Genomic DNA, 326,199 nt, shown 5'->3' with positions numbered 1-326,199 from the left:
GCCCGACGCGACGACCTCTGGTGATGACCGGATCCGGTGGTGACCGGATCCGGTGAGAACGGGGAGGGCCCGGCGGTGCGCACCGCCGGGCCCTCCCCGTGTGTCGGGTTTTCCGTGTTCCGTCGGGCCCGCCCTAGTCGGCGGGGCCCCCGTCCCAGGTGTGCAGGAAGACCCGCGAGCCCGGTGTGGTCCCGGTGAGCGCGTCCACCGCCAGGATCACGGCGGCCGACGTCCACGTGCTGCGTTCCACCGGCCAGCGCACCTGCTCGGCGAACTGGTAGCCCGTCCAGTACACGCCGTCGTCGGCGTCGCGCAGGTGCTGCACGTCCCGCAGGAGGCGCACGCCCGCGTCCACGTCGCCGACGGCGGCCAGGGCCAGCACCAGCTCCGAGGACTCGGCCGCGGTCACCCACGGCTGGTCGCTCACGCAGCGCACGCCCAGCCCGGGCACCACGAAGCGGTCCCAGCGCTCGGCGATCCGCTCCTTGGCGGCGGTGCCGCGCACGGCGCCGCCCAGGACGGGGTAGAACCAGTCCATCGAGAAGCGCCTGCGGTCCGCGAACAGGTCCTCGTGCTCGTTGATGAGCACCGCGAGACGGTCGGCGGCGGCCGCCCACACCGGACGGGAGCGGCCCAGGCGTGCGGCCAGGGCGGCGCCGCAGCGCAGCGCGTGGTGCACACTCGCGCACACCGTCAGCAGCGCGTGGTCGCCGGGGGCCCCGTCCTCCGAGCGGGCCCACAGGATCTCCCCGTGCTCGCCGCGCAGCGCCAGGACGAACTCCAGGCCCTCCTCGACCACCGGCCACATCCGCTCGGCGAACGCGGTGTCCCCGGTGACGAGCAGGTGGTGGAGCAGACCCACCGCCGGGTAGGCGGCGTGGTTGGCCTCGCGCAGCCGCGTCACCGGGGCGCCCTGGCGGAACTTGGCGGGCCACCCGCCCCCGGGCGCGCGGCTGTCGGCCAGCCACAGGTAGGCGCGCCGGGCCGCCTCGGCGTGTCCGGGCGCGCCGAGGCCGGTCACGGTCAGGGCCATGGCGCACTCCACGTGGTCCCACACGTCGGTGTGCCCGCCGGGGAACCACGGGATGGCCCCGCTGTCCTCCTGGCAGCGCACGAGGTAGGAGGCCGAGCGGCGCAGCTGCTCGGCGTCGAGCACGCCGGGCAGGCTCAGGGCGTCGGCGCCGCGCGGCGATCCGGCCGTGGGTGCGGGGGCGACGGACATCAGACGGCGTGCGGTTTGCGCACGTACACGACCACGCTCTTGCCGATGACCGGGTTGAGCAGGCGCTCGGCCACGCGGGTCACCGCGGGGGCCTTGAGCATGTCCCACACCAGCATGTCGTGGTAGGCCTTGGCGAGCGGGTGGTCGTTCCGGTCGGTGCCCACCGCGCACTTGATCCACCAGTAGGGCGCGTGCAGGGCGTGCGCGTGGTGGTGTGGGCCGATCTCGAAGCCGGTGGCCTTGAGCTTGGCCTCCAGTTCGGCGCGCGTGTAGATGCGGATGTGCCCGCCCTCGTTGGTGTGGTACTCCTCCGACAGGGCCCAGCACAGGCGCTCGGGGAGGAAGCTCGGCACGGTCACCGCGGCGATGCCGCCGGGCCGCAGCACCCGGAACAGCTCCGCCATCGCGGCGGTGTCGTGCGGGACGTGTTCGAAGATCTCGGCCGCGACCACCCGGTCGAAGCTGGCGTCGTCGAAGGGCATGTCCAGGGCGTCGCCCTTGACGGTCTCGGCCCTGGCCTCCTCGGGAGCCTCGCCCTCGTGGCGCATCGCGGCGAACATGGTCTCGACCTCGGCGAGGTCGGCGACGTTCTGGTCGAAGGCCACGATGTCGGCGCCGCGTCGGTAGACCTCGAAGGCGTGGCGGCCGCCGCCGCAGCCCAGGTCGAGCACGCGGTCGCCCGGGCCGACGGGGAACAGGTTGAAGTCGACGGTGATCAGTGGAGGCTCCCTGGGGATCTGGCTCGGGGATCTGGGCTTTTGGCCCCGCGGCCGCGGGGTGGCGGGTCGCCGTGCGGCCCCGGTGTGTCAGGCGCCGTTCGCGCGGGCCCGCTCGGGCGCGGGCTCAGCGGGCCCGGGTGCGGGGCGCGTGTCTCCGTCGGCGGGGCGGCTCCCGCCGCTGCCGCCGGGGCGGTCCCCCCTCACGGCGTCGATGGTGGAGGCGTAGCGGCGCGCGGTCAGCTCGGCGACGGCCCTCCAGGTGAAGCGCTCCTGGACCCGGCGCCAGGCGGCGGCGCCCATGCGCTCGCGTTCGGCTTCGTCGTCGAGCAGGGCGGCGAGCGCGTCGGCGAGAACCTCGGGATCGCCCGGGGATACCAGGCGCCCGGCGTCCCCGTCGGTGCCCACGACCTCGGGCAGGGCCCCGGCGCGGCTGGCCACCAGCGGGGTGGCGCAGGCCATGGCCTCCACGGCGGGTAGGGAGAACCCCTCGTAGAAGGACGGGACGACCGCGACCTGCGCGCTGGCGACGAGTTCGGCCAGGGCGGTGTCGTCGATGCCGCTGACGAACTCGACGCGGTCGCGCAGGCTCAGCTCGTCCACCAGCTGGTCGGTGGGGCCGCCGGGTTTGGGCCTGCTGACGACGGTCAGGGTGATGTCGCGTTCGGTGGCGAGCTTGGCCGCGGCGCGCAGCAGGACCGCCACGCCCTTGAGGGGGCTGTCGGCGCTGGCGGTGCACACGATGCGCCCCGGTACGCGCTTCAGCTCGGGGCGCGGGTGGAAGTGGCGGGTGTCCACCCCCAGCGGGGTGACCTCCATCGCTGCGGGATCGACGCCGAACTCGCGGGCGATGTCGTCGGCGGAGGACTGGGAGGGCACCAGGATCGGGTCGAGCCTGCGGGCGACCCTGGCCTGCATGCCCACGAACCCGTACCAGCGGCGCTTGGTGAGTTTCTGTAGACCCCGGGCCTCGGCCAGTTCGATCCTGCGGTCCACGCTGATGGGGTGGTGGATGGTGGTGACCAGCGGCAGCCCGGCGGACCTGACGCCGAGCAGTCCCCAGCCCAGCGTCTGGTTGTCGTGGACGACGTCGAAGTCGTCCAGGCGGCGGCGCAGTTCGCGGTTGGCGCGCAGGGAGAAGGTGAGGGGCTCGGGGAACCCGGCGGTCCACATGGTGGCGACCTCGAGGACGTCGATCCAGTCGCGCCACTCGCGCACGGGCGGGGCCTTGAAGGGGTGGGCGTCGTTGTACAGGTCCAGGGAGGGGACCTTCTCCAGGGTCACGCCCTCGTCCAGGACGGGGTAGGGCTGGCCGGAGAGGACGGTGACCTCGTGGCCCAGGGCGGCCAGCTCACGCGACAGGTGGCGGACGTACACGCCCTGTCCGCCGACGTGCTGCTTGCTGCGGTAGGACAGCAGGGCGACGCGCAGGGGGCGCTCGGCACGGGGCCGTGGGCTCGGTGTGGTGCCCGACTGGGTCAAGAGTCCACCTCTTCGTTGGGTCGCGGGCCCGGTCGCCGTGGGCGCGGATGCCGTCGGCCGGTGACAGGCGCGCGCGTGCCCATGTTACTCGGCAGTTGTGTTCGGGCCGGCGTCGGGCCGGTTGGTAAGGGATCCTATGCCGGGCCTCCCGCGGTGGTGCTCCAGCGGGGCACGTCGTCGCGTCCGGCGCGGCGGGCGAGGCCGCGTTCCTCCAGGAGCCGCAGGTGGGCGGCGGTCTCGGAGGCGGCCATGTGGCGGGCCTGGACGCGCATGCGGTCCCAGGGGCGCTTCCAGGCGAGTCCGGAGGTGACCGCCCACAGCGTGGCGGGGCCGTCGGCGAGGAGGCGGACGATCTCGTCGAGCCGCTCCTCGTGGTGGGTCGTGATCTCCCGCGCGCGTGCGGTGAGCCCGAGGAAGCGCGTCTCGTGCGAGGGCAGGCACTCCAGGCGGTCGGCTCCGGGGAGGAGGCCGACGTCGCGCTGGGAGGCGAGGAAGGACCCCAGCGGGTCTCCGTCCTCGGACAGCAGGGGGAACTGGCCCACGTGCGGGGTGATGCGGGGCAGGACGTGGTCCCCGGTGAAGAGCCTGCCGCCGTCGGCCAGGTGCAGGCACAGGTGGCCGGGGGTGTGCCCGGGGGTCCACACGGCGCGCAGGTCGCGGCCGGGCAGGTCGACTGCCCCGCCGTCGGACAGGGCCAGGTCGGGGAGCGCGGGGGCGCTGACCAGGTCGCGGTCCTCCCGCAGGGCCCGCACGTCCTCCTCGGGGAAGCCGGAGCGGCGCAGTTGGTCGGCGATCCCGGCCAGCCGGGTCTGCGGGGGGACGGCGCGCAGGCGCTCGATGACGGCGATGTCGGCCGGGTGCATGGCGATCCAGGCGTCGGAGGCCGCGCGCAGGCGGCCGGCCAGGCCCGAGTGGTCGGGATGGAAGTGGGTGAGGACGGCGCCGCGGACCTGTTCCACGGTGTGCCCGGTCCGCTCGATGCCGCGGACGAGTGCGTCCCAGGCCTGGTCGTGGTCCCAGCCGGTGTCGACGAGGACGGGGCCGCCGTGGCCGGCGAGGACGTAGACGTAGGTGAAGCCGAGGGGGTTGCCCGGGATGGGCACCGGCAGGCTCCAGACTCCGTCTCCGAGGTCCTCGACGGGGGGCGTGTCGTGCATACGGGGGCGACCTCTCACTAGAAACCGAATCCGGTTCGATTCTAGGACGCGGACGGCTCCCGGGCGTGGGCGGGGCGGTACGGGGAGGAGCGGGCACCCGGGCCGTGGCGCGGGGCGAGTGGCGGGGCGGAGCGCGCGGGGGGAGGCGGGTGTCCGGACGCCCGGGGGAGGGGTGGTGTTCATGCGCGATACACAAATGAGAACAAATTCTACAAAGCCTGTCAGGTGATCCGAAAACCCCGGTGTCCTTTTCGTATTGCTACTGCTACGTCGGGCGATGAGGCGAGGATCATGGGCTTGGGCGGCCGTCTCGGGGGGAATTCGTTGGATAACGTGTTCTCGTAACAGCCGTCGCCTCTGGGTGGGCGTCGGCGACGGGCCTCAGTGCCGCGGCGAGCGGGCAGCGCGCGGGCTGACGACGAAGGGAAGATCCTGTGGCGGTGCAGGCGGCGAGCGGAACGATGTCACGAAGTCAGACCCAGCGCCGCAAGCGCATCGTGCAGACGGCGGCCGCGCTGGCCGTGCGCGGTGGTGTCGAGGCCATGCAGATGCGTTCGGTGGCCGAGCGCGCAGGGGTCGCCCTCGGCACGCTCTACCGGTACTTCCCCTCGAAGATGGACCTGGTCGTGGCCGTGGTCACCGAGGAGCTGGACCTGCTGGAGGGCGGTATCGTCCGCCGCCCGCCCACCGCCGACACCCCCGCCGAACGCGCGGTCGACGTCCTGCTGAGGGCCACGCGCGGGCTGATGCGCGAGCCCGAGCTGGCCGACGCGCTGGTGCGCTCGCTCATCATGGCCGAGGTCAAGATCGAGCTCGACGTGCGCATCTCCGACCTGGTGTGGCGGGTGGCCACCGGCAACCTGGAGGGCGCAGGTGAGGAGGACGGTACCGAGGTGGACCGCGACAGCACCGGCTACGTCCTGGTGGGCGCGCTGACCAGCGTGTGGATCTTCGAGCTGGTGGAGGTCCTCAAGGGCCGCCGCGACGTGGACGAGGTGGAGCGGCGGCTCCAGACCGCGGCCGAGCGCCTGCTCGCCCCCTTCTGACCCGCCTCCTTCCTCCCCGTCCAGGCGGGGAACCGGCGTCAGCCACCGCCGAAGAACAGTCCCAACAGCCCGTCGAGCAGACCTCTGTCGCCCCCGTCGCCGTCCCCGTCCTCCTCGGGCGGGTCGCCGGGGGCGTCGTCGTCTCCGGAGCCGCCCCCCTCGGGTGCGTCCGAACCGCCGTCGGACTCCCCGCCCCCGGTCGGCGGACTCGCCTCCCCGGCGGGCGGTGCGGGCGTGGTCCGCTCCGGAGCCGGGGCGGGGGCCTCGTGCCCGCCACCGCCGCTCTCCTGCTGCGGCTCCGTGCCGGTCTCCGGTCCGCTCGGCTCCGTCGACGCGGCCGGGGGCTCCGTGGTCGGTTCGACCTCCGGTTTGCTGTCCGCGCTGGTCGCGTCGGTCTCCACCCCCGGGATCAGCGGGCCGCGCCCGGCCTCGTCGGGTCCGGCGCCGATCATCGTCGAGGGGCCGCCCACGGTGCTGGCCCACGCCCACAGCGCGACCGCCAGCACCACGGTGGCCAGTCCGGAGACGGCGGGCAGCGACCAGCGGCGGGCGGGGCGCTCCCCGTCGTCGGAATCGTCAGTGGAGCCGGCTTCGGCGGCGGCACCGGTACGGGGCCCGGGTCCGGCCAGTGGGGTGACCGCCTCCTCATGCACCGGGTGGTCGCGCGTGGTCAGCCGGTCGCCGGGAAGGGCGCGGGGCGGCGCCTCGGGACCGGGCTCGGCCGCCTCGGCCTCCTCCTCGACCGCCCCGGCGGCGCGGGAGCGGTGTATCGGGTACCCCTCGCCGGTGAGGGGGTGCATCTGCGCGGCGACGCGCTCGCGGACGGCGCCGAGGCCGGGATCCGTGCAGGTGCGCACCACCGCCTCGCGCAGGTCGGGCGGCGGGCCGGGCGGGCGCAGCAGGGCCAGCGCCTGGGAGACGTCGTGCACCTGGGCGCGCCAGGCGGCGCTGCCCGGGCCGCCGGTGTCCCCGGCTCCGTCCGGTGCTCCCGCCTCCCGGGGCGCCCGGGAGGCGGGAGCGCGGTGTCCGTCCAGGTTCTCCGCGGCGCGGCGGATCGCCGAGCGGGTCAGCTCGCCGCAGATCTGGGGGTCCAGTCCCAGGACGCGCGCGACCGCGGAGGTGGGCAGCGCGTGCCGCAGGTTCAGCTCCACCAGTTCGCGGTGGCTGGCGGGCAGCCGGGCGAACATGCGGGCCGCCGGCTCCTCCGCGGGCACCGTGGCCAGCCGGGTGTAGGGGCTCACGTGGGCCAGGCCGCCGCGCTGGCAGGCCGAGCGGACCAGGGCGTACAGCCAGGAGCCGAGATCGGCCGGGTCCGCGCGCCGCGAGTCGAGGACGACACCGGCGACCAGGCCGTCGTGTACGGCCTCGGCCACCTGCCCGGTGTCCTCACCCAGCAGCGACCAGGCGTACCGGTACAGGGACGGCGCGAAGGCGTCGTAGAGCGCCTCGACCGTCGACGGTTCGCCTGGTTCGCTACCTCTGGTCACTTTTCTAACCCCCCGTTTCCCGTGACGGTAGCGAGGGGAGCAGCGACGCGTGGGTGAATCGTCTACCTGTGTCGTGAAGGTAAGACTTCTGTAACCTCAGGGTCGGATGCGGGACCCGGCGGTCGCGGATCGGCTACTCTCCGCCGCGTGACGGCGACCCGATGGCGATCATCCGCTCGACGGAGCGGCGGGCGCGCGCGGAGGTGTCGGCGTCGACCGTGATCTCGGTCGTGCCGAACCGCAGCGCGTTGAGCAGCTTGTCGGCGTCGATCATCTTCATGTAGTGGCACTCGGCGCGCGAGTTGACCGCCTCGAACTCCGTGCTCGGGTTGGCGTTGCGCAGCTGGTGCAGCATGCCGGTCTCGGTCGCGATGAGGACCTTCTTGGCGCTGGTGTTCTCCGCGGCGGTGAGCATCCCGCCGGTGGAGAGGACCTTGACGCGCTCCTGCGGGACGGCGCCGCTGCCCACGAGGTAGAGGGCGGAGGTGGCGCAGCCGCACTCGGGGTGGACGTAGACCTCGGCGTCGGGCTCGGCGGCGACCCGCTCGCGCAGGGTGTGCCCGTCGATCCCGGCGTGCACGTGGCACTCGCCCATCCACACGTGGATGTTCTCGCGGCCGGTGACCCGCTTGACGTGGGCGCCCAGGAACTGGTCCGGCAGGAAGAGGATCTCGCGGTCCTCGGGGATGGAGCGGATGACGTCCGCGGCGTTGGAGGAGGTGCAGCAGATGTCGGTCTCGGCCTTGACCGCGGCGGTGGTGTTGACGTAGGCGACCACGACCGCGCCGGGGTGCTCGGCCTTCCAGGCGCGCACGTCCTCGGCGGTGATGGTGTCGGCCAGCGAGCACCCGGCGTTGGGATCGGGCAGCAGGACGGTCTTCTCCGGGGCGAGGATCTTGGCGGTCTCGGCCATGAAGTGCACACCGCAGAAGACGATGGTGCTCGCGTCGACACCGGCGGCCAGGCGGGACAGCGCCAGGGAGTCGCCGGTGTGGTGGGCGACGTCCTGGATTTCCGGGCGCTGGTAGTTGTGCGCGAGGATGACAGCGTCGCGTTCCTTCGCCAGGCGGTGGACCTCAGCGGCCCATTCCTGCCTGGTCATGGTGTCCGCCGTGGCGGTGACCGGTGCCATGTCCAATTACTTCCTTGAGGCTGTGGGCAACGCCGTGCGGGCGCCGTGCCGGGGAGGGTCGGTGCGGATGGGAACAGGTTTTTGTCTGTCAGGCACAAACCTAGTGAAGCTTAACATGACGGGTAACGGAAGGGACAGGGTGGACATCCCTCAGGAAAACGGACAGGTCGCGGCGTCCGTCTGCTCCGCGTCCGACCACGCGGAGCTGTCGGTGCACGAGGCGCTCGCGGTCGTGCTCCAGATCCGTGCCGGAGAACTGTGCGTCCTGCTGTGGCGCAGGGCCCTGCCGCCCTGTGAGGGGGCCTGGGCGCTGCCCGGCGGCAGGCTCGGCAGAGGGGAGAACCTGGGCGCCTCCATCCGGCGCCAGCTCGCCCAGAAGGTCGACGTGAGGGATCTGTCACACCTGGAGCAGCTGGAGACCCGCAGCGACCCCGACCGCGTCCCCCGGCGCCGCACCCTGGCCACCGCCTACGTGGGGCTGGTCCCCGCCGACGTCGACCCGGTCGTGCCCGGCGACACCGGCTGGCACCCGGCCGCCGACCTGCCGCCCATGGCCTTCGACCACGCCTCCATCGTCCGCTCCGGGCGCCAGCGGCTGCGCGCCAAGCTCAGCTACACCAACGTCGGGTTCGCCCTCGCGCCGCCGGAGTTCACGATGTCGGAGCTGTCCGGCTACTACCGGGCCGCGCTGGGCCACGACGTGGCCGCCACCAACCTGCGCCGCGTCCTGCTGCGCCGCGGGCAGATCGAGGAGACCGGCCGCTCGGTGCCCTCGGGCCGCTCCGGGGGCAGGCCCGCCGCACTCTTCCGGTTCCGCGACCGCAGCCTCCAGATCACCGACGCCTTCGCGGTGCTGCGCCCGCCCAGCTGAGGCCCCGCGGGCGGGCCGCGCCGCCGGGAGCGCGCGGTGCCCGCACGGTGCGCGCCGCGGTCGCTCCCGGGCCCGCGGTCCTTTCCCCTGTTCGGGAACCGTCGTCGGCGGCTTGTACACTCCCTGACCGTGGCAATTCGTACTGCGGTGTTCGACGTCGGCGAGACACTCGTCGACGAGACGCGGATCTTCGCGCGCTGGGCCGACCGCTTCGGCATCCCGCACATGGCCTTCTTCGGGACCATCGGCGGCGTGCTCGCCTCCGGCGGCACCCTGACCGACGGCTTCCGCCTGCTCGTTCCCGGGTTCGACCTCGCGGCCGAGAGCGCGCGCTGGCGCGCCGAGGACCCCGACGGGGAGCGCGAGCACTTCGGTGCGGGCGACCTCTACCCCGACGTGCGCCCCGCCTTCGCGGCCATGCGCGCGTCCGGGGTCTCCCTGGTCATCGCGGGCAACCAGCCGCCCGAGGCCGGACCCGCCCTGACCGCCATGGACCTGGGCGTCGACGGCATCGGCATCTCCGACGACTGGGGCGTCAAGAAGCCCGAGCCCGCGTTCTTCGACCGCGTCCTGTCCCTGGTCCGGACCACCAGTCCCGGCGCGGACCCCGGAGAGATCGTCTACGTCGGCGACCGCGTCGACAACGACGTCCTCCCCGCCCGCGCCGCCGGGATGCGCACCGTCCTGCTGCGCCGGGGCATCTACGGCTACCGCCACGCCGCCGCCGAGGAGGCGGCCCGTGCCGACGCCGTCCTGGACGACCTGCACCAGCTCGCCGACTGGATCGGCCGTCAGGACTGAGGCGGCACGCCGAGGGGCCGGGCCGTGGGGCCCGGCCCCTCGGCGTGCCCACGCGGCCTTCAGCCCCGGTCCCGATACGGTCACGGCCTTCACCTCACGGTTTGACCCTCGCGCGCGCGGGTAACGTGCGAACGGCCTGCCCCGCGCCACGCTTCACTTTCCGGACCTTCCGGTTCCCCGAATGGAGACGACACCACCGATGATCGCGTTCGAGGGCGCCGCCAAGCTCTATCCCGACGGCACGGTGGCCGTCGACCAGCTGGACCTCACCGTCGAGACCGGCCAGACCACGGTCTTCGTGGGTCCCTCCGGCAGTGGCAAGACCACGTCCTTGCGGATGATCAACCGCATGGTCGAACCGACCGGGGGCACCGTCCGCATCGACGGTGAGGACGTGCGCCAGCGCGACCCCGCCGCACTGCGCCGCTCCATTGGCTACGTCATCCAGCAGGCCGGGCTCTTCCCGCACCGCACCGTGCGCGACAACATCGCCACCGTGCCCCTGCTGCTCGGCTGGGGCCGGGCCCGGGCCAGGGCGCGTGCCGCGGAGCTCATGGAACTGGTCGGTCTGGAGCCCGCCCAGGCCAGGCGCTACCCCCACCAGCTCTCCGGTGGTCAGCAGCAGCGCGTCGGCGTCGCCCGCGCGCTGGCCGCCGACCCGCCCATCCTGTTGATGGACGAACCCTTCAGCGCAGTGGACCCCGTCGTGCGCGCCAGCCTCCAGGACGAGCTCCTGCGCCTGCAGAAGGAGCTGCACAAGACCATCGTCTTCGTCACCCACGACATCGACGAGGCCGTCCGGCTCGGCGACCGCATCGCCGTCTTCCGCCCCGGTGGGAGGCTCGCCCAGTACGACACCCCCCAGCACCTGCTGGCCGCGCCCGAGGACGCCTTCGTGGAGTCCTTCATCGGCTACGACCGGGGCGTGCGGCGCCTGTCCTTCTTCCCCGCCGACAGGCTCTCCCCGCGCCAGGAAGCCGTCCTGGAGGACAGCGTCCGCGCGGGCGCCGCGACCGCCTCGCTCGGAGGCGAGCCCTGGGCCCTGGTCGTCACCGGCGACCGCATGCCCCTGGGCTGGGTCAGCGCGCGGACGCTGGCCGAGGAGCCCGCGGACACCGCCCTCGGCTCGCTCGAACTCGCACCCTACGGCCACACCTTCGCCGTCGGCACCGACTCCCTGCGCGCCGCCCTGGACGCGGCGGTGCTCTCGCCCGCGGGCCGCGCGGTCGGCGTCGACGCCGACGGGCGGGTGGTCGGCGTGGTCTCGCAGGACGACCTCGGCACCGCTCTGTGGTCGGTGACCGAGTGATCGCCGAGGCCGTCGCCGGAGTCTGGGACGTCGGGGCCGCGGCCGAGACCGGAGCCGTCGCCGGGGCGTGGGACTGGGTCGTGCGCGTCGTCGACTGGGGCGTCACGAACTGGAGCCACCCCGGCGACCCCGACCGGGGCGTCCTGCCCCGCCTGATCGAGCACATGCGGCTGTCCTACCTGTCCATCCTCATCGGACTGGCGGTCGCCCTGCCCCTGGGCCTGGCGTGCGCGCGCTGGAAGCCCCTGTACCCGCCGGTGCTGACCGGTGTGAACGTGCTCTACGCGGTGCCCTCCATCGCCCTGTTCTTCCTCATGCTGCCCTACACCGGGTTCAGCGACTGGACGGCCGTCGTGCCGCTGGCCCTGTACACCCTGGTGATCCTGCTGCCCAACGTCGTGGACGGGCTGCGCCAGGTACCCGACCACGTCCGCCAGGCCGCCGTCGCCATGGGCTTCGGCCCGCTGCGGCGCCTGCTGTACGTGGAGATGCCGGTGGCCGTGCCGGTGGTCATCGCCGGGCTGCGGGTGGCCTCGGTGGCCACCATCAGCATGGTCAGCGTCGCCTCGCTGGTGGGACTGGGCGGGCTCGGTCGGCTCATCCTCAGCGAGGGTTTCCGGCGCCAGTTCGACGCGCCCATCGTGGTCGGCATCGTGCTCACCGTGGCACTGGCGTTCGTCACCGACGCCGTGCTCGTGCTCGCCCAGCGCCTGCTCACCCCGTGGGCGCGCCGCGACGGCGCCGTACCGCGCCGCAGGCGCCGGGCGGTCGCGGCGGAGGCGGTCGCGGCGGATCCGGCGGTGGGCGCCGGTCCGGGTCCGGTCGCGGATCCGCTGGCCGGGACCCCGGCGGCGGACCGGCCGCAGGCGGGACCGAGGACCGGCACCGGTGACACGGCGGGGGAGAAGTAGCCATGGACATCCTCAACGACCTGGTCGCGTGGTTCGCCGACCCCGCCCAGTGGACCGGTGGCGCGGGCATCCCCGCGCGCCTGGGCGAGCACGTCTACTACTCGCTGCTCGGGCTGCTGCTGTCCTCCGTCGTCGCGGTCCCCCTGGGGCTGCTCACCGGGCACACCGGTGTGGGCGGCTTCCTCACCACCAGCCTCGCCAACTTCGCCCGCGCCCTGCCCACCATCGGCGTCCTGTTCCTCATCGTGCTGGCCGCCGGAATCGGGATCGTGCCCGTGCTGTGCGCGCTGGTGGCGCTGGCCGTGCCCCCGATCCTGGTCAACACCCACGAGGGTGTGCGCGGTGTGGAGCCCCGGCTCAGGGACGCCGCCGTCGGGATGGGCATGCGCGGCCACCAGGTGCTGCTGCGCCTCGAACTGCCCGTGGCCACACCGCTCATCCTGATCGGGATGCGCACCGCCGCCGTCCAGGTGGTCGCGACCGCGACCATCGCCGCCTATGTGGGGGTCGGCGGCCTGGGACGCTACATCGTCGACGGCCAGGCACGCCAGGACCTGACGATGATGCTCGGCGGATCGGTGCTGGTGGTGCTGCTCGCGGTCCTGACCACGCTCCTGTTCGCCGGACTCCGGCGACTCCTCGTCGCTCCCGGTCTGCGCCAGGCCGCGCCGCAGAGTTAGGCCGCGCCGCGGAGCCGGGCCACACCACAGAGCCGGGCCGGGTCACAGGGCCAGGCCACTCCAGAGAGAAGGTTCCATGTACAAGAGAATCGCCCTGCCCCTGGCCGCGCTGCTCCTGACCGGGTGCGGTGCCAGCGACCCCTACGCGGAGGAGGGCGGCGGTGAGTCCGGCGGCTCCGGCGACGCGGTCGTCATCGGCTCCGCCGACTTCCCCGAGTCCACCCTGCTCGCCGAGATCTACGGCCGGGCCATGGAGGCGGAGGGCGTGGAGGTCGACTACCAGCTCGGTATCGGCAGCCGCGAGGTCTACTACTCGCAGATCGAGTCCGGCAACCTGTCGGTGTTCCCCGAGTACAACGGCGCGATCCTGGCCTACCTCGACGAGAACGCGCCCACCGGCAGCAGCGAGGAGACCAACCAGAGGGTCACCGAGGCGCTGCCCGAGGGCCTGGAGATCCTGGACTCCTCCAGCGCGGAGAACAAGGACTCGGTCACCGTCACGAGCGAGGTCGCCGAGGAGCACGACCTGGTCAGTCTGGAGGACCTGGCCGACGTCGCGGGGGAGCTGACCCTGGGCGGCCCGCCGGAGTTCGAGACCCGCCAGCAGGGCGTGGTGGGCCTGGCCGACGTCTACGGGGTGGAGTTCGGCGAGTTCCGCTCCCTGGAGGTGGCGCTGCTGACCCAGGCGCTCCTGGACGGTGACATCCAGGCGGCCAACCTGTTCACCACCGACCCGCAGATCACCGCGAACGACTTCGTGATCCTGGAGGACCCGGAGAACCTGTTCGGCGCGCAGAACGTCACCCCGCTGGTCAACAGCGATCAGGTGGACGAGACCGCCCGGGGCGCGTTGAACGCCGTCTCCACCGCCCTGACCACCGAGGCCCTCACCCAGCTCAACGAGCGGGTGGTCATCGGCAACGAGAACGCCGCCGACGTCGCCCAGGAGTGGCTGGAGCAGGAGGGGCTGGTCTGAGCGGCCGGGTCCTGGCGGCGGTCGCGGGGGCCTGGGCCGAGGCGGCGGAGGGGTCGCGCGCCTCGGCTCCGCGGGGGGTGAGGCGCTGGCGCGCCTCACCCCCGGGGGGCCTCCGCTCCCGCCTGATCCACCGGCCCGCCCACTCCACGGGTCCGCCTATTCGACGACCCGGTACCGGCCGGAACGGCGGGCCAGGGCCGGGCCCCGGCCCCGGACCTCCGGCAGGTTGGTGACCTCGGCGAAGAAGACCACGTGGTCGCCGACCGGCACCTGTTGGCGCACGGAGCACTCCAGTGCGGCCAGGGCTTCGTCCAGCACGATCGCGCGGGTGTGTTCGCCCCGGTGGTGGGGCTGGTCCGTCACCAGCAGGCGTGCGCTGGGACGGCCCTCGGCGGAGAAGCGCCCGGCCACGGCCCGCTGGCCGCCGCCCAGCACGTTGACGGCGAAGGCGCCGACCTCCTCGATCACCTCGGCCATGTAGCCGCTGGCGTCGACGCTGACCGACACCACGGGCGGGTCGGCCGAGACCGACCCGAAGGCGCTGACGGTGGCTCCCACGTCGTCGCGGCCGTCGGCGACGGTCACCACCGTGACGCCGACGGGCAGCAGGGCCATCGCATCCAGGTACGTCAACGGATCTCCCAGAGCCCCGGCATCATCAGCGGACCGCCGACGGGCAGCCCCATCGCCACGGCCACGTGCTCCAGGGGACCCCAGGCGCTGACCACGGTCTGCGGTCCGGAGGCCGCCACGTCCTCGCTGGACTCGTGCTGGCGGATCCGGTCGAGCGGGTGCGGCCGGGGGAAGGCCCGCACCGGGAGCGGCCCCGCGCCCGCCTTCTTCCGGGCCAGCCGAACGGCGGTCTCCAGGCCGCCGAGCTCGTCCACCAGACCGCGCTCGTGGGCGTCGCGGCCGGTCCACACCCGGCCCCGGGCCACCTCGTGCACCTGCTCTCGGGTCATCTTGCGCGCGGTGGCGACCTTGCCGGTGAAGTCCTCGTAGATCTCGTCCAGGAGCGCGTTGACCCGCTCCCACTCCGACTCGGTGAAGGGCCGGTCGGTGTCGAACATGCCCGCGTGCTCGCCGGTGCGCACGGAGTCGCTGGTCACGCCGTACTGCTTCTTCAGCGCGCCGAGGACCGGCTTTCCGGTGATCACGCCGATGGAGCCGGTCAGGGTGCCCGGCTGCGCGACGACCGCGTCGGAGCCCAGGGTCACGTAGTAGCCGCCGGACGCGGCGACGTCGCCCATCACGGCCACCACGGGGATGCCCGCCTGACTGGTCAGCTCGCTCTCGCGGCGGATCGCGTCGGAGGCGGTGGGGGAGCCTCCCCGGCTGTCCACCCGGAACACGACCGCCTTGACCCGGGGATCCTTGCGCGCGGCGCGGAAGGCCGCGGCCACGGTGTCCGAACCCATGACGGTGCCGCCGCCCAGCGGCGAGCGCCGCGTCCGGCCCAGGCTGATCGTCCCGGTGGCCGAGATCAGCGCGATGTAGCCCTTGGTGTCACGGGACAGCTGCGGCGGCGTGTGCTTGCGGTGGTAGCGGGTGACGAACTGCAGTTGCGGTCCGCTGTCACCCTGCTTCCCGCGTGCCTCCTGGGCCTCGGCCAGCACCTGCGCGTACACCTCGTCCCGGTGGGCGAGCCCGTCGACCAGGTTCTTGCCGACCGCCTCGCGGGCCAGGAACGGGCCCTGCGAGACCAGCGCGCGCACCTCCTCCCGGGACAGTCCCCGGGCCTGCGAGACCGCCTCGACGATCTGGTCGCCCAGGGAGGTGACGATCCGGTCGCTGGCCTCGCGCTGGGCGGCGGTGTAACCGGTCTCGGTGACGCTGTTCATCGCGTTCTTGTACTCGTGGCGCGCGCCCACCTCGTAGGACACGTCCAGCCTGTCCAGAGCGCCCTTGACGAACGTCGTGCGCATCATCAGGCCGGTCAGGCCGAGCACGCCGGTGGGCGCCATGAACACGCGTGAGAACGCGCAGGCCAGGTAGTAGGGCAGGTTCCCCTCGCCGGTCTCGCCGAAGGAGTCGGCCCAGGCCACCGCGGGCTTGCCCGCCGCGCGGAAGTCGGCGACGGTGCGGCGCAGCTCCTGGACCTTGGCGAATCCCAGGGAGCGGGCGTCCACCCGGACCAGGAGGGCCGCCACCCGCGGGTCGCGCGCGCCGCGGCGGATCCCCTCCAGAACGTCCAGGTACTGCTGCCTGCGCCGGTTCATGATCTGGCTGACCGGATCCCCGGGGGCCTGGTCGGCGACCCCCTCCGTCAGGTCCAGCTCCAGCACCAGCGGCCCCTGGGGGCGCTGTCGGGTCTTCATGATCTTCGCGAGGTCCACCATGGGCCCAGCGTAGTGCTCCGGGGGTGTGGAACGCCGTCCGGAACGTGCCGAATCGGGCGATGCGGTCGGTGGGCGCGCTAAGGTCAACGGTGTCTTCGAGCACGGGATCCACGAGAGGGACGACGGCATGGCGGGCATCCACGGGCGACGGCGGCGGGTACGCGCCGCACGCGTCGGCACGGGAACGGTCGCGGCTGCCGCGGCGCTGCTGCTCCTGGCGGCCTGCTCCGGCGGGAGCGAGGCCGAACTACAGCTCGGCGAGAGCGGCCCCCTGCCCGCGGCGGAGCCCCCGGCGCCGGAGGAGTTCGCCACCGAGAGCATCGAGGGCGTGTCCGTCAAGGTCCCCGAGGGCTGGCAGACCCAGAACGAGGGCGGCGTGCTCTGCGTGAGCCCGCCGGGGCAGGAGCCCTGCGGGTACGGCTCGGTGCAGCTGACCCCGCACGCGGCCGAGAAGCACCCCCAGAGCTGGCCGGGCGAGGGCGAGGCCTTCACCGAGGACGACGGATGGGCGGCCGACACCGGCAGCTGCCGCAGCCTCAACACCGCCGCGTCCGGGGGCATCGGCGTGGAGGGGGCCGAGCTCGCGGTCTCCGACTTCACCGACCACGCCGACGGCCTCACCTCGCACCACTCGGTGTGGAACGTGTCGTGCGTCAACGGCGACACCTTCGAGGTGCGTATGTGGTTCCTACCGGTCAGCGACGTCCTGCTCTACGTGTGGTCGGCCGACTCCCAGTACTCCGCCGTGTACGACGAGATCGCCCTGTCCATGGACACCAGCGAGTACCAGAGCTGACCGTCGCGGTTTCGGTTCGACCGATTACCCGATCGGGTGTCCCCGCGGTCCGATGAGGCCGTAGGGTCGTACTCGTTACGACGACGACGGCCGCCCGCGCGGGCGGCGCGGTCGCAGGCGACGTGAATCGGGGGCAGCACTGGTGACCACCATCGGAGCGGCGGGACGTGTCGTTCAGTACACGCTCGACAATGGATTGCGCCTGGTGACCGCTGCGGCCTCCACGGGACAGGTCGCCTCCGTGAACCTGTGGTACGGCGTGGGGTCCCGGCACGAGGTCCCCGGGCGCACGGGGTTCGCGCACCTCTTCGAGCACCTGATGTTCCAGGGCAGCGGCGGCGTCGCCAAGGGCGAGCACTTCGAGGAGGTCGAGCGGCTCGGCGGCGACATCAACGCCTCCACCTCGACCGACCGCACCAACTACTACGAGACGGTCCCCGAGCACGCCCTGGACCGGATCCTGTGGCTGGAGGCCGACCGGCTGGCGACCCTGCGCGAGGGCATGACCCAGGAGGTCCTGGACAACCAGCGCGACGTCGTCAAGAACGAGCGCCGCCAGCGCTACGACAACCAGCCCTACGGCACCGCCCTGGAGCGCATCCTGCGCCTGGCCTACCCCGAGGGCCACCCCTACCACCACCCGACCATCGGCTCCATGGCCGACCTGGACGCCGCCGACCTCGACTACGTCAAGTCGTTCCACAAGGTCCACTACGGCCCGGACAACTGCGTGCTCACCGTGGTCAGCGACCTCGACCCCGAGGACGTCCGGGACCGCGTCGAGAAGTTCTTCGGCTCCATCCCGGCCCGCGAGACCGTCCCCGAGGCGCCCGACGCCACACTGGAGGCCCCGCTGGGCGGCCCGGTCCGCGACGCGGTCACCGAGACCGTGCCCGCCGCCGGGGTGTTCGTCGGCTTCCGCGTCGACCCCTACGGCGAGCGCGGGTTCGACGTCATGCACCTGGCCTCGGCCGTCCTGGGCCAGGGGCAGGGCAGCCGCCTGTACCGCTCCCTGGTGGTGGACCGCCCCATCGCCGCCGACGACGGCGGGGGCGCCGCCGACATCCTGCCGTTCCGCTACACCGACAGCCTGATGCTGGTGAACATGCTCGCCCGCGAGGGCGTCAGCGGTGACACGCTGGAGGCGGCCATGCGCGAGGAGATCGCCAAACTGGCCGCCGGGATCACCGAGGAGGAGCTGGACCGGGCCCGCGCCGTCCTGGAGCGCGACCACCTCCAGTCCATCTCCAGCCCCTCCGGGCTCGCCGACAGCATCAGCAGCTGCACCCAGCTGTTCGACGACCCCGAACTGGCCTACACCTGGCCCCGGCGCTGGGACGACATCACCGCCGAGGAGGTGCGGGCCGCCGCCGAGCGCGTGCTGGTCGACGACAACCTGCTCGTCGTCCGATTCGACCCCGAGGAGTCCGCGGCCGCCGAGGCGGCCGGGGCCGACACCGTCGACGCCTGACCCGGGTTCCGTTACCGCAAGCCGCAGAAAGAGCCGCAGAGCATGCCGCAGAAGTCTCGCCCCGGTCTCGGTGCCGTAGCGTCCTACACCTTTCCCAAGCCCCGCCGCCTCACCGTGGGCGGCGGCACGGTCGTCGCCATCGACGTACCCGGCCAACAGCTCGTCTCCCTCCGCCTCGTGCACCCCCACGGCGGTGCCGCCGAGCCGCTCGACGCCATGGGCGTCAGCGCGCTGACCAGCGAGGTCCTGGAGGACGGCCCCGACGGCAACAGCTCCCTGGCGCCCGCCCTGGAGCGCCACGGCGCCGAGTGGGTCTCCCGCGTCAACTGGGACGCCTTCATCACCGGGCTGGACGCCCCCGCGGGCCGCCTGCCCGAGGCGGTCCGCCTGTTCGCCGACGCGGTGCGCCGCCCCGCGCTGGCCCCCGACGACGTCGTCCGCCGCCGCGACCAGCTGCTGGAGCGGTTCTGGCTGGAGGCGGCCTCGGCCGGGACCCTGGCCATGCGCAGCCTGGGCGGGCAGCTGTTCACCGGCCGCTACGCCACGCCGCTCGCGGGCGGCCCGGTGCGGCTGGCCGACGTCACCCCCGAGGCCGTGGCGGCCTTCCACGCCGACTCCGTCGCCTCGGTGGCCGGAACCCTCGTGGTCGTCGGCGACCTCACCGGGATCGACCTGGAGGAGCTGGGCAAGACCGTGTTCGGCGACGCCGCTGCCGTGGGGGCGACCGAGCCGACCGCGCCCGCGCCGCCGCCCGGGGATCTGCCCCGCGTCCTGATCGTGGACCGGCCCGGCTCCGTGCAGTCCGCCCTGGTCATCGCGCACCGCGCCCCCGCCCGCTCGCAGGTGGACCTGCCGCGCGCCGAGGGCGTCAGCGAGATCCTGGGCGGCATGTTCACCTCCCGGCTCAACCTGGAGCTGCGCGAGCGCCTGGGCTACACCTACGGCGCCGGGTCCCGCTTCGACCTGCGCCGCGACAGCGGGGTGTTCTTCATGTCCACCCAGGTCGAGGCCGACACCACCGCCCACTCGGTCACCTCCTCGCTGGAGCAGGTCGCCAAGCTGCGCGAGTCGGGGGTCACCGAGGAGGAGCTGGCCGCCGTGCGCGACTCCAACACGGTGGGCCTGCCGGTCACCTACGCCACGGCGCGCGCCATGGCCGGGGCCCTGGTCGACATGGTGGTGCACGACCTTCCCGAGGACCACGTGGACCGCGTCCGGGCCGGGTACGAGAGGCTCACCAAGGAGTCCCTGGACAGCGCCGCCACCGAGTACCTGCGCCCCGAGGAGTCGGTCGTGGTGGTCGTCGGCGACGCCGAGCGCCTGCGCCAGCCGCTCACCGACACCGGGATCGGCCCGGTCGAGGTGCGCACCCCCGACTCGCTCTGGACCTGAGGCCGCCGGGTGCGCGGGAGGCCCGCCCGCGCACCCGCGCCGCCCCCCGTCAGCAGGCACGGGAGCGTCGGAGTGAGAGCTACGTCACTGCATGCTGGGGTTGTCGTCGGACATAACGAAAGCGAACCTATGTGTCCGTGATGTGGCAACCACCAGCATGGATCCGGCGTCCTGCTGGTATAACGAGTGATCCGTGCACCTACGTGGTGACAGCGACCGCAATGCTCCCGCAGGAGGCCACCATGGCCGGTGAATGGACCCGTGGATAACCGTGTCCTCCCTAGAGAACCCCCACACGCAGCGCCCTGAGGCGTCGCGCTCCTCCGCGCGACAGGAGGCGGCCGACACGGCCGAACCCCGTCCGGAGGGACGCCTGCTCAAGGGGCGCTACCAGTTGGTGTCGGAGATCGCCCGGGGCGGTGTCGGCACCGTCTGGCGCGCCACCGACCTGGTCATCGACCGCGAGGTGGCCGTCAAGGAGCTGCGCCTGCCCGCGGACCTGAGCCGCTCCGAGCGCGAGTCGCTCCTGCAGCGCACCACCCGTGAGGCCCGCGTAGCCGGACGCCTCACCCACCCCGGCCTGGTCACCGTCCTGGACGTCGTGGACGAGGACGACCGCCCCTGGATCGTCATGGAGCTGGTGGAGGCCTCCACCCTGGAGGAGCTCATCCAGGTGGGCGGTCCGCTGCCCTACCAGCGCGTGGCCGAGATCGGCCTCCAGCTCATCGACGCCCTCAAGGTCGCGCACGCCGAGGGCATCGTGCACCGCGACGTCAAGCCCGAGAACGTGATGATCAGCCAGGCGGGGCGGGTCGTGCTCACCGACTTCGGGCTGGCCGCCTGGAACGGCGAGTCGGCGCTGAGCGCGTCCGGGCGCATCATCGGCTCCCCGGCCTACATCCCGCCGGAGCGGGCCAAGGCGGGGCCGGTGGGACCCGAGTCCGACCTGTGGTCCCTGGGCGCCACCCTGTACGCGGCGGTGGAGGGGCACCCTCCCTACGACCGCAAGGGCTACATCAAGATCCTGCGCCAGGAGCAGCTGGACGAGCCCGCCGAGGCCGCCAGCGCGGGCCCGCTGGCACCGGTGCTGGCCGGGCTGCTCCGGGTGGAGCCCGCGGAGCGGCTGACCGCGGAGAACGCCACCAAGATGCTGCGGATCGCGGCCCTGGCGCCGTGGGCGCCCGAGACGAGCCCGGAGACGGCCGCCCAGGGCACCGCCACACCCGCTGACCCCCGCCCCGGGGGCGAGGAGCGCGAGTCGGCCCGTGAGCACTTCAAGGCGGGCGCGCACGTGCTCGCCGAGTCCATCAACGAGCGGCTGCGCAACAGCCCCGAGGCGATGAACTCGGTCATGACCTCGATCCGCGAGTCCACGGACACGCTGGGGCTGACCAGTTCGGGCAAGCACGCCGAGCGCAGCCGCCTGCCCGCGGTGGCCACCATCGCCGCGGTCTCCCTCGGCGTCCTGGTGCTGCTCGCGGTCATGCTCTGGGCGCTGCTCGGCCGCTAGCCGGCGGCCCTTCGGGGCCGCCGTGAGGCAGGGGTTCTGGACTGCGGTGGCGGACTGAGCGCACCGGCGGACAGTGAAACCCTGTGTGCAAGTGGGGCCGGCGGGATTCGAACCCGCACTGTACAGCACCTAAAGCTGCCGTCTCCTGCCAGTTGGACTACGGCCCCTTCCGGACAACTGTACCGGTGCCGGGCGCGGGGCCCGGCCGCCTGGGAGTCCGGGCCCCCAGTGGCCGGGGGCCGCCCCCGGCACCCGTGTCACAGGCCCAGTTCCCTCTTGATCCGGTCGACGTGGCCGGTGGCCTTCACGTTGTAGAAGGCCTTCTCCACCCGGCCGTCGGTGCCCACGACGACGGTGGAGCGGATGACGCCCTGCACGACGCGGCCGTAGTTCTTCTTCTCGCCGAAGGCGCCGTAGGCGCGCAGGGTGTCCTTGTCCGGGTCGCCCAGCAGCGGGAAGGTCAGCCCCTCCTTCTCGCGGAACCTGGCCAGCTTGTCGCTCGTGTCCGGGGACACGCCCAGGACGGTGAGGCCCGCGGAGTCGAAGTCGCGCAAGTTGTCGCGGAAGTCGCAGGCCTGCGTGGTGCACCCGGGGGTCATGGCCGCCGGGTAGAAGTACAGGACGACGCGCTTGCCGGTGGAGGCCAGCACCTCGCTCAGGGTGACGGGCTTGCCGTCGGCGTCGTCGAGGGTGAAGTCGGGTGCCTGGTCGCCGGGCTCCAGGCGGATCGGGTCGCTCACGTGGTGTCCCCCTTGGGTTCGCGGGCGGGGCGGCGCCGCCCCGCCGACTCTCGCCCTCACCCTAGCGACCCCCGCCTTCCGGTGCCCCGCGAGCTGGCGCTTCGTCGGCTGTGCCAGGCTGGGGGTACGGTCTTCGGTTGCGATTCCGGTTCGGTTCGCCCGCATCCGGAGTGACCAGCGGTGCGATCACCTATTGTTGACCGCACTCGTCCTGTCGTTCGGCCCCGGCGACGTCCGCCGCGCACCGGGGACGCCGCGTCGGCGGCGCCCGGCGGGCCGGAACACACCCGCTTCGCTTGGAGAGTATTGGCGACGATGCCTGGATTCACACTCGACGAGGTCAGGGCCCGGACCCTCAAGGAGCGCGACTCCTGGTGGACGGTCTACCTCGTGGACCCCATCGCGGTCCGGCTCGTGCGCCTGGTGGCCAACCGCACCTCGATCACCCCCAACCAGCTGACGGTGGTCGCGCTCTTCCTCGGGCTCGGCGCGGCCGTCTGCTTCTCGCTGGGCTACCGCCACTTCCTGGCGCTGGGCGCGCTGCTGTACCTGCTCTCCTTCCTCATGGACTGCACGGACGGCAAGCTGGCCCGGCTCACCGGCTCGGAGTCGCTGTTCGGGTCGTGGATGGACTACGTCTCCGACCGGTTCCGGGTGCTGGTGTGCGTGGTCGCCCTGATGGGCGGACAGTACGTCGTCGCCGAGGACGCCGAGGGCAACGGGCCGGTGTGGTTCGTGTGGCTGGCCCTGGCCGTGGTCTTCCTGGACATGCTGCGCTACCTCAACGCGCTCCAGGTGTACAAGGTCCGCAGGGAGATGCGCTCGCACCTGGCCGCCGCCCTGGAGAGGGCCCGCGCCACCCTGTCGATGCTGGAGCCGGAGGAGGACGACACCGGCTCGGCCACCGGCGCGGGCGGGCGGACGATGAGCGACGGCGGCGAGCAGGCGGTGCTGCGCCACGGCATCGGCGTGTTGGAGCAGATCCTGCACAGCCAGAACGAGCGCGAGGCCCGCAACCAGCGCACGGCGGGCAAGCAGCCCGACCTCACCCTGCCCAAGGTGGACCTGCACCAGGAGTTCCGCAACCGCTTCCCGTGGTACCAGCGGTTCTGGTCGTCCCTCAACGCCAGGCGGATCAGAACGCACCTGGTGGGCGGCATCGAGTTCCAGATGTCGGTGTTCGTGATCGCTCCGCTGGCGGCCGCCGTGTTCGGCGCGCCGTCCCTTATCGGGTGGATCACCGCCGTGGCGGGTGTTTTGCTCCTCGCCTTCGAGATCGCCATCATCTATAAACTGTGGTTGTCCACGCGGGACTTCTTCCGCGTGGTCGACGGAATCGACAGCGCGCTGAGATTCTCCGGTCCGTCCGACGGCGCGGAGGAAGGGAGCCGGGACACCGGCTCGGACACGGGTTCTCAGACGACCCTGCGCTAGTGGAGAGAGGCACCCATGACGGGACGTGACACCGAACCGCGCCTGACCCCGGCGGACGTCGTCGCCGAGATCAACCGCGAACAGCGTCAGCTCGCCGAGACCCTGGACGAGCTGAGCGTGCAGGCCCGGCCCGCCAACATCGCCCGCAGGCAGATGGAGAGGGCCCGCGAACGCGGCGCCCGGATCGTGGACGAGGCGCGCGCCCTGGTGGTCGGGGGCGGCGCGGTGCGCGTGGAGAGCCACCCGGTGGAGCCCGAGGAGGGCAGCATCGTCGTCAAGGGTGACGGCCACGTCGTCACCACCTACCAGTCGCGCGGCCAGCTCCCCCCGGAGGCGCTGCTGCTCGCGGTCGGCGTCGGCGCGGTCGTCGCCGTGGGCGTGGTGGCCTGGGCGGTGCACCGCAGCAGGAAGTAGTCCCGGGCCGGCACACGGTCGGAGGGGTCCGCGGACGCGGGCCCCTCCTCGTGTGCGCGGCGTCCGCCGGGACGGGGCGGGCCGGGTGTCAAGGTTTGCGGGGCGGCTGGGTCGGCCTCCGGTACGGGCCGCGGCCATGCGCGGGCCCGGAGGGCGCTGACTAGAGGAAGGTCCGGCCCTCGCCCCGGTAGGTGGGCACGGCGCCCGCGTACTCCCCGGTGTCGGAGTCCACCAGGTGCAGGGTGTCGAAGCGCTCGCACAGCTCTCCGGCCTTGGCGTGGCGCATCCACACCCGGTCGCCGACGGACAGGCCGTCGGCCGCGGCGCCGAGCAGGGGCGTCTGTACCTCGCCCGCGCCCTCGTTGGCGCTGTAGGAGAGCCCGGCGGGCAGGTGGGGGAGCGGTGCGCGGTGGGCGTTCACGGGCCCCGAGGCGGGGTAGCCGCCGCCGAGGGCGGTGGCCACGCCCGGTCCGGGGCGGCGCACGACGGGGAGCGCGAACAGGGCGGCGGGGCGTCCGCCGAAGGAGCGGTAGTGGTCGAACAGGTGCGGGTGGTAGAGCCCCGAGCCCGCCGCCAGCTCGGTCACGGCCCTCTCCCGCCCGGTGGTGTGCAGGCTGCCGGTGCCCCCGCCGTTGACGAAGCGCAGGTCGGCGATCTCCCTGACGGCGTGCACGATGGCGGCCCGGCGCTTGGCCAGCTCCACGGCCGAGCGGCGCTGGACGGCGCGCAGGAGGCCGCCGTAGAGCGGTCTGCCGGGCGGGGCGTCGCCGACTCCGGCGATCTGGCCCTCGTAGGCCATGATCCCGTCCAGCTCCAGTTCGGGGCGGACCGCGACGGCGCGGGCGAACGCGGCGGCCTGGGCCGGGGTGCGCACGGGGGAGCGGTAGGTGCCCACGCGCAGGCGCGGCCCGACGGGCTGCCAGCTGGTGTCCACGTCCAGGCACACCCGGACCGGCGGGGCGTCGGGGCCGCGGGACTCTGCGGCGTCGGCGACGGCGGCGCTGATCAGGTCCAGGTGCGCGGTGTCGTCCACCATCAGGGTGATCGAGCGGGCGGCGCGGGGGTCGCGCACGAGCCTGGCCAGGGCCCGGCGGTCGACGGTGGGGTAGGCGACGAGGACGTCGTCGCTGAGGGGGCGCTCGCCTGTGGCCAGCCAGAGGGCCTCGGGCAGGGTGAAGGCCATGACGCCCGCGTAACCGGGCAGGGCGAGGACGGTGCGCAGCAGCTCGCGGCTGCGCACGGACTTGCTGGCGACCCGGATGGGTCTGCCGTGGGCGCGGCGGGTGAGGTCGGCCGCGTTGGCGCGCAGGGCGGCGATGTCGACGAGGGCGAAGGGGGCTTCGAGTCCGCGTGTGGCGGCCTCGTACGTTTCGCGCAGACTTGTCATGCCCTGAGCATGCCAGAACATGAATCTCTTTCATATTCTCGGCGGAAAAGGGGACGCGGTACCCGTGCGGCGGACGGCTTCGCGGTAACCGGCCCCCGGTACCGCGGGGGCGATACCCTGGGGTGTCACGGCTGATCAGCCGTCCGACCCCGGGAGTGGTTCTTTCCATGAGTGAGCGTGAGTACGTTCTGACCCTTTCGTGCCCCGACAGTAGGGGCATCGTCGCGGCTGTGGCCAACCTGCTGTCCGACCACGGTTGCAACATCACCGAGAGTCAGCAGTACGGCGACCACTACACGGGACGCTTCTTCCTGCGGATGCAGTTCGTGGCCGAGCGGGGCGGGGACGGCGCGGCTGGGGAGGCGGCGGGGGAGGACGTCCTGCGCAGCGCCTTCGCGGCGCTCGCGGGTGACTTCGGCGGCGGGGGCGGCGACGCGTTCGTGGAGTGGACCCTCAGTCCCCGCGACGTGCGCCCGCGCATGATCGTGATGGTGTCCAGGTTCGGCCACTGCCTCAACGACCTGCTCTACCGCCAGCGCAGCGGCCTGCTGGACGCGGACATCGCCGCCGTGGTCTCCAACCACCCCGACCTGGGGTTCCTGGCCGACTCCTACGGTGTGGACTTCCACCACCTGCCGGTCACGGCCGGGAGCAAGAAGGAGCAGGAGGCGCGCCTGCTGGAGCTGGTCGACTCCTACGACGTGGACCTGGTGGTCCTGGCGCGCTACATGCAGGTGCTCTCCGAGCAGCTGTGCACCAAGATGTCCGGCCGGATCATCAACATCCACCACTCCTTCCTGCCCAGCTTCAAGGGTGCCCGGCCCTACCACCAGGCGCACGCGCGCGGTGTGAAGCTGATCGGTGCGACCGCCCACTACGTCACCGCCGACCTCGACGAGGGACCGATCATCGAGCAGGAGGTGTCCCGGGTGGACCACACGCACAGCCCGGAGCAGCTCACGGCGATCGGCCGGGACCTGGAGTCGGTGGCGCTGGCGCGCGCGGTCAACTGGCACGCGCAGCGCCGCGTGCTGCTCAACGGGGACAAGACGGTCATCTTCGGCTGAACCGGGCGCCCGCCGCGGGTTGGCGGGGATTGGCTTCCGCACGGGGGCGCCTGCGGGCGCCCCCGTGCGTTTTCCTGCCCCGGTCAGGTTCTCGACGCTGTTTTGGACAGGGGATGGGGCTGGCATTGCCCGTTCCGACCAGGAAAAATTACTCAGAGTACCTTGTCGGCTACGGTGTGTGTGTATATGGTGTGACCAGTTCGACATCCTTCCGGCCATGACACGGGCCCGGGTTTCGGTCCGGCCCTCTGGGAGGGCACATCCGCCGGGAAGGCGCGGGGAGCGGTCCGGGGGCACCCCCGGGGTGCCGAGACCGCCCGTGCGGCCCGCACACTGCGTAGGGGGACCCAGTGACGGACATGAGGACCGAGACCAAGGTGCCGGGAGCCCGCGAGTCGGGCCGGACGAACCGGGGGGACTCCTCGCACGAGGAGGGCGGGCGCACCCAGATCGCGGACGGTGTGGTCGCCAAGATCGCCGGAATGGCCGCGCGTGAGATCGGCGGTGTACACGCCATGGGCGGCGGGACCGCGCGTGCCGTCGGCGCCGTCAGGGACGCGGTGACCCGGAGTGGCGGCGAGAGCGGTTCGGTCTCGCGGGGCGTCTCGGTCGAGGTGGGCGAGCGCCAGGCCGCCGTCGACATCGACCTGGTCGTCGAGTACGGCACCGCCATCCAGGACCTGGCCGCGGCCGTGCGCCGCAACGTCACCTCGGCGGTGGAGCGCATGACCGGGCTGGAGGTCACCGAGATCAACATCAAGGTGGACGACATCCACCTGCCCGACGAGGACCGCGGCGAGGACGACGGCGAGTCCGCGCCCCGGGTCCAGTGATGGCGGCCGCCGACGAGGACCCGGGCGAGGTCGCCCGGCGCCTGGTGGAGGAGGCCGAGCGCTTTCCGGACGTGGTGGAGCTGTCCTCGGGGAGCTTCGGAACGCTGACCACGCCCGTTCCCGGAGGACGGGTCCTCGGGGTGGCGGTACGCGCCGACAGCGTCGAGGTCGGCGTCGTGGTCCGGTTCGGGCGGCCCCTGCCGGAGATCGCCGCCGAGCTGCGCCGCGACCTGACCCCGATCGCCGGGGGCCGTACCGTCCACGTGTCCGTGGAGGACGTGGTCGCGGGGCTGAGGGACGGCGCGCGGACGGGCGGTTGAGCAGGCAGCATCGGGTGCTGGACAAGAGGGGGGAAGCCATGTGGCCCATCGTCGGACTGTCCTACGGGACGGTACTGGGTCTGGCCGCCGCGTTCGGCGGGTTCACGGCCTTCGCGCTGGTCCTGATCCTGGGGCTCGCGGGGTTCGTCGCCGGTCGGGCGATGGAGGGCGAGATCGACCTCACCGCGATGTTCTCGCGGCGCTCCGCCTGAGATGTGAGGGAGCGGACGTGGCCGGAGTGCGGACCAGTACGGTTCCCCGACAGAGGGAACGCCCGGGCGACGAGGCCGCCCGGGAGCGGACCGGGGGCGGGGGCGACCGCGACCCGGGCGGCCGCACCGTCATCGAACCCGGTGTGGTCGAGAAGGCGGCCGCGCGGGCGGTCCGCGAGGTCCCCGGAGCCCTCCCCGCCCGGTCGCGCACGGCGCGGGCCCGGGTGAGCGGCGAGGTCGTGCTGCTCAGGCTGCGGATCGGCGTCCACTACCCGCACTCCGTGCGCGAGGTCGCCGCACGGGTGCGCGGGCACGTGGGGCAGCGGATCGAGCGGATCACCGGGAAGCGGGTCCACCACATCGACATCGAGATCGCGGAGTTGGTGCGCTGACATGACCACCGTGGAAGAGGTGCTCGGACGCCCCGACCAGGGCGTCGACCGCCGGGCCAGGCGGGTGGCCGTCCACACGTTCCGTCCGCGGCGGTCCTGGCCCGCGGTGATCACGGGCCTCGTGATCCTCCTCGTGGCCATCGTGGCCGCCGCAGAGGTGATCTCGGCCCTGGCGGGGAGCCCGCTGGGGCTGATCCCGGTCGGCGCGGCCAGCGGGTACGCGGCGACCGCGACCTGGTCGATGCCGTCGGTGCAGATCGCCTCGGCGGTCCTGGCGCTGATCGGACTGGCCCTGATCGTGGCCGCCCTGACCCCCGGCCGGGGGCGCTGGACGGCGCTGCGCACAGACGACCCCGCCCTGGTGGTGGGGCTGACCCGGCCCGCGCTGCGCCGGGCGGTGGCCGCCGCGGCCGAGGGTGTCAGCGGCGTCGACGGCGTGCACGTGACGGTGCGCGGCAACAGGATCCGGGTGCACGCGCGCACCGGGATGCGCAGGTCGGCGGGGCTGCCCGCCGAGGTGACCGCGGCCGTGGAGCGGCGGTTGGAGGAGCTGGCGCCGCTGCGCAGCATGCGGATCGCCACCCACGTGCGGTACGCGGAGGGTTGACCATGGCTGGTGACAGGTCGCGCAGGTCGGCGCGGGGGAACCGGTGGGGACTGGCGGTCGTGGGCGCGGTGCTGCTCGTCGCCGGGCTGGTGTCGCTGGCCGCGGGACGCGGCCTGTTCGGCGGGGGAGCGGCCGACAGCGCCCTGCTCGGCCCCGGGGTCCGGGAGGCGCTCGACCAGCAGTGGGTGCCCTACGCGGTGGTCGCGGTGGCCTTCGTCGCCGGTTTCCTGGCGCTGCGCTGGCTGATGGCCCAGGGGCTCAACGACACGGTGGGGCGCCTGGTCCTGGAACGCGGAGACCAGGGGCGGTTGGAGATGTCCGAGAACGTGGCTCGCGGGGCCCTGGAGCAGGAGGTCGCCGACTACCCGGGTGTGCGCCGCGCCCGCGCACGGTTGACCGAGTCCGCCGAGGCGCCGCACCTGCGGTTGGCGCTGACCCTGGACGACGACGCGGACGTGGTCGGGGTGTGGCGGCGGGTGAGCTCGGAGGCGCTGGCGAACCTGCGCCGGGCGCTGGACCTGGAGCAGGTGCCGGCCGTCGTGCGGATGTCGATGACGGCACCGGCCAAGAACCCGCGGCGCAGCCTGGCCTGAGCCGGTGCCGCGGATTGTCGGCACCCGCTGTTAGCTTCGTCACATGACTCGAATGACCTTCGTGAACCTGCCCGTCAAGAGCGTCGACGCCACCCGCGAGTTCTTCAGCGCGCTGGGTTTCGGCTACGACGAGACCTTCTCCGACGACAAGGCGCTGTGCATGGTCGTCAGCGACGAATCGCGCGTCCTGTTCCTGTCCGAACCCTTCTTCGCGGAGTTCACACCCTCGGGGATAGCCGACACCTCCGCGGGCTCGGAGGTGATCACCTGCCTGAGCGCCGACAGCCGCGAGGACGTCGACCGGATCGCGGAGGCCGCCGCCGTGGCCGGGGCGACCCACGCCAGGACCATCGAGCACACCGGCATGTACTCGCGCTCCTTCGCCGACCCCGACGGCCACCTCTGGGAGTTCCTGTACATGGACGCGACCGCCACCATCTCCTGAACGGCGGTGGGCACGGGTCCCGGGTCCGCGCCCACCGGCCGCGTCAGCGCACGGTGTCGCGCTCGTGGCGGACCCGGCCGTCGCGCAGCACGGTGCGCACGTTCGCCTCCGGCGAGGCCAGGACCCCGATGTCGGCGAGCGGGTCGCCGTCGACCACCACGAGATCGGCCCGCGCTCCGTCGCGCAGGGTGCCGACGACCCCCTCCAACCCCAGGAGCCGGGCGGCGTTGACGGTGGCGGCGCGCAGCACGTCCGCGGCGGGCTGGACCCGGCCGCGGATGGCGAACTCCTGGCTCTGGCGGTCCTGCATGCCGCCGAGCAGGTCGCTGCCGAAGACCAGGTTCACCCCGGCCTCGTGGGCCATGCGCAGGGCGTCCAGCCCCCGGCTGAGCACGGTGTCCACCTTGGCCTGGCTGGCCTCGGGCAGCCCGTTGGCGGCCCCCTGGAGGGAGAGCTCCTGGTAGGTGACGAGGGTGGGCACCAGGTAGGCGTCGTGCTCCAGGAACAGCTCGACGCTGCTCTCGTCGATGAGGTTGCCGTGTTCGATGCAGCGCACACCGAGCCGGAGCCCGCGGTTGACGGCGCGGGCGGTGTAGGCGTGGCCGGTCACGTAGCGGTTGGCCGCCTCGGCCTCCTCCACCACGGCCCGGATCTCGTCCTCGGAGGACTGGGTGGAGTCGATGCGGTCGGTGGGGGAGGCCACGCCGCCCGAGAGCATGATCTTGAGGTGGTGGGCGCCGGTGCGCAGCTGCTCGCGGGCCGCGCGGCGGAACTCCACGGGCCCGTCGCAGACGATGCCCGCCCCGGGGCAGCAGGCGTGGGTGTCGTTGCCCTGGCGTCCGGGCGCGCGGAAGTCGCCGTGACCGCCGGTCTGCGACAGCGCCTTGCCGCCGAACATGAGCCGGGGGCCGTCGACGAGCCCCTCCTCGACCGCCCTGGCCAGACCCCAGTCGCCCCCGGCGACGTCGCGGACGGTGGTGAAGCCGCGCCTGAGCATGGCGCCCAGGGAACGGCCCGCGTAGCTGGCGACGTAGGAGGGCGACTCGTCCATCGCGGCGCCGAGGTCGGCGCTGAAGGCGGTCGGGTGCACGTGGGCGTCGATCAGGCCCGGCATGAGGGTGGCCCCCGCCAGGTCCACGGTCGGCACCTGCGGGCCCACCTCGGGCGGGGCCCCCTGGCCACTGCCCGCGATGAGGCCGTCCCGCACCAGGAGCCAGGAGTCGGGGATGCGCGTTCCCGCCTCGGGGTCGAGCAGACCGGCGCCGGTGAAGAGGATGTGCGGTTCTGGCTGGCGGGTCATGGATACCTCCGTCGGGGTTCGCGTTCTTGCAATATATGTTGCATCACGTGGGGGAGGCCACCCCGAGGGGGTGGTATCGCTTGGGAGGTGGCGCGGTCCGGGGCGCCGGGACGGAGGGACGATGGCGGACTGGATCGGGGACGCGCTCGGCGGTGGACGCCTGGGACGCGCGGCCGAGCGCGTGGTCAGGGTGCTGCGGGACGAGCCGAGGTTCGCCTCCTACGCGAGCACCGCCGAGCTCGCCGAACGGGCCGGGGTCAACGTCGCCACGGTCGTGCGGGCCGCGCAGGCCCTCGGGTTCACCGGCTGGCCCGCCCTGCGCGTCGAGCTGCGCTCGCGCTACCTGGCCTCGCTCAGCGCCGGAGAGGTCCTGGCCGAGCACGCCGGGGCCGACGCCGACCCCGTGCGCGAGGCCTTCCGCGCCGACCGTGAAGGGCTGCGCGACCTGGAGCGGACCCTGGACCCCGCCCGGGTGCGCGCCCTGGCGGGCGCGGTGCACGGGGCGCGTCGGACACGGGTGGTGGGTTCGGGGACCTTCGCGGCGCCGGGTGTGCAGCTCGCGCACGCCGCGGGGATCATGGGCTACGACGTGGAGCGGCTGGCGCTGGGGGGCACCGGCCTGGTCGGCGCGCTGGCGCGGATGGGCCCCGACGACCTGCTGCTGGCGTGCGACCTGTGGCGGCTGCCCGTCGCACTGCGGTCGGCGGCGCGGGTGGCCCGGGAGCGCGCGGTGCCGGTGGCGGTGATCACCGACCGCAGGGACTCCCCGCTGGTGGAGGGGGCGGCGCACGTGCTCCTGGTGCCGAGCGAGGGCGTGGGCATGTTCCCCTCGCTCACGCCGGTGATGGCGGTCGTCCACGCGCTGCTGGCCGAACTGGCCCGGATCGGCGGGGACGCGGTGCTGACGGCTGTGCGTGACACCGAGCGGCTCTGGGAGGACCTGGAGCTCTTCTGAGCGACGCCCAGGGGAACTACCTGGGACGACGCGGTGACACCACTGTGACGTGATCAGGGTCACGTTACATGCAATAAGTGTTGCAATTCACCTGATGGGGCTGCTTACATGGCCCGGTCGGACCGCCTTCGGAAGGCCGGTTCCTCGCGTCCACATCCCCTGCTTCTGAACCTCGCCGCGAAGGTGGCCCATGCAGACGACCCATCTCGTGATCCTCGCCGTGTACATCCTGGCCATGCTCGGGATCGCCCTCTACTTCGTGCGCTCGGGCAGGCTGCGCGGCGGCGACGACTTCCTGTTCGCCGGGCGCAGCCTCCCCCGCCCCGTCATGATCGCCACCATGCTGGTCACCTGGGTCGGCTCGGGGACCATCATCGGCGGCGCCAACTTCGCCTACACCTACGGCCCCATGGCGGGCATGGTCTTCTTCGCGGGAACTCCGCTGGGCATCCTGGTCCTGCTCCTGGCGGCCCGCCGGATCCGCCGCGCGTCCCGGCACACCATCCCCGAACTGCTGGAGGTGCGCTTCGGCATCGGCGTGCGCACCGTCGCCGCCGTGGTCACCACCATCGCCTTCCTGGGTCTGACCGCCTCGCAGTTCGTCGGCGGCGGGTACGTCGTCAGCCTGGTCACACCGCTGTCCGCCACCCAGGGGACGCTGTTCGTCGCGGCCGTCGTGACGCTGCTGACCGTCACCGGCGGCCTGTTCTCGGTCGCCTACACCGACTTCGTCTCGGCCATCCTCATCGTGCTCGGCCTGTTCGTGTCGCTGCCGCTGGTGTTCGCCGCGGTCGGCGGCCCCGGCGCCTACTGGGACGGCCTGCCCGAGCAGGCGACCACCTTCAGCGGCGGGCTCACCGCCCTCCAGCTCCTCGGCTACTTCCTGCCGCTCTTCCTGCTGCTGCTCGCCGACCAGAACATGTACCAGCGCCTGGCCGCGGCCAAGGACGAACGCGAGGCCCGCTCCTCGACCGCGGGCATGCTCGTGGGCAGCTTCTTCGTCTTCGTCCCCGTCGTGCTCCTCGCCACCGCCGCCGCGGTCCTCATGCCCGGCATCAACGGTGACATGGCGGTCCTGAGCCTGGCCTCCGAGGGCTACCTCCCGGCGGTGCTGGGCGGCCTGATCCTGGCCGGGGCGGTCGCCTTCGTCATCACGACCGGTTCCTCGTACATGCTCTCCTGCGCCTCCAACGTCGCCTACGACCTGTACGCCCGCTTCGCCGGGGACAGCGTGGACGAGCGCCGCAAGCTCGTGGTCCAGCGCCTCTCGGTCCTGGGCATCGCCCTCGCGGGCCTCGCGCTGAGCCTGTTCTTCCCGACCGTGCTGGAGCTGCAGATGTACTCCTACACGGTCTACGGCGCCGCGATCACCCCGGTGGTCCTTTCGGTGCTGTTCTGGAAGCGCGCGACCACGGCGGGCGCCGTCGCCGCTCTGGTGGTCGGCGCCGCCACCACCATCGGGTGGCAGGTCGCCGGGACCCCGGGCGGCCTCAACGCGGTCATCATCGCCCTGCCCGCCGCCCTGGTCGCGCTCGTCGCGGTCAGCCTGCTCACCAGGGCACCCGACCCCGCGCGGGTGGCCGCGGCCGAGGCGCCCGCGCCCACCGGGACCGACGCCTGACACATGCGGGGGCCGCGCCCGAACGGGAGCGGTCCCCGTCGCGCCTTCGCCGGGGGCGCGGACGGACCGCTCCCCCCGGCCGCCGTCGCCACCCCGGGCACGGCCGGGAGCGGTCCTAGGATGGGCCCATGCCGGGGCAGAGACGCAGACGCGAACGCGAGGCACGCCGGGCCAGGGACAGGAAGTCACGGCAGGCGCGGGGCCGCTGGGAGGTGCTCTTCGAGACCACCGACGAGGCGGAGTGGCTTGCCTACCACCGGCGGAGGAGAAAGGGCTCGGCCCTCTGCTCCGAGGAGGACCTGCGCATCGACGTCCTGTGCGGGCGCGGGGCGTACCCCACCACCTACCGCCTCAGCGTGCTCGTGTCCGGTGACCTGGACCGCGACGCGTGCCTTCGCTCCCTCCGGCCGTGACGCCGGAGCCCGGTGCGTCGCTCCTCCGGCCGGAACCCCCATCTGGCCCCGGACCTCGTGGTGGTTCCTGGACGACACGAGGGCAGGAGAGCCCTCACCGGTGGGGCCCTGACCGATCCGGTGGTCCGCCCGACACCCGCACGTGCGCTCTTGTGGGGCGGGCCCTCAGCACTCGATGACGTTGACGGCCAGGCCGCCGCGCGAGGTCTCCTTGTACTTGTCCATCATGTCGCGGCCGGTGTCGCGCATGGTCCGGATGACCTTGTCCAGCGACACGAAGTGGCTGCCGTCGCCGCGCAGCGCGATGCGCGCGGCGCTGATCGCCTTGACCGAGGCCAGCGCGTTGCGCTCGATGCACGGCACCTGCACCAGGCCGCCGATGGGGTCGCAGGTCAGCCCCAGGTTGTGCTCCATGGCGATCTCGGCGGCGTTCTCCACCTGGGCGGGGGTGCCGCCCAGCACCTCGGCCAGCCCGGCGGCGGCCATCGAGGAGGCTGAGCCCACCTCACCCTGGCAGCCCACCTCGGCGCCCGAGATCGACGCGTTCTGTTTGAACAGGATGCCCACGGCCCCCGCGGTCAGCAGGAAGCGCACCACGCCCTCGTCGCCCGCGCCCGGGCTGAAGTGCAGGTAGTAGTGCAGCACGGCGGGCACGATGCCCGCCGCCCCGTTGGTCGGAGCGGTCACCACGCGGCCGCCCGCGGCGTTCTCCTCGTTCACGGCCAGCGCGTAGAGCGTGATCCAGTCGCTGCCGCGCATGGGGTCGGAGTCCACCTCCGTCGGCGCCAGCAGGCCCGACTCGTCGCAGTTGCCGCCCAGCTGCCGGTACAGGCGGTGCGCCCGCCGGGGCACCTTCAGCCCGCCGGGCAGGCTGCCCTCTGTGGTCACTCCGCGGCGCACGCACTGGCGCATCGCCTCCCACAGCACGAGCAGTTCGGCGCGCACCTGCGCGGGGGAGCGCCCGAACGCCCGCTCGTTGGCGAGCATCACCGCGCTGATCGACATCCCGGTGTCGGCGCAGATCCCCAGCAGTTCCTCGGCGCTGTCGAAGGGGTGGGGCACCTCGGTGTCGTCGGCCTTGATCCGGTCCGCGCCCGCCGCGCGCTCGTCCACGACGAACCCGCCGCCCACCGAGTAGTACACCTTCGCCGCCAGCTCGGCGCCGGAGGAGTCCAGCGCCACGAACCGCATCCCGTTGGGGTGGTCGGGCAGGCTCTCCCTGCGGCGGAAGTCCACGTCCACGGCCGGGTCGAAGGCCACCGGCGGCCCCTCGGGCCCGCCCAGGTACAGGGTCCGCTCCTCGCGCACCCGCTCCACCAGCTCGGGTACCGCGTCCACGTCCACGTGCTCGGGGGTGTGCCCCATCAGTCCCAGGACCACCGCCCGGTCACTGCCGTGCCCCTTGCCGGTGAGCGCCAGGGAACCGTACAGCTCCGCGCGCACGTGGGCCACGCCGTCGAGCAGGCCCTCCTCGCGCAGTCCGGCCACGAACGTGCGCGCGGCCTTCATCGGCCCGACCGTGTGCGAGCTGGACGGTCCGATCCCGATCTTGAACAGGTCGAACACGCTGATGGCCATGGCTGTCCTCCTCGTCGAGTACAGGGCCCGGGGCATGAGGGTGCCGTGCGGGGCCGCCCGGCCCCGCACGGCGGGGCTCTACAGGTTCGGGTAGAGCGGGTACCTGGCGGTCAGCGCCTGGACCCGGCCGCGCAGCGCGGCCTCGTCGAACTCCGGCTTGAGCGCCTCGGCGATGACGTCCGCGACCTCGGCGAAGTCCTCGTCGCCCAGACCGCGGGTGGCCAGTGCCGGGGTACCGATCCGCAGGCCGGAGGTGACCATCGGCGGACGCGGGTCGTTGGGCACCGCGTTGCGGTTGACCGTGATCCCGATCGAGTGCAGGCGGTCCTCGGCCTCCTGGCCGTTGAGCTCGGAGTTCACCAGGTCCACCAGGACCAGGTGCACGTCCGTGCCCCCCGAGAGCACCTTCACGCCGACCTCGGCGGCGTCCGGTCGCGTCAGCCGCTCGGCGAGCAGCCTGGCGCCCGAGACCGTGCGGCGCTGCCGGTCGGCGAACTCCTCGCCCGCGGCGACCTTGAGGGCCACCGCCTTGGCCGCGATCACGTGCTCCAGCGGCCCGCCCTGCATGCCGGGGAACACCGCGGAGTTGATCTTCTTGCCCAGCTCGGCCTTGGCCAGGATCATGCCGCCGCGCGGGCCGCCCAGGGTCTTGTGCGTGGTCGTGGTGACCACGTCGGCGTGCGGCACCGGGTTGGGGTGCAGCCCCGCCGCGACCAGACCGGCGAAGTGCGCCATGTCCACCATCAGGAGCGCGCCGACGGAGTCGGCGATCTTGCGGAAGCGGGCGAAGTCCAGCTGGCGCGGGTAGGCCGACCACCCGGCGACGATCATCTTGGGCCGGTGCTCCTCGGCGAGCGCCTCGACCTCGTCGTAGTCGACGGTGCCGTCCTCGTCGCGCACGTGGTAGGCCACCGCGTTGAGGATCTTGCCGGAGTAGTTGATCTTCATGCCGTGGGTCAGGTGGCCGCCGTGGGCCAGGTCCAGACCCAGGATGGTGTCACCCGGCTTGAGCAGCGCGAAGTACACGGCCGTGTTGGCCTGCGCGCCCGAGTGCGGCTGCACGTTCGCGTGCTCGGCGCCGAACAGCGCCTTGGCGCGGTCGATGGCGAGCTGCTCGACGACGTCGACGTGCTCGCACCCGCCGTAGTAGCGGCGGCCCGGGTAGCCCTCCGCGTACTTGTTGGTCAGGACGGTGCCCTGCGCCTCGATCACCGCCTGGGGGGCGAAGTTCTCCGAGGCGATCATCTCCAGGGTGTCGCGCTGGCGGGCCAGCTCCGCGTCGACCGCGGCCGCCACCTCGGGGTCCAGTTCGCCCAGCGTCTGGTTGAGCGTGTTGTCAGTAGCCATCGGGGGCCTACTCCTCGCCTTCGGTCAGCTTGGTGTACTCCTCGGCGGAGAGAAGGTCGGAGGGCTCCTCGGAGATCCGGGCCCTGAACAGCCAACCGTCCTCGAAGGGTGAGGAGTTGATGGTCTCGGGCTCGTTCTCCAGGGTCGCGTTGACCTCGACGACCTCACCGCTCACGGGCGAGTAGACGTCGCTGACGGACTTGGTGGACTCCACCTCGCCGCACGGCTCGTCCGCGGACACCTCGCTGCCGACCTCGGGCACCTCGACGTAGACGATGTCGCCCAGGGACTCGGCGGCGAACGAGGTGATCCCGACGGTGGCGATCCCGTCCTCGACCACGACCCACTCGTGTTTGGCGGTGTAACCCAGCTCCGTGGGAACGCTCACTTCAACTCTCCTTGGAGGTGTTCCATTTTCCTGCCGCGCGCCCGTACGGCTGCCCGGCCCGGCCTACGCCCGGTCGCGCCCCGTGCGTGCGGGTCCCCTGTGGGGGGATCCCGCCGCGAGGGGCGTGCGGGCCTTCGGGGTGTGAAGGCCCCTGCTCCTACGACTGCCGCTTGTAGAACGGCAGCTCGACCACGTCGACGTCCTCACCCCGTCCGCGCACGTCCACGGTGAACGCGCCGGTCGAGGTGTCGAGGTCGCCGTCCACGTAGGCCATGGCGATGGGGCGGCCCAGGGTGGGCGAGGGCGCGCCGCTGGTGATGGTTCCGACGGAGGCGCCGTCGCGCAGGACCTCCTGGCCCTGGCGCAGCGGGCGGCGCCCGCGCGCGACGAGGCCGATGAGGCGGCGGGGACGGGAGGAGCGGGAGGCCTCCTCCAGGGCCGCACGGCCCACGAAGTCGCCCTTGTCGAACTTCACGACCCGGCCCAGACCGGCGTCGAAGGGTGTGAGGTCGGCGGTCAGTTCCTGCCCGTACAGCGGCATCCCGGCCTCCAAGCGCAGGGTGTCGCGTGCGGAGAGCCCGGCGGGGACGAGGCCGTGCCGCTCGCCCTCGGCCATGAGGGCCCCCCACACCTGGGGAGCCTTCTCCGCGGGGCTGACGAAGATCTCGAAGCCGTCCTCGCCGGTGTAGCCGGTGCGGGCGAGCAGGACGGGCTCACCGGCGACGGTGTGCTCGTACCCGGCGTAGTAGCGGATGCCTTCCAGGTCGGCGTCGGTCAGCGGCGCCAGGACGTCGACGGCGCGCGGCCCCTGGACGGCGATCAGTGCGTACTCGGCCGACTCGTCGCGGACCTCGACGTCGAAGCCCGCGGCCCGCTCGGCCAGGGCCGGGGCGACGACCGCGGTGTTGGCGGCGTTGGCCACGACGAGGTACTCGTCCTCGCGCAGCCGGTAGACGATGAGGTCGTCCAGGACACCGCCGTCCTCGGCGGTGATCATGGAGTACCGGGCGCGCCCCACCTTGACCTGGGACAGGTGGCCGACCAGCGCGTGGTCGAGGGCCTGGGCGGCCTGCGGTCCGGTCAGCCGGATCTCGCCCATGTGGGAGAGGTCGAACAGGCCCGCGGCCTCGCGTACCGCCCGGTGCTCGGCGGTCTCGCTGCCGTAGCGCAGCGGCATGAGCCATCCGGCGAAGTCGACGAGGGTGGCGCCGGCCTTCTCGTGGACCTCGCGCAGCGCTGTCGCGCGCAGTGCGGATGCGGCATCTGACATGGGCACTCCCGAGAGGATGGGCGTCGTGACGTGCGTGGCGTTGCCATCCTCCCCCTCTGTCATCTGTGCCTGAGAGCTTCGTCGCGCGCTCGGCGCGGCTTGCACCTTCGGCGAGGGACGGCTGTCCCTGCTTTCCAGAGTGGTCTCGCCCGTACGGTCCGCTGTGCCTGAGAGGTTGTCTTCGGGGAGGGATTGCTCCTTCGGCGGCCCGCGCTGGATACGCGGGCACTCTCCCGTACGGGGTCAGCAACACGTTCAGCCTAGCAGCGGCCGTGAACGGCGCCCAAGGGCGCCCGGCGCGGTGCCGGTGCCCCCGCACCCGCCGGTCTTCGACACTCCGGCCGCCTCCGCCCTGGAACGGGGAGGCGGGGATTAGCGTGTGCGGGAGGTACCGACCGGGGGGAGGGAGACGGATGCGAACCGACACCGGGAGGGCGGCGCGCGGGGCGCGCTCGCTCGCGGCCGGATGCGTGCTGTCCCTGGCCGCGGGCACGGGGTGCGCCGGGGCCGTGGACGGACCGCGGGAGCCGGACGGGTCGGCCCGGGAGGGGGCGGAGGCCGGGCCCCCACCCCTGACGTGGGGCGACGTGGCCGCCGTCGAGCGCGAGGACCTGGAGTCGGTGTTCGCCGACGCGGGCGTCGGGGGCACTTTCGTGCTCCACGACGTGATGGAGCGGGAGGCGACCGTCGTGGGGCCGGAGGAGGCCCGCGAGCGCGCGGCCCCCGCGTCCACCTTCGACCTGGTCAACACCCTGGTAGGGCTCCAGACGGGAGCGGTCGGGGACGTGGGCGAGGTGGTGCCCCGCGGGGGCGGGCCCCAGCCCGCCGAGCGGCGGGAGCAGGGCATGGCCCTGCGCGAGGCCTTCCACGCCTCGGACCTCCCCGTCTACCAGGAGTTGGCCCGCCGGGTCGGGCACGAGCCGATGGCGGCCTGGGTGGACCGGCTGGACTACGGCAACCGTTCGGTGGGCGACGCGGATTCGCTGGACCGGTTCTGGACGCAGGGGCCGCTGGAGATCTCCGCGATGGAGCAGACCGCCTTCCTGGCGAGGCTCGCCCGCGACGAGCTGCCCGTGGACGACGCGCACCAGGAGGCGGTGCGTGAACTCGCCGCCCTGGAGGGGGACAACGGCTACGCCCTCCACGGAAAGGCGGGGTGGAGCGGGGAAGCCGACCCCGCGCCGGGCTGGTGGGTCGGCTGGGTCGAGCGCGGCGACGACCTGTACACGTTCGCGCTGCGCATCGACCCGGAGGAGGACGGGGACGCCGAGCTGTGCGAGTCGCTGGGGCGGGAGATACTCGTGGAGCTGGAGGTCCTGCCCGAGGGGGAGCGCACCGCCTGAGCGCCGCACGGGCCCCGCGACGTGCGTCGGCCCGCCCCCGTCCGCCGTGATCTTGTACTTATAGCGAGGTTGGGCGGTCGGGACGCGCTATAAGTACAAGATCACCGCAGGTCAGAATCCGTGCGTCACACCGGCAGCGTTTCCGGTCGCTAGGCCTTGCGGCGCTGGCGCACGGCCTCGGCCAGCTGCGCCAGCACGTCGCCGGTGGTCTCCCAGCCCATGCACTTGTCGGTGATCGACTGGCCGTAGGTCAGGGCGGCGGGGTCACCCAGCTTCTGGGCCCCCTCGACGATGAAGCTCTCCAGCATCACGCCGATGACGCCCCTCTGGCCCTCGGCGACCTGGGCGGCGATCGCGGCGGCCACACCGGGCTGGCGGGTGTGGTCCTTGCCGCTGTTGGCGTGGCTGGCGTCGATCATCAGGCGGCGGGGCAGCCCGGCGCCCTCGATGACGTCCAGGGCGGCGTTGACCGGCTCGGCGTCGAAGTTGGGGCCGCTGCGGCCGCCGCGCAGGATGACGTGGCAGTCCGGGTTGCCCTCGGTGACGACCACCGAACCGGCGCCGGCCGGGTCGATCCCGAAGAAGGTGTGCGAGGCGGCGGCGGCGCCGACCGCGTCCACGGCCACCTGGACGTCGCCGTCGGTGCCGTTCTTGAAGCCCACGGGCGTGCTCAGGCCGCTGCTCAGCTGGCGGTGCACCTGGCTCTCGGTGGTGCGCGCCCCGATCGCGCCCCAGGAGACGACGTCGGCGATGTACTGCGGGGTGATGGGGTCGAGGAACTCGGTCCCGGCGGGCAGCCCGAGCGCGTTGATGTCCAGCAGCAGCTTGCGCGCGGTGCGCAGGCCGCGGTGCACGTCGTAGGTGTCGTCCAGGCCGGGGTCGTTGATCAGGCCCTTCCAGCCGACGGTGGTGCGCGGCTTCTCGAAGTACACGCGCATCACGATGCAGAGCTCGTCGCGCAGGGAGGGCACCAGCTCCTTCAGGCGGCGGGCGTAGTCCATGGCGGACTCGGGGTCGTGCACCGAGCAGGGGCCCACGACGACCAGCAGGCGGTCGTCCTCACCGTCCAGCACCCGCTTGACCTCGGCGCGTGACTCCTCGACCAGGGCGCTGCGCCCGGGACCCAGCGGAAGCTCGGCCAGCAGGTCCCGGGGGGCGATGAGCGGCTTGTAACTGGCCACCCGTGTGTCGTTCGTGCTCGGCATGGTGTTCCCCTCGGGTCCCGTCTGTCGTGTTTTCCGCTGTCGCCACGAAAACCGTCTTATGAAAACAGTAGCGCGGGCGGTTCGGCACTCCGCTGCCGCGTCGGCCGGCGCGGTTCACGTGACAGAAAACACCACACCGGTTTCGGACGCCGAAAAGCGTCTCATTTTGTGAGACGGTATTTACCCGGTTCCCGCGGCCATTTCCGCCGGGGGCGGCTCCGGCGTCCGCTCGGTCACTGCCCCGACTCCGGGAGGTCCTCCTCCCAGTACTCGCGCGGGTTGCGCGCGCCGTCGGTGACCGTGCCGCGCTCGGCCTCGGCCCGACGCAGCTGCACGCGACGGATCTTACCGGAGACGGTCTTGGGCAGCTCGCCGAACTCCAGGCGGCGCACCCTCTGGTGCGGCGACAGGCGCTCGCGCGCGTGGGCCAGGATCGACCGCGCGGTCTCGGCGTCCGGGGCCACCCCCGCGGCCAGGGTCACGTACGCCTTGGCCACCGCCAGCCGCAGCGGGTCGGGCGAGGGAACCACGGCCGCCTCGACCACGTATTCGTGCTCGACCAGAACGCTTTCGAGTTCGAATGGTGAGATGCGGTAATCTGAGGCCTTGAACACATCGTCGGATCGACCGATATAGGTAATGTAACCGTTCGAATCCCGGCTGGCGATGTCACCGGTGCGGTAGCGGCCCCCGCGGATCACCTCGCGGCTGAGGTCGGGGTTGTCGGCGTAGCCTTTCATCACCCCCACCGGCTCCCGGGCCAGGTCCACGCAGATCTGCCCGGTGTCGGCGGGCCCGTCGGTGGCCGGGTCCGCCAGCACCACGTCGTAGCCCGGCATCTCGCGCCCCATCGAACCGCGCACCACCTCCTGGCCTGGGCCGTTGCCCAGCAGCACGGTCGTCTCGGTCTGCCCGAACCCGTCGCGCACGGTCACGCCCCACGCCTCGCGCACGCGGTCCACCACCTCGGGGTTGAGCGGCTCCCCGGCGGCCACCGCCTCGCGCAGCCCCACGTCCCACGCGGCGGGGCCGGCCTGTGCCAGCATCCGCCACACCGTCGGCGGCGCGCACAGCGTGTCCACCCCGCAGCGCACGACCGCGTCCAGCAGTCCCGCCGCGTCGAAGCGCTCCTGGTTGACGACCAGCACCGTCGCCTCGGCGTTCCACGGGGCGAACACGCTGCCGTAGGCGTGCTTGGCCCACCCCGGCTCGGACACGTTGAGGTGGACGTCGCCCGGCCGCACGCCCAGCCAGTACATGGTCGACAGGTGCCCTACCGGGTACGAGCGCTGGGTGTGCACGACCAGCTTGGGCAGGGCGGCGGTGCCGGAGGTGAAGTACAGCAGCAGGGGGTCGTCGGGGTGGGTGGGGTGCGGGGGGTGGAAGTCCAGACCGGCGTGCTCGGAGTCGGCGTAGTTCAGCCACCCCTCCATGTAGCCCGTGCAGATCCGCGTCCAGTGCCCCCGCAGCGGGGCGAACTTCTCGGTCTCGGCGGCCGAGCACACCACGTGCGCGATCTCGCCGCGCTCCAGCCGGTCCAGCAGGTCGCCCTCGGAGAGGGAGGTGGGGGTCGGGCAGACCACGGCGCCGAGCTTGGCCGCGGCGAGCAGGGTCTCCCACAGCTCCACCTGGTTGCCGAGCATCAGCAGGATCCGGTCGCCCGGGTGCACGCCCTGGTTGTTCAGCCAGTTGGCCACCTGGCCGGAGCGCTCCGACATCTGCCGGTAGGTGTACCTGGCCTGGCCGCCGTCCTCCTCCACGATCCACAGCGCCGTCCGGTCCGGACGCCGCCCGGCCACCTCGTCGAAGTAGTCCAGCGCCCAGTTGAACCGGTCCGACCGGGGCCAGGTGAACTCCCGGTGCGCCCTCTCCTGGTCCTCGCGCAGGTCCAGGAGCAGGTCCCGGGCGGCGCGGAACTCGGCCGCGCCCGCGGCTGCCGTCTCTCTCGACATGTGGCGTCCTCCGGTTCAGGGACAGGGCGCCGACCGCACTGTCCGCCGGTCCCGCCCGGGCGGGGTGGTGCAACGGGTGTGCCCCGCTGGTCCTACCCGGGATGCGCTGCGGTGACGCCTCACCCGCGGTGGAGGCCGCGCCGCCGCGGCGGACGGGAACCGAGGCGGTGACGCGCCCCCGGGAGGGCGGCGTCCGGTTCCGGAGCACCCGCCCCCGCATCCGGTCCGGCCGACCGTCCCGCGCCCCCGCACGCGGGGCCCGCTGGCTCTAGGATGTGTGGACATGGAGGAACTTCGCGGACACCACGGAACCTGGCGGATCGACGACGAGACGATCCGTATCCGCTTCGACTCCGGCCGCAAGGTGCCCACCCTGTTCCGGTCGCTGGGCAGCTGCGCGGTTCCGCTGGCCGCCGTCCGCGAGGTCGACTTCGACCGGGGCAGCCGCAAGCACGGCTGGCGGCTCCGGCTGAGACTGGTGGAGGACACCGATCCCTACGCGCTCCTGGGCGTCCCCGGCCGGGACGCGCTCACCCCGCTGCTGATCACCGGCCCGCACGAGGGCGAACTCCTCGCCGAGTACTACTCCGAGCAGATCGCCGCCTCGGCCCGCTTCGCCCGCGAGACCCTGACCGAGGAACCCGACCCGCGCGAGGTGGCCAGAGGGCTGGTGGCCCGGCCCCCGCTCCAGGTCCGCACCGCCGAGGGGTCGGCCTCCTTCGACGGCACCCGCGTGCGCTTCCAGTGGGACGGCTGGCTGGCCAGCACGGCCAAGGAGAAGGAGAAGTCCCGCGACTACCGGCTCTCCGAGATCGAGACCGCCCACTGGCACCCGCCGGTCGACGTCACCGAGGGCTACCTGCGCATCGTGCTGCGCGGGGTGACCATCCCCGAGGCCACGGCGCTGGACAACGACTTCTTCACGCTCGCCTCACACGGGACCAAGGGCAGCGAGGAGACCCTGCTGATGGCCGCCACCGTCAACGCCCACGTCGCGGCGGCGCGGGAGGTCCAGGCGGGGGCCGCGGAGCTCACCGCGGCGGCGGCCGACGACGGCAGCGAGGCGGTCTTCGCCAAGATCCGCGAACTCGGGCGGCTGCACGCCGAGGGGCTGCTCACCGACGAGGAGTTCAGCGCCAAGAAGGCCGAACTCCTCGACCGGCTCTGACCGGTCGGCCCCCCACCGGGTGCCCGCCGGGCGGCCCCGGCCGCGGCGCCCGACTCCGCCGGGGTCCCCCGGGGAGGAACCACGTCCACGAAAGGGCTCACGCTTTGCGTACCTTGTACCCGCCCATCGAGCCGTACGACTCGGGGATGCTCGACGTCGGCGACGGACACCGCGTCTACTGGGAGCTGTGCGGCAACCCCGCGGGCAAGCCCGTGGTGTTCCTGCACGGCGGTCCCGGCGGCGGATGCGTGCCCGACCACCGCAGGCTCTTCGACCCGGAGCGGTACCGGATCCTGCTGTTCGACCAGCGCAACTGCGGCCGGTCCACCCCGCATGCCAGCCAGATGGACACCGACCTGTCCACCAACACCACCTGGACGCTGGTGCAGGACATGGAGCGGCTGCGCGAGATGATCGGCGCGGAGTCCTGGCAGGTCTTCGGCGGGTCCTGGGGCAGCTGCCTGGCGCTGGCCTACGCCCAGCGCCACCCCGAGCGCGTCAGCGAGCTGGTCGTGCGCGGCATCTTCACCCTGCGCGAGAGCGAGCTGCGCTGGTTCTACCAGGAGGGCGCCTCCCAGCTCTTCCCGGACCTGTGGGAGTCCTACCTGGCGCCCATCCCCGAGGAGGAGCGCGGCGATCTCATCGCCGCCTACGCGCGCCGCCTGAACTCGCCGGACCGGGAGGAGCGCCTGGCCGCCGCGCGCTCGTGGAGCGTGTGGGAGGGGTCCACGGTCACCCTGCTGCCCAACCACGAGCTGCGCGAGCACCACGCGGACGAGGACTACGCGCTGGCCTTCGCGCGGATCGAGAACCACTACTTCGTCAACCGCGGGTTCCTCACACCGAACCAGCTCATCGACGGCGCGGAGGCGATCCGGCACATCCCCGGCGTGATCGTGCAGGGCCGCTACGACGTGTGCACCCCGGCCCGAACCGCCTACGACCTGCACAAGGCGTGGCCGGAGGCGGACTTCCACATCGTGGACGACGCCGGGCACGCGTTCAGCGAGCCCGGCATCCTGGACCACCTGATCGAGGCGACCGACCGCTTCGCGAAGTAACCCGGGGCGCGGGCGGCCCGACCCCGGGTCCTGGGGAGAGGCGCGGGGTGCGGGGAAGCCCCCGCACCCCGCGTTCCCCGGCCGGTCCGGTCGTCCGCGGACGCGGCGGGAGCCGTGCACGGGAGGGACCGCGCGAGACGTCCGCCGGGGGCGGGCGGAGGGCGGCGGGGGTGTGCCCCCGCCACGCTTCCTAGTGGCCGCGCTCGTAGGAGCAGCTCATCCCGGCCTGGCCGCCGATCTCGAACAGGCCCAGCTCGTCCAGCTGCTGGAGTCCCCGGTGACGGGACAGGTTCCATGACGCGAACCCGGTGTCGTCGGACTCCTCCACGAGGTTCTGGAATCCCACCAGGGCACAGTCGCGGTCGTTGCCCTCCAGCTCGATCAGACCGGGGATCGCGTCGGCGGACAGGTCGCGCAGGTACCAGGTGTCGACCGTGGTCAGGTCCAGGTCCTGGTGGCTCTCGGCGATACGCAGGTCGGGGTTGCCGTAGGCGAAGACGGCCAGGGCCGCTCCGGCCAGGGCGGCCGTGGCGCGGGGGAGCCAGGCCGCCGACCGGCCCAGGGTGTTGAGCGCGCCCGCCACGAGCAGCAGTCCGAACACCCCCGCGCTCCACATGATCCACGCCTCGGCGCTGGCCCGCATCCGGGTCAGCCCGTAGGTGTCGATGTACAGCTGTAGGCGCATCATCGCCGAGGCGAGGATGACCAGGGTGAGCGTGCACAGCAGCCCGAGCAGGGCGTTGCGCAGGACGCGGGTGGTGCTGGAGGGCAGGACGCGCACGACCACCGCGATGACGCACAGGACGAGCAGGCTGACCACGACCAGCTGGAAGAAGCCCTGGCGTGCGTACTCGGCGTAGGTGACCCCGGCGACGCGCTGGACGTACTCGTCGCCGCCGAACATGGCGACGGCCTGGACCGCGAGGAACGCGGTGAACAGGAGGACCAGGGCGCTGAGCGGGATCGTCCACACCCACACCGGCAGGGGAGTCCGCTCGGGGGAGGGGCCCACTGGGGCGGTGCGGGGAGCGGGCATCGGCGTGTGGCGGCGGCGCGCGGTCAGCACGGCGGACCCGGTGAGGAGTACGGCCATCGCCATGGCGAACAGGTCGCCGAACGGGTTGAGGTCGCTCTCCAGGAGCAGGTCGGCGAACATCCGGCTCAGGTAGCTGCCGAACACCGGGTCGGCGAAGGCGAAGAGCAGGCCGAAGACGAGCAGCAGGCCGACCGTGGCCACCGTGGTGACCAGGACCGGCCCGGCCAGGCGGCGGAACCGCTTGCCCTGTAGCGGCGCGGTCAGGAACCGCGGTGTGGAGGGCAGGTTGCGGAACAGGGCGAGCGAGCCGGTGAGGACGCCCACCGCGCCCTGGCGGGAGGCGGGGTTGCGCGCGGCGAAGGCCATCGAGGCGAGGAGGAAGGACGCGGTCAGGGTCCAGAAGAGCACCCAGCCCGCGTCGCGGAACACCGCCGTGAACAACAGGACGGCGGCGAGCACGCCGTAGACCGCCGACCAGGTGTAGGAGCGGCGGTCGGGGGTGGAGGCGGGAGCAGGGGCGGATGTGGACCGAGGGGCAGAGGCGGATTGGGGGGCGGGGGCTGTGGCGTGTGCGGCTGTGGGGTGGGAGAGGGACAGAGGTGAGGGTGCGACGGCTGGAGCGGCCTCAGTGGCCTCAGTAGTTTCGCCAGCACTGATGGGCCCTGTCCTGGTGGCCTCGTCAGTCCCAGTGGCCTCGGTGGCCTCTTCGTTCCCGGTTGTACCGTCGGACGCGACCGGCTCAGTGGACTCGGGGACGGAGGCGGTTCTGGTGTCCTCGCTCCCCGGCGGCTCCGCTGCCTCAGAGGTGCTGGATGCGGAGCCCCCATCAGCCTCTGGGGCACCACCCGTGTCCCCAGAGGTCACACTCCCGGGCGTACGTGTTCCGCTGCTATCGGACTCGCTGCCCTCTGCGGCCTCGGATGTCCCTCCAGCCTCAGCCGAGGGGTTGGCTCCGGAATCCTCATGGGCCCCTGTGGTCTCGGAGACCGCGTTTTCGACTCCGGAGGCGGATCCGACCTCCTCCGCGTGCTCCGCGGCGCCGGAGGGGTTCTCGGGCCGTGGTTCCCCGCCGTCTCCGACAGGGCCGCTCTCCGCGACCGGACCGGGGCCACCGGATCCCCCGGTCACGTGGGCCCCCGGGCTCCCCTCGGTGCCGGAAGCCTCCCCGGACCCCGGTTCCCCGCTTCGGGCCTCCTCGTCCTCCGCCCCGCTCCCGGGGACGGCGGGGCGCACCATCAGCGCGGCGAACGCGGTCAGACCCGCGACCACACCGGTGATGACCAGGCCGATCCCGGGACGGTCGAACGTGGCCAACAGCGCGGCCACCACGCCGACGCCGAACACGGCGACCGGCAGCCACGCGGGCGCCTGGGGCAGGGGCACCCGCGTCCGCTCCCGGTACCGGTAGGCCGGGTCGTGGTACGCCTGCTGGTACTGCTGCGGGTGTGACAGGTGCGCGAACGTCGTGCCGTACTGCTGCGGTCCCTGGTGGGCACCCTGCTGCCTCGCCTGCTCCATGTGCCGCGGATACCCCGTATACCCCGGAGGGATCGGATACCCCGTCTGTCCCGGCGGGCCTGGCTGTCCTGAGTCTCCCGGCGGGCTCTGCTGCCCTACCTGTCCCGGCGGACCCGTCTGCCCCGCCTGCCCCGGTGGCGCGGGGGTCCCGTACGGCCCCGGCGCGGGAGCGGCCTCCGCGGTCGACCGGCGGCCCTCGGGATTCCCGGCGGTCTCGTCCTCGCTCACCCGTGTACCCCTTTCACGACGGCACCGGACGGCCCGGTGCTGTCGGCAGTGGGACAGCGCGTGCATGCTGACGGTTCACACAACATCCGTTTTATGGACAAAAGCGAAGTTCTGGACGCACGCCCGTACACCCGTCCAGACCCGTGCGCCGCGTCCGCCCCCGGCTAGAGTCGGGGGTCACACCGCCTTCCGCGCGAGGAGTCCCAGTGACGATGCGAGTCGAGGTCGACTACGACCAGTGCGAGAGCAACGCCCTGTGCATGGCCGCCGCCCCGGAGGTCTTCGAGGTCCGCGACGACGACTTCCTCTACCTGCTCACCGAGGAACCCGCCGCCGCGTCGCACGAACGCGTCCGCCAGGCCGAGCGCATGTGCCCCAAGAGGGCCATCACCGTGCGGGAGTGACCCCCGCGGCCGCCAACGCCTCGTCCCACGTCGTCGGCCTCTCCAGCAGACTCCGGTAGCGCATGGTTTTGGGGGTGGAGCGCAGCCCCAGCACACCGGTGAGCATTCCGCCCCGGCCGAGGAAGGCCACGAACTTTCGGTCCTCCGGGGAGCCGTGCACGAAGGTGACCTGATCTGCGGGCGCGCCCTGTCCCAGCAGCTGGACCTTCATCTTGTATTGGTCGGACCAGAAGTAGGGCACCGGGGTGAAGGGCGTGCGCCCGACGCCGCCCGCCAGCAGGTTGTGCGCCGCGGCCGCGCCCTGCTCGCCCGCGTTGGTCCAGTGCTCCAGGCGGATCCGCCCGCCGTAGCGCGGGTGCGGCCAGTTCGCCAGGTCGCCGACCGCGTACACGTTCGGCACCGAGGACGCGGAGTACTCGTCGCACGCCACCGAGCCGTCGGCCAGCAGCTCCACCCCGGACCCGCGCAGCCACTCGGTGTTCAGGTGCACGCCGATCCCGGCGACCACGAGGGAGGCCTCCACCGCCGAGCCGTCGGCGAGCCGGACCCGCTCCACCCGGTCCCGCCCCTCGAAACCGGCCACGCCCACGCCCAGGCGCACGTCGACGCCGTTCTCCCGGTGCAGCTCCGTGAGGACCTCGCCGATCCGCGGGTCCACGACCCGGGTCAGCGGCGTGGGCGCCGCCTCGACCAGGGTCACGTCCATGCCCACCGCACGGGCGCTGGCGGCCACCTCGGCGCCGACGAAACCGGCCCCGACCACCACCAGGCGGCCGCCGGAGTCGAACTCCGACCGCACCGCCTCGGCGTCGTCCAGGGTGCGCAGCACGTACACGCCCGCCAGGTCGGTGTCGGGGCGGCGCGCACGCGCGCCCGTGGCGATCACCAGGCCGTCGTAGCGCACCGTTCCGAGAGCGCCGCCCGGACCGGACACGCTCACCTCGCGGGCGGCGGTGTCCAGCCCCACTGCCCGACTGCCCGGACGGAAGTCCAGGTCCAGCGCGTCCACGGCCACGTCCTCGCGCAGGCGCAGCGCCCGGTGGCCCACCAGCCAGCCCGGACCGCCGCCCGCGGGGTCCATGCCCGCCCCGGTCAGGACCTCCTTGGACAGCGGAGGCCGCGAGTAGGGCCGGTGCGCCTCCTCGCCCAGGAGCGTCAGCCGCCCCTCGTATCCGCGTTCGCGCAGTGCCTCGGCCGTGTGCAGCCCGGCCATCCCCGCGCCGACGACGACGATGTCGTTGAGGGTGTCCCGCACGGTGGTGTCCCTTCCGGTGGTGGTTCCCCGAGGACGGGGTTCGTCAGAGTGGGCGGACCTCGCCGACGGGGGCGCCACCTCCGAGGACGTCGGCGCGCAACCGGTCCTGGACGGGGGAGACGTCCACACCGAGGGTCCGCAGCGCGTCGAGTGCGACCAGAGTACGCGCCCGCTCCTCGGCGTCCCCGTCGCTGATCTTGACGGCGACGGTCTCACCGGTGGCGGCGCTGACCACCAGGACCCCGTCCGCGCCGCCCTTGGCGACCAGGCCGGGCATCCGCGTCATGAGGTCGGTGTCGATCCGGTCGCTGCCCGCCACGTACAGCGGGTGTGCGCTCATCGCCTCGACCACGGCCCGCTCTGGGCCTCCCCCGGGGGCGGTGCGCATGCGCCACAGGCCGCGGGCCAGGCCGGTCAGGGACACCGCCATCTGGGGCGCCCCGCAGCCGTCCACGGCGGTGTGCGCGACCGGTTCCCCGCACAGCTCCTCGATGGTCTCGCGGACCAGGACCTGGAAGGGGTGCTCGGCTTCGAGGTAGTCCCCGGTGCTCCACCCCCGGGCGACGCAGGCGGCGAGCATGCCCGCGTGCTTGCCGGAGCAGTTCATCAGCACGCGCTCGGGCTCGCGTCCGGCGCGGACGAACGCGGTGCGCGCGTCCTTGCCACCGGGGGCGGCCGGGGGACAGCCCAGGGCGTCGGCGGTGAGCCCGGCCGCGGCCAGGATGCGCTCGGTCTCGGCGGTGTGCGCGTCCTCACCGGAGTGGCTGCCCGCGGCGATGGCCAGCGAGGGGCCCTCCAGGGGCGCGCCCGCCCGCAGCATCGCCAGCGCCTGGAAGGGCTTGGCCGAGGAGCGCGGGAACATGGGCTGGTGCACGGGGCCGCGCGCGTAGGCGATCCGGCCGTCCGCGGCCAGTCCGACGACCGCGCCGTAGTGGACGCTCTCCAGCATTCCGGACCGGATGACCTGCGCCAGGGGGACGTACTCGGGCAGCGGGCTCTGGGGCATGCGGGCTTCTCCTCGCCGTTGAGGTCGGGTCAGGGTGCGCGTGGAGTGTCCGCCTGTGGGTGGACACGACTGAGAACGTTACATAACCCCCCTTTCTTCCGGTCGCTCCGCGGTCGTGGAACCGGTCCCGCCGGAGCCGTTGCCGGGGCCGTTTCCCGGGCCGCGGGCCCGGCCGGGGCGGTCGGCCGTCCCGTCGGCGGGAACGGCCCTCCCACGTGCACGGGGTCCGCTGTCGGACGCGGGGAGTAAGGTCGTTGCCGGTAAGCGGCAAGGTGGAACAGCCGTTCGGCACGACGGACGAAGGAGTGGGGCACACGATGGGAACGCTGCGGATGGGCGCGCTGACCCGGCGCAGGGTCGGCATGCGGGCGGCGGACCTGGAGTACGCGGTGCTCGACATGGAGACCACCGGCCTCGACCCCCGCGAGGGCGCGCGCATCGTGGAGATCGCCGTGGTGCGCGTGCGCGGCGACGGCAAGCTCGTCGAGGAGTTCAGCACCCTGGTCGACCCGCGCGCGCCGGTGGGCGGCCGTGAGTTCCACGGCATCGGCGAGGGCGACACCGTGGGCGCCCCGACCGCGGCGCAGGTGGCGCCAAGGCTCACCGAACTGCTCTCCGGAGCGGTCGTGGTCGGCCACAACCTCGACTTCGAACAGCGCTTCCTCGCCTCGGAACTGGTGCCCGCCGGACTGCCCACGGGCCAGGCCGGGCTGTGCACGCTGCGCGCGCTGCGCTCCCAGGTGGAGCTGGAGCGGTACTCGCTGCCCAAGGCCTCCCACCGGCTCAGCGGCGACTGGCCGACCGGACAGCACACCGCGCTGGGCGACGCCCGCGCCTGCGCCAAACTGCTCTCGGAGATGCTCGCCAACGCCCCCGGCGAGCTGCGCTACGGCGGTCCCGCGCCCAAACGGCTCGCCGTGCCGGGCCCGGTCCCCGGTCCGGGGGGTGCGGCGGAGCCCGTCCGCTGGAAGCCGCGCACGTCGTCGGTGCCCGGCGGGCTCCCGCCGCTGGGCCCCTGGCAGGCGCGGTGGCGGCCCCACGAACTGGACCCGCTGCTGTGCGGCGGGGCCTTCGGGGCCACGGACCGCGCCATCGCGGAGATGGCCGCGCACCGCGACACCCGCTTGCGCGAGCGGCTGGCCGCGGCCGCAGCGGTGACGGGCGGGCTCGCGGCCACGGCCGCGGGCGGCCTGCTGCTGCGCATGGCCGGTGGCGGGAGCACGCGCGGCCCCGGTTACCCGGCCGGACGCGGCGACGGCTCCCCGGCGCGGCTGCTCGGCCGGATCGGCCGGTCCGTGCTCGGGGACCGGCCGGGGCTCAAAGACCCGACAGCGTGAGGAAGAACGCCACGATCAGCGCGCTTCCGCCGAGTGTGGTGAGCAGCGCCTTGCCCGGTTCGGTGAGCCGGGCCGACACCAGGCGCACGCGGGGGCGGACCGTCTCCGGACTCCGCGCGGTGGCCACGGAGCCGCCGCGGTCGGGGCGGGGCGCCGGGATTCGTCCGGGGACGTAGCTGGGGACCTTGTTGAACATGGCGACCGTCACCAGGACGGCGCCGAGGAGGATCAGTACGAGGGACACGTCGGAGAGGGCCTCACACTCGGTCGAAGGGGCGACCGCCCCGAAGGGCGGGCGGGGGCACCGATTCTGACCGATGTCGCCGTACCGTTGCGACTTGATATCGCCTCGCCAACGTTGTGGCGCAGGTTACGGGCCAGCCTTTATGACTGCCTGCTCACATCTCGCCACGGAGGGTGTTTCTCGCGGCGGTCTGCGGAAGAACGGTGTCCACGGTTTCGGTCGCCACGCCGAGGGCGCGGAGCACGAACCGGGTGACCAGGGCGTGGGTCTCGTCGAGGTCGATCTCGCCGCTGACGAGGGGCAGGCGCTGGGAGCCGACCATCGACAGGGCCAGCCGGGAGACGGGCTCGGCGGGCAGGGGGTCGAACTCGCCCGCGGCGGTGCCCTCCTCCAGGATCTCGGTCAGCAGGCGCTGCATGGGCGCCACGTGGGCGGCGAGCGCCTGGTAGGCGTCAGGGCCGAGACTGGCCCCGAGTTCGGCGGCGGGCGGGTGCGGATGCGCCATGATGCCCTCCAGCTGGAGGCGGACGAACGCCGAGAGCCGCCGCGCCGCCGAGACGCCCGAGGGGAGTTCGCGCCTGTACCGCTCGACGAACGCGCTGTTGATCTGCTCGGTGAAGGCCAGGAGCAGCGAGGGCTTGTCGGGGAAGTAGTTGTACAGGGCGGTACGGGTGATCCCCGCGGAGTTGGCCACGTCGGTCATGGAGATGCGGTCGATCCCCTGGGTCCGGATCAGCTCGTCGACGGCGTCCATGATGCGATCCCGTGTGCGGGCACGGTGGGCGGCGATGGTCGGCGCCGTGATCTTGGGCATCCTCCTATGGTGTCACGCCCGGGAGCGGGACGGGGCGGTGATCGGTGACCGTGCGCAGCGGTGGGGCCAGGGGGCGCGGGGGCGCTGGGCCGGGGCGGGCGCGGGCACGCTGGGGCTGTCGGGCCCCGGTCGTCTCCGGGGTGTCCTGGAGCCCCGCCTGCCGGGGCGGGCCCGACGGGTGGTCGGTGCCGGGCCCGTCCGGCCGCCGGCTCCGCCCGCGCGACGCGGCGTCGTCCCGAGCCGTCGGCTCCGGCGGCGCGGACGGACGTCAGCCCCGGGCCGCCAGCAGCGTACGGGTCAGGAAGCCCCGGACGTGGTCGGCCGTGCTGTCCAGGTGGCTCTCCAACAGGAAGTGGCCGCCTCCGGGCACCAGGCGGATCTCGGCGTCCGGCAGGTCCCGCGCGAAGGCGCGCGCGCCTTCGGGGCCGAAGATGCGGTCCTCCGCTCCCCACACGGCCAGGAGCGGTACGCGGCTCTCCCGGAAGTACGCGTGCACCCGCGGGTAGAGGGGCGGGTTGGTGGCGTAGTCACGGAAGAGGGCGAGCTGTACGAGGTCGTTGCCGGGGCGGCTGATGTCGCGGTGGTCGGCCGTCCAGGTGTCGGGGTCGACCAGTTCGGGGCGGTCCACCCCGTGCAGGTACTGCCAGCGGACGGCGTCCAGGCCGAGGGCGGCGCGGACCGCCGGTTCCGTCGCGGGCCCCGGGTCCTCGGCGTAGGCCCACACGGGCGCCCAGAACCCGGGGACGAAGCCGTCCTCGTAGGCGTTGCCGCTCTGGGTGACCACCGCGGTGACCGCCTCCGGGGCGCGCAGCGCGAGCCGCCACCCGACGGGCGCGCCGTAGTCCTGCACGTAGACGGCGTAGCTGGTGACGCCGAGCCCTGCCAGGAGCGCCTCCGTGACGTCGGTGAGCGCGTCGAACGTGTACGCGAACGCGTCGGCGGGCGGGGCGTCGGAGCGGCCGAAGCCGAGGTGGTCGGGGGCGATGACGCGGAACCGGTCGGCGAGCTCCGGGATCAGTCGGCGGAACATGCGCGAGCTGGTGGGGAACCCGTGCAGGAGCACCAGGGCGGGCGCGTCACGGGGCCCGGCCTCCCGGTAGAAGACGCGGTGTCCGCGCACGGTGGCGTACTGGTGGTGGATCTCCGTCATGGCTAACCCTCCAAAGTCATTTTGATGGTTATCTGTGCCCCCAGTGGAGCGGAGGTGGGGTAACCTGTCAAGTCGGCGAAGAGGGTTATTTCGTGAGGTGGGCGGTCATGATCGACGAGGGAGCGCTGCTCGAAGCGCTGAACAGCACCCCTGTGGTGGACGGCCGACCGCGGGACCTGTGGGCCGATGACGCCGCGCTGCGGCGGTGGGCGCGGGAGCACGGCGGTCCCGGCGCCGCGTCGGAGACCGGCTGGCTGCGGACGGCGAGGGACGTGCTCCAGGCCGCCACGCGCGGCCCCGTGCCCGAGGAGCGGATGCGGCGGATGCTCGACGGAGTCTCCCGGCTTCCCGAGGTCGGCGGGTCGGACCTGCGGTGGCGTCTGCACGCGCCGCCCGAGCGGGTGCTCGCGGTGGAACTGGTGCTCGCCTGGTACGACGTCCGGGAGCGCAGGCCCGGACGGCTGCGCCCCTGCGGCAACGGTGAGTGCCGCCTCTTCCTCCTCGACCGCAGCCGCGCCAACACCGCCCGCTGGTGTTCGATGAGGACCTGCGGCAACCGCCTGAAGGCCCGCCGCCACCAGGAGCGGGCCCGTCAGACCCCGGCGCCCTGACGGGCGCACGCGGTCAGCGTTCAGGCGGCGTCGGCGCCCGCCCCGGCGTCCGCCCCCGCCTCCGGATCGGCCTCGGGAGCGTACAGCCGGCCCAGGTCGGCGAACACCTCGGTGTTGAACTGGTAGGCCAGCCGTGTCTCGGCCACCATGCGGGCGGCGGCGGTCCCGCCCAGGTCCAGGGAGTCGAGCCGCTCCCGGTACCCGGTGCGGAAGCGGGGCAGGCTGCCCAGTGCGTCGAAGACGTAGAAGGAGACACCGGCCGTGTCGCTCAGACCGTAGGTCCTGGCGGCCACACGGCGGATGAACTGGCCGCCGGACACGTCGCCCATGTAGCGGGTGTAGTGGTGTGCGACGAACCCCTCGGGGTGGTCGGCCATCTGCTCGATGCGCGCCGCGTAGGTGCGCGTGGCCGGGGTGGGGGCGATCCTGTCGCGCCAGTCGGCGCCGAGCAGGTGCTCCAGGTCGCGGACCAGCGCGGGGACCCGCTCCAGCTCCGGGTAGCGGAACCTTCCGGCGACGGGGTCGCCCGCCAGCCGCCGACCGGTCTCCTCCAGCGCGACGTAGGCGAAGTAGTGCTGGGCGACCATGCCGGTGTACCCGTCCAGGGGAAGCGTGCCGTCCATGAGGGCCCGGGTGAACCCGTGGTCCTCGGCGGCCCGGTGGTCGCTCCAGGTCGCCGCGCGGAGCCGTTCGGAGAACGTCTCGGGTGCGTCGGGGGCGGTCGTCGCGGGAACCTCGGCCGTTGTGCTCATCAGTGCTCTCCGCCTTCGGTCCGGCGTCTTTATGACATCATGTCATTTAGGCGGAGGCTGCTGTCAAGAGGGATATGACGCCCTGTCATGAAAACTTGCCCGGTGCGCTCGGGTGGCGAAGCGCTGCCGTTCCGGAGTCCGCCCCGAGGTTCGCCGTCCCGCTCCCGGTGCGCGTCTCCCGTCGGGGCGCCCGCCTCTCCGGGAGGTCTCGGGTACGCTCGAAGAAATTCGGGAAGTGTCCCCCGTCACACCCTGCATGTGCTCGTGCACGGGCATATGCCCGTTCCGTCCGCGCGTCGGGACGAAGTGTCAGCGGGTTCTCCACCGCGGGCCAACAGGTCCTCACACAGGGAGAACAGGACTGTGATCCCGGTCTCCGGCGTCGGATGTGTCTCGTCACGGCCGCTGGTCAACAGGTCACCGGGGCGATTATCGTTTGGGTGTCGTGCGGTCCGGACCGCCGGGAGAACCCGGGGCGCTTCCCGGGTTCACGCGGCGCGACACGGCACCCACGAACCGGCAGACCAAGGGCGATGAGTGGATACCAGGAGAACAGGGCACGATCCCGTGACGGTGATCGGCGGGGAGACGGCACGAGCCGCCTCCGCCAACGATGCTGCCTCGCACGACGGGGCCTTCCTGGGCGACGACACCGTCCCGAACGAGCGGGTGGAGGCTGCTGTCGAACCGGTTGACGTCCTACTCATAGAAGACGACCCCGGGGACGCCTTCCTCGCCGAGGAACTGCTCGACGAGACGGCCCTGCCCACGCACATCACCTGGGTCCCCACCCTCGCCGAGGCGCGCCGACACCTGGAGGACTTCCGGGGCTGCGTGCTGCTCGACCTCAACCTCCCCGACGCCCACGGGCTGGACCTGCTCCGCGAGGTCCTGGAGAGCGCGCCCGCGGCCGCCGTCGTCGTCCTCACCGGACTCGACGACGAGCACGAGGGCGTCGCCGCCGTGTCCGCGGGCGCCCAGGACTACCTCGTCAAGGGCCAGGTCGACGGCTCGCTGCTCGGCCGCAGCCTGCGCTACTCCCTGGAGCGGCGCCGCGCCGACGAGAACGCCCGCCAGCTGCGCGAGGCCCGCATGAGCGCCCGCGAGAACATGCGCCTCGAACGCGGACTCCTGCCCCAGGTCCTCCTCCAGCGCTCACCCCTGGACCACCTCGCCTACTACCGACCCGGTCGCAAGCGCGCCCTGGTCGGCGGGGACTTCTACGACGCGGTCGAGAAGGACGGCACCACCCACGTCATCATCGGCGACGTCAGCGGGCACGGCCCCGACGAGGCGGCGCTCGGTGTCAGCCTGCGCATCGCCTGGCGCGCCCTGATCATGGGCGGCGTCGACGAGCACAGGGTGCTGCCCAACCTGGAGGACATCCTGGTCACCGAGCGGGCCCAGGAGGAGATGTACGCCACCCTGTGCATGGCCAGCCTGGACACCGGCGACGACCGGGTCAGGCTCCGCGTGCTGGGCCACCCGCCGCCCATGGTCCTGCGCGACGGCGCCGTCGAGGAGACACGCGTCACCCCGCAGCCGCCCCTGGGCGTCTTCCCGGTCGAGCAGACCGACACCGACACGGTCGTGCTCCCCGCCGGGGCGACCATGCTCTTCTACACCGACGGCCTCGTGGACGCCTACGACGGCGCCCCGCCCGCGCGCCTGGAGGTCGCGGGCCTGCGCCGGATGGTCTCCGGCGTGCTGGAACGGGGCACCTCCCTGGCCGGACTGCCCGAACGCCTGGTGGACGAGGCCGAGCGCAGCAACGGGGGGCCGCTCCAGGACGACGTGGCGATGCTGCTCATCACCCACGGAGAGCCCGAGTGACACCGACGACCGGGGAGGGGACGGCCATGGAGACCGAGGAATCCGGGCCGACCCCGGACGCCGGCGCGCGCGGCGGAGCCTCGATCGGCGGCACGCACTTCGTCAACGGCACCAACCATGAGGGGAAGCGCTCGGCCCGCCAGTCGTGGAGCCTGCGGCGGCGCGTCACGAGCCTGCTGGCCGTGGTCGCCGTCGTCCTGGTCGTGGCGGTGTCCGTCATCACCCTGGCGGCGTTCCAGGCCCGCGAGTCCCTGGCGCTCCAGGTCGACTCCCTGACGCCCGCCGTGAGCGCGGTCGAGCAGACGCACTCGGCCTACCTCACCCAGGACCACGCCCTGCGCGGCTACATCCTCACCCAGGACCGCGAGTTCCTCCAGCCCTACGTCGAGAGCCAGCTGACGCTGACGGAGAACCAGGCCGTCCTGGCCCAGCTGGCCGAGGACAACCCCGAGGTGGCCACCAACGTCGACGACCTGCTCACCGTGGGCCGGGTGTGGACCGAGGAGTTCGCCGAGCCCGCCCTGGAGCAGGTCAGCAGGGGACAGGAGGTCACCCAGGAGGAGCTGCGGCGCGGCCGGGTCCTCTTCCTGGAGCTCAGCCGGATCAGCGACGCCACCACCAGCCAGTTGGAGGCGGAGATCAAGGAGGCCCGCGAGGGCCTGACCCTGGCCACCCAGCAGGTCGTGGCACTGCTGGTCCTGGTCGGCCTGGTCGTGGTGTTCCTGTCGGTGTTCCTGTGGGTGATGCTCCAGCAGTGGGTACTGCGCCCCCTGGAGGAACTCGCCGGGCACATGCGCCAGGTGTCGGAGGGCTACTACGCCCACCGGATCTCCCTGCACGGCCCGCCGGAGATCGTCCGGCTCGGCCGCGACGTGGACGCCATGCGCGAGCGCATCGTGCAGGACCTGGACGAGGTCGCCTCCGCGCGGCGCAAGCTCCAGGAGCAGTCCGTCCTCATGGAGAACCAGACCGAGGAGCTGCGCCGCTCCAACCTGGAGCTGGAACAGTTCGCCTACGTCGCCTCCCACGACCTCCAGGAGCCGCTGCGCAAGGTGGCGAGCTTCTGCCAGCTGCTCCAGCGCCGCTACCAGGGGCAGTTGGACGAGCGCGCCGACTCCTACATCGACTTCGCGGTCGAGGGCGCCAAGCGTATGCAGACCCTCATCAACGACCTGCTGGCCTTCTCCCGGGTCGGCCGGGTCAGGAACTTCGCGCCGGTCGCCCTCGACGACGCGCTGGACGACGCACTGAGCAGCCTGTCCACCCGTCTGGAGGAGGCCGACGCCGAGGTCACCCGGGACCCGATGCCGACCGTGCAGGGCGACCGCACCCTCCTGACCCAGGTGTTCTTCAACCTCGTGGGCAACGCCGTGAAGTTCCGCGGAGAGGAGGACCCCCGGGTCCACATCAGCGCCGAGCGGCGCGGTGACGAGTGGGTGTTCTGCTGCTCCGACAACGGGATCGGAATCGAACCGCAGTACGCGGAGCGCATCTTCGTGATCTTCCAGCGGTTGCATACCAGGGACAAGTACACGGGGACCGGCATCGGTCTGGCGATGTGCAAGAAGATCGTGGAGTTCCACGGGGGGCGGATCTGGCTGGAAACCGACCCCCCGGCCCCTGAGGAATCCGAAACCTCAGGTGACCGGGACTCTGGCCGAACCGGAACACGCATATGCTGGTCCTTGCCCGCCGACCCCGCGGAGGACGAGGACCCGGCCCCCGACAGGGGAACCGCCGAGCCCATCGCCGTCGATAGTGGGGACGAGGGCACCGAGGACGCCGAGACCACCCCCGAGGACTCGGCTCCGACGGCCGCACGACAGCCCACGGGTACGGACAACCCTGGGGAGGACGGCGCCGAACCGGGTGACAGGCCCGGCGGCGTCCGCTCCGCCCAGCCCGACACCGGTGGCGGTACGGTTCCCCCCGGTCACGGGGCGGGACCCTGAGCAGGGGTCTGGAAGCTTGAGCGAGGTCATGTTGGTGCATCCCATCGAGGTGCTGCTGGTCGAGGACGACCCCGGCGACGTCCTGATGACCAGGGAGGCGTTCGAGGAACACAAGCTGGGCAACCGCCTGCACGTGGTCTCCGACGGCGTCGAGGCGCTGCGCTTCCTACGCCGCGAGGGCGAGTTCGCCGACGCGCCCCGCCCCCACCTGATCCTGCTCGACCTCAACCTGCCCCGGAAGGACGGCAGGGAGGTGCTGGAGGAGGTCAAGAACGACGAGGACCTCGCGCACATCCCCGTCGTGGTGCTCACCACCTCCGAGGCGGAGGAGGACGTGCTGCGCAGCTACCGCCTGCACGCCAACGCCTACGTGCCCAAGCCGGTGGACTTCGACCAGTTCATACGGGTGGTCCGGCAGATCGACGACTTCTTCGTCAGCGTGGTGCGCCTGCCCAAGGGTTAGGGTGCGCCTGCCCGAGGGCTGGGCGGCGCGCCCGTCCCGCGGGGCCGCGCCCGTCTCACGGGGCTCACCCGTCCCTTGGGGCGGTGCGGGGAGGGGCAGGGGGGACCCGCGCGGTCGCGGCGGCCCCTCCGCAGGGGTTTTCCACAGCCGCGCACAGGGACTACCGCGGTGCGTCCGCCCGCGGTTCCATGGATACAGGGGGGCCACCCACCCCCCCGCCTCGTGCTGCCCTGCGCGCCGCTCCGGTCGCACCCGATGAGTTTCACCCCCGTCCGCGGTCGGTACGGGTGACCGTGTCCTGTACCCCGACCGAACGGAGCGGCCGTGTCCGCCAAGGCCCGTGGCCTCCACATCAGTCTGCCGATCGCCGACCGTGGGCGTGCGATGCTCTTCTACCGCGACGCCCTCGGTTTCGAGCCCGTTGGCGAACCCGCAGAGGACGGCGTGCCCGAACCCCTGATGTTCCGCGTCGACCAGCGCACCCTGTTGGCCCTCATCCCCGCCGGAGGTTTCGGCTGGGTCCTCGGTGACAGCCGCCAACCGGCCCCCGCCGGAACCAGCGAGTGCCTCATGGGCGTGGAGATGGCCACCGAACAGGAGGTCACCGGCCTGGTCGAGCGGGTCCGCGGCGCGGGGGGAGAGGTGCTCGCCGAACCCGAGCACAAGCCCTGGGGGTACACGGCCCTGTGCGCCGACCCGGACGGACACGTCTGGCAGATCGGCGTCGCACCCTGACCGGGAGCGTTCACCAGCCCCCCGCGCCCCCGGTGCCCGTGCCGGTTCCGGGGGCGAGCCGGTGGTCTGCCCGCCCCGCCGTTCCCGCCCGCCCCGTCCCGGGGCGTTCCCCGCCGCCGTGTTCCCGCCCCGACGGACGAACGCGCGGGAGCCACAGCACGTGGCCGCAACGGTTTTTCGTTACGGTAAGGGCATGAGCTTGCCGGAACCGCGTGATCCCGCTGGTCCCTACCGCGTCAGTGTGGTGTGCCTGGGCAACATCTGCCGCTCGCCCATGGCGGAGAAGATCCTCGCCGCCGACCTCGAACGGGCCGGGATGAGCGAACTCGTGGCGGTGGACAGCTTCGGCACGGGCGACTGGCACGTGGGCGGCGGCATGGACCCGCGCGCGGCCTCCACCCTGCGCGTGCACGGATACCTCACCAGTCACACCGCCCGCCAGTTCGCCCACGACGTCCTGGCCGACCGCGACCTCCTCCTCGCCATGGACCTGGACAACGTCGACGAGATCCGGCGCGTCGTCGACGAGTACGGTGAGGAGTACGGGTTCGACATGTCGCGGGTCCGCCTCTTCCGCTCCTTCGCGCCCGGCACCGGACCCAATCCGGAGGTCCCCGATCCCTACTACGGCGGCGACGACGGGTTCACCGCCGTTCTGAACATGGTGGAGTCCGCGGCCAAGGGCCTCACCGGCGAGCTCGTCACCCGGTTGAGGCGGTAGCGCGGGTGAGGGGGGAGCGGATCGTGCGGGACTTCGGAGGCGACGACGGCGACGGGCCCGGGGAGGGGCGCCGCAGGGACCCGGTCGACGGGACCATGGCCGAGCGCCTCACCGTTCTGCTCGGCCGCGACGTCAGGCGCGCCGCCCGCGCCGGCAGCAGCCATGACTGGGACATCTACTACGCCGAACTCACCGACGGCACCCGCCTGTTCGTCAAGTCCCTGGTGCGGGGCGCCCCGCCCAACGGGGTGCTCACCGCCGAGGCGCGCGGCCTGGACTGGCTGGGCCGGACCTTCGGCTCGCCCGCCGTCGACGTCGTGGCCTGGGACGACCGCATCCTCGTCCTGCCGTGGATCGAGGAGTGCGAACCCACCGTGCAGGCCGCCGAACGCCTCGGCCGCCAGCTCGCCGGGATGCACCTGACCGGCGCCGACCACTTCGGCGCCGACTGGCCCGGCTACGTCGGCCCCCTGACCATGGACAACACCCCCGCCCGGGACTGGCCGCGCTTCTACGCCGAGCAGCGGCTGCGCCCCTACCTGCGCCAGGCACTGGACCAGGGCTCCCTCACCCCGACCGACGGCCGCGTGGTCGAGAAGGTGGTCGACGCCGTCGCCGACCTGGCCGGGGAACCCGAGGAGCCCGCGCGCGTCCACGGCGACCTGTGGAGCGGCAACGTCCTCTGGCGGGCGCAGGACGCGGTGGTCATCGACCCGGCCGCGCACGGCGGGCACCGCGAGGCCGACCTGGCCATGCTGGCCCTGTTCGGACTGCCCCACCTGGAACGGGTGCGCGATTCCTACAACGAGGTGGCGCCGCTGGCCTCCGGGTGGCGGTCGCGGGTCGCCCTGCACCAGCTGCACCCGCTGCTGGTCCACGTGTGCCTGTTCGGCGCCGCCTACCGCACCACGACCCTGGAGGCCGCGCGCACCGCCCTGCGCGGAGGCTGACCGCCCCGGCCGCCCGGTGCCGCTGGTGCCGCTGACCCCCTCCGCTGGAGGCGGAGCACGCGCACTATGCTCACCAACGTGCCCGGCGGACCGCTGAACCCTCCTGCAACCGAGCCCACGCGCATCCCGGGCGGCGCGGCGGAGGAACCTAGGGAGCGCTTCTCGTGACTTCACCCCCCGACGCAGACGTGGTCGTCTTCGACGTTCTCGGGACCATGGTCGATGAGCCCGGTGGGATCGGGCGCGGTATCCGAACACTGCGCCCGGGCATCGACGACGCGAGGGCGCGCGAGCTCGTCGAGGTGTGGAACAGGCATGTCGACGAGCAGCAGCGGGAAATGCTCGCGGGCCGCCGACCCTACGCCAGCAGCACGGTGATCGACCTCGAAGCGGCCACACGCGTAGCGGCCGAGGCCGGCGTCGGCGACGCGGACGCGATTCGCTCGCTGGCGGCCTCTGCGCAGCGCCTGGAACCCTGGCCGGACTCCGCTCCGGCGCTGGGCCGGATCGCCTCGTATTTCCCGGTGATCGGCCTGTCGAACGCCAGCCACTCAGCGCTCACCCGTATCAGCGCGCACGCCGGGCTCCGCTGGCACCAGGTGCTCTCTGCTGAGGACGCGCACAGCTACAAACCCCATCCCGACGTGTACCGGCTCGCGATCGCGAACGCGGGCTGCGCGCCGGACCGCATGCTCATGGTCGCCGCCCATGCCTGGGACCTGCGAGGTGCGCAGGCCCTGGGTATGAGGACCGCCTATGTCGAACGTCCCGTCGGGGATCCTCCGCGCGCCACGGACCGCTTCGACCTGGAGGCGAAGAGCCTCGACGACCTGGCCATAAGACTCAACGCGATCTGACGACCCGAGGCCTCCGGACCTGGAAACGAGGGTCTGGAGCCCGGAGTCTGGAGTCCGGAGTCTGGAGTCCGGGGTCTGGAACCTGAAGTCTGGGACTCCGAATCGAGAGCTGGGGGTCTGGAGCCCGGGGCCTGGGACCCCGAACCTGGAACCGAGGGCCTGGTATCCGAAGTCTGGAACTCCGGACCGAGAGCCTGGAGCCTGGAGGCCCGACTGGAGGCCCGAACCGAGAACTGAGGGGTTCGGAGGCCGGAGTCTGTGATCCTCGCCTGGGAGGCCCGGCCGGACAGACGCCGGAAATTCCCTCGCCCCTGCTCGCCTCGCCCGGTACGGTCTCGGAGTGTTGCCGCCGCGGAGTCCACGAGACCCGCGCGCGGCCACGCCCATAGTTCCCACGAGGAGAGCAGGTTTCGTCCATGGCATGTCGTATCAGTGAGCTCGTGCTCTCCTGCCGCGACCCCGAGGTGCTGGCGCGGTTCTGGTGCGAGGTCCTGGACTTCGTCGTGCTCGACCGCGAGGAGGAGGGCTGCATCGAGATCGGGCCGCGCGAGGGGTTCGGCGGGCTTCAGCCGACGATCATCCTCAGCCGCACCGAGGAGCCGGAGAAGGCGAAACCCCGGCTGCACATCGACGTCAACGCCACCGACCGCGACCAGGACGCCGAACTCGAACGCCTCCTGGCTGCCGGGGCCGTGTTCGCCGACATCGGTCAGACCGGGGAGGAACCCTGGCACGTCCTGGCCGATCCCGAGGGCAACGAGTTCTGCCTGCTCAGGGCACGCCTCGACCAGCTCTGACGGCCCCCGTCGGCAACGGCGGCCGATCCGTCTGCGTGGTCACGGGCGGCGCCAGTCGCGCCCTCATCCGGCGGTGAGCTCCAGAACGGCCTTGCCCCGCAGGCGGCGTTCGAGGAGGGCTGCCACGGCCTCGTCGGCCCGGTCCCACGAACCGCGCCAGGAGACCCCCGGATCGAGGTCCCCGGAGGCGACCCGACCGGCCAGCCAGCCCAGATCCCCGGTCGGAGCCACGCCGTCCTGGAGGTGGAACGTGGTGATGGAGCGGCCGTGCCGCCCGTCGTCCACGAGGAACGCGTCGAGTGGGAAGTGCTCAGGCTGCCCGGTCACGTGTCCGACGGCCACCAGGGTCCCCCCGGCGTTCAGCCTGTCGAAGGCCGCGACCAGCTGGGGGCCTCCGACGCAGTCCACGACCCCGTCGACCAGGTAGTCGAGTTCCCCGGGCTCCGACACCACCTCGTGGGCGCCCAGGTCGCGCAGTTCGGCGCCGTGGGACCGGGGCTCACCGGTGCAGGCGGTCACGTGGGCACCGCCCATGCGTGCGAGCTGGACCGCGTACCGCCCCACGCCACCGGTGGCCCCGGTGACCAGGATCCGCCTGCCGAGGAGGGACCCCGTCCTGCGCAGTGCGCGCAGGGCACTGGTGGCCGCCACCGGGACGGTGCTGAGGGCTCCGTGGTCCGCGCCCTCGGGGGCGGCCCCCAGGAAGCCGGTGTCGACGGCGCGCAGTTCGGCCCAGCCCCCCGCCGCACCCAGGGTGACCACTGTGGTTCCGGCGGCGGGGCCGGACCCGTCGGCGGCCGGGCGTTCCACGAATCCTGCTGCGTCCCACCCCGGCACGGTCGCGTCGGGCAGGCGGGAGACGGTGTCCGCCTCACCGAAGTTGAGCGATGCGGCCGTGACGCGGACCAGTGCCTGGTGCGGGGCTACGGCCGGTTCGGGAACCTCTCCGAGGCGCAGGTGGTGGGGTGCGGTGCGGTCGACGACCAGGGCGCGCATGTCCGGGCTCCTTCATGGGACGGGGTGGACAGGATCAGAATATGGCACTCAGTGGCTTTAGGCGTCAAGGGGCCAAAGCTCCCAAAGGGCTAAAGTAACTAAGGGGCTATGGGCGTCGAGTGGCGGTCTGCTTCGGTACACTGCGGCCATGGCCAGCACCCGTCCCCGCCCCGCCGCATCCGAGGAGTCCCTGCGCGAGCGCAAGAAGCGCCGCACCCGCCGGGCCCTGGTCGACACCGCGCTGGAGCGTTTCACTCTGGCGGGGTACGACCAGGTCACGCTGGACGAGGTCTGCGCGGCGGCGGAGGTCTCCAAGCGCACCTTCTTCCGCTACTTCGCGAGCAAGGAGGAGTTGGCCATGGCTCCGTTGCAGGACCTGTGGGAGGCGTTCCTCCGGGTGCTGGAGGAGAAGGGGTCCGACGGTCGGCCCCTGGTGGAGCTGGCACGCGACGCGATCCTCGAGGCCGCGGAACGCGTGGCCGACCGGGAGTGGACGCACGCCGCCAGGCTGAGCCTCAGGCTGGCCGGGGACACCCCGGCGATCAGCGCCCACAACCTCCAGTTCTGCGAGCGCACCACGGTCCGGGCCCTGACCGTGCTGGGGGTCGGTGACCACGGCGACCCGCGTTCGCGGCTCGCCCTGGACATGGTCGCCTCCGCGGCCCGGTACGCGCTGGACGGCTGGGCCGCCGCACCGGGGACCCCCACGGTCTCCGACCTGCTCGCGCGGTACCGCGGGGCCTTCGACGCCCTGCCCGGCGGCCTCACCGTGTCCGCACCCGCGCGCTGACGGAGCCCGGACGCCACGAGGGGGCGGGGCGTGCTGCCCGTCACCACCGGACCGTGGGCGGCACGCTCTAGATTGGTGGCATGGCTGACGCATCCGAGGCACAGAGCACACCCGAACACGACGGCCCCGAACTGCACGTCGCCCTCATCGGTTACGGCAAGGGCGGCGAGGTCTTCCACGCGCCGCTGATCGACGCGGTCCCGGGACTGCGCCTGTCCGCGGTGGTCACGGGCAACCCCGACCGCCGCCGGGCCGCCGAGGCGCGCTACCCCGGCGTCACCGTGTACCCGAACGTCGCCGAACTGTGGGCCGACGCCGAGCGTTACGAGATCGCGGTCGTCACCACGCCCAACGACACCCACGCCCCGCTCGCCCAGGCCGCCCTGGAGGCGGGCATGGCGGTGGTGGTGGACAAGCCCTTCGCGCTCACCGCCCTCCAGGCCCGGGAGCTCACCGACCTCGCGGACAAGCTGGGCCGGGTGCTCACCGTGTACCAGAACCGCCGCTGGGACGCCGACTTCCTCACCCTGTGGGACATCATCGAGGAGGGCACCCTGGGCCGCGTGCACCGGTTCGAGTCGCGGTTCGAGCGCTGGCGTCCCGAGTCCAAGGGCACCTGGCGCGAGAACAGCGGGGTCGAGGCCGGGGCCGGACTGCTCTACGACCTGGGGCCCCACCTGATCGACCAGGCGGTCAACCTGTTCGGCCCGGTCTCCTCCGTCTACGCCGAGATCGACGCCCGGCGCGAGGGAGTCAACGCCGACGACGACGTCTTCCTCGCCCTCGACCACGCCCGGGGCACCCGTTCCCACCTGTGGATGAGCGCGCTCACCGCCCAGGGCGGGCCGCGCTTCCGGGTGCTGGGGGACGAGGGGGCGTTCACCAGCCACGGCATGGACCGCCAGGAGGCCCGGCTGACGGCGGGGGAGCGGGCCGACGCCGCCGACTGGGGCGTGATCCCCGAGGCGGACTGGGGCGTGCTCGGGGTGGACGGCCGCACCCGGCCGGTGCCCAGCGCGCGCGGCGCCTACCCGGAGTTCTACGCCGGGGTGCGCGACGCGGTCGGCGAGGGCGAACCCCTGCCGGTGGACCCGCACGAGGTGATCCACGGGCTGGAGGTCATCGAGGCCGCCCGGCGCAGCGCCCGCACGCGGTCGGTGGTCGACGTCTGAGGTCCCGGCTCCCGGGGGAGGCCCGGGTGTCTTCGTGCTCGGGTCTCCCGGTCTCCTTCCTCCTGGCCTCCCGGCGTTCCGGGAGGCCCGGGCGCTCCCCGGACCGCCCGCATGGGCCTATGTTGGAAGGACTCACCCCAGCTCGCCCCGGGGTTTTCGCCGAACGCCGAAGGAGACGCGCCGTGGCCCAGGTCCTCGTGGTCGCCGACGAACTCACCGGTGCCAACGCCACCGGTGCCCGGTTCGCCCGTACTGGGATGCGCGTGGCCACGGTGACTCCTGAGCACGTGAGCCGGGTCGTCGGGGACTACGACGTGGTCGTGGCCAACCTGGACAGCCGCCATGTTCCCCCCGAGCACGCAGCCGACCTGGTCACGGACGTGGTCGAAGCCGTGTGGCCGGTGGGGCTGGTGGTCAAGCGGACCGACTCCACGCTGCGCGGCAACATCGGTGCCGAACTGGAGGCCACCTACGACGCCGTGCGCGAGCGCGTGCCCGCCGGAACGCGGGTGCGGGTGCTGTTCGTTCCGGCCTTCCCGAGTTCGGGGCGCATCACCGAGGACGGGTTGCAGCTGCTCAACGGGCTGCCGCTGGAGCGCACCGAGCTGGCCGAGGACCCGCTGTGCCCGATGACCACCAGTTCCGTCGCCGACATCCTCGCCGCCCAGACCGACCTTCCGGTGCGCCACGTGCCCGTGCGGCAGGTGACACAGACGATGCTCACCGCCGAGCTGCTCGCCGGTGACGAGCCCGTGGTCGTGTGCGACGCGAGTACCGAGCAGCACCTGAACGACATCGCCGAGGCCGCGGCCGCCGCGCACCACGACACGGGGATCGTGTGGCTTGTGGCCGACCCCGGGCCCACGGGGGCACTGCTGGCCTACGCGCTGCGGCTACGCGGTCAGGCGGGCTCGCGCGGGCCCCTGCTGGGGGTGGTGGGCAGTACCACCGAGCTGACCCGGCGGCAGTTGGCCACCGTCGCGCGCACGGGTGCGGTGCGGTTCGTGGACCTGGACGCGGTGGAGTTCAGCGTGGGGGAGCGCGCGGACGAGGCCGCCGAGCGGGCCGCGCGGGAGTTGTCCGAACAGCTGACCTCGTCGGGCTTTCCGGAACTGTGCGTGCTGCGGGTGGTGACGCCCTCCGACCGGGTGCGCGAGCTGCCCGCCCAGGTCCGCGCGGAGCTGCCCGGCCGGATCGCGCGGCTGGTGGCGGACGTGGTCAACGAGGTCGCCGACACCACGGGGGCGCAGGCGCTGCCCAGCGGGCTGTATCTGACCGGCGGGGACCTGGTGGCGAGCCTGTTGGACGAGCTGGACGTGCACGCGTTCGACGTGGGGGGCGAGATCGTTCCGCTGACGGTGCACGGGCACCTGAGCGGAGGGCCGCTGGACGGAACGCCGGTGGTGGCCAAGGGCGGCCTGGTCGGGGACGACATCACCCTGGTCGAGTGCCTGACGAAGCTCCGGCGGGCGGTGCAGACGCGGTTGCACCAGGTGCACTCGGAGGTGTCGGAGCACGTGGTACCGACGCTGCTGCGCGACACGGTCTGAGAGCCCGTGCCGGGGGCCGGAGCGGAGAGCTGGGCCTGGGGGCTTGGGCGGGCTCCACAGGTTCCGGCGTATCACCGATGATCTTGTACTTATAGCGCGTCTCGACGCTCCAACCTCGCTACAAGTACAAGATCACGCGGCTTCGGCGGACTTCTAGCGGCGGGTGGCCGAGAGGAAGGCGTCCCCCTCTGTGCTCCCCGCGCACGCGGGGATGGTCCCCCGTCGACGGTTCCGGCGATGATGGCCGCTTCGTGCTCCCCGCGCACGCGGGGATGGTCGCCGACGCCGTCCATGCAGACAGGCCGTGGCCAACCAGGGTGTGCCACACCCCGGTGGAGCGCGGCCTGGTCACCCGGCCTTCCAGCACCGAGGGTGGAGAGCGTTCCTGAAACGCACACACCCTTCGGAAGGCAACCATGAGCACCAGGATGTTCGACGAGGACCTGCTGACGACCATCGCCGCTGAGCCGCACCGCCCGCTGCTGTTCGTCAACGCCGCCGTGTACACGTTCGACCCGCTGATCGGCGACCTGACCGGCGCCGACCTTCTCCTGGACGGGAAGGAGATAGCCGGAGTCGGCACCGGCCTGCACACCGCGGCCGAGGACGACGGCGCGGTCGTGGTGGACTGCACGGGGCTGACCGTCGTCCCGGGCGTGGTCGAGAACGACACCGTCGCCGGACTGCGCAGACACCCCTCCGACAGGGTCGGCACACTGGCCCCCGGAAACCCGGCGACCTTCGTCGTGCTCTCCGGTCACCACCCCGAGGCCACCGCGCTGGAGCAGGTGATCTGGCGACCCGAGCGGGCCGCCGCGGTCGTCATCGACGGCGAGTTCGCCCTGTTCAACGGCCGACGCCTGACCGAACCCCGGACCGAGCGGTTCCCCGGACCGACGCGGACACCGGCGGACAGCCCGTACCTGGGCATGTGGATCGACGAGACGGGCTTCATCCACCAGGAGCTGACCGCCGACGGCCGCTACGACGAGACGCGTGGCGGACGCCCCCACGCCTACCAGGGATCGTTCTGGATCGAGGGTGACCGCATCGTCTACCGCGACGACCTGGGGTTCTGGGCCTACGGCCGCTTCGTCGACGGTGTGCTCCACCACGCGGGCTACGTCTTCCACCGCGGCTGAGCGCGCACCCGCCGGACACCGACCGCACCCGCCGGACGGCCACCGCAGCCCGCGGAACGGCGGGGAGAGGCCGCGCACCGCCCCACCGGCGGGGCCGTCGCCACGGACGGCCCCCGAGGCCCGACCCCCGTCCGGAGACGTCGGGGACTGGGCCGTCAGGGGCCGATGGGCCTTGTGGGACAGGGGCGGGCGTAGCGGAACCCGGGGCCCGGCCTCAGTCGTCGATCGCCTGGTAGAGCGTGGTCCAGAAGTCGTGGATGAGCCGCGCCGAGTCCGGGACGGACATCCCGACCTGGGTGAGCACGATTCCGGTGAGCTGGTTCTCCGGGTCGGCGTAGGTCGAGGTACCGGCTCCGCCGTCCCAGCCGAACTGGCCGACGGGCGCGTAGTCACCCCGGTAGGTGCGCACCGCCATCCCGAAGCCCCAGCCGCCGTGCTGCCCCTGGCCGAACGACACGTGGACGTTCTCGGTGGCCATGGTGTTCCGGGCGGCCTGCTGCTCGGGCGTGAGACGGTTGGTGGTCATCAGCTGGACCGCGGGCCGGGACAGGATCCGCTCGTCTCCGTGCATCCCCTGGTTCAGCAGCATCCGGAAGTAGGCGTGGTAGTCGTCGACGGTGGAGACCAGCCCACCGCCGCCGCCCTGGAACGCCGGAGGCTGGCTGTGCCGTCCCCCCTCGGCCGGGTCCCACACGTGGAACTCCCCGGTCTGCGCGTCGGGAGCGTACAGGGGCGGCAGTCGGTCCATCCTGTCGGCGGGCACGTGGAAACCGGTGTCCCTCATGCCCAGGGGCTCGAAGACGCGTTCGCGCAGGAACGCCTCGAACGACTGCCCCGTGACCCTGGAGACGAGCACGCCGAGCAGGTCGTTGCTGATGTGGTACTGCCACTGCTCTCCTGGCTGGTGCATCAGCGGAAGCGTGCCCAGGCGGCGCATCCACTCGTCCGGCTCGGGCATCGGCTCCGGTAGGTCGGGCGTGAGCCCCTGCTCGAAGACCGCGTTCATGATCGGAGTGCCCAGCGCACTCCGGTCGATGCCGAGCCCGAACGTGGAGGTCAGCACGTCCCGTACGGTGATCGGCCGCCGCGCCGGCACGGTGTCGTCCAGCGGGCCGTCGATCCGCCTCAGCACCTGCCGGTCGGCGAGTTCGGGCAGCCACTGCTCCACCAGGTCGTCCAGCCGCAGCCGGCACTCGTCGAGCAGGACCATCGCCGCCGCCGTCGAGACCGGCTTGGACGTCGAGGCCATCCGGAAGATCGTGTCCCGGCGCATCGGCGCGCCACCGTCGTGGCGCATCGTCCCGAGCGCTTCGACGTGCGTCTCACCGCCCCGGCTGACCAGGGCGACGAGCCCGGGAATCCTCCCGCTCTCCACATGACGTGTCAGCACGTCGCGCATTCGGTGCAGCCCCGCCTTGGAGAAGCGGCCGTTGTCGTTTTCCATCATGAATCTCCGTGAGTTGTCGAACCGGGTGGTGGGAGCCGTCGGGACGGTGCTGTTCAGAGGCTGCGGGCGGTGATGTCGCCGTGGGAGGTGGTGGCGTGGATGTCGAGGGCGGTGGCGCCGTCGTTCTTGAGGGCGTTGTGGACGCGGCCGTAGGGGGTGCCCGCGTTCAGGGCGGCGGAGGCGCCGGGGGCGGCGCTGATCGTGATGTCGCCGGACTCGGTGCGCAGTGCGACGGTGCCGTGGGTTGCCTGGGCGATGTCGATGTCGCCCTTCTGGACGCTGATCTGGGCGGGGCCGTTCAGGTGGCCGATGGAGATGTCGCCGTCCAGGAGGGTGAGGTGGGCGCTGGCGGTCTCGTCGAGCTTGACGGGGCCCTGGGCGGCTTCGAGGGTGACGTTTCCGAGGCGGCCGACGCCGCGCAGTTGGGCGCTGGCGGCCTTGGCCTGGAGGTGGGAGCCGGTGGGCAGTTGGATGGTGACCTCGATGGAGCCGGAGGGGCCGAAGGCCTGGTGCTTGGGGGTGGGGGTCTGGATGTGCAGGACGCCGTCGTCGTGGGTGACGGTGGTCTGTTCGGCGGCTTGGACGTCGCGGTTCTTGGAGGGGTTGGCGGGCTGGATCTGGACGGTGGTGTCGGTGCGGTCGGCGGCGATGATGTGGATGCGTGCGGCGGGGAGGTTCAGGACGGTGGTGATGGGGGCGGGGGTGGGGAGGGTGTGCATCGTGTTTCTCCTTCTTCTTCAGCGGCGCTGGTGCGGCCCGCTGTTTCTGATGTTGGAAAAGCTACGTTGCGTTCATGATTATGGCAACAGGGACTTTGCGTGAAAACCCTGTATTGGCAGGTAGTAGCGGGGAGATTGTTGCAATGGTTTTGGTTCTAATGCAACAAACTCCACCCCGGGCGTTGCAATGGGGAGAAAGTAAACGCTAGGGTGGGCGCACCCACGCACCCTGAAGGAGACCGCGATGCCCGGAGGCAGGCTCACCCAGTCCGAACGCCAACAGATCGAGCTGGGACTGGCCCAGGGACTGGCCTACGCGCGGATCGCCAAAGACCTGGACCGCCCCACCTCGACCATCACGCGCGAGGTGACGCGCAACGGCGGCCCCACCGGCTACCGCGCCGACCTGGCCCACCGCGCCACCCAGCACCGCACCCGCCGCCGCACCAAGACCGCGACCCGGACGGCACAGGCGCCCCCGCAGGCCTACGGACGCGACGCCGAGGCCGTGCGCGAGTACGAGGAGGCGTTCGCCGCCGTCTTCATGCAGTCGGGCCTGCCCAAGATGACGTCCCGGGTCCTGGTCTCCCTCTACACCACCGACACCGGCAGCCTCACCTCGGCCGAACTCGTCCAGCGCCTCCAGGTCAGCCCGGCCTCGGTCTCCAAGGCGATCACGTTCCTGGAGGGCCAGGGCCTGGTGCGCCGCGAACGCGACGAACGCCGCCGCGAGCGCTACGTCGTCGACGACGACGTCTGGTACCAGTCGATGCTGGCCAACGCCCAGGCCGAGGCCCACCTCGTCGAAGCCGCACGTCAGGGCGTCCAGGTTCTGGGGCCTGGGACCCCGGCCGCCGTGCGCCTGGAGAACATCGCCCGCTTCGTCGACTTCGTCCGCGAGAGCATCATCCGTGCCTCGGAGCAGGCCCGCGAGGTCCTGCACACCAAACCCGAAACCGTTCCGGACGACACCGACGAGCCAGCCCCGGAGCGCCGGTAGGCAGCCGCCTCGGCGGTCACGGCCACGGGCGAAGGCGGCTGCGGCCCTGGCCTTCTACGTCTCCGACCCCTCGCGCCCCGGCCCCTCGTACCCCCGGTCCCTCGCGCCCCGGCCCGCCGCCGGGGAACGTGCGGTGAGCCCCGTGCCCACGGGGACGGTTCCGCGATCCCTTGGAGGGACGGCTCCGCGATCCCTTGGCGGTGAGGGGCCGCTCGTCTACTGTGAAGCGCGGACGGAGGTTGCCGGTGGCCCGCTTGGACAAGGACGGCGTAACTGTGCTCGTGCCCTTCTCCGTCACACTGGAGGACGGCATCAGGTGTTGCGGTGCCCGGCGACTGCGTCCGGGAACGGAGGGTTATGAGCAGGCCCTCGCCCAGGCCCGGCTCAGGGAACGCCTACGATCCTCCTTCCCGTCGCAGCCGCCACCGCCACCGTCTGAGGAAGCCCTCGACGAGTTCATCGCGTCCCTGAAACGCGAACACGAGTAGCCACACGTTTCCTGGCGGCTGCGTTCGCGGACTCCGGGAACCGTCGCGCACACGGGTGCTCCCGGCCGGGGAGCCGGGAGCATCAGTACGGGGCCTGGGTCAGGCGGCCTGCGTCCGCGGCTCCAGGTGTTCGGCGGCGAGCTTGTCCACCATCTCGGCCAGGGCCCTCGGGTACTCCAGCGGTCCCATGTGACCGGCGCCGGGGATCTCCCGCACCTCCCGGCAGTCCTTCAGCAGCGACCCGATGTGGTGCGCGTGCCAGGGCGGGGTCAGCTTGTCGTCGGTTCCCACCATCACCACCGTGGGCACCGAGATCTGCCGGGCGGTCTCCTCCGCCTCCAGCGTGCAGATCACCCGCCCCCACGAGCCCCGGGACACACCGCCGCACGCGTGCACCATCCTCATGCACAGCCGCACCATGCGCGGATCGGCCTTCTTCCCCATCACCATGGACTTCAGCACCGCCGTGGTCAGTGCGTTGCGCGGACCCAGCGGTACCGGGGCCTTGAGGAAGACCTGCGCGCCCAGCGTGCCCAGGGGGCCGGGCAGCGGGATCGCGGTCGAGCGCAGCGGCAGTTCCTTGCAGCCGGTGTTGGTGAGCAGCACCGCGGCGGCCCTCTCCCGGAACACCGGGTGCGCACCGGCCGACATGATGGTCATCCCGCCCATGCTGTGCCCGGCCACCACGGCCTTCCCACCCTCGGGAACGGTCGCCTCCAGGACCGCGCACAGGTCCTCGGCCAGCTTCTGCGCGCCGTAGCCCGCCCTGGTCAGCGGCGCCTGGGTGCGGCCGTGACCGCGCTGGTCGTAGAGCACCACCCGCAGGGACGGGTCCAGTTCGCGCACCACCGGTCCCCACGAGGCCAGTGAGGTCGCCCAGCAGTGTGCGAGGACCACGGTCGGCCCGTCCTCCGGGCCGCGCACCTCGACGTGCAGCCGTGTGCCGTCGGCGGAGCGCACCTGGAGTTCTCGGACCTGACCCACGTGTCGGGTTGCCATCGGGGATACCTCTCACTTCGGGGGAAGGCTGCGCCGGGGGTCGCAAGGGAGGCGTCCCGGGTCGGCGCGGGCCCGGGGCGTGCGCGGACGCGTTCAGTCGTCGGGTTCGTCGATGTCCACGCGGGGCACGGCGAAGGGCGGGGAACCGGCTCCGTTGACCGGGTGGCCGCCCCACAGGTTGGGCTCGTCCAGGACCCCGGTGCCCTCGAACCCGTCGGGGGTGCGCACCACGACCGTACGCACACCGCCGCGGAAGGCCTCGGTCACCTCCGGGCTGGGGGACAGCCGCCCCCGCCAACGGTAGTCCCCGGTCAGGGGGGAGAAGTGGCCCGCCAGGTGGGCCTGGACCTGCACGGGGACGCCCTCGTCCGCCGCGCCCTCAGTACCTGCCGCGCCTCGTGTATCCACCGCGTTCTCGACACCCGGCGAACCCGACGTGTTCGGCGCACCTTCAGCACCCGGCGCACTCTCGGTACCTGCCGTCGCTTTGGTACCCGCCGTATCCGATGAACCCAGCGTGTCCGGTGCACCTTCAGCACCTGCCGCACTCCTCGTACCGGACGCCCGCTGCGCGCCACCGCCGTCGGCCGCGCCGCCGGTGCCGGGCAGCACGACCGTCACCGGGCCCCGGTACTCCTCCTCCTCGTCACCGAACCCGCTCATACCGCTTCCCTCCCGGGGCCTTTCCACCGCGGACCGCGGACCGCCGGGCGCCGCGGTCGCGGGAGCGGTCCACCCGCAGGTCGTAGTTGTGGGGGTCGAACCAGCGCGTGCGCAGCGCGAAGTTCCAGGTGAAGGTCGGCCACAGCGTGGTGTTGCGGCCCTGGTCGTTGAGGTACCAGCTGTCGCAGCCGCCGGTCACCCAGACCGTGCCCTCCATGGCTTTGGCGATCATCTCGTTGTAGTCGTGCTGGGCCTGCGGACGCACGTCCATGCGGTCCAGGCCGTTGCGGCACAGGTACTTCAGCGCCTGCATCGTGTACCGGATCTGGGCCTCGATCATGAACAGCTGCGAGGTGTGCCCCAGCCCGGTGTTCGGCCCCGCCAGTACGAAGGCGTTGGGGAACCCGGCCACGGTGGTGCCGCGGAAGGCCTGCACGTCCGTGCCCCAGTGGTCGGAGAGCGAGCGCCCCTCGGCGTTGAAGATCCGCTGTGCCACGGGCGGGTCGCTCACGTGGAACCCGGTGCCGAGGATGATCGTGTCGACCTCGTGTTCGGTCTCGCGGCCCGAGGCGTCGCGGGTGACCACGGCGTGGGGGCGCACCTCCACGATCCCGTCGGTGACCACGTCCACGTTGGGCCGGGCCAGCGCCGGATAGTAGTCGTTGGACATCAGGATGCGCTTGCATCCCGCCCGGAAGCTCGGCGTGAGCTTGGCCCGCAGCTCGGGGTCCTTCACGCTGCGGCGGATGTTGGCCCGGCCCAGCCTCTCCACGACCGAGAGCAGCCGGGGGTTCTTGGCGAAGCCGAGGATGTAGCTCTCCCGGCCCCAGTAGATGCTCTTGCGGGCGATCTGCTGGGTGAGCGGCACGTTGCGGTACAGCCAGCTCTCCAACCGGGTGATGTCGCGGTCGTGCCGGAACATCACCCACGGGGCCGTGCGCTGGAACAGCGTCAGCCTCCCGGCCTTGGGCTGGATCCTGGGCACGAACTGGATCGCGGACGCCCCGGTGCCGATCACCGCGATCCTGCGGCCGGTGAGGTCGTGGTCGTGGTCCCAGGTCGCCGAGTGGAACATCGTCCCCTCGAAGGCGTCCAGGCCCTTGATGTCGGGATAGGAGGGGTCCGCGAGCGGACCCGCCGCGCTGACGAGGAACTGGGCGGTGACGGTCCCCTGACTGGTCTCGATCCGCCACCGGTTGTCCCCGGGCTCCCAGTGCGCGGACCTCATGTCGTGGTCGGGGCGGACGTGCTCCTGCACCCCGTACTCCCCGGCGACCCGCTTCATGTAGTCGTAGATCTCGGGCTGGGGGGAGAAGCTGCGGCTCCAGTGCGGGTTGGGCGCGAAGGAGAACGAGTACAGGTGGGAGGGGACGTCGCAGGCGGCGCCCGGGTAGGAGTTGTCACGCCAGGTGCCGCCGACCCCGCCGGCGCGTTCCAGAACCACGAAGTCCTTCAGACCGGCCTGCTTGAGGCGGACGGCCATCCCGATCCCGGCGAAGCCGGAGCCGATGACGGCCACCCGGAAGTGGGGTGGTGTTTCGGTCACGTCTTGGTCCCTTCGTGCGGACCGGCCCGGACGTGTCGCCGTCCGGATCGGCGGGTGTGCCCCCCGGGAGCGCGGCGCGTTTCGCCCCCGGGGGGAGTTGCCACCCCGGGAGGCGCGGCGCGTACGCCTCCCGGGAGTTGTCGCCCCGGCAAGCGCGGCGTGTTTCGCCTCCGGGGGGAGGGCTCCCGAGGACGTGGCGCGTTACGCCCCCGGGAGGTGGGGCCACCGCCGGAGGACGTGGCGCGTTTCGTCCTCCGGCGATGGGGTCTGGGGCCCGCAGGCCGCGGTGTCCGGACCGGAATCCGCGGCCTGCGGGTTCGGGGGTTGACGGGGAGCAGCCCGGTCCCCCGAGGGGACCCGGTTCCGAGGCGTCGACAGGAGAGACGTCCGGAGCCGGGGAGGGGTCAGCCGAGCAGTCCGGCCTTCTTCCAGAAGTAGCGGCCCAGGCCGGTGATGGCACCGGCTGTGTCCAGGGTGCTCACCACCTTGCGGGCGGCCCAGGTCTTGGTGCCGGTCCAGTGGGGGTTGTTCCGGGCGACCCGGGAGGCCTCACGGGGATCGAGTCCGACCTGCGCGTACACCTTGGGGTTGATCAGCCGGGTGGCCGAGTAGTAGGTGACCAGGCCGAGGATGATCCGGCTGTAGGCCCGGTTGAGCGGGCCGCGCGTGGCCCAGTCGCGCTGGAACTCCTCGCGGGCGTAGCGCATGTGCCGCGCCTCCTCCACCACGTGGATGCGCGAGACCGAGCGCACCAACGGCAGGATCTGCTCGTCGGGCACCGCCTCGCGCTGGAGCTGGTCGAGGACCTCCTCGACGAACAGCGCCCCGGCGAAGATCAGCGGGCCGTGCGCGATGGTCTTGAAGAGGTTGCCGAGGTGGAAGGCGACGGGGTCGAGCTTGTGCGTCTGCCAGCCGAGCTTGCCCACCATCTTCGCGAACATCACCGTGTGGCGGCACTCGTCGGCGATCTCGGTGTAGGCGTACTGGACGTGGTTGGTGCTGGGGTCGTGGTGGTAGGCGTGGCGGACCAGCATCTGCATGAGGATGGTCTCGAACCAGATGCCGATGGTGGCGATGCTGGCGATCTCCAGCCGGGAGAGCTCCTTGCGCTGCTCCTCGGTGAGCCGGTCCCACAGGTAGGTGCCGTACAGCGAGAGGCGCTCGGGGCGGATCGCCCACATGTCCTTGTCCACGGGGGCGTCCCAGTCGATCTCGACGAGCGGGTCGAAGGAGGCCTTGGCCGAGCCGCGCAGCAGACGCTTGGCGATGTCCTCGCGGTCGGTGATCTTGGGCTTGGCGGTGATCTCTGCGGTGATCTCTGTGGTCATCTGTGTGTTCCTCCTCAGGACGCGTCTGACCGGGCCAGGGGGTCGGCGTGCCGCGATGTTCCTCCTCAGGACGCGTCTGACCGGGCCAGGGGGTCGGCGTGCCGTGAGTGGAGCCCCCGGGCGATCTCCGCGTCGCCGAAGGCGCCGTCCGACAGGAGCAGGCCCACCTGGAGCGACACGATCTGTTCGGTGGTGCCGGGGAAGTGCCGGAACAGGTGGAGTCCGGCGGTGCCGAGCGCGGTGGAGGCCGTGTCGCGTCGGGCGTACCTGGCCCCGGCCGCGCGGACCACCGCCATGACGGTGTCGCGCTCGCTCTCAGCGGGGACGAGGCCGTCGAGCGCGACCCCGGTGGCCCGGGAGCTGTTGTGGATCGGGGTGTCGACGTAGCCGGGGTGGACGGTGGTGACGCCGATGTGCGAGCCGTACTCGGCGCGCAGGCAGTCGGCGTAGGCGGTCAGCGCCCTCTTGGACACCGTGTAGGCCCCGGCGAAGGGCAGGGACAGGTTCGCCAGGAGCGAGGCGGTGACGACGACGCGGCCCCTGCTGCGCAGCAGCGCGGGCATCGCGGCGGCGGTGACCCGCCAGGTGCCCAGCAGGTTGACCTCCAGCGCCTGGTGTACGTGGACGTCCGGGGCCTGGCCGATGTCCACGGCCGGTCCGACGCCCGCGTAGTGGATCAGCAGGTCCAGACGTCCGTCGAGCCGGTCCAGGGCCTCGGCGACGCCCTCGCGCACCTGGTCGTCGTCGGTGATGTCGCAGCCGACGACTCCGGGAGCGGGCTTGCGGTCGATGCCGACCACGTTCACGCCGAGGTGGCGGAGGACGGCCACCGTGGCGCTGCCGAACGCGCCGGAGGCTCCGGTGACGAGGGCGTTCTGGCCGGGCAGTCGTCGCAGGTGACGGGGCGGGGGGGTCGTCATGTGATCTCCTCCACAGTTCCTGCCGGAACGTTACAACGGGCATTGTCACAATGCAATGGGGTGGAGGCGGAAATTTACTGACGAGTAGGGTTCGCGGTTGTCTCTAGGCTGGACCCATGGCCGAATACCGCATTGACGAACTCGCCCGGCTCGCCGACACGACGGTGCGCAACGTCCGGGTGTACCAGGACCGTGGCCTGCTCGCCCCTCCCCGCAGGGAGGGTCGTGTGGGCATCTACTCCGAGGCGCACCTGGCGCGTCTGCGGCTGATCGGCCAACTGCTCCGGCGCGGCTACACCTTCGCCAACATCGGCGAGATGTTCCGGGTCTGGGAGCGCGGAGGCGACCTCTCCGACATCCTGGGCTTCGAGTCGGCGATAGGGGACGCCTGGAGCGACGAGATCGCCGGTTACCTGACCATGGGCGACCTGCGCACACTCTTCGGACACGGCGTCACGCCCCGCACGGTGAAGCGCTCCCTGGACCTGGGCGTGCTCGAACGCGACGGACTGCGCTTCCGGGTGCCCAGCCCGCGGCTGCTGCACGCCGGGGTGGAGTTGGTGAAGCTGGGCATGACCGTGGACTCGGTGCTCGACATAGCCGAGAACCTGCGCGACAAGGTCGGCCACGTCGCCGAACACATGGTCCGTCTGGTCGCCGACCACATCATCGCCGAGTACGCGCCCGGCACGGTGGTGCAGAGCGAGGAGACCGCCGAGATGGCCGAGTTGATCCGCCGGGTGCGCCCGCTCGCGCAGCAGGCCGTGGACGCGGTGCTGGCGCAGGCGATGGCGGAGAACCTCACCAACGTCATGGGGGAGCACTTCGCCCTGGCGATGGAGTACCTGGAGAAGGAGGGCGCAGGCAAGGAGGGCGTGGGTCGGGAAGGTGCGGGCGGGGAAGGTGCGGGCGGGGAAGGTGTGTATGGGAGGGGTGTGGGCAGGGAGGGCGTGGGTGGAAGGGTTGGCGCGGTGAGGAACGGTTCGGGCGGGGAGGATGGCGGCGGGGAGCGCGGCGGTGCGGCCGGGGGGCTGGCGGGCTCCGTCTGAGGAGGTCCGCCAGCGCCACCCCGGGTTCTGCGGGTGTGTGGTCGGGGTGTGCTGACCGTTCTACGCCGACCCCGCTGTCTCCAGCGTCTGCCCGGGCCCTACGGGTGCGTGGTTGCTGGGCCCGGTCCGCTCTACGCCGACCCCGCTGTCTCCAGCGTCAGCCCGGGCCCTACGGGTGCCTGGTTGCTGACGCAAGGATCCTCTACAACGTGCGGGTCCCCTACGACGCGCGGTCACGTGCGGGGCTTGGTGGCTGATGTTGGTCTGAACCGTGTACCTCCGCCCCTGGATGGCTGAGGGGTCACTCCCGGTGGGCGTTCCTCCTGGTGTTCTTCCGAACGCCTTCGTGACGCCCACCAGACCCCTGGAGTGACCGGAGTCAAGGGATCTCCTTCGCCAAGTTCGCTAGGCGAACTTGCCCTCAGTCGGTCCCCGCCCCCAGCACTGAACCTTGGAGCCAGTGCCCACCACGACCGCCCACCCCCCAGGGGCGGGCGGGGAACCCGCACGCTCTACGGGTGCCCGGCTGAGGTCGCCTGGAAAGGGACACCCCCTGCGGCGGGCCATCGCTGTCAGCTCTACGGGCGGGCTTCTCGCGCTGGGGCGGCGTCCCCCCTGGGCGCCTCGGAGTCCACCACCGACAGCGGGAGCGAGACGGTGAACCGCAGTTCGGCGAAGGCACCGGCCGGGACCGCCGGGGACGCCGGGAACACCGGCCTGATCCGCCGGTACTCCGTGCCCTGCTCCGGCCGGGTATCCTCCTCGCCCCTGTTCGGCCACATCGACATGGCGCGCTCGGCCTGCGCGGTGATGGTCAGCGACGGGTTCACCCCCAGGTTCGCGGTGACCGCCGAGCCGTCCACCACGTGGACGCCCGGGTGGCCGTACAACCGGTGGTACGGGTCGATGACCCCGGTCTCCGCGCTGTCGCCGATCGGGCAGCCGCCCAGGAAGTGCGCGGTCATCGGGACGTTGAACACGTCGCCCCAGGTGCCTCCCGGAAATCCGTCGATGCGCTCGGCCAGCCGGGTGGCCGTCTCCTGCCCCGCCGGGATCCACGTCGGGTTCGGCTCGCCGTGGCCCTGCCGGGAGGTCAGCTTCTTCCTCCCGCCCAGCAGCCCCCGCCGGACCGACGTCGTCAGCGAGTTGTCCAGCGACTGCATCACCAGGCCGATGATGGTCCGCTCCGACCAGCGGCGGTTGGAGAAGCTGCGGGCGAACACCGTCGGGTGACGCGCCGCCAGCCCCAGGAACCGCAGCCAGCGCGGGATCCGCCCGCCGCCGGGCACCTGTATCGCGGTGAGCAGCCCCATCGCGTTGGAGCCCTTGCCGTAGCGGACCGGTTCGACGTGTGTGTTCTCGTCCGGGTGGATCGAGGACGTGATGGCCACGCCCCGGGTCAGGTCCTCCGGCGGCGGCACCTGGCGGCTCATCGCGCCGACGAGCGCCTCGGAGTTGGTGCGGGTGAGTGTGCCCAGCTTCGCCGACAGGCGGGGCAGCGCGCCCGAGTCGCGCATGCGGTGCAGCAGTGTCTGGGTGTTGTAGGTCCCGGCGGCCACGACGACCTGGCGTGCGGTGAACGTGCGGGCGTTCGACCGCCGCCGGGGCGCGTCGGTCCTGAGGGTGTCGGCGGCGAAGCCCCCGTCCGGCAGCTCGCGCAGGCGCTCGACGGTGGTCAGCGGGTGCACCTCGGCGCCGTCGCGCTCGGCGAAGTACAGGTAGTTCTCGGTCAGGGCGTTCTTGGCGCCGTGGCGGCAACCGGTCATGCACTCCCCGCACTCCGTGCAGGCCCGACGGTCGGGGCCCGCGCCGCCGAAGTAGGGGTCTCCCACGGACGCGCCGGGCTCGGCCCGGCTGCCGTCGCCGTCCTGACCGTCGCCGAAGCACACGCCCACCGGGGTGAGACGGAAGGTGTGCCCCACGCCCATGTCCTCGGCGACCGCCTTCAGGTGCACGTCGGAGGGGGTGACGGTGGGGTTGGTGCGCACGCCGAGCATGCGGCGGGCCTGGTCGTAGAACGGCGCCAGCTCCGACTTCCAGTCGGTGATGTGCCGCCACTGCGGGTCCTCGAAGAACGGGTCCAGCGGGTGGTAGAGCGTGTTGGCGTAGTTGAGGGAACCGCCGCCGACGCCGGCGCCCGCCAGGATCATCACGTCGCGCAGCAGGTGGATGCGCTGGATGCCGTACATGCCGAGCTGAGGCGCCCACAGGAAGTTGCGGACATCCCACGACGAGGAGGGCAGCGTCTGGGGCGTGAAGCGGCGCCCCGCCTCCAGGACGCCGACGCGGTAGCCCTTCTCGGTGAGGCGCAGGGCGCTCACCGAACCGCCGAACCCCGAGCCCACGACGAGGACGTCGTAGTCGAAGCGGTCAGCGGACGCGGTTTCGGCCGGGGAGGCGGTGGTGGTGACGGCGGGGTCTGTTCTGCGCTCTGAGGGCACGGCTGGTCTCTCTCCAGGTCATTTGCGGTTGCCCGTAGTGCGCCGGATACGAGTCCGCAATATTGAATGCGCCATCTAGAAATGTGACAACAACTATTGTAATGTTCGTCACTACCGCCGAGTAGGGTGTGTGCCATGTAACACGCGTGGCGTGCCTCGGCGCAAGTTCGTCCCCCCTCGCCGCCCACGGGCGGCGGAACACTGGAGGTACTCATGCCCACGGCTTCCGGCGAGGCGTCCGAGGCGCCTCAGGACGCGCCTGAGCAGCACGAAGCCAGCGGCGGAACGCGCTGGCGCAGGTTCGCCCTCGTGGCCGTCCCCGGGCTCGCGGCCGCCGCGGTCCTCGGGGGCATGACCACCCAGGGCCTGCTCGCCGCCTCCTTCGCGGTGTCCGGGGACAGTTTCAAGATGTCCGCCGACCAGCTCGTCGGCACCGGCTTCACCCAGTACGGCGACGCCGCCACCTCCGTCGACGGCTCCTCCCGCCCGGTCGGCCTGTCCTCGGTCGGCTCCGCCGAGCTGACCAACCTGTGCATGTCCTCCCTGTGGGACCTGCCCATCGGCCAGGCCACCCTCGTCATCACCGCGGGCGAGTCCACCCCCGTCGAGGGCACCAACCTCGTTCTCGACATCGAGCAGCTCCGGGGCGACGCCGAGTTCGGCTCCATCGAGATCGGCCGGGACGCCAGCACGCTGGACAGGGCCGAGGGCGGCCAGGGGCCGGCGGGCGGCTTCGGCCTCCAGTCCGAGAACATCACTGTCTCCGACATGGAGCTGACCACCTGGGCGGTCACCTCCGGATCCCTGAAGCTGTCCGGTCTGAGCCTGGCCGTCAGGCCCGGCGAGCACGAGTGCTTCTGATCCCATGGCCCACGCACTGACCCTGCTCCGCGGGGGCCGGGAGCGCTTCCGGAACTGGCGGCGCGGCCGCCCGTTCTGGGGCGGACTCCTCCTCGTCATCGCCGGAGTCGAGCTGCTGGTCGCGCCGGCCGCGCAGAGCCTGATCCTGCCCATCAACCTGATCGCCTACACCGGCATCGCCGGTGTGTCGGGCCCGCTCATCGCGGTTCTGCTGATCACCCTGGGGGTGCTGAGCTGGTTCCAGACCGCGCAGCACCTCTTCTTCGGGGTGGTCGGGCTCATGCTCGCCCTGGTGTCCTTCGTGACCTCCAACTTCGGCGGTTTCGTCATCGGAATGCTGCTCGGCATCGTCGGCGGCTCCCTCGTCTTCGCGTGGGCGCCCCGCGTGAACCGTCGCCCGAGGCGCGGACGGGGACGCCGCCAGGTTGCGGATGCCGACGCGGCGGACTCCCGGGGCGCCGGAACGCCCGACGAGGCCGTCCGCGACCCCCGGCCGGGAACCCGGCCGCTGGCCGCACTCGCCCTGCCCCTGGCGCTGGCCGTGACCCTGGTCAGTGCCGCCGCGCCCGCCGACTGGCCCTGGGACTGGTTCCTGCCCCCGGGCGACGAGGAGGAACAGTCCGTCGACGAGCCCTCGCCCTCGCCCTCGCCCTCGCCCTCCGGTGAACCCTCGGCGAGTCCCACCGACCGGCCCACCCCACCGGGGACCGAACCCGGTGCGGACGAGGGGGACGGTGAGGACGAGCAGTCGGAGGACGAGGAGACCGGGGAGGAACCGGAGGAGAGCGGGGAGGGCCAGGCGGACCCGGACGAGTGCCGGATGAGCACCGGTGAGTCCGCCCTGGCAGGGTCCGAGGAGGAGTTCCTGGACGCCGTCCGCGCCTGCCAGGCCGCCCAGGAGGAGGGGGAGCTCCCCGAGGTTCCGGTGGAGGAGGCCCACGACTGCTCCAGCGGCTCGGTTCGCACCTCCGGCCTGACCGCCGACCGGCTGACGATGAGCGGCGCACGCTACGACGGCGTGGTGGAGTGCCCCACCCTCGACGGCCCCCGGAGGTACATCCGGCTGACCATGAGCCGGGCCGACTTCGTCGACGCCGAACTGTGGTTCGAGGACGCCGGGACCCGGATGAGCCTGGGCCTGCCCACCATGACCATGGACGGGTCCGTCCAGATGCACATCACCCGTATGCACGTGCGCATCCTCGGGATCCCGCTCACCTTCACACCGGACTTCCCGCCCCCGCTGCTGCTGCCGTACATGATCGTCACCGACGTGGACGTGGACAACCCGCTGGCCAGCACCGACGTCATGAACATCCCGAACCTCAACGGCCGCTACGGCGGTGCCTGACCCCACCGCCGCATGCGGGGGCGGGGGCGCCGCCACCGCGACGCCCCCGCCCTCCCGCCGTCACAGACCGGAGTCGATCAGACGGCTGGCCCGGCCCACGTGCGACACGTACAGCGCGTCACGGGCCCGGGTGCAGGCCACGAACAGCAGCGTCCGTTCCTGCTGGAAGGCGTGTTCCAGCGCCACCTGGTCGCCGTCGGCGGCCTCGATCGCGGCCTTGGGCGGCAGCAGGTGGTCACTGACGCCGATCAGCGCCACGCAGCGGAACTCCTGGCCCTTGAGCCGGTGCATCGTTCCCACGCGCACCGCCTCGGCGGAGCCGCTGTCCTCCAGTTGGGCGGTGGGGACGCCCCTGGCCTCCAGCTCCTTGGCGATGCCGCGCACGATCCACTGGTTGCGCCCGGCCACCGCGATCTCCGCCGGGTTGACCCCGGCCTCCAGCCACACCCGCACCCAGTCGCCCAACGCGGTGAGCTCCTCCGCGCGGTCCTCGCAACCGCGCACCACCGGCGCGGGACCGCGCAGCAGCGAGCGGTATCCGGCCAGGGTGTCGGCGTTGTCGTCCATGCCCAGGGCCGAACGGCGGTCCAGGATCGGCATGCTCCAGTCCAGGATCTCCTGGGTCACCCGGTAGCTCACCCGCAGCCGCTGGCCGCGCCCGCGCACGTTGATGCCGAGCGAGGCCAGGGACACCCGGTTGTCGGACACCCGCTGGTGCGGGTCGCCGACGATGAACAGGTCGTCCGGTCCCTCCGGCACGGCGGCGCGCAGCATCCGCCACTGCGTCGGGTGCAGGTCCTGGGCCTCGTCGACCACGGCGTGCCGGAACAGCGGCTCACCGCGGTCCAGGATCCGCGCGGCCTCGGCGGCCAGCTGGGGGTAGGACCACATCCCCTCCACCCGCATGGCGCCGACGTAGCGCCGCACGGTCTCCCACACCTGGCGGCGGTGCTCGGGGGCCAGGTGCTGCACCCGCCCGCTGCGCTCGCAGCGGATGTAGTCGGGCAGCAGCTCCAGGCCCTTGGCGAGGATGACCTGCTCCCACTCGTCCACCAGGAAGCGGCCGGAGAAGGGCAGGCCGTCGGCCACCGCCACCGCGCGCCAGCGCCGGGCCAGTTCGTCCTTGCCCATCAGGCGGGGCGCCACGCTGGTGTGGGCCTGCACGACCGAGCGGGCGAGGCTGTCGATGGTGGCCACGCGCACCCGGGCGCGCACGCCGGGGTCGGGCAGGAGCTGGTCCAGCCGCTCGGCCAGGGACTGCGCCAGCGCCCGGTTGTAGGTGGTCAGGAGCACCGACTCGCGGGTGTCCTCGGGCCGGGCGGCGGCGTCGCGCTCGGCCAGGTAGGCGGCGCGGTGCAGCGCGATCACGGTCTTGCCGGTCCCCGGGCCGCCGGTGACCTGCGTGGACCCGTTGTAGTGTGCCTCGGTGATCCGGTGCTGGTCGGGGTGCAGGGTCAGCTGCCACTGGTCGAAGGGAGCCCTCAGGGCTCCGGCGAGCTCGGGCGGACCGCTGGGCGTGGGGTCGGCCTCGGCGGGATCGATCCCGGCCGGCGCCTCGGGGCGCAGGTCGCGCGCGAAGCGCAGGGCCTCGTCGCGCGGGCGCACGGTGACCAGGCGGTAGTGCGTGCCGTCGGCGAGGCGGCCGTCACCGGTCCGGCCGTGACCCGCGCCGTCGGGGACGACGACGCCGGACCAGTCGGGGGCGATGCTGACGACCCGGACACCCGGGTCGGCGGCGCCCGCGACCGACTCCAGGTCGGGCTCGTCGCCGACCTGGCAGGCGCGCATCACGGCCAGGGTGTTGAGCTGGACGTCGGGCGTGAGGCGGGTGAAGTCGCTGAGAAACGTCGGGGCGATCGCGAGGGCGGACACGTCGTGGTTTCCTCCGGTCTTCGACCAAGGCGGTGTCTGTGGTGCTCGGGGAGGTCGGAGCGGATGGTCTGGCCTGGGAGAACGGCCTGTGCGGCCGCGGCTCCCAAAGGAATGATGCTCGCCGCGGAATTCCGGCAAACGCCGCTCCCGGTGCGTTTCCCGCCAGGTTCCGGAGTAGTCGGGCGCCTCGTGTTTCTCCAGTTCAGGGGGGTGTTTGCGGATCTGTGTTCGAGGGGCGCGCGAAGGTTTTCCGGAGCGATCGGGAAGGCTCCCCGTGACCTGCGGTTCTCCGGCCGAACTCTGTGTCCGAAACGGGGGTTATGTAGCTGACCGAAATACGGTGAATGACGCGGGGGGACATCGGCAGAGTGCCTGTTCCGAGTGGGGTTGGCGGGGAGGATGAGAGTGCCCCGAACGCACGGAGGGGGAAGGACCGAAAACCGGAAGGGTGGAGGAGGCGCGCTGAGCCCGTACGGCGGGCCGGGCGGCGGGGAGCGGTTCACGGTGTGGCCGGTTGCGGACACGCGCTGTGCATACGCGCGCCGACGCGAGATCGTGTACCGGGGAGAGATTCAGGAACCACATGTGGTTCAGGACTCTGCCGGGGTCCGTCCTACCCCGGCAGAGTCCTCAACCACCCTAGAGAAGCGGTACCCAGTCCCCGACCTCCCCAAAGCGCGCGGGGCCGCGAACCTGGAGCGGACGGGGAGCGTGCGCCGGACACGGCCCCGCGGCCGTTTCCGCCCAGGGGGAGGACCGTCACCCATGCTCTACCGTGGTGGTGACAAAAAGAGCGGGAAAGGACCGGGCGAGCGACAGTGGCCTCCAATGACATGAGCCGGATGCGGATCTCTGACGCTGAGAGGGACCAGGTGATGGAGGTCCTGCGGGAGGCGGCGGCGCAGGGGCGCATCACCCTCGACGAACTCGACGAACGGCTCAACGCCGTCTACGCGGCCAAGACCTACGCCGACCTCGAACCGGTCACCGACGACCTGCCGACGGGCGCCGAGGCGCTGCCGGTCCCCCTTCCGGTGCCGGTGGAGGGCGCTCTCCCGGAGCGCCGCGACAGCGGCGACACCCTCGTCATCCGCTCCCAGAGCAGCACCGTCATCCGCAAGGGCGCGTGGCAGGTGCCGCGTCGCGTCGAGGTGTACAACAAGTACGGCTCCACCCGGCTCGACTTCCGTGAGGCCTCCCTGACCAGTGCCGTCGTCGAGGTCCACATCGACGCCTCCTGGGGCGCGTGCGACGTGATCCTGCCCGAGGGCGCCACCGCCGATGTGGAGGCGGACTCCTCCTGGCTCGGCATGCTGCGCAACAGCGTCGACTCCCTCCGCCGGGCGTCCGCCCCGCACTTCGTCGTCACCGGCTCCTGCCAGGGCGGCTCCCTGACGGTCCGGTACAAGCGGCCCTTCTCCTGGGGTGGCCGGGCGGGTCACGGGAGCTGATCCCGGAGCCCCGCGGGGCCGTGGTACGGCTCCGCGAGCCGGTTACCGGTTTCGGCCGGGGACCGGTTCCGGCTCCGGGCGCCCCGGGAAGGCAGACCGGACACGAGAGTTCCGACGCGTCCTCGTTTCTTGTTCCTCGCGCGGGTTCGTGGGCTTTCGTCCGGATACCCGCGCTCCGCCGGTGCGCCATGATGGGTGATGACGGAAGGGGCGGCAGGATGGGCTTGTGGATCGCGGTAGTCGGAGTGGGCGCGTGCGCCCTGGCACTGGCCCCCTACGCCTGGACCTTCCTGGGCAGCGCCGGGCGCCGTGGTGAGGTCGACACCGTCCCGCACCGGCCCGTGGCCGTGGTCCTGGGGGCCGCCGCCTGGGACGACGGCCCCTCGCCGCTGCTGGCCCGCCGCCTGGACCTGGCCGTGCGCCTGTACGAGAACGGCCGGGTCGAGCGGATCATCGTCTCCGGCGACAACCGCGAGGTGTCCCGCCGCGAGACCGACACCATGACCGCGTACCTGGTCGGACAGGGCGTGCCCGCCGACCGGATCGACGCCGACCGCCACGGCTACCGCACCTGGGACACCTGCGTGCGGGTGCGCGACCTGTTCGGCGTGCGCGAGGCCACCATGGTCACCCAGTCCTTCCACCTGCCCCGTACGGTCGCCCTCGCCCGCGCCGCGGGGATCGACGCCGTCGGGGTGGGCGACTCCAGCATGGGAGCCCGCCGCCGCTCCACCGTGATCGGCTACGCCCGCGAGGTCGCCGCCGCGGTGAAGGCCCTGCGCGACGCCGTGCTGCGCCCGGCCCCCGCCCGGGCCGGGCTCTAGCGGGTCCCCGCCGGGCCGAGCTCCGGCGGGACCTGTCCGGTCCGGGTTCGGTCCGAGCTCCAGAGGCCTGCCCGGTCCGAGCTCGACGGTCGGCGCCAGCGGTCGCCGGGGGTTGTCCACAGGCGCCGACCGCCTCTGGCGCCACGACGCGGCGCGGTCCTAGCGTGGTAACAGGGGGGTCCCCGGGCTCCTCCGCCTCGTGCTGCCCGACCCCGGCCTCGGGGTTCGGGGCCGTCGCACCATCCCGGTTGTCCACAGGTGGATTCGCGCGCACCGGCTCAGGCGGGATAATCAGCACCATGAACGCGACCAACGACCCACACGACGGCGCGGAGAACGTGGACTGGGCAGCCCTGGCCCCCGAGGGCGGCGCCCGCATCCCCGAGCTCCTCGGCCAGCTCGCCGGGAGCGACAGCGCGCTCTCCGAACTCCACGACATCATCCACTTCCCCGCGCCCGGACACCTCGCCGCGCCCAAGGCGGTCGACTTCCTGGTCGACCTCGCCTGCGCCGAGTCCACCCCGGCCACCGACCGCTGGCGTCCCCTGAGCCTCCTCCTGGAGTTGGTGGCCGGGCACGCCGAGGACCGCTTCCCCGAGGCCCGCGACCTGGACCAGTGGCGCGACGAGGTGGCCTGGGCTACCTCCAACGACGCCGAGAAGGTCCGCCAGCAGTACCGGGACTGGGCCGAGGAGGCCCCGGACGAGCAGCACCACCACCGCATGCGCAACCGGCTCGCCGTGATGGAGCAGCCCGACGGCGCCGCTCTGCTCCAGGCCGAGCTGGACACCTACGAGGCCGTCCGCGCCCGCGTTCCCGACCTGGTCGCGCTGCTCAGCGGCGGCGCCAACCGCGGCGGCATGGACCGTGCCGGGGAGTGGGTGAGCTACCTGCTGGCCTTCCTGCCCGACGACGCCGAACGCGTCACCGCCGAGATCACCGGCGCCTCCCAGGTCCTGCTCGCCAAGGACCTGCGCCCGGCCCCGCAGGCGCCCACGAGCCTGCGCGACGTGATGAACGTGCTGGACAGCGGTGGCGACCCGCTCCCCGCGGAACTGTTCGCCCTCGGCCTGCTGGCCAGCCCGACCGACATCGACGTCTCCGTCGGCCTCACCCACCAGATGGCGGGCGGGAACCTGTACAACTCCTTCGCCGCATCGGTGGCGATGCTGCTCATCCACGGCGAGAACACCCCGCGCGAGGCGCTGCGCCGCGTCGGCCGCGGCGGCGGCACCTCCATGGGCTACCAGGGCCTGTTCAACGAGTCCTGGCCGCACTGCGGCGGACACTCCCCGCAGGTCCTGGGCTTCCTGGCGCTGGGCCGCGCGGGAGACCGCGCCCGCCGCCTGCGCCTGGACATCCTCCCCGGCCTGATCAAGGGCGAGGCGGACTCGCGCGCCCTCGTGACGGGCGTCGGCCTGGAACTGGTGCTCGGCCCCCGCAGCAAGGGCCACACCGCCGAGGAGCACGCCGAGGCCGACTACGACGAGGAGACCCTCAAGGTCCTCTGGACGATCGCCGAACTGCCCGCCTCCGCCTGGGAGGACGAGGAGTTCACGCGGACCCTGAGCGCCTGGGCGCTGCCGGACGACGCCGAGGACTTCTGCGCGCTCGTGGGTGTGGAGCCCGAGCCCGAACCGGAGCCGGAGCAGACCGCTGCCGCGCAGCCGCAGCAGCCCGCCGCTCCCCAGCCCGGCGGACTGCTGGGGCGCCTCTTCGGCGGCGGACGGTAGGGCGTGACCGGTCCACCGGTGCGGCGGGGCTCCCGACGCCGGTGGACCGACCGGTCGCGACCGGCCGCCGAGGACCCCGGGCCGCCCCGTGCGGCTCCGGGCCGGGGCGGGCTCATCCGTCCGCCGAACCCGGTTCGCGCTCCAGCGCCAGGGCCTCGTCCACACCGCTCTCGTAGTCGCCCAGGAACATCGGGTCGGGCCGCAGCACCACCGAGCCCAGTGCCGCCACCGCCGCCGGGACCTCCCGGAACCACCCGTACACGGTGGCGAAGGCGCGCTCCTCCATGCTGGAGTCGGCCACGCCCACCGCGTCGATGCCCGCCGAACGGCACAGCCGCACGGCGCGGGGCAGGTGGAAGTCCTGGGTGACGACGGTGGCCTCCCGCACCCCGAACACCTCGTGGGCACGCACGCACGAGTCCCAGGTGGAGAACCCGGCGTAGTCGCCGACGATGTGCTCTCCGGGGACCCCGGCGTCCACCAGGTACGCGCGCATCGTGTCGGTCTCGTTGTAGTGCTCGACGCTGTTGTCGCCGGTCACCAGTACGACGTCGACCTTCCCGGCGAAGTAGAGGTCGGCGGCGGCGTCCAGGCGGCGGGCCAGCAGCAGGCTGGGCCGCCCGTCGGGGCGCACACCGGCGCCCAGCACCAGCGCCACCGGGCGTTCCGGCACGGACGCGGCGGTGTGGCGGTGGTCGGAGGTGGAGGTGAGCACCCACAGGAACGGCACGCAGCCCGCCACCATCGCGAACACGGCGAGCAGGGCGAGGCGCCCCACCCACGTCCGGCGTCCGCGGCGGCCGCCGGACCCCTCGGACCCTCCGGAAGTGTCGGTGGCCTTGGTGCTGTCGGTGGTTCCGGTGCCGTCGACGGCTCCAGTGTCACCCGTGGTCTCGGAACGGTCGGAAACCCCGGTGGTCCCGGTGGCGTCACTCGTCTCGGCGCCGGGACCAGCGGTATCGCCGCCTCCGGCGCCGTCGGAACCGGAGGGGTGCCGGTCGCGAAGGACGCCGGTGTCGTCGTCGGACGGGGGGCTCTGGGATGTGGCGGGATCTGGGATCGTCACGTTTGGGAAGACGCCCGGCCCCGCTCCGGAGTTCCGGTACGGCGCAGCGGATCCGCCCGGTTCGGCTCCGCCCCGGATCCGCCCGGTTCGGCTTCGCCCCGGTTCCGGCCCGGCTCAGGCTCGTGGACGGGTGGGGACCACGGCCCCGGCTTCCGGCCCGGACCGGGCCCGCGAAGCGGCTGTCCGCACGGCCCGCGCCGGGGTTAGGGTCGCCGCATGTCCTTCCAGTCACAGCACGACGACCTGCCCGCGCGGCTCCGGCGCCTGGCCGACCTCAGACCGGGGAACATGCGTGAGGGCTCCGGTATGCACGAGTACGACGGCAAGGTCGCCGACCTGTCGCCCGAAGGGGTCCGGGCCGCCCTGTCCGGCCTCGGCGGTGAACCCCTCGACGACCCCCACGACGAGGCCCATCTGGCCGCCTTCGAGAACGCCCTGCGCTACGAGCTGGGCGAACTCCAGCTGCACCGCGCCAACCCCCTGTACCACGTCAACGAGCTCGACCTGTCGGGCTACGACCGCGCGTACGCGCCCCGGGCCGAGCGCGACGCCGCCCGCACCGCCCACCTGGCCGAGTGGCCGCGCGTGGTCGACAACGCGATCGCGGCCCTGGACCGCCTGCCCGCTCCCCTCGCCGAGTCCCTCCTCGGCGCCGTCCGGGGGGTGGCCGACGGACTCCCCGAGGACCTGCCCGCCGACGTGCGCGACGCGGCCCTCGCCGCGCACGCGCGTCTGCTCGCCCACGTCGAGAAGGCAGTGCGTGAGGGCCCCCGCAGCGCAGGGCTCGGCGCCGGGCCGCTCGCCCGCCTCATGGGCAGCGGCGAGGCCGTCGAGGTCGACCTCGCGGACCTGGCCGCCCGTGCCGACGCCGAACGCGACCGCCTCCGCACGCGCCTGGCCGAGTCCGCCGGGCGCCTCGCACCCGGCCGCGACACCATGGAGTTCGTCCGCGAGCTCACCCGCCAGCACCCCGACACCGACGGTGTCCTGGACGCCGCCCGCCGCTGGACGGAACTGGCCGTGGCGTTCACCGCCGAACGCGGCCTGGCGCCCCCCAACGACGGCGAGTGCCGCGTGGACGTCTCCCCGCCCTCCCAGCGCTGGGCCACCGCGATGATGGCGTGGTCGGGCCCGTGGGAGGCCGACACACCCTCCTTCTACTTCATCACCCCGCCCGACGCCTCCTGGACCGCTGAGGAGGCCGACGAGTGGCTGGAGATGTTCAGCCACACCACCCTGCCCGCCGTGAGCGTGCACGAGGTGGCTCCCGGGCACTTCTCCCACGGCCGCGCCCTGCGCCGGGCGCCCGGGCCGGTGCGCCGCGCCCTGCACTCGATGACCTTCGCCGAGGGGTGGGCGCACTACGTGGAGGAGCTGTGCGTGGACGAGGGATTCGGCGCCTACGCCGCCGAACGCCTGGGCGACCCCGACTGGACCGCTGACCACTTCGAGACCGGCGTGTGGGTGGAGGCGCTCATCCGCGTCACCCGCCTGTCCGTGGCGATCGGCATGCACAGCGGGACCATGACCGTGGAGGAGGCGGCAGCCCGCTTCGCCGAGGACACGCCGCTCCAGGGTCCCGCGGCCCTGGCCGAGGCGCGTCGCGCCACCTTCGACCCCACCTACGGCCGCTACACCTGGGGCAAGCTGGAGATCCTGCGGTTGAGGGAGCGTGCGCGCGAGCGCTGGGGCGACGGGTTCACCCTGGAGCGCTTCCACCGGGCCCTACTGGACCTGGGATCCCCGCCGATCGGTCTGATCGGCACCGCCCTCGAACGCGGCTGAGCCGGGGGCCGTCCACAACCGCGGACAGGGGCTGGCGGGGCGGGCGGCGGCGAGGGACACTCGGATACGGGGGGATCAAACCCCTCCCACGGCGGCGCGTGGCACCCCCGGAACCGAGCCTACGCCGCCCGCCCCGTCCCGTGCCAGAGAGACCTCCGGCCTGTGGAAGATCCGCTTGGGCCAAAGACCTGCCTGGGCGGAAGACCCGCTCGGGTGGAGAAACCGAGCGGGCCCGGACCCGCTCGGACCGAGTTTTCGGTGCGCGGGCAGCGCAAAGCGGGAGAGGCCGGGGACCCCCCGTATCCAACGTAGACCGGGCGTGACGGGCGCCACCAGAGGGACCTCTGGCCTGTGGAGAACCCGCGAGGGCCCAAACTCACTCGGGCGGAAGACCCGCACGGGCGAAAGACCCGCACGGGCGGAAGACCCGCACGGGACCCCCGACCACCCGCCGCCTACTCCGGGGCGACCGGACCCGGCAGGCCCAGCCCGGCCAGCGCGGGGCGGACCCGGCCCCGCGCCGCGCCCAGGGCCCGGGCCGCCGCGGCCGCGTCCACGTCGGCCAGCAGCGACACCAGCGCGACGCGGGTGTCGCCCTCCGCCGCGTTCAGCGCCTCCGCGCACACCCGCTCGTCCAGCCCGGTGGCCTGCGTCAGGATGGTCACCACGCGGCCGCGCAGCTTGCCGTTGGTGGCGTCCACCCCCACCATCAGGTTCGAGTACGTCCGCCCCATCCGCACCATCACCGCGGTGGAGAACGCGTTCAGCGCCAGCTTCTGCGCCGTGCCCGCCTTCATCCGGGTGGACCCGGCGATCACCTCCGCGCCGGTGGCCATGCCCACGTGCACGTCCGCGTCGCGCGCCAGCGGCGCCTGCGGGTTCGCGCTGATCAGCACCGTCGCGGCCGAGCGCTCCCGGGCCGCCTCCAGCGCCCCGCCCACGTACGGGGTGCGCCCGCTGGCCGCCAGGCCCACCACCAGCGACCCCGGGGCGATCCCGGCGGCGTCGGCCCGGCCCGACTCCCAGTCGTCCTCGATCCCCTCCACGGCCCGGGCCAGGGCCTCCCCGCCGCCCGCGTGGTGGGCCACCACCCACGCGGCGGGTACGCCGTAGGTCGGCGGCAGTTCGGCGGCGTCCTGGGCGGCGATCCGCCCCGAGGTGCCCGCGCCGAAGTAGTGGATGGCCGCCCCGCTCTCCAGGGCGGCCACCCCCAGCTCCACGGCCCGCGCCAGTTCCGGCAGGACCGCGCCCACCGCGCCGGGGACCGTGACGTCCTCGGCGTTGATCTGTCGCAGCACGTCCAGCGCCGGGAGCAGGTCGATGTCGTGGGTACCGGAGTTGCGGGCCTCCGTGGGCGCGCGCACGATCACGGCCGCCCCGCCCCCGGTCCCCCCGGAGGGCAGCGGGGCGCCGGTCTCCCGAGGGGCGTTCCCGCCTTCCGGCCGGGTTCCGCGCCCGTCGTCGTGCACAGCGCTCTCCTGTTCGGTCCGCACCGGTGCCGTTCCTTTCCCTGGATCGATCGTCCCGTCCCGCCGCCGGCCGGAGCCGGGCGGCGGCACGGGACGCCTGCGGTCAGCCGTCGTTCTCGTCCGTGCTCCTGCCGCCGGGAGCCTCGCCCCTGCGGCGTCTGCGGTCGTCGTTGATTCGCAGCCCCCGCACCGCCTCGAAGGTCGTCTCCAGCGCGGTGCGGCTGTCGGTGTAGCGGCTCTGCGCCAGACCCACGAACAGGCAGTCCACCACGGTCAGCTGCGCGAGCCTGCTTGCGGTGGCCCCCGACCGGAACGTGGTCTCGCGGGCCGCCGTGGTCAGCACGTGGTCGGCGAACCCGATCGGCGAGCGGGGGAAGTTGGTGACGGCGACGGTCCGGGCGCCGCGCCGCCCCGCCTCCGTCAGCGCCTGCACCGTGTCTATGGTCGCCCCGGTGTGGGAGATGCCGATCGCCACGTCGCGCTCGTCCAGCAGCGCCGCGCTGGTGAGCATCACGTGCGCGTCCGACCACGCGAACGACGTGAGTCCGATCCGGTGCAGCTTCTGCTGGAGGTCGGCGCCGACGAACGCGCTCGCGCCCACCCCGTACACGTCGATGCGCCGCGCGCCCGCCATCGTGTCGATGACCGTGCGCAGCACCTCCACGTCCAGGGCGGCGCCGGTCTCCTCCACCGCGCGCGCGTCGGTGTAGGCGATCTTCTGGACCACCGTGACGAGGGTGTCGTCGGGGTTGATGTCGCTGGACAGCTCCGGAGCCGCCCCGCGGGCGCCCCGTGCCTGACCGGCCTCGGTGGCCAGGGCCAGACGCAGCTCCCGGTAGCCGCTGAAGTCGATGGTGCGGCAGAACCGGATCACGGTGGCCTCGGACGTGGCGCAGTCCTTGGCGAGCTGGGTGATGGAGGAGGCAGCGGCCCGCTCGGGGTCGTCGACGACGTGCTGCGCGACCCGCCGCTCCGCGGGTGCGAGGGAGGGGAGGAGCGACCTGATGCGCAGGACCGTCGTGGGAACGGGCGGCGCGGAGACGTGTCCGGTCTCCGCCCGGCCGCCCGCAGGCTTCGGAATTTCCGCCATGGAGGAAAGTTTCTTTCGGTCGTGGTGAAGAGTCAACGAGGAGAGGGGAAAAAGCGGGAGAATCCAGGATTCCAAGGGACGCCCCCAGCGGCAAATGCGGGGTACGTGATTGCGATATCCCAGCTCAGGCGGCACCCTGGAGCCAGGGGCGCCGAGGTTCACCCGCTCGCACGCGCGCTCCGCAAGGGGGAGGGTGCTGTGTCGCTGGGCGACTCGGCGAGGCGGTGGCACGACACGGCCGGGCAGGCCCGGCCGGGCGCGTCCGCACACACCGCCCGCGGGCTGCGCGTCGGACTGCTCGGGCAGTTCGGCGTCGAGATGGACGGGGTCCCGCTGCGCCTGCGCGGGGACAAGCGCCGTGCCCTGCTGGCCACACTCCTGCTCAACACCGGGCGCACCGTCCCCACCGCGCACCTCATCGAACGCGTCTGGGGGACCCCGGCCTCCCCGTCCGCGCGCAGCGCCCTCCAGGTCCACGTCACCCGCGTGCGCGCCGTCCTCGACCAGCACTGCGGCACCCCGCTCATCACGGGCGGCGACGGCGGCTACCGGGTCGACCTCACCGAGGACCAGTGCGACCTGCTGCGCTTTCGCTCCCTGGTCCGCCGTGCCGACGGGGGCGCCGACCCCTCCGACCGCGCCGACCTGCTCATCAGTGCCCTGGGACTGTGGCGGGGCCCCGTCCTGGCCGACGTCGTCAGTCCCGTCCTGCACGAGCGCGACGTCCCGCCCCTGAACGAGGAACTCCTCCGGGTCGCCGAGGAGGGGTTCGGCGCCGCCCTGGCCCGGGGCGACCACGAGCGGGTGGCCGACCAGATCGGCCCCATCGCCACCGACCACCCCGAGCGCGAACCCCTCATCCGCGTCCAGATGACCGCCCTCTACCGCTGCGGGCGGCCCAGCGAGGCCCTGCGCGTGTACGCCCGCACCCGCGACGCGCTGGCCGAGCACCTGGGCGCGGACCCGGGCCGCGAACTCCAGGAGACCTTCCACGGCGTCCTGCGCGGCGACCTCGACCGCGCCCCGCGCACCAGCGTCCCGCGCCAGCGCGCCTCCGTCGAGGAGCGCACCGGATCCCGGCCCCCCTCCCCGGCCGCCGGGGCCCGCTCCGGATCGGCCGACGAACCGGACACCGGGCCGCACACCGGATCGGCAGCCGGGCCGGACGCTCCGACGGGGGAGGGGGGACGCGACGGCCGCGGCGACGGCCCGGTCCACGCGCCCGACCGGGTGTCGGCCGCCCTCGCCCCGGCCGAGCTGCCCGCAGCGCCCTCCGTGCTGGTGGGGCGCGACGAGGCCCTGACCGAGATGGACCGGCTGGTGGACCCCTCCAGCACCGCCCCCGGCAGCGCGCTGGTGCGCGGCCCCGCGGGCGCCGGGGCCAGCGCCCTCGCCCTGAGCTGGGCCCACGCGGCCGCGCCGCACTTCCCCGACGGACAGCTCTACGTCGACCTCCGCGGCGGCGACGGACACCCGCGCGATCCGGCCGAGGTGCTGCGCCGCCTGGTGCGCTCCCTGTCCACCGGTACCCGCGGCACCGAGGCCATGGACGCAGACGAGGCCGCCGCGAGGTTCCGTACGCTGCTGGCGCACCGGCGCGTCCTACTGGTCCTGGACAACGCGGCCTCCGTGCGCCAGGTGCGCCCCCTGCTCCCCGGCGGCGCCGGATGCGCGGCCCTCGTCACCAGCCGCTACTGGCTGACCGACCTGCTGGTGCGCGACGGCCTGCGGGCCCTCCCCGTGGGGCCGCTCCCCCCGGACGCGGGGGTGGACCTGCTGCGCGCGCGGGAGGGGCGGCACAGGTGCGCCGAGTCGGTGCTGCGCCGCCTCGCCCACCTCCTGGGGTACCTGCCCCTGCCGTTGCGCATGGCGGCGGTCTGGCTCGACGACACCCGGCCGGAGCGGTCCGCCTCGGAACTGGTGCGCCGGTTGGAGGGGGTGGACCCGGCACGCGGGAGCACGCCCACGGCCCGGATGGCCGCCGTGCTGCGTGCCGGGCCCCGGGAGGGGCGACACGGCCGCGGGGAAGTACCGGCCGAGCCCCATCCTCCCGACACCAGTGTCGACCAGGGATCTTACGTTCGGCTTTCACCCAGGTGAGGAGTGACCGCCCGCGGGGGGACACGGAGTACGCGCCGCGTCGCCCGGCACGGTCCCCGCAGGTGCGCGGTCGGAGAGGACCAAGAGCGTGTAGCGAAAAGGGTTAGATATACCCACGGGGGTCCTCATCACTCCCATGAGTCGCTAGGGTCAACCCCATGACACAGAACAACGATCCCAACATGGACCCGGCGGGAACCACGCAGCACTTCCGCCGCTTCGTCGACGAGAACCCGAACACCGAGGAGCCCGCGCGCCGCCCGGTCATGCCGATCGTGCTGGCGGTCGTCGGCGCGATCCTGCTCATCGCCGTGATCGTCGCGCTGTTCCTGGCCTTCGCCTAGGCCTTGCGGGCAAGGGACCGACGGAGGACCGTCACTCCCGCTGGTCCGTAACCGGTTCGCGGCCCTCCTGCGGTCCTGCTAGAGTTAACGACGTCGCCAGGGGCGGCCCACAGGGCCGGTACCATGGCACGACAGGCGCCATTAGCTCAGTTGGTCAGAGCAGCTGACTCTTAATCAGCGGGTCCGGGGTTCGAGTCCCTGATGGCGCACAGACAACGGCCCCGGGTCGAAGGCACAGCCTTCCGCCCGGGGCCTTCGTGTTCCGTCCGGACGGACAGGGGGCGGACACGGCGGCCCGCCCCGGCCAGCGGTGCACGGCGGGGCCCGGGCCGGAGCGGTGGCCGTCGCCGCCCCGGAGGCGGTCCCGGACCCTCCGACGGGCGGGTCCCGAACGGCGCGGGGGTGGGGCTGGCCCCACCCCGGAGACGGCGTCCACGCGTAGTGATCCGCGGCCGCGGGACCGGTTTCCTTGTCGCATGCGAAAGATCACCACGACGAAGGCACGTCCGGCCGCGGCGGCACTCACCGCGGTCGCGGCGGTGAGCCTGCTGTCCGGGTGCGGCTGGCCCGACACGGCACAGGCCGAACCGGACACGACCACCTTCCCCTTCGACGGCGACGTACTCGACGTCGTCGCCGAAGGGACCCATACCGACCTCGTTCCCGCCGACCGCACCGACGTCGAGGTGACCCGGTGGATCGACGCCTGGGGCGATCCCGGCGTCACCTCGACGTGGTCGCTGGAGGAGGGCACGCTCCGCCTCGAGAACTCCTGTAGCGGAGTCTGCGTCTACGAGGACCGGTTCCGGGTGGAGGTCCCGACCGGGGTGCGGGTCCTGCGCGACGGTGAGCCGACCGACCTGACCGGCCGGTGAACCGGTGCTCGACCTCACCGACATCACCAAGGTCCACCGGGGCGGCCACCGCGCCGTCGACGGTGTCACCCTCAGCCTCCGACCGGGCGTGCTCGGACTCCTCGGCCCCAACGGCGCGGGCAAGTCGACGCTGATGCGGATCATCGCCACGGCCGCCCGGCCCACCCGCGGACGCGTCGTCTTCGAGGGGACCGACGTGACCGCGCGGCCGCACCCCCTGAGGCGGACCCTCGGCTACCTTCCGCAGGACTTCGGCTTCTACCCGAACCTGACCGCCCGCGAGTTCCTGTCCTACCTCGCCGCGGCGAAGGGGATGGGCGCCCGCGCGGCCCGCACCCGCATCGGCGAACTGCTGGAGTTCGTCGCACTCGACGGCGCGGCCGACCGGCGCCTGGGCACCTACTCCGGCGGCATGGTGCGGCGGGTGGGCATCGCCCAGGCCCTGCTCAACGACCCGCGTGTGATCGTCATGGACGAACCGACCGTCGGCCTCGACCCCGAGGAGCGCGCCCGCTTCCACTCCCTGCTCAGTGACCTGGCCACCGACCGGGTGGTCGTCCTGTCCACCCACATCGTCACCGACGTGGAGGCGGTCGCCACGGACGTGGCCGTCGTGGTCGGCGGAAGCCTGGTCCGCAGCGGCCGTCCGGCCGACCTGGCGGGGCGGTTGGCGGGACGGGTGTGGGAGACGACCGCGGACCCCGCGGACCTCGTCCCCCTGGAACGGGGCCACACCGTGGTCCGCGCCCTGCGCGACGGAGGCCGCGTCCGGGTCCGGCTCCTGTCCGAACAGCGGCCCACGGCCGACGCGGTACCGGTGGCGCCGGAGCTGGAGGACGCCTACCGGGCCGCCACGGGAGCGGTGCGATGATCCCGCGGCTCGCGCTCGGCGACCTCCGGGAACGGGTCCGCCGCCCCTCCTACGCCCTGACCCTGCTGGGTGCGGCCATGCTCGCCTACCTGGCCGTGCCCGCGGCCGACGGCCACTGGACCGTGGTCGACGCCGGGGGGTACCGCGGGGTCTACGACATGGCCTACGTGGGGGCCGTGGTGGCCCTGGGCGGGGCGCTCTGGCTGGCACTCGGCGGTTTCTACGTCGTCCGCGGGGCGGTCGCCCGCGACCGGAGCACCGGTGTGGGCGAGGTGCTGGCCGTCACGCCGCTGCGGTCGCTGGGCTACCTCGCCGGCAAACTCCTCAGCAACGTCGCGGTCCTGCTGACGATGGTCGCGGTGCTGGTCGCGGTCGCCCTGGTGATGTGGTGGACACGCGGTGAGGACACCGCCGTCGATCCGGTGGGGCTGCTCCTGCCCTTCCTGGTGATCACGGTCCCCGTCGTGGTCGCGGTCGCGGCGGTGGCGCTGCTGTTCGACACCGTTCCCGGGTTGCGCGGCGGGTTCGCCAACATCCTCTGGATCCCGGTCTGGGCGATCGTGGTGCTGGGCAGCCAGAGCAGCCGGGCGCCGTTCGGCGGCATCGGCGTCCAGACGCTGGCCGACCCCTTCAGAGCCGGTATGGAACGGGCCGGGATCGCGGTCGAGGGGGAGTTCAGCCTCGGGTTCACCAGGGTGGACGAACCCCTCGTCCCGGTCCCGTGGGAGGGATTGGCCGTCGACGGGGCCTTCCTGACCGAGCGGCTGCTCATCGCGGCCGGTGCCGTCGTCCTGGCACTGGCGCCCGCCGCGTGGTTCCGTGTGCACGGCACGAAATCCGTACCCCACCGCCGGGCCGGGACGGTGCCGGGCGTCCGCGCGGTCCGCGTGCCCGTGCCCCGCGGCCTGGTCGCGGCGGAGCTGTGGATCCTGCTCTCCGGGGTGTCGGTGTGGTGGTGGCTCGGGGCGGTGGCGCTCGGCGCGGCGGGGCTGCTGCTCCCCGTGGAGGCGGTGCGGGCGGTCGTGCTCCCCGCCTGCTGGATCTGGCCGGTGCTGGTGTGGGCCCGCATCTCGACCGTCCAGGTCGGCACGGGTGTGGAGGCGCTGCTCGCCGCCTACCCCGGCCCGGTCCGCCGCCAACTGGCGGGGTGGGCGGCCGGTGTCCTGCTCGCCGCGCTCTTCGGCGCCGGTCCGCTGGTGCGGCTGACGGCCGCCGGTGACACCGCCTCCGTCGCCGCCTGGTGCGCCGGAGCGGTGTTCGTCCCGGCCCTGGCCGCGGCGCTGGGGGCGCTGGGCCGCACCCCGACGCTGTTCCAGGCGCTGTATCCGATGCTGTGGTACCTGGCCGTCAACGGCATCGCCGCCGCCGACTTCATGGGTATGACCGGCCAGGGTCCGGCCGCCGCGCCGGTGGCGGCGGTGGGCGCTCTCCTGCTCGCGGTCGCCCTGTTCGCCGGGCAGGCACGCCGGCTGAGCGCCTGAGGCCGGACCGGCGTCCGTCGCGTGCGCCGCCCCGGGTCGGAGGCACCGCCTTCCACCCGGGGCCGTCCGGGACCACCGCGCCGCCCGGGGGAGGCCCGCGGTGGTGTGCCCCACATCGTGCGGTTCGCGGCGCGGGGCACTCCGATGGTCCGGTAGAGTTGACCGTGTCGCCGCGGCCGGGAGGCAGGGCGGTGAACAACAGGCGTCATTAGCTCAGTTGGTTAGAGCAGCTGACTCTTAATCAGCGGGTCCGGGGTTCGAGTCCCTGATGACGCACCCGAGGCGAGGGCCCCGGTCGGAAACGACCGGGGCCCTCGCTCTTTCCACAAGAACCCCTGTCCTTTCCAGGGGAAGCCCCGCCGCACTCTCGCGCTGGCCGTGCGTTTCCTCAAGTGCGGTCACTCTCCGCGTTTCGCCGGAATCTTTCCGTTCTCCTTCTGGAATCCCGCCCTGGAATTCGCGTGCGCACGTGTGTCACTTCCCGTGACCGTGCGGGCGGAGGCACGGCTCCGGAAAATGTCATGGGTCTGTGATGTGCTGCTTCGCGTTCGCGGCATCCCATAGGGGTGAAGCGAGGGAAGGGTCGTGGGTGCACAGCGTGACGAACCGCTGCCTTCCCGTCGTTTTCGCAGATGAGATTGACATAAACCCCCAGGTAGTGAATTGTTACCTTCTCGCCGCCTCTCCCAGGTCGGCGAGTCCCGTGCATAAGTTTCGGAGTATCCCCATGTCGAATTTCTCCCCCCTCCTGCGTACCGCCGGCGTCTCGGTGCTCGCCGCGGGCAGCGTGTTCGCCCTCAGCGGCTGCGGCGCCCTCATGTCCTTCATGGGTGCCGGCAACGTGATGGAGCTCAACGTCGGCGACTGCTTCGTGGAAGAGCAGATGAACACCGCTCTCGCCAGCGGCGAGGTCAGCAACATCCCGCTGGTGGACTGCGCCGAGGAGCACGACTCGGAGTTCTTCTTCGCCTACGACATGACCGAGGCCGAGTACCCCGGGGACCAGGCGACCGAGGCCCAAGCCGAGGAGGTCTGCCTTGGTGAGAGCTTCACCGACTTCGTCGGCGTCTCCTCCGCCGAGTCAGAGATCTACGTCGGCCACCTCTACCCCAGTCAGCAGACTTGGGAGCAGCTCAACGACCGCGAGATCATCTGCTACGTGAACACCCCCGGTGAGATGGTCACAGGCACCCTCGCGGGCGCCAACCGCTGAGCGTTCCCCGGCCAGCGCAGGCCCTGCCCCGCCTTCGTCTCCCCGGCCGCCTGAGCGGCCTCCCCTCCATCCCCACCCTCTTCCCGCCTACGGCAGTTCGCGTCACGCGGCGCCCAGAGCGCAACAGAACCTGATCTATCCGGACCTGGGACGAAACCTTTTTCGGGCCCCGGGCATCTGGACAGGTGTCGCCGATTCCCTCCCCCTGTCGGCATCAGTACCGAACGATCCAGTGGAGTCCCCATGCTGTCCGAAACGCGCCGTCCCCTGTTCGGCCGTGTCGTCCTGGGAACCCTGGCCGTCGGCGCCACCCTGGTGGCCACGACGGCCTGCGGTTCGCTTCCCCTGCTGCCCCCCGCCCTCCAGGGCGGCGGGGAGACCGTCGCCCCCGAGCCCCAGGAGACCACGGAGCCGACCGAGTCCGCGGAGACCACCGAGCCGGTGGAGACCGAGACCACCGAGCCCGTCGCTCCGGGAGACAGCGACGTGTTCTCCCTCAACGTCGGTGACTGCTTCATCGAGGAGGAGATGAACACCGCGCTGTTCAGCGAGGGGATCAGCGAGGTCCCGCTGGTGGACTGCTCCCAGGAGCACGACTCGGAGTTCTTCCACTCCCACCAGATGACCGACGCCGAGTACCCCGGCGAGGACGAGACGATGAGCCAGGCCGAGGAGATCTGCACCGGCGAGGAGTTCACCAGCTTCATCGGTGTCGAGTACGCCTACTCGGAGATCTACGCGGGTCACCTCTACCCGACCCAGCAGAGCTGGGACATGATCGGTGACCGCGAGATCATCTGCTACGCGACCACCTCCAACACGGGCGAGATGGTCACCGGCACCCTCGAGGGCGTCAACCGCTGAGCGAGGGGGACCGCGGAACCCCGCCCGGGTCCGGTCGCCTCCCGTCGTCCCCACCGGTAGACGTCCCGCGGTGTGCGGAGCACCCCGAGAACCCGATTCATCCGGTCCTGGGATGAAAACTCCTCCGCGGCCGCGGTGAGAACGGCCCGCACCGCCCCGCGAGGGGCGGCGCGGGCCGCCGTCGTCTCCGTGTCAGATCCCCAGACCGCTCGGGCCGGTCCGGTTGCGCAGCGCCACGAGGTCCTCGGCCTCCACCTCGACCTCCCCGTCGACCTCCGCCGGGGGCAGGCCCTGGCAGGTGAGGTCCTCGGGCCGGGCCCCGCCCACCAGGTAGGCGTCCACCGCCTCGGTCACGCAGTCCAGGCCGCCGGGGAAGTAGAAGCCGTGCCCGCCGTCACCGGCGACGGTGATCAGGGAGCTGTCCAGCCGGTCGGCCATGGCCGGGCCGCCCTCGTAGGCCGTGTTGGCGTCGAACTCACCGGCGATGACCAGTGCCTCGGGGTAGCCCTCCCGTTCCAGCTCGACCGGGGGCTCGGGCCGGTCGAGGCCGCTGAAGGTGCACGGCTGGGGGACCGCCCAGTAGGCGCCGCTGCCGTACGGGTGCTCCTCCCGGTACTCCCGGGCGTCCGCGTGGTACGTGCTGACCCTGTCCGGCCACTCGGCCTCGCACAGCACCGCCGTCTGCAGGTCCATGGTGGCCGTGCCGTACTCCTCCTCGGCGAGAGCGCTGGCCTGGGCGGCGAGGGGCTGGGGCAGGGGCTCGCTGTGCACGATGTACCCCAGGTACTCCGAGACCAGGTCCCACTGGTCCCGGAAGCGTGAGTTCATGCCCACGTCCATGTAGAACAGGTGGTTGTCGTAGAACACGCCGGGGGCGGTCTCCAGCGGCTCCTCCCGCAGCCGCTCGGCGGTCGCCTCGAAGGTCGCGTAGACCTCCTCCCGGGTCGAACCGAAGCCGAAGACGTCGTCGTACCCCGCCACCCATGCCGTGTAGCGGTCCATGTTCTCGCTGTAGGCCGGTGCCTGCATCATGAAGACGTCGCGCCAGATGCCGTCGGGGTGCACCGACGAGTCCAGCACGCTGCGGTCCAGCCGCTCGGGGAACAGGCTCCCGTAGACCGCGCCCAGGTAGGTGCCGTAGGAGTAGCCCAGGTAGTTGACCTGCTCCTCACCCAGGGCGGCCCGGATGACGTCCATGTCGCGGGCGGTGTTGGCGGTGGTCATGTGCGGGCGGACGTCGCCCTCGGCCTGCTCGCAGGTGCGCTGGTACCGGATCGCCGACCGGGTGGCCTCGGAGATCTCCCCGTCCGTCGGACTCGTGTACAGGGGCGACGGCTCTGACCCGCAGTCCAGCCTGGGCGAGGAGCCGCCGCTGCCGCGGGGGTCCATGCCGATGACGTCGTACACCTCGGTGACCCGCATGCCGCCGACGAGTCCGGTGCCCGTCTGCGGGTCCAGCGGCAGGGGCATGCTGCGCCCGTGCCCGCCCGGCCCTCCGGGGTTGGTGAGCAGGATGCCGCGCCGCTGCTCGGGGTCGGTGGCGCGGGCCCGGCTGATGGCCACGGTGGCGCGCTCGCCCCCGGGGTCGGAGTAGTCGAGCGGGACCACGACGTCGGCGCACTCCAACCCCTGGAGCACCTCCTCCGTGCAGGGTGCCCACGTCAGCTCCTGGTCGTGGAACTCGGCGAGCGCGGTGTCGTCTGCGGTGGGGGCCAGGGGATCGGCCGCGGCGGGGGAGGCCGCTGCGAGGGATGCGGCCAGGGCCGTCACGAGGACGGTCGAGGCCAGTGTGGTTGCGCGTGCTGTGCGCACGGGGGTCGCCTCCGCGTTCTCGGTCGTGTGCTTCGAAGACGTAACCGTACGAACCGCCCGAGTGATGACAACACCCACAAAAGTCATAAGTGTGAGGACGTGGCCGGATTCGGCCAACCGGCGGGGGCAGCCATATGTGGCGGTTTATCGATTTTTGTTCGTTTTGTGATGTCGATCGTGTCGCTCGCAAGACGCCGTTTGGTCACGAAGGTGGTCTGGACCACATCGGGCGGGTTACCGTGAACCCTCTATTAGGAAACCTTCCTAATAGAAACGGAGTCCCTGCGCCCCCTGAAGGAGCCCCGTGGCCACCGAAACCGCGGCCTCACCACCGCCGCCGCGCGCCGGAGGCGGAGCGTCGACCCGCACCGGCGAGCCCGCCCCCCTGCCGCTGCGGATCTGGCGCCACCACGCCCTCGTCAAGGTCCGCAAGGCCGTCGTCGTGGTGTTCGTCGTCGCCAACGTGACCTTCTTCCTCGGCCGCGCCATGCCCGGCGACCCGATCGACGTGATGGCCGGGCGCCTCACACAGGGCGGCATGTCGATGGAGGAGGCCCGGGTCATCGCCATGAACTCGCTGGCCTACGACCCCGACGCCCCCCTGTACCAGCAGTGGTGGGACTTCCTGGTCGGCCTGGTCACCCTCGACCTGGGCATGACCATCAACCGGCCGGGCCAGAGCGTCATGGAGGCCATCGGCGCCTACCTGCCCTGGACCCTGTTCAGCATCGGCGTCGGCACCGTCATCGCCGTCGTCCTCGGCCTGGCCCTGGGCATGGTGATGGCCTACTGGCGCAACCGCTTCCTGGACCACGTGCTCAGCGTCCTCGCCTCGGTCCTGGGCGCCGTCCCCAACTACCTCATCGCGATGGCCCTGGTCTTCGGCGGAGGCATGTACCTGGGGTGGTTCGACCCCATCGACCTGCGCGGCACGATCAGCCCCGGCGTCCAGGCGGGGTTCAACGCGGAGTTCCTCGGCGACGCCCTCTACCACGCGGCCCTGCCGATCGTCACCTACGTGCTCGCCATCATCGGCACCTGGATGCTCATCATGAAGGCCTCCACCACGGAGGTCCTCGGCGAGGACTACGTGACCGTCGCACGCGCCCGCGGACTGCGCGACCAGCGCATCGCCGTCTCCTACGTCGGGCGCAACGCGGTCCTGCCGCTGGTCGCCCAGATCGCCATCTCCTTCGGCACCCTCGTCGGCGGCGCGATCTTCGTCGAACAGGTCCTGGTCTACAAGGGCGTCGGCGGCCTGCTCCTGGACGCCGTCAACTACCGCGACTACCCGCTCCTCCAGGGGCTGCTCATCATCATCACCTCCTGCGTGGTGGTCGCCAACCTCGTCGCCGACCTGCTCTACAGCCGCCTCGACCCGCGTATCCGCGCGTAGGAGCCCACCGGACATGGCCGTCACCACCACCGCAGCCCCCGGGGTCTGGGGAACGATCTGGCAGGGCCTCACCCGCAGCACCAGCGGGTTCGTCGGCCTCTGCCTGGTCCTCAGCGTCCTGCTCTTCTCCTTCGTCGGTCCGCTGCTCATCGACCACCACAACCCCACGGACGTCACCGCGATCTGGGGCCCGATCACCGCCGAGCACTGGCTCGGCACCAACCACCAGGGCAAGGACACCTTCACCCAGCTCGTACTGGGCGGACGCGAACCCATCTGGGTCGGCTTCGTCGCGGCCGTGATCACCGTGGCCATCGCGGTCGTCCTCGGCGGCGTCGCCGGGTACGTGCGCGGGCGGATCGACCACTTCCTGCTCCAGCTCACCGACATCACGATGACCATCCCGTTCATCGTCCTGATGCTGGTCATCGCGTCCTTCTACCGCACCGCCTCGCCGCTGGTGGTCTCCTTCATCATCGGCCTGGTCACCTGGCCCTACCTCATGCGCTCCATCCGCGCCCAGGTGCTCACCCTCAGGGAACGCGAGTTCGTCGAGGCCGCCCGGCTCCAGGACCTGGGCACCGCGCGCATCCTCTTCGTCGAGGTGCTGCCCAACATGGCGGGCTACATCTTCATCAACTTCATCATCGCCGTCACCAACGCGATCTACGCGGTGGTCGGCATGTACCTGCTCGGCCTGCTGCCCAGCACCGCCGACAACTGGGGCCTGATGATCCAGCAGGCCTGGAACAACAACGCCTTCCTGCTGCCCCAGGCCGCACCCTTCCTCATCGCCCCGATGGTGATGATCATGCTCTTCCAGATCGGGCTGGTCACCATGACCCGGTCCCTGGAACAGGCCCTCAACCCACGACTCCGGGACAGGTGAGCCACCGTGCCCGACCACACCGCCGCCCCGCCGTCCGCCGAGGGGCCCCTGCTCTCCGTCCGCGGCGTCGACGTGGCCTACCGCACCGGCCGCAGGAAACAGGTCACCGCGGTACGCGACGTCTCCTTCGACCTGCACCCCGGCCAGTCCATGGCCCTGGTGGGGGAGTCCGGCTGCGGCAAGACCACCCTCGGCCTGGGGCTGCTCCGGCTGCTCCCGCGCACCGGCCTCCTCTCCGCGGGTGAGGTCCTCTTCCGCCGCAAGGACGGCCGCCGCGTCGACGTGCGCGCCCTCGCCCGCGAGGACCTGCGCCGTTTCCGCTGGAACGAGGCGGCCATGGTCTTCCAGGGCGCCATGAACGCCTTCAACCCCGTGCTGCGGGTGCGCGACCACTTCCTCGACACCTTCCGTGCCCACGACCGGGGCCGCCGCCCGCGCGCCGAGGTCCTCGAACGCTCCGCCGAGCTGCTGCGGACGGTCCGGCTCGACCCCGCCCGCGTGCTGGACAGCTTCCCCCACGAACTCTCCGGCGGCATGCGCCAGCGCACCCTCATCGCGCTCGCCCTGGCCCTGGAACCGCAGCTGCTCATCCTGGACGAGCCCACCACCGCCCTGGACATCCTCACCCAGCGCTCCATCGTCGAACGCCTCGCGGAGCTGCGCGAGGAACTGCGCTTCGCGATGGTCTTCATCACCCACGACCTGGGTCTGGCCGCCGAACTCGCCGACCGCGTCGGCACCATGTACGCGGGGCGGATGATCGAGACCGGCACCACCCGCGACATCTTCCACCGGGCCCGGCACCCCTACACCTCGGCGCTGATCAACTCGGTGCCCCCGGTCACCGGCGACCTCCGGGTCCCCGAGTCGCTGCCCGGAGGCCCGCCCAGCCTCTCCGCGCTGCCCCCCGGATGCTCCTTCGCGCCGCGCTGCAAGCACGCCGTCGAGCGGTGCGCGTCCACCCGCCCCGAGCTCGACGTGCTCACGCACCGCCCCGACGGGCTGAGCCACGCCGCCGCCTGCCTGCGTTCGAACGAACTCTCCACCGAGGGGGCCACCCGTGATTGACCGGACCGTCCCAGCAGACCCGCGGCCCGAGCCCGGTGCCGTGCCCGACCGCGGCACCGGGGACGCCGCACCGGTGCTCAGCCTGCGCGGCGTGCACCAGGTCTTCCCGACCCCGCGCGGCGACGTGCCCGCCGTCGCGGGGGTCGACCTGGACGTGCGCCCCGGGCGGGTGCTGTGCCTGGTGGGGGAGTCCGGCTGCGGCAAGACCACCAGCGCCCGCATGGCCGCGGGACTGGCCGACCCCGTCCGGGGCTCCGTGCTCTTCCGGGGCAGGGACGTCGCCGGAATGGACCGGCGCGAACGGGCCCGTTTCCGCCGCTCGGTCCAGTTCATCCACCAGGACCCCTACGCCTCACTCAACCCCGTGCGCACCGTCTACTCGACCGTCTCGGCCGGGCTGCGCCGCCACGGGCTGGTCAAGGACAGGCACGAGGCCCGCCGGGCCACCGTCGAACTCCTGGAACGGGTCGACCTCACCCCGGCCGGGGAGCACCTCGACAAGTACCCGCACCAGCTGTCCGGCGGCCAGCGCCAGCGGGTGGCGGTCGCCCGCGCCCTGGCGATGGACCCCGAGGTGATCATCGCCGACGAGTCCACCTCGATGCTGGACGTGTCCATCCGGGTCAGCCTGCTCAACACCCTCGGCGGGCTGCGCGACGACCTCGGCGTGGGCTTCCTGTTCATCACGCACGACCTGGCCGTGGCCAAGTACTTCGCCTGGGAGGGCGAGATCGCCGTCATGTACCTGGGCAGGGTCGTCGAGCACGGTCCCACCCCGCGCGTGGTCAACGACCCCCAGCACCCCTACACGAAGGCGCTCATCGACGCCGTCTGCGAGCCGGACCCCGACCTGGCGCGCGACCGGGAACGGATCAGGCTGCGCAGCTCCGACATCCCCGACCTGACCGACCTGCCGCCCGGGTGCGACTTCCACCCGCGCTGCCCCCTCTACGAGGAGGGCGACTGCGACACCGTCCGGCCGCCGCTGGCCCCCGCGCACGACCGGCTGCTCGCCTGCCACGTCGTCAACAGGGGGTGAGGCCGTGCTCCCCGTCGTCGGCCGCTTCGGACTCCTCGTCGGAGCCTTCCTCGCCCTGACCAGCGCACTCATGGTCGTTCTCACACCCCCCGGCACAGCCGAGTCCGTCATCAGCGCCCTCACCGTCGTGATCGGCCTGGTCGTGCTCTCCCTCGGTCTGCTCGCCGTCCTACTGGAAAGGAAGCGTCGTTGAACCCTCCCACCCCCCACCCCCTGATGCGGGACCTGAGCCGCAGACGCCTGCTCCGGACGATCGGCTTCGGCGCGGCGGGCGTCGCCGGCGCCGGCGTGCTCTCCTCCTGTGCGGGCGGCGACAACGCCTCGGGCGGCGCCGCGCAGTTCACGGGCGTCTTCGACTTCGACCTGGCCGCCCAGACGCGCAACGTCGCCGTGGAGGACGGCGCACTGCTGATGAACTCCGTGTACGCCGACCTCTTCCTGCCCGCGGGCGCGTTCTACAACTGGGAGACCCACGAGTGGGACTACCTGCTCCTGGAGAACAGCGCCTGGGAGGGCGACGACCTCGTCGTGACCCTGCGCCCGGGCCTGAAGTGGAGCGACGGCACCGACCTGACCGCCGAGGACCTGCACCAGAACTACGCCATCCGGGTCCTGGAGGCGCCCGCCTGGTCGGTGGGCTTCCCGCAGATCACCGAGCTGGAGCAGCTGGACGACCTCAGTGTCCGCGCGCGCTTCGACAACCCCTTCCCGGGGATCGAGCTCCAGGTCGTCAAGCACCGGATCTTCTCCAAGTCGACCTACGGCGACTTCGGGGAGCGCGCGATCGCGATGGTGGCAGACGGCGTCCGCCAGGGCGATGACGAGCACACCGAGTTCAACGCCGAGTTCATCGAGTTCAACCCCGAGGAGATCATCACCAGCGGCCCCTACACCTTCGACCGGGCCCAGATGTCGGACGCGCGGATCACCCTGGTGCGCGAGAGCACCGGGTACCAGGGCGAGGAGGTCGCCTTCGAGGAGGTGGTCGTCCACAAGGGCGACAACCGCCAGGCCTCCCTGCTCATCCAGCAGGGCGAGGTCGACTACTCGACCCTGGCCACCTCCGCCGCCGACCAGCAGGCCTTCCGCGGTGTCGAGGGGTTCCGGTGGATCGAGCACCCCGGCTACGACGGCTGCGGGTTGATGTTCAACTACGCGGCCAAGCCCGAACTCAGGGACGTGCGGGTGCGCAAGGCGCTCAAGCACCTGCTCGACAGCGACCAGATCGGCCAGGTCGCGCGGGGCGAGGCCTACGACCGGGTGCGGTACTACTCCGGGCTGGTCGACCTCCAGACCGAGCAGATCTTCACCGCCGAGGAGCTGGCGGAGTTCGCCGTCTACGACCAGGACCTGGACCGGGCCACCGAGCTGCTGGAGGAGGCGGGCTGGACCAAGGAGGACGGGGTCTGGCACACCGCGGACGGTGAGGAGGCCAGCTACGAGATCATCGGCGTCGCGGGCTGGGGGGACTTCGAGCTGACCGCCACCCAGGTGGAGGAGGCCTGGAACGCCTTCGGGATCAAGACGAGCGCGCGCAACGTGCCCGCGGACAACCCCTGGGGCATCTGGGCCGCCGGTGACTTCGAGGTGGCCGTGCGCCACTGGGGCAACCCGGAGATCCCGCAGTACTGGGGCGCCTTCCAGATGAACTTCCTGGTGGAGAACGCCCGTACCGGCGAGAACCCCGGACAGGACTTCGACCTGAAGGTGGACAGCCCCAGCCGGGGCGAGGTGGACCTGGAGGCGCTGGTCGAGGTCGCCAAGACCGCGCAGACCGAGGAGGAGCAGACCGAGGCCCTCAAGACGATGGCGATCGTCTTCAACGAGCTGCTGCCGCGCATCCCGATCTGGACCTACAAGTACCTGGCCCCGGCCCTGGAGGGTGTGCGGGTGGAGTCCTTCCCCGAGGACCATCCCGCCGCCCAGAACCAGATCTACCGGGACAACCACATCATCCTGTCGCTGGTGCAGGGCGGCCTGGAGGCGGCCGGGTAGGGGGCGGGACGGGCCAGGGGGACCGGGCCGCGTTCGGGGACGGGGCCGCACGGCCCCGTCCCCGCTGTGCGCACTCTCTCTTTTTTGTCGGAATGCTGGCCCTTGATGTGCATTCGTGGTGGGGGAAGGTAGTCTCCTGTACGTCGGGAGGACGGTGTCCGAACACCGCCCGTTTCCGGCGCCAACGCCTTCGGAAGGGCCGCCCCGGCATCCTCCCCGAAGGCGCGGAGAACCTTTCGGCGCTCTGCGTCCCCCGGTCGTGTTCCGTGCCCTCGTCGGTGCGGACGGCCCGCGAAGCGTCGCACTCCTCGTTCGGAGCCGTTTTCGGAGCAATTCCGGGAACGGCGCGGAACGGGGAAGGGGAATCGACAGGAGAGCCATGACCCCAGCTCCCCGCGGACCCGAACCCCCGGGCCGCCCGTGTGCCACGTCCCCGCGCCCCGCACCGGCGCGGTGTCCCGAGACCGTCGGCGGACGCGGATCCCGTGTGACGGGGGTCCCCGCCTGCGCGGCGGGCGGTGTGGCCCCGCCCGGCGACCGGTCACAGGGCCGCGCGTCCGTGCTGTTCAAAGCGGGTGCGCTTCGTTTCGGGCCGCGGGTCCGCCGGTGCGGCGGTCCGGTTGCTGACACCTGTCCGGAAACAGACATGGGTCCATAAATCTCACAAAAACATCTGGGGTCACAGCACCTCCAGGACAGTGTTTGTGCACGTCAGAGACGTTGTACCGCGTGCTTTTGTGATCCTTCCACGATTCGTCTGCCAAGGCTGTCGACCTTTGTTAGTCTGGCGAACCGAACGACGGTTCTCGGTGGAAGTACAGGAATTGTGCGGGGCATGGATACTTGTCTCCGGATGGGGTGTCGCACCCGTCTGGTCCCCGTTCAGGCGGGGGTGCCCCGGCCGAGGCCTTCTTCCGGCGCACGGGGCACCCGGCTGCCACGGGGACCCCGCGCGGGATCCCCGGGCGGCCACCTCCCCGGGCAGGGCGGTGGAGCGGCGCCGCCGCTGACCCGCCCCCACCGACGCGAGGAGACGAGATTGTGGCAGAGGCGCCGTCGCCGCGAGACAGCCCCGCTCCGCACCCGCGCGGGGGCGGGCCGATGACGTCAGCGGAGGACGGGCAAGGAGCCAGGCGGGAGGGACGGTTCCGACGGGCCATCTCCCGTATGGTCAGAGCCCAGGAACCCCCCTCACCGGAGACCCAGCAAGGAAATCCCGTGCATCATCCCGTGCATCCGCACTCGCAGAACTCCGGCCGCACGTCCGGCCGGGAAGGCGTCCAGCCCACGGCCGGATCCGCTCCCGAGTCGGGCGCGACGGAGCGCGGCGACGCCGCGCCCCCCGCGACCGGCCCCTTCTCCGGCTCCGCCGAGAACGGGTACCGGCCCTCCTCCAGGACCAGCGTCCCGAACCCCTACACCACACGGCGGGTGAACGTCGACGACGTGGACACCGGGGCCACCCCGGTCAACCAGTGGCGCGGCGTGGGCCTGGACGAGCCCGAGCCGCGTACCCCACCCATCACCGCCACCACGGACACCATGACTGACACCTCCTCATCGACAGAGCGCGCGGAGCGGCCCCAGCCCCCCGCGGCGCAGACGCAGGCGGCCCCCGCGGACACCACGCCGCAGCCGGCCCCGCGGCCCGAGCAGGCGGGGCAGCAGTGGGCCGAGGCGCCGCACGGTCAGACGCGGCACCCCGAGGAGCAGGGCAGCTCCTCCCGACCCGAGCAGCCGGACTCCCGGAGACAGGAACCGCCGCGGGCCGCCGACAGCCACCGCCAGCCGGAACAGCCGCAGGCCGCCGGGCCCCAGCCCCCCGACAACCACCGCCAGAGCGAGCAGCCGCAGGCCGCCGCGCCTCCGGCCGCCGAGGGCTACCAGCAGCCTCCCCAGGGGTGGGCCGGCCCCGCGCCCCAGCCCTACCAGGTACCGGGGGAGCGGACCGCGCCCCCGCAGGTACAGGGCCAGCACGGGTACGCCCAGCAGCCGGGCCCCGGCCCGGTCGGCCACGACCCCTACGCGGCCCCCGCCCCCTACCAGGCGGCCCCCGGCCCGCAGTACGGCACGCCCTACCACCCCGCCGCCCAGGAGCCCCACCACCCCTACCCGCCCCACCCGCAGGCCGCCCCGGCGCACTACCCCGCCGCGCCCCCGCAGCACGGCGGCTACGCGCCCCAGCCGCAGGGCCAGCACCCCTACCCCCCGCAGCCCGCGCACTACCCGGCGCAGTACCCGCCCCAGCCGCTGGTCACCTACCAGAGCGCCTACCCGGCGCCCTTCCAGCCCCCCGGCTACGTCATGCACGGTCAGCCGATGTTCTATCCGGGGCAGTACAACCCCTACGGCCAGCCGGTCCAGCACATCATCGTGCTCGCCGCCGGGCAGCAGCCGCAGGTGATCAGCGCCGAGTCGGCCAGCACGCTCTTCGCCGAGCACGCCGAGACCCGGACCGAGCCCGCCGAGCGCGAGGACCGGGCCCTGACCCGCGCGGGGTCCGACACGGAGGAGGGCAAGGAGCAGCCGGAACGGGAGCCGAAGCGGGAACAGGAGCGGGAAACCCCGGCCGAGCCCGCCGAGGCCGCGGCCCCCGAGGCACCCGCCGAGACGCTCGCCGAGCGCAGGGCCGCCCTCATGGACGCGATCGCCCCCGTCGACCCGGCCTCCTCCGCGCCGTCCGACGGCCGCGGCAGCCTTCTCAACGAGGCCCTGGCGGGTCTGGCCATGCGCGACCTGTCGCTCGTGGACGCCCTGTTGGAGATGGTCGAGGAACTGGAGACCGACGCCCAGGACCCCGACCTGCTCGACAAGCTCTTCCAGATCGACAACTTCGCGACCCGTATGCGGCGCAACGGGGAAAACTTCTTGGTGCTCACCGGACATGACGGCGGCGAGTCCGACGCCCACGACGAGATCGTCCCCCTGCTCGACGTGGCCCGCGCCGCCACCTCCGAGATCAAGGACTACCCCCGCGTCCGGATGGGCAAGATCCCGCAGACCTCCATCACCGGTATGGCGGCCGACGACATCAGCCACCTGCTCGCCGAACTGCTGGACAACGCCACCGCCAACTCGCCCGAGCACTCCCAGGTCGTCATCAGCGCCCAGGAACTGGCCGACGGGCGCCTCATGATCGTCGTCGAGGACGAGGGCGTGGGCATCCCCGAGGGCCAGCTCTCCGAACTCAACGGCCGCCTCGCGGGCGAACCCGTCCTGGACTCCGACGTGCCCCGCCACATGGGTCTGTACGTCGCCAGCCGGATCGCCAAGAAGCACGGGCTGGAAGCCAGGCTCGAACCCCGCTCCTTCCGCGGGGTGAGCGCCTACGCGATCATCCCCAAGGAGCTGCTGCGCGTGGCCACGCCACGGACCCCCGGCCAGGCCCGCACGTCGACCGTCCCGTCGAGCGCTCCGCCCGCCAAGCCCGTCACGCCCGCCCCGGCCTCCACCCGGCCCCCCGCCAACGGCGCGGGCAAGCCCCCCGCGGCGAGCGGTCCGGCGGTGACCTCCGCCGGACTCCCCCGGCGCAGCGCCACCCCACACGGGTCGCCCCTGCGGATGATGTCCCGCCCCGGACAGAAACCGGACACCCCGCAGACCCGGGAGGACACCCCGCCCAGGCTGACCGGCGAGGCCAGGGCGGAGCAGATCCGCGACGAGCTCGGGGACTTCTTCGACGGCGAGCGGGAGGCCCGCGAGGGCGGCGGCGAGCCCGGGGAAGACCAGAAGTGACGGCTCCCGACCCCGTCCAGGGCGCCCCTCCCGGTGTGCCCACGCAGACACCCAAGCAGCGAACACGACCCTCGGCCCAGGCAGGTAAGGCACAGCGATGACTGAATCCGTGAACGACAGTGTTGAGAACTTCTCCTGGCTCATCGACCGGTTCGTCCGCGACGTGCGCGGTGTCGAGCACGCCGTCGTGGTCTCCTCGGACGGCTTGGTCCTGACGCACTCCAGCGACTTCCCCGAGGAGCACGCCGAGCAGCTCGCAGCCATCGCCAGCGGCCTGCACAGCCTCGCCGTCGGCGGGGCCAACCTCTTCCAGAGGGGCGAGTGCGAACAGCTGCTGGTCCGCTTCAACCACGGCCACCTGTTCATCATGGCGATCAGCGACGGCTCCTGCATGGCGGTGCTCACCGCCCCGGGCACCGAACTCAAGATCGTCGGCTTCCAGATGACCAAGCTCGTGGAGAACGTCGCCCACGTGCTCACGCCGCAGCTGCGCTCGCAGCTGCGCGAGGTCATCCAGAACTGACGACGGTGCCCGTTCGGGAGGAGAGGTTGCCTCGGCTATGAGCTTCCGCAGGCGAAGGAGTAACCGTGTCCGTCCGTTCACCTTCACGGGTGGGCGGACACGGTCGCGGCATCCGCTGATGGTGCAGACCCTGGTCTCGACGTCCGAGCCCGGGCAGGAGCCTCCTGGCACCCTCATGCCGGAGTCGATCAATATCTACAAGCTGTGCCGGGAGACCCGGTCGCTGGCCGAGGTGTCGGCCGAGTTGAACATCCCCCTGGGCGTCACCCAGGTTCTGGTCAGTGATCTGGCCGAACAGGACCTGGTGTACATCCACCCGACCATCACCGGCAGCAGTCCATCGGAAAACCAGGTTCTGGAGAGGGCTCTTCGTGGTCTCGAACGACTTTTCCAGTGACAAGAGGTCGAATCGCAAGAAGATGTCGAGCAAGATCGTCATCGCCGGGGGCTTCGGCGCCGGCAAGACGACCTTGGTGCGCTCGGTGTCGGAGATTCCCCCTGTCACGACCGAGGCGATCATGACCGAGGCCAGCATCGGTCACGACGACACCTCGATCACACCCGACAAGACGACCACCACCGTCGCGATGGACTTCGGTCGCATCACCATCGACGACGAACTGGTCATGTACATGTTCGGCACACCGGGCCAGGCGCGTTTCTGGTTCATGTGGGACGATCTGGTCCGGGGCGCCGTGGGCGCCGTCGTGGTGGTCGACTGCCGGAGGCTCGCGGACTCCTTCGACGCGGTCGACTACTTCGAGACGAACAAACGCATCCCCTACATCGTGGCGCTGAACAAGTTCGAGGGCCACCTCGACTACACCTCCGAACAGGTCCGCGAGGCACTGGAGGTCAGTCCTGAGGTACCGATCATCGACTTCGACGCCCGGAACCGGCTGTCCGGGGGTGAGGTGCTCAAGACGCTGCTCAGGTACGCGTTGGAGCACAACCGCGCCAGCGAGCCCGTCGCCTGACGGACGGGGAGACCCAGCCCTCCCCACCGCCCCGCAGATTCCCCAGGAAAGTTAGCGACAATGCGCAAGATCCTTATCGTCGGCGCGGGTCATGCCGGCCTGCACCTGGCCCATGGGCTACTGACCCATGGATACGACGTCACGGTGATCACGGGGCAGTCCTCGATGGAGATCCGTACGGGCAGGTCCTCGATCTCCCAACTCACCTTTCCTACGGCTCTCGAACGCGAGCGGGAGCACGACCTGGACTTGTGGAGCGCGCTCTCACCGCAGATCAGGGACTACCGGGTGCACCTGTATCCGGGCAAGGGCCAGCCCCCCAAGTCCTTCAAGGGCAGGACCGGCACGAACAACGACTACATCGTGTCGGTCGACAGGCGCGTGAAGATGGCCGACTGGCTGGAGTACTTCGAGGACCGCGGCGGCAAGGTCGTGATCCACGGCGTCACGGTCACGGACCTCGACTACTTCTCGCGGATGTTCGACCTGATCATCGTGGCCGTCGGCCACGGTGAGCTCGGTCAGCTCTTCGACTACGACGAGAGCAGGTTCAGCGGGGCCAGGCCCAGGTCGATCGCACAGGCGCACATCTACGACGTCTGGCCGGACGAGCACGGCGAGGAGAACACCGGCTGGGCGGCCTCGGCCGCCGACGCGGGCAACATCATCTTCCTGCCGATCCTCACGCAGGAGGGACCGTGCCACAACCTCCTGCTGGTGGACAAGCGCGGCGGGCCCATGGACGCGTGGCCGGACCGCCCGGGGCCCGATGAGCAGCTGCGCAGGATGAAGGACCTCCTCCGCCAGTACGCTCCGGACTACTTCGAGCGCGTCAAGGACGCCACCCTCTCGAACGGCATCAACAGTACGCTCGTGGAGGAGCTCACGCCCCAGGTCCGCAACCCCGTCGGGGTCCTGCCCTCCGGTGGGCGGGTCCTCGGCATGGCGGACGTGGTCGTCACGATGGACCCGTACGTGGGCCAGAGCTGGAACAACTCCACCCGTTGCGCGGAGGCGTACCTGGAGAGCATCATCGAGCACGGTGACCGCGAGTTCGACGAGCGGTTCCTGGTGGGAGCGTTCGACCGCTTCTGGGAGTTCGGGCTGCACAACCAGCTCTGGTCAGAGATGAATTCCACACTGTGGGACGCGGGCGACCTGCCGCCGCACTTCTACGAACTCCTCGACGCCGCCGCCAGATATCCGGAGGTGGGCGACCGGTGGATCCAGGGATGGGACTATCCGCCGGACTTCGCCTCCTGGCTCCTCGACCCGGAACAGTCCAGCCGGTATCTCGCCGAGGTGCGTGCGCGGCACGGAGACTGACCGCGTTTGCGCCGTCCGGATTCCGGATGCCCGATGTCCCTGGGATGTCGGGCATCTTTGCTGTTTGGGGTCGTTTCACTTCAGGTTATGTCACTGACCGAATAGCGAAGTGCAATGTCCGAAAAGCGTTCCTGCGTTGTCACGCAACCTGAGCGGCAGTTACGATCCTTCGTGTTGGTGCCTGTAAGTGTCTTATGGTGACTTTTGAGTTTTATGTGACAGTCACCTCGGCGTATCGGGCACTCACGGGATCGGGTCGTCCCCCAGGAGAAGGCCCGCGTCAGCAATGAAGGGTGTTCCATGTGTCCCCGTGTGTGCTCGGCCCCCTCCGTCCCCGCTCAGGGCACGGGACCCGGTCCTCTCCGGGCAAAGGCGTATCCGGTTTTCGGATCGTTCACTCTGACCTGCGAGAAAACGATCGAATCGTGCATCTGCACGGTACGGGTACAGGTATGCCGTCCGTGAGGGAGCACGACGCAGAAGTCCTCGTGTGCGTGACGAGAACGTGAAGCGTGATCGGAGGAAACGCGTTGAACAGCCATCATGCGTACGGCGCTCAGGAGGGGGCGGATGCTCCCGTCGCCGTGGTGGGGTTCTCCTGCCGACTTCCCGGCGCCCCGGACCCTGACGCCTTCTGGCGCCTGCTCCGGGAGGGCCGCGATGCCGTCACCGCGCCCCCCGGGCGACTCGGCGGACCCTCCGGGGAACGTGACGGCCGCTGGGGCGGGTACCTGGAACGGGTCGAGGACTTCGACCCCGCGTTCTTCGGGATATCGCCGCGCGAGGCACTGGCCATGGACCCCCAGCAGCGCCTCATGCTCGAACTCAGCTGGGAGGCCGCGGAGAACGCGAGGGTCTCCCCGGCCGACCTCCGGGGCACCCGCACCGGTGTCTTCACCGGCGCCAACTCCTCCGACTACGCGCTCCTGCGCCAGGCCGGCGGCCGTTCGGCCATCACCCACCACACGCTCACCGGGACCCACCGGGGCATGATCGCCAACCGGGTGTCCTACGTGCTCGGTCTGCGCGGGCCGAGCCTGACCGTGGACACGGGGCAGTCGTCCTCGCTGATCAGCGTTCACCTGGCCGCGGAGAGCCTGCGCCGGGGTGAGTCCGAGACCGCCCTCGCGGGCGGTGTGAACCTGATCCTGGTGCCCGAGAGCACCGACACCGTCGACGAGTTCGGCGGACTGTCGCCGGACGGGCGGTGCTACACGCTGGACTCCCGCGCCAACGGCTACGTGAGGGGCGAGGGCGGGGCGGTCCTCGTACTCAAGCTCCTGGACCGGGCGCTGGCGGACGGGGACCGCGTCCACGCCGTGCTGCGCGGGGGAGCGGTGAACAACTCCGGGGAGACCTCCTACCTGGCCCGGCCCGGTGTCGAGGGGCAGGCGCGGGTCCTGCGCGAGGCCTACCGCCGGGCCGGGGCGGATCCGGCGCACGTGGGCTACGTGGAGATGCACGGGACCGGCACGCCCGCCGGGGACCCGGTGGAGGCCGAGGCGCTGGGGGAGGTGTTCTCCCGGAGCCGGCGCGAACCCCTACGTGTGGGGTCGGTGAAGACCAACATCGGTCACCTGGAGGGGGCCGCGGGCGTGGCCGGCCTGCTCAAGACCGTACTGAGCCTGTCCCACGGACAGCTCCCACCCACACTGAACTTCGCCTCCCCCCATCCCGACGTGGACCTGGACGGATGGGGGCTGAGCCCGCAGACCGGCCGCGAGGCGTGGCCCGGACAGACCCCGCTCGCGGGTGTGTCCTCCTTCGGGATGGGCGGCACCAACTGCCACCTCGTGCTCGGCCCCCCGCCTCCCCAGCGCGCGGGCGCCGGAGCGTCGGGCGGCGGCACGGGCATGGACCTGGTCCCGTGGGTGGTGTCGGCGCGGTCGGAGGCCGCCCTGCGCGCCCAGGCCTCAGCGCTGCACGCCTTCGTCTCGTCCAGGCCGGGCGTCAGGGCCGAGGACGTGGGCTACTCGCTGGCCACGACCCGCACGGTGTTCGAGCACCGGGCGGTGATACTCGCCTCCGGCGGCACCGACACGCGTGAGCTGGAATCGGTGCACTCGGCCACGCCGCCGGACACCGACCCCAGCCGTCCCGGGCCCGTCCTGGTCTTCCCGGGGCAGGGCGGACAGTGGCCGGGGATGGCGCGCGAGCTGCTGGAGGGCACGGGCACCCTGTCCCGGGTGTTCGTGGCGCGGCTGCGCGAGTGCCAGCGGGCCCTGGACCCGTACGTCGGCTGGTCGCTGCTCCAGGTGCTGCGCAGGGAGCCCCAGGCCCCCGTGGTCGCCGGGTCCGACGCGCGCGTGGACGTGGTGCAGCCCGTGCTGTGGGCGGTGATGGTGTCGCTCGCGCGGGTGTGGGAGGAACTCGGTGTGCGGCCGTCCGCGGTGGTCGGCCATTCCCAGGGCGAGATCGCCGCGGCCTGTGTGGCCGGGGCGCTGTCCCTGGACGACGGCGCCCGGGTGGTGGCACTGCGCAGCCAGGCCCTGACCGCGTTGGCCGGCACCGGCGCGATGGCCTCCCTCGGACTGGACGCGGACGAGGCCGAGCGGCTGACCGAGCGTCTGGACGACCTGTACGTGGCCGTGCGCAACGGTCCGAACGCCGTGGTGGTGTCGGGCGGCCCGCGCTCGGTGCGCGAGGCCGTGCAGTGGTGCGAGGACCACGGTGTGCGGGCGACGCTGATCGACGTGGATTACGCCTCCCACTCCGCCCATGTGGAGGGCATCCGCGACCAGGTTCTCCAAAGCCTGTACGGCCTGCGCCCCCGCGCCGCACGGGTGCCGTTCTTCTCCACACTCACGGGCGGGGAGCTGGACACCGCCTCGACCCCTCTGGACGGTGGGTACTGGTTCTCCAACCTGCGCGGCACCGTACGGTTCGACCAAGCGGTGCACGCCCTGGTGGCCTCCGGACGGCAGACCTTCCTGGAGGTCGGGCCGCACCCCGTGCTGGCGTTCGGGATCGAGCAGATCCTCGCCCTGACCGGAGGCGGGGGGCACGTCGTGCCGACGCTGCGCCGCGACTCCGGGGGCGCCCAGCAGTTCCTGACCAGCGCGGCCAAGGCGTTCGCGGTCGGTGTGGACGTCGACTGGAGCGGTCTGTTCACCGGTAGCGGGGCCAGCGTCGTCGACCTGCCGACCTACCAGTTCCAGCGCCGGCGCCTGTGGCCCGACACTCTCGCGGCGCCGCCCCCAGCCGCGTCTGCGGAGTCCGGGGCCCCCGTGTCCGAGCCGGACGGGGACGGCAGCGCGCCCCGAGTCCGCGCGTGGACCCGGGAGGAGCTGGAGGAGCTGGTCCGGACCCGCAGCACCGCGATCCTCGGACTCTCCGAGCACGAGGACGGCTGGGAGCGCCGCACCTTCCGCGACCTGGGCTTCGACTCGGTGATGGCGGTCGAGCTGCGCAACGCCCTGGCCGGGGAGACGGGCCTGCGGCTGCCGCCGACCCTGCTCTTCGAGGTGCCGACGGCCGAGGGAATGGTGGACTTCCTGCTCGGCGAGCTCGCCGCGTCCCCGTCTCCCCGGCGGGCACCGGAACGCCGCCCTGCGACGGCGGCCGAGCGCACGCCCGCCGAGGACGACCCGATCGCGATCACCGCGATGGCATGCCGCCTTCCGGGCGGTGTTGACTCGCCCGAGCGGCTGTGGCGGCTCGTCATGGACGGGCAGGACGCGATCGGTGGCTTCCCCGACGACCGGGGCTGGGACCTGGACGGCCTGTACTCCACCGACCCCGGGACGCCGGGGCGCACGTACACGCGTTCGGGAGGGTTCCTCTACGACGCCGCCATGTTCGACGCCGACTTCTTCGGGATCAGCCCCCGAGAGGCCGACGCGATGGACCCCCAACAGCGGCTCCTGCTGGAGACCTCCTGGGAGGCGGTCACGCGGGCCGGTCTGGAGCCCGGGGAACTGCGCGGGCAGGAGGTCGGGGTGTTCGTGGGCGCCATGCCCGCCGACTACGGCCCCCGGCTCGCTGACCCGGGGCCGGGCACCGACGGCGGCTACCGGCTGACCGGCAGCACCCTGAGCGTGGCCTCGGGCAGGATCGCCTACGTACTCGGACTGCACGGGCCGGCGATGACCATCGACACCGCGTGCTCCTCGTCCCTGGTGGCGCTGCACCAGGCCGTGGGCGCCATCCAGCGCGGCGAGTGCTCCATGGCGCTGGCGGGCGGGGCCACGGTGATGGCCACCCCCGGTATGTTCCTGGAGTTCTCGGCCCAGCGCGGGCTGTCCCCGGACGGGAGGTGCCGGGCCTTCGGCGCCGGAGCGGACGGAACGGCCTGGGCCGAGGGCGCGGGCATGCTCCTTTTGGAACGCGTCTCGCACGCACGGCGCGCAGGTCGCCCCGTCCTGGCCCTGGTGAGGGGCAGCGCCGTCAACTCCGACGGCGCGAGCAACGGCCTGACCGCGCCCAGCCGGGAGGCCCAGGAGCGGGTGATCCGGCAGGCCTTGGAATCGGCCCGGCTGACGCCCCGGGACGTCGACGCGGTGGAGGCCCACGGGACCGGGACCCGGCTGGGGGACCCCATCGAGGCCCGGGCCCTGATCTCGGTGTACGGCGGCGACCGTCGGGGAGAGGACGAGCTCCGACTGGGCTCGCTCAAGTCCAACATCGGCCACGCCCAGGCCGCCGCCGGCGTGGCCGGGGTGATCAAGACCGTGGAGGCGCTGCGCAACGGTCGGCTGCCCAGGACGCTGCACGTCGACCGGCCCACCGGCAAGGTGGACTGGGAGGGCAGCGGGGTGCGGCTGCTCCGTGAGGAGGAGCCGTGGCCGGACAACGGTCGCCCCCGCCGGGCCGCGGTCTCCTCCTTCGGGATCAGCGGCACGAACGCGCACGTGGTACTGGAGGGAGTCGCGGACGAGGGAGCCCCCGTCGTCGTGCCCGACGTCCCCTTCCGGCGCCGCCGCCACTGGACGGTGTCCGGGCCGTCCGCACCCGCTCCCGCCGCCGAGCCACTGCTGGGCGACGGGCTGGCCCTCGCGGACGGGCGGACCGTGTTCAGCGGCAGGATCGGCACGGCCGATCACCCCTGGGCAGGCGACCACGGCCTGTTGGGCCGGGTCGTCGTCCCCGGAACAGCGATGGTGGACTTCGTCGCGCAAGCCGCGGCGGGTTGCGGAGCCGCGACGGTGCGCGACCTCGTCCTGGAGGCGCCGCTGGTACTGGCCAGCGACCGGGCCGTGCCGTTCCAGGTCACCGTGGGCCCTATTGGTGAGGGCGGCCGACGCGAGGTGCTGGTTCACTCGCGCCCCGAGGACGGCGACGACGTCCCGTGGACCCGGCACGCCTCCGGAACCCTCGACCACGGGGGTCCCGCCGAACCGGGAGAAGCGTGGGAGTGGCCGCCCGCGGACGCGGACCCGGTGGACACCGGCGCCGATTACGGCCTCCTGGAGGAACGCGGGTACACCTACGGGCCGGTTTTCCGGGGCCTGCGCTCGGTCTGGCGGCGCGACGGGGAACTCCTGGTCGAGGCCGCCCTTCCCGACGGGGCTTCGGACGGCGCTCCCTTCCACGGACCCCATCCGGCCCTGCTGGACTCCGTCCTGCACGCGGTGCTCGCGCACGGGGAGGACCAGCGCCGTCTCCTGGTGCCCTTCGCCTGGTCAGGGGTGCGCGTCACACCGTCCGGGGCCGGCGGGTCCCCCCGCACGCTCCGGGCGCGGATCACCGAACTGGGGAAGGGCCGCTACCGCGTCCTGGCGGTGGACGGGCACGGCGCCCCAGCGGTGGCCGTGGACGAACTGGTGCTGCGTCCCCTGGACGGGGACTCCCTGCCCGAGCGCGATCCGGCGGAGCTGTCCGGGCTGTACGAACTGGTCTGGGAGAGGGCGACCGTTCCCGTCCCCGGGGCGGGGGTCCCCACCGGCCTGCCCGACCTGGCCTCCCTCGGCCCGGACGACCCCGTGCCGCCGACGGTCTACACCGAACTGCCGCCCACCGAGGTCTACGCGGAGGGCACCCACGTCCCGGACGCCGTCCGGGCCGGACTCGACGCGGCGCTGGGCACCGTCCGAGCCTGGCTGGCCGACGAGCGGTCCGCGCACGCGCGGCTGGTCGTGGTGACCTGGCGCGCCGTACCCACCGAGGTCGGGAGCGGAATCGCCGGACTGGGGGCGGCTCCGGTGTGGGGCCTGCTGCGCGCGGCACAGCGGGAGCACCCCGGCCGTCTCGTGCTCGTGGACTCCGACGGGTCGGAGGAGTCCCATCGGGTGCTTCCCGGAGCGGTCGGGCTCGGCGAACCGCAGACGGCGCTGCGTGCGGGCGCGGTCCTGTTGCCCCGGCTGGTCAGGGTCGACGACGGACGGCCCACGTCCCCGGGCGCCTCGTGGCGGTGGGACACCCGCCGCCAAGGTTCCCTGGAGGAGCTGGAGCCGTTGCCCGCTCCGGAGGCCGCGAGGGAGCTGGGACCCCACGAGGTCCGCCTCGCCGTCCGCGCCGCCGGGGTGAACTTCCGTGACGTGGTGGTCGCGCTGGGCTTGGTCGAGGGCGAGAGCGGCATGGGACTGGAAGGCTCCGGCATCGTTCTGGAGACGGGCGACGAGGTCACGGACCTGGGACCGGGCGACCGTGTGACGGGTATGTTCGACGGCGCGTTCGGGCCGGTCGCGGTCGCGGACGGCCGCAAGCTCGCCCGGATCCCCGAGCAGTGGTCCTTTGAGCAGGCCGCGGCCGTCCCCGTCGCCTTCCTGAGCGCGTACTACGGTCTGGTGGACCTGGCCGCGGTGCGCCCGGGGGAGAGCGTCCTGGTGCATGCCGCCGCGGGCGGTGTCGGCACGGCCGCGGTCCAGCTCGCCCGGTACATGGGGGCGCAGGTGTTCGGTACCGCGAGCCCGCACAAGTGGGCGCAGCTGGGCGCCTACGGACTCGACGAGGACCGGCTGGCCTCCTCCCGGACCCTGGAGTTCGAGGACCGCCTGCGCGCCGCGAACGGCGGTCGCGGGGTGGACGTGGTCCTCAACTCGCTGACCGGGGAGTTCGTGGACGCGTCACTGCGGCTGCTGCGCTCGCCCCGGGACGGTGAGGGGCCGGGCGGCCGCTTCGTGGAGATGGGCAAGAGCGACATCCGCTCCGAGGAGGGCGTCGCCGCGTCTCACCCCGGCCGCAAGTACCAGGCGTTCAACCTGCCCGACGTGGCGCCGGAGCGGATCGGCCAGATGCTGGGGCGCGTCATGGAGCTGTTCGCCGGGGGAGCGCTGTCGCTGCCTCGGATCACCGTCCACCGGGTCCAGGACGTACGGGACGCCCTGCGCTCCCTGCAGCGCGGGGAGAACATCGGCAAGCTCGTCCTGACCGTCCCGGCGCCCTTCCCGCAGGAGCGCACCGCGCTGGTCACGGGTGGCACGGGAACCCTGGGGCACCGCACGGCTCGCCACCTGGTCACCGGTTACGGCGTGCGCCACCTGCTGCTCACCAGCCGGAGCGGTCCGGACGCGGAGGGACAGGAGGCACGTACCGCCGAACTGGAGGCCCTCGGCGCCCGGGTGGAGGTGGTCGCCTGTGACGCCGCGGACCGGGAGGACCTTGAGCGGGTCCTGCGCGCGGTCCCCGGGGATCGCCCCCTCGGCGCGGTGGTCCACGCGGCTGGCGTGCTCGACGACGCCACCGTCGCCTCGCTCACCGCCGAACAGGTCGACAGGGTGCTGCGTCCCAAGGTCGACGCCGCCTGGAACCTGCACGAGCTGACCGCCGGAGCCGACCTGGGAGCGTTCGTGCTCTTCTCCTCGGTCGCCGGAGTGCTCGGCAATCCCGGCCAGGCCAACTACGCGGCGGCCAACGTCTTCTGCGACGCGCTGGCCCACCACCGGCGCGGGAGCGGGCTGCCCGCCACCTCGCTGGCGTGGGGGCTGTGGGCCGGCGCCAGCGGTATGACCGGCCACCTGGACGGAACCGACCTCGGCGCTCTCAGCCGGGGCGGCCTGCTCCCGATGCGCCCCGAGGAGGCCCTGCGACACCTGGACACCGCCCTGCTGCGGGACATGGTCAACGCCGTTCCGGCCCTGTTCGACGCCACCGCCGGTGTCGACGCGCTCCGCGTCCAGGCGGGGCCGACCGCGCCGGAGGCCGGGGACGTTCCGGCGGACGGACGGGAGGAGGCCGCCGCCGACCGGTTCACCGAGCTGTCGGGGACCGAGAGGGACCGTGCGCTGCTCACCGAGGTCCGTGCGCACACCGCCGTCGTTCTGGGGCACGGCGCCGACGCCGGACCCTCCCGGGTGGACGCCGACCGGCCCTTCAGCGAACTGGGGCTGGACTCGCTCACCGGGGTGGAGCTGCGCAACCGCCTCAGCTCGGCGGTCGGCGTACGAGTCCCGGCCACGGCGGTCTTCGACCACCCGACCCCCCGTGCGCTCGCGCGGCTGCTGGCGGACCTGTTGGCCGACGGCCGCTCGGAGGTCCCCAGGCAGAGCCACACCGACAACGACACCGACAACGACACCGACACGTCCGCCGACGACGCCGGAGCACAGGAGAGCAGTATCGATGCGATGGGGGTCGCGGACCTCGTGAACCTTGCTCTCCGGGGCGAGGCCCACGCATCTTCCAGTGGACAGGAGACGGCAGATGACTACCGATGACCACCGACTGGTCGAGGCGCTCAGGTCCGCGCTGAAGGAGAACACCCGTTTACGGCAGGAGGTCGACCGGGCCTCCTCCCGCGAGCCCGTCGCCGTCGTCGGGATGGGCTGCCGTCTGCCCGGCGGTGTCGACTCCCCGGAGGACCTGTGGGACATGGTGGTCCAGGGGCGCGAGGCCGTCGGCCCGCTGCCCGGCGACCGCGGATGGGACGTACCGTCACTGCTCGGTGAGACGGGGGATGGGCCCCGTTCGGCGATGGTCCAGGGCTCCTTCCTCGACGACGCGGCCGCCTTCGACCCCGGTCTCTTCGGGATCTCACCCCGCGAGGCCGAAGCGATGGACCCCCAGCAGCGCCTTCTGCTGGAGGTGGCCTGGGAGTCCGTGGAGCGCGCGGGGATCGCCCCGTCCTCGCTCGCGGGCACCGACACCGGCGTCTACGTGGGCGCCATCGGCCAGGAGTACGGTCCGCCGCTGTCCCAGGCCCCGGCGGACGGGCACGCGATGACCGGCACCACGACCAGCGTCGCCTCAGGCAGGATCGCCTACACCCTCGGGCTGACCGGTCCCGCGCTGACGGTGGACACCGCATGCTCCTCGTCGCTCGTGGCCGTGCACCTGGCTGTGCGGGCCCTGCGCGCGGGCGAGTGCTCCATGGCGCTGGCGGGCGGGGCCACGGTCATGGCCTCGCCCGGGCCCCTGATCGAGTTCACCCACCTGCGGGGCCTGGCGGCCGACGGGCGCTGCAAGGCGTTCGGGGCGGACGCGGACGGCGCTGGGTTCTCCGAGGGCGCGGGCATGGTGGTGCTGGAGCGCCTCGCCGACGCCCGCCGCAACGGGCACCGGGTCCTGGCCGTGATCCGCGGCGGCGCCGTCAACCAGGACGGCGCCTCCAACGGCCTCACAGCGCCCAACGGGCCCTCCCAGGTGCGGGTGGTCCGCGCAGCCCTGGCCGACGCCGGCCTCAGCCCCGGTGACGTCGACCTGGTCGAGGCGCACGGCACGGGCACCACCCTGGGCGATCCCATCGAGGCGCAGGCCCTGCTGTCCGCCTACGGCCGGGAGCGGCCCGCGGACCGGCCCCTGTGGCTCGGCTCGCTCAAGTCCAACATCGGCCACGCCCAGGCCGCCGCCGGGATCGCCGGGCTCATCAAGACGGTGCAGGCCCTGCGGCACGGGCTGCTGCCCCGGACGCTGCACGCAGACGAGCCCACGCCGCACGTGGACTGGTCCTCGGGGGCCGTCAGGCTCCTCAGCGAGGGGCGCCCCTGGCCGCGGGCCGACAGGCCGCGCCGTGCCGCGGTGTCATCCTTCGGGCTCAGCGGCACCAACGCCCACCTCGTGGTGGAGCAGGCCCCGGCCGAGGAGGACAGGGGAGAGCGCCCCGCGCGGGCGAGCGCCCCCGGGCGGAGCCTGCCCTGGATCCTCTCGGCGCGCGACTCCGCGGCGCTGGAGGGGCAGGCGGCGCGGCTGGCCGACCACCTCCGCGCCCGTCCGGACGCCGATCCGGCCGACGTCGGCTGGTCGCTGGCCACGACACGGTCGGTGCTGGAGCACCGCGCGGTCGTCGTCGCGGACGACCGCGCCGCGTTCCTGGACGCGCTGGACGCGCTGGCCGACGGGCGGCAGCCCTCCGGAGCGGTGCGTGGACTGGCCAGGGGAGAGCGCGAACCGGTCCTCGTCTTCCCCGGCCAGGGCGGCCAGTGGGCGGGCATGGCCGCGGAGCTCCTGGACACCTCACCCGAGTTCGCCCGGCGCGTCGCCGAGTGCGAGCGGGCCCTGGCCCCGTACGCGGACTGGTCGCTGACCTCGGTTCTGCGGGGACACGGCGAAGTGGCCCTCCTGGAGCGCGTGGACGTGGTCCAGTCGGCGCTGTGGGCAGTGATGGTCTCCCTCGCCGAACTGTGGCGCGCCCACGGCGTGCGCCCGGCGGCCGTGGTGGGCCACTCCCAGGGGGAGATCGCCGCCGCCTGCGTGGCCGGCGCGCTCTCCCTGGAGGACGCCGCGAAGGTGGTGGCGCTGCGCGGCCGGGCGGTCCTGGAACTGGCGGGAACCGGCGCCATGGCCTCGGTCGCCCTACCGGCGGACCTGGTCCGTGAAAGCGTCGCCGCACTGGACGGAAAGGTCCACGTGGCGGTCGTCAACAGCCCGGGGGCCACGGTTGTGGCGGGCGAGCCCGAGGCGGTGCGCGCCCTGGTCGCGCGATACGAGGCCGAGGGCGTCCGGGCCCGGATGATCGCGGTGGACTACGCCTCCCACACGCCTCACGTGGAGCGCCTGCGCGAACGCCTCACCGCCTCGCTGGCCGGGATAACCCCGAGGCAGCCCGAGATCCCCGTGTACTCCGCCCTCACCGGGGGCAGGCTGGGACCGGTGCCGATGGACGCCGAGTACTGGTACCGCAACCTCGCTGAGACGGTCGACTTCGCGGGCGCGACCAGGGCCCTCCTCGCCGACGGGTACGACACGTTCGTCGAGTCTGGTCCGCACCCGGTGCTCACCCCCGCCATCCAGGAGACCGTCGAGGCGGCGGAGACGGCGGACGTGGTGGTCCTGGGCACGCTCCGCAGAGGGGAGGGCGGCCCCGAACGCTTCCTGACCTCGCTGGCCGAGGCCCACGTGCACGGTGTCGGCGTCGACTGGCGGCCGCTGTTCGGCGACCCCGCCCGGGTCGTCGATCTGCCCACCTACGCCTTCCAGCACCAGCGGTACTGGCGTGCCCCCGGCGCGGTGGCCGCCTCCCGGGCCTCCACCGGGGAACACGGCGTCCGGCGCACGGTGGACCCGCTGGAGGAGTGGACCTACAAGGAGGACTGGGTTCCCGCCGACGCGGGCACGGCCCCTCCCAGGGCGCCCGGGACCTGGCTGCTGTTCGGCTCCGGTCCGACTGATCCCTCCGTCACCGACTGCATCGCGGTGCTGACGGCGCGCGGGCACATCGTCCGCGCGGTGGACGTGCCCGAGTCCGCGGACCGCTCCGCCGTGGCGCAGCGGGCCATGACGGCCGTCAAGGAGGTCGACTCCGTCGCCGGGATCCTCTCGGCGTACGCCCTGACCGCCGACCCCGCGGCCAAGGCCCTGTCCGCGCCCACCGCATCCTCCGGGCACCGGCGCACCGTTCTGCTGACGCAGGCCCTCTCGGACGCCGGGATCACCGCCCCCCTGTGGTGCCTGACCCGAGGGGCGGTCACGGCGGGCGACGGGGTGGCCGACCCCGCGGCCGCGCTCGTGTGGGGGTTCGGGCGGGTCGCCGCCCAGGAACAGTCCGAGCGCTGGGGCGGCCTGATCGACCTGCCCACCGCCCCGGAGAAGGGGACGGGCCAGACCCTGGCCGCGTTCCTGGTCGGCAAGCGCGCGCCCGGCGAGGACCAGATCGCCGTCCGCGACGGCGAGGTGCTGGTCCGCCGGATCGTCAGGGAACCGTTGACCCGCTCCGCGGCCGTGCGCCGCTGGAAGCCCTCGGGAACGGTCCTGGTCACCGGCGGTACCGGAGCGCTGGGCGCGCACACCGCCCGGTGGTTCGCCCGCAACGGCGCGGACCACCTGCTCCTGGTGAGCCGCCGGGGCGCGGACGCCCCAGGGGCTCAGGACCTGGAGGCCGAACTGCGCGCGAGCGGAGCCCGGGTCACCTTCGCCGCGTCTGACGTCGCCGACCGCGACGCGCTCGCCGCCGTCCTGGAGGGCGTGCCGTCCGAGTACCCGCTCCGCGTGGTGGTGCATGCGGCCGCGGCGCTCGACGACGCGGCGATCGACGCGCTCACTCCTGATCAGCTGGCCCGCGCCCTGCGGGCCAAGGCGGACGGAGCTGTGCACCTGCACGAGCTCACACGGGACGCGGACCTGTCAGCGTTCGTCCTGTTCTCCTCGGTCTCGGCTGTGTTCGGCGTGTCCGGCCAGGGAAACTACGCGCCCGGCAACGCCTTCTGCGAGGCCCTGGCCCACCACCGCCGCGCGCTGGGGCTCCCGGCCACGTCGGTCGCGTGGGGCGCCTGGGCGGGGGGCGGTATGGCCGGAGAGGCGGACGTCGCCGAGCTCCTGCGGCGGCACGGGCTGCCCACGATGGACCCCGAGGTCGCGGTCGGCGCGCTCCAGCACGTCCTCGACCGGGACCTGCCCGCGCTCGCCGTCGCCGACGTCGACTGGCCGCGCTTTCGCACCGCCTTCACGGCCAACCGGCCCAGCCCCCTCATCGGGGACCTCGGGCACACCTCCGTCGGGCACACGGCGCCCGGCGGCGACGGTGCGGACGCCGCCGCCGGACTGCGGGCGCGCCTGGCGGGGACGGACCGGGACGGCCGCGTCCGCGCCGTCACCGACCTGGTGTGCGAACAGGTGGCCGCCGTCCTCGGATACCCCTCCGGAGAGGTCCTGGACGCCGAACGCGGCCTCAAGGACCTGGGAATGGACTCGGTGACCGCCGTCGAGATCCGCAACCGGGCGGCTTCGCTCACCGGTCTGCGCCTGCCGTCCGGACTCGCCTTCGACCACCCCACGTGCACTGCCCTGGGCCGCCACCTGGAGGAACGCCTGTTCGGGAATCCGGAACAGGCCGTGATGGCCGGGCTCGACGGCGTCGAGGCGGCCCTCCGGGAGGACGGCGGACGGAGTGTGGACCGCGACGCCGTCGTCGACCGGCTCCGCGCCCTGCTGCGCGACCTGTCCGGGGACGGCGGCGTCCCCAACGGAGGCGATCGGGACCTGGAGTCAGCGACCAGCGAGGAGCTCTTCGCCTACATCGACGAGGCCCTCCTCGACTGAGCGGCCGACCCCGGAGCACGACCTGAGGCATTCGAGCCCACCGCCCCCGCCCCGATACCGGGGCTACGAACGACGTGAACCTGTGAGGCGGCCCCATGCCGGACGACGCGCGACTTCTCGACTACCTCAAACGAGTCACAGCCGATCTGCGCCGTACGCGTTCCGAACTGAGCGACCTGAGGACGCGCGGGTCCGAACCCGTCGCGATCGTGGGGATGGGCTGCCGTATGCCCGGCGGCGTCGACTCCCCGGAGGGCCTGTGGCGCCTGCTCGACGCACGCGCGGACGTCATCGGCGACCTGCCGGACGACCGGGGATGGGATCTGGAAGCGGTGTCGGACCGTCCGGGAGGTACCCGGTCGGGCGGCTTCCTCGACGACGCGGCCGGTTTCGACGCCGACTTCTTCGGGATCTCGCCGCGCGAGGCCGCGGCGATGGACCCGCAGCAGCGTCTCATGCTGGAAGTGTCGTGGGAGGCGGTCGAACGCGCCGGCATCGATCCCTCCACCCTGACGGGAAGCGCCACCGGGGTGTTCACCGGGATCAGCGTCAGCGACTACGCGGGGGGCTCCGCCACGGGCGCGCTCCCCGTCCCGGAGGAGGCCGAGGGCTACCTCCTCACAGGGACGGCCACGAGCGTGGCCTCGGGCCGGGTGGCCTACACGCTGGGACTGTCCGGACCGGCCCTGACGGTGGACACGGCGTGCTCGTCCTCGCTGGTGGCGCTGCACCTGGCCGTGCGGGCGCTGCGCGCGGGCGAGTGCTCCCTCGCCCTGGCCGGCGGGGCCACGGTGATGTCCGGCCCGGCACTGCTCTCGGAGTTCGCCAAACAGGGAGGGTTGGCGCCGGACGGCCGCTGCAAGGCGTTCGGCGCGGGCGCGGACGGCGCGGGGTTCGCCGAGGGCGCCGGCGTGCTGGTGCTGGAGCGGCTGTCGGACGCCCGGCGCCACGGGCGCCGCGTGCTGGCGGTGCTCCGCGGCAGCGCGGTCAACCAGGACGGCGCCTCCAGCGGGTTGACGGCCCCCAACGGGCCGGCGCAGGTGCGGGTGGTGCGCGCCGCGCTCGCGGACGCCGGTCTGGGCCCGCAGGACCTGGACGCGGTCGAGGCGCACGGGACCGGCACGGAGCTGGGCGACCCCATCGAGGCCGAGGCGCTGTCGGAGGTGTTCGGGGCGGAGCCGACGTCGAGGCCGGTCCACGTCGGCTCGGTGAAGTCCAACATCGGGCACACCCAGGCGGCAGCGGGCGTGGCCGGGGTCATGAAGGTGGTGCTGGCGCTCCAGCGGCGGGTCCTGCCCGCCTCGTTGCACGCGGAGACACCCTCGTCTCTCGTGGACTGGTCGTCGGGCCGCCTGCGCGTGCTGTCGGAGCCGGTGGAGTGGCCCCGGGGGGAGCGGGTGCGCCGGGCAGGGGTCTCCTCCTTCGGGATCAGCGGTACGAACGCCCACGTGATCGTGGAGGAGGCGCCCGAGGACGCACCTGAGGAGGACGCCGCCGAACCGGCCGCGTCCCGGAGCGCCGCACCCGGGATCGTCGGCGGGCCACCGGTCTGGACCCTCTCCGCCCGCGACCCCCGGGCGCTCAGGGAGCAGGCGGCCCGCCTGCGCGACCGGCTGGAGGAGATGCCCGAACCGGACCCGGCCGAGGTCGCCCGCTCCCTGTACGCGACCCGCACCCTCTTCCCCCAACGCGCCGCGATCGTGGGAAGCGGGTCCGGGCAGCTCATGGAGCGGTTGGGTGCGCTGGCCGAGGGCGGCCGGGCCGAGGGTGTGGCCACCGGGACCGCACCGGGGCGCTCACGCGCCCCCGTGTTCGTCTTCCCCGGTCAGGGAGGCCAGTGGGAGGGGATGGCCAGTGGTCTGCTGGAGTCCTCGCACCCCTTCGCCGAGGCCGTGGCCGAGTGCGAGAGGGCCCTGGCCCCGTTCGTGGACTGGTCCTTGACCGCCGTCCTGCGCGCCGCCCCCGGAGCCCCCACGGTGACCGGGGAGGACGCTCGCGTGGACGTGGTGCAGCCCGTGCTGTGGGCGGTGATGGTGTCGTTGGCCCGGATGTGGCGCGCCGCAGGAGTGGAGCCCGCCGCCGTCGTGGGGCACTCCCAGGGGGAGATCGCCGCGGCCTGCGTGGCGGGGGCCCTGACCCTGGAGGACGGCGCCCGCGTCGTCGCGCTCCGCAGCCTGGCGCTCAGGGAGATCGCCGGACACGGGGGCATGGCGGTGCTCGGGGTCTCCCCCGAACGGACCGCTGAGCTGATCTCCTCGTGGCGCGGCCGTATCGGAGTGGCCGCAGTCAACGGCCCCGGGTCAACCGTCGTCTCGGGCGACGAGGACGCGGTCCGAGCCCTCGTCTCCACCTGCGCCGAGAGCGGTGTGCGCGTCCACCGCGTCGACGTCGACTACGCCTCCCACTCGGCCCACGTCGAACGGGTCGCGGACCGCCTGCGCGCCGAACTGGCCGGTATCCGCCCGCGAAGGGCGCGCATCCCGTTCCACTCCACCGTCGCCCCCACCGCCGAGTGGGCGCCGGGGGACGCGTCGGCCGGCGACGCGGTGGAGGAGGCCACCCTCGACGCCGACTACTGGTACCGGAACCTGCGCCACCCCGTGCTGCTCGCCCCGGCCGTCGACCGCGCCGCGGCCCGGGGCGGCCCCTTCCTGGAGGTGAGCCCGCACCCGGTGCTGACCCTGGCGATCGAGCAGATCCTGGAGGACCGGGGCCACCGCGACCACGCGGTCCTGGGGACCCTGCACCGCGGCGAGGACGGTCCCACACGGCTTCGGACGGCGTTCGCCGAGGCGCACTGCCACGGCGCGGACGTCGACTGGAGCCGGGTGCTCGGCGGCGCAGACGGCTCCCCGCCGGTCGAACTGCCCACCTACCCGTTCCAACGTCGGCGCTACTGGCTGTCCGTGCCGCGCACCTCCGGAGTCCCCGCGGAACTGGGCCTGGAACGGGCCGGCCACCCCCTCCTCGGCGCGCGCGTCCCCGTGGCCGACACCGGACAGACCTTGTTCACCGGTGTACTCGACACCGAAGGCCACCCCTGGCTCGCCGAGCACCGGGTCGGCGGCCGTGCCCTGGTACCCGGTACGGCGGTGGTGGAGCTGCTGTTGCACGCGGGGCGGGAGTGCGGCTGCCCCGAGATCGCCGACCTCGTCGTGCTGGCCCCGATGGAAGCGGCACCCGGCACGGACGGGCGCGCGACGCGGGTGCAGATCGCGGTCGACGCCCCGGACGAGGACGGACGGCGCGCGGCCCGGGTGAGCTCGCTCGCGCCCGGGGCCCGCACGTGGGTCCTGCACGCCCAAGGGGAGCTCGCCCCCGCCTCCGGAGGGCCCGCGACACCCGTGGCGGCCCCGGGCGCCGACGCCGTACCGGTGCCGGTCGAGGACGGCTACGCGTTCCTCTCCGCGCACGGCTACGACTACGGCCCGGCCTTCCGCGGCCTGCGCGCCGCGTGGGCGGACGCCTCCGGGGTGTGGGCCGAGACCGAGCTCGACCGCCCGCCCGGGGACGCCCCCGCCATGGCGGGGCCGCACCCCGCGCTGGCCGACGCGGGACTGCACGCGCTCCTCCTGCACGACCTCGCGGAGGGATCGGGCCGTGCGCTCCGGCTGCCGTTCTCCTGGAGCGGCGTCAGGCTCCACTCGGCGCGAACACCCTCGCGTACGCGGGTCCGGATCACCCGGACGGGCACCGACACCTGCTCCGTGGTCTACGCCGACGCCGACGGCGCCCCGATCCTGTCCATCGACGCCCTCACGGTCCGCGAGGCCCCGGACGCCGCCGACACCGCGCCCAACGCCCTCTTCCGGCAGGAGTGGCACGAGCTCACTGCGCCGGGCCGGGCGGAGGAACCGCCGCATCCGGACACGTGGGCGCTGGTCGGAGCCCTCGGGGAGAGCCGGGCCGGGCACCATCCCGACGTGCACGCGCTGGTCGCCTCCCTCGACCGGGGAGCGCCCCCACCCGGCCTCGTCCTGCTCCCGGCGGGCGGCGGCGACGGACCCCCCGGCGGGCGCACACGCGCCGGGCTGCACCGGGTGCTGGAGTCCGTGCGGACGTGGCTGGACGACGAGCGCCTCACCGCCGCCAGGATCGTGGTCGTGACCTCGGGGGCCGTCGACCCCCTGGAGGCCGGGACCGGCGCCGCACGCCCCGTGGACCTGGCCGGAGCGGCGGTGTGGGGGCTGGTCGCCTCCGCCGAGACGGAGAACCCCGGCCGCTTCCTCCTGTTGGACACCGACCGGTTCGACGCCCAGACCGTCGCCGCGGCCGTCCGCACCGGGGAGCCGCGCGTCGCCGTGCGCGACGGCCGCCTGTACGCCCCCCGCCTGGCCGAGGCCCGCCCGGGCGGCGAGGGGCTGGTCCCGCCGCAGCGGCGCTCCGACTGGCGTCTGGAGTCACGCGAGCCGGGGCGGGTGGACGGGCTCGCCCTCGTCCCGTACCCCGAACAGCTGCGCCCCCTGGAGTCAGGGGAGGTCCGTGTCGCAGTCCGCGCCGCGGGCGTGAACTTCCGCGACGTGCTGATGACCGTGGGCATGCACCCCGAGTCCGCGAGCATCGGTCACGAAGGGGCCGGCACGGTCGTCGAGGTCGGTCCGGACGTGCACGACCTCGCGCCGGGAGACCGGGTGATGGGCCTGTTCCCCGGCGCCTTCGCGCCGGTCGCCGTCGCACCGCGCGGGTTCGTGGCGCCCGTGCCGGAGGGGTGGGACGACGCCTCCGCCGCCGCCGTGCCCGCCGTCTACCTGACCGCCCACATCGCGCTGGTGGAGGAGGCCGGGCTCGGTCCGGGCGACCGTGTCCTGATCCACTCGGCGGCCGGGGGAGTGGGACAGGCCGCCGTTCACCTGGCCCGGCACCTGGGCGCCCGAGTGCTCGCCACCGCCAGCCCCGAGAAGTGGGACGTGCTGCGGGAGGCGGGTGTCCCGGAGGAGCACATCGCCCACTCCCGCAGGCTCGACTTCGAGGAGCGCCTCCGGGCGGCCGGCCCCGTCGACGTCGTCCTCAACTCCCTCGTCGGGGAGGCCATCGACGCCTCCCTGCGTCTCATGGCCCCCGGCGGAAGCTTCGTGGAGCTGGGGCACAACGAACTCCGCGATCCCGAACGGATCGCGTCCGAGCACGGCGGCGTCCGGTACCGGACGGTCGACCTGTCGGCCCTGCCCGCCGAGCGCGTCCAGCGCGCCTTCAACGCGATCCTGCCGCTGCTGGAGAAGGGCGAGCTGCCCGGCGTCCCGGTCACCCGTTACCCCGTCGAACGGGCGGTCGACGCATTCCGGCTCATGCAGCACGGACGCAACGTCGGCAAGATCGTGCTCGACATGGCCACGCGCTTCCGGCACGGCGGCACCGTTCTGGTCACCGGCGGGACCGGCACGCTGGGTGCCCTGGTCGCCCGTCACCTGGTGGTCCGCCACGGGGTCACCAGCCTCGTCCTGACCGGACGGCGCGGGCGCCGGGCCCCCGGAGCGGCCGACCTGGCCGCGGAGCTGGCCTCCCTCGGCGCACGGGTGGAGATCACCGCCTGCGACGTCGCCGACCCCGACCAGGTCGCGGCGGTCCTGGGAGGGCTTCCGCCCGACCGCCCGCTCGTCGGGGTCGTCCACGCCGCCGGGGTGGTCGACGACGCCACCGTCACGCGGCTCACCCCCGAGGCGTTGGAGCGGGTTCTGGCCCCCAAGGTCGACGGGGCGTGGAACCTGCACGAGGCCACCGCCGACCTCGACCTCGACGCCTTCGTGCTGTTCTCCTCGGCCGCGGGCGTGCTCGGTTCGGCCGGGCAGGCGGGGTACGCGGCGGCCAACTCCTTCCTGGACGCCCTGGCCCGCCACCGGCGCTCCCTCGGCCTGCCCGCGCAGTCCCTCTCCTGGGGCAGGTGGGCCGACCGGAGCGCGATGACCGCCCACCTCGGCGACGCGGACGACGCCCGGATGAGCAGGATGTGGGGGGTGGAGGCGATCAGCGCCGACGAGGGGTGCGCGCTCATGGACGCCGCCGCGGACACCGGACTGGCCCATGTGCTTCCGGTGCCGATGTCCCTGTCCGCGCTGCGCGCCCGGGCCTCCTCCGCGAACGGAGTCCCCCCGCTCCTGCGCGGTCTGGTGCGCCCGTCGGCTCCCGCGAGGGGCGACGGGGCACGCGACACCGCCGCCGCGCTGCGGACGGCCGGGGAGGGGCCCGAACGCCGCGCGCTCCTGGAGGAGCTGATCGGCTCCCGGGCCGCGCAGATCCTCGGCCACCCCTCCGGTCACCGCGTCGACCCCGAACGCGACTTCCTGGAGTCGGGGTTCGACTCGCTCACGGCCGTCGAGCTGCGCAACCACCTCCAGGAGGCGACGGGGCTGCGGCTTCCCGCCGGACTGGTCTTCAACCACCGCACCCCGGCCGCCCTGTCCGCGTACCTGGACGAGCAGATGGGCGCGGCGCACGGGGGGACCCCCGAGGGCCCCGAGGCCCGGCGGGACCCGGAGACGCGGGGGCTGACCGTCCCAGCCGCCGCGTCCGCCGTGTCCGTCTCGACCGCGTCCCACGGCGATCTCGTCGGGCTCTTCCGTGAGGCGTGCCGCGACGGGCGCCCCGAGGACGCGGTCACCCTCGCGCGGATCGCGGCGCGCGGACGCCCCGTCCTCGCCCCGGGGGAGCCCTGGCCCGTCTCCCCCACCCAGCTCGCCACCGGCGCGGCGGAACCCGTCCTGGTCTGCTTCCCCTCGCTCGTCATGACCTCGGGGGCACAGGAGTTCGCACGGTTCGCCGCCACGTTGCGGGGACGGCGCGGCGTTCACGTCCTGACCGCTCCCGGGTTCGCCCCCGGTGAGCGGCTGCCCGCCGACCGCGACACCTTCGTCCGGGTCCAGGCGCAGGTCGCGCTCGGGGTGGCGGCCGGCCGTCCGCTCGTCCTCGCCGGGCGTTCCTCGGGAGGATGGCTGGCGCACGCCGTCGCCGAGGAGCTGAGCCGCCGCGGTTCGGTCCCGGCGGGCCTGGTGCTGCTCGACACCCCGGTGCCGGACGAGCCCGGCGTGCTTCCCATCGTCACGGAGTCGGTGACCGCGCGAGCCGACGAGTTCGCGTTCCTGGACGCGGACCGCGTCACCGCCATGGGCGCCTATCTCGCGATGTTCGCCGACTGGAGGCCCGGCTCCCTGGCGTGTCCGGTCACACAGGTCCGGCCGACCAGCCCCGTGCTCGGCTCCAACGGCGCGGAGCTGGGCCTGGGCTGGGTGTGGCCGCGCCCGCACGGCCGGGTCGAGGTGCCCGGAGACCACCTGACGATGATGGAGGAGCACGCGGGGTCCACGGCCGCGGCCGTCGAGGAGGCCCTCGTCCGGCCCGGGCCCGCGCGGAGGGTCCGGTCGGTGGTGCGCCGCCTGCGCGACCGCGTCAGGGAGCGCGGTTGAGCCCTCCCCCTCCCGCCGCGGAGGTCGCGTCCCGCGGTGGGAGGGGGAGACACGGGGCCGGTCCGGGTCCTGTGCCCGGGCCGGCTCAGGGCCGCCACGGCGGCGGGCCGCACGCCCCGGAACAGAACGGGCCCGCCGGGCGTTGGCCGGTACGTGCCCGCGGCGCCCCTTCGCCCGCCCGCGACCGCGCGCCCACCGCGCGGACCCGGCGGCGAAAACCGGTTGCCGTCCCTCCTACCCTTGACTACTGATGAGCACCACCACGCCCGCGCCCGCCGCGGACACGCTGCGTTCCCGGTTGCGCGACCTCATGCCCTCGGACCGCCACCGGCTCCGTCGGCGTATCGACGGCCTGGCCAAGATCGGCGACGAGCGCCGCCGCGCCTCCGTCGCCGCCCAGATCTCCGGGGACGTCGACGAGGCGCTCCTGCGCGTGAACCTGCGCCGCGAGTCCGTGCCCGAGCTGAACTACCCCGAGTCCCTGCCGGTCAGCTCCCGGCGCGAGGACATCGCCGAGGCCATCCGAGACAACCAGGTCGTCATCGTCGCCGGTGAGACCGGCTCGGGCAAGACCACCCAGCTGCCCAAGATCTGCCTGGAGCTGGGGCGCGGCGTCATGGGCACCATCGGCCACACCCAGCCCCGGCGGCTGGCCGCCCGCACCGTCGCCGAGCGCATCGCCGAGGAGATCGGCACCCCGCTGGGCGAGACAGTCGGCTACAAGGTCCGCTTCACCGACTCCTCCAGCGACAGCACCCTGGTCAAGCTGATGACCGACGGCATCCTGCTCGCCGAGATCCAGCACGACCGCATGCTGCGCCAGTACGACACGCTCATCATCGACGAGGCCCACGAGCGCAGCCTCAACGTCGACTTCCTGCTGGGCTACCTCAAGCAGCTGCTGCCCCGGCGCCCCGACCTCAAGGTCGTCATCACCTCGGCCACCATCGACCCCGAGCGCTTCTCCCGCCACTTCGACGACGCCCCCATCGTCGAGGTCTCCGGGCGCACCTACCCGGTCGAGGTCCGCTACCGGCCCATCTCCGAGGAGATCCTCGACCCCGAGGAGAAGAACCCCGGCGGCGGCACCGACCGCGACCAGACCCAGGCCATCCTGGACGCCGTCGACGAGCTCGGCCGCGAGGCCCCCGGCGACGTGCTGGTCTTCCTCAGCGGCGAGCGCGAGATCCGCGACACCGCCGAGGCCCTGGAGAAGAAGAAGCTTCCGGGCACCGAGGTCCTGCCGCTCTACGCGCGCCTGTCCACGAGCGAGCAGAGACGCGTGTGGTCCTCGCACAGCGGACGGCGCATCGTCCTGGCCACCAACGTCGCCGAGACCTCCCTGACCGTCCCCGGCATCAAGTACGTCATCGACCCCGGCACCGCGCGCATCTCCCGCTACTCCCACCGCACCAAGGTGCAGCGCCTGCCCATCGAGGCGGTCTCCCAGGCCTCCGCCAACCAGCGCAAGGGCCGCTGCGGCCGCGTCTCGGAGGGCATCTGCATCCGGCTGTACTCGGAGGAGGACTTCCTCTCCCGCCCCGAGTACACCGACCCCGAGATCCTGCGCACCAACCTGGCCTCGGTCATCCTCCAGATGGCCGCCCTGGGATTGGGCGACGTCGCCGCCTTCCCGTTCGTGGACGGTCCCGACCACCGCCAGATCAAGGACGGCGTCAACCTCCTCAACGAGCTGGGCGCCCTGCACCCCGACGAGTCCGGGGGCAAACGCAGGCTCACCCCGACCGGGCGCCGCCTGGCCCAGCTGCCCATCGACCCCCGACTGGGCCGGATGGTCCTGGAGGCCGAGGAGCGCGACGTCCTGGGCGAGGTCCTGGTCATCACCGCGGCCCTGTCCATCCAGGACCCGCGCGAGCGGCCCACGGACAAGCAGCAGCAGGCCCAGCAGGCGCACGCCAGGTTCACCGACAAGGAGTCGGACTTCCTGGCCTACCTCAACCTGTGGAACCACCTGCGCGAGAAGCAGCAGGAGCTGTCGGGCAACCAGTTCCGCAGGATGTGCCGCGAGGAGTACCTCAACTACCTGCGCGTACGCGAGTGGCAGGACATCCACGGCCAGCTCAGGCAGGTCCTGCGCTCCATGGGCGTGGAGGTGCCGCGCCCGCGCGAGGAGGCCGCCGACCCCCGCGGCGTGCACATGTCGCTGCTGGCCGGGCTCCTGTCGCACGTGGGCCTCAAGGACCCCGAGAAACACGAGTACCTGGGGGGCAGGGGCGCCCGCTTCGCCGTCTTCCCCGGTTCGGCGCTGTTCAAGAAGCAGCCCCGCTACGTGATGGTCGCCGAGCTGGTGGAGACCTCCAAGCTCTGGGGCCGCATGGTGGCCCGGATCGAGCCGGAGTGGGCCGAGGAGCTGGCCGGGGACATCGTCAAGCGCAGCTACAGCGAGCCGCACTGGGAGCGCAAGCGCGGCGCCGTCATGGCCTTCGAGCGCGTCACCCTCTACGGCGTGCCCATCGTCGTGCAGCGCAAGGTCTCCTACGGGAGGATCGACCCCGAGCTGTCCCGGGAGCTGTTCATCCGCCGCGCCCTGGTCGAGGGCGACTGGGAGACCCGCCACCACTTCTTCCACGACAACCGCAAGCTCCTGGACGAGGTGGAGGACCTCGAACACCGCGCCCGGCGCCGCGACATCGTCGTGGACGACGAGACGCTGTTCCAGTTCTACGACGCCCGCCTGCCGGACTCGGTGGTCTCGGCCGCGCACTTCGACTCCTGGTGGAAGAAGACCCGCCGCACCGAGCCCGAGCTGCTGGACTTCACCCGCGAGGAGCTCATCAACGAGGGCGCGGGGTCGATCAGCGAGGACGACTACCCGGACGTGTGGCGCCAGGGCGAGTTCACCTTCCCGCTCAGCTACCAGTTCGAGCCGGGCAGCGACTCCGACGGCGTCACCGCGCGCGTCCCGGTGAAGTTCCTCAACCAGGTGGAGGACACCGGGTTCGACTGGCAGATCCCGGGCCTGCGCGCCGAGCTGGTGACCGCGCTCATCCGCTCGCTGCCCAAGCCGCTGCGCCGCAACTTCGTCCCGGTCCCGGACAACGCCGCCCGCGCGCTGACCGGGCTGACCCCCTACGAGGAGCCGCTCACCGCGGCGCTGGCGGACGAGCTCACCCGGATGGCGGGGGAGCGGATCGCCCCCGGCGACTTCCAGCTGGACCGGGTGCCCGACCACCTGCGCATCACCTTCCGGGCCGTGGACGACCGGGGCCGGACCCTGGCCGAGTCCAAGGACCTGGAGAAGCTGCGCGCCAAGCTCAAACCGCGCCTGCGCGAGGCGATCTCGGCCGAGGCCAAGGGCGTGGAGAAGAAGGGCCTGACCTCCTGGGACTTCGGTCCGCTGGAGCAGACCCTGGAGCGCAAGGCGCTGGGGCCCAAGGTCAAGGGCTACCCGGCGCTGGTGGACGAGGGCGACAGCGTCGCGATCCGCATCTTCGACACCCGTCCCGAGCAGCGCGCCGCGATGTGGGCGGGCACCCGCCGACTGCTGCTGCTCACCGTGCCGTCCGTGGCGAACGTGGTGAGCAAGGGGCTCAACAACCCCGACAAGCTGGCCCTGGCCGACAACCCGCACGGTTCGATCCGCAGGATGCTCGACGACGCCGAGACGGCCGCCGTCGACCACCTGCTCGCCCGCGAGGGCGGCCCGGTGTGGAACGGCCAGGACTTCGCCAGGCTCGCCGACCGGGTGCGCGCCGACCTCGGCGACACCCTGGCCGAGATCCTGGACAGGTCCGCGCGCGTCCTGGTGCTGTGGCGCAAGGTGTCCAAGAAGGTCAAGGGGACCACGTCCCTGGCCGTGCTGCCCTCGCTCAACGACGTGCAGGGCCAGCTCGGCGACCTGGTGGGCGAGGGTTTCGTGACCCGTACCGGCCTGGTCCGCCTGGACGACCTGCACCGCTACCTGCGCGGGGTGGAGTACCGGCTGAACAAGCTGCCGGAGAACCCGCGCCGCGACCAGGTGAACATGTCCAAGGTCGAGCAGATGCGCCAGGCCGTCGCCAAGCTGCGCGGGAGCCTGCCGCCCGGCCGGGCGGCCGACCCGGACGTGGCGGAGCTGCGCTGGATGCTGGAGGAGTACCGGGTGAGCCTGTTCGCGCAGGAGCTGCGCACGGCCTACCCGGTCTCGGACAAGCGCATCCTCAAGGCGGTCGAGGCCGTCAAGGCCGCCGAGCGCAAGTAGGAGCCGCGGCTCACGCGCCCCCGCGGGCACGGGCGCGTTTCCGGAGGGATTTTCGGGACCGGGTACCTTTCGCGAAGGTACGGAAATCATCCGGAAGGCGTGTGGTCCGCGCGTTTTCCCTGGTGGCATGAAAGGTGCGGGCTGCGATTGGCGTCCCGCCCCTCCGGATTCCGCCGCCGTTGTTCGCCAAACCCGTATCCTGCGAGGGGGCGGTTGTTCCGGGCGGCATGGATTTACCTTTCCGGGGAAGTTACCCGAATGCTCACGCAAGGGACTTCTGGGAATGCTCTCCACCGGACGGGAGAACGGTTTTGACTGATCCCCTCGACTTCTCGGATTATCTGGTCAGCACGGAGGCGAGGAAACTCTACGAGCACCTGGTCGAGGTGGGCTGGCTGGCCACGGCCAACCTGCGGGGTCGGGCGGGCGAGGCCTTCCGCGAACTGCTGCGACACCGCTACGTCCGGACCTCCCGCCACGAGGAGGACGGGACCGAGATCATCGTCCCGGTCTCGCCGCAGGTCATCCGGCAGGCCCTGTACCGCTCCGGTGAGGCCAGGATCCGCCAGGCCCGCGAGCTGTCAGCCGGGCTCGACTCCTGGCTCCTGCCGCTGGGCGCCGCCTACGAGCGCTCGGACGGCGAGGCGGACGGGGCCGGAGTGGAGGGGATGCGGCTGGTCACCGGCCGGGGACGTATCCAGGACCTCTCCCACGACCTGGTGGAGTCGGCCACCACCGACTTCCGGATCTTCCTCACCGGGCACTACCTCGACCTCGTCTCCTACAGCGGTCTCCTCGACCAGATCGAGACGCTGAGGGCCAGACGGGTGAGGTTGCGGATCCTGCACACCAAGGACCTCCTCGAGGACCGGGTAAGCGCCGGAGCCCTCCTCGCAGGCCTTCCCGAGGACAGCAGGACGGCCTCGCACCTGCCGCTGTGGCTCCTCATCAGCGACGAGACCTCGGCCCTCATCCCCGTGGAGTCGACCGGCGTGGCCAACGGCCTCTGCATCGATCTGCCGGGAGTCGTCGAGGCGCTGACCAGCCTGTTCGAGATCTACTGGAACATGACCCTGGAGGTCGCCGAACAGCCCGGCCGGGGGGAGAACCACGACGAGTTCCTGCGCAAACAGCTGTGCCTGGGGCAGACCGACGCGGCCATCGCCGCCCGGATGCGGGTCAGCGAGCGGACGGTGCGCAGGCGCGTGTCCGTGCTCATGGAGGGTCTGGGCGCCAGGACGCGCTTTCAGGCCGGCTTCTTCCTCGGTCGGCGGCGCGGCATCTGACGGCGGCCGAAGCGGCCCCTCCTCAGCCGAGGGCGCCCCAACGCCTCCACGGGACACCGGTCAGCAGCTCGTCCCTCTTCGCCCGCAGCAGCGCCCCGAACTCCCCGGGCACCCCGCCCACCAGTTCCTCCACCCGCTCAGCGTCGTCCACCCGGGTGGCGATCCCCGGGTAGCGGATGACGAACCCCTCCTCGTCCACGGAGAAGTCGGCCCGGAAGTCGGAGTCGCGGTCCTCCAATCGCACCAGCGCGGGCCCGTCGCCGCGGGGGCGGACCAGGGAGTAGTCCTGGCGGGAGCACTCCACCGTCAGGCCGGGCAGGTCGATCCAGGCCATGGCGTGCGACAGGGAGCCCGCGGGGCGCCGGTCCCGGTCCATCAGGGCCGCGCGGCGCACGGGCATGATGTTGGTCAGGGGCGACATCCACAAGTCGCAGTCCACCGCGCCCTCCAGGTCGGGGAGGGCCGCGGCGCGCAACGGCCCCCGACCGGTCCGCACCCGTGAACGCCAGCCGTGGGAGTCGGAGCGGGTGAGCTCCACCTCCCGGTCCCAGCCGGAGCCGAGTACCGCGACCCGCATGCGCCTGGTGCGGTACAGGGGACCGCACTCGAGTCGGAAGACCGCCGTGTGCGGCTCCTCCCCGGAGTGGAAGGACACACCGTCCGCGGACAGGCCGGAGCCGTCGAACCCGCACCGCGCGAGGGCCACGCCCCCGGTCTCTCCCAGCTCCCACGCCATCATCGGCCGCTCAGCCATGAACCCCCCTCGCCCGGAGGCTAGGGGATCGGCGCGCGGAGGGCAACGCGCGCCCGGCCCGTGTCGCCGGACCGGGCGCGCCCTCTCAGCGGGGAGGGGAGCCGGCGGACGCGGCGCGGGGGAGGCGTTCGGTGAAGCGCGCGCGGTCGACGACGGCGCGGGTGTGCGTTCCGGCCAGGACCCTGTCCCTGGGGTCGCGGGCCGTGACCTCGAAAGCGCACTTTCGTCCCGAGGCCCGCACGAGGACGGCGGTCACGGTCACCTCCTCGCCGAGCACGGTCGGGGCCAGGTGCGCGGAGTCGTGCGCCACGCCCACCGACATCTCGTCGGGCGAGGTCACCTCCTCCAACAGCCGCATGCACGCCATCTCTCCGAGCCAGAGGAGCACGGGGGTGGCCAGTACGTCGAGGCCGTTGCCCCAGCGGCGGGCGAGGTCGGCCTCCGACACCGTGTGCCGCAGGGTGTGGGCGCGTCCCACGAGCGCGGCGAAGCGGTCCTCGGCCGCCGCTCCCGAACCGGTGCTGGTGGTCATGACGGGTCTCCTCCGGTGGGTGCGGTCATGGTCGGCCCGAAGCGCCCAGGGGCGGACCCTGCACGGTGGTGCCGGGCGGCGCGGGCCGGTTCGGCGGCGGCCACGCGCTCCTCCAGGAGGCACAGGGCCCTCTCCAGCCGGTACAGCAGCTCGTCGACCTCCTCCGGTGCGATGACCAGGGGCGGCGCCACCAGTACCGACTCGGTCGCGGCGTCGACGCCCGCCGGGTACAGCACCAGTCCGCAGTCCCAGGCCGCCTCGACCAGGGCCCCGGCGCGCGCCAGCGGCCGGTCCTGGCCGGGCCGCATCCGCAGGGCCAGCAGCAGGCCCTCGCCCCTGACCCCGCTGACGACGTGCGGGTGCGCCGAGGCGAGCGCCCGCATACGGGCCCGGAGCCCGGAGCCCAGCGCACGTACGCGCCCGGGGACGTCGTGGGCGCGCAGGTACTCCAGCACGGCCAGCCCCGCCGCCGCGGCCAACGGGTTCCCCGCCGTGGTGTGCCCGAAGGCGTACTCCTCCGCGGGACGTTCCAGGACCCGGGTGACGGCGCGGTCCACCACCAGAGCGGACATCGGCACGTATCCGGCGGTGAGGCCCTTGCCCGTGGCGATCATGTCGGGCACGACTCCCGCGGCCGCGGACGCGAACCACGCGCCGGTGCGTCCCAGCCCGGTCATCACCTCGTCGGCGACGAACAGGAAACCGTGCCTGTCGGCGAGCGTCCGGAGCGTGGGCAGCACGTCCGGCTCAGGCACGGCGGCGCCCGTGGCCGCGCCTCCCACCGGTTCGACGACCACGGCGGCCACCCGGTCGGGGCCGACACGGTCCAGGACCGCGCTCCAGTCGGCGGCGGTCGCGCGTGCGCCCGGCACTGAGGGGCGCACCCGTGGCCCCCCGGTGCGGTTGTCCAGCAGGGCCTCCAGCCCCGCACGCCGCTGCGGGTGCCCCGACAGCGAGAGCGCGCCCGCGGTCATCCCGTGGTAGCCGGGATCCTCGCTGAGGACCACGGTGCGTTCGGGAGCACCCCGGCACACCTGGTGGGCCAGCACCAGGCGCAGCGCCGTCTCGACGGCCTCAGAGCCGGAGTTGGCGTAGAGGACCGCGCCGGGTGCGCCCGGCGCGACCGCGCACAGCTCATGGGTGAGCCGGGCCAGCGCCGGGCTGGCGAACTGCCGGCGGTAGGCCGAGCACGCCCGGTCGATCTGCGCGTGCATGGCGGCGGTCACCTCGGGATGGCCGTGGCCGAGGTTGGCGTTCACGGCACCCGAGCAGCCGTCCAGGTACTCACGGCCCCCGGTGTCCACCACGTGGACGCCCCGAGCATGGCTGACCAATGCGTTCGCCTGCATACGAGGACCTCCTCAGTACCAGGTCAGCGTGACGGCCCCGGCGGTCATGCCGCCGCCCACCGCCGCCAGCAGGACGCGTTCGCCGCGGCGCAGCGGGCGCGCGCGATGGGAGGCGTGCAGGGTGACCGGGATGGAGGCCACCGCCGTGTTGCCGTACTCCGGAGCGGTCATCGGGGCCTTGTCCGCGTCGATGCCCACGGCGTCGCACAGCTCCTCCAGCATCCGCACATTGGCCTGGTGGAAGACCACCCTGTCCACGCTCCCGGCGTCCCAGCCGGTGCGCTCCAGGGCGTCGTCCACCAGCTTGGGGACGTTCTCCATGGCCCAGCCCCGGACCTCGCGGCCCTGCATCTGGAGCTTGTCCCTGCCCTCGTCCGCGGTCTGCGGCGTGGTCGGCATGGCGGTGCCGCCCGCGTCCACGCCCACCAGGTCCGCGGAGGCGCCGTCGGAGGTCATCGCCGTCGTGTGGATGCCGTAGCCCTCGGGCACCTCACCGACCAGCACCGCTCCCGCCCCGTCGCCGAACAGGCTCACCGTGCGCTTGTCCGAGCGGTCCATGACGCTGCTGAACTTGTCGGCGCCGACCACCAGGGCCTGTTCGAGTCCGGGATCGGACTCCAGCATGCCCCGGGCGCAGTCGAGTCCGTACAGGAAGCCGGTGCACACGGCGTTGATGTCGAAGCTGGCGGTGGGGCCCAGCCCGAGTCTGCTCTGCATCCGCGCGGCGGTGGCGGGCTGGGGCTGGTCGGGGGTGCACGTGGCCAGGACGATCAGGCCGATGCGCTCGGGGGAGTCGGTGTGTCCGCGCAGCAGGTCGCGTACGGCCAGCTCGGCCAGCTCCGAGGTGGCGGTGTTCTCCCCGGCGTAGCGCCGGGTCCGCACACCGGTGCGTTCGACCACCCAGTCGGGGGAGGCGCCGGTCCACGCGGCGATGTCGTCGTTGTCGATCACGGTGTCGGGAAGGTGGGAGCCGAGTCCCAGGATGCCGAAGGGCATGGGTTCTCCTCGTGGAGCGTCGTTCCGTCCGCGGCGGCCGCCGCGGACGTCCGGTCACGCGGCGGCGGGCTGTTCCACACGGACCGCCGCCGTCGCGACCATGTCCAGCAGGTGCCGCAGGTCCTCGCGGCGCAGGTGCGGGTTGAGCAGCGTGAGCTTGAGCCAGACCGCTGTCCCGCCACCGTTCTCCGGGTCCGGAGCCGCGGCCCTTCCCAGGACGGCCTCACCGGAGGCGAGCATCCGGCGCCGCAGCTCGGCGACCATCTCCGACCCGGCCGGTTCGCCCAGCCGGTCCGCGGCCACGGGGCGGAACAGGACGGTGCTCAGCCCCGGCTCCTCCAGAACCCGGAAGGCGGGATGGGCGTCGGCCAGCGACACGGCCTCGGCGGCGGCGTCGCAGCAGCGTTCCACCAGGTCCCCCATGCCGGTGCGCCCCAGGGCCAGCAGCGTCGCGGCCAGCTTGAGCACGTCGGGGCGGCGGGACGTGCGGATCGACCGTCCGAGCAGGTCGGGCAGTCCGGCGTCCGAGTCGTCGTCGGCGTTGAGGTAGTCCGCGGTGACCGCCAGCAGGTCCACGTCGTCCGGGTCGGCCAGGGTGAGCATCCCGGCCGCGAGCGGCTGGCCGCCGAACTTGTGGAAGTCCAGGGCGACGCTGTCCGCGGAGCCGATCCCGGCCAGGGCGGGGCGGAGCCGGTCGCTGAACAGGGCGCAGCCCCCGTAGGCGGCGTCCACGTGCAGGCGGGCGCCGTACTCGCGGCAGGCGTCCGCGATCTCCTGGAGCGGGTCCACCCGGCCCCGGTCGGTGGTGCCCGCCGTCGCGACGACCAGGGACGGCTCCCCGGAGGCGGCCAGGGCCCTGCGCAGCCCGTCGGGGGACATCCGGCCGTGCCTCGTGGGCACCACCACGGGCGGGCGCAGGCCCAGCAGCCACGTCGCCCGCTGCGTGCTGTGGTGCGCGTTGTCGCCGCACAGCACCCGCAGGGAGGAGCCGCCGACCCGCTCACGCGCCACCAGCGCACCGACCAGGTTCGACTCGGTGGCTCCGGTGGTCACCAGCGCGTCCGGCCGGTTCGCCCCGGGGTGCACGAGTTCGGCGAGCGCCCGGCAGACCCGGGCCTCGATGGTGCTGGACACCGGGGCCTGGTCCCAGGAGTCCATGGACGGGTTGAGCACGTTGACCGCCAGGTCCGTCGCCGCGGGGAGGGCGAGCGGCGGTGTGTGCAGGTGCGCCACACAGCGCGGGTGGGCGGGGTCGGCGGACCCCGCCGCGAACGCGGGGACCAGCGCGTCGATCGCGTCCCGCGCGCCGATCCCCTGGTGGGGCAGGGGGTCGGGCCAGTGGTCGAGCAGGTCGGCCGCGACCTTGTCGGGGCCGCCCTCGGGACAGGGCCCCCGGCCGTGGACCAGGCCGGACCTGAGCGCGTCGAGGGTGTGTCCCGTCAGTTCGGTGACCGCGGTGAGTTCGGGGTCGTTGCCCGCGAGGGGAGGCGGTCCCTGCGCGGTCCGGTCGAAATCGGTCTGCATGGTTCTCCCGGTTGGTCGGCTGCGGTTGTACTGGAGGGACGGCGCCGGGGCGGTCTCACGCCCTCGTGCCGACCCGTCCGCCCGTGCGGGCGTTGCCCACGATCAGCACCAGGGCGAGCGCGGGCAGGAGCGCCAGGCCGAGCCAGGACAGTGGCCCGCCGTCGATCCCGGCGCCCACGAAGAAGCCGACGGCGCCGCCCACCGCCCAGAAGACGTCGTGCCCCCCGAAGAAGGCCCCGGCGTCCCTCTGGTCGGCCAGGTCGGCGATGTAGATGTCGGCGGAGACGAACACGAGGGTCTCCCCGATGCTGTAGACCACCACGCACAGCAGCAGCCACCACAGGACCGGTACGGCCGCGATCGCGCCGATGGACACCGCGACCACGGCCATCCCGGCGGCGGAGAGCACCAGGGCCGCGCGCCTCTCGAACTGCCGCCGCAGCGCGATCACCGCGAGCACGCCCGCGATTCCGTTCACCATGAGCACCGCTCCCGCGAGCTCCTCGTAGCCCGAGAGCTCGCTGGCGTAGATGGGCAGGGAGGTGGTCAGCTGTGAGTCGATGACCCAGAACAACCCCATGGCGAGGCCGAACCGCAGGAACAGCCCGTTGCGGAAGACACGCCCCAGGGAGCCGATGATGGTCTCACTGGTGGTCGAGGTGCTCAGGTGGCGGCGCACGAGGTGCACCGGCACGGTGAAGACCAGCATCAGCGCTCCGCCCACCAGGAACAGCAGGCGCGCGTCGACGCCGATCAGCAGCGCGCCGATCGCGGGGCCGAGCACCGCGCCCAGGTTCTGCGCCTGGTTCAGGAAGGAGAACCCGCGCTTGCGGACCTCGTCGGGCTGTCCGGCCATCACGGCGGAGGCCGACGGTTCGTAGAGCGCCCCGCTCAGCCCGACCAGCGACGAGCACAGCAGGTACCACCAGAAGCCGTCGTCCACCGCGAAGGCGGCGAACGCCGCGCCCCGCAGGGCCAGGCCCAGGGTCATCAGGGTCACGTGCCGGGTACGGTCTCCGATCAGACCGCTCAGCAGCGGCAGGCAGCGCGCCGTCACCAGGTTGGCGGCCAGGACGCTTCCGACCTCCCAGGCCGTGTAGTCCAGGGAGAGCATGTGCAGCGCCAGGTACGGGGCGATCGCGAAGGTTCCGACGTTGAGCACGCCGGCGGCGACCACCACGACGCGGATCGCCGTCGGCAGCGCACCGAAGCCGCCGCCCTTCTTCTCCGGCTCGGGCCCTCGCACCGGCCCGCCTCGTTCTGTACTGGAATCACTCATGGTCGAGACCTCGGTGCGCGAAGGGGTCGGCGGTCGTTGGGGAGCCCCGGTGGGGCGGGGGCGCGGCGGCCTGTGCGCGTGTCATCCGCCCAGGACGGAGAGGACCCGCTCGGCGTGCTCCTCGATCCGTCGCGCGTGCCGCGCGTCGTCGCCGATCACCATGTAGTCGACGACCCCGGAGCGGTCGACGTCCTCGATGGGCAGCACCACCCCGCTGCCGCGGGAGTGGTCGTAGAGCAGGCCCTCGTCGCGCAGGGCCCCCACGGCCTCGGTGAAGCCGCGGACCGGCACCCAGTTGCGGGTCAGCACCGTGTGCTCCGTGCCGTAGGAGTCGCCGACGAGCCTGCGGGCGAGGTAGTCGATGTGCGTGCAGTCGCCCATGCGGCCGTTCACCTCGGTGAAGAGCAGGTCCCCGTCCTCGGTGAGGATGGAGTCGATGTTCATGTAGCCCCGGAACCCCCGCCTGCCGGCCGCGGCGGCCAGGGTCGTGCTGTGCGCGATCATCTCCGCGAGCTGGAACTCGCTCAGCCGCTTGGGCGGGATCTCCAGGCCGATGAAGGTGGGCTCCATCCGCATCTCGCCGAAGTTGAGGACGGTCGGGGCGTCGACGTCGCCGGACACCCAGAGCTCGCTGTAGTGCACCATCACGGAGGGGTGGTACACCTCGACCACGACCCTGGTGTTGCGCTGCACCGCGATCTGCGGCCACAGCGAGGCGGCCAGCGCCGCCGGGTCGAAGCCCGGCTCGACGGGGACCACGCGGCTGGCCCCCGTCAGTTCCGTCTCGCCGTGGACCGTGACCGCGACGTTGCCCGCGCCGCCGGAGTTCGTGTCCTGCTTGACCATGACCCTGCCGTTGCGCGCGACGAGGTCGCCGACCGCGCGGGCGAGCTCGGCGGCGGTGGTGGCTATCCGCCCCTCCGCGACGGGGGTGCCGCACACCTCGGCCAGCTGCCGGAAGAGCACCTTGCTGTTGTAGGTCTCGGCTCCTCCCGCCTCGAGGAAGCCCGGCTCGACACGGCTCACGTCCAGCTCCAGGGAGCGGGCCAGGGTCAGGGCGGCGCGGTCCAGGAAGTACGCCTCCAGGGTCCACCCGCGGACCGACCCCACCCGTTGGCGGATCTGCTCCTCGACCCAGCCGTCGTTGAGCGAGTCGAAGTTGAGGATGAGCTGTTCGGTCTCGCTGTTCCTGGGCAGGACGACGTTCTTCTCGGAGAGGTTGCGCCCCAGCAGCCCGTTCACGTAGGAGACGAACTCCTCGGAGACGGCGTGCGGCAGGACGACGAGGTCCTCGTCCTCGGCGAGCACCAGCAGGCGGCAGCAGCACAGCGAGCTGAGGGCGTGGATGTCCGGCGGCATGTCCGTGCCGCACATCGCGTCACTGTCGACGTTGGCGACGATGATCTTGGGCATGGCGAGATACGTCCTTTCTCTCGGGAGGGCGACGGTGAGGGGCCGTCGCGGGTCAGCCGCGGGCGCGGCGCAGGCCGCACATCTGCGTGAAGGCGTTCTTCCGCTGCATCTCGGCGGTGCCGCCCGCGATCAGGGTGCCCAGCGCGTCGCGGACCGAGCGGGACACCCGCCCCTCCTCGTAGCCCGCGTGGCCGAAGACGCGCAGCGCGTCCTCGGTGCCGGTCCTGAGGGACTCGGCGGCCTGGAACTTCGCGATCGAGCACAGGAGGGCGGCGTCGGGGCGCTCCTCCAACAGGGCTTCCAGAGCGCCGTAGGACACCCACCGGGTGCTCTCCAGCGCGAAGCGCGTGTCGGTGACACGGCCCTGCACGTACTGGTGGTCGGCGAGGGGGGCGTGGAACGCGCGGCGCTCGTGGACGAAGTCCATCATCTCGTCGACGAGCGGTTCGAGGTAGGCGGCCGCCAGCACGCCGTACAGCAGCCGGTCGAAGGCCATGATCCCGTGGATGAGGGAGAGCCCGCCCCCGGGCCGCCCGAGCACGCCGTCGGCGCCGATGCCCGCGCCGTGGAAGTCCAGCCGACCGGTGGGGCTGCTGTGGTTTCCCATCATGGTCTCCGCGGTGCCGCGCTCGGCCCCGGGGGCGTGCAGGTCCACCAGGAAGAGGGTGGCGTCGGCCCCGTGGTCCAGGTCGCCGCTGCGGCCCAGCACCAGCGCGAGGTCGGCCACCGGGGCGTTGGTGATGTGGACCTTGGTGCCGTGGAGGCGGCCGGAACCGGCCTCGGCGGTGACGGACATCTTGCTGATGTCGGAGCCGCCGCTCTCCTCGGTCAAGGCCATGGAACTCACCTGGCCGGACAGCAGGCGCGGCAACCACGACTCGCGCTGGGCGGGCGTCCCGTCGCGGACCAGGGCGCGGATGAGTCCGGTCTGGGCCACCATGGACAGGCAGAAACCGAGGTCGCGGCCTCCCCGGGCGATTCCCTGGAAGGCGGAGACGAAGTCCCACCAGTTCCCGCCCAGGCCGCCCATCTCCTCGGGAACGGGAATCCGCCAGACACCGTTCTCGCTCAGCTCACGCCACGACTCGTGGTCGAACTCCCGCCTCCGGTGGCATTCGTCCGCGCGCTCGGCCACCGTTCCGGCCGCCAGGACCTCGTACTTCTCCCGTAGTGTGCTGTCAGTGCGGCAGTCGTCCGCCACGGGCCTCACCCCCTGTTTCTCCGTTATTGGTTCGTTATGGGGAAATATATGCAGACCCCCGTTTCCTATGGCGGAAGATGGCCAGAACGGACACCCTTTTTTGGGCCGGGCCTCTTTTCCGCCGGTATTTCTCCTGGTGGCGGGGTGGGGGAGCCCGACCCGCCGGGACCGGCCTCGGGGCCGACGGGCGCGGCCTGTAGCATGCGCCCTGTGCCTCGGTGGTGTAGACCACTGTCGGGCGGACATCACAGGCGCGAGGGAAGCGAGGCCCCCGGTGGGCGGATCGGCGGACGGCTCGATGGACGGCAGGCGGCTCCTGCTGGTGGGCACCTACACCCCCGACTCCGATCCTCCCGGGGAGGGCGAGGGGATCTACCGCGTCTGGTTCGACCCCATGACCGGCGAGATGACCGACGGCGGCGCGGCCGCCCGCACCCCGGGCCCGTCCTTCCTGGCCTTCCGCGAGGACCCGCCCACGGTGTACGCGGTCAACGAGCGCGAGAAGGGCACCGTCACCGCCTTCCGGATCGACGGCCGGGCCGTGCTCACCGAACTGGGCCAGGCCCCCACCGGCGGCGGGTCACCCTGCCACGTGCTCGCGCGCGGCTCCGAACTGGCGGTGACCAACTACGCCAACGGCGTGGCCACGGTCTACGCCCTGGCCGGTGACGGCTCCCCCGGCGAGGCGGTGGCGGAGCTCGCGCACTCCGGAAGCGGCCCGGTCACCGACCGCCAGGAGGGGCCGCACGCGCACAGCGCCGCCGCCCCCGACGAGCATCACCTGCTGGTGGCCGACCTGGGCACCGACGAGCTGCGCGTCCTGCGCGGCGGCGAGCAGGTCGGCGCTGTGGCTCTGCCCCCGGGCACCGGCCCCCGGCACACCGCTGTCTCCGGCGAGTTCCTCTACGTGGCGGGCGAGCTGGACTCGCGCGTGCACGTCCTGCGCTGGAACCCGGGCACCGGCACCGCCGAGCACCTGGGCTCCGTCCACGCCACCGGCGAGGAGGCGGCGGGCCAGAACTTCCCCGCCGAGATCCTCACGAACGGCGACCACGTGTACGTGTCCAACCGGGGCGCGGACACGATCGCCACCCTCGCCGTCCGCGAGGGCGGCGCCCGCCTGGAGCACGTCGCCAACACCCCGGCCGGAGGGGAGTGGCCGCGCAACTTCACCGTCGTGCGCGGACACCGCCAGGAGCCCGACCACCTGGTCGTGGCCGCCCAGAACGGCGATTCGCTGGCCTCCCTGCGCCTGGACCCCGACACGGGCGTGCCGGCCGACACCGGCCACCGGCTGCGCCTGCCCGTCCCCGTGTGCGTGCTCCCGGTCCCGATCACCCGCATCCGCCGCGCCGGGGCCGCGACTGCCTGACGGCGCCCCGAGCACGGGCGCGGATGCTCCCGCCCGCCTGTGCGCGCGGGCCGCGGCCCGGGAACACCGGTTCCCGGACCACGGCCGTCACCGCCTACCGCCTATCGCCTTCCGCTGGCCACAGCCCCCGACCAGCCCAGGAGGTACGCGGCCTGGGCCTCGGCGGCAGCCTCAGCTCCGTGTGCCACCGCCGCACCTGGGCGGGAACCGCCGCCAGTGGCCTGCTCGGTTGCGTCTTCTCGATCTCCGCCGCCAGTTCCCGGGCGGTGTCACCGCTCAGCATCACCATGCGACCGGTGTGAGCCGCCCAGTACTGGCCGGTCGCGCTGCCGTGCCACACCGTCCACCCCCGCTTGCGGTAGGTGGCACGGAGGCGCCCCACCTCCTGGGGGACGGAGGCCTCCACGGACTCCAGGGTCATGACCGCGCTCATGCCGCACCGCCTTCCAGAACTCGCAGCGCCTTCCGCAGTTCCTCTGCGCCTCCGCACACGACCAGCTCGGGCTGACCGGTGGGGGTGGTCCGGGTGCTGGTCGCCACGAGGCAGGGTCGTCCCTGTCCTCCGCGCAGTTCGCAGACGAGGAAGTCGGGGAACTCCTCGCGCAGCGTCAGCACGGTCGCGCTCGGCCTCACGTGGTAGCCCTCCATGGTGCTCCCTGTCCCTTCCGGGGAAGGGGGACCACCGGGGCAACCGAAGCCAGCGGCTCGGGCACCCGCCACCGCAACTCGAAGAACATCCCAGGTCCGCGCAGGGATTGGAAGCTCCCCCACCGAGAAGCGAGGGCGTTCACCAGAACCATGCCGCGTCCGCCCTCGTCGCGGGTGTCGGGGGTGACGACCCGGGGGCCGGGGTTCCTCCGTAGGCGTCGAGAACCTCCACGCGCAGCCAGCCGTGGAAGAGGAACGCCCGGACGTAGAAGTCGCCGAGCCCCACGCTGTTGGCCGGGGCGTGCCTGACGTTGTGGGTCGCCAGCTCCGAGAGCAGGATCAGGGTGTTGTCGGGTGGTCTCCTCCGGGGCGTCCGAGAAGGCGAGCTTGCGCGGCAGCCAGTCGCGGGCTTCCCCCACGCTCTCGGGACGTCCGACGAACCGGAAGGAGCATCGCCGCAGCGGCAGCCGCCGTCGTGGTTCGGGGACATCAGGGACGATACGGTTGGACGTTGGGTCCTCACCTGTCTGACCCAGGTCGTGGGCCAAGGCCCTGACCGGGTGCTGTCACGCCTGTTCAGGGCCGCTTTCCAGCTTGCGCACACTGCGCGTCGCAAGGGCTGGTGGCGCTCCTGCAAGGTGATCCCGGACTGGTTCGAGCCCTATGCCGGGCTGGAGACCGAGGCGTCCGGTGTCCGCGACTACCGAGGCGAGACAGTTCACGCCCTTCTCCAGACGGAGGAGTACGCCTTCGCGCTTGCCGAGGCAACCGTCGGCGTCTCCCCGGAGGAGGCACGCGAACATGCTGCGCTGCGTGTGGCACGCCAGGAGAGGCTGACCGGAGAACAGCCACCGGAACTGGACGTGGTCATGAACGAGGCCTCGCTCCACCGAGAGGTTGGTGGCCCCGAGGTCATGGCGGCCCAGCTTCGCCGCCTCCGCGAACGCTGCGATCTTCCCCATGTCCCGTGTCGGATCCTGCCGTTCGAGGCGGGAGAGCACCCTGCCGGGTTCGGCTCCTTCACCGTCCTGTCGTTTCCCGCGTCGGGGAATCGCATGGTCACCTATGGCGATGTCGGGTACATGGAATACGGCCTCGGCGCGTCCCACTGGGAAGACCCCGAGGAAGTCGCGTACTACACCAGGACCCTCGACGGTCTTCGGGAAAGAGCGCTGAGCCCGCGGAAGTCGGCAACCCTGGTCGAAGAGGCACCCACCAAGTACAAGTGAGGCGGAAACTTGGAACCGATCACCACTCCTTGGCGTAAGTCCAGCTACAGCGGTGATGGACCTTCATGTGTCGAGGTCGCTGAGGCCGCCTCCCACGTCCGCGTCCGGGACACCCAGAACCGCTCCCTCGGGCACCTCGCCTTCCCCGGCTCCGACGGGAGTGCGTTCCTGTCTTCCCTGCGCGAGGACGGCACGCCTGCCTGACGGGCCGCCGGATACGTTGCCGGTGTGACCCGAGTGCTCTGACCTGCGGTGATCTTGTACTTATAGCGCGGCTCGGTACTCGAACCTCGCTATAAGTACAAGATCACCGCGGATGGGGCGGGCTCATGCCAGTCCCTCCTCACCATCCGGTTCCGCCGGACACCTCCGACCAACCCCTCCGACCTGGACCGCTGTGACTCCCGTCTCAGGCGACCCCCTACAACCCCGGGGCCCGCAGAACTGTGCGCCCCGACCTTCGTCCTGGTCACCGCCATAACGGACAATGGGCAGAGATCCGCCTCCGCGACCTCCCAGGGGAACCGCCCATGCCCACGACCAGGACCAACGTCCGCTACAAGGGCCTGACCGCCCGCGACCTCGCGCTCATCGCCGTGTTCGCCGGGCTCATCGCCGCCCTCAGCGTCACCGTCGCCATCCCGCTGCCGTTCTCGCCGGTGCCCATCACCCTCCAGACCCTGGGCATCATGCTCGCCCCCGCCCTCCTGGGCTGGAAGCGCGGAACCCTCGCCGTCGCCGCCTTCCTGGCCCTCGGCCTGGCCGGGCTCCCGCTCTTCGCGGGCGGCATGGGCGGCGTCGGGGTCCTGGCCCGGCCCTCGGCCGGGTTCATCGTCAGCTGGGTCTTCGCCGCCCTGGTCATCGGCCTGCTCACCGACCTCCTGGTCCGCGGCGGCCGGGGGCGCTACCGGTTCTGGGCGGGCCTGGCGGTCAACATCGTCGGCGGCATCCTCGTCATCTACGCGATCGGCGTCCCCTGGATGGCCGTCGTCATGGGCGACGGCGTCCTGGCCGCCGCCTACTCCATGGTGGCCTTCCTGCCCGGCGACCTGGCCAAGGCCGTGGTCACCGCGCTCATCGCCAGCGCCGTCTACCGCGCCTACCCGATCCCGCCCGCGGGCCGCCCCGTCGTGGAGGCCGGTACCGACCGCGGGGAATCCTGATGCTGCGCCTGGAGGGCGTCTCCCACTCCTACGACGACCGCGCCGTGCTGCGCGACGTCACCCTCGACCTCGCCGAGCACCGCATCGGCGTGATCGGGGCGAACGGATCGGGCAAGTCCACGCTCGCCCGCACCCTCAACGGCCTCGTCGTCCCCGACGAGGGCCGTGTGACGCTGGGGGAGTGGGACACCCGGCGCCACGCCAAGCACGTCCGCCGCAGGGTCGGCTTCGTCTTCTCCGACGCCGCCAACCAGATCATCATGCCCACCGTCGCCGAGGACGTGGAGATCGGTCTGCGCTCCCTGCGGCTGGGCCGGGAGGAGACCGCCCGCCGGGTGGAGGCGGCCCTGGTCCGCTACGGGCTCGACGGCCACCGCGACCACCCCGGGCACCTGCTCTCGGGCGGGCAGAAGCAGCTCCTGGCCCTGGCCTCGGTGCTGGTCACCGAGCCGGAGGTGCTGGTCTGCGACGAGCCCACCACCCTGCTCGACCTGCGCAACACCCGCATGGTGCACCGGACCCTGGACGGGCTGGAGCAGCAGGTCGTCCTGTTCACCCACGACCTCGACCTGCTCGACGGCTTCGACCGGGTCCTGGTCATGGACGCGGGCCGGGTGGTCTTCGACGGCGTTCCCGGCGACGCCGTGCCCCACTACACCAAGCTCATGGACGAGCGGTGAGCACGGTCGGCCTCTACGTCCCCGGCACCGGGTTCCTGTACCGGACCCCGGCCGGGGCCAAGCTCCTCGCGCTGCTGCTGGCCGGTGTCGGCCTCGTCGTCTGGGCCGACCACCGGGTCGCCGTCGGCGCCCTGGCCGCCGCGTTCGCGCTGTACCCGCTGGCCGGTCTCCCGCTGGGGCGGGCCTGGTCCGCGCTGCGCGCGCTGTGGCCGTTCCTGCTGGCCATCGGCCTGTTCCAGGTCCTGTTCGCGGACTGGCAGACGGCCCTGCGCCTGTGCGCCCAGCTGGCCGCGCTCGTCCTGTTCGCCAACCTCGTCACGCTCACCACCCGCGTGCGCGCGATGCTCGACCTCTTCGAGCGGATGGCCCGCCCGCTCAGGCACGTCGGCGCCAACCCCGACCGGATCGCCCTCGTCCTGGCGCTCACCGTCCGCTCCATCCCGATGGCCGCCTCCGCCTGGCGGGCCGCGCGCGAGGCCTACCGCGCGCGGGGCCTGTCCGGCCGCCCCCACCTGCTCGTGGTGCCGGTCATCGTCCAGCTGCTGCGGATGGCCGACGCTACGGGGGAGGCCCTGGTGGCCCGCGGTATCGACGAGGACACCCGGCGCTGAGGATTCGCCCACGGGGACGGACGAAAAGGGGGAACCCGGTACCGATTCGGTATCGAGATGTTCGTATTCGCGACATTTCGCTGAATAATGGCGGTACTCCAGCCCATCCGCGTGTCAGCGAACCGGTGATAGCGTGCCCCGGCATCCCCCCGCCGACAACCGAGCCCGGGCCGTCGCCGTCGTGGCGGTCGTCCTCGCGGTGCTCATGGCCTTCGCCCTGCCCGGCGCCACCTCGGCCTCCGGGGCGGCACCGCCCCGCCCGGACCCCGCCCTGTTCCGCTCGCTGGTCTCCGAGAGCGCGTTCCCCCTGGTGCCCCTCGCTCCCGTCGACGCGCCCGAAACCGGAGGGCAGGGCCTCACCCCCGCCCAGCGCGAGGAGCTCACCGCGCGGATCGGGGCGATCGGGGAGGAGCACCCGGCCGACTTCGCGGTCGCGGTGCAGGACCTGCGCACCGGCGCCACCTTCAGCCACGACGCCAACCGGCAGTTCCCCACGGCGAGCGTGGCCAAGCTGACCATCCTCACCATGCTGCTGCTGCGCGCCGAGGAGGAGGGCCGCGACCTCACCGGAGCCGAGCGCTCCCAGGTCTCCCGCATGATCCGCTACAGCGACAACGACGTCACCGACGGCCTGTACTCGCGGATCGGGTTCACCGACGGCTTCGTCGAGGGCGCGCGGGCGCTGGGCTTCACCAACACCGACCCCCATCCGCGCGGCCGGTGGGGTGCCACCATGACCACCGCCGCCGACCAGGTGCGGCTGCTGCGCGCCCTCTACTGCGACGGGAGCCCGCTGGCGGAGGAGGACCGGGCCTACGCGCGCGGGCTGATGGAGTCCGTCGCCGCCGAGCAGTCCTGGGGGGTCTCGGCCAGCGCGGGCCCCGACGACACCGTCGGGCTCAAGAACGGCTGGACCCCGCGCGAGGCCAACGGCGGCCTGTGGAACGTCAACAGCGTCGGCTACGTGGCTGGACCCGGACGCGAGTACCTGATCGCGGTCCTGACCGACGGCAGCCCCGACTACACCACCGGTGTCGCCCTGGTGGAGGAGGTGGCGGCCGCGGTCACCACGGCGATGGAGGAGGCCCGCGCCGCCGAGGACCCGGGCGGATGACCCCCGGCGCCGTCCCCGGGCCGGGACGAACGGCCCCCGGCGCACCCCCCGGCCCGTGCGCACGTGTGCCCCGCCCGGAGGACTCCGGACGGGGCACGGGGGACCGGGCGCAAGGGTTCTGAACCGCGGTGATCTTGCTCCTGGTGCCGGTTTCGGCGTCGACAGTGGCGCTGGGAGCAAGATCATCCCCGGGGGGCGCGCCCAGGCGGACCCTTCGGTCCCGGTCAGCTAGTCCAGCGGGCCGCCGGCGACGTAGAGGACCTGGCCCGACACGAACCCGGCCTCCTCACCGGTGAGGAAGGCGACGGCGTTGGCGATGTCCTCGGGCACGCCCACCCGGCGCACCGGGATCTCGGCCTCCTTGAAGGCCTTCATGTCCTCGTACTTGACGCCGATGCGCTCCGCGGTCGCCCTGGTCATGGCGGTCTCGATGAACCCGGGCGCGACCGCGTTGCAGGTCACGCCGAACTTGCCCAGTTCGATCGCCAGGGTCTTGGTGAACCCCTGGAGCCCGGCCTTGGCCGCGGAGTAGTTGGCCTGGCCCCGGTTGCCCAGCGCGGAGGAGCTGGACAGGTTGACGATCCGGCCCCAGCCGCCCGCGGTCATGTGGGCCTGGGCGGCCCTGCTCATGAGGAACGAGCCCCGCAGGTGCACGTTCATCACGGTGTCCCAGTCCTCCACGGACATCTTGAACAGCAGGTTGTCGCGCAGGACCCCGGCGTTGTTCACCAGGATCGCGGGCGGGCCCAGGCGCTCGGCGACGATGTCGACGGCGGCGGTCACCTGGTCGGGGTCGGACACGTCGCAGCCCACGGCCAGGGCGGTGCCGCCCGCGGCCGTGACGCGGTCGACGACCTCCTGGGCGTCGGACTCCCTCAGGTCCAGCACGGCGACGGACCGGCCCTCGCGCGCCAGGCGCTCAGCAGCGGCGGCACCGATCCCACGGGCCGCACCGGTCACAATGGCCACACGGGGCGTTGGTGACATGGGATTACCTCCAAGAATTCGCGTGGTGGGCGCGAGGAGATCCTATCCACATGCCAACCGGTCGGTAGGTGGACGGGGTGTGTCCGGAACGGCCCCACCCGTGAATAGGGCGGTCCGCGCCGACCCGCTTCACGGGTCGGGCGAAGTCGTCTTCCCGTTTGCCTGCACATCGTCGGGGCTTGGCCTACGATTGCCTGCAAGACGAAGATGCACGTGCATTCGAGTCGTGCAGCGGCACGAGACCGACCTGCACGCGGACACGGCCCGCCCGGTCGTGTCACCGACGCCCACGCAGCGGTGCGTCAGGGAGGAGTGGAAGGCATGGAGTGCGCTGAGGCGGTGGCCGATCCGGCCGGTGGCTGGTGGCTCAAGGTCCTGACGCACGGTTCCCGCCGCTGGAACACCCCCGTCTGCGGGGACCGGCACGACGCCGTCACGTGGAGCTTCGAGCCGCGCCCCCACTCGGTGGGGGCCGCGCGCGAGATTTCCGAGGCGCTTCTCCGCGAATGGGAGATGCACTACTTGTCCAGCGATGTCGCGGTGGTCGTTTCGGAATTGGTCACCAATGCGCTCCGGCATGGTGGCCCTCTGCCCTTGACAGGGCAGAGCGATGGCGGTATTCAGCTCTCGCTCATGCGCAGCGGCAGCGAATTCATCTGCGCGGTTCGTGACGGTGGAGACCGGCTGCCGCAGAGAAGGGAAACCGATCTCGACCTGGAGGGCGGTCGGGGGCTTGCCCTGGTGAGTGCTTTCGCGCGAGAGTGGGGTGTGATTCCCACGCCGCCCGGCGGAAAGTTCGTTTGGGCGCAATTCGTGTGAGTCCCGGGGTTCCCGCCGGGCGCTCCGCCCGGTGCTTCCGGCGGCGCTGTCCTCCGGCGGATCGGCCCTCCCCGGAGGTGCTGGAGGGGTGCCGGATCGGGATCCGAAGGCACCACTGCTCTATCGTTCTATCGTGTACCTGTAGTGTCTTGTCCGCACGGCAAAGGTGTCCCGTCGCATGGGTGCCCTTGTGCGAGGAATGAGGGAGAGGCGGCGAACGTGGATATCGCTCGATTGCGCCAGGGGAGCGGCCCCACTGTGCGCCGCATGCTGATCGGGCACGAGCTGCGCCAGCTTCGCGAAGCGCGTGCTATCAGTCGGGAGGACGCCGGGAACAAGATTCGGGCATCGGCGTCGAAGATCAGCCGTATGGAACTCGGCCGGGTCGGTTTCAAGCTGCGCGATATCGAGGACCTCCTCAAGATGTACGGGGTCTCCGACCGCAGGAGGATCAAGGAAATCCTCGAAGTCGCGCGCGAATCCAACAAGCCCGGTTGGTGGAAGGAGTACGGGGAGTCACTGCACAAGTGGTTCATCCGCTACGTCGGCTTCGAGGAGGCCGCCGACCACATCCGCATCTACGAGTCCCAGTTCGTTCCGGGGCTGCTCCAGACCGAGGAGTACGCGCGGGCGGTCATCTCCGGCGGCGTGGAGACCGACGAGGTCACCGAGCAGCGCGTCGACGCCAGACTCAGGAGACAGCGGCGCCTGCGCACCGACACGAGCATGCGCATGTGGGTGATCCTCGACGAGGCCGCGGTCCGCAGACCCATCGGCGGACCGGAGGCCGGGCGCGAGATCATGCGCGGTCAGCTGGAGTGGCTCATCCAGCTCAGCAAGGAGTACGACAACATCACCCTCCAGATCGTCCCCTTCGCGGTGGGCGCGCACGCGGCCGAGGCGGGTTCGTTCACGCTCCTGCGCTACTCGGAGTTCGAGCTCGCGGACATGGTCTACCTGGAGCAGCTCACCGACGGCGAGATCATCGACCGCAGGCCGGTGGTGGAGGCCTACACCAAGGCCATGACCCGGCTCAGCGTCGCCGCGGCCACGCCGGACGAGACGCTGGAGCTGCTGGAACAGATGCTGGAGGACCTGGACAAGGCATTCGACTGAGCAGCGGCGTGGGACGGGTGGAGGGGACCCGGAGCACGCGCTCAGGGATACGAGAGGCTCGCCGAGGCGGGCCTTTCCGGGTTTTCGGGCACATACGCCCGGGCGGGCCGCCGGGCGCGTGCGGTCGCGGACCGGCCGGGGAGAAGGCGAGCGGACCGGGCCGGTGCCCGGGGGAGAAGGGGTCACCGCCGAGCGGTAACCCCTCCTGTGTGCCGTGGGGCCGAACGCGCCAGAGGGGTCGAAGGACCCTAGCTGAGCAGGTTGTCGAAGTCCCCGTCCTTGGCGCCCAGGATGAGGCAGTCGATCTCCTCCTGGGTGTAGACCAGCGCCGGTCCGGTCGGGAACCGCGAATTGCGTACGGCGATGGAGCCGTCGCCGAGGCGGGCCATCTCGACGCAGGCGCCCTGGGAGTTGCTGCGCCGGGCCTTCTGCCAGGCCGCCTCGGTGAGCTGGGTCGCGGGGATGCCGTTGTGTGCGGTCATGCTGCTCCTTATGTCTCTTCGAGGGGAACGTCCGTGCTTATGCACTGCCAGATGCACGTGCATTGGCACCGACACGTTCACAAGCATAGCGTGACCCCCGCCACTTGTCCGGGGGTTTGGTGGTATGTAAGCGCCATGTAACCCGTGGCGTGCCCGTGTGCCGTGTCCACGTGGCCCGGGGTGGTTTCGGTCGGGCGGGAAGAGAGGACGCGAGCGCGCGCATATTCCCTGTGCGGCGATGGTGGCGTGGGGCGCGAAAGCGCGGAGGCCCCGCCTGCCGGGAAAGCCCTCTCCCGGGAGGCGGGGCAGGGGGCGCGAAAGCGCGTCGGCCCCGTCGGCCGGGGCGGGTGCCCGGGGCCGACGGGGCCGGTGCGGTGGGACGGGCCGAGGGCTCAGGAACAGGACAGCGCGGTGGTCAGCGCCTCCAGGTTGCCCCGCATGATCGACGGGTAGTCGTCGCCGGGGGAGTCCTCGGTGACGCCCTCCAGCGGGTCGAGCACCTCCACCTGGGCGCCGGTCTCGGCGGCGATGGTCTCGGCGGTCGCCGCGGGCATCAGCGGCTCGGTGAAGACCGTCCCGATACCGCGCTCGTCGACGATGTCGGTGATGGCCGCGATCTGCGAGGGGGAGGGCTCGGTCTCGGGGTCCACCCCGCTGACCCCGATCTGCTCCAGGCCGTAGGACTCGGTCAGGTAGGTGAAGGCGGTGTGCCCCACGACCACCTCGTCGTGCTCGCAGGAGGACAGCCCCTCCTCGTACTCCTGGCCGATCGCCTCCAGTTCGGCGGTCACGGCCTCCACGCCCTGCGCGTAGCCGTCGGCGCCCTCGGGGTTGACCTCGGCCATCCGGTCGCCGAGCGCCTGGGCGGTCTGGGCCATCAGGTCCACGTCCAGCCAGAAGTGGGGGTCGTACTCGCCGTGGTCGTGCTCCTCCTCGGCGGCGGCCTCCTCCTCCGCGTGCGCCTCGTCCTCGGCGTGGTCGTGGCCCTCCTCCGCGTGACCCTCCTCCTCGCCGTGGCCGTGCTCGTCCTCGGCGTGGCCCTCCTCGGCGTGCTCGTCACCCTCCGGGTGGTCGTGGCCGCCCTCCCCTGCGGGGTGCAGTTCCACGACGTCGGCGACGTTGAACGCGCTCTCGGAGGCCTCCTGCGCGATCGCCTCGTCCACGGCGGGCTGGAGGCCCTCCACGTAGAAGGCGATGTCGGACTCGCTGACCTCGGCGACCTGCCGGCCCGTGAGCTCCAGGTCGTGGGGTTCGGTGCCCGGCTCGGTGAGCTGGACGACCGCCACCCGGTCGCCGCCGATCTGCTCGGCCAGCCACTCCAGGGGGTAGACGCCGGTGACCACGGTCAGGTCCGCGTCGGCGGGGGAGACACCCGAGTCGTCGGCCCCCTCGCCGCCGCTTCCGCAGGCGGTGATCGTCAGAAGTGTCGCGGCGCCGAGGGCGGCGGCCCGCACGGTTGTCCCAGTTCGCATGGGTCAATTGTCGGGATAATGAAAACGGTTGTCAATTTGTCCATTCGCAGCGCAACGCTCACGCGCCCCCGGAACCACTGTCCGCGGGCGCGCGGAGCGGGCGGCCGGGCACGGAACCGACGGCGCCGGGCGCCTCCCCGCGGCCTCCCCGCCCCACCGGTTTCCACGGCCCCGCAGCGGTTCCTGCCCTCTTCCGCCGCCGTGCGGCCCGGCTCAGGTGGACTCGGAGAAGCGCTCCACGTCGTCGGTGCGCCCTGCGACCACGATCACGTCGCCCTTGTTCAGCACCGTCTCCTGGGTGGCGTAGGTGAACTCCTCACCCATCCGCTTCACCGACACCACCGTGATCCCGTAGTGCTGGCGGACCCGCGTCTCGCGCAGCGTCTTGCCGATGAGCTCCTTGGGCGCCTTGGTCTTGCCCAGCGAGAAGCCCTCCTCCAGCTCCACGTAGTCGAGCATCCTTCCCGACAGCAGGTGCGCGACCCGCTCGCCCATGTCGTGCTCGGGCAGCACCACGTGGGTGGCGCCGACCTGCTCCAGGATGCGGCCGTGGCGGCGGCTCGTCGCCTTCGCCCAGATGTTGGAGACCCCCATGTCCACCAGCAGCGAGGTGGCCAGGATGCTCTCCTCCAGGTGGGTGCCGATGGCCACCACCGCGCTGTGGAACTGGCCCGCGCCCACCTGGCGCAGCGCCTCCTCGTCGGTGGCGTCGGCGATCACCGTGTGCGTGAGCGCGTCGGCGAAGGACTGCACCAGCCGTGGGCTGGAGTCCACGCCCAGGACCTCCCACCCCCGGCTGACCAGCTCCAGGCCGAGCGAACTGCCGAACCGGCCCAGGCCGATGACCAGGACCCGCTTGTCGGTGAGTCTCCTGTGCTGCTGCACGGTGTCCCTTCCTTCCCTCGGAGTGCTCTCAGCCGATGATCGGCCGCGCCTCGGCGAGATCGTAGCGCCGGCGGTGGTCGCGGAAGGCCAGCGCCGTCACGAAGGTGATGGGGCCGATCCGCCCCGCCACCATCAGCAGGGCCAGCAGGAACTGGGCCCACGGCGCCAGGTCCGCGGTGATGCCGGTGGACAGGCCGACCACGCCGACGGCCGACACCACCTCGAACATCACCGGAAGCAGCTCGAACGGGGTGGTGCGCACCAGCAGGACGGTGGTGAAGGCCACCACCGTCGCGGACAGGAACACCAGGCTCAGCGACTGCCGGATCACCCCGGGCGACAGCTGGCGCCCGTAGACGTGGACCTTGTCGTTGCCGCGGACCTCGGCCGCCACCACCAGGAAGATCACCGCCAGGGTGGCCACCTTGATGCCCCCGGACGTTCCGGCGCTGCCGTTGCCGACGAACATCAGCATGATCGTCACCAGCAGCGTGGCGTCCTCCATCTCCCCGGTGTCGACGGAGTTGAGGCCGCCGCTGCGGGGCATCACGCCGTGGAAGAAGCCGTCGACGAGTTTGGCCCACCAGTGCATCTGACCGAGGGTCTGGGGGTTGTGCCACTCCATCACCGTGACCAGCAGCGCTCCGGCCGCGAAGAGGATCGTGGTGGTGGTGACGGTGAGCTTGGTGTGCAGGCTCCACAGGCGCGGGGTGCGCAGCTCGCGCCGCAGCTCCAACAGGACGGGGAAGCCGATGCCGCCGAGGATCACCGCCAGGGCGATCGGCACCAGGACGAACGCGTCGCCGGAGAAGCGCATCATGCTGTCCCCGTACAGGGAGAGCCCGGCGTTGTTGAAGGCCGAGATCGAGTGGAAGAAGCCCGAGTAGACGGCCTCCCCGAGGGGCATGTCGTAGCCCAGCCACATCCTCGGCGTGATCAGCAGGAACGTCAGGCCCTGGCAGATGAGGAAGATGAGGGCCACCCGGCTGACCAGGCCGCGCACGTCGCCCACCCACAGGCTCCGGGTCTCGGTCTGCACAGTGAGCTGCATGCGCAGCCCGAACCGGCGGATCATCGCGGTGCCCAGCAGGGAGGCCAGGGTCATGATGCCCATGCCGCCGACCTGCATGAGCACCAGGACCACCCCCTGGCCGAAGGTGTTCAGGTCGCTGCCGATGCTGATCACGCTCAGCCCGCACACCGAGAGCGCCGAGGTCGCGATGAAGAAGGCCTCGACGAACTCCAAGCCATGGTGATCGGGCGTGGTCAGCGGGGTCATCAGCAGCACTGTGCCCATCAGGTCCACGATCACGTAGGCCATGAGGAACACCCGCGCGGGCTGGCGCCACGTGCTGGCCTCGCGGGTGGAGCTCAGTTCGCGGCGCAGCTTGTACGACAGCCTGGCCGCCCTGAGGGGCAGGATCGAGCCGCGCAGCCTGCGCAGGGCGCGCATCCCCGTTCTCAGCCGGTTCTCGCTCACCGCTGACCGCGGGTCGGGAAGGGTGCCACGGTGTCTCCTTAAGCGTTCCTGGGCGCGGGGAATCGTGCCAGAGGGTTCCGATGGTGGCACGTCGACGGCCCGTCCAGCATCGTAACCGTGCGGGGGGTGTGCTGGTGGCGTCCGCGGCGGTCTCCACCAGCGGGGACACGGCGCGCGCGGTCCCGCCGGAGGCCGGTCGCGGGGCACCGGGCGCACCTCCACCCAGGTCAGGGGTGGCGGGCGCCCTCGTGGTCGGCGTGGCCGGGCGGCTCCAGTTGCAGGGTGGAGTGCTCGACGTCGAAGTGGCCGGTCAGGCACGCGTGGAGTTCGTCCAGCATGCGGCCGCTGTCGCGCAGGTGCTCCTCGGCGACCACCACGTGCGCCGACATCACGGGGACTCCGGAGGTGATGGTCCAGGCGTGCAGGTCGTGGACGTCCAGGACGGCGGGGTGCCCGAGCAGGTGGTCGCGGACCTCGCTCAGGTCCATGTCCTGCGGGGTGGCCTCCAGCAGGATGTGCACGGCCTCGCGCAGCAGCGCCCACGCGCGGGGCACGATGATCGCCGCGATGCCCAGTGAGACGAGGGTGTCCACCCGGTCCCAGCCGGTCAGCCAGACGACGACACCGCCCGCGATCACCCCGGCCGAGGCCAGGGCGTCGCCCATGACCTCCAGGTAGGCGCCCTTGACGTTGAGGCTCGCGCGGGCGCCCGAGCGCAGGACGAACAGCGCGCCGATGTTCATGACCAGGCCGAAGGCGGCCACGGCGATCATGCCCGGCCCGGACACGTCGGCGGGCGTCCGGAGCCGCTCGACCGCCTCCACCACGATGAACCCGCACAGGACGAACAGCACCAGCGCGTTGACGGCGGCGGCGAGGATCTCCGCGCGCTGGTAGCCGAAGGTGCGCCTGCTGGTGGCGGGCCGCGCGGCGATCCACACGGCCACCAGGGCCAGGGCCACCCCGAAGGAGTCGGTGACGGTGTGCCCGGCGTCGGCGAGCAGGGCCAGGCTGTCGCTGAGCGCGGCGCCGATCACCTGGACCACGGCGACGACGAGCATCATCCCGAGGACCGCCGCCAGCCGCCTGCTGTTGGCGGCCCCGGCTGTGACACCGTGCCCGTGCCCGTGGTCGTGTCCCAGGCCCATCAGCTCCCCCGTTCCGACGTCCTCTCCCGGAGCCGCCGTGCGCGGCACCCATGGTTCAGCCTCCACTGTTTATACAGCCTTGGCTGTCTATACAGCAAGCCATGTACAATGGTTTTCATGTTGACCTCCGAGCAGCGCCTGTCCGCCATCCACCGGCTCGGCCGCGCCCTGTCCGACCCCACCCGCTGCCGCCTCCTGCTGGCGCTCCTCGACGGTCCCCACTACCCCGCCGGACTCGCCGAGCAACTGGGGCTCACCCGGCAGAACGTCTCCAACCACCTCGCCTGCCTGCGTGACTGCGGCCTCGTGAGCACCTCCGCGCGCGGGCGCCAGGTCAGCTACGCGCTTGTGGACGACTCCCTGGCCCACGCCCTGGAGGACCTCCTGGGCGTGGTGTGGGGGACCGCGCAGCCGCACGAGGCCCCCGGGGAGCGGCGGCCCGCCTGAGCGCCGCGTCCCCGGGGCCGGGGCGGGCGGGTCAAGGTCCAGCCCCGGGCCCGCTCCCGCGCGGCCGCCTCCACGCGTCCGGGGTGCGCGGGCCGCCCGGCGGCGGCCGACCCGGTGCACGCGAGCCCGGGGTGTGCGCGGCTCCCCGTCGCCTCCGCGGGGCCGTGGCGCGCGGCTCCCCGCCGAGCCCGCTCCGTCACCTCCGGTGACCCCGCGTTCGGGGCCGTTTTCCGGGTGGCCGGAAGTTGCCACCGTGATGTCCGTTACAGGACAACCTCCTTGCGCCGCCGCGGAAAGCCGCATTTCATCCCGTCCGGCTCCGACTTACGGATGAGGACACCTACTTTGGTCAGAAACCGACCCTGACAGAAGGCTGACGCGTCCCTGAGACTTCCCTGAATCGTGTGGGGGAGCCCCAGGTCCCGATATAACGCGACGTATGGTGAGTAGTGCGCCCGGCAGGTGCACGAGGCCCGGTAGAGACGGCTGACACGGCCGTTCCGCGCCCGGGCGATCCAGACACCGGCACCTCCGTCACCACACGTTCGAGCCCGGTCCCAGTACCGGCGGACGACTGTGTGCTGCCCCGGCGCGTACACGCGCTCGACGACCCACACATCACGGCCCGCCCCGTGTCCGCAGTGAACTAGGAGCGAGAACCTCTCATGTCCAGATCGGCCGCAAGGGCCCGCGCCGCGGGCCTCCCCCGGACGGGGACCGCTGCCACCAGCGTGGAAGGGACCCGGGTATGAACCGCGCCGCGGTCATGTCGCTCGGCAACCGGGCGCTGGTCCTGCTCATCACCCTGGCAGTCCTCTTCTTCGGAGTTCTCGCAGCGACGTCGGCCAAGCGCGAGCTCTTCCCCGACATGTCCCTGCCGATGGTGATGGTCTCCGGCACCTACCAGGGGGCCGCCCCCCAGGTGGTGGAGAGCCAGGTCACCGAGCCGCTGGAACAGGCCGTCCAGAGCGTCCCGGGCGTCACCACGGTCACGTCGACCTCCAGCACCGGCTCCTCCCAGGTCACGGTCGAGTTCGACTACGGCCAGGACCAGGACGACCTCGTCCGCCAGACCCAGATCGCCGTCGACCAGGTCGCGGGCATGCTCCCCGAGGGCGTCGACACCAGCGTCATGTCCTTCAGCACGGACATGATGCCGGTCGTGATGCTCGCGGCGGGCGCCGAGGACGGCGACGACCAGGCCATGGTCGACCCCCTGGAGACCCACCTCATCCCCGAGTTGGAGTCCGTCGAGGGCGTGCGCTCGGCGACGCTCACCGGCGCGGTGGAGTCCGACGTGGTCGTCACGCCGGACGAGGACGAACTCGCCTCCAACGGCCTGTCCCCGCAGAGCCTCGTGGACGCCCTCCAGTCCAGCGGCCTGCTCCAGCCGGGCGGGGACGTCGAGTCCGACGGCCGCAGCCTGAGCGTGACCACCGGTGACCAGTTCACCTCGATCGAGCAGGTCGAGGAGGTCTGGCTCCAGCCCGCCGCCGCGGGAGCGGACATGTCCGCCGCGGCGCCCGGCGCGCCCCCGGCCGCCCCGGCCGAGCCGGTCCGGCTCTCCGAGGTCGCCGAGGTCGAACTCGTCCAGGACGAGGCCGCCAGCCTGGCGCGCGTCAACGGCGACCCGAGCATCGGCGTCATGGTCATGAAGACCCCCGACGGCAACACCGTCGAGGTCTCCGAGGGCGTCCAGTCGGTCCTGGACGAGCAGGCCGACGTCCTGGGCGAGGACATCGACATCAGCGTGGTCTTCGACCAGGCCCCCTACATCAACGAGTCCATCGTCGCGATGCTCGAAGAGGGCGGCATGGGCCTGCTGGCCGCCGTGATCGTCATCCTGGTCTTCCTGTTCTCGATCCGCTCGACCCTGGTGATCGCGGTGTCGATCCCGGTGTCGGTGCTGATCGGGTTCCTGGGCATGCAGGCGTTCGACTTCTCGCTGAACATGCTCACCCTCGCCGCCATCACCATCTCCATCGGACGCGTGGTGGACGACTCCATCGTGGTCCTGGAGAACATCCGCAGGCACCTGGACTACGGCAAGGAGCGGATGGCCGCGGTCAAGCAGGGCGTGCGCGAGGTCGCCACCGCCGTGGTCTCCTCCACGCTCGCGACCGTCGCCGTGTTCCTGCCGCTGGCCTTCGTCGGCGGCCAGGTCGGCGAGATCTTCCTGCCGTTCGCGGTCACCGCCAGCCTGGCCCTGGTCGCCTCCCTGATCGTCTCCATCACCCTCATCCCGGTGCTGTGCTACTGGTTCATGCGCCCCAGGGAGATCGGGGACGCCACCCAGGAGGAGATCGAGCGCGAGGAGTACGAGCGGGAGACGCGCAGCCCGCTCCAGCGCGCCTACCTGCCGGTCATCCGCTGGATCACCACCAAGCGCAGGACCGCCACGATCACCACGCTCATCGCCAGCGCCGTGATCTTCGGCGGCACGGTCGTCATGGCCAGCGGCATCGAGACCGACTGGATGGGCCAGTCCGAGGAGAACACCTACCAGATCGTCCAGGAACTGCCCCCGGGCACGTCCCTGGAGGTCGCCGACGAGGAGGCGGCCAAGGTCGAGGAGGTCCTCGACGGCTACGCCTGGGTGGACTCCTACCAGACCAACGTCGGCGGCGGCGGTATGGCCGCCATGATGGGCGGCGGCGGTGCGGCCCAGGTGGACTACAGCATCACCGCGGACCCCGACACCGACCAGGCCCGCAACCGCGAGGTGCTGCGCACGGCCATGGAGGACCTGGACACCGAGTACGAGCCGCGCCTGAGCGCCATGGCCGCCATGGGCGGTTCGGGCATTGAGGTGCGGGTCAGCGCCGACGACCAGGAGGCACTGGCCGAGGCCGCCGGGATGGTCGAGGACGAGCTGCGCGGCATCGACGGCGCCGACGACGTCGCCAACAGCATCGCCGAGTCCCAGCCCGCGCTGGAGGTCCGCGTCGACGGCGAGGAGGCCGCCGAGCGGGGCATGACCGAGGCCATGATCGGCCAGCAGGTCACCGCCGCCTTCAACGGGCAGAGCGTCGGAACCGTCACCCTCGACGACACGCGCCGCGACATGGTGGTCCGCGTCGACGAGGCCCCCCAGACCGTGGCCGAGCTGGAGGACCTGCCCATCACGGGGCCGACCGGACAGGCGGTCCCGCTGTCCGACGTCGCCGAGGTGGCGGAGGTGCAGCAGCCGCCGGAGCTCACGCGGATCGACGGCATCACCAGCGCCACCGTGTCGGCGAGTGCCACCGGTTCCGACCTGGGCGCGGTGAGCGCCGAGATCACGCAGGCCCTGGCCTCCATGGACCTGCCCGAGGGCGCGACCGCGACCCTGGGCGGCGTCAGCCAGGACCAGAGCGAGGGCTTCGCGCAGCTGATGCTGGCGATGGTCGCCGCGATCGTCATCTGCTACCTGATCATGGTGGCGACCTTCAAGAGCCTGCTCCAGCCGCTCATGCTCCTGATCTCGGTGCCGTTCGCGATCACCGGTTCGCTGGGGCTGCTGCTGGTCACCGGCACCCCGCTGGGTGTGGCGGGCATGGTCGGCATGCTGATGCTCATCGGTGTGGTGATCACCAACGCCATCGTCCTGATGGACCTGATCAACCAGAACCAGAACAACGGGATGCCGCTCAGGGAGGCGATCGTGGAGGGTGCCCGGCACCGTCTGCGACCCATCCTCATGACGGCGCTCGCGACCGTCGCGGCGCTGACCCCGATGGCCCTGGGCGTCACCGGCGGCGGGGCGTTCATCTCCGCGCCGCTGGCGATCGTGGTGATCGGCGGTCTGGTGACCTCCACCGTGCTCACGCTGATCCTGGTCCCCGTCCTCTACCAGCTGGTGGAGTGGGGCAGGCAGCGCGGCGCGGCCCGCAGGCAGGCCCGCCGTGAGCTGCGCAGGGAGCGCAAGGGCGCGGCCGCCGGGTCCGAGCGCGCCAAGGAGCCGGTCGGCTGACCCCAGGCGGTTCCCGGTTCGGGGGCGCTTCGCGCACGGCGCGGGGCGCCCCCTCGTCGTTGCCGGGGAGGGCGACGGTCCCGCATCCGCAGGGCGGTGACCGGCCGCGTTGATGCGAACTTGAGTTCGATCATGAAAAATTCGGTAAAAGTGTTTTATGGGATGACTTGGCGGTAGGGGGCTGGTATCCGCGCCCGGCCCACTGGGCGGAAAGGGTGCGGTCGCTGTGCCCCCGTGGGCTTGCGGGGGCGGAAGCGCGGAGTGCTTCGCCCGCTCTTGCCTACACGCAGTAACCGCGCGAGTGTCGAAAGATATTTGTCGCACGACAACTTTTTTCGCTCCGTCGCTTTTGAAGGCGTTTCTGAGGGAACGTACTTCCCGCACGGCGGTCGTCCCCCGCCCGACCAGAGCTCCCGACAGCGCGTCGGGAGCGGGGGCCGCGCCGCAGGTGCCGACAGGTGACACGAGCACACAGGACAGAGCACCGGGGGGTCTCCTCTTGTCCGCGAACGCCGCGCAAAAGTCCCAAACAGTCACAGACCACACAACCGTCATCCCCAGGCCGCGCAGACCGATGCCCTGCGAGGACGCCACGGCGGAGGAACTGCTGTCCGTACTCGGAGGTTTGGGGGAGAACGACCCGAGGGCCGACGGCCTGCGTGAGCGGGTCATGGTCCTCTACCAGCCGTTGATCAACAAGATCGCGCGCCGCTACGGGGGCCGTGGTGAGCCGTTGGAGGACCTGAGGCAGACCGCGATGGTGGGGTTGGCCAAGGCCGTGCGCGGCTACGACCCGGACCGCGGCAAGCCCTTCATCTCCTACCTGCTGCCCACGGTGACGGGGGAGATCAAACGGCACTTCCGCGACCACACCTGGGCGGTGCGGGTGCCGCGCCGCCACCAGGAGAACCGGGTGAAGCTGCGCCGGGTCACGAGTGAGTTCCAGCAGGAGCACGCGCGTACGCCCACGATCGCGGAACTGGCCCACGAGATGGGGTTGCCCGAGGCCGAGGTCAGTGAGTTGACGCAGGTCTCGGAGTCCTACCGCTCCCTGTCCCTGGACGCGCCGGACTCCTCCGACGCCGAGGGCCGGGACGGCGCTCGGCTGGAGGACCATCTCGGCAAGGAGGACGAGGGCCTGGAGCGTGTGGTCCAGCGAGAGTCCCTCAAGCCCGCGCTGGCGCGGTTGCCCGCGCGTGAGCGGGAGATCCTGCGGTTGCGGTTCTTCGGTGACCACACCCAGTCCGAGATAGCGGACCGGTTGGGGTACTCGCAGATGCACGTGTCGCGGTTGCTGTCGGGGGTGTTGGAACAGCTGCGACAGGAGGTCGGCACGGCGTCGCCGGAACGCCGCTGAGATCTTCCGGAGGAGGCCACGGGGGCCTTCCTCCGGACGCGGACGGGGGCTCCCGCCCGCACGGACGCGGTCGGGCCCGTCCGCGAACCCCCACAGTCGGGGGCGTTCAGGCCCTTGGCACTGCGTCACCGGAGCGGCGATTTGTGCTATCCGCGCACTCCAGGCAGGCTGCGTGACATGGAAGAAACGAACAAGAGCCTCGACGACCTGGTCCGCGACGAGCTGGGCGAGGAACCGTCACAGGAGGCCAAGGACTACGCGCGCGAACTCTACGAGCGCTACCGGCTGCCCGCACCCGGCCAGGACGATGGTGCGGCGGCGTCCCCGAGGACCGGCGCGAAGGAGTAGGCGCGCTCTCCCGGACGCGGCGGCGTACCGGCGCGGTCCCGGGCATTTCGTGCTCCGGGGCTCCGCTCCGCTTCGCTCCGTGTCCGGGGGGCTCGGGCGCGCGCCCACGGAAGCGGTCGGCGGCCCGGGAACCGGGTCAGTCGGAGAGGGCGGCTTCGTCGGCGTCCCCCGCCGAGGTGTCGCAGTCGCGGTCCCACACCAGTTCGAACCAGACCTTGCGACCCATCCCGTCACCGCGGGGCTCGGTACCCCACTTGCTGGAGAGCGCCTCGACCAGATCCAGCCCACGGCCGTGCTCGGCGGTGTCGTAGGGGTCCCGGTGCTGGGGTTCGGGCGCCTCGGTCACGCTGCCCAGGTCCCGTACCTCCACCCGCGCCCACCCGGGGGCCAGGCGGACACAGACCTCGAACTTGCCGGTGGCCCGGCCCGAGGCGCTGTGCGTGATGGCGTTGGTGGCCAGCTCGCTGGTGAGCAGCGTCGCCGTGGTCAGCTCCGGTGAGGCGACCAGCTGCCGGGCGACGAACCTCCTCGCGTAGGCGATCTGGCTCGGCAGGCCGGGGAAGCGCCGCCGCGCCGGTCTGGAGGCGGTCTCTGTGCTGTACGGGGTGCGCTCTTCCATGGAACTCGCCGGACGTTGAAAGGGACGGGACGAAGACACCGGGACCTGGAGTGCGTCCGGCTGCGAGGGAACGGCCCCGGGGGTGGGGTCGTGCGTGTGGAGCGCGACGGGATGACTGCGGGGTGCTGCGGTGTCACACATTGGGTTCACTCCCCGGGGACGTGTGTTCGCGGCGGGCATGGCAACGAGAGTGCCGGGCCCTCGAAGGCGTCCGTGCCCGCGGGACGGGTCACGGCGCGGGGTGGTCACACGGGCCCGGGCCCCCTGGGACAGGGAGGGGTGCGTCGGTGTGCCACGCGTCACGCGCAAGGGCGGCGACAGGAGGGAGGAAGGAAGCCGCGAGACTTCCTCCGAGGCGGTGGTGGGGCCTGGGAGCGGGCCGGGATGGTGGGTCATGTCGGGTGGCGGATGTGCCCTACGACACTGAAGGGCGTATTCGCGCTTAGCATACGCTCCGTGCCTCCCCGGAAACCCAGCTGACCTGGCTTGGTCAGGATAGCCCCGGCTGAGCTGGAAAAAGGGGGTGTTCGGTCGGATCACGGGGACGGCCGGGAGCGTATACGGGCCGTCTTTCGGAACTGGTGGGGCCTGTGAGCATGGATAACGATTAGGTGAAGCTCTCCGGAATTCTGGTGCTCCTCACGGTCTTGCGCCCTTGTGTTCGACCGGTCAGGGCGTGGACATGCCCTCCCGTGCGGGCCCGCCCCCGGCCCCGGCATCGAGATCGACGGTGCGGCGCCCCCCGTGCCCCGGTTCGCGCCCCGGCCATGATCGGTGCGGCCGGGCGGGAGCGCCTGGCCGGGCGCGCGGCGGGCGGGGGCCCGAGCAGGACCCGGCGGCGGCCGTGAGACCGGACTCGACCCCTCCGGAGGCTGGGCGGGGCGGACCCGCGAGGAAACCACGGGTGTTCTCCGAGCACTTCCGCGTCGTTCGTGAAACCGTCCTGGGGTCGGCATCCGGGCCGGGGAGGGAGGTTTCGACCGTGCTGCGTTAGATTACCGTTGAGCGACATTTTTGTGGTCGTATGTCCGAATGTAGAGCCACCGGAGGCGGGTCCGCTTCGGCTGCGGAGTGTGTTTTCCCAGCTCACGCGAGTTGTCGGTTACTGTACAGAGCCATTTCATTGCAGTCTGTACAAAACTTGACAAATCGACTGCAATCGGGTGCTTAATTGGCCACCGTTGTCTTTTCTTGATGCAGTGTTTACCGTCGAGTGTCTAGCTCAGCGCAGACTCTTGACATTCCGGTCACGGATCGTGAACCGGGCGCAAGTGTGTTTCGGCAGTCACCGGGAGCAACCCCCCGCCGGTGGCCGCGGGATCGCGAAGGCTTGACGATGCCATCCACCGTTGGCGTCGTACTCCTGGTGCTTCGGACCCCCGGCCTCGGGCGCCCCCAGTAACGACCGCGCATAACGGGACGAGTGCCGGGCTCGGCTGTGAGGTTCGGAGATAGTTTTGGGCAAGTTCCTGGCCAGGCGGCTGCTGAACTACGTCGTGCTGATCTTTCTCGCGACGAGTTTCGCCTACCTGCTCGCCGCGACGAACCTCTATCCGCGCGGCTACTTCGAGCAGATGCAGCCGCCGCCGACACCGGAGGCGGTCAACGCCCAACTGGACGCGCTCAACCTCAACGACCAGACTCCGCTCGCCGAGCGGTACGTCACCTGGCTCGGCGGAGTGGTCCAGGGCGACTTCGGCAAGACCATCCAGGGCGGCGACGTCACCGACCAGATGTGGATGAAGGCGGGCGTGACCCTGCGCCTGATCACCGTCGCCACCGTCCTCGGCAGCGTGATCGGCATCGCGGTGGGCGCCTACGCCGCCGTGCGCCAGTACCGGCGCTTCGACAAGGCGGCCACGGCGGCCTCCTTCTTCGTGCTGTCGGTGCCCACGGTCGTCATCGCGATCGTCGTCCAGGTGCTCGCCGTCACGATCAACGACGGACTCGGTTTCCAACTGCTGCGCTACTCCGGCGAGTACGCGGCGGGCTTCGACGGAACGTGGTGGGAACTGCTGCTCAACCGCGTCCACCACGCGATCCTGCCCACGATCGTGCTGGCCGTCGCTCTCTTCGCCTCGTTCGCGCGCTACCAGCGCAACATGATGCTGGACGTGCTCAACGCCGACTTCGTGCGCACGGCCATGGCCAAGGGGCTCACGCGCAGGAAGGCCCTGTTCAAGCACGCCCTGCGCACCGCGCTGATCCCCACCATCACCTACTTCACCTTCACCTTCGGCGCCCTGGTGTCGGGAGCGACCTTCACCGAGAAGATCTACGGCTGGCACGGTATGGGCGCGTGGCTGATCGACTCCATCTTCCGCCAGGACGTCCACGTGGTCGCGGCCGTCTCCTGGTTCATGGCGATCACGATCATGGCGGCGTCCTTCCTCTCGGACATCCTCTACGCCTGGCTGGACCCGAGAGTGCGGGTCTGACCGTGTCCCCCGCCACCGCCCGCAACGTTCCACCGCGCACGACCGCGCCAGTTCGGCTGGAGAGCACGCCATGAGCACGATCGAGAAGAGCACGGGACCGGATAAGGCGACCGTGCCTCCGGCACCCAACCGGCTCAAGGACGTCGTACGCCAGCTCATGGGTACCCGGCGGGTCATCGTCGGTCTCGCCATGCTCGTGCTGCTGGCGGCCTTCGCCTTCGTCGGCCCCTACGTCAGCGGTTGGGAGGTGGGCCAGCGCGACTTCGGAGCCACACTCGAGGCGCCCTCCGCCGAGCACTGGATGGGAACCAACCGCACCGGCCAGGACATCTTCACCCAGGCCACCGCTGGCTTGCAGAAGTCACTGCTCATCGGCCTGCTGGTCGCGGTGGTCTCGACGGGGGTGGCCGCCCTCGTCGGCGCGTTCGCCGGCTACTTCGGCGGTGTGACGGACCGGGCCCTGATGTGGATCGCCGACCTGGCCCTGGTCCTGCCCAACTTCGTCATCCTGGCCATCCTGTCCAAGCACTTCGTCGGCCAGGGCGGCTGGTTCGTCCTGGTCATCCTGCTGGCGGCGTTCAGCTGGATGGTCACCTCCAAGATGATCCGTGGCCTGAGCATCTCCCTGCGCGAACGCGAGTACATCCACGCGGCCCGGTTCATGGGCGTGCCCTCACACAGGATCATCCTGCGCCACATCCTGCCCAACATGTCGTCCCTGCTCATCGCGGACGCCACGATCACGGTCAGCACCGCCATCATCGGCGAGACCGCCCTGAGCTACTTCGGGCTGGGGGTGCAGTCGCCCGACATCAGCCTCGGCATGGTCATCGCCGAAGGATCGTCGTTCGCCACCACCGCCCCGTGGATGTTCGCGTTCCCCACGGTTCTGCTGGTGCTGATGGTGCTGGCCGTCAACATGATCGGGGACGGGCTGCGCGACGCCCTCGACCCGCAGTCCAAGTCGCGCCGGTCCTAGGGGGCACACCATGAGCACTGACACCGTCGCGACCACCGAGACCGTCAGCGGGGCCCCCGTCGGCGACACCCCGGTCCTGGAGGTCACCGACCTCACCGTCACCTTCGGCGGGCTCAACGGCAATCCCGACGTGCGCGCCGTGCGCGGGGTCAGCTACTCCGTCCGCCGCGGCGAGGTGCTGGGCATCGTGGGCGAGTCCGGCTCCGGCAAGTCCGTCTCCTCGATGGCCGCCATGGGACTGCTGCCCGAACACGCCCGGATCACCGGCTCCGTGCGTCTGCACGGCGAGGAGATCCTGGGCCTGGACGACCGCGCCATGGCCCGCAAACGCGGCAGGGTCATCTCCATGGTCTTCCAGGACCCGCTGTCCGGGCTCACCCCCGTGTACACGGTCGGCGACCAGCTCGCCGAGGCCGTCCTGATCCACGACCCCTCCGCTCCCAAGGCCAGGGCCCGCGCCCGCGCTGTGGAACTGCTCGAACTGGTCGGCATCCCCAACGCCGCCCAGCGCTACCGCTCCTTCCCACACGAGTTCTCCGGCGGCATGCGCCAGCGCGTCATGATCGCCATGGCGATGGCCAACAACCCCGACGTCATCATCTGCGACGAGCCCACCACGGCCCTGGACGTCACCATCCAGGCGCAGATCCTCGACCTGCTGCGCACCGCCCGCAGGGAGACCGGCGCGGCCATCGTGATGATCACCCACGACCTCGGCGTCGTCGCCGGGTTCGTCGACCGGGTCCTGGTCATGTACGCGGGCCGCCCGGTGGAGACCGGCCGCGTCGACGACATCTACTACCGCAGCAGGATGCCCTACACCATGGGTCTGCTCGGAGCCGTCCCGCGCATGGACCTGGAGCACCAGGGCGCCCTCGTGCCCATCAAGGGCACCCCGCCGTCGTTGTCGGACCTGCCGCCCGGATGCCCCTTCGCCCCGCGCTGCCCCCTCGCCCGGCCCGAGTGCGACCTGGCCGAGCCCGAACTCCTCACGATCGGCGCCCAGCCCCCGGGCGAGGAGATCCGTGAGGACGGGGCCGTGGCGCGGCCCGGCGCCGGGCGGGAGGCCGGCGCCGACGCCCAGCGGGTGGCGTGCGTCCGTTCGGGGGAGATCGCTGCCCAGGGGTGGACCGCCCAGGACATCTACCCGGTGCCGGAGATCCCCGACTCCCCGGCCGCCGCGGGAGACCGTGCGGACCGCGCCGAGATGCTGCGGGTGCAGGACCTGGTCAAGCACCACGCGCTCACCAAGGGCGCGGTGTTCAAGCGCAGGGTGGGCTCGGTGTACGCGGTCGACGGCATCGACTTCGACATCCGCGAGGGGGAGACCCTCGCCCTGGTCGGCGAGTCCGGCTGCGGCAAGTCCTCCACCCTCATGGAGATCATGGACCTGGCCAGGCCCCAGCGCGGCTCCATCTCGGTGATGGGCCGGGACGTCGCCACCCTGGGCCGGGCCGACCGGTTCGCGCTGCGCCGGGACATGCAGATCGTCTTCCAGGATCCGATGAGCTCGCTCGACCCGCGCATGACGGTGTTCGACATCATCGCCGAGCCCCTGCGCACCCACGGCAGGCGCGCGGACGAGGTCACCCGGAGGGTGTACGAGCTGATCGACCTGGTGGGCCTCAACACCGAGCACGTCACCCGCTTCCCCGCCGAGTTCTCCGGCGGCCAGCGCCAGCGCATCGGCATCGCCCGGGCCCTGGCACTGGAGCCCAAGCTGCTCGTGCTGGACGAGCCGGTCTCGGCCCTGGACGTGTCCATCCAGGCCGGCGTGGTCAACCTCCTCCAGGAGCTCCAGGCCCGGCTGGGCCTGTCCTACCTGTTCGTGGCGCACGACCTGTCCGTGGTCCGGCACATCGCCGACCGCGTCGCGGTCATGTACCTGGGCCGGATCGTGGAGATCGGCGACACCCGCTCGGTCTACTCCCGGCCCTCCCACCCCTACACCCAGGCGCTGCTGTCCGCCATCCCGATCCCCGACCCGGAGAAGGAGCGCGCGCGCACGCACATCGTCCTGGACGGAGACCTGCCCAGTCCCGCCGACCCGCCCTCGGGGTGCCGGTTCCGGACCAGGTGCCAGAAGTTCGCCCTGCTCCCTGAGACCGACCGGGAGCGGTGCCGGAGCGTCGAGCCCCAGATCCTCGCTGTGAACGACGGTGACCAGGCGGCAGCCTGCCACTTCGCGGAGCGCTAGGAGGTCGTCCGACCCCCGACGACCGGCTCGTCACGGCCAGCGCCACCCCGCGCGCTGGCTGCATCACCCCAGAGAGGAAATCCCCATGCGAATCGGGAAGGTGCGCTACCTCGCCCCGGCCGCGGCACTGGTCCTCGTGGCCAGCGCCTGTGGCGGAGGTGGCGACGACCAGGAAGACGCCCAGGAGCAGGCGGCCTCCCTCGCTGCCGAGGACCTGAACCCCGCGCCCCGCGAGGACCTGCGGGAGGGCGGCAGCTTCGTGTGGGCCATCAGCGCCTACGACCAGCAGCACAACATGTGGCACACCCAGGGCAACATGGCCAACGTGCGCCGTGTGACCGCCGCGGTGCTGCCCAATCCGACCCGGTACGACGCCGAGGGACTCCCCTCTCCCAACGAGGACTTCGTCCTCGATTTCGGGGTCAGCGACGACGGTCTCGAAGTCTTCTACGAGCTCAACCCCGACGCGGTGTGGTCCGACGGTGAACCCATCACCTCCGAGGACTACGAGGCCCAGGTCGAGACCGTCAGCGGTTCGCGTGAGGGCGACTGGGAGCTCGGCGGCACCGACGGGTACGACCAGGTCACCGAGTTCGTCCCCGGAGACGACGAGTACTCCTTCACCCTGAGGTTCGACGAGCCCTTCGCCGAGTGGCCGTCCCTGTTCTCCCCGCTGTACCCCAAGGAGTACATGGAGGACGAGGAGCTCTTCAAGGAGGGCTACGTCAAGGACTACCCCGTCACCGCGGGGCCCTTCGGGAACGTGGAGTTCGACGACGTCACCGAGCGCATCACGGTCACGAGGAACGAGGACTGGTGGGGCACCGAGCCGCTGCTGGACGAGATCGTCTTCGACGCCATGGGCACCGACGCCATGGCCGGCGCCTTCAACAACGGTGAGATCGACGGCTTCTACCTCGGTTACGACGCGGCCGGCTACGAGCTGCTCAGAGACCGGGAGGGCACCTACTTCACCCGGGCCGTCAACCACGCCTACCGGTTCGCCTCGCTCAACGGCGCGAGCCCGAACCTGGAGGACGTTCGCGTCCGCCACGCGATCTCCCTGGGACTGGACACCGACGCCCTTGCCGAGATCGCCCTGGGCGCGGTCGACTGGCCGATCACCGGTGAGACCAACCGCCTGCTCCGGTCCAGCCAGAACGGCTACCAGGACAACAGCGAGGGGTACGGCGAGTACGACCCCGAGCGTGCGGCGGAGCTGCTCGACGAGGCGGGGTGGACCCTGGAAGAGGGCGCCGAGTTCCGCACCAACGAGAAGGGCGAGACACTGTCCCTGGACTGGGTGGCCTCGGACGACATGGCCATCGCCCAGGACGAGGCTGAGATCGGCCGTGACATGCTCGCTGAGATCGGTATCGAGGTCAAGGTCCAACAGGTGCCGAACAACGCCCTGTTCTCCGAGTACGTCATCCCCGGCAACTACGAGGTCGCCACGTACGTCCTCACCGGTTCCAACCCCTACGCGGGTGACGCCCAGGAGAACTACGGCATGCCGGACGAGAACGGGGAGTGGGGCAACAACCTCGCTCGTACCTCGACCGAGGAGATCGACCAGAAGTTCGTCGAGATGCGTGCCGAGACCGACCCGGACCGCTACGCCGTACTCGCCAACGAGATCGACCGCCTCCTGTGGGAGGAGGTCGCGACCATCCCCTTCTTCGAGCGTCCCGGCCTCTACGTCATGAACGAGGACCTGCACAACTGGGGGGAGTTCGGTCTGGCCTCCGACTACGTCTACGAGGACATCGGCTGGGCCGCCGAGTAGTCGTGACGTCACCGCCCGCCGCGTGAGCGGGGGGCGCCAGGGCGCCGGTCCCCGTGCGGGGAGCGGCGCCCTTCGCCGTGTGCCGTTCGGGGCTGTCGCGCCTCCGCGCGGTCCGGCTCCGGCCGTGTGCCGTTCCCCGTGCGGGGCGGCGCCGTTCGCCGTGTGGTCCCCGTGCGGTGTGTCGTCTCCCACACGCCGCGCGTGCACTGCCCCGGGGCGGGGGCTGGGGTTGGGGCCGCGGACCCGGCTGTGGCAAGGTCTAGGCATCGTTTCCGGCCCGCCCCGCCCGTCTGCCCCGGGCAGGTGGACGACCGGGAACGCCGGGGCCGTCCGTCAGGAGGCCCGTGCTCCCCCCGTGGCCGTGCGACGCCGCCACGGGCTCACGGCGCCGCCCGGCAGCGCCCCAGCCCCCACACCCCCTGTCCCGCTGCGTTGGAAAGCCCTTGATGAGACCTCACCCGATCGCCGCCGCGGCCGCGGCGGCGCTGTTGTGCGCTGCCCTCACCTCGTGTTCACAGGAAGAGGAGGAGGCCGCGACGCAGCCGCAGACCGGCGCCGCCGCCGAACCGGACACGGAGGCCGACGAGTCCGGATCCCCGGCGGAGCAGGTCCCGGGAGAGACCCCGGACGAAACTCCGGGGGAGACCCCGGAGGGGGAGCGGGGCGGGCCGGTCGGTTGGGCGGGTGAGCCGCTGGAGCGCGACGGCGAGGAGTACCCGGGCGCGGTCGGCGGTGCGGAGGGGGAGACCGTCACCGCCTCCGACGCCGGGGAGCTGGCCGACCACCTGGCCGCCGAGGAGCCGCTCACCGTCGAGGTCACCGGAACGATCGACCTGGACGGTGCGGTGGAGGTCGGCTCGGACAAGACCCTCGTGGGCGTCGAGGGCGGCGCCGAGCTCACCGGCGGTCGGCTGGTGGTCGACGGGGCCAGCAACGTCATCCTGTCCAACCTGCGGGTGGAGGCCGACGGGACCGCGGTGGCCGTGCGCGGCGGGGCCCACCACGTGTGGGTGGACGGCTCCACGTTCTCCGGCGGCGGGGGGGACCCCCTCGTCTCGGTGACCGAAGGCGCCGACCACGTCACCCTGTCCTGGAACCACTTCGCCGACGCCGAGTCGGCGCTCGCCGTCGGCGGCGGGGAGGAGGAGCCGGGCGCGCTGCGGGTCACCGTGCACCACAACTACTTCGACGGGACGGCGGGCCGCCACCCCAGGGCGCGGTTCGCCGAGCACGTGCACGTGTTCAACAACTACTTCCGGGCCAACGAGGAGTACGGGGTGGAGTCGGCCGACGACTCCAACGTCCTGGTGGAGGGCAACTACTTCGAGGGCACCCGGCTCTCGGTGTCCACCGCGGAGGAGGAGCCCGGCAACGTGGTCACCCGCGACAACCTGCTCGTGGACTCCGCGCAGCCCGACCTGCTCGGCGAGGTCGCCGACCCGCCCTACGCCTACGAGATGGACGACACCGCCCGCGTCCCCGACGTGGTCTCGGCGGAGGCCGGGGTCAGTTGAACGAGTGGTACTCGTAGCTCTCCCCGACACCGCTCTCGGTGCGGTAGTCGAACCTGCGCGGGTACCCCTGTTCGTCGATCCACAGCTCGAACTCGGCGTCCCGGACGGTGGTGAGGGTGTTGCGCCCGGTCTCGGGGTCGTAGCCGCCCAGCATCGCCGTGAACGTGCCCGTGTAGTGGTAGGCGCTGTGCGTGCTGCTCAGCTCCGGCCACTCCAGGCTCACCTCCTCCAGTCCCTCCAGCGCGAGGTCGGCGGAGGTGTCGAGTACCTCGCGCAGCTTGGCCGACCCGTACGCGCGCGAGCACAGGTACCGGTCGGCGGGGCTGGGCGGGTCCAGCAGCTCCAGGCCCCGGTCGGCGGTCATCATGAGCTGGCCGCCGCCCACGTCGTAGCGGTACACGCCCAACCCGTCCGCGGTGGAGAAGTAGTGGTCGAACTCCGGCTCGGCCCCGGAGTCGTACATGGCCTGCCCGCGGCCCGACGTCGCCGGTCCGGCCGCGGCCGTGGGGTGGGCCGCGGGCGGACCGGGGAGTGCGTCGGCGGATCCGGCGCCGGGCTCCGGCGCGTCCCGCGGATCGGTCTCCCCGTCGTACACGGTGAAGGTGAGGTGGAAGGCCGAGGAGTCCTCCACGAGCCCGACGGCGGCCTCCAGGTAGGCCTCGGCGTCCTCGGGGTCCGCCGCGGTACGGGCGGATCCGCTCCGCGGCGGCCGGGACTCGGGGCCCTCCGCGACGTCCAGCGGGGGGAGGGGGTCACCCACGACGAGCCGGGCCACAGCCCATCCGCTGGCGACCACGGCCAGGCAGACCAGCACCATGAGGAGGGAGACGAACCAGTTGGGCCGCCCTCCCGGGGAGGGCTGCTCGTCGGGGTCGGAGGGGTGCGGCATCGACGGAACCGACACGGCCTGGGCCTCGTTTCTGCGGATCTTCGCGCGACCGCCGGGGGACGCGGGGGGTTTGCGGATCGTCTTCGTCTGGCATCGGAGGGTGACGGGTGGTACGACGCGGTGACGCAGTGTTCCGTTCGATGGTCCCACGCACGTGTTCACTTCCGACATCCACGAAAGTGAGCACCCAGTCGCGGTGGGGCGACTCCAGGAACGGTTCGAGGAAGCCGAAGGTGCGGGTCCGCGACAGCCGCCGCAGGGTCTCCTCGGCGGCGTGCTCCCACAGCAGCCGGACCGCGGTCCGGGCCGCGGCGGAGGCGCCGAAGGACGGGCTGCGGAAGAGTTCGTGCAGATCCTCGCCCTGCAGCCGCAGGACGGTGGCCTCCAGCACCCGGGCGTCCAGCAGGCCCAGGAGGGACAGCGCGCAGTCCGTCCGGGCCACCGGGTCGGGGAGGGCGCCCGCCCGGGCGCAGCGCAGGACCGCCTCCGCGGCGGCTGCGGGGTCCAGCCTCCAGTTCTCGTCCGGCGCGGGTTCGTGGCCGGTTGTGGCCGTGCCGTCACCGGTGTCCGTGCCGTCCGCGGGACGGGAACCGGGCGCGCCGCCCAGCGCCCGGTGCACGGCTCCCCGCAGCTCCGCGGGGAGCCGTTCCAGTGCTCCGTGCGCGGCGGCCGCCACGAGCAGGGACAGTACCGCCAGCAGAAGGGCGGCGTACTCCAGCAGGGTGTTGCCCCGGTCCACGTGTCCACCTCCTGTCGCGTCGTGCCCGGTCACGGCCCGGACCCGCGCTGTCGAGCCCTGTACCGCCTAGGGTCTGTTTTTTGAACCGGTCTCAGCTTGTGGGGGATTGGTTCGGGCGCCCACGGGGTTCTGGAGGTGGTGGAGGCGGGTTCGTGAGGAACGGGCGAACCCGCCGGAGACACCGAAGGTTCTCGTGCTTCGGGTGCCCGAACACGGGCCGAAGCGAAGCGGAGGTCCCAAAAAACACTGTCTAGACCGGCCGGGGGCCGAACAGCTGGGGCGGCTCCCTCTCGTAGGCGCGCACGCGGCTCCGGATGAGCCGGAGATGCTCGGGAGGGCACGACCAGCCCTGGCGGGTGAGCGTGTGCAGGATGCGGCGCAGCAGCCGTCCCGGCCGCGACTGGAGGTCGTACACGCTCGCCGAGACCACCTCCCAGTCCCGTGCCCGCATCGCCGCGTACCGGACCCGGTCACTCGCCCTGGCCACAGTCGAGGAGTGGAACTCCAGGCTGTCGTACTCCAGTGCCACCCGCTGGTCGGGCCAGCCGAGGTCGGTGTGGAACACGCCCTCGTCGGTGACGACCGGACACTGCGGGACGGGAGGGGGCAGGAGCGCCTCCAGGACCAGCACGCGCGTCCACGACTCGGCGGGCGACTGGCTCAGCTCCGAGGAGTAGCGCAGAGCGGTGCGCAGCTGCCCCAGCTGCCGCTGGGAGCGGATCCGGTGGGTGGCGCGGACCAGGTCGCCCCTGGTGACCAGTCCCCGGGAGAGGAAGGCGTCGAGGCGGGCCGTGGCCATGAAGACCGAGGGTGCGCGGGCGGCGACGTCGGCGGCCGCGCGCACCGGAGTGGTGACGCGCACGCCCTCCACCACGTCGCGGTCCGCGGCGGGTACGTGTTCCCGGTGGGCGACCACCGGTATGCCGCTGGTGCGCACGCCCCGGGGGACCGCCACGTGCGGGCGGGTGCGTGTGGCCCGGGTGCCCGCCGGGTGCAGGTCCACGCCCCAGACGTAGGAGGCGGTGATGTCGCAGACCACCGCGTCGGGGGAGAGCGGGGCGACGATCGGCGCGAGCGTGCGCAGAAGGAGGGAACGGTCGGGAAGGGTGTGCTCACGGACTGTCATACCCTCCAGGTTCGGGGGCGGACGCCGCCCCGGCAAGCCCCTCCCGTCGCCTGTGGACAACTCCTCGGACCCCCGCCCGGGGCACGGTCACCGCATGGGACCGAGGCCCGCCGCCAGGTGGATGTGGTCGATGTGGTTCTGGGTGTTGCTCCGCCTGTCCTCCATGGACCGGCTCACGCTCGCCCAGGGGCCCACCGGGTCCCCGGTGGTCGCGTTCCAGATGCGCTGCTCGTAGATGATGCCCTTGACCCCGAGCTGGTGGGAGTTCTGGATCACCCAGTCGATCACCGTGATGGCGGTGGCGTGCATCTGCGGGGTGGGCACCGCGCCCAGTTCCGCCATCATGTAGTCCACCGCCTCGCCGCTGTCGTGGTCGCTGCCCGGCTCGTTGCGCCGGCCGCCCGCGGAGAGGTAGAAGCCAGGGAACTCCTGCTGGAGGCGCTGGTGCGCCGCGCACATGATGGGGTGCAGTGATCCCAGCGCGGCGCAGTCCACGGTGGGCCCGCCCCCTCCGACGAAGTTGGGGTTGAACCTGTAGCGGCCCTCCTGGTCGACCAGGTGCACGTCGATCAGGCGCTTGGCGGAGGCGAGGTCGTCGACGGTGCCGCCGTCGCAGACCAGCTCGCCCCCGTCGCGCCCGCACTGGTGGGGGATGCGGACGATGGCGATGGCCGAGGCGTTGCCGACGACGGTGCTGGTCTCCTCCTCGCTGCCGTCGCAGACCACGTCGTTCCAGTGCCGGGACCCGTCCTCCTCCAGTTCGCGCTGGCACACGGCGCCTCGCACCTCCACCCGCACGATGTTTCCGCTGCGTCCCATGACGTTGTCGCTGGCGCGGATGTCGGTGAGGACCGCCCCGTTGCTCCGCGCGTACTCCTCGGCGCGCGCCTGGGCGGCCTCCTCGTCGAACCAGGGCATGGGGTAGGCGCCGTCGACGATGTCCTGCGCGGCCCGTTCCTGGAGGGCGCCCACCGCCGCCAGCGCGGCGGCGTCGGCCGCGGTCTGGGTCTGCGAGCGCTGGTCGTTGGCGGCGCCCACACGCACGAACAGCAGGGTCAGCGCGAGCAGGGCCAGGGTGAGCCCGAACAGGAGCAGGACGTTGGCCTGTCCGTCGTCGCCCCTGCCCGGCGCGTGCCGCCCGGGCGGAGGGGCGGTGTGGGGGAGGATCCGTCGCAGTCCCATGCCTTTTCCATCAGGGGAGGGGGCGCTCCCGGGAGGAGGGGAGCGGGGGGAGGGAGGAGGACCGGGCCACGTCGCGCGTGGTGAGCACGCGAACACGCCCGGACAACGTCCCGACCAGCGCAGCTTATCCGGGCGTGTCGGGAAGCGGTAGGGCCTGTGGACGACCGTGGTCCCTTCTGGGGCCGGTGTGAGGGGTGTTCGCCCTGTTCGGACGCGAAGTGGCGGCGCGGCGGCTGGGGAGCCGTCCGCGCCGGACCACGCGGTCGCACGACTTCGTGGGAATTGTCCGGCGTGTTCTGGCGGATGTGGGGCCCACGGCGGGTTCCGCACAGGGAGGATGGACACTGTCCGGCGCGTGTCGAGTCGTGGTGCGTGGTCGGATTCGCACCCATTCCACCGCAGAAGAAGCGAAGGCGAGGACATGAGCGCCCGTAAAGCGATGACCCCCGTCGAACAGGACGAGCTCCTCCGCAGGATCGGGACGGACCTGCTCCGGGCGGCCCCCGACGACTGGGTCAAGCTCCGGCTCGTGTACTCCGGACTGGGCGCCTGCGAGACGGCCCTCTTCGAGGTGATGTTCGAGGGCGGGCGCAGCAGCGGCTGGATCCCGCCGTTGTCCACCCTGGAGCGGCTGCGGGAGATCCGCGCGGGGATGTACGCCGAGGGGACGGGTACCTGGTACACCGCCTACTACGAGGTCGACCGGCCCGCGAGCTACCGGATCCGCTACGACTACGAGAACGAGCCGCACTTCGACGAGCCGAGGGACGACGCCAGCTACCTGCTCGACCTGGAGCACTTCCCGCGCGACGACGAGCACGTCCCCGTCTGGCTGCGGGACCGGCTGGAGGGCGACCGCGTGCCCGAGGCGCAGGACGGAGGGTCGCCCTGGAGCCTGCTCATCGCCTCGCGTCCCGAGCCGCGGACGCGGATGTCCCCGGGCGACATGACCCCCGAGGAGATGATGGACACCGTCCAGGAGATCGTGGACCGCACCCTCGACTCGGTTCACGGGCCCTGGAAGGAGGTCGTCGTCGACTACCGGGGCCTGTTCGGGGTCTCCTCGTCACGGGTGAGAGTGCGCAGACCGGACGGCGGCACGGAGTGGGACCTGCTCCTCCCCGAGGTCGGGCGGCTGCTGGACCAGTTGCGCACCGGGATGTACCAGCCGGGCAAGGGCACGTGGTTCACGGCCCGCTTCACGGTTCAGGAGTCGCGGGAGATCGGGGCGCACTTCGACCACGACGCCCCGCCCGAGTTCGACTTCGAACCCGATCCCCGCAACTTCCACCAGGACATCCAGCACTTTCCCCGCGGAGCCGACCACCTGCCCGACTGGCTGCTGGACCGGCTCAGCCTCGCCCAGCGCATGATCCGCACCGGGCAGGCCTGAGGCGCCCCGGGTCAGGGCATCCGTCGCCGGACGGCCTCCCACGCGTGGACGTCGGCGACGGTGACCTGGAGGTCACCGGAGCCCAGGGGCGTCACGGTCGCCGAGCGCACGTACGGGCCGTGGCTCCAGCGGCGCGAGGTGCTGTCCGAGACCGCTGTGGCGCCCAGACGTCCCAGGGCCCCCGACGGCCCCGCCAGCAGCCGCAGCCGCCACGTGGCCCGGATCGCTCCGGGCCCGCCGTACTCCGTCCTCGCCAGCAGCGGCAGGGAGCCCACCAGACGGCCGCCGGAGGCGGAACCGCCCACGGCGCGGAGCGGGAAGCGCCGGCCCACGTCGGTGCCGCGCACCACCTCCACGGCGTACTCCGCGCCCTCCGGGGGCGGGGAGGCCAGGCGCACCTCGAACCGCAGCCGGCTGCCGCGGCGCCCCGCCGGGCTCGCCCGCACGCCGTCCACCTCCAGGGTGGGCGCCAGCGGCGACGTCACGAGTCCCAGGCGGTCGTTGACCGTGTAGTAGGGGCGTACCCGCGAGCCGGACCCCCCGTCCCGTTCCACCTTCTGGTCCGGGTACCGGATGATCTTCTGGTAGCCCGCCACGCCGGACAGGTGCCGTCCCACGGTGCACTCGGTTCCGTCGGAGAGCACCAGGCGCAGCTCCCACTTCTCCGACTCGCCGTACCGGCCGTGCACCACGACCTCGGGATCCACCACCGCCGTGAAGCGGCCGTCACCGGCCACCGGTGCGGAGAACTCCCGCAGGGCCCCGGGCGAAGTGCGCAGCCGCACCGCCAGGCGCGCGTGGGCGTCCGGGGCGGTGCGGCCCAGCACCCGGCCCTGCACGGTGATCAGCCCGTCGGCCGACTCCACGTGCTCCACCTCGGCGTGGTGCGCCGAGCGCCTCACGTGCAGAACCAGACGGCCCTTCGCCGAACGGGAGGGCAGCACCAGGGCCAGTCGCCCGACCCGTTCCGGGTCCAACGGGAAGCCGTGCTGGCGGATCTCCACGTCGTGGACCGGGGTCTCCCGGTCGCCGTCGAGCCGCAGCACCTCCCAGGTGCGCGCGGCCAGCCGGGCGCGCGAGGCGTCCACGACCACGTCGCCGCTGCCGTCCGGTTCCAGCTCCACCCGCCTCCCCTCCAGGGTCAGCACCACCCGGTCGGGCGGATCGGTGAACGACAGCACCGCGACCCCGTCCCCGTCCACGCGCACCCGGCAGGCGGCGGCCGGTTCGGGGCGCGGCGCTGGCACCGAGGCCCGCGGAGGAGGCGGTTCGTGGCCGGAGAGATCGGAGAACAGCTCCTCGTGCATCAGCATGACGTTGGAGGGGTCGAAGCGCTCGGAGCCGGTCAGCGCGGCGGACGACATCCGCTGGCGCAGCTCGTCGTCGGCCATCAGCTGGGCCAGCCCGTCGGCGATCCCCGGGGCGGACCGGTTGGGCACCAGCAGCCCGTCCTCGCGGTCGCGGATGATCGACGCCGGACCGTGCGGGCAGTCGGTGCTCACCACCGGCAGTCCCGAACGCATGGCCTCCACGATCGTCATCCCGAACGGCTCCTCGCTGGAGGTCACCGCCGCGAACGAACCCTGGGCCCAGGCCTCCTCCACACGGGGGTGCGCGCCCATCAGCCACACACGGTCCTGGAGCCCGAGCGAGTTCACCAGCCGGGCCAGAGCCGCACGCCGGTTGCCGCGCCCGTAGATCCGCAGCGTCCACTCGGGGAAGTCCTCGCTGACCATGGAGAAGGCCTGCACCAGGAGGTCGTGCCGCTTGCTGGGGGCCAGCCGCCCGGCGGACACGATCGTGCGGCTGTTGTGCCCGTTGGCGGTGAACGCGGGCGCGGGCACCGAGTTCGGGATGGACAGCACGCGCACCCGAGGCATCGGCATCCGGTCCCGGTACGTGCGCGCGTCGGCCTCGGTCACGGTCACGAAGGCGTCCAGGTGGGGATAGGCGTCCTCCATCACCCGGCGCAGCGGTTCGGAGTGCTGGTCGTAGGTCAGGTGCTCCTGGCCGATCTTGACCACCCGGCTCGGAGCGGCCCGGGCGATCACCACGTTCAGTCCCGGCCGGGTGCCCACCACCACGTCGGCGTCGGTGGTGGCCAGGTACTCCTCCAGCCGGTCGTCGGTCAGGCGGCTGTGTGTGGGACCGCGCGCGTCCTCCGGCGGGAAGAGCAGCGGTGGTACACCGGCCCGTTCCGATCCCTCGTACAGCGGACGGCCGTCGGTTCCCTTGCCGTCAGCGTCGTCGTACCCGCGGACGTCCACGAGCGGGCGCAGGCTCACCTGCGCGGGTACGGGCAGAACGGGCTCCGCGCGGTGCCGGAACACCGAGACGATCTCGACCTCGTGCCGGACGGACAGCGCCGCCGCCTGGTTGGCGACGGTGCGAACGGTTCCGCCGATGCCGTACATGTCGTTGATCAGATAGGCGATCTTCACCGAACCCCCGTGTGGTCAGTGCCGACCCGTGCCCCCACGAGACGGCAGCGGTGCCCGTCTTCCACACCAGAGCCCCCGGCGGGGCGGCGTGGGAGCGTTCAGGGTACGAACGCTCCGCAGAGAGAAATGCCCCTTATGTCTGATAAGACCCTAGTATTTACCAATTTCTGTGGGTGTTTTGCGGAACCTTAACATGCCGCGAAGGTGACGCACCCGATTCCGTGAGCGGTGCTCGTGTAAGGGAACGCGGGTGTGAGGAAGCACGGACGTGGGGAAACGCGGGTGTGAGGAAGCGCGGAGCCTCCGTGCGGGGGTGAGCCGTCCCGCAGGGGCCCGCAGGAGAGTGTGCGGAGGGGTGGAAGCCAGAGGTACGGGCGGCTGGGGGAGACGGGTGGGGGAGAGGGTGGACGGCCCTCAGTAGGTGCCGGTGTTCTCCCAGTACGTCCAGGCGGCGCAGGGTGAACCGTAGGCGTCGGCGATGTGGCTCATCCCCCAGGAGATCTGCGCCGACGGGCTCTCGCGGAAGCCCTCGGGCATGGAGCCGTGCCTGGCCGGGTTGAACCCCGAGATGCCGTGGTCACCGGTCTCGGTGTTGACGAACGTGTGGTCCCAGTGGGAGACGACGTTCCACAGGTTGCTCAGGCACTCCCACTCGTTCTCGGTCCAGCCGCGGTCCGCGGCCATGTCCATCGCGAGCGTCTCGTTCTCCAGGGCGTTGGAGTTGCCCTGGCCCCACTCGTACTCCTCGGGTTCCTCCGGCCGGTCGGCGTCCACCCAGGTCTCGTCGCCGCAACCGGGGCCCTCGACCAGGCACACCATCTGCCGGACCCCGCTGTTGAAGGTCTGGCTGAGTTCGAGCTGGTAGACCGCGACCATGATCGCCGCGGCCAGCACGGTGACCGCCGCCAGTTCGACGAACGCCGCGCCCCGGTCGCCCTCCGCTCTCCGGGCAGGCCGGAACCCTTGCAGGAACCGGCCACCCCGGTGCCGCCTCGGCGGCCCGTTGCGCTCGCCGGACCGCCCGGGTGGCCCGGTGGGGGAGGGCCGTCGGGTGTCCCCGAGTTCGGGGCGGTGGGGGGTGGGCAACGCCGCCTCCTAGGCGATCTGGGTGGTGGGGGACGTCAGGAGATGGGGATGTCCTCGATGGGATCGAAGTTCGGGATTTCGACCGTCACGGAGTCGATGTTGTCAGGGACCGAGAAGAGGGACCAGTAGGTGACTTTATCTCCACTCCCCAAGCTCTGGACAAGATCGTTTGAGATGCTTCCCGAGCAGAGACAGGTGCCATTTCCGTCCATGATTGGATGATACCTTGTCCCTTCGTCTGAATTTACCATAGTAACTCCAGCGAAATTTTGTCCAGTGTAAGAATATGAACGGTCCCTTAGCCAAAGCATGGACGCTTGGTCATCACCCTTATTTTCGATCCCCCAAGTGAGTGAGAGGAAGGATCTGGAACTGTCCCTCTCTGCTTGATGGACCTCTGCGATGAGATCGTGTGATTCCTCTGCGCTTCCAGGAGAGGTTCCCAAGACTTCAAGATCGTTTGCGGGACGCGCGGGGGCGGTGCTGGCTCCTGCTGAGGTTGTAAGTGGAATTGATATTGCGAGGATTAGGAGACCGAGGGATCGAGTCGCATTTTTCATATTTATTCCTCGCTATTTTTCGAAGGTAACACTGACTCGACGGTTGCGCTCGCGCCCTTCCTCTGTGTCATTGCTGGCGATAGGTTCGCTGGATCCGTAGCCTTCGACTTCGAAGCTTACGCCGCCTCTGGTGATTAATTCGGAAAGGGATGATTCGACAGCTTCGGCACGATCCTGGGATAGTGGAAGGTTGACTGAGTCACTGCCGGTGTTGTCTGCATGTCCAGCGATGTTTACAGTATCGGAGCTTGCGCCATCAATTTCTGTAGCGACCTGCTGTAGAATCTCCTTGGCATCTGAACTGAGTTCATCGCTACCTGTTTCGAACAGTACGTCAGAAGAAAGAATGATGCTGACTTCTTCGTTGCTTTCCGTTCGTCCGGTCTGATCCTCGAGATCGTCGGTAATGGTAACGAGGTCAATAATTCTCGGTTCTGAAAGTCCTGTGTTTTCCACTGTTTCGGAAGACTGGCTGATTGGAACATCGAGCAGGGGGGGTGTCAGGGGGGTGGTTATCGTCATGGACTCTACGTCGGTTGGCGGTGCCGGGTAGATGATCCACATTTCTAAGGTCTCGCCGCCTGCTATATTTCCTCCAGTGGGGGAGCAGAGGCAAGATCCGTCGTTTTTCTCGTAGTTCAGATGGCGTTTTCTGTTTATTGGATCCAGTAGAGTTATGCCGCTGGCTTCCTGTGGATTATCTGGTACTCCTAGGCCGCTGTAGAGAAGAAAAGAAGCATCGGAATCATTGGTCACTCCGAAGCGAAGTCTTATGCGGCCTTCGCCAATATTTTCTAAGGCGTAGACGTCCAGTTGGAAGTTTTTACCTATGTTGGTTGCTGAAGTGGTACTGCTAGCTATGATTTCTTGGCCCTCTGGGCCGCCAGGTGCTATGGGAGAGGACTCAGGGGTAGATGGTTCTTCTCGGTCTCCCTCTTGATTTGCATCATCCGTGTTGACAACACAGCCAGTCACCAGGAGCAGTGTGCAGGCGCCAACTGTGGCTGCTCCCAGGGGTTTACGGTCGCCCCTCATGTGAGAAAGGTAGGGTGGCATGGGAAAAATCCTAATTTTTTCTCTGAGGGTACTCTTTGGGGTCATGCTGGTCGGATCGAGTGGTGTCCGGTTTTAGGGACCGGTTTCGAAGCCGTCTTCGGCGCCCGGCCCTTGGAGGATGGATGTGATGGAGGCACCGATGCTGTCGCTGATTCTCCCGGCTAGTCCAAGCTGGTAGACCGCGACAGCGATACCTGCAACCAGAATGATGACGGCAACGTACTCGACAATTCCGGCGCCCTTGTCCTTCTCCTTGGAGGTTGGCACAAGGAAGGTGCTCAGCGTCACCCAGAGTTTGGTCAGGCTGTTCACGGGGCTTAACTCCTTGGGGAGGGGGTCTTACGGCACCACATCTCTGCGGTCTTTGAGCAGGTGGGTCCCCTGCCCGCAGGCCACCGGGGGAGTACGTGGGCGGCGCGTGCTCACGGAGTCCCACTATCCGGCATGAACACCGACGCCATCCCGCCTTCTGACCGGATGTGGCCATCTTCCTTCAGGATGCCCCATGGGCCCTGAAACCACACGTTGTCCACAGGGTGGGATGAACGCCCAGGCGGAAGCCGGTGGTCGGGTCGATGCGCGGTCACAGCTCCTCGCCGAGACGGGGTCACGTTTGGTGGTCGGCGGGTCACCATGATGGCACGTGTGCTACGGGGGCGCCATGGACGGGCGGGAAATACCAGATCACCGTTGGGCTCTCCGAAGCGCCCGGTGTTGGATGGAACCTCGCTTCCGAACGGAGGCGCCATGGTGACCGGAGAGGACAGGGGGATCAAAGATGCCTGTGGGAGACACACCGTTCCTCGCTCGGACGTGATTCCCCCACCTGTTGGGGCTTCCCCTGGTTTCCGACGGCTCCGGGCAGAACCAGGTGCCTTCGATCAGCATCCCCACAGTCAGAACCCCGATCCCCAGAAATCCTCGTCTCCTCGTTCCGACTTCGGAACCCCAGTCCAGACCCCGGCTCCGATCCCAGCCCTGGGCCTCTCCCCGCTCCCGATTCTTGGCCCAGCCCGCATCCCCGGCCCGGCTCCCACACCCCGGCCCGGCCTCCTTACCCAGCTCGTAACTCCCTCTCCCCGACGCTCCGAATCCCCCTACACCCCGACCCTCACGCCCCCCCATTCCCAACCCTCAACCCGAACCCTCAATCCCACCCCCCGACCCCGACTCCCGAGACCGAAGACAAGAGGTGGCGGCTTGGACCCCAGCGTGGCCCTTTCCCTGGTGGCAGCTCTGATCGTGGGACTGGTGATCGGAGGCATTCCGCTCTCCGCGGTCCTGAAGGGCAACTCCGCCCTCAGGTCAGCGCTCCGCGGCCCCTCACCCGCCCACCGGCCCCCGCCTGACCCGGGCGAACTCGAACCGAACGAGCTGGCCCTGCTCGCGGGAGGCCCGGTCCGCGTGGGGGAGACCGCGGTCATGGACGCCTTCCTGCACGGCCGTATCCGCCAGCAGTCCGCCGGAGGGCTCTTCACCCTCGTCGGCCCCTCCCGCCCCTACACGCACGAGAAAGGCGTCGTCCGCCGAGAGTTGGTGAAGGTCTTCCGCAAGCGCGTCGGTGTCAGCGCCTTGGAGATGCTGCGCCGGATCGTCGCCGGCCAGGGTGTGGAGAAGCTGCGCACCGGCCTCGCCGGGGCCGGCCTGATCGTCGACTCCCCGCGGCTCCGACGGGCGCTGCGGCGCCGCGAGAGGGCCCCGAGGACGATCCGGTGGATGCGGTCCGTCGCGCTCCTGGTCGCCGCCGGGGGCGCGGCCGTGTTCCTCCTCGCCGAGCCCGGGGCCATCGCGCTCGGCCTCCTCGCCGGAGGGCTGAGCGCGTCGGCTGTCCTGGTCGCCTCCCAGGTGGTCATGGCGGCGACCGGAGGCCCCACGCTCAGCCCCAACACCCCCGCCGGGAACGCGGTACTGGAGCTGGCCCGCCAGAGGTACGGCGCCTCGGCGGCCGGAACCGCCGGAGCGGACTCCACCGGCACTCATCCCGACGACGGGATGACCCGTGACCACGCGGTCCGGCACACGGCGGTCACGGGCTTTCGCTCGCTGCGCGCGTCCGCGTCCCGCCAGCAGGTCGGCAGGGTCCGGTCGGACCAGGAATCCGCGCAGCTCCAGGAGGACCCGATCCCCGTCACCGCCCACACGGGAGGCGGCGGAGACCCGAGCGGTGCCGAAGGCACAGGTGGCGCGGACTCCGACTCCGTCAGCCTGGAGACCCTGTGCTCGTTCGCCGATCTGTGCCAGGGGCCGGGTGGTTCCGGTGACGGTTCGGGTGGTGGCAGCTCCGGGAACGAGGGCTGGGGCGGTGACTTCGGTCACTACGGAGACGGTGGAGGCTGGGGAGGTGACGGCGGGTCCAGCGGCAGCGGCTCCGGTGGAGGCTGGGGAGGCGGCGACGGCGGTTCCGGCGGGGGAGACGGCGGCGGTGGCGGGGGAGACTGAACCCCTCCGCCCGAACGTCCCAGCCCGGCCCGGAGCCTCACCGCGTTCCGGAACCAGGAGCCGGGCGGGGTTCTACGCAAACCCCGCCCGGCATCCCCGCACCGGGAAGGCGGCGCCACTGCCTGCCTACAGATTCGGCGCCGCCACCCTTGACCGTCTCCCTGTGCGGGGAGGTGGGGTCAGCCCTGGTCCGGACGCTTGAGGTCGGCCAGTTCCGCCAGCAGCTCGAACGAGCGCAGGCGAGCCTCCTGGTCGTAGATCATCGACGACACCATCAGCTCGTCCACGCCCGTGTCAGCGACGAACAGCTCGAGCTTGCGACGGACTGTTTCCGGGGAACCCACGAACGAGTAACGAAGCATGTGGTCCAGTCGTTCCTTCTCCCCCGGACGCCATGCGGTGTCCAGGTTCTCCACCGGCGGGCGCAGCCGTCCCCGCGCACCGCGCAGGGTGCCGAGGAACGCCTGCTGCATCGTCGTGAACAGGTGCTGGGCCTCCTCGTCGGTGTCGGCGACGAAGGCGTTCACCCCCGCCATGGCGTACGGCTCCTCCAGCTGCTGGGAGGGGCGGAAGGTCGTCCGATAGGCCTTCAGCGCCTCGTACAGCGCGTCCGGGGCGAAGTGCGAGGCGAACGCGTAGGGCAGGCCGAGCTGCGCGGCCAGCTGGGCGCCGAAGAGGCTGGACCCCAGGATCCACAGCGGCACCCGCAGTCCCTCGCCGGGGATGGCGCGTACGGGCTGACCGGGCTCGGCGGGCTCGAAGTAGGCCTGGAGCTCCTGCACGTCGTTGGGGAACGTCGCCGAGGCGCTGTGGTCGCGGCGCAGCGCCATCATCGTGCGGGGGTCGGTGCCCGGCGCGCGGCCCAGGCCGAGGTCCACCCGTCCCGGGTAGAGCGACTCCAGAGTGCCGAACTGCTCGGCGATCACCAGGGGCGAGTGGTTGGGCAGCATGACACCGCCCGCGCCGATCCGGATGGTGGAGGTCCCCTCGGCGATGAAGCCCAGGGAGACGGACGTGGCAGCGCTCGCGATGGCCTGCATGTTGTGGTGCTCGGAGAGCCAGAAGCGCTTGTAGCCCAGCCGCTCCGCGTGCTGGGCGAGTTCCCTGGCGGAACGCAGCGCGTCACCGGGCGTGGACCCCTCGGCGATGCTGGCGTGGTCGAGCACCGACAGCGCGACGTCGGACATGGTGGCTCTTCCCCCTGTTGCGTGGCGGGTCCGGCTGCGAGGCCGTGACGGGAGGAACCGCTTCCCCGGTCGGCCTGCGCGTTCGATATTCGACGAACATCGAATTACGAAGGTACACTTCCGACTGTCCACGAGCCAAATCTCGCCTGGTCCCGGCCGGGCGCCGTACGAGGAGGACCGCCTTGGCTCCCAGGGAGCACGCGCACCCCGCCCTCCACGAGGTGGAACTGGTCACGGTTCTCGCTGCGCTGGCCGAGCCGACCCGGCTGCGGATCGTGCGGATGCTCGCCGACATGGACGGGGAGCACGCCTGGAAGGACATCGACCTGCCCATCGCCCAGTCGACGCTGAGCCACCACCTGAAGATCCTGCGCAACGCCGGTCTGGTGCAGAACCGCACCGAGGGGACGCGGTGCTTCATCTCGCTGCGCGACGAGGAGCTCGAAGGGCGTTTCCCCGGTCTGCTGGAGTCGGTGCTGGCGTGCCGCGACGCCATGGCCCTGCGTTCCGGCGAGGACGGCGCTTCCGTCCGGTAGCGGTAGGGGCGTCGGCGTGGTCCGTGCCGGAGACGACCACGGGGCGTTGCCCGGTTGTTGGTTGCCGGTGCCCGGTCGCCCGGAGCGCGGTGCCCGGAGCGCGGTTCGTGCCCCGGAACGCTCGTGGACCGGCCCGGCGCGGGGCATGCCCGGGAATGTACGGTCGGTACCCAGCAGGTGTACGCAACCATGGGTCGGCGGTCCAGGCAGCGCGCTCCCCCGGCCCAGGAGAGTGGAAGGCGTCCCCCCATGGCTCCGAACCCGCCAGCCTCCCTTCCGGCGCACGTGCGCCCGCTCACCGGAGGCGATCCCGCCGAGATCGGCGGCCACCGGCTGATCGGTCGCCTCGGCGGCAGCACCATGGGCGTGGTCTACGCCGCCGTGGCCCCGGACGGCGAGGCGGTCGCCCTCAGGGTCGCCCACGCCGAGTGGGTTCCGGCCGCGGACCCCGACCGCAGGGTCACCCTCCTGCGCAGGGCCGTCGGGGTGTGCGCCGTGGGTGTCAACGCCAGCGGAACCTTCCACGGGAGGCCGTGGGCATCGGTCCAGTACCTTCCCGGCCCCGACCTGGCCCGCCGCGTGCGCGAGGAGGGACCCGTCCCCGAGCCCGCCCTCCTGGTGCTGGCCGCGGGAACCGCAGAGGCGCTGACCTCGGTCCACGCCGCGGGCGTACCGCACGGGGACGTCAAACCCGGAAACGTCGTCCTGACCCCGGAAGGCCCCCGGCTGGTGGACCACGGGATCGCCCGCCGGATCGACGACGCGGACTCCCTGACCACCGCGGGCAGCGTCGGCTGGCTGGCCCCGGAGCGCTACGCGGGCGCGCGGCCCGACAGCGCCTCCGACGTCTTCTCCTGGGCCTGCCTGGTGGTGCTCGCCGCGACCGGGCACGCGCCGTTCGGTACGGACGCCGCACCGCCGGAGGCGGCCCGCCGGGCCAGGGAGGACACCGTCGACCTCGCCGGCGTGCCCGACGGGCTGCGTCCCCTGCTGGCCCGGGCGCTGTCGGCGGACCCGGGGCGGCGCCCTCCGGCGGAGGAGGCCTACCTGGAGTGCCTGCTGCTGGCGGGAGTGGAGGACAGCGCCACCCCCGACGTGTGGGCGGACCGCCTGCGAGCGCTCGTCCGCGCCCACTGGCCGCGCGTGGACGCGGACCGCGACCAGCCCGCCGCGTGGATCAGCTCCGCCCTGGACATGGCGGAGCGGGAGGCCGGGACCGCGGGGTCCGCGGGGTCCGCGGCCGTCCCCCGGTGGAGCCTTCGCGCTCGCGGCCGCCGGGTCGGGGGCCGGGTGACCGGTGCGGGCGCCGCCCGGGACCGTGGGGCCGGTGAGCACGGAACCGGCGCAGGGGCGACAGGTGGCCAGGCGGCCGGTGGAAGGGCGACCGGTGGGCGCTCGCGCGGGCGCCGTCGCGCGGGGGTCCGGCGCGGGCTTCCCGTTCTGGCGGTCGCCGCGGCCGCGCTCCTGACCGTGTCCGTGGGCGGTGGCTCCCTGCTCCTGAACGCCCTGTCCGGGGGGTCGGACACCACCACGTCCGACTCCGGCTCCGGGTCGGGTCAGGCCACCGGAGGGAACCCGCCGCCCGGGCCCCTCAGCGGAGCGGAGTTGGTGTCGGCCTCGCTCGACACCCTGCTGGCCGCGGACTCCTTCGAGCTCACCATGCTCACCCACGCCGGGAGCGGCGGGGGCTACGGCCAGCCGCTTCCCACCGGTACCGACCCCACCCTCTTCGACCGGGTGCTCTACCAGGCGGGACCGCCGGAGGCGCTGCGCTGGACCAGTACCGTCAGCGGCGCGCGCACCAGCGACCTGCTGATGGTCGAGGGCGACCTGCTGCGCGCGGAGAACTCCGCGTGGAACGGAGCACCGACCTGGTACGGGGCCGAGCCGGGGCCGGCGGAGGAGGTGTTCGCGCCGGCGGAGGTCGTCGCACCGCTCGTCCGCGCCGCGGAGGAGGGGACCGTCACGGCTGAGGAGGAGGTGGTCCTCTCCGCGCCTCCGCCCGCACAGGACGCCTTCGGCCACCTGGGCGGCGAGGCCCCCGACGGCGTGCCCGCGATCCGGGTGGAGGGCACGTTCCCCGCCGGGGGCGGGCCGGGGGAGGCGGACACGTCGTTCGTCCTGGTGGCCACCGAGGACGGGGTCCCGTTGAGCTTCGCCACGGAGGGCGCTGGCGGAGGGGGCCTCAACGGGCGCCCGGTCCCGGAGGAGGTCCCCGCGTCGTTCCTGGACCCCGCCGCCCCCGAACCGGAGCGGTGGTACACGCGGTACACGTTCGTGGAGCTCGACGGGAACCCCGACCTGGGTCTCCCCGAGCCCGGACAGGTCCAGCCCGCCGCTCCCGAGCCCATCGGCGGCTGAGCACGGGAGCCTGTCGGTACGGGAACCGGTGGCCTTCCGCGCGGGCTGTGACCGTTGACCGTGCTCCGCTCCCCGTTCCCGCGCGTTCGGGCGGAGGCGGGGCTCCGCACGCTCCGCCGGAGCCGAGGCCCCCGCATGCCGCGCCAGGACCCGGCGCGGGACAGCGGGGCGGTCCCCAGGAACCGCTTCACAGAGCTGTCGGGGGAGGGCCTCCGACGACCGCGCCTAGACAGTGTTTTTTGGGACCTCCGCTTCGCTTCGGCCCGTGTTCGGGCGCCCGAAGCACGGGAACCTTCGGTGTCTCCGGCGGGTTCGCTCGTGCCCACCCGTCGCCCGCCACCACCCTCAACGGACGCCTACGGCGCGGTTCTCCCACGGAAACCCGCCTCCACCACCTCCAGAACCCCGTGGGCGCCCGACCCCCCACACACACAAGCTGAGGCCGGTTCAAAAAACAGACCCTAGATCGTTGATGGGAAATCTCTGAACCTGCTGCGCCCATGACGAAGGGCGTCGAGGATCGGTGTGTGACGACCAACCTTGACGCCCTTCTGACAGCACTCTACGTCCATCTGGACGACCATGTGCTCCCTTCGACGAACCGGCCCCGCCGGGCGGGACGGCCCCGCCTGCTCACCGACGCCGAACTGGTGTGCGTGGCCACCGCCCAGGTCCTGCTGCGCCATGACTCCGAACGACACTGGATACGGGCCGCACCAGCACGTATCGGCCATCTCTTCCCGCGCCTGCCCACCCAGTCCGAGTACAACCGCCACCTGCGCGCCCTGGCCCCGACCTTGCTCCTGGCCACCCAATGGCTCAGTCGGGCGACCCCCGCCTGGTACGAGAACTTGAGGTTGATGGACGGCACCCCGGTGCGCTGCGGCGCCTCGCGGGTCACCGTCAACCGCTCCGGCCTGGGCGAGATCGCCGGCTACGGGATGGACAAGTCCCACCACGCGTTCTACTGGGGTGCCAAGCTCGTGCTGATCACCACCGTCGAGGGGTCGGTGTGCTCGTTCTCCCTGGCCCATCCCAAGGAGCTGGACGAGCGCAAGCAGGCGCTGCACCTGCTGCATACTCAACCGCCCGCGGCGGGGCCGTGCCCGATCGTGTGCGACAAAGGGTTCGCCGGGGCCGGGATCGAGCAAGCCGCCGCGGGTCTGGGGCACGTTTTGGTGCGCCCGCGACGCAAGGACGAGCCCGAGCGGGTGTTTCCGGGGTGGTTGCGGCAAAGGATCGAAGCGATCATCTGGACGTTGAAGAACCAGCTCGGGTTGGAACGACACGCTGCGCGTACGACCGAAGGGCTCTGGGCCAGGGTGTGTCAGCGGATCTGCGCGTTGAACGCGGTGATCTGGCACAACTGGCTGGTGGGCGCCCCGGTCAAGCGGTCGTTGATCGCTTACGACCACTGACCAGGACACACATTTCCCATCAACGATCTAGGCCCCGCCCCCCAGGGACCCGCGCCACGGCGCGGGCGAGTGAGACGTCCCCGCGTAGGTCAGGCGGCGCAGCAGCGTCTCGGCCGGACCGCGTCGCCCCGACCGGCGCAGCCCGTCCGCCAGGACCACCGTGGCCAGCCACGTGGCGACCGCCACCCCCGCTGCGCCGGTGGTCCCCAGGCTCGCCCCCAGCCCCGCCGCGTAGGGGGCGAACACCAGAGTGAACATCACCGACTGCGCCAGGTAGCAGGTCAGCGACCGCTGCCCCACCGCCGCGACCGCCGTCACGGCGGCTCCCCGGCGCGTGCCCAGCCGGGCCGCGAACAGCGTGATCAGGGCGGCCCACCCCAGTCCGCCGCCCCACCCGGCCGCCTCGTGCAGGACCGCCAGCAGGCCCTCCGCCAGCGGGGAGAGTCCGGTCCAGACCTCGGCGTACACCAGTGCGCTCGGCAGACCAGCGGTGACCCCCAGTCCCAGGCCGAGCACGGCCGTGCGGACCAGCAGCACCCGGTGCTCCCCGGGTTCCTCCAGGACGCGCCGGCGCCCGGCCCACACACCCAGGACGATCATGGGCAGTGCCACGGTCAGCATGGTGAACGGTGTGTGCAGCAGCCACTCCTGGAGCCGTTCGGCCGTGGCGAGCCAGAAGTCGCCCTCGGCCAGGGACAGCGCGTCGACGGAGGTCTCCCCCTCGGCGCCAGCCAACAGGACGGTCAGGGCCGTGAGCAGGGCCGTTGAACCCGCGGCCAGCAGGCCCGCCGCCCACAGCAGCGTGGTGTCCCGTGCCCGCACCAGACCCAGGAAGAGCAGCAGCGCCAACCCGTAGGCGCCGACGATGTCCACCGGCAGCAGCAGGACGCCGTGGGCGAAGCCGATCACCAGCATCACCCAGCCGCGCCGCCGTAACAGGACCCGCACGTGGATCCACCCGCCCCCGCCCTCGCGTACGCGGTGCGCGATCCGCACCATCCCGTACCCGAACAGGAACGCGAACAACGGGATGGCGCGGGCGCTGACCAGCGTCGTCTGGACGACGGTCACCGCCTGGTCGGCGAGGGAGCGCACCGGGTCCGGGCCGGTCAGGAAGAACTGGGCGTTGACCAGGGCGATGAACAAGAGCATGAAGCCGCGCGCCAGGTCGGGGGCGAGGGCGCGTCCGGGGGAGGGCGCCGCAGCGGCGCCCTCGGTGTGGGGACTCACGGTGTCCGACTTCCTCTCAGTTCGTGTGTCCCCGAAACTACGGACCGCGCCGGCCCCGTCCCATACGGCTGCTGGGCCTCTTGTCCGTGGGCTCAGCCCCACCGCAGGGGTAGGGCTGAGCATGCCCCGGCCGCGGCGCGCACGCCCGTACGGCGGGCGTGGGAAGCGCACGCGTCCGTGCGACGCACCCGGGCCGCGCCGTGCGACGGGTCCGGACAGCCTCCCCGCGTACCTGTGGCGCTCCCTCGCCCGATGGTGTAGGTTCGCCCCCGTGTCGCGTGCCACCGACCACAGAGCAGTGGGCCGGTCGGTAGGTATGGAGGCACCTTGACATCCCGGGAGCGCACTGTGAGCACACACACCGCGGACCGCGTCTAGCCGTTCCGACGGCGCCGGCCCGAGCCGCGCCCGAACGCGCCCAGACCCCTCGCGACCTCCCCGGAGTCCTTCCTCCGGCCCGGCCATGCCCGGGCTCCCCGCCACGTCCACCCGCCACCCGTGCGCGCACGCGCCCGGGCCGCAGCGGGTTCCTTCGGGGACGGTCGCACCCATGACCACCACCTCGAAGGAGACCTGTGACCGAAAACCCGCATGTCCGGACCGCCGAACCCCACGTCAGCGACTTCAACATCCCCGTCGTGGCGGAGTTCCGCGCCAACGGAGGCCGCGTCGGCGGCATGTTCGAGGGCGGCGACCTGCTGCTGCTCACCACCGTCGGGGCCCGGTCCGGCCGCGAGCACACCACCCCGCTCGGGTTCGTCCGCGTCGACGGCCGCGTGCTGGTCGTCGGCTCGGCGGGCGGCTCGGACCGCCACCCCGACTGGTACCGCAACGTCCTCGCCCACCCCATGGTGCGTGTGGAACTGGGTACCGAGACGTTCGACGCCGTCGCCGTCCCCGCCGAGGGCGCCGAACGCGACCGCCTGTTCGCCGAGTTCGTCCGCACGGACTCCGGATACGCCGACTACCAGGCCGGAACCGAGCGGGTCCTGCCGGTGGTCGCCCTGGAGCGCGTCCACGAGGAAGGACCCGCCGAGGTCGCCAACCTCGCGGACAAACTCGTGGAGATCCACACCTGGCTGCGCGGCCAGCTCACGCACGTGCGCACCGAGGCCGAGGCCTATCTCGCCGAGCGCACCGCCGGGGCGGACGGGGACGGCCCGCCACCGCTGGGACTCAGCCTCCAGCTGCGCCAGCACTGCCTGGCCTTCTGCGAGTCCCTGCACTTCCACCACTCCAGTGAGGAGTCCGGCGTCTTCCCGGCGCTGGGCCGGCAGGCTCCGCACCTGGAGGAGGCGCTGCGGCGGCTGTCGGAGGAGCACCGTACCGTGGACCGGATCCGAGGCGAGCTGGAGGCGCTCGTCTCCGACCTGTCCACGGCCGACCCCGAGCGCTTCCGCGCGGACCTGGACCGGATGGCCCGGGAGCTGGAGGCCCACCTGGACTACGAGGAGGCCCAGCTGATCCCGACCCTGGCCGCCATCCCGTTCCCGCCCACCGGTCCGGCCTGACCCCGGACGGAGGGCCCGGTTCCGCCGCTCGCGCACCTCGGGGGAGCGGCGGAACCGGTGGCCTCCGGGGCCCGCGGGGAGCCTCCGCCGCGCCCCGCGGCGACCGGCCGCCCTCCGGGAGGGCGCCCTACGTATCCCCTCCGCGGTGGAGGAGTTACGTAGTGACCACGTATGGTTCGGTCGCGCTCCGCGACGCATGATGAGTGCCGGGTGGCCACCCGTCCACATCCCCCGTCCCCCGACCCCCGAAGGGTTCTTCGCATCATGCGCAAGATCGGTGCGGCCTTGGCGGCCGCCGCCCTGTTGCCCGTCATGCTCGCGGCGTCCCCGGCGCTGGCTGAGGAGGTTCCCGACTTCCTCGACACCGCGGACACCACCGAACGCACCTACATCGTCGTCCTGGACGAGGACGCCTCCCCGGAGGACGTCGCGGACCGCCACGGCGACGACCCCAGCAGCGTCTACGAGCACGCGCTCACCGGCTACGCGGCCGAGATGACCGCGGCCGAGGCCGCCGAGCTCCTCCGGGACTCCGAGGTGGCCTTCGTGCAGGAGGACCAGACCCTGCACACCTTCGAGCAGGACGTCCCCGACGGCATCGCCCGCACCTTCGCCCCCGACAACCCCAACCTGGCGGTCAACGGCCAGGACGACTACGTGCCCGACGTGGCCGTGGCCGTCCTGGACACCGGCGTGGACGCCGCCCACCCCGACCTCAACGTCGTCAACTCGGTGAACTGCACCAGCGGCACCTGCGTCCCCAACACGGGCACCGACGGCAACGGGCACGGCACCCACGTCGCGGGCAGCGTCGCCGCCGTCGACAACGGCGAGGGCGTGGTGGGCATGGCACCCGGCGCCGACGTCTGGAACGTGCAGGTGCTCAACTCCAGTGGCAGCGGCTCCCTGGCCGGTATCGCCGCGGGCGTGGACTACGTGGCCGCCAACGCCGACCAGATCGCCGTGGCCAACATGAGCCTGGGCTGCCAGGGCTGCACCGACCAGGCCCTCAGCCAGGCCATCACCGCCTCGGTGGACGCCGGTGTGGCCTTCGCCGTCGCGGCGGGCAACAGTTCGATGGACGCGGGTGACTTCTTCCCCGCCAACCACCCCGACGTGCTCACGGTCTCCTCCATGGCCGACTCCGACGGCGCCCCCGGCGGTGACGGAGGCGACCTGGGCTGCACCGGCGACGGCGACGACACCCTGTCCTACTTCTCCAACTACGGCGCGACCGTGGACATCGCCGCGCCCGGCTCCTGCATCCTCTCCACCACGCCCGGCGGCGGTTACGGCTCGATGAGCGGCACCTCCATGGCCTCCCCGCACGCCGCGGGCGGCCTGGCCCTGCTCGCCACCGGTTCCGCCAAGCCCGGCGACCGCACCGGGGTCATGTCCCTGTACGACACCCTGACCGGTGCGGGCAACCTCGACTGGACCGACACCTCCGGCGACGGCCACCACGAGCCGCTGCTGGACGTGGGCGACCCGGCCCTCTTCCCCGCCGACGGCGACACCGCCCCGCCCGAGGGCCCCGTGGCCGACATCGCCCACTCCTGTGACGACGCCACCCTGACCTGCTCCTTCGACGGCTCCGCGTCCGTCTCCGAGGGCGAGGTCACCGGCTGGGACTGGGACTTCGGCGACGGGCGGGGCGACAGCGGCGCCGCGGTGAGCCACGCCTACGGCTCCGAGGGCACCTACACCGTGACCCTCACCGTCACCGATGACGCGGGCCGCACCGACACCGCCGAGACCACGGTCTCCGTGGGCACCCCCGACCACACGGCTCCCACCGCGGACTTCGGCGGCGGCTGCTACACCTTCTTCCACCTCTGCGAGTTCGACGCCTCCGGCTCCAGCGCGGGCGACGCCCCCATCGTGTCCTACGCCTGGGACTTCGGTGACGGCTACACCGGCACCGGCGCCACCACCTGGCACTTCTACGACACGGCGGGCACCTACACCGTCACCCTGACCGTCACGGACTCCACCGGCGCGACCGGTTCGCTGTCCAAGAGGGTCACCCTGGGCTGATCCTCCCGGCGGCCGCGCCCGGACCACGGTCCTCCCGGCGGCGCGGCCGTCCGCCGAACGGGGGAGGGTCCCCTCCCCCCATCCCCCGCAAGGCCCCTTCCCCGTCCCCCGGGGAAGGGGCCGTCCGCGTCAGCCGCCCAGGATGAGGCCGAGGTTGACCTCGGTGCCCAGGAACATCGACCCCACGATGAGGATGAGCAGACCCGGAAGCAGGGTCACCGCGGTCACCATCGTCACCCGGGGGTTCATCCGCTGGGCCTTGCGGCGCATGTACTGGGCGTCGGCGCGCCTCATGTCCTGGCTGATGGCGACCAGGGTGTCGCTGAGCGGGGCGCCCAGCTCCTCCGCCTGCTGGATCGCGGTCACGAACTTGCTCAACGACTCGTTGCGGTTGCGCCGGCGCAGCATCTCGAACGCCTCCCGCCGCGAGGTGCCCAGCTCCATCTGCTGGAGGGCCAGCGCGAACTCGTCGGCGAGCACGCCCGGCATCGACTCCGCCACCCTGGCCACCGCCGCACGGAACGACATCCCGGCGCTCACCGTCACCGCCAGCACGTCCAGGAAGTCCGGCAGCTGCGACTGCACCTTGTCGCCGCGCTCCTGGCCCTGCACGTACAGGCTCAGGTCGGTCAGCCCCATGAAGGCCAGCACCACCAGCCCGACCAGCGGGTTCCCCGCGGCGAACATCAACAGGCCCAGCGTGCCGTACAGCGCCACCTCGCCGACCTTGCGCCGCAGGTAGCGCTCCAGGGTCAGCCCCTCCGGCCGTCCCGCCGCCTCGATGCGCTCGGAGACGGAGACCAGTCGGCGCTGGCTCAGCGACGCGTGCAGCGAACGGGCGAACGGCCGTCCGATCGCCTCGGTGATCCGGTGCAGCACGAACGTGTCGTCGGACCGGGTCCGCGTGGGACGTGCGGCCGGGTCGGCCACCCGCACCCGGGTCTGCGACATCATCAGGTACAGGCCGTAGCACGCGACCAGCACGACCAGCGCGCTGGCCAGCGCGGCGGCGAGCGGCACCAGCAGGGAGAGGGGGGCGTTCATCGGGGAGCGGTCCTCACAGGTCGAACTTGGTGATGCGGGACACCAGCACGAAGCCGACGGCGAACAGCGCCGCCACCACCAGCAGCACCGTCACCCCCGCCACGGACGTGGTCATGACGCGCATGATGCCCGGCTCGATGGCGTTGATCAGGAACAGGGCGCCCACCGACATGAACCCCAGCGCCCACACGGTGCTCGTGGTCTCGCTGAGGATGGTCTGCACCTCGCGCCGGGTCTCCTTGCGGTTCTCCAGTGTGGTGGAGATGTTGCGCAGCGCCGTGACCAGGGAGCCGCCCGAGCGCGAGGCCACCACCAGCGTGGACAGCAGGACCCCCAGCTCGCGGGAGGGCATGCGCTCGCGCAGCTCCGCGACGGCCTCCTCGAAGCTGGCCCCCAGCTTCATGGACTCGGCCATGCGGCTCAGCTCCTCGCCCGCGGGCCCGTCCAGCTCGTCGGCGGCCAGCGCCACGGCCGTGGGCAGGGCCAGGCCCGCCGAGGTCGCGTTGCCCAGCACCCGGGCCAGGTCCGGCAGCTGGGAGGTGAACTCCTCGCGCCGCTTGGCCTCGGCGCGGTTCAGGTAGGAGAAGAACAGGAACGCCACCCCGGCCGCCGCCAGCAGGCCGAAGAAGGGCGCCAGGACCTGCCAGACCACGACCACCGCCAGCAGCGAACCGCCCAGGAGCGCGAGCACGAACGTGGACAGGCGCACCTCCGCGCCCGACCGGGCGATCCTGCGGTACAGCCGCCCGCCCCACTGGGTGCGGTAGATCGCCGCGTCCAGCCGCGCCATGGGCGTGGACGCCTCGTACTCGGCCTGGTTCAGGGCACTGCGGGAGGCGATCATCCGCCGGTGCTGCGCGCTGGCCACGAACTCCCACAGCGCCCACAGCGCCAGGGCCAGCACCACGGCCAAGCCGCAGAGGATCGCCACGAACTGCCAGGTCACCGAAGCTCCATTCCGATCGGGGGACGCGCCCGCCGGGGCGCGGGGGAGGACCTCACCAGCCGTTCCGGGGCCGCTCGTCGGTGACCACCCCGAAGGCCGCCGGAATGGCCTCGCCCACGTGGTAGATCCGCCCGGCGATGTGCCGGGGCAGCGGGAAGTGCCGGAACTCGCCCTCCACGGCCCGGTTGGGGCCCATGGGCAGCGCGGAGAACTGCATCACCGGGTCCAGCCGGAACTCCTCGCGCCGCCGTGAGGAGACCACCGCGATCTCGTTGACCCGACGCGACCCGTCCGGCCACCGGCCCAGGTGCACGATGGCGTCCACCGCGTTGTTGATCTGGTCGCGGATCGCCTCGTAGGGCACGTTGACGTCGCTCAGGGTGGCCAGGGTCTGCAACCGGTGGATGGCGTCGTCCGCCGAGTTGGCGTGCACGGTCACCAGCGAGCCGTCGTGGCCGGTGTTCATGGCCTGGAGCATGTCGATGGTCTCCGAACCGCGCACCTCGCCGACGATGATGCGGTCCGGGCGCATCCGCAGCGCGTTGCGCACCAGGTCGCGGATGGCGATCTCGCCCCGGCCCTCGATGTTGGGCGGTCTGGACTCCAGGCGCACCACGTGGTCCTGCATCAGCTGGAGCTCGGCCGAGTCCTCGATGGTGACGATGCGCTCGTCGGAGGGCACGAACGCTGACATCGCGTTGAGGAAGGTCGTCTTTCCGGTACCGGTACCGCCGGACACCACGATGTTGAAGCGGGCCCGCACCATCGCCGCCAGCAGGATGCCGGTCGGCGAGTCCAGGCTCCCCATCCGCACCAGCTCGTCGATGGGGTAGGGCTTGGGGAAGCGCCGGATGGTCAGCACCGGGCCCGACAGCGACAGGGGCGGGATGATCACGTTGACGCGCTCACCGGTGGGCAGTCGGGCGTCCACCATGGGCGAGGACTCGTCCACGCGGCGGTTGACCAGCGACACGATGCGGTCGATGGTCTGGTAGAGCTGTTCCTCGCCGTTGAAGGTGGCGTCCACCCGCTGCATCCGGCCGCCGCGTTCGATGAACACGTTGTCGGGGCCGTTCACCATGATCTCGGTGACGGTCTCGTCGGCCAGCAGCGGCTCCAGCACGCCCAGCCCCAGGGCCTCGTCCACGACCCGGCGGATGAGCGCCGAACGCTCCCGGTCGGAGAGCACCGGGCCCTCGCGGGTGAGGATGTGTCCCACGACCTTCTCCAGGCGGACCCGGCGCTGGGCCAGGGTCAGCCGGGTGAGGTCCTCCAGGTTGATCTCCTCCAGCAGGCGCCTGCGCCAGTGCGTGACGCTGCTGCGTTCGGAACGCCCCTCGACGGCGCGGTCCTCCTCCAGACGGTCCTTCAGACCCATGGCCCCGCTCTCCTTCCCCCGGGGGCTGGCGCGGCGGGAACACGCCCCGCCGTGCGGCGCCCCGCCACGACTTCCGCTGCGTTCTCCTCGGGCGCCGGGGCATCGCCCCGACGCGCACGGCGCACCGCTTGGACCTCACACATCGGGCATCTCCACGCGCCGGGTCAGCGTCAGGTCGAAGCCCGCCGCGGAGAACACGATCGGCAGCGGGTGCGAGACCTCCACGTAGAAGCCCTCGTGCTCGTTGACGCCGCTGGTGACGGTCGCCCCGTCCAGCCACGACGGCAGCGACGCGCGGGCGGCGGCCTCCGCGCCCTCCAGCTGCTCGGCCCCGGCCACCCGCGCCCCGGCGCGGGCCGCGGACTCCAGCCGCTCGACCGCGACGAAGGCCAGGAAGGCCTCGATCGCGATGACCGCGACCAGGAGCAGGATCGGGAAGACCGCGGCGAACTCCAGCAGCGGGCCGCCCCGGTCGCCGTCCCGGAGCGGTCGGCCCCCGGGCAGAAGGCGCCGTGCCCCACGGTCTCCGGCGCCCCGGCGGGTGCCGGCCGGAGCGGCCCTCCCGCCCGACCGCGCGCTCACGGTGTCACTCCCCGCGGCTCGACCTCGGTGACCACCCGGGCCTCGCCGGTGACGTCCCAGGGCCCCGAGGCCCCGGGGAGGAAGAGCGGCATGGCCATGGTCACCTGGGCGTAGCGCGCACCGTCGCGCTCCACGATCTCCACGGTCATCACGTCCGCGCCGTCCCACGGCGCTCGTACGCGCTTGCGGGCCTCCTCGTCCACGCGCGCCATGTCGTCGGGGGTCACGGCGGCCTGGCGGGCGGCCTCGGCGGCGCCGTGCGAGGCGTACATGGCGGTGATGCCGAGCAGCAGCACCTGCCACACCAGGGCCAGCGCCAGCATCATGAAAGGCACGGCCGCGGCGAACTCCACGATGACCCCGCCGCGGTCACCGCGCCGCCGCGGACCGCCGTGCCGCGAGTGCGACCGGCTCCCGTGACCCCGCGGGTCCCCGGGCCCTCGTAAGCCCCGTGGGATCCGACGGGGCGCGCGGCCAGCGCGGCCCGCACGGTCACCGTTCCACGCGGCGCCCTCACCCCGGCCCGGCCACCGTCGGAGGCCGGACTCAGCTCCCGAAGCCACCACGGCCCCCTCCGCCCCCGTGCGGACCCGAACCCGGGCGCCCGCCGAAGGGCTGGCCCAGCGGCGGGACGGAGGCCTGCCCGTTGACCGCCGCGCGCGACGGGTTGGGCCCCGACGCGTTGAGGAAGCCGGACACGTCGCGGGTGGACGGTCCGGTGCCGCGCCGCTCGGAGAGGGAGGCGAACCCGCCCAGCCCCGCGGGCGGGGTGGCCGAACCCCCGCCGCCGGGCTGCGCGGGCGGGTTCAGCAGGTCCAGCTCCGCGGCCAGCCGCGAGAAGGCCCTGCGCAGACCCTCGTCGGTCACCTTGGTCGGGTCGCCGTTGTTCTCCCCGGGCTCCAGCGCGCGGTAGGCGGCGGGGACCGGTGTGCGCAGCACCCGGGTGCCCAGCAGCTGCTGGAGGAAGTCCGGCTGGATCTCGTTCTTGCGGCTGTGCCGGGTGACCAGCGAGTACACGTCCGTGTGCGCACGCACCTGCAACCGCTCCCACATACTCATCAGCCGCTGGGCGCCGCGCATCGCGGGCACGTCCGGGGTGACGGTGACGACCGCGCTGTCGGCCAGCTCGACCGCCATCGCGGTGGCCTCGTTCATGGTGGACCCGCAGTCCACCACCACCAGTTCGTACCGGGACCGGAGTGCGCTCAGCACCCGCCGGGCGGCGCTGGCGCCGACGTCCTCGCCGCGTTCGCCGTGTTCGGGGGCGAGCAGCACGTGCGGACCCCGCGGGTCCACGTACAGGGTCTCCGCGAGCATGCCGGGGGTGATGTTGTCCCCGGCCTCCACGAGGTCGCTGATGGAGCGGCGGTGCCGCAGGTTGAGGAACGCGGGCAGATCACCGGTCTGCAGGTCCAGGTCGACCAGGCACACCACCCGCCCGGCGGCGGCCGCGGCCATCGCCAGGTGCACCGCGCACGTGGTGGTGCCCACGCCGCCCTTGGCGCCGCTGATCGCCACGACCCGGCCCCGCACGCCCGACGCGGGCAGGTCCATCGACGCCGACTCCAGGTGGCGGCGCAGCGTTCGCGACCACTCGGCGGCCTTGGTGATCCGGCTCTCCAGCTCGGCGATCCCGCAGTCGTCAGGCATCACCCCGCGCGCCCCCGCCTCCATGGCGCCGGTGAACGTGTCGGGGTCCATCGTGGGCGAGACCAGCAGGATCGCCACCTGCGGATGGCGGTGGGACAGGTCGCGTATGGCCTCGAACACCGGCGCCGGGCCCAGATCCTGGTGGATGAGGACCACGTCGATCTCCGGGAACTCCCCGGCGGCGTCGATCAGCGCCGTCGTGGTGGCCCGGGAGGCCACCAGGGCGGCGCTGTCCAGCTCCTCGAAACGCGCGGCGAGCACCATCTCCGACTCCGAGGTCGGCATACCCGCCAGGACACGGAAGTTCAACGCTTACCCCCCATGCGGCACGCGCCGCTCGTCGGCCGCCCCGCCCTCGTCCGGTGTCGTGCTCTCGTCGGCCGTTCCTCCGTCGACGAGGTCGTCGAAGTCCCCGCCGCAGAACTCGGACTCCCCCGGGGTGCCACCGCCGTCGGCGCTCACCAGGGCCAGCCTGAGCCCGCTGGAGAAGTCCTCGGCGTAGGCGAGCTGGAGCGCCGCCTGCGGGTCCAGACGGAAGGTCACCGGGACCACCCCGGCCACACCGCCGCCCTCCTCCTCCTGGGTGCGCAACTCACCGATGTCGAGGACCTCCACCTCGGTGATGACCCGCACCGCGCACGCCTCGCCGTGGTCACGCGCCGGGAAGGTGCCGTAGATGTCCACGAACGACCCGCGCCGCACCTTGCCCGCCACACCGGTCTCGGCGTTGACCATGATGGCGATCTCCCGCTCCCCGGTGGTGAGGGTGGGCTGGGGCTGCACCATGCCCTGCTGGAGGTAGACGCCCGCCTCCAGGTGGGAGGCGGCGACGAGCTGCTGGTCGGCCGGGGTCTCCACCTCGGCCAGGTCGCTGAGGAAGACCTCCGGGTCGAAGTACATGCTGGGCACCTCGACCCGTTCCACGGACTCCTCGCCGATGGGCTGGTAGGCGTCCACGGCCTCGGTCAGCCGCAGGACGGTCGCGAACTCGCCGAGGCGCTCCTGCTGGCTGTTGAGGTAGGTGAACACGGAGGCGAACACGGCGACGGCGCCGATAGCGGCAACGACCATGAGCAGGACGCCGCGTCGCTGACGGGGGTTCATAGGGGTTGCTTTTCCGTTTCCAGTGTCGTCGCGGGCCGTCCGCTCGCCTCGGGGGCGCGGCGCAGGTCCCTAACGGGAGTAGGTCCGGGGCGTGTCGGGCCGCGGGGCGCGGCCCGCGAACGGCGGACCCTCCGGTCGGTCGGTGGACGGTGGGGGAGGCGGACCCGGCACACGCCCCCCTTCCACGGGGGGAGGGGCCTGGTCGGGGCCGGGCCCGGCGGTGCTGCCGGGGGAGGGGGTGGCGGTTCTGCCTGGGAGGCCCGGGGAGCCCGGAGCACCGGGTCCGCCGGGCGGGCGGGTGGTGGACCCGGGAAGGGGTCCGGCGGCTCTTCCGGAGGAACCAGGAGCAGCCGGGGGACCCTGTCCGCCGGACGGCCGGGGGCCGGACCGGGGAGCGGGCTGCCGCGCGGGGGTCCGTGCGGCGGTGGCCGAGCAGAAGGGGCAGGTGCGTGCCGACATGGGCTCGCCGCACCAGGAGCAGGAGGCGGCGCGGAGGGAGCTGGCCGCGTAGGCCAGGGCCTGGGGGTGGGCGCTCAGCGCCACGAACTCCACGTACTTGGCGGTTCCCCAGTACAGGGGGCCGAGCGGCTGGGCGGGCAGGGTGCGGGTGGCCACGGGCTGGATGGCCTGCGGGAGGTGGTCGTCGAAGACTCCGGTGATCCCGGGGTCGGGGGTGGAGCACAGCAGTTGGACCGGCTGCACGGGCCGGAAGGGCAGCGTGCGGGAGACGTCGGAGGCACGCATGCGTCCCACCTGGTGGGTGGGTGCGCAGTAGGCGAGGAAGGACACGGACGGGGCGTAGGAGCCCATGTGCTGGCGCATCGAGGTCGGGATGGTGGACAGGCCGGAGACGGTCCGGAGCCAGGCACCCGCCAGCAGGTGCCGGGGCAGTTCGTCGCACAGCGCGGCGACCATCCCCGGCGGCAGGTAGGGGGCGAGGTAGGCGAGTTGGTCGGCGACCAGGGACAGGGCCAGGGGCGACAGGTCGACGCCGATCCCGGCGATGTGGTCGGTGCGCATCGCGCCGCGGGCGAAGTTGACCGCGCGCTCGGCGTCCGCGGACTGCCACGCGGGGTAGAGCGCCACGACCTTGCGGCCCGCCCCGGTCTGCTCCCTGGCGAAGGCGACGAACGCGGCACTGCGTTCGCCGATGTCCTCGCCGCGCATCGCGAACCGGTGGGCCCCGGCCTCACCCACGTGACCCGTGCTGGGGATGTCCGCCAACAGGGCGACGGTCGTCGCCGACCGAGGTAGGGCTCTGGACACTGGGCAAGCTCCATCGGTTCTGCGCGCTGGGGCGAGACGGCTGAGCGGCTTTGCGGAGGTGGCACTCGGACGCATCGTAACGAATGTGTGGCGGAGCGCGGGAGGCCTCGCGTTTGTCGCCGTGGAACGCGGGGTGCGCGGTGGCGGAGTGGTCGGGGCGCGGGGGGTCGGCGGGGGTGGCGCGGGTGGTGCGGGCTCCACGCTGGCCGAAGGGGATCGGATCGTGTCCGTGTGCGCCACCTCCTTCCTGGGCAGACGTGTTTGGTGCTGGCCGCATGTGGCCAACGTGTGGACAGATCGGTACGCGACCGTTTTCGGGTCGTATGGGTTCTGTGTTGGTTCGTGGGGGTTGAGATGCCTCCTGGTGACGTTTGATGCCTCTCATCCTTTCTTCTCCAAGGATGCCCTTCCTCTCCCCGTCCCACCAGTCCCCTTCGCGGCCTGTGGACAACCCTCCCGGGACGCGGGCGCTCCGTCCGGGGGAGAGGGCGGCGGGCGGAAGGTGTCGCACCGGTCACGTACGGGATTGGACCCGCGCCACGCGGGAACGAAACAGGGAGGCTTCGCGTCATATCTTGAGAAGCCACGTCCTCACCGAGGAGACCGAACAATGCGTAAGGCAAACCGCGCCGCGGCGGGAGCCGCCGCCTGGCAGGTCGTCCGCAACACCGACAGCGACATGTCCGTCTGGCAGCGGGCCGGAGCCGTCCCGCGGATGATCGGCGCCAAGGTGCGCGGACGCTACCCCGAGCTGAGCAGCGGCAAGCTGCTCGGAATGCTCGCGCTGGTGGCCTACATCCTCTCTCCCGTCGACTTCGTCCCCGAGCTGTTCGTTCCGTTGCTCGGGCTGGCCGACGACGTCGCCGTCGCCGTGTGGCTGACCACCATGGCGCTCGGCGAGAGCGAGCGTTTCGTGCTCTGGGAGCGCCACAACCAGGCACAGCAGGCCTTCCAGCAGGCCAACCGGCCAGGCGGGCACGGCAGCGGTATGCACAACGGTCAGGCGGGATCGGAGCAGGGGCACGACGTCCCCGGCCACGACGGTCACCGCTCCTTCACCGACCGGGCACGCCGCTGACCGGGCCGCCTCCGATCCGGACCGCCTGAACTGAACCGGCTGAACTGGACTGGCTGAGCTGGGCGCCTCTGAACCGGGGCGCCCCTGATCCGGACCGCCGCCGCCCGGCGGCAACCCGGAACCGCACCCGAACCGCACACGGGCCCCGCGCGCACCGCGCGGGGCCCGTGGCGTCGGATCCGGTCGAGCCGCAGGGCGTCGGGGGTCACACCGCCGAGCGCGCGACCGGATCCCGTTTCCGCTACCAGCTGGACTTGGTCACCCCGGGCAGCTCGCCGCGGTGGGCCATCTCCCGGAAGCGGATCCGCGAGAGCCCGAACTTGCGCAGATGCCCTCGCGGCCGCCCGTCCACGGCGTCGCGGTTGCGCAGCCGGGTGGCGCTGGCGTCGCGCGGCTGCCGGTTCAGTTCGGCCACCGCCGCCGCGCGCTCCTCCTCGCCGGTGTGCGGGTTGCGGATGATCCGCTTGAGTTCGGCCCTGCGTTCGGCGTAGCGGGCCACCACGCGCCTGCGCTGCTGGTCGCGGGCGATCTTGCTCTTCTTGGCCATCAGACCCTCCCGCCGCGGGCACGGATCTGGGCGACCACCCGTTCGATACCGCGGGCGTCGATCACCTTCATGCCCTTGGTGCTCACGCGCAGCCTCACGTAACGTCCTTCACTGGGTAGCCAGTACCTCTTCGTCTGGATGTTGGGGTCGAACCGGCGCTTGGTGCGCCGGTGGGAGTGCGAGACCGAGTTTCCGAAGGCCGGAGCCTTTCCGGTCACCTGACAGACACGGGACACGGCGGTCCCTCCTCTCGTGTGCGGTCCGGAGCCTCCGGACCGTTCGGGCTCCCCGGTGTCCGGGGCCCTCCCGTCGTGGCGCCGTCCCTCTACAGGGCGTTGGCGAAGGGGTCGGACCGCAGCGGCCGTCCCGTCTCGTCCTCGGTCATGAGGCACGAGTCCAGCAGGGACACCAGGCGCTGGGCGTCCAGGTCCACACCCGTGAACGCCAGGTGCTGGCGGCGGTCGCCCAGCACCGGGTCCCAGTCCAGGAGCGCGGAGACCCGGCGGGTCTCGGAGACCATCTCCACCGCGGCCTCGGGCAGCGCGCCCAGCCAGGGGCCGCCGCTCTCCAGCAGCAGGGCGTCGTTGTAGGCGTCCCACACCAGCAGCGTGTCCGGGCGGCTGGCCAGCCAGATCCGGCCCCGGCCGCGCAGGCCCGCGGACACGATCTGCTCCAGCGCCTCGTGCAGCCGTACGGGGTGCAGGGGGCGCCTGCGGGTCCAGGTCACCGTGCTCACCCGCCCGTCCGCGCGGTCGGCGTAGTGCGCCCAGGCCGGGTTGAGCCGGTGCGCGGCCGCCTCGGGGTCGAACCGCCCGTGCGTCAGGTCCGCCAGCCCGCCGCCCGCGGGGACGACCACGGCGGCCGGGTTGAGGTGCTCCACCAGGGCGCGTGCCTCGTCGAGGTGGCGGGTTCCGTGCACGGCGACCGCCGTCGGGTACTCGACCTGGTGGGCGAGCACCTCGGCGACCGTGCGCTCGTCCTCCACCGCGATGTCCAGGTCCCGGTCGCACAGGTCGTCGTGCCCGGACAGGTCCGGCAGCAGGCGGTCGGCGTCCACCGCCCCGATGACCGCGGTCAGCCGCAACTCCTCCTGGGCCGCGACGACCTCGGCGACCTGCCGGGGTTCGACCCCGTCCCAGGTCTCCACCACGCACAGGGTGTGCTCGCCCCGCTCGGCCAGCCGCAGCAGTGCGGGCACGAGGTCCTCGCGCAGTGTGCAGGACGCGCACAGGTGGTCCAGGTGAACGCGGCTGTGGTCCACGGGACCCCAGCGGTCACGGGTGACGCGGTGGACGATCCCCTCGGCGATTCCGTCGAGGTCGTGGTGCACGGCCACGGACCCCGGGACCTCCGCCAGCAGGTCGTCCACGCTCCGTCCGCGCGCGTGGCGGTGCAGACCGCAGACCACGGCCACGCGCATGGGGGTTATCGGCTCCATCGGGGGACACCCTCCTTTCCAGGAAAACGATAATCATTATCGTATAGCACGCGCACGGCTCCCCGGGAGAAAAGCCGGTTGCCATGAACACGACGGACGTAGTACTTTGCCTGAAGTGGTTGGAAGCGATCCCCTGGAGGCACTGTGAACATCGAACTCGTCGGCCTGGCCGTGCTCTGCGACGACCCGCGCGCCAGCGCCGCGTGGTTTGCCGAGCACTTCGGCTTCAACGTCAACATCGACCTCGGCTGGTACCTGAACACCCAGCACGAGGATCACCCCAGGCTGTCGATCGACTTCGTGCTGCGCGACCACCCGTCCACGCACGAGGTCCTGCGCTCGGGGAGGGCGGAGTCGCTGATCGCCTTCCTGGTGCCGGACGTGGACGCCGAGGAGAAGCGGCTGCGGGAGGCGGGGGTGGAGGTGATCATGCCGCTGGTCAGCGAACCCTGGGGGCAGCGCCGCTTCCAGGTCTCGGGTCCGGAGGGCCTCTACGTCGAGATCCTCCAGATGGTCGCCCCCGACCCGCAGTGGATGAAGGACAACGGCCTCGCCGAGGAGTGACACCCGGGGCAGGACATGACGCGGGCCGGGACGGAAGGGGTTCCGTCCCGGCCCGCGGTGTTCGCTCAGAAGTGCTCGGCGAGCGGGCCCAGCACCGGGGACCACTCCTTGACGTCCACATCGGAAACCAGGCCCTGGAGGTGGAAGGGGTCCTTCTCGGTCAGGGCGATGGCCTCGTCGCGGGAGTCGGCGCGGAAGAGCAGGAGGGCGCCGGGAGCGTCCTCCGGGCCGAAGGGGCCCGAGCACAGGTTGGCGTCCTGCGCGGCCAGGTACTCGCGGTGCGCGGGGCGGTGCTCGTCGCGCGCGGCGGCGCTGTCGGGGGCGTAGGTGTAGGTGATGGCGAAGATCGCCATGGTTTCCCTCCCGTGGTGTGTGGCGGCTGGTGCCGCGATCGCCGTCACTGTGCCACAGGCGCAGGTGGGAGGGTGTGGCCGGGCCGGACAACAGGTATGGCGGTTCCGCTATGTGTGGCGCTTCGCTCATGCAGCTGCGAGTCGTGGCTATCAGGGAAAAAGGCCGAGCTCGGCTTCAGTCAGGCATGGAACGCCTTCGTATGCCATGCATGGTCTGTCTGCCGGCACTGGTCCCGTAGGCAGTGTGGTCTGGAGTGCTCTTTTCTCCCGTAAGGAGCACATAGTTGTGGGACGTGCTTTATGTAAGGCCGACCAGACGGCGTGATTCAGTGTCCGAATCGCTGCTGCTTGTTTTCTCTGTCACCTCGGTGACGACGACGGCACCGGGGGCGAGGAGCATATCGGTTGGGGGTGCGACTCCGAAGAGGGGGCGCACGCCCTCCTCCACGCGTGGGTCGCGATGCACATCGATACCCAACTCGATGACATGGGGGTCCGCGGACCCCTGCCAATCGAATACCTCGACTGTGGCGGGTTTCCATCCATCATCGGTCGGCCCGACATGGAGCCTGGCGATCGATGCGTTCATGGGGAGAAGGAAGTTTTTCGGTTTTCGGACGCCTGCCTCCTCCACGGTGATTGTATCCTCGGGGTTTCCTGAGAAATCCATCAGGGTGTAGGTGTCAGTTTCTGCTTCAGGGTTCGTCTCCACTGTGGCATATCCACTCTGGGAGATCGAGATGACATCAGGGCCTGAGACGGCGAACACATCGTCCGCCACAGAGCTCCCGGTAGCCGGGTTCAGCAGCCATTGCTCGAAGTAGCCGGATCCTTCCATGACAGCAGCGACGATTCCGCTGTCGGGATAGGTGCTGAGTTCGATGTCCCTGTAGGTGACCGGTGCGTCCAACTCGTGTTCTACGCGCCAAACCTCCTCGCCACTTTCAGAATCCAGGCCCATGATCACGGCAGTATGCTTCTGGACAGCGTCAAGATCGCTCATGGTCTCTGCCGGATCCGCGAAATTTCCGGTGACGATAACAGTGTCTTCTGTGGTGGCGAGTTCACCCGGGAGGAACTCCTGGCCCTGGTTGTTGGGCTGAAATACGTCGTATTGCTCCCACTCTTCCTCTCCACTGGAGAGACCGATTGCCCGTAGCGTGAGATTGTCCTCACCGTTGCGGCCAAGGGTGAGGCGGTGGTCTTGAGTAAGTAGCCCGAGTCGTTCGGGCTTAGGCTCAAGAAGGGAGACGTCGGGGGTAATCGAGTCCACCAAGGTGAAATCGGTTACCTGCTCGCTTGTGATCTCCCCGGTTAGGGAGTCCAGTACGATCACATTATGCTTCGCGGTGTCTGCACCGCTTTCGCCGTCCGCCTCGTAGGAAACAGCTACAGATTCTCCGTTTGGAGTTACGTTGCTTCCGCTAACTGTGCTTCCGACGCGCCTGTAGCTCCAGATCTCTTCCCCGGTGTCTCCCCGAAGCGCGATGACTCCGTCCGAAACAGAGACCACAACCCCGGAAGGAATAGCGCGCACCTCATTGATCACGGTGCCCTCCGGAGCCTCCCACTGCCACCCGACTTCGCTAACTGTGTGAGGGATGTTTATTCCACTAATGGGGGTAGATGCTGTTGCGTGTTCCGTTCCTTGCTCGGCTTCTTGTGTGGGAGTCTCAGCCGTGCAGGCGGACGACAGCAAGGCGAGCGCTGTCATGGGGCAGATCAACGCCCTCACGATCTTCCCTTGTTTTTCCATGTCACGCAAAGGCTTTCTCTGGTCTGTTCATGGCCCCTTGCCTGTGGGATTAATTACCCGAGATTCTCATCATCTCGTTGAGGGTTGACATGTATTCTTCGGTGTGTGTGTAAAAGGTTCTTTCGGGCTCCCTGTTCGGAATGGGGAGGTCTGATATTTGCCGCCAGGCATCGTCGCGCATGCTGTCTGTTTCGTTGCTCGAATCTTCGTTCTGCCACCCATTTTGTTCATCAATGAAGTTCTGATTTTCGTCATACATGTCTTCCTTGAATGGGCCTTCTTCCCATGGTTCGTCGCCCCAGTTCTCTGAGTTCACGCCAGCGTAGAAGTCAAGTGCGCCAACCTCAACCTGGGCTCGGATGACGGGGCTGTAGTCGTCGAAGGTTCTGGTCTCAACTTCTTGTTGATTTTCCCCTATGCTTGTGCTGATGAACTCCTTCGCGAAAAACTTGTATGTCTCTGCCAGTTGGGGGTTTCTGATTCCGGTGGCAGTGAGGTCGACAACAAAATCTAGGTTCTTCTTCTCGCGATCGAGGCCGGAGGTGTGGCTTTCAACCCGGTAGGCGGCCTCGTCGGATATGCCGGATCCAACGGCGTTCCAGAGTAGCCCGGTCTCGCGTGCAATGTTTCTCATGGAACCGTCATCGCCGGACCCTGCGAAGTACTGATGAATACCATACTGGGTGTATTCTTCCGTGGCGGCCAACATTCTTTCTGTTGCCCCGGAATCACCGGCAATGAACTGGGTGAAAGTCCTTCGGTCGTCTAGCGAAATTACCAGACCATCATCTTCGCTGTAGTTGGTTTCCAGGTCTGGTTTCGGGGAGTTTCTGCAATAATCGAGGAATCGGAAAATGTGTTGATGTACGTTTCGAAAATGCCTGCGAGGCTGTCTGCTATCTCTGGGTTCAGGTGGCCCATCGAAACATCTCTCCACTCAAATTCCTCGGTGACTTCGTTCCCTTCTTTGTCCTCTGTCGTAGATGTGTCTTCCACTTGATTGCCGGTTCGCATAAGTGCTTCTTGGATTTCGGGTCGGGTTATGATTTCAATAAAACCGTCCATGGCTCTGTCTGCCCTTTCCTTGGCGTCTGGATCCTCACTCTTTCCATCCTCGGCTAGCCAGTCGGTGAGTCCTCGGATATCAGCACCATCGTCGGGCCACTCATAGGTGAACAGGCTCTCGAGCGCGTCAGTTGGCTTGTCGTCGGTGTAGTTCACGCCCGACTCAGAATTGAAGTGCTCGCCAGTGAGGAGGTAGTAGTTGGCGTCCTTGTTGCGGGAAGCAACGTCGACAAGAGTGCCGATCTCCTCCGAAGAAACCCAGTGTTCGGTGCTGTCACCCCAGAGTTCTATGTACGCACCAGTGGAGAGGGAGAGCCTGGTGGAAAGCCCGTAGCCGCCCTCCATGTCATCGTTCGTGTGAGCGAACAGTGCCGAAAGTGATGCGTAGGTTCGAGCATCCCCCTCCTGGGTGGTGAGGTCGCCAGGAGTTTCTTCCTCGTCTGTGAAGGGGATGTCGATCGCATTGCGCACGCTTGCGGGCAGGTCCCCGTAGCCGCCGCCGATGTCCGGGTCTGACAGAGCGAGTAGGCCGTCTCCCAGCATGCCCAACGCGTGTTCGCGCTCTTCGTCGGTAAGGTGGTCACCCTCCATTTGAATGGGAATTCCCACCACACCCATGTGATCGGGACTCTCCTCCTCCAACCTGTCGTAGAACTCCTGGAGGAAGTCCATTTCCTCGGAGCGGTAGCCGGTGCCTCCCTGCTGGGCCTGCATGGCGTTGGTGGTGATCATGCTCATCATGAGCATGAGTTCGTGGTAGTTCTCGTCCAGGGGTTTGTCGCCGGACCAGTACGACGAGAGTTCGTCCGCCCACTCTTGCGCGTTCTCCTCGGTGAGCTCCTGGCCGTCCACGAGCATCGTGTAACGACTGGGGTCGAGGCTGTAGAAGGCCCAGGAGTTGATCCCGGCGTCGATGAGGGCCTGGACGTTGGCCTTGGTCGGTCCTTCCCGCAGGTCCGCGGCGACCTCGTCGGCGTGCTCCTCGAAGTTCTGGTAGTTGGTGCGCTCGCGTTCCTGGAGTTCGGTCAGTTTCGCTGCAACCTCGTCGTAGATGTCACGGCACTTGTTGGCGTCGCCCATCCCGAGGAAACCACCACGCTCGGGGTGGGTAGCGGTGATGGTCTGGCCCTGATAGTCGGCCGGGATCTCGCCTTCCTTCTTGGTGCGGAAGTCGAACCATTCAGAGTTCTGCGCCGAGCGCTCGTCCTCGAACTCCTCGACGTGCTGCGCCCACTCCTCGATCTTGGAAGCGGCGTAAACGATCGCCACACCAGCGTCCCGCCAGTACTGGTAGTCCTCTTCCGACAGCCCCTTGATGTTCCATGCGAGGAGGTCGGTGAATTGCGTGGCGGTGGAGTTGAACTGCCCGGTCAGGTCATCTGAGCGTCCCAGCAGGCGTGCTTGGAGGATGGTGAGCTCCTCCGCCCGTGTTCCTGTACCTCGACGAGGGTGGGGGCGTACTCCTCCTTGTAGGCGCGCAGGGCTGAGGAGACCTCGTCGCGCTGGGCGACGGTTTCGGCGTCCTCCATGATCAGGTCGAACATGTCGGCCAGCCCTGCCATGGCCTCAGCGAGGGCTTCGGCGAGTTCGCCGCCTTCGAGGGCCTCGATCGGGTTGGCGCCGGCTTCGCCTGCCATATCGGGGACTCCTTCAGGGAGGGGTGGGGGAGTATGGGTGGGGATGCTCCGTAAGTTAGCAGTTGTGACTAACTGTGAGTGCGTCGGTATCGGATGCCACGTTCGATGAAAGGGCTGATCAGCTGCGGCTTGTACCGGTGGTGGCCGCTCAGGGGCGGATGGCCGGATTCGGCCAGGGACCAGCTGCTGTCATCAACGGATGCGGTCGCACGGGGCAGAGCACGTGCGAGCGCTCAGGAGCCCCCGGTGATGCGGGACAGGGCGTAGGCCCACACGCCCTGGACGGTGACCACTCCCAGCCAGACCGCCGCCGCGAGCACGGCCACGGTCACCGCGCCCGCGAGCGCGTACGTCACCACGGCCACGGTCCGGCGCGTGCCCCGGTGCCCGGCTCCCCGGTAGGTCATCGGGTCTCCTCCGCGTACTCGGGGCGGTCCGGCTCCGTCCGCCCCGGCCGCGCGTGCCGGGGACCGTAGCCCGGGGCCTCGAACCCCTCCGACACCCCGGGATCCCCTGACAGCCCTGGTGTCCCCGGCCCCCCGGGCTCCTCCCGGGGCTGCGCCGTCCCGGCCGCTGCCCGGGACGCGGCGAGCATCGCGGTGAACGCGTCGTGTTCCCCGGCCAAAGTCCACCGCAGCAGGGCGCCCAGACTGGGGTCGGCCCGCCCCTCCCCGTCGGTGACGGCCGAGGTCAGGAACACCCGCGCCTCCCCGAAGTCGGCCTCGGCGTTCCGCAGCAGGTTTCCCAGCCCCAGGGTCCGCTCCGCCCACGCGCGCGCGTCGGCCTCCCCGGGCGCGATGGCCGTGCCCCGCACCAGGTCGCCGCGCGTGACCACCACCGCGAGGCGGGCCTGGCGCAGTCCCCGCCCGCCCCGACGTCGGGCCAGCATCCGGTACTGGCGCCGGATCTCGTCGCGCACCGCCCCGTAGGCCAGTTCCGGGTCGCGGGTGTGCGACCGGTCCCCGGCCAGCCGGGCCCTCTCCCGCGAGGTCAGCGAACGCCACACCGACTCGATCCCCAGCGGGTCCACCGCCAGCACGAACGTCGTCGCCCGGCCCAGGTAGGCCAGCTCCTCGACGGTCGCCGACCGGTTGAACCGCTCACCCGCCGCGTCGAACAGCTGCATGAGCAGGGTCCTGCCGCCCGCGCCCACCCGCACCGTCAGCCCCCGCACCTCGCGGCCCGGGGGAGTGGGCGCGGTCCGGGAACCGGCCGCGAGCACCCGCTCACCGTCCCGCATCCGCCGCACCGTCTCCTCGCCCACCGGCTCCACGTACGCCTCCGGTGCCCGGCGCGCGGCCTGCGCCAGCGCCAGGTTCATCCCGGTCACCAGCCGCGTCTTGCCCGCGCCCGTGCCCCCGAACAGCGGCAGCACGAACTCCCTGGCCTCGCCCGGACGGTGCTCCAGGCCCCGGTCGCAGTGCGGACACCGCGCCTCCAGGTCGGCCGAACCCAGCAGGAGCAGCGTGGGCAGGCGCGCTCCGCACAGGCACTCCCGGCGCCACAGTCCCCGTCCGCCGGGGCGGATGGCGCCGTGCCGCCGACCGCAGCGCGCGCACAGGTACGCCGGGTAACCCAGCCGCAGGAAGCACGCCGGGCACACCATGCGGATCCGGCGCACCAGCAGCAGCCCCGAGTCCGCGAGCCGCAACGCACCGACGGCGGTCCACGCCGCGGCCAGGTAGAGGCCCACCACCAGGGCGTGGACCAGGAACTGCGGCAGCAGGAACAGGCTCCACGGCGCCGCGACGCCCCAGCTGCGCCCCACCACCGCGCGCAGGTCCCACCAGGCAGGGCCACCGTGGTAGGCGCGGTGCGCGGGGTCGTCCCGGGTACCCGGCAGCGGCTCGTCCGGGTGGTCGCCCGCCCACATCACCTCGCGTACGCGGCGCAGGTACGAGGCCACCAGCACGCACCACCCGACGAGGAGGACGGTACCTCCCCCGAGCACCACGGCGCTCACCAGTCCCGCGAGCAGCCACCACCGCAGCAGGTAGACGACCACCAGGCCGAGGCCCGCACAGACGGCGACCAGGAGCGCCGCTCCGACCTGCACGCCGCCGTCGTCGCGCCGAGCCCGCTCCGCCCGTTCCGCGCCCGCCGCCCTGCTCATGACCGTCGCTCGCCCGACCGCGAGCCCAGCCCGAGGAACCCGCGCCTGCGCGGTTCGCGCGAGCGCTGCGCCCACTCGTCGAAACCCGCCGCCGACTCACGCGGCAGCTGTCTGCGCATCCTCGCCAGGTGGCGCCGCCGCCACCCGCCCACAGCGGGTGCGAGCACCGACGCGTCCAGGCTTCCGGCCCGCCCGTGCCCGGCCAGGACCCGGTGTCTCGTCGCCCGGTACACCAGGGCGGCCGTGGCCGTGTCCGGGCGGTCGTCGGCCAGCCGGGCCGACACCGCCTCGCCGTAGGCCTCGAACACCTCCGCCGGGCAGTCCCGCAGGGCCTCGGCCAACAGCGAGCACTGACACCACCCCAGCAGCACGCGTACCACCAGCCGCCAGGCCACCTCCTCCACTGCCGGATGGACCCCCCGGACGGCCGCGTACACGGCGGCGAGCCGGTCGTGCGCCCGCTCCTCACCGGCCGCGCGCAGCGCGACCAGGGACGGGCGGACCTCCGACCACTCCATGACGACCCGTCGGCCGGTCTCGGGAAGCCGGGTCCGCAGCCAGTGCCGGGACACCTCGTCCACCAGCTCCCGCCATGTCCGCTCCTGGCCCGCTTCGGGCGGCGCCGTCATCGCCTCGGCCACCCAGCCGCCCACCCCCGGCGCGACCAGGACCCCGGGCCGCAGCACGCGCAGGACCAGAAGGGCGGCCCGCGGCCCGTGCCCGGGGCCCCACACGTCGGTGAGCAGGTCCTCGTCCAGGTCGTGCGCGGCGAGTCCGGCGGCACCGACCGCCCGGCCCTCCCGGCGCACGGACACCAGGTACGACAGCAGCCCCGGAAGGTCGTTCCGGTTGTCGGTGGCCAGCAGCCGCAGTTCGCGCAGCAGGGCGCTGGACCCGTCGCGGTCGTCGGCGAACAGGGCGCCGACCGGACCGGCCGCGAGGGCCGACAGCTGTTCGCGGGGCAGCACGGCCAGGCGCGCGGCCGCGCCCCGGCGTACCCCGGGGTGGGCGGCGACCAGGGCGCGCGCCTCCGGGGCGGGCAGGGGCGAGGCGGTCAGCAGCGGGGCGAGCACCCCGCCGCCGTACCGCTCCAGGCTCTCCTCGGAGGGCAGCAGACCGCTGGCCCGGGCCCAGCGCAGCAGCACCACCGCCCGGTCGGGGGCGAGGTCGCCGCACTCGCCGTCCAACAGGGCGGCGACCCGTTCCCGCGCCGTCCCGCGCACCGACTCCGTGCGCATCGGCGCCACCGCGGGGGTGCCCCCGCCCGCGGCGATGTCGTCCAGGGAGCGGCGGACCATCACGTGTTCGAGCCGTTCGGTGGTTCCGTCCGCACCGCCCAGCCGGTGCGCCACCCGCTGCAACCCGGCCAGGTCGGCCGGGTCCAGGACTGCCGACGACGGCTCCGTGAGCAGACCGGTGCCGCTGGGCGAGCCGTTCCGGCCACCGGCGGGCAACCCGCCCTGCTCCCCGCCGGGCGCTCCGTTCCGGTTCCCCCGGAGCACTCCGCCGCGGTCTCCTCCGGGTGCCGCGTCCCGTTCCCCGCCCGAGGGCCGGACAGCACCGGCACCGAGCGCCGTGACCGTTCCGCGGGCCCCTCCGGGCCACGCGCCCACCGCGCCCGCCGCGCCCACCAGGTTCCTGTCCGCCCTCCGTTCGCTGGCCCCCGCCCCGGCACGGGCCTTCCCCGACGCCGCGGCGTCGGCGTCCAGGATCCGGTGGACCAGTGCCGCCGCGTCCTCGGGGGCGAGCCACTCCACCGCCTCCGACAGCCACTCGCGCACCTCCCGCAGGTCCTCGCGCGCGGGATCGTCCTCGTCCAGCAGCGACGCCGCGGTCAGCACCGGGAGCCAGTCCGCCAGCGCGCCCTCGCGGCCCGAGGCGTACGGCCGCGCCCTGCGCCACAGCACCGCCGCCCGGCGCGTGCCCAGCCGGACCAGGCGGTCGGCGACGGCCCGCGCACGGGGATCGGGTTCGGGGAGCGCGTCCGGCGGGTCCTCCTCCGGGTCGTACACCGTGAACCGGTTCCGCCACAGCGCGGTGTCGGAGCCGGGCGCGACCCCGACGACCTGCACGAGCGCCTCGTCGGGGTCGCCGCAGTAGGTCGCGAACGACAGCAGCCGCGCCCGCCGCGGCGGCAGCAGGTGGCTCAGGGCCGCCACCCAGTGCGCCACGGACGGGCTGTCCGCCACCAGCACCAGCGGGCGGGAGTCGTCCACGGCGTCGTCGGCGGCGAGCAGCAGCCGCGTCACCACCTCCGCCGAACGTCCCCGCACCCACGCGTCGGTGCGCCGGCGGTCCAGCGGGCCGGGGCCGATCTCCAGTTCGGACAGCTCCGGAAGCTCGGACAGGCCGGGGTCGCCGACCGGCTCCTCCGCCCAGAAGTCGGCCTCCCACAACTCCGCGGGCAGCGGACCGGAGCCTTCGGGACCCACGGCCACCAGGCTGTGCGCGAAGTAGTTGCCCGGTCTCCCGGACGGGTCGTCGCCGCTGGAGACCACGCGGCTCAGCACCGGCACCCCGCCCACGTCGGGGGAGTAGCACAGGTTGACCGGATGCTCGTCGACGCGTTCGCAGGAGCGCGGGGGCTCGTACACGGTGAACCGCTCGACCTCCCTGAGCACCCGGGGGTCCACCCCGGGGGTCGCCGCGTTGAACTGGTACCCGGCGTAACCGGACAGGCCGTGCTCGCACGAGGTGTAGTACAGCTGCGCGAAGCCCATCGGCGCACCCCTTCGGTCTGGTCGTCGCGGGGGGTCTGGTTCGGTGGTGGTTCGGAAAGGACCCGGGAACGCGGCCCGGCGGATCCGCCGGGCCGGGCTCAGGACCAGGACGCCTCACGTGAGGGGATGACCCCGAACTCGCTGAGCATCCACAGGAACGGGTCGGCGACCCGGTAGGGGCGCACTCCGCCGCGCACCCGGTTGCCCGCGTCGGGGACACCGCCCAGGGCCGACACCCCGAAGTAGCGGGCGTTGCGGTAGTGGTTGCGCACGTGGCCGTCCACCCCGCCGCCGTCCCAGCGGTGCAGCAGCTGCTGGATCTGGGCGTGCACGTCCTGGCTGTCGGACTCGTCGAAGAACGGCGCGGTGGGCTGCGGCCGGTGCAGCGGCGACCCCTCGTCCAGCTCACCGTGCAGCGCGTCGATCTTGGTCAGGCACACCGCCATGGGCACCTGGATCAGCCTGTTGACGGCTCCGGGGCGGCTCATCAGCAGGTCGGTGACGCGCCCCAGCATGTCCAGCGGGCGGCTCTCCGCCCTGTCCGGGGCGTGCGGTCGCCTGCCCGTCCGGGCCAGCTGCCGGGTGCCCTCCATCCGGAGCGGGTCCAGCAGGAGGATGATCCCGTCGGCGCTGTTGAGGTAGCGCAGGTTCGCCTCCACACTCGCCCCGGAGGTCAGGTCCTCCCCGGCGGTGTCGAAGAACGACAGCAGCGTGTGCTGCGGCCGCCTGCCGCCCAGGCCCCGGCGCTGGGTGGTGAACCGGAACACCAGCGGTTCGCGGGTGACCCCGGTGCGCCGGGTGGCGCCGAGCAGCCGCGCCTCCTCGTAGAGCGGGGTCTCGTAGTCGGCGTGGAACCGGTGCCGGGTCTGGTCGTCCGAACCCCCCACCGACGCGTTGAACCGGGAACCCACACGGTTCATCAGCTCGTGGATGAGCACCGTCATGAACACCGTCTTGCCCGCGTCGCGCGCCCCGACCAGGGCGATCATCCGGCTGCGGATCCGTCCGAAGTTCACGGGGAGCTGGGCGTGGCAGGTGGCGCACACCTGTCTGCCGGTGGTCGACGCGCACTCCGGGCACACCGCCCGGGCGTCGCGCCCGTCGGCCTCGAAGACCGGCGGCAGCCGTTCGCGCCGCCCCAACTGGGCGCGGATCGCGGCGTCCTCCACCGGCGCGCACACCCGCCCGTCCGGCCCCGGGCGCCCGGTGCACCGGAAGCGGATACGGCGCTCGGCGAACCGCGCGTAGCAGTAGGGGCACACCAGGAGGCGGCCCTCCACGGGGATCAGCGAGCGCACGGCGTCCAGGCTCCTCAGCACCTCAACTCCCTCACCGGGGGCTGGCGCAGCCGCACTCCCTGCCCGTCGTCGTCCGCGGGGAAGCACATCAGCCATCCCTGTCCCGTGCCCCGCGGAGGCCGCACGCGCACCGAGACCCACTCGCCCGCCGACAGGTACTGGGCGGGCAGGACCGCCAGCACCGTCCCCTGGTCGGCGGTGTGCGGCTGGACCGGGCCGTCGGCGTACACCACGACCACCTCGGGCATGGTGCAGTCCTCCTCCGCGACCAGGTGCACCACCCGGTCCCGGCGCAGCAGGCCCGCCGACTCCACGCGGTAGTCGAGTACCGCCCGGCCGGGCACGGTGACGCTCGCGGCGGAGCTCACCGCCTCCCCGCCCTCGAAGGGGACGACGGCGCGCACGTCCACCCGCACCGACTCGGGGCCCATCAGCGTCTCGAAGCCCCCGTCGGAGGAGTACTCACGGCGGGTGCAGCGCAGTTCGCCGCCGGTCCAGGTCTCCGTGCCGCGCTCCTCGGGACGCCAGGAGATGATCGCCGCGCAGGCGTCTTCGGGCCAGGTCCACCCGAGTCGGACCGAGGTGTCGAACCGCTCCGCGCGCAGCCCCTCCACGGGCGGGGCCGCGGTCACCCGCACGGAGACGCCCACGACCGCCTGGTCGCCCGCCACCGTCACCGCCAGGATGTGGTTGGTGCCCGACTCCAGGGTGAACGCCACCCGCTCCCGTTCCTTCTGCGGGGCCTGTGTCTGGTGCGCGCCCTGTTCCTCGACCGCGGTCATGCGGTTCACGGGTACCGCCGTGGTGGTCGCCCCGCGGTTCCACGGGGCCGCGCCGGTCGCTGTCGTTCCGGGGGCACCCTGAACACCAGCGTTCACGGCCGTTCCACGGTGCCAGGGTGGTGCTCCGACCGTTTCTGCTCCATGAGCCCCGGAGACACCAGGAGCCGTTGGCGTTCCGGGGTGTCCGGGTGCCCGGGGGGACGTTGACGCCCCGTGCTCCCCGGGCGTCCCAGGAGTTCCGGCCTTCTCTCCGCGGGTACCGCCGGGTGTTCCCGGACCTTCCGCCACGCGGCTTTCGGGCGCCTCGGGACCTTCCGCCACGCGGCTTCCGGGTGTCCCCGGACCTTCCGCCATGCGCCTGCCGGGCGCCCCGGGACCTTCCGGTCCCTCGTGTCTGGAGTGCGTGGCCGTACCACCGTGCCCGGTTCCGTGGGCCGCCGCGTCCGTGAGCAGGCCCGTGGCGGCGGAACCCTCCGCGCGGTCGTGGAGGGCGACGCCCTGCGGGGGCACCACCGGTCCGCCGCCCGACCCGCCCCCCGGCCGGTCGTCCGCGGTGGTGTGGTGCGACGGCGGGTTCGCCGTGCGTGCCTCGCCGTCATGGAGGTCGGCGCCGGTCCGACCGGCGGAGCTGAGCACGCGTGCGCCCTCGCCCTCTCCGCCCGCGGGCGGGGACGGCAGCACCACGCGCGGCAGGTCGGCGCCCTCGGCCGGGGGCGCAGCCTGGAGGTTCACGGAGCGGTTCCGCTCGTCGCGGGCGTCCGCTCCGGTCCGCGCGGGGGCGTTGAGGACACCGTCGCCCTCCCCGGTGGCCGCCGGTGCCTGGGACTCCGCGGCGGGGGAGAGCCTGGCGTGCCTTCCGACGCTGCGGGTGCGGTTTCCGGAACTCTCGGTGGGGTCGGGAGCGCGCTCTCCTTCGGCGCCTCCGGGAGCCGCGGAGCCGCCGGAGGGCGTGTGCGGGGTGCGGGCGTCCTGACCGGGGGCGGTGCGGGCCTGCCCCGAGGGACGCTCTCCGGGAGCCAGGACCCGGACTCCCTCTCCCTCCTCGTCGGCGAAGCCTCCGCGTTGCGCGTCCGTGCCGTGGCCGGCGTCCCGGTTCTCGGCCGGGCTCCTCTCGCCCGGGCCGAGGACGCGGACGCCCTCGGCCTCCCCGGGGCCGCTCTCCTCGGGGAGCGCGGGGTGTGGGCGTCCCGTGTCGTGGAAGGCGCCCTCGCGGGGTCGGTACCCGTCCTCCTCGTGGGGCGCGGGGTGCGCGTGTCCTGTGTCGTGGAACGCGCCCTCGCGGGAGCGGACCCCGGCCCCCTCGGGCACCGCGGCGCCGGTGCGTGGCGCGTGCGGACCGTGTGCGTCACAAGGGGGAGTGCCGGCGCGGGTGTGGCCCGTGGTTCTCTCCCCGGGCCCGAGCACGCGCACGCCCTCCCTCTCCTCGCTGGGCAGCCCCGCGCGCGCGAGGTCCGCGTGGCCGTTCGCCGGTCCTGGGAACGGCCCCGAGGCGCGGCCCGCGCCTGCGCGGACACCCGTTCCGCTCCTCCTGTCGGTCCCCCCGCCCTCGGGGGACCCCTCGTCGTCGGCCACCGGGGTCTGGGCCACCTCACGGCCGTAGGACTCCAGGTCGTCGGGGCCGACCACCGTGCCGAGAGGCCACCCGGGCGGCTCCTCCCCGACCCGCAGCACGACCTTCCCCCGGGACGGCCGTGTCCACGAGGCCCGGAAGTCCGCGCCGCCGTCCGGCACCACGGACAGGTCCCGCACCGCTTCCGGGCACGGGCCCGGGCTGGCCCGGCGGACGAGCCCCGCCGACCCCCGCGCGTGCCCGTTCGAGGTCACGTAGACCGCACGGACCCGGTAGTGGTACTCCACGTCCATCTCGACGTCGGTGTCGCAGAATCCCGATCCGTCCGTCTCCACGCGCACGCCGTCGCCCGCGCCGCGTGGAGGTGCTCCCACACCGCGCAGCACCTCCACGCGCACCGCCTCCGCCGGGGCCTGCCAGGAACCGGACACCGACCGCTCCCCGGCGCGCACCCGCAGCGAGGAGACCTCCGGCGCGATCATCACCGGCGCGGACGACGCCTCCTCCGACACCCCGGTGCCGCCGCGCACCGCCACCACCGCGTAGCGCGCCTCCGCTCCCACGGGGGCGCCGGTGTCGGTGATCTCGCTCCCCGACAACTCGCCCACCAGCGCCTCGCGGGCGCTCCCGTCCCGCCCGGTGCGCCGCGTCACCCGGTAGGTGACCGACCCTGCCAGGGTGGGGCTGGGCTGCCAGGAGACCACCACGCTCCGGCCGTCGACCCGGGCCTCCACACCGCGCGGCGGCAGCGTCGCCACCTCGCCGAGCCGGGCGGTGAGCGCCTCGTCGTCGGCGGCCGCGTCCGCCGCCGCGGCCAGGGCCCGGGCGGCCTCCTCGCGGTCGCCCGCGCGCAGTGCCCGTTCCGCCTGCGCGGTCAACTCCTCCACCTGGTGCATCCGCGCGCGCAGGCGCTCGTGCAGGTCGTGGTCCTCGGGCAGGGCCTCGGCGGCCTCCTGCGCCTGGCGCAGCCGGTTGTCCGCGAGCAGGTCGTGCACGTCCTGCTCCGCCCGGACGGGTGCGTCGGCACCGGAGGCGGACCGCCGCACGGCCGCTGCCAGCAGCAGCGCCTCCTCCTCGGCCAGCCCCCGGCGGACCCAGTGCCGGACCAGGCCGGGCTCGCTCAGGGACCCCGGGCGCTCCCGCAGGTCGCCGACGATCTCCCCCAGCACGAGGGCGTCGGCCTGGTCGCCCTCGGCGCGCAGGATCTCCAGCACGTTCTCGGCCGCCGTCCTTTCCTCGGACTCCGGTTCCAGCCGCACGCGCTGGACCGCCTCGTCCAGGGCGGCCTTGTCCAGGGCGGTGCCGTCGTGGAGCCGGAAACCCTCCAGCACGGTGAACCCCTCAGCCAGGCGCTGCTCGCCGAAGACCTCCATGGGGGAGAAGGGCACGCCCCGTGTGCGCAGGTGCTCACGCAGGGCGCGAAGGGTGTGCTCGGGAGGGGCGTCGTCCAGTTCGGGAAGCCGGTCCACGACGCGCACGTCGTGGTCGAGCAGGACGCGCTCGGCGTCGGCCTCGGTGACCCCCATCGGCGCGATCATCGACCGGAGGGTCTCGCGGTCCAGGAGGGTGGTGGTCAGGCCCTCGGCGACCTCGGACCACGCACTCAGGGCCCGCCGGGCCTCGTCGGCGCGGACCTGTCGGAAGTGGGCGTGCGTGAGCGCGCCCTCGCTCTCCAGCCGCTCGTGCTCGGCGACGAGGTCGACCAGCACCTCCTTCAGGGAGCGACGGCTCTGCAGCGCGCGCCAGTAGGCGCACACCTCGTTGACGTGCTCGGTGAACGCGGCCGGGTCGGCGCACAACCGCAACTCCAGGCGGGGTCCGACACCGTAGCGCGTGAACAGGTCCGCGGGCAGCCCGTGGGCGCGCGCGGCCACCAGCACCTCGTCCTCGTAGCGTGTGCGTTCCTGTGCGTCCCAGGGCATCGTGCGATCCCGCTCCCCTCGTGTGGTCGTGGTCGTACGGTCCGGTGAGGGGGGCGGGCGGCGGGCTCCGGAGGCGGTGCCGGTCAGTTCACGCGGCTCCTCTGGGGCCGGAGGCGGTGATCGCTCCCGCCCCGCCGGTCCCGGTCGCTTCGTGTCCCTGCATCGGCTCCGCCTTTCGCGGCCGGGGATTTCCCGTGTTCTCCCTGTGCGGCCGTTTCGGGTCACGAGCATACCCCTCATGCGTGCGTTGACGGGGAGAACACGGGCCTTTGGGGTTCGCGCGTGTCCGTGGGTGGTTTCCGCGCCTGGTCAACCGGCTTGAACTGCGCATATGGTGACATTAACAAAGAAATACACCCCTTTTCTCGTGTCATGAGGAAAGGGGTGTCGTGTGCGGGGAAAGGCGTCATGGCGGGATATCATTCGCAGCCTCGCGATTGGCCGTGCTCCTCGGATTCCTCGTGTTTTCCGGCCCCCGCCCTCGCGGAGTTCCCGTGTCCTCCGCTCCGGGCGAACCGCTACCAGCCGAGGACGTCCAGCGAGGTCTCCAGGTTCTCCCGCAGTTGGTCGCGGCGCGCGGTGAGGGCCTCCTCGTGCTCGGCGATCAGGCCCTCCAGGGCGGCGCGCTCGGCGGCGACGAAGGCGTCCACATAGCCGGAGGAGTCCCTGCACTCCAGCGCGGGGACCGCTGCCTCGGGGTCCGAGGCCTCACCGGAGAGCGGTGTTCCGTGAAACCCCTCCACGGCAGCGGCCATGCACGCCTCCCAGGCCACGGCGGCCTCGATGACGGCGGGGTCCTCCATGGCGATGGAGTAGGACTCGCCCAGAAGGTCCTCCACGAGGAGGTGGGAGCCCGGGGTGTCGGGGCTGTTGCCGTCCTCGTCGGTCTGGTGCGCCGGTGCGCCGTCGGGGTCGATCCGCTGGCGCGCCCGGCCTGTGCACCCGCCCTCGGGCACGGCGTCACCCGAGGGGGTGACGAGACCCTCTCCGATGCTGAGGACCGCGCTGCGCGCCTGCTCGCGCAGGTCCGCGTCGCCCCCGAGGAGGTAGGGGTCGTCCCCGTGGTCGAGGGGAAGGGCGAAACCGTGCTCCTCGGCGATGTCGGCGCGCGTGTTCCCGTACCTCCGGTACTCGTGGTGGGGGCCGAAGGCGCGCATGGTCAGGGGGTCCATCTCCAGTGCGGAGTTGACCTCGGCCTCGTATCCGAGGTCCACCAGGCACTCCACGGTCAGCGTGTCCTCGGCCCTGCGCACGACGTACCCCTCGTACTCGTCGAGCTGGTAGTCGTACACCGGCAGGTGCAGGCGCTCGCTCAGCTCGGCGTCCACGCCCGCGTAGGGGTCCTCCGGACGGACGAAGGCCGCGGCCTCCTCCGAACCACCGTCCCCCTCGCCGCCTCCGGGAGAGGCGGAGGGGGAGGACTCGGCATCGGACGCGCCGTCGGCGCACCCCGTCAACACGAGGGCGAGGGCGCCCGAGAGCAGCACGGGGAGGGCGGCGGTGAACAGTCGGAGGGGGATGTCCACTGGGGCTCCAGGGGGAGGAGTCGTTCGGGCGGGGGAGCGGGAGGCCCGGTGCGACGAGCCTAACCCCCTCCCCCCGGCCTCCCTTGTCAGGCCCCCAACGCCTCGTCCATCCGCGCGGCCAGGTCATCGGTGAGCAGGTCGATGTAGGTGCTGGTGATGTGCCCGGAGTCGCGGTAGACCATCACGTTGCCGATCACCGCCGGGCACCCGCCGTCGACGCAGAACCGGTCGGTGAGGTCGATCCAGTGGACCTCGCCCCCGGACTCCCGGGCCGCGATCTCCTGCGGATCGGCGTCCTGGAGCGCGTCCTCCGCGGACCGCTCGCACGGTGACGGGTCGTCGAGGTTGGCCGCCACGCACTCCACCACGTCCCGGCGGGCACGCGGGGTGTCGCGCAGCGCGACGACCTCGCCGCTGACCTGCGCCACCTCCTCCCACAACCGGCCCATGCCCTCGGCCACCACGGCCAGGTCCTCCTCCGGGGTGGTCTCCTCGGCCGGGTCGCTGGCGGTGGAGGAGCTGGTGAACACCAGGTCCGGCCGCAGCTCCTCCAGCTCGCCGACCACCGCGCGGTTCCAGTCACCGCACGCCGTGTACGGGCCGCCGTCGGGGCCCTTCATCACCGTGTCGGTGAAGGCGCACGAGGACTTGGTGTAGAGGTGCAGCCGCCAGCCCCGTTCCTCGGCCATCCCCTCCAGAGCGGTGACCCACTGGGCGCTGTGCGAGTCCCCGAGCACCGCCACGTCCTGGGTGGCGTCCTCGGGACCGTACACGCACGGGTCGGAGGGGTCGGTGTCGGAGTGCGAGGCCTGGCAGTCGTCGTCGTACAGCGTGGGCACGTCGTCCTCCGCGTTGACGGGGGAGGGGTAGAGCGGCCCCACGTCAGCGGTCTGGCCGAGGGCGGCGGGACCGGTGTGCACCGCTGGGTCGAAGGTCACCGACCGCTCCTGGTCGGCCCGGACGTACACCGCGCCGCCCACCGCGGCCACCGTCACCACGCCCGCGGTGGCCACGGCCAGGGCGGAGCGGCCGCGGCGGACCAGGCCCCGGTCGCGCACCGGGTCCTCCACCCACACCTTGGTCGCCCACGCCAGCAGCACGGACAGGACCGCGACCGCCAGGGCCTCCACCGCACCGAGGCTCTCCTGCCCGAACAGCACCAGCGCGAAGACGATCAGCGGCCAGTGCCACAGGTACAGCGAGTACGACACGTCACCGATCCACCGGGCGGGCGCGGTGCTCAGCAGCCGGGACGCCGACAGCCTCGCGGGGGAGTCCTCGGCCGCGATCACCGCCGCGCTGCCCAGGACCGGCAGGATCGCGGCCCAGCCGGGGAAGGGCGTGGCGTCGTCGTAGGCCACCGCGGAACCGATGATGGCGGCCAGGCCGAGCCAGCCCAGGGGCGCGCGCCAGCGCTCGGGCAGGCTGCCGTGCGCCAGCCCGACCGCGAGCAGGCCGCCGACGGCCAGTTCCCAGGCACGGGTCGTCGGCAGGAAGTACGCCGAGGCCGCCTCCTGCGAGGTCAGCAGCACCGAGCAGGCCAGGGACAGCACCAGCACCGCGCCCAGCAGGACGGTGAGGGTCACGGCGGTGGCCCGCCAGCGGCGCCGGGCCAGGGCCCACACCACGAACAGGAGCGGCCACACCAGGTAGAACTGCTCCTCCACCGACAGCGACCAGAAGTGCTGGACGGGGCTGGGCGGGTCGTCCGCGGCCAGGTAGTCCACCGCCTGCTGGGCCAGGTAGAGGTTCTCGACGTAGGCGGCCGAGGCCACCAGCTGCCAGGCGGTGTCGACCAGGCGGGTGACGGGCAGGAGGAAGAGCGCGACCGCGCCGGTGACCAGGAGCACCGTCGTCGCTGCGGGCAGGAGGCGCCGGATGCGGCGCACGTAGAAGCCGCCGATCGACACCTTGCCGTGTTCGGTGGCCTCGCGGTACAGCAGTGACGTGATGAGGAAGCCGGAGATCACGAAGAACGCGTCGACGCCGACGTAACCGCCCGGTAGCAGGGCGGGGTTGAGGTGGTAGACGAGGACCAGGAGGACGGCGACGGCGCGCAGGCCCTGGACCTCGGGCCGGAAGCGGCGTCCGGTCCGGGCGGGTGCTGAGAACATGGGCTGGCTCCGAGAGCGGGCTCGGCGACGAGGGTGGGTCCGGGGGGTGAGTCGCGGGGGATGATCGCATTCTGTGCCGTTTCGAAGACCCGAGGCGACCCCGGAGCCGACACGGCGGCAGGTGTTCGTCCAACAGGGGTGTGGGGGACACGTTCTCTTGGTCGGGTGTTTTCCTGGCGGGCTCGGGAACCGTTGGCGTGGCGGTGGTGCTCCGGGGGCTGGCGGGACGGTGGTTCTCGATGGTGCTCGGGGGGTGGTTCTCGGAGGTGTGGAGCGCCCCGTAGGTGTGTCGGGGAGGATGTGGAAGGACGGGACTTCCGGGGTGTGTGGTCGTGGTTTCCGCTGGTGCGGAGCATCTCGCTGGTGTGTCGGAGAGCGCGCGGAAGAACGGGACTTCCGGGATGCGTGGGGCGGTGGCTCTCGGGGTGTGGAGTGTGCCGGATGAGGGTGTGGCAGATCGGTGCTCACGGGGTGTGCGGGGCGCGTGGAAATGTGCGGTTCGGAACCCGGAGTAGGAGGCCCGTCCGACGGGTGTGACGTGGTCGTGGACTGTGTGGACCCGTTCGTGACGCGTCCGCTCCGGATCTGGGGCAGACTGTCGGATGTCGCCGGAAGGGATCGCGCCGGTTCGCCCAGGGCCGCGCCGCGGAGCCCCGTTCGCCCGAGCGGGTCCGGCCGGTGCGACCGCGCCGCGAGAGGAGGCACACCGTCACCCCCGTCACCCCCCTGACCCGAGCGCACCTCGTGGCGGCCGCCACCGTGGTGGTCGTCGTGCCCTGTGTCCTGTACCCCCTGATCGGTCTGTGGACCCTGCTGTGGATCCCGGCCGTGCTGGTCCTGGGCGCCCTCGCTCCGAGCCTCGGGGACGCCGCGGCCGCCGTGACGGCTCCGACGGCCGCCGACGCGACCGCGGACGCCTCCCCCGGGCAGGTCCACGACGGACAGGACGGGACGCTCCGCGCCTTCGGCGAACGCGGCGGCGCGCGCGGCACCCGGATCCGCCCGGTCGCGCTGCCCAGCGCCGCGGAGGACTACGACCTGGTGTTCTCCGCCGTGGTGCACTGGCGGTGGGAGGGCCACGTGGACCTGAGCCTGCGCAACCCGGTCGCCCCAGCCGTCCTGGCGGTAGTCACCCGCGCCTCTGATCTGGCCCGCGGCGTCGAGCCCGGCGACCACGGGACGGCCGAGTGCGAGCTGGCCGCCCGGCTCGCGATGGAGACTGCGGTCACCGGCGCCGGGGTCGTGGTGTGGGCGGAGGAGGTGAGCCTGCGCCTGCCGGAGGAGGACGCCGAGCGGCTGAGCCGCATGGCCGGTCTCCGCAAGGACCGCGAGCTGCGCGAGGCCGTCCGCGACGCCGAGGAGGAGCTGGAGGGCCAGCCGCCCGCCCGGGCTGGCCGGGCGCTTTCCCCGCACCTGACCGCTTCCCCCTCCCCGCGTCCGAACGTCGCCCCGCAGTCAGCCGTGGACGGCGGCCTCGACGCGTTCGGTGGTCTCGGCCCGCTCGACGATCCCTTCGACGTCCCGTTCGACGAGCCGCTGGACGGCCCGCTCGACCTCCGTGAGGACGACGAACCCGACCCGCTCCCGGGGCCGGGCAGCGACGTCGACGGAGAGGGGTACGAGAGCTACTGGTGGCCCGCCGAGGGCGAAGGCCCCGAGTCGGCCGAGCGCGACGTGCAGGTGGCCATCCTGCGCGGGCTGGTCGACTCCTTCGAGGGCGCGGAGGAGCGCGCGAAGTTCGTCCATGAACAGGTGATCGTTCTGGAACGCGGCGGCTTCACCGAACTGGCGCTGCGCATCCGCGAGGAGTACCCCGAACCGGACGAGCGGGAGGCGCCGGGTACGGGGGCGGCACGGACGGACGCCGAAGAGCCCCGGTGAGCGCAGGGGGCCCCGATCGCCTGGATCGAAGCCCCCGTGCGGGATTCTGGCAGCCGGTGCCGGTGCCGGTGGCAGCCGTCGCCGAGGCTCCTGCCACCGGCACCCCGGTGACCGGTCTCTTACCGGTCACCGGACCAGCGAGCGTCCCGTGCCGCCGTTTCCGCGGACGCCTCTCAGACGGAGGGTCCGGACTTCCTGCGCCTGGTGAACACGAAGGCCGCCACACCGGCGCCGATCGCCACCACGGCCGCGCCGACCAACCCCCACAGGCTCGCGCCGGTCACGGCCAGACCGCCGTCCGATCCGGCTGCCTGCTCGGGTGACGGGGACGCGGAGGGCTCCTCACCGGGCGTCTCCTCCGTGACGGGCCCCTCGGTCGGCTGCTCCTCCTCGGGGGCCTCGGGCTCCTCACCGCCCGGGGTCGGCTCGGGCTCTCCCGGCTCCTCGGGGGCCTCGCCCCCGCCGGGCCCGCACGGGGTCAGCTCCGCGGAGAAGTCACCGTTGTGCAGTTCGCCGTTGCCGACGACGCCCGCGGACAGGGAGCCGTGCTCGAAGGAGGCGGCGATGACGTTGCCCTCGATGTTGCTCGGCGACAGCCAGCTCACCTTCGCGTCGGGAGCGAAGACGGTGCCCTCGAGGGTCCGGCTGTCGGGGGTGAAGGTGACGACGGTGGCGTCCCCGAAGTTGAACAGGACGTACCGGGCCTCCTCCAGCCCGATCCCGGCCATGTTGGGGGTGCGCCACTCGAACCGCCCGTCCACGCCCGAGGTGTCGACGTTGACGAGGAGTGGCGCGTCCGGTCCGGGGCTGTCCTCGAAGGTGATGACCTCCAGGGCGGCCAGGTCCTCGGCGGCGACGTTCCACACGTTCTGGGTGCCCTGGGCCAGCGGGAGGGTGACGTTGGCGCCCTGGTCGAAGGGCGGCAGGGCCTCGGAGCCGTCGCCCGTCCGCAGCGGGGTCACCCCGCCCTCGCACGCGGCGAGCCCGGCCGAGCGCTCGCGGTAGGCGGGGAACAGGCTCGCGATGTCGAGGGCCGCGCCGGTGACGGACTCCTGCGGCTGGCGGACGGTGAGCGAGATCCTCGGTGTGCTCTCACGGCCCTCGGGACCGGCGACCACGGTGTTGACCTGGGCGCCGTTGTGGTCCGTCGTGCTGATGTCGGCGTCCGCGGCGGCGCCGACCTTGACGTACCCGCTCTGGAGCACCTTGAGGTCGCCCTCGCTGGCACCGAAGTCCACCCGGCCGTTCACCAGGAGGGCGGCGGGGTGCTCGTCCCCCTCGGCGGTGTAGGAGCCGGGTGTGTGGGCGGCGACGTTGTAGTCGCCGAAGACGAGGTCGCCGCCGACCGCGATGGCTCCCTCAGACTCGTTGCCCGCGAGGACCGCGTCACCTTCGGTGACCACGAGGAAGCCCTGGTTGCCGGACACGGGGTTGACGGCGGTCTCCGCCAGTGCGGGGGCGGCGGGCAGCAGCCCGAAGGCCAGGAGGGCGGAGGCGGAGGCGCAGGCCCCTCTCAGGAGCAGTGAGGGGGTCTGGGGGCTTCTCGGCATCTCGGATGTTCCGTTCCGGAGTCTTTGTGCTGGTGGGGAAGGGGTGAACGAGCGGGGGAAGGAGAACGGGAGGGTTCCTCCGGGAGTGTGCCGGATGGGGGTGAGGTCCGGTTGTCCCGGCTACGGAAACCGGTTGTACCTTCCGTTTCCAGGCGGGCGTCGGGGGTGTGACCCGTGACCACGGACGGTTCTGGGAGCGCTCCCGTGTCCTGGTCGCCGCGCGGCGTCCCCCTCTTCCACGCACGACGCGCGCTTCCGGTTGCCATGCCGGTCGACGTTGTTCCGCTTCCGTGTCCTGCGCGGTGGTGCCGCAGATCCGGGGGCTGCGGGCCGCTACGTGGCCGCCGGCCGGTGCTCGGAGTCGCGGCTCGGTGCTCGGTGCTCGGTGCTGGGGGCCGCTGGTCGGTGCCTGGGGCTCGGGGTCGCGGGTCGGTCGGGGCCGCCGGTCGGCGCCCGGGACCGGCGGTCAGAGCCTGCCGGTCAGAGCCTGCTGGTCAGAGGCCGTGGGCTCTCGGGTCCGTGTCGGCCAGGCGTGTGAGGAGTTCGCCCAGCAGGATGCGCTCGCCGTCGCTGAACTCCGCTCCCGACCGGTCGAGGACCGAGCGCAGGGCGATCGCCCGCCGTGCGGGCTCGCGGTCCCCGCCGGGGCCGGATCCGGTACCGGCTGCGGCGCCTCCGTCGGGACCGTCGTCTGCGTCGGGGGCGGACGTGATCGCCGCGATGACCGCCTCGCGCGTCCTGGCGGACAGCGACAGGTCGCGCCGGTCGGAGTCCGCCCTGATCAGGCTGAGGGTGACGCCCATGCCCGCCGCGTGCACCATGTCCGCCGCCTGTTCGACACCGAGGACGAGCCGACCGGCCTCCGCGACCCGGTGCACCAGCGTGAGCAGTATGCGCCTGGCCTCCCGCGTGGTCTCGCCGCTCCCGCCCGGCACGGGGTCGCCGTACATCAGCAGGTAGTGGGCCGGGTTCTCCACCCCGAACCCGACGTGCAGGTTCCAGCCGTTGCGCAGGTCCTCCACCGGGTCGGACGAGGCGGGCTGGGCTGTCTTGCGCGCCAGGTAGCGGGTGAAGCCGTCCGCCGCCACTGCGTTGAGCAGGCCGTTCATGTCACCGAACAGGCGGTAGATCGTCGGGGGCTGCACCTCGGCCGCGGTGCTGACGGCTCGCGTGGTGACCGCGGCACGTCCGTGGTTCCTGAGAAGGTCTGCGGCGGCCTGGATGACCTTCTGCTGGTTGTCGCTGCGAGAAGCCATGTATCGATGATAACGGGATTTTGATAACGTCGTTGTGTTATCGTCGATCAAGTATTGGCGTTAGCAGCGTTATCAGAGAGTGGGCGGGAGGCCGCCCCGACGGGAGGACGAGCATGGGCAGCACCGAACGACGTGTGGCGCTGGTGACCGGTGGGTCGCGGGGTATCGGCCGGGCGATGGCCGAACGCCTCGCCGCCGACGGCCAGGACGTCGCGATCGTGTACGCGGGCAACACCACCGCGGCGGAGGCCGCCGTCGCCGCGGTCACCGAGGCGGGCGGCCGCGCCGTCGCACTCCGGGCCGACGTCGCCGACGAGGACGCCGTGCGCGCGGCCTTCGACACGGTCGAGGAGCGGTTCGGCGGCGTGGACGTCGTCGTCAACTCCGCCGGAATCATGGTCCTGGACACCGTGGCCGACCTCGACCTGGCCGACCTCGACCGCATGCACCGGACCAACATCCGCGGCACCTTCGTCGTCAACCAGCAGGCGGCCAGGCGGGTCCGTCCGGGCGGGGCGATCATCAACCTCTCCACCTCTGTCAGGAAGCTCGCCCTGCCGACCTACGCGGCCTACGCCGCCTCCAAGGGCGCCGTGGACGCGATCAGCCTCGTGCTGGCCAAGGAACTGCGGGGCAGGGACGTCACGGTGAACGCCGTGGCTCCCGGGCCCACCGCCACGGACCTGTTCCTGGAGGACAAGAGCGAGGAGCAGGTGGAGCGGCTGGCCGGGATGAACCCCTTCGGGCGCCTCGGCTCGCCCGAGGACATCGCCGAGGTGGTCTCCCTCCTCGCCGGGCCCGGCCGCTGGATCAACGGCCAGACCCTCTGCGCCAACGGCGGCATGGTCTGAGCTGGACGAGGCGTCCGGAGACCGCCGGGGAGCCTTCGGGGGAGCGGGGCCGGGAGCGCTGGCCTGTCGGGAAGCCCTCCGGCCTCGGAGTAGCGGGCTGTCGGCGGGTCCGCCCCCGAAGGCCCCAAACCCCGGGAACCGGAAGCGGAACGCGGCCGGGCCGCTGGTCTGTCGGCGGACTCCTCCGGCCCTGGACGCTTCCGGCCCCGGACCCCTCCGACTGGGGAACCCTCCGGCCCTGGGCGCTTTGCGACGAACCGTGCTCCTCGTGACGAACCAGCGGAGCGGCGTACCGCGTTAACCCGGGTGAGGACAGGTCACCCCGCCCGTGGCGGGCCCGCGACGAAGGAACGGAAGAGACATGGCCGCAGACACGGAGAAGCCCGCGCCCGCACCCGCGCCCGCGTCCCCCACCGCCCTGCTGACCCCTCTGGCCGCCGCCGTCGGCGCGGGGCTCCTCGCGGGTTTCCTGACCTCCTACGGACAGGGACTGCTTCCCCACGGCCTGGCCCCGATAGCGAACTCGTCCGGGACCTGGAGCCTGATCGCCTTCCTGGTCGGCATGCTCTCCCCGCGCCCGTGGGTCTCCGCGATCGCGGGCGCGCTGTCGCTGGCGGCGATGGTCCTCGGCTACGACATCGCTTCCGTCCTGCGCGGGTTCGCCGTCCTGGCGGGGTCGACGGCCTTCTGGCTGACCGCCGCCGTCCTGGTGGGGCCGGTCCTCGGCTGGGGCGGTAACGCGCTGCGCCTGCGGACCCGCCTCGCCCCGCTGGCGGTGGGCGCCATGAGCGGCGTGCTCGTCGGTGAGGGCGCGTACGGTCTCCTCTACATCGCGGACACCACGTCCCCCGTCTACTGGTCCTGCTCCGTCGCCGCGGGCGTGGTGTTCCTCGTGTGGGCCGCGGCACGGCGGCTTCCCGCCCCGCGCCCGCGCTCCCTCGCGCTCGCCGCGGGAACCACGGCCGTGGTGGCGACGGCCTTCGTCGTGGTCTACTCCGGCGACCTCATCCTGTGGTTCACCGGCTGACGCCCCCCGCGCTCCCCACACCGCTCCCACGCCGTCTCGCGCTTCCCACGCCCGGACGGGCCCGTACCCCCGGAAGAGCCCGGTGGAGGGGCCCGGGCCTCACCCCGGACGCGCGGTCCGCGGCCCCGCACTTCCGGCCGGACCCCCGGGCTGGCGCACAGGGTCGGTTCCGGGGGCCGAGTCCGAACCGTGCTCGATGACGCGCAGCATGTCCCGGATCTCCCGGAGCAGCGACACCGGCACCGTCCCGAGCCGGACGCCCTGGTCCGCGAGCCCCTCGGCCTCGTTGAGCGTGCGCCAGGCCTCCAGGAGGTCGCGGCGGGTCATGATCCCGGCCAGCAGCTTCATCGCCCGCAACTGTCCCGAACGGTGCTGGATGCCCCGGTAGCCGTCCACCGCGACCCTGGCCAGTTGCTCGGCCTCGGGCAGGCGCTCGGCCTGTTGCAGCGACTCCGCCGCCATGCGGTGCGCGCGGGCGTGCCACCACTTGTCGCCCAGTTCCCGGAAGCCCTCGGCGGCCCGCAGCATCTCCTCCTTGCCCCGTTCCCGGTCCGCGGCCATCCGGGCCTGTCCCAGGACCAGGCACGTGCGCCACCGGCCCCAGTCGTCACCGATCTCGACGAAGGCCCGCTCCGCGTCCCGCAACCGGGCGATCTGGTCCGCCACCTGCCAGGTGTCGCGCAGCCTCTCCCGTCGGCGCAGCAGTCCGCGCGCGGGCCGCACCTCGGCGCAGCGTTCGGCGTACTCCAGGCCCCCGTCGGGGAACAGAGCGGCCACCCGGTCCCGCTGCCTGCTCGGCCACCCGGGGTCGCGTGCGGTCAGGCGGCGGCGGTCGCGCTCCCGCGCGGGGCTGAGCAGCAGCTCGCACTCCCAGGCCTCCCGGTTGAGCTCGTTGGTCGGCAATCGGCCCAGCGAACGCAGGTAGCGGGCGTGGTACCAGTCCCCGTTCGGTGCCCGGGCGAGCCGTTCCCGCTCGTCCTCCAGCAGGAACCAGGCGTTGAGCGTGAACCCGCGCAGCCGCAGCACCTCGCCCTTCTGCAACCGGACCCTGGCCCACTGCTCCTGGGAGTCCTGGGAACCCACGAGCAGGTCCTGCGCGCGGGTGAGCGCCTCGTAGGCCCGTTCCTGGTAGCCCTGGAAGCGGTCCACCTCGGCCAGGTTGCACAGGGCGCGCACCTGCCACCAGCGGTCACCGTGCTCGGAGAAGATCCGCACGGCCTCCTCGATCTCGGCCCGGCCGTCGTCCAGGTCGCCCCGGCGGTACAGGTTCACCCCGATCGCCCGGTGCGCCCGCGCCTTCCAACGCGGATCGGCGGCCGACCCCAGCTGCTCCAGGATGTAGAGCGCGGTCAGGGCGCGCTCGTAGCCGGTGTCGTGGTCCCCGTGGCCGCTGGCCACCTCCGCCCGGTCGAGCAGCGCGACCCCGTAGGCGAGCGGCTCTCCCATCTCCAGGGCCAGCGCGGTCGCCTGCTGGGTGGCCTCACGCACCGCCTCCCACTGCGTGCGCCCGGTCCGGCACAGCACGGCGAAGGCCCGGCGCAGCCGCCACCCGTACCCGATGGCCCGCTCGCGCTGTCGCTCCCGCCCGGTGGCCCGTCCGCGCGGCGGGTCGTCCTCGGCGGTTCCGCGGGGCTGCGTCCAGTGGAAGCAGACCTCGAAGCCCCGCAGTTCGGTCTCCAGCCACGCCATGGGGTCCGCCGGGCCCCTCGGCCCGACCGGGGCCTGTCCTCCCCCGCCGCGTTCCGCGCCCCCGCCGCCGGGCAGGGACGCGCCGAAGCTCCACTCGTGCGGCGCGGCCCGGCGCGCGGCCGCCTCCGCGATCCGGTCGAAGGCGCGCAGCAGCCGTTCGACCGCGAGCCGCAGCTCCTCCCGCGACCAGTCCGGCAGCTCCTCCTCCGGCACACCCAGGACCCGGGGCCCCGCCGTCAGCAGGGTCTCCCGGACGTGGTCGTGCAGCTGGAACCGGTCGAACCCTCCCGCCTCGTACAGGTACGTCACCAGGTACCGGTGGCTCATCCGCAGCAGCAGCGGCTTGGCCTCGTCCTCGGAGACGTCCAGCAGGGCGGCGGCCGACCACGCGGTGAAGGTGGTCAGACCGGCCCCGGCCAGGCGGCTCAGCAGCAGCCGCTCCCGCGGTTCGCACTGCTGGAGGCTGAACGCGAGCGACTGGGCGATGGCCTGCGGCCCGGGCACGGTCAGCCGCAGGGCAGGGTCGCTCATGTGGCGCATCAGGTCGGCGGCGCCCGGCCCCCGTTCCTGGGTGACCTGTGTGCTCACCAGGCAGATCGCCAGCGGGAACCCGTGGCACGCGGAGACGAGGCCGGGCAGTGCGGCGCGGTCGGCCTCCGACAGGGGGCGGGGCGAGTCGCGCACCAGCCTGTCGAGCAGTTCCATGCCCTCCGTGTGCGGAAGGGGGTCCAGGTGCCTGCGCAGCATGGGCTGTGCCGCGTCGGGGAAGTCGTTGCGGCTGGTGATCAGGACCGCGCACCCCCGGCCGCCGGGCAGCAGCGGCTCCACCTGGGCGTAGTCCTTGGCGTTGTCGAGGACGACGAGCAGTCTGCGCTGCTCGGTCGCGGTCCTCCACAGCACTCCCAGTTCCTCCGGAGAGGCCCCGTCGGGCGGACGGCCTCCGATCTCGGTGATCATCTGGATGAGGACCTCCTCGGGCCGACGGGGCTCGCGGCGCGCCGGGGCGATCGCGTCGGAGCCCTCGGTCCCGCCCTTGCGGGAGCGGTGCCCCGGAGCGGACCGGCCGAGCACGGAGGGACGCGCCTCGGCGGAGGCCTCGTGCGCCGCGCTGCCGTAGAGCTCGAACTCCAGCTTGCCGTCGGGGAAGCGGTCGGCCACCCTGTCGACGACCTGGGCGGCGAGCTGGCTCTTGCCGGTGCCGCCCTCACCGGTGATCGCGATGGCCAGAGGGCCTCGGGGGTCGCGCCCCCCGGCCCTCCACACGGGGCGGCCGACCAGGCGGCGCGCGCCCCGGCGGGGGAAGCGGGCGAACTCCTCCAGCAGTTCCGCGATGAGGGCGGTGTGGCCGGTGAAGTGGTCGACGGGCGGAGGCAGCCGTCGGCGCAGCGCGGGTTTCTCCTCGGGCCGCTGGGACTGGCCGACGCGGTCGAGCAGCGCCTGCGCGGAGGCGGTCACCCCCATGCCCAGGAGGGCGAGCACCACGACCAGCAGGCCGCCGTTCTCCGGCATGAGGTCCGGGAGCCCCTGGAGAGCCGTGCCCAGGCCGACGAAGATCACCAGGCCCGTGGCCAGCCCGCTCTGGATGGGGCGCCGCCTGCGCGGGGGCGGCGCGACGACCTCCTCGCGGGAACCCTCGTCCACGCTGTCCCTGCCCTTCCCGGAAGACGCCGGCCGGAAGACGCCGGATGTCCGTGTGCGCCGGGCCCGCGGGTCCTACCGCCCGGTAGGAGACCGATCCTCGCGGCGTCGGGAGTCCGGTGTCCAGACGGGTACGGGCGCCCCCCGCCTGCGTTCACCCATCCGTTGCCGTCCCGCCATGCGGAGTGCACCTGTCGCCGTCGCGTCCGAGTGTGTGTCCGGGGGCGGGGCTCCGACCGTTCGGCCACGCTCCCACGTGTCACCGCACGGACGAAGGCCTCCGGGGGACGAGGCGAAGGTACGGAACGGCGGTCACGGGACGGGGGGACGCGGATGTTCGCGCGGCCGTCATCGACCGCGGTGAGCTTCGGTCCCCGGACGACGAACCTCACCGGGGCGGGAAACACGGCTATCGTGGGCTCTGCCGGGTACTTCTCCTCTCAGGTTTCCCCCAAGGAGGCCCATGTTGCAGTTCGTTCCCCCGGATATCGCCGAGTCGCCCCTGGTATTCGTGCCGGAGGACGGATTCCGCGGATCGGATGACCGCGGACCCTCGTCCCGGCCCGCTGGACGCCCGTTGGCGCCGCCGCATTCGTCCGAGAGCGCTCCCGTGACCGGACAGGTCTTCCTCGGCGGACCTGTCTCCGTGCCGGTCACCCCCGACTACGTCGCCGAGGACCCCGACCTGCGGGCGTTCGTGGAGCGGGAGGCCGAGCACAGTGTCTACCACCTGGTGCACCTGTCGGTCTCCTTCAGGAGCGGTCCCGGTCTGCCCCGCCTGCACACGTCCTCCGTGGAGCTGCGCCTGTCCTCCCCCTCGAAGGTCCGGGCTCCGGTGGCCTGGTCGATGTCCCCGCTGCGGGTCAGCGACGTGAGTCAGACGGAGCGGACGTTCAGTTTGGGCCCCGAACTCAAGTTCCAGGATGTCGAGATGACGGTCGGAGGCTATGAGGCGAGCACGTCCCGTACCCGGGCCGTCCCCTTCCTCCTGGGGGTACGGGAGCTGAGGGAGGACCCAGGGTGGGAGTTCACCCGTACACGAACGATGTCCCTGGACGGGTCGCACCGGCTGGTCCTCGTTGTGCGTTCCGACCGGAACGCGCCCACGGGAGTCACGGGCACCGTCCGGGCCAGCACGCGGGGCAACCTGCTGCGCCGGTACAAGAGTGCTCTGCCGGAGCCGTTGACGCTCAACGCCGTCCTGTGAGGGGAGGAGTGCGGTGGACACGCGACTGACATCCGAGGAGATCGATCAGTTCGTCCAGCTCTTTCCCCCCGGGCAACGTGCGCGCCTCGTCCTGCGGGAGGCCGGATTCCCTCCGGCCTCCGTTCCCGCCTCCGCCGACACCGCTGGCGACTTCTGGGAACAGGTGGCGGTGGAGCTCTCCTCCGGCGTCATGGAGGACGGACGCCGCCGTGTGCTGGAGGCGGCCCTGCGGCGCTATCCGCACAACGCCGTCCTCCTCGCGGGCTGCGCCGAGCCCTCCCGTGCCGAGTCCCCCGCCTCGGGGAAGGGGAGGGAGGGGCACCCGCTTCGAGTCCTGGTCATGAGCGCCAACCCGCTCGGAACGGAGCGCTGCGGCGGGGAGAGGGACGCGCGGGCGGCCGTGGACGCCCTTCGGCACACCGGGGCCGAGGTCGAGCTGGTGCTGGCAGCCCGGTCGACCGACCTGCGGCGGGTGCTGGAGTTCAGGCCCCGCGTACTCCATCTGGCGTGTCACGGCGAAGGCGACAGCATGGTCTTCGAGGACCTCCACGGCGAGGCGCAGCACGTGCCCGCACGCGACATCGCCAAGGCCCTGGTCCACTACCGGGACACATCGGAGGCGGGGCTGTACGGCCTGGTCCTGGGTTCGTGCGACGGAGAGCACCTCGCTCCCCACCTCGCCGCGGCGGCCGAGGTGGTGGTGGCCCACAGGGGACAGCTGGACGACCCCTGCGCGGTCGCCTTCAGCGAGCACCTGTACCACCAGTTCGCCCGGGTCGACGATCTGGGTCTGGCCGCTGAGCTCGCCTCGCACCATGTCCGGCTCACCGACACGTCCTGTGCCCCGGTCGCGGACGGCCTGCTGGTACTGCGGAGGGAGCCGGGCTGATGAGCACGGCGGGCACGACCGCACCGCGACACACTGTTCCTTTCTGAGAGCCAGGAGCGACGAGAGATGTTCGAGAGGTTCACCGACCGGGCGAAGCGTGTGGTCGTCCTGGCTCAGGAGGAGGCCCGGCATCTCTGCCACGGCTACATCGGGACGGAGCATCTGCTGCTCGGCCTTCTTCAGGAGCGTGAGAGCGTCGCGGCGGTCGTGCTGCGGAGTCTGGGGGTCGACCACGGCCGGTGCCTGGCCGAGGTGGTCGAGATCATCGGTCGTGGGCAGGAGCGTCCCACGGGGCACATCCCCTTCACCCCGCGCCTCAAGGACTGCCTCGAACATTCGCTCCGTGAGTCCCTCCGCCTCGGCCACGGCTACATCGGGCCGGAGCACCTGTTCCTCGGTGTCCTCCGTGAGGGGAAGGGCGTGGCCGTCCAGGTGCTCTTCAACCTCGGGATCTCGGTGGAACTGGCGTTTCAGCGGATGGATGAGGCCCTGGCGGAGAAGCCCGAGAGCGGACGGAAGGCCGGTTCCCCGGGTATGTTCGAGAGGTTCACCGACCGGGCGAAGCGCGTGGTCGTCCTGGCCCAGGAGGAGGCCCGGGACCTCTGCCACAACTACATCGGGACGGAGCATCTGCTGCTCGGCCTTCTTCAGGAGCGTGAGAGCGTCGCGGCGGTCGTGCTGCGGAGTCTGGGGGCCGACCACGGCCGGTGCCTGGCCGAGGTGGTCGAGACCATCGGTCGCGGGCAGAAGCGTCCCACGGGGCACATCCCCTTCACCCCGCGTGCCAAGAAGAGTCTTGAACACTCACTCGGTGAGTCCCTCCGCCTCGGTCTCGACGACATCAGGCCCGAGCACCTGTTCCTCGGTGTCCTCGTCGAGGGGGAGAGCACGGCCGTTCAGGTGCTCCTCAACCTCGGTGTCTCGGTGGATCTGGCGCGTCAGCGGGTGGCTGCGGCCCTGGCGGAGAAGTCCGAGAGCGAACAGAGGACCCGAACTCCGGACCCTTCCGAGGGAGTCGGCGACAGAGCGGGCGGTGTCGAGCACGTGAGGCCTGCGGTGCCCTCCTCAGCGGCGGCACCCGAGGCCGTGGTCACCCCACAGCGGGACATCACCCTGTCGGCCGCGGAACGGGACCGGCTGCACGAGGCCCTCGCCGTCGTGTTCCCCGTTCGCCGGGTGGTGGAGAGAGTCCTCCGGGGAACCGACTATCCCCTCGCGCGTCTGCCGAGCTTCGAGGGCTCCTCACCCCTGGACGCGTGGGACGCCATCATGCTCGACCTGCAGCACGGGATCATCCGGGCCGGGTTCCACCAACTCCTCGCATCGGTCGTCCACATGTACCCGCACCACCCCGTGTTCCGCGCCCTCGCAGAGGAACACGGGGTGGTGCGAACCGATATCCCCACCTCGTGATGAGGGCCGCACACCCTCGTGCGCTGCGCTGCCGTGAAGATCGGCCTCCAGCTTGCCGTCGGCGCGACGCGGGTTTCTTCGGGCAGGTGGGACTGGTCGAGGAGTTCGAGCGGTACCTGCGCGGAGGCGACCATCCCTCTGTCGAGGAAGGCGAGCGCCACGACCAACGGGCCGCCGTTCTCCGACAGCAGGCTGGGGGCCCCGGAGCCCCTGAAACGCCGTGTCCGGACCGACGAAGAGTACGAGTCCGGTGGCCGGTCTGCTCTGGAACCGGTACCACCTGCGTGGGGGTGCGGCGACGGCCTTCGCCCCGGTGACGGGGACGCGGTCGTATCTGGACCGTGGCCGGGTAACAGGGCGAGCGCCCGGATGGGGCGGCCCGGATGGGTCCTGAACAGGGAGAACCGTTTCGGCGTGATGGCCGGGGGTACATGGGGCGAAAATGCACGCATAACTCTCAAACGGCAATAAATCGGGCGGGTGGCCGAGATCTCCGGGACGCGGCCGACGGCACGGGCCGTCGCCGGGAGGCGGGGACCCCGGCGCGTGGCCGAACCGTTCAGAAGGGTGCGCAGAAGGTGAAACGGAGTACTCAGGACAGCGGAGGAAGCGCGGGCCGGACCACCAAGGGCAGCGGCAGGAGCACCCCGAGGGATGTCGCGCCGACCGAACAGGAGGCCGTGGCGGGGCCCGCGCGGGCGAAGCGGTCGGCGGCCGCGCCCAAGGCCCCCGCGCCCAAGGCCCCCGCGCCCAAGGCCCCCGCGCCGGAGGGCGAGCACACCGGCCGCGTCCCCGGGGGCGAGCACACCGGCCGTGTCCCCGGGGCCGAGGACCCGGACGTGCTCCTCGACGTTCCGGTGCTGAAGGTCGACGAGATCCAGCTGGAGGTCGAGAACCTGCGGGCCTCCGTCTCCCTCCAGGCCGAGGTGTTGGACCTGCTCAAGCTCAAGGTGGGGGCGGACGTCGAACTCGGCCGCGTCAGCCTCACCCTCAAGGGGGTCGAGGCCCAGGCCCTGCTCAAGGTCCAGCTCGACAACGTCCGGGACATCATCACGCGGGTCCTGCAGACCATCGACGCCAACCCGCAGATCCTGGAGCACGTGACCCGGGGGGTGGAGTCCTCGCTCGACCAGGTGGCGGGCGGTGCGGGACAGGCCGCGGGAGCCCTGGGGCGGGGCGCGGGGAACGCGGTGGAAGGTGTGGGCCGAGGTGCTGGAAGCGCCGTGGAAGGTGTGGGCAGGGGAGCCGGAAACGCGGTGGAAGGCGTGGGCCGAGGTGCCGGGAAGGCCGCGCAAGGCGTGGGCAGGGGAGCCGGGAAGGCCGTGGAGGAGGTCGGGGATGTCGTGGACGTCGTGGAGGACTCCGACGACACGGCTGAGCAGTGACACGGCTGAGGAGCGGGGTGGCTGAGGAGCGGGGCGGTTGAGAAGCACGGCGCCAGGGCTGCAGTGCCCGGCGGCCCGGAGCGCACCGACCAGGAAGCGGGGGTGGGAGGCCATGGACGACCGGACCGGACCCGGGTACGACGTGGAGATCAGCGCCTCCGTGTCCGCGGACGAACTGACCTTCGGCGAGGTGCCGGAGGTCAGCTCCCGGACCTGGGGGGAGCCGGACCACGAGGGCACCTCCGGCAGCGAGCGCTCGGGGCTTCCCCAAGGCGTCCGCTCCGGAGTGGTCTACACGGACATCCACGTGGACTACCGGCTCGCGAGCCGGATCCGGCTCTCCGAAGAAGCACCGCCGGACGGCGGTTCCGGGCAGGAGTGACCGCCTCGCGACGCCTGGACCCCGAAACCAGGGGCCGGGGACCCTGCCCGCGCGGGCGAGGCGGATCCGGCCCCCACGCGGCCCTGCCGCCGTGCTGCTCCACCGGACCAGGTCCGTCTGGCCCGGCGTCGTGGTCCGCACGGTCAACAACGGCTACTCGGTGATCGCCCCCGCCGTCATGGCCCTCATGGCCTGAGAGTCGCCCGCGGGCGACCAGCGGCTCCGGAGGGGGCTCCGTCGCCTCGTGGCCATACCCCTTTCGACCTCGCCGCGGCCCCGCACCGGGCTGCGGCGAGGGGCTGTTGTCAGCGTATGCCGGTCCTGAGTAACGGCTGGTTTCCGGTCTGGTGCGAATTGGTTTTTTCTGGTTGTCATATAAAGGCCTCCGGTGGGTTCGAGCGCCTTCGGGCAGGTTGCGGCGGTGTCCGTGTTTCTGCTGGTAGTAATCGTGGTTTTGGCCTGTATTTATACCCCTGGGGTTTGTGGGTTGCGGTGGAAGCTTGGTAAATTCCTTGTGGTTGAAGCGGGTTGTGGACGTTTCTTCTGAATTCTTTTTCGGTCGTAGTTGGAATGTGTAGGCACCAACCGTCATGCGTCGTTCCCTGACCCGTGCGACGGCGGCTTGGGCGGCTTATGCCCTGGTCCTCGTGCTGGGGACGGTCGCTCCCGCCACAGCCCACGAGAAGGCCCCCGCCGCCACCGATGGCACGTCCGTCTCCGGAGAGCACGGCGCCTCGGGGGAGCGGAGCGGTGAACCGCGCAGGGCCGCCTCGGACGCGGGGAAACCCGGCGACACGATCGGACCCGACGACCACTCTGCCGCCGCCAGCTCTCCCACCGACGGCTCTCCCGCCGCCAGCTCTCCCGCCCCCGTGCGCTCCGGCGGCGGTCGGACCGAGGTCGAGAGCTCCTTGTGGACCTACGTGGACCGCACCTCTCCCGACCGGTCCCACGGCGGCACCGAGACCGCCAGCGTGGGCACGGGGCGCCTCGTGTGGGACCGTGTCTACACCCGTAGGGCCCTGTTCCGGTTCCCGGTCGCGCTGGGGCCCGGCACCGTCGTGGACTCCGCTGTGCTGCGCACCGAGGTGGTGTGGTCCTACGACTGCGACAGCGACTCCCACGTGCAGCTGTACCGGGTCGATCCCTTCGACGACGGGACCACCTGGAACGACCAGCCGCGGGCCCGCGCCCTGCTCGACACCCGCAGGGTCAGGGGCGGGAGGGCCGCCTGCCCCGTGAGCGGCGGCGTGGAGTTCGACGTGACCGGGGCCTACCAGCGGGCCGTGGACCGCGGAGAGCCCCACATCCACCTGAGGCTCGGGGAACGCGACGAGACCGGGACCACGGCCTGGCGCCGCTTCGACGTCGGGGCCAACCCGCCGGTGCTGGTGGTCGACCACGGCACACCGCAGGTCCTGGACACGGCCTCCGGTCCGAACACCCTTCGGGAGGACCCCGAGGAGGGCGCCGCTGTCCATGGCGAGGACGCGGCGGCCCCAGCGCCGCCCCGATCCGCGGAGGGGCTTGCCCTTTCCCGCGTCACCGCTCCCGGGGCCAGGGAGGATGACGCCCGTGTCCCGGGTCCTGTTTCCGCTGACCGGCCCCCGAACGGGGGCGAACGGATCCGTTCCCGGCAGGGGGAGCGAATCGACCGTCCCACCGCTCCGGACGGCCAGCGGCGACAGGGCGGGGACACGCCTCCCCGGGTCCGGGGGCCTCCGGCCGCCACCCCGGTCGCAGACCGTTTCCCGGTCCGCCGACCACGGGGAACCGGTTGACGGACGACGGCACCCGCCTTTCCCGGTGCGGCATCCGGTTGGGCACCGACAGCGCACCGGCGGCAGCCCGAGGGGGTCGGGCGGGCCGCTCCAGGAGCACCGCGAGGTGGGCGGAGCTCAGAAGCGGCCGAGGTCGTACCACCGCCGCACCGGCCACAGGGCACGGTGGCCGCCTGCGGTGACGGCACGGCTTCGCGCCTATGGGAAAGGTGTCCGTCCCCGACACCGGACGCGTCTACGGCAGGGCCCGGCAGGGGGCTCTGCCGCAGGAAGCCGTCGCGGCCCGGAACCGCCTGTGTGCATGGGCACCACACAGGGCGGTGTTCCGGGCCGCCGCCGGTGTCCGCGCGTAGGGGGCCGTGCACTCCACCGTCAGCGGGCGACAGCGCTACCCGAGTGCGGCTCGCACTGACTGACAGCTGACTAAGGGTTCCTTCTCCCGCGCTCACTCCGGCCCTGAAGGCACGGGCGGTGCGCAGGCCCGTCGACACGGTGGGGGAACCGGAACGCTCGGCTGCACCGAGGACGCCATGGAGATCCCCAACTCGGTGCCCTGTTTCACCAGCGGGGTGGGGGAGCTGGCGGATGGTCCTGACAGAGAGATTTTGTCAGCGCTGGAGTGCCTGCACGGGTAGGACGACCACCTGTGCCGCGCCCCATGTCAGCCGATCTTCTCGCCGGAGCGGGATCAAGCTCGCGACCCTTTGTCTGTCAGTCTCGGGAAAGCACGTCCGTGCGCGCAGGGAGTACTGACAGCGTTTCTGTCATCGGGGCTGACAGGGCGGGGAGCATACCTGCGGGCGCCAGAAGTCACGCCAGCCCTTCTGGCACCACGCTGACAGGAAGCAGACCATCCCCGCGTGCGCGGGGAGCAGTCCGTCCATTCGTGCTGCGGCCACCGCTCCCAAGGACCATCCCCGCGTGCGCGGGGAGCAGCGGTCGTCGGGGGTCATCATGGAAGTCCTCTCGGGACCATCCCCGCGTGCGCGGGGAGCAGACTCCAGTACCAGCTGCACGGCGGACCCGGCGGGGACCATCCCCGCGTGCGCGGGGAGCAGTTGGTCTGCGGGGACAGAACCTGAACGCCGAAGGGACCATCCCCGCGTGCGCGGGGAGCAGACCAAAACCGGCGGTGAGCTGGACGAGCGCACGGGACCATCCCCGCGTGCGCGGGGAGCAGCGCGCCGCGTCGCGCCTTCAGGACGAGGCGACGGGACCATCCCCGCGTGCGCGGGGAGCAGGCCGCCGAGGTCGCCGAGGACGGCACCGGGCCGGGACCATCCCCGCGTGCGCGGGGAGCAGATCTCAGCAGTCACGGAGTCGAGCGCTTCGGTGGGACCATCCCCGCGTGCGCGGGGAGCAGAGTCAACGACCTGCGAACTTACCAGTGGAAAGCAGCCGTTTTTCCAACTTCTTCAGGAACAGACACACGCACCACTGACTCTAAAACCACCAAACGGCTCATTAATCACCCAAACACCGCCTCTTCGGTGCCCGGCTCACCAGACCTCAGCGGTGCTCGAAGACCTCGAAGGCGAACCCCTGATCGGAGCCGTCACTCGCAAGGCGACCACTCAGCAGGGTTCAACCACGCACGGAAAGAGTCCAGGACACCCAACAAGAGCGCAGCGGTCAACTCGCCCTTCCTCACACGTCCGAGCATGGACACCACCCCACCCTGGCCGAGCACCAGCGCTCCCGCTCTTGGCACCGCTGTCCTCATCCCACATCCACATGGGTATGCCCCTCCCCCTCCAGAGAAGCCATCCCATTCACCGGATTGGACATCCCGACAGTCAGAAGCTCTCGTGCCCCGCCCTGGCCCAGCCCCTCCCTCACCCCGATAAGAGTGGAGAAAGACGTTATAAGTCGGGGCGTGCGAACGAACACCCCGTACCGCCCCTGACCTGCACTGTCAGCACCATCCACCCTGTTCGCACGCTTAGGCGAACACCTGGCGAACACCCCCAGCGCCACTGACAGCAAAGCTCCACGCGGATTTCTTTACTTCCGCATGCGCCAGCGGTTCACTCCTCATGGGCGTTGACGTTCCCGGCGTCCACGACGGGCCACGATCGCGTCGAACGTTTCCGGCTCCTGAGTGCCAGGCTCCAATACTCCGTGGTTGTCAAGGGCGCATCCTGGCGTGGTGGACAACTGGACATGTGTCCCGAAACCTCGGGGTACCTCACTCTGGGCAGTCCACTGGGTGAAGGACAGCGCGCGGCACCGATTGCGGGCGACCCGCGATCCCCATGAGAGGGACGTCTGATTTCTCGGTACCCTGCCCCCGTGCGCGATCACGACGAAACCGGCAACGTTCCCGATGAGTCCGAACGTCTGCCGAAGGAAGCGACGGGGCCCGGAGCAGAGGGTGGGGCGAGGAGGCTGGACGGTCTCCTCTCCGCCTCACGGGACTCGGCCGACCCGTTCACCAGGCCCGTGCCCGCGTCCCGGCGGCGACCGCGCCGCGACGAAACCGTCATCTACCGGGTCAGTGCGGAGCTCACGGATACCGAGCCGCCCGTCTGGCGCAGGCTGGAACTGGTGTCGGACCTGTTCCTGAACGAGGTGCACGCCATCCTCCAGGCCGCGTTCGGCTGGGAGGACTACCACCTGCACCGCTTCGGCAGCGGTCCCGACTACTACAGCGACCAGACGGAGCGCTACCTGTCGCCGTTCGATGTGGCTGAGGGCGAGACCGGTGTCCCTGAGGAGCAGGTGAGGCTGGACGAGGTCCTGGTCGACGTCGGAGACCGACTGTTCTACGTCTACGACTTCGGCGACGACTGGGAGCACCTGCTCACCCTCCAGGCCGTCCTGCCCCGCGACGCGGACACCGTGCGGGCCGTGTGCACGGAGGGAGACAGGCCCGCGCCACCCGAGGACTGCGGCGGTGCGCCCGGGTACGAACTCCTCAGCGCCGCAACCGACACCGGACACCCCGAACACGCCGAGGCACTCGCCGAGTACCGGGAGGTCTTCGGCGAGGACCCCGACCCGGACCGGACACCGGTCCCGTTCGACGCCGACACGGTCAACCGGACTCTGAGGGCGGTGTCCGAACCGCTCCCCGAAGACCTTCCCGGGCCGGTCGCCGATTTGCTCGGCTCCGTGCGCGACCCGCGGGTGCGGGGGCGGCTGCTGTCCCTGATCGCCGAGGCGACCGTATCCGGGGACGAGGAACCGAGCACGGCCACCGTCCGCGCGGCGGTGGGACCCTACACCTGGTTGCTGGACCACGTCGGCGACGATGGGGTGAAGCTGACCGGTGCCGGTTACCTGCCCCCGGCCAGCGTGGAGGAGGCCGCCGGAACGCTGGGCCTGTCCGGGAGCTGGATCGGCGCGCTCAACCGGGAGAACCAGACGCTCCCGGTGCTCAACCTGCGCGAGTCCGCGCGGAGGATGGGACTGGTGCGCAGGTACAAGGGGCGACTGCTGCCCACCAAGGCGGGCAGGGAGGTGCGCGACGCCCCCCGGGCGCTGTGGGACCACCTGGCCGCACGGATGCCGCCCGAGCCGAAACCCGAGGTAGAGCGGGTGGGGTGCCTGGTGACGGTGCTGGCCGCGGCGGCCGGGAGCCGGGACGTGCTCGGAGAGGTCGCGGAGGTCCTGACCGGTCTGGGATGGCGGATCAGCGAAGGCCTGCCGGTGGACTCGCTGGCGGCCAGGGACACCGCCGACGAGGCGTGGGTGGTGCTGGACATGTTGGGTGGGTGGCCCAAGGGCTCTCTTGCCCGTGGGATCGCGCCGACGGCGCGGGGCAGGGCGTTCGCCCGCGCCGCGCTGCGGAAGACGGGCTGAACGTCAGGCCCGCCGCCGCCCCGACAACCCAAAAGCCCCTGACCGCTGCGCATGCGCAGCGGTCAGGGGCTTTCGTCTCTGCGGTCGGTGAGGGGACTTGGCCTGTGGTCGGTAAGTGTTCTGAACCGTGAGAACGCAAAAAGTCGCAGGTGGTGGGTGAATGCCTTCACCCGGTTGTGCCGCGTTGTCCCGGATCCCGTTGGGAGATGTGCAACCTCCGGGTGCGAGCCTTTCACCGCCGTGGTGTGCCCGCGTGGGTGCACCGGAGGCTCACGGTACGGGAGCGACTGGGAGCGGTTGCGTTGAGCGCTCGCGTCGGGCCGTGCCGTTTCGTGCCGGTGAGGTGGCACTCGCGTCCGAAGGGGCATCGGTCTCGGGGCGCTCGGACGCGAAAGCGGGTGGAGGATCCGTCGCGCGTTCGAACCACGGTTTTCCCTCGGCGGCGATGCCTTCGAGGATGCGGAGCGTGTGGGAGAAACCGGCGGCGTCGAGGCTGGCCTTCGAAGTCTCATTCTGTGACTCTTCGTCCACGACGTCATGGGTGGGAGCCTCGGACACGACGATGCTCTTGGCCGGTCCGTTGGTCAGCGTGATTTTCAGGGTGTATCGGCGTGCACTCGTTATCTCAACCTGGACTGAGGAGATGGATTCGAAACGGTAGTTGACCCGTTTGCTGCTCCGCGTTCTGGCCCGCTCGAAGTCAAGGTCGGCTGTGGCCTCGCGAACCCCCTCATCGGTGACCAGGAAAGCCCTGATCTCGTATCGTGAGTAACGCCAGGGGCCGTGCTTCTCGCGAGCTGACTTACAGGGGTGTTTGGATGTCGCGAGGAAGGCATGGGCAATGACCTCGTGCCAGCCCAGGTCGTACTCCTTCAACGCTTCGTCGAGGAGCAGAGCCTTGTCCGCGTCCAGCCAGGCCTCCATCTCCGTCTCCGTGGGGCGCAGGGTGTCGAGTTTGCCCTTCCACCGCTCGTGTTCGGCCTTGCGGGCTTTGATGGTCTCCTTCATCTCCCGCAGCTCCTCGTCGTAGCGTCGGCGCTCGCTGTAGACCCGCAGCCACAGGGGAAACGCGAATCCGCTGGTGGCCACAGTGAGCAGGGCGCCACCGACTGCGGTCACAGGCGCCTGCTGGAACGCGGTGACCACGGTGGCTGCGGCTGTCGAGATCAGGGCCAGGCACAGGATCACGCACCGGACCTTGGTCGCCGTGTCCACCCTGTGCAGTTCGCGCGGTTCCAAGGGCTGGCCCGTGAGCCAGCGCCGTCGCACGTCACGCACCAGGAACCGGACCAGCCAACGCACCTGTTCGGCCTTAACGCCGGTTTCCCTGTAGACCCGGGCGACCTCGTCGCGCAGCGAACGGCGTATGCCCTGCGTTTCATCCAGCCATGTGCCCCTGCTCTCCGTTTCTGGGGCGTACTTGGCGAAGTAGTGGTCGAAATCGTGGGTCACCTGATCGGTGAAACCTCCCTTTGGTGGGGACGGAGAGGAGAACAGGTAACCGTACTCGTATTCCTTAGCCATCCTCCGCCGGTGCTGGTGATTCCAGAGAGTGATGTGCCATCCCGCGACCGGCCCGAAGACGAGTACAGCCAGGCAGGAGAGCAGCGCCAGCAGGCTGCCCTGTGCGAGGGCGGAGGTCATGATGGTCGCAACAGCGAACAGGAACACGCCCGCCAGGGCCAGCCCTCCGAGGACATCCCAGCCAGTAGTGCTCCTGGGCGCGGGGTACCTGGCCCGGGCCTCGGCGGGTTTCGGCGCGAAATAGGCCCAGACACGGTCAACCCGTCCACGGGCGCACTGTTCCTCCACGGCGTTCTCCTGGAGCTGACGCCACACACCCTGCTTCATACTGCCGGTGAGCACCAGCCCGAGGTGGCGCAGGATCAGGCCGTGCTGTGGGTCGGGCAAGCTGTGTAGCTGGCCCATCGCGGCCTCGGAGTCCCCGCCGGATCCGTCCACGCAGGACAGCAGAGCGAAGACGACGTTCAGCCCCTGGCGCCACACGCTGTACCCCACCGGGCCCTTTCGCGCCGACAGCTCGGCCAGGAGTACGCGCTCCTCCTTCGAGAGATCCCGGTAGGAGCGTTTGCTGAGGATCGCCAGTGCCCAGTGGAAACGGACTTCGGGGCCGTCGAAGCCCCGTGCCCGCGCACGTTCGATGTGTTCGCGCGCCTTTCTCGGAACCCCGTCGTCGAGGTACTGACGGCCCACCGTGTATTCGTGCTCAGGCGGGTCCTCGGGGCTCACCACGTACAGCTTGGAGTTGTGCATCTGACCGACCTGGGCACCGACGAAGGAGCCGGATTCGGCGGTGTTGAAGGTGTCGTGTTCGTTCACGAGAGCCCCTTCACCGCGGTGATCAGTGTCGCGACCTGCGCGGCCAGCGACGCCAGGTCGCCGAGCAGCCCCCGCAGGCGCTTCAGGGCCAGGACCGAGCTCTTCCTGCTCTCGGGCGTGCCCTCCTCGATTCCCTTGCCGGCGATGTCGATCTCGGCCGACGCCGCCTCGTGGGTGTCCTCGTCGATGCGTCCCGCCGAGCGCTCCCGCGCCAGCTTCTCCCGGAGGGTGGCGAGCTCGTCCGCGATCTCGGTCCCGCCGGTCCCGGGGGAGGGGAAGGACACGTGGAACGTACTGTCGCGCACGTGGCCCGCCTGGAGACCGACACTTCCGTAGGCGGTGTTGGTGACGTTGCCTCCGTCACCGGAGTTGTTGTCCTTGCGCATGGTGGGGGACTCCTCCTGCTCGATGAGTTCTTCCGCGAGGTCGAGGGCGAAGGCCGCGGCGTTCGCGGCGGCGACCGGCTGCCAGGTCCGGTCCGCCTCGGTGGCCTTCGTGCCGTCGGCCCGGTCGCTGATGCCGCGCACGATCGCCACCGGCGACCCGCTCAGGTGCCCGGCCTGGGCGACGCCCGCGCCCTCCATCTCGATGGCCAGCGCGTCGTTGTAGGTCTGCCGGATCCACGCGGCCTCACGCGAGACCCGGGAGTTCTGCACGATCTCCCCGGCGGCGATGGCACCCAGGTGTGCCTGGGGCCGCTGCCGCCCTGGCGGTGTGTGCCTGGCCCACTCGCCGGTCCTGGCCAGGTGCGCGGCCGTCTGGCTGATCTCGTGCGCCGCCTCCCACGCGCGAGGGCGGGCCTTGAGCCCGTCGTCCTCGCTGGTGCCACCGTGGTAGGCGTACACGTGTGTCGCCACGACCACGTCGCCCAGCGGCGGCTTGTCCCACAGGGCTCCGGCCACGCCCACGAAGAGGAGCGCGGCCGGTGAGAACTCCTGGATGGCCCGTTCGGCCAGTACCGCCGACGACTGGTTGCCCTTCCCGGTGAGCCCGAGGACGACGCGTCCACGGCCACCGGGCAGCGTTCCGATCTCGAACCGGGTACCCCTGGCGTGCCGGTGCGGTTCGGGGGCGCGGAGCCGTTCGCGCACGGCCTGGTACTCCAGGTTCAGGGCGGTCAGCACCACCACGAGGTCGTCGCTCATCACTTGCTCTCGTTCCTGGTTAGGGGGAGGGGGCGCATCATCGGCGGGCGCAGTACCTGCTGGGGGCCTGCTCGAAAGAGGCGAGCGGGGCGCCCCTTGGTGATGCGGCGGTCCGGGACGACCGGGGCGAGGAAGCCCGTCACCGCCTGGACCTTGCGGTAGAAGTTGCGCGGGTCGAGCTCGAATCCCCACACCGCCTCGTAGACCCGTTGCAGTTCGGCGATGGTGAAGGTCTCCTCGCAGAAGGCCGTGGCCAGCGAGGTGTGCTCGATCTTCGACCGGGCGCGTTCCAGCCCGTCTCCGAGGATCTGCCGGTGATCGAAGGCGAGTCGCCCGCGACCCGAGGAGAACTCCTCGACGGGGCGCCATGAGGCCGCCGAGGCGTCGGTACCGGCCTCGGGTTCGGGCAGGCCGGGGGCGATGGCGAGGTAGGCGACGGAGACGATGCGTCCTCGCGGGTCGCGGCCGGGGGTGCCATAGGCGCCTAACTGCTCCAGGTGGAGTTCCGTCGCGTCGAGGTTGGCCTCTTCCCGCAGTTCTCGGCAGGCCGCGTCGAAGACGTCCTCACCGGCATCGGCGATGAACCCGCCGGGAAGGGCCAGTTCGCCCTTATGGGGCTCGATGCCCCTTTCGATGAGGAGGATGTGGAGGGCTGAGGACCGAAGGGTCAGGATGACCAGGTCGACGGTCAACAACACGGGGGGTGGTTGCCAGGTTTCGTTCGGCATGCGCTGAGCTTAGCTTCCTGTCAGATCGACAGGAAGCGATTCTGAGAAATTGGTGCTCGTGACCGCTTGTTTTTGTGGTGTGCCGAAAGGTGCCGGTGTGACTGGTGAGTGGCGGTGGTGCGGCCTCGGAGTGACTTCGGGTGACTTCGGGGTGTGCCGACAGCAGAAGCCCGGCCGTGGTCCTCGTTCTGGACCCGGCCGGGCTTCGGTGATGGCTGCTGGCTAGCGGGAGAGGGCGGCGGAGAGGAAGCCGCTCCACTCGGTGGCGGGGAAGGGGAGGTGTCCGGCGTCGGGGTGCTTGGAGTCGCGGATGGCCGCGCCGCAGTCGTTGCTATCGCGGAAGTTGTCGGGGAAGTGGGCAACTTCAACGCACTCTTGCCCTTGGGCGCTGTAGCTGCTCTTGCGGAACTCAAGTTGGATGGTCATGCCATGTCCTCCAGGGACCGCAGCACATCGTTGATGAGCTGGAACGAGAGGGAAGTGGATAGTGCCACGCTCTGCACATTGCCGAATGCCAAGGTATATCGTTCCAGTTCTTCCGGTTGATCCAGGTAGAGACCGTCCACGGCTGTCTCCACATAGACGATCGGGGGATCCTTGGGGGCTGGGAAGTCCAGGATCGTGAACGGCCCAGCAAGAGCCAGGTGGGCTCCTGCGGTGTAGGGCAGAACCTGGATATCGATGTGATGCCGAAGGGCCATGTTCTTGAGATGGGTGAGCTGCTCCTGCATCACCTCGGGGCTACCGATAACGCGTCTCAGCGCACCTTCGTCGATGACTGCCACCATGTGCGGTGGTTTGATGCGGTTGAAGATGTTCTTGCGCTCCATCCGGGCCTGTACACGGCGCTCCACAGCGCTTTCTTCTATGACACGTCCGGCGCGCATGACAGCGGCTGAGTACTCGGGGGTCTGCAAGAGACCCGGGATCGTGAGTCCTTCGAACCTTCGGATCAGCGAAGCCTCGGCCTCGAAGTCAGGAAGGGCGTTACCTCCAAAGACGTCCTTGTAGCTGGACCACCACCCCGACTCTTTGGACTCGCGGGTGAGCTCGTGTAGGGCTTGCCTCTCCTCTTCGGAAGCGCGGTAGAGATCGGCGAGTGCATCGATGTCTCGGGCTCTGATCCGTCTGGCTGTGGCGTTTTCGATGCTGCTGATCGTGGACAGGGGGACGCCGGACTCCTTGGCGGCTGCGGCCAGCTTGAGGCTGTGTGCTTCGCGTAGGCGGCGCAGCTCGCGAGCCAGGCGACGGCGACGCACGGTGGGACTGATCGGGCTCTGCATGAGGGGATCCTACGTTCCAAGTTACTCGTATTCTGACACAGAGCGTTGACAACTCAGAATCTGAGTATCACTATGAAGATGTAGTCAGTGACCGGTAGATCACACAGGGTTCATGCCGGTCAGGCTACGCCTCGCCCGTTCCGCGCATCACGGCAACCGTGAGACTCCTCCAACGGGCTCGTGTCACCCCTGTTCTCGTCCTGCTCATGCCAAGGAGCGTGTCCGTCATGCCTGTAACCACTGCTGTTCCGCTGTCGGAGCTGGGAGAGGCCACGGTTCCGCTGTCCAGCTTCGTCCGGCCCGTCCACCGCCACTACTTCACCCGCTGCGCCGAGCGCCCGAACTACCGCCTGCGCCGCTACGACTTCGCCGGAACCCCGGCCATCATGCCTCTGGTGCGCGCCTTCCTGGACACCTGCGCCGCCGCCCAGGGCGCCGACTACCGGTACCTGTTCACCCTGCTCGGCAGCGAACTCGCCAACAACGCCCTCCGGCACAGTCTCTCCGGCCGACCCGGCGGCACCTACACCCTTCTCGCCCACCGCCACCGCACCGGGCTGCACCTGACCTGCCGCGACCGGGGCGGCCTGCGCGAGAGGGACGGCCGCCTCAAACCCAGGGCGGACGGTCTCGACCTGAGCGCCGAGTCCGGGCGCGGCCTGGCGATGGTGAACGCCCTCGCCTCGGAGTGGGGTGACAACGGCCAAGCGGAGTTCCGCAGCGTGTGGTTCTTCCTGGCCTACGACCTGACCGGCAGCCAGTGGGAGACCACCACTGACGACTGAGCTTCGCGCTCTGACATGTCGCAGACATGAGACGGGCCCAGGAAAGCGTTGCCGCGCCTCTCCCGGGCCCTGAACCCCCAAAACCCAACCACGCATAAGCAAGGAAAAGAGGATCTGGTGTCCAACCCTATCCCGCGGCCCCGCGGCTCCGACGACTTCCGCCCCCTCCCGATGCTGCCCCGGCGGCGCCCACTTGTCGGCCCGGCCTGCCCGATGTGTGAGCACCCCTCCTGCCGGACCCGCCGCGCCCAGCGCCTGCCCCGCCTGGGCGGCCACCGCGCCGAGTTCGCCGTCGAGCACGCCCGGGCCGCCGCCGTCCAGGCCCGCCACCGGGGACTGGTCATCTGGTGGGGCGAGGCGACGCAGTCGTTCTGGATCGCCACACCCGCGGGCCTGGAGGAAGCCCACGACGTGGACGCCCTCCTCCTGAGGCTGCGACCGCACACCGACCCGCCCGCTCACCGGCCCTGGGCACGGGCGATGGGCGACCTCGCTCGCGTCCCCGCCGCGGCCTGACCGCACAGCGCATCCATGTCGTGCGCGAACGCGGTCCTTCCCGGAACCCGCCCGGGAAGGGCCGCGTCGCGCCTCGGCGTACCGGTCAGTTCAGCGGTTCGTGCTCCACGGAGACGGTTCCGGGCGTGGTGGCGGCCGACGCCACCAGTTCCTGGGCGACGGCCTCCCGGGGCTGGCGCTCCACCGGGTGCAGCTCGGCCAGCTCCTTCTTCGGGCGGACACCGAGCTCGGGGAACCTGCGGGCGGTCGGCAGCACGCGCCCCTCCAACGAGGCGATCGCCTCGTTGTAGTGCTTCACCGAACTGTCCAGGGACCCCCGCAGCTTCCCGAGGTACTCGCCCACCTTGGCGAGCCGGTCGTAGATCTCCCGGCCCAGCTCGTGGATGACCTCCGTGTTCTCCCGCATCGCCTTCTCGTCCCAGGACAGGGCGATGGTGCGCAGCATGGGGATCAGCACGGTGGGGGTCGCGATGATGATCCCCTTGGCGAGGGCGTGCTCGTACAGGTCGGCCCTGCGTTCCAAGGCGGCCTGCAACAGGGACTCGTTGGGCAGGAACATCAGGACGAAGTCGGGGCTGTCCGCCACTTTCACGAAGTACTCCTTCGCGGCGAGCGCGTCCACGTGCCTGCGGATCTGTGCGGCGTGCTCGTCCATGAAGCGCTCGTACCCGGTGTCGTCCTCCGCCTCCAGGGCGTTCAGGAAGGCTTCGAGGGAGACCTTGGCGTCCACCACGACCCTCCGGCCGTTGGTGAGGTTGACGATCATGTCCGGCCGCAGGACGCGCCCGTCCTCGTCCACCATGGTCTCCTGGGTGTCGAAGTCACAGTGCTCACGCATGTTGGCCAGCTCGACGGCCTTCTTGAGCTGGAGTTCGCCCCACTGGCCGCGCACCTGCGGCTTGCGCAGCGCCTTCACCAGCGCCTCGGTCTGCGCGCGGCCCCGGGCGTTCTCCGCCGCCAGGTTCCTGATCTGCTCGTCCAGACGGGTCTCGGTCGAGGTGCGCCTGCCGTCGAACTCGCGCAGGTGCAGCCCCAGCTCCTGGAGCTTCTCGGTGACGGCCTTGGCGGTCGTACCCAGTTTCTCCTCCGCGGTCGCGGTCAGCTTTTCCTGGGAGGACTCCAGCATCTTGGCCACGGTCGCCTCGACCTGTTCGGTCTGGAGCCGGGCGTGCTCCTCGCGGATCTGCTCGACCTGCGTGCGGGCCGCGTCCACCTCCGCCTGCCTCCTCTCCAGCTCCGACCGCTCGGCGCGCAGCTTCGCCAGTTCGGTCTCGTAACCGCCGGCACGCTCCTTGTACTGGCCGATCACCGCCCCCAGCGCCGCCTTGTCCTTCTCGGCATCGACCAGGGCCTCCTCCAGCTCCTGGATCCGCCGCCGACCGTCCTCAAACGACTTCCTCAGGTCGTCCGCTTCGGACCGGGCCCTGCGCAGTTCCTCCCCGGTCGCCTTGCATTCGGTCTCCAAACGGCCCCTCTCCTCGGACACGGCGTTCAACCGGGTGGTCAGTTCGGACCAGGCGGACTCGCGTTCGCGCTGGGACCGCTGGGCCTCGTCGCGCTCAGTGCGGAGCTGGGCCGCCTGCGTCCGGGCCTGGTCGCGCTGTTCCTCAGCGAGCCGCAACTCTGTGCCCAGGCGGTTCTGCTCGTTCCGATCACGGCGATTCTCGGAATCGGTGCGGTATCGGGCGAACAGGTAACCGAGTACGGCGCAGAGCGCGCCCGTCGCTGTGATGAGAGTGAAGATGAGCATGGTGTTCACGGTGATTCCTCTAAGGGAAGTGCGCAGACCGGATCGACGGCCTACGAAGAGGATGGGACCACCGCGTTCCAGGAGCCGCCCGAGAAGTGCGGGCAGCGAGTGAAACGCGATAGGCATCACCATAGAGAACCCATCGGTTCGAATGGAGTTGATTACTTGATAAGGCCGGTTATCAGACTGTTTCGACCATTTGCCCTCAGTCGGGGATCAGAAGTTCTCCTGCCACTGCCCCGAGCTGTGGTTCATCAGGGGAAGCCCGTCCGTATGCGTCCCCAACATGACCGACCTGCCCTCGGCCAGCGAGAGGTCGAGCTGTTCGTACAACTGCTCGGTTCCCGTGCCCCGGCTGCCCAGCCAGCCGTTGGACATCAGGGAAATGAAGTCGGTGCCGGTCAGGTACCGGGGAATCGAGGCTTGGCGGATCCGCTTGCCTGTGCTGTGCCCGAGGTCCTCGGTGTGTTCGTGGAGGATCTCGAAGTGCTCACGGGTGAAGTACATGCCTGAGATGAGTTCGGTACCCGCTGACATGCGCGTCTGGGGAGCGCACAGCTTGATGAAACACGGGGTGTCGACGAGGCGGATGTCCGGGTGCCTGGGCGTGGTGTCGCGGGTCTTCTCGTCCAACTCGCGCATGCGCTTGATCTGTGTGAGGAACCGCTCGTCGATGCTGCTGTACAGACCCTCCTCGGTCTGGCGCATCGTCTTGTACTGGAGCATGACGAAGTTGCCGCCGTGAGGGTTGTAATAGACCAGGTCCACGCCGGTCTTGTTCTCCGCGGGCGTGCGGTCGATATTGGCCACCAGCAGGGACCTGGACCCGTACTTGTTCTCGAACCTGCGCCAGGCCACGTGATCGGTGTTGTGGAACCTCCAGCCGGGAAAATTGGTGGCGTCGAAGTCCACCTGCCACTTCTCCTGCGGGTTGAACCGGCCCCCTTTCCGGGCCCCGGCGAGTCCCGTGAGGAACGGATCGGCTTCGCTTTCCCTGCGCCAGCTCAGCAGGTGCTCCCGTTCGATGTCGAAGGCCTCGAAGAGCACACCGAGCGCGTCGCGTTCCAGCGGCCGGATCAGACGGTCCTCGGTAGAGGGCTCCTCCAGTCTGATCTGCGCTTCGAGCCATGCGACGCGCCGGGCGGCCTCGGGTGACCTGTCGGTCAGTCGCGCCAGGATCTTCTGTCCGGCCACCGGGGTCAGGTTCCGGTTGCGGTCGAAGGAATCCCTGGCGACCTTGCCCAGATCGGAGAAGAGCTCCAGGGGGACCGGCTGTGACAGGCGGGCGTAGTGGGAGATCTCGACCTTGCGTTCGAAGGTCCCGGACTTGCCCGCAGGAGCCACCATCCCCAGACCCGTGATGGTCCGCGCGTCCCGACCGGCCCGTTTGTCGATGAACAGGCCCAGATACGTCCCACGCTTCCATTTCTCGTGGGCTCCGCGCACGGCGTACTGGCCGCTGTCGATTCCGTCCCGACTCAGGAAGTCGTGCATCACGTCGGTGAGCGCGAGGGCGGCGACTCTGGTCTCGGGTTCCTGCGGTTTCTCCACGGGGAGCTGCCCGTTCGCCCAGAACCCGCCGTACCGCTTGGCCGGATCTTCGTAGGCCGCAAGCTCCCGGTCCACCTTCTCCGGCGGCTCGGTGTGCGGCACCCTCTCCGTGTGGATGTCCACGAGGGAGAACAGGAGGCCCGCGTTCGGAGTCCGGACTTCCTCGACCAGTTGGAGAGCCCAGTTCGCGACCACGGACACACCGGCGACCGGAGCTCGGTTCAGCCAGTACCGCTGCTCCGGTTCGTCCAGGACGGACAGGAGCAGCGACCAACCGGCATCGTCGCTCCACTCGACGGATCCGCCGCGAACGCCCTTGGGGAAGGGGGAGCGCAGACGCGCACGCGCCCAGCGGTTCGTAGCCGTGCGGCCGATCTCCAAGCTGCGCAGACTCATCGACCTGGACAGGGCCGCGTACACCCGCCCGACGTAGGGGCTGTGATCGGTCATGTAGTGACGTTTCTTGTGAGGGACTATCTCCGGCAGCGCCCGGTTCGGCTTCCCAGTTGTACCGTTTCCCGGCCACAATCGGGATCGCCGGGTTGCGACCAGTCCTTTTTGAGGAGGGCGCTTACGGACGAATTCCCTGGTCAACGTCCGTCCTCAGCCTGGCTTCCAGACGGCGGGGGCAGAGTTGATAACCCTGCCCCCTCCACCTGCTCGCTTCCCGAAGACGGACGGGCTCACCTCGTGTTCACGCGCGATTTCGCGCGGACCACGCCTGGACCGAGTGCTTTTATCCCTCAGGCATAGGTGGGGCGGGTACCTCTGCTTCAGTCAGCAGGGTGGTCTCCTTGTGTTCGTTGGAGACTACGACCGTGGCCGGGGAGCTCACGTGGCACCCACATAGGTAACGATGAATACGTGCCGGTTCACCTGGGCGATGTGATCCATCCACGAGTCGAGAATCTCGGTCACCTGAACGGGCCAGCCCGTCTCCTTCGCGATTTTCCGGGCCAGGCACTCCTCGAGGGCTTCGCCGAGCTCGATCTTGCCGCCCGGCAGCTTCCACTCGTCACGCTCGTTGTGCAGCAGCACCCTGTCGTCGCGGATGACGACGTCCTTGACCGAGACAGGGTACGTGCGCAGGACGTAGGGGTGTCGGACATGGGAGGGCTCGCTTTCGAGGGCGTGTGGGCTTGGTAGCCGTAAAGTAAACAGAGGAATGAGCTATACGGGGCCGTGTTCGGTGAGCTCACTGATCACAACTTCGGACTCTTCCGACCGATCGTTATCCCACTCGGTACAGCAGTGGATCGCGCTAGGCTCTGTGGGTGACTGACACCTCGATTCGCACCAGGTTCGCACCCTCCCCGACCGGCATGTTCCACGTGGGCAACGCCCGGTCCCTGCTGCTGAACTGGGTGGTCGCGCGACAATCCGGCGGCACCATGGTGCTGCGCATCGAGGACACCGACGCCGCCCGTTCCCGCCCTGAGTGGACCGAGGGCATCCTGGCCGCGATGGCCTGGCTGGGCGTGGACGCCACCCAGTACGAGGGCCCCTACTCCCAGACCGATTACGCCGACCAGCACACCGAGGCCGCCCAGTGCCTGCGCAAGGAAGGGCTGACCTACTACTGCGACTGCACCCGCGAACAGGTCCAGGCCCGGCGCGACAACCCCAACCTGGGCTACGACGGGTTCTGCCGGAACCGAGGTCTGGAGGCCGGGCCGGGTCGTGCGCTGCGCTTTCGGATCCCCGAGGGCGGGCCCACGGTTGTGGACGACCAGATCCGGGGCCGGGTGGAGTTCCCGCACGAGGCCCTGGAGGACTTCGTCATCGCGCGCGGTGACGGCACCGCCCTGTTCGTCCTGGCCAACGTGGTCGATGACGCCGAGATGGGCATCACGCACGTCATCCGCGGTGAGGAGCACCTGTCGAACACCCCCAAGCAGCAGTTGCTGTGGGAGGCGCTCGGGCACACCCCGCCGGTGTGGGCACACGCTCCGGTGCTGGTGAACGAAAAACGCCAGAAGCTGTCCAAGCGCCGGGACAAGGTCGCCATGGAGTCCTACCAAGCCGAGGGCTTCCTTCCTGAGGCCATGGTCAACTACCTGATGCTGCTGGGCTGGGCACCGGGGGATGACCGCGAGATCATGCCGATCGAGGAGATGATCCCGCTCTTCGCGCTGTCGGACGTGAACTCCTCGCCCGCCTTCTTCGACGAGAAGAAGCTGCGCGCCTTCAACGGTGACTACATCCGCGCCTTGGAGGTGGACGAGTTCGTCAAGCGCTGCTCCCCCTACCTGGAGGGTGAGCAGGTGCCGTGGCGGCGTGAGGACTTCGACCCGGGCGTCTTCGCCCAGATCGCCCCGCTGGCGCAGAGCCGGGTGGCGGTGCTCAGCGAGATCGTGCCGAACGTGGACTTCCTGTTCCTGGACACCCCGGTCTTCGACGACAAGAGCTGGGCCAAGGCCATGAAGCCCGGGATCGGCGCGGAGATGCTCACCGCCTCGATCACCGCCTTCTCCGATGAGTCCCTGACTTGGGACGCCGAGTCCTTGAAGGGAGCCCTGGAGCAGGCCGGGGCCGCCCAAGGGCTCAAGCTCGGCAAGGCTCAGGCGCCGGTGCGGGTCGCGGTCACCGGCCGCACGGTTGGCTTGCCGCTGTTCGAGTCACTGGAACTGCTGGGCCGCGAGCGCACACTGGGACGGCTGCGCGCGGCACTGGAGCGGCTCAACGCCTGACGAGCCGCAAGCAGTCGCGAGGCCACCAGGTGTGGAGGAAAAACCTCCAGGAGTTCTGATGCTGCGGGCCCGTCCCGCTGTCCGGTGAGCACCCAGCGCACCGGATGCGAAGGCGGGCCTTTGGCCATGTCGCGTGACCAGGCGTCCAGCCACCACCACGCCTCCTCCGCCTGCTCGGGAGGCGGTTCATGGTTGATCTCGATGTCGGTGAGTGCCCGGCACAGCCGGACCTGTTGGGACAGCGGCCGCGGGTAGCGCCGGGTAATCCACGCGATGACGCGCGGGGATCCCCCCGGACAGCGGTCATCCAGTTCTTGACAGGCCACCTCTGGGGGGAGGGTGGCGGACATCTTCCGATCCAGGGACCGTAGACGTGGTTCGTCCAGAAGGCTGTCCCCGTACCGGGGAAGAACCGTACGGACCTGGTCCACCAGGGCGGAGAAGCTGTTCGGCAGAGCGGTTGGTTGCGGTTGGCCCAGGTACGGCTCCGCGAAGAAGTACCGCAGCGTCGAGGGCCTGACGCCCTGTTCGAGCAGGCCTGAGATGCGAGGTACTACAGACCCCGGCTCCAGCAGTTTGGGCAGGAACAGGTGCGCTGGAGGGCGCTTTCCCTTGTTTAGGGCCCAGTACAGGCGGACCTGGACGGGTGTGGCGTCGCGTTTGTCGGTGCCTCGGACGATCAGGGTCGTGCGCTGTTCGATGTCGTCCACGACCGTGGCCAGATGCCACAGGGCCCGCCCGTCACCGCGCATGAGCGGAACCGTCTCCTGCGCCGGACAGAGGGCCGCGGCTGTGTTTACGACCACCGAGGCGGTCAAGGCCTTGGGGCAGACGCCCTGTTCGGTCATGAGCCGATCCACGGCGGCCACATCAAGGCAGGGAAGTCCTCGCCGCGTCACCAGGAGACCTTGGACATCCAGCCGCCGTAAGGCCTGCTGGTACCGGTCACCTCGCTGGCTCTGGCGGAAGACCCGCTGTTCGTCCTCGACCGGTATCTGAGCCACCCGCGTGAGCTCTCGGAGAAGCCGCGACCGGTATTCGTCGCGCCTGCGCAGGCTGTCGCTGTCGTCCCACCGAACCGCTACCCGCGCACGGACACCGAGATGCTGCGCGGCCCTGTGGGCCAGAAGCGCGGTGAGCAGATGGGTTCGAAGGACACCGGCACGGAAGGACTCGTGGTTAGGGGAGACCCCAAGCCGTGTCCGGACTCCCTCGGAGGAAGCCGTGGTGATCGCGGGATGCATGAACCAGGCACGGAGGTCGGCCATGGATCATCTCTCACCCAACACGCCGCACCACAGGGGCACCGTGGTGACCGTCGGATGCGGGTGTGCGTGGCCGAACCTGCCGCCCTCTCCGAACTCCTCGCCGTGGTCGGCACAGACCACCATCAGGGGACGCTGTGTCTCCAGCCGTGAGAACAGGTCCCCCAAACGGGTGTCGGCCCACTCCAGGGCGCGCCTCTGCAAGTCCAGGAGCACTTCGGTGTCGTCAGAAGTCAAGGCGTTGTCGCCGGAGGTGTCTTGCTGGGAGTCGTGCAGTTGGTAGAGGCGGTGGAGAAGTTCCTTGTTCCGCTCGGTGAGAGGGCTGAACGGGGTCGTGTAGGGGATGTGCGTGCTGGAGCAGTTGACGAACAGGAAGAACCGTTCGGCCTCCAGACACAGGTCGGCGAGCGTCCGGGTGTGGGCCAACGGCAGATCTTCGCCGCGATCGGTGACACGAGCTTCTGGTGTGGTCTGGGAGCGGGAGGGGCGACCGAAGTAGTGGAACTCCGGGAACAGCCCCGGCAGGCCGTTGGCCGGATCCGAGGAGTCGAAGAAGGTGACACCGCCGGCGCCCACTACCCTGTAACCCTTCCTGCTGTAGTGCGCCATCAGCGTGGGCCCGTCGAAGGGGACAGCGGCGTGGCGCTTCGAGGGCCGGGCGGCGGCCGAACGCCAGATGGTGTCCACGCTGTTTCCGCCGAGTGTGAGGGGCCCTGAGACCGGTCGGGGCAGGAAGCCGTTGAACAAGGCGGCGTGGGCGGGAAGCGTGTAGGTTCCCGGGCTCTCGGCCCGCAGCAGCGGACCGAGCTTTGCCAGATTCGGGGTGTGCGCGCTCGCCGCGACGTCGTAGCGGCACGAGTCCAGGGTGACCAGGATGACGCTGTGCTCGGCCAGGTCGATGTCCGCCATCGGCTCACACCTCCAGGACCAGCGACGGGCCGCGGAAGCGGTCGATCGGGGACAGCGCGAGCAGTCGCTCGGAGAGCAGCGGAAGCTCGGCCAGTGTCGCGGCGGTCAGCTCCTCGACGGCATCGCGGTCGAGACGGCTGTCGCGTCCTGCCAGTCGAACGCCCACGAATGACGGATCGTCCAGGCGGTCGCCGTTGCGCGAGACCAGCACGACCTCGTTGGGCACACCGAGCTTGGCGTGGATGCGGTCAGCCAGACGCGCGGCGACGAGCGTGTACAGCTTCCCGGTGTGGTGCACGGGGTTCTTCCCGGCCAGGGCCTCCACCCCCGCACCGCCGCTGGCGGAGATGACGCCGTTGGCCTTGTTGCCGCGTCCTACGAGCCCGCAGTCGCCCTTGCCCAGCGAGGTCCCGAAGGGTGCCAGGTAGGCGCTGCAACCGTGGTCCTTGGTGTTGACGCTCAACCGCGTCAGCCACGGTTTCCGCCGGACGATCGGGTGCTCGTTGATGAAGGCGTCGAGGCGGTCGTACGCCTTGGATACCAGGGCCGTGTACTCACGGTGCGAGCCGACCGCATCGGGGTGCACCGGAAGGCAGATAGTCACCTCCAACACGCTCCCCGACCGGACCAGCATTACCTTGACGTCGGAACCGAGGCCGTCGAGCCTGTCCTTGAAGGAGGGACCGTTGACGTGGTTCTCCACGTCGATCGCCAAGACGTCCAAGGGACCGGCGGGGGCGTAGGCGCTACAGAAGGCCGTGTCGTTGGCCAGCGCGCCGCCACCCGGAACACGGCACTCCTCGCCAGCGGACGGGCGGTAGAAAGAGGCCGGGTGATCCGCGCCGACACCGGCGGTGTTCTCCACGAAGCTGCGCACGGAACGGACGATGTCCTCACTACCGGTCGCCTCGGCCAGGACGTCCTCGACCGCCGCACGGAACAGTCCCTCGATCGGGATGGACCGGTCACCCACCGAGCGCGTCACCTTGCCGAACAGGTACGCGCTGATGGGCTTGTGAACCGTGTAGCGGCCGAAGACGACCTCAGCCTCGGCGCCGATCAGGGCGACCTTGTCCACCCAGTGGTTCGGGACCGCTCCGAAGCGGTCGAGTCCGTGGAGTGAGTAGCGGCGGGAGAACTCCTCCGCGATGAGGTCGGCGAGCGAGTCGGGGTGGCCGATGCCTTTGCGTTCGACCACGTTGAAGCCGCGATCTATGTCCTCGGGTTCATGTTGCTTCTGGAGGGTGATGAACATCTTTTCCCCTGTCCATGGGTGTGAATTCCAGGAATTCCAAGGCCAAGGGGTCCATGCTCTTCGCGAAGGTCTGGGAGGACTTGCCTCGGCTTGCGCCCTGCTGGACCACGGGGAGAAGGTCCTCCTGGAGCCTCCGCGTTCGCGTGAACCGATGGCACACCACAGCCTGGTTCCGACACGCTCACCCGCCAACGACCCTCTGCTGCACTTTCGTTGCACTTATGTCGTCCGTCCGCGCGAATTGTGCTTCCATGGTTTCCGGAAAGGGGGCACACGTGAGAGTTGTGCATCGCTGGACCGGTTTGGAGGCTCGATCCCTGCGCTTGGCGATGAGAATGAGCGTCCGCGCCTTCGCGGAACACCTCGGCGTCGGTACCCGCACCGTCTCCAAATGGGAGAAACTCCTGACGGCGACGGTTCCCCGACCTGACACCCAGGCCATCCTGGATACCGTTCTCGCCCGGGCGGACGGCGCGGTCCGTCTGCGTTTCGAGGCGAACCTGTCCCAGGACGAGCAGCCGCTATGGGAGCCGGGCCAGCGCCGACAGGCGAGCGGAACACGAGGCGATCAATATGAGTCGTGGGTGGACGACCTGGACCGCGTCGTTGTAGCCCTGTCCCGGCAGGACTTCGCTTTTGCCGAGGCCCTTCTGGGGCGGTGGTCCTCCCGTTTCCAGCCCCGGGAGTTGGACGACAGGGGCCTGTACCTGTTGGCCCGTTCCACGGCCCTGCTCGGAGACATCCGGCGTGACCAGGGCGCGGTGATCGGGCCGCTCTCGGCCCAACGCTCCTACTCCGAAGCGCGAGCACTCTTCAACCGACTCGGTATCCCACGCCGTGTCGGCCGCCTCGATCTGTCCCTCGCGGTGGTCGCGGAGATGTCCGGCGAGCTGGATACAGCTGCTCGCCGCTATGAGGCCCTCGCCGAGGACGAGAGGCTCGACCACCGTGATCGGGCTCGTGCCCGTCTGTGGGTAGGCACTGCGCTGAGCAAACTCGGCGAGTACGGCCACGCCGCGTATGTCATTCAGTCCACTATCCGGGAGTTCGAGGACCTGGCCGAGCCGGGTGATTGGTCGGGAGCCCACCAGAAACTCGCTTTGGCGCATCGTGGCAGAGGTGAGTTCGATCGGGCCTTGGATTGCATCGACATCTCACGAGACAGCGGCACCACGGACACACCTATGGCCCGAGTTCGCTTGGATACCGCTCAAGGCCACATACTGCTGTCCGATCCGGCCACCCGGGACGACGGCATGCGGCTTCTCGATCAGGCCGCCGAAACCGCCTCCCGACACGGTCTCGACCACCAGCTTCGCAGTATCGAAGGCATCAGATCCGAGCAGGAGACCTGGTTCAATTACCAGAGGAGGAATACATGGCGGACGACGCACGTGCCATCACCCAGGAGCAGTGGCGGCACGCGGAACTGATCTGGGAGTACCACCGCGTGCACCACCGGGTGCGGTCGTGTGACGTGGCGATCGCCTTGGGCTGCAACGACATCGGCGTTGCGGCGTACTCCGCCGAGCTGTACCACGCCGGGCTCTTCCCGGCTCTGGTGTTCACCGGAGGGAACAGCCCTTCGACCGCGGAGGTGTTCCCGCGAGGGGAGGCGGTGCACTTCCGTGAGCGGGCCCTGGAACTCGGCGTCCCTGATTCCGTGATCCTGGTGGAGCCGGAGGCGTCGAACACCGGCCAGAACATCACCTTCTCTCGCCGGGCCCTGGAGGTGAACGGCATAGTTCCCGCCACCGTGCTCCTGGTCTGCATGCCCTACATGGAACGGCGCGCTTTCGCGACCGCCCGGAAGCTGTGGCCCGAAGTTGAGGTGGTGTGTGCCTCCGTGCCGCTGAGCCTTGGCGACTATGTCAAGGAAACCGGGGACGCCGGGCTCGTCATCGACATGATGGTCGGTGACCTCCAGCGGGTGATGGAGTATCCCAAGCTCGGCTTCGCCATCGATCAGGAGGTCCCCCGGGCGGTGCGTGACGCCTACGAGTCCCTCGTCGCCTCAGGGTTCGACAGCCGCCTGATCCAGGGCTGACCGGGAGGATGTGTAGTGGCTGGACCAGAACGTCCTCGAACCGGCCGATGCGGCGGGTTATGAGCTCCATGATGTGGCTTCGATCGAAACGGCGACGATCCCCCGGTTCGCTCGGAGGAGCGTTCAGGAGGACCGTGCTCGTCGCGAGGGAACGACGCTCCACCTGGTGAACGGCGGGGCCGCCGAGCCACGACTTACCGGTCGGTGAACTGGGCGGTCTCGATGAAGGCGCGCCATTCCGTGCGGGTGAAGGACAGGTGCCCCAGGTCGCGGTTTTGGGTATCGCGCACGTCCGCGCCGGCGTTGTGCTCGCGGACCTCGACGCACTCGTTGGTCCCGCCGCTGTAACTGCTCTTGCGCCAGTCACTCATCGTCGATCGCCTTCATCTCGTCATGGATGGCTTGCAGTGTCTCCTGCGGGTCCCGGGAGGCCCCTTGCAGAGCAGTGAACACCATACGGCTTCGACTGATATCGGCCGATCCGGAGATGATGCGGCCTTCCTCCGCGGATTCCATGTACACCACCTCGGGTTCGTCCGCGGTGGTGATGATGCGCCTGGGCCCTGATGTTCCCGCATGTCGTGGAGCCCGGACCGGGAGCATCTGGACGGTGAGGCGTTCCCGCTGGATCTGCTCGGCCACGTACGCCAGTTGGTCGCGTTGCACCTGGGGAGAGCCGTAGCGGCGCCAGAGCACGCTCTGGTCGATGATCAACCAGATCACCGGAGAGGGGGCTTCGGCCATGCGCTTGGCACGGTCGTTCCTCTCCTTGGCCAGGGAGAGAACCTGCTCCTGGGAAAGCCACGGTGCCCCATAGCGAATGAGTGCGTAGGAGTAGTCCTGGGTCTGGAGATAACCGGGAAACACCAGGGGCTGGTACTCGAACAGAGCGTTGGCGGCGTGGGTGCGTGTGGTGACCTCGTGCAGCCACACCTGCCGGCCCGAGCCCGTCAGCTCCTCCCAGAACCTCTCCAACCTCCCATCGCTCTCCAGGATCTCGTCCAGGAGCTTGCGCAGCCACGGCCGGGCCGTCGCCCGGCCGTTCTCGATGTCGGACACGTGTGAGTCGCTGATCGTCGTGCCGCGCTGGCTGACCCTTCGTGCCAGTGCTTTCTGGGTGAGTTCGGTTTCCCCGCGCAGCCTGCGCAATTCGTGCCCGAAGGCCTTGAGGGCGCGTTCGTCTGTGTGCATGAGGCCATGTGACCACAGAGCGTCGCAGCCCATGGGGCATTCCACAGAATTCCAGAGGCCCATGGAAGATTCGAGAACTCTCCGTCCGGCCTTCCCGGGGTGAACGTCCTGACCACATCCTTTTGCTGCGGGCTCACACACAGCGACCGTGACCACGGCGAAAGGACCCGGTGGAAATCCATGACCCCGGCTCAGGCTTCCTCCTCTCTCGACCTGCCCAGGCGCATCCGCCACACCGACCCCGACACCAGCGGCCTGCTCTGCGGGCCCTACCCCCACTACGTACGGGCCGCGCGCCGGTGGGCGATGCAGGCCACCAGGACCACACCCGGCGCGGCCCACCCGCTGCTGGTGTCCCTGGCTGAGCTGCACGCCAACGCCCTCAAGCACACCGCGTCCGGGCTTGCGGGAGGCCGGGTGAGGATCGAGATCCAGCGGCGCCCGCGCCTGTTCTTGCTCCGTGTCACCGACGACGGCCCCAAGCCGGGTGAGCAGGCCACCGTGCCCGCTGCATTCGATGCAGGGGAGAGCGAACTCGTGCTGGCCGAAGGTGGGTACGGCCTGGCGCTGGTGGACGCCCTGGCCCTGCACTGGGACTTCTCCAAGAACGCGGGAGGGCCGTTGACAGTTCGTGCCGCTTTCGACCGTTCCGGGCGGACCCGCCTGCCGTTGTGACTCGGACGCGGTGATGTTTCCCGGCGGCAGGTGTTGAAGAACCTCGCTTGTCCAAGCGAACATCGACCAGCCCAGCGGAAGCGGCACCAATTTCCGCAGGAAAAGGGGCTTTTGTGCCCTTTATGTGGTGTGGGTGGGAAGCGCAGTTTCGGGTGGCGTACGACTCTGGAGCCAATGACACCCGCCCGCTCCGCACAGGAGCGAAAGAAGACGTGGAGGCGCCCCGGCCCGGTGTTCGCACCACCGGGCCAGGGCTGAATCCCCACCTGAGATGACCAGGAGGAGATCGTGGAGAAGCCTAGCGGTCGGCACCGCAAACCCGTCCGAGGATGGGCCCAACAGGTGCGGTGGCTGTTCGGCGCGGTACTGGCCGCGCTGCTGTGCAGCGCGGTGGACACGCGCCAGGAACGGCGCCCACTGCCCTCACCTCGCAGCAGCACACGAGAGCAGATGAGGCCCCTACCGCGCGTCAGGAACGCTGCGCCTGAAGCGCGGGGGCCACAGCCGGGAAGCGCTCCGGCTCCAGCACAGCCCACACGCCCGATTTCGGGGCCGGTGCGGGTACCACGTCCTCGCCGCCCCCACCCCTCTGAGCAGGGCTGGTGCGTTGATGACGACGGGGTGCGGGGAGTGCGCCCCTACCTGTTCCACCACCCAGGCGGAGTACCCGACCGCAAGGAGCGGGTCGCGGTCGTGAAGGAGCCGGGGGAGTTCGATGAGCTGGCTGCTGCGGTGAGGACCTGGCTGGACATCCGCCGCTGAGCAACCCGCTTTCACCTCGGGGCAGCACCACGCAAGTGGCGCCGCCCCGAGGGCGTTGGTGGGGGGCGGTGTGTCCACTGAACCCGTTCTGAACCTGTTCTGAAACCGAAGTGAACCCCCTCCCGGGGGGCTGAACCCGGAAAAATTCTTCCCTCGGGTGTCGCATCCGCGCTTGCACGGTCTTCATCAGGGAGTTCAAAGCACCAGACCGCGACCGCCCCGGGAGGGCATGCGTGAGCGACTACACCAAGACACTGATCCACCTGGCACCCCGAATCACCAGCCGCGACCGCCAGATCCTGGCCGGACTCTGGGAACACCGGGTGATGACCACCCACCACCTACACCGCATCTACTTCCCCGACGCCGGACCACGCCGCGCCCGCTCACGCCTGCTCACCCTGTACCGCTACGGGGTCCTCAACCGCTTCCGCCGCCACGCCCACGACCGCAACGCCCCCGACCACTGGGTCCTGACCCCCACCGGCGCCGTCCTGCTCGCCCTGCACCAGGGCAAGGAACCCGACGCGCTGAAGTTCCGCGCCGACCGCGCCCTGGCCGTGGCGCACTCACCCCAGCTGGACCACATGCTGGGCCTGGCCCAGACCCGGGTCGACTTCCTACGCAGTGCCCGCCAGTGCGGCGCCGAGGTGGAGCAGTGGCTCGGTGAACGCGAGTGCGAACGCCGCTACGGCTACGACGTGCGCCCCGACGCCCAGGTGAGGTGGAACCAGGGAGGGGTTCGTCTGACGGCGTTCGTGGAGTACGACACCGGCTCCGAGTCCTTGACCCAGCTCAAGAACAAGATGCGCGGCTACAAACGCCTGACCCGCTACCGCACCCCCGCCGCGGTGGTGCTGTTCGCCCTCCACTCCACCGAGCGCCAGAAGAACGCGGCACAGAAGCTGGCCGGTGACTGCACCGACCGCGTCGGGGTGTACCTGACCACCCACCAGCGACTGGCGACCCCGGGAGCGGGCGCACGGATCTGGCGATCGGCCACCCACCCCCGCATCGTCGCCCTGCACGAGATCGCCCGCACCTACCCCACGGTCCAGGAGAGCGAGTGGTGAGCCCTGAAAAGCGCGGTGAACCTGCGGGCCAACGGTGGGCCTGTGACGGGGCCAATGCCTGCTCCGCCTGGCCGTCCGTGTGGGGGTCCGGCCTTGGGTGGACCACCCCTGAGAACAGTCACAGTGCAGGTCGGCCGGGCTTTGGGGTGGTCCACCGGCCGCCCCGGCTGTCTACCCAAGGAGGTAGTCCTCTTCACGTGGGGCGGGCGGCGCCCCGTGGTGTGCGGGGGCGCGAACGCCCCCGCACACCCTCAACACCAGGCCGTCATCATCCGAGACGGTCTGCTCTCTCCCCGCTCTTCTATGGAAGCTCTTCTTGCCTCTCAGCACTGGTCTTTGGTCTTTCCCGTACTGCTCGGTGGTGGCGCAGCGGCGCGGTCAAGATCGCCCAGCAGGTCGAGGAGGACGGCGGCGCGCCTGCTCTTCTCACACGTCCCTCTTGCGATGGCGCGGACCAGCTTCGCGCCCGGTCGGGCGAGTGGAGACAGCGCTGCGAAGGCACGACCTCGCGGACACAACTTCGGAGCCGATGTCGCATCCGCGGTGGCGGGTGTCTTCTTCGGGGTTCATCAGGGCCAGAACACCCATCGCGCGGGACCAGGTCAGATGCCGTGCGGTGGGGCCCTGGGCGGATCGTGACCGATCACGGAAGGGCGGACATGGGGGACATGCGACGACAGGCACCGTTGGGGAACCGAGGGCCGTTGGTGGGCGACGTGGCGGCCCGAACCCCGGGCTCGCGCCCCACGGGCGGTGGTGGTGCGTCGGGCGCGGACGGGCCGTCTGACGGCCGCACACGGCCCGGTGCTGTCAGGGGCGACGCTGGGGGCGGGTCTGGTGGGTGGCAGGCCTACGCGGCCTGTCGGGGCCAGGACCCGGACCTGTGGTTCCCCGGCCAGGGAGGGTCGGTACGCGACGCCAAGCGGGTGTGCCGCGTGTGCCTGGTGCAGATCAACTGCCTGGCCGAGGCGATGAAGCGCGGCGAACTCTACGGGGTGTGGGGCGGCGCCTCCGAGGACGAGCGCCGCCAGTTCCGCTCCGCTCTACGGAACGAACGCGGGGGAGGTGCGTATGGTCCCGGCCAGGCGGCCTGACAGCGACGGTGAGGGGAAGGTGCCGGAGCGGTTGCTGACGATCCCCGAGGCGGCGCGGGTGCTCGCGGTGCCGGAGTCGTGGCTGCGTGAACGGGTCCGGTTGCGGCGGGTGCCGCACCGCAGGCTCGGCAAGCACGTGCGCTTCAGCGCCACTGACCTGGAACAGATCGTGGAGCGGGCCGCCCAACAGGTGGCCCCCAGACGGCGGGTCGCCCACGCCCCCGGGTGGCCGCACACCCGGTAGGCGAGAAGCCCAAGTGAACCGGTGGGGCGGGGGATGTTCACCCGCCCCACCGGCATACCCGGGACCCGTAGCGGCTCTAGGAGATCAGGCGCAGGCGCTGCTCATCGCCGGGGTCGGTCCATGGCCCGGTCCCGGCGGGAGGTCCGTCGATGGCCTCGATCATGGTGTCGTCGATGTCGGTGACCAGGTGCCCGTAGCGGTCCATGGTCGTGGTGATCGAGGTGTGGCCCAGGCGGCGCTGGATCTTGAACACGTGCACGTCCTTGTCGATCAGCCACGCCACATGGGTGTGGCGCAGGTCGTGGATGCGCGGCTTCTTGCCCAGCCCTCGCCGCTGGGCCTCCTTGACCCCGGGCGCCCACCTGCGCCCGTAGAAGGAGGAGTGCCGCCACCAGGACCCCCGCTCGGTGGTGAACACGAACTCCTCCGGTCCCTTGCCCTCCAACCGAGGCCGTAGGAGGTCGATGGTGCCCGGGGAGAGCGGGATGCGCCTGCGCGAGCTGCGGGTCTTGGGCGCACCGAGCCGGAAGGTGTTGTCGGGGCAGCGCTTCCACGCCCGCCGCACGTCCAGGTGCCCCTGGGTGAGCGGCTGCCCGTCGGGTCCGATGGCGGGAGTGAGGGTGACGTCGCGGACCTGGAGGGCGACCAGTTCGCTGTAGCGCATCCCGGTGCGCACGAACACCTCCACCATGTCGCGTACGTCCTCGGCCATGGAGTCCCGCAGCAGCGCGAACTCCTCCCTCGTCAGGAAGCACATGTCGGCTTCGCCCTCGCCGTCGTCGATACGGGGCAGGCGGGTGCGCGATGCGGGGTTCGAAGGCCGTAGCGGCGGGTCCTCTCGTACGGCGGCCTCGCAGACGGTGAACAGCAGCCCGTGCAGGTTGTGGATGGACTTGGGGGAGAGGGGTTTGCGCAGCCACCCCGGTTCCCTCTTCCGGCCCCGGCTGGGTGTGCTGGTCCTGTACGGGGCGGCGGGGTCGGGGACTCCGGTGCGCAGATGGTTGATCCAGGCGCGTACGTCCTTGGGTTTGAGTTGGGCGGGATCGCGCAGGTTCACCTGGCCGAAGCGGGGGAGCAGGTGGATTGCCAGGTCGCGGTGGTAGTCGGCGCGGGTGCGCTCCTCGATACCGGTCATGGAGTCGACGAGGTCGCGGGCGTAGTCGGCGAACAGCACCAGCTCGGCCTCGGGTTCGTCGTCCTCCTCGTCGCTCCTGACCCACCCGTGGCCGGGGACCCATCCCGGGGCCCAGCCCTGGCGGCGGATCCAGTTCTCGGGCCACTGGTGGCCGGCGGCCTCGACGTGGAGTTTGAAGGTGTGGGCGTCGGCGTGGGTGTCGAAGGGTTCGGACTGGGGCGCTCCGGTGCGGGTGCCGCCGAGCCGCCATTTCACCCAGTAGCGGGTACGCCCGTCGGCCAGCGTGCGCTGGTTGATGGTTGCCATGCGTGGACCATCGCTTGGTTGCGGGCCGAAGCGAAGGGAATCGGCGAAAGTTCTCGGAGAACTTTCAACCGGGGTTTTGTGTGGCTTATTATGTCCATTTTGAGTTTAAAGATTGAAATGAGGTATATGTCTTCGTAGAGAAGTGATCAGGTGAGGCCCAGAAGTGTCTGACGGCCGTCGTCACCGCTCTCCGTATAGCTGAGCACCACAGCGCCGGGAACGGCGGTGGTGGAGAGCTGTGCTCCAGCGTCCTCCATGCCGACCTGGCTCACATCGATCACGACGGGGTCGTCTCCGGAGTCCCAACCGTGGAACCAGATTTCCGCGTCCGGCCCGAGAGAGTGCTCACCGGAGTTGACGATGCCCTCTGCAAGGACGATCGAGTCGTCCGTCCCCAGCCCCGTGACGTCGGATGTATCCGGTATCGCCTCAACGGGGTTGGGCAGGGTGGCCAGTGCCGTTCCCTCGGGGGTCTCACGTCGGTACTCCCCGTCGCGGGCGTACCAGACCACGACCGACCCGTCCTCCAGTACTCCGATGACCCCGCCCTCCCATTCACCGATGACCTCGCCCGTCGACACGTCGAGGAGGACGTTGGGGGAGTTCAGCGTCCTCATCACCAGGTACTGGCCGGAGAGGGGGTCAAGGCTTCGGTGTTCGATGGACTGGAAGGCGTGGATACCGAAGTCCTCTTCGAAGCGCCACAGCTCCTCGCCCGTCCGTAGATCGCGGCCGACCAGACCGGAGATGACGACGTCACCCTCCTCCCGGGTGTAGGTGAAATCGCGTACCACGCTCGGCGCGCAGGTGAACGCCTCCACGACCACGCCGTCGAGGACGACCGCGTCGTCGGTGCTGCTGTTCAGGCCCTCGGTGGTGGTGCACCCGGCCGGTTCCTCGCGGGTCCACACCGGGTCGCCCGTCTCCAGGGAGAGCGCGGTCAGGGCGGGTCCTTCGGAGGAGCGGACGACCATGGTTCCCTCCTCCACAGACTGGCGGAAGGAGCTGTCGTCCACTCCGGCGTCGTCGCTACCCGCCTCGTCACGGGCGGACTCCTCAAGGATCTCGCCCGTGGACGGGTTGAACCGGAGCAGCAGGGAACCGGACTCGGACCCCTCGACCTCCAGCGCCAGGTACTCGCCGTCCCGCGAGGCGTACGCCGCGCGGGCGGTGTCCTGGGCGCGGTACCGCCACAGTTCCTCGCCGGTGTCTCCGGCGAGCACGACGTAGCCGTCATCGAGTACGACGGCCACGCCCGCGGGTACGGGAACGCTACCGATGATCCGAGCGTCCTCAGGTGGCTGCCACTCCCAGCCGACCTGCTCGATCCGCTCCGGGTAGGCCAGCTCCTGTACCTCGTCGTTGGTGCTGTGGTCGGAACCGGAGGAGAGCCCGCATCCTGCCAGCGGCAGAAGCACGGCCGCGCACACCGCGGCAGGCAGCAGCGCCCTCCCGGTGGGTTTTTCTATGAAGCTGAAGTCTGCCACTTGCCCCAACTGATTCCCATATTGAGCAGGTAGTTGTCGACCGCGCTCTTCGTGCTTCCCTCACCGTCGACCCAGGGAAGTTCGTCGACATGGTCGTACAGGTTGCCCCGTACAGTGTCCTGGCTTTCCCCGTTGACGTCCCACTCAGCGGGGTCAAGAGGGATGTAGCGGTCCGCACCTTCGCCCAGGACGGCTCCGGGATGGAGCGCTTCCAGTGCGTCCATGATCTCTGGGTCGTTGGCGGCCATCGCACTGATCGCCAGGTGATTCATATCCTCTTCGGCCATCCACTCCCGAGGGCTCTCCATCTTTGGATCGGGCGGGTTGTCCGAGACCTCCAGGGCCTCCTTGGCGAGGAACTTGGCTATTTCCACGACCAGCCCGGGGGCGTTCCTGTCGCCGGCGAAGCCACCGGCCGTGTCCACGACGAGGTTGCGCACCTTGTTGGCATGTGCGACGGCTTCGGTGTTGTCATTCGAGCGCCGCTCGCTCTCGGAGTTCAGGGTCACGTCCACCAGCCCGAGCAGTGATCCGTAACTGGAGGAACCCTCATGGCTCCGGGGACCGTTGTCCGTGGCGAACTCCGCCATGGACTCCGCTCCGTACTGGACGACCTCGCCATACGTCTTGTGAGCGGCATCCACGTCGCCCATGATGAGCTCGGTGAAGTTCATCCGGCCTTCCGGGCTGAGGTAGACGCGGTTCTGGTCGTCGTCCCAGCGCGTGTCATGGCCTTCTGAGGACTCGCTCTCGCCAACCCCCTCCGTGCTGGCGAACACGTCCATGTACGAGACGAAGATGTCGGACCAGGAGTCAGCCAACTCCGGGTTCAGGTGCCCGGCGGCGACGTCGCGCCATGTGACGCCGTCGTCTCCGGTGACCTCGTGGCCCGTGGCGAACATGGCCTCGCTGAACTCCGGATTCTCCATATGTCTCACCAGGGCGGCGAGTGCTTCGGCGGATCGCTGCTCCTCAGCGCTGAGTTCGGGGCGTATCTCCGAATTCTCATCCTCAGGTACGCGATCCTCGGGGCTGGCCGCATCCTCCGAGATCCAGTCGGTCAAACCGCGCACCGCTGCGCCCCCGTCCTCCCATTCGTGGGTGAACAGGCCCTCGATCACGTTCGTTCTCTCTTCATTGGTGTAGTTCACACCCAGATCGGCGTAGTCCACACCCTGTCCAGAGCTGTCCGTACCCAGCGCGGGGTGATCCGCGTAGGGGTCGCCACCGGGATGTTCACCAGTGATGACGTAGTAGTTGGCGTCCTCGTTGCGTGTGGCCACGTCCAGCAGCGGAGCCAGTTCCTCCGGGGGTATCAAGTCGCTGTCGCCGATGTGGTGTGTATAGGTGCCAGAGGACATGGACAGGTTGACCGACAGCTCGTAGCCGCCCTGGAGGTCCTCGTTCGTGTGACGGAAGAAGTCGGACAGTGCTCGCACGTCACCCTGGTACAGGACCCAGGAGTAGGGCACCTCGCCTTCCCCATGCTCGTAGAACTGCGGGCCTTCTGCGGTCCGGCGCACGCTTCGGGGCAGATCCTCGTAGCTTCCGCCGAGGCTCTCGTCGGACAGGGTGAGCAGGCCGTCACCGAGTACGCCGAGCGCGTGTTCACGCTCCTCGTCGGTGAGGTGGTCGCCCTCCATCTGGGCGGGAATGCCCAGAACGCCCATACTGTTGGGATCCTCTCCCTCCAGGGCGTCGTAGAACTCCCGGAGAAAGTCGATCTCTTCGGAGCGATAGCCGGTGCCGCCCTGTTGGGCCTGCATCGCGTTGGAGCCGATCATGCTCATCATGAGCATCAGCTCGTGGTACCGCTCATCCAGCGGTTTGTCGCCGGACCAGTAGGAGGAGAGCTCCTCGGCCCATTCCTCGGCGTTCTCCTCAGTCAGCTCCCGTCCGTCCACGAGCATCGTGTAGCGGTTGGGGTCGAGGTTGTAGAAGGCCCAGGAGTTGATGCCCGCGTCGATGAGCTCCTGCACGTTGGCCTTGGTCGGACCTTCCCGCAGGTCCTCGGCGACATCCTCGGCGTGCTCCTCGAACTTCTGGTAGTTGGTGCGCTCGCGCTCCTGGAGTTCGGTCAGCTTCGCGGCGACCTCGTCGTAGATGTCGCGGCACTTGCTGGCGTCGCTGATGCCGAACAGGCCCCCGCGCTCGGGGTGGGTGGCGGTGATGGTCTGGCCCTGGAAGTCGGCCGGGATCTCGCCTTCCTTCTTGGTACGGAAGTCGAACCACTCGGAGTTCTGCGCCTCGCGTTCGTCCTTGAACTCCTCCACGTACTGCGCCCACTGCTCGATCTTGGAGGCGGCGTAGGTGATCGCCACCCCGGCGTCCTTCCAGTGCTGGTAGTCCTCCTCGGACAGCCCCTTGATGTTCCAGCCGATGAGGTCGGTGAACTGTGTGGCGGCGGAGCCGAACTGCCCGGTCAGGTCGTCGGCGCGCCCCAGCAGGCGTGCCTGGAGGATGTCCAGGTCCTCCATACGCGCTCTGATCGCCTCGGGGTTGGCGGTGGTGGTACGCGGCTGGAAGGTGAGGTCGAAGGTAGCCATGACTCGCTTGGGGAGAGGGAGAAGAGGGGACGGGCGAGCGGTGGTCAGAAGTTGACTTCGAGGTTCCAGGGGGTGTCGTACTCCTGGGCCGCCTCCAGGTCGTTCAGGGCGGTCTGGGAGGCTCCGGCCTGGATGTTGTTGGCCAACTGCAGGCCGTGCTCCTGTGCCGCGACGAGGATGGGGGAGTACTCCTCCTTGTAGGCGCGCAGGGCCGAGGAGACCTCCTCGCGCTGGGCGACGGTCTCGGCGTCCTCCATGATCAGGTCGAACATGTCAGCCAGTCCGGCCATGGCCTCGGCGAGGGTTTCGGCGAGCTCACCTCCTTCGAGGGCTTCGATCGGATTGGCGCCAGCCTCGCCTGACATACCGGAGGACTCCTTTGGCCAGGGGTGGGGTGTTATGGGTGGGAATGGTCGTAAGTTAGCACGCGTCACCCGCGGTGATGGCCGGTCTGTGAGCGGATCCCCGGCCTCTTCGCGATGAGTGCGCGTCATACCTGCGACTTCACCAGCGCGGCCACATCCGGCCAGTTCGCCGGGCCCCTGCGCTACTGATCGGTGGACTCGAAATCCCGGAGAAACGCGTGCCCGTGCACCCGGGTGCACGGATCGGGAGTGAGTGACGGGATGGGTGGTGCACACTCACCAGGCGGATCTTTGCCACCGTGCACCCGCTGGTGCACCCCCACACGCGCAAAAGCCCCTGACCGCTGCGCGTTTACGCTGGTCAGGGGCTTAAGCCTCTGGGGTGAGTGACGGGACTTGAACCCGCGACTTCTTGGACCACAACCAAGTGCTCTACCGGCTGAGCTACACCCACCACGTGCGCTGGGCCTCTCGGCCCCGCGTACGTATGAAAGCTTAGCGGACTCCGGGGAGTGCTTCGATCAGTTTTCCGCCGCGTCGTCTCCGGCGGCCTCCTCGCGCGCCCGCGTGCCGGTGCCTCCGGCCACCACGTCGGCGGCGATGGCGCGGGCGGTGGTCGAGTTCGGGCCGGGCTCGGGCACGAAGGCCGCGGCGCGGTAGTAGCGCAGCTCGTGGATGCTGTCGGTGATGTCGGCGAGCGCCCGGTGCCCGCCGTTCTTCTCCGGGCTCGCGTAGTACACGCGCGGGTACCAGCGGCGCAGCAGCTCCTTGATGGAGGACACGTCGACCATCCGGTAGTGCAGGAACTCGTCGATGCGTTTCATGTCACGGGCCAGGAAGGTGCGGTCGGTGGCGATCGAGTTGCCGCACAGCGGAGCCTTGCGCGGCTCGGTCACGTACTGGCGGATGTGCTCCAGGACGAGGTCCTCGGCCTCCTGGAGGCTCACGCCCTTGTCCAGCTCCTCCAGCAGGCCGGAGGTCGTGTGCATGTCGCGGACGAAGTCCCCCATGCGGTCCAGTGCGGCCTGCGGCGGTCTGATCACGACGTCCACGCCCTCGTCGAGGATGTTGAGCTCGCCGTCGGTGATCAGACAGGCAACCTCGATCAGCGCGTCGCTCTCGAAGTCCAGGCCCGTCATCTCGCAGTCAATCCACACCAAACTGTCATTCATACCGGTCAGCTTAGGGGTTGCGGGGAGTCCCGGGGGATGACGAAGGGGCGGCCGGACCGTGTCCGACCGCCCCTGGGAATCCGGGTCAGTCCCAGATCCAGGCGTCCGAGACGCCGGGCGGCTCACCGACGCTGAAGATCTCGTACATCCAGTCCCACACGCCCCAGAACTGGAGGTAGCCCAGGACCAGGACGACGATCAGGATGAGCAGGAAGGTGAAGCAGCCGCAGCCGCAGCTCCTGCATCCTCCCCGCTTCTTCTTGGGCTTCTGCGGGCGGTGCTGCTGGTAGGGCTGCCCCGGACCGGGGGGCTGGCCGGGGCCCGGCTGACCCCACTGCGGACCTCCCGGGTGTCCACCCATCGGCGGCTGCCCGCCGGGAGCGTTGGCCATGGGGCCCGGGGTCGGCGGGTAACCGGGCGGCGGGCCCGGCCGGTTCATCCGCTGCCCGGGCGGCGGGGCGTTCGGGGGCATGCCCTGTGGCGGACGCCCCGGAGGGTTCGGGCCGCCCATCTGCTGCTGGGGCGGGTACCCGGGCGGGCCGAAGCCGCCCTGCTGGGGTGGCGGGGGCTGGCGGTAACCGGCCTGGGGCCCCGACGACGGGTGCTGCGGTCCCGACTGGCGCTGGGGCGAGAACATGTCCTGCTGCGGTCCGGACGGGGCCGCGGGCGGAACGGAGTGCCCCCGCTGGGGGCCGGAGGGCGGCTGCGCGGCGGGCGGGAAGCCCGGAGGCTGGTGCGTGGGTTGCTGGGCGCCAGGGAACGGCTGGGCGGGAGGCTGCGGCCCCGAGGCCTGCTGGCCCGGGGCCTGCTGCTCGGAGGGCTGCTGACCGGGTTGGCCGGGCTGGCCGGGCTGATCGGGCTGGCCGGACGGGGGCCACGGGGCTCCCGGCTGCGCGCCGACCGCCGAACCGGCGGCGGCAGCGGCAGTGGTGCCCGGGGCCTGCGCACCCGGGGGCTGCTCCTCGGCGCGGCGCCGGGCCTCCTCCTCCCGGCGCCTGGCCTCCTCCTGGAGTTCGGCCTCCCTGCGGACCCGCTCCTCCTCGCGCCGCTTGGCCGCCTCCTCCTCGGAATTGCGGCGTTGCTCCTTGCGCTCCTCGGACAGGTCGGACCAGCCCTCCTTGAGGCTGCCCAGGAACTTGTTGAACTTGCCGCCCTTCCTGTCCCCCTCGTCCGCGCCTTCCGAGAAGGCGGGGTCGCCCGGGTCGAACACGGCCGTGCCGGAGGTCCCGCCGCCCGGGAGCGCGGGGTCGCCCGGGTCGAACACCGCGGTGCGCGGGGCCTCCCCCGGGGTTCCCGCCGACCCAGCCGACCCGGGAGCACCAGCAACACCGGGGGCACCGGGAGCACCCGGGTCGAGCACCGAGGTGCGCGGCGCCTCTCCGCCCAGGTCGTCGTCGGTCAGGTTGGACGTGGGGATCTCGTCGTCGGTGAGGTCGGCGGTGGGCAGTTCGTCCTCGTCGCGCAGGGGGAGGTCGGACGGGTTGACCCGCATGGTCGCCCCGGGGCCGCCCTGTCCGTCACCCGGCACGGGGCCACCGCCGTGGCTCGGAAGGTCGGCCGGGTTGACGCGCATCGTGGCGCCCGTGCCGCCAAGGTCGGCGGTGGGCTCCTCGTCATCATCGCCGCCCTGCGCCCAGGACGGGTTGATGCGCATGGTGCTGGGCTCGTCGTCGATGGGGGCGTCGGAGGGCGGTGAGGCGGGGGAGGAGGGAGAAACGGAAGGGGAGGAAGCCTGTGCCCACGACGGGTTGATCCGCATCGTGCTGGGCTCTTCGTCGATGGGGGGCGGGGAGGACGGCGGGGTGGTGCCCTGCTGGGGGGATCCCTGCGCCCAGGCGGGGTTGATGCGCATGGTGCTGGGCTCGTCGTCGATCGGTGCCGCCGACCGGGTCTGGGAGGGGCCCAGCCGCACCGTTCCGGGATCCTCCTCGTCGGAGGCGGGGACACCCTGTCCGGATCCGCCCAGGTGGGTGGTCGCGGCCTCCTCGTCACCCGGATCGCCACCGCCCTGGAGTTCGCTCAGGGAACGGGTATGCCGTGTCCACTCGCTGCCGTTCCACCATCTGAGCGTTTGCGCGTCGCCCTGCGGGTCCGCGTACCAACCCGGCTCGATAGATCCACCCATGGGCGACAGACTAAAGGGTTGCGGAACGGCGATGAACCAGTGGTGTCCGATTACCGGTGGTCAGAACACCCGGACCATTTTTCTCCCGCCGTCGCGTACTCACCTCATCGCGGAGGATCGCGGCTCGGCGGGAGCGGGCGGACCGCTCGGCGGCGGGACGAGGCCGGTGGCCAACAGCCGCGCGGTGTCCAGCCTTCCGGGGCCCTTGGCGGAGGAGCCGGGGACCTGGTCGTGTCCGAAGTGCCCGCCCCTGGCCCACGCGCGCGCCGTCAGCGCCGCACGCGTGGTCTCGGCGGCGTGCGGCGCCGTCGCGGCGTGTGCCGCCATCGCTGTCCCTGTCAACGCGGTCCTCGTCTCCGTGCTTCTCGCCCCCACGGTCCCCGCCGCCGGTCCCGGAGGGTCCGCGCGCCAGACCCGCTCCACCCCCCAGGAGTCCAGCCACGTCAGGATCGGGGACAGCCCGCGCATCGGGCCGTCGGTGAAGGGGACCTCCCACGAGGACACCACCGCCACCACCAGGCACACCCGTCCCTCGTGGCCGTGGTCGAGGTGCAGCTCGTGCTGGCGGGTGCTGCCCAGGTGCAGGCGCCCGCGGCAGGTCGCGGCCAGGGTCTGGACCACGTCGCCGGTCAGCGGGTTCCACACCAGGTGCGCCGCGCGCTCCTCGTTCACCAGCCGCTGCGCCTCCTCGCGCGCGGACCAGGATCCGGGGTCCGACCCCGTCACCGTCCACACGGCGCGCGGAGCGCCGATCCCGGGGGGTGTCCGGGTGCCCGTCCCGCCGCCGAACCTCTCGGCGCCGGGCATCCACGCCTCCGTCATGGCCTTCCCCCATCCGGTCGTCGTGTGCCGGGCCTCCCGGTACCGCGGGAGCACCCCCGACTCCTCTCTGAGTACGCCAACGCCACGGAGAAGTCCAGAGCCCCTCACCCGGGGGACAGGGACTTGTCACCGTCCGTCGCGGCCTCGTGGGAAGGGGTCGGAGCCGCGTGGGAAAGGGGAGGCGTCCGGGCCGCGGGACCGGACGCCGGCCGGGCTACTCCGTGGTCTGCTCGGTCTGCTCGGTCTGCTCGGCGCCCTCGGTCTGTTCGGTGTCCTCGGAGATCCGCAGGGAGAACGCCTGGAGGAAGATCTCACCGATCTCGGTGGGGTCCTCGGTCATGTAGGCGGCGCCGCCGGTGGCCGCGGCGATCTCCTGGAGCGGCTCCAGGTTCTGCACGTCCGGCCCGAACGCGATCGTGATGACCGGGATCGGCCGCGACGGGCTCGCCAGGGACTCGATCTGGGTCATCAGCTCGTCCAACCCCAGACCGCCGGGGTTGTCGTTGTCGCCGTCGGTCAGCATGAGGATGACGTTGGTCCGGTCCGGCTGGTACGTACGGGACATCTCCTGGTAGGCCGCCAGGTAGGTCTCGTACAGCGCCGTGTCCCCCTGCGGCAGGGGCTGGAGCGAGGACAGCGCGCCCGCGAGGACGTCCCGGTGCGCGGTGCCGTCGTCAGCGGCCGCCTGGAGCTCGCGGATCGGCGCGATCTCCTGGTAGTGCAGGTCGTTGTTGACGTTGGTGGAGAACTCCCACAGGCCCAGCTCCGAACTGGGCGTGAACATCTCCAGGCCCTGGGTGGCGGCGGCGCTGGTCACCTGCATGCGGGTCATCCCGGTTCCGGGCACCTCGGCCAGCATCGAGCCGGAGATGTCCACGATCGCCAGCACCCGGGAGTCCATCTTGAGCTGGTTCCAGGTGCGGATCAGTCCGGTGATCGAGTCCGCCGCGGGCGTGGGCAGCTCGGTGGGCGGCTCCGCGGCGAAGCCGACCTCCTCGGTGAGCACGGAGGCGTCGATCTGCCCCTCGGGGCCGCGGAAGCCCTCCGCGAGCAGCCGGGTCCGCGCGTCCTCGCCGCGTACCGCGTCGCGGAACTCCTCGGCGGCGCGGGTGATGTCGCTCTCCTCGCTGCGCACGACGTAGGGGTAGTCGAGGTAGTAGGTGCCGCCCCCCATGTAGCCGACCCGGGCGGGGGCGTCCCCGTGGGCGGCGTTGTAGCGCCACACGGCCTGCTCCGACATCACCATCATGGGCGGGGCCTCGGCGGCGCCGCCGCTGAGGGCGAGGAAGGCGGCCTCCTCGTCCGAGGACGCGCCCCGGTGCAGGGCCTGGAGGGCCGCGGTCATCTGCGCGTTGAACGTGGCGGTGTCGGGGCTGGCCTCCTCCAGCGCGCCGTGCAGGAGGTAGAGGGTGCCCAGCCCCGTGGCGTTGCGGGCGGGGTCGGTCACGCGGACGGTGCGCCCGGACTCCTGGCCCGGGGCGGTGGTGGGCACGACCTCCGCCCAGCTGCTCGGGGAGTCCTCGTCGGCGAACTCGGCGAGTTCGGCCAGGACCAGCGGCGAACGGGCCACGGAGGTGCCGGTCTCGGTGATGACGGCGTCGCCCGCCTGGCTCTGGACCAGGCGCGGCCACAGGGAGGAGTCCGGGATCCACACGTCGGACTCGGTGTCGCCCATGGTGGCGCCCGCGCCGGTGATGCCGAAGGCGACGTTGGCGGAGTCGACCTGGCGCACCTGTACCCGTACGCAGCTCCCGTCGACCTGGTGCTCCTCCGCGTTGAAGTCGGAGGCGACGTCGGTCAGGGCAGGGGCGAGCTCGGGGCTGACCGCGACGTCCAGCGCGATGTCGGAGCCGCCGCAGCCGTCGGAGCGGCCGAACACGTAGACGCCCACCGCGGCGAGGCCGACCACGATCACCAACGCGGCGGCCAGGGCGGCGAAGGCGCCGCCGCGGCCGCGGCCGCGGCGGCGCCTGGGCCTGTCGGAGGGTTCTTCTGCGTATCTTCCGCGGTGACGTCCCACAGCTTTCCTCACGGGTGGTGTACGGACGGGGCGTACAGGGGGGTGTTACTGGTGGAAAACGGTACTCAACAGTCCAGACCGGGTGAATGCCGACCGTGTCGCTCTCACGTTGGCGCTCTCGGGGCTCCGCCGGTGTGAACCCGGGCACAGCGCCGATCACCTCGGGGATTCCGTCCGTTTTCCCCGCGTTCTCCTTTCCGGGTGAGACGGAACGAAATTCGATTCCGATACCCAATCGAGACCGCTTCGGCCGGAAGGGGCCTCGGCCCTCAGCTGTCGCAGTGGGGCACGCAGAGACGCCGTGAGATGGAACTGAGGAAGATGTCGCCGATCTCGTCGGGGTCGTCGGTGACGAACAGCGAGCCACTGGTGGCGGCCGCGATCCGCCGCAGTTCCTCCTCCGCGACCTGCTGCTCACGCGACCCGAAGGCGATGATGAACATGCTGACCGGCCGCTCGGGGTCGAAGCGGTCCTGGAGCGCCGCCACCAGGTCCGCGTGCGTGATGTCGCTGGACCCCTCGTCCTGCCCGGCGGTGAGCAGGATGACGCTGTTGATCTTGTCCTCGTCGTAGTCGTCCTGCACCCGGTCGTAGGCGGCCAGGATGTTGTCGTAGAGGCGTGAGCCGCCGCCGCGGACGGCGATCCCCTCGGCCACTCCGATGAGCTCCCGGCGGCGGGTGGCGGTGTCGCCCTGTTCCGTCTCGCCCAGGGGGTGCATGTCCGCGGCCTCGTCGCGGCCGCCCGCGTTCTCGTCCGACATCAGCCACAGACCCATGTCGGTCTCGTCGGGGAACAGCGACAGGCCCATGAGCGCCGCCTGCTGGGCGACCTCCATCCGGGTCGGGCCCCCGTCGAGGTCCTCCGCCATGTTCGCGGAGGTGTCGGCGAGCACCAGGGTGCGGCTGGGCATCGACAGCCGGTTCCAGTCGGTGACCGATGCCAGCAGGGCGTCCCCGGTCAGGTCGTCGTGGGTGGGCGGCTCCTCGGCGGTCACACCGAACTCGTCGGCGTTCGCACCGGCCTCACCGGACAGGGCGCCGCCGGGGTCGCGGAAGCCGAGATCCCGGAGCCGGGCGCGGTAGGAGTCCTGGCGCAGCACCTCGTACAGGTCGGCGGCCGCGGACCGCAGCGAGGCTGCGTCGGTGGCGGTGACGTAGGGGTAGTCGAGGCTGACGGTGCCCTCGGTCGGGTAGTGGGCCTCCAACAGCGGCGCGGACTCCGCGCGGTCGGCGTTGTAGGACACCACCGCCTGCTCGGGAACGGCGATCAGCGGGTCGACGCGCCCTCCGGCACCTTCTCCGCCGCTCCCGCCACCGGTGTGACCGGAGGTGTAGAAGGTGTCGAGGTCGATCTCGCCGAACGCGCTGTCGAGCTGCACGTCGCGCACGAAGTCGGTCATGGCGGTGTCGGCGTCGTCACCGGTGCCCAGGTGCCGGCGGACCGCGTGCATGACGGCCATACCGTCGGCGCCCCGGTTGGGGTCGACCATCACCAGGGGGCGTTCGCGTTCGTCGGGCAGGACCAGGGGCCAACCGGCCTCGTCGGGCTCGGGCATACCCCCGGTGCCCCGCGGCGCGGCCAGGACCACCGGCGAGCTGGCCAGCGAGGGCGGGTCGGTGTCGATGCGGTGCGTGCCGCTCCCGGAGACACGGGTCAGCTCGACCCAGGCCGAGGACTCGGGCACCCACACGTGCGGGGAGATGGTGGAGTCGCCCGAGCGGCCGCCGGACAGGGCGGTCATGATGCGGTGCGGCGCGATCTCGTCCACCTGGGCGTACACGCACTCGCCGTCGTAGCTGGGGCGCTCGTCGTTGAACTCGCCCGCGGCCTCGCGGAGTACGGGCGCGATGCTCTGGGTCGCCGACACGCGCAGGTAGCGGGTGTCGCCGCAGCCGAGCATGTCGAGCCCGACGGGTACCGCGATCGCGGCAACCGCGATGAGGGAGACGGCGATCGCGGTGGTCCCCAGCGGCGACGCGACCGCACGGCGGGTCTTCGCGGCGGTCGGTGAGTCCTGTCGGTGGCGTCCACTGGGCACGGGCACTCCGGGGGGTCAATGCAGGCACACGGGGCGGGGCGGCGCAGCGCCCCGCGGTGATATGGCACACCCGCGGAGGGAGGCGCGAACTCCCGCGCACCCGACGGCGTCACACGGGATGGAGGACGAACAACCACACCATGAGGCGCGAACGACACTTTTCCAGGACCTTACTCGTTGGTAATGCACGAGAGGAAGCCCTTCCCGGCCCGACCAGGGTGATCGCTTTGTTACTGTGCCCGTCAAGGGCCACTCGGCGCTCCCCGCTAGGCTTAGGCCCCCGCGTCCACACTCAGCCCACACCCCCCAGTGGACGTTCCATGACACCGACCCCCGAGGGTTTTTGGCATGTCCCCATCGCATCGTGAACACCGGAGCCGAGGCACTCTCGGCACCGCCATGCTCGCCGGAGCGTGCTGCCTCGGCGCGGTCGCCTACGGGGCGATCGTCGGCCCGTCGATGCTGCCGCCGGACCAGCGGGACGTGCGGGCCACCACCGCGATGACCCCGGACCTGGCCCCCGACGCGGATGAGCCCGAGGAGGTCGTGGAGGAGGGGCCGAGCGGGCGTCTCCAGGTCCAGGTGAGCGACCGCGGACGCGCCTGGGTGCAGACGCTGATGTGCACCGGGAACCTGGAGGAGGACCCCGCCGCCTGCGCCGAGCTGGCCCGGGCCGCGGAGGAGCTGCACGCCGACACCGGCGAGCCGGTCACCGTCGAGGAGGAGTCGGTCAACGCCGCGGGCGGGGCCGAGGACGGGGACGGCGAAGGCGCCGAGGGCGACGCGGAGCCGACGGAGGCCGTCAACACGGGCGGCGCGCTGCTGTTCACCGAGGTTCGCGAGGGAACCGTGTGCACCGACAAGGTGTACGGGCCCCAGGAGGCCACCATCGTGGGCACCTGGGAGGGGCAGGAGATCGAGACCACGCTCACCCGCAAGGGCTCCTGCGAGGAGGCGCGCTGGCAGCGCCTGCGCGCCCTCACCGAGCAGATCAGCTGACGGACGGCGCGGCTGGACCCGGTGTCCCCGTGTCCACGGGACGCTTTTCCACAGGATGCCCGTCCGCGGAACGCCCGTCCGCGGAACGCTTGTCCACAGGCCGCGATCGGGGCTTTCGGACGAGGTGGCGCGGACGTACGCTCGATGTCGGGGGCGCCACGCGCCGCCGACAGGAGGGGGTGGTCCCCCCGTTCTCCAGTCTGCCGCGCCGCCGACCGCGCCACCAGCCCTCCACTGTCCCTGTGGACGGACTCGGGCCGGACAGGGGCCTCCGCGGACCGGGGTCTTCGCGGACCGGGGCCTCCCCGGCCGAAGGCCTCCTCGGCTCATGACCTCCGCGGACCGGCGATAATCGTCCCCCATGGACGTCATCAAGGTCAGTGACCCCGCGGACCCGCGCCTGGCCGACTACACCCGCCTGCGCGACGTGAACCTGCGCCGCCACCTGGAGGCCGAGCACGGGCTGTTCATGGCCGAGGGCGACAAGGTCATCCGCCGGGCCTTCGCAGCGGGGTTCGAGCCCCGCAGCTTCCTGCTCACCGAACGCCGCGCCGAGGCGCTCGACGACGTGGTCGCCGCCTCCTCCGCACCGCTGTACGTGGTCGGGGAGGACACCGCCGAGCGGCTCGTCGGCTTCGACCTGCACCGCGGCGCGCTGGCCGCCTTCCACCGCCGCGCCCTGCCCCCGCTCGGCGACGTCCTGGCCGGTGCGCGCACCATCGTGGTCCTGGAGGACCTGGTGGACCACACCAACGTGGGCGCCATCTTCCGCAGCGCCGCCGGTCTGGGCGTGGACGCGATCGTGCTCGCGCCCCGCTGCGCCGACCCCCTGTACCGGCGCGCGGTCAAGGTGTCCATGGGCGCCGTCTTCACCCTGCCCCACACCCGCATGGACGACTGGTACGGCGGCCTGGACACCCTGCGCGCGGCCGGGTTCCACCTCATGGCGCTCACACCGGGGGAGGGCTCCCTGCCCCTGGGCGACGCCATGGCGGCCCTCGCGCCCGGCGACCGGGTCGGCCTCCTGCTCGGCACCGAGGGCGACGGGCTCTCCTCCCGCTGGCTGGAGCGGGCCACCGCCCGGGTGCACATCCCCATGGCCGACCGCGACGTCGACTCCCTCAACGTCACCGCCGCGGCGGCCATCGCCTGCTACGAACTCACCCGCTCCACCGGCTGAACCGGTCCCCGCGGGCACGGTGACCGCGAAGGTCCTCCGGTGCGCGTCCCAGGGGCGATCCTGCTCCTGCGGGCGCGGTCGGCGGTCCACAGCGCCACCAAGGGCGAGATCACCGGGAGAGCCCGCACACCGCATCACCGGGGGAGCCCGCACACCGCGCCCGAAACGGTTCCGGCCAGGACGCTAGGGTGGCGCCTGAGACGGACCGAGGGGAAGGACGGCGCGACATGGGCGGCCGAACGCTGGTGCAGTGGGAGCAGAACAGGGACAATGCCCCGGACTCCCTGACCGTGGACCTCTATACGGGGGGACCGGCGCCCGACAGCGGACTGGACGAGGTCACCTTCTACCAGGTGCCCTACGCCCCCTCCACCCAGGGCGTCGACGCGCGGCTCGACATGATCGCGCGGATGCCGTCGCTGGAGGTCGTCCAGCTCCTCTCCGCCGGGTACGAGCAGGTGCTCCCGCTGCTGCCGGACCGCGTGACCCTGTGCAACGGACGCGGCCTCCACGACGCCAGCACCGCCGAGCACGCCCTCGCGCTCATCCTGGCCGCCCAGCGCGACCTGCCCCGGTGGGCGCTCGCGCAGAGGGAGCACCACTGGGGCTCCGCCCAGCTGCGCTCCCTGGCCGACTCGCGCGTGGTGATCGTCGGCTACGGCAGCATCGGCCAGGCCGTCGAGAGCCGCCTGCTGCCCTTCGAGGCCGAGGTCGTGCGCGTGGCCAGTCGCGCCCGTCCGGACGAGGGCGTGCACGGCGTGGACGAGCTGCACGCCCTGCTGCCCGGGGCCGACATCGTCGTCCTGGTCACCCCGCTCACCGAGGCCACCCGCGGCCTGTTCGGCGCCCGCGAGTTCGCCCTGCTGCGCGACGACGCGCTCGTGGTCAACGTGGGCCGCGGTCCGGTCCTGGACACCGGCGCCCTGTTGGCGGAGAAGGGCCGGGTGCGGGCCGCCCTCGACGTCACCGACCCCGAGCCCCCGCCCGCGGACCACCCGCTGTGGAGCGCCCCCGGCGTGTTCCTCACCCCGCACGTCGCGGGCGGTTCGGCCGCGTTCTACCCGCGTGCCCGCGCCTTCATGGACGCCCAGCTCGCCCGCTGGGCCGCAGGTGAGCGGCTGGCCAACGTGGTCCGCCCGGGAACTCAGCGGGACCGGTAGGCGTCGGCCCGGTGCTCGATCGCGGTGACGATCACCGCCCGTTCCTCCTCGTCGATCTCGTAGAGCACTCGGTAGGCACCACGCCTGGCTGACCACGTGCCCTCATAGGGAGGCAGAAGAAGCCGCTTGCCCAGCCGGTGCGGGTTCTCCAGCAGCGTGGAGGTGACGAACTCGTACACCGCCGTCGCCACCTTTTCCGGAAGGCGTCCGGCGAGCATTCGCGCGGCCGGACCGGTGATGACCAGACGGTGGTTCGTGTGGTTTCCGTCGTTCACGTCTGACCCCTCCGCCGTGCCATCAGGGCGGCGAGTTCGTCGGCTTCCAGTGCGTCACCCGCCTCCAGAGCGGACCGGGACTCTCCCAGCTGTCGGAGGAGATCGGGACTGGCCAGGACGTCGAGGGTCTCCTCCAGTGCCTCCAGATCGCCGGGTGAGACGAGAACCGCGACCGCTTCCCCATGTCTGGTGATGGTGACTCTCTCGTGAGTGCGTTCCACATCGTCGATGAGTTCGGACAGGCGGTTGCGGGCTTCGGTCAAAGGCGTGGTCGTCATGACACCCATGGTAGCCAAAAACTGGCGCGAAGTCTGTACAGAAGCGCGAATCCGCGAAACTGTCGCAGGAAGGCGACACACTGGGAAGAATGCGGATCGCGGTGGTCGCCGACGGCGAGGGCGGCGGCTGGCTCCAGGAACTGGACGAGGCCCCCGGCCCGATCCGCCGCGTCGGCGACCTCGCCGCCGCCGTGCGCGAGGCCGAGCACGCCCGCCCCGGGCCGCCCCGCTGGGTGTGGTCGGCCGGCGAGGACGTCTACCCCGATCTCGTCCGCGCCGGGGTGCGGGTCTCGCGCTGCCACGACACCGCGCTCACCGAGGCCCTGCTCCTGGGCTACCACGCCCGCCACGGCGAGGCCTGCTCCCTGGGCGCCGCCTGGGCCCGCCTGCACCGGCTTCCCGTCCCCGACGACCCCGTGCGCCCCCTCGGCGAGGGCGGCACCTCCCACTCCCAGCCCGCGCTCTTCGAGGCCGACCGCTCCACCCTGCCCCCGGGCACCGACCGCCTCGCCGCCCTGGTCGAGGTGCACGCCGACCAGCTGCGGCGCCTCGCGCAGCTCCCCGACCCCGCCCCCGGCCGCATGCGCCTGCTCGCCGCCGTGGAGTCGGCCGGGGGACTGGCCGCCGCGGAGATGAGCCACGACGGCCTGCCCTGGCGGCCCGACGTCCACGACGAGATCCTCACGGGGCTCCTCGGCCCCCGGCCCCCGTCCGGACAGCGCCCGCCCGTCCTCGCCGACCTCGCCGCCCGCATCGGCGAGGCCGTCGGCCGCGAGGTCAACCCCGACTCCCCCGCGCAGGTGCTGCGGGCCATGGCGTGGATCGGCCATCCCGTCGACTCCACCCGCTCCTGGGTCCTGGAGAGGATCGACCACCCCGTCGTCCCGCTCCTGCTGCGCTACAAGGAGCTCTCCCGCCTGCACTCCGCCAACGGCTGGACGTGGCTGGACACCTGGGTGCGCAGACGCCCCGGTCCGGACGGGACCGTCCTCGGGCGCTTCCACCCCGACTACGTGGTCGGCGGCGTGGTGTCGGGCCGCTGGGCCACCCGGGGCGGCGGGGCCCTCCAGATCCCCAGGTCGCTGCGCGGGGCGGTCCGCGCCGACCCGGGCTGGGTCCTCGTCCGCGCCGACGCCGGACAGCTCGAACCCCGTGTGCTCGCCGCCGTCTCCGGCGACGACGCCCTGGCCGCCGCGGCCGCGGAGGAGGACCTGTACGCACGCCTGGCCGTGCACGTGGGCGGCGACCGCGACCGCGCCAAGATCGGCATGCTCTCGGCCATGTACGGCCAGACCTCCGGCGACGCCGCGCCCCTGCTGGCCACCATGCGCCGCCTCTACCCGCGCGCCCTGGAGTACGTGGACTCCGCCGCGCGCACCGGCGAGGGCGGCGGCATCGTCCGCTCCTGGCTGGGGCGCACCTCGCCCGCCCCCGAGGCCTGGTCCGCCGCCGTCTCCGGGCCCGGCGGCGAGCGCCGCCGTCGGGCCCAGGGCCGGTTCACCCGCAACTTCGTCGTTCAGGCCACCGCCGCCGAGTGGGCCCTGGTCCTGCTCGCCTCGCTGCGCCAGCGCCTGCCGGACATGCCCGAGGGCGCGGGGATCGTCTTCTTCGTCCACGACGAGGTCGTGCTGCACGTGCCCGCAGACCTGGCCGGGGAGGCGGTGCGCGCGGTGGCCGAGGCCGAGGCCACGACCCGCACCACCCTCTTCGGGGACACCCCGGTGCGCTTCCCGCTGGCTCCCGTGGTGACGAGGAACATCGGGTGAGCGCAGGGTGGCGGTCCGATATCGGACGGCGTGGGCTTCTTGCAAACTCGTCCCGGTACGCCCATTCTTGGATCCGGAAAGTGCAAAAGCAGCAACAGGCCGTACGCCGCAGGGGTCCCCCACACCCCGGTCGGCTCACTCACAGAAAGGTGAGATCCCCCCGTGCGGAGCCGCTTGAGAACGTGTGCGGGAACCACGGCCGCCTTCGCCGTCGCCTTCACCGCCTTCGGGACCACCCCGGCCTGGGCGGAGCCGGTGGTCGAGGACCGTCCCCCCATCAGCGAACAGCTCTCCTCCGGAACCTCCGGCGGCACCGACCCCCGGCAGGAGACGTCCGAGCAGTCCCCCGAGGTCTCCGACTCCCAGCTGCGGCGCGACGCCTACGTCGCTCCCTTCCGCGAGGCCCGCAGCACCGAGTACTTCGCGGTCGCCCCCCGCTCCCTGCCGCGCGAGGCCGTCGACGCGGTCCGCGGGATCGAGGGCGTCGAGAGCGTCCTGACCGTGGACGCCGCCCGTGTCGAGATCGAGGGCGAACCCACCTCGGTGCTCGGCGTCAGCCCCTCCAGCTTCCGCAACCACGCTCCCGAGCCCTCGGCCGAGTCCGACGAGGTCTGGCAGGGCGTCGCGGAGGGCCACATCGCCCTGTCCAACGACGTCGGCACCGAGCGCGAGCTGGAGGTCGGCCGCGAGGTCACCGTCGCGGGCGGGCGTGGTGAGGTCCCCGTGGAGGTGTGGACGCACGCCACCTCCGGCATCGCCGGGATCGACGGGCTGGTCTCCCGCGAGCGCGCCGCCGAGTTGGGCATGCCCAGGGGCAACGCCCTGGTGGTCTCGGCTCCCGAAGCCGACCTGGCCGAGCTGCACGAGGCCCTGGCCGAGGCCCTCGGTGAGGACGTCTCCCTCCAGCTCGTCACCGACTCGCCCGAGCCGCTGGTCGAGGGCGAGGCCGTGGCCCCCTCGGTCATCGAGCAGGTCATCGACAACGCCGAGAGCCAACTGGGCGTCCCCTACGTCTGGGGCGGTGAGACCCCGGAGGGCGGTTTCGACTGCTCGGGCCTGCTCCAGTGGGCCTTCGCCGAGGCGGGCGTGTCCATCCCGCGGGTCACCCACGACCAGTGGAACGCCGGACAGCGCGTGGAGTTCGACGACCTCCAGCGCGGCGACCTGCTGTTCTGGCGCACGGACCCCACCGCGCCCGACTACATCTCGCACGTGGCCATCTACCTGGGCGAGGGCATGATGCTGGAGGCGCCGCGCACCGGACTGGACGTGCGCGTCACGCAGGTACGCACCGCCAACTACGCCGGAGCCGTGCGCGTCAACACCTGACGCCGCGCGGCCCGGACGCGCACACGAGACGGGCCGTGGTACCACCGCGCCGGTGGTACCACGGCCCGCTCGTTTCTCCTTGTCCGAAAAACCCAGCCGGGAGGGGAGGGCAGGCCTCGGTCAGGAGGGGGAACAGGGCCGTCACTGAGGGAGGGGGAGACAGCGCACGAGCCCTGATGCGGTGGTATTGAGTTCTGACGGAACGCGGTCGGGAGCTTTCCCGGAGTGCCGTCGCACAGGGTCTACATAAGCAGTGACCGGGCGATTTGGCAAGAGGCCAGATCAATGCAGGTAAGCGCTGTCAATCCCCCTCCGTCGCGCATCCCGCTCAACGCGGTACCGCGTTCCGTGCCGTTTCGTCTTCCTCTGGTTCCGTGCGGTTCAGAGCCGGTTCAGCGGCCGACCGCGTATCCCTGCGAAGCCCGCGCGTCGGCGGCGGCGCGCAGCTCGCCGGTCTCCGGATCGCGGGCCACCGCCGCCAGGCGCCCCAGCGACCACTCCTGGGCGACCTGCACCCGGTGGCCGCGCCGACGCAGTTCCTCGATGACCTCCGCGCCCACGCCCGGTTCCACGACCAGTCCGCCCGGAACCGTCTCGCGGGGGTGGAAGGAGCTGGGGAAGGCGGTGGTGTGGAACATGGGTGCGTCCAGGACCTCCTGGAGGTTCTCCACCCCGTTGAGGATCCGCAGCAGGGCGGTGAACGTCCACTGGTCCTGCTGGTCGCCGCCCGGGGTGCCGATCGCCAGCACGGCCCGGCCGTCCTCCCCGGTGACCAGGGTGGGGGACAGGGTGGTACGGGGGCGCTTGCGGGGCGCCAGGGCGTTGGGGGAGGCCGGGTCGAGCCAGAACATCTGCGCCCGGGTGCCCAGCGGGAAGCCGAGGGCGGGGATGACCGGCGAACTGCTGAGCCAGCCGCCGCTGGGCGTGGCCGAGACCATGTTGCCCCACGCGTCCACGACGTCCACGTGGCAGGTGTCCCCGCGCAGGTCGGCGGGGTTGGCGACGGCGTCCTGGCGTACCGTGGGCTCGCCCGTGGTGCGGTCGCCGGGAGTGTGGCCCGGCACGTACAGCGGCGGTTCGAAGGGCGTGCGGCCGCCGACGGCGCCGGGGCGCTGCTCCATGCTGGCGCGCGCACCGTCGACCAGCGCCGCGCGGCGGGCGGTGTAGTCGGCGCCCAGCAGCTCCTTGAGGGGGACGTCCCCGAAGCCGGGGTCGCCGTACCAGGCCTCGCGGTCGGCGAAGGCGAGCTTGGCCGCCTCGGTCACCCCGTGCACGAAGTCGGCGCTGACCCCGTCGGGCACGTCGCGGCCGGTACCCAGGGCCTCGGCCAGGCGCAGTTGCTGGAGCATGACGGGCCCCTGTCCCCACGGGCCGGTCTTGTGCACGGTGTGGGCGCCGTAGGCCGCGCTGACGGGCTCCTCGTAGGAGGCGCTCCAGTCGGCCATGTCCTGCGCGGTGAGCAGGGCCCGCTGGGGCTCGCCCGTGCCGCTGGGGACGGGGGAGGACAGGAAGTCCCCGACCGCCTGCGCGACGAAGCCCTGCGACCAGGACCGCCGGGCCGCCTCGATCTGCGCCTCGCGGTCGCCTCCGGCGCCCTCGGCCTCGGCGACGATCCGCCGGTAGGCGGCGGCCAGGGCGGGGTTGCGCAGCCGGGAACCGGGGCGGGGCGCGGCACCGTGCGGGAGGTAGACGGCGGCCGAACCGGCCCAGTGCCGGGAGAAGACGGGGGCGAGGGCCTCGACGGCGGCGGCGATGCGGTCCAGGACGGGGTAGCCGCGCTCGGCCAGCCCGATGGCGTGGTCGAGCACGTCACGGACGGTCATGGTTCCGTGGTCGCGCAGCAGCAGCATCCAGGCGTCGAAGGAGCCGGGAACGGTGGCGGCGAGCACGCCGCTGCCGGGGATGCGGTCCATGCCCGCGAAGGCGTCGACGGTCGCCGCGGCGGGGGAGACGCCCTGGCCGCACAGGACGCGGGGGGAGCCCCCGGCGGCCTGGAAGACGACGGGCACCTCGCCGCCGGGGCCGTTGAGGTGGGGCTCGACCACCTGGAGGGTGAACCCCGCGCCGACGGCGGCGTCGAAGGCGTTGCCGCCGCGTTCGAGCAGGGACATGCCCGTGGCGCTGGCCAGCCAGTGGGTGGAGGCGACCATGCCGAAGTCGCCGCGGAGCTGGGGGCGGGTGGTGAAACCGGGGGGCATCTGAGCGGGTCCTCCTCAGGGAGCGGTGGTGGCGGGGTCGCCACCGCGGTCCGGTCCGGGCCTGCCCCCGGTGGGGGACGCGGAGGCCGGAAGAGTGACCGTGGTCACCTGGGCGCGGGCCTGAGGCGACGGTACATCATGGGTTGTCCACATGAAGGGGCCGATGTCTGGTTCGTGTGGGAGGGCAGTGGGCGGGGCCGGGGGAGGTGGTGTGCGGGGCGGAGCGGTGCCCGGCGCACGGAGGAGGGCGGGGCGCGCGGCTCCGGCGGGACGGGCGCCTGGTCTGGGGCGGAGGAGCCGCGCGCCGATGCCCGTAGCGGTGGCCGGAAAGGCGCACCGGCCCGCTCTCTCCGCCGTGATCGTGTACTTGTAGCGAGTCCCGGCGCTCGAACCTCGCTATAAGTACACGATCATCGCAGGTCAGGGGTCACGCAACACGCCAACGGCATTTCTGCTCAGTTCGCCGCGTGGGGGAGGGCCGTACGGCGTTGTCCACAGGAGGAACCCGGGGCTGGTGCGCGCGCCCGGCCCCGGGTTGACTGGATGTAGGGGGCCCTCAGGACCCGCCCGCACCGTGCTGCCCTCCGGCCGCCACCGTCCCGTGACCGGAGGACGCGGTGCTCAGGAGGTCCCGGTCGGGAAGCTCCACGGCAGGGAGTCCGCCATCTCGGCCCACTCCTCGGCACCGATCGGGTCCATGACCGCGGCGGAGTCCACCTCCACGGGCAGGGTGGAGTTCACCTCCTCCAGCGTGCGCGCCACGTTCTCCTCGTGCGTGGCGTCGTGCTTCTCGGCCTCCTCCACGAGCACGGCGATCATCTCGCCGAGGTCGAGGATGAGCTCCTCCAGTTCGGTACGCGACATCTCGACGTCCTCGGCGCAGTGCTCGACGGCGCCGGTCTTGACGCCCTCGTCGCCGTAGTACCAGACGGTGGCCAGCAGGCGGTCGAGGTCCCCGTCGTTGAGCCGCTCCGTGGCCAGGGCCCGCTCCACGAACTCCGTGCTGGCCGGGGTCATCTCGCCCAGGCGGGTCTCGCCGGTATCGAAGCTCACGAACCGGCTGACGACGCACTCCTTGGCCATCCGGACGCGGGTCGCCTCGGGCTGCTCGGAACCCGCGTTCCCTCCGGCCTCCGCCGGCGCCTCCTGCGCACCCCCCTCGACGGCGGGCTGCTCCTGCGCGGCCTCTCCGCCCTGCGCGGCCTCCCCACTCTGCGCGGCCTCCCCACTCTGCGCGGCCTCCCCGCCCTGTTCGGACGGGGTCTCAGGGGTCTGTGAGGCCTCGGAGGCTTCGGTGGTCTCGGGGGTCTGCGGAGTCTCGGGCCGCCCGAGGGGGGAGGTGGCCACCGGAGTCCCGTCGGCGGTCCCGTCCGCGGAGGACGCGCTTCCGCCCGCCCCGGCGGGCTCCTCCTGCGTCGTCCCGGTACCGGTCCCGCCGCCGGAGCCTCCACCCGAGGTGCCATCCGACGCACCGCCGGACCCCTCGGCGCCGCCCGTCTCCCGGCCGGACCCCTCCTGCGCGGGCTCCTCCGCGTTCGGGTCGTCCTGCGCGGGCTCCTCGGCCGTCGGTTCCTCGGCCGTCGGCTCCTCCGGCCCGGATCCCTCCGGCCCGGATCCCTCCGGCCCGGGCTCCCCGGCCCCCTCCGCGGGCGCCTCCTCCCTCCTGGTCAGCGACTCCGCCATCCTGACCAGTTCACCGCTGCTCCACTTGTCCGGCTGGAGGTACAGGGCCACGGCCACGCCCGGCTCGTCGAGCCAGAACAGGTCGCCGGTCTCCGGGGACAGGTAGGCCTCACTGCGCAGCGCCTCGCCCGAGTCCAAGCGCTCCAGGGTCCTCTCGGGAAGGTGGCCGTACCGGCGCTCGCGCAGGTCGTCGAGCTGCTGCATGCTGTCCGAGCGCAGGATCGAGACCCTTCCGAGCAGTTGGTCCGGTCCGCGCATCCAGGACAGCTGCGACTGCCTGTTGCCCAGCCGGTCGGTCGTGGTCGAGGCGTGTATCCCGTGCCGCTCCAGTCCGGCGGGCAGATAACCGATCTCGTAGCCGTCCAGGCCGTACGAGGAGACGCCCTGGCTGATCTCCGGCCACGTCAGCGTCCGCATGTCCTTCTCGTCGGCCGACACCGCCCCGGGGAGACCGACCAGTCCCGACGACGCGATCGCGGCGGCGCCGAGCAGCGCGACCCACCTCTTGTGGTGCTTGCGCATGAGTGTTCCTTCCCATCGACTACTCCTAGTGATGTTCGCAGCCTCTGAGTAATCACCCATGGGCTCAGGGGTCAAAAATCGTACATGAAGTGACCAAATGGATGCATTAAGTGAGAATGTCGTCGAACTGCCGGACACATCACCAGATGATGGGCGGCGGATCACCGGCTGCTCCGCAGACGGTAACCGCAGGGTCACCATCCGCACCCAACCTGAGGAAGCAGCCGGAAAGTTCACGCGCACTTGGGAGGTCCGGTGCAGCGCATCGGCATCGTCGTCGCAGCCGTGTCGTTCTTCGTCGTCACCGGCACGAGCGCATCGTCCGCGGCACAGGACACCGACCCCCGGTGGTCGGACGTCACCAGATCCGCAGTCATCGAGTACACGACATCCGAACGCCCGCTGATCGCCGTCTCCCACCGCGGAGCCTCCGGTCACGCGCCCGAGAACACCCTGGCGGCCCTCGACGCCGCCGACCGGCTCGGAGCCGAGACCGTGGAGGTCGACGTCCAGCGCACGAAGGACGACGTCCTCGTCCTCATGCACGACACCACCCTCGAACGCACCACCGACGTCGAGGAGGTCTTCCCCGACCGCGGTTCCTACGAGGTCAGCGACTTCACCATGGAGGAGGTCCGCAGGCTCGACGCCGGTGAGTGGTTCGACCCCTCCTTCGACGAAGAGGCCGTCCCCACCTTCGCGGAGGGGCTCGACCGCATGGAGGAACTGGACCTCAACCTCTTCCTGGAGCTCAAGGAGCCCGAGCTCTACCCCGGCATCGAGCAGGAGATCGCCGACGAGCTGACCGAGCGCGGAACCTGGCTGGAGCCCAACCCGGCCGGTGAGCCCCGCCGCCTCGTCGTGCAGAGCTTCGACTGGGAGGCGGTGCGGCGCTCCAAGGATCTGCTCCCCTCCGTGCCGCACGCCCTGCTCGGGCGGATCCCCGAGAGCCGCATCGCCGAGTTCGACTGGGCGCAGATGATCAACCCCAACCACACCACCATCGACGCCGCCTACGTGGAGCGGGTCCACGAGGCGGGGATGGAGATCATGCCCTACACCATCAACGAGCGCTCCCGGATGGACACCGTCCTGGGCTGGAAGGTCGACGGGTTCATCACCGACTACCCCGACGTCGGCCAGGAGGCCATCGCTGCCCGGACCAAGCGGTCCCAGCCGGTGGTCAGGATTCCCACGCTGCCCCTGCCCCGCTGACCCGCGTCGGTCCGGGAACCGCGTCCGCCCCAGAGGGGGCGCCGTCCCCGGGCCGCGCCCGGAGCGCTCCCTGGCCCCGTGCGGTGCCAGGTGGGATGATCGGTCCGACCCACACGAGAACCCCGCTTCCGGGGAGGCCGCGGCGCGGTCTCACCGGAAGCGGGGCGTTCGGACCAGGAGGCGGACACCACGTGAGCGATCGGCTGACCATCCCCCGGGAACACGTCGACTGGCGCACCAAGGGCCTGTGGTGGACGGACGCCCCGATTTCCCTGGAGGAGTTCGCGGCCCGCCGCGACCACCTGTTCACCGGCCCGTTCACCTGGCCGCTGATGGTGCTGCGCGCCTCCGCGCTGGACCGCAACGTCGCCGCGCTCGCCGACTTCGCCGAGCGCCACCGGCTGCTGTTCGCCCCGCACGGCAAGACCTCCATGGCGCCGGTCCTCATCCAGCGCCAGCTGGACGCGGGCGCCTGGGGGGTCTCCGCCGCCAGCGCCAACCAGGTCCTGGACTTCCGGCGGTTCGGCGTGCGCCGGATCCTGCTCGCCAACGAGCTGCTCGACGGCCGGGTGCTGCGCTGGGCGGCCGGTGAGCTGGACGAGGACCCCGGCTTCGAGTTCCTCTTCTACGCCGACTCCGCCGAGGGGGTGGCGGTCGCCGCGGAGGCCGCCGCCGACCGGCCCGGGGAACGCTCCGCCGGACGTCCCCTGCGGGTGCTGGTCGAACGGGGGGTCCCCGGCGGGCGCACCGGCTGCCGCACCCGGGAGGAACTGCTCGCGGTGGCCGCGGCCGTCGCCGACGCGCCGGGCCTGGAACCGGCCGGGGTGGCGGGCTACGAGGGGGCGCTCGGCGACGCCGACGGAGTGCGCGGCTTCCTGCGCGACCTGGTCGGCGACGCCGCGGCGCTGGCCGCCCGGCACGGCCTGGACCGGCCCGTGCTGTCGGTGGGCGGCAGCGCGTGGTTCGACCTGGTCGCCGAGGAGCTCGGCGGCCGCGAGGACGTCCTGCCGATCCTGCGCAGCGGCGCCTACGTGGTCCACGACGACGGCCTGTACCGGCGCACCACGCCCTACCGCCGCCTGCCGCAGGGCCCCGACGCGCTGGCCGGGGCCCTGGAGCTGTGGGCCCAGGTGACCTCCACCCCGGAGGAGGGGCTGGCGATCGTCGGCATGGGGCGCCGCGACGCCAACCACGACCAGGGGTTCCCCGTGCCGCGCCGCCTGCGCCGCGCGGACGGGGCCACCGCGGAGGCCGGGGGCATGGAGGTGACCGACCTCAACGACCACCACGCCTACCTGAGGGTTCCGCCGGGGCTGGAGGTCAGCCCCGGGGACCTGGTCTCCTTCGGGATCTCGCACCCGTGCACGGCCTTCGACCGCTGGCGGGTCCTGCCGGTGGTGGACGAGGAGGACACCGTCGTGGAGATGGCGGCCACCTACTTCTGAGGTCCCGGGACGGCGCCCGGGAGCCGAGGCCCGGTCGCCGCCCACGTCCGAGGCCCCGGGCTCTGCCGGCTTCCGTGTCGCGGGGCCCCGGCGCCCTCAGCCTGCGAGCTCCCGGGGCGCCGGGGTCACCCCCAGCCCACCACTCCCGGGCGGGTGTGCCACGGGCGCGGCCCGTCCAGCGGCCGGTACTCCACCCCGACCGCGTCGAGCCGCTCCAGGTGCCGCCTCAGCCGGGGCTCGAACTCGGCGTAGTCGCGCTCACCGGACGACCACACCTGCTCGGCGAAGGCCGACAGCCTGGGGAAGACCATGTAGTCCAGCCTGCGCGGCGTGTCGATGTGCTCGGTCCACACGTTCACCTGCGCGCCCAGCACGTGCGCGGACTCCTGCTCGGTCAGCCCCGGGGGGACCGGCTCGGCCAGGTAGACGTCCTCGGTCCGCAGCAGCGTGCCCACCGGGACGGGCTCGTCCCCGGACTCCGACTGCCGGTAGTCCAGGTAGGAGGTGCGGGTGGGGCTCATGACCACGTCGTGACCGGCCCGCGCGGCCGCGACACCGCCCTCCTCGCCGCGCCACGACATCACGGTCGCCCCCGGCGCGAGCCCTCCCTCCAGGATCTCGTCCCAGCCGACCAGGCGGCGGCCGCGCGAGGTCAGGTGCTCGTCCAGCTGACGGATGAACCAGCTCTGCAACTCGTCCTCGTCGGCCAGACCCTCCTCCTTGATCCGCCGCTGCGCGGACGCGCTCGCCCGCCACTGGATCTTGGGGCACTCGTCGCCGCCCACGTGCACGTAGGTGCTCGGGAACAGCTCGATCAGCTCGTCCAGGACGCCCCGGTAGAACTCCAGGACGTTGTCGGTGACCGCGAGCACCTCCTCGAAGATGCCCCACTGGTCGCCGACCGGGATCTGTCCGCACTCGCCCAGCTCGGGATAGGCGTGAATGGCGGCCTGCGAGTGCCCGGGCACGTCGATCTCGGGGACGACGGCCACGTGCCGGGCGTCGGCGTAGGCGACGATCTCGCGGATGTCGTCCTGGGTGAAGAAACCGCCGTGCGGACGCTCGTCGAACACGGGCGGCTTCGCGGCGCCCACCTGGCTCCGGGCCCGCCAGGAGCCCGCCTCGGTCAGCTTCGGGTAGCGGCGGATCTCCACGCGCCACCCCTGGTCGTCGCTCAGGTGCAGGTGCAGGACGTTGAGCTTGTGCATGGCCAGCAGGTCGATGAACCGCAGCACCTCGCGCTTGGGCACGAAGTGGCGGGCCACGTCCAGCATCACGCCCCGCCAGCGGAAACGCGGTGCGTCGGTGACGCTCACGGCGGGCAGGGTCCACTCGGCGCTGCCCAGCGGGGCGTCCCGGTAGGCGTCGGCGGGCAGCAGCTGCCGCAGGGTCTGCGCGCCGTAGAACACCCCTGCGGGGTCGTTGCCCACGATGATGGCGCCCTCGGCGTCCACGATCAGCCGGTAGCCCTCGCGGCCCAGGTCCGCCTCGGGGTCCACGCTCAGCCGGACCTGCGCGCTGGCCTCGTCACCGGTGGCCAGGGGCAGGCCGGTGGCCGCTCCGAGTTCACGCTGGAGCCACGTGAGCGTGCCCCGGGCGTCGGGGTCGGCGGACACCCTGGTCGAGGCGGTCAGCGTGAGACCCCCGGTGTCCCCCGGAGCCGAGGAGTTGGGACGGGGAACGAGGGAGGGGGAAGTGTCAGGCACGGTGAACCGCTCCTATCCGGTCTAGACCAATACCGGACATAGTGCCACGTGGCTCCCCGCGGGCACACCCCTTGGGGACAAACGGTCACTCCGCACCCGGAGACAACGGGATACCGAAACCGTGACCGGGTAGGTGCGGGCGTGGTGGGGTTACCACCACGACGGACGGGGGGTTGGCGTTATCGCCGTGGCACGGGGCCCGTCCGTACCGTTGCCGAGACGGCGGAACAGAGGGGGTCGGCGATGCCCAGGAGACGGGGGACACCCGTGGGGCGGTGGCGCTGATGCTGGTGCCGATCCTCATCGCCGTGGCCGGGGCGTTCACCCTGGCACTGGGTTCCGCCCTCCAGGAGCGCGACGCCGTCCGCGCCCCGGGCGGCCGGGTGGCGAAGGCGGGGTTCCTGCTGCACCTGCTGCGCCAGCCCCGCTGGATGATCGGCAGCGTGGCCGCCGTCCTCGGCGCGGGGCTGCACCTGGTGGCCCTCAGCGGCGCGCCGCTGACCATCATCCAGCCGATCGGCGTGACCGGCCTGCTGTTCGCCATCGTGCTGTCGGCCCTGTTCAACCGCCGCCGGGTCAGCCTCTCCCAGATCATCGCCGGAACCGCCGTCATGGTCGGCCTGACCGGGGTGATCTCCCTGTTCCCGCACACCGCCAACAGCCCCGCCATGACCACCGGCGCGGCGCTGGCGCTCACCGGGGTCACCCTCGGCGCGGGAGCCGTCGTCCACTTCACGGCGCACCGGATGAACAACGGGGTCCGGGCCCTCCTGCTCGCCCTGGCGGGCGGGGCGGCCATGGGCACCACGTCCGGGCTGGCACGCGTCCTGGCCGCCAACGCCGTCGGGGACTGGACCAGCCTGATCAGCTGGCTGACCCCGCTGGCCGTGGCCACGGCGGTCTTCGGCGCCCTTCTGATGCAGAACGCCTACCGCACCGGGCACTTCACGGCCGCCTACGCGACCCTCCTGATCACCGACCCCGTGGTCGGTGTGGCCATCGGCGCCCTCCTCCTGGGCGAGGGAGCGCCGCAGACCCCTCCCGCCCAGTTCGGCGCGCTGGTCTTCGCCTGCCTCGCCGTCGCCGGGACCATCGCCCTCGCCCAGGCGCGCCACCGCAACCCCGAGGTCGTCGCCGACACCGAACGCTAAGGAGCAACCACCATGGCCGAACGCCCGCTGCGCGTCCTGATCGCCAGCGACACCTATCCCCCCGACGTCAACGGGGCCGGATACTTCACCCACCGCCTGGCCGAGGGGCTGGCCGGGCGGGGGCACCGGGTCCACGTGGTGTGCCCCTCCGAGCAGGGCGACCCCTACGTCACGGTCAACGGCGCGGTGACCGAGCACCGCCTGCGTTCGGCGCCCATCCCCTTCATGCGCGCCGCCGTCCCGCTGGGCATGGGCGGGCACATCGCCAGGATCATCCAGCGCCTGGAACCCGACGTCGTGCACGCGCAGAGCCACTTCCCGCTCAGCCGCTCGGCGGTGCGCAGGGGCCGCGCCGCTGGTGTACCCGTGGTGCTCACCAACCACTTCATGCCGGACAACCTGTACGCGCACGCCCGGATCCCCACGCCGATGCAGGAGCTCGCGGGCCTCCTGGCCTGGAAGGACATGATCCGGGTGGCGGGGGAGGCCGACCACGTGACCACGCCGACCCCGCGGGCCGCCCGGCTCCTGCGGGAGAAGGGGTTCACGCGCGGGGTCGAGGCCATCTCGTGCGGGATCGACCTGGACCGGTTCCGCCCCCACGAGGACCCCGCCGCGGCGCGGCGCAGGTTCGGGCTGCCCGACCGGGACACGATCGTGTTCGTGGGCAGGCTGGACGCGGAGAAGAGGGTAGACGACACGATCCGGGCGCTCGCGCGGATCGTGCCCGAGCGGGACGCCCAGCTGGCCCTGGCGGGCACCGGCCAGCGTGAGGAGGAGCTGCGCGCGCTGGCCGCGGAGCTGGGGGTGGCGGACCGGGTGTTCTTCCTGGGCTTCGTCCCGGACGAGGACCTGCCCCTGGTCTACGCGGCGGGGGACGCCTTCGCGATCGCCGGTGTGGCCGAGTTGCAGAGCATCGCCACCCTGGAGGCGATGTCCACCGGCCTGCCGGTGGTGGCCGCGGACGCGATGGCGCTGCCGCACCTGGTGGAGGAGGGAGGCAACGGGTTCCTCTTCCCGCCGGGCGACCCCGTGCGACTGGCGGACCGGCTGCTCCTCGTACTCGGTCCCCGGAGGCGCGCCCTGGGCGCGGCCAGCCGCGAACTCGCGCGGCGGCACGACCACCACCGGTCCCTGGAGCGGTTCGAGGAGGTCTACACCCGCCTGCGGGGCCCGGCCCCCGTGCCGGTCGAGAGGCTGGTCGCGGCCTGAGGTGTCCGAAAGGGCCGTTTGATTGATATTTCGATTCTTCTGCCACTTTCCGTATTCTTTGCGTAGCGAGCGGTGATGTTGCCCCTGTGCGGGATACACAAGATGTTGTGTGGTTCGAAGGGATCAGTGCACAGTCCGGCCGAGGAAACCCCACCGAGGGCCTCACCGATCGGCTCGTCAGCGCCGAGCGGGAGGCGGGGTTCCACGAGCGCGACATGTCGGTGTTCGAACGCGAGCGCATCGACCTGGAGCACCGGGTGAACCGGATGGAGGCCGAGCTGGAGGCACTGCGCAAAAGAAGACTGGAAGCCTACGCCCGATGGTGGAACGCCCGGGACGACCGTGACCGGGCACGCCACGTCTGCCGCAGACTGCGCCGCCGGATCGACCGGACACGCGGCAGGGAGAGAGAGTGAACGGCGACGAACGTGGCCCGACCCCGGGGGTTCGGGCCACGCGTCGTTTCGCGGCGGTCCTTCGGGTGAGGGCCCGCCTGCGAAAGCCGGTCAGGGGAGAGTCCAGCGGGGTCGGAGCGGAGCGTTCCGTGGCGCTCCGCCGGAAGGGCCGGGTCCTCGGCGGAGCCTGAGCACGCGCCCGTGGAGCGCTGACTGACGGCAGTCCCGGCGAGGTCGGAGCGGAGCGGACCGGTGCCGGTGGTCAGGCCACCGTCATCCCGGCGATCTCCCTGTTCACCTGCTGCGCGGCATCCCTCAACGCCGCCAGCGTCACCTGCACCGCCGGACGCCTCGCCGCCACCGACCGCACCACCGCGTACACGTGCCGCTCGGGCGCGGACGCGGGCAGCCTCCGGTAGGCCAGCCCCGCTGGGGCCCCCACCATCGCCAGGGCCGGAACCGCGGCGATCCCGATCCCGCGCGACACCAGGCTCAGCACCGTTCCCAGCCCCTCGAACTCCCAGGCGGCGGAAGGCAGTCCGCCCACCTCGGACAGGAGCCGGTCCGTTCCGTAGCGCGAACGCTCGCTCTCGGGCGTCACGATCCACGACTCGTTCAGCAACCCCTCCAGCACCACCGGCGTCGAGGGATCGGCCAGTGCGTGCTCCCGGGGCACCGCCAGCACCATCGGGTCGCGCATCAGGTGGATGTGCCGCAGCCCGCTCTCCGGTCCGCGCCCGGGGTGCTGTCCGGACCAGTCGTCGACCAGGGCGATGTCCACCTCCCGCGAGCGCACCTGCTGGGTCCCCGTCGCCAACAGGGTCTGGCGCAGCAGCAGCTGCATCCCCTCGTGTCGGCGCAGCGGCGGCACCAGCAGCGGGGCGAACGCCACGGCGGCGGTCGGGAACGCCGTGACGGTGACCACGCCCAGAGCCAGGTCCGACTGCTCGGCGAGCACCGACTCGGTCGCCTCCACCAGCGCCAGGATGTCCTCGGCCTGGGCCACCAGGAGCCGCCCGGCGTCGGTGAGTTCGGCGCCCCGCGCGGAGCGGTCCAGCAGCGCGACGCCCGTCTCCCTCTCCAGCGTGGCCAGTTGCTGGGACACGGCCGAGGGCGTGTAACCGAGAGCGCCGGCGGTGGCGGAGATGGTTCCCCGGATGCTGAACTCGCGGAGGATGTGCAGACGACGCAGATCAAGCATAAGAAAACCTTACTCTCAGCATCGAAAAGACGCGCTTGTACTGATGCCTGAATCTGGGCAGTGTGTGGGGTGACGGGCCGTCCTCCCAGGTGGAGCGGCAGTCCACGCAGCCCACGGGCTGCTCACGCAGTACCCGCATTCACGACAAACCGGAGATGAGTCCTCGATGACCGTCACTGTGTCCGCGACCCTCGCCGTCAACGAAGCGCTCGCCGAGAAGCGTCGCCAGGGAGTCCGTGTGCTCCCCCTGGGCTTCGGCGAGGCCGGACTTCCGGTCCACCCGGTCATGCGCGACCGGCTCACCGCGGGGAACGGCGCCAACGCCTACGGGCCCGTCGCCGGGTCCGCGGCCCTGCGGGAGGCCGCCGCCGGGTACTGGGAGCGCCGCGGGCTGCCCACCGACCCCGACCTGGTCATCGCCGGGCCCGGCAGCAAGCCGCTCCTGTACAGCCTCCTGCTGGAGATCGGTGGCGACACCGCGATCGCCGCGCCCAGCTGGGTCAGCTACGCCGCGCAGAGCCGCCTGGTGGGGCAGCGGCCCGTCATGGTTCCCACGGCCCCCGGTGAGGGGGGCGTACCCCAGCCGGACCTGCTGCACGCCGCCGTCACCGCGGCCCGCGAGGAGGGGCGCACGGTCAACGCCGTCATCGTCACCGTCCCCGACAACCCGACCGGCACCGTGGCCGGAGCCGACACCGTCCGGCGCCTGTGCGAGGTGGCCCGCGAACTCGACCTGGTCGTCATCTCCGACGAGATCTACCGCGACCTCGTCCACCCCGCGGCCCCCGGCGAGGAGCCCACCGAGGTGCACAGCCCCGCCGAGTACGCGCCCGAGCGCACCGTCATCTCCACCGGGCTGAGCAAGAACCTGGCCCTGGGCGGCTGGCGCATCGGCGTCGTGCGCCTGCCCGACTCCGAGATCGGCCACCGCCTGCGCGGCGGGCTGCTCGGGGTGGCCAGCGAGATCTGGTCGAGCCCGGCCGCCCCCGTCCAGGAGGCCGCCGCGCACGCCTTCACCGAACCCGCCGAACTCCTCGACCACGTCGACCGCAGCCGCCGCCTGCACGGCATCGTCGCCGGTGCGGTCACCGAGGCGTTCGTCCGCGCGGGCGCGACCGTGGCCGTCCCCCGGGCGGCCTTCTACCTCTACCCCGACTTCGGGCCGGTCCGGGAGCGGCTGGCCGCCCTCCACGGTGTGGCCACCGGCCCTGACCTGACCGGGCTGCTGCTGGACCGTTTCGGGATGGGGGTGCTGCCCGCCGCGGAGTTCGGGGAGGGGGCGGGAGCCCTGCGCATGCGGGTCGCCACCAGCCTGCTCTACGGCGACACCGAGGAACGCCGCTACGCCGCCCTCGCCGCCACGGACCCGCTGGCGCTGCCCTGGATCCGCGCCCACCTCGACCGCCTCGACGAGGTCCTGGGCGCGCTGCTTCCCACGAGCGCCGACACCGGGGCCGTCCTGCCCCGGTCCGCCGAACCACAGACGGTCAGCTGACCGGTCCCAGCGTCCGCCCCGTGTAAGGGGGCGGGGCGGGCGCGCCGTCCTCCGGCCTCCCCCGGCCGCTCCTTCCGGGGGAGGCCGGATCCCTGTCCGATCCCGCGCGGTGGGACGTCCGGTCCCCTCGACGGCAGGCTCCCCGCCACCGGCGGCCTGTCCCCATCCCGGCGACACGTTCCCGTCCCGGCTCCGAGGCCGCACCGGTTCCTCGTCCGGCACGGCCGCCGCACGGGCGCCGCCGCCCAGGCGCCCCAGGCGCTTATCTCAGGCCGGACGGAGCGTCTCCCACCCCCGCCTCGCGCGCGGCCAGTTCCGCGCTGGAGGCGATCACCGCCCGATAGTGGTCGAGCAGCTGCTCACCGACCGCCTCCCACGTACGGTGCTCCACCGAGGGCCGGGCGCCCCGCGCCATCCGCTCCCGCACCTGGCGGTTGTGGGCCAGCCGGCCCACCGCCACCCGCAGCTCGCGCACCGAGTCCGGGGCGTACAGCAGCCCGTTGCGCTCGGGCACCACCAGGTCCAGCGGCCCGCCCGAGGCGGGGGCCACCACCGGCACCCCGGAGGCCAGCGCCTCCTGGACGGCCTGGCAGAAGGTCTCGTCCGCCCCGGTGTGCACGAACACGTCCATGGACGCGTACAGACGCGACAGGTCACCGCCGGTGCGCTGTCCGGTGAACACCGCGTCGGGCAGGCGCCTGCGCAGACGCGCCCGCTCGGGGCCGTCCCCCACCACGACCAGCCTGATCCCGCGCAGGCGGGACACGTGTTCCAGCATCTCCACCCGTTTGTCCCTGGCCAACCGCCCCACGTAGCCCACGATCGTCTCCCCGCCCGGCGCGAGCCTGCGCCGCAGCTCCTCGTCGCGGTGCTCGGGGGAGAAGCGCTGGGCGTCGACCCCGCGGCGCCACAGGTCCAGCCGGGGGAACCCCCGCGCGGACAGCGCCTCCATGGTGGCCGAGGACGGCGCCAGCGTCCGGTCCACCGCGGAGTGCGTGCGCCGCAGCAGAGACCACAGGGTGTCCCCGCCGGGTAGGCGGTAGCGCCCGGCGAAGCCGGGAAGGTCGGTCTGGAACACCGCCACGGTCGGCAGAGCCCACCGGCGGGCGGTCTCCACGGCCGCCGCCCCGAGCAGGGCGGGGGAGGCCAGGTGCAGCACGTCGGGGGAGAAGGCGCGGATCGCCGCGGTCATCACCCGCCGGTCGGGCAGCCCCACGGAGAAGTCGCGGTAGAACGGCAGGGGCACGGAGGGCAGCCGGACCACCGGGAAGCCCGCGTAGGAGGAGGGACCGGCCCCGGGAGCCAGCACCAGGGCCTCGTGGCCGCGCGCGGCCAGCAGGTCGGCGACCCGGCACACGGAGTTGGTCACCCCGTTGACCTGGGGGAGGAAGGACTCCGTCACGATCGCCACGCGCAGCGGACCGCGGGCGTCGGACGGGGGCACGCGGTCGGGCGAGGGCGTGCGTGCCGCCGGTGCGCAGTGCCCGGCAGCGGGAACGCGGGCGGTCGTGGACACGGGGTCGTTCGCGGGCCGGGGGGCGGCCGGAGGCGCCGGGGGCGCCGGGGGCGCGACACGTGTGGCCGCGGACGGGTGAGCGGCCGGGGACGTGCGAGTGGCCGGAGACGTACGGTCGGTCGGGGACATGCGGGTGGCTCCCAACGCCGGGGGAACGGCTGCCTACGCCGGGGACGGCTGCCTCCGACGCTAGGCTCGTGGGGTGAACCTCGGTTTGGGGGCGGGGGAACCGCGCCCGAAGACCAGGCGTGGGCAGTTCGAGCGGTCGGTGACCGTGCCCGTGTGCCCGTGTGTCCGCCGGGTGACCCCCCGGTGGATATGATTGCTGAATGTAGCCAATATATTGCTCTAAGGAGTCATGCGGTGACCCTCGTGGAATGGGCCGAAGCAGTCCGAAGCGAACTGGGCCTGACCGGTACCGAACCGCTCCGTAAGGAGGACGTCGACCGGGTGCTCGACCTCGCCCGGGACGCCGCCCACTCCGTGGCCCGGCCCGCCGCGCCCCTCACCACCTACCTCCTGGGCATGGCGGTGGGGCAGGGCGCGGACCCCGACGAGGCCGCGGCGGCCCTCAGCAGACTCGCCCTGGCCCAGGCCGACGAGGAGGACCGCACCTAGGTTCCCGCCGCGGTCGTACCGGTTGGGGCCTTCTCGTCCGTACCGGTCGCGTCCGCTCGGGACACGGCGCCCCGGAGCCCGCCGCGGTCGTACCGGCCCATCGCGGTCGCACCTGCCCGCCGTCCGCGCGGCCGCACCGGACCGCGTTCCGTGCCGGGCTGTGTTCCGCGTGGGCCGCACCGGCTTCACCTGCGCCGACTGGTGTGCCGCCGTCCGGGCGAAGCCCCCTTCCCGGCCCTCGTCGGGCGCGCGGGTCCTGCCGGAGAACACCGTCCGTACCCGGGCGGTACGCGGAAGAGGAACCGGAAGTTCCCGAAGAAACCGGCATGTGGAACACGTGTGATGTGTTTGTTACGCGTCGATGCAATTCTTTGCCGATATCGCGGGCCTCCACCAGTGCCGAAGCGATCGCGAGGGCGTCGGATCCCCCGTACTCCGGTACCGGCGACCCCCCGTCCCCACCACTCACCGATAGGGAGATCCCCTGTGGACCAGCTCCTCGAAATGGCTGGCATCGTCAGCAGCATCATCTGGGGGCCCTTCGTCCTCATTCCGCTGCTGTTCGGTGTCGGCCTGTTCCTCACGATCCGTCTCCGCCTGCTCCAGCTCCTCCGGCTGCCGCACGCGCTGTGGCTCGCCGTCGTCCGGCGCAAGGAGGACGACTCCGTCGAGGGCGACATCTCCCACTACCAGGCGCTGAGCACGGCCCTGGCCGCCACCGTCGGCGTCGGCAACATCGCCGGTGCCGCGCTCGCCATCGGCGTCGGCGGCCCCGGTGCGCTGTTCTGGATGTGGGTCGTCGGCTTCCTCGGCATGGCCACCAAGTACAGCGAGGCCCTCCTGGGCGTGAAGTTCCGCCGCACCGACAGCAAGGGTGAGCAGAGCGGCGGTCCGATGTACTACCTCAAGTACGGGATCCGCGGCGGCCTGGGCACCACCCTGGGGGTGGCCTTCGCGGTCTTCGGCGCCATCGCCGCCTTCGGTATCGGCAACGGCACCCAGGCCAACGCCGTCGCGCAGCAGATCACCAGCGTCACGCCGCTGGACACGTGGGTGGTGGGCCTGGCGCTCGTGGTCCTCGCGGGCGCCGTCATCCTCGGCGGCATCAAGAGCATCGGCCGCGTCGCCTCCGCCCTCGTGCCGATCATGATCATTTGCTACGTGGGCGTCTGCCTGGTCATCCTGGCCGCCAACTGGGCCGCGATCCTCCCCGCGCTCCAGCTCGTGGTGACCGACGCCTTCACCGGTACCGCGGCCACGGGCGGCTTCGCCGGGGCGGGCATCATGATGGCCATCCGGCAGGGCTTCGCCCGCGGCATCTTCTCCAACGAGTCGGGCCTGGGCACCGGGGCCATCGCCGCCGCCTCGGCCAAGACCAAAGAGCCGGTCCGCCAGGCCATGGTCTCGATGACGCAGACCTTCATCGACACCATCATCGTGGTCACCATGACCTGCCTGGTCATCATCACCACCGGCGTCTGGACCGAAGGCGGCGATGACGGCTCGCTGATGACCAGCAACGCGGTCTCCGAGGGCCTGGGGTCGATCAGCCCCGCGCTCGCCCCGGCCGGTGCCGTCATCGTGGCCGTCGCGGTGGCCGTGTTCGCCTTCACCACCCTGCTCGGGTGGGCCTACTACGGCGAGCGCTGCATGGTGTTCCTGGGCGGCCGCCGCCTGGTCCTGCCCTACCGCCTGGTGTTCATCGCCGTCATCTACGTGGGCGCGGTCGCCAGCCTGGACTCTGTCTGGCTGTTCAGCGACATCGCCAACGGCCTGATGGCCCTGCCCAACCTCATCGGGCTCCTGCTGCTGTCCCCGGTCATCGCGGCGGAGACGCGCAAGTTCTTCGCCCACCCCGACTGGAGGGACCCGGACAAGGTCATGCAGGACGTGACCAAGTAGCAGCTCCGCCTCCGCAGGAGGACGGGACGAGGAGGGGGACCGGCACGGAGCCGGTCCCCCTCGGCGTCGGGGTCCGCTTCCGGACCTCCCGGGTCGGGTCCCGCCCCCGGACCTTCCGGTGGCGGCCCCCACAGCCCCGGCGGGCTCGGGATGCTCCACCGCGTGCGCCCGACGTGCGCCGACGGCACGGGCTGGGCATCGGGCCGCGGGTGTGGGGCCCGGGGGACGCCGCGCCGCCTACCACCAGGCGTGGAAGTGGTGCACCGGGCCCTGTCCGCCGCCCGCGTCGATCTCGTCGGCGCGCCGGATGGCCTCGGTCAGGTAGTCCTTGGCGTCGCCCACCGCGGCGGCCACGTCCGGCCGCTGCGGCAGCAGGGCCGCGATCGAGGAGGACAGCGTGCAACCGGTGCCGTGCGTGTTGCGGGTGGCGACCCTCGGGGCGCGGAACTCGACCGGGTCGGCGTCCCGGGCGACCAGGACGTCGACGCTCTCCCCGCCGATCAGGTGGCCGCCCTTGAGCAGGACCCGGCGCGGGCCGAGCTCCAGCAGCCGCCAGGCCTGGGCGCGCATCGACGCCAGGTCGGTCGCCTCGGGCTCCTCCAGCAGGTCGGCGGCCTCGGGCAGGTTCGGGGTGACCAGGTCCGCGCGGGGCAGGAGCTTGGTGCGCAGCGCGTCGACGGCCGAGGCCTCCAGCAGCCGGTCCCCGCTCTTGGCGACCATCACCGGGTCCACCACCACGTTCGGCAGCGCGTGGCGGTCGATCGCCTCGGCCACGGCCTCGGTGACCTCCGAGGTGCCCAGCATGCCCACCTTGACCGCGTGCACGGCGGCGTCGGCGAAGAGGGTGTCCATCTGGTGGGCGACGAACCGTGCCGGGACCGGGTGGACCCCGGTGACGCCGCGCGTGGACTGGGCGGTGAGCGCGGTGACCACGGTCATCCCGAAGGTCCCGTGCGCGGAGAAGGCCTTGAGGTCGGCCTGGACGCCCGCGCCCCCGCTGGGGTCGCTGCCGGCGATGGACACGATGTTGTACGCGCTCATGGCGTTCCTTCGCTAGTGCTAACTAGGGCAGGTTCGACGGGTGTGCTCTCAGCCGGGAACGCGTCCCGGCACCCCGCGCCTCCGGGGCCGCGTCGGCGGCCCCGGCCGGTGTGTGCTTGTCGGTGCGTTCCGGGCAGGATACCCACAGAACGCCGAAGGGGTCCGCCCGGGGACGCGGGCGGACCCCTGGAGGGGTTCACGGGGGACGGTGCCCCGGGGAGAGGAGCCTCAGGCGGAGGTGCCCTCGGTCCGGCGGGCCTTGGTCCGCTTGTAGACGCGGGCCAGGATGAACCACAGCACCAGCAGGCCGATGATCACGACCACGACGTTGCTGATCACGCCGCTCCACTGGGCCAGGACGGGCTCGATGGCCGGGCCGAAGACGTAGCCGAGGCCGATCCAGATCGTGTTCCACACCGCGGAGCCGATGACCGTGTACAGCGAGAACTTGAACAGGGGCATCCGCTCGATCCCGGCGGGCACCGAGATGAAGCTGCGGACCAGGGGCACGCACCGGCCCAGCAGGACGGCGAGGCCGCCGAAGCGGGTGAAGAAGCGCTCGGCCTTGTAGAAGTCCTCGATCTCCAGCAGCGGGGTCTTCTCGACCAGCCAGGCCGTGCGGTCGCGGCCCAGGAGCGCGCCGACCGCGTAGAAGCCCCACGCGCCGACCAGGCAGCCGATCGTCGCCCACAGGATGGCGAGCCACACGTTCATGTGCCCGGCGTAGGCGAGGAACCCGGCGCCGGGCAGGACCGCCTCACTGGGCATCGGGGGGAAGAAGGTCTCGATGAACAGCGCCACGCCGACACCGGGTTCGCCCAGGGTCGTCATCAGGCCCAGGACCCACCCGATGAATCCCTCGTACTCGTGGGCGACGTCGACGTCCGTCGTCGAGGCCGCGGTCATCAGCAGATTCGTTGTCATGCGGTTGTCGTTCCCGTTCTCAGACGTGGGTGGGAACCCGGCCGTGCTCGGACTCCTCCATCCGGCGGCGCTTACGGCTCTCCCAGACGATGGCCGCCGCCACGATCGCGAAGCCGACCACCATGAGGGCCACCGTCACGGGGACGTCGGTGGGGGGCAGGACGGTGCGGTCCTCGTCCTGCCACGGCCACAGGGCGCGCAGCGAACCGGCCATGAGGCCGGTGAGGACCACCAGGGTCATGTGGTGGAAGTTCTCCAACAGGTACTGGAGCAGCTTCACGAACAGTGACAGGCCCGTGAGCATGCCGAGGGCGAACACCGAGAGGTAGGCGACGTCCATGTCCCCGACCGCGCTGATCGTGGGCTCGTACAGGCCCAGCGTGAGCAGGATGAAGGATCCGGACAGCCCGGGAAGGACCAGGGCGCAGACGGCCACCGCCGCGGCGAGGAAGACGACCACCGGGTGGGTGGGCAGGTTGGCGCCGGGCAGGCCGGTGAGGAAGAACGCGCCCGCGGCGAAGACCAGGGCGACGAGGTAGTGCCAGGCCCGCCACTTCTGGCCCGCACCGGTGTAGGGGATCCACAGGCAGGCCAGGACCAGGCCGAAGAACAGCGCGTACGCGTACTGGGTGTGGGCCTCGACCAGCGGTGCGAGGAGCACGGCCGCCATACCGAGGAAGGCCACCATGCCGACGAGCGCGGGGATCAGCACGCTCCAGTCCACCTGGCGGAACTGCTCCTGGGCGCGTTCCCTTCCGCGCCCGCGCGGGACGTCGGTGACGTAGCGCCTGACGCCGCTGACCATGTGGCCGGCGCCGCCGATGAGCTTGTCGTACAGGCCGACGATGAGGGCGACCGTGCCGCCGCTGATACCGGGAAGGGCCTCCGAGGCGCCCACGGCGCCGCCGCGCACCGCGTTGAAGATGTAGCTGCCTACTGAGTTGGGCATCTGGGTTCTTGGGCGTGCTCCGGGCGGAACCCGGGGAAGCGCGCCGTCCTCCGTCCTAGTGGTGTCACCGCATGCGCACCATGTGCACGGGTGGGAGGTGGGTCAAAGGTGGTCAACGCGTTCCACGGCCCCGAACGGTGCGCGGTGGAAACCGGTCGCGCCCCCGGCCGGAAGTGTGCGACCCGGTCGGAGCGGGGGAGAGGAAACCGTGGGGCCTGGAACCAGGCGACGCCAGTCTAGCGGTGGCGGAGCGGGTGGAGAGCGGTCGGAAACATGCGCAACCCCTGTTTCGGCTGAGTAAGTCCGTATTGACCCTGTGCCCGAAATGAAGGGTCCCGTATCGCCCCGGTGCGGAGTTCCGCAGTGGGGGACCGAGGAACCGGGGAGCCCGGCCGTGGGGCCTGCGCTGGCCATGGTCCCGGACCCGCTCCGGAGCCGGGGAGACCGGGCACGGGATCCGTCTCGGGCACGGCCCCGCCCTGGAAGCTGTGCCGGGGCCCGGGTCGGCACTCAGGGGAGGGTCGGGACGGCCGGAGCGGACGCCCCGGTCCCGGTGACCGACGCCGCCCACCGGTAGTCCTGCTTGCCGACCGCCGTACGACGCACCCGGTCCACGAAGTGCACGGTCCGCGGAACCTTGAACCCCGCCAGCCGCACACGGCAGTACGCGCGCAGCTCGGCCTCCTCCAGGCGGGCGCCCGCGGCCAGCGAGACCAGGGCGGTCACCCGCTGCCCGAGGTACTCGTCGGGCGAGGGCACCACGATGGCGTCCTCCACCGAGGGGTGCGCCTTGAGCGCGGCCTCCACCTCCTCGGGGTAGACCTTCTCCCCGGCGGTGTTGATCACCGCGCTCCCGCGTCCCAGCAGCGCGATCGAGCCGTCCGCGTCCCACGTCCCGAAGTCGCCCGACAGCGCCCAGCGGCGCCCCTCGGCGTCGGTGGGGAAGGTGCGCGCGGTCGCCAGGGGGTCGTTGTAGTAGCCCAGCGGGATCCGTCCGGTGCGCGCGATCCGCCCCACCTCGCGTGACCCCGGGGGCAGCGGGCGCAGGGACGCGTCCAGCACCGCGATGCTGCCGCCCATGGTGAAGCTGCGGCTGCCGGAGGGGCCGCCCCGGGCCGGGGCCTCCGGCGGGCCGGCCGGTTCGGCGCCGGTCGCCGAGCCGCACACGCCCGTCTCCGAACCCCCGTAGGCGTCGGAGAGGGACACGTCCTCGCGCCAGGCGTGCCACAGCGCGCGCACCGCCGGGGTGAGCGGGGTGCCGCCGGAGCGGATCGAGGCCAGGTCCGGGCACAGCCCCGGTTCGGTGAGCAGGTGGCGGGCCAGCGGGCGGGCCATGGCGTCGCCCACCAGTTGGAGCACGTGCACGCCCTCCCGGTGCGCCGTCTCCAGCACCCGGTCCGGACGGAAGCTGCGGTCGGTGGACAGCACCACGCGCTTGCCGCACAGCAGCATGCTCAGCGCGTTCCACTGCCCGGCCGCGTGCATGAGCGGTCCGAGGACCAGCATGCGCTGCTCGAAGCAGCGCGTGGCGCGCTCGGCCACCTCCTCCGGGGTCCGGGCGCTGGGCGTGCCCGGAGCGCGGCGCTCCAGGGCCGCGCGGAAGATGTCCGCCTGCCGCCACAGCACGCCCTTGGGATAGCCCGTCGTGCCTCCGGTGTAGAGCAGGTAGTGGTCCTCGCCGCTGGTCGGAGGCAGGACCGCGTCGTCGGGCGCCGAGGCCAGCGCCTCCTCGTAGTCGCGGCCCTCCGCCCCGCGCGCGGAGCCGTCCGCGACGAGCAGGACGTGGCGCAGCCGGGGCAGGTCGGAGCGGACCGTGGCCACCGCTCCGGCCAGCGAGTCCTCCGCGATCAGCGCGACCGCGTGCGAGTCGGCCAGGACGTGGCGCAGTTCGCCCGCGACGTAGCGGTAGTTGACGTTGACCGGGACCGCTC

General features: G+C 71.6%; 255 protein-coding genes, 4 tRNA genes, 2 pseudogenes, 1 CRISPR repeat array and 2 riboswitches (1 of these 264 running past the window's edge). Of the genes and pseudogenes, 136 read left to right on the top strand and 125 right to left on the bottom strand.

Annotated features, from left to right (window positions below):
- Positions 1 to 133: 133 nt before the first annotated feature.
- The 4 genes from FYW99_RS05145 to FYW99_RS05130 all read right to left on the bottom strand — a co-directional run bounded on the left by FYW99_RS05145 (position 134) and on the right by FYW99_RS05130 (position 4,577).
- The gene (locus tag FYW99_RS05145; RefSeq protein WP_150250676.1) at positions 134 to 1,222 is read right to left on the bottom strand and encodes a glucosidase family protein; all 1,089 of its coding nucleotides are present in this window, start codon (positions 1,220 to 1,222) and stop codon (positions 134 to 136) included.
- Positions 1,222 to 1,941: a class I SAM-dependent methyltransferase gene (locus tag FYW99_RS05140; RefSeq protein ID WP_150250674.1), complete on the bottom strand. Its 720-nt coding sequence runs from the start codon at positions 1,939 to 1,941 to the stop codon at positions 1,222 to 1,224. The genes FYW99_RS05145 and FYW99_RS05140 overlap by 1 nt, the downstream gene beginning before the upstream one ends.
- A gap of 87 nt (positions 1,942 to 2,028) precedes the next feature.
- Positions 2,029 to 3,420 carry a glycosyltransferase family 4 protein gene (locus tag FYW99_RS05135; protein ID WP_150250672.1) on the bottom strand — a complete coding sequence of 464 codons (1,392 nt, stop codon included), beginning with the start codon at positions 3,418 to 3,420 and terminating at the stop codon, positions 2,029 to 2,031.
- A 134-nt stretch (positions 3,421 to 3,554) separates the two neighbouring features.
- Positions 3,555 to 4,577: an MBL fold metallo-hydrolase gene (locus FYW99_RS05130; RefSeq protein ID WP_150250670.1), complete on the bottom strand. Its 1,023-nt coding sequence runs from the start codon at positions 4,575 to 4,577 to the stop codon at positions 3,555 to 3,557.
- Positions 4,578 to 5,011: 434 nt separating this feature from the next.
- Between FYW99_RS05130 and FYW99_RS05125 the strand changes: the two genes are divergently transcribed.
- The gene (locus FYW99_RS05125; RefSeq protein WP_150250668.1) at positions 5,012 to 5,623 is read left to right on the top strand and encodes a TetR family transcriptional regulator; all 612 of its coding nucleotides are present in this window, start codon (positions 5,012 to 5,014) and stop codon (positions 5,621 to 5,623) included.
- A gap of 38 nt (positions 5,624 to 5,661) precedes the next feature.
- Here the strand turns inward: FYW99_RS05125 and FYW99_RS05120 are convergent, their stop codons facing one another.
- Together FYW99_RS05120 and nadA are read right to left on the bottom strand one after the other, a co-directional pair.
- The gene (locus tag FYW99_RS05120) at positions 5,662 to 7,110 is read right to left on the bottom strand and encodes an RNA polymerase sigma factor (RefSeq protein ID WP_150250666.1); all 1,449 of its coding nucleotides are present in this window, start codon (positions 7,108 to 7,110) and stop codon (positions 5,662 to 5,664) included.
- 133 nt (positions 7,111 to 7,243) lie between these two features.
- A complete protein-coding gene (gene nadA, locus FYW99_RS05115) occupies positions 7,244 to 8,242 on the bottom strand; it encodes a quinolinate synthase NadA (RefSeq protein WP_061083553.1) in 999 nt (332 codons plus the stop codon).
- A 139-nt stretch (positions 8,243 to 8,381) separates the two neighbouring features.
- Here nadA and FYW99_RS05110 point away from each other — a divergent pair, with 139 nt between their 5' ends.
- The 6 genes from FYW99_RS05110 to FYW99_RS05085 all read left to right on the top strand — a co-directional run bounded on the left by FYW99_RS05110 (position 8,382) and on the right by FYW99_RS05085 (position 13,790).
- Positions 8,382 to 9,113, top strand: a complete 732-nt coding sequence (locus tag FYW99_RS05110) for an NUDIX hydrolase (RefSeq protein WP_017568104.1) — start codon at positions 8,382 to 8,384, stop codon at positions 9,111 to 9,113.
- A 129-nt stretch (positions 9,114 to 9,242) separates the two neighbouring features.
- On the top strand, positions 9,243 to 9,914 hold the full coding sequence (locus FYW99_RS05105; RefSeq protein ID WP_223838732.1) for an HAD family hydrolase: 672 nt from the start codon (positions 9,243 to 9,245) through the stop codon (positions 9,912 to 9,914).
- 199 nt (positions 9,915 to 10,113) lie between these two features.
- Complete coding sequence (locus FYW99_RS05100) at positions 10,114 to 11,223, top strand: ATP-binding cassette domain-containing protein (protein WP_150250783.1); 1,110 nt, start codon at positions 10,114 to 10,116, stop codon at positions 11,221 to 11,223.
- Complete coding sequence (locus FYW99_RS05095; protein WP_150250781.1) at positions 11,220 to 12,134, top strand: ABC transporter permease; 915 nt, start codon at positions 11,220 to 11,222, stop codon at positions 12,132 to 12,134. The genes FYW99_RS05100 and FYW99_RS05095 overlap by 4 nt, the downstream gene beginning before the upstream one ends.
- Positions 12,135 to 12,136: 2 nt before the next feature.
- Complete coding sequence (locus FYW99_RS05090) at positions 12,137 to 12,814, top strand: ABC transporter permease (protein WP_150250664.1); 678 nt, start codon at positions 12,137 to 12,139, stop codon at positions 12,812 to 12,814.
- A 76-nt stretch (positions 12,815 to 12,890) separates the two neighbouring features.
- Positions 12,891 to 13,790 carry an ABC transporter substrate-binding protein gene (locus FYW99_RS05085; RefSeq protein ID WP_150250663.1) on the top strand — a complete coding sequence of 300 codons (900 nt, stop codon included), beginning with the start codon at positions 12,891 to 12,893 and terminating at the stop codon, positions 13,788 to 13,790.
- A gap of 156 nt (positions 13,791 to 13,946) precedes the next feature.
- Here the strand turns inward: FYW99_RS05085 and FYW99_RS05080 are convergent, their stop codons facing one another.
- Positions 13,947 to 14,405, bottom strand: a complete 459-nt coding sequence (locus FYW99_RS05080) for a flavin reductase family protein (RefSeq protein ID WP_150250779.1) — start codon at positions 14,403 to 14,405, stop codon at positions 13,947 to 13,949.
- Between the two features lie 14 nt (positions 14,406 to 14,419).
- Positions 14,420 to 16,129, bottom strand: coding sequence for a signal peptide peptidase SppA (gene sppA / locus FYW99_RS05075; protein ID WP_150250661.1), 1,710 nt, complete (start codon positions 16,127 to 16,129; stop codon positions 14,420 to 14,422).
- A 127-nt stretch (positions 16,130 to 16,256) separates the two neighbouring features.
- Between sppA and FYW99_RS05070 the strand changes: the two genes are divergently transcribed.
- From FYW99_RS05070 to FYW99_RS05055, 4 genes are all read left to right on the top strand, one after another.
- The gene (locus FYW99_RS05070; protein ID WP_150250659.1) at positions 16,257 to 16,925 is read left to right on the top strand and encodes a hypothetical protein; all 669 of its coding nucleotides are present in this window, start codon (positions 16,257 to 16,259) and stop codon (positions 16,923 to 16,925) included.
- Positions 16,926 to 17,067: 142 nt separating this feature from the next.
- Complete coding sequence (locus FYW99_RS05065) at positions 17,068 to 18,396, top strand: M16 family metallopeptidase (RefSeq protein ID WP_150250657.1); 1,329 nt, start codon at positions 17,068 to 17,070, stop codon at positions 18,394 to 18,396.
- A 42-nt stretch (positions 18,397 to 18,438) separates the two neighbouring features.
- Positions 18,439 to 19,788, top strand: coding sequence for a M16 family metallopeptidase (locus FYW99_RS05060; protein ID WP_150250655.1), 1,350 nt, complete (start codon positions 18,439 to 18,441; stop codon positions 19,786 to 19,788).
- A 253-nt stretch (positions 19,789 to 20,041) separates the two neighbouring features.
- Positions 20,042 to 21,298, top strand: a complete 1,257-nt coding sequence (locus FYW99_RS05055) for a serine/threonine-protein kinase (RefSeq protein ID WP_394350329.1) — start codon at positions 20,042 to 20,044, stop codon at positions 21,296 to 21,298.
- A gap of 92 nt (positions 21,299 to 21,390) precedes the next feature.
- On the opposite strand, the gene FYW99_RS05050 is transcribed toward FYW99_RS05055, so the two are convergent.
- Together FYW99_RS05050 and bcp are read right to left on the bottom strand one after the other, a co-directional pair.
- Positions 21,391 to 21,465 (bottom strand) — tRNA-Leu (locus FYW99_RS05050).
- 90 nt (positions 21,466 to 21,555) lie between these two features.
- Positions 21,556 to 22,038 carry a thioredoxin-dependent thiol peroxidase gene (bcp, locus tag FYW99_RS05045; RefSeq protein ID WP_017568093.1) on the bottom strand — a complete coding sequence of 161 codons (483 nt, stop codon included), beginning with the start codon at positions 22,036 to 22,038 and terminating at the stop codon, positions 21,556 to 21,558.
- 315 nt (positions 22,039 to 22,353) lie between these two features.
- On the opposite strand from bcp, the gene FYW99_RS05040 reads away from it, so the two are divergent.
- Positions 22,354 to 23,472, top strand: a complete 1,119-nt coding sequence (locus FYW99_RS05040) for a CDP-alcohol phosphatidyltransferase family protein (RefSeq protein WP_150250653.1) — start codon at positions 22,354 to 22,356, stop codon at positions 23,470 to 23,472.
- 15 nt (positions 23,473 to 23,487) lie between these two features.
- Positions 23,488 to 23,886, top strand: a complete 399-nt coding sequence (locus FYW99_RS05035) for a DUF3618 domain-containing protein (protein WP_150250651.1) — start codon at positions 23,488 to 23,490, stop codon at positions 23,884 to 23,886.
- 160 nt (positions 23,887 to 24,046) lie between these two features.
- Here the strand turns inward: FYW99_RS05035 and FYW99_RS05030 are convergent, their stop codons facing one another.
- Positions 24,047 to 25,273: an amino acid deaminase/aldolase gene (locus FYW99_RS05030; protein WP_150250649.1), complete on the bottom strand. Its 1,227-nt coding sequence runs from the start codon at positions 25,271 to 25,273 to the stop codon at positions 24,047 to 24,049.
- Between the two features lie 167 nt (positions 25,274 to 25,440).
- Here FYW99_RS05030 and purU point away from each other — a divergent pair, with 167 nt between their 5' ends.
- The 8 genes from purU (at position 25,441) to FYW99_RS04990 (ending at position 29,742) form a co-directional block, all read left to right on the top strand.
- The gene (gene purU, locus FYW99_RS05025) at positions 25,441 to 26,340 is read left to right on the top strand and encodes a formyltetrahydrofolate deformylase (RefSeq protein ID WP_150250647.1); all 900 of its coding nucleotides are present in this window, start codon (positions 25,441 to 25,443) and stop codon (positions 26,338 to 26,340) included.
- Between the two features lie 359 nt (positions 26,341 to 26,699).
- Positions 26,700 to 27,173 (top strand): Asp23/Gls24 family envelope stress response protein, encoded by a 474-nt coding sequence (locus tag FYW99_RS05020; RefSeq protein ID WP_150250645.1) that lies wholly within the window; start codon positions 26,700 to 26,702, stop codon positions 27,171 to 27,173.
- The gene (locus FYW99_RS05015; protein WP_150250643.1) at positions 27,173 to 27,493 is read left to right on the top strand and encodes a hypothetical protein; all 321 of its coding nucleotides are present in this window, start codon (positions 27,173 to 27,175) and stop codon (positions 27,491 to 27,493) included. The genes FYW99_RS05020 and FYW99_RS05015 overlap by 1 nt, the downstream gene beginning before the upstream one ends.
- A gap of 38 nt (positions 27,494 to 27,531) precedes the next feature.
- Complete coding sequence (locus FYW99_RS05010) at positions 27,532 to 27,705, top strand: hypothetical protein (RefSeq protein ID WP_013151469.1); 174 nt, start codon at positions 27,532 to 27,534, stop codon at positions 27,703 to 27,705.
- Between the two features lie 17 nt (positions 27,706 to 27,722).
- Positions 27,723 to 28,097 (top strand): Asp23/Gls24 family envelope stress response protein, encoded by a 375-nt coding sequence (locus FYW99_RS05005; protein ID WP_150250640.1) that lies wholly within the window; start codon positions 27,723 to 27,725, stop codon positions 28,095 to 28,097.
- A 1-nt stretch (position 28,098) separates the two neighbouring features.
- On the top strand, positions 28,099 to 28,704 hold the full coding sequence (locus FYW99_RS05000) for a DUF6286 domain-containing protein (RefSeq protein ID WP_150250638.1): 606 nt from the start codon (positions 28,099 to 28,101) through the stop codon (positions 28,702 to 28,704).
- A gap of 2 nt (positions 28,705 to 28,706) precedes the next feature.
- On the top strand, positions 28,707 to 29,297 hold the full coding sequence (locus FYW99_RS04995) for an Asp23/Gls24 family envelope stress response protein (protein ID WP_150250636.1): 591 nt from the start codon (positions 28,707 to 28,709) through the stop codon (positions 29,295 to 29,297).
- Positions 29,298 to 29,340: 43 nt separating this feature from the next.
- Entirely contained in the window at positions 29,341 to 29,742 is a 402-nt protein-coding gene (locus FYW99_RS04990) for a VOC family protein (protein ID WP_190394553.1), read from the top strand.
- 43 nt (positions 29,743 to 29,785) lie between these two features.
- Here the strand turns inward: FYW99_RS04990 and FYW99_RS04985 are convergent, their stop codons facing one another.
- On the bottom strand, positions 29,786 to 31,042 hold the full coding sequence (locus tag FYW99_RS04985) for a metal-dependent hydrolase family protein (protein ID WP_150250634.1): 1,257 nt from the start codon (positions 31,040 to 31,042) through the stop codon (positions 29,786 to 29,788).
- A 121-nt stretch (positions 31,043 to 31,163) separates the two neighbouring features.
- Between FYW99_RS04985 and FYW99_RS04980 the strand changes: the two genes are divergently transcribed.
- The 3 genes from FYW99_RS04980 (at position 31,164) to FYW99_RS04970 (ending at position 34,031) form a co-directional block, all read left to right on the top strand.
- Complete coding sequence (locus tag FYW99_RS04980; protein ID WP_150250632.1) at positions 31,164 to 31,997, top strand: MurR/RpiR family transcriptional regulator; 834 nt, start codon at positions 31,164 to 31,166, stop codon at positions 31,995 to 31,997.
- A 190-nt stretch (positions 31,998 to 32,187) separates the two neighbouring features.
- Positions 32,188 to 33,618: a sodium:solute symporter family protein gene (locus tag FYW99_RS04975; RefSeq protein WP_150250630.1), complete on the top strand. Its 1,431-nt coding sequence runs from the start codon at positions 32,188 to 32,190 to the stop codon at positions 33,616 to 33,618.
- Positions 33,619 to 33,746: 128 nt separating this feature from the next.
- On the top strand, positions 33,747 to 34,031 hold the full coding sequence (locus FYW99_RS04970; protein ID WP_150250628.1) for a hypothetical protein: 285 nt from the start codon (positions 33,747 to 33,749) through the stop codon (positions 34,029 to 34,031).
- 165 nt (positions 34,032 to 34,196) lie between these two features.
- Here the strand turns inward: FYW99_RS04970 and FYW99_RS04965 are convergent, their stop codons facing one another.
- The 4 genes from FYW99_RS04965 to gcvT form a co-directional block, all read right to left on the bottom strand.
- Positions 34,197 to 35,609 carry an L-serine ammonia-lyase gene (locus tag FYW99_RS04965; protein ID WP_150250626.1) on the bottom strand — a complete coding sequence of 471 codons (1,413 nt, stop codon included), beginning with the start codon at positions 35,607 to 35,609 and terminating at the stop codon, positions 34,197 to 34,199.
- A 78-nt stretch (positions 35,610 to 35,687) separates the two neighbouring features.
- Complete coding sequence (gene glyA, locus FYW99_RS04960) at positions 35,688 to 36,956, bottom strand: serine hydroxymethyltransferase (RefSeq protein WP_150250624.1); 1,269 nt, start codon at positions 36,954 to 36,956, stop codon at positions 35,688 to 35,690.
- A gap of 7 nt (positions 36,957 to 36,963) precedes the next feature.
- Positions 36,964 to 37,344 (bottom strand): glycine cleavage system protein GcvH, encoded by a 381-nt coding sequence (gcvH, locus tag FYW99_RS04955; protein WP_150250623.1) that lies wholly within the window; start codon positions 37,342 to 37,344, stop codon positions 36,964 to 36,966.
- Between the two features lie 157 nt (positions 37,345 to 37,501).
- On the bottom strand, positions 37,502 to 38,614 hold the full coding sequence (gcvT, locus tag FYW99_RS04950) for a glycine cleavage system aminomethyltransferase GcvT (protein ID WP_150250621.1): 1,113 nt from the start codon (positions 38,612 to 38,614) through the stop codon (positions 37,502 to 37,504).
- Positions 38,615 to 38,758: 144 nt separating this feature from the next.
- Positions 38,759 to 38,860: riboswitch (glycine riboswitch) on the bottom strand.
- Positions 38,861 to 39,027: 167 nt separating this feature from the next.
- Here gcvT and FYW99_RS04945 point away from each other — a divergent pair.
- Positions 39,028 to 39,957 carry a class D beta-lactamase gene (locus FYW99_RS04945; protein WP_150250619.1) on the top strand — a complete coding sequence of 310 codons (930 nt, stop codon included), beginning with the start codon at positions 39,028 to 39,030 and terminating at the stop codon, positions 39,955 to 39,957.
- A gap of 149 nt (positions 39,958 to 40,106) precedes the next feature.
- Here the strand turns inward: FYW99_RS04945 and FYW99_RS04940 are convergent, their stop codons facing one another.
- The gene (locus tag FYW99_RS04940) at positions 40,107 to 41,162 is read right to left on the bottom strand and encodes a 3-deoxy-7-phosphoheptulonate synthase (RefSeq protein ID WP_150250617.1); all 1,056 of its coding nucleotides are present in this window, start codon (positions 41,160 to 41,162) and stop codon (positions 40,107 to 40,109) included.
- Positions 41,163 to 41,395: 233 nt separating this feature from the next.
- Entirely contained in the window at positions 41,396 to 43,114 is a 1,719-nt protein-coding gene (locus FYW99_RS04935) for an AMP-binding protein (RefSeq protein WP_150250615.1), read from the bottom strand.
- A gap of 283 nt (positions 43,115 to 43,397) precedes the next feature.
- On the opposite strand from FYW99_RS04935, the gene FYW99_RS04930 reads away from it, so the two are divergent.
- Both FYW99_RS04930 and pip read left to right on the top strand, forming a co-directional pair.
- Complete coding sequence (locus FYW99_RS04930; RefSeq protein ID WP_150250613.1) at positions 43,398 to 44,282, top strand: DUF4429 domain-containing protein; 885 nt, start codon at positions 43,398 to 43,400, stop codon at positions 44,280 to 44,282.
- A gap of 104 nt (positions 44,283 to 44,386) precedes the next feature.
- On the top strand, positions 44,387 to 45,343 hold the full coding sequence (gene pip / locus FYW99_RS04925; protein ID WP_150250612.1) for a prolyl aminopeptidase: 957 nt from the start codon (positions 44,387 to 44,389) through the stop codon (positions 45,341 to 45,343).
- A gap of 190 nt (positions 45,344 to 45,533) precedes the next feature.
- Here pip and FYW99_RS32180 read toward each other — a convergent pair whose 3' ends face one another.
- On the bottom strand, positions 45,534 to 47,897 hold the full coding sequence (locus FYW99_RS32180) for a DUF4153 domain-containing protein (RefSeq protein ID WP_223838728.1): 2,364 nt from the start codon (positions 47,895 to 47,897) through the stop codon (positions 45,534 to 45,536).
- Positions 47,898 to 48,337: 440 nt separating this feature from the next.
- Here FYW99_RS32180 and FYW99_RS04910 point away from each other — a divergent pair, with 440 nt between their 5' ends.
- Positions 48,338 to 48,529 (top strand): ferredoxin, encoded by a 192-nt coding sequence (locus tag FYW99_RS04910; RefSeq protein ID WP_130396673.1) that lies wholly within the window; start codon positions 48,338 to 48,340, stop codon positions 48,527 to 48,529.
- Here the strand turns inward: FYW99_RS04910 and FYW99_RS04905 are convergent.
- Entirely contained in the window at positions 48,513 to 49,784 is a 1,272-nt protein-coding gene (locus FYW99_RS04905) for an NAD(P)/FAD-dependent oxidoreductase (RefSeq protein WP_150250610.1), read from the bottom strand. The genes FYW99_RS04910 and FYW99_RS04905 overlap by 17 nt on opposite strands.
- Positions 49,785 to 49,827: 43 nt before the next feature.
- Complete coding sequence (locus FYW99_RS04900; protein WP_150250608.1) at positions 49,828 to 50,790, bottom strand: asparaginase; 963 nt, start codon at positions 50,788 to 50,790, stop codon at positions 49,828 to 49,830.
- A 317-nt stretch (positions 50,791 to 51,107) separates the two neighbouring features.
- Between FYW99_RS04900 and FYW99_RS04895 the strand changes: the two genes are divergently transcribed.
- Entirely contained in the window at positions 51,108 to 52,127 is a 1,020-nt protein-coding gene (locus FYW99_RS04895; protein ID WP_150250606.1) for a 3'-5' exonuclease, read from the top strand.
- Here FYW99_RS04895 and FYW99_RS04890 read toward each other — a convergent pair.
- The 3 genes from FYW99_RS04890 to FYW99_RS04880 form a co-directional block, all read right to left on the bottom strand.
- A complete protein-coding gene (locus FYW99_RS04890) occupies positions 52,108 to 52,371 on the bottom strand; it encodes a hypothetical protein (protein ID WP_150250604.1) in 264 nt (87 codons plus the stop codon). The genes FYW99_RS04895 and FYW99_RS04890 overlap by 20 nt on opposite strands.
- A gap of 154 nt (positions 52,372 to 52,525) precedes the next feature.
- Positions 52,526 to 53,185, bottom strand: a complete 660-nt coding sequence (locus tag FYW99_RS04885) for a TetR/AcrR family transcriptional regulator (RefSeq protein ID WP_150250602.1) — start codon at positions 53,183 to 53,185, stop codon at positions 52,526 to 52,528.
- A 268-nt stretch (positions 53,186 to 53,453) separates the two neighbouring features.
- Positions 53,454 to 54,335 (bottom strand): alpha/beta fold hydrolase, encoded by an 882-nt coding sequence (locus tag FYW99_RS04880; protein ID WP_150250600.1) that lies wholly within the window; start codon positions 54,333 to 54,335, stop codon positions 53,454 to 53,456.
- A 107-nt stretch (positions 54,336 to 54,442) separates the two neighbouring features.
- On the opposite strand from FYW99_RS04880, the gene FYW99_RS04875 reads away from it, so the two are divergent.
- Positions 54,443 to 54,946 (top strand): CGNR zinc finger domain-containing protein, encoded by a 504-nt coding sequence (locus FYW99_RS04875; RefSeq protein WP_150250598.1) that lies wholly within the window; start codon positions 54,443 to 54,445, stop codon positions 54,944 to 54,946.
- Positions 54,947 to 54,966: 20 nt separating this feature from the next.
- On the opposite strand, the gene FYW99_RS04870 is transcribed toward FYW99_RS04875, so the two are convergent.
- Entirely contained in the window at positions 54,967 to 55,698 is a 732-nt protein-coding gene (locus FYW99_RS04870) for a biliverdin-producing heme oxygenase (RefSeq protein ID WP_150250596.1), read from the bottom strand.
- Between the two features lie 567 nt (positions 55,699 to 56,265).
- Here FYW99_RS04870 and FYW99_RS04865 point away from each other — a divergent pair.
- The 8 genes from FYW99_RS04865 to FYW99_RS04830 all read left to right on the top strand — a co-directional run bounded on the left by FYW99_RS04865 (position 56,266) and on the right by FYW99_RS04830 (position 64,006).
- On the top strand, positions 56,266 to 57,531 hold the full coding sequence (locus FYW99_RS04865; RefSeq protein ID WP_150250595.1) for a PP2C family protein-serine/threonine phosphatase: 1,266 nt from the start codon (positions 56,266 to 56,268) through the stop codon (positions 57,529 to 57,531).
- Positions 57,532 to 57,557: 26 nt separating this feature from the next.
- Positions 57,558 to 59,483, top strand: coding sequence for a sensor histidine kinase (locus FYW99_RS04860; protein ID WP_150250771.1), 1,926 nt, complete (start codon positions 57,558 to 57,560; stop codon positions 59,481 to 59,483).
- A 28-nt stretch (positions 59,484 to 59,511) separates the two neighbouring features.
- Entirely contained in the window at positions 59,512 to 59,946 is a 435-nt protein-coding gene (locus FYW99_RS04855) for a response regulator (RefSeq protein WP_150250593.1), read from the top strand.
- Positions 59,947 to 60,270: 324 nt separating this feature from the next.
- A complete protein-coding gene (locus FYW99_RS04850) occupies positions 60,271 to 60,681 on the top strand; it encodes a VOC family protein (RefSeq protein ID WP_150250592.1) in 411 nt (136 codons plus the stop codon).
- Between the two features lie 193 nt (positions 60,682 to 60,874).
- Positions 60,875 to 61,402 carry a low molecular weight protein-tyrosine-phosphatase gene (locus FYW99_RS04845; protein ID WP_061080631.1) on the top strand — a complete coding sequence of 176 codons (528 nt, stop codon included), beginning with the start codon at positions 60,875 to 60,877 and terminating at the stop codon, positions 61,400 to 61,402.
- Positions 61,403 to 61,425: 23 nt separating this feature from the next.
- Positions 61,426 to 62,352 (top strand): fructosamine kinase family protein, encoded by a 927-nt coding sequence (locus FYW99_RS04840; protein ID WP_150250590.1) that lies wholly within the window; start codon positions 61,426 to 61,428, stop codon positions 62,350 to 62,352.
- Positions 62,353 to 62,516: 164 nt separating this feature from the next.
- The gene (locus FYW99_RS04835) at positions 62,517 to 63,209 is read left to right on the top strand and encodes a haloacid dehalogenase type II (protein WP_150250588.1); all 693 of its coding nucleotides are present in this window, start codon (positions 62,517 to 62,519) and stop codon (positions 63,207 to 63,209) included.
- Positions 63,210 to 63,625: 416 nt separating this feature from the next.
- A complete protein-coding gene (locus FYW99_RS04830) occupies positions 63,626 to 64,006 on the top strand; it encodes a VOC family protein (protein ID WP_150250586.1) in 381 nt (126 codons plus the stop codon).
- 63 nt (positions 64,007 to 64,069) lie between these two features.
- On the opposite strand, the gene FYW99_RS04825 is transcribed toward FYW99_RS04830, so the two are convergent.
- Positions 64,070 to 65,002 carry a zinc-binding dehydrogenase gene (locus FYW99_RS04825; protein ID WP_150250584.1) on the bottom strand — a complete coding sequence of 311 codons (933 nt, stop codon included), beginning with the start codon at positions 65,000 to 65,002 and terminating at the stop codon, positions 64,070 to 64,072.
- A 148-nt stretch (positions 65,003 to 65,150) separates the two neighbouring features.
- Here FYW99_RS04825 and FYW99_RS04820 point away from each other — a divergent pair, with 148 nt between their 5' ends.
- The 4 genes from FYW99_RS04820 (at position 65,151) to FYW99_RS04805 (ending at position 69,656) form a co-directional block, all read left to right on the top strand.
- Positions 65,151 to 65,792 carry a TetR/AcrR family transcriptional regulator gene (locus FYW99_RS04820; RefSeq protein WP_150250582.1) on the top strand — a complete coding sequence of 214 codons (642 nt, stop codon included), beginning with the start codon at positions 65,151 to 65,153 and terminating at the stop codon, positions 65,790 to 65,792.
- Between the two features lie 80 nt (positions 65,793 to 65,872).
- Positions 65,873 to 66,964 (top strand): Gfo/Idh/MocA family protein, encoded by a 1,092-nt coding sequence (locus FYW99_RS04815; RefSeq protein WP_150250580.1) that lies wholly within the window; start codon positions 65,873 to 65,875, stop codon positions 66,962 to 66,964.
- 182 nt (positions 66,965 to 67,146) lie between these two features.
- Positions 67,147 to 68,514: a four-carbon acid sugar kinase family protein gene (locus FYW99_RS04810; protein WP_150250578.1), complete on the top strand. Its 1,368-nt coding sequence runs from the start codon at positions 67,147 to 67,149 to the stop codon at positions 68,512 to 68,514.
- A gap of 416 nt (positions 68,515 to 68,930) precedes the next feature.
- The gene (locus FYW99_RS04805) at positions 68,931 to 69,656 is read left to right on the top strand and encodes an Atu4866 domain-containing protein (RefSeq protein WP_150250576.1); all 726 of its coding nucleotides are present in this window, start codon (positions 68,931 to 68,933) and stop codon (positions 69,654 to 69,656) included.
- Between the two features lie 214 nt (positions 69,657 to 69,870).
- Here FYW99_RS04805 and FYW99_RS04800 read toward each other — a convergent pair whose 3' ends face one another.
- Positions 69,871 to 71,100, bottom strand: coding sequence for a serine hydrolase domain-containing protein (locus tag FYW99_RS04800; protein WP_150250769.1), 1,230 nt, complete (start codon positions 71,098 to 71,100; stop codon positions 69,871 to 69,873).
- 56 nt (positions 71,101 to 71,156) lie between these two features.
- A complete protein-coding gene (locus FYW99_RS04795; RefSeq protein WP_150250574.1) occupies positions 71,157 to 71,822 on the bottom strand; it encodes a DUF4097 family beta strand repeat-containing protein in 666 nt (221 codons plus the stop codon).
- Positions 71,823 to 72,066: 244 nt separating this feature from the next.
- Between FYW99_RS04795 and FYW99_RS04790 the strand changes: the two genes are divergently transcribed.
- Positions 72,067 to 72,822, top strand: coding sequence for a GbsR/MarR family transcriptional regulator (locus FYW99_RS04790; protein WP_150250572.1), 756 nt, complete (start codon positions 72,067 to 72,069; stop codon positions 72,820 to 72,822).
- Between the two features lie 587 nt (positions 72,823 to 73,409).
- Here FYW99_RS04790 and FYW99_RS04785 read toward each other — a convergent pair.
- The 5 genes from FYW99_RS04785 to FYW99_RS04760 all read right to left on the bottom strand — a co-directional run bounded on the left by FYW99_RS04785 (position 73,410) and on the right by FYW99_RS04760 (position 78,766).
- On the bottom strand, positions 73,410 to 74,309 hold the full coding sequence (locus tag FYW99_RS04785) for an alpha/beta fold hydrolase (RefSeq protein ID WP_190394551.1): 900 nt from the start codon (positions 74,307 to 74,309) through the stop codon (positions 73,410 to 73,412).
- A gap of 93 nt (positions 74,310 to 74,402) precedes the next feature.
- The gene (locus tag FYW99_RS04780; RefSeq protein WP_223838724.1) at positions 74,403 to 74,717 is read right to left on the bottom strand and encodes a DUF4873 domain-containing protein; all 315 of its coding nucleotides are present in this window, start codon (positions 74,715 to 74,717) and stop codon (positions 74,403 to 74,405) included.
- 238 nt (positions 74,718 to 74,955) lie between these two features.
- Positions 74,956 to 76,518, bottom strand: a complete 1,563-nt coding sequence (locus FYW99_RS04770) for a flavin-containing monooxygenase (RefSeq protein WP_190394550.1) — start codon at positions 76,516 to 76,518, stop codon at positions 74,956 to 74,958.
- 404 nt (positions 76,519 to 76,922) lie between these two features.
- Entirely contained in the window at positions 76,923 to 77,834 is a 912-nt protein-coding gene (locus FYW99_RS04765) for an AurF N-oxygenase family protein (RefSeq protein WP_150250762.1), read from the bottom strand.
- Positions 77,835 to 77,911: 77 nt separating this feature from the next.
- Entirely contained in the window at positions 77,912 to 78,766 is an 855-nt protein-coding gene (locus FYW99_RS04760) for an SDR family NAD(P)-dependent oxidoreductase (protein ID WP_150250570.1), read from the bottom strand.
- 116 nt (positions 78,767 to 78,882) lie between these two features.
- Between FYW99_RS04760 and FYW99_RS04755 the strand changes: the two are divergent.
- Positions 78,883 to 79,641 (top strand): annotated as a pseudogene (locus tag FYW99_RS04755) (MerR family transcriptional regulator); the annotation flags it as partial.
- Positions 79,642 to 80,393: 752 nt separating this feature from the next.
- On the opposite strand, the gene FYW99_RS04750 reads toward FYW99_RS04755, so the two are convergent.
- Positions 80,394 to 82,256: a GMC oxidoreductase gene (locus FYW99_RS04750; RefSeq protein WP_150250569.1), complete on the bottom strand. Its 1,863-nt coding sequence runs from the start codon at positions 82,254 to 82,256 to the stop codon at positions 80,394 to 80,396.
- Positions 82,257 to 82,469: 213 nt separating this feature from the next.
- Here FYW99_RS04750 and FYW99_RS04745 point away from each other — a divergent pair, with 213 nt between their 5' ends.
- Positions 82,470 to 83,117 carry a DUF6230 family protein gene (locus tag FYW99_RS04745; RefSeq protein ID WP_150250567.1) on the top strand — a complete coding sequence of 216 codons (648 nt, stop codon included), beginning with the start codon at positions 82,470 to 82,472 and terminating at the stop codon, positions 83,115 to 83,117.
- A 4-nt stretch (positions 83,118 to 83,121) separates the two neighbouring features.
- Positions 83,122 to 84,468: a DUF6114 domain-containing protein gene (locus FYW99_RS04740; protein WP_150250565.1), complete on the top strand. Its 1,347-nt coding sequence runs from the start codon at positions 83,122 to 83,124 to the stop codon at positions 84,466 to 84,468.
- Positions 84,469 to 84,528: 60 nt separating this feature from the next.
- On the opposite strand, the gene FYW99_RS04735 is transcribed toward FYW99_RS04740, so the two are convergent.
- Complete coding sequence (locus tag FYW99_RS04735; RefSeq protein WP_150250564.1) at positions 84,529 to 86,340, bottom strand: UvrD-helicase domain-containing protein; 1,812 nt, start codon at positions 86,338 to 86,340, stop codon at positions 84,529 to 84,531.
- Between the two features lie 842 nt (positions 86,341 to 87,182).
- Here FYW99_RS04735 and FYW99_RS04730 point away from each other — a divergent pair.
- The 3 genes from FYW99_RS04730 (at position 87,183) to FYW99_RS04720 (ending at position 90,348) form a co-directional block, all read left to right on the top strand.
- The gene (locus tag FYW99_RS04730) at positions 87,183 to 87,791 is read left to right on the top strand and encodes a DUF1707 SHOCT-like domain-containing protein (protein ID WP_190394549.1); all 609 of its coding nucleotides are present in this window, start codon (positions 87,183 to 87,185) and stop codon (positions 87,789 to 87,791) included.
- Positions 87,792 to 88,009: 218 nt separating this feature from the next.
- A complete protein-coding gene (locus FYW99_RS04725) occupies positions 88,010 to 88,615 on the top strand; it encodes a SanA/YdcF family protein (protein WP_150250560.1) in 606 nt (201 codons plus the stop codon).
- A 299-nt stretch (positions 88,616 to 88,914) separates the two neighbouring features.
- Complete coding sequence (locus FYW99_RS04720) at positions 88,915 to 90,348, top strand: hypothetical protein (protein ID WP_150250558.1); 1,434 nt, start codon at positions 88,915 to 88,917, stop codon at positions 90,346 to 90,348.
- A gap of 112 nt (positions 90,349 to 90,460) precedes the next feature.
- On the opposite strand, the gene FYW99_RS04715 is transcribed toward FYW99_RS04720, so the two are convergent.
- Positions 90,461 to 91,414 carry a SanA/YdcF family protein gene (locus FYW99_RS04715; RefSeq protein ID WP_190394548.1) on the bottom strand — a complete coding sequence of 318 codons (954 nt, stop codon included), beginning with the start codon at positions 91,412 to 91,414 and terminating at the stop codon, positions 90,461 to 90,463.
- Positions 91,415 to 91,630: 216 nt separating this feature from the next.
- On the opposite strand from FYW99_RS04715, the gene FYW99_RS04710 reads away from it, so the two are divergent.
- Positions 91,631 to 93,199 carry a DUF885 family protein gene (locus FYW99_RS04710; protein ID WP_150250556.1) on the top strand — a complete coding sequence of 523 codons (1,569 nt, stop codon included), beginning with the start codon at positions 91,631 to 91,633 and terminating at the stop codon, positions 93,197 to 93,199.
- 455 nt (positions 93,200 to 93,654) lie between these two features.
- Here FYW99_RS04710 and FYW99_RS04705 read toward each other — a convergent pair whose 3' ends face one another.
- A complete protein-coding gene (locus FYW99_RS04705) occupies positions 93,655 to 94,692 on the bottom strand; it encodes an N-acetylmuramic acid 6-phosphate etherase (RefSeq protein WP_150250554.1) in 1,038 nt (345 codons plus the stop codon).
- A 79-nt stretch (positions 94,693 to 94,771) separates the two neighbouring features.
- Positions 94,772 to 95,758 (bottom strand): MurR/RpiR family transcriptional regulator, encoded by a 987-nt coding sequence (locus FYW99_RS04700; RefSeq protein WP_150250552.1) that lies wholly within the window; start codon positions 95,756 to 95,758, stop codon positions 94,772 to 94,774.
- A 198-nt stretch (positions 95,759 to 95,956) separates the two neighbouring features.
- On the opposite strand from FYW99_RS04700, the gene FYW99_RS04695 reads away from it, so the two are divergent.
- The 9 genes from FYW99_RS04695 (at position 95,957) to FYW99_RS04655 (ending at position 103,506) form a co-directional block, all read left to right on the top strand.
- A complete protein-coding gene (locus FYW99_RS04695; protein WP_150250550.1) occupies positions 95,957 to 97,858 on the top strand; it encodes an AfsR/SARP family transcriptional regulator in 1,902 nt (633 codons plus the stop codon).
- A gap of 158 nt (positions 97,859 to 98,016) precedes the next feature.
- On the top strand, positions 98,017 to 98,202 hold the full coding sequence (locus FYW99_RS04690) for a hypothetical protein (RefSeq protein WP_150250549.1): 186 nt from the start codon (positions 98,017 to 98,019) through the stop codon (positions 98,200 to 98,202).
- A gap of 135 nt (positions 98,203 to 98,337) precedes the next feature.
- Positions 98,338 to 98,411, top strand: a tRNA-Lys gene (locus tag FYW99_RS04685).
- A 267-nt stretch (positions 98,412 to 98,678) separates the two neighbouring features.
- On the top strand, positions 98,679 to 99,077 hold the full coding sequence (locus FYW99_RS04680; RefSeq protein WP_150250547.1) for a hypothetical protein: 399 nt from the start codon (positions 98,679 to 98,681) through the stop codon (positions 99,075 to 99,077).
- A gap of 4 nt (positions 99,078 to 99,081) precedes the next feature.
- Entirely contained in the window at positions 99,082 to 99,948 is an 867-nt protein-coding gene (locus FYW99_RS04675) for an ATP-binding cassette domain-containing protein (RefSeq protein ID WP_150250545.1), read from the top strand.
- The gene (locus tag FYW99_RS04670) at positions 99,945 to 101,429 is read left to right on the top strand and encodes an ABC transporter permease (RefSeq protein WP_150250543.1); all 1,485 of its coding nucleotides are present in this window, start codon (positions 99,945 to 99,947) and stop codon (positions 101,427 to 101,429) included. Before FYW99_RS04675 ends, FYW99_RS04670 begins: the two co-directional genes overlap by 4 nt.
- A 202-nt stretch (positions 101,430 to 101,631) precedes the next feature.
- A tRNA-Lys gene (locus FYW99_RS04665) sits at positions 101,632 to 101,705 on the top strand.
- A gap of 451 nt (positions 101,706 to 102,156) precedes the next feature.
- Positions 102,157 to 102,642 (top strand): septum formation family protein, encoded by a 486-nt coding sequence (locus FYW99_RS04660; protein WP_150250541.1) that lies wholly within the window; start codon positions 102,157 to 102,159, stop codon positions 102,640 to 102,642.
- A gap of 243 nt (positions 102,643 to 102,885) precedes the next feature.
- Positions 102,886 to 103,506, top strand: a complete 621-nt coding sequence (locus tag FYW99_RS04655; protein WP_150250539.1) for a septum formation family protein — start codon at positions 102,886 to 102,888, stop codon at positions 103,504 to 103,506.
- Between the two features lie 192 nt (positions 103,507 to 103,698).
- Here FYW99_RS04655 and FYW99_RS04650 read toward each other — a convergent pair whose 3' ends face one another.
- On the bottom strand, positions 103,699 to 105,318 hold the full coding sequence (locus tag FYW99_RS04650; protein ID WP_150250537.1) for an alpha/beta fold hydrolase: 1,620 nt from the start codon (positions 105,316 to 105,318) through the stop codon (positions 103,699 to 103,701).
- Between the two features lie 304 nt (positions 105,319 to 105,622).
- Between FYW99_RS04650 and FYW99_RS04645 the strand changes: the two genes are divergently transcribed.
- From FYW99_RS04645 to FYW99_RS04570, 16 genes are all read left to right on the top strand, one after another.
- A complete protein-coding gene (locus FYW99_RS04645; RefSeq protein WP_150250535.1) occupies positions 105,623 to 106,714 on the top strand; it encodes an ABC transporter permease in 1,092 nt (363 codons plus the stop codon).
- A gap of 13 nt (positions 106,715 to 106,727) precedes the next feature.
- On the top strand, positions 106,728 to 107,603 hold the full coding sequence (locus FYW99_RS04640; protein WP_150250533.1) for an ABC transporter permease: 876 nt from the start codon (positions 106,728 to 106,730) through the stop codon (positions 107,601 to 107,603).
- 6 nt (positions 107,604 to 107,609) lie between these two features.
- On the top strand, positions 107,610 to 108,671 hold the full coding sequence (locus tag FYW99_RS04635; RefSeq protein ID WP_150250532.1) for an ABC transporter ATP-binding protein: 1,062 nt from the start codon (positions 107,610 to 107,612) through the stop codon (positions 108,669 to 108,671).
- Positions 108,664 to 109,710, top strand: a complete 1,047-nt coding sequence (locus tag FYW99_RS04630; RefSeq protein ID WP_394350328.1) for an ABC transporter ATP-binding protein — start codon at positions 108,664 to 108,666, stop codon at positions 109,708 to 109,710. Before FYW99_RS04635 ends, FYW99_RS04630 begins: the two co-directional genes overlap by 8 nt.
- Positions 109,711 to 109,714: 4 nt before the next feature.
- On the top strand, positions 109,715 to 109,903 hold the full coding sequence (locus FYW99_RS04625; protein ID WP_150250530.1) for a hypothetical protein: 189 nt from the start codon (positions 109,715 to 109,717) through the stop codon (positions 109,901 to 109,903).
- Between the two features lie 23 nt (positions 109,904 to 109,926).
- The gene (locus FYW99_RS04620; RefSeq protein ID WP_394350330.1) at positions 109,927 to 111,705 is read left to right on the top strand and encodes an ABC transporter substrate-binding protein; all 1,779 of its coding nucleotides are present in this window, start codon (positions 109,927 to 109,929) and stop codon (positions 111,703 to 111,705) included.
- A gap of 1,218 nt (positions 111,706 to 112,923) precedes the next feature.
- Positions 112,924 to 115,440, top strand: coding sequence for an ATP-binding protein (locus FYW99_RS04615; protein ID WP_223838723.1), 2,517 nt, complete (start codon positions 112,924 to 112,926; stop codon positions 115,438 to 115,440).
- Between the two features lie 97 nt (positions 115,441 to 115,537).
- Complete coding sequence (locus tag FYW99_RS04610) at positions 115,538 to 115,963, top strand: roadblock/LC7 domain-containing protein (protein WP_013151544.1); 426 nt, start codon at positions 115,538 to 115,540, stop codon at positions 115,961 to 115,963.
- A 37-nt stretch (positions 115,964 to 116,000) separates the two neighbouring features.
- Positions 116,001 to 116,360: a DUF742 domain-containing protein gene (locus tag FYW99_RS04605; RefSeq protein WP_082768466.1), complete on the top strand. Its 360-nt coding sequence runs from the start codon at positions 116,001 to 116,003 to the stop codon at positions 116,358 to 116,360.
- Positions 116,361 to 116,382: 22 nt separating this feature from the next.
- Positions 116,383 to 116,940, top strand: a complete 558-nt coding sequence (locus tag FYW99_RS04600) for a GTP-binding protein (protein ID WP_017565342.1) — start codon at positions 116,383 to 116,385, stop codon at positions 116,938 to 116,940.
- A 60-nt stretch (positions 116,941 to 117,000) separates the two neighbouring features.
- On the top strand, positions 117,001 to 118,266 hold the full coding sequence (locus tag FYW99_RS04595; protein ID WP_150250524.1) for a styrene monooxygenase/indole monooxygenase family protein: 1,266 nt from the start codon (positions 117,001 to 117,003) through the stop codon (positions 118,264 to 118,266).
- Between the two features lie 584 nt (positions 118,267 to 118,850).
- Positions 118,851 to 126,860 (top strand): type I polyketide synthase, encoded by an 8,010-nt coding sequence (locus tag FYW99_RS04590; protein WP_150250756.1) that lies wholly within the window; start codon positions 118,851 to 118,853, stop codon positions 126,858 to 126,860.
- Entirely contained in the window at positions 126,847 to 131,616 is a 4,770-nt protein-coding gene (locus FYW99_RS04585; RefSeq protein WP_150250521.1) for a type I polyketide synthase, read from the top strand. Before FYW99_RS04590 ends, FYW99_RS04585 begins: the two co-directional genes overlap by 14 nt.
- 95 nt (positions 131,617 to 131,711) lie before the next feature.
- Positions 131,712 to 139,013: a type I polyketide synthase gene (locus FYW99_RS04580; protein WP_150250520.1), complete on the top strand. Its 7,302-nt coding sequence runs from the start codon at positions 131,712 to 131,714 to the stop codon at positions 139,011 to 139,013.
- Between the two features lie 250 nt (positions 139,014 to 139,263).
- The gene (gene hrpA / locus FYW99_RS04575) at positions 139,264 to 143,214 is read left to right on the top strand and encodes an ATP-dependent RNA helicase HrpA (protein WP_150250518.1); all 3,951 of its coding nucleotides are present in this window, start codon (positions 139,264 to 139,266) and stop codon (positions 143,212 to 143,214) included.
- Positions 143,215 to 143,525: 311 nt separating this feature from the next.
- Positions 143,526 to 144,500 carry a helix-turn-helix domain-containing protein gene (locus FYW99_RS04570; RefSeq protein WP_150250515.1) on the top strand — a complete coding sequence of 325 codons (975 nt, stop codon included), beginning with the start codon at positions 143,526 to 143,528 and terminating at the stop codon, positions 144,498 to 144,500.
- A gap of 22 nt (positions 144,501 to 144,522) precedes the next feature.
- Here the strand turns inward: FYW99_RS04570 and FYW99_RS04565 are convergent, their stop codons facing one another.
- The 8 genes from FYW99_RS04565 to FYW99_RS04530 all read right to left on the bottom strand — a co-directional run bounded on the left by FYW99_RS04565 (position 144,523) and on the right by FYW99_RS04530 (position 153,548).
- Entirely contained in the window at positions 144,523 to 145,254 is a 732-nt protein-coding gene (locus FYW99_RS04565; RefSeq protein ID WP_150250513.1) for a putative glycolipid-binding domain-containing protein, read from the bottom strand.
- A gap of 85 nt (positions 145,255 to 145,339) precedes the next feature.
- Entirely contained in the window at positions 145,340 to 145,786 is a 447-nt protein-coding gene (locus tag FYW99_RS04560; protein WP_150250512.1) for a thioesterase family protein, read from the bottom strand.
- Positions 145,783 to 147,135, bottom strand: coding sequence for an aminotransferase family protein (locus tag FYW99_RS04555; protein WP_223838722.1), 1,353 nt, complete (start codon positions 147,133 to 147,135; stop codon positions 145,783 to 145,785). The genes FYW99_RS04560 and FYW99_RS04555 overlap by 4 nt, the downstream gene beginning before the upstream one ends.
- Before the next feature lie 12 nt (positions 147,136 to 147,147).
- Complete coding sequence (locus tag FYW99_RS04550; protein WP_150250510.1) at positions 147,148 to 148,131, bottom strand: 3-oxoacyl-ACP synthase III family protein; 984 nt, start codon at positions 148,129 to 148,131, stop codon at positions 147,148 to 147,150.
- A gap of 54 nt (positions 148,132 to 148,185) precedes the next feature.
- Positions 148,186 to 149,655 carry a pyridoxal phosphate-dependent decarboxylase family protein gene (locus FYW99_RS04545; protein WP_150250508.1) on the bottom strand — a complete coding sequence of 490 codons (1,470 nt, stop codon included), beginning with the start codon at positions 149,653 to 149,655 and terminating at the stop codon, positions 148,186 to 148,188.
- Between the two features lie 55 nt (positions 149,656 to 149,710).
- Positions 149,711 to 150,934: an MFS transporter gene (locus FYW99_RS04540; RefSeq protein ID WP_150250506.1), complete on the bottom strand. Its 1,224-nt coding sequence runs from the start codon at positions 150,932 to 150,934 to the stop codon at positions 149,711 to 149,713.
- Between the two features lie 81 nt (positions 150,935 to 151,015).
- Positions 151,016 to 152,347, bottom strand: a complete 1,332-nt coding sequence (locus tag FYW99_RS04535) for a preATP grasp domain-containing protein (protein WP_150250504.1) — start codon at positions 152,345 to 152,347, stop codon at positions 151,016 to 151,018.
- 52 nt (positions 152,348 to 152,399) lie between these two features.
- Positions 152,400 to 153,548, bottom strand: a complete 1,149-nt coding sequence (locus FYW99_RS04530) for an acyl-CoA dehydrogenase family protein (RefSeq protein ID WP_223838721.1) — start codon at positions 153,546 to 153,548, stop codon at positions 152,400 to 152,402.
- Positions 153,549 to 153,846: 298 nt separating this feature from the next.
- Here FYW99_RS04530 and FYW99_RS04525 point away from each other — a divergent pair, with 298 nt between their 5' ends.
- Positions 153,847 to 154,920, top strand: a complete 1,074-nt coding sequence (locus FYW99_RS04525) for a lactonase family protein (protein WP_150250752.1) — start codon at positions 153,847 to 153,849, stop codon at positions 154,918 to 154,920.
- A gap of 94 nt (positions 154,921 to 155,014) precedes the next feature.
- Here the strand turns inward: FYW99_RS04525 and FYW99_RS04520 are convergent, their stop codons facing one another.
- Together FYW99_RS04520 and FYW99_RS04515 are read right to left on the bottom strand one after the other, a co-directional pair.
- On the bottom strand, positions 155,015 to 155,353 hold the full coding sequence (locus tag FYW99_RS04520) for a hypothetical protein (protein ID WP_150250500.1): 339 nt from the start codon (positions 155,351 to 155,353) through the stop codon (positions 155,015 to 155,017).
- The gene (locus FYW99_RS04515) at positions 155,350 to 155,568 is read right to left on the bottom strand and encodes a hypothetical protein (RefSeq protein WP_150250498.1); all 219 of its coding nucleotides are present in this window, start codon (positions 155,566 to 155,568) and stop codon (positions 155,350 to 155,352) included. The genes FYW99_RS04520 and FYW99_RS04515 overlap by 4 nt, the downstream gene beginning before the upstream one ends.
- Positions 155,569 to 156,128: 560 nt before the next feature.
- Between FYW99_RS04515 and FYW99_RS04505 the strand changes: the two genes are divergently transcribed.
- The 6 genes from FYW99_RS04505 to FYW99_RS04480 all read left to right on the top strand — a co-directional run bounded on the left by FYW99_RS04505 (position 156,129) and on the right by FYW99_RS04480 (position 160,365).
- On the top strand, positions 156,129 to 156,797 hold the full coding sequence (locus FYW99_RS04505) for a DUF5753 domain-containing protein (protein WP_150250497.1): 669 nt from the start codon (positions 156,129 to 156,131) through the stop codon (positions 156,795 to 156,797).
- Between the two features lie 9 nt (positions 156,798 to 156,806).
- On the top strand, positions 156,807 to 157,001 hold the full coding sequence (locus FYW99_RS04500) for a DUF397 domain-containing protein (protein WP_317846930.1): 195 nt from the start codon (positions 156,807 to 156,809) through the stop codon (positions 156,999 to 157,001).
- A gap of 326 nt (positions 157,002 to 157,327) precedes the next feature.
- Entirely contained in the window at positions 157,328 to 157,960 is a 633-nt protein-coding gene (locus tag FYW99_RS04495) for a biotin transporter BioY (RefSeq protein ID WP_150250495.1), read from the top strand.
- Positions 157,960 to 158,640 (top strand): energy-coupling factor ABC transporter ATP-binding protein, encoded by a 681-nt coding sequence (locus FYW99_RS04490; protein WP_150250493.1) that lies wholly within the window; start codon positions 157,960 to 157,962, stop codon positions 158,638 to 158,640. Before FYW99_RS04495 ends, FYW99_RS04490 begins: the two co-directional genes overlap by 1 nt.
- Positions 158,637 to 159,251, top strand: a complete 615-nt coding sequence (locus FYW99_RS04485; protein WP_150250491.1) for a CbiQ family ECF transporter T component — start codon at positions 158,637 to 158,639, stop codon at positions 159,249 to 159,251. The genes FYW99_RS04490 and FYW99_RS04485 overlap by 4 nt, the downstream gene beginning before the upstream one ends.
- 133 nt (positions 159,252 to 159,384) lie before the next feature.
- Complete coding sequence (locus tag FYW99_RS04480; protein WP_150250489.1) at positions 159,385 to 160,365, top strand: serine hydrolase; 981 nt, start codon at positions 159,385 to 159,387, stop codon at positions 160,363 to 160,365.
- 228 nt (positions 160,366 to 160,593) lie between these two features.
- Here the strand turns inward: FYW99_RS04480 and fabG are convergent, their stop codons facing one another.
- Positions 160,594 to 161,352, bottom strand: coding sequence for a 3-oxoacyl-ACP reductase FabG (fabG, locus tag FYW99_RS04475; RefSeq protein WP_190394547.1), 759 nt, complete (start codon positions 161,350 to 161,352; stop codon positions 160,594 to 160,596).
- 321 nt (positions 161,353 to 161,673) lie between these two features.
- Here fabG and FYW99_RS04470 point away from each other — a divergent pair, with 321 nt between their 5' ends.
- Positions 161,674 to 162,171, top strand: coding sequence for an ATP-binding protein (locus FYW99_RS04470; protein ID WP_150250487.1), 498 nt, complete (start codon positions 161,674 to 161,676; stop codon positions 162,169 to 162,171).
- 267 nt (positions 162,172 to 162,438) lie between these two features.
- On the top strand, positions 162,439 to 163,287 hold the full coding sequence (locus FYW99_RS04465; RefSeq protein ID WP_150250746.1) for a helix-turn-helix domain-containing protein: 849 nt from the start codon (positions 162,439 to 162,441) through the stop codon (positions 163,285 to 163,287).
- 248 nt (positions 163,288 to 163,535) lie between these two features.
- Here FYW99_RS04465 and FYW99_RS04460 read toward each other — a convergent pair whose 3' ends face one another.
- The 5 genes from FYW99_RS04460 to FYW99_RS04440 all read right to left on the bottom strand — a co-directional run bounded on the left by FYW99_RS04460 (position 163,536) and on the right by FYW99_RS04440 (position 168,754).
- Positions 163,536 to 163,769, bottom strand: coding sequence for a DUF397 domain-containing protein (locus FYW99_RS04460; RefSeq protein WP_061081670.1), 234 nt, complete (start codon positions 163,767 to 163,769; stop codon positions 163,536 to 163,538).
- A 392-nt stretch (positions 163,770 to 164,161) separates the two neighbouring features.
- Positions 164,162 to 165,241, bottom strand: a complete 1,080-nt coding sequence (locus FYW99_RS04455) for a metal ABC transporter substrate-binding protein (RefSeq protein ID WP_223838715.1) — start codon at positions 165,239 to 165,241, stop codon at positions 164,162 to 164,164.
- Between the two features lie 213 nt (positions 165,242 to 165,454).
- Entirely contained in the window at positions 165,455 to 166,126 is a 672-nt protein-coding gene (locus FYW99_RS04450) for a potassium channel family protein (protein WP_013151577.1), read from the bottom strand.
- Positions 166,127 to 166,154: 28 nt separating this feature from the next.
- On the bottom strand, positions 166,155 to 167,606 hold the full coding sequence (locus FYW99_RS04445) for a TrkH family potassium uptake protein (protein ID WP_150250485.1): 1,452 nt from the start codon (positions 167,604 to 167,606) through the stop codon (positions 166,155 to 166,157).
- Between the two features lie 227 nt (positions 167,607 to 167,833).
- Entirely contained in the window at positions 167,834 to 168,754 is a 921-nt protein-coding gene (locus tag FYW99_RS04440) for a cation diffusion facilitator family transporter (protein ID WP_150250741.1), read from the bottom strand.
- Between the two features lie 117 nt (positions 168,755 to 168,871).
- On the opposite strand from FYW99_RS04440, the gene cmtR reads away from it, so the two are divergent.
- The 4 genes from cmtR (at position 168,872) to FYW99_RS31670 (ending at position 174,858) form a co-directional block, all read left to right on the top strand.
- A complete protein-coding gene (cmtR, locus tag FYW99_RS04435; protein WP_190394546.1) occupies positions 168,872 to 169,201 on the top strand; it encodes a Cd(II)/Pb(II)-sensing metalloregulatory transcriptional regulator CmtR in 330 nt (109 codons plus the stop codon).
- A 748-nt stretch (positions 169,202 to 169,949) separates the two neighbouring features.
- Positions 169,950 to 173,153, top strand: a complete 3,204-nt coding sequence (locus tag FYW99_RS04430) for an efflux RND transporter permease subunit (protein ID WP_150250482.1) — start codon at positions 169,950 to 169,952, stop codon at positions 173,151 to 173,153.
- 574 nt (positions 173,154 to 173,727) lie between these two features.
- Positions 173,728 to 174,510, top strand: a complete 783-nt coding sequence (locus tag FYW99_RS04425) for a SigB/SigF/SigG family RNA polymerase sigma factor (RefSeq protein ID WP_223838713.1) — start codon at positions 173,728 to 173,730, stop codon at positions 174,508 to 174,510.
- 177 nt (positions 174,511 to 174,687) lie between these two features.
- A complete protein-coding gene (locus FYW99_RS31670; protein ID WP_190394545.1) occupies positions 174,688 to 174,858 on the top strand; it encodes a hypothetical protein in 171 nt (56 codons plus the stop codon).
- Between the two features lie 136 nt (positions 174,859 to 174,994).
- Here the strand turns inward: FYW99_RS31670 and FYW99_RS04420 are convergent, their stop codons facing one another.
- On the bottom strand, positions 174,995 to 175,477 hold the full coding sequence (locus FYW99_RS04420; RefSeq protein ID WP_150250478.1) for an ATP-binding protein: 483 nt from the start codon (positions 175,475 to 175,477) through the stop codon (positions 174,995 to 174,997).
- A gap of 1,457 nt (positions 175,478 to 176,934) precedes the next feature.
- Here FYW99_RS04420 and FYW99_RS04415 point away from each other — a divergent pair.
- The 5 genes from FYW99_RS04415 (at position 176,935) to FYW99_RS04395 (ending at position 184,391) form a co-directional block, all read left to right on the top strand.
- The gene (locus tag FYW99_RS04415) at positions 176,935 to 177,915 is read left to right on the top strand and encodes an ABC transporter permease (RefSeq protein ID WP_150250476.1); all 981 of its coding nucleotides are present in this window, start codon (positions 176,935 to 176,937) and stop codon (positions 177,913 to 177,915) included.
- A gap of 70 nt (positions 177,916 to 177,985) precedes the next feature.
- Positions 177,986 to 178,894, top strand: coding sequence for an ABC transporter permease (locus FYW99_RS04410; protein ID WP_150250474.1), 909 nt, complete (start codon positions 177,986 to 177,988; stop codon positions 178,892 to 178,894).
- A 10-nt stretch (positions 178,895 to 178,904) separates the two neighbouring features.
- Positions 178,905 to 181,091 carry an ABC transporter ATP-binding protein gene (locus FYW99_RS04405; RefSeq protein WP_150250472.1) on the top strand — a complete coding sequence of 729 codons (2,187 nt, stop codon included), beginning with the start codon at positions 178,905 to 178,907 and terminating at the stop codon, positions 181,089 to 181,091.
- Between the two features lie 85 nt (positions 181,092 to 181,176).
- Positions 181,177 to 182,877 carry an ABC transporter family substrate-binding protein gene (locus tag FYW99_RS04400; protein WP_150250470.1) on the top strand — a complete coding sequence of 567 codons (1,701 nt, stop codon included), beginning with the start codon at positions 181,177 to 181,179 and terminating at the stop codon, positions 182,875 to 182,877.
- A 446-nt stretch (positions 182,878 to 183,323) separates the two neighbouring features.
- Positions 183,324 to 184,391 carry a pectate lyase family protein gene (locus FYW99_RS04395; RefSeq protein WP_150250468.1) on the top strand — a complete coding sequence of 356 codons (1,068 nt, stop codon included), beginning with the start codon at positions 183,324 to 183,326 and terminating at the stop codon, positions 184,389 to 184,391.
- Here FYW99_RS04395 and FYW99_RS04390 read toward each other — a convergent pair.
- The 3 genes from FYW99_RS04390 to FYW99_RS04380 form a co-directional block, all read right to left on the bottom strand.
- Positions 184,384 to 185,280 carry a hypothetical protein gene (locus FYW99_RS04390; protein WP_150250466.1) on the bottom strand — a complete coding sequence of 299 codons (897 nt, stop codon included), beginning with the start codon at positions 185,278 to 185,280 and terminating at the stop codon, positions 184,384 to 184,386. The genes FYW99_RS04395 and FYW99_RS04390 overlap by 8 nt on opposite strands.
- A gap of 989 nt (positions 185,281 to 186,269) precedes the next feature.
- Positions 186,270 to 187,145: a hypothetical protein gene (locus tag FYW99_RS04385; RefSeq protein ID WP_150250464.1), complete on the bottom strand. Its 876-nt coding sequence runs from the start codon at positions 187,143 to 187,145 to the stop codon at positions 186,270 to 186,272.
- A gap of 87 nt (positions 187,146 to 187,232) precedes the next feature.
- Entirely contained in the window at positions 187,233 to 188,327 is a 1,095-nt protein-coding gene (locus FYW99_RS04380) for a pilus assembly protein TadG-related protein (RefSeq protein ID WP_150250462.1), read from the bottom strand.
- A gap of 421 nt (positions 188,328 to 188,748) precedes the next feature.
- On the opposite strand from FYW99_RS04380, the gene FYW99_RS04375 reads away from it, so the two are divergent.
- A complete protein-coding gene (locus FYW99_RS04375; RefSeq protein WP_150250460.1) occupies positions 188,749 to 189,720 on the top strand; it encodes a hypothetical protein in 972 nt (323 codons plus the stop codon).
- Between the two features lie 11 nt (positions 189,721 to 189,731).
- Here FYW99_RS04375 and FYW99_RS04370 read toward each other — a convergent pair whose 3' ends face one another.
- The 5 genes from FYW99_RS04370 to FYW99_RS04350 all read right to left on the bottom strand — a co-directional run bounded on the left by FYW99_RS04370 (position 189,732) and on the right by FYW99_RS04350 (position 195,175).
- Positions 189,732 to 192,161: a glycosyltransferase family 4 protein gene (locus FYW99_RS04370; RefSeq protein WP_150250459.1), complete on the bottom strand. Its 2,430-nt coding sequence runs from the start codon at positions 192,159 to 192,161 to the stop codon at positions 189,732 to 189,734.
- 414 nt (positions 192,162 to 192,575) lie between these two features.
- A complete protein-coding gene (locus FYW99_RS04365; RefSeq protein ID WP_150250457.1) occupies positions 192,576 to 193,247 on the bottom strand; it encodes an aggregation-promoting factor C-terminal-like domain-containing protein in 672 nt (223 codons plus the stop codon).
- A 35-nt stretch (positions 193,248 to 193,282) separates the two neighbouring features.
- Complete coding sequence (locus FYW99_RS32175) at positions 193,283 to 193,807, bottom strand: hypothetical protein (RefSeq protein WP_223838711.1); 525 nt, start codon at positions 193,805 to 193,807, stop codon at positions 193,283 to 193,285.
- A 12-nt stretch (positions 193,808 to 193,819) separates the two neighbouring features.
- Entirely contained in the window at positions 193,820 to 194,863 is a 1,044-nt protein-coding gene (locus FYW99_RS04355) for an OmpA family protein (RefSeq protein ID WP_223838709.1), read from the bottom strand.
- A gap of 72 nt (positions 194,864 to 194,935) precedes the next feature.
- On the bottom strand, positions 194,936 to 195,175 hold the full coding sequence (locus tag FYW99_RS04350; protein ID WP_150250455.1) for a hypothetical protein: 240 nt from the start codon (positions 195,173 to 195,175) through the stop codon (positions 194,936 to 194,938).
- An 888-nt stretch (positions 195,176 to 196,063) separates the two neighbouring features.
- Between FYW99_RS04350 and FYW99_RS32795 the strand changes: the two genes are divergently transcribed.
- The gene (locus FYW99_RS32795; RefSeq protein WP_150250453.1) at positions 196,064 to 197,302 is read left to right on the top strand and encodes a TIGR04222 domain-containing membrane protein; all 1,239 of its coding nucleotides are present in this window, start codon (positions 196,064 to 196,066) and stop codon (positions 197,300 to 197,302) included.
- Positions 197,303 to 197,481: 179 nt separating this feature from the next.
- On the opposite strand, the gene FYW99_RS04340 is transcribed toward FYW99_RS32795, so the two are convergent.
- Positions 197,482 to 198,489 carry an LLM class flavin-dependent oxidoreductase gene (locus tag FYW99_RS04340; protein WP_150250451.1) on the bottom strand — a complete coding sequence of 336 codons (1,008 nt, stop codon included), beginning with the start codon at positions 198,487 to 198,489 and terminating at the stop codon, positions 197,482 to 197,484.
- A gap of 182 nt (positions 198,490 to 198,671) precedes the next feature.
- On the opposite strand from FYW99_RS04340, the gene FYW99_RS04335 reads away from it, so the two are divergent.
- The 3 genes from FYW99_RS04335 to FYW99_RS04325 all read left to right on the top strand — a co-directional run bounded on the left by FYW99_RS04335 (position 198,672) and on the right by FYW99_RS04325 (position 202,804).
- Positions 198,672 to 199,025, top strand: a complete 354-nt coding sequence (locus tag FYW99_RS04335; protein WP_061082265.1) for an ArsR/SmtB family transcription factor — start codon at positions 198,672 to 198,674, stop codon at positions 199,023 to 199,025.
- Positions 199,026 to 199,274: 249 nt separating this feature from the next.
- Entirely contained in the window at positions 199,275 to 201,386 is a 2,112-nt protein-coding gene (locus tag FYW99_RS04330) for a serine/threonine-protein kinase (RefSeq protein WP_150250449.1), read from the top strand.
- Between the two features lie 527 nt (positions 201,387 to 201,913).
- Positions 201,914 to 202,804, top strand: coding sequence for a transposase (locus tag FYW99_RS04325; RefSeq protein WP_150250447.1), 891 nt, complete (start codon positions 201,914 to 201,916; stop codon positions 202,802 to 202,804).
- 27 nt (positions 202,805 to 202,831) lie between these two features.
- Here FYW99_RS04325 and FYW99_RS04320 read toward each other — a convergent pair whose 3' ends face one another.
- Complete coding sequence (locus tag FYW99_RS04320) at positions 202,832 to 204,034, bottom strand: DUF418 domain-containing protein (RefSeq protein WP_223838707.1); 1,203 nt, start codon at positions 204,032 to 204,034, stop codon at positions 202,832 to 202,834.
- A 575-nt stretch (positions 204,035 to 204,609) separates the two neighbouring features.
- Here FYW99_RS04320 and FYW99_RS04315 point away from each other — a divergent pair.
- Positions 204,610 to 205,545, top strand: coding sequence for a nitroreductase/quinone reductase family protein (locus tag FYW99_RS04315; protein WP_150250445.1), 936 nt, complete (start codon positions 204,610 to 204,612; stop codon positions 205,543 to 205,545).
- A gap of 264 nt (positions 205,546 to 205,809) precedes the next feature.
- The gene (locus tag FYW99_RS04310; protein WP_150250443.1) at positions 205,810 to 207,582 is read left to right on the top strand and encodes a S8 family serine peptidase; all 1,773 of its coding nucleotides are present in this window, start codon (positions 205,810 to 205,812) and stop codon (positions 207,580 to 207,582) included.
- 129 nt (positions 207,583 to 207,711) lie between these two features.
- Here the strand turns inward: FYW99_RS04310 and FYW99_RS04305 are convergent, their stop codons facing one another.
- The 8 genes from FYW99_RS04305 to FYW99_RS04270 form a co-directional block, all read right to left on the bottom strand.
- Entirely contained in the window at positions 207,712 to 208,626 is a 915-nt protein-coding gene (locus FYW99_RS04305; RefSeq protein ID WP_150250441.1) for a type II secretion system F family protein, read from the bottom strand.
- A 13-nt stretch (positions 208,627 to 208,639) separates the two neighbouring features.
- Positions 208,640 to 209,572 carry a type II secretion system F family protein gene (locus FYW99_RS04300; RefSeq protein ID WP_150250439.1) on the bottom strand — a complete coding sequence of 311 codons (933 nt, stop codon included), beginning with the start codon at positions 209,570 to 209,572 and terminating at the stop codon, positions 208,640 to 208,642.
- Between the two features lie 52 nt (positions 209,573 to 209,624).
- Complete coding sequence (locus FYW99_RS04295) at positions 209,625 to 210,950, bottom strand: CpaF family protein (RefSeq protein ID WP_017565392.1); 1,326 nt, start codon at positions 210,948 to 210,950, stop codon at positions 209,625 to 209,627.
- Between the two features lie 135 nt (positions 210,951 to 211,085).
- Complete coding sequence (locus tag FYW99_RS04290) at positions 211,086 to 211,532, bottom strand: TadE/TadG family type IV pilus assembly protein (protein WP_394350327.1); 447 nt, start codon at positions 211,530 to 211,532, stop codon at positions 211,086 to 211,088.
- Positions 211,529 to 211,885 carry a pilus assembly protein gene (locus tag FYW99_RS04285; protein WP_150250437.1) on the bottom strand — a complete coding sequence of 119 codons (357 nt, stop codon included), beginning with the start codon at positions 211,883 to 211,885 and terminating at the stop codon, positions 211,529 to 211,531. The genes FYW99_RS04290 and FYW99_RS04285 overlap by 4 nt, the downstream gene beginning before the upstream one ends.
- Positions 211,886 to 212,078: 193 nt before the next feature.
- Positions 212,079 to 213,491, bottom strand: coding sequence for an AAA family ATPase (locus FYW99_RS04280; protein ID WP_150250435.1), 1,413 nt, complete (start codon positions 213,489 to 213,491; stop codon positions 212,079 to 212,081).
- Positions 213,492 to 213,494: 3 nt separating this feature from the next.
- The gene (gene cpaB / locus FYW99_RS04275; RefSeq protein WP_150250433.1) at positions 213,495 to 214,286 is read right to left on the bottom strand and encodes a Flp pilus assembly protein CpaB; all 792 of its coding nucleotides are present in this window, start codon (positions 214,284 to 214,286) and stop codon (positions 213,495 to 213,497) included.
- A 69-nt stretch (positions 214,287 to 214,355) separates the two neighbouring features.
- Positions 214,356 to 215,510, bottom strand: a complete 1,155-nt coding sequence (locus tag FYW99_RS04270; protein WP_150250431.1) for a hypothetical protein — start codon at positions 215,508 to 215,510, stop codon at positions 214,356 to 214,358.
- A gap of 652 nt (positions 215,511 to 216,162) precedes the next feature.
- Here FYW99_RS04270 and FYW99_RS04265 point away from each other — a divergent pair.
- Complete coding sequence (locus tag FYW99_RS04265) at positions 216,163 to 216,630, top strand: YkvA family protein (RefSeq protein WP_150250429.1); 468 nt, start codon at positions 216,163 to 216,165, stop codon at positions 216,628 to 216,630.
- 241 nt (positions 216,631 to 216,871) lie between these two features.
- Here the strand turns inward: FYW99_RS04265 and rpsN are convergent, their stop codons facing one another.
- From rpsN to FYW99_RS04250, 3 genes are all read right to left on the bottom strand, one after another.
- Entirely contained in the window at positions 216,872 to 217,177 is a 306-nt protein-coding gene (rpsN, locus tag FYW99_RS04260) for a 30S ribosomal protein S14 (RefSeq protein ID WP_150250427.1), read from the bottom strand.
- Positions 217,177 to 217,413: a 50S ribosomal protein L28 gene (gene rpmB, locus FYW99_RS04255; protein ID WP_150250425.1), complete on the bottom strand. Its 237-nt coding sequence runs from the start codon at positions 217,411 to 217,413 to the stop codon at positions 217,177 to 217,179. Before rpmB ends, rpsN begins: the two co-directional genes overlap by 1 nt.
- 89 nt (positions 217,414 to 217,502) lie before the next feature.
- The gene (locus FYW99_RS04250; RefSeq protein ID WP_150250730.1) at positions 217,503 to 218,597 is read right to left on the bottom strand and encodes a CobW family GTP-binding protein; all 1,095 of its coding nucleotides are present in this window, start codon (positions 218,595 to 218,597) and stop codon (positions 217,503 to 217,505) included.
- Between the two features lie 162 nt (positions 218,598 to 218,759).
- Between FYW99_RS04250 and FYW99_RS04245 the strand changes: the two genes are divergently transcribed.
- Positions 218,760 to 219,179 carry a VOC family protein gene (locus FYW99_RS04245; RefSeq protein ID WP_150250422.1) on the top strand — a complete coding sequence of 140 codons (420 nt, stop codon included), beginning with the start codon at positions 218,760 to 218,762 and terminating at the stop codon, positions 219,177 to 219,179.
- Between the two features lie 65 nt (positions 219,180 to 219,244).
- Here the strand turns inward: FYW99_RS04245 and FYW99_RS04240 are convergent, their stop codons facing one another.
- From FYW99_RS04240 to FYW99_RS04190, 12 genes are all read right to left on the bottom strand, one after another.
- Positions 219,245 to 219,532, bottom strand: coding sequence for a YciI family protein (locus FYW99_RS04240; protein WP_150250421.1), 288 nt, complete (start codon positions 219,530 to 219,532; stop codon positions 219,245 to 219,247).
- A gap of 298 nt (positions 219,533 to 219,830) precedes the next feature.
- Positions 219,831 to 221,081 (bottom strand): PQQ-binding-like beta-propeller repeat protein, encoded by a 1,251-nt coding sequence (locus FYW99_RS04235; protein WP_150250419.1) that lies wholly within the window; start codon positions 221,079 to 221,081, stop codon positions 219,831 to 219,833.
- 256 nt (positions 221,082 to 221,337) lie between these two features.
- Positions 221,338 to 221,997 carry a hypothetical protein gene (locus FYW99_RS04230; RefSeq protein ID WP_190394544.1) on the bottom strand — a complete coding sequence of 220 codons (660 nt, stop codon included), beginning with the start codon at positions 221,995 to 221,997 and terminating at the stop codon, positions 221,338 to 221,340.
- 65 nt (positions 221,998 to 222,062) lie between these two features.
- On the bottom strand, positions 222,063 to 223,622 hold the full coding sequence (locus FYW99_RS04225; protein WP_150250415.1) for a TPR repeat domain-containing protein: 1,560 nt from the start codon (positions 223,620 to 223,622) through the stop codon (positions 222,063 to 222,065).
- A 101-nt stretch (positions 223,623 to 223,723) separates the two neighbouring features.
- Positions 223,724 to 223,990: a hypothetical protein gene (locus FYW99_RS04220; RefSeq protein ID WP_150250413.1), complete on the bottom strand. Its 267-nt coding sequence runs from the start codon at positions 223,988 to 223,990 to the stop codon at positions 223,724 to 223,726.
- A gap of 233 nt (positions 223,991 to 224,223) precedes the next feature.
- Positions 224,224 to 224,397, bottom strand: coding sequence for a hypothetical protein (locus tag FYW99_RS31665; protein ID WP_190394543.1), 174 nt, complete (start codon positions 224,395 to 224,397; stop codon positions 224,224 to 224,226).
- A complete protein-coding gene (locus tag FYW99_RS04215) occupies positions 224,394 to 226,103 on the bottom strand; it encodes a TRAFAC clade GTPase domain-containing protein (RefSeq protein WP_223838705.1) in 1,710 nt (569 codons plus the stop codon). Before FYW99_RS04215 ends, FYW99_RS31665 begins: the two co-directional genes overlap by 4 nt.
- Positions 226,100 to 228,823 carry a GTPase-associated protein 1-related protein gene (locus FYW99_RS04210; protein WP_150250410.1) on the bottom strand — a complete coding sequence of 908 codons (2,724 nt, stop codon included), beginning with the start codon at positions 228,821 to 228,823 and terminating at the stop codon, positions 226,100 to 226,102. The genes FYW99_RS04215 and FYW99_RS04210 overlap by 4 nt, the downstream gene beginning before the upstream one ends.
- Before the next feature lie 98 nt (positions 228,824 to 228,921).
- Complete coding sequence (locus tag FYW99_RS04205; RefSeq protein ID WP_190394542.1) at positions 228,922 to 230,142, bottom strand: TRAFAC clade GTPase domain-containing protein; 1,221 nt, start codon at positions 230,140 to 230,142, stop codon at positions 228,922 to 228,924.
- Positions 230,136 to 234,395: a hypothetical protein gene (locus tag FYW99_RS04200; protein ID WP_150250408.1), complete on the bottom strand. Its 4,260-nt coding sequence runs from the start codon at positions 234,393 to 234,395 to the stop codon at positions 230,136 to 230,138. Before FYW99_RS04200 ends, FYW99_RS04205 begins: the two co-directional genes overlap by 7 nt.
- A 518-nt stretch (positions 234,396 to 234,913) precedes the next feature.
- Positions 234,914 to 235,921, bottom strand: a complete 1,008-nt coding sequence (locus FYW99_RS04195; RefSeq protein WP_150250406.1) for a hypothetical protein — start codon at positions 235,919 to 235,921, stop codon at positions 234,914 to 234,916.
- Positions 235,922 to 236,007: 86 nt separating this feature from the next.
- A complete protein-coding gene (locus tag FYW99_RS04190) occupies positions 236,008 to 238,035 on the bottom strand; it encodes an acyltransferase family protein (protein ID WP_150250404.1) in 2,028 nt (675 codons plus the stop codon).
- 678 nt (positions 238,036 to 238,713) lie between these two features.
- On the opposite strand from FYW99_RS04190, the gene FYW99_RS04185 reads away from it, so the two are divergent.
- Entirely contained in the window at positions 238,714 to 239,916 is a 1,203-nt protein-coding gene (locus FYW99_RS04185) for a hypothetical protein (RefSeq protein WP_150250403.1), read from the top strand.
- 173 nt (positions 239,917 to 240,089) lie between these two features.
- On the opposite strand, the gene FYW99_RS04180 is transcribed toward FYW99_RS04185, so the two are convergent.
- Both FYW99_RS04180 and FYW99_RS04175 read right to left on the bottom strand, forming a co-directional pair.
- Entirely contained in the window at positions 240,090 to 241,466 is a 1,377-nt protein-coding gene (locus FYW99_RS04180; protein ID WP_150250401.1) for a choice-of-anchor A family protein, read from the bottom strand.
- Between the two features lie 494 nt (positions 241,467 to 241,960).
- Entirely contained in the window at positions 241,961 to 242,722 is a 762-nt protein-coding gene (locus FYW99_RS04175; RefSeq protein ID WP_150250399.1) for a TetR/AcrR family transcriptional regulator, read from the bottom strand.
- 113 nt (positions 242,723 to 242,835) lie between these two features.
- On the opposite strand from FYW99_RS04175, the gene FYW99_RS04170 reads away from it, so the two are divergent.
- Both FYW99_RS04170 and FYW99_RS04165 read left to right on the top strand, forming a co-directional pair.
- Positions 242,836 to 243,573, top strand: coding sequence for an SDR family oxidoreductase (locus FYW99_RS04170; RefSeq protein WP_150250397.1), 738 nt, complete (start codon positions 242,836 to 242,838; stop codon positions 243,571 to 243,573).
- Between the two features lie 361 nt (positions 243,574 to 243,934).
- Positions 243,935 to 244,600 (top strand): DUF6518 family protein, encoded by a 666-nt coding sequence (locus tag FYW99_RS04165; RefSeq protein WP_150250395.1) that lies wholly within the window; start codon positions 243,935 to 243,937, stop codon positions 244,598 to 244,600.
- A gap of 99 nt (positions 244,601 to 244,699) precedes the next feature.
- Here the strand turns inward: FYW99_RS04165 and FYW99_RS04160 are convergent, their stop codons facing one another.
- Entirely contained in the window at positions 244,700 to 247,930 is a 3,231-nt protein-coding gene (locus FYW99_RS04160; protein ID WP_150250393.1) for a tetratricopeptide repeat protein, read from the bottom strand.
- A 607-nt stretch (positions 247,931 to 248,537) separates the two neighbouring features.
- Between FYW99_RS04160 and FYW99_RS04155 the strand changes: the two genes are divergently transcribed.
- The 8 genes and pseudogenes from FYW99_RS04155 to FYW99_RS04120 all read left to right on the top strand — a co-directional run bounded on the left by FYW99_RS04155 (position 248,538) and on the right by FYW99_RS04120 (position 258,788).
- Positions 248,538 to 249,134: a hypothetical protein gene (locus FYW99_RS04155; protein ID WP_150250391.1), complete on the top strand. Its 597-nt coding sequence runs from the start codon at positions 248,538 to 248,540 to the stop codon at positions 249,132 to 249,134.
- A gap of 13 nt (positions 249,135 to 249,147) precedes the next feature.
- Positions 249,148 to 250,023, top strand: a complete 876-nt coding sequence (locus tag FYW99_RS04150; RefSeq protein WP_150250390.1) for an effector-associated domain EAD1-containing protein — start codon at positions 249,148 to 249,150, stop codon at positions 250,021 to 250,023.
- A gap of 66 nt (positions 250,024 to 250,089) precedes the next feature.
- Positions 250,090 to 250,515 (top strand): annotated as a pseudogene (locus tag FYW99_RS33175) (Clp protease N-terminal domain-containing protein); the annotation flags it as partial.
- Positions 250,501 to 251,436: a Clp protease N-terminal domain-containing protein gene (locus tag FYW99_RS33040; protein ID WP_449289642.1), complete on the top strand. Its 936-nt coding sequence runs from the start codon at positions 250,501 to 250,503 to the stop codon at positions 251,434 to 251,436. The pseudogene FYW99_RS33175 and the gene FYW99_RS33040, both read left to right, overlap by 15 nt.
- A 578-nt stretch (positions 251,437 to 252,014) precedes the next feature.
- A complete protein-coding gene (locus FYW99_RS04135; RefSeq protein ID WP_223838704.1) occupies positions 252,015 to 252,821 on the top strand; it encodes a hypothetical protein in 807 nt (268 codons plus the stop codon).
- Between the two features lie 112 nt (positions 252,822 to 252,933).
- Positions 252,934 to 253,203, top strand: coding sequence for a hypothetical protein (locus FYW99_RS04130; RefSeq protein WP_150250388.1), 270 nt, complete (start codon positions 252,934 to 252,936; stop codon positions 253,201 to 253,203).
- A gap of 590 nt (positions 253,204 to 253,793) precedes the next feature.
- A complete protein-coding gene (locus FYW99_RS04125) occupies positions 253,794 to 254,984 on the top strand; it encodes a DNRLRE domain-containing protein (protein WP_223838703.1) in 1,191 nt (396 codons plus the stop codon).
- 846 nt (positions 254,985 to 255,830) lie between these two features.
- Positions 255,831 to 256,347: direct repeats of the CRISPR family, unit length 29 nt; unit sequence GGGACCATCCCCGCGTGCGCGGGGAGCAG.
- A gap of 929 nt (positions 256,348 to 257,276) precedes the next feature.
- On the top strand, positions 257,277 to 258,788 hold the full coding sequence (locus FYW99_RS04120; RefSeq protein WP_223838702.1) for a plasmid pRiA4b ORF-3 family protein: 1,512 nt from the start codon (positions 257,277 to 257,279) through the stop codon (positions 258,786 to 258,788).
- Positions 258,789 to 259,058: 270 nt separating this feature from the next.
- Here FYW99_RS04120 and FYW99_RS04115 read toward each other — a convergent pair whose 3' ends face one another.
- From FYW99_RS04115 to FYW99_RS04095, 5 genes are all read right to left on the bottom strand, one after another.
- Positions 259,059 to 261,128, bottom strand: a complete 2,070-nt coding sequence (locus tag FYW99_RS04115) for a hypothetical protein (protein ID WP_223838701.1) — start codon at positions 261,126 to 261,128, stop codon at positions 259,059 to 259,061.
- The gene (locus tag FYW99_RS04110) at positions 261,125 to 262,273 is read right to left on the bottom strand and encodes a 5'-methylthioadenosine/S-adenosylhomocysteine nucleosidase family protein (protein ID WP_150250387.1); all 1,149 of its coding nucleotides are present in this window, start codon (positions 262,271 to 262,273) and stop codon (positions 261,125 to 261,127) included. The genes FYW99_RS04115 and FYW99_RS04110 overlap by 4 nt, the downstream gene beginning before the upstream one ends.
- The gene (locus FYW99_RS04105) at positions 262,273 to 263,001 is read right to left on the bottom strand and encodes an NUDIX hydrolase (protein WP_150250386.1); all 729 of its coding nucleotides are present in this window, start codon (positions 262,999 to 263,001) and stop codon (positions 262,273 to 262,275) included. Before FYW99_RS04105 ends, FYW99_RS04110 begins: the two co-directional genes overlap by 1 nt.
- A gap of 222 nt (positions 263,002 to 263,223) precedes the next feature.
- Positions 263,224 to 263,427, bottom strand: coding sequence for a DUF397 domain-containing protein (locus tag FYW99_RS04100; RefSeq protein WP_150250385.1), 204 nt, complete (start codon positions 263,425 to 263,427; stop codon positions 263,224 to 263,226).
- Positions 263,424 to 264,284, bottom strand: coding sequence for a helix-turn-helix domain-containing protein (locus tag FYW99_RS04095; RefSeq protein ID WP_150250384.1), 861 nt, complete (start codon positions 264,282 to 264,284; stop codon positions 263,424 to 263,426). Before FYW99_RS04095 ends, FYW99_RS04100 begins: the two co-directional genes overlap by 4 nt.
- Positions 264,285 to 264,511: 227 nt before the next feature.
- Between FYW99_RS04095 and FYW99_RS04090 the strand changes: the two genes are divergently transcribed.
- Positions 264,512 to 265,069 carry an ATP-binding protein gene (locus FYW99_RS04090; RefSeq protein ID WP_150250383.1) on the top strand — a complete coding sequence of 186 codons (558 nt, stop codon included), beginning with the start codon at positions 264,512 to 264,514 and terminating at the stop codon, positions 265,067 to 265,069.
- 117 nt (positions 265,070 to 265,186) lie between these two features.
- Positions 265,187 to 265,585, top strand: a complete 399-nt coding sequence (locus FYW99_RS04085) for a hypothetical protein (RefSeq protein ID WP_150250381.1) — start codon at positions 265,187 to 265,189, stop codon at positions 265,583 to 265,585.
- Between the two features lie 85 nt (positions 265,586 to 265,670).
- Here the strand turns inward: FYW99_RS04085 and rmuC are convergent, their stop codons facing one another.
- The 3 genes from rmuC to FYW99_RS32155 form a co-directional block, all read right to left on the bottom strand.
- Positions 265,671 to 267,335, bottom strand: a complete 1,665-nt coding sequence (gene rmuC, locus FYW99_RS04080) for a DNA recombination protein RmuC (RefSeq protein ID WP_223838745.1) — start codon at positions 267,333 to 267,335, stop codon at positions 265,671 to 265,673.
- A gap of 216 nt (positions 267,336 to 267,551) precedes the next feature.
- Positions 267,552 to 269,336: a hypothetical protein gene (locus FYW99_RS04075; RefSeq protein WP_150250377.1), complete on the bottom strand. Its 1,785-nt coding sequence runs from the start codon at positions 269,334 to 269,336 to the stop codon at positions 267,552 to 267,554.
- A 381-nt stretch (positions 269,337 to 269,717) separates the two neighbouring features.
- Positions 269,718 to 269,924 (bottom strand): NUDIX domain-containing protein, encoded by a 207-nt coding sequence (locus FYW99_RS32155; RefSeq protein WP_263364042.1) that lies wholly within the window; start codon positions 269,922 to 269,924, stop codon positions 269,718 to 269,720.
- A 236-nt stretch (positions 269,925 to 270,160) separates the two neighbouring features.
- On the opposite strand from FYW99_RS32155, the gene gltX reads away from it, so the two are divergent.
- Complete coding sequence (gene gltX / locus FYW99_RS04065) at positions 270,161 to 271,576, top strand: glutamate--tRNA ligase (protein ID WP_150250375.1); 1,416 nt, start codon at positions 270,161 to 270,163, stop codon at positions 271,574 to 271,576.
- Between the two features lie 1,271 nt (positions 271,577 to 272,847).
- On the opposite strand, the gene FYW99_RS04060 is transcribed toward gltX, so the two are convergent.
- Both FYW99_RS04060 and FYW99_RS04055 read right to left on the bottom strand, forming a co-directional pair.
- Positions 272,848 to 273,750: a sulfatase-like hydrolase/transferase gene (locus tag FYW99_RS04060; RefSeq protein WP_150250374.1), complete on the bottom strand. Its 903-nt coding sequence runs from the start codon at positions 273,748 to 273,750 to the stop codon at positions 272,848 to 272,850.
- A gap of 4 nt (positions 273,751 to 273,754) precedes the next feature.
- Entirely contained in the window at positions 273,755 to 275,005 is a 1,251-nt protein-coding gene (locus tag FYW99_RS04055; RefSeq protein ID WP_150250372.1) for a methionine adenosyltransferase, read from the bottom strand.
- Between the two features lie 335 nt (positions 275,006 to 275,340).
- Between FYW99_RS04055 and FYW99_RS04050 the strand changes: the two genes are divergently transcribed.
- Positions 275,341 to 276,438 carry a hypothetical protein gene (locus FYW99_RS04050; protein WP_223838700.1) on the top strand — a complete coding sequence of 366 codons (1,098 nt, stop codon included), beginning with the start codon at positions 275,341 to 275,343 and terminating at the stop codon, positions 276,436 to 276,438.
- Complete coding sequence (locus FYW99_RS04045) at positions 276,384 to 277,052, top strand: YdcF family protein (protein WP_150250370.1); 669 nt, start codon at positions 276,384 to 276,386, stop codon at positions 277,050 to 277,052. The genes FYW99_RS04050 and FYW99_RS04045 overlap by 55 nt, the downstream gene beginning before the upstream one ends.
- A 194-nt stretch (positions 277,053 to 277,246) precedes the next feature.
- On the opposite strand, the gene FYW99_RS04035 is transcribed toward FYW99_RS04045, so the two are convergent.
- The gene (locus tag FYW99_RS04035) at positions 277,247 to 277,423 is read right to left on the bottom strand and encodes a DUF397 domain-containing protein (protein WP_150250368.1); all 177 of its coding nucleotides are present in this window, start codon (positions 277,421 to 277,423) and stop codon (positions 277,247 to 277,249) included.
- A complete protein-coding gene (locus FYW99_RS04030; protein WP_150250366.1) occupies positions 277,416 to 278,243 on the bottom strand; it encodes a helix-turn-helix domain-containing protein in 828 nt (275 codons plus the stop codon). The genes FYW99_RS04035 and FYW99_RS04030 overlap by 8 nt, the downstream gene beginning before the upstream one ends.
- Before the next feature lie 180 nt (positions 278,244 to 278,423).
- Here FYW99_RS04030 and FYW99_RS04025 point away from each other — a divergent pair, with 180 nt between their 5' ends.
- The 5 genes from FYW99_RS04025 (at position 278,424) to FYW99_RS04005 (ending at position 282,091) form a co-directional block, all read left to right on the top strand.
- Complete coding sequence (locus FYW99_RS04025; protein WP_150250364.1) at positions 278,424 to 278,918, top strand: ATP-binding protein; 495 nt, start codon at positions 278,424 to 278,426, stop codon at positions 278,916 to 278,918.
- Between the two features lie 630 nt (positions 278,919 to 279,548).
- Complete coding sequence (locus FYW99_RS32790; RefSeq protein ID WP_263364041.1) at positions 279,549 to 279,680, top strand: hypothetical protein; 132 nt, start codon at positions 279,549 to 279,551, stop codon at positions 279,678 to 279,680.
- A 233-nt stretch (positions 279,681 to 279,913) separates the two neighbouring features.
- Positions 279,914 to 280,753, top strand: coding sequence for a replication-relaxation family protein (locus tag FYW99_RS04015; RefSeq protein ID WP_150250360.1), 840 nt, complete (start codon positions 279,914 to 279,916; stop codon positions 280,751 to 280,753).
- 659 nt (positions 280,754 to 281,412) lie between these two features.
- Positions 281,413 to 281,847 (top strand): WhiB family transcriptional regulator, encoded by a 435-nt coding sequence (locus tag FYW99_RS32925; RefSeq protein WP_317846914.1) that lies wholly within the window; start codon positions 281,413 to 281,415, stop codon positions 281,845 to 281,847.
- A 31-nt stretch (positions 281,848 to 281,878) separates the two neighbouring features.
- Positions 281,879 to 282,091 (top strand): helix-turn-helix domain-containing protein, encoded by a 213-nt coding sequence (locus FYW99_RS04005; RefSeq protein WP_223838699.1) that lies wholly within the window; start codon positions 281,879 to 281,881, stop codon positions 282,089 to 282,091.
- Positions 282,092 to 282,167: 76 nt separating this feature from the next.
- Here the strand turns inward: FYW99_RS04005 and FYW99_RS04000 are convergent, their stop codons facing one another.
- The 10 genes from FYW99_RS04000 to FYW99_RS03955 form a co-directional block, all read right to left on the bottom strand.
- Positions 282,168 to 283,532, bottom strand: a complete 1,365-nt coding sequence (locus FYW99_RS04000; RefSeq protein ID WP_150250354.1) for a tyrosine-type recombinase/integrase — start codon at positions 283,530 to 283,532, stop codon at positions 282,168 to 282,170.
- Positions 283,533 to 283,678: 146 nt separating this feature from the next.
- Positions 283,679 to 285,019 (bottom strand): outer membrane protein assembly factor BamB family protein, encoded by a 1,341-nt coding sequence (locus tag FYW99_RS03995; protein ID WP_190394541.1) that lies wholly within the window; start codon positions 285,017 to 285,019, stop codon positions 283,679 to 283,681.
- Positions 284,998 to 287,565, bottom strand: a complete 2,568-nt coding sequence (locus FYW99_RS03990; RefSeq protein ID WP_150250350.1) for a TPR repeat domain-containing protein — start codon at positions 287,563 to 287,565, stop codon at positions 284,998 to 285,000. Before FYW99_RS03990 ends, FYW99_RS03995 begins: the two co-directional genes overlap by 22 nt.
- A 44-nt stretch (positions 287,566 to 287,609) precedes the next feature.
- On the bottom strand, positions 287,610 to 287,930 hold the full coding sequence (locus FYW99_RS03985) for a hypothetical protein (protein WP_150250348.1): 321 nt from the start codon (positions 287,928 to 287,930) through the stop codon (positions 287,610 to 287,612).
- 378 nt (positions 287,931 to 288,308) lie between these two features.
- Positions 288,309 to 288,384 (bottom strand) — tRNA-His (locus tag FYW99_RS03980).
- 67 nt (positions 288,385 to 288,451) lie between these two features.
- Positions 288,452 to 289,102 carry an oligoribonuclease gene (orn, locus tag FYW99_RS03975; RefSeq protein ID WP_150250346.1) on the bottom strand — a complete coding sequence of 217 codons (651 nt, stop codon included), beginning with the start codon at positions 289,100 to 289,102 and terminating at the stop codon, positions 288,452 to 288,454.
- Positions 289,103 to 289,187: 85 nt separating this feature from the next.
- Complete coding sequence (locus FYW99_RS32785) at positions 289,188 to 291,227, bottom strand: DUF2510 domain-containing protein (protein ID WP_150250344.1); 2,040 nt, start codon at positions 291,225 to 291,227, stop codon at positions 289,188 to 289,190.
- Positions 291,228 to 291,326: 99 nt separating this feature from the next.
- A complete protein-coding gene (locus FYW99_RS03965) occupies positions 291,327 to 292,049 on the bottom strand; it encodes a hypothetical protein (RefSeq protein ID WP_150250342.1) in 723 nt (240 codons plus the stop codon).
- A gap of 214 nt (positions 292,050 to 292,263) precedes the next feature.
- Positions 292,264 to 294,069, bottom strand: coding sequence for a substrate-binding and VWA domain-containing protein (locus tag FYW99_RS03960; RefSeq protein ID WP_150250340.1), 1,806 nt, complete (start codon positions 294,067 to 294,069; stop codon positions 292,264 to 292,266).
- Between the two features lie 269 nt (positions 294,070 to 294,338).
- Positions 294,339 to 296,108 carry a substrate-binding domain-containing protein gene (locus FYW99_RS03955; protein ID WP_150250338.1) on the bottom strand — a complete coding sequence of 590 codons (1,770 nt, stop codon included), beginning with the start codon at positions 296,106 to 296,108 and terminating at the stop codon, positions 294,339 to 294,341.
- A 399-nt stretch (positions 296,109 to 296,507) separates the two neighbouring features.
- Between FYW99_RS03955 and FYW99_RS03950 the strand changes: the two genes are divergently transcribed.
- The 3 genes from FYW99_RS03950 (at position 296,508) to FYW99_RS03940 (ending at position 299,447) form a co-directional block, all read left to right on the top strand.
- Positions 296,508 to 297,107 (top strand): hypothetical protein, encoded by a 600-nt coding sequence (locus tag FYW99_RS03950; protein WP_223838697.1) that lies wholly within the window; start codon positions 296,508 to 296,510, stop codon positions 297,105 to 297,107.
- A gap of 361 nt (positions 297,108 to 297,468) precedes the next feature.
- Positions 297,469 to 298,287 (top strand): TrmH family RNA methyltransferase, encoded by an 819-nt coding sequence (locus FYW99_RS03945; RefSeq protein WP_150250334.1) that lies wholly within the window; start codon positions 297,469 to 297,471, stop codon positions 298,285 to 298,287.
- Between the two features lie 227 nt (positions 298,288 to 298,514).
- Positions 298,515 to 299,447: a 2-hydroxyacid dehydrogenase gene (locus FYW99_RS03940; protein WP_150250332.1), complete on the top strand. Its 933-nt coding sequence runs from the start codon at positions 298,515 to 298,517 to the stop codon at positions 299,445 to 299,447.
- Here FYW99_RS03940 and FYW99_RS03935 read toward each other — a convergent pair.
- Entirely contained in the window at positions 299,432 to 299,722 is a 291-nt protein-coding gene (locus FYW99_RS03935; RefSeq protein ID WP_223838695.1) for a type II toxin-antitoxin system RelE family toxin, read from the bottom strand. The genes FYW99_RS03940 and FYW99_RS03935 overlap by 16 nt on opposite strands.
- Positions 299,719 to 300,000, bottom strand: a complete 282-nt coding sequence (locus tag FYW99_RS03930) for a type II toxin-antitoxin system Phd/YefM family antitoxin (protein WP_150250330.1) — start codon at positions 299,998 to 300,000, stop codon at positions 299,719 to 299,721. The genes FYW99_RS03935 and FYW99_RS03930 overlap by 4 nt, the downstream gene beginning before the upstream one ends.
- 89 nt (positions 300,001 to 300,089) lie before the next feature.
- Here FYW99_RS03930 and FYW99_RS03925 point away from each other — a divergent pair, with 89 nt between their 5' ends.
- Both FYW99_RS03925 and FYW99_RS03920 read left to right on the top strand, forming a co-directional pair.
- A complete protein-coding gene (locus FYW99_RS03925; RefSeq protein WP_150250328.1) occupies positions 300,090 to 301,766 on the top strand; it encodes a bifunctional 3'-5' exonuclease/DNA polymerase in 1,677 nt (558 codons plus the stop codon).
- Positions 301,767 to 301,928: 162 nt separating this feature from the next.
- Complete coding sequence (locus FYW99_RS03920) at positions 301,929 to 303,095, top strand: C40 family peptidase (protein WP_190394540.1); 1,167 nt, start codon at positions 301,929 to 301,931, stop codon at positions 303,093 to 303,095.
- 392 nt (positions 303,096 to 303,487) lie between these two features.
- Here FYW99_RS03920 and FYW99_RS03915 read toward each other — a convergent pair whose 3' ends face one another.
- Both FYW99_RS03915 and FYW99_RS03910 read right to left on the bottom strand, forming a co-directional pair.
- The gene (locus tag FYW99_RS03915; RefSeq protein ID WP_150250324.1) at positions 303,488 to 305,293 is read right to left on the bottom strand and encodes a gamma-glutamyltransferase family protein; all 1,806 of its coding nucleotides are present in this window, start codon (positions 305,291 to 305,293) and stop codon (positions 303,488 to 303,490) included.
- Between the two features lie 621 nt (positions 305,294 to 305,914).
- Positions 305,915 to 307,498: an ICP22 family protein gene (locus tag FYW99_RS03910; RefSeq protein WP_150250322.1), complete on the bottom strand. Its 1,584-nt coding sequence runs from the start codon at positions 307,496 to 307,498 to the stop codon at positions 305,915 to 305,917.
- A 255-nt stretch (positions 307,499 to 307,753) separates the two neighbouring features.
- Between FYW99_RS03910 and FYW99_RS03905 the strand changes: the two genes are divergently transcribed.
- Complete coding sequence (locus FYW99_RS03905; protein WP_150250320.1) at positions 307,754 to 308,713, top strand: glycerophosphodiester phosphodiesterase; 960 nt, start codon at positions 307,754 to 307,756, stop codon at positions 308,711 to 308,713.
- Between the two features lie 191 nt (positions 308,714 to 308,904).
- Complete coding sequence (locus FYW99_RS03900; protein ID WP_150250318.1) at positions 308,905 to 310,158, top strand: alanine racemase; 1,254 nt, start codon at positions 308,905 to 308,907, stop codon at positions 310,156 to 310,158.
- 125 nt (positions 310,159 to 310,283) lie between these two features.
- On the opposite strand, the gene FYW99_RS03895 is transcribed toward FYW99_RS03900, so the two are convergent.
- Positions 310,284 to 311,864, bottom strand: coding sequence for a beta-N-acetylhexosaminidase (locus FYW99_RS03895; protein WP_150250316.1), 1,581 nt, complete (start codon positions 311,862 to 311,864; stop codon positions 310,284 to 310,286).
- A gap of 284 nt (positions 311,865 to 312,148) precedes the next feature.
- Between FYW99_RS03895 and FYW99_RS03890 the strand changes: the two genes are divergently transcribed.
- The 3 genes from FYW99_RS03890 to FYW99_RS03880 all read left to right on the top strand — a co-directional run bounded on the left by FYW99_RS03890 (position 312,149) and on the right by FYW99_RS03880 (position 314,643).
- Positions 312,149 to 313,015: a DMT family transporter gene (locus FYW99_RS03890; protein ID WP_190394539.1), complete on the top strand. Its 867-nt coding sequence runs from the start codon at positions 312,149 to 312,151 to the stop codon at positions 313,013 to 313,015.
- Positions 313,016 to 313,027: 12 nt separating this feature from the next.
- Positions 313,028 to 314,227 carry a glycosyltransferase gene (locus tag FYW99_RS03885; protein ID WP_150250312.1) on the top strand — a complete coding sequence of 400 codons (1,200 nt, stop codon included), beginning with the start codon at positions 313,028 to 313,030 and terminating at the stop codon, positions 314,225 to 314,227.
- 107 nt (positions 314,228 to 314,334) lie between these two features.
- Entirely contained in the window at positions 314,335 to 314,643 is a 309-nt protein-coding gene (locus FYW99_RS03880) for a hypothetical protein (RefSeq protein ID WP_150250310.1), read from the top strand.
- A 241-nt stretch (positions 314,644 to 314,884) separates the two neighbouring features.
- Here the strand turns inward: FYW99_RS03880 and FYW99_RS03875 are convergent, their stop codons facing one another.
- Positions 314,885 to 315,823, bottom strand: a complete 939-nt coding sequence (locus FYW99_RS03875) for a LysR family transcriptional regulator (RefSeq protein ID WP_150250308.1) — start codon at positions 315,821 to 315,823, stop codon at positions 314,885 to 314,887.
- 166 nt (positions 315,824 to 315,989) lie between these two features.
- On the opposite strand from FYW99_RS03875, the gene FYW99_RS03870 reads away from it, so the two are divergent.
- Positions 315,990 to 317,318 carry a pyridoxal phosphate-dependent aminotransferase gene (locus tag FYW99_RS03870; protein WP_150250306.1) on the top strand — a complete coding sequence of 443 codons (1,329 nt, stop codon included), beginning with the start codon at positions 315,990 to 315,992 and terminating at the stop codon, positions 317,316 to 317,318.
- Between the two features lie 262 nt (positions 317,319 to 317,580).
- Here FYW99_RS03870 and FYW99_RS03865 read toward each other — a convergent pair whose 3' ends face one another.
- The gene (locus FYW99_RS03865; RefSeq protein ID WP_223838693.1) at positions 317,581 to 318,834 is read right to left on the bottom strand and encodes a glycosyltransferase family 4 protein; all 1,254 of its coding nucleotides are present in this window, start codon (positions 318,832 to 318,834) and stop codon (positions 317,581 to 317,583) included.
- A gap of 363 nt (positions 318,835 to 319,197) precedes the next feature.
- Here FYW99_RS03865 and FYW99_RS03860 point away from each other — a divergent pair, with 363 nt between their 5' ends.
- Together FYW99_RS03860 and FYW99_RS03855 are read left to right on the top strand one after the other, a co-directional pair.
- On the top strand, positions 319,198 to 319,452 hold the full coding sequence (locus FYW99_RS03860; RefSeq protein WP_150250304.1) for a DUF6457 domain-containing protein: 255 nt from the start codon (positions 319,198 to 319,200) through the stop codon (positions 319,450 to 319,452).
- Positions 319,453 to 319,938: 486 nt separating this feature from the next.
- Complete coding sequence (locus tag FYW99_RS03855; protein WP_150250302.1) at positions 319,939 to 321,354, top strand: alanine/glycine:cation symporter family protein; 1,416 nt, start codon at positions 319,939 to 319,941, stop codon at positions 321,352 to 321,354.
- A gap of 237 nt (positions 321,355 to 321,591) precedes the next feature.
- On the opposite strand, the gene thiD is transcribed toward FYW99_RS03855, so the two are convergent.
- The 4 genes from thiD to FYW99_RS03835 all read right to left on the bottom strand — a co-directional run.
- Complete coding sequence (thiD, locus tag FYW99_RS03850; protein ID WP_150250299.1) at positions 321,592 to 322,395, bottom strand: bifunctional hydroxymethylpyrimidine kinase/phosphomethylpyrimidine kinase; 804 nt, start codon at positions 322,393 to 322,395, stop codon at positions 321,592 to 321,594.
- A riboswitch (TPP riboswitch) is annotated at positions 322,383 to 322,481 on the bottom strand. It overlaps the preceding gene by 13 nt.
- Positions 322,482 to 322,623: 142 nt before the next feature.
- Positions 322,624 to 323,319, bottom strand: a complete 696-nt coding sequence (locus FYW99_RS03845; RefSeq protein WP_223838688.1) for a DedA family protein — start codon at positions 323,317 to 323,319, stop codon at positions 322,624 to 322,626.
- Between the two features lie 19 nt (positions 323,320 to 323,338).
- Positions 323,339 to 324,268, bottom strand: a complete 930-nt coding sequence (locus tag FYW99_RS03840) for a DUF368 domain-containing protein (RefSeq protein WP_150250297.1) — start codon at positions 324,266 to 324,268, stop codon at positions 323,339 to 323,341.
- Positions 324,269 to 324,778: 510 nt separating this feature from the next.
- Positions 324,779 to 326,199, bottom strand: the 3' portion of a protein-coding gene (locus tag FYW99_RS03835; protein ID WP_150250295.1) for an acyl-CoA synthetase. The gene runs 253 nt beyond the window's last position; the window shows 1,421 of its 1,674 coding nt (coding positions 254-1,674); its start codon lies off the right edge, out of view; its stop codon occupies positions 324,779 to 324,781.

This window comes from Nocardiopsis deserti (assembly GCF_008638355.1).
Classification (GTDB): domain Bacteria; phylum Actinomycetota; class Actinomycetes; order Streptosporangiales; family Streptosporangiaceae; genus Nocardiopsis; species Nocardiopsis alborubida.
This window is presented reverse-complemented; position numbering and strand designations above follow the sequence as displayed.

What these genes read in the sequence shown, in the direction of transcription:
- FYW99_RS05145 (WP_150250676.1), bottom strand. Translation starts at nt 1,222, where the DNA reads ATGTCCGTCGCCCCCGCACCCACGGCCGGATCGCCGCGCGGCGCCGAC.
- FYW99_RS05130 (WP_150250670.1), bottom strand. Translation starts at nt 4,577, where the DNA reads ATGCACGACACGCCCCCCGTCGAGGACCTCGGAGACGGAGTCTGGAGC.
- nadA (WP_061083553.1), bottom strand. Translation starts at nt 8,242, where the DNA reads ATGGCACCGGTCACCGCCACGGCGGACACCATGACCAGGCAGGAATGG.
- FYW99_RS05100 (WP_150250783.1), top strand. Translation starts at nt 10,114, where the DNA reads ATGATCGCGTTCGAGGGCGCCGCCAAGCTCTATCCCGACGGCACGGTG.
- FYW99_RS05090 (WP_150250664.1), top strand. Translation starts at nt 12,137, where the DNA reads ATGGACATCCTCAACGACCTGGTCGCGTGGTTCGCCGACCCCGCCCAG.
- FYW99_RS05085 (WP_150250663.1), top strand. Translation starts at nt 12,891, where the DNA reads ATGTACAAGAGAATCGCCCTGCCCCTGGCCGCGCTGCTCCTGACCGGG.
- FYW99_RS05080 (WP_150250779.1), bottom strand. Translation starts at nt 14,405, where the DNA reads ATGGCCCTGCTGCCCGTCGGCGTCACGGTGGTGACCGTCGCCGACGGC.
- sppA (WP_150250661.1), bottom strand. Translation starts at nt 16,129, where the DNA reads ATGGTGGACCTCGCGAAGATCATGAAGACCCGACAGCGCCCCCAGGGG.
- FYW99_RS05070 (WP_150250659.1), top strand. Translation starts at nt 16,257, where the DNA reads ATGGCGGGCATCCACGGGCGACGGCGGCGGGTACGCGCCGCACGCGTC.
- FYW99_RS05060 (WP_150250655.1), top strand. Translation starts at nt 18,439, where the DNA reads ATGCCGCAGAAGTCTCGCCCCGGTCTCGGTGCCGTAGCGTCCTACACC.
- FYW99_RS05055 (WP_394350329.1), top strand. Translation starts at nt 20,042, where the DNA reads ATGGACCCGTGGATAACCGTGTCCTCCCTAGAGAACCCCCACACGCAG.
- FYW99_RS05040 (WP_150250653.1), top strand. Translation starts at nt 22,354, where the DNA reads ATGCCTGGATTCACACTCGACGAGGTCAGGGCCCGGACCCTCAAGGAG.
- FYW99_RS05035 (WP_150250651.1), top strand. Translation starts at nt 23,488, where the DNA reads ATGACGGGACGTGACACCGAACCGCGCCTGACCCCGGCGGACGTCGTC.
- FYW99_RS05030 (WP_150250649.1), bottom strand. Translation starts at nt 25,273, where the DNA reads ATGACAAGTCTGCGCGAAACGTACGAGGCCGCCACACGCGGACTCGAA.
- purU (WP_150250647.1), top strand. Translation starts at nt 25,441, where the DNA reads ATGAGTGAGCGTGAGTACGTTCTGACCCTTTCGTGCCCCGACAGTAGG.
- FYW99_RS05020 (WP_150250645.1), top strand. Translation starts at nt 26,700, where the DNA reads ATGAGGACCGAGACCAAGGTGCCGGGAGCCCGCGAGTCGGGCCGGACG.
- FYW99_RS05015 (WP_150250643.1), top strand. Translation starts at nt 27,173, where the DNA reads ATGGCGGCCGCCGACGAGGACCCGGGCGAGGTCGCCCGGCGCCTGGTG.
- FYW99_RS05010 (WP_013151469.1), top strand. Translation starts at nt 27,532, where the DNA reads ATGTGGCCCATCGTCGGACTGTCCTACGGGACGGTACTGGGTCTGGCC.
- FYW99_RS05000 (WP_150250638.1), top strand. Translation starts at nt 28,099, where the DNA reads ATGACCACCGTGGAAGAGGTGCTCGGACGCCCCGACCAGGGCGTCGAC.
- FYW99_RS04995 (WP_150250636.1), top strand. Translation starts at nt 28,707, where the DNA reads ATGGCTGGTGACAGGTCGCGCAGGTCGGCGCGGGGGAACCGGTGGGGA.
- FYW99_RS04990 (WP_190394553.1), top strand. Translation starts at nt 29,341, where the DNA reads ATGACTCGAATGACCTTCGTGAACCTGCCCGTCAAGAGCGTCGACGCC.
- FYW99_RS04985 (WP_150250634.1), bottom strand. Translation starts at nt 31,042, where the DNA reads ATGACCCGCCAGCCAGAACCGCACATCCTCTTCACCGGCGCCGGTCTG.
- FYW99_RS04980 (WP_150250632.1), top strand. Translation starts at nt 31,164, where the DNA reads ATGGCGGACTGGATCGGGGACGCGCTCGGCGGTGGACGCCTGGGACGC.
- FYW99_RS04975 (WP_150250630.1), top strand. Translation starts at nt 32,188, where the DNA reads ATGCAGACGACCCATCTCGTGATCCTCGCCGTGTACATCCTGGCCATG.
- FYW99_RS04970 (WP_150250628.1), top strand. Translation starts at nt 33,747, where the DNA reads ATGCCGGGGCAGAGACGCAGACGCGAACGCGAGGCACGCCGGGCCAGG.
- FYW99_RS04965 (WP_150250626.1), bottom strand. Translation starts at nt 35,609, where the DNA reads ATGGCCATCAGCGTGTTCGACCTGTTCAAGATCGGGATCGGACCGTCC.
- glyA (WP_150250624.1), bottom strand. Translation starts at nt 36,956, where the DNA reads ATGGCTACTGACAACACGCTCAACCAGACGCTGGGCGAACTGGACCCC.
- gcvT (WP_150250621.1), bottom strand. Translation starts at nt 38,614, where the DNA reads ATGTCAGATGCCGCATCCGCACTGCGCGCGACAGCGCTGCGCGAGGTC.
- FYW99_RS04945 (WP_150250619.1), top strand. Translation starts at nt 39,028, where the DNA reads ATGCGAACCGACACCGGGAGGGCGGCGCGCGGGGCGCGCTCGCTCGCG.
- FYW99_RS04940 (WP_150250617.1), bottom strand. Translation starts at nt 41,162, where the DNA reads ATGCCGAGCACGAACGACACACGGGTGGCCAGTTACAAGCCGCTCATC.
- FYW99_RS04935 (WP_150250615.1), bottom strand. Translation starts at nt 43,114, where the DNA reads ATGTCGAGAGAGACGGCAGCCGCGGGCGCGGCCGAGTTCCGCGCCGCC.
- FYW99_RS04930 (WP_150250613.1), top strand. Translation starts at nt 43,398, where the DNA reads ATGGAGGAACTTCGCGGACACCACGGAACCTGGCGGATCGACGACGAG.
- FYW99_RS32180 (WP_223838728.1), bottom strand. Translation starts at nt 47,897, where the DNA reads ATGGAGCAGGCGAGGCAGCAGGGTGCCCACCAGGGACCGCAGCAGTAC.
- FYW99_RS04910 (WP_130396673.1), top strand. Translation starts at nt 48,338, where the DNA reads ATGCGAGTCGAGGTCGACTACGACCAGTGCGAGAGCAACGCCCTGTGC.
- FYW99_RS04900 (WP_150250608.1), bottom strand. Translation starts at nt 50,790, where the DNA reads ATGCCCCAGAGCCCGCTGCCCGAGTACGTCCCCCTGGCGCAGGTCATC.
- FYW99_RS04895 (WP_150250606.1), top strand. Translation starts at nt 51,108, where the DNA reads ATGGGAACGCTGCGGATGGGCGCGCTGACCCGGCGCAGGGTCGGCATG.
- FYW99_RS04885 (WP_150250602.1), bottom strand. Translation starts at nt 53,185, where the DNA reads ATGCCCAAGATCACGGCGCCGACCATCGCCGCCCACCGTGCCCGCACA.
- FYW99_RS04880 (WP_150250600.1), bottom strand. Translation starts at nt 54,335, where the DNA reads ATGACGGAGATCCACCACCAGTACGCCACCGTGCGCGGACACCGCGTC.
- FYW99_RS04875 (WP_150250598.1), top strand. Translation starts at nt 54,443, where the DNA reads ATGATCGACGAGGGAGCGCTGCTCGAAGCGCTGAACAGCACCCCTGTG.
- FYW99_RS04870 (WP_150250596.1), bottom strand. Translation starts at nt 55,698, where the DNA reads ATGAGCACAACGGCCGAGGTTCCCGCGACGACCGCCCCCGACGCACCC.
- FYW99_RS04860 (WP_150250771.1), top strand. Translation starts at nt 57,558, where the DNA reads ATGGAGACCGAGGAATCCGGGCCGACCCCGGACGCCGGCGCGCGCGGC.
- FYW99_RS04855 (WP_150250593.1), top strand. Translation starts at nt 59,512, where the DNA reads ATGTTGGTGCATCCCATCGAGGTGCTGCTGGTCGAGGACGACCCCGGC.
- FYW99_RS04845 (WP_061080631.1), top strand. Translation starts at nt 60,875, where the DNA reads ATGAGCTTGCCGGAACCGCGTGATCCCGCTGGTCCCTACCGCGTCAGT.
- FYW99_RS04830 (WP_150250586.1), top strand. Translation starts at nt 63,626, where the DNA reads ATGGCATGTCGTATCAGTGAGCTCGTGCTCTCCTGCCGCGACCCCGAG.
- FYW99_RS04825 (WP_150250584.1), bottom strand. Translation starts at nt 65,002, where the DNA reads ATGCGCGCCCTGGTCGTCGACCGCACCGCACCCCACCACCTGCGCCTC.
- FYW99_RS04820 (WP_150250582.1), top strand. Translation starts at nt 65,151, where the DNA reads ATGGCCAGCACCCGTCCCCGCCCCGCCGCATCCGAGGAGTCCCTGCGC.
- FYW99_RS04815 (WP_150250580.1), top strand. Translation starts at nt 65,873, where the DNA reads ATGGCTGACGCATCCGAGGCACAGAGCACACCCGAACACGACGGCCCC.
- FYW99_RS04805 (WP_150250576.1), top strand. Translation starts at nt 68,931, where the DNA reads ATGAGCACCAGGATGTTCGACGAGGACCTGCTGACGACCATCGCCGCT.
- FYW99_RS04800 (WP_150250769.1), bottom strand. Translation starts at nt 71,100, where the DNA reads ATGGAAAACGACAACGGCCGCTTCTCCAAGGCGGGGCTGCACCGAATG.
- FYW99_RS04795 (WP_150250574.1), bottom strand. Translation starts at nt 71,822, where the DNA reads ATGCACACCCTCCCCACCCCCGCCCCCATCACCACCGTCCTGAACCTC.
- FYW99_RS04790 (WP_150250572.1), top strand. Translation starts at nt 72,067, where the DNA reads ATGCCCGGAGGCAGGCTCACCCAGTCCGAACGCCAACAGATCGAGCTG.
- FYW99_RS04785 (WP_190394551.1), bottom strand. Translation starts at nt 74,309, where the DNA reads ATGGCAACCCGACACGTGGGTCAGGTCCGAGAACTCCAGGTGCGCTCC.
- FYW99_RS04760 (WP_150250570.1), bottom strand. Translation starts at nt 78,766, where the DNA reads ATGACGACCCCCCCGCCCCGTCACCTGCGACGACTGCCCGGCCAGAAC.
- FYW99_RS04745 (WP_150250567.1), top strand. Translation starts at nt 82,470, where the DNA reads ATGCCCACGGCTTCCGGCGAGGCGTCCGAGGCGCCTCAGGACGCGCCT.
- FYW99_RS04740 (WP_150250565.1), top strand. Translation starts at nt 83,122, where the DNA reads ATGGCCCACGCACTGACCCTGCTCCGCGGGGGCCGGGAGCGCTTCCGG.
- FYW99_RS04730 (WP_190394549.1), top strand. Translation starts at nt 87,183, where the DNA reads ATGCGGATCTCTGACGCTGAGAGGGACCAGGTGATGGAGGTCCTGCGG.
- FYW99_RS04725 (WP_150250560.1), top strand. Translation starts at nt 88,010, where the DNA reads ATGGGCTTGTGGATCGCGGTAGTCGGAGTGGGCGCGTGCGCCCTGGCA.
- FYW99_RS04720 (WP_150250558.1), top strand. Translation starts at nt 88,915, where the DNA reads ATGAACGCGACCAACGACCCACACGACGGCGCGGAGAACGTGGACTGG.
- FYW99_RS04710 (WP_150250556.1), top strand. Translation starts at nt 91,631, where the DNA reads ATGTCCTTCCAGTCACAGCACGACGACCTGCCCGCGCGGCTCCGGCGC.
- FYW99_RS04700 (WP_150250552.1), bottom strand. Translation starts at nt 95,758, where the DNA reads ATGGCGGAAATTCCGAAGCCTGCGGGCGGCCGGGCGGAGACCGGACAC.
- FYW99_RS04690 (WP_150250549.1), top strand. Translation starts at nt 98,017, where the DNA reads ATGACACAGAACAACGATCCCAACATGGACCCGGCGGGAACCACGCAG.
- FYW99_RS04680 (WP_150250547.1), top strand. Translation starts at nt 98,679, where the DNA reads ATGCGAAAGATCACCACGACGAAGGCACGTCCGGCCGCGGCGGCACTC.
- FYW99_RS04670 (WP_150250543.1), top strand. Translation starts at nt 99,945, where the DNA reads ATGATCCCGCGGCTCGCGCTCGGCGACCTCCGGGAACGGGTCCGCCGC.
- FYW99_RS04660 (WP_150250541.1), top strand. Translation starts at nt 102,157, where the DNA reads ATGTCGAATTTCTCCCCCCTCCTGCGTACCGCCGGCGTCTCGGTGCTC.
- FYW99_RS04655 (WP_150250539.1), top strand. Translation starts at nt 102,886, where the DNA reads ATGCTGTCCGAAACGCGCCGTCCCCTGTTCGGCCGTGTCGTCCTGGGA.
- FYW99_RS04640 (WP_150250533.1), top strand. Translation starts at nt 106,728, where the DNA reads ATGGCCGTCACCACCACCGCAGCCCCCGGGGTCTGGGGAACGATCTGG.
- FYW99_RS04620 (WP_394350330.1), top strand. Translation starts at nt 109,927, where the DNA reads ATGCGGGACCTGAGCCGCAGACGCCTGCTCCGGACGATCGGCTTCGGC.
- FYW99_RS04610 (WP_013151544.1), top strand. Translation starts at nt 115,538, where the DNA reads ATGACTGAATCCGTGAACGACAGTGTTGAGAACTTCTCCTGGCTCATC.
- FYW99_RS04605 (WP_082768466.1), top strand. Translation starts at nt 116,001, where the DNA reads ATGAGCTTCCGCAGGCGAAGGAGTAACCGTGTCCGTCCGTTCACCTTC.
- FYW99_RS04600 (WP_017565342.1), top strand. Translation starts at nt 116,383, where the DNA reads ATGTCGAGCAAGATCGTCATCGCCGGGGGCTTCGGCGCCGGCAAGACG.
- FYW99_RS04595 (WP_150250524.1), top strand. Translation starts at nt 117,001, where the DNA reads ATGCGCAAGATCCTTATCGTCGGCGCGGGTCATGCCGGCCTGCACCTG.
- FYW99_RS04585 (WP_150250521.1), top strand. Translation starts at nt 126,847, where the DNA reads ATGACTACCGATGACCACCGACTGGTCGAGGCGCTCAGGTCCGCGCTG.
- FYW99_RS04580 (WP_150250520.1), top strand. Translation starts at nt 131,712, where the DNA reads ATGCCGGACGACGCGCGACTTCTCGACTACCTCAAACGAGTCACAGCC.
- hrpA (WP_150250518.1), top strand. Translation starts at nt 139,264, where the DNA reads ATGAGCACCACCACGCCCGCGCCCGCCGCGGACACGCTGCGTTCCCGG.
- FYW99_RS04565 (WP_150250513.1), bottom strand. Translation starts at nt 145,254, where the DNA reads ATGGCTGAGCGGCCGATGATGGCGTGGGAGCTGGGAGAGACCGGGGGC.
- FYW99_RS04560 (WP_150250512.1), bottom strand. Translation starts at nt 145,786, where the DNA reads ATGACCACCAGCACCGGTTCGGGAGCGGCGGCCGAGGACCGCTTCGCC.
- FYW99_RS04555 (WP_223838722.1), bottom strand. Translation starts at nt 147,135, where the DNA reads ATGCAGGCGAACGCATTGGTCAGCCATGCTCGGGGCGTCCACGTGGTG.
- FYW99_RS04550 (WP_150250510.1), bottom strand. Translation starts at nt 148,131, where the DNA reads ATGCCCTTCGGCATCCTGGGACTCGGCTCCCACCTTCCCGACACCGTG.
- FYW99_RS04545 (WP_150250508.1), bottom strand. Translation starts at nt 149,655, where the DNA reads ATGCAGACCGATTTCGACCGGACCGCGCAGGGACCGCCTCCCCTCGCG.
- FYW99_RS04540 (WP_150250506.1), bottom strand. Translation starts at nt 150,934, where the DNA reads ATGAGTGATTCCAGTACAGAACGAGGCGGGCCGGTGCGAGGGCCCGAG.
- FYW99_RS04535 (WP_150250504.1), bottom strand. Translation starts at nt 152,347, where the DNA reads ATGCCCAAGATCATCGTCGCCAACGTCGACAGTGACGCGATGTGCGGC.
- FYW99_RS04525 (WP_150250752.1), top strand. Translation starts at nt 153,847, where the DNA reads ATGGACGGCAGGCGGCTCCTGCTGGTGGGCACCTACACCCCCGACTCC.
- FYW99_RS04520 (WP_150250500.1), bottom strand. Translation starts at nt 155,353, where the DNA reads ATGAGCGCGGTCATGACCCTGGAGTCCGTGGAGGCCTCCGTCCCCCAG.
- FYW99_RS04515 (WP_150250498.1), bottom strand. Translation starts at nt 155,568, where the DNA reads ATGGAGGGCTACCACGTGAGGCCGAGCGCGACCGTGCTGACGCTGCGC.
- FYW99_RS04495 (WP_150250495.1), top strand. Translation starts at nt 157,328, where the DNA reads ATGCCCACGACCAGGACCAACGTCCGCTACAAGGGCCTGACCGCCCGC.
- FYW99_RS04490 (WP_150250493.1), top strand. Translation starts at nt 157,960, where the DNA reads ATGCTGCGCCTGGAGGGCGTCTCCCACTCCTACGACGACCGCGCCGTG.
- fabG (WP_190394547.1), bottom strand. Translation starts at nt 161,352, where the DNA reads ATGTCACCAACGCCCCGTGTGGCCATTGTGACCGGTGCGGCCCGTGGG.
- FYW99_RS04470 (WP_150250487.1), top strand. Translation starts at nt 161,674, where the DNA reads ATGGAGTGCGCTGAGGCGGTGGCCGATCCGGCCGGTGGCTGGTGGCTC.
- FYW99_RS04465 (WP_150250746.1), top strand. Translation starts at nt 162,439, where the DNA reads ATGCTGATCGGGCACGAGCTGCGCCAGCTTCGCGAAGCGCGTGCTATC.
- FYW99_RS04460 (WP_061081670.1), bottom strand. Translation starts at nt 163,769, where the DNA reads ATGACCGCACACAACGGCATCCCCGCGACCCAGCTCACCGAGGCGGCC.
- FYW99_RS04455 (WP_223838715.1), bottom strand. Translation starts at nt 165,241, where the DNA reads ATGCGAACTGGGACAACCGTGCGGGCCGCCGCCCTCGGCGCCGCGACA.
- FYW99_RS04440 (WP_150250741.1), bottom strand. Translation starts at nt 168,754, where the DNA reads ATGGGCCTGGGACACGACCACGGGCACGGGCACGGTGTCACAGCCGGG.
- cmtR (WP_190394546.1), top strand. Translation starts at nt 168,872, where the DNA reads ATGTTGACCTCCGAGCAGCGCCTGTCCGCCATCCACCGGCTCGGCCGC.
- FYW99_RS04430 (WP_150250482.1), top strand. Translation starts at nt 169,950, where the DNA reads ATGAACCGCGCCGCGGTCATGTCGCTCGGCAACCGGGCGCTGGTCCTG.
- FYW99_RS04425 (WP_223838713.1), top strand. Translation starts at nt 173,728, where the DNA reads ATGCCCTGCGAGGACGCCACGGCGGAGGAACTGCTGTCCGTACTCGGA.
- FYW99_RS31670 (WP_190394545.1), top strand. Translation starts at nt 174,688, where the DNA reads ATGGAAGAAACGAACAAGAGCCTCGACGACCTGGTCCGCGACGAGCTG.
- FYW99_RS04420 (WP_150250478.1), bottom strand. Translation starts at nt 175,477, where the DNA reads ATGGAAGAGCGCACCCCGTACAGCACAGAGACCGCCTCCAGACCGGCG.
- FYW99_RS04410 (WP_150250474.1), top strand. Translation starts at nt 177,986, where the DNA reads ATGAGCACGATCGAGAAGAGCACGGGACCGGATAAGGCGACCGTGCCT.
- FYW99_RS04405 (WP_150250472.1), top strand. Translation starts at nt 178,905, where the DNA reads ATGAGCACTGACACCGTCGCGACCACCGAGACCGTCAGCGGGGCCCCC.
- FYW99_RS04400 (WP_150250470.1), top strand. Translation starts at nt 181,177, where the DNA reads ATGCGAATCGGGAAGGTGCGCTACCTCGCCCCGGCCGCGGCACTGGTC.
- FYW99_RS04395 (WP_150250468.1), top strand. Translation starts at nt 183,324, where the DNA reads ATGAGACCTCACCCGATCGCCGCCGCGGCCGCGGCGGCGCTGTTGTGC.
- FYW99_RS04390 (WP_150250466.1), bottom strand. Translation starts at nt 185,280, where the DNA reads ATGCCGCACCCCTCCGACCCCGACGAGCAGCCCTCCCCGGGAGGGCGG.
- FYW99_RS04385 (WP_150250464.1), bottom strand. Translation starts at nt 187,145, where the DNA reads ATGACAGTCCGTGAGCACACCCTTCCCGACCGTTCCCTCCTTCTGCGC.
- FYW99_RS04380 (WP_150250462.1), bottom strand. Translation starts at nt 188,327, where the DNA reads ATGGGACTGCGACGGATCCTCCCCCACACCGCCCCTCCGCCCGGGCGG.
- FYW99_RS04375 (WP_150250460.1), top strand. Translation starts at nt 188,749, where the DNA reads ATGAGCGCCCGTAAAGCGATGACCCCCGTCGAACAGGACGAGCTCCTC.
- FYW99_RS32175 (WP_223838711.1), bottom strand. Translation starts at nt 193,807, where the DNA reads ATGAAAAATGCGACTCGATCCCTCGGTCTCCTAATCCTCGCAATATCA.
- FYW99_RS04355 (WP_223838709.1), bottom strand. Translation starts at nt 194,863, where the DNA reads ATGCCACCCTACCTTTCTCACATGAGGGGCGACCGTAAACCCCTGGGA.
- FYW99_RS04340 (WP_150250451.1), bottom strand. Translation starts at nt 198,489, where the DNA reads ATGTCCGACGTCGCGCTGTCGGTGCTCGACCACGCCAGCATCGCCGAG.
- FYW99_RS04330 (WP_150250449.1), top strand. Translation starts at nt 199,275, where the DNA reads ATGGCTCCGAACCCGCCAGCCTCCCTTCCGGCGCACGTGCGCCCGCTC.
- FYW99_RS04310 (WP_150250443.1), top strand. Translation starts at nt 205,810, where the DNA reads ATGCGCAAGATCGGTGCGGCCTTGGCGGCCGCCGCCCTGTTGCCCGTC.
- FYW99_RS04305 (WP_150250441.1), bottom strand. Translation starts at nt 208,626, where the DNA reads ATGAACGCCCCCCTCTCCCTGCTGGTGCCGCTCGCCGCCGCGCTGGCC.
- FYW99_RS04295 (WP_017565392.1), bottom strand. Translation starts at nt 210,950, where the DNA reads ATGGGTCTGAAGGACCGTCTGGAGGAGGACCGCGCCGTCGAGGGGCGT.
- cpaB (WP_150250433.1), bottom strand. Translation starts at nt 214,286, where the DNA reads ATGAACCCCCGTCAGCGACGCGGCGTCCTGCTCATGGTCGTTGCCGCT.
- FYW99_RS04265 (WP_150250429.1), top strand. Translation starts at nt 216,163, where the DNA reads ATGCGTAAGGCAAACCGCGCCGCGGCGGGAGCCGCCGCCTGGCAGGTC.
- rpsN (WP_150250427.1), bottom strand. Translation starts at nt 217,177, where the DNA reads ATGGCCAAGAAGAGCAAGATCGCCCGCGACCAGCAGCGCAGGCGCGTG.
- FYW99_RS04250 (WP_150250730.1), bottom strand. Translation starts at nt 218,597, where the DNA reads ATGCGCGTGGCCGTGGTCTGCGGTCTGCACCGCCACGCGCGCGGACGG.
- FYW99_RS04240 (WP_150250421.1), bottom strand. Translation starts at nt 219,532, where the DNA reads ATGGCGATCTTCGCCATCACCTACACCTACGCCCCCGACAGCGCCGCC.
- FYW99_RS04230 (WP_190394544.1), bottom strand. Translation starts at nt 221,997, where the DNA reads ATGTTGGCCGCCACGGAAGAATACACCCAGTATGGTATTCATCAGTAC.
- FYW99_RS04220 (WP_150250413.1), bottom strand. Translation starts at nt 223,990, where the DNA reads ATGGCAGGCGAAGCCGGCGCCAACCCGATCGAGGCCCTCGAAGGCGGC.
- FYW99_RS31665 (WP_190394543.1), bottom strand. Translation starts at nt 224,397, where the DNA reads ATGACCTACCGGGGAGCCGGGCACCGGGGCACGCGCCGGACCGTGGCC.
- FYW99_RS04215 (WP_223838705.1), bottom strand. Translation starts at nt 226,103, where the DNA reads ATGAGCAGGGCGGCGGGCGCGGAACGGGCGGAGCGGGCTCGGCGCGAC.
- FYW99_RS04210 (WP_150250410.1), bottom strand. Translation starts at nt 228,823, where the DNA reads ATGGGCTTCGCGCAGCTGTACTACACCTCGTGCGAGCACGGCCTGTCC.
- FYW99_RS04200 (WP_150250408.1), bottom strand. Translation starts at nt 234,395, where the DNA reads ATGCCCTGGGACGCACAGGAACGCACACGCTACGAGGACGAGGTGCTG.
- FYW99_RS04190 (WP_150250404.1), bottom strand. Translation starts at nt 238,035, where the DNA reads ATGTTCTCAGCACCCGCCCGGACCGGACGCCGCTTCCGGCCCGAGGTC.
- FYW99_RS04180 (WP_150250401.1), bottom strand. Translation starts at nt 241,466, where the DNA reads ATGCCGAGAAGCCCCCAGACCCCCTCACTGCTCCTGAGAGGGGCCTGC.
- FYW99_RS04175 (WP_150250399.1), bottom strand. Translation starts at nt 242,722, where the DNA reads ATGGCTTCTCGCAGCGACAACCAGCAGAAGGTCATCCAGGCCGCCGCA.
- FYW99_RS04170 (WP_150250397.1), top strand. Translation starts at nt 242,836, where the DNA reads ATGGGCAGCACCGAACGACGTGTGGCGCTGGTGACCGGTGGGTCGCGG.
- FYW99_RS04165 (WP_150250395.1), top strand. Translation starts at nt 243,935, where the DNA reads ATGGCCGCAGACACGGAGAAGCCCGCGCCCGCACCCGCGCCCGCGTCC.
- FYW99_RS33040 (WP_449289642.1), top strand. Translation starts at nt 250,501, where the DNA reads ATGGATGAGGCCCTGGCGGAGAAGCCCGAGAGCGGACGGAAGGCCGGT.
- FYW99_RS04130 (WP_150250388.1), top strand. Translation starts at nt 252,934, where the DNA reads ATGGACGACCGGACCGGACCCGGGTACGACGTGGAGATCAGCGCCTCC.
- FYW99_RS04125 (WP_223838703.1), top strand. Translation starts at nt 253,794, where the DNA reads ATGCGTCGTTCCCTGACCCGTGCGACGGCGGCTTGGGCGGCTTATGCC.
- FYW99_RS04110 (WP_150250387.1), bottom strand. Translation starts at nt 262,273, where the DNA reads ATGAGCGACGACCTCGTGGTGGTGCTGACCGCCCTGAACCTGGAGTAC.
- FYW99_RS04105 (WP_150250386.1), bottom strand. Translation starts at nt 263,001, where the DNA reads ATGCCGAACGAAACCTGGCAACCACCCCCCGTGTTGTTGACCGTCGAC.
- FYW99_RS04100 (WP_150250385.1), bottom strand. Translation starts at nt 263,427, where the DNA reads ATGACCATCCAACTTGAGTTCCGCAAGAGCAGCTACAGCGCCCAAGGG.
- FYW99_RS04095 (WP_150250384.1), bottom strand. Translation starts at nt 264,284, where the DNA reads ATGCAGAGCCCGATCAGTCCCACCGTGCGTCGCCGTCGCCTGGCTCGC.
- FYW99_RS04090 (WP_150250383.1), top strand. Translation starts at nt 264,512, where the DNA reads ATGCCTGTAACCACTGCTGTTCCGCTGTCGGAGCTGGGAGAGGCCACG.
- rmuC (WP_223838745.1), bottom strand. Translation starts at nt 267,335, where the DNA reads ATGCTCATCTTCACTCTCATCACAGCGACGGGCGCGCTCTGCGCCGTA.
- FYW99_RS04075 (WP_150250377.1), bottom strand. Translation starts at nt 269,336, where the DNA reads ATGACCGATCACAGCCCCTACGTCGGGCGGGTGTACGCGGCCCTGTCC.
- FYW99_RS04060 (WP_150250374.1), bottom strand. Translation starts at nt 273,750, where the DNA reads ATGGCGGACATCGACCTGGCCGAGCACAGCGTCATCCTGGTCACCCTG.
- FYW99_RS04055 (WP_150250372.1), bottom strand. Translation starts at nt 275,005, where the DNA reads ATGTTCATCACCCTCCAGAAGCAACATGAACCCGAGGACATAGATCGC.
- FYW99_RS04050 (WP_223838700.1), top strand. Translation starts at nt 275,341, where the DNA reads ATGAGCGTCCGCGCCTTCGCGGAACACCTCGGCGTCGGTACCCGCACC.
- FYW99_RS04045 (WP_150250370.1), top strand. Translation starts at nt 276,384, where the DNA reads ATGGCGGACGACGCACGTGCCATCACCCAGGAGCAGTGGCGGCACGCG.
- FYW99_RS04035 (WP_150250368.1), bottom strand. Translation starts at nt 277,423, where the DNA reads ATGAGTGACTGGCGCAAGAGCAGTTACAGCGGCGGGACCAACGAGTGC.
- FYW99_RS04030 (WP_150250366.1), bottom strand. Translation starts at nt 278,243, where the DNA reads ATGCACACAGACGAACGCGCCCTCAAGGCCTTCGGGCACGAATTGCGC.
- FYW99_RS04025 (WP_150250364.1), top strand. Translation starts at nt 278,424, where the DNA reads ATGACCCCGGCTCAGGCTTCCTCCTCTCTCGACCTGCCCAGGCGCATC.
- FYW99_RS32925 (WP_317846914.1), top strand. Translation starts at nt 281,413, where the DNA reads ATGGGGGACATGCGACGACAGGCACCGTTGGGGAACCGAGGGCCGTTG.
- FYW99_RS04000 (WP_150250354.1), bottom strand. Translation starts at nt 283,532, where the DNA reads ATGGCAACCATCAACCAGCGCACGCTGGCCGACGGGCGTACCCGCTAC.
- FYW99_RS03990 (WP_150250350.1), bottom strand. Translation starts at nt 287,565, where the DNA reads ATGGCTACCTTCGACCTCACCTTCCAGCCGCGTACCACCACCGCCAAC.
- FYW99_RS03985 (WP_150250348.1), bottom strand. Translation starts at nt 287,930, where the DNA reads ATGTCAGGCGAGGCTGGCGCCAATCCGATCGAAGCCCTCGAAGGAGGT.
- orn (WP_150250346.1), bottom strand. Translation starts at nt 289,102, where the DNA reads ATGAATGACAGTTTGGTGTGGATTGACTGCGAGATGACGGGCCTGGAC.
- FYW99_RS32785 (WP_150250344.1), bottom strand. Translation starts at nt 291,227, where the DNA reads ATGGGTGGATCTATCGAGCCGGGTTGGTACGCGGACCCGCAGGGCGAC.
- FYW99_RS03965 (WP_150250342.1), bottom strand. Translation starts at nt 292,049, where the DNA reads ATGACGGAGGCGTGGATGCCCGGCGCCGAGAGGTTCGGCGGCGGGACG.
- FYW99_RS03950 (WP_223838697.1), top strand. Translation starts at nt 296,508, where the DNA reads ATGCTCGCCGGAGCGTGCTGCCTCGGCGCGGTCGCCTACGGGGCGATC.
- FYW99_RS03945 (WP_150250334.1), top strand. Translation starts at nt 297,469, where the DNA reads ATGGACGTCATCAAGGTCAGTGACCCCGCGGACCCGCGCCTGGCCGAC.
- FYW99_RS03940 (WP_150250332.1), top strand. Translation starts at nt 298,515, where the DNA reads ATGGGCGGCCGAACGCTGGTGCAGTGGGAGCAGAACAGGGACAATGCC.
- FYW99_RS03930 (WP_150250330.1), bottom strand. Translation starts at nt 300,000, where the DNA reads ATGACGACCACGCCTTTGACCGAAGCCCGCAACCGCCTGTCCGAACTC.
- FYW99_RS03925 (WP_150250328.1), top strand. Translation starts at nt 300,090, where the DNA reads ATGCGGATCGCGGTGGTCGCCGACGGCGAGGGCGGCGGCTGGCTCCAG.
- FYW99_RS03915 (WP_150250324.1), bottom strand. Translation starts at nt 305,293, where the DNA reads ATGCCCCCCGGTTTCACCACCCGCCCCCAGCTCCGCGGCGACTTCGGC.
- FYW99_RS03910 (WP_150250322.1), bottom strand. Translation starts at nt 307,498, where the DNA reads ATGCGCAAGCACCACAAGAGGTGGGTCGCGCTGCTCGGCGCCGCCGCG.
- FYW99_RS03890 (WP_190394539.1), top strand. Translation starts at nt 312,149, where the DNA reads ATGCTGGTGCCGATCCTCATCGCCGTGGCCGGGGCGTTCACCCTGGCA.
- FYW99_RS03885 (WP_150250312.1), top strand. Translation starts at nt 313,028, where the DNA reads ATGGCCGAACGCCCGCTGCGCGTCCTGATCGCCAGCGACACCTATCCC.
- FYW99_RS03875 (WP_150250308.1), bottom strand. Translation starts at nt 315,823, where the DNA reads ATGCTTGATCTGCGTCGTCTGCACATCCTCCGCGAGTTCAGCATCCGG.
- FYW99_RS03870 (WP_150250306.1), top strand. Translation starts at nt 315,990, where the DNA reads ATGACCGTCACTGTGTCCGCGACCCTCGCCGTCAACGAAGCGCTCGCC.
- thiD (WP_150250299.1), bottom strand. Translation starts at nt 322,395, where the DNA reads ATGAGCGCGTACAACATCGTGTCCATCGCCGGCAGCGACCCCAGCGGG.
- FYW99_RS03845 (WP_223838688.1), bottom strand. Translation starts at nt 323,319, where the DNA reads ATGACAACGAATCTGCTGATGACCGCGGCCTCGACGACGGACGTCGAC.
- FYW99_RS03840 (WP_150250297.1), bottom strand. Translation starts at nt 324,268, where the DNA reads ATGCCCAACTCAGTAGGCAGCTACATCTTCAACGCGGTGCGCGGCGGC.